We start from the raw sequence: 461,373 nt of genomic DNA on the forward strand, positions 1-461,373 counted from the left end.
CGACGCGAACGAGATCGAGCGGCTGATCAACGACAAGGTCGTCGCGCAACTGGATCAGGCCGCGCAATCGAAGTGATGCCGCATGCGGCACGGCGGTAGACGCTCGACGCACAGGCGTCCGGCGTCACTGTCGTGGTCGCTTCAAGTCGGGCCAATCGATGGCTCGGCAAGATGTAGATCTAACTGAATGGAGAAGTACGATGAGTTTTGTCGCACCGGTAAAAGATATTCTGTTCGTGGTCAACGAACTCGCCCAACTCGATCGAATCAGCGCACTCCCGGGGTGTGAGGACGCCACGGCCGAGACTGCACAGGCGGTTATCGAAGAGGCAGCGAAGTTCAGCAACGAGGTCGTCGCGCCGCTGAACGTGCTCGGCGACAAGCATGGCAATACGTGGAAGGACGGTGTGGTGAACGCGTGTCCCGGTTTCTCGGACGCCTTCAAGCTGTTCGCCGCCGGCGGCTGGCAGGGCGTCAAGCATCCGGTCGATTACGAAGGACAGGGGCTGCCCAAACTGATCGCGACGCCCTGCGCCGAAATGCTGAACGCGGCCAGCGTAGCGTTCGCGTTGTGCCCGATGCTCACCGACGGTGCGATCGAAGCGCTGCTCACGGCGGGCAGCGACGAACAGAAGGCGCGTTACGTGCCGAAGATGATCTCCGGCGAATGGACCGGCACGATGAACCTGACCGAGCCGCAGGCCGGCTCGGATCTGTCGATGGTGCGTTCGCGCGCCGAGCCGCAGCAGGACGGGTCGTACAAGGTGTTCGGCACCAAGATCTTCATCACCTGGGGCGAGCACGACATGACGGAGAACATCATTCATTTGGTGTTGGCCCGTACGCCCGGCGCACCGGAAGGGGTGAAGGGCATTTCGCTGTTCGTCGTGCCGAAGTTCCTCGTCAACGAAGACGGCTCGCTCGGCGCGCGCAACGACGTCCAGTGCGTGTCGATCGAACACAAGCTCGGCATCAAGGGCAGCCCGACCGCCGTGCTTCAGTTCGGCGATCATGGCGGCGCGACCGGCTATCTCGTCGGCGAGGAGAACCGCGGCCTCGAATACATGTTCATCATGATGAACGCCGCGCGTTTCGCCGTCGGCCTGCAAGGCGTGGGCATTTCCGAGGCCGCGTACCAGAAGGCCGTCGAATATGCGAAGGAGCGTGTCCAGAGCCGGCCGGTCGATGGCTCGGCGAAGGAGGCGGTGACGATCATCCATCACCCCGACGTGCGCCGCATGCTCGGGACGATGCGCGCGTTGACCGACGCGTCGCGTGCCATCGCATACGTGGCGGCCGCTCACAACGACATCGCGCATCAGCACGAGGATGCTGCCACCCGTGCGCATCATCAGGCGATTTACGAGTTCCTGGTTCCGATCGTCAAGGGCTGGAGCACCGAACTGTCGCTCGAAGTGACGAGCCTCGGCGTGCAGGTTCACGGCGGGATGGGTTTCATCGAGGAGACGGGCGCGGCACAGTTCTACCGCGACTCGCGCATTCTGACCATTTACGAAGGCACGACGGCGATCCAGGCGAACGATTTCGTCGGCCGCAAGACGTTCCGCGACGGCGGTGTCGTGGCGAAGTTCCTGCTGGGTGAAATCGCGAAGACGGTCGAGGAACTGTCGGCACACGACGGTGCGGCGTTCGCGTCGATGCGCAAGCATCTCGAGCAAGGCGCACGCTCGTTCGAGCATGCGATGGAATTCGTCATCGCGAACATGAAACGCGATCCCAATGCGGTCTTCATCGGCAGCGTGTTGTATCTGCAGCTGGCGGGCGTGGTTCTCGGCGGATGGCAAATGGCGCGAGCGATGCTGATCGCGGCGAAGAAGCTGCAGGAGGATCAGGCGTTCTACGGCGCGAAGATCGCCATCGGGCAGTTCTATGCAGAGTTCATTCTGCCGCGTGCGTTGTCGTATGAGGCGTCGATCGTCGGCGCCAAGGGCGGGGAGGGCGTGCTCGCCCTGACGGAGGACCAGTTCTGACTGGGTCCCGCATATGAACGAAATAGATTGCCGCTCGGCGCGCCAGGCCGCACTCGTCGAACAGTATGGTCCGCGCGAATCGATGGAGTACGACGTCGTGATCGTCGGCGGCGGCCCGGCAGGGCTGTCGGCGGCGATCCGGCTCAAGCAGCTGGCCAAGGAGAAGGGCGCCGAGATCGGTGTGTGCGTGCTCGAGAAGGGTTCCGAGATCGGCGCGCACATTCTGTCGGGCGCCGTGATGGACCCGGGCGCGATCAGCGAGTTGATCCCCGACTGGGCGGCGCTGGGTGCGCCGCTCGACGTCGAGGTCACGGAAGATCGCTTCCTGTTCCTGAGCGAGACCGACGCCAAGGCCGTGCCGAGCTGGGCACTGCCGAGCAACTTCAGGAATCACGGCAACTACGTGATTTCACTGGGCAACGTCACGCGCTGGCTCGGCACGCAGGCCGAAGCGCTCGGCGTCGAGATCTTCCCCGGCTTTCCGGCCGCGGAGATCCTCTACAACGACGACGGCTCGGTGAAGGGCGTCGCCACCGGCAACATGGGCGTAGGCAAGGACGGCGAGCCGACCGAGAACTTCCAGCTCGGCATGGAACTGCACGCGAAGTACACGCTGTTCGCCGAGGGTTGCCGCGGTCATCTGGGCCGCCAGCTGATCTCGAAGTTCAAGCTCGACGCGAACGCGGATCCGCAGGCGTACGGCATCGGCATCAAGGAGCTGTGGGAGATCGATCCGGCGAAGCACAAGCCGGGCCTCGTGATCCACACGGCCGGCTGGCCGCTGAAGTCGGACACCTACGGCGGTTCGTTCCTGTATCACATGGACAAGAACCAGGTCATGGTCGGTTTCGTGGTCGGCCTCGGCTACACGAACCCGTACCTGTCGCCGTTCGAGGAGTTCCAGCGCTACAAGACGCATCCGTCGATCCGTACGTTCCTCGAAGGCGGCAAGCGCGTGTCGTACGGCGCGCGTGCGATCACCGCGGGCGGGCTGCTGTCGTTGCCGAAGACGGTGTTCCCCGGCGGTGCGCTGATTGGCGACGACGCAGGCTTCCTGAACGCGTCGCGTATCAAAGGCAGCCACGCGGCGATCAAGACCGGCATGCTGGCGGCGGAAGCCGCGTTCCATGCAGTGCAGACGGGCCGCCGCGGCGACGAGCTCAGCGCGTATCCGAACGCATTCAAGCGATCCTGGCTGCATGCGGAGCTGCACCGCGCGCGCAACTTCAAGCAGTGGATGGCGAAGGGGTTGTACCTCGGCACGCTGATGGTCGGCATCGAGCAAAAGCTGTTGGGCGGCAACGTGCCGTGGACGCTGCATCACAAGCATGCGGATCACGAGATGCTGAAGCCCGCGTCGCAATGCACGCCGATCGAGTATCCGAAGCCGGACGGCAAGCTGACGTTCGACCGGTTGTCGTCGGTGTTCATCTCGAACACGAATCACGAGGAGAACCAGCCGGCGCACTTGACGCTGAAGGACGCGAGCGTGCCGGTGAACGTGAACCTGCGCACGTATGCCGGGCCGGAGGGGCGGTTCTGCCCGGCGGCGGTATACGAGTTCGTGAAGAACGACGACGGCAGCGATCGCCTCGTGATCAACGCGCAGAACTGCGTGCACTGCAAGACCTGCGACATCAAGGACCCGACGCAGAACATCGTGTGGGTCACGCCGGAAGGCGGCGGCGGGCCGAACTACCCGAACATGTGACGGATGCGTAGCGGGCAGTGCGCTGCGGGTCGAGCGACGTCCATTTTTAGGCGGATAGCCTGCGTCGATATCCGGTCGCTTATGAGCGGTATCGGCGCGGATCCGCGACAGCCGGCGGCGCATCGGTGCGCCGGACGGCACGAGTTGCCGCTGGATGGCATGCGGCAATGTTGAAATTCAGGAGAATGGCTTGAAGATCCTTGTAGCAGTAAAGAGAGTCGTCGATGCAAACGTGAAGGTCGGCGTGAAGTCGGACAACACGGGCGTCGACATCGCGAACGTGAAGATGTCGATGAACCCGTTCGACGAAATCGCCGTCGAGGAAGCGGTGCGCCTGAAGGAAGCGGGCGTGGCGACGGAAATCGTCGCGGTGTCGGTCGGCGTTGCGCAGGCGCAGGAAACGCTGCGCACGGCGCTGGCGATCGGCGCGGACCGCGCGATCCTCGTCGAGTCGAACGACAGCGTCGAGCCGCTCGCCGTCGCGAAGATCCTCAAGGCGCTGGTCGACAAGGAGCAGCCGCAGCTGGTGATCCTCGGCAAGCAGGCGATCGACGACGATTCGAACCAGACCGGCCAGATGCTTGCCGCGCTCGCGGGCCTGCCGCAGGCGACGTTTGCGTCGAAGGTGACGATCGCCGACGGCCGTGCGACAGTCGCGCGCGAAGTCGACGGCGGCGCGGAAACGCTGTCGCTGACGCTGCCGGCGGTGGTCACGACCGACCTGCGCCTGAACGAGCCGCGCTATGTGACGCTGCCGAACATCATGAAGGCGAAGAAGAAGCCGCTGGAAACGGTGAAGCCGGAAGACCTCGGCGTGGACGTTGCGCCGCGCCTGAAGACGCTGAAGGTGGTCGAGCCGCCGAAGCGCGCGGCCGGCGTGAAGGTGCCGGACGTGAAGACGCTGGTCGAGAAGCTGAAGACCGAAGCCAAGGTGCTGTAAGAGGGAGCGCAAGGAAATGACGATTCTGGTGATTGCAGAACACGACAACGCGTCGATCAAGGCCGCGACGCTGAACACGGTGGCGGCGGCGCAGAAGATCGGCGGCGACATTCACGTGCTGGTCGCGGGCCACAACGCACAAGCCGCGGCGGATGCGGCAGCGAAGATCGCGGGTGTGTCGAAGGTGCTGCTGGCCGACGCGCCGCAGCTGGCCGAAGGCCTCGCGGAAAACGTCGAGGCGACGGCGCTGAACATCGCGAAGGATTACTCGCACATCCTCGCGCCGGCGACCGCCTACGGCAAGAACATCGCGCCGCGCATCGCCGCGAAGCTGGACGTCGCGCAGATCTCGGACATCACGGCGGTCGATTCGGCCGACACGTTCGAGCGCCCGATCTACGCGGGCAACGCGATCGCGACGGTGCAGTCGAGCGACCCGATCAAGGTGATCACGGTGCGTGCGACGGGCTTCGATCCGGTTGCGGCGGAAGGCGGCAGCGCGGCGGTCGAGAAGATCGACGCGGCAGCGGACGCCGGCAAGTCGCAATTCGTCAGCCGTGAAGTGACGAAGCTGGACCGTCCGGAGCTGACGTCGGCCAGCATCATCGTGTCGGGCGGCCGTGGCCTGGGCAGCGGCGAGAACTACACGAAGGTGCTGGAGCCGCTGGCCGACAAGCTGTCGGCAGCGCTCGGCGCCTCGCGCGCGGCGGTCGACGCCGGCTACGTGCCGAACGACTATCAGGTCGGCCAGACCGGCAAGATCGTCGCGCCGCAGCTGTACATCGCGATCGGTATCTCGGGTGCGATCCAGCACTTGGCCGGCATGAAGGATTCGAAGGTGATCGTCGCGATCAACAAGGATCCGGAAGCGCCGATCTTCAGCGTGGCCGACTACGGTCTCGTCGGCGATCTGTTCACGCTCGTGCCGGAGCTCGTAAGCGCGCTGGGCTGACGACGGCATTGCGTAGCCAGTGAGCGCAAGCTCCCCGGCTCCTCTGTCGCGGTAGCGCGATGGAGGAGCCGGCCGTCGACACGCCATCCGTCGGCTGTCGACCATGCCGCAGCACCTTGCACGCCATCGCCTTCGAACGTAGTGGCAAGAAAACATTCGATACCGTGCTAGACAGCTTTTCGACCTATCCGCTGGCCACAGTCCCGATCTCGGTGGTCAACGGCTTTCTGGCCGGGGCCGAACGCGAAGTCGTCGTGCGCCTTGCCGAACGCTCCGGCATCCCGGCCCACCTATTGGAGAAGCCGGCCGCGCGCGTGACGCAGCAGCAGTTCGCGACGCTGTATCGCCTGCTGGCGACGGAGCTGGACGATGAAATGCCGGGCATTTTCAGTCGTCCCTTAAGAAGCGGGCTGTTGAAATATCTTTGCCTCAGTCTGATCGATGCACCCCGGCTCGATGTCGCGTTGAACCGTATCGGTCAGTTCTTTCGCCTGATACTCGACGATTTTCGCCTCGCGTCGTGGCGAGAGGGCGCGCTCGCCTGCGTCGAATTCATTCCTGATCCGGACGGCCGGCCGGTCAGCGCGCTGGGCAGCGAGCTGATGCTGAAGCTCGTCCATGGCGTCGCGTCATGGCTGATCGGGCAGAAGATCGCGCTGCGCGAAGTTTCATTCAGATTCCTTCGGCCGACGCAGTCGGGGGACTTGCTGTACCTGTTTCCCGGACCGGTGCGGTTCGGCAGGGACAAGACCTGCCTCTTCTTCGATGCCGGTTACCTCGATCGTCCGATTTCCCGACGAAAGCCGGATCTGGAGGAGTTCCTGCGCCGCGCGCCGGAAGACTGGATCTTCACTTCATTTGCCGAGCAGATGGCTTGTCATCGCGTTCGCCGGTTGATCGAGAATGCGTTGCCGAGCATGCCGACGATCGAGACGGTCGCGCGGGAATTGCACGTGTCGGTGCGTACGCTGGCACGACGCCTGGCGGACGACGGCACGAGTTTTCAAGCGATCAAGGACGACGTGCGGCGGGACGTTGCGATCTATCGGCTGACGCGCTCGGACGATTCGATCGAGGCCGTCTCCAATAGTGTCGGCTTCGACGATCCGACGGCGTTCTATCGCGCCTTCCGGCACTGGACGGGCAGCACGCCGGCGACATACCGCCAGCAGCCGTGGAAGGCCCGTCGGCAGGCCGGCTGATTGCCGGCGCCTCTCGTTAGCGATTCGCCGCGACGAGCGTGTCGGGGGGTTCGAACGCGGGCAAGGCGATGCCGTGCAGATGCTGAACGAAGGTGCTGACCTTCGCATCCAGATAGCGCTTCGACGTATAGAGCGCATACACCGTCAGCGCATTGACGCGATATTCCGGCAGGACCCGAACCAGCGTGCCGCGGCGAAGATCGTCGATCGCCGAATGCAGCGTCAGCGGGCCGATGCCGGCGCCCGCGAGCAGCGCGAAGCGCATGGCATCCGGCATGTTGACCTGAAACGGCGAGGCCTGAACCAGATGGGCATGCTCGCCGTCCGGGCCGTGCAGACGCCATTTTTCGGGAGCCGAGTTCGGCGCGTTCAAGGTGAGGCAGCTATGTGCCGCGAGGTCCGTGACCGTCGACGGCATGCCGCTTCTCTGCACGTAGTCCGGCGACGCGACGAGTACGCTGTAGTTGCCGCCGAGCGCCTTCGAGACATAGCTCGAAGTCGGCAAGTCGGCCGTTGCCATCAGCGAGACGTCGATGCCGTCCTCGATCAGGTTCGGGAATCGTTCCGACAGCGTCAGTTCGATTTTGACGTCGGGATTCGACACCTGGTACTGAACCATCGCGGACGTCAGGTAACGTAACCCGAGACTCGGCATCGCGTGTACCCGCAGCTTTCCGTACGGCTTTGCGAGCCGGTTCCGCGCTTCGGCTGACGCATGCTCGATGTCCGCAAGAATCGATTTCGCGCGCTTGAAGTAGCGTTCGCCGCTTTCCGTCATGCCGATGTGACGCGTCGTGCGGTTGAGCAAGCGGACCCCGAGCTGTCTTTCAAGAAATGCGACGGCGCGCGATATCTGGGCGGTCGAGCCATTCACTTGCCGGGCGGCGGCGGTAAAGCTGCCCGACTCCACGACGCGTACGAATATGCCAATTGCAGCGAAAAAATCCATCTTCATGTGACTCTGGAAGGAAAGCGCGCGAGATATCGGTGACCATGATCGGCGCAGCGATTCGTGGACGCTGACGAAGCGGGCCGCAATGCCGGATGCGGGCGAGGGCGTGGCCCGGCAGGTGGGTCGTCGGCCGACGTGGCGCGTCGCGATTGTCGGCCTCGGTCGCTAGTCGAGGGGAACTCCGGCATCGTCCGGCTTGATGAGGTCGAGCCACGCACGTGCGGCCCAGGATAGCGTCGTGCCCTTGCGCCACACGATCGCGACACGCCATTCCAGTCCGGGCGCATCCAGATCGATCAGGCGCACGCCGGCATTGCCGTGTCGGCGCGCGACCAGCCGCGGCAGACACGTCACGCCCAAACCCGCCGCGACGAGCGCAAGTGCGAAATTCGGCTGGGCGCTATGCGCGACTTCGTTGATCGTGAAACCTTGGGCAATGCACGCTTCGCGCAGCCTGCGCGTCAATGCGAATCCTTCATTCAGCGCAATGAACGGCACGCCATTCAGCTCATGCAGGTGGACACGGACGTGCGTTTCGAGCGCATGGCCGCGAGGTACCGCGAGCACCATCGGCTCGCGCCGGATGAACATCGCTTGCAGATCGGTTCGCACCGGCAGCATCGTTGCCGCGAGCTCGAGTTCGCCGTCTCGCACGGCTTGCTCCAGTTCGGCGCTGCCATGTTCGTGCAGATGAATCGACACGCCTGGATATCGCTCGCGGAATTCCGCCAAAGGAGCGGCAAACAACTCTGCGCTACCGACCGGTGGCAGTCCCAGACGGAGTTCGCCGCGATCGAGGTCGCGCAGCGCGTCGAGATCGAATTGCATCCGCTCGCGCTCTGCCAGGATGGCTCTCGCATGTTGCAGAACGACTTCGCCGGCAGACGTGAGCTTGACGGCGACGCCGCGTCTGCCGCGTTCGAGCAGCGTGACACCCAGTTCGTCTTCCAGCAGTCGAATCGCTTTGCTCAGTGCCGGTTGAGACAGCGGAAGGCGCTTGGCTGCCTTGCCGAAATTCCCTTGCCTGACGATCTCGTCGAAATAGCGAAATGCCTTCAAGTCCATTGCACTTCTTGGCGATGATTGGACCGACGGATTATCGCCCGAAGTGCAAATGCGCGTCGGATTGCAGCGGTGCGCGATGGTTACGATGTCGCCGGCAGTGAGGCGCACGCCCGGGAGTGTGCGCCTCGCTCGCTCATTCACGCCAGGGCGTCGGCGGCCTCCTTGTGCGCGTGGTGCGCGGACGGATGGGCGAGGTAATCGTGAACGACGTGGCCGAGGCCGAGGGTAAGGTCGGCCAGGATGTGCGTGCCGGAGAGAATCTCGAGCACGGGCAGGTCTTTCAGCGGTGCGAGCGCGTGCGAAAACAGCTCGAGGCCGACCGGGCCGGTCCAGGCGCCCTTGATCGTGACGTCCTGGCAGCGGTATTCGACCAGCTCGAGGATGCGCGGCGAACCGTCGACGTGCGGGATGATCTTCAGCAGATAGCCGGGCGCCTCGATGGTCGCCTTGGCGGCTTGAGCGTCGAGCTCCTGAAATTTGTAGCCCATCGTCGCGCTCGCCACCAGCACCTTGCCGTAGCGCAGTTCGCCGACGATCGTGTCGGTGTCGACTTCGAGCGACGGCTTCGCCATTTTCTTCGGGAAACCCCACAGCTCGCGGCCGGCGGCAGTCGGTGCGTGGTCGTCGAGGAACATCGCGTGCGTGTAGGTGCCGCGGCGGCCCTTGTACGTCACGGGAATGACCTGCCCCGATTCCGTGTAGTCGCCGAATCCGCCGCTGGAATCCGGCATGCGAATGAACTCGAACTTGACGAGCGGATTGTCCATGTCGATTTCGAGCGGTTCGGGAACCAGCTCCCGAAGTTTCTTCGCATCGGTACGGTACGTCACGATCAGGAATTCGCGATTGACGAATTTGTACGGGCCTTGCGGATAGGTCGGGCTGGTGAGGGGAATCGAAACTGCGCGTTGCTTGACGTCGCTGATGTTCACAATGGGTCCTTGGTCGGCAAAACTTTCGAGAGGCGAGGGTGGTGCGCCGGATCTGCGGGCGCTGAGCCCGCGTCGCTCGCACCGGAAACAGGCATCAGGTAACCCCGGCTGTGAACAGTCTAGATTTCGATTTTTCTTAAATAAATTGAATTCTTTTTATGAATTGCATGCCTGGAGGAAATTGAATTCCGCGTTGCTCAACCCGACATGCAAATTCGGTCATCGCATGGCGCTTCGGCTGCGTGCGATGCAACGAGTGATCGGGGATGGGGCGCCGCGCGATCTTTCGCCGGCATGATGCGGAACGTTGCGTCCGGTCGGGACAGGCTCGATTCAGTTGACCGTTGCGCCCATCTGCGCGGCGAGGCGCGACACGATCGGCGAGGCGCGATTGCCCGCATAGGCCAGCACGAGATTGAGCCGGCTGCTATCAAATGCGGTCAGGCGTCGCGTAGCCATCCCCTTGGGCAGCATGCGCGCGAAATGGCTCGGCACGAGGCTGCAGAGTCCGGTCGCGGCGACCAGCGAGAAAATGCTCAACATTCCGTCGGCCTCGAGAGGCGGCTTTGCGGGCGCGGTGCCGTCCTGATGGAGGAATGCGTCGATGGTTGCGCGTAGCGCGGGCGCGGCGGCCGCGGCCACCGCGATGATGCGTTCTTTGGACAGATCGGCCGGCGACAGGCGGCGTTTGTTCAGCAACGCGTGCCCGCGAGGCAGGATGGCGATCAGGTCTTCGGCCTGGACCGTCCGGCTCGTCCATTCCGGACCGATATCGCCCTGGCGGACGAATGCCGCGTCGATGCGGCCGTTTTCCAGCGCGCGAATCAGATCGAGATGCAGCTTGCTGTGAACGTCGATCGCGATGTCCTGCAACTCGGGACCGAGGGCGGCCGAGATGCGCCCCATCAGTTCGTCTTCCGTGCCGGGAATCATGCCGAGAGCGAGTTTCCGCGGATGTTGTTTGCCTTCCCGCGTGCGCTTGAGCGCCAGGTCGAACTGGGCGACGGCGAGCCGGGCTTCCCTGAGCAGGATTTCGCCGCTATCCGTCAGTTGCACGCCTTGCCAGGACCGCACGAACAACGGGCAACCAAGCTGGTCCTCCAACGCCCGAATTTGCCGCGTCAGCGACGGCTGGGCAATGCACAGTCGCTTGGCCCCTTCCGCAAAACTCCCCGCCTCGGCGATCGCCAGAAAATATCGAAAGTGTCGGATTTCCATCGCGAAAGTATAGCGCCGAGGCATAGGGTCGGTGCCACAAAGTATTGGAGCGTCGCGGTTCTGCTCGACTAGACTTTGAGGCGCGACGCAATCGACTCGTTTCGATGCAGGCTGCCGTCCGGCTCGCTGACCCACCCCGAATGCAGCATGCTGCGCGGTCCACGGTCCACGAGAGTAGGTGAGACCACGCCGGCGGTCTGCGGCGTCGCGCCAATTTCTCTATCAGTCATTGCGAGTCGCCATATGAGCAAGAATATTCGGAAGATCGGGGTAGTCGGTACCGGGGTCATCGGAGCCAGCTGGAGTGCGTTGTTTCTGGCTCAGGGGTTCGACGTCGTCGCGACCGATCCCGCGCCGGGCGCGGAAAAATCCTTGCGCGAGTACATCGCAAAGGCGTGGCCTGCGATGGAAACGCTGGGCGCCGTCGTGCCGGGCGGCTCGCAGGCGCGCCTGACGTTTACGACCGATATGAACGACCTTGCCGATGTCGACTTCGTCCAGGAAAACGGTCCGGAGCGTCTGCCGTTCAAGCACGAACTGTATCGTCAGCTCGATGCGATGCTGCGTCCGGACGTCATTATCGCGACCAGCTCGTCGGGTTTGACCATGACGGACATCCAGGAGGGTTGCGAACGGCATCCCGAGCGCTGCATCGTCGGCCACCCGTTCAACCCGCCGCACCTGATCCCGCTCGTCGAGCTCGTCGCGGGCAAGCGGACCGCTGCCGAGGCGATCGATCGCGCGGACGCGTTCTACACCGCGCTCGGCAAGAAGACGATCCGGCTCAACAAGGAAGTGCCTGGCCACGTCGCCAACCGACTGCAGGGTGTGCTGGTTCGCGAAATCATGTCGCTCGTCAGCGAAGGCGTGGTCAGCGTGGCCGATGCGGATGCGGCTTGCTCGTGGGGGCCGGGCTTGCGCTGGGGTGTCATGGGGCCGGTGATGCTGAATCATCTCGGCGGCGGCGCAGGCGGCATCGAACATTTCTACAATCAGTTTGCCGGCCCGCTCGTCACCTGGTGGACGCCGCTCGGCGACTTCGAATTCACCCAGGAAGTGCGCGAAAAGATGATCGCGGGCTTGCGTGAGGAAGTGGGTGGCCGTGACTTCCAGACGCTCGCTTCCGAGCGGGATCAGCTGCTGTTGACGCTGCTGAAGGCGCGTCTTGCTGGACAGTCGAAGCAGTAAGCCGTACGCCGCCCGGCGCCATCATTTGGCACCTGCCTGACCGAGCCGGTCGGGCAGGCGCCGGGCGGTTTCGTTGTACCGATCCCGGCGGGATCTTGGCAGTTCAGGCAGCCAGTGAACGTTTCGGCGGCTGTTTTGGATTTCAGCGGCCGATGATTGCGGTTCGCTGCCTTTCGCCACACACGCTTTCCCCACCTTTCGCGATCTCTCACCGACGTCCCGTCGCGTGCCAGCAGCGCCTGCGCCGTTGAAGCGGCCACGGCGTCGTCCAGCGGTGTCGATCGACCCCGCCCCCCGCGTCAAGCCCGACCGCACAGAACGATTCAGGAACTTTAGGGACGCCAGTGCCGCGCGGTCGCTATGCTCGTCCTATCTGAGCATGCACCGAGGACGGTAATGACGACTGATCGTGGGAACCGATCGAGAAGGATACGCAAGCACGTCGCGTCAGTATTGGCCGTCGTCGCGACAGCCTGGAGCGTCGCGGCGTTCGCCGCCGCCCCGTTTGCCGGCAAGCAGGCGCCGGGCTTCTACCGAACGATGGTGGGCCAGTTCGAAGTCACGGCGCTTTCCGACGGAACGCATGCGTTCCCGATCGACAAGGTGGTCAAGGGCGTGTCGAACGCGACCATCGACGGCGATCTGCATCGCGCATTCCTCGAGCAGCCGGTGCAGGGCTCCATCAATGCCTTCCTCGTGAACACCGGCAAGAAGCTGATCCTCATCGATGCCGGAGCCGGGAGCCTGTACGGCGATTGCTGCGGCAAGCTCGTCGACAATCTGCGCGCGGCCGGCTATGCACCGGAGCAGATCGACGAAGTGCTGTTGACGCATATGCACGAAGACCATATCGGCGGAATCGCGTCGAAGGGCGCGGCCGTGTTTCCCAATGCGATCGTCAAGGCGAATCGCACCGAAGCCGACTATTGGCTCGATCCGGCCAACAAGCCGGGCGCATCGCCGCTTCTCGCGCCGTTCTTCGACGCAGCGGCCGCGGTGGTCGAGCCGTACCGCGCCACGGGGCGCTTCCAGACGTTCGATGGAGCGGGCGTGATCGAACCGGGCATTCGCGCCATCTCGCTGCCCGGCCATACGCCCGGTCAAATCGCCTATCTCGTCGAAAGCGGCACGGCGCATCTGCTCGCGTGGGGCGACGTCGTGCACGTCGCGGCGATTCAGCTTCGGCATCCGCAAGCCACCGTCGCGTACGACAGCGATCCGCCGCAGGCGCGCGAATCGCGTCGCGAGATCCTGCGCGAGGTGGCCGAGCGACGCTACCTCGTCGGCGCCGCGCATGTCTCCTTTCCGGGCCTCGGGCACGTCAGAGCGGATGGCGACGGCTTCGACTGGGTGCCCGTCAACTACGACGCATCGCCGGTGCCGGATGCCGGCGCTGCACCGGGCCGCTGACGCGGCAGCGCAGCGGCGCTCCTCCATGCGCCTTTTTCGAAGGAACGACCGATGGAAACGTCGAACGATGTCGAAGTCACGCATCACACGCTCACCGCGAACGGTATCCGCCAACACTATCTCGACGCCGGCAACGGGCCGGTAGTCGTGTTGCTGCACGGCTTTCCCGAGACCAGTTTCGCGTGGCGTCATCAGATGCCGGTGCTGGCCCGCACGTATCGCGTGATCGCACCGGACCTGCGCGGCTACGGTGAAACCGACAAACCCGCCGCTGGATACGACAAGCGGAACATGGCGCGCGATATCGTCGGTCTGCTGGATCGGCTCGGCATCGACAAGGTTGCGCTGGTCGGCCACGATCGAGGCGCGCGTGTGGCGACGCGCCTGGTGAAGGATCACCCGGAGCGGGTGGACCGGCTGGTCGTGATGGACAACGTGCCGACGCGCATCGTGGCGGAGAACATGCGCCCCGAAACGGCGCGTGCCTACTGGTTCTTCCTGTTCCATCAGGTACCGGACCTGCCGGAGGCGCTGATCGCAGGCAACGAGGAGCCGTGGCTTCGCCACTTCTTTTCGGACTGGTGCTACAACCCGCATGCGATCTCAGGCGAGGCCTTCGACACCTACGTGAAGGCGTACAAGCGGCCGGGCGCCGTGCGCGGCGCGATGTCCGACTATCGGGCGAACGCCGAGGATGTCGCGCAGGACAAGGCGGACGCCGACGTCCGCATCGCATGTCCGACCATGGCGATCTGGGGCGAGGATTTCTACGCGGTCGGCGGCATGTTCGATATGAAGGCCGTGTGGGAGTCGATGGCGACCAATCTGCGCGCCGAGCCGATCGCGCGCTGCGGGCATCTTCCGCAGGAGGAGCAACCCGAGCGCGTCAATGCGCTGTTGCTCGAGTTCCTGAGCGGTTGGACCGGCGGTTGAGTGCGCTGCACCGCCATCGTCACGCCGCGAGCCTCACCGGGCAGCTGCCCGAATCCGTGGCGGCCAGTGGCAGCCACCAACTTTCGACCACCGAGGAATCGGCATGAGCACGTTCACGACACGCGACGGCGTTTCGCTTCACTACAAGGACTGGGGCGCCGGACGTCCCGTGGTCTTCATCCACGGCTGGCCGCTGAACGCGGACATGTGGGACGCCCAGATGCATCATCTTGCCTCGCGCGGCTTGCGTTGCATCGCGTACGACCGGCGCGGCTTCGGCCGCTCCGGGCAGCCGTGGCACGGCTACGACTACGACACGCTTGCCGACGACCTCGCGACGTTGATCGAGACGCTCGATCTGCGCGACGTGATGCTCGTCGGCTTTTCGATGGGCGGCGGCGAAGTGGCTCGCTACATTGGCCGCCACGGCACGGGCCGCGTCGCGAAGGCCGTGCTGGTCGGTTCGGTGACGCCGCTGGTGGCGCGACGCGACGATCACCCCGACGGCGCGGATATCGCCATATTCGACGGCATTCGTGCCGGCATCCTGGCCGACCGCGCCGCATTCTTCGAGAGCTTCTGGCCGTTGTTCACCGGCTCGAATCGCGCCGGCTCGACGATCTCGCGCGCCGCGCTCGACTGGACGACGTTCATGGCCTTGCAGGCCGGGCTGAAGGGGACGCTCGATTGCGTCGCGGCCTTTTCCGAGACCGACTTCAGGCCCGACCTCGACAAGTTCGACGTTCCGACGCTCGTGATCCACGGCGACGACGACCAGACTGCACCGCTGAGCCTGACCGGCGCGGTCACGGCGCAGCGCGTGCGTCACGCGACGCTGAGCGTGTACGAACGCGGGCCGCACGCGCTGTATCTGACGCATGCGCAGCGCTTGAACGACGAACTGCTTGCCTACGCGCGCGCTTGATGCCGCGGCCGGCCACATTGCGTTGACTTGAATCGCGCACGGTGTACCGCTCCGGGCGCCGTGCCCAATCGTTCCCATTCACCGGTTTCCCGTCCCGCTGTGGGCGTGCGGAAACCGGCTTGTCTCATGGCGCAGTTCGATGGGCGCCCCGACGGGCGCCGTGCGCCGTCACATTCATTCCGAGTACATCGCGTGCGCCGGCGTGCGGCTTGCCTTCCACAGATGCGACCGGCAAACCGCTCGATAACGCACACTTCCCGCATTAACTTCGGACCATGAAACGATATTTATTTCCGAGGCAAACGCATCGCGATGCATTTTCATTAATGAATTGACGTAAATCAATACTTCACATTCCGTTTTTGATGCCTCGGCGAATCAGATTGGCCAATCTTCATTCGAATGAGAAGGCATTAGCCGTACGAACTGTCAAATTACTTCATGTAGTGGGGCGGCGCGTCCCCATTGGCCGGGCTGCGTGATACCTTTTTGCTCAACGTCGCCGCGACATAAAGCGTTGAATAAACCGTTAAGCCCGGCACGCTGAAACACCGAAAGGTGCGGTTGCCGTGGGGCAGGAATCCAACGTACGAGGCGTGCCGTGACACATCGGGAAAACAATGTCGTCGAGTTGCCGGATGCACTCGTCGCCAATCATTTCTTGGCCTCGCTCGACGGAAATAGCCGTTCGAAACTGGCGCCGCATCTGCGGCTGACGACGCTGCGGACCGGCGAGCTTTTATGTGATGCCGGCGAGAACCTGAACGCCGTCTATTTTCCGGTGACGGCCGGTGTGTCGCTGCAATTCACGGGGTCGGGCAGGGGCACGCTCGGCGTGACGGAAATCGGCCGAGAAGGCGTCGTCTGCGACGACATCGTCGGCAGTGCGATGCAGCGCCGGGTCGTCGTCTATGGCGGCGGCTTCGCGTATCGGCTGGGTACGCACCGTTTCGCCGACGCGTGCGCCGCCTCGGCCGCGATCCGCCGGCAGGTGTTCGTGCGGATGAGTCTGGTGCTGTCCCAGGCGTCGCAGGTGATGTTCTGCAGCCGCCATCACACGATCCGGCATCAACTGATGCGCTGGCTGCTGATCGGCTACGAGCGCTCGCGCAGCATCGAAATCCCGGTCACGCACGGCATGCTTGGTCAGATGCTCGGCGTGCGCCGCGAGACCGTCACCGAAACCACGCGACAGATCCACGCGCTCGACCTGATTCATCAGCGTCGCGGCGTCATCGTGCTGACGGATCTCGCGCGCCTCGAACGAGCGAGTTGCGGCTGTCATCGGGCGATCCGCGACGAAACGCGGCGCCTCCTCGCACTCGACGCCGGTGCGTTACCGGCGCTCGGCGCGCGAATGGTCTAGCCGTCGGCTGCAGGTGATGCTGCGCAGCCGATACCTGTGCGTCGCGCAGCAGCGGCATGAACGGCGGTGCGCAGTACACGGGGAAGCATGGATGCGTGAACGCGGGATTTCCGGCGACGCGCCGGGCAGGTTGGATCGAGAAGAACCAGAAAGCGGTCGTGAAGGTATGGAAAACAGTACGAAGTTTCAGAGTCAGCGCAGCTCGTTTCACGTGTGGCCGTGGAGCCCGGTGCTCGGCATCCTGCCGGTCGTCGTCGTGGTCGTGACGCTGGCCGGGTTCGTGGCCGTCAGCCTGGTCGTGATCATGTCGCTGCGCGTGTACGTCGGCGGCGAAAGCAGCTGGTCGAAGGCGCAGAAGGACGAGGTCATCCTGTTGAGCCGCTACGCCGACACCGGCGACGAAAAGCTGTTCGACGATTACCGGCTCGCGGACGCGACGCTTGTGTCGTTCAGCGTTGCGCACCGCGCGATGATCGGCGTGCCGGCCGACTACGACGTGGCCCGCTACGCGATGATCGCGGCCGGCATCAACCCGGTCGATGCGACCGCGGTCGTGTGGTTCTATCCGGTCCTGAACTCCTTCGCGCACGTGAACACCGCGCTGCAGTACTGGGCCGAGGCGGACCGGCATCTGCTCGACCTGCGCCGGCTCGCCGGTGCGCTGCGCGAGTCGGTCCACGCGGGCGACGTCGCGCGCACGAGCCGCCTGAACCGCGACCTCTGGGACATCAACTCGCGCATCGAGCCGTTGCCGAAACGCTTCTCCGACGAACTCAGCGCCGAATTCCGTTCAGCGGTGATCCAGTTGCTCCTGTCGTACGTGGTGGCGTCGCTGTTGATCATCCTGCTGTCGGTGCGCTGGGCGAGCCGCGCGCAACGCCAGCAGTCGTCGATGCAGACCGAGCTCGACCGCAGCCTCGCATTTGCCGACGCCGCGCTTCGTTCGGTCGTCGATGCGATCGTCACGATCGGTCTCACGCGCAGCATCGAGACCGTGAACCCGGCCGCCGAGCAACTGCTCGGCAGGACGGCGCAGCGGTGCGTCGGCGAGCCGATCAACGATGTGCTCGACCTGATCGACACGTCGACCGGCATGTCGATCAAGCTGCTCGCAACGCTTTGCAACGGCGGCGACCACACGTTCACGCGCGATCTCAACCTGATCCGCGTATGCGGTGCGGCGGTGCCCGTGCGCGCGTCGCTGTCGCGGATGACCAACGCCGTCGGCCGTTGCGTCGGCCACGTGCTGACCCTGCGCGACATGACGCGCGAGCACCAGCTGATCGAGCGGCTCACGTGGCAGGCGTCGCACGACGCGCTGACCGGCCTGATCAACCGCACCGGGTTCGAGCGGCGCCTCGGCGAGATGCTGGCCGACGGCGCGGGCGGCGCGCTGATGGTGCTCGACCTCGACGGCTTCAAGGAAGTGAACGACGTATGCGGCCACGCGGCCGGCGATGTGCTGCTGCGCGACGCGACGGCGGTATTCAGCGGCTGTCTCGACGAAGGCGACGTGTTTGGCCGCCTCGGCGGCGACGAGTTCGGCATCCTGCTGCCGGCCTGCCGCAACGTCGCGCCCGACGACGGCAAGGCCGAGCGCATGCGCGCGCAGCTCGAGGCCTTCACGTTCACGTGGGACGGCGAGCCGTTCAAGATCAGCGTCAGCATCGGGCTGCTGGATCTCGCGTGCCGTCCCGCGAGCATCGAGAAGGCGATGCAGATGGCCGACCTCGCGTGCTATGTCGCGAAGGACGGCGGCCGAAATCGCGTGCACGTCGCGCATCCGCGCGACCTGCATGCCGGCCGCCCGGCGTATCACACGCAATGGAGCCGCCGCGTGAAGACGGCGCTCGAAACGAATGCGTTCCAGTTGCACGCGCAACCGATCGTGCCGATCCAGTCTGGCGACGGCGCGCCGCAGCGCGTGGAGATCCTGCTGCGCGTGCCGGACGCCGACGGCAAGCTGATCGCACCGGTGTTCCTGCCGGCCGCCGAGCGCTACGGCCACATGACGATGATCGACCGCTGGGTGGTCAGCAACGTGATCCGGCGTCTCGCGCGGCTCGAACGGCGTGAGTACGTCGAATACAACGTGAACCTGTCGGCGCGCTCGATCACCGACGAGCGCTTCGTCGAGTTCGTGATGGCCGAGCTGTCGGCGTCGGGGCTCGAGCCGTCGCTGCTGTGCTTCGAGATCACCGAGACGAGCGCGGTCCGCAACCTGGAAGTCGCATCGCGCTTCATGTGTGAGCTGCGCGATCTCGGCTGCCGGTTCGCGCTCGACGATTTCGGCGCCGGCATGTCGTCGTTCTCGTATCTGCACCAGTTGCCGATCGACTACCTGAAGATCGACGGCGGGCTGGTCGCGACCATGACGTCCGACCACGTCAAGCGTGGCATCGCGTGCGCGATCAACGACATCGCGCACGTGATGCAGTACCGGACCGTCGCCGAGCACGTCGAGGACCCGGAGACGGCCGAGATGCTGCGCACGCTGGGCGTCGACTACTGCCAGGGCTATTACTTCGGCCGCCCCGTGCCCTGGCAGGAAGGGGGATTCCATTGAACCACGGAGGACAACAGATGAATGCTCCATTCGAGCTGAGCGGCGACATCATGGACCTGGCCAGCTATCCAGCGTGGCTGCGCGACGTGGTAGGCGCGACCGACGAGCTGAAGGCCCGCATCCGCGCGCATCCCGTGTTCGCGGCGATGATCGACGGGACGCTGACGGCGGCGCAACTGCGCACGTTCTTCGTGACCGGCTGGGCGGTGGTCAGCCAGTTTCCCGAGTACATGGCGATGAATCTCGTGAAGACCGCCGCGTACCGGTCGCGCGGCGACGAGAAGGCGCGGCGCTATCTGATCCGCAATATCCGCGTCGAGCAGAATCACGTCGATCACTGGGCCAACTGGGCCGCCGAGTCCGGCGTGACGCGCGACATGCTGCTCGGCGCCGACGCGCCGCTCGCCGGCTTCGCGCTGAGCCACTGGTGCTGGAAGAGCGGCAGCGCGGACGCGCTGGCGCCGAGCATCGCCGCGACGAACTACGCGATCGAAGGCGTCACGGGCGAGTGGAGCGCGCTGCTGTGCGCGTCGCCGTACGAGGAGAAGTTCGATGCGTCGGTGCGGCATCGCGCGATGCGCTGGCTGAAGCTGCATGCCGAGTACGACGACCGCCATCCGTGGGAGGCGCTCGATATCGTCGCGACGCTGCTCGGCCGCGCGCCGGACGCGCGCGACGTGCGCGAGGTCGAGACGTCGATCCGCAAGAGCTTCGAATACTTCCTGATGAGCCTCGATTGCTGTCTGCATGTTTAGGCGGTCGCGCCGTGCCGAAGCCGGTACGCGCGTCGTCGTCGGCACGTCGGCGTGATGGCGACGACGCGCACGCCGCTGTCCTGCTGGACGATTTCCGATGCTGACAAAAGTACTCGTCGCAGAGCCGGACCCGCGCATGCGCGGCATGATTCGTGCGTTGCTGCGCGGCTGTGACATCGCCATGTCGGTGCTCGACGACGTATCGATGCTGCGCGCGCGCGTCGCCGCGGTGGCGCCCGCGTTGATCGTGCTGCGCTTCGAGCCGCCGGGCACGGCAGTCTGCGCGGCGCTCGACGCGCTGCGGTGCGCGGGTTGCGACCTGCCGGTGATCGTGCTCGGCAGCAGCGCGCAGTTGGCGGACAAGCTCGTCGCGTTCGAGGCCGGCGCCGACGACTATCTCGTCTTGCCGTTCGAGCCGATGGAGTTCGCGGTGCGCGTGCGCTGCGCCATCCGCAGGCATGCGGCGCGCGCGCCGCGCCACGTCGATCGCTATGCGTTCGGCGACATCGACGTGGATTTCGTGACGCGCCGCGCGACGCGCGCGGGCGAAGATCTCGGGCTGCGCGCGAGCGAATTCGCATTGCTCGAAGTGTTCATCGCGCAGCCGATGCGTGTGCTGTCGCGCGCGGAGATCCTCGCGCGGCTCGGGCCGGCCGTCGCCGGGCGCGCGGAGCGCGGGCTCGGCGTGTTGGTTTTCAGGCTGCGCAACGTGGTCGAGGGCGCGCTCGGCGACTATCGCTATATCCGCACCGTACGCGGCCGCGGCTACATCTTCGTGCCGCTCGGCGTGCTGCCGGACGACGACCTGCAGACGCCGCCGCCAGCGCGCATTTAGGTCGTCGCCGTTGGCGACGGAGCCGACGAAGCCGACGCGGTCGGCATCGGTCGTGCCGTCATTGCGCGGGGGCGTCGGCAGGCGTGCGGTGGCACGTCGGCACGCCCTTCGCGCCGGACAGTTGATAGACGAGCTTGTGCGCATTCGTCGCCGCGCGCCCCGCGGGCGAACTCAGCACCACGTAGCGGCTGAACTGCCCCTGGCCCGTCGCTTCCTTCGTGATGATGAGCGGCGCGAGCACGGGATCGGCGCTGGCCGATTCCGGGTCGATCACGCGGCGCACGTGCGACAGGCTCGTCACGTACCAGTCGGCGTTCAGCTTCGGCGTCTTGAGAATGAACGGACGGTACGCCGGCCCCGCATAGTGGCTGTCGATGATCATCCACGGGTCCATGTCGGTCGTACCGATCTCGGACGGCTGCACCTTGGTCGTTCCGCCGTCCGCACGCGAGAAGAAGCCGCCGAAATCGCCGCCCAGACGCGAGCCGCTCGCGCCGGCCACCGCCGGATCGTAGCGTTGGCCTTCGGGGCCGTTGCGCAGGTCGCTGAAGCGCTTGCCCGTCCACGTGACCACGTGCGACACGACGAAGCCCGACATCATGCTCTGCGGCGCCGCTTGCGGATGCGCGGTTTCGGTGATGTACAGCAGATCGCCGGGGCGCAGATGATCGACGAATTGCGCGACGTTGTCCTGATTGATGTCGAGCAGCACGCCGGCCTGGTCGGTCACGGCCGCGAGCGGGTCCGAACCGATCGAGCATGCCTGCGTGCCGATGCCCGTCTGCAGGTTGCCGCTTGCGTGCGTGATGCCGGCAAAATCGTAGGCCCACGACGTGAAGTCCGAACAGTCGACGCCTTGCCACTTGATGTCGGCGTTGGCGAGCGTCGCGGTGGTCTGCGCGCCGTTGCTGCGTCGATGCGGCGCGCAGGTCATGGACTTCGACGACGTATCCGAGTTGAAGAACGACGGGCGCGAAGCCGGCGGCAGCCAGCCCGGAATATGGTGATGGCAGTAGTTCAATTCCTGGTCGACCCAGTAGTTCTCGGTTGCCAGCAACAGCTCGCGCTGGAACGTCGCGACGTCGCCGGCGCACGACGCCGTCGTGATCGCGCCGTAGACGGCCGCGCGCGGGCCCCACGAGCCGCCGTCGGCGAAGCTCGACCAGTTGTCGACGGTCACGTCGTGTCCGAGCCGCGCCTGCACGTCGTTCTTGCGGCTCGTGAAGAGCGGCAACTGCTCGTTGTAGAGCGCGACGCGATCGCGGCATGCGCCGTCGCTGACCGTGATCGTCGCCGGCTTGCCGGGGACGACGGGCTTGAGCATCGCCACTGACGCGATGCCCGAACGATTGCGCGGGTTCACTGCGTAGCTGGCCGCGCCGGTCGTCACCGCGCAATTTCCGCCGGGCGGCGCAGCGAGCGTCCCGTCGGCCGCGGGATTGCCGGCGCCGGTATTGCACTCGGTCAGCGTGTCGCCGTTGGCCGATTGCGCGGCGATGTTCTGCGTGCTGTCCTGAACCGATGCGCCGGTGTCGGTGCGGCTCTGCGATTCGGCGCCGAGCGCCAGCGCCATTTTTGCGCCGTCGGACAGATCGGCGGCAGCGAGCGCCGTACCGGGCGCGACGAACGCCGGTGAGGTCTGCTGCACGTCGAACCCGCCGGCGAACGCGTTGACCTGCACCATCGCCGCCGCGAGGTTCGCGCTGGTCAAGCCGCCTGCGGCGCGTGCCGCCTGAACGATCGCGTTCGAATAGACCGACACGATCATGCGCGCCGGCGCAGCCGTGAAGACGGCTTCGATGTCGCCTTGCAGCGCCGTGCGCGTACCGGTCGCTTCCTCGTCATACACGCCGCCCGTGGCGCGCACGAGCACCGGATAGTGCACGGCGCCGCCGAGCACGAACGTGCCGTCGTCGCGGGTCACCGCATGGGCGATCGGCTGGTCCGACGCGGAGCCGTCGGCCGCGACCGCATAGACGCTGACCGACGCGTTGCGCAGCGGCCCCATATAAACGGCGCCGGTGGTCGATGACGATGCACCGCCTCCGCATGCAGAAAGGGAAAGTAGGAGTGCGGCGCCGAGCGCGGCATTGCGAAGATTGGGGTTCACGATCACCTGCCGTCAGGATGTGCGGGTATTTCCGGGTGCGACGTCGCGTCGAATGCACGAAGGTCGCGGAAGCGATGCACGGAATCGGCAGAGTAGGGACGATCGGCGCCGGTTGATATGAGGATAAGCATGGCATGTCGCGGCCATTTCATCGAATCGACGGCCTGCAAATCCGCATTTCGCGCTCGGAGGCCCGCTGGAAAAGGCGCATCGGATCGTTGAAATTAGGGAATGCTGCGCAGGCTGCGTACGATGTGCGACGTTCGTTCGCGGCGTTGGGGCAGGGTGTCTGCGCTTGATAAAGTCGGAACGTTGAATTGATCCGGACGCCATGTCGAAACGATGGCGCTGCGCGCTTGCCGAGCATCGGAACGCGCCCCGATTGCGCCACGTCCGCATGCCGCGCTGCCGTCGTGCCGGTCTGGCCGCCGACGAAAAAAAGCCCGCTTGGGAAGCGGGCTTCGTGCCATCAGCAATTGCCTTTCTTCGCCTGGCCGGGCGGACAGAATCCGTTGCCCGGTCCGCCCTGCGGCGCGACGACGACCGGCGCGCCCGGCACGTAGGCGACACATCCGCTGAGTGCGCCCACCACGCTCGCTGCCGCGAGCAGCGCAATAACCCCTTTCTTCACATCGTTCTCCCGTTATCGAGGAAAGGGCCGTGCGGCCCTTTCGTGGTTGCTGCCGAGCGTCAGAACGTGAAATTGACGTTCGTCTGGCTCGTCGTCGCGTTGACGTTCGTCGATTGCGTCGCGCCCGACGCGGCATCGGCCTCGATCGTGTATTGACCGGTGGCGCCCGGCGACGCGGCGAGCGCGACCGGCAACGTGCCCGAGTAGGTGCCGACGATCGGTGCGGCCGCGGGCAGGTTCAGCGCATACGCGCCGGTGTCCAGGTTCGCGTTGGCCGACGTGATCTCGTAGGCGTTCGCATCGACCGTCTGCAGCGCGCGCACCTGCGCGTTCGCACTCGGCGTCACGGTGCCGCTGACCGTGCTCATCGCCGAGGCCGGCAGCGCGATCGGCACGTTCGACGTCGACACGGCCGTGGTCGTGTTCACGACCACCGGCACCGAGCGGACGACGCCCGACGCGACGTTGTTCTGCACGATCACGACGTCGTAGTTGCCCTGCGTCGTGCTCTGGACCAGCGGCGACAGCACGAACTTGCCGCTGCCGTCGGCCACCGTGCCGCGCACGACCTTGCCGCCCTGTTCCGCGTACACGGTCGCGCCGGCTTCCGTCGGCGAAACGTAGCCCGAGATCGCGCCGCTCACGATGGTCGGCGTCGCGGTCACGACCGGCTTCAGCGCATACGAGCCGTTGCCGCGCTGCACGATCGACTTGCATGCATTGAAGTCGAGCACGAGATCGACGAGCGTGTTCGGCTGCACGGTGAACGGGCTGATGATCTTGATGCCGCTTTGCGTCGCGCTCGGCGTCGCGAGCGGCTGCTCGGCGCCGCCCGTCGGCACGACCGAGTTCGCGAGCGTATTGCCCTGGTTCTGCGCGAGCACGAGGCGGATCTGCTGGTACTGGCCGGCCGGCAGCGCGGTCTGGCCGAGGTCGGCGAGCGTGCCGTTGGTCAGCGACAGCAGGTCGATCTTCTGCTGCGCCGGCAGCGCGACGGTGGACCACCCTGCATCGTTATCGGCAGCATTCGCATTCGCATTGACGCGGACCTGCGACACCGTCACATAGACATGATCGAAGCCGCACGACGGCGCGTCGGTCATCGCAACGTGCAGCGTGCCGGTTTGCGTGCTGCCGCCGTCGCCGCCGCCGCACGCAGCCAGCGCGAACGGCACCATCGCCGCGCACAACGCGGCCTTCCAGAATCGATTATTCATTGTTTTGTCCCCTTCCATCATGATTGTGGATGGACCGAAGCATAGCCGCGCGCGGCGCCCACAGTGTGGACAGGTTTGCAACGAACGGTAAATTCTGCGTCCACGCGTAAAGGGGCTGGCTTGGCGGCGCATGTTCCGCCTCAGCGTCGCCGCAGTGCGGCGCGCCGCGAACGAACGAGCGCGCCCGGCCGAACGTGATAGCAGCGGACGGCGCTGCTTAGATCGGCCGCGCGAGGCAAAAACTTGATGGGTAAAAGCACCGAACCCGCGGTATTTTTTTCCTCGTTATAGTGCGGACGTGAGCGGTGAACGCGGCGCAATGCGCACACACCGCCTGGCAACGACTGTAGACGGGTGCTGTATGAAAAACACGAAAGAAACGACCATCGGACCGGCATGGGGTGTCGCGGCAGGCGTGCTGCTGGCCGCGGCGGGATTGAGCCTCGACCTCTTTCCGAAATCGCTGAACGGCACGGGCGCCGCCCACGACTTCCTGGCATTCGGCATCGCGATGCTCGGCATCTTTCTCGCCGTCTACTCGACGCACGAATTCCGCAGGAAGCGGATGCACTGAGCACCGGCGCGTTACGAGCGGGCGCGCCCGTTCGCGCAACCGGCGTCGGCCAGCAAATCGTCGACGATGATCTCGGCAGCGGCCTGGCCCGCGCACAGCGCGGTGCGCGTCGTGTCGAACAGGCGGCCGCCGTCGTCGGCGAGCCGGATCGGCGCGAGCAGCCGCGTGGCGCGCTCGCCCGCGCGCACCTGCACGATGGCGACGAACCCGAACCGGGGCGGATCGGCCAGCGACGCGCGCGCGTGCGGCAGGTCGAGCCGGAATTCGCAGCGGACATCGATCGTGTATCCGCGGTAGGTGTACGCACTGTTCATCTGCAGCTCGCTCGAGAGGGAACGCGACGACGGACCGTGGGCGCATGATATCGGCTCGTGCGAGCCGGCGGGGCTGGGGCGTCTACCTAGGCGAGGATCTCGTGCCGGTAGACCAGTTCGACGATGCGCTTGGTCGGGATGCTGGCGCGCAGCGCCGCGACGCGATCGATCGCGAACCACTTGCACTTGTCGATCTCGTTGCTGGCGGTCGGCTTGTGTTCGGGGCCGACTTCCGCGAAGAACACGTGGTGCACCTTCGCGAGCCCGCTGAACTGCATCGAATAGACGAGGCTTTGCCCGACGATGCCGGTTTCCTCGAGCAATTCGCGATGCGCGGCTTCGAGCGGCGTTTCGCCGCGTTTGATCGTGCCGCCCGGCAGCGCCCAGCGCGACGACATGCGGGCGACCAGCAGCACCTGCTCGGCGCGATAGCACACGATGGTCGCCCGTTCCTTGATCGGGACGGTGGCGATTTCGGGCGGGGCGATGGAGGTGGCTGGCGACATGGTGCGATTCTAGCGGCTGCCGGGCGGCGGGCCAAGCAGCGGCGGCCGGCGTCGCCGAGCGCGACGATCAGATCGCGCCGTGCCGGCGTCGGTGGCGTTACTGCCGTTCCGGCAGAAACCAGTTCATCACCAGCGCACAGATACCGCCCGTGGCGACGCCCGATTCCAGCACGTTCTTGAGCGCATGCGGCAGGCTGGCGAGGATCTCCGGCACCTGCGACACGCCGAGGCCCAGCGCCAGCGACACCGCGATGATCAGCAGCGCGCGGCGATCCAGCCGGACACCCGCGAGGATGTTGATGCCGGACGCGGCCACCGCGCCGAACATCACCATCGCGGCGCCGCCGAGCACGGGCTCGGGCACGGCCTGCAGCACGCCGGCCACCGGCGGGAACAGGCCCAGCACCACGAGCATGCCCGCGATCCAGAGGCCGACGTGGCGGCTCGCGATGCCGGTGAGCTGGATCACGCCATTGTTTTGCGCGAACACGGAACTGGGGAAGGTATTGAACACGCCGGCCAGCAGCGAGTTGGCGCCGTTCACCAGCACGCCGCCCTTGATGCGCTGCATCCACAGCGGGCCTTCGACGGGCTGCTTCGAGATCTTGCTGGTGGCGGTGACGTCGCCGATCGCCTCGAGCGACGTGACGAGGTAGATGATCAGCATCGGCACGAACAGCGGCCACGAGAATCCGATGCCGAAGTGCAGCGGAGTCGGGATCTGGAACAGCGCGGCTTCGTGCGCGCCGGTGAAGTCGAGCCGGCCCATGAACGCGGCCGCGAGATAGCCGACCGCGAGCGCGATGACGAGCGCGGTGCTGCGCACCCAGACGACGGGCACCCGGTTCAGCAGGATGATGGTGCCGAGGACGAGCCCGGAGAGCGTCAGGTTGTCGACGCTGGCGAAGGTGCCCTTGGCCATCGCGCCGTAGCCGCCGCCCATGCTGACGAGGCCCACCTTGATCAGCGTGAGGCCGATCAGCAGCACCACGATGCCGGTGACCAGCGGCGTGATGAGGCGCTTGATGAACGGCAGGATGCGCGACACCCCCATCTCGACGAACGAGCCGGCGATCACGACGCCGAAGATGGCGGCCATCACGGTCTCGACCGGGGTGCCTTGCTTGACCATCAGGCTGCCGCCGGCGATCAGCGGGCCGACGAAGTTGAAGCTGGTGCCCTGCACGATCAGCAGGCCCGCGCCGAGCGGGCCGAAGCGCCGGCACTGGACGAAGGTCGCGATCCCGGAGATCACCAGCGACATCGACACGATCAGCGTCGTGTCGCGGCTGGGCACGCCGAGGGCCTGGCAGATCAGCAGGCCCGGCGTGACGATCGGCACCAGGATCGCCAGCAGGTGCTGCAGGGCGGCGACGAAGGCGACGGTCGGGGCCGGCCGGTCGTCGGGGCCGTAGACGAGGTCGCGCGCGGAAGATGCGTCGTCGGCGCCGTGAGCGGCGGATCGGGCAGAGGAGGCGGGTTGCATGGACGAGCGGGCCGGACAGGAGGGAAAGTGCGGCATTTTAGCCGAACGGCCGGGGGCGCCGCCCCTTGGTGTGGCGCGACGGCCGGCGCCTGGCGGCCACGGAACGGCGGCCGCGAACGGAGTCGAGAACGACGGTGCGGCAGTCCCGTGTACGGTCAGCGCGGGCGGCGCGGCGCGCGGCTTTGCGGATACGCACGCGTGCAGACGTCGATGACGACGTCGCGCAGCCGCCGATGCACCGGGTCGCCGTGCATGCGCGGGTGCCACAGCGCCGAGATCAGGATCTCGGGCAACTTGACCGGGATCGCGAAGCTGCGCAGCCCGAGCGCATCCGCGAGCCCCGGCGTGAGCGCGTTGCCGAGGCTCGAGCGCGGCACCAGCGCGATCAGGTCGGTGCCGGCCGCGACGCGCATCGCATCCGGATAGCCGGGCACGACCACGTGGACGTTGTGCGCGGCCACCGCCGTGCGCTCGCCGTCGTCGGCCGGGCCGCCGAAGTCGCCGAGCTGCGCCGCGATCACGTGGCGGCAGGCCGCGTAGCGCGCCGGCGTGATTCTGGCCGCGGCGAACAGCGGGTGGCCGCTGCGCGCCACCGCGACGTGCGCGTCGTGAAACAGCTCGCGCGTGTGCAGCTCCGGCGCGTCGTCGCCGCGCTTGCCGATGTCGAGATCGACCGAGCCGTCGCGCAGCGGCCCGGGGTCGCGCGCGAGCCGCGGCACGAAGCGCACGCGCACGCCGGGCGCGACGTCGCCGATCGCGGCGACGACCGGGCCGCCCAGCATCTCCATGAACGACGCCGCCGCGCGCAGCGTGAAGGTGGCCGACAGCGTCGCGAGGTCGAGGTCGGCCGCTGCCGGCCGCAGCACGGCCTGCGCTTCGCGTGCGACCGCGTGCACGCGCTCGCGCAACGCCGTCGCGTGCGGCGTCGGCACGAGCCGGCGTCCGGCGCGCACGAGCAGCTGGTCGCCGGTGGCCGCGCGCAAGCGCGCGAGCGTGCGGCTCATCGCGGACGCGCTTAAGCCCAGCCGGCGCGCGGCGCCGGTCACGCTGGCTTCGCCGAGCAGCGCGTCGAGCGCGGTGACGAGGTTCAGATCGAGGTCTTCCATCCCGACAGCATAAGGCATGGCGCGGCGTGACATGGCGTCCGGTGCAATCGTGGATTGCGTTCGGTGCGTCTGGTGCATCCGATGGCGAGCGCCTACAGTAGCCGGAGACGAACGATCTCCAAGGTGAATACGATGCAACCGACTCTCTCGCACGCCGGCACACCCTCGATCCTGCTGGTCGCCGCATCGCGCGGCCTCGGGCTCGCGATGGCCGAGCAGTTCCTGAATCACGGTTGGCATGTGACCGGCACGGTCCGCGCGGGCTCGGGCCGCTCGAAGCTGCACGACCTCGCCGAGCGCGTCGGCGCGCGGCTCGACATCGAGACGCTGGACATCTGCGAGCCCGCGCAGCTTGCCGCGCTGCGCGCGCGCCTGTCGGGGCGGCGCTTCGACATGCTGTTCGTCAACGCGGGCACGAGCAACGATCCGGCCGAGACGATCGGCGAAGTCACGACCGACGAGTTCGTGCGCGTGATGATCACGAACGCGCTCGCGCCGATGCGCACGATCGAGACGCTGCAGGATCTCGTGACGGCGGACGGCCTGATCGGCGCAATGTCGTCGGGGCAGGGCAGCGTGTCGAACAACGTCAACGGGATGCGCGAGGTGTACCGCGGCAGCAAGGCCGCGCTGAACCAGTTCATGCGCAGCTTCGCCGCGCGTCAGGCCGGTACGGCGCGCGCGATGGTGCTGATGGCGCCCGGCTGGGTCCGCACCGAACTCGGCGGCCCCGACGCGCGGCTGACGATCGACGAAAGCGTGCCGGGCCTCGTGAACGTGCTGCTCGACAAGCGCCGCCGCCCGGGGCTCGAATACCTCGATTACCAGGGCCGCACGGTGCCCTGGTAGCGCGCGACGGTCGCGCTCTGCGCGCGTCGCGCCGATTCAATACAATGCGACGTCGAGGTGCGCGCGCCGTGTCGGCGTGCCGACCAGCCGACAACTCCGGAGCGCAGCATGAACGAACCCTACCTGCAGGTCATCGCGCATTACTTCGCGAAACCCGGCAACGGCGAGCGCGTGATCGAGCTGCTCGCGCAGCTCGCGCCGCCCACGCGTGCGGAACCGGGCAACCTCGACTACGCGTACTTCCGGTCGCCGGTCGATCCCGACCACATCGTGATCCTCGAGCGCTACCGTGACGCCGGCGGCCTCGACGCCCATCGGGAAACGCCGCATTTCCAGCGCATCGGCATCGGCGAGATCATTCCGCTGCTCGATCGCCGCGACGTGACGCGCTACATGGTGCAGCCGGACACCGGCACGGCGACGCAACCGGGAGCCGCTCGATGAACCCGTTTCAATTCCGCACCGTGCCGTCGCTGATCGTGGAGTTCGGTGCGGCGCGCCGGCTCGGCGCGCTGCTGCGCGAACGCTTTCCGGCGCTTGCGCGGCTGTGCGTCGTCACCGATGCGGTCCTGCATCGCAGCGGCGTGCTCGCGCCGGCGCTCGAAAGCCTCGCCGCGCACGGCTGGCAGGTGACCGTGATCGACGACGTGGTTGCCGATCCGCCCGAGCACGTGGTGCTGGACGCGACCGGGCGGGCGGTCGCGGCCGACGCCGAGATCGTGCTGGGCCTCGGCGGCGGCTCGTCGATGGACGTCGCGAAGCTGCTCGCGGCGCTCGTGCCCGGACAGCAGCCGCTCGCGGAAATGTACGGCGTCGACAAGGTCACGAGCGCGCGGCTGCCGCTCGTGCAGATGCCGACGACGGCCGGCACCGGCTCCGAAGTGACGGCGGTGTCGATCGTGACGGTCGGCGAAGCGCGCAAGATGGGCGTCGTGTCGCCGCACCTGCTGGCCGACGTCGCGATCCTCGACGCCGAGCTGACGCTCGGCCTGCCGCGCGCGGCCACCGCGGCGACCGGCATCGACGCGATGGTCCACGCGATCGAGGCCTATACGTCCGCGCGCCTGAAGAACCCGGTGTCCGACATGCTGGCGCAGCAGGCGCTGACGCTGCTGTCGCGCAACCTGCTCACGGCCTGCGACGACGGCCGTGATCGCCATGCGCGCGAAGCGATGCTGGTGGGTGCGATGTTCGCCGGCCAGGCGTTCGCGAACGCGCCCGTCGCGGCCGTGCACGCGCTCGCGTATCCGGTCGGCGGGATCTTCCATGTGCCGCACGGGTTGTCGAACGCGCTCGTGCTGCCGCACGTGCTGCGCTTCAACGCGCCGGCCGCCGCGCCGCTGTATGCGGAACTCGCGGCGATCGTCGCGCCGGCCGCCGCCGGCAGCGACGAAGCGAAAGCCCGCGCGCTGATCGACGAGATCGACCGGCTGATCGCCGCGACCGGCATTCCGCGCACGCTGCGCGAGGTCGGCGTGACGGAGCGCGACCTGCCGCGGATGGCGGCCGAAGCCATGCTGCAGACCCGCCTGCTCGTGAACAATCCGCGCGAGGTGACCGAAGCCGATGCGCTCGCGATTTATCGGCAGGCATGGTGAAGGCGGCGCGGATGGTGACCGGTGAAGACGGCGGTATGAGGCAAGGGGCTGAAGCCGCCACGACCGCCCGATGCGTCGCATGGCAGGTGCTGCACACCTGGCAAGCCGCCGAATGGTGCCGGCTCGCGCCCGCGCCCGCGGGCATCGACCTGTCGGGTACGATCGCCGGCGCGCTCGACGGCACGCCGTTCCGCATCGACTATGCGATCGAATGCGGCGCCGACTGGCTCACGCGTTCGGTGCGCGTCGTGCATCGCCACGGCGCGGCGCCGCCGCAGCGGCTCGAGATCCGCTGCGAAGCGGGGCGGTGGACGATCGAGGGCGCACACGCGGCGGCGCTCGACGGTGCGACCGACATCGATCTCGGCTTCAGCCCGTCGACCAATACGTTGCCGATCCGGCGGCTCGGACTGACGGTCGGCGCGTCGGCCGTCATCCATACCGCGTGGCTGCGTTTTCCGGAGTTCGAGCTCGGGCGCGGCGAGCAACGCTATACGCGTACGGCCGAGCGCGTGTACCGCTATGAGAGCGGCGCCTATGCGGCCGACATCGCGGTCGACGACGCAGGCCTCGTCATCGATTACGACGAGTGGCGGCGCATTGGTGCGAGCGCTCGCGCGTAGCGCGGCGGCAACCGCGGCTCAGCGAGCGTCGGCGACGCTCACGCGGCCGGGAATCAGTTTCAGCGTGCTGAACGCATCGGCGATGCTCTGCTGGTACGCGAGCGTCGCGTCCGTGATCGGCTGGACGCCGTAACCGGCGCGCTTGAGCGCGACTTCGAGCGTCGGCGCGTCGAGGCCGACGAGCGGCGACAACTGCGCGGCGACGTCCGGCACATGGTTGCGCGCCCAGCGATCGACCGCGTCCACTTCGTCGAGCAGCGCGCGCAGCACCTGCGGCTGCGCGGCCGCATACTTGCGCGCGGCGAGAAAGTACTGCGTGTTGCGCACGAGCCCTTCGCCGTTCGCGATCGCGCGCGCGTTCAACTGCCGTTCGGCGGCGGCCAGGTACGGATCCCAGATCACCCACGCATCGACGTTGCGCTGCACGAACGCCGCGCGCGCATCCGCGGGCGTCAGGTAGACCGGCTGGATGTCGGCATACGCGAGGCCCGCGTGCTCGAGCGCCTTCACGAGCAGGTAGTGGACGTTCGAGCCTTTGTTGAGCGCGACCTTCTTGCCGCGCAGCTGCGCGACCGAGCGGATCGGCGAATCGGGCGGCACGACGATCGCTTCGCCGCGCGGCGCGGGCGGTTCGCTGCCGATGTAGACGAAGTCGACGCCCGCGGCCTGCGCGAAGATCGGCGGCGTTTCGCCGACCGTGCCGACGTCGATCGCGCCGGCGTTCAGCCCTTCGAGCAGTTGCGGCCCGGCGGGAAACTCGAGCCATTCGACCGCGACGCCCTGGCTCGCGAGCCGCTTTTCCAGCGTGCCGCGCGCCTTCAGCACGACGAAGTTGCCGTATTTCTGGAAGCCGATCCGCAGCCGTGTGCCGCCCGCTTGTGCGCGGGCGGGCAGGCCGGCGAGCGGGCCGAGCGCGACGCCGGCGAGCGTGGCGGCGGTGCCTTGCAGCCACCGGCGGCGGCGCGTGCTTTGCGGCGGCGTGTCGAGGGTGTCGGGCGAAATGTCGTTCATCGAGGCGTCCTGCGGGCTGCGGCGAGTTCATGGGCTGCGCAGCGACGTGGCCCGACTCAAACCGGGCGCGAACTGCCCCGCGCGAGACTCAGCACGATACGGCGGCCTGTCCGGCCGGCCAACCAACGAATCCGCATATGCAAATCAGTAGTGCGACGATGCATGAACGACGGCGCGGTGGGCCGTCGTCGCGGTCAATCGCTGCCGGCCGCGCTTTCCTCGATCGCATCGACGCGATCCGGATAGAACGCGAGATGGCCGCGAATCGCTTCGACGGCCGGATTCGGATGCTCGTAGGTCCACACCGCATTCACGGCGCGCGCGCCGCCCGCCGGAATCGAGTAGTACGCGCAATCGCCCTTGTACGGGCAGTAGGTCGCATGGTCGGTGCGCTGCAGCAGCGACATGTCGGCATCGTCGCGCGGAATGTAGAGCACGGCCGGATAGCTCGCTTCGCGCAGCGCCAGCGCGCGGCGCGTATCGGCGACGACCTTGCCGCCCGCCTTGACGACGACGCGCGACGGATGCGGTTCGATCGTGATCGGATGGTCGGGGCCGGGCGACTTCACGGGGCGAGACGGGGTATCGGGGCTGATCGACATCGTGGTTCCTCCGGGAGACGGTGGGAGCGCCGCGTGGAAGCGAGCTGCGAGGATGTGCGCGGCGATGGCCGCGTCGGCCAACTGAGAGCATGCGCGCATTGCGCAAAAGCTGCAGCGGGATGCGGTTGGGGCAATGGACGTTCCCGAACTTTTTGGCGTAAATCCGTGCGCTGCACAATTACCGGCGCGAATTGCAATGCCGTTGAAAACAGGTGCGGAATTACCGCAGACGATCAGGTATCGGAAACAATATGCATCACCGTTAATATTCTTACGTCCGGCCCGGAACCGTCGGCATCGCGGCGGCTAAATGACGGTAAATAATTCGCGCCGATCCGCTTCGATAACCGTTTTTCCATAAATCCATTCCGACACCGAATGATTTGAAATCGCCGAAAAAATTGTCCATGCCCTAGACGAAATAGCGTGATTCGCATCGTGCTGAATGCGCTCATGCAATCGACGCGCGCACGTCGCGCGTCGCAGCGATCGAAGGGATTCCGGGGGACGCCGACGGCCCGATACAGCGGCCGCAGCATGAGTCTTGAACGGGCGAATGTCGTGCGCCACCCGAAGCAGTGCAGCGCCAATATATCAACGGTCGATCAGCGGCCCGGTCATACGGAGGTTGCCATGCTGCAATACGCCAAGTCCCTGCTGCGTGACGAACGCGGCGTCAGCTCGATGGAATACGCGGTGCTTGCCGGCATCGTCGTGGTCGCGCTCGCGGCGGTCGGCACGGTGCTCAGCGGCAGCTCGGGGCTGTCGTCGATCTTCACGACGCTGATCAACAAGGTCTCGTCGCTGATCTGATCTCCTGAACCCGCGCGTCGCCGACGAATACACGGCTCCGCGGCAGTAAGGCGGACCCGGACGCGGCGCGCCGACGGACGGTTCTCCGATGCTCTATCTTGTGCAAGCGGCGGCCGCTAGTGCTGGCTTCGCTCGCGGTGCAGGATCTGCGCGCGCGGCGCCTGTCCAATCGCGCGGTGCTGGCGTTCGCGACGCTGTACTTCGTCGCGGCGGCGCTCGTGCCGCACGCCTTCGCGCGACTGCCAGCACCGCCGCACGCACGCGCACGTCGCGCGTGCCGGCCCAGGCGACGCACGCGGCCGCGATCGCGATCGCGGCGACACCGGCGTGGGCCGCATAGGCCGGGTTCAACGGCACGCCGGCGAGCCGCAGCGCCGCGAACGGCGTCGGCGACGCGAACCAGAACACGATGCCGTGCTCGAGGATCAGCGCGCGGGCGAGCCCCGCGCTGGCCACGAACAGGCGCAGCGATTCGACGCCGCACACCAGCACGCTCAGCGCGGCGAAGCCGGTCGTCGCGAGCGCGGCCCACGCGAACGTGCGCCACGCGCGCGCGGCCACCAGCACGAACGGAAACAGCAGCGCCATCTGCGGCTTCACCGACAGCAGGCCGATGCAGAGGCCGGCCCACGCGGGCCGGCGGTCGGCCCAGCAGACGGCCAGCGCCGCGCACGCCGCGGTCAGGAACGCGTTCTGCCCGAACATCGCGGTGACGAACACGCACGGCGCGGCGACCAGCGCGAGTGCGCCCGCGCGCGACGCGCCGGCCACGGCGCCGAGGCCGGCCACCCGCCAGGCGGCGCAGCCGAGCACGCCGACGCCGAGGGCGACGAACAGCGGATAGCCGACCGCGAACGGCAGCAGCGCGAGCGGCGTGACGAGCAGCAGATAGGTCGGCGGATACAGCCACGGCGCGAACGCGCCGTGGCGAAGCGTGTCGAACCGCGCGGCCGACAGGCGCGAGAACGCGGAGAAGTCGTACGCCTGTGCCGGCGAGCCGTGCAGCATCAGGTACGAGGCGGTCCAGAACACCGAGAAGTCGGCGCCGACGCGCGGCGGCACGCGCTCGGGGAACGCATGCGCGACCCACGCCCAGATCGTGACGAACAGCGCGGAGAACACCAGCATCACGATGCTGTACACGATCACGCGGCGCGGCGTGAGCCACGCGACGACCGGCCGCCGTGCGCGACGCATCGATTGCGGCGTGGCGTCCAAGCGGCGCGGCCCCGTTCTACTTGAACGACGCCTTGCGCGCCGCGACGTTGCCGCCCGCGGGCATCGGCGTGCGGCGGCGCGCCGCGTGCGTGCGCTTGAGCGGGAATTGCAGCAGCGTCGACGCGGGCGCTGCGGCCGCCTCGCGCTCGGCGCGATAGCGTCGCCGCACGAGATAGACGGGGCGCTGCTTCGACTCGTGGTAGATGCGGCCGAGGTATTCGCCGATCACGCCGATGCCGATCAGCTGGATGCCGCCCATGAACAGCACGACGGAGATCAGCGACGCATAGCCGTGCACGGGGTTGCCGAACAGCAGCGTGCGCACGACGATGAACGCGCCGTACGCGAGCGCCAGCAGCGCGAACGCGAGGCCGACGTAGGTCCACACGCGCAGCGGCACGGTGCTGAAGCTCGTGATGCCTTCGAGCGCGAAGTTCCAGCGCCGCCATCCGGAGAATTTCGAGCGGCCGCCGCTGCGCGGCGCGCGCGTGTATTCGAGGATCGCGGTGCGGTAGCCGACCCACGCGAACAGGCCCTTCATGAAGCGCCGCCGTTCCGGCAGCGCGCGCAGCGCTTCGATCACCTGCCGGTCCATCAGGCGGAAGTCGCCGACGTTTTCCGGCATCTCGACTTCGGACAGCGCATTGTGCACGCGGTAGTAGAGCGCGGCGGCCGCGCGCTGCATGAACGGATCGCACATCCGGTTGGTGCGCTTCGCGGCGACGACCTCGGCGCCGGCGCGCCAGTGCTCGATCATCGCGGGGATCAGCGCGGGCGGGTCCTGCAGGTCGGCGTCGAGCAGGATCGCCGCGGCGCCGGCCGCTTCGTCGAGGCCGGCGGTGAGCGCGGCTTCCTTGCCGAAGCGGCGGGTGAGGTCGACGATGCGCACGCGCGGGTCGCCGGCTGCGACGGCGATCAGCCGGTCGAGCGTGCGGTCGCGGCTGCCGTCGTTGACGCAGACGATCTCGAAGCGGACCGATTCGATCGAATCGAGAATCGGCAGCGTGGCGGCGAAGAATGCGCCGATCGCTTCGTCTTCGTCATGAAACGGCACGACGAGCGATACCAGCGGTTTTCTGGCGTGCGTCGGCATGCTGCGGCTCCCCAGAGATCCGGCCGGTGCTGCACCGTGAGGTTCGAATCGATATCTGCCGAACGCGTCCGAGCGCGCGCATTCGGCTGCGGCGCGGCGGCCCCCCGCGGACCGGACGACAGGTGTTGAGTTCATTGTAGGAAGGATTCGCCGATTCGTAACATGTATCGGCGCGGGCGCGGCGCAATGCGGCGCTTCGCGCTGCCCGGCGGCGGAGCGATCGGCGCTACGATGGGCACTTTCGATGCCGAAGGAGGTGGCAATGCAGGTTCAGGAGCTGAGCGGCGCCGCGCTCGATTTCTGGGTGGCGATGGCCCAGGCGCTCGACGCGCCGCGGGTCGATGCTGCGGGCTGTACGGTGATTCGCGAGCCGGGCGGCGCGCCGGCGCCGTATGCGCCGTCGTCTGCGTGGGCGGACGGCGGACCGCTGGTCGAGCGCCTGCCGTTCGGCGCGTTCGAGCGCGACGGCGGCCGCGGCGCGTGGCGCGCGGTGCTGCATCGGGCCGTGCCTGCGGCCGGCGAGCGTTGCACGTTCAACCAGTCGGGGCCGACGCTGCTGGTGGCCGCGATGCGCACGCTGGTCGCGTCGACGTTCGGCGACGACGTGCCGGATCTCGACATGTCGAGGCCGCGCTGAACGTACGAGAAGCCGGTTACGCCGCCGACAGGTTGCGCACCGCGATCGACGCGACGTCGATGCGCTTCGGCAGGATCGCATCGGCGGCCGCGCGATCGGCGACGCGCTGCAGCACGTCGATGTCCGTGCCGCTCACGTCGCGTTGCGCGAGCGGCGCCCGGCGCACGATGTCGATGGCCGCGTCGCGCGGCAGCCGCGTGACCGACGCATAGACGCTCGCGTAATCGGCCGGATGCGCGAGCGCCCACTGGCCGGCGCGGGCGAACCGCGCGAGCACGTCGGCCAGCGCCGCGCGCTTGAGCCGGTCGTCGAGCGTGTCGACCGGCGACGTGAGGAACGCCAGCCCCGAATTGATGCCGCTGCCGTCGCGCACGACGCGCGCGCCGCGCCGCACCACGTGCCCGTAATACGGATCGAAGGTCGCCCAGATGCCGATCTGCTTCGCTTCGAACGCGGCGAACGCGTCGACCGGCAGCACGAAGCGCACGTCGACGTCGCGCGCCGCGAGGCCGTGTTCGCGCAGCGCGCCGTACAGCTGGTATTGCGAAATGCTGCCGCGCGCCGACGATACGACCACGGTGCGCCCCTTCAGGTCGGCGACGCTTCGCACCGGCGAATCGGGCTGCACGACGATGCCGAGCGACGTCGGCGAGCCGGCGCGCGTCGCGACGATGCGCAGCGCCGGATCGCCGAGCGCGGCCGTCAGCACGGGCAGGTCGCCGGCCGGCGCGAGATCGAGCGCACCCGCGCGCTGTGCTTCGAACAGCGGCGCGGCGCCCTGGAAATTCGCCCAGCGAAACCGGTACGGCACGCCGTCGAGCACGCGCGCGGCTTCGGCCAGTGCGCGCAGCCCGCCGGCCTGATCGCCGAGCACCAGCGTCACGTTCGACAGGTCGGCGCCGGCCGCGCACGCGGGGAATGCGGCGGCGCCGGCGAACGGTGCGGCGGCCAGCGCGCTCGCGCGCAGCAGCGCGCGGCGACGGGCCGGGGAGGCGGGCGAAGTCATCGGTATGCAATCCTCGGTAATCCGCGCGGCATGCACGGCTGACCGGCAGATTACGGAATCGGTTTCGCCGCGGCAAACATCGAATCGCGCAATGCTTATTCGCGCGAGAGCGGTGGCGCGCGGTGACGAGCCCGGCCGCCGCGGCGCGTGCTCAGCCTGCCGCGGTGACGGTGCGCAGGAACGCGCGCACGGCGGGCGCCTTCTCGAAGCGCCGGCACGCGAGCGCGAGCTCGGACGTGATCGGCTTGCCCGCGAGCGGCCGGTAGACGACGCCCGGCAGCGACACGCAGCGGGCGAGCGCGTCCGGAATCACGGCGACCCAGCCGTTCACCGACACGCACGCCAGCACCGCGAGCAGCCCGCCCGGGCGCGCGGCGATCACGGGCGCGAAGCGCCCGCGTCGCGCGACTTCCAGCGTGCCGAGCTCCTGCTCGGGCACCGCGAAGCGCGCGCCGGCCAGCGCGGCGGCCTTGATCGTCGCCATCGCGGCGAACGGCGAATCGGCCGGCACCGCCGCGACGAACACGTCGCGCTGCAGCGTGACGGTGCGCAGTTCGCCGGGCAGCGGCATCGGCGGCCGCACGTAGGCGACGTCGAGCCGGCCCGCGTCGATCTGCTTCGCGACGTCGTCCATCGGCACCTCGCGCAGGTTGAGCTCGATGCGCGGATGCGCGGCGCGAAACGCGCCGATCGTGCGCTGCAGCGTGCCCGAATAGACCGCCGACGACACGTAGCCGACCTCGATCCGCCCCAGCTCGCCGCGCTCGGCCAGCGCCGCGAGCTCGCGGCCGCGCTGCAGGTGCTCGAGCGCGGCGCTCGCTTCGCCGAGGTAGGCCTCGCCCGCGGCGCTCAGCGCGACCGCGCGCCGCGACCGGTGAAACAGGCGCACGCCCAGCAGCCGCTCCGCTTCCTGGATCTGCCGCGTGAGCGCCGGCGGCGCCATGTCGAGCTCGTCGGCCGCGCGGGCGAAGTGGAGATGGCGCGCGACGGCGAGGAACGCGCGGACGTGACGGAATTCGAGGCGGTCCATGATTGCGGAAATCGTCAACAAAACTGCGTGGGAATATCAATGACGGGCAATACGGGCCAAGCCTAGCATACGGCTCGTCCTTCCTGTTCCGGAGCCCCCGATGTCCGAGTCCTCCCCGGCGCCGGCCGAGCGGCGCGCCGCCGTCCGCGTGCCCGCCGCCGCGACGCTCGCCGTCGCGTCCGCGACCTGTTCGCTGATCGTGCTCGACACCAACGTGGTCGCCGTGTCGCTGCCGAGCATCGCGCGCGGCTTCCACGCGAGCTTCGCCGACATCGAGTGGGTCGTGAGCGCGTACATGACCGCGTTCGCCGCGTGCCTGCTGCCCGCCGGCGGGCTCGCGGACCGCTTCGGCCGCAGGCGGATGCTGGCCGCGGGCCTCGCGATCTTCTTCGTCGCGTCGCTCGGCTGCGGGCTCGCGCCGTCGGCCGGCTGGCTGATCGCCGCGCGCGCGGTCAAGGGCGGCGGCGCGGCGCTGTTGCTGACGGCGGCGCTGGCGGTGATCGCGAACCGCTTTCCGGAAGGGCGCGAGCGCACGCGCGCGTGGGCGGTCTGGGGAATGTGCATGGGCGTCGCGACCGCGGTCGCGCCGCTCGTCGGCGGCGCGATCACGCAGTGGATCGGCTGGCGCTGGGTGTTCCTGCTCAACCTGCCGGCGTGCGCGCTGCTGGCCGCGGGCGCGCGCGTCGCGATCGACGAGTCGCGCGATCCGCACGCGAAGCGCGTCGACAGCGTCGGCAGCCTGCTGTTCGGCGCGGCGCTCGCATGCGGGATCGCCGCGCTGATCGACGCGCCGTCGCACGGCTGGCTGTCGCCGGGCACGCTCGGCCGCTTCGCGCTCGGCGCCGCGCTGTTCGCGGGCTTCGTCGCCGCGGAGCGCTGGCAGGCGCGGCCGATGATCGACCTCGCGCTGTTCCGCGCGCCGCGCTTCGTCGGCGCGGTGCTGGCGATGTTCAGCTACGCGGCGTGCGCGCAGGTGATGATGACGTTCCTGCCGCTCTACCTGCAGAACGCGTTCGGCATGTCGGCGATCGACGCGGGGCTCGGCATGCTGCCGTTCGCGTTCGCGATGATCGTCGGGCCATCGTTCGGCGCGGCGCTGGCGGCGCGCGTGCCGGCCGGCGGCGTGCTGGCCGGCGGGCTCGCGCTGATCGGCGCGGGCAACCTGCTGACCGCGGCGCTCACCGCGAGCGGCGACTATCGCCTCGTCGCGCTCGGGATGTTCGTGACGGGATGCGGCGCCGGCATCATGAACGGCGACACGCAGAAGGCGATCATGGCGTGCGTGCCGCCGCACCGCACCGGGATGGCGTCCGGCATCAGCACGACGACGCGCTTCTCCGCGATCGTGACGGCGGTCGGCGTGCTCGGCGCGGTGCTCGCCGCGCGCGCGCACGCGCAGCTCGTGCGACGGCTGTCCGCGATGCCGGACGTACGCGCGTTCGTCGATGCGCCGTTCATGTCGAGCCTGCTGGCCGGCGATCTCACGCAGGCGCTCGCACGCCTGCCGCCGACGGCCGCGCGCGTGCTGCACGACGTCGCGCCGGCGGCGTTCGCGGCCGGGTTTTCGACGGCACTGACGGTGAGCGGTGTGCTCGCGCTGGTTGGCGCTGCGGTCGCCTATTGGTTGCTCGTGCAACCGATGCGCGATGTGGGTGTGTGATGGGGCGGTTCTGGCTGGGTGATGTGGCGGGGTGACGTGGCGGTACGGTGCGTGCGGCAGCCGCGGTTGCGTTTCATGTTCGAGCGGGCTGCTCGTGAACTCGTTCGATGCGCCGATGCACGACGCCTCCGTCATCGTACGGCGCAGCATTTGCATCGGTGATGGCGCCGCGCCGCGCGGACATCGCAGTCGCGTTCGTGGCGATGTCAGTCTTTACCGAGCGTTCGACCGCTGCCGCACGCGACGCCACGCACGCGCGTCGGCACACCGGCCTCAGCGCGCCTTCATCGCGATCCGATGGGCGCGCGTCGCGCGTGCGGCGCTCGGCTGCGGTGTCGCGTCGCACTGCGTCGGTTGCCTGCGTCGACCGCGCCGCGCGGATTCGGCCGCCGCGCCGGCGAGCGGTGCGGCGATGGACGTCGGCGCACGCGCGGCGACGGCCGTGACGGCCGGCAGCGCGGATTCTGCGTCGAGCCATGCGCGCGTCGCTTCGACGATCAGCCCGCGCAGCCAGCGTACCGCGTCCGCGCAGGCGCCGGTTTCGTCCCAGGCGAGCCGGTACGTGATGTCGGGTGGTTGAGCCGGCAGCGCAACGATGCCCAGCGGCAACAGCTTCGCGTAGTGGCTCGCGAGCCGGTAGGTCGTGGTCAGGACCAGATCGGAGCGCACCAGCGCATGGGCGGCGAGCTCGAAATGCGGCAGCGTGACCGCGATCCGGCGCTGCAGGCCGACGCGTTCGAGCTGCCGGTCGATCGCGCCGGACGCTTCGAGCCACGACGGCGTCGGGCACAACTGCGGCGCGTGCGCGAATTCCTCCGCGGTCATCGCGCCGCGGCGCGCGAGCGGATGCGTGGCGCGCATCAGGCAGACGACGCGGTCGTCGAACAGGTCGTCCTGCCGGAATCGCGACGCGCGGGCGGGGCGGTTGTCGATCACGACGTCGAGCTCGCCGTCGGCGAGCGCGCGTTCGGCGTCGAAGCCGTCGCCGAGCGGATGGAACACCAGCGTCGCGTGCGGCGCGTGCTCGCGGAACAGCGCGACGAGCTTCGGCACGAACAGCACGTTCAGGTAGTCGGGGCAGCCGATCCGGTAGGTGCGCACCGACGTGCGCGCATCGAACCTCGGCTGCTGATGGCGAATGAAGTCGATCACGCGCAGCGCGTTGCGCAGCGGCTCGACGAGCCGCGCGCCGAACTCGGTCGGCACCATCCCGTAGCGGCTGCGCACCAGCAGCGGATCGCCGAGCAGCGTGCGCAGGCGCTTGAGCGCCGCGCTCGTCGCCGGCTGCGACAGGTTCAGGCGCACCGCCGCGCGCGACACCGTGCGCTCGGTCAGCAGCACGAGCAGGAGCCGCATCAGCCGCGCGTCGAGCAGGTCGAGCGCGCCGCCTGCGTCGCGGGTGTCGGCGATAGCGCCGTGCTTTGCCGGTGGGTTGCGCATGTCGCTATCCATGTCGCTATCCGTTCACGCGGTGCGTCGGCGTTCGAAGGTGCGCCAGCCGTCGAAGATGCACCGGCAGCCGACAGGCCGTCCGCGCGACATCGATGCGTGGCTGCGGCACGCCGCGATTCACGGCCGCTCGCGCAGTGGTAGTAGCGATCCGCCCCGCATCTGCGTTCGGCCATTCGGCGGCCGGTTCGCTGTCGGCGTCGGTTTTTCTGCGCATGCACGAGGCGGGTCCGCCGCGGCAAACCGCATGCGCATGTTCGCGCGTCGCCGCAAGCCTGGCGCGGCGTTCGATCGCTTCGACGCGGGTTTGCGGTCGCACGCGTTGTCTCCTTCCATGGCCGCGGCGTGCGCCGTGCATGCAGCGCGGGCGGACCGCCGTGGACGTCATATGTCCCATTCGTCCGCGAGTATGGGCGGCGGGCGCGGCAATGGGAAATTAAATATTCGGCAGGCCGCCATTCAAAAAACGAATGGCGCGCAGCGGTGACGGCACGCGAATTGCGAACGGGTGAGTTCCATCCATTCATCGACATCAAGCGGAGGTGTCATGCAGCGATATTCCATTCGTCACGTATCGCGGGCCGTCTTCGCCGGCATCCTGATCGCCGGCCTGGCGGCGGGGGCAGGCTGTCAGAAGAAGAGCGAAACCGACACGGGCGCCGGCGCCACTTCGGACGCGAGCGCCGTGGGCGGCATGTCGCCCGCGCCATCGACCGCACCGTCGGGCACGCCGAGCAGCGGCGCGGCGGGCGCCGACAGCGGCACGGCCGGCACCACCGGCGGCGCGGCCAGCATGCCGGGCGCGGCGTCGGGGACGACGGGCGCGAGCGGCGGCTGATCGCGCCTCGCGGGGCGGCGCCGGGCGGCACGTGCAGCACCGCCCGCGCTGCGCCGCCGCAATGGCGGAGCCAGGCGGCACGCGCGCTCTCGGGCGCGCGGCCGCGCTACGCGTGTGTGAAAGATTTGCAAGGACCGTTGTAGCGATTCCCGGCGCCGATGGCGCTCGTCACGCGGCCGATCGCAGCCGCCGGCTGACGACGGCGGCGGCCCGTCCGGACCGCGCTGCAAGGTCCCGAACAAGGAGGTGCGATGCAGAACGCGGAATCGAACCCAACCCCGCAACAGCAGCGGGAACAGATCAAGCAGAGCCCGGTGAAGACGCCCGCGGCCGGTGGCGACATGCCGGATGCGGCGACCCAGGCTGCCGAAGTGGCCAAACGGCCGCAAACGCCCGAATCGGTCGCGGGCAAAACGCCGACCGGCCTGCCGCCGATCGACGTCGACGCCCGCACGAGCGACAGCGGCGATCCGGTGCGCCGAGCCGCGAGCCGGATCGTCACGCTGGACAACGCGAACATGGCGGCGACCGACAACACCGTCGACGTCGACGGCAAGGGCATGGAGGCGCGCCAGGGAGCGTCGAAGTGGCAGGACAACGTGATCTATTCGAACGCGTCGCTCGACAACGCGGTGAACACGCCGGCCGACGGCCTCGGCGGCTTCGAAAGCCGTCCGGGCGGCAACATGCCGCTGATCGCCGCGCGGCCCGGCTGGCAGGTCACGTACGTCGGCGACGTCGACGTCGTGACCGAGCATGGCGCCGGCGCACGCGTCGAGCATGTGATTCGTTTCGAGCGCACCAGCAACTGACGGCGCGCCCGTCACGCGGCGGATCGCCGAACGGCGATCCGCCGCCATCATTTACTGCGGGCCGAGTTCCTGCGCCGACGTATCCGCGTCATTGCCTTGCGCGACCAGCACGTGAATGTCGTTCGGCGTCACGTCGGCGATGCCGCCCGACGGAATCGTCAGCAGCAGCCAGTCGGCGTTGTTGTTGATCGTCACCGGCGGAGTCGTCAGGATCGGCGCCTTGCTGCCGGCCGTCGTGACGATCACCTGATAGGTGCCGCCGTTCAGGTAGATCGAATCCTCGCCGGACGACGGCGACGCGTTCTGGTACGCGGCGCCGCTCAGCGTCGGGCTCTGCATCGTGATGTCGGTGCCCGGCGCCACGACGTAGACGTCGACGTTCTGCGCATTCGGCGACGCGTTGAAGCTGCGCACCCGCGCCTTGTCCGACAGCAGGGGCTTGGCGAACGGATCGTCGATCACCGAGATCAGCGTCGACTTGCTCGGCAGCGCGATCGTCGTGTAGTGGTGCCCGTTCGCGGCGCTGAAGGTCTGCGCCGCGATGGTCGTCGTCGTGCCCGACACGTCGTAGCTGGCGTTCTCCGTGCCGGAATCGATGTCGTGATAGCGCGTCACGCCCTTGTACGCGACGCCCGACGCGTCGATCTTCGCGTTCAGGTAGTAGTCGAGGTTCGGGCCGCTCGGCACCGCGTTGATGAAGCGGCCCTGCGGATGGGAGATGCCGAGCTCGGTGCCGACGTCGTTGCCGTCTCCACCGCATGCCGTGAGCATGGTGATGACCGAGCACAGCGCCACTATCGTTCGAATGGATTTCATGTCGTCCTCTCGTTCAGGAGTTACCTGCTGGCGATGCGGTGTCGCCGCGCGGAGCATCGCGCGGGACGCAGCGCCTGGATTGAAGAATGATTGCTGTCCGCCAGAGCGGCGGCGCATGGATGCCGCAACGCGCGTGCCCGCACGGCGAGATGCGCGCGATCGCGCCGACGGTGGGAGCGTTGCGCACGACGCGCGATGCGCGTGATGCGCGAGCGCGCGATTCGCGGCACACGTTTGTAAAAAGGAGCGATTGGGCGCGCCACGAGATGAGGCTCGCATCGCTGCCGGATCCGCACATGCAGGAAAAGCGTTTAAAACGCAACGCGATTCATGAGAGCAATGCGCGTGGACGTAGTCGATGGCTACTTCTTGTTGGTTGCGTGCGCATCGATCTGATTGGAGCAAACCATTGATGATGAGCAGTCCGCTGGACACGGGAGTTCGATGCGCATCCGCCGACGCACGCGTGACATGCGGGCGACCTCAGCGGCGCTCGACATGCTGAACACGCTCGGGGCGCTGCACCTCCGACCGAATACCCGCGCATCGGAGCATCGTGCTCCATGCATGAACCTATGCATGTCCTGCCGAGCGATCGGCAGTGCATCGAGCAGCGCGCACAGTTTCAGGTCGCCATGCGCCGCGCGCCGACGACTCCGCAAGCAACCGTCGACTCGCACAAACACCACGCGCCACGGCAACGACACAGCGCGTCCCGGGCGGCGCCACCCGCCGAGCGCCCAGCGATCGTTTAACCAGCCGAAACAATCTGTTCACTGAAAAGGGCATGATCTTCGGCGATCATGCAGGCATACTGTCGCCCATGTTGTCCGATGCCGTCGAATCGACGCGCGCTTGTCCTCATGTCCATCCCAGTACTGTTTCCATCCCTGCGATGGTTGACCATCGCGGCGGCTGCATGCTTGCTCGCCGCGTGCTCGACCGCCTCCGACGTGACCACGACGTCGAATCCGAACGTGTTCACCGTGTCCACGCGCACGGTCGGCGTGTCGACGACGTGGGCCGACGCCCATGAAAAAGCCGTCAGCGAAGCGACCAGCTACTGCACGCAGCGCGGGATGCGCGCCAGCATGAAACAGGAGTCGCTGAGCGCCGGCCGCCGCGTCGACGCGCGCTCGGAGCTGGCGTTCGAGTGCCATCCGACCTTCGAGACGGCGTCGAACCCGCGCAGCTGAGCATCGCGTCACCCGCACGACTGCGGCGATCCGCCGTGCAATCCGCGCTACCGGCCCGCGCCGCCGTCTACCGGCGGCGCGGGCCGTGTCGCGCGCATCTGGCGCGTCACGCCGGCTGCGCGTCGTACAGCTTCACGCACGCGGAGAAGTCGAGTCCGCCCAGCCCCTGCTGGCTCATCGACTGATAGAGCTGCTGCGCGAGCGCGCCCATCCACACCGGCTGGCGCGCGTGCCGCGCGGCTTCGGTCGCGAGCCCGAGGTCCTTCAGCATCAGGTTCGCGGCGAAGCCGCCGCTGTAGCCGCGCGCGGCGGGCGCCGCGGGCAGCACGCCCGGGTACGGGTTGCAGCTGTCCGAGCTCCAGCAGCGGCCGGTCGACGTGTTGATGATGCCGGCCAGCACCGCGGGCTCGATGCCGAGCGCCGCGCCGAGCGCCATCGCCTCCGACACGCCCATCATCGAGATGCCGAGCAGCAGGTTGTTGCAGATCTTCGCGATCTGGCCGGTGCCGGTGCCGCCGCAGTGCACGACGTTCTTTCCCATGTCGAGCAGCACCGGGCGGATCTGCTCGAACAGCGCGGCGTGAGCGCCGACCATGAAGGTCAGCGTGCCGGCTTGCGCACCGGCGGTGCCGCCGGACACCGGCGCGTCCGCGAACGCGGAGTCCCGCCGCGCGGCCGCGTCGGCGATCGCGCGCACCGTGCCGGGGTCGATCGTGCTGCAGTCGACCAGCGTCGCGCCGGCGCGCGCGCCCGCGAGCACGCCGTCGTCGCCGAGATAGACGGCGCGCACGTGCGGCGCTGCCGGCAGCATCGTGATCACGAGCGCGGCGCGCGCCGCCGCGTCGCGCGGCGAGCCGGCGGCGGTCGCGCCCGCGCGCATCGCGGCGTCGACCGCGTGCGCGTCGAGATCGAACACCGTCAGCGCGTGGCCGGCCTCGAGCAGGTTGGCGGCCATGGGGCCGCCCATGTTGCCGAGCCCGATGAATGCGATTTCCATGTTCCGGCTCCTCGCGTCAGCGCAGCGCGATCGTGGTGTTGACGCCGCCCGACGTCGCATCGTCGTCGAACCAGCGCGCGGTGACGGTCTTGGTCTGCGTATAGAACTGCACCACCTGCTTGCCGTACGGGCCGAGATCGCCGAGCTTCGAGCCGCGCGAGCCCGTGAAGCTGAAGTAGGGCACCGGCACCGGGATCGGGATGTTGATGCCGACCTGGCCGACGTCGATCTCGCTCTGGAACTTGCGCGCGGCCGCGCCGCTCTGCGTGAACAGGCCGACGCCGTTGCCCATCGGGTTGCGGTTGACGAGCGCGATCGCGTCGTCGAGCGTGTCGGCTTCGAGCACGACCACCACCGGCCCGAAAATCTCTTCCTTGTAGATCGACATCTCCGTCGTCACGTTCGAGAAGATCGTCGGGCCGACGAAATTACCCTGCTCGTAGCCCGGCACCTTCACGCCGCGGCCGTCGAGCAGCAGCGTCGCGCCGGCCTTCACGCCTTCGTCGATCAGCCCCGTGATGCGCGCGAGCGCGGCCTTCGACACGACCGGGCCGACGTCGGTGCCGGCCTCGTGCCCCGCGTTGACCTTCAGCTGCTTCGCCTTCTCGACGAGCTCCGGCAGCCAGTCGCGCGCGGCGCCCACCAGCACGACCACCGACGTCGCCATGCAGCGCTGGCCCGCCGCGCCGAAGCCCGCGCCGGCGAGCGCGTTCAGCGTCTGCTCGCGATGCGCGTCGGGCAGCACGACCGCGTGGTTCTTCGCGCCCATCATCGACTGCACGCGCTTGCCGTGCTCGCTGCCGAGGTTGTACACGTGCGTGCCGACGCGCGTCGAGCCGACGAACGAGATCGCCTTCACGTCCGGATGCGTGCACAGCCGGTCGACCGCGACCTTGCCGCCGTGCACCACGTTCAGCACGCCCGGCGGCACGCCGGCCTCGATCGCGAGCTCGACGAGCTGCATCGTCGACAGCGGGTCCTGCTCCGACGGCTTCAGCACGAACGTGTTGCCGCACACGATCGCCATCGGGAACATCCACAGCGGGATCATCCCGGGGAAGTTGAACGGCGTGATGCCCGCGCACACGCCGATCGGCTGGCGCAGCGTGTAGGTATCGACGCCGCCCGCGACGTTCTCCGCGAATTCGCCGAGCTGCAGCGTGCCGATCGAGCACGCATGCTCGACCACTTCGAGGCCGCGGAAGATGTCGCCCTGCGCGTCCGGCAGCGTCTTGCCCTGTTCGGCGGTCAGCGTTTTCGCGATGCGTTCGAGGTTGCGGCGCACGAGGTCCTGGAACTTCAGCATGATGCGCATGCGCGCGCCGATCGGCGTGGTCTTCCAGGTCTGGAACGCGCGCTGTGCGGACGCGATCGCGGCGTCGACCTCGTCGACGGTCGCATACGGCACGCGGCCGATCGTTTCCTGCGTCGCGGGGTTGACGATGTCGCCCCATTCGCGGGTGTGCGATTCGACGAACTGGCCGTCGATCAGCAGCTTGGCGGTGGGCAGCGCGACGGTGGCTTGAGGTACGGCGGCGTTCATGAACAATCTCCGAATAAAGAAGCGGCAATGCGATGAAAGGAGGCGGCCGCCGCGCATGCGCGGCGGCCGGCAGGTCAACGAATGGGGAGCGGGGCGGATCGTGCGGTCAATCGCGCGCGCGGCGCATCAGCCCCGTGCAGATCAGCGCGAACGCGCCGAGCCCGACGAGGTAGGCGATCACGTAATGCGGCTGGCCGCCGCCCGTCTTCAGCAGCGACGTGGCGATCATCGGCGCGAAGCCGCCGCCCAGCACGCCCGCGAGCTGCACCGACAGCGAGATCCCGCTGTAGCGGATCTCCGCCGGGAACTGCTTGGCGAACAGCAGCGACTCCGGCGCATACAGGATCGGGAACACGACGCCGAGGCCGAGCACGATCGCCCACCACGCGATCGACGTCTGCCGCGTGCCGAGCATCATGAAGAATGGCGCGACGAACGCGCACATCAGCACCAGGCCGATCGCGAACATCCGGCGCTGGCCGATGCGGTCGCTCAGGTGGCCGCACAGCGGCATCGTCACGAGCGACAGCGCGGCGCCCGCCGTGATCGCCTCCAGCATCGCGGCCTTCGGCAGATGCAGCTGCTGCGTTGCATACGCGAGCGCGAACGTGACGACCATGTAGAACCACGTGTTCTCGGCGGCGCGCGCGCCGACGATCGTCAGCACTTCGCGCGGATGCCGGCGGATCGCTTCGAGCACCGGCGACTTCACCGCCTTGCCCTGGCGCTTCATCTTCTCGAAGTCCGGCGATTCCGGCACCTTCGCGCGGATGAACGCGCCGAGGCCGACCAGCGCGATGCTCGCGAGGAACGGAATGCGCCAGCCCCACGACAGCATGTCCGCGTCGGGCAGCGCCGCCACCGCGGTCATCGCGAGCGACGACAGGATCAGGCCGAGGCCGACCCCCGTCTGCGGCAGGCTGCCGAACAGCCCCTTGCGGCCCGCGGGCGCATGCTCGACCGCCATCAGCACCGCGCCGCCCCATTCGCCGCCGACCGCCATCCCCTGCAGGAAGCGCATCGCGATCAGCAGCGCGGCCGCCCAGTAGCCGATGCTGTCGTACGACGGGATCAGCCCGATGACCATGCTCGGCACGCCCATCAGCAGCAGCGTGACCATCAGCATCGACTTGCGGCCGATGCGGTCGCCGAAGTGGCCGAACACGATGCCGCCCATCGGCCGGCCGATGAAGCCGACCGCGAACGTGCCGAATGCGGCGAGCGTGCCGACGACGGGATCGAGCGACGGGAAGAAGATGCGGTTGAAGACCAGCGCGGCGGCGGTGCCGTACAGGAAGAAGTCGTACCACTCGATCGTCGTGCCGGTCATGCTGGCCCAGCCGGCCAGCAGGTGGTCCTTCGCGGTTCGGGTGGGCGCGGGCGCGGCAAGCTCCGCGTGCTCGTCAAGGGTGGATCGGGTCTGCATGGCGTCTCCATCGTTATTTGCCCGCGGCTCGTGGTCCGCAGGTCACGGTCGAGTATAGTTATGCGCAGAATCCTGTAGTACCGACAAAGAAACCGGTTGGATGTGCAAATCTGCATATCGACGGCCGGCCCGGAGACCCTCCCACCTGAACCCCGCCCGCCGATGCGACACCACCCCGAGCCGGTATCCGGCAACCTGAACTGGGACGACCTGCGGTTTTTCCTGGAAGTGGCGCGCACGCAGCGCGCGAGCGGCGCCGCGAAGCGGCTCGGCGTCGACTACACGACCGTCGCCCGGCGCATCCGCGCGCTGGAGGAGGCGATGGGCACGCTGCTGTTCGACAAGTCGCGCTCCGGCGGTTTCGTGCTGACCGCCGAAGGGCAGCGGCTCGTCGCGTATGCGGATGCGATGGAGACGACCGTGCAGTCGGCCTGCGACCAGGTCGCCAATACCGGGCATGCGCTGTCGGGGCATGTGCGGATCGGGTCGACGGAAGGCTTCGGGTGCTTTTTTCTTGCGCCGCAGCTTGCGCAGTTTCGCGCCGCGCATCCGCATGTGACGGTCGACCTGCTGCCGGTGCCGCACTTCGTCAGCCTGACGAAGCGCGAGGCCGATCTTGCGATCACGCTCGAGCGGCCTGAGCGCGGGCCTTACGTGTGCACGAAGCTGTGCGATTACCAGTTGCGGCTTTATGCGACGCGGGCGTATCTGACGAGTCATCCGCCGATTGCGGGCGTGGGCGATCTGGCCGCGCACACGTTCATCAGCTACGTCGACGATCTCGCGTTCAGCAGCGAGCTGCTGTATCTGGAACGCGCGGTGCCCGGGGCGACGGCGGGGCTGCGCACGACGAGCGTGATCGCGCAGTATTTCGCGGCGCTGCAGGGCGGGGGGCTGGCGATCCTGCCTTGCTTCATCGCCGCGCAGCAGCCGGCGCTCGTGCCGGTGCTGGCGGACGAGGTGGTCGTGACGCGGTGCTTCTGGCTGACTTGCCGGGAGGATTTGCGGAAGTTGCGGCGGGTGACGGCGCTGTGGGATTACCTGCGCGCGGCGGCCGAGCTCAATCGCGCGTTGCTGATGGGGGAGTCGGCGCAGTTGCGCTTCGTCGGCGATCCGCCGTGACGCGGTGCCGGGCGGCCGGCGCGGCGCATGCCCGCGCGCGACGGCGCAGCGTCGGGAAACGGTTCCACAGGCAGGCGCCATGGGCGTGCGCGCGCGTGAATCGTCGGATAAATCGGGGCGCCGTTGGGGCCGCGTGGATTGACTGAGCGTAAGCCCCGATGCGAGCGAGAGTACTGTTTTGTATGGATTGGTGTTAAATGTAAGGGCGTGCGCGCTCGGGGCGGGCACGAAAGGGGACGCACCGCGGGGCCTGTCGACGCGGGGCGATAAAGAGTGCACATAAAACCAACGAATCGGGCGCAATAGCCCGGTCGAACTGACGGCAGCATTCATATTGAATACCGAACCGCAAAGTTCTCGCTACAGCGCCGGGCTCGCAGCGGAAGTGCTCGCGTCCGAGCAGAGCGTGCTGCGGCTGATCACGCGCAACACGCCGCTGCCCGAGTTGCTCCTCGAGGTATGCCGGCGTGCCGAGGCGTTGCTCGGCGACGGGGCGGCCTGCTCGATCCTGCTGCTCGATGCGGATCGCATCCACATGCACGTCGGCGCGGCGCCGTCGCTGCCTGAACAGTACAGCGCCGCGATCGAAGGCCTGCCGATCGGGCCGGCCGTCGGTTCGTGCGGCACGGCGATGTACGAACGCCGGATGGTCGCGGTCGAGGACATCGCAACGGACCCCCTGTGGGACGCCTACAAGGGCCTCGCGCTGCCGCTCGGCCTGCGCGCGTGCTGGTCGGTGCCGTTCCAGGACGAAACGGGCGCGGTGCTCGGCGCGTTCGCGGTCTACCATCGCGCGCCGCGCCGGCCGACCGACGAGGAAACGGCGCTGCTGCGCGACATCAGCAGCAGCGTCGGGCTCGCGGTGCACCAGGACCGGATCGCCCGGCAGCTTGCGCGCAGCGAAGAACATCACCGGCTCGTCGTCAACAGCCTGAACGAGGGCATCCTCGTCGTGTCGCGCGACGGCACCGTGACCGCGAGCAACCCGAGCGCGCACCGGATGCTGCGCGTGCAGGGCGATCTGGTCGGGCGCCGGCTGTCGACGGTGATTCTCTACAAGGTGCACGAGGACGGCACGCCGATCCCGCCGGACGACTGGCCGAGCCGGCGCGCGCTCGTCACGGGCGCCTCGCAGCTCGACTATGCGGCGGGCTTCGGGCTCGCGGACGGCGACATGATCTGGGTCAGCGGCAACGCGGTGCCGATCGTGAAGCCGGGCGACGCACAGGCCGGCTCGGTGCTGCTCTCGTTCAACGACGTGGGCCCGGTGCGCGAAGCGCAGCAGAAGCTGCGCTACCTCGCGACGCGCGACGCGCTGACTGGCCTCTACAACCGCCGCTGGCTCGCGGATCGAATGCGCGACCTGTTCGGCGTGCACGACGGCGCCGCCGAAGCCGCGCGCATCGCGATCCTGTTCATCGATCTCGACGGCTTCAAGAAGGTCAACGACACGTCCGGCCATGATGCGGGCGACGCATTGCTGCGCAGCGTCGCGTCGCGGCTCGCGGGCTGCGTCGGCGAACGGCACGCATTGACGCGCGTCGGCGGCGACGAGTTCGTGATCCTGGTCGACGACTACGACGCGCCGGACGATCTCGCCGCGCTCGCGCGACAGGTGATCGACGCGATCGCGCGGCCATTCGACGTGGCGAACAACGAGTACTACCTCGGCGTGTCGATCGGCATCAGCCTCGCGCCGCGCGACGGCGACGACGCGGCAACGCTGATGCGCAACGCGGATTCCGCGATGTACGACGCGAAGCAGCGCGGGCGCAACACCTTCACGTTCTTCACCGCGCAACTGAACCAGCGGCTGCAGCGCCGTTTCGCGATCGAGCAGTCGCTGCGCCGCGCGCTCGCGTCGAACGCATTGCGGCTCGCGTACCAGCCCGTCGTCGACGGCCGCAGCGGGCGCACGGTCGGCGCGGAGGCGCTGCTGCGCTGGACCAGCGCGGAGCTCGGGCCGCTGTCGCCGGCGGAGTTCATCCCGGTTGCCGAGGACACGGGCCTGATCGTCGCGATCGGGCAATGGGTGCTCGAAACCGCGTGCCGCCAGGCGGCCGAATGGCGCCGCACGATCGCGCCGGACCTGATGATGGCCGTCAACCTGTCGCCGCGGCAGTTCCACGATGGGCTCGTCGAATCGGTCGACCGCTGCCTCGCGCAGGCGGGGCTCGACCCGTCCGCGCTGGAGCTGGAGATCACCGAAGGGCTGCTGATGTACGACACCGACACGGTGCTGCCGATGCTCCGGGCGCTCGCGGACATGAACGTGCGGATCTCGGTCGACGACTTCGGCACCGGCTATTCGTCGCTGTCCTACCTGAAGCGCTTTCCGCTGCACAACCTGAAGGTCGACCGCTCGTTCGTGTCGGGCGTGCCGGAACACCGGGATGCGGTCGCGATCACGCAGGCCGTGGTCGCGATGGCGCATTCGCTCGGGATGAAGGTCACGGCCGAAGGCGTCGAGACCGAAGCGCAGTCGTCGTTCCTGCGGCAGATCGGCTGCGACAAGCAGCAGGGCTACCTGTTCAGCCGGCCGCTCGAGCCGGCCGAATACGCGCGCCGGCTCGTCGCGCCGTAAGCCGCGCGAAGCCGCGCGCGGCGCGCTCCGGCGTCAGGCGGGCGGCGTGCCCCCGTGCGCGCCGCCTTGCTCCGCCGGCGCGGCCACGTCGATCGCGACGCGGTTCTTGCCATCGCGCTTCGCACGGTACAGCGCGCGGTCCGCGGCCTCGAGCAGCGAGGTCGTCGGCGCATCGATCGTCGGCACGATGCTCGCGCCGCCGATGCTGATCGTCACGTAGCGGCCGGTCGACGACTGCTCGTGCAGCAGCTTCAGCGCCTCGATCGCGAGGCGAATTTTCTCGGCGAGCAGGCGCAGGCCGCCCGGCGACGTGCCGGGCAGCACGACCGCGAATTCCTCGCCGCCGAAGCGCGCCGCGAGATCGCCCGCCCGGCCGAGGCAGCGCTCGACGGTGGCGGCGATCTGCTTGAGCACGTCGTCGCCGGACACGTGGCCGTAGGTGTCGTTGTACAGCTTGAAGTTGTCGACGTCGATCATCAGCAGCGACAGCACCGCGTGCTCGCGCGCGCCGCGCCGCCATTCGGCGCTCAGGTACTCGTCGAGATAGCGCCGGTTCGACAGGCCGGTCAGGCCGTCCGAGTGCGTGAGGCGGCGCAGTTCGAGGTTCGCCTGCAGGAGCTGCTGCTGCGACTGCCGCAGCGCGCGGTACGCTTCGTCGCGCTGCAGCTGGTTCACGTACGAGCGCGAGTGGTAGCGGATGCGCGCGACCAGCTCGATGCGGTCCGGCAGCTTCACGAGATAGTCGTTCGCGCCGGCGGTGAACGCCGCGCTCTTGATCTCCGGCTCGTCCTTCGTCGACAGCACGATGATCGGCACGTCGCGGGTCGCCGGATTCGCGCGGTACGCCTTCACGAGGCTCAACCCGTCGGTGCCAGGCATCACGAGGTCCTGCAGGATCACGGTCGGCCGCGTGTCGATCGCGACGGCCAGTGCGTCGTCCGAGCGCGGGCAGTAGTGGAAGTCGATCCCTTCCTCGTCGACGAGTGCGCGCCGGATCGCCTCGGCAACGATCGTCTGGTCGTCGACGAGCAGCACCATCGCCGGGGTGTCGGCGGTCGGCGTGCGCGGCCCGCGCGCGCTGTCGAGCGCCGCATGCGAGCCGCCGGGCGGGCGGGTGAAGTCACTGGTCATGATCGATGCCGGATTGCGCGATGGCTGAGGGAGTGTGGCGGCGTTTCATCGGGATCGGATCCGCGCGAACGCGGCCGGTCGGCCGGCGCTCGCGCCTGCATGCCGGCGCGGCGCGCCAACGGTTGCGCGCGAGACCGCCGAACGCAGCGGCAGGCGGGCCGCGCAGCGCGCCATTATCGCGCCGGATGCGGGAACGTGCCGGATGCCCGCGCAGGCACGACGCGATGTCGCACGCGGGTCGGGGTTGCCGGCCGACGCGCCGCCTCGGCGGCGCGGCTCGGGTCAATGGCTGCGCGCGTAGCCCTGTATCAGCGCCCGCATCATTCCTTCGACGGTCGCGTCGCGCAGGTCGTCTTCCTGCTCGACGTCCTCGACGAGCGCGGCATAGGCGGTGGCGAGCGTCACGCGGTCGACTTCGTGGCGCTGTTCCATCAGCGTCACCATGCCGTCCTTCGCCAGATGGGCGGAGAACGCGCGGCTGCCGATGGTCTCGTATACGTCAATCATGGCGGCTCTCCCATACGTTGCGTATGCTTTCCAGTCTAGGGCATGTTCGCGCTAATAACGGGCCAGCCCCACGAACGAACTTTTCCAAACAGGGAACGAGCCTTTGCGCGCGCAGGGCGTCGTCGTTCGTCGTTGCAATAGCTACTACGGCTATCGCGCCCTCTCTTTTTGCCCGGCGGGCGCAAAGGCTCGTTCGCAAGCCCGTTATCAGCGTGAACATGCCCTGGTCGCCGCACCGGTGCCGCGCCACGCGGCCCGGCGTGCGCCCGTGCCGGCGCGACGCGCCGCGCACCGGCGCCATGCGGCCGCCGCAGCCTGCCGACGGCGCGCCGCCGCCGCGTGCCGGCACGCTTCAACGTTTACCCGAAGCCGCAAATCATCGACTTTTTATCGATAAATTCTCGTGTTAGATTTTGCCGCCTGAACCCGGTCGAAACCGGGCCTGCGGCGTGCCGGGACGGCGCCGCGCATCCAACGGAAGGAGCGGCAATGCTGGTGCTGATTGGGGTGCCGATCGTCGTGATCGGTTTCGCGCTGCGCTTCAACGCGCTGCTGGTCGTGACGATCGCCGGGCTCGCGACGGGGCTGGCGGGCGGGATGGACATCGTCGGCATCGTGAGCGCGTTCGGCAAGGCGTTCGCCGAGAACCGCTACATGGGCCTCATCTGGCTGACGCTGCCGGTGATCGCGCTGCTCGAGCGCAACGGACTGAAGGAGCAGGCGAAGCGGATGATCTCGCGCGTGCACGCGGCGACGACCGGGCGCGTGCTGATGCTGTACTTCGTGCTGCGCCAGGTGAGCGCCGCGCTCGGCCTCACGTCGCTCGGCGGCCACGCGCAGATGGTGCGGCCGCTGATCGCGCCGATGGCCGAGGCCGCGGCGGTCGGCCGCCACGGCGAGCTGCCGGAGTCGGTGCGCCAGCAGATCCGCGCGCACGCCTCGGCGGCCGACAACGTCGCCGTGTTCTTCGGCGAAGACATCTTCATCGCGATCCAGTCGATCCTGCTGATCAAGGGCTTTCTCGAACAGAACGGCATCTCGATCGAGCCGCTGCAGCTGTCGGTGTGGGCGATTCCGACCGCGCTCGCCGCGCTGCTGATCCATTGCGCGCGGCTCGCGCTGCTCGACCGGCGGCTGTCGCGCGGCTTCGGCGCGTTCGCGCGGGAGGGCGCGGGATGATCGGTCTCGAACCGCTGTACTCGGTGGCCGGCGCGATGTTCGCCGCGTTCGCGTGCTTCAACCTGATGGATCGCACGAACCCGCGCCGCGTCGTCAATTTCGCGTTCTGGGCCATCTATGCGCTGACGTTCCTGTTCGGCGCGCTGCTGCCGCACTTCGTGACGGGCTGTCTCGCGATCGCGCTGGCGCTGATCGCCGGCTCGGGCAAGCTCGGCCGCGGCAAGTCCGACGAAGCCGGCGAGGCGGCGGCCGCGCGGCGCGCGGCGAACGCGCTGCGCTTCGGCAACCGGCTGTTCCTGCCCGCGCTGCTGATTCCCGTCGTCACGCTGATCGGCACGTTCGTGCTCAGGCTCGTGCCGTTCGTCGAACCGAAGAGCGTGACGCTGATTTCGCTCGTGCTCGGCACGCTCGTCGCGTTCGCCGTCGCGCTCGCGATGCTGCGCGATTCGCCCGTTCATGCGCTGAAAGAGGCGCGTCACACGATGGACGCCGTCGGCTGGGCCGCGATCCTGCCGCAGATGCTCGCGGCGCTCGGCGCGCTGTTCGCGCTCGCGGGCGTCGGCGGCGTGGTGTCGGGGCTCGTGCGCGACTGGGTGCCGGTCGATTCGCCGTTCGCGGTCGTTGCCGCATACACGGTCGGGATGGCGCTGTTCACGATGATCATGGGCAACGGGTTCGCGGCGTTCCCGGTGATGACGGCCGGCATCGGCCTGCCGCTGATCGTCCATCAATTTCACGGCAACCCGGCGATCCTCGGGGCGATCGGGATGCTGAGCGGCTTCTGCGGTACGCTGGCGACGCCGATGCCCGCGAGCTTCGACATCGTGCCGGCCGCGCTGCTGGAACTGAAGGACAAGAACGGCGTGATCAAGGCGCAGTGGCCGACCGCCGTGCTGCTGCTGGCCGTCAATACGCTGCTGATGTACGCGTTCGTATTCCGCTACTGACGAGACCCCATGACCGACCGACTGACTGCCGAGCTGGCCGCGAAATTCGCGTCGCTCGCGCTCGCGCACCTGACGCGCGAATATCCGAACCGGCTCACGCACTCGCTCGCCGGCCCGCAGGACGTGCAGGGGCCGCGCGCGCTGCATCCGATCTTCTACGGCAGCTACGACTGGCATTCGTGCGTGCACGGCTACTGGCTCGTGCTGCATCTGCTCGAACGCTACCCGACGCTGCCGGAGGCGGAGCGCATCGTCGCCGTCGTCGACGCGCATTTCACCGACGCGCACGTCGCGGGCGAGCGCGCGTATCTCGCGCTGCCGCATAACGGCGGCTTCGAGCGGCCGTACGGCTGGGCGTGGCTGCTCGCGCTCGCCGCGCAGCTCGAGCGGCTCGCGCTGAAGGGCGCGCTGCCGCAGGCCGCGCGCTGGGCGAAGGCGTTCGCGCCGCTGACCGATGCGTTCGTCGCGCGCTTCGAGGTGTTCCTGCCGAAGGCGACCTATCCGGTGCGCGTCGGCACGCATTTCAACACCGCGTTCGCGCTGGCGCTGACGCTCGAGTTCGCGCGCGACACGCAGCGCGACGGGCTTGCGGCGCTGATTGCCGACACCGCGAAGCGCTGGCATCTGAACGACGCCGCGTGCCAGGCGTGGGAGCCGTCCGGTGACGATTTCCTGTCGCCCGCGCTGATGGAGGCGGAGCTGATGCGGCGGGTGCTCGCGCCGGCGGAATTCGATGCCTGGTTCGCGCGCTTCCTGCCCGATCTCGCGCGCGGCGAGCCGGCGACGCTGTTCTTGCCGGCGACGGTGAGCGACCGCAGCGACGGCAAGATCGCGCATCTCGACGGCTTGAACCTGAGCCGCGCGTGGTGCCAGCGCGCGCTCGCGAACGCGCTGCCGGACGGCGATGCGCGCCGCGCGCGCTTGCTCGACGCGGCCGACCGGCACCTGGGCAGCGCGCTCGCGCATGTCACCGGCGACTACATGGGCGAGCACTGGCTCGCGACGTTCGCGACGCTCGCGCTGGAGGCGTGACGCGCGAGACCTCGCTGACGGCAAGGTCATGAGCGGCGGCCATACTCGCTGCTCGGGCCGTTTCTCGTTTCGCGCAAAGCGGCCATCCGCCAGTTCGCTGCATCGTCATGGACAAGCCGGCTGCGCGTGCAGGCGGCGGACGCGGTTCGGGGCAATCCTGAGCGTCAATTCGAATGCGTATGATTCGCATTTGCGTCCGCAATTCCAGGAATTGTCGCCAAATATGTAAATAGTCGATTGGTTTTTGTACTAGATCGATTGACTCGCTCGTGCACGATAGCGAGCGTCTTTGCACCGGGCGCAACACCACTTTCCATCCGCGCTTTCGCCCGGCGCGGAGGGGACTCGATACACTTTCGCCTCGATTTGACGAGGCCCGGTCACGCGGCCGTGAGAAATGGAGACAGGATGGATACGAACGGCGCGGCGGTAGTCACGTACCGCGGAAATGCGATCGAGAACACGCACGCGGCGCACGTCGCGGTGGTGGATGCGCAAGGCAGGCTGCTGTACCGGCTGGGCGACCCGTTCCGGATGACGCTCGCGCGCTCGGCGGCCAAGCCGGCGCAGGCGTTGTCCGTGCTCGAGACGGGCGGCCCCGACAGGTTCGGCTTCGACGAAGCGGACCTGGCGCTGATGTGCGCGTCGCACAGCAGCGAGGACCGCCACGTCGAGCGAACCCGCGCGATGCTGGCCAAGGTGCACGCGCAGGAATCGGACCTGCGGTGCGGCGGGCATGCGCCGCTGTCGGATGCGGTGCTGCGCTCATGGATCAGGCGCGATTACACCCCGACCGGGGTGTGCAGCAACTGCTCGGGCAAGCATGTCGGCATGCTGGCCGGCGCGCAGGCGATCGGCGCGGCGATCGCGGATTACCATCTGCCCGACCATCCGATGCAGGTGCGGGTGAAGCGCGCCGTCGCCGAAGCATGCGGGTTGCGCGACGATGAGGTCGAGTGGGCGATCGACGGCTGCAACCTGCCCACGCCGGCGTTTCCGCTCGACCGGCTCGCGCGTCTCTACGCGTCGCTCGCCGACAGCGCGGATGCGGTCGAAGCCGGCAGCGTCGCGACCACCGATCGCGTGCGCGCGCTCGCGCGCATCCATCGGGCGATGACGGCGCATCCGGAGCTGGTCGCCGGAGATGGCCGCTACTGCACGGTGCTGATGAACGCGTTCGAAGGGCAGGTGGTCGGCAAGCTCGGCGCGGATGCGTGCTACGGGCTCGGCGTGCGCGCCTGCGCACGCACGCGCGAACTCGGCGCGCAGGGCGCGCTCGGCATCTCGGTCAAGATCGAGGACGGCAACATCGACGTGCTGTACATGGTCGTCAGCGAGCTCCTGGAGCGGCTGCGGATCGGCACGGCGGCGCAGCGCGAGCAACTGGCGGCGTTCCATCGTCCGCCGATGCCGAACACGCAGGGCGTCGAGACCGGTCACGCGCGCTTCCCGTTCGAGCTGCAACCGGCCTGACGCGAACCGCCGCGCCGGGCGCGGAAAGCGCTCGGCCGCTGCACACGCCGTGGAGCCCGGTATCCGAACGGACCATGGCGATGTCGCTGCCGCTGACCCTGACGCGCGCATGCCCGGCGCGACGCCGGCCATGCGATTGCACGGCCGCCGCCGCGCCGGTTACGCGAGCGCGTCGCGAATCTTCATCAGCTCGACCTCCGACAGCTCGCCGATGTGCGCGAGATGTTCGGCCAGAAAGTCCTTCAGCACGCGCAGCTTCGCCGAGCTGCGCCGGTTTGCCAGATACGCCATGTAGATGAAGTCGCCGGTCAGCTTGTTCTGCAGCCGATAGCGGGGCAGGACGACCTCGAGCTGGCCGCTCGCCAGCAGATCACGCACCAGCCAGATCTCGAACTCCGCGATGCCGAGTCCCGCACGGGTGGCGTCGAGCAGCAGCTCCGAGTGGTCCGAGACCAGGTTCCCCGCCGGCAGGATGCTGTGCCGCGCGTCTGCGTCGACCAGCTCCCAGCGCGGGTCGCCTTCGGGGTGGACGTAGCGCAGGCAATTGTGCTGCTGCAGATCCTGCGGCGTCGCCGGACGCCCGCAGCGATCGAGATAGGCGGGCGACGCGCACAGGATGCTGTCGTTGCGCGACAGCCGCTGCACGACCAGGTTGTCGAGGTAGTTCTCGCCTTCGTGGATGTCGAGGTCGAAACCGCCGGCGACCAGGTCGTTGTGGTTGTCGGTCAGCCGGACGTCGAGCTGGATCGTCGGGTACTGCGCGAGAAACGGCGCGATCAGCGGCGCGAGATGGCGCCGGCCGAACGCGACCGGCGCGGTGAGCTTGAGCGGGCCGCTGGGCCGCGCATTCAGCTCGGCGACGACGCGCAGCGTGTCGTCGAGATCCGCGATCAGCGTGACGGCCCGTTCGTGGTAGATGCTGCCGGCTTCCGTCAGCGTCACGCTGTGCGTGGAGCGGTGCAGCAGCGGCACGCCGAGTGCCTCTTCGATCGCCGACACCTTGCGCGCGACGGTGGACGTCGACACGCGCATCTCCTTCGCGACCGCGGAAAAACTCCCCGTTTCGACCACCCGCACGAATGCGCGCATCGCGCCGAGGTGATCGATGCCGGTGTCTCTCGCCATGGTGTTCATCCGTCTCCTGCTGTTGCGTTCCACGCAAAACCGCTTTCGATAATACAGAAACGAGCATCACTCTGCAAAGGCATAGAATGCGATCCCGCGCGTCGGACAGCGGTGCACGCCGCCGTTTTCGGCAGCGCAACGAGACAACAGGAGGGACACCATGACGGAACGCGGCTTTCGCGTCGAAGCGGATCTATTAGGGCAGCGAAACGTGCCCGACTCGGCGTACTACGGCGTCCATACGCTTCGCGCGAAAGAGAACTTCGACATTTCCGGCCGCAGCATCGCGTCGTTTCCCTACCTGATCATCGCGCTGGCGGCCGTGAAGGAAGCGGCCGCCGACGCCAACTGCGAACTCGGGCTGCTGCCGCAGGCGTACCGCGACGCGATCGCCGCGGCGTGCGTCGAGATCCGCGAAGGCCACCTGCACGACCAGTTCGTCGTCGACATCATCCAGGGCGGCGCGGGCACGTCGACCAACATGAATGCGAACGAGGTGATCTGCAACCGGGCGCTGGAAATCATGGGGCACGCGCGCGGCGAGTATGACTATCTGCACCCGAACGAGCACGTCAATCTCGCGCAGAGCACGAACGACGTCTATCCGACCGCGCTGCGGATCGCGACGTGCTTCGCGATCGAGCATCTGCTCGAGGCGATGGCGCACCTGCGCGACGCGTTCGACGAGAAGGCCGACGCATTCGCCGGGCTCCTGAAGCTCGGGCGCACGCAGTTGCAGGACGCCGTGCCGATGACGCTCGGCCAGGAGTTCTCCACCTATGCGGTGATGCTGACGGAGGACATCGCGCGCCTGCAGGAGGCGGGCGCGCTGATTCGCGAGATCAATCTCGGCGCGACGGCGATCGGCACCGGGATCACCGCGCATCCGGACTATGCGGCCAAGGCGCTCGCGGCGCTGCGGCGCATCACCGGCGTCGACCTGAGCACCGCGCCGAACCTCATCGAGGCGACGCAGGACTGCGGCGCGTTCGTGCAGATCTCCGGCGTGCTCAAGCGGATCGCGGTCAAGCTGTCGAAGACCTGCAACGACCTGCGGCTGCTGTCGAGCGGGCCGCGCGCCGGGCTCGGCGAGATCAACCTGCCGCCGATGCAGGCCGGCTCGTCGATCATGCCCGGCAAGGTGAATCCGGTCATCCCGGAAGTCGTCAACCAGGTGGCGTTCGAAGTGTTCGGCAACGACCTGACCGTGACCTTCGCCGCCGAAGCCGGCCAGCTTCAGCTCAACGCGTTCGAGCCGGTGATCGCGAGCGCGCTGTTCCGCAGCTTCGGCCACCTGACGGCGGCCTGCATGACGCTCGCCGACAAGTGCGTGAAGGGCATCACCGCGAACCCCGAGCGGCTGCGCGAAACCCTGGAGCGCTCGGTGGCGCTCGCGACCGCACTCAATCCGTACCTCGGCTACAAGCGCGCCACTGCCGTCGCCAAGGAGGCGCACGAGAGCGGCAAGTCGATTCGCGAGGTCGTGCTGGAACACCGGCTGATGACCGATGCGCAACTCGACGACGCGCTGCAACCCGAAGCGCTGATCCGCCCGCGCGCTTACTGATTTCGGCCACGCGGCGCCGGCGCCTGCCGCCGGCCGCCCGCGCGCCGTTCCCGCGGCGCCGCGTCGGCGGCGCGACACATCAAGAAACGGAGACACACCATGAAGCACGTCAGCGAGCGCGCGCCGGCCAAGACCGGCGGCGCGCAACCCCGCGATGCCGAGCGCGACGCGATGTTCGCGTCGCACGAGGCCGGCTATGAACAGAAGCTCAAGCCGCGCCACGTGCAGATGATCGCGATGGGCGGCGCGATCGGGACCGGGCTGTTCCTCGGCGCCGGCGGCCGCCTGCAGCACGCGGGGCCCGCGCTGGCGCTCGTCTATCTCGTCTGCGGGATCTTTGCATTCCTGATCATGCGCGCGCTCGGCGAGCTCGTGATGCATCGCCCGACCAGCGGCAGCTTCGTGTCCTACGCGCGGGAATTCATGGGCGAGCGGGCGTCGTTCGTCGCGGGCTGGATGTACTACCTGAACTGGGCGACCACCGGCATCGTCGACATCACGGCGGTCGCGATCTACATGAAGTACTGGGCGGTGTTCTCGGACGTGCCGCAATGGGTGTTCGCGCTCGGCGCGCTCGCGATCGTGTCGACGGTGAACATGATCGGCGTGAAGATGTTCGGCGAAATGGAGTTCTGGTTCTCGCTCGTCAAGGTCGGGACGCTCGCGCTGTTCCTCGCGGTCGGCGCGGTGTTTCTCGCGAGCGGCCATCCGGTCGCCGGGCAGATGCCGGGCCTGCATCTGGTCGCCGATCACGGCGGGATCTTTCCGCACGGGCTCCTGCCGGCGGTGCTGATCGTGCAGGGCGTCGTGTTCGCGTACGCGAGCATCGAGCTCGTCGGGGTCGCGGCGGGCGAGACCGCCGATGCGCGCAAGGTGCTGCCGAAGGCGATCAACAGCGTGATGTGGCGCATCGCGCTGTTCTACGTGGGCTCGGTCGTGCTGCTGGTCACGCTGCTGCCGTGGTCCGCCTACAGCGCGCACGAAAGCCCGTTCGTGACCTTCTTCGGCAAGCTCGGCGTGCCTTACGTCAGCACCGTGATGAACGTCGTGGTGCTCACGGCCGCGATGTCGAGCCTGAACTCCGGGCTCTATTCGATGGGGCGCGTGCTGCGCGCGATGGCGATGGGCGGGTCCGCGCCCCGGTTCGTTTCCAGGATGAGCGCGCGCGGCGTGCCTTACGGCGGCATCCTGTTTACGGTCGCGATCAACGCGATCGGCGTGCCGCTGAACTACATCGTGCCGGCGCAGGCGTTCGAGATCGTGCTGAACATGGCGTCGCTCGGCATCATCGCGACGTGGGGCTTCATCGTGGTGTGCCAGATCCTGTTCCGCCGCAAGGTCCGGCGCGGCGAGCTGAGCGACGTTCCGTTCCGGATGCCCGGCGCGCCGTTCACGTCCTGGCTCACGCTCGCGTTCCTGCTCGCGGTGCTGGTCCTGATGGCGTTCGACTATCCGGGCGGCACCTGGACCATCGCGATGATTCCGGTCGTCGCGCTCGCGCTGACGGTCGGCTGGCGTCTGGCGAAGCGCGGCTCGGCGCGCGATGCCGCTGCTGCGGCCGCGGCCCAGGCTGCCTCGCCGATCGCCGCCGATCCCGCGGGCAGCGTCTGACGATGCCGGCCGCGCGCGCCGGCGCCCGGCCGGCCCACCGCGCTCAGTTCAAGCCGAACCGCGCACCGATCCATTGGCTGAAATCGGCCGCCATCTGCGCGGTGAGTTCGTGGCCGGCGTCGTAGCGCCACGTGTCGTGCGCGACGCCGAGCGCCGTCAGCTTCGCGTCGGCCGTGTCGGCCCATGCGAGCGGCAGCTTGTCGTCGAAGCGGCCGTGCATCACCAGCGCGTGCAGCGGCTTCAACGCGTCGCGCGGTGCGATCAGCGGATCGATTTCCGGCAGGATGCGCCCGCACAGCACCGCGAACGCGGCGACGTCGGCCGGCGACGTGAGCGCGACGCTCGCGCTCATGATGCCGCCCTGGCTGAAGCCGGCGATCGCGACGGGCAACGCGGCGGCTTGCTGCGCGGCGTCGCGCGCGCGTAGCGCGCGCAGCAGCGCGATCAGCTTCAGGCGGCTCGCATCGGCGCGGGCCGCGTCGATTTCCGGGCCGTTCGGGCCGAAGCGCACCGGAAACCATGCATGCTGGCCTGGCCCGAACGCCAGCGGCGCGCGCAGGAACGCGATTTCGATGCGCGGGTCGATCGTATCGGCCAGGTTCAGCAGATTGGTTTCGTTGCCGCCGACGCCGTGCAGCAGCAACAGGCGGCCCGCCGGGCGGCCGACGGCCGCGCGCAGCCGGTAGTGGAGGCCCGATTCGGGGTCGGTGGTCAGCTGGGCAACGTCGGTCATCGCGTGGGTCCGGTAGCGAAACGATCCGACAGTCTATGCCGCGCAGCCGGCAGAGTGAACCGCCGGATGGTGATTGATCCTTTCCCGACAGGAATGAATGCCGTCCGGCATCGCGGCCGGCGCTGCGTCGCGCGTATTGCGAATCAGCCACCGGAAAACTGCCGCCAAATGTCCGGCCGGCAGCCAGCCGACCTCGACGATTTGCAGGCGTTCTGCCGGAATCGACACCATTTCAATCGCCGGATTACGAATGGAAAGCGCATATCCGAATTCGTCCGTCGCCGCGCTGAAAGGAGATGGCGAACCCTTGCCGGACAACGATTAACGGCCGATTCCGTCGGAACTTTAGGAATTCGGCTGCGCAATTAATCATTGCAATTTCATCAACGATCCATTGATTTCCGGTCATCGGACCGTCATACACCATCCCCGATAATTCGCCGCTCATATTCTTTCAATAGACCAGAGGGCGATTGAAGCCGGATCGCTACGGGGAACTGTACACATGACCATTCGTCATCGCATCACGTTGCTTGTCGTCCTGACCTTTCTCGCGTTGTCGGCGATCGGCGCCTATGCCGTCTACCAGACGCGCAAGAGCGCGTCCGAGGTCCGGCAGGTGACGCAGGGCATCGTGCCGAGCGCGCTCGCGTCGGCGGACGTCGTGTCCGACGTGAAGAACATTCAGATCGCGACGATGACGCTGATCTACGCGCCGGACGCCAACACCGCCGCGCAGGCGCGCGACGAGCTGAAGGTGAAGGAGGCGGCGCTGCGCGCGGCGCTCGACGTGCAGGCGAAGTCGGCCGCGAGCCATGCGCAGGAAGGTCTCGTCGCGCAGGCGAAGGACAGCGCCGCCAACTATTTCGCGGCGATCGACGACACCGTGAAGATGAAGGCCGACGGCAAGGCCGAGATGGCGCAGGCCTACCTGTTCGCGAACGTCGCGCAATATCGCGACGAGCTCGAAGGCATCGTCGAGACGCTGCGCGTCGAGAAGAACCGCCAGAAGGACGACGCGATCAGCGCGCTGAACGGGATGCTGGCGACGACGGCCACCGCGATCGCCGGCGTGGCCGGCACGGTGATCGTGCTGCTGACCGCGCTCGGCTTCGTGCTGTACCGCCAGATCACGCGCCCGCTCAGCCGGATGCAGACGATGATGAGCGAGATCGCGACGAGCCAGGATTTCACGCGCCGCGTGCCGGTTGGCCGGATGGACGAGATCGGCCACTCGATCGTCGCGTTCAACGGGATGATCGAGAAGATCCAGGAGAATTCCGCGCAGCTCAAGCAGAAGACCGCCGACATCCAGGCGATGCTGCAGAACATGCAGCAGGGCATCCTGACCGTCGTCGACGGCGGCGTCGTGCATGCCGAATACTCGGCGTACCTCGAGACGATCTTCGAAACGCAGGAGATCGCGGGCCGCGACCTGATGGCGCTCGTGTTCGACGATTCGAACCTCGGCCCGGACGCGCGCTCGCAGGTCGAGGCGGCCGTGCATGCGTGCCTCGGCGAGGACAGCATGAACTTCGAATTCAACGAGCACCTGCTCGTCAACGAGGTCGCGAAGCGCATGCCGGACGGCCGCGACAAGTGGCTCGACCTGAGCTGGTCGGCGATCACCGACGAGACCGATACGATCGCGCGCCTGATGCTGTGCGTGCGCGACGTGACCGAGCTGCGCGAGCTGACCGCGCAGGCCGGCGAGCAGCAGCGCCGCCTGGAGATGATCGGCGAGATCCTGTCGATCAGCCAGGACAAGTTCCACCAGTTCGTGAACAGCGCGAAGGGCTTCCTCAGCGAGAACGAACGGATGATCCGCCAGCACGAGCGCGCGGATCACTCGATCGTCGCGGCGCTGTTCCGCAACATGCACACGATCAAGGGCAACGCGCGCACGTACAGCCTGCAGCACCTGACGAACATCGTCCACGAGGCGGAGCAGGCCTACGACACGCTGCGCCGCGCGGACGCGGGCCCCGAGTGGAACCGCGATGCGCTGATGGACGATCTCGCGCGCGTGCGCGATGCGGTCGAGCACTATGCGACGATCAACGAAGTCACGCTTGGCCGCAGCGGCGAGCCGGCGCAGCGTGCGAGCGAGGACTACCTGATGGTCGAGCGCGCGCACATCAGCGAGAGCCTGCGCGTGCTCGACGGCGTCGATCCCGCGAACGCCGCCGACTGGCGTGCCGCGCGCGATGCGGTGCGCCGCATGTTGAGCCTGCTCGGCACCGAGAGCGTCGGCGATGCGCTCGGCGGCGTGCTGGAATCCCTGCCGTCGCTGGCGGCGGAGCTCGGCAAGGCGTCGCCCGTCGTGCGGATCGACAGTCACGGCTATCGCGTGCGCAGCGAGATCGGCGGCACGCTGAAGAACGTGTTCATGCACCTGCTGCGCAACGCGATCGACCACGGCATCGAGTCGCCTGACGAGCGTCGCGCTGCGGGCAAGCCGGCCGCCGGCACGATCGACATCGCGGTTGCCGCCGACGGCGACGCGCTGCGCTTCGTGCTGCGCGACGACGGCCGCGGCCTCGCGCTCGACCGGATTCGCGGCATCGCGCGCGAGCGCGGCTGGATCGACGCCGGCAACGAAGCGGCGATGACCGATGAAGCGGTGGCCGAGCTGATTTTCCGGCCGGGCTTCTCGACGGCGCGCGAGGTGACCGAGGTGTCGGGGCGTGGCGTCGGCATGGACGCGGTGCGCAGCTTCCTGAAGCGCGAGGGCGGCGATATCGCGCTGCGCTTCGCCGACGATCGCGCCGGCGCGTCGTATCGCGCGTTCCGCACGATCGTGTCGCTGCCGGCGCGTTTCGCGGCCGAGGGCGACGGCCGGGACGTCGAGGCGCACGCGCGCGCCGGCATCGCGAACGTCGACGCAGCGGAGTGAACGTGCAGGCGTGGATGATTCCGGTCGGCGCCGCTCTGAGCGGCGGCGTGGCGGCCGCGTTGATCGCCTTCATCGTCGCGCGGGTGTTGCGCGCGCGTTCCGCAGCCGCGATCGCGAGCGAAACGCACGCATTGCGCGACGCGCTGAACGCCGCCGACGCGCGTGCCGACGCGGCCGTCGCCGCGCATGCGCAGGCGGCGCAGGCCTGGACGCAGCGGGAAGCGGAGCTCGAACAGGCGCTGGCGCGCGAGACGGCCGGCGCCGACGAGCGGCGCGACGCGCTGCAGGCGCTCGCGGCCGAGCGCGCGGCGCTGTCGCAGCACGCGGCGAAGATCGCGCACGAGGCCGCGCGCCTGCGCGGGCTCGCCGGCACGTTCGAGCGCTGGCACGAGCAGATGATCTCGCTGACCGCGCAGAACCAGGACATGCGCGCGAAGAACCTGGAGCTGTCCGCGATCGTCGCGCACGTGTCGATCGTGTCGCTGAACGCGTCGATCGAGGCGGCGCGCGCCGGCACGGCCGGCCGCGGGTTCTCGATCGTCGCGAGCGAGGTGCGCGGGCTCGCCGCGCGTTCGCAGGAGCTGTCGAACAGCTATCGCGACAGCCTGAACCGCAACGACCTCGTGACCGCGGCGACGTTCCAGGACATCCAGGCGGGCGGCAAGATGATCACCGCCGCGCTCGCGAGCGTCGAGACGCTGGCCGGGCAACTGAATGCGCGGCTGGAAGGAGCGGCGGCGTGATCGGCGCGCAGGCGAAGGCGAGCTTCGAACGGATTTTCTTCGACGCGGCGCGCACGCGGCTCGCGACCGGCGGCGGCGCGTGCGACATCGCGCCGGCGGCGGACGAGCCGCCGCGCGAGCGCCGGTCGTGCTCGAAGCCGGCCGCGCAGGTCGCGGTGCTGACGATCTCGGCGCTGCATTTCCGCCTGCTGCTCGCGCTGCGCTTCAGCGACGATGACGCGACGCGGCGCTATTACACGGGCGCCGTGCAAGCGGACGCGCAACCGTCGCTGCAGGAGGCGTTCATGGAAGTCGCGAACCTCTGCTGCGGCGCGATGAACCAGGCGTTGACCGTCCATTTCCCGGATCTCGGCATGTCGACGCCTTACCTGCTGAGCGACGCGAGCATCGAGTATTTCACCGCGCTGGCGCCCGGCCATGTCGCCGCGTTCGACGTGACGCTCGGCGACGGCGTGCGGGTTCGCGCGACGCTGTGCATCTGCGCGAACGCGCCGGTCGATTTCCATGCGCCGGCGACGGCGGCGGTGGATGCCGGCGGCGAGCTCGAACTGTTTTGACCGGATCGTTCCGGAACCCGAACCCAAGGAACCCGCGCCATGACCGAAGGCAAACCCGTCAGCAAGGTGCTCGTGCTCGACGACAGCCGCACGCACGCCGACGCGATCAAGCGCTTCTGCGACGACCACAACCTGATCGGCCTCACGGTGCGCCGCAACCGGCTGCTGAAGGTGCTGCGCTCGAACATCGATCTCGGCGCGATCCTGCTCGCCGAGGATTACGGCGGCTCGTCGGCCGAGAGCGCGATCGTCGCGACGCAGATCGACGCGCTGCGCCCCGAGCTGCCGATCATCCTGCGCCGCGACGCGCAGGCGTCGCGCGACGGCCTGCCGGACGCGCTCGCGCGCGTCGCGTGCGCGACCTACGTCGCCGACGACATGACGCCGCTGCGGCGGGTGAGGTGATCGACGAATACATCTTCAGCATCGACTATCCGAACGCGCTCGTGCGCGGCATCTCGGAGATCACCGAGGCGCGGCTCGACAGCATGTTCACCGGCATGACGATCAGCCGCGACACGCCGTGCATCGTGCGCGACCGGATCATCTTCGGCGAGGTGTTCAGCCTGATCGCCCTCGAAAGCGCGTGGTGCCGCGGCTACATGCTGCTGCAGACGAGCGAGCAGCCGCTGCTCGACATGCTCGGCGGCGCGCGCGCCGACGGACGCACGCCGGACTTTCGCGACGTGAACGGCGCGCTCGGCGAGCTCACCAATCTCGTGTGGGGCGCGTTCAAGGACCGCTACCTCGGCGACGCGGAAGCGCTCGCGCGCCATCCGGTGCAGGTGCCGCTGATCGTCAATCACAAGCAGAAGTTCATCTCGTTCGGCGGCGATTGTCCGCAGCTCTGCTTCAAGTACCGGATGACCGATCCGGCGTCGGGGCAGGCGGTCTGCATCGACCAGCGCTTCGTGTTCAGCCTGAGCTGGTCGCCGGAGGATTTCCGCGAAGTGGTGCAGGACGTCGGGCCGATGGTCGAATCGGGCGAACTCGAGTTGTTTTGAAGTTTTCAGGCAAGTTCAGCAAGAAAAAAAAGGGGAATGACGCATGGCAAAGATTCTGGTGGTTGACGATTCGGGCACGGTGCGCGACGAAGTCGCGGGCTTCCTGCGCAATCACGGGCTGGACGTCGCGACGGCGGTCGACGGCAAGGACGGGCTCGCGAAGCTGAAGGCGACGCCCGGCATCCGGCTCGTGATCAGCGACGTCAACATGCCGAACATGGACGGCCTGACGATGGTCGAGAAGATTCGCGGCGAGCTCGGCAACGCGGCGGTCAACGTCGTGATGCTGACGACCGAAAGCAGCCCGGCGATGAAGGAGCGCGGCAAGGCGGCCGGCGTGAAGGGCTGGATCGTGAAGCCGTTCAAGGGCGATGCGGTGGTCGAGGCGTTGAAGAAACTCGCGGGCTGACCGCGCGGCGTGGGCTTCCCCGTTGGACTATATTGATGCGTGATCGCATCGACATCATTTCAACCGGGGACGTCATGGATACGAATTGCGCTTCGGCAGCACCCATCCTGTTGCACGACGTGCGTGACGGCGTAGTCACGCTGCGCCTGAACCGTCCGCAGCAATTCAACGCATTGTCCGAAGCGATGCTCGCGAGCCTGCACGACGCATTCGAATCGCTCGCGGCCGATCCGCACGTGCGCTGCGTGATCCTCGCCGCCGAAGGCAAGGCGTTCTGCGCGGGCCACGACCTGCGCGAGATGCGCGGCAAGCCCGACCTCGACTACTACCGTGCGCTGTTCGCGCAGTGCAGCCGCGTGATGCTCGCGATGCGCGCGTTGCCGGTGCCGGTGATCGCGCGCGTGCACGGCATCGCGACGGCCGCGGGCTGCCAGCTCGTCGCCGCGTGCGATCTCGCGATCGCGGCCGATACCGCGCGCTTCGCGGTGTCCGGCATCAACGTCGGCCTGTTCTGCTCGACCCCGGCCGTCGCGCTGAGCCGCAGCGTCGCGGCGAAGCGCGCGTTCGACATGCTCGTCACCGGGCGTTTCGTCGACGCGGCGACGGCCGCCGCATGGGGCCTCGTCAACGAAGCGGTGCCGGAAGACGCGCTCGACGCCGCCGTCGCGCGCAAGGTCGCGGAGATCGTCGCGAAAAGCCCGGCCGCCGTGCGCTACGGCAAGGCGATGTTCTACCGGCAGCGCGAGATGCCGCTCGACGACGCCTACGCGTATGCGGGCGACGTGATGGCGCGCAACATGATGGAAGAAGACGCGGGCGAGGGCATCGACGCGTTCCTGGAGAAGCGGCCGCCGCGCTGGCGGACCTGACGCGCGGCGACGCCGCGCGCCGGAGTTACCGCCCGTAGCTGCCGGTGCGCAGCGGCTCGTCCTGCGTTGCCGACGTGCCTGACGTGCCCAGCGGCTCGACCACGACCGGCACGCGCGGCGCGACCGCGCACATCAGCTCGTAGCCGATCGTGCCGCTCGCCTCGGCGACGTCGTCGACCTTCACCTGATCGCCCCACAGCTCGACGCGCGAACCGATGCCCGCGTTCGGGCACGGCGTGAGGTCGACGGTGAGCATGTCCATCGACACGCGGCCGACGACGCGCGTCAGCACGCCGTCCACCGCGATCGGCGTGCCGGTCGGCGCGTGGCGCGGATAGCCGTCCGCATAGCCGCACGCGACGACGCCGATCCGCATCGGCTGGTCGGCCGTGAAGCGGCGGCCGTAGCCGACGGTTTCCTGCGGCGCGAGCGTCTGCACGCCGATGATCCGGCTCGTCAGCGTCATCGACGCCATCAGCGGCGTATCGGCGATGTGGCGCGCGGCGCCGGTCGGCGACGCGCCGTACAGGATCGTGCCGGGGCGCACCCAGTCGCGATGCGCGCGCGGATGCCACAGCACGGCGGCCGAGTTCGACACCGAGCGCTCGCCCGGCATGCCGGCCGTCGCCGCGTCGAACTGGTCGAGCTGCCAGTCGATCTCGCCTTCGTCGGCGTTCGCGAAGTGCGTCATCAGCGTGATCGCGCCGATCGACGGCGCGCCGGCTGCGCGCTCCCACGCGGCGCGGAACGCGGCGGGCCGGTAGCCGAGCCGGTTCATCCCGGAATTCATCTTCAGGTGGATGTCGATCGGCCGCTGCGGCTTCGCGGCGATCAGCAGGTCGAGCTGCGCGTCGCAGTGGACCGCGACCGTCAGCCGGTGGCGGCCGGCCAACTCGACGTCGGCCGGCTCGAAAATCCCTTCGAGCAGCAGCACGGGCTTGTCCCAGCCGAGCGCGCGCACGCGCACCGCCTCGTCGAGGTCGAGCAGCGCGATGCCGTCCGCTGCCGCGAGCCCCGGATAGATCCGCTCGATGCCGTGGCCGTAGGCGTTGGCCTTGACGACCGCCCACACGCGCGATGGCGCGACGGTCCGGCGAATGAACTCGAGGTTGTGGCGAACGGCGGCGGGACGGATGTGGGCGACGATGGGGCGGGGCATGGTCGGTTCGGATCGAAGGTCGTTCGGCGCGCGCACGACGGTGCAGCGCGGGGTCGGCAGGGTGGCGTGGCGACGTGCCAAGCCAGTTTCGATCGCTATCTTATGTATGTTGGACCAGTTTTAATTAACGTATTTAGCGTTGATTTGGTGGAATGTTCGATCTCGCGGGCGGGTCGTCGCGACTTCGCGCAGCCGGCCTTGCCGAGTCCGCCGTCTAGAAAACCGGTGCGCGAACGGGGTGTCGCGATGCTAAGCTCTGCGAGACCGTGTCATTGATCGATGTAATCATAAACACGGAGGAGGCTTTGATGACGACGTCCCAGCTGTGCCTGTTCATCGTGGCGGTGCTGCCGTTCCCGCTGACGATTCTCGCGAAGGCGAAGAAGGGCTACGACAACCACGCGCCGCGCGAATACCTCGCGAAGCTCGAAGGCTGGCGCGCCCGCGCGGCGGCCGCGCACCACAACGGATGGGAGGCGCTCGCGCTGTTCACGGCCGGTCTCGTCATCGCGTGGCAATCCGGTGCCAACGCGCATCGCGTCGACCAGCTCGCGATCGCGTTCGTCGTGATCCGCGTCGTCTACTCGCTGCTGTACCTGCTGAACTGGGCCGCGCTGCGCTCGCTCACATGGTTTGCCGGCATGGCCTGCGTCGTCGGGCTGTTCTTCACCGGGCCGTGACGACGATGAGGTAACGAGCCGGCGATGCCCGCGCCGCTGTGTGCGTGGGCTCGCCTGGCACCACCCGCGCCGCGCGCGTGAGCGTCATGGGATGCGTTGTGGATGCGGGCGCTACGGCCTTCGCGCGCTTGAGCGGCGGCGCGCCGGCTTCGCTGGGCACGAACGCGGTCGACGGCGACCGGCGCGCGCCGGCCCAGCGTGAGAGGGGATGCTTCGCACCAAGCGTCCGGCCCCGCTGCCCGCGGCAGCGTCCCTCGCTCGCTCCTTCCGCGGGATGCGCAGTCGTCCACTCCATTCCCGGATCGCCACGGCAACACACGAGTTCGCCGCAACGGCGCTCGCCCACATCGCCTCGTCGGCACTTTCGCACTTCCACGCTCCGCAACGGCGCGCCATTGCCACCGACCGACCGGTCGCTCCCGCCCCGCACCCCTGACGCCCCTTTCCTCAGATCAAACCCGCTTGCCCCGGCTCGGGTTTGTCTCGATACATTTTTCCGTTGCGCGTTTTTTTGTTGTCGTAGTATCGGCGTTGACAACACATGTTGCACTAATGTGTAATTCGACATCGCATGTTGCGGTGCGGCTTGCTGTCGTCATTCCCCGGCCAGCCGGCCGGTTACCTCGCTCAACCATGCGAAGAAAAGTCATGAGTCGCCGTTCCTTCCTGAAAGCCGTGCGGTCGCTGCCGCGCTCGGCGCCAGCATCGCCCGCGCGGACACGAAGACGCTCGTCGTCGGCACCGACACGTCGTTCATGCCTTTCGAGTTCAAGCAGGGCGACAAGTACGTCGGCTTCGATCTCGACCTGTGGGCGGAGATCGCGAAGGACCAGGGCTGGAAATACACGATCCAGCCGATGGATTTCGCGGGCCTGATCCCGGCGCTGCAGACGCAGAACATCGACGTCGCGCTGTCGGGCATGACCATCAAGGAAGAGCGCAAGAAGGCGATCGACTTCTCCGCGCCGTACTACGACAGCGGCCTCGCCGCGATGGTGCAGACCGGCAACACGACGATCAAGTCGATCGACGACCTGAACGGCAAGGTGATCGCCGCGAAGACGGGCACCGCGACGATCGACTGGATCAAGGCGCACCTGAAGCCGAAGGAGATCCGCCAGTTCCCGAACATCGACCAGGCGTATCTCGCGCTCGAGGCCGGCCGCGTCGACGCGGCGATGCACGACACGCCGAACGTGCTGTTCTTCGTGAACAACGAAGGCAAGGGCAAGGTGAAGGTCGCGGGCCAGCCGGTCAGCGGCGACAAGTACGGGATCGGCTTCCCGAAGGGCAGCCCGCTCGTCGCGAAGGTCAACGAGGGGCTCGTGAAGATCAGGGCCGACGGCCGCTACGCGCAGATCTACAGGAAGTGGTTCGGCGCCGAGCCGCCGAAGATGTGAGCGTGACGGCGCATCGTGGCGCGGCCTGCGGTCGCGCCGGTCTTGAATCGAACGGGGAGCGGCAAGTGAATTTCGATTGGTCAGCGATCTGGGCGGCGTTGCCGGACCTGATGGACGGGGTCCGGCTGACGGTGTTCATCGCGTTGTTCGGGTTATTGGGCGGCTTCGTCGTGGGCATGATCGCAGGCATGTTCCGCGCGTACGGGCCGAAGGCAATGAACGTGCTCGCGCAGGTGTACATCGAGCTGATCCGCGGCACGCCGATCGTCGTGCAGGTGATGTTCCTGTATTTCGCGCTGCCGCTGCTCGCGCACATCCGCATCGACGGGCTGACGGCCGCGATCATCGCGATCACCGTGAACTCCGGCGCGTATCTCGCGGAAGTGGTGCGTGGCGCGCTGCTGTCGATTCCGAAGGGATTGACGGAAGCCGGGCTCGCGATGGGGCTGTCGATGCCGCGCGTGCTGCTGAAGGTGGTCGGGCCGCTCGCATTCCGGCGGCTGATTCCGCCGCTCGGCAACCAGTGCATCGTGAGCCTGAAGGACACGTCGCTGTTCATCGTGATCGGCGTCGGCGAACTGACGCGCAAGGGGCAGGAGATCATCGCCGGCAACTTCCAGGCGGTCGAGATCTGGACCGCGGTGGCGGTCATCTACCTGATGCTGACCGGCGCGATGACGCTGACGCTGCGCGTGGTCGAGAAGAGGATGAAAATTTTATGAGCATGGTCGAATTCCAGAACGTGTCGAAGAGCTTCGGCCACGTGCCGGTGCTGAAGAACATCGACCTGACGATCGACGCGGGCGAGGTCGTGGTCGTGATCGGCCCGTCGGGCTCGGGCAAGTCGACGATGCTGCGCTGTATCAACGCGCTCGAGAAGATCACGTCCGGCGATCTGCTCGTCGACGGCCAGAGCGTGCGCGGCCACGCGGCGACGATCCGCAACATCCGGCTCGAGGCCGGGATGGTGTTCCAGCAGTTCAACCTGTTTCCGCAGATGACCGCGCTCGAGAACGTGATGTTCGGGCCGATCCAGGTGCGCGGCGCATCGCGCGCGAATCATTACCCGTCCGAGCTGTCGGGCGGCCAGCAGCAGCGCGTCGCGATCGCGCGCGCGCTCGCGATCCGGCCCCGGCTGATGCTGTTCGACGAGCCCACCTCCGCGCTCGATCCGGAACTGCGCCACGAAGTGCTGAAAGTGATGCAGGATCTTGCCAACGAAGGCATGACGATGATCGTCGTCACGCACGAGATCGTCCGGCGACCGTCGGCGGCGCGTCGATGCGCTGCTGCCGGGCATCGACGTGCCTGACGAAGCCGCGCTGCTGCGCGTGCTCGGCGATCGCGCGCCCGACGGACTGCCGATCTATCGCGACGACCCGGCCGATCCCGACGACGAGAACACGCTGGCGACCGCGGCGTTCGCGATCCGCGCAGCGGGCATCGACGTCACGATTCATCAACACGGCACGCAGCGTTTCGCGACGCGGATCGTGCCGGACGGGCGCGCGACAGACGCGTCCTGAACCACGAGGCAACGCATGACAACCGTTTTCCATCGCGCGCCGCGCGCGACACTGCCGGTCGCCGTCGCCGGCGACGGCATCGAGATCATCGACTCGACCGGCAAGCGCTACATCGATGCATGCGGCGGCGCCGCCGTGTCGTGCCTCGGGCACAGCAACCAGCGCGTGATCGACGCGATCAAGCGCCAGGCGCAGCAATTGCCGTACGCGCACACGTCGTTCTTCACCACCGACGTCGCCGAGGAACTGGCCGACCGGCTCGTCGATGCCGCGCCGGCGGGGCTCGATCACGTGTACTTCGTGTCGGGCGGCTCGGAGGCGATCGAGGCGGCGCTCAAGCTCGCGCGCCAGTACTTCGTCGAGAAGGGCGAGCCGCAGCGGCGTCACTTCATCGCGCGCCGGCAGAGCTATCACGGCAACACGCTCGGCGCGCTCGCGATCGGCGGCAACGCATGGCGGCGCGAGCCGTTTCTGCCGATCCTGATCGAAGCGCATCACGTGAGCCCATGCTACGCATATCGCGAGCAGCGCGCGGACGAAACCGAAGAGGCGTTCGCGCAGCGTCTTGCCGACGAGCTCGAACAGAAGATTCTCGAACTCGGCGCGGACAACGTTGCCGCGTTCGTCGCGGAGACGGTGGTCGGCGCGACGGCCGGCGCGGTGCCGCCGGTGCGCACGTATCTGCAGAAGATTCGCGCGGTGTGCGACAAGTACGGCGTGCTGCTGATCCTCGACGAGATCATGTCTGGGATGGGGCGCACCGGCTACCTGTTCGCATGCGACGAAGACGGCGTCGCGCCGGACCTGCTGACGATCGCGAAGGGGCTCGGCGCGGGCTACCAGCCGATCGGCGCGACGCTCGTCAGCGACGAGATCTACCGGACGATCGTCGGCGGGTCGGGCTTCTTCCAGCACGGGCACACGTATATCGGCCATGCGACCGCCTGCGCGGCGGCGCTCGAAGTGCAGCGCGTGATCGCGGAAGAGCGCCTGCTCGACAACGTGAAGGCGCGCGGCGAGCAATTGCGTGCGTCGTTGCGCGAGCGTTATGCGCAGCATCCCTATATCGGCGACGTGCGTGGGCGCGGGCTGTTCGTCGGCGTCGAATTCGTGCGCGATCGCGCGAGCAAGGCGGCGTTCGATCCGGCGCTGAAGCTGAACGCGGTGATCAAGCGCGAGGCGATGCAGCGCGGTTTGATGGTGTATCCGATGGGCGGTACGATCGACGGACGCCAGGGCGACCACGTGTTGCTCGCGCCGCCGTTCATCTGCACCGAGCAGCAGATCGACACGATCGTCGAGCGCCTGGCGGGCGCGATCGACGCCGCGGTGGCGGCGGTCGGCGCATGACGAATTCAGCGAACGGACACCCGATGACTTCGAGACTTCCCCCATTCGACCCCGCATCCGCGACCGATGCGCAGAAGGCGGTGCTGGCCGAGATTCTCAGCGGCCCGCGCGGCAACCTGAACGGCCCGTTTCTCGGCTGGATCGCGAGCCCCGAGCTTGCGCAGCACGCGCAGCGGCTCGGCGCGTTCTGCCGGTATCGCACCGGCTTGCCGCTGCGCCTGTCGGAGCTTGCGATCCTCGTCACCGCCGCGCGGTGGCGCTCGCAGGCGGAATGGCACATTCATCATCCGATCGCGCTCGATGCCGGCCTGCCGGCTGCGACCGCCGAAGCGATCCGCGACGGCGTCGAACCTGCGTTCGAGTCGGACGACGATGCGTTGATCTACGCGTTCGCGAACGAGCTGTACGATGCGCGGCGCGTCAGCGACGCGACGTTCGCGCGCGCGGAGGAGCGCTTCGGCCACGAGGTGGTCGTCAATCTCGTCGCGCTGCTCGGCTATTACGCGCTCGTCGCGATGACGCTCAATACGTTCGGCATGCGCGCGGACGGACAAACTGATTTGCCGTTTTCGGAATAATCGCCGCGTGCGCCGGTGCGGCCGGCATCGCGCGCATGCGTTGCGATGGCGCCGAAAAGCCCGTCGGCACGGGCTTTTCGGCGATGTGCGGGCGGGCGGCCGGCATCGTGCTCGCGCGTCGATTGCGCGCGTCGTTTCGCGTGCGCTTCAGTGCATGAATTTTTCCCCTTCCCTAAAATTTCTGCAAAGAATTTACGGGGGAAATATCGATGCGCTGGGTCCTGTTGATCGTGTTCATTGCGTGTGTGGTCCATACGCATCGGCGCGGCAAGGTTCGGCATCGGTTGTTCAGGCAACTATCCGATCACTCGACCTTCACCGCGCCGCTGAACTGCTTTTCGTATGCGTTCTCGTCGGTGCCGACCACGCCGTTCATCGACATCGGCCACTTTCCTGAACTCGCGGTGCTGCAGCGCGAATGGCGCACCTTCCGCGACGAAGCGCTCGCGCTGCGCGATTCGAGCCGGATCAAGGCGTCGGCCGAGTACAACGACATCGGCTTCAATTCGTTCTTTCGCAACGGCTGGAAACGCTTCTACCTGAAGTGGTACGACGCGCCGCATCCGTCCGCGCAGGCGTTGTGTCCGCGCACGGTCGAGATCCTGTCGCGGATTCCGTCGATCAAGGCCGCGATGTTCGCGCAGTTGCCGCCGGGCGGGAAGCTCGGCCTGCATCGCGATCCGTATGCGGGGTCGCTGCGCTATCACCTCGGGCTCGACACGCCGAACGACGCGGCGTGCCGGATCGTCGTCGACGGCGAGTCGTATGCATGGCGCGACGGCGAGGCCGTGATGTTCGACGAAACCTATCTGCATTGGGCCGAGAACCGCACCGAGCACGATCGCGTGATCCTGTTCTGCGACATCGACCGGCCGATGAAATACCGCTGGGCGCAGCGCGTCAACGACGCGTTCGGGCAGCTGCTGATGCGCGCGGCGGCGTCGCCGAACGAAACCGGCGACCGCACCGGCGGCCTCAATCACGCGTTCAAGTATCTGTATGCGATTCGGCGCCTGGGCAAGCGGCTGAAGGCGTGGAACCGGACCGTGTACTACATCGTGAAGTGGGCGCTGTTCGGCGGGATCGCGGTCGCGATATTCTGGGTCTGATCGCATGACGGGCGGCAGCGGGGCGGTTCGGGCGGGCTGACGATCGCGAGGCTGCGCTGCATGGTGGGCCGGCTGCGCGTCAATGCAACCAAATGTATTCGCACGGGATCGCGCGTCGACGCGCGGGTATCATGGCTTGTTCACGTCGACACGATCGGTGAGCAAGCATGACGAGTACCCGAAAGACATTGTGGATCGCCGGTGGGCTGCTGGTCGCGGCCGCGGGCGCCGGCTACGTAATGCTGCTGCGTGCGGACCACCGCGCGATCGCAGAGGCCGGCATCGGCGACGCAGCCGCACCGGCTGCTACGGCCCCAGCCGACGGCCGCACCGTGCAGGGCGCGATCGCGCCGCCCGCGCCCGATGCCGCTCCTTCCCCGCATGTAGATGAGGCGCTGCCGCAACAAGCGGCCGCACGTGACCGTTCGGTGCCGGCGTCCGCGGCGGTCGCGCAAGTTGCGCCGGCCGCGCCCGTCGCTGCCGTGCCCGCGCCGAAGCCGGCCGCACCGCCGCCCGCCGTCCACGTGGTCGCGGTCGAGCCGGCCGATTCGACCCCCACGAATGCGAAACCCGCGCAGTTGCCGCCGGCAGCGCCGCAGACGATTCAACCGGCTCAGCCGACCCGCGCGGCGCAACCCGCTGCACCGGTTGACACGGCGCAAGCGCCTCGGTCCGGCAAGCAGCCGACCCGCCATGCCGCACGCACCCGCGACGGCCTCGAGCGCCACGCGGCAACGGCGCAGCCGGCGCAGCGCGCCGAAACACCTGAAACCGCCGCGCTGGTGCGCGAGTCCGCCAAGCTCGATCCGTCGTTGCCGCCGCCGCAATACGTGGCGACGCCGGGCCTCGCGCAACCGCATGCGGCCGCCGGCTCGAACCCGGTTGCCGCCGCGATGACCGAGCAGTTGGTGCGGCAATCGAGCACCATCAGGACGACGCCCGCGTCGACGAACGGCGCGCCTGTCGCCCCGTGACGAGCGGCAGCGCGCTCGCGCGGCGCGACGCCGGATAAAAAAGGGCCCGCACGCTGACCAGAGCATGCGGGGCCAAGAGAGACGAATCGGTGCGCGCGTCGCGCGTTACGCGTTACGCGGCGAGTGCTTCGGCGGGCTGCGGCGCGGCGGTCGTGACCGGCGTCGCGTCCTGCCGGATCAGGTGGTCGAACGCGGCGAGCGATGCCTTCGCGCCTTCGCCGACCGCGATCACGATCTGCTTGAACGGCGCCGTCGTCACGTCGCCGGCCGCGAACACGCCCGGCACCGACGTCGCGCCGCGCGCGTCGACGACGATCTCGCCGTGCTTCGACAGCTCGACCGTGCCCTTCAGCCATTCGGTGTTCGGCACGAGGCCGATCTGCACGAACACGCCTTCGAGATCGATGCGCTTCACGTCGCCGCTGCGCAGGTCCTTGTAGACGAGGCCGTCGAGCTTGCTGCCGTCGCCGGTCAGCTCGGTCGTCTGCGCCTGCGTGACGATCGTCACGTTCGGCAGGCTGCGCAGCTTGCGCTGCAGCACTTCGTCCGCGCGCAGTTGCGCGCCGTATTCGATCAGCGTGACCGCCTTCACGATGCCCGCGAGATCGATCGCGGCCTCGACGCCCGAGTTGCCGCCGCCGACCACCGCGACGCGCTTGCCCTTGAACAGCGGGCCGTCGCAGTGCGGGCAGTACGCGACGCCGCGGTTGCGGTATTCGCGCTCGCCGGGCACGTTGATTTCGCGCCAGCGCGCGCCGGTCGCGAGGACGATCGTCTTCGCCTTCAGCACCGCGCCGTTCGCGAGGCGGATCTGGTGCACGGCGCCGGGAATCAGCGCGTCCGCGCGCTGCACGTCCATCACGTCGACGTCGTACTGCTTCACGTGCTGTTCGAGCGCGGCCGCGAATTTCGGCCCTTCGGTTTCCTGCACCGACACGAAGTTCTCGATCGCCATCGTGTCGAGCACCTGGCCGCCGAAGCGCTCGGCGACGACGCCGGTCACGATGCCCTTGCGCGCCGAATAGATCGCGGCCGCCGCGCCCGCCGGGCCGCCGCCGACGATCAGCGTGTCGAACACCGGCTTGTTCTCGAGCGCCTTCGCGGCGCGCGCGCTCGCGCCGGTATCGAGCTTCGCGAGGATTTCCTTCACGCTGCTGCGGCCCTGGCCGAACGATGCGCCGTTCAGGAACATCGTCGGCAGCGCCATGATCTGGCGCGCCTCGACTTCGTTCTGGAACAGCGCGCCGTCGATCGCGACGTGGCGGATGCGCGGGTTGATCAGCGACATCACGTTCAGCGCCTGCACGACTTCCGGGCAGTTCTGGCACGACAGCGAGAAATACGTCTCGAACGCGTAGTCGCCGTCGAGCGCGCGGATCTGCTCGATCACGTCGTCGTCGAGCTTGACCGGATGGCCGCCCGTCTGCAGCAGCGCGAGCACGAGCGACGTGAATTCATGGCCCATCGGAATCCCGGCGAAGCGGATGCCCGCGGGCTTGCCCGGTTCGCCGATCGAGAACGACGGCTTGCGCTCGGCGTCGTCGCGGCGTTCGGCCACCGTCACATGCGTCGTCAGCGACGCAATCTCGTTGAGCAGCGCGAGCAGTTCCTGCGACTTCGCGCCGTCGTCGAGCGACGCGACGAGCTCGATCGGGCGCGTGATCTTTTCCAGGTACGCTTTGAGTTGGTTCTTGAGATTGGCGTCGAGCATGGCGTTTCGGATTCCGTATTGATGATTCTGGTCGGGCACGTCGTGCCGGAGGGGAGGGCGGGCCGCGCGATGCGGCGGCCGGCCGTTGCGCGCCTCGCACGAGGCGCGCGGGGCGTGGCGTCAGATCTTGCCGATCAGGTCGAGCGACGGTGTCAGCGTCTCGGCGCCCGGGGTCCACTTGGCCGGACACACTTCACCCGGGTGCGCAGCGATGTATTGCGCGGCCTGCACCTTGCGCAGCAGTTCGCCCGCATCGCGGCCGATGCCGTTGTCGTGGATCTCGCACAGCTTGATCTCGCCTTCCGGGTTGATCACGAAGGTGCCGCGCAGCGCCATCCCTTCTTCCTCGATCAGCACGTCGAAGTTGCGCGACAGCGTGAGCGTCGGGTCGCCGATCATCGGGTACTTGATCTTGCCGATCGTGTCCGACGTGTCGTGCCACGCCTTGTGCGTGAAGTGCGTGTCGGTCGACACCGCGTAGATTTCGACACCCAGCTTCTGGAATTCCGCATAGCGGTCGGCGAGGTCGCCCAGCTCGGTCGGGCAGACGAACGTGAAGTCGGCCGGGTAGAACACGACGACGGACCACTTGCCCTTGAAGTTCTCGTCGGAGACGGGCACGAAATCGCCGTTGTGGTAAGCGGTTGCCTTGAACGGCTTGATTTGGGTGTTGATGATCGGCATCTTGAGCGTTCCTTTGCGGTGGTGTTGATGAAGTGTGCTCAGTATCGGGGTTCACCCTTGCCTTGTGAAATTGCTTGTCTTAATCCCCGGGATCGTGAATTTCTATCTGGTTGCGGCGCGGTTTCGAACGGGCGTGGGCGGGGCTTTGGATCCGTGAGGCGGAGTGAGGCTCGGAGGGGCGGCATTGCGTGCGGCGCGTGCGCCGTGGCCGAACGCGAGGAAGCTCGATGCATCGCCTGGGGCGCTGCGGTCGGTCGATGGTCGCTGGGCACGAGGCCGGTGCGATATCGGCACCGCGGCCACGTGATGTATGGAAATGCCGGGTGCTTTGCATGTGCCGTTGGGCGGTGGCGCGGTTGCGCGATGCGGCGGTCAGTTCGAGCGTGTTGTGCGTGTCGGGGCGTCGTCGAGCGCATGAAGCGTATCGAGTACGTCGAACGTCGGCACGCACGGACCGGCGTGCGACGCTTGGCCTATACGGTCGCGCGGCTGCCGTCAGGGGGCAGCGACTGGCAGGGCAGGACGGGGCAGACATTCGCCCCGCCGCCGCCTGCGCTACAACTGATAGGGCGCCCGGATGCCCGGTTCGGTGGCGGGAAAATCCTTCGTGTTGCGCGATACGAGCAGCAGGCCGTTCACTTGCGCGGAAGCCCACACGATCGCATCGGGCAACCGAATGCGGCGCGCCTGGCGAATCGCGACCGCGCGATTCGCCACCGCGCCGTCGAGCGGAATGATGTCGAACGACGACAGCCACGTGCGGATCGCTGCGTCGTCGCTTGCCGTTGCGCCGACCAGGACTTCCATCCAGGTCACCACGCTGATCGCGCGCGACTCGTAGCGGGCGAGTTCCTCGCGCGCGGCTTCCACGCCGCCGAGATAGTCGATCAGGATGTTGGTGTCGAAGAGGGCATTCACCATTCCGCGCGCAACGCCTGTTGATACGCGAGCCCGTCGAGCGCGCGCGTTTTCCAGAGACCGAACACGGTGCCGGCATGCGGCGGCCGAAGCCGTGCGGGACGAGCGTTGGCCGCAAGCCGGCGGCTCCGGCATGCGGTGACGTAACGGGTGTCGATGATCGCTTTTACCATTCTGAACGCAGTGCCTCCTGATAGGTGAGCCCGTCGACGGCGCGGTCCTTCCACAGGCCGAACACGATATCGGCATGCGATCGCTTGTGTTGTGCGATATACGCATCGATTGCATCGCGAATGATCGCGGCGCGAGGGCGTTGCTCAGTGTCGACGATGGCGGCCAGCTCGTCGAGCTGGCCATTCGACAGATCGATCAGGATGCGGCTCATGGCATTCTCCGATATATGATATGCGTATCATATATACATCGAGTGACGTCCGCAAGCTGGGGCATCGCCGACGCGCGGCCGCTACGACAACATCTGCGTGTGCTGAAGGCCCCGATGTCGTATGCGCGCCACATCGGCGCGGTGCGCGACGCGGCGCAGGCGTTCGGCTTGTCGCACCTGGACATCGTGTCGGGCGCGGGCCACGACGCGTGCCATGCCGCGCGTGCCGTGCGTCGACGGTCTCGGCCACAACGAGGCCGACGCGATCACGCCGGAATGGTCGACGGCCGGCGCCAACGTGCTGCTGCAAGCGGTGCCGCGAAGCGCCCGTGAGCGCCGCGGCTTATTTGCCGGGCTTGCGCCGCGCGACGTACGTCAGGTACGCGACGATCTGGTCGAGTTCCCGGTCGCTCAGCTGCTCGGGCGGGAACGCCGGCATCACGCGGCCCGGCCAGTCGCGCACCGATGCCGGATTGCGAATGTAGCGATGCAGCGCGGCGGGCTGGAAGTAATCGACCGGATTCATCGGCGCGTTGAGGTCGGGGCCGGCCTGGCTGCTGCCGGCGCCGTCGATGCGGTGGCAGGCGAGGCACAGCGTGACGAACAGCCGCTGCCCGGCGCGGGCCGGCGCGTTCGCCGGCAATGCGGGATCGACCGCGAGCGACGGCCAGCGCGCGAGCGGCGACGACTGGATCGTGATGCGCACGATCTGATACGGCCACTGCTCGCCGCGCACCGACGCCGCGTCCGGCCCCGACCACACCAGATAGAACGGCCCCGCGCTGACCGGCTTGCGCGGCAGCTTCGGCCACGGGTGCGCGGGGTCCTCCACCGCGAGCCATGCAACGGCGCCGGCCGGCGCACGACGGCGCACCAGATCGAGCGGCAGCTGAGCGGCGAAGCCGTCGGCCGCGCGCGTTTCGAGCACGCTGTCCGCAGGCAGCGGCGCATCGCCCAGCAGCGCTGCGAACGGCACCGCACGGAACGTCATCGGCCGCCCGTACGCGATGTCGTGCGGCACGTGCAGCTCGGTCGCATCGGCGCGTGTGAGCAAGGCGTCGCGCGTCAGCACGCGCGGCGCGCCGCCGGTGTCGAGTTCGAGCGCGGACTGTGCGGATGCGTGCGTGGCGAGCGCGCACGCGAGCAGCAACAACAGCGAAAACCACCGGCGCTTCAGCATTCGTTCTCCGTACGAGGGTGTTCCGGCCGCGAGAAAACTGCAGGGGCGCTGGCCGGTGAATGGGATCGGGCGACAGTCTAGCCGGTGCGCGCGGCGTTGGCGACTTCGGAACGCGCGGCGTGCAGCGTGCGCGCGATATAGCATCGGGTACCGAAACATGCGCGGTGCGGTGCGCTGCCTCCTTCACGGCATCGCGGACATCGCGATACAGTCGGTCGCGCCGACGCTACCGGACCATCGGCATGGACACTGTCGCAGACCGTACGCTTTGCCCATATCCGACGATCGTGGCCAGCCAACTGGCGTCGGCCCGGAATTTCCCGTCATGCCGAATTTCCATCCGGACACGCTGCTGGACGGCGTCTCAACGCTCGAGCGCATCGTTCGCGAAGGCGTCTATCGCTCGCAGTTCGAAACCGTGACGAGCAACGAGCGCTGAACGCGCAGCCACGATGTGCGCGCGGGCGCTCGCCGCACCTTGATGGTCAGCGGCGCGCACACTGCGCGTCCGCGTCCGGCAATGGCGTCTCGCGCGCCGTGTCGAAGTCGGCTTCGCGTACGCCGGTCGGTGTCAGCGACACGAAATGCATCGCGGCGGCGCGCGCCGGGAATCCGACGATGCCGGTCGCGCCCCACGGAATCGGCGAGCGCTGCACGCCGCTTACGGTCATGCCGGTCGGCGACAGCGCCAATGTCAGCAGCCGGCCGTCGCGGGTCGGCACGTACGCGTGTGCGCCGGCGACGCCGATGCCGGACTCGCGCACCGCGGCCGGCAGGCAATCGAGCCTCGCGGTGCGGCGGCCGTCCGGATCGATCAGCATCGCGGCGCCGCGCCGGTCCGCCGTCGTCGTGACGACGATGAAGCGATCGATCGCGGGAACATACGCGGCGGCATACACGTAGTACCGGATCGCTTCGCTCAGTTCTCCGAGCTTTTCGAGCTTCGCCGTCGCCGGGTCGAACAGCGCATATTCGAGCATGGCGTTCGTGCTGTCCTTGATGAACTTCTGCCAGACCAGCAGCGCCCGGTGCGGCGAGCCCGCGATCACGGGCCACCACTCGCGGCTGTGCGGCGCGACCGGGACGTGGTTCAGCAGCCGCCCGGCGGCATCGTAGGTCTTCAGATAGACGCCGCCGCCGGTGCCCAGGTTGTCGACGCCGCCGCCGTCGACCCAGTCGGCGGAATAGAACACGACGAAGCGCTCGCCGACCGCGGCGACGTGCCCCGAGTGGCCGCCCGACTCGACGTCGTTCGGATACGGCTTGACCGGCTTCAGGTCGCGGCGATAGACGCCGTACCGCTGGCTGACTTCCTGCGGCGCGTTCCAGCCGTCCTCGAACGTGACGAAGAGGTCGCCCCGATCGTTCTGCGCGACCGACACCGGCTCCTGCGCTTCGGGCCGGCTGATGAAGGTGCGGACATGCGTGGTGTGCGCACTGCCGGGCGACCACTCGCCGACGTATACGTCATGCGGCCAGTTGCCGTTGGACAGCGCGCCGCGCGGCGGGATGCCCGAGCTGCTGAAGAAGATCCAGCGCTTGCCGTTGCCGGCGTCGGCCACACCGATGCCGTGCATGAAGCGTCGCGGGTCGCCGGTGTCCTTGCGTGGCGCGGACGGACGGGGCGCGGCCTTGTGTCTGGCGGTCGCGCCCGCGAGCGCGGCCGGCGGGGCCACGCTCGCGGCAACGACGAGACAGCAGGCGGCGCACAGCGCGCTGGCGATGACCCGCGCCGCTTTTCGCCGGTCCGCCTTCGATCCGGCCATGATCCGCGCGCGCAGCGGCATCATTCCACGGTCACGGACTTGGCGAGGTTGCGCGGCTTGTCGACGTCGGCGCCGCGCGCGCAGCCGACGTGATAGGCGAGCAGCTGCAGCGGCACGACGTGCATGACCGGCGACAGCACGTCGCCCGGCTCGCGCAGGCGAATCAGGCGCGTGTCGTCGGCGTCGTCGATCTCGAGATGGCTGCCCGCGAGCACGTAGAGCCGCCCGCCGCGCGCGCGCACTTCGGCCATGTTCGACTTCAGCTTCTGGAACAGGCCGTCGTCCGGCGCAATCGTGACGACCGGCATCGCGCTCGTCACGAGCGCGAGCGGGCCGTGCTTCAGCTCGCCCGCCGGGTAGCCCTCGGCATGGATGTACGACACCTCCTTGAGCTTCAGCGCGCCTTCCATCGCAATCGGGAAGTGAATGCCGCGCCCGAGGAACAGCGCATTCTCCCGCTGCATGAAATCGGCGGCCCAGCCCATGATCTGCGTTTCCAGGGCCAGCGCATTGCCGACGCGCGCCGGCAGCCCGCGCAACTGCTGCAGGCATGCTGCCGCACGCGTGGCGTCGAGCCGGCCGCGCAACTGCGCGAGCGTCACCGTCAGCAGGAACAGCGCGACCAGCTGCGTCGTGAAGGCCTTGGTCGACGCGACGCCCAGTTCGACGCCGGCCTGCGTCAGGAAGCGCAGCGACGCGTTGCGCGCGATCGTGCTCGTCGCGACGTTGCAGATCGCCAGCGACAGGTCCTGGCCCCGGCCGCGCGCGTGCTCGATCGCGCCGATCGTGTCGGCGGTCTCGCCCGATTGCGAAATGCCGACGACGAGCGTGCCCGGGTCGGCCACCGATTCCCGGTAGCGGTATTCGCTGGCGATCTCGACCTGGGCCGGCAGGCCCGCAATGCTCTCGATCCAGTATTTCGCGGTGAGCCCCGCGTAATAGCTGGTGCCGCAGCCGAGCAGCAGCACGCTGCGCGTTTTCGACAGCAGCGCGCGCGCGGTTTCGTCGTCGCCGAACAGCGCGGGCGACACGGTGTCGACGCCGTCGAGCGTGGCGGCGATCGCCTGCGGCTGCTCGAAGATCTCCTTCTGCATGAAGTGACGATACGGTCCGAGCGCTGCGTCGTGGTCGCGCGCCCGGACCACGCACAGCGGACGCTGCGCGTCGCTGCCGATCGAATCGACCACGGCGATGCGCTCGGGCGTGAGCAGCGCGACGTCGCCGTCCTCGAGATAGATGAAACGGTCGGTCAGGTCGCCGAGCGCCGCGCAGTCGGACGCGAGGTAGTTCTGCTGCGCGCCGATGCCGATCACGAGCGGCGAGCCCGCGCGCGCAGCCACGAGACGCTGCGGCTCGCGCGCGCTCAGCACCGCGACCGCGTACGCGCCGCGCAGGCGCTTGACCGCGCGAACGACGGCGTCGAACAGGTCGTCGCGATACTCGCCGTGAATCAGGTGGGCGATCACTTCCGTATCGGTCTCGCCGCGAAAGACGTAGCCGCGCTGCCGCAGTTCGGCCCTGAGCGCATCGTGGTTCTCGATGATGCCGTTGTGCACGACCGCAATCGAGTCGCCCGGCATGATCGGGTGCGCGTTGGTCTCGGACGGCGCGCCGTGGGTGGCCCAGCGCGTATGGGCGATGCAGGTTCCCGCTTCGAGACCGAGCGTCATCACGCGTTCCTGAAGATCCGTCACGCGCCGCAACGTGCGCTCGCTGCGCAGGTTGCCGCCGTTCTGCAGCGCAATGCCGCACGAGTCGTAGCCGCGGTACTCGAGCCGGCTCAGCGCCTTGACCAGTTGCGGCACCTGATTGCTCCGGCCGCTTGCTCCGACGATTCCACACATGGATCACCTCGTCCAGAAGAGGTTATCGGCACGCCCGCGCGGTGCGGCGGACGTCGACGTCAGGTGCCGTGACGCGTCGTCGGGCCGACGCCGGTCCAGACGGCCTCGTTCGATTCCTCGTCGACCCATTCGCGCGCTTGCGGCGCGGCACGGCGCTCGTGGCGCTTCCATTCGAGCGCGGAAATCGATCCGTTGGCGTCATGCGATGCGACGAGAATGCGCGACGCCTGTTTCCCGTCGAGGTGCTCGGACTTCGCCAGTGCCGTCGTCGGTGCCGGCTTCGACTTCAGGCTGGCCGAGCGCCGCAGCATCTTCGTGACGTGCCACCGGAAGGTGAACGGATGAATGACGCGGGCGGCGATCAGCCACGTGACCAGCGCACCGGCGATGAGCGAGATGCCGGTCACATAGAAGACCAGTTGCTCGATCGGCATTTCGGCGTCGTTGATCGGCAGCAGGTAGCGGTACGTATAGATGCAGATCGACGCCCATACCGCGCCGACCAGCGCCGGCCGAATGAAGCGAAACCACACGATCTGCGTGCAACCGGCGATGATGCCGCGATCGGCGATCATCCGGGCGGGTGACCGGAGCGAGAGGTCAATAATCGGCGCGTTCTTCATGTTGAATTCCTCGGTCGGGACTGGTCCATATTGCACGTTTGCCCCGGCCTCGCAACACGATGGCGGGCAGGGCGACGACGGTGGTGATCATGCTGATCAGCCAGAAGGCGACGGGATACCAGACGGTGTCCAGGAAATACATCAGGAGCTTTTCGTCGTAGCGGCGATCGATCATGCAGCCGACGATCAGCTGCAGCACGCAGGTCGCCACCAGCAGCATGCCGTGCCAGCGCGGCACCAGCGACACGTGCCAGTCCGGCGGCAGCGGATGGAACAGGCCGACGACCGACAGCAGCAGGATGAACGACATCGAATACGCCCAGGCGATGCCGATCAGATACTCGGCGTAGAGCGGCCACATCATCATCTGCGCGGGCCGCGCGACCGTGCCGGCATATTTGAGCAGCACCTGGATGCCGCCCTTGGCCCAGCGCAGCCGCTGGCGATAGAGCCCCCGGATCGTCTCCGGCATCAGGATCCAGCTGAGCGCATGCGGCTCGTACATGACGCGCCAGTCGCGGCACTGCAGCTTCCAGCTGATGTCGATGTCCTCGGTCAGCATGTCCGAGCTCCAGAAGCCTACGTCGGCGAGGGCGGTCTTGCGGAACATCGTGATGACGCCGGACACCGTGAAGATGCGGCCGTACACCTGCTGCGTGCGCTTGATCAGCCCGACGATCGACGAGAACTCGCCGACCTGCATGCGGCCGAGCAGCGACGTGCGCGTGCGGATGCGCGGGTTGCCGGTGACCGCGCCGACGCCGGGGTCGGCGATGAAATGCTCGAGCATCCATTCGATCGCATCGTGCGCGAGCAGCGAATCGCCGTCGATGCAGAGCAGGTACTCCGCGTTCGACACGGCGGCCGCGGTCGTGAGGCCCACCGCCTTGCCCTCGTTGCGCGCGTGATGGATGACGATGAGCCGCGGGATGTCGGCGGCCAGCTCGTTGAGCATTTCGCCGGTGCGGTCCCGGCTGCCGTCGTTGACCGCGATGATGTCGTAGGTCGGATAGTCCATGCCGTTCAGGTGCGTGATCACGCTGCGCACGTTCGCTTCTTCATTGAAGCAGGGCACGACGATCGACACCTTCGGCATGCCGCTCGCCGCGAGCATGCGCTTGGACAGCACGCGGCCCTCCTCGAGCAGCAGGAAATGCACGACGCCCCCGATCATCCACAGATACGACATGAAGAACGGGTAATAGAAGACGAAGTCCTGCAGGCGCCGGATGAGGTCGTGTGTGATCATTTTGCCGGCTTCCCCTGGTGCTGTTGCGCCTGCATCAGCGCATTGATCGAAGTCGGGTCGAGACGCGACTTGAGCGACATGGCGCCGCGTATGGTCGCGAGTTTCGGCTGATCGTGCAGGAAGTTGTCCGGGTAGTAGCCGAAGCTCAATGCCCCGCGGCTTCTCAGCCGCCCCATCTGCGCAAGCAGCGTGGTGCTTGAAATCTCCTTGCGGGCGCGCCAGTCGTAGGCCTGCAATTCGAACACGGTCTTCGCGAAGCCGTGCTGCTTGGCGGCGACGACGTCGGCGAGCTTGTCCAGCCAGCGATCCGGGTCCGATGCCTGCTCCATGTACGGCATTGCCATCAGCGCGACGAAGTCGTACGCCTTGAGGAAATCGTCGTAGTTTTGCGCGTACCACGCTTCGGATTCGGGGTTCAGCACCGGCTGCGCGAAGATGTTGCGCGCGGTGAGCACGTCGCCGGCGTTCTGGTTCGCCAGGACGATCTGCTCCAGTTGCCGCGTCAGGTCCAGCAGATAGCGGGTCTTCTGCCGCGTCCAGCGGTTCATCAGGTCGGGCTTCGCGCGAATCTGCCCGATGTCGCGCGGCAGCCCCCACTGCGCATAGAGCTGCAGCGCGTGCCGGCCCGCATCCTCGTAGTCGTCGAGCACGGCGTCGTCGCTGAAAAGGATGCCGTTGAACGACGCATATTTGCTGAGATCCTCGTAAATCTGCTCGATCAGCAGCCGGGCGTTCGGATCGAACGGACTCAGGCGAAACACGCGCGTGCCGTTCTCGCGTGCCGGTGCGCCGCTATGGGCGGTGACCGTTTCGAGGCTGTGCAGCTTGTCCGGCGGCGGACGGAAGGCCAGCACCGGCATCCACGCATAGACCTGGACATTGGACCGGGTATTGAGCTGCCATGCGGCGCGAGAGAACAGGTCGGCCCGCATCGGCAGGTGCCGGTTCGGAAAATAGACGGACTCCGCGACGCCGGTGCCCTTCGGATCGGCGAACGCCTGCAGGTAGACCGACTTCGGCTGCATCCGGTAGATGCGCTCGACGAGCTCGCCGAGATTCTTTTCCTGTTGTGCCGGGTTGGGGTCGTACACCTGGTCGAGATCGACCTGCACGATCCGCTCGGCGGCTTCGACTTCGCCGCGGTTGGTCGCCGGCTCGCGCATCGAGCGCTCGAACACGCCGATATCGACGTCATACATCATCAGGATGCGCCGCAAGCGATCGAGCGGCACGTCCGGCGTATTCGGTCCGGCATCGAGACTGAACTGGATGTCCATGCCGAGCGACGTCGAGATCTTTTGCACCGGGTGGTTTTCCGCGCCGTACGGCCAGACCATCGAGCGCGCGACAAGCCCGGTGCGTTCGCGAATCTGCCGGATGCAGGTCTGCAGGTCGCCGTGCACCCGCGCTTCGAATTCCGCATCGGTTTCGTAGCGCTTCTCGTTTGCCAGATAAAGGTGCGACGTGGTGGCGGGCAACTCGTTGCCCTGCGGATTGGCCACCGCGCCATGATGCAGGTTGTGCGTGTGGCAGGCGAGCTCGACCAGCTCCGACGAACCGATCTGCTTGACCTCGTCCCACGACATGAAGTAATCGCGCGGCAGCTGCAGCCTGTCGCTGATGCGGATCGGCGTGTCGGCGGGGGCGTCGATCCAGGCGGTGACGATGCCCATCACCGCCGGATAGCGGAACCGCTTCAGCAGCGGCAGCACTTTCGTGAAGTGGCTGCGAAAGCCGTCGTCGAACGTGAGGAGCACGGAGCGGGGCGGCAACGGCTTGCCGCCGTGCCGGGATGCCTCGATCTGCTTGACTGTGATCGTGTGATAGTTGTTGGTCTGCAGCCAGGAAAAAATCGCGGTCAGCGTGCCGGTGTCGATCGCGTACGGATCGATTATCGTGGCGGTCGCGAACGTCGACAGCAGGTTGTCGCGCACGTCGTGCATGCAGATCACGCGGAAGGTCTTGCCGTCGGCGGGATCCGACGGCGGAAGGAGGTCGATCATCCTTGCCCGGGTCACGCCCGGAAACAGCGAACAAGCTGCGGCCGTGCCAAGGCAGCCACACATGAAGGTCCGTCTGGATTGCATTCGCTGGGCTCCTGGTTCTAGAACGGCAGGTTGAGCGCGAGGAAGCCCGTTTCCGAGCGCTCCCGCCGGCCGTCGTACGCATGGCTGCTGACCTCGACGCCGTAGGTCAGCGTGATGTCGTGCTTGAACGTCCACGCGTGTTCGAGGCGCGCGCTCCACAGCGCGCTGGTGCCGAATCCTCTCTGGTTGTATGCGCCGCCGGACGCGGAGATGCGCTGCCGCATCGACATGTCGCTTTTCTTCCAGACCAGCCATTGATGCATGACGGTCGCCGCGACCGCGTAGTCGCGGCTCGGGCTGAAGTAGGGAGTGTCCTGCCGCGTGTTGCTGCCGGTGCCGGCATTCAGCGAAACGTTGACCAGCTGGTTCGCGGACGTGTACACGCGCTGCGTGCCGGTCGCCGCGATTTCCTGGTGGAGGTTCGAGTCGGAGTAGCGGCTCACGCCGTAGCTCAGCTTGACCTCGCGGCGATCGTTCTGGCGGTACGCCACCTCGACGTTCGCGGATTTGCCCCAGATGTGCGCGACATAGGCCTTCCACGGCAGCGAGTTGTCGTTGCTGTCGAGCCCGGCTGCCACCGACCAGTAATCGTCGAAGTTGTAGCTGACGGAACCGCGGCCGCCGGTGCGCCCGTCGGTGCCGAACGAGCGCGTGGCTTCGGCCTGCAAGCTGAGCGGCCCGTGCCGGTAGTCGCCGCCGACCCCGGTGCGCGTGCGGCTGACCCTGCCGAGGTCGGTTTGCGCATGCCCGAAGAACGTATGGGCGAACACGCGCCAGTTGTCGCCGAACGGTTGCGAATACAGATAGGTATTCGACGTGAAGCTGTTGTTCGCCAGTGCGCTGTTGCCGTGCTCGTAGCTCAGGTCCGTCGTCAGCACCGGGCTGCGGTACGCGTTGTAGTCGCGCTTGAACTGGCGGACCGCGCCGTTGTCCGGAAACGTGTTGCCGAAGGTCTGGTCGATCTTGCGCGCGGTTTGTTTCATAGTCGTCCGCCGCGAGCGACGCGCGGCCGAGCCCGGCGAGGTTTTCGACGCTGTCGGGATGGTCGGTCAGCGTCGCGTGATACATCGCGATGGCCTGGCGCGGGTGCGACTGGCCCGACACCGCGTCGGCGTGCGCCGCGCGGATTTCCGCATTGAACGGCACCTCCTTCTCGAGCTGTTCGAGCGCGGCGATCCCTTCGTCGACGTGCCCCGTGACGATCAGGTATTGCGCGCGCAGCCGGTAGTAGCGCAAATAATCGCTTTCTTCCGGGCCGTAGTTGCGTACCTCCTTCGCGGGCGGCAGCGACGTGCGCATGTCGTCGAGCACTTTTCCGGCGTCGGCCGCGCGGCCCTGGTCGACGTACGACCAGAACAGGCCTTCGCGCAGCGCGATCGGGCGCGTGCGCGCGCCGTACTGGTAGCCGCGCGTCGCGCGGTCCGTCGGCGATGCGGTGGCCTGTTTCAGCGCACGCTCGTATACGGCGTGCGCCTTGGCCGGTTCGCTCAGGTACAGGTAGGCATCGCCGACGGCCGCGAGCGCATCGATCGAGATCTCCGCGTCGGGCGGGATCGTTTCGAACGACGCCACCGCCTTTTTCATGTCGCCGCGTGCCGCATGCGCGATCGTGCGGTCGCCGGCGAGCGCGGTGCGGACCGGCGAATACTCGGGGGTCGGCGGCATCCGCTGGTCGAGATCGTCGGCGGCGCGCAGCGCGGTGTCGAGCCCGTCGAAGCGATCGGTGCTCGTCATCGAGCGCGCCTTGTCGCGTCCGCCGCGCACTTGCTGGCGGATCGACAGCTCCTCCAGTTGCGCGAGATCGAATGCGGAGAAGATGTCGGGCCGGGACTTCGCCTCGTCGAGCGCCTTGACGGCGCCGCCGCTCGTGGCGAGACCGAACACTTCGTTGCGCACGGTGGCGACGTCGGCGGTTCGCAGGTTCGGCGCCTGCGCGTTCGGCGCCTCGACGTCGGGGCCTTGCGAGCGCTGCGGCGTATCGCCGGGGAGCTGGGCGCCGGGCGATTGCGAGTTCGGCGCGTCGAGCGTGGACGGTTGCGCGCCGGGCGGCCGCAGGGTGGGCGCGTCCGGCAGCGGCGGGGCGGATGCCGGGGCGGTTCGGGTCGGTGCAGCGGGGGGCGCGGCCTGGGCTAGCAGTTGCGGCGTGGCCGGTGTGGGCTGCGCTGGTGTGGTCGGCTCGGGCAGGGCGAACGCGGATGTAGGCGGTGCGGGGGTAGGCGTGCGCGTCGGCGGTGTAGCGGGTGGTGAAGGTGGCGACGACATCGAGGATACCGAGGACACCGAGGACACCGAGGACACCGAGGACACCGAGGACGGCGAGGACGGCGAGGACACCGAGGACGGCGACGAGGCCGACACCGACACCGACGACATCGACTCAGCCGCACCCGGCGAACTGTGCAGCGATCCATCCGGCGTATGCTCAGCGGCCGGCGTCGTGTCCGGCATCGTGTCCGCGGAGGCGGCGTCCGACGTGCCGACCGCGTCCATCGACCGAACCGGAGCGGCCAGCGCCGGCTCGACCGCACGCGGTTCGCTTGTCGGCGACGTATCCGGCTCGACGACGACCGTGGTCGGCATCGCCGACGCCTGCCGCGCCTGCGCGACCTGCATCGATGCATCGGAGGCCCGGGCGATCGGGGTCGGCGCCGTGGGCGGCTCGGCGTCGGCCACCTGCACGACTTGCACCGTCGTACCGGCCGGCTGCATATCGGGCGGCAGCGCATCGCGCCCGCCGCCGGCGTCGGCCTCGGCGATTTCGCGCGCGCCGAGAGCTGACGCATCGCCTTCGCCGGCCAGACACGAGCCCGACGCGACGAGCAGCAACAGCAGGGGCGCATGCAGCAGGATCCGCCGGTTGGGCGGCGCGACGGACGTGCATTGTTGCTGGCGATTGCTGGCCACGATGTCTCCTCTGTCCGAATCGGTCACGACCGTTGCGCGCCCGGCGACGCACGTCGCCGCGATCGCGCGGGCGGGCGGCCATGCCCGCCGGCCGTGGACCGTCTACAGACGATTGCGTATCGCTTGCCCAAGCAGCGCACGCGATTCGCTATTCGTCGGATCGATGGCGAGCGCACGGCTCGCGTTTTGCTCGACGCATTGCCACTGGTCGAGCTGCGCGCACCGGCGCGCTCTTGCCAGCGCACGAGCGCTTGCGAGCTCGTCGTGCGTGACGCTGGTGGTCTCCATCCGGGCCGCGTCGGTCAGATACGACTGCGCCGGCGCGGGCGGCTGCGCAGGAAGCTGCTGTTGCGGTGGGGGCCGCAGTTGCGACGCAGCCGCGCGGTGCCTGCGCGTGTGTCCCGGCGCTGGCGAACGCGACGTCCGGTGCGTGTCGCCCGTGTCCGTTGCGCGCGCGCCGCCCGATGTGTCGTGCGGGCTCGTCGCGAGCGCCGCGTGCCGCGGGTCCGCACCGCGCGGCGGTTTCGCGGCGGAACCGGCGTCCGCTTGCGGTGCGGCGGCCGCTTCCGCGTCCGCGGCCGATGCAGGCGGGATGAGCGACGCCGACAGCGCGGCCGTCGATGCGGCGCCGACCGGTGCCGACGCGGCGACGAATGCGTTGCGATACCTGCCGACGGCCGTGCCGATCTCGCCCGCCACGTCGCGGGCGATGCTTGCGTGGCCGCGGCCCGGGTTGCGCTCGACGAGCGCAAACGCGCCGAAAATCACGGCAAAAGCCACGAAGCTGAGCGCCGCGTTCTTGCCCGGGCCCCACGAGGGTTTCGGTGGCCCGGCGGGGGAGTCGCCCGGTCGTTCTCCACGAGTCATTCGATGCTCCTCGGTGCGCGCGGATCCGATGGATGGCGCAACCGCGCGCGATCGGCCGGCGCCTACCACTTCAGTTGCGTGGTGAGCGCCCCCGTTTCGACGACCGCGAACTGTGTCGCGCCCGCATAGGTTCCTTCGATCCGGTAGCTGGCATCGGGAACGCTGAACAGGCAGCGCGGCCCGCTCGATTTGAACTCGACGAGTACGCGGCCATGTCGTCTGAGCCGCACCTGAACGTTCGACAGCGGCTGCCCGGTGCCGCCCGACACGAACGACACGCCCAGGTTGTAGGGCCGCCCGTCGGGCGGAAGCGGCGCCGTGCCGTCGATCCGTGCGTCACCGCAGATGTACGAAATCATGTAGCGACCGGGCGCGATGCCCGACGCAGGTGCACCGCCGCCTGGCTGCGTCTGGGCGCCGGCATGCGCGAGACATGCGAATGCGACGACGCCGACGAGCACGCGCGCATGCTCCTTGAGCGACGAGGAAGACATTGTCACCTCCATCCGGAATTCATCGCACTGATTTATTCCGGGTCGAAATTAACGGCGTTCTTTTGCGACACGCTATTGATACACGATGGATTTTGAACAAACAACCACGGGTGGCGGATATCGGACGCGCTTTAAAGGTATTATTTAAACGGAATATGGATTAATTGGACGAAATGAATCGGCTCTGAACAAAGTCGCTATTTCCGGTCGTCGAAATTGGGCCGCGGTAGGAATGGCAGGAAGCAGGTCTCTGCGTGGTGGTTGTACCGAACTTCGTGCCGAAAAATAACGACTGATAAAAGAAACATTTGCGTCTGTATTCGACGCGCTGCAGTGACGGCGAATGCACAGATTCAATCGGCAGTAAATGAGGGTGCGACGTTTTTGGTGATTATCACCATTGCGCGCAAGTCGGGATTTTTATTTTGTTTTGTAACGAGGTATTTCCGGCATACGAATCGCGCAGCGGCGGCGATCGATTTTGCATTCGGCAATAACGGCGGTCCGGATTCGCAAACGTTTGGTGTGACGGCCGATTTGATCGCGCGTGCGGCGGCCTGCATATTTACCGGCACAGGCTCGAAAAATGTGCAGCCGCGCCCGCCTGGGCGATCGGCCGGCGCGTGCAGGATCGCCGCCGACGTACCCCGCGAACCGCGACGCCGCTACCGCCCGCGCGCGCTGCCGCGCGCGACGCGCACCGCTGCCGTGGCAGGCGACTGACCGCCCACGGCGGCGTCGTTCGCTGCGCGCGGCCGGTTCATGATGTACGTCCACAGCTGCTCCGCCGCCAGCCCGCGCTTGCGCGCCGACCGGTACAGCCGGATCTCCAGCTCGGTGATCCAGTCGGCCGATCCGGCGCACACGAGGCTGCCTTCCGCGAGTTCCTTCGCGACGCAGCTTTCCGGCAGCCAGCCGATCCCGTGGCCCGCCACCACCATCCCTTTCAGCGCCTCGGACATGTGCGTCTCGAAGCAGCGGTGCAGCGCGTACGGCTCGGCCGCGTTCAGCAGCAGCATCTCGACGACGTTGCCGAGGAAGGCCCCCGACGAATACGCGAGCAGCGGCAACGGCTCGCGCGGCCGGCCGGGCAGCTGGAACAGCGGATTGCCGTGCGCGTCGGGCGTGGAGACGGGGAGAATCCGCTCGACCCCGAGGTTCACGAACGGGAAATGGTTCGGGTCGAGCACGATCGGCAGCTGCGGATGGTGATAGCCGAGCAGCATGTCGCATTCGCCCTCGACGAGCTGCTGCACGCCCTCCGGCACGTTCACCGCGTTGACGCGCGCGGTCACGTGGCCGACTTCGCCGTTGAGCTGCTTCAGCCATTCGGGGAACAGCGTGAACACGAGCGTATGCGCGACCGCGAACCGCACGACCTGGTCGCTCGCCGCGAACTGGTCGTAGCCGTTCACCAGGTTGCGCGCCGCATACATGCTGCGCAGGATGTCCGCGGCCAGCCCGCGGAACATCTGTCCGGCCGGGGTGAGGGCGACCGGCGTGATGCTCCGGTCGACCAGCTTCGCATCCATCCAGGTCTCGAGCGACGCGATTCGCCTGCTGAATGCCGATTGCGTGAGATGCCGGTTACGCGCCGCCCGGGAAAAACTCTTGGTATCTGCAAGGCTCAGGAAATCTTCCAGCCACTTTGCTTCCATTTCTTTCTTCGCTTTTTATAGTCGGGGGCCCACGGCGCGGCGCCACGGTTTCGCTGCACGAACTTTCTAGCCTACCGCGCCTCGTGTCGAGCATACCGATGTTTTTTTTCGATGGGTGTTAGTCGAAATATGCATGGGCATTGTCGGCGGCATTACGGCTGCATAAGTTTGAGACGCCGGAACCGGCTAACCGGTTAGTTCATCGCGTCGAACCGGGCGCCGCAGACGGTACTTCCCCAAGGGCCGGCCGCGGCAACCGTGGCCGGCCCGCTTCAGCCGCGATTCGGGGCCGCGGCGTGCCGGCGAATCGTCGCGGTGCAGATTGCATACGCGTGACACGCACGCGCACTAAGTTCGACGTCTGGCGCGGTGATCGCGCAATTGCACGCTGTCGATGCGACGCGCCGGGCCGCCGTTGCACCGACATGGTGCGGCATGGCGCGCAAGCGTGCGCGGCGCGGCGCAAAACGGGGGAAACGCACGGGTACGGCAAGGCACGCTCCTTGCTCAGCAGTCGTTACGCCGGTCCGGCATGCGCAATGCCGGGAAAAACGATGGAGAACAAATCGATGAAGCCATTCGATGAAATGCTGCAATCCGGCGACATGGTCAGGGCGCCCTACGCGCGCCTGAAGCAGTGGCTCGACACGCAGAACCCCGCGAGCCTCGCCCAGAAAGCCCGCGACGCGGAGGGCGTGTTCCGCAAGACGGGCATCACGTTTGCCGTCTACGGCGACGCGGACGCCGCCGAGCGGCTGATCCCGTTCGACATCGTGCCGCGCATTATTTCCGGGAACGAGTGGAATCGGCTGTCGCTCGGCATCGAGCAGCGCGTGATGGCGCTCAATGCCTTCCTCGACGACATCTACCACCGCCAGGAAATCGTGCGCGCCGGGATCGTGCCGAAGCACCTGATCGCGCACAACGATGCGTTCCTGCCCGAGATGATCGACTTCCGGCCGCCCGGCAACGTTTACACGCACATCATCGGCGTGGACATCGTGCGCACCGGCGAGAACCAGTTCTACGTGCTCGAGGACAACGCGCGCACGCCGTCCGGCGTGTCGTACATGCTGGAAAACCGCGAGACGATGATGCAGCTCTTTCCCGAGCTGTTCCAGCAGGTCAAGGTGCGGCCGGTCGAGACCTATCCGCAGATGCTGCGCCAGTCGCTCGCGGCCGTCTGCCCGCCGGGCGGCAACGCCGACAACCCGACCATCGCCGTGCTGACGCCCGGCATCCACAATTCCGCGTACTACGAACATTCGTTCCTCGCCGACCAGATGGGCGTGCACCTCGTCGAGGGCAGCGACCTGCAGGTGATCGACGACCGCGTCGCGATGCGCACCACCGAGGGCTTCCGGCCGATCGACGTGCTGTACCGCCGCGTCGACGACGCGTTCCTCGACCCGCTGACGTTCCGCCCCGATTCGGTGCTCGGCGTCGCGGGGATCATGGACGTGTACCGCGCGGGCAACATCACGATCGCGAACGCGCCGGGCACCGGCATCGCCGACGACAAGGCGATCTACTCGTACATGCCGGAAATCGTCGAGTTCTACACGGGCCGCAAGGCGCTGCTCGAGAACGTGCCGACCTGGCGCTGCGGCGAGGCGGACAGCCTGAAGTACGTGCTCGAGCATCTCGACGAACTGGTCGTGAAGGAAGTGCACGGCTCGGGCGGCTACGGGATGCTCGTCGGACCGTGCGCGTCGAAGGCCGAGATCGAGGCGTTCGCCGCGAAGCTGCGTGCGCGGCCCGCGAACTACATCGCGCAACCCACGCTGGCGTTGTCCACGACGCCGATCCTGACCGACGCGGGCCTCGCGCCGCGGCACGTCGACCTGCGGCCGTTCGTGCTGGTGTCGGATCGCATCCGCATCACGCCGGGCGGGCTCACGCGCGTCGCGCTGAAGGAGGGCTCGCTCGTCGTCAATTCGAGCCAGGGCGGCGGCACCAAGGACACCTGGGTGCTGGCCGACTGAACGGAGCGCGGCGACGGCGCGCGCCGGCAACGGCCGCGCGCGAACGGAAAACAGACGGAGTGGACACAAGATGCTTCTTGGACGCACAGCGAGCGGTCTCTACTGGATGTACCGCTATATCGAGCGCGCGGAGAACACCGCGCGGATCGTCGACGCCGGCCTGCGGATGGCGCTCACGCGCACGTCCGACGCGCCTGCGGAATGGTCGTCGGTGCTCGTCAGCTCGGGCGCGGACGACGGCTACCGCGAGAAATACGACGCGTACGCGGCCGACACCGTGACCGACTACCTGCTGCGCGACCGCGACAACCCGTCGAGCGTGCTGTCGTGCATCGAGGCCGCGCGCTCGAACGCGCGGATGGTGCGCACGGCGCTCACGCGGGAAGCGTGGGAGAGCGTGAACGGCGCATGGCTGTCGCTCGGGCGCGGGCTCGCGCAGCCGGTGCCGGAGGGCGAGCTGCCGGCGGTGCTCGACCAGGTGAAGCGCGAGACCGCGCTGATCCTCGGCAGCTTCTACAGCACGATGCTGCGCAACGAGATCTTCGATTTCGCGCAGATCGGCGCGTTCGTCGAGCGGGCCGACAACACCGCGCGGATCCTCGACGTGAAGTACCACCTGCTGCTGCCGTCGGTCTCGCACGTCGGCACGATCCTCGACAACTACCAGTGGGAAACGATCCTGCGCTGCGTGGCCGCGCACCGCTCGTACCGCTGGGTCTACGACGTGCAGTACAAGCCGCTGAACATCGCCGACTACCTGATCCTCAACGGCCGGATGCCGCGCTCGCTGCGCTATTGCTACGGCCGCGTCGTGTCGAGCCTCAACCTGCTCGCGAAGGACTACGGCGTCACGCACCCGTGTCACGACACCGCCACGAAGATCCTGCAAATGTTGTCCGACACCAGCGTCGAGCGGATCTTCAAGAGCGGCCTGCACGAATTCCTGACCGACTTCATCGGCCGCAACAACAGCCTGGGGCTCGAAATCGCCCAGGCGTACAACTTCGACTGAGACTTGCCATGCGACTCGCCATCCGACACATCTCGCGTTATCAGTTCGACGATCAGGTCACCCACGTGCTGCAACGGCTGCGGCTGCGTCCGCAATCGGGGCCGGGCCAGACGGTGCGCGCGTGGCAGGTCACGATCGACGGCGTCGAGCCGACGCTCACCTATGCCGACGGGCTCGGCAACCGCACCGACCTCGTGCGGCACGACCGCGGCACGAAGCCGGAGATCGTGATCGTCGCGGCGGGCGTCGTCGAGACCCAGGACCGCGCGGGCATCCTCGGGGCACACCGAGGGCTACGCGCCGCCGTGGATCTTCGAGCGCGAGACCGCGCTCACGAAAGCGGGCGACACGGTGCGCGCGCTTGCCGACGCGCTGCCGATCGAGCAGCGCAGCCTCGAAGCGCTGCACTGGCTGATGACCGAGGTGCACGGCCGCATCGCGTATGCGCCGCATGCGCCGGACACGCCGGTCGACGCGGAAACCGCGCTGCAAAGCGGCGAGGGCACGAGCCGCGATCATGCGCATGCGTTCATCGCGGCCGCGCGGGTGCTGAAGATCCCGGCCCGCTACATCTCCGGCTACGTGCTGGCCGACAGCGCGATGCAGCGCATCGCGGACGCGAAGCAGCAAGGCGGCGGCGCGCACGAGGAAGAGGCCGTCGCGCTGCAAAGCGGTGACGGGATGCAGCAGGCGCTCGGCCAGCGCGTCGATGAAGCGCATGCGTCGCAGTCGCAGGGCATGCCGCGGCCGGCGCTCGGCGCGCGGCAGCAGGCGGCCGCGCCGATGCAGCAGCCCGCCGGCCACGCGTGGGCCGAGGCGTATGTCGACGGGCTCGGCTGGGTCGGCTTCGATCCGTTCATGAACCGCTGCCCGGACGAGCGCTACGTGCGCATCGCGACCGGCCTTGACTCCCGCGACGCGCAGCCGGTGACCGGGGCCGGCGCGACGCCGCTCGGCATCGAGATCAGCGTCGTGCAGTCGCCGGAACTGGTCTGACGCGCACGTCAGCCGACGAACCCGTCGCGCCGCTGAGCCGCGCCCGATCCGGCGCGGCGCGACGGCCCGATCCAACCTGAGCCGAGCCGCTTTGCCATGCCCATTCACGTCGCGCTGCATCACACCACCCGTTACCGCTACGACCGGCTCGTCAATCTCGGCCCGCAGGTCGTGCGGCTGCGTCCCGCGCCGCATTGCCGCACGCCGATCGTCGCGTATTCGATGACCGTGCGGCCCGCGCAGCACTTCATCAACTGGCAGCAGGACCCGTTCGCGAACTACCTGGCCCGGCTGGTGTTTCCGGAGCGCACGCGCGAGTTCGAGATCACGGTCGATCTCGTCGCCGAGATGTCGGTCTACAACCCGTTCGACTTCTTCCTCGAAGGCAGCGCCGAGCAGTACCCGTTCCAGTACGACGATGCGCTGCGCACCGAGCTCGCGCCGTATCTCGCGTGCGATCCGCATACGAGCGCGTCGCCCGCGTTCCGCGCGTATCTCGACGGAATCGACCGCACGCCGGCCGGCACCGTGAACTTCCTCGTCGCGCTGAACCAGAAGCTGCAGCACGACATCCGCTATCTGGTGCGGATGGAGCCGGGCGTGCAGACGCCCGAACAGACGCTCGAGCTCGCGTCGGGCTCGTGCCGCGACAGCGGCTGGCTGCTCGTGCAGCTGTGCCGGCACCTGGGCATCGCCGCGCGCTTCGTGTCGGGCTACCTGATCCAGCTCACGCCGGACGTCAAGTCGCTCGACGGCCCGAGCGGCACGGCGGTCGACTTCACCGACCTGCACGCGTGGTGCGAGGTCTATCTGCCGGGCGCGGGCTGGATCGGCTTCGACCCGACGTCGGGCCTGCTCGCCGGCGAAGGGCACATTCCGCTCGCGTGCACGCCGCAGCCGACCAGCGCTGCACCGGTCGAGGGGCTGATCGACGAATGCGACGTCGCGTTCGAGCACGAGATGGCGGTCACGCGCGTGTACGAATCGCCGCGCGTGACGAAGCCGTACACCGACGCGCAATGGGGCGCGGTGCGCGCGCTCGGCGCCCGGGTCGACGCGGCGCTGACGGCCGGCGACGTGCGGCTCACGCAGGGCGGCGAGCCGACCTTCGTGTCGATCGACGACCGCGACGGCGCGGAATGGAACACCGACGCGCTCGGGCCGACCAAGCGCGGCTATGCGACCGAGCTCGTGCAGCGGCTGCGCGCCGAGTACGGCCATGGCGGCTTCCTGCATTTCGGGCAGGGCAAGTGGTATCCGGGCGAGCAGCTGCCGCGCTGGGCGCTGTCGATCTTCTGGCGCGCGGACGGGCAGCCGGCCTGGCGCGATCCGTCGCTGTTCGCGGACGAGCGCGCGCCGTCGGCCCTGACGACCGGCGACGCGAAGCGCTTCATCGACGCGCTGGCCGCGCGCCTGAACCTGACAGGCGAATTCATCCGTCCGGGTTACGAAGACGTCTGGTACTACCTGTGGCGCGAGCGCCGGCTGCCGGTCAACGTCGATCCGTTCGACGCGCGGCTCGACGACGAGCTGGAGCGCGCGCGGCTGCGCAAGGTGTTCGAGCAGAAGCTCGACAGCGTGGTCGGCTACGTGCTGCCGCTCAGGCGCGCGGATGAATCCCCGGGGCTCGAAGGCCCGTGCTGGCAGACCGGCCCGTGGTTCTTCCGCGACGAGCGGATGTACCTCGTGCCCGGCGATTCGCCGATGGGCTACCGGCTGCCGCTCGACTCGCTGCCGTGGGTCGGCCGCGCCGATTATCCGGTCCTGGTCGAGCGCGACCCGTTCGCGCCGAGCGAGCCGCTGCCGGACGCCGACGCGTTCCGCGCGCGCCATGCCGGCACGGGCGATGCGCCGCGCTATCTGGCCGGCGTGCATCGCGAGGCGCCCGCGCAGACCGTGATGCAGTGGCGCGAAGTTGGTACGACGGATGGCGCGGCGGGCGACGCGCGCCGTGCCGCTCCGGACGCGACGCGCCGTCCCGAGCGCTTCGAATCGGCCGCGTGGATCACGCGCACCGCGCTGTGCGTCGAGGTGCGCAACGGCATCCTGTACGTGTTCATGCCGCCGCTCGCCGCGCTCGACGATTATCTCGACCTGCTGGACGCGATCGAGCTGACCGCCGGCGCGCTCGGCGTGAAGCTCGTGCTCGAAGGCTATCCGCCGCCGCGCGACGCGCGCCTGAAGCTGCTGCAGGTGACGCCGGACCCGGGCGTGATCGAGGTCAACATCCATCCGGCGCACAGTTTCGACGAGCTGGTCGGCCATACCGAATTCCTGTACGACGCGGCGTGGCAGTCGCGGCTCAGCAGCGAGAAGTTCATGGTCGACGGCCGCCACGTCGGCACGGGCGGCGGCAACCACTTCGTGCTCGGCGGCGCGACGCCGGCCGACAGCCCGTTCCTGCGGCGTCCGGACCTGCTCGCGAGCCTGATCGCGTACTGGCACAACCACCCGTCGCTGTCCTATCTGTTCTCGGGCCTGTTCATCGGCCCGACGAGCCAGGCGCCGCGCGTCGACGAAGCGCGCAACGACCAGCTCTACGAGCTCGACATCGCGTTCGCGGAGATCCAGCGCAACCGGCTGCTGCACGGGCACGACATGCCGCCGTGGCTCGTCGACCGCGTGCTGCGCAACCTGCTGATCGACGTGACCGGCAACACGCACCGCAGCGAGTTCTGCATCGACAAGCTGTATTCGCCCGATTCGCCGACCGGCCGGCTCGGCCTGCTCGAACTGCGCGCGTTCGAGATGCCGCCGCATGCGCGGATGAGCATCGTGCAGCAACTGCTGCTGCGCGCGCTCGTCGCGCGCTTCTGGGCCGTGCCGTACACGACGCCGCTCACGCGCTGGGGCACCGCGCTGCACGACCGCTTCATGCTGCCCGCGTTCCTGAAGATGGATTTCGACGACGTGCTGGCCGAGCTGCGCGACGCCGGGTTTGCGTTCGATCCCGCATGGTTCGCGCCGCATTTCGAATTCCGCTTCCCGCTGTTCGGCCAGATCGCGGTGAACGGGATGCAGCTGTCGCTGCGCGGCGCGCTGGAGCCGTGGCACGTGATGGGCGAGGAGGGCGCGATCGGCGGTACGGTGCGCTACGTCGACTCGTCGCTCGAGCGGCTAGAAGTGCGCGTGACCGGGTTGAACGACAACCGGCACGTCGTGACCGTCAACGGCCGCGCGCTGCCGCTGCAGCCGACCGGCACCGCCGGCGAATACGTCGCGGGCGTGCGCTACAAGGCGTGGGCGCCGCCGTCCGCGCTGCATCCGACGATCGGCGTGCATGCGCCGCTGACGTTCGACATCGTCGATACGTGGATGCAGCGCTCGCTCGGCGGCTGCCGCTATCACGTCGCGCATCCGGGCGGGCGCAACTACGCGACGTTCCCGGTCAACGCGTACGAGGCCGAGAGCCGGCGGCTCGCGCGTTTCGTCGCGATGGGGCATACGCCGGGACGGATGGTGGTGGCGGCGGCCGCGCCGAGCCGCGAGTTCCCGTTCACGCTGGACCTGCGGCGGCCCTGAGCGCTGCATGCATGGAGGAGACCTGATGACGATGCGCGGACGGCCGGGGCGACCGGGGCGACAGCGCGCGCCGGCCGATGGCGGCCCCGCCGGAATGCTAGGATGCCGGCAGAGCGCGGTCGCGCACGCGCGCCGCGCACCGTGGCGGCGCGTGTGCGGGATCGACTGCTGTTTGCTTCTGCTGACTTGCGCTTCCTGACTCAAGACGGACCGATACCGTGCCGCCCATTCACCCCGACGATCTCGCCGCCGCCGACGCGATGCACACGCTCTTCGATACCGGGTCGCAGCCCGACGCCGCCGAGCTGGCCGCCGCGCTTGCCGCGCCGGCCGCCGCCGGCCGCTACGACGAGCTGCGCGGCAGCGCGGCCGGCCTGCAGGCGCCCGCGCTCGCGCCCGCGTGGCGCGCGTTCTTCACGCACCTCGGCAGCGACGGCGTCGCCGATCTCGACCGCCGCGCGGACGCGCTGCAGCGGCGCATGCGCGAGAACGGCCTGTTCTACCAGCTGCACGAGCAGCGCGCCGGCGACGGCGCGACCGGCCCGTGGTCGCTGGACCTGCTGCCGCTGATCGTCACGTCGCAGGACTGGGCCGCGATCGAGCGCGGCGTGCTGCAGCGCGTGCGGCTGCTCAACGCGATGATGGCCGACCTCTACGGGCCGCAGACCATCCTGCAGCGCGGGCTGCTGCCGCCCGCGCTCGTCACCGGGCATCCCGGCTACCTGCGCGCGATGCGCGGCGCGCGGGTGCCCGGCGACACGTGGCTGCACGTCGTCGCGTTCGATCTCGCGCGCGGGCCGGACGGCCAGTGGCGGGTGCTCGCGCATCACACGCAGGGCGCGGCCGGGCTCGGCTATCTGCTGGAAAACCGCCTGATCGTGTCGCGCCTGCTGCCGCGCACCTTCCGCGGGCTGCGCGTGCAGCGGCTCGCGGCGAGCTACCGCGCGCTGCTGCAGAGCATGCAGGCGCTGAGCCCGGCGGGGAAGAACTCGCGGATCGTGCTGCTGACGCCCGGGCCGCACAGCGCGACGTATTTCGAGCATGCGTATCTCGCGCGCTACCTCGGCCTCACGCTGGTCGAGGGCGGCGACCTGACCGCGCGCGACAACCGCGTGTTCCTGAAGACGCTGCGCGGGCTCGAACCCGTGCACGGGATACTGCGGCGCGTCGACGACGCGTGGCTCGATCCGCTGGAGCTGCGGCCCGATTCGATGCTCGGCGTGCCGGGGCTGCTGCAGGCGGTGCGCGCGGGCAACGTGCTGCTCGCGAACGCGCCGGGCTCGAGCTTCCTCGAATCGCCGGGCATGCTCGGCTTCCTGCCGCGTCTCGCGGAAAGCCTGCTCGGCACGACGCTGACGCTGCCGGCCGTGCATTCGTGGTGGTGTGGCGAGCCGGCCGCGTGCGACGACGCGCTGCCGCAGCTCGCGCGCTGCATCATCAAGCCGTCGTTCCCGCCGGACGTGCAGGCGGGCGGCGGCTTCGAGCCGGTGATCGGCGCGCGGCTCACGCACGCGCAGCTCGCCGAATGGCGCGCGCGCATCCTCGCGAATCCCGCGCACTACACGGTGCAGGCCGACCTGCCGCTGTCGCAGGCGCCGACGTGGCCGGGCCACCGCGAGCCGGGCGACGGCTACGGCAACGGCGGCGCGCGGATCGTGCCGAAGCCGCTGCTGCTGCGGGTGTTCGCGCTCGCGGACGGCGCCGCGCGCTGGCGCGTGCTGCCCGGCGGCCTGTCGCGGGTCGGCGCGCGCGACGCGCTGTTCAACGCGCCGATGCCGCGCGGCGGCAGCACGGTCGATACGTGGGTGATGACGGAAGGCGTCGTCGATGCGACGACGCTGCTGCAGACCCACCTCAGCGCGGAGGACCTGACCACCGCGCAGCCGCGCGCGATCGCGAGCCGCGCCGCGGAGAACCTGTTCTGGCTCGGGCGCTACACCGAGCGCGCGACCAACCTGATGCGGCTCGCGCGCGCGGCGCTCGAACGGCTGCGCGGCGAGGACGACGCGGACAGCCCCGCGCATCTGGAGCTGATCGACACGCTGTGCCGCGACACGGGCCTGATTGCGGCCGACGCGCCGAGCGCGGTCGACGCGCCGCGCGCGTTCCAGCATGCGCTCGCCGTATATCGCTGACGCGCGGCGCGGACCGCGCGGCGGGCATTGCGTCGTGCCTGTTCGGGATGCGCGGCGCGGCGGCCGCGATCCGCGAGCGGCTGTCGAGCGAGCAATGGCGGCTGATCGACGACGCGACCCAGCTGTTCGCCGACAGCACCGGCAACGCGGAAGCGGAAGAGCAGCTCGGCAACGAAGCGCTGCAGCTGCTCGAACGGCTCGGCCTGCTGCTCGGCGCGATCACCGGCGCGCAGACCGACAACATGACGCGCGACGACGGCTGGCGGCTGCTGTCGATCGGCCGGCAGATCGACCGGCTGGACTTCCTGTGCAGCGTGCTGCGATTTGCGTTCGAGGAGGGCGCGGTGCACAAGCAGGACGGCTTCGAGCTGGTGCTGGAGCTGTTCGACAGCGCGATCACGTTCCGCTCGCGCTTCCAGCGCGGCTTCGACGTCGCGCCGCTGCTGTCGCTCGTCGTGCTCGACACCGACAATCCGCGCTCGCTCGCGTGGGTCGTGCAGGCGATGCGCGGGCGTCTGACGAAGGTCGAGCGCAGCGAGGGCTACGCGCTGTCCGAGCTGGCCGACGCGATACCGGACGTGCCCGGCTGGTCGCTGCACGAGTTGTGCGAAACCAGCAGCGACGATGGCCGCCACGACCGGCTGCTCGAGCGCCTCGACACGACCGTGAAGGCCGTGTGGGAGCTGTCGAACCGGATCGGCGAACGCTATTTCAGCCACGTGCGCGAGGCGGGCAGGACGCTATGGTGACGACGACCAAATCCGCGGCGAAGGCGCCGCCCGCACCGGACGCGGCGGCACCTGCCGCGCCCGTCGCCGGCCGGCTGCTGCGCGTCACGCATGACACCGAGTACCGCTACGCGGCGCGGGTCGAATCCGCGCAGCACCAGGCGCGCCTGACGCCGCTCGCGACGCCGCGCCAGCAGGTGCTGTCGTTCGCGCTCGACATCGAACCCGCGCCGGAAAGCGTCGGCGCCGAGACCGATGCGTTCGGCAACGCGCGCACGTCGTTCGCGCTGAACCAGCCGCACGACGCGCTGTTCGTGCGCAGCCGCAGCGTCGTGCGGGTGACGCCGCCCGTCTGGTCGGCCGGCGCGCGCGGCGAGCCGCCGCCCGCGATCGCGCAGCCGGACCCGGCGCGGGCGAGCGCGTGGGAAGCGGTGCGCGAGCGGTTCTGCTTTCGCGCGGGGCAGCCGTACGATGCCGCGAGCGAATTCGTATTCGCGTCGCCGCACGTCGCGTGCGATCCGGCGCTGGCCGCGTATGCGGCGGTCAGCTTCACGCCCGGCCGGCCGCTCGTGCAGGCGGCGTGGGACCTGATGCGACGCATCCACGCGGAATTCACGTATGCGCCGAACAGCACCGACGTGACGACGACCGCGCTCGATGCGCTCGCGCTGCGCCAGGGCGTCTGCCAGGATTTCGCGCACGTGATGATCGGCGCGCTGCGCTCGCTCGGGCTGGCCGCACGGTACGTGAGCGGCTATCTGCTGACGCAGCCGCCGCCGGGGCAGCCGCGGCTGATCGGCGCGGACGCGTCGCATGCGTGGGTCGAGGTGTACGACCCGGCGTGGCCGGAGGACGGCGGCTGGCTGCAGCTCGATCCGACCAACGATCGCGCGCCGGGCGACGACTACGTGATGCTGTCGATCGGCCGCGACTACGCGGACGTGACGCCGCTGCGCGGCGTGATCCGCGGCGGCGGCGCCGATCAGGAGCTGAGGGTGGGGGTGACGGTCGAGCCGCTCGACGAGGGAGCGTGACGCGGCATGATCGGCCGCCCGCGCCGCGCGTCCTGCGTTTAAGTCTTCGTTAATACGGCCGGCTTAGCATGGTGATGCTGGCGAACGGATCGCACGCTGGTCCGGCGCCGGTGGCACGTGCGGGTGCGCCGCCGCGATGACGGCGCGCCGACGCGCGTCGCCGGCCGAATGCAGGGGCGGCATCCATGATCAAGCACTTCGACTACACGTTCGGCAACGAGACGATTTCGCTCTGCGCGAGCTTCGGCGCGGGTCCGGCGTTGCGCCGGGTGCTCGTCAGCCGCGCGGACTCGATGGCGACGCTGGTGGTGCTCGACGCGCGCGGCTTGTCGGGGCTGCTGAAGGTCGCGACCGAGGCGCCGGAAGGGCTGCTCGACGATGCGATCCGCAAGGTCGGCGACGAACGGCTCGTCGAGCGGGCGATCCGCGGCCGGGCGATCGTCGAAGCCGCGTTGTGAGCGCAGTCGCGCGTGCACGCGCGATGTCGCCTCGTGCCGCTTACGCGGCGAACCGGTCCGTCGCCGCGAGCAGCGCCTTCAGGATTCCCGGCTCGTTATACGCATGGCCGGCATCGGGCACGATCTCGAACGACGCGTCGGGCCATGCCTTCGACAGATCCCACGCGGTGCGCGCGGGCGTCGCGATGTCGTAGCGCCCCTGGACGATCACGCCCGGAATGCCGGCCAAACGATGCGCGTCGCGCAGCAACTGCCCCTCGTCGACGAAACCGCGGTTCATGAAGTAGTGGTTTTCGATGCGCGCGAACGCAAGCGCGTAGTGTCCGTCGCCGAAATGCTCGGCGAGCGCGGGATCGGGCAGCAGCGTGATCGTGCGGCCTTCCCACAGGCTCCACGCGCGCGCGGCTTCCAGCTTCGCGGCTTCGTCGTCGCCGGTCAGGCGGCGGTGGTACGCGGCCATCAGGTCGCCGCGCTCGTGCTCCGGGATCGGCGCAAGGAACTGGTCCCACAGGTCCGGGAACAGCCACGACGCGCCTTCCTGGTAGTACCACAGCAGTTCCGCGCGGCGCATCGTGAAGATGCCGCGCACGATCAGCGCGCTCACGCGTTCCGGGTGGGTTTCCGCATAGGCCAGCGCGAGCGCGCTGCCCCATGAACCGCCGAATACCAGCCATTGCTCGACGCCGACCATCTCGCGCAGGCGCTCGATGTCCGCGACCAGATCCCAGGTCGTGTTGTGGTCGAGGCTCGCGTACGGCGTCGAGCGGCCGCAGCCGCGCTGGTCGAACAGCAGCACGTTGTAGCGGGCGGGATCGAAGAGCCGGCGGTGATCGGGGCTGCAGCCGCCGCCGGGGCCGCCGTGCAGGAACACGGCCGGCTTGCCTTGCGGGTTGCCGCACAGCTCCCAGTAGACCTGGTGGCCGTCGCCGGTGTCGAGGTAGCCGTGGGCGTAGGCTTCGATGGGTGGGTACACAGGCAGGCTCCGGGTGAGGGTCGGCGAAAGTGCGGGATATTGCGGTGCCGCAACGGATCGTTGTGCGTGCATCGAAGCGGCCGCCGGCGAGTACGGGTTGTCATTATGCCCGTGCAATTTGGGGTGGTGTGGGGCGGTGTTTTGTGGGCGTGGGGCGGCCGCGGCGGTGTGAATCGATCGCGAATTCGGCATTGCCGGGTGCGGCGTGCGTCCTTGCCCGGTTTCGTTTGTCCGCTGTCGACCGGGACGGGCAGCTTCTGCTGGTCGAGAAACCGTTTCGGGGAGGGTTTGCTATATCGCGCGCGACACGCAGGTCGTCGGCGCGTTACTTGACGCGCTCCATCGCGGCGGGCGAATACCAGAAGGTCCGGTACGTGTCGATTCCGTACGACTTGCCGTCGTATTTGACGACGGTGCGCACGGTGCGCTCTCCCGTGTAGGAGGATTTGGCGCTGTCGCTCTCTGCCTTCGTGACGTGTGCGGTGATCGATAGGGCCGCAAAGCCGGTTTGCTCGATGCGGCTATGCCGGCAGAAGACCAGCGATGCGATAACTTTCAATCAATCCGTCATAGAGAGAAATGTCCGAGCGACTCCTGGCAACGAGCTGAGCGCCGACGACGGCCGCGTAGATGGCGCGAGCACGCCGCTCGATATCCTCGGGGCTGACCACGGCCGCGGCGGACAGCACCTTGCTCAGCCACGCAACATTGACATCCGCAAAAGTCTGAATCTCTTTCACCACCGTTTCCGGCAGGTCGTCAGATTCGGCAGCCAGGAAGCTACACAGGCATATGCGATTGCCACGCTCAAGCGCCTTGCGAAACGTATCGGGATAGTGGCGCAGGCAATCGAGCGGATCTGCGGATTCGGCCAAAAGCGCATCCAGAGTCGCTGCTGATTCCTCCCAATACCGCCTTGCCACTGCTGCGCCGAGATCGGCCTTGCTTGCGAAGTGGTGGTAGATGCTCGCAGCCTTGATGCCGACAGCTTCGGCGAGATCACGGAAATTCAAGCCGCTGTAGCCATGGGCCTGCGCAATCTTTGTGGCTGCCACCAGGATTCGCTCCCTGGAGCTCAGGCCTGAATCATTCTTCACTGCTACCGCCTCCGCGACCGTTGACACGAGCAATTATACGCTCTAACGTAAACCTAACTAACGTTAGGTTGGATGTAGGTGACAGGCCGGATATCGTCCGCCCCCCGTGTGACAGACCGCTTAGAGAGAGGCACGCATGGCTTCCAGCAGCATGAACTTCGACGTAACCAAACTTCCGATCATGACGATCTACGATTTCCCCAAAGGACCCTATCCGACACGCGTCCGTATCGCCCTGGCCGAGAAAGGTCTGCGATCGCGCGTCGAGTTCGTGATGGTCGACCTTTACAAAGGGGAGCACAAAAGGCCCGAGTTCATCTCCGAGAAAAACTACTCGGGAACGCTGCCGGTCCTCGAGCTCGAAGACGGAACGTGCATTGCCGAATGCACCGCCATTACCGAATACCTCGATACGCTCGATGGTGCGCCCACGCTGACCGGCCGGACACCACTCGAAAAGGGTGTGATCCACATGATGAGCAAGCGCGCCGAGCTGGAGTTGCTCGACGCAATCAGCGTCTATTTCCACCATGCCACGCCAGGGTTAGGACCTAACGTCGAGCTCTATCAGAACGCCGAATGGGGGCTTCGTCAGCGCGACAAAGCCCTGAGAGGCATGCACTACTTCAATGACGTTCTGAAAAGGCAGCCATTTGTCGCTGGGGATGCGTTCTCTATGGCCGACATCACCGTTATCGGCGGACTGGTCTTTGCGTCAATCGTGAAGTTGCCCGTGCCTACGGAGTGCGAGGCCCTTGTAGATTGGTACATGAGAATGCAGGAGCGCCCAAGCGTGAGGAACCAGCCGGCGTTCGCGTGAAATAGCAGCCGCGCCCGACCGTCATCGATGATCGGCCAATCTTTGGTTGCAATCGGGGACGGCCTGCCTACGCGACATCGGCGACTCGTCTATTCAATCGATACCGGATCAGACGACGCCAGTGTTGCGCAGTAAATCTGTCGATCGTAACGGTTCCGAGGCCTGCGCGCGGTGGTCGCGTTGCAAAAGCGGGGTGGCAGGACGCGGTGGCGGCACGTGCGTCTACAGATTGCTTGCTCACCCAACCGGAAAACCCGCTTTAGCCACCCGTTCACCAACCGGCCCTCAGCGTCCACATCGCATTCGCCGGTTGGCAAATCAACCAGACGCGTCGCGCTACGCACCAGCCCCCGCCCTGATCACATGCTCGAGCCCCACTGGCCCGACCGGCGCCTCCGCGAGCCACGGAATCAGCGCGGTGCGCTGCGCCAGATCGTCCGCCACGCGGCGCACGAACGGGACCTCGTACGTGCCGCGCTGACACAGCATCGGATCGGTCGTGCCGCTCGCCAACAGCGACTGGTTGATGACCCAGGCATATGGCGTGATCCCGGCACGGGCGAGGTCGGCGCTCAGGCGTTCGGCTTCGTGAACCGGCGTCGCTTCAGGCAGCGTGACGATGAGGATGCGGCTGTAATCCGGATCGCGCAAACGCGGCAGCAACTGGCGGACCGACTCCGGCATGTCGCCCTGCGTGCGCATCACTTCGCGGTGATAAGCCTCGGCAGCGTCGAGCAGCAGAATGGTATGCCCGGTCGGCGCCGTATCGAGCACCACGAAGCCGGACTTGCCTTGATCCACCGTCCGTGCGAACGCGCGAAAGACCGCAATTTCTTCGGTGCACGGCGAGCGCAAGTCTTCCTCGAGCATGGCCCGGCCGCCCGCATCGAGGTGCGATCCCGCTTTCGCCAGCACCTCTTCGGTGTACTGCTGTACTTCGCGCGCCGGGTCGATGCGGGTGACGCTCAGCCGCGGCACCACGCCGTCGACCGTGGCAGCCACGTGCGAAGCGGGGTCGGTGGTCGACAGGATCACGTCGTGTCCGCGCCCCGCGAGCGCGACGGCGATGGCGGCCGCAACCGTGGTCTTGCCCACGCCGCCTTTGCCCATCGTCATGATTACGCCGTGGCCCGTAGCCGACAGCGCGTCGACGAGCCCGCCGAGGCCGGGCGGCAATGCGGTGTCGGGCATGCGGCGCTCGGTCGGCATGCGCACGCGTTCGGGGTGCGCCATGTCGCGCAGCGCGTCCAGTCCGACCGTGCCGCGCGGCAGAAACGGAATGCGCGTCTGCGGCAGCACTGACAGCTCGCGCGGCATGTCGGCCAGTGCCTGTCGCGCGCGCTCGGCCATCGCGGTTGCAATCGCGTCGTCATGCCGCTCGGTGGCAAAGAGGCCATTGATCGCCAGCACCTGGTTGCGAATGCCGAGCTCGGCCAGTTCGTGCCACGTGCGATTCGCTTCGCGCAACGCGGCGACTTCCGGCCGGCTCACCAGGACGACGGTGGTGTCCACCGCGCTCGACAGTCGTTCGACGGTCGCCGCGTACAGCGCCTTCTGCTTCTCCAGCCCGGCTAACGGCCCGAGGCAGGAGGCGCCCCCGGTCGACGACGAAATGAACTCGTTCCACGCGGAAGGCAACGTCAACAGGCGCAGCGTATGGCCGGTCGGTGCCGTATCGAAGATGACGTGATCGAAATCGGCCGTCGCGGCGGGATCGCCGAGCAGTTTGGAGAATTCGTCGAAAGCCGCGATCTCGACCGTGCAGGCACCGGAGAACTGCTCCTCCATGTTGCGGATCGCCGCGGCAGGCAGGACGCCGCGATACGGTCCGACCATGCGCTCGCGGTACGCCTGCGCGGCCGCTTCGGGATCGATGTTCAAGGCGAACAGACCGGACGCGCCGGGCACGGCCGTCGGCGATTGGCTCAGGCCGACGCCGAGTACCTCGTCGAGATTGGACGCCGGGTCGGTGCTGACGATGAGCACCTTCTTGCCGGCATCCGCCATCGCCAGCCCGGTCGCACAGGAAAGCGAGGTCTTGCCGACGCCGCCTTTGCCGGTGAAGAACAGATAGCGGGTCTGCGTGTCAGGGAGGGACATGTGCGCTCCCTAGCAGCAGCCGGAGCCGGGCGAGCAGCAACTGCCGGCCTTGACATGAGGCTTGTCCGCCGTCGTCAGCGCGATGCCCAGCTTCTGCGCAAGCTGCTGGCGGGACGGATACATGCCGGTCGATACGATGTGGCCGTCGATCGCGAGGATCGGCAGCCGCTCCATACCCGCTTCCATTTCCTTGACCACCGCCGCGTTGGCGGCGAATGCCTGCGGCTGCTGACCCAGGTTGTAGCGGGCCACGGTCACGCCGTGCGCCTCGACCCACTTCAGATCGGCGGCGAATTGCGCCAGCACCGGGTCGACGTCCACACCGCAAACGCCCGTCGAGCAACACATCGCCGGATCGAACACTTCGAGCTTCTTCATGGCACTTTCCTCAAGGCAATCGGAATTCAGCGCTTTCCACAGGCACGGATGCGTCTGTGGGCACAGGTGCGTGAATTCGGGCAGACCGCGAATCGCCTCCGGAAGGCGGCGTCTCTCGATCTGCGTGAAGCCGCGCCGCACAAAGAACGCGAGCGCAGGTTCATCGTTCGGAATAAGGTAGAGCGCGCGCAGCGATCGCGTTTGCGCTAGCGCAATGGAAGCGTCGATGAGGCGGCTGCCCAGGCCGGATTGGCGCATTTCCGGCCGAACTGCGACCGAGCGCAACAGGGCCGCATCGCCGGATTGTTCCAGTCCTGCCACTCCGACGATCTCACCGGCGAGTATGGCGACATGGAAGCCGTCGAGGCTCTGTGGTGTGAGATCGCTGGCCGGCAGCCCGCACAGGTTCAGCAACGCGACGATGCGGTCGAAGTCCGTGGCGACTGCCCGGCGAATTTCGTCAACGGGCGTACTCATGACCGCGCTCCTTCAAGTGTGCCGTGATGATTCGTATGCGGAATGGCGATGCATCGCTCGCGATCGTGCCGCTCATCGGGCGCGTGTCCTGGGCGGCGAGATTGGCATCGTTCTGCCCCTCATGTTCGACCGCTTCAGCATCTATCACCCCCGCTCGTACCAGCCCTTGGACTGGTTGACGATGCGCACCACCAGCAGCATGACCGGCACTTCGATCAGCACGCCGACGACGGTGGCCAGCGCTGCGCCGGAATGGAAGCCGAACAGGCTGATCGCGGCCGCGACCGCCAGCTCGAAGAAATTGGATGCGCCGATCAGCGCCGACGGGCACGCGATAGTGTGCTTTTCGCCGACGGCGCGATTGAGCCAGTACGCGAGCGCCGAGTTGAAGAACACCTGGATCAGGATCGGCACCGCGAGCAGCGCGATCACCAGCGGTTGCTTCAGGATCGCTTCGCCCTGGAACGCGAACAGCAGCACCAGCGTGGCCAGCAGCGCGGTGATGGACCACGGGCCGATCTTCGCCATCGCGGCGTCGAATGCTGCCTGTCCTCTTGCGAGCAGCGCCTTGCGAAGCAACTGCGCCACGGCTACCGGGATCACGATATAGAGCACGACCGAAGTGAAGAGCGTGGCCCACGGCACCGTGATCGCGGAAATGCCCAGCAGCAGGCCGACCAGCGGCGCGAAGGCGATCACCATGATGCTGTCGTTCAGCGCCACCTGCGACAGCGTGAACAACGGATCGCCGCCGGTCAGCCGGCTCCAGACGAACACCATCGCCGTGCAGGGCGCGGCGGCCAGCAGGATCAGGCCGGCGATGTAGCTGTCGAGCTGATCGGCGGGCAGCATCGGCGCGAAGAGATGCCGGATGAGCAGCCAGCCGAGAAACGCCATCGAGAAAGGCTTGACGAGCCAGTTGACCACGAGCGTGACGCCGATGCCCTTGATGTGCTGGCGGACTTCATGCAGCGCGCCGAAGTCGACCTTGACGAGCATCGGGATGATCATCACCCAGATCAGCAGCCCCACCGGCAAGTTGACCTGCGCGTACTGCATGCGGCCAATCGTCTGGAACATCGCAGGGAAAAACTGGCCGGCCAGGACGCCGGCGACGATGCAGAGCGCGACCCACACGGTCAGATAGCGTTCGAAGAAGCCGATGGGCGGCTTCGCGGGCGGCTTGTTCGAAGCGGTAAGGTCGGTAGCGGTCATGGGGCGATTCGCAAAAGGAGCGCTCAGCTTTTCAGGATGCCGTCGAGCGCGTGCAGGAGTTCGGCATCGCTCAGACGGTCGAGCGGAAGGGCGAGCAATTGCAGCATGCGATAGCCGATCGCCTGGCGGGTGAGCTCGAACGCGAGCCGCTTGCCGTCTTCGCCGCCCGGCGCGTTCGACGGATCGGCGTAGCCCCAATGCACCTTGACGGGACTGCCGGGCCAGTACGGGCAGGTCTCCGCGGCCGCGCTGTCGCACACGGTGATGACGATGCGCATTTCAGGCGCGCCGTCGCCGACGAATTCGTCCCAGCTCTTGCTGCGGCAGCCGCCGGCGTCGACGCCCGCGCGCGAGCGCGTCGAGCGCGAACGGATTGAGCCGCCCGCTCGGCGCACTGCCGGCGCTGTACGCGCGTACGTCCTTGCCGAGCTTCGCGGCCCAATGATTGAGCATCCCTTCCGCGAGCACGCTGCGCGCCGAGTTGTGGGTGCAGAGGATCAGTACGTTGGTCGTCGTCACGGGCGTGCCTTATCGCTTGCTGATGTCGCGCACAAGTTGGCGCAGAGCTGCCGCGACGCTGGCCGCCGGATCGCGGATGTCGGCGCGAATGTAAAACCGTCTCATGAACGTGATCCTTCAGCACTTGCAGGAATCGGCGGCCGCGGCGACGCACGGCTCGCCGCTGCAACAGTTCTCGGTGAGAAAGCCGAGCAGCGCGTTCATCTGCTCGAAGGCAGCTCGGTAGATCAGGCTGCGGCCATCGCGCTCCTGCGTGACGAGCGCCGCGTTCGTCAATTCCTTCAGATGGAACGAGAGGGTGGCGTTGGGAATGTCGAGTTGCGCCGCGATGGCGCCGGGCGTCAATCCGGCCGGACCTGCGACGACGAGCATCCTGAATACGTTCAGGCGCAGTTCGTGAGCAAGCGCGGCGAAAGCGCGGACAGCATCTTTGTTTTCCATATTTCGAATATAGTCGAAATGATGGGCGGGAGCAACAAGGTGTTTGTCCGGTCTGCTCGATTCGTTCAAGATCGACTACCCAACAAAAAAGGCCCTCACGGGCCTTTTCCTTGACGCAACCTGCAACCACCACTCACCGCGTCAACGCCGTAAACCCATCCAGCAACCGCTCGACGTCAGCCGCCTCGATCGCGCCCATCGTCGAGATGCGGAACAGTTCCTTCGACAGCCCGCCTTGCCCCGCGTAGATCACGAAGCCGCGCGCCTTCAGCCCGTCGTGGAGCTGCTCGTACGTCACGCCCTGCGGCAGGCGGTACGCGCGCAGCACGACCGACGACGCGCCCTCGGGCAGCACGAGCGGCATCCCGCGCGCGGCGAGGCCTGCTTGCGCCTGGTCGGCGAGCGCCTTGTAGCGCGCGTGGCGCGCGCGCCAGCCGCCGGCTTCGTCGAATTCGCGCAGCGCCTCGACGAGCGCGTAGTACGCGTGCACCGACGGCGTGAACGGCGTGTTGCGCTGGTCCTGCAGCTTCGCGAGGCGGCCGAGGTCGAGGTAGTACGTGCGGCTCGCGGCCTGCGCGAGCGCGCTGCGGCGCACGATCACGAACGCCGCGCCCGGCACGCCGTGCAGGCACTTGTTCGCGGTCGCCGCCACTGCGTCGATGTCGCCGCCCGCGAAATCGATCGCCTCCGCGCCGAAGCTGCTGACGCCGTCGACGAGCAGCCTCACGCCGCGCGCACGGCACACGTCGGCGATCGCGCCGAGATCGTTCAGTCGGCCGGTCGTCGTTTCGTGATGGATCACCGCGACGTGCGAGAAGCCGCCCGCGTCGAGCCGCGCGGCGATCTGCGCGAGGTCGGGCGCCTGCATCCACTCATGCTTGAGCACTTCATGCGCAATCGCGTACTGCGTCGCGATCTGCGCGATCCGCTCGCCGTACACGCCGTTCTCGATCACGAGCAGCTTGCCGCCCTGCGGGACGAGCGCCGCGACCATGCTTTCGACGGCGGCGGTGCCCGAGCCCGTCATCAGCACGGCGGCCCATTCGGCCGGATCGAGGCCGTACGCGGCGACGAGCCGCGCGCGCGCCTCGTCCTGCAGGTCGAAGAACTCGCTTTCGCGATGGCACAGGTCGGGTTGCAGCAGGCTGCGGCGCACGCGTTCGGACAGCGTCACCGGGCCGGGGTTCAGCAGCAGCATCAATGGGCTCCTTCAGCGTGGGCTTCGGCCTGCGCGGCGCCGATGTGGCGCATCAGGCGGGTCTTGACTTCGACCGGCGTGACGGTCGGGCGGGGCAGCCCGTCGGGCACGCCGGTGCGGATCGCGATGCGCACGAAGCGCGCGCCGTCCGCTTGCGCGGCCAGCGCCGCGTCGAGCACATCGAGCGACTCGCCTTCGACCGCCGACGCATAGCCGCACGCGGCGGCGACGCCGGCGAACGACACGTGCTGCGACACGGTGGCCTGGCCGCCCGTCGATTCGTGCGCGCCGTTGTCGAGCAGCACGTGCGTGAGGTTCGCGGGGCCGTAGGCGCCGAGCGTCGCGAACGCGCCCATGCGCATCAGCGCGGCGCCGTCGCCGTCGACCGCGACGACCTTCAGGTCGGGCCGCGCGAGCGCGAGGCCCAGCGCAAGCGGCGTCACGCAGCCCATCGAGCCGACCATGTACAACTGGTTCGGGCGATCGTCGAGCGCATACAGCTCGCGGCCGCAGAAGCCGGTCGATGCGAGCACGACGGTCGAGTCGACCGGCGTGTGCGCGATCACGCGCCGCAGCGCGTCGTGGCGGGTCGGCCGCGCGTCGGCCGATTCAACTCGCGCCGCCGACTGCGCGGCGACGTGCGCGCGCGGCGTCGCCGCCGGATTGGCCTTCAGCTCATACGGCGCGACGCTGCCTTTCTGCATCACGAGCGCGTACGGGCGGCCGGTCGCGTCCATGTGCGCGATCGCGCGGTCGAGCGCCGGGCCGACCGCGTCGGGATCGGTCGGGAAGGTTTCCCACGGGATCTCCATCGTGTCGAGCATCGCGGGCGTGATCGGCCCCATCAGCGCGTGCTGCGGCTCGTCGGGCACGCCGGGCTGGCCGCGCCACGTGACGATCAGGAGCTGCGGCAGGCGGAACGTCCACGTGAGCGACGTGAGCGGGCTCACCGCGTTGCCGAGCCCCGAGTTCTGCATCATCGCGATCCCGCGCTTGCCGCCCAGCGTCGCGCCCGCGATCAGCGCGACCGCGTCGCCTTCGTTCGCGGCCGACACGTAGTGCAGCGTCGGGTCCTGCAGCACGTAGTTGATGAACGGCGTCAGGTACGAGCAGGGCACGCCCGCGTACCAGTCGAAGCCGCGCGCGCGGGCGGCCTCGACGAACTGGGCCGCTTCGATCATTGCGCGCCTCCGTTGCCGGCGCCCGGTTCGGACAGCGGCGTCTGGCCGTGCGCGAAGTCGCCCGCGCGGCGGAAATCTTCGAGATCGTTGACGCCGCGCCAATGGCCGTGCACGTACTGCACCTCGATCTTCTCGCCGGCGGCGATCAGTTCGTTGAGGAGCGTGGGGATGTCGAGCGTGTCGAAATCGGCGCGCGCCTGCAGCGTCGCGAGCATCGCCTTCAAACGTTCGACGCCTGCGCCTCGCACGTTCAGCAGGCCGATCCAGCGGCCGTGCGGCGTGCCTTCGGCCACATCGCTCGACACGCGCTGCAGATAGGTCTTCTGGCCGAACAGGCCGCGGTCGTCGGCAGCGGAGCAGAGCGCGAAGTCGCGCACGCTCTGGTTCGTCGGCTGCGTCAGCGACGAATCGACGACGACGCTGAACTCGGCCTCGCTTTCCGCGAGGTCGCGCAGGATGTAGCTGCGGAACAGCAGGTCGCCGTACGAGATCACGGTGTCGCCGGTCAGGCGCTCGGCCGCGCACGCGAGCGACGCGAGCTCGCCCGTCTGCGCATGGCGCTCGTTGACGACGAGCTTGATGCCCGACGTGTCGATCGCGTCGGCGCGGTAGCCGCCGACCACGGTGATGTCGTTCACGCCGTGCTTCTTGAAGCCGTCGACGAGCCAGCGCAGCAGCGGCTTGCCGGCGACCGGCAGCATCACCTTCGGCTTGTCTTCGGTGACGGCTTCCAGCCCCTTGCCGCGGCTCGCGGCGAGCACGATCGCGGCGTTCGACGCGCGCGACGACGACGACAGGTAGATGCGCTCGGCCGCCGAATACTCGTCGGCGTCCTGCAGGCGGAAGATCTCGTTGACCGACGCGACGCGGTCTTCGACGTTGATCAGCGTTTCGTTCTCGTGGATCTCGCGCGCAACGGCCTGCATCGCGGACGCCGATGCGCGGATCAGGTGGTTCGCCCAGATCACGGTGCTGATGCCGGCCTGGCGGAACACGTCGGTCGGCGTGCTGTAGTACTTGGTCGGCACGATCACGAGCGGCGCCTTGCCGCTCCATTCACGCGCGAACTGCAGGATCTCGTCCGGGCGCGACAGCTTGCTGTGGATCAGGATCGCGTCCGCGCCGGCTTCCGCATACGCGTTCGCGCGGCGCAGCGCCTCGTCCATCCCCCAGCCGGCGATCAGCGCCTCGACGCGCGCGACGATCGAGAAGTCCGGGTCGCTCTGCGAATCCTTGCCGGCCTTGATCTTGCCGCAGAACTCGTCGATCTCGGCGAGCGGCTGGCGCTCGCCGTCGATGAAGCTGTTGGTCTTCGGGAACTGCTTGTCCTCGATGCACACGCCCGCGATGCCGCGCTGCTCGAGCTTCTTCACGAGGCGGCGCACGTTGTTGAAGTTGCCGTAGCCGGTGTCGCCGTCGAGCAGGATCGGCAGGTCGCTCGCGTCGGCCATGAACTCGAGCACGTCGACGACCTGGGTCCAGCTCGCCTCGTTGTTGTCGCGCACGCCGAACTGCGCGGAGATCGCGAGGCCGGACGCCCAGATCCCCTTGAAGCCCGCCTCGCGGACGATCCGCGCGGACAGGCCGTTGTGCGCTTCCATCAGGAATTCGAGGTCGCTGCTGACGAGCATGCGGCGCAGGCGCGCGCTGCGCGATTCGGTGAAGTTGGGTTCGCGTGCGTTCATCGTGCAGCTCCGGCGGTGGTGCGTTGAATCAGGGGGAGGATGTCCTGCGTGGCGCGCGCGACATCGTTCGGGAAGTCGATCTCGATCCACGGCGCGCCCGTCACGTCGGCGACGTCGAACGAATGGCCGCCTTCGAGCAGCAGGTCGCGCACGGCTTCCTCGTGCGGCATGTTCGCGCGGCCGCTGTCGACGTAGCCGGCGACGATCGCCGCGAGGCGGCGCGCGGTGCCTTCGGTGAAGCGGAAGAAGCCGACCGATTCGCCGATCGTGTCGTAGTCGAGGTCGACCGCGAGCTGCTTGCGCAGCTCGACGGGCACGCCGTTCTTCAGGCACAGCTTGACGGGCTCGTCGCCCGCCTCGAAATCGCGGTCGATCAGCAGGCGGTCGACCGGCTGGTCGGGGTTGGCCACGAGCGCGTGCAGGATGCTTTCGTCGTACAGCACGTCGGCGTCCATCAGCAGCACGTCGCCGCCGCGCGTCATCGCGTCGGCGACGGTATGCACGGTCAGCACGCTGCCGAGATCGTAGCGGTCGTTCAGCACGATTTCCGCGCGGCGGCCGAGGCGCTTCAGTTCTTCCTCGACCTTGCCGGACTGGAAGCCCAGCGCCAGCACGATCTCGTCGACGCCGGCCGCGTCGAGCACGCGCAGGTGGCGCTCGAGCAGCGAGGCGTCGTCGAAGCGCAGCAGACACTTCGGGAATTGCGCTTCGGGAGGTTGCTGCAGGCGCAAGCCGAGGCCTGCCGCAAGAATGATGGCTCGCATGTGTTCTCCAACCAAAAAATCGACCGATCGATGCTTGACCGATCAGTCGGCGAGAGGCTGCGGCGCACGGCGCCGCTGCCAGTTTCTTTCACTGAAATGCAGATAGAGCAGGCCGGGCAGGCCGAGCGCGAGTTCGCGCGCGCGCTTCGCGAGCGACAGCGCGAGCGCCGCGTCGGGCGGCAGGCCGACGAGCGGCGCGAGCAGCAGGTAGCCGCCTTCCTGCGCGCCGAGCGAGCCGGGAATCGCGAAGGCGGCGCCGCGGATCGCCTGGCCGACGCTTTCGAGCAGCAGCGCGTCGAGCCAGCTCACCGGATGCCCGAGGAAATGCAGCGCGAGCCACACTTCCGCGGTGCCGACGATCCAGCCGACGAGACTCAGCGCGAAGGTCGACGCCACCTTGCGGCGGTCGCGGTACAGCGTGCCGACCGCCGCGTCGATCGCGTCCGCGCGGGTCGCGAGCGACGACCAGTCGCGCGGGCCGAGCAGCTTCGACGCGACGCGCAGGCCGCGGCCGAACAGCCCGCGCCGCTGCGCGGCATAGAACAGCACCGCGCAGCCGCCGAGCACGCCGGTCGCGATCAGCGCCGGCGTGCGCAGGTGCGCGGCCGATTCGTGCGTCGCGACCATGCTGAACGCGGCGATGCCGAGCAGCGCGAACGCCATTTGTGCAAGCGCCTGCATCGTCGTGCTGACCGTGATCGCCGCGGCGGCATTCGCCATCCGGGTGCCGCGCTGCGCGAGGTGGCGCACCATCAGCACGGGGCCGCCGATCTGCCCGGCGGGCAGCAGGCTGTTGACCGATTCGCCGACCCAGCGCGCGCGCAGCGCATTGCCGAGCTCGGCGCCGGGCTCGCCCTTGCGGAACATCACCGAGATCGCCGCCGCGTCGATCACGAGCGGCACGACGTGGAACGCCGCGACGAGCGCGAGCCCCCAGCCGGCCGCGAGGAACGTCGACGCGACCGCGCCGACACCCTGCCACGCGAGCAGGGCCACGAACAGGGCCGTCCCGAGGGACAGCAGGATCATGCCGGCGCGTGTCATGAGCCCGTCGCGCGTCGCGTCGCCAACTGCTTGAACACCTGGCGGAAACCGAAATACGCGATCGCGTCCTTCATGTTCGAGATGAAACGCTTCCACGGCCGCATGCCGGGGTCGGTCACGTATTCGAACGTGAGCGACACGCGCATTTCGTTCTGGCCGAGCGGCGTGACGCGATGGCGCAGCTTGTCGCCGTCGAACAGCACGATGCCGCCGTCGGCGATCTGCACCGAGCCCGGTTCGTCGGGCACCGCCGGATTGCGCGTATGCAGCTCGTAGTCGAGCCGGCACGACGAGTCGTCGATCACGCCGATCAGCAGCGTGTAGCGGCGGCCGTCGTAGTACGACGTGTCGTAGTGCCAGCCGATGTGGTCGCCCGGCTTCGTGTAGTAATACAGCGCGTACGCGTGCGGATCGTCGTCCGGCGACAGCAGCAGCGTGTCGCCGGTGAGCTTCTCGAGGAGGCCGATCAGCGCCTTCGAGCGGTACAGCTCGGCGATGTACGGCGCCTTCGCGTCGATCGTGTGGCGGCTCACGCTGCCGCCCTGCTTGTGGCCGGGCAGGTAATTGCGGTTGATGTCGGCCGTGAGCGCGCGCGCGGCGTCGGCGAGCTTCGCGTGCGCGTCGGGCGGCAGGAACGTGTCGAGATACAGGAACGACCCCTGGCGCGTGTAGTCGTCGCGCAGGCGGCCGACGTCGAGCCGGCCGACGCAGTCGGCCACGGTGCGGTCCGCGGTGGCCGCCGCTGCGCGCGCAGGCGCGGGGCGTGCCGGGTTCAGCACGGAGTCGTCGCGTGTGCTGGGAGTCATTTGCTTGCCTGGATTTCGGTTGGGTTCTGCGGCAGGGCGCCGCGACGAACGATGCGCCACCAGTCGATCACGACCCAGGCGGCGAACAGCGGCGCGCCGATCGACGCCGCCAGCAGGAACGGTTCGACGCCGTTCGTGAGCGTCACGAGCGGCAGCAGGTAGAGCACGTCCTCGGTCTCGAAGCCGCCGACGAACGCCTGCTTGGTGCCGGCCTTGCCGGCGAACGATTCGATCCGCATCCGCAGGTAGAAGATCAGCGCGACCGCCGCGCCGGCCGCCGCGCCGAGCAGCACCGGCGACGCGGCCATCTGGCCGCCCTGGGCGATGATGCCGACGCCCATGCTGACGAACAGCGCGATCGTGACGAGCGCGTCCGCCGCGAGGTCGTAGAAATGGCCGATCTTGCTCGACTTGCCGCTGATGCGGGCGAGTTCGCCGTCCGTGTGGTCGACGAAGTTCGACAGCACGATCAGGAATGCGCCGGCGTTGCTCCAGCCGTAGCCGCCCTGGGCAAGGCACCACGCGCCGGCAAGGCCGATCAGCAGGCGGACGGTGGTGAGGTGATTCGGGGTGACGGGCGTGTCGACGAGCGGCCGGACGAGGGCGCGCGCGAGCCGCGCATCCCACGTGCGGGGTAGCGGTGGCTCGGAACGTTTGGCGGTTTTTCTTTGGTCCATCGGCGAAATATATACGGATTTGTAAGTTGTTGCTTTTCCTTGGACCAATGTCCTGACATGTGCCTGTGTTACGGAGTATTCCGGGTGTTGGCAAGTTGTAATCCGGGCCCGTGAATTGGCGTTCCCGCCTTCGGATCGTACCGGTTCCAGCGGGGTTCGCCGCGCGCCGCCGTCAAGGGCCGGCGGGCCGCGCAGCGGCGCTCGGCGCGGATCCGCGCGGGCGTGCGGCTTTGATCTCGGTCACGGGTCGAGACGGGGCGCCGCGCGACAATTCGCAGCAGCGATTCGCGAAGCGCTCGGCGTGCGCGGATTGCCCGGTTGCCGACGCCGGATCCGGACGGTTTTCGCTCGGTCGACGTTCAGCATTTCGTAAGCTGTCCGGGCGAGAATGGCCGTTTTCTTTCGAATTGCTTTCTGTCGCATTCGGTCAAATTACGACCGACTGACACAGAAGTGCCGTTCGATATCAGGCGCATCCGGCAAGAATCTTTTTCATTCGGGCTGACATTTCGCGACGACGGCGTCTGCGATACTCGGACCGTGCCCGTGGTGCCGGGCCGCCCTCGCGGCCCCAAGGGCTTCGCGTCGCTCAGGAGACACCCCCCGCGGCGTCAACGACAGACCAGAAGCTTCAGATATATAGCCATGTCTTCATCCCGCATCCTCGCTCCCGCCCTGCGCTCGCTCGTCCGCACCGCCGCCGAAGCCGCCGCCCTGATCCGTCCCGGCATGACCGTCGCCATGAGCGGCTTCACCGGCTCGGGCTACCCGAAGGCCGTGCCGGCCGCGCTCGCCGCGCACATCGAGGCGGCGCACGCGCGGGGCGAGGCATTCCGCATCAACGTGCTGACCGGCGCATCGACCGCGCCGGAGCTCGACGGCGCGCTCGCCCGGACGAACGGCATCTCGATGCGCCTGCCGTACCAGTCCGACCCGACGCTGCGCGACAAGATCAATGCCGGCGAAGTCGACTACCAGGACGTCCACCTGAGCCACGTCGCGCAGTACGCATGGTTCGGGCTGTACGGCGATCTCGACGTCGCGATCGTCGAGGTCGCGGGCATCCGCGAGGACGGGCTGCTGATTCCGTCCGCGTCGGTCGGCAACAACAAGACCTGGCTCGACCGCGCGAAGCACGTGATCCTCGAGGTCAACGCGCGCCAGCCGCTCGGCCTCGACGGGATGCACGACATCTATTACGGCACCGCGCTGCCGCCGCACCGCAAGCCGATCCCGCTGACGAAGAGCGACGACCGCATCGGCGAGCCGTACCTGCGCTGCCCGGCCGAGAAGATCGTCGCGATCGTCGAGACCGACGCGGCGGACCGCAGCAACGCGTTCTCCGCGCCGGACGAGACGTCGAAGCAGATCGCGGCGCAGCTGATCGATTTCCTGCGCCACGAAGTGAAGCGCGGCCGTCTGCCGGAGAACCTGCTGCCGCTGCAGTCGGGCGTCGGCAACATCACGAACGCGGTGCTCGCGGAACTGAGCACGGCCGGATTCTCGAATCTCACCGCGTACACCGAGGTGATCCAGGACGGCATGCTCGACCTGCTCGCGGACGGCACGCTCGGCTTCGCGTCGGCCACCGCGCTGTCGCTGAGCCCGGACGCGGTCAAGCGCTTCGCCGACGAGATCGCGACGTTCCGCGAGAAGATCCTGCTGCGCCCGCAGGAGATCAGCAACCATCCGGAGCTCGTGCGCCGCCTCGGCTGCATCGCGATGAACGGGATGATCGAGGCCGACATCTACGGCAACGTGAACTCGACGCACGTGATGGGCACGAAGATCCAGAACGGCATCGGCGGCTCGGGCGACTTCGCGCGCAACGGCTACCTGTCGTGCTTCATGTCGGCGAGCACCGCGAAGGGCGGCGCGATCTCGCGGATCGTGCCGATGGCGAGCCACGTCGACCATACCGAGCACGACGTCGCCGTGGTCGTCACCGAGCAGGGCCTCGCGGACCTGCGCGGGCTGTCGCCGAAGCAGCGCGCGCGCAAGATCATCTCGACCTGCGCGCACCCGGACTTCCGGCCGATGCTCGACGACTACTTCGAGCGCGCGTGCCGCGAGAGCTTCGGCAAGCAGACGCCGCATCTGCTCGGCGAGGCGCTGTCGTGGCACGAGCGGTTCGTGCGGACCGGGTCGATGAAGGTCTGAGCCTGACCGGCGCGGAGTGGGGCGTGCGCCGCGCGTGCGCCCCCGCCGCGCCGTTAATTTGTCGCTGCCGCGCTGCATGCGCGGCGGGCGGCTCCAATCACGCCGCAACCCCCGCGGCGGCACGCACGCGTCGCGCTTGTATCGGAACGGTCGAGCGGCTATCTTGCAGCTTCAAGTTCACTTGAGGTCAAGCATGGGCCGTCTGGATATTGCCGACGTCGCGCGTCATGCGGGCTTGCCCGCGTCGACGCTGCGCTACTACGAGGAAAAGGGCTTGATCGTGCCGAGCGGACGGCATGGGCTGCGGCGTCAGTACGACGCGTCGGTGCTGGAGCGTCTCGCATTGATCGCGCTCGGCCGCGAGGCCGGGTTCTCGCTCGATGACATGCTGGCGATGTTCGGCGCGGACGGCCGACCGGCGATCGACCGCGCGACGCTCGAGCGCAAGGCCGACGAGCTCGATCGCGCGATCCGCCGGCTCAGCGCGGTGCGCGACGGCCTGCGGCACGCGGCGGCGTGTCCGGCGCCGAGCCATCTCGAATGTCCGTCGTTTCGCAAGCTGCTGCGCATCGCCGCGCATCGCGCCCCGGCGCGCCGGACGAAACCGGATAGCCCTTGACGAGCCAGAACGGGCTAGAACGCCGTACGGCCCGTCATCCCGCGTGATACACGCGGCATTCCATCTCGCGTCCTCGCACGACCCGCTTGCCGGCGAGCGCGCCGAGCGTCCCGGTGACGACGGTGCGCAACTGTTCGCGCTGCGTTGCATCGTAGAAATAGAGCGCGACCCAATCGGCGGTCGCGGACGGCTCCTGCGCGCGGGCAGGGCACGCGGCCAGGGCGGTGAAATGCCAGCCGCCCTTCGTCATGTGCATCACGGGCGGCGACACGCTGACGTCCGCGTTCAGGCGGCGCGGCACGAGGGTCGGCAGCATGCCGGCGGCCGCCTTGTTGCGGTACAGGCGATCGACGTACAGCAGCAGCTCGACCGGCGGCTCGGTGCCGAGGCCGGCGTCGCGCGCATGGCCTTGCCAGCGTCGGCGGCGGCTCAGCACCTCGTCGAGCGCCGCGCGAATGCCCGCCGCGCGGCGCGGGCCGACGCCCGCGATCGCTTCGAGCTGGCCGCTGCGCGCGGCGCGCTCCAGCTCCTCGAGCGTATCGATCTGCAACTGGTCGTGAATGCGCATCGCGAGTTCGCGGCCGATGCCGGGCACGGCCTCGAACGCGGACACGCGCTCGGCGTCGCCGCGCAACCGGTCGAGCAGACGCCAGCGGCCGCTCACCAGCAGCTCGGCGATCGCCTGCGCGACGCCTGCGCCGACTGCCGGCAGCGCGCCCAGCGCATCCACGCCGCCCGCGTCGAACCGCGCGCGCAGCGCTTCGTCGAGCGATTCGATCGTATCGGCGGACGCGCGGTAGGCGGCCACCCGATACGGATTCGCTCCCTGGTCGGCAAGCAACTGCGCGGCCTCGCGCAGATGGTCGGCGATCTGCCGGTTTTCCTCGTCGGTGTGGCTGATGGTCGTTTCCATGGCGCGGGACCGGGGCAAGCGCAAACGGGATGGACGCGGCGCGCAATGCGCCGCAGCACGCTTCATTTCAGCACATTGTCGCGGCCCGTGACGGATGGAAATTGACGCGCATCAACGGCGAACGTTGCGGGCGTGCGGCAGCCCACACGCGCGCGTTCGCACCGGTGTGCGGCGCGTCGCGCGTGGCCGCTTATGCGTCGAGGAACGACTGCGCGCCTTCCGCCTGCGCGGCCGTGCGCAACGTCGCGAGCGCGCGCTTCTCGATCTGCCGCACGCGCTCGCGCGACATTCCGGCGTCCTGCGCAATGGCGTCGTAGGTGTCGGGCTCGGCGCCCCCGAGGCCGAACCGGCGACGCAGCACGTCGGCCTCGGTCGGCGTGACCGAGCGCAGCAGCGAGCTCACGCATTCCCGCATGCGCGTGTTCGCCAGCCGTTCGAACGGGCTCGCCGAGGTCTGGTCCTCGATCAGGTCGACGAGGCCGGTTTCCGCGTCCGGCAGCGGCGTATCGAGCGACAGCGGCTCGGCAGGCAGCGCGAGCAACGCGCGCAGCTTGTCCTCGGCGAGGCCGGTGTCGGCGGCGAGCTCCGCCGGCGTCGCGCGGCGGCCGTGGCGCTGGCGAAAGCGCAGCGCATGCCGCTGCACGCGCTGCGACTGGTCGCCGACGTGCACCGGCACGCGGATCGTGCGCGAGCGGTCGGCCACCGCGCGCGCGACCGCCTGCCGAATCCACCAGGTCGCGTAGGTCGAGAACTTGAAGCCGCGCCGGTATTCGAACTTCTCGATCGCGCGCATCAGGCCGAGGCAGCCGTCCTGCACGAGGTCGGGCAGATCGACGCCGCGATTCACGTACTTGCGCGCGATCGACAGCACGAGCCGCAGGTTCGCTTCCAGCATCGCGCGCGTGCCGTCGCCCAGTTTCTGCTGGCCGTCGCGCAGCGCGGCGCCGAGCGCGCGCCGCGCGGGCGCATCGAAGCACGCCGCGTCGGTGCCGGCATCGCCGGCCGCGTTGGCGGGCGCGCGCGCCAGTGCATCGACGACGCGGCTCGCGTCGTCGACGGCCGGGACGGCCCAGCCAAGCTCGCCGAGCAGCGCGGCCACGCGGTTGCGCGCGTCGCGGTATTCGGCCGAACGGCAGCCCTGCGCGTGCAGCGCGCCGCGCAGCGTCGCGAGCGCGTCGCGCAACGCGTCCCGGCGTGCGAATGCCCGCGCGCGCGATTCGTCGTTCGGCGTGTCGTCGTCTTCGTCGCCGGCCGCGTCCGTCGCGCTCGCCGCGCCGTGGCGCGCCAGCAGCGCATCGACCGCCGGCGGGTAGCCGGCGAGCGCGTGCAGGATCTGATGGCGGCCCGTTTCGATTTCGCGCGCGAGCACGATTTCATCCTCGCGCTTGAGCAGCGGCACCGCATGGATACGACGCATGTAGAGCGCCATCGGATCGGTGGACGCACTCGCGCCGCGGGCGAGGTCGCCGAGCAGCGCGCGGCTCTCGTCGAGCGTGTCTCGATCGACGTCGACCGGCGTCGTGCCGACGAACGGCGCGGGCGCGGCCGGCTCGTCGAGCACGTCGATGCCGATGTCCGCGAGCGCGGCGCGCACGACTTCCAGGGCATCGGCGCTGTCGCTGTCGGGCGGCAGCGCGTCGACGAGGTCGGCGTGCGTCAGATATCCCTGCTCGCCGGCGCGCGCGAGCAGCTGGATGATCGGATCGAGGGGCGTGTCCGCCCGAAGCGTGGGGCGTGGCAGGGTCATGTCGATAGCGGCGTGAGCCGCGCTCCTGTATGGGCGGGCCGAAGGTCCGCGGGTTTCAGGTCGCCGGGGGCCGCGAACGCCCGTCCGCGCCGGCCAGCCTGACTCGATATCCAACGTGAGGGCGATCGCGCCAACTTCAATGTCGGCGCGGCAGACGCGCAAGCAGGCGGCGTGCCTGTGGGGCCGCATCGGCCCGATTCATGCGGCGAAACAAAAAGTCACCGATCAAACCCGCAGAAATATGCAGGGGACGTAAGCTAGATACAGGCGCGCGCCGCGCGGCGGCGCGCCGATTTCGTCCGGAGCATTCGATGATTTCCCTTTCCGCTGCGAAGCGACCCGCGCTGGCGTTGGTCATGCTCGCGCTGAGTGGTTGCTATTACACGGGGCCGTACGGTTATGCACCGTATTACGCACCGGCGCCCGCACTGCTGTCGCAGCGCGAGCTTCTCGTCGCGCCGGCGAGCGGGGCGTCCGCGGCTGCACCGGCGCCGACTCCAGCCCCCGCTCGGGCGCCGGCTCGGGCCCAAGCCCAGGTTCCGGCTCCAGCTCCAGCTCCAGCCGAGCCGCCGCCTGATTACACCTACGCGCCGCCCCCCGTTTATGTCGCACCGGCCTACGTGCCGTATCCGGTCTATTACCCCGCGTACTATCCGGCGTACTACCCCGGCTGGTACGGGCCGCCGATCTCGATCGGCTTCGGTTTCCGCGGATACTGGGGCGGCGGCGGGCACTGGGGCGGCGGACACCACGGCGGCCATCGACACTGAAGGACGCGCGGCTGCACCGCGCGGGAGAGCACCATGAGCAAAACGATGATTCGAAGTCTGTGCGTCGTCCTGTTCGGCATCGCCGCGGCGCCGGGCATCGCCGCCGCGCAAAGCAGCGCCTACACGAACTCGGTCGCGGCGCTCTATGCCGGGCCGGCACCCGACTATCCGGTGGTCGCTCAGCTTCCGCCGGGCACCGCGGTGGACGTGTTCGGCTGCCTGAGCGACTACTCGTGGTGCGACGTCGCGCTGCCTGGCGTGCGTGGCTGGATCGACGCGGAGCAGCTCGACTATCCATACCAGGGCTACTACGTGCCGCTGATCGAATACGGCGCGATCGTCGGCGTACCGGTCACCGGGTTCGCGATCGGCGCGTACTGGGACCGCTATTACCGCAAGCGCCCGTGGTTCCACGATCGCGATCGCTGGGAGCATCGCGCCGAGCCGCGCATCGGTCCGGGAGGGCTCCCGCCGGGACAGGGACACCCGCAGCCGGGCGGCCCGATCCAGCGCGCGCCCGGCGGCGCTCCGCCGGCGCAGCGCGATACGCGGCCGTCGGCCACGCGCGGCGGCTGGGGTGGACCGAACCGCATGCCGGCCCCACAGGCGATGCCCCAGGCGGCGCCGGTACCGCACGCGGCGCCGCAACCGGGCCCGGCAGCCGCACCGCACGCGGCGCCGCAACCCGGGCCGGCGCCCGGTTCAGCCGTCGTGCGCCCGGCGCCCGGGCCGGGCGGCGGGCCGCGCATGCTGCCGCCGCAGGGAAACCCAGGCGGCGGCGGTTACGGCGGCCGGTCGCAAGGTGGCGGAAATGCCGGCGGCGGCCACGGCGGCGGCGTCGGCAACGACGAGTTTCGCCGCTGACACGCGGCGCCCGCGTTGCCGCGGGACGAAAAAAAGCCGCTCCGTAGAGCGGCTTGGGCAGCTTGCCGATCCGGCCGGCGGGCTGCGGGTGGGGCTCGGGTAGAGGCCGGGAACGAGCCCGTCTCCGGCCCGTTCCCGGCCTCTAAGGCGACGGTCAGTCGTCCAGCAACGACAGATCGCGTACCGCGCCCTTGTCGGCCGACATCACCAGCTTCGCGTAGGCCTTGAGCGCCGCGGACACCTTGCGCGGACGCGGCTTGGCCGGCTTCCACCCGTTCGCGTTCTGCTCCTCGCGGCGGCGCGCCAGTTCCTCGTCGGACAGCAGCACGTTGATCGTGCGGTTCGGGATGTCGATGCGGATCCGGTCGCCGTCGCGCACGAGGCCGATCGCGCCGCCGGCCGCCGCTTCGGGCGAGCAGTGGCCGATCGACAGGCCCGACGTGCCGCCCGAGAAACGGCCGTCCGTCAGCAGCGCGCAGGCTTTGCCCAGGCCCTTGGACTTGATGTAGCTGGTCGGGTAGAGCATTTCCTGCATGCCGGGGCCGCCCTTCGGGCCTTCGTAGCGCACGATCACCACGTCGCCGGCCTTGACCTTGTCGTTGAGGATGTTCTCGACCGCCTCGTCCTGCGACTCGGTGACGTGGGCCGTGCCCTCGAACACGAGAATGCTCTCGTCGACGCCGGCGGTCTTCACCACGCAGCCGTCGAGCGCGATGTTGCCCGTCAGCACCGCGAGGCCGCCTTCCTTCGAGAACGCGTGCTCGTACGAGCGGATGCAGCCTTCGGCGCGGTCGAGGTCCAGGCTCGGCCAGCGCGTGTCCTGGCTGAACGCGACCTGCGTCGGAATGCCGGCCGGGCCGGCCAGGTAGAAGGTCTTGACGGCTTCGTCCTGCGTGCGGGTGATGTCCCACTGGTCCAGCGCGTCCCTGAGCGACGCGGCGTGCACCGTGGGCACGTCGGTGTGCAGCTTGCCGGCGCGCTCGAGCTCGCCGAGGATCGCCATGATGCCGCCCGCGCGGTGCACGTCCTCGATATGGTACTTGTTGGTGTTGGGCGCGACCTTGCACAGCTGCGGCACGACGCGCGACAGGCGGTCGATGTCGGTCATCGTGAATTCGATGCCCGCTTCGCGCGCGATCGCCAGCAAGTGCAGGATCGTGTTGGTCGAGCCGCCCATCGCGATGTCGAGCGTCATCGCGTTCTCGAACGCCTTGAAGCCCACCGAGCGCGGCAGGATGCGTTCGTTTTCCTGTTCGTAGTATTCGCGGGTCAGCTCGACGATGCGGCGGCCGGCGCGCTTGAAGAGCTGCTCGCGGTCCGCGTGCGTTGCCACGACCGTGCCGTTGCCCGGCAGCGACAGGCCGAGCGCCTCGGTCAGGCAGTTCATCGAGTTGGCCGTGAACATGCCCGAGCACGAGCCGCAGGTGGGGCAGGCGGAGCGTTCGACCTCGGCGACGTCGGCGTCGGAATAGGCCTGGTCGGCCGCGATCACCATCGCGTCGACCAGGTCGAGCTTCTTGAGCTCGACGGTCTTGGTGACGGGATTGGCGAGGCGCGTCTTGCCGGCTTCCATCGGGCCGCCGGACACGAAGATCACCGGGATGTTGAGGCGCATCGCGGCCATCAGCATGCCGGGGGTGATCTTGTCGCAGTTGGAGATGCACACCATCGCGTCGGCGCAGTGCGCGTTGACCATGTATTCGACCGAATCCGCGATGATGTCGCGGCTGGGCAGCGAATACAGCATGCCGTCGTGGCCCATCGCGATGCCGTCGTCGACTGCGATGGTGTTGAATTCCTTGGCGACGCCGCCCGCGGCCTCGATCTCGCGCGCAACGAGCTGGCCGAGGTCCTTCAGGTGCACGTGGCCGGGCACGAACTGGGTGAACGAGTTGACCACCGCGATGATCGGCTTCGAGAAGTCGTCGTCTTTCATGCCGGTGGCGCGCCACAGGGAGCGCGCGCCCGCCATGTTGCGGCCGGCGGTGGAGGTTTTGGAACGGTATGCGGGCATTGTGATGGCTGAAGAAATATCGCGGAAAAGGGTGGAGGCACGGGAATAAAGGCCTCTCTCGCGCCCGTGCGAACAACCTCTTGAGCTGCGCTGTGGGCAAACCGGGGGATTATCCCATAGCCGCCGGGCGTGCGCCGGCGGTCGGAGCGGGCGGTGGGACGCGGGGTTTGGCCATTCAATAGGCGATGAGCGGCCGCGGGCCGCGGCGCGCAGGGCAGGCCGTGTAGGCCGGCCCGCACCGCCACGCCTCACTCGACCAGCGCGAGGATTTCCTCGTAAAGCGGCCGTGGAATCCGCACGCCGTTCGCCGCGCTGCGCGCGCGGGCGTCGAAGCGCCGTTGCGACGGCAGCCGCGCGCCCTGCGCGACGATCGATTCGAGCATCCGTTCGCCGCGCGCGAGCCCCGCGTCGAGGTCGTCGCCGAGGAACACCTTCGGGTCGAACGCGATCACGAGCTCGCCATGGCACGGCGTCGCGCCGACGCCCTCGTCGAAGGCCATCGACTCCTGGCTCGTCAGGTCGCCGATCAGCGCGCCGCCGAGCAGCTCGACCATCGCCGCGAGGGCCGAGCCCTTGTGGCCGCCGAACGTGCGCATCGCGCCCTGCAGCGCGGCCTTCGGGTCGGTGGTCGGCTGGCCGTCGGCGTCGATCGCCCAGTGCGGCGGGATCGGCTTGCCTTGCTTCGCATGCAGCTCGATGTCGCCGCGCGCGATCGCGCTCGTCGCGAAATCGAACACGAACGGCAGGCCGCCCGGCCGCGGCCACGCGAATGCGATCGGATTGGTGCCGAACACGGGCGGGCCGGTTGCCGCCTTCCGGCGCGACCCAGCTATGACTCGGATTCATCGCGATGCCGGCGAGGCCCTCGGCCGCGATCGCCTCGACCTCGGGCCACAGCGCGGAGAAGTGATAGCAATGGTTGATCACCATCGCCGCGATGCCGTGCTGCTTCGCCATTTCAACCAGCACGGGCAGGCCCGTCTCGAAGCTCAGCAGCGAGAAGCCGCGATGCGCGTCGACCGCGACGATCGACGACGACAGCCGGCGCAGCGTCGGCGCGGCCTGCGGATCGACCTTGCCCTTTTTCAGCGAGCGTACGCAGACGAGCAGCCGGTACACGCCGTGCGAATGGCATTCGTCGCGCTGGCCTTGCGTGATCACGTTCGCGATCGCGCGCGCATGCGCGTCGGACATCCCGTGTCGGGTCAGCACGCGCAGCGCGAGCGCGTGCACGTCGCCGAGCGGCAGGACGACTTCATTCACGTCAGACATCGCGCGCCTCCTTCGGCAGCACCACGACGCCGTCGATGCGCTGCGCGACGTGCAGCGGATTGCCGTCGCGCAGCGCCGCCGGCAGCAGCGCGGCGGGCACGTCCTGATACGACACCGGGCGCAGGAAGCGCTCGATCGCGCGCGCGCCGACCGACGTCGTGCGCGTGTCGGACGTCGCCGGGAACGGCCCGCCGTGCACCATCGCATGCCCGACCTCGACGCCGGTGCCGAAGCCGTTGACGAGAATGCGGCCGGCCTTGCGTTCGAGCGTCGGCAGCAGCTTTGCGAACAGCGGCGCGTCGCCGTCGGCGAGATGCGCGGCGATCGTCAACTGGCCTTCGAGCGACTTCAGCACGCGGTGCAGCGTGTCGGCGTCCGGGCAGCGGACGATCAGCGACGCGGGGCCGAACACTTCGTCGCGCAGTTCGCGGCGCGCGATGAACGCTTCCGCCGACGTCGCGAACAGCGCGGCGCGCGCCTGGTAGCGGTCGCCTTCGACGCCTTCGGCGAGCGTGTCGACGGCAGCGTGCGCGCGCAGGCGCGCGACGCCGTCGCAGTAGCTCGCGTGGATGTGCGGCGTCAGCATCGTCGCCGCCGCAGCCACGCGCGCCGCGGCCGCCGCGGCGGCCTCGAACGCGCGCAGCGCGGGCCCGTCGACGCCGAGCACGAGGCCCGGGTTCGTGCAGAACTGGCCGGCGCCGAGCGTCAGCGACGCGACGAACTGCTGCGCGATCGCATCGTGCCGCGCGGCGAGCGCGTCGGGCAGCAGCAGCACCGGGTTGATCGAGCTCATTTCCGCATAGACGGGGATCGGCTCGTCGCGCTTGGCCGCGATGTGCATCAGCGCGACGCCGCCGCGGCGCGAGCCGGTGAAGCCGACCGCCTTGATGCGCGGATCGGCGACGAGCGCCTGGCCGATCTCGCGCGACGCGTCGAACAGCAGCGAGAACACGCCGGCCGGCAAGCCGCATTCGTGCACCGCCTGCTGGATCGCGCGGCCGACGAGCTCCGACGTGCCCGGATGCGCGGAATGCGCCTTGACGATCACCGGGCAGCCGGCCGCGAGCGCCGACGCCGTGTCGCCGCCCGCGACCGAAAACGCGAGCGGGAAGTTCGACGCGCCGAACACGGCCACCGGCCCGATCGCGACGTTGCGCAGCCGCAGGTCGACGCGCGGCAGCGGCTTGCGCTCGGGGCGGGCGGGATCGATGCGCGCGTCGAGGAAGCCGCCGTCGCGCACGACCGACGCGAACAGCCCGAGCTGGCCGACCGTGCGGCCGCGCTCGCCCTCGATGCGCGCGCGCGGCAGCCCCGATTCGGCGACGCAGCGCTCGATCAGTGCGTCGCCGAGCGCCATGATGTTGCGGCCGATCGCGTCGAGAAACGCGGCGCGCGCTTCGAGGCTCGTCTCGCGATACGTGTCGAACGCGTCGTCGGCGAGCGCGCAGGCCGTCTCCAGGTCGTGCAGGCTCGCGCCGCCGAACGCGGGTTCGAGCCGTTCGCCGGTCGCGGCGGCGATCGCATGGAGGGTGCCGTTCCGTCCGGCGACGGCCGTCTGGCCGATCAGGAGCTGGCCTGTGAGTTGCATGGGGTTCCTTGGAAAATGCGGCGCCGCGCGCACTGCGTGCGGCCGGAGTGGGAAGGGGCGGATAGAAGCGGAAAGCGGGGCGTCAGCCTTCGTCGTCCTCGAGCTGCAGCTTCGCGGACGGCACGCCGGTATGCGCGCCCCAGTAATAGATGACGAGCGCGATCGCCGCGACGGCGAGCGTGTCGTACGGATGCGCGAGCTGGCCCGTGCCGCCGAAGCCGCCGCGGATCGGGACAACGGGACGGGCGGATGGGCGTTGCGTTGCGCTGGCATGGGTGCGTCTCCTGGGATGTATCGGGGCCGGGGCCGGGGCCGGTGCGGGTGGCGGCCGGTCCGGACGAGCGGCGGGGGCGCCGGCCATTCATGCGCCGCGCGCGGCGCGCTGCGGCGAACGGGCTCGGCGCCGGCGATGCCGGGCACGCAAATGGCGAAGCGGCGGTGTGCCGCCGCCGCGCTGCCGGCACGCACCTGCCCCGCACATTCGGCGGTTCGCCCGATGACCGCTGACCAATGACGCACGGCCGGCGCGCTGCGCCGTGACGAAAGCGGCGTAGCGCCGCCCGCGCACCGGCCGGCTGCCGGGCGCGGCGCGAAGTCCGTCGCTTGTGGCCGACGTCCCGGCGCACTGCGCACGCCTGCGGCATCTCGATCGACGACCGGCGCGGCGACCTGCAACCAGTATCGCCGTGCAAACGCCCGTCGCGCTTGAGCCGTATCGCGGAGCGGAATGACGAAATCGGCACAATGCGCGGCGCGCGTCCGGGCGGCGCCCGACGCTGTGCCGATTTCGTCGTCGTCCTCAACGAAAATCCACAAGCGGGCGGACGCGCGACGGAGGAAGCTGTGCTCCTTTCCCCAATTTCGGACGACGCATGATGAAGCGCATCCAGATCATCGATTCGCACACCGGCGGCGAACCCACGCGGCTCGTCGTGTCCGGTTTTCCTGCGCTCGGCAACGGCTCGATGGCCGAGCGGCGCGATCGGCTCGCGCGCGAGCACGACCGCTATCGCACCGCGTGCATCCTCGAGCCGCGCGGCAGCGACGTGCTGGTCGGCGCGCTGCTGTGCGAGCCGGTGTCGCCCGACGCGGCCGCCGGCGTGATCTTCTTCAACAACAGCGGCTATCTCGGCATGTGCGGGCACGGCACGATCGGCGTCGTGCGCACGCTGCACCACATGGGGCGCATCCAGCCGGGCGTGCACCGGATCGAGACGCCGGTCGGCACCGTCGAGGCGACGCTGCACGACGACCTGTCGGTCAGCGTGCGCAACGTACCCGCGTATCGCCATGCGAAGGACGTCGTCGTCGACGTGCCGGGCCATGGCCCCGTGAAGGGCGACATCGCGTGGGGCGGCAACTGGTTCTTCCTGATCAGCGGCCACGGGCAGCGCGTCGCCGGCGACAACGTCGCGGCGCTGACCGCGTATGCGTCGGCCGTGCGCGCAGGGCTCGAACGCGCGGGCATCACCGGCGCGAACGGCGGCGAGATCGACCACATCGAGCTGTTCGCCGACGATCCCGAACACGACAGCCGCAGCTTCGTGCTGTGCCCGGGCCTCGCATACGACCGTTCGCCGTGCGGCACCGGCACGAGCGCGAAGCTCGCGTGCCTCGCGGCGGACGGCAAGCTCGCGCCGGGCGTCGTGTGGCGGCAGGCGAGCGTGATCGGCAGCGTGTTCCACGCGAGCTATGCCGAAAGCGACGGCGGCATCGTGCCGACGATCCGCGGCACCGCGCACCTGAGCGCGGAAGCGACGCTGCTGATCGAGGACGACGATCCGTTCGGCTGGGGCATCGTGTCGTGAGCGACATGAAGACCGACGTCGTCGTGATCGGCGCGGGCATCGTCGGCGCGGCGTGCGCGCACGAGCTGGCGCAGCGCGGCCTGCGCGTGCTGGTGCTCGACGACGCCAGCGGCGGCGCGACCGGCGCGGGCATGGGGCATCTCGTCGCGATGGACGACAACGCGGCGGAGCTGGCGCTCAGCCATTTCTCGATCGAATTGTGGCGAGGGCTGAGCGGCGGGATGCCGGGAGGCTGCGCGTATCGCAACTGCGGGACGCTGTGGCTCGCGGCCGATTCGAACGAGATGGACCTCGCGCGCGCGAAGCAGGCGACGCTCGCCGCGCATGGCGTGGCCGGCGAGCTGGTCGACGGCGGCGCGCTCGCCGCGCTCGAACCGATGTTGCGGCCCGGGCTCGGCGGCGCGCTGAGGATTCCCGGCGACGGCATCCTGTACGCGCCCGTGACGGCGAACTGGCTGCTGCAGCGCGTGCCGGGCATCGTGTTGCGCCGCGACAAGGCGGTCGCGGTCGACGGGCCGAGCGTGACGCTCGCGAACGGCGACGTGCTGCGCGCGGAACGCGTGGTCGTCGCAAACGGCGTCGCCGCGCGCACGCTGCTGCCCGAATTGCCGCTGCGGCCGAAGAAGGGGCATCTGCTGATCACCGACCGTTACCCGGGATGCGTGTCGCACCAGCTCGTCGAGCTCGGCTATGCGGCGAGCGCGCATGCGAGCGACGGCACGTCGGTCGCGTTCAACGTGCAGCCGCGCCCGACCGGTCAACTGCTGATCGGCTCGTCGCGCCAGTTCGACACGGAAGATTCGCGCGTCGAGCCGCCGGTGCTCGCGCGCATGCTGCGCCGCGCGGTCGGCTATCTGCCGGCGCTCGCCGACCTGAACGGCATTCGCTCATGGACGGGTTTCCGCGCGGCGAGCCCGGACGGCCTGCCGCTGCTCGGCGAGCATCCGGCGCGGCCGGGGCTGTGGCTCGCGGTCGGGCACGAAGGGCTCGGCGTGACGACCGCGCCGGGCAGCGCGCGGCTCGTCGCCGCGCAGATGTTCGGCGAGCGGCCGCCGATCGACGTCGAACCGTATTTGCCGGGACGCTTCCTGTCGACGTCCCGCGTTGCCGGAGCACTTTCATGATCATTCATCTGGACGGCCGCGCGCTGACGGTGGCGGACTGCCTGACGGTCGCCGCCGCCGTCGCGTCGAGCGGCGACGACACGACGCGCACGTCGTGCACCGGCGCGCCGCGCGCGCCGTTTTGCGGGATGGGCATCTGCCAGGAGTGCAGGATGACGATCGACGGACGCCGCCGGCTTGCGTGCCAGACGCTGTGCCGCGACGGGATGCAGGTGGAGCGCACGCGATGAAACACGAGATTCTGAGCGTCGACGTCGCGATCGTCGGCGCGGGGCCGGCCGGGCTGTCCGCCGCGCAGGCGGCGGCGCGAAGCGGCGCGTCGATCGCGCTCGTCGACGACAGCCCGCGCGCGGGCGGGCAGATCTGGCGGCAGGGGCCGGGCGTCGCTGCGCCGCCGGCCGCGGCCGCGCGTTTCGACGTGCTGCGGCAACCGAACGTGCGGCATCTCGCGGCGACGCGCATCGTCGCCGAAGCGAGCCCGTGCATGCTGCTGCTCGAAGACGACGAACGCGGGCTGCTGCTCGAATACCGGACGCTGATCCTGTGCTGCGGCGCGCGCGAGCTGCTGCTGCCGTTTCCCGGCTGGACACTGCCGGGCGTCACCGGCGCGGGCGGCTTGCAGGCGCTGATCAAGCACGGCCTCGACGTGCGCGGGCAGCGCACCGTGATCGCGGGCAGCGGGCCGCTGCTGCTGGCGAGCGCCGCGACCGCGCGCGAGCGCGGCGCGCAGGTGCTGCACGTGCTCGAACAGGCCGCGCGGGCGGATGTGATCGGCTTCGGAGTCGGGCTGTGGCGCTGGCCGTCCAAGCTCGCGCAGGCGGCGCGGCTGATGACGCCGGTGTTCCGGCCGGATGCTTGCGTCGTCGAAGCGTTCGGCGACCAGCGGCTCGAAGGCGTGCGGATCAGGCAGGCCGGCCGCGAATTCGACGTCGAATGCGACCGGCTCGCGTGCGGATTCGGACTCGTGCCGAACACGGCGCTGCCGAGCCATCTCGGCTGCCGGATCGAGCACGGCGCGGTGGCGGTCGATGCGCACCAGCGTACGAGCCGGGAAGGGCATTTCGCGGCGGGCGAATGCACGGGCGTCGGCGGCAGCGAGCTGGCGATGGTCGAAGGCGAGATCGCCGGTTGTGCGGCAACCGGACAGACGTCGCGGCTTGCCGGGCTGATTGCACGCCGCGCCCGCTGGCAGGCGTTCGCGGATGCGGTGCGCGACCGGTTCGCGATCCGCGAGCCGGTCCGCAAGCTCGCGCGGCCCGATACGCTCGTCTGCCGCTGCGAGGACGTGCGCTACGACGCGCTCGTGACCGAAGCCGGCTGGACGGCCGCGAAGCTGCAGTCGCGCTGCGGAATGGGCGCGTGCCAGGGCCGCGTGTGCGGCGCGGCCGCGCAGGCGCTGTTCGGCTGGACGCCGCCGGCGCCGCGTCCGCCGCTCGTGCCGGCGCGGGTCGGCACGCTGATGCTCGACGATACCGATACGGCGTCCTGCGACGGCGTCTGAGCCGTCGCAGCGAAGCAGCACGCGGCGCGGCGCAGTTGTCGCGTCGCGCATCCCTCCGTTTGCCTTTTCCGTCTCGCTGCGACCGAGTGCCGCGCGAGCGCACTGCCGACAAACAATATATAAAACGATATAATATTCAAACTGAAATCGTAGCGAGGGTACCGATGAACGCAGATTCCGTCTCTGGACTGCCCGAGCCCGACGAAATGTGCGCCGCCGCCGAATCGGCCTGCGCGCTGCTGAAGGTCCTGTCGAATCCCGACCGGCTGTTGCTGTTGTGCGAGCTGTCGCAAGGCGAACGTTGCGTCGGCGATCTCGAAGCGCGGCTCGACATCCGCCAGCCGACGCTGTCGCAGCAACTCGGCGTGCTGCGCGACAACGCGCTGGTTCGCACGCGCCGCGAAGGCAAGAACATCCGTTACTCGCTCGACAGCCCGGCCGCGATCGCGGTGATGGCGGTGCTGTACGAGCAATTCTGCGGCCCGGCCGCGACGAGGAGGCGTCATGCAGATTGATACGTTTCATTTCACGCCGGCGCTATCGCTTGCCGGTGGTGTGCTGATCGGACTGGCCGCCGCGTGGCTCGTCGCGTTCAACGGCCGCGTGGCCGGGATCAGCGGCATCGTCGGGGGGCTGCTCACGGCCCGCGGCGGCGAGCGCGCGTGGCGCGCCGCATTCGTCGCCGGGTTGATCGCCGCGCCGCTGATGATGCGCGTCGCCGGCAGCGGCGCGATGCCGCAGGTCAATGCCGGCTGGGGCGAACTGCTGGCGGCCGGGTTGCTGGTCGGAATCGGCACGCGTTACGCGGGCGGATGCACGAGCGGCCACGGCGTGTGCGGGCTGTCGCGCGGCGCGGTCAGATCGATCGTCGCGACGGCGGTGTTCATGGTGGCGGGTTTCGCGACCGTATTCGTGCGCAGGCACGTGCTCGGAGGCTGACATGCAGGCAGGATTTGCGTTTCTGGCGGGACTGCTGTTCGGCGCGGGGCTCGTCGTGTCGGGCATGGCCAATCCGCAGAAAGTCCTCGGCTTTCTCGATCTCGCGGGCAGCTGGGATCCGTCGCTTGCCTTCGTGATGGCCGGCGCGACGGGCGTCGGCGTGCTCGCATTCGCATGGGCGAAGCGCCGCACGCGGTCGTGGCTCGGCCTGCCGATGCAGCTGCCGGCCGCACGGGCGATTACCGTGCGTCTGGTGGCGGGCAGCGCGGCGTTCGGAGTTGGCTGGGGGCTGGCGGGCTTCTGTCCGGGGCCCGCGATCGTGTCGATCGGCTTCGGATCGCTCAGGGGCAGCGCGTTCGTTGCCGCGATGCTGGTCGGGATGGTGTTGTTCGAATGGATCGAGCGGCGGCGGAACGCTTAGTGGCAGGGAGGCGGGGAGCGGGCGGGGTCGGGCGGTGTTCATCGCTGGGCGGTGACAGCGGTGGGGTCGCTCGTTTGAATTGCTTCTGCAGGTGCGCGGACGCACGGTGACACGGCAGACGGCAGACGGCGCGAAACGCCGAGGGCACGCGGCAACAGGGCGTACGGGGTCGTGACGAGGCGGCCGCCTTTAAGGCCGTTCCCGCGCATGACGCGCGCCGAGCGCCTGCGCCACGCACCACCGCAGCCATGCTTGCAACATCGCGAACACACCGGGCCGCGGCGCAGGTGGCGCGATGCTCGCGCCGCTCGGCCGCGAGCCGTCAGCGGACAACATCAGGTGGCCGGCCGTGTCGATCGCCATGCATTCGCCTTCGTCGAGCACGCGGCGCATGTACGGCGGCGTCTCGGGCAGCCAGTCGAGACCGCCGTGCCGGAGCGTGACGGCGAGCGCGCCGTCCAGCACGATGACCTGGCTGCCCTTGTCGAACCACGCGATGTGGCTTTGGCCGGCGTCCAGCCGGATATGTTCCGTGCGCATGGCGAGTCGTTTTCCAGGTTCCGCGGCCCCGCGACGGCGGGACGATAGCGTGAGACAAGATTAAGAAAACGCGTGCGAGCGGGACAGATTCAGCGAGCCGCGATCTGTTGCGGTGCAGACGGCGATTTGGTCGCGCTGTATCGGTGGGTTTTCCTGACATCTGTATCTGGCGCCCGGGAAGGCGCGCGGGCACGATCGCTCGCATGACGCCCATCGACGCCCCGTCCCGCACGCCCTTGCCGATGACCGGCGCACCGCTCTATGAGCGGCTTGCCGAGCACTACCGACGCATCATCGCCGCCGGCACGCTGGCGCCCGGCGACCGGATGCCGTCGGTGCGCGCGGTGATGGAGCAGCACGGCGTCAGCCTGTCGACGGCGATCCAGACGTTCCGGCGGCTCGAAGACGCCGGCTGGTGCGAGGCGAAGCCGCGCTCCGGCTATTTCGTGCGACGCCGCGCCGCGGCGGCGCTCGGCACGTTGCCGGAAACCGAAGCGCCGCCGCTGAGTGTCGCGCCGCCGTTCGCCGGCCTGCACGAGCGCGTATCGCGCGTAATCGATCGCGGCAATGCGGCGTCCGATGCGCTGAACCTCGGTGGTGCCTCCGCGTCGGCGACGCTCTATCCGGCCGAGCCGCTGCAGGCGCTCGCGATCCGGCTGCTGCGGCGCAAGCCGACGCTGCTCACCGATGCCGGCCCGGTCGGCGGTTCGCCCGAGTTCCGGCAGACGATGGCGAAGCGCGCGCTGGCGTATGGCGTGACGGTGTCGCCGGACGAAGTCATGTCGACGAGCGGCGGCGTCGACGCGGTGAACCTCGCACTGCGCGCGGTCGCGCGGCCGGGCGACACGATCGCGATCGAATCGCCGGCGTTCTTCGGGCTGATCCAGCTGCTCGAGAGCCTCGGCCTGCGCACGCTCGAAATCCCCGCCAGCCCGACGACCGGACTGTCGATCGAGGCGCTCGACGTGGCGCTGTCCGCCTACCCGGACATCAAGGCGGTGGTCGTCGTGCCGAACCTGCAGAACCCGCTCGGCAGCGTGATGCCCGACGACCGCAAGGCCGCGCTCGTCGCACTGTGCGCGCGGCGCGGCGTGGCCGTGATCGAGGACGAGCCGTACCGCGAGCTGGTCGAAGCGCCGCAGGCCGTGAAACCCGTCAAGGCGTGGGACCGCGACGGCACCGTGATCTATTGCCCGTCGCTGAACAAGGTGCTCGCGCCCGGCATGCGGCTCGGCTGGATGAGCGCGGGGCGCTGGCATGCGCGCGTGAAGATGCTGAAGTTTGCGCACAGTCGCCACAACGCCGCGCTGCTGCAGGCGGTCGCGGCCGAATTCGTCGGTTCGGGCGCGTTCGACCGCCATCTGCACCGGTTCCGCGAGCAGTTGCGCGCGCAGCGCGACGCGACGATCGACGCGATCGCGCGCCACTTTCCGGCAGGCACGCGGCTGAACCAGCCGCCGGGCGGCCTGATGCTGTGGGTCGCATTGCCGGACGGCGTGCATTCCGAAGCCTTGTTCGACGTGGCGCTGGCCCAAGGGATACGGATTGCGCCGGGTTCGATCTTCTCGAATTCCGACCGCTTCGACGCGTACATTCGGCTTGCCTGCACGCGGGTATTCGATGCGGCGCACGAAGAGGCGATCCAAACGCTTGGCCGATTGATACGCGATGCGGCGGCCGCTGCGTAAGCGCGGGCGCCGGCTCGGCACGGGCGTAGCCTTCCGCGCCCGTTTGCCGCGACGGCGGGACGGGGCGGCCGATATGGCGGGTCGTGCTTGCGCCGGTCGCGCGCCGTGCGACGCTGCGCCACCGGTATGACTTCGGCGCGTTCATCGACCGACCGTATGCGTGGCGAGGTGCTGGCGGATCAGCGACAGATAGCGATCGCCGACCGAGAAATCGCGCACCGCCCGCGGCGGAGCCGTGTGGCGCAGCGTCGCCGGCGCGCTGACGCCCAGGTACCGGCACAGGGCCGACGGAAAGGGCTTGCGGGTGTGCCCGAGTTGCCGCGCCGCGCGCTCCACGCGCGCATCGCCGACTTGCGTACGCAGCCAGGCCAGCACTTGGCGATCGGTGTCGTTGACGATCCGGACCAGATGTTCCACTTTAAACAGGGACCCTTGATGCATAAGGCTCTCCGGGTGTTCTCGTCGATCGACCGGGCCGGCCGCGATGCAACGCTACGCCGGACCCGGAGCCGACAACCAGTCCTGCCGACGGTGGCGCGTGCTTCGTGCCGGTGCCGCCAATACTGGTTGGTTATACAACTGGTTATTCGTACAGTATTTGGGGCGAGGCGGGTTGTCAAGCGGAATGTCGGGCTATCGGTGAAAGGGATGAGGCGGGACAGAGGGCGCTTGCGTCCAAGCACCGCGGAAGGGCTTCCGCGCCGGTCGTTATCGCCCGCGTTTCAGGCCGTGATACCGAGACGTGCCACGGTCTTGCGTCGCCCTACAACGCGAAGCAACCGCCCAACGTGCAGACACCCCGTTCGCCCCGCGCCTTCCCGCCAGGTTCGCTTCGACAACCTCGCGCGACAAGGCAACGGTACGCGGGCTCCGGCGAGCCCGCGCGCCCATACGCGCCCATCCCCCCCACTCAGCGCGTCCGCGCCGCGCCCCGGGCCACTCCATCGGAACCGCCCCGCGGCACGAGTTCCGCATAGCGCGCGTCGGTCAGCGTGCCGAGGAACGCGACGAGATCGTCGATTTCCGCTTCGGTCAGCGCGGGCGGCGTGCCGGGGCGGCGGTTCATCGGCGTCGAGTTGACGTTGATGTTGCCGCGGTACGCGGGCGGCACGTCGTCGAACGTCGCGGCGCCGTGATACCAGTGCTTCGGATCGGTCGAGCGGGTGTTGTAGAACGCCACCGCGTCGCGCAGCGACGTGAACACGCCGTTGTGCATGAAGGTCTGCTTCACCGCGACGTTGCGCAGGCCCGGCGTGCGCAGGTAGCCGCACCATTGGTCCGGCTCCGGCCAGCGCAGCCGGGCGCGCGGTGTCGCACAGGCCGTTGTCGAAGTGGCGCGGGTCGCGGTTGGCCGGCAGCGCGCGGTTGCGCGGCACCGCAATCGCGTCGTAGCCGAAATCGGTGAACAGCGAGCGCTCCGGCCGGCTCGACGTGTCGGACAGCGTATGGCAGCTCATGCAGTTGCCCTTGTCCGGATTCCTGAACAGCGCGAGGCCGCGCATCTCCTGCGGCGCGAGCGGCGTGCGGTTGCGCAGGTACGCGTCGAAGCGGGACGTGAACGGCGCCATCTCGTCGCTTTGCAGATACGCCTGGACCGCCGCACCGAGCGCGCGCACCATGCGCTCCGGATCGCGCCGCACGCCGTCGCCGAAGCGCGCGGCGAGCGCGGGCGCGAGCTCGGTTGCGTCGACCTTGCGCAGCAGCGCGGTTGGCGACCGGTTGTTCATCTCGTTCGGATCGAACAGCGGCCCGCGGATCTGCTCGGCGAGCGTGTCCGCGCGCCCGTCGCTGAACAGGCCGCCGAACGGCGACGGCGCGGGCGCGTCGTCATCCTGGTAGAAGTGGCGGCGCGGCACGTAGCGCACATAGAGCAGCGACGGCGCGTTGCGCCGGCTGAAGCGCCCGGGGCGGCTGCCCTGCGGCACGCCCGGGCCCGCGAGCGCGGCCGCGGACAGCGTCGGCGCGAACGCGCGGCCGGGATCGTGACAGCCGGCGCACGACATGCCGCGCGGCTCCGACAGGCGCGAGTCGAAGAAGATGCGGCGGCCGAGCGCGACGAGCGTCGGGTCGGGCGCGAAGCGCGCGGCGGCCGCATCGATCTTGTCAGCGACCTGCGGCGTGCCGTTGCCGATCGTGCCGACGACGCGCGCGGGCGGGGCGCCGGGCAGGAGCACGGTGTCGGACGGCGCGGCGCGGCCGGCAAGGGGCGCGGCGGCGGCAAGCGTCGCGGCCGCGAGCAGGGCCGTGAGGGCCGATTGGCCGCTGCGTGCAGAACCTTTCGTCACGGCGCGACGAACCCCGTCTTGTCGCAGGCGAGCGTCGTGCCGGCCTGCGTGCACGACGCGAGCAGCTTGCCGGCGGCCGAGTACGCGTGGAATACCCAGCCCGTCGCCGGTGCGGGGCGGCGCTCCATGATCAGGAAGCCGAAGCTGTTGTTGTGCGACAGCTTGTCGATGACGGCGCCGGGCGCGGGCGTCATGCCGGCCGGGAACGGGTCGGGCAGCGCGACGTCGAGGTTGTCGCCGCCGTTGCCCGACACGATCGTCGCCGGGTGGCCGGACGCGAAGTTGATCGCCTGGAAGTCGTGCACGTGCCCGTGCAGCGCGACGTGCACGCCGGGCGGGTAGTACGCCTGCGCGTTCAGGCTCGACATCACCGACTGCAGCGCGAGATTGCCCGGCGCGGGCGTGCTGCCCGCGATCGGCGCGAATGCGAGGATCGGATGATGGTTCGTGAAGATCGTCGTCGACATGCCGGCCTTCGACGCGAGCGCGGCCACCGTCTGGAACTGCTTCTGGTAGATCTGGAATTGCGTGTCGGTCGTCTTCAGCGCGTTGCGCCCGACCTTCGCGGTATCGAACACGATCACCTGCGTGTCACTGCCGAGCGACACCGCATACGGCTCCGAATAGTTCGCGTTGCCGTCGTTGGCCGGGTCGTTGCACGAACGCGCATCGCTGTACGGGCGCGGGTCGAGGAAGCGGAACCAGCCCTGGCCGGCGCGCGCGCATTCCTCGTGGTTGCCGCGCACGACGACCCACGGCGCCTGCGCGAAGAGCGGCGCGGCCGGGCGGAACAGGTCGGCCTGCCACGTATCCCAGCCGTAGCCCCACGGGCTGTCCTTGCAGCCGGCAATGTCGGATGGGCACGCGTTTTCGCGGTAGTGATAGTCGCCGACGTGCAGCACGAGATCCGGCGACAGCTTCGCGACGCTCGCGGCGATCGTGTCGAACGGCCAGACCGTCGAATCGTTGCACGCCTGCCATGCGTTGTCGGCCTTCTTCATCCGGCAGCCGGTGTCGGCGATGATCGCGATGCGCTGCGGCTGCGCCTTCGGCAGCGGCAATGCGCGGCCGGCGACGCGCGCGCTTTGCGCGCCTGCCGGCAGCGTCATTTCGCAGACCGAGACCGGGAAGCTCGACGGCTTCGAGTCCGCCGGGGCGCTCGCGGTCGGCCGCTGCGGCGCGGTGGCCGCGCCCGCGCGCAGCGTCATCCGCGACACCTTGCCGTCGACGACGAGCTGCGGGCACAGCGGATCGCTGGCAGTCGCCGGCATGAAGTTGGTGACGACGCGCGCGATCGGCTGGTTCGCGTCGCCGATCTCGACCCACGCGGCCTGCACGTTGATCGCGGCGCTCGCCGGGTCGGCGGGCGTATCGATGTGATTCGAGCACGCGGACAGGGCGACCGCGGCGAGCGCGGCGCAGCGCGCGAACAGCGCGGATGAGAGCAGTCGTGGCATGGAAGGCACCGTAGGAAAGCCGTCAACATACGCAACGCGAATGTAAGAAATATGAACGGTCGGCGAGCGCAGCCTTGACTTCAAGCCGGCTTGAAGCAGCATAGTCGCGATTCCGATCAACGCTGCAGCGCAAAGGATGACGATGATGACAGACAGCCGCCCCAACGAAGCACAGAGCGCGCTATGGAACGGCCCGTCCGGGCTCGCATGGGTCGAGGCGCAGCGCACGCTCGACCGGATGTTCGAGCCGTTCGAGACGCTGCTCGCGGACGCGGCGGCAGCCACGTCCGCGCATGGCGTGCTCGACGTCGGATGCGGGACCGGCGCGGTCACGCTCGCGATCGCGCGACGGCTCGCGAAGGACGCGCAGTGCACGGGCGTCGACATTTCGGCGCGGATGATCGCCGCGGCACGCGAGCGGGCCGAGCGCGACGGCGTCGATGTCGAATTCGTGCATGCCGACGCGCAGACGCACGCGTTTGCACCCGCGAGCTTCGACCTGATCGTGTCGCGCCTGGGCGTGATGTTCTTCGACGATCCGGTCCGTGCGTTCGCGAACCTGCGGCGTGCGGCGCGCGCGAACGCGCAACTGCGGTTCGTCGCCTGGCGCGCCGCGGCCGACAATCCGTTCATGACGACGGCCGAACGCGCCGCCGCGCCGTTGCTGGCCGATCTGCCTGCGCGACAGCCGGGCGCGCCCGGACAGTTCGCGTTCGGCGACCGGCAGCGCGTCGTGTCGGTGCTGTCGGACAGCGGCTGGGCCGACCTCGCGGTCGAGCCGGTCGATGTCGCGTGCGCGTTGCCGACGGCCGCGCTGGACGACTACGTCGCGCGGCTGGGCCCGGTCGGGTTGGCGCTGCGGCAGGTGGATGTTGCGACGCGGCAGCGTGTGCTCGACGAAGTGCGCGGCGCGTTCGATCGCTACGTGCAGGGCACGGATCTGCGCTTCGATGCAGCGTGCTGGCTGGTCACGGCACGGGCGCCGTCTGCGTGAGGCGGCCACGGGGCAGCGCTGCCCGGCATATGCGTCGTCGCTCACGCGTGACGGATATGCGGATGACACCGCCGGTATCAGCCGCGACGCTCGATCGCTACGTGCAGGGCACGGACCTGAGTTTCGATGCCGCGTGCTGGCTCGTCACCGCACGGGCGCCGTCTGCATGACGCATCCGCAGCTCAGCGCTGCCCGGCATATGCATCGTCGTTCACGCGTGACGGACGCGCGGCTGACACCGCAGATATCAACCGCGACGCCCCCGCAACATCACCCAAGCGCAACCGGCGGCAACGAGTGCGAGCCCGAGCAGTACCGCTTCGACGCCGAGCGCGAAACCGGGCGGCATTTCCCCGTGGTCGTGCTCCGGCGACAGGTTTTGCGTGATCGCCACGGCGCCGCCGGCCAGCAGCGCGATACAGACGATCCAGTAGAGCTTGCCGCGCGGCGCGGCCGCGCGAATTCGCCACAGCGCGAGCCCGACGCCGCCGAGGTAAAGCACCGCGAGCGTCGCGAGCGCGACGATGTCGCCGGTGCTGCCGTTCAGGAGCTTGCTCATCGCGTTGCTCCGTCGGCCGGCGCGCGCCGGCGCGACGCGATCGCAACCGCATGCACGTTCGTGCGGCGTCCATCGCGTGTTCGGGCGCACGGCGCGGCAAAGACGCGCGCCGGCCGGCCGCCGGCGGCACGCGACGCCTGCGGTGACGCGACAGCCTCGAATGTCGTGCGAGGCAAAGAACGGAAATCCGGCATGGCTGGTATTCAGTTGTAGGCGCAACGAGACACGGCGCGTGTGTCGCGGTGTGAGGGCTGCAAGAACGGAACCTGCAGCGACGATCGAACCGGACGAATTGTAAGTGATCGCCGCGGGCGGGAAGGGGCGTGTGACCGGCGCGCCGCAGGCGCTGCGCAGCGCCCGCCGTGCATCGTTGCCGCGACCATCGATTTGCACGCCCGACAACGCGCGAAAGCGGCTCGCTCGCCGCCGCACGGGAGCAAACGACGTGCCTCCGCGAAGCGGCGCGTTTTTCGTAACCACCAGGCAATAATCGGCGCGCAGATGTTATATTGCGCGCGCGTGCGCCCGACCGATGGGCCAGAAAAATCAGTATCCGCGGACCGGCGCGCAACAGAAGAAATTCAACTAGAACGGGTCCGTCGCGCCATCGGTCCAGCGTCTCCTGGACCAACGCCCGGCCCATGCGTCTACGCACCGAGGGGACCGACATGAACCGCGTTTATCGGCTGGTCTGGAGCCGCAGCTTGCGCGCTCCGCAAGTGGTATCCGAGCACACCAAAGCATCCCACGGCGGGGTCGACGCCAGCCATGGCGCCACACCCGCGCGCCGCTGCGCTTCCATCGTTTCCATTGGCGTGTCGCTGGGTCTGGCCGGCGCGGCCGTCCCGGCCTGGGCCGTCACATGTGCGCCCAGCACCATCGCTAATTGCAGCGCCGCGGGCGGCAGCGGCACCCCTGACCGCAGCGGCAACGGGGGCAGCGGTAACGGCGGCGGCGGCGGTGCATCTACGCTGAGCGGCCCCAACACGGTCCAGATTCCGGGCGGCGCCACGTCGGGCGGGACAGGCGGCACCGGCGCGATGAACGACAGCGGCCAGGGCGGCCCGGGCGGAGCCCCTGCCGCGGCGCTCGCCGGCGATGTGGTAATCAACGCGAACGTGCAGGGCGGCGCAGGTCAGGCGTTCGACGGCTTCAACTTCGCCGGCGGTGGCGGTGGTGGCGGCGCGGGTGTGTATTCGACCGGCACCAGCGTGACGGTCAACAGCGGCATGACGGTGCAGGGCGGCACCGGCGGCAATGGCGGGGCCGGCACGTCGGGACCGGTGTCGAACGGCGGCGGCGGCGGCGGCGGCGGCGCGGCGCTGGTCATGGTGACGCCCGCGGCCGACGTGTCGAACCAGGGCACGCTGATCGGCGGGAACGGCGGCAACGGCGGCGGCGGTGGCTTCGCCGGCGGCGGCGGCGGTGGTGGCGACGGGTTGCTCACGCTCGGCAGCGGCTCGCAGGTGACCAACATCGGCACCATCGTCGGCGGCGTGGGCGGGGCCGGCGGCGGGGGCGCGAGCACGGCCGGCGCCAGCGGCGCGGGCGTCAACCTGGCGAGCGGGTTCACCGTGCTGACCAACGTCGGCACGATCACCGGCGGCGCCGGCAATGGCGGGGCCGCGGGAGCCGGCATCATCGTGAACGGCACCAGTGTCATCGTCAACGGCGGCACGATCGCGGGCGGCTTGTACGCCGACGGCGTGACGCGGGCCGCAGCGATCCAGTTCAACGGCACGAACAACACGCTGCAGTTGGTCACCGGGTCCAACATCGTCGGTGACATCGAGGTGTCGGCGGGGGCGGCGACCAAGATCACCGCGGGCTCCGCGGGGCTCACGCTGTCCAACCAGATCACGCTCGGCGATGTGGCATCCCGCGTGACCTTCGATTCGACCACGACCAACCTCGTGGTGTCGGGCGTGGTATCCGGGGCCGGCGGCGTGGCCGTGAGCGGGAGCCGAACGATCACGCTCACGGGCGAGAACACCTATACCGGCGGCACCACGATCAACGCCGGCACGTTGCAGATTGGCAATGGAGGGACCACCGGCTCCGTCGCCGGCGACATCGTCAACAACGGCACGTTGGTGTTCAACCGCAGCGACACGGTCGCGTATGGCGGCACCATCAGCGGCACGGGCAGCATCGTACAGGCGGGCAGCGGCACGCTCGCGATCTCCGGCGCCGCAGGCTATGCGGGCAGCACCAACATCAACGCCGGCACGCTCGCGCTGATCGGCGCGGGCAGCATTGCGGGGTCCAGCGGCGTCGTCAACAACGGCACGTTCGATATTTCGGCGACGACCTCCGGGGCCGCGATCAATGCGCTCACCGGCTCGGGCACGGTCGCGCTCGGCGGCCAGACGCTGACGCTGGCCAACGCGGCCGGGACGTTCGGCGGAACCATCGGCGGCACGGGCGGGCTGACGGTGGCGGGCGGCACGCAGACGCTGTCAGGCGCCAATGGCTACGCCGGTGCAACGTCGATCAACGCCGGCACGCTGGCGTTGAGCGGGGCGGGCAGCGTTGCGGCATCGAGCGGGATCGTCAACGACGGCACCTTCGACATCTCGGCGACGACTTCCGGCGCCACGATCAATGCGCTCACCGGCTCAGGCACGGTCGCGCTCGGTGGCCAGACACTGACGCTGGCCAATGCGGCCGGCACGTTCGGCGGCACCATCGGCGGCAGCGGCGGGCTGACGATTGCGGGCGGGACGCAGACGCTGTCGGGTACCAACGTCTACACCGGTGCAACTTCGATCAATGCCGGCACGCTGGCGTTGAGCGGATCGGGCAGCGTCGCTGTGTCCGGCGGCGTCGTCAACAACGGCACGTTCGATATTTCGGCGACGACCTCCGGGGCCGCGATCAATGCACTCACCGGCACGGGCGCCGTTGCGCTCGGCGCTCGCACGCTGACGCTCACGAATGCGGTCGGCACGTTCGGCGGCGCCATCAACGGCAGCGGCGGACTGACGGTCGCGGGCGGTACGCAGACGCTGTCGGGCGCCAACGGCTACACCGGTGCAACGTCGATCAATGCCGGCACGCTGGCGTTGACCGGCTCGGGCAGCCTTGCCGCGTCCAGCGGCATCGTCAACAACGGTACGTTCGATATTTCGACGACGACCTCCGGGGCCGCGATCAATGCGCTCACCGGCACGGGTACGGTCGCGCTCGGCGGCCGGACGCTGACGCTCGCCAATGCGGCCGGCACGTTCGGCGGCGCCATCAACGGCACGGGCGGGTTGACGGTCACGGGCGGCACGCAGACCTTGTCGGGTGCCAATGGCTACACCGGTGCAACCTCGATCAATGCCGGCACGCTGGCGTTGACCGGTTCGGGCAGCCTCGCGGCATCGAGCGGGATCGTCAACGACGGTACGTTCGACATCTCCGGCACCACCTCCGGGGCCGCGATCAATGCGCTTACCGGTACGGGCGCCGTTGCGCTCGGCAGCCGCACGCTGACGCTCGCGAACGCGGCTGGCACGTTCGGTGGAACCATCAACGGCAGCGGCGGACTGACGATCGCGGGCGGCACGCAGACGCTATCGGGTGCCAACGGCTACACCGGTGCGACGTCGATCAATGTCGGCACGCTGGCGTTGACCGGGTCGGGTAGCCTTGTGGCGTCCAGCGGCGTCGTCAACAACGGTACGTTCGATATTTCGGCGACGACCTTCGGCGCCACGATCAATGCGCTCACCGGCACGGGTACCGTTTCGCTCGGCGCTCGCACGCTGACGCTCGCCAATGCGGCCGGCACGTTCGGCGGGACCGTCAACGGCACGGGCGGGCTGACGGTCGCGGGCGGTACGCAAACGCTGTCCGGCGTGAACACCTACACCGGGGCGACGATGGTCGACGCGGGCACGCTCGCGTTGTCCGGCGCCGGCCAGCTCGCGTCGTCCACGTCGGTCACGCTCGCCGGCTCGACGGCCGCGCTCGACCTGTCCGCGGCCGGCAGCCAGACGGTCGCGCATCTGTCCGGCGTGACGGGCAGTCGCGTGGTGCTCGGCGGCAGCGCGCTCACGCTGTCCGACGACTCGTCGCAGACCTTCGGCGGCAGCCTCGTCGGCACCGGCGGCCTCGTCAAACAAGGCGCGGGCACGCTGACGCTGAACGGCGTCAGCACCGCGTTCTCCGGGACGACGACGGTGGCGGGCGGCACGGTGGCCGTCGGCGACGCGGCGAATGCCGGTGCGGTGCTGGGCGGCAATGTCGTGGTGAATGCACTCGGCACGTTGCGCGGCCACGGCACGGTAGCGGGCGACGTCAGCAGCAGTGGCGTCGTGGCGCCGGGCGGCTCGATCGGAACGCTGTCCGTCGGCGGCAACTATGCGCAGGCGGCGAGCGGCACGCTGTCGATCGAGGTCAGCCCCACCGAAGCGTCGCAGCTGCGCGTAGGCGGCGCGGCGACGCTCGGCGGTTCGTTGGCCGTCCTGTTCGATCCCGGCACCTATACCGCGCGCCGCTACACGGTGCTCAGCGCGGCCAACGGCGTGACCGGCCGTTTCGCGAACATCGGCGCGACCACGGCCGGCGCGAATCTCGGCGCGTTGCAGCCGTCGGTGGACTACGGCGCGAACGCGGTCGACCTGCTGCTCGCGGAGCCGGGCGGCCCTGGCACGCCGACCGGCCCGACGATCATCGCGCCGACCAAGACGTCGATCTACACGGCGCTCGGCACGACCGCATTGCTGCAGGCGCAGGACGCCAGCTCGACGTTGCTCGGCCGTCTCGCCGGCCCACAGGACGACCCGGCGGGCTCCCGCAACGTATGGGCCGTCGCCAGCGGTTCGAGCACCAAGGTCGGCGGCACGGGCGGCGCGCCGGGCTTCCTGACGCACGCGTACGGATTCCTGGCTGGCGCGCAGGGACGGCTCGGCGGCGCCACGGTCGGTGGGGCCGGCGGCTACATGCACACCACGCTCGGCGAAGACACGACCGGTGCATCGGGCACCATCGACACGCTGCGCGTCGCGCTGTACGGCGCGCAGCCGGTCGGTGCCGTCAACCTGTCGGCCACGCTTGGCTACGGGCTCGATTTCCTGTCGCAGAAGCGGCCGTTCGGCAGCGCGGGTACGGCCGAAGGCGACCATCTCGGCCACGAGTTCACCGCGGCGACGCAGGCGAGCCTGCCGATGGAGGCGGGCGGTTTGCGCTTCACGCCGCACGTCGGGCTGCGGTATGCGTACGTGCGCGGCAGCGGCTTCGGCGAGAACGGCGCGAACGGGCAGAACCTGAACGTCGGCCCCGACAACGCGCGCAGCCTTCAGCCTTATGTGGGCGTGTCGCTCGACAAGGCGTTCGGCGATGCCATGCGGTCGCTCGACGTGCAGCTTCGCGTCGGCTATGCGCACGAGGTGCTGCGCGGCAGCCGCGTCGTCCAGGTGCAGAGCCAGGACGGCACCGTGTTCGCCGCGCCGGGCACCGACCTGCCGCGTTCGTTCCTGACCACGGGCGCCAGCGTCACGCTGCAGGCCGCGAAGACGACCACCGTATCGCTCGGGTTCGATGCGACGATCGACACGAGTCATGTGTCGGCGCAGTCCGCGTATGTGCGGGTGAATCACCGGTTCTGATGTCGTTGTCCAAGGGAACGGGGGCGGCCGCTCGCGTGACGGCAATCGACGAACTGCTGTCACGCGACGGGCGGACGTTGTCGAGCGGCGGTGGTTTCAAGTTGACGTTGACGATGCCCCCGCCGATGCTGGCGCCGAAGCCGAAGCCGAAGCCGAAGCCGAAGCCGAAGCCGAAGCCGAAGCCGAAGCCGAAGCCGAAGCCGAAGCCGAAGCCGAAGCCGAAGCCGAAGCCGAAGCCGAAGCCGAAGCCGAAGCCGAAGCCGAAGCCGAAGCCGAAGCCGAAGCCGAAGCCGAAGCCGAAGCCGAAGCCGAAGCCGAAGCCGAAGCCGAAGCCGAAGCCGAAGCCGAAGCCGAAGCCGAAGCCGAAGCCGAAGCCGAAGCCGCCACCGAAGCCGCCACCGAAGCCGAAGCCGAAGCCGCCACCGAAGCCGCCAACCGCACCGACATCGAAGGCCAACACCACAGCCAACTCCGCTCCTCCCACATCCGCACGCGAACCGACTTACTCGGGGTTTTCCCGAGGGCGCGCGGTTCGATCCCACTCCCTCTCTGCACCGGCCGAACGCTCTACGCCCGCGCGCACGCGGGCGCGCCGCCGCCCACCCTCCGCCGCAAAACCGGTCCGTCGTACTAAACGCGACGAGCACGTGACACCGCCGCTGAAAATTTATTTTTTTCCTCCCGATGGATTGTGTAAATTGATTTTCATCCACCTTCCAGTCAGCATTCATGACGCCACTCGTTCCGCCCGAAGCAAATCACGACGAGTCCGCGATCGCGGAGCGCATCGCGTCGGCCATGCCGAGGATGACGCCGATTCACCGCCGGATGGGCGAATACGTGCTGGCCAATCCGTTCCGCGCGGCGACGATGCGGATCGACGAGCTTGCCCAGGCCGTCGACGCGTCGATCGCGACCGCGAACCGCTTCGCGAAGGCGCTCGGCTTCGACGGCTATCCGGCGATGCGCGCGGCGCTGGTGCGCGGCTTCGAGGCGACGCTCGCGCCGGTCGAGCGGCTGCGCTCCGCGCAGGAGCAGGAAGCCGGCGTGCGCGACGCCGCGTGGATCGACGCGGTGTTCAACCAGGCGGTCGAGAACATCGAGGACACGCGTGCGCAACTGAACGCGGCCAATATCGAGGCGGCGGTCGAGGCGATCGTCGCCGCGCGCCGCGTGCTGATCCTCGGCGCGGGATCGAGCGCGTTTCTCGCGGGGTTGATGGAGCACGGGCTGTCGGTGTGCCACGACAACGTGCAGTCGCTCGCGCTGCTCGGCGGCCCGTCGCATGCGGCGCGGCGCCTGTACACCGCGGATGCGCGCGACCTCGTGATCGCGATCGCGTTTCCGCGCTACGTCGAGGACACGATCGAGCTGGCGCGCCGCGCGGCCGCGCGCGGCGCGCGGGTGCTCGGCATTTCCGACGGCCCTGGCTCGCCGTTGGCCCCGGTCGCCTCGCTGAATCTCTACGTGAAGGCCGAGCGGCGCTTCGCGGCGACGTCGGAAGCGGCCGTGCTCGCGATGATCGAGGCGCTGATCGACGCGGTCGCGCTGCGCACGCATCGCTCCGCGAAGGCCGCCGCGGAAATGACCGAATTCCTGTTGCCGTGGCTCACGCAGCCGCAGGCCGCGCTGCCGGCGACGGACCCTTCATCCACCGGATCGAGGAAATCATGACTTCACCCGCGATCGTCGCGATTCACGGCGGCGCAGGCACGATCCTGCGCGAAGCGATGAACACCGACACCGAATTGCAATACCGCGCGGAACTGGCGGCGATCCTGCGCGCCGCGCAGGCCGTGCTCGCTGACGGCGGCAGCGCACTCGACGCGGTGAGCGTCGCGGTGCGGATGCTCGAGGACTGCCCGCTGTTCAACGCGGGGCGGGGCGCGGTGTACACGGCCGACGGCACGCACGAGCTCGACGCGGCGATCATGGACGGCGCGACGCTCGCCGCCGGCGCGGTCTGCTGCGTGACGCGCGTGCGCAATCCGGTGCTCGCCGCGCGGCGCGTGATGGAGGCGAGCGAGCACGTGCTGTTCGCCGGCGCGGGCGCCGACGCGTTCGCCGCCGCGCAAGGGCTGGAGCTCGTCGAACCCGCCTACTTCGGCACCGAAGCGCGGCACGCGCAGTGGCTCAAGGCGCGCAACGCCGCCGGCGTGCTGCTCGATCACGACGCCGCGACGTTCGCGTTCGGCGACGGCGCGCCGCTCGACCCGGACCGCAAGCACGGCACGGTCGGCGCGGTCGCGCGCGACCTGCACGGCCACGTCGCGGCGGCGACGTCGACGGGCGGGATCACCAACAAGCAGCCGGGGCGGGTCGGCGACTCGCCGATCATCGGCGCGGGCTGCTACGCGGACGACGCGACCTGCGCGGTGTCGTCGACCGGCACCGGCGAGATGTTCATCCGGATGGCGACCGCGCACGACGTCGCCGCGCAGATCGCGTACCGCGGCGTGTCGGTCGCCGAGGCCGCGTACGACGTCGTGATGAACAAGCTGCCGCGCATCGCGGGCCGCGGCGGGATCATCGCGGTGGACGCGCACGGCAACGTCACGATGCCGTTCAACACCGAAGGGATGTACCGCGGCTACGCGCGCGTCGGCGCCGCGCCCGTCGTCGGGATCTACCGCGACGACGCGGCCTGATTCCGTTTCGCCCCCGATGCAGGAGACGCATGCATGACTCCGAACCGAACTCCGCCCGCGCTCGCCTTGCCCGAGCAGCGCGTCGTCGCGGTCGACGACCTGTCGGTGACGTTCCAGCGCGAGGGCGCGACGTTCGACGCGGTGCGCGGCGTGTCGTTCCACGTCGATCGCGGCGAGACGCTCGCGATCGTCGGCGAATCCGGCTCGGGCAAGTCGGTCACGTCGCTCGCGCTGATGCGGCTCGTCGAGCATGGCGGCGGCACGATCGCGAGCGGCCGGATCGCGTTCCGGCGGCGCAACGGCGCGCTGCTCGACCTCGCGCGGGCGAGCGCCGCGACGATGCGCGGCGTGCGCGGCGCGGACATCGCGATGATCTTCCAGGAGCCGATGACGTCGCTCAATCCGGTGTTCACGGTCGGCGACCAGATCAGCGAGGCGATCGCGCTGCATCAGTCCAAGAGTGCGTCGGACGCGCGCGCCGAAACGCTGCGGCTGCTCGATCTCGTGCGGATTCCGGAGGCGCGCCGCGTGTTCGCGCGCTATCCGCATCAGCTGTCGGGCGGGATGCGGCAACGCGTGATGATCGCGATGGCGCTGTCGTGCCGGCCGGCGCTGCTGATCGCCGACGAGCCGACCACCGCGCTCGACGTGACGATCCAGGCGCAGATCCTGCAACTGATCCGCGGGCTGCAGGACGAGATGAACATGGGCGTGGTGTTCATCACGCACGACATGGGCGTGGTGGCCGAGGTGGCCGATCGCGTGCTCGTGATGTATCGCGGCGAAAAGGTCGAGGAGGGCGAGTCGGAGCGCATCTTCACGGCGCCCGCCCATCGCTACACGCGCGCGCTGCTCGCGGCGGTGCCGCGTCTCGGGTCGATGCACGGCACCGACGCGCCGGAGAAATTCCCGCTGCTGAAGGTCGACGTGGCCGCGCCCGCTAATGCGAACGGCATGGCGGTTGCGCCGGCGGCCCCGGCCATCGCCGAAGTGGCGGAGGATGCGAATGAGGTGGCCGCGCTCGCGCAGCCGGGCGTCGATCCGCACGCGCCGCCGATCCTGCGCGTGCGCGACCTCGTCACGCGCTTTCCGGTCAGGAGCGGCCTGTTCGGCCGCGTGTCGCAATACGTGCATGCGGTCGAGCGCGTGAGCTTCGAGCTGCGCGCGGGCGAGACGCTCGCGCTCGTCGGCGAATCCGGCTGCGGCAAGTCGACGACCGGGCGCTCGCTGCTGCGCCTCGTCGAGTCGCAAAGCGGCTCGATCGAATTCGACGGCCGCGACATCAGCGCACTGAAGGGCCCGGACCTGCAGGCGCTGCGCCGCAATATCCAGTTCATCTTCCAGGACCCGTTCGCGTCGCTGAACCCGCGCCTCACGGTCGGCTTCTCGATCATGGAGCCGCTGCTCGTGCACGGCGTCGCGAGCGGCGCGGCCGCGCAGCAGCGGGTCGACTGGCTGCTCGACAAGGTCGGCCTGCCGGCGGAGGCCGCGCGCCGCTATCCGCACGAATTCTCCGGCGGCCAGCGCCAGCGGATCGCGATCGCGCGCGCGCTCGCGCTGAACCCGAAGGTCGTGATCGCCGACGAGTCGGTGTCCGCGCTCGACGTGTCGGTGCAGGCGCAGATCGTCAACCTGATGCTCGACCTGCAGCGCGAGCTGGGCGTCGCGTACCTGTTCATCTCGCACGACATGGCGGTGGTCGAGCGCGTCAGCCATCGCGTCGCGGTGATGTATCTCGGCCAGATCGTCGAGATCGGCCCGCGCCGCGCGGTGTTCGAGGCGCCGCAGCATCCGTACACGAAGAAGCTGATGAGCGCGGTGCCGGTCGCCGATCCGGCGCGCCGGCACGCACCGCGCCAGCTGCCGGCGGACGAGGTGCCGAGCCCGATCCGCGCGGCCGGCGACGAGCCGGCGGTCGCGCCGCTCGTCGCGGTCGGCCCCGATCACTTCGTCGCGACGCATCGCGTCGGCGGCGCGTACTGACGCGCGGAGGCGGCGATGGACCGCAGTTGCGCACGCGCCAGGCAGAGACGGTTGTTTCCCGAGCGGAGGCAGTCATTCCGCGATTCCCACCACGCGTCACCGAATCACGCACAGGAGCCAGCCCACATGAACAAATCGCTTTCGTTCCCGATGTTCCGTCCGCGCGCGCTGCTCGCCACGGGCGCGAGCGCGTTCGCGCTGGCGGTCGCGCTGCCCGCGTTCGCGCAGCAGACCGCGGTGATCGCGGTCGGCGAGACGTTCACGACGATGGACCCGTACGATTCGAACGACACGGTGTCGCAGGCGGCCGCGAAGTCGTTCTACGAGGGGCTGTTCGGCTTCGACAAGGACATGAAGCTCGTCAACGTGCTCGCGACGGGCTACACGGCGTCGCCCGACGCGAAGGTCTATACGGTCAAGCTGCGCCAGGGCGTGAAGTTCCAGGACGGCACCGATTTCAACGCGGATGCGGTGAAGGTCGTGTTCGACCGCGTGACCGATCCGGCGAACAAGCTGAAGCGCTACAACCTGTTCCGCGTGATCGAGAAGACCGAGGTCGTCGATCCGTATACGGTGAGGTTCACGCTGCGCGAGCCGTTCTCGGCGTTCATCAACACGCTCGCGCATCCGTCCGCGGTGATGATCTCGCCCACGGCGCTGAAGAAGTGGGGCCGCGAGATCGGGCTGCATCCGGTCGGCACCGGGCCGTTCGAGTTCGTCGAGTGGAAGCAGACCGACGACATGAAGGTGAAGAAATACGCCGGCTACTGGAAGAAGGGCTATCCGAAGATCGACATGATCGACTGGAAGCCCGTGATCGACAACAACACGCGCGCGGCGCTGATGAAGGCGGGCCAGGCGGACCTCGCGTTCCGGATTCCGTACGAGCAGGTCGCCGACCTGAAGACCAATCCGAAGCTCGACGTGGTCGAGCGGCCGTCGATCGTGGTGCGCTACATCTCGCTGAACACGCTGCAGAAGCCGTTCGACAATCCGAAGGTGCGCCAGGCGCTCAACTACGCGATCAACAAGGAGGCACTCGCGAAGGTCGCGTTCTCGGGCTTCGCGGTGCCGGCGCCGGGCGTCGTGCCGCCGGGCGTCGAGTACGCGACGAAGACGGGCCCGTGGCCGTACGACCCCGCGAAGGCGCGCGCGCTCTTGAAGGAGGCCGGCTATCCGAACGGCTTCGAGTCGATCCTCTGGTCGGGCTACAACAACACGACGTCGCAGAAGGTGATCCAGTTCGTCCAGCAGCAGCTCGCGCAGGTCGGCGTGAAGGTGCAGGTGCAGGCGCTCGAATCGGGCGAGCGGGTCTCGAAGGTCGAGAGCGCGCAGGACCCGGCGACCGCACCGGTGCGGATGTTCTACATCGGCTGGTCGTCGTCGACCGGCGAGGCGAACTGGGCGCTGACGCCGCTGCTCGCATCCGCGTCGAAGCCGCCGAAGCTGTTCAATACCGCGTACTACCAGAACGGGCTCGTCGACGAGGGGCTGGAGAAGGCGCTGTCGACGACTGACCGCGCGAAGAAAGGCGAGTACTACGCGGGCGTGCAGAAGCAGATCTGGGCCGACGCGCCGTGGATCTTCCTCGTGCAGGAAAAGATCGTCTACGCGCGCAGCAAGCGGCTGCAGGGCATGTACGTGATGCCGGACGGCTCGTTCAATTTCGACGAGATCTCGCTGAAGTAAGCGCATTCGGGCGCGTCACGGCGCGCCGCCCTGGTTCGGTGCCCTTCATGCTGAATTTCATCGTCAAGCGCCTGTTCGGCCTCATGCCCACGCTCGCGATCGTCGCGGTGCTGGTGTTCCTGTTCGTGCACCTGCTGCCGGGCGACCCGGCGCGGCTCGCGGCCGGCCCCGAGGCCGACGAGGCGACCGTCGCGCTGGTGCGCGCCGATCTCGGCCTCGACAGGCCGATGCCCGCGCAGTTCGCGAACTTCTTCGTGAAGATCGCGCACGGCGATTTCGGCAAGTCGACGCGCAGCAAGCGCGCCGTGTCGACCGAGATCGGCGAGCGCTTCATGCCCACGCTGCTGCTGACGGTCGTCAGCATGGGCTGGGCGACGCTGTTCGGGATGGCGATCGGCATCGCGTCGGCCGTGTGGCGCAACCGCTGGCCGGACCGCGTCGGCATGACGCTCGCGGTGTCGGGCATCTCGTTTCCCGCGTTCGCGCTTGGCATGCTGCTGATGGAGATCTTCTCGGTGAAGCTCGGCTGGCTGCCGGTCGTGCCGGACGGCACGTGGAAGAGCTACGCGCTGCCGTCGCTGACGCTTGGAGCTGCCGTCGCGGCGGTGATGGCGCGCTTCACGCGCGCGTCGTTCGTCGAGGTGCTGAACGAGGATTTCGTGCGCACCGCGCGCGCGAAGGGCGTGCACGAGCCGATGGTGGTGCTCAAGCACTGCCTGCGCAACGCGATGATTCCCGTCGTCACGATGATGGGGCTGCAGTTCGGCTTCCTGCTCGGCGGCTCGATCGTCGTCGAGGCGGTGTTCAACTGGCCGGGGCTCGGGCGGCTGCTCGTCGATGCGGTGACGATGCGCGACTACCCGGTGATCCAGGCGATCGTGCTGCTGTTCTCGCTCGAATTCATCCTGATCAACCTGACCGTCGACGTGCTGTACGCGGTCATCAACCCGACCATCCGGTTCAAGTGAGGCCAGCATGAACGCGACCGTCCAGACCGCGGCGAGCGCCGCGTCCTCCACGATCCGCACGCCGTGGCGCGAATTCTGGCGCAAGTTCCGCAAGCAGACCGTCGCGCTCGTCGCGGGCGGCTTCGTGCTGGTGCTCGTCGTGCTGGCGTTCGTCGGCCCGCACGTCGTGCCGTTCGACCCGGAAAACTATTTCGACTACGACGCGCTGAACGCCGGGCCGTCCGCCGCGCACTGGTTCGGCGTCGATTCGCTCGGCCGCGACATCTTCAGCCGGATCGTCGCCGGCACGCGCATTTCGCTCGAAGCCGGCTTCTTCTCGGTCGCGCTCGGCGCGGTGGTCGGCACGTTCTTCGGGCTGCTCGCGGGCTTCTACGAAGGCTGGTGGGACCGCATCACGATGCGCATCGCCGACGTGCTGTTCGCGTTCCCGGGCATCCTGCTCGCGATCGGCGTCGTCGCGATCCTCGGCAACGGGATGATCAACGTGATCTGCGCGGTCGCGATCTTCAGCATCCCGGCGTTCGCGCGGCTCGTGCGCGGCAACACGCTGGTGCTCAAGCACATGACCTACGTCGAGGCCGCGCGCAGCATCGGCGCGTCGGACCGGACGATCCTGATGCGGCACATCCTGCCGGGCACCGTGTCGTCGGTCGTCGTGTACTTCACGATGCGGATCGGCACGTCGATCATCACCGCGGCGAGCCTGTCGTTCCTCGGGCTCGGCGCGCAGCCGCCGACGCCGGAGTGGGGCGCGATGCTGAACGAGGCGCGCGCGGACATGGTGACGGCGCCGCACGTCGCGATCTTTCCGAGCCTCGCGATCTTCCTGACCGTGCTCGCGTTCAACCTGCTCGGCGACGGGCTGCGCGACGCGCTCGATCCGAAGCTCGAGCGCCGCTGATGGCCGCGCCGACGATGTGGAGCGCGACGCTGCCCGCGGGCCCGCGCGGCACGATCGCCGACGTGCCCGGCGTGACGGTCGGCCATTGCACGCTCGACGCCGGCGCGGTGCAGACCGGCGTCACCGTCGTGAAGCCGCACGCGGGCGACGTGTATCGCAGCAAGGCGCCGGCCGGCGCGGCGGTGATCAACGGCTTTGGCAAGAGCGTCGGCCTCGTGCAGGCCGTCGAGCTCGGCGTGATCGACACGCCCATCGCGCTGACGAATACCTTCGGCGTCGGGGCGGTCGCGCACGCGCAGATCCGCGCGGCGATCGCCGCGAATCCGCGGACCGGCCGCGACTGGCCGACCGTCAACCCGCTCGTGTTCGAATGCAACGACGGCTACCTGAACGACCTGCACGCGTTCGCGGTGGGCGCGTCGCACTACGATGACGCGTGCCGCGCCGCGACGCGCGACGTCGTGCGCGGCGCGGTCGGCGCGGGGCGCGGAATGTCGTGCTTCGATCTCAAGGGCGGGATCGGTTCGGCGTCGCGGATCGCGGCGGCCGCCGGGCGCACATATACGGTCGGCGCGCTCGTGCTCGCGAATTTCGGCCGGCTGCCGATGCTGACGCTCGCCGGCGTGCCGGTCGGGCGGATCGTCGCGCAGCGGCGCGCCGTATCGTGCGTATCGCGCGCGCAGGCAACCGACGCGACGGCGCCCGAACAAGGCTCGATCATCATGCTGCTCGCGACCGATGCGCCGCTCGACGCGCGGCAGCTGGCGCGGCTCGCGCGCCGCGCGGCGGCGGGGCTCGCGCGCACGGGCTCGGTCTACGGCCACGGCAGCGGCGATATCGCGCTCGCGTTCTCGACCGCGTACACGATCGCCCATGACGCGCAGTTCGTGACGCTGCCGGCGCTGCTCGCCGACAGCGTGCTCGATCCGCTGTTCCAGGCCGCGGCCGAAAGCGTCGAACATGCGATCGTCGATGCGCTGCTGCAGGCGGTGACCGTTACCGGGCGCGACGGTCATGTGCGGCAGGCGCTGCGCGATGCGGTGAACGACCTCGACCGCCTGTTCGGCGGCCAAGACGACGGACTTCCTACCCGCTCATGAAAATTCTGATTTCAACCGATATCGAAGGCGTTGCCGGCGTGTTTGCCGTCGAGCAGACGCGGCCCGGCAATCCGGAATACGAGCGCGCGCGCTGCTGGATGACCGCCGAGGCGAACGCGGCGATCGAGGGCGCGTTCGCGGGCGGCGCGCAGGCCGTGTGGGTCAACGATTCGCACGGCGGCTTCCGCAACCTGCTGCCCGACGCGCTCGATGCGCGCTCGCGCGTGGTCCTCGGCAAGCCGCGCATGCTCGGCATGATGGCCGGGCTCGAGCAGCGGCCCGACCTCGTGTTCATGATCGGCTATCACGCGAAGTCGCAGACGCGCGGGGTGCTCGCGCATACGATCAACAGCTTTGCGTTCACGCAGGTCTGGCTGAACGGCGTCGAGCTCGGCGAAGCGGGGCTGTACGGCGCGCTGGCGCAGGAATACGGCGCACACGTCGCGCTGGCGTCCGGCGACGACGTGTTCGCCGAGGAGACGCGGCCGCTGTTTCCGGCCGCGCGTTTCGAGACGGTCAAGACGGCCGGCGGCGCGTCGTGCGGCGACACGCTGACGCCCGCGGCCGCGTGCGGGCGCATTGCGGTCGCGGCACGCGAAACCGTCGAGCATGCGCTTGCGTCCGGCTGGCACGCGGATGCGCATCGGACTGCCCCGGCCGCGTGCACGCTGCGCGTGCAGAGCGCCGCGCTCGCGGACCTGTTCGGCATGCTGCCGGCATTGGAACGGATCGATGCGGTGACGCTGCGCTTCGATGCGCCGTCGGTCGAGCATGCGGTGCGCACGCTGAACAGCCTGTCGGCGATGTCGTTCATGCTGCGGTGATGCGTGCCGAGCCGATGCCGCGCAGCGGCGGCGCATCAGGCGGGCGCGGTCGCTGCATCGTCGAGAAAGCGTTCCATCGCCGCGACGAGCGCGAGCGGCGTTTCGTTCATCGGGTAATGGCCGGCATTGCGTAGCACGTCGACGCTTGCGCGCGGGTAGCGGCGCAGATAGGTGCGCGCCATCAGCGCGGCGTCGAACGCCGGGTCGTGTTCGCCGATCAGCACCTTGACCGGATGACGGCCTGCAATTTCGTCGCTGAAATCCGTGTCGGCCCAGGCGCGGAAGTACGCGCCGAACGCCGTCGGCGACGAGCGGGATGCAGAATACGCGGCTTTCCACTCGACCCAGGCGGCGGGCAGGCGGCTGCCGGTGCTGCGCTCGATGATGGTCCGGCGCGCGGCGATGCTGTCGGCCGCGCGTTCGAATAGCGCGCGACGCGCCGCGTCGAACGGCAGGCCGCCGCACGGGACCGGCGCGATCGGCACCAGCGCGCGTACGCGTTCGGGCGCGATGGCGGCAACCTTCTCGATCGCCATGCCGCCCATCGAGTGGCCGACGAGGCTGAAGGTGCGCCAGCCGAGTGTGTCGGCGAGCGCGAGCGTGTCGGCGGCGATTTCGGCGATCGAATACGCGCCGTGTGCGTCGCGCATGCGGCCGTAGCCGCGGTAGTCCATGAAGACATAGGTGAAGCGCTCGCGCGACAGCCACGGTTCGACGGGCTCGAACGCATGTGCGTCGCCGAACCAGCCGTGCAGCACGAGAACAGGGTGGGGGCCGTCCCCCACGCGATGAAACGTATTGGGCATGTTCGCTCCGATGAAGTCGCTATCCGGCCGGTTCGGCCGTCGGGTTGCGCGGCCGTCCGGTCGCGCAGGCGTGGAGCGGATCGTAGATCGATCGAAGGTGACCCGCCTTCGATATCGGGTCATTGACGATGGAATTCGGGCCGTGAGAAATACGCTGCTGGACCCTTACGAACATATCCCGCGGAGCGTGGTGGTCACTGCCAACGACTACGCGGCGGGCACGACTTTCCGCGAGCACGCGCATGCGCGCGGGCAGTTCGCGTTCGCGTCGCGCGGCACGATCAGCGTGTCCACGCCTCACGGGCGCTGGCTGGTGCCGCCGCAGCGCGGGTGCTGGGTACCGGCCGGCGTGCGGCACGAGATGACGATGACCGGGCCGGTCACGATGCTGAACGCGTTCGTGTCGCCCGATGCGGCGCAGTCCGTCGGCTTGCCGGACCGGTGCGGCGTGTACGGCGTGTCGTCGCTGTTGCGGCAACTGCTCGACGACGCGATCGATCTGCCGCCGATGTACGACGTCGAGGGCCGGCCGGGCAAGCTGATGGCGCTGCTCGTCGCGGAAATCGCGACGATGCCGCAGCTGTCGCTGCACGCGCCGCTGCCGGCCGACGCGCGGCTCGCGAAGATCTGCCGGCATTTGTTGGAGTCGCCGTCGATCTCTGCCGATCTCGACCAGGTGGCGACCGATGCGGGCGTGAGCCGGCGCACCTTCACGCGACTGTTCCGCGCGCAGACCGGCGTGAGCTTCGCGGCGTGGCGTCAGCAGGTGTGCATGCTCGCGGCGATCGCGCGGCTGAGCGACGGACAGCCGGTCACGCGTGTCGCGTTCGACCTCGGATATGCGAGCGCGAGCGCGTTTACGTCCGCGTTTCGGCGGATTCTGGGCGAGACGCCGAGTCGGTATGTGGAGGTGCGGCGGTAGGGAGTGGCAGCAATTGCAGAAATGTGGGGGCCGGTAATTGCCGTAGCGCACTTGCGCTTGTCCGTCTGTTGCTCAAGCTTTGTGTCGCGAATCCGTTAACGCGTGGGTCCAGTAGATGTTTGGCCGATGAATACGCGTGGAGATTAGACGGACATGTTGCTGAAAAAAACCGGTTTCGCCGCTTTGATGCTGTTGATTTCGATCGCGGGCCATGCGCGCGATACGACCTCCGAAGTCAATGCTGAAAGAGTGAGTGCGGTCAAGACTGTGACGGTCGTCTATCCAGGCAAGGCCGTGTACATCACGGTGGGGCCGTCCGGCCCGATTCATATTCCGGTTCCGATTCCAGGTGTCGGCGTAGTGGGCGCGCTCGCCATGGGGGCTGTCGCAGGGGCCGTCGGCGTCGGGCTCGGCAAGCACGACAACGATTCGCCGACATCCCTCAATGATCTCGTCACCGCCAGATTCGGCGATACGGGGCTTAACCGGCGCTTCACCGACAGTATCGAAACGGTCCTGCGAAATCATGGCTTCACGGTGCAGGAGGTCGATGCATCGGCGCCGGGCTTGCCGACGCTCAAACCGGACGCACACCGCATGTGGCAGGCAAGCGGCTCGCCCTATCAGGGTAGCGATGCGGTCTTGTTCCTGCGCGTCGGCACCGGTTATGTCACGCCCGGCGGTTTTCACGGTTTCACACGCCGGGTGATCGGCGACATCGTCATGTTCCAGAGCGACACATACGATGCGATTCTCCGACAACACGTCAACTGGAAACAGTCTGGCGACCCGTACAGCTATTCGTCGATCGATGCGCTGGACAGCGATCTCCGACGTGCGATCGATGGGCTCGACGAAGGTCTGATGGCGCAGGTCGATCCGTTCAACAAGTTGCTCGATTCGATTCCGCGTTAGCGGATAGCGTCAGGAGGGGGCCGCGGGCGACGAGGGTGCAAATAGGCGCGGCTCATGGAACGCGCGGTGTGGTGGCCAATGCCCGCAGAGGATGGTGGCGCCTTCGATACGCCGGCGCAGCGGTCTTATCCATTCGCTGCATCGACGGGATGAATTCGCATTCCCGGAACCGAAGGTCATGCGGGCCATGCCGGAGCCTCGGCCAACAGTTGGCGCAAGATTACGTTTCGAGACCGCGACCGCAATCGGCCAGTTCTCGTTGCCCGCAGAGTGCGGGCTTTATTGCATCAATATTTCGCGCGCCATCTGCCCAGCACAATACTGCGTTCCATATATCCGCCTATTCCCTTCGCGCTCGACGACCGTTAACCGAGGTGAGCAGCATACGTATGCTCGCAACCTCTAGGAGATGTACATGAGCGTTTCTTCTGTTGGCGGTAACCAACAACTCCAACTCCCGATGCAGACTGCGCAAACGGCACAACGCGGCATGACGTCGTCGGAAGCCCGCGAAGTCGGTCCCGATGTCGACGGTGACGGCGACGATGCGGGCGCAAAGGCGGTCCAGGCAGCAGCTGCGCAGCCGGCGCCGAGCGTGAACAGCAGCGGCCAGCAAGTCGGGACGATCATCAACGTCAAGGCCTGAGCGCGCGATTCGTTTCAGCAACCGCGTTCCTTGGCATGAGGTTTCTCGCGGCCTGAACGCGTCCTTCGCACGTCTTCGCTGACGTGCGCTAAGCCCGCACACTGCACCCCAGAAGTTGGCTCCGATCCGACCTTTGGGGTGTTTTCCATGGCGAAGTACATGGCTGCGCTACCCGGCGCTACGGGCAGCGGGTAAGCAGGTAGCGAGCGTCCGGACGAGGACTAAAGCCCGCCGTTCGAGCAATCCGTGCCGGATCTGATGGAGCGCGAAGGCGCGTCTGATCGGCAAGCTGCTGCGCGCTTCAACATTCGGAATCGCCCGATCATGCTGAACGCGCAGCGTTTTCGGTCCGGATCGGAAAGACGTGCGGCAGCATGCCTCAATGATTTCCGAGGTCCTTATTCCGTAGTCGGCCTTACCGAACCCCGCCGCCAGGCAAAAGCAAAGAAGGCCGCGGCACCGAGGATCAGCGGGAAATAAAGCGTCGCGAAGCGCCAAAGAACCAGAGCCGACGCCATGGCATCTTGCGGAATCCAGTTTGCAAATGCTGCCGCAAGCGCCAAGTCGCCGGCGGCACCGCCGGCCGGTATCCCGGTCCAAAGCGCCGCATGCAGGACCACGGCCTGCACCGCCACAACGAATCCGAACGGCAACCGGTAGCCGAGTTCGAGCAGCACGAACCACAGGACGCCATAGCGCGGCAGCCATTGCAGCGTAGTGAAGACGAGCAAGCCGGCAAACCGGTGGCGAGGCCCCATCATGAGCAGCCCCGCTTGCCGGCGCACACTCTGGCGGAACCCGTCCCACCGGGCTCGCTGGCTCCCGAGCCACTGAATGCGGCCACATGCAGCATCCAGCGCGCTCGCGACTTTCCGGCGGCACGCCCATAGCGTCGCTACAAGAATCGCGACACCTGCCAGCATTCCGACGACCATCGACACGTTTGGCCTCGGCACGACCTGAGCCAGCGGACCGACAGCGAACGCAATCGCGATTGGAACCGCCACCGCCAAGAAAGCCAGGTCGAGCGCCTGGTCGGCGCCGACGACCGTCGTGGCCGTTGCCCACGAGGCTCCAGCGCGCTGCAGCAACCCGATATTGACGCCATATCCTGCCGCCCCCAGGGGCGAGACGAGAAAGGCAGAATCGGTCACGAGGGCGATGCCATATGTGCGTCCGAAAGGAAGACGCAAGCCCAGTGCCGTTTGTATCAGGTGCTGTTTGCCAGCCTTGCCGAGCGCGCTCGCAGCGGCGCTTGCCGCCAACACCAGGAACATCTGCATCGAGACGGTCCGCAGCCAGGCAAGCGACTGGTGGGAGCCCACTATGAAAGGTGCCCCCACGGCCAGTCCAACGCCAAGCACAGCCAGCATCGTCGCCGTATTACGTTTGAAAGGCCTGCTCAAAGGAGCCGCCCCGGAACTCGCCGCGGGGCAACGTGGCCTGGCGTTCGCGAGGTGCTCTGCGCCGACGTAAGCGGAAGAATATGAATAAGCATGCGGATATAAGGATCGTTCCGGCAGCAGCGGCGTTACCCCGAGTGCGAAGCGCGACGCTGCATAGCACGGCCGGCGGCCGCGCTCGTACCAGCTTTCAGCGTTTTGAATGTAGCATGCCGTTCCGGTCCACGTGAAAAGTGAAGCCGCGCCAGGTGACCAGGGTCGAACTGTAGCTCGCGAGGAAGATCAGGAACAACGCAATATCCCATATCGGCAGCAGCCACAGCTCGCGATGGGGATGGCACAAGGCCCGGTCCGCCCGGAGCTTCAGCCAAAGGCGGGCCAGCAGGGCGATCGCGGCGAGCGACCACGACCAGCTTGCGGCGCCCGACAGTACGATGGTCAGCGTGGCGAACGCAAACGGATGCATCAGCGCAGAGCCCAGGTGGCCCGCCGGATCGATGGAGCGAATCGTGCGGCTCCAGCGTAATTCGTGCGAGATCAGGCTTGCGGCGCTCGTTTCAGCACAGGCGTGGGAAATGAAGAACGGTGGAATCACGACCCGCTCGCCGGCTTTGCGCACGGCCTGGCCGATCGCGTGGTCCTCGGCGAGATGATGGGCGAACTGTTCGAAACCGCCGATCTTGTCCACCGTCGCGCGGCGCATTGCGATGGTCGGTCCCATGCAGGGTTTGGCCAGCCCCAGTGTCAGGCCGGTCACCACGCCCGGAACGAACTGATAGTTGATCGCATTGACAGCCAGGCGTGGCCAGAACCCCGGCGCGGACTTTCCACGATAGATACAGCTCACGAGGCCCACCCCCGGCTTTTGCAATTCGCCTACGACGCTGCGCAAATACTCTGGGCTCACACTGACGTCGCTGTCCGCAAAGATCATCACATCATGGGCCGCCTGCGTCAGCATGTTCACGATGTTGGCGATCTTCCTGTTCGGCCCGTACAGGCGGGCATCCGCTACCACCGTGATGTACGCCTCGGGGTAGAGCGTGCGCAGCATCTCGACCGCCTCCAACGCAGGGTCAGCCGCATCGTGCACGCCGAACAGATATTGCACGTCGCCCGGATAATCCTGCTGAAAGAAGCTCGACAGGTTATCGAGCAGGTTCCACTCGTTACCGTGTAGCGGCTTGACGACCGTGACAGGCGGATAGCTGGAGGGAACTGAAGTCGGGCGCGCAAAAAAGCGCGACATCAATACGCTTGCCAGCAACGTATAAATGATGCCGCCTACGGCCGCCGAAGCTGAGATACCCAGCAGCGCAACGAGCAGCAGATGGGCTGCCCGCATCGTACCTTCGAATGCGGCCAGTCCGGTCATGAGCAGCAGACCGGGTGGGAGAATGATCGACTCAGGCAGTGGTCGATCAGTGCAGCCGAAAAATTTTGACGTGTGGAGGTGTCGAACACGCTCCTGATGGGACTAGCGTCGGTCAAAAGATCGTTCCGGTTGTCGTGAAAACGGTCATGTGCTCTGTCCGGCATGGAACTAGCTATCCTGAAAACGATCCAGGTTGGCAAGACTACGCCTAAATTCTTACATCTTGATGCTCGCCGCTGGATTGTTCCTACCGTCAGGTCGTGCAGCTCCTTTACAGGCTGCTGTATTGCTGCGGCATACGTTTACGTGTACGGACGCCGAGCATCAGAACGCTCGGTTTGCGTGGTGCGGGAATCCGGGATGCCATCTTCGAAGAATTTCGTCCGCCAAGCGCCACGGGGTCTGCACCGGCCCGTGCCTCGGCGGATTTCGGACGGCGGTGCAAGTATCGTCCACCGCAGAGTTGCTATGCGGGGTCTGGATCAGCAAACTGCTGCCGTCTCCCTTTGCACTTCACCCAGCCCCGTGGTCATCATCCGCAACAGGGATGGAGCGAGCCCGATTCAGTCGATCAGCTTGTTGAGCGTTCGAACCGCGGCCTCCAACACCGCGCGTTCTTCGCGGCTCGTCTTCGTCAGCAGTTGCTCGGTAAGCCATTGCGAACGTGCATCTCGCGCCTGCGCAGTCTGTGCACGCCCCGTATCGGTCAGATCCACGACCCAGGCGCGGCGATCTTCATTGTCTACCGTCAAGGTCACCAGCCCTTGTTCGACCAGTTTCTGCACGATCAGCCGCATGGTCTGATGGGTCACGGCTCTGCGCACGGCGAGTGTCGCGATACTCACCGGGCCGCAGCGTTCGAGTAGCGCAAGCGTCTCGTTCTGCGCGTTCGATTGCGTACCGCTTTGCTCGCGAACGACCTTGACCAGACGGCTGACGACATCGCGAATCGCTTCGCCCAACACCGCAGCTTCGGCGGCGCGGTCGCTAGGGGCGTTTCTGGAGATCCGACTCATTTTGGCCGCACCGCGCGTTCGCGAAGTCGCGCAACGACGGCGGCAAGCGTATTGACGCCCCAATGCTCGACATATTGCCCGTCCCGAATGCGGACGATATCGATGACGTCGATCGAAATGTCGTCGCCAGTCGCGTCGACGCCCAGCAGTGGCCCGACATGTTTGCCGGTGATCGACTTCCGCGTCGTGACTTTGTCACCGTCGCATAGTTGCTCGTGAATGTGGATCTCCATGTCGGCAATGGCCGGCCGAAGCACGGACGCAAACGTTGCCCACATCGCTTCGGCGCCTCGGCTCGCCTCATTCGGCGCGGACCAGTTGACGAAGTCGGGCGCCATGAGCGCTTCGAAGCAGGCTCGATTGCCATCGCGGATCACTTCGTAGTTGAACCGCTCGACGACAGCTTTGGGATCGTTGCTGTTCATGCTTGTCCTCAATTGTTCGGAAATTCGTTCGCCCCGGCCGAAGGGGGGGAACGAATAATATACAGCAAGGCTGTATATTTCAACCGAATGAGTGCCCGGCTCGGTAGGTGCCCGACCCGGGCGTTCGACTATTCGATATGAACGAGGACTTGCTACGCCGCCTGGTGCCGAAAGCGCGCATATCGGGATGCCCGCCGTAATCAAGCGGTCGCGCACATCAACGCATTCAATCTGTTGCCATTGACGAGGCGCCCGGTCCGTTCACCGGCGCTTCCCGGACGGAAAGCCGTGGGTCTTCGCTCGCCATGCCGTGAACAGCCCAATCGCAAGCAGCGACGAGACCACCCACGGAAATGCAACGACACCGGTCGTTTCAAGTAATACGCCACCGATGATCCCACTGCCAGCAAACGAGAGATTGAACACCGTCACCAGCGCGGATTGCGCAACGTCGGCGCCATCGCCGGCTGCATCGGCCAGGGCAGTTTGAAGAAGTGTCGGCGCACCGCCGAAACTGAAGCCCCATATCACCACGCCGACCCAGATAACCGCGGGTGACGTGACGCCCAGCCCGAATATCAGCGAAACCATCGCGAAGGCCGCCAGTCCAGCCAGCACCAGCAGACGCAGCGATCCGTCAACGAGAGCACCGATTACCCAAATCCCGAGCATGGCGGAGATACCAAACAGCAACAGCACCGAATCCATGTCGCGGGTGAGTCCGACGGATGCGAGGAACGGCGCAATGTAGGTGTAGAGAATGTAGTGCGGAAGAATCCACGCGCTGACCACGAACAGCACGGACCGCACGCCCGGGATAGCGAGAACTCGCCGCATCGGCAGACGCTGGCCCGCCATCTCGCCGGGATAGTCGGGAACCTTCCAGCACACCAGGGCCATCAGCGCGAGCGACATTCCGGACATGATGCCGAAGATGCTGCGCCAGCCGACCATACTGCCGAGCCACACGCTTAACGGCACACCGACCGACAACGCCAAAGGGATGCCGATCATCGCCACCGCGAGCGCGCGTCCCTGCATCGCCGGGGGAACCATGCGCCGCGCGTAAGACGCCAAAAGGCTCCACGCGAGCCCGGTGGCGAGTCCCACGGCAAAGCGCGTCGCCAGCGTCAGCATGTAGTTCGACGACACTGCGGTGATCGCATTGCAAGCCGCAAAGACGCCGAGCACCAGTAGCAGGACATGCCGGCGCTGCCACCTGCGCACGGCTGCGGTCAGCGGGATGGCCGCTACACCGGAGCCGAGCGCGCAGCACGTCACCAATTGCCCGGCCCACGCTTCGCTCACATGAAACCCTCGTGCAATCTCCGGAAGCAAGCCGGCCGGTACGGCTTCGTTTGCCGTGGCGATGAAGCTGGCCATCGTCAACGCGAGCAACGCTGCCATCGGGAGACGATTTACCGTCGCCGCGCATCCAATACCAATGGCCGCTACACCGCAATCTTCATCCATCTTTCTCTCCATGTTTCCTCGCTTGCCTGCATCCGGGCTTGCGAAGTGGCAGTCTGCTTGGTAAATACGGATTTGATAATTGGCCGCCCGTTTGAATACATCTCAAATCTGGATGAAGAATGGCAACTGATCGACTGGGTGATATGCGTTTGTTCGTGGAAGCGGCGGCACTGGGCAATTTGTCGGCCGCCGGCCGGAAGCTGGGATTTTCCCCAGCAGCAGCGAGCGCACGGCTCGCCAAATTGGAAGCGGCACTATCGACGCGGCTATTCGACCGCAATACGAGGCAACTACGCCTGACCGAAGAGGGGCGGCTATATCACCATCACTGCAGCATTGCATTGAGGGCCATCGAGGATGGCGAGGCTGCTCTCACTGCGAGCCGGGGCATAGCGCGGGGCAAAGTCCGGATCTCGGCATCGGCCGATTTCGGTCGCCATCTGCTGAACTCCTGGCTGGAAGCCTTCGTCCGCACGCAGCCCGAGCTCAAAATCGCACTCGACCTTACCGACTCGGTATCGGATTTGCTGCAAGACGAGGTCGATCTCGCGATCCGATTTGGCCGGCCGAACACCCCCTCACTGATTGCACGCCGGCTTGCACCGAACTGGCGAGTGCTATGTGCGTCCCCCGACTATCTGGCCAAATGCGGCACGCCGCTCGTTCCGGCCGATCTGGTTGCGCATGAGTTCGTCGTTCTGGTTACGGCTGCAGGGCCACTGAACGAGTTTCGCCTGGTGTCGGAAGGCAAGCGTTGCAATCACACCGTGGCAATGGAAAATGCGTGGGAAACCAATGACGGCGCGTTGGCTCGCGCGTGGACACTGGCCGGATATGGCATCGCTCGAAAAACGATCTGGGACGCCGCAGCGGATATTCGCGCCGGCAAACTCCAGGTCGTTCTGCCGGACTGGATCGAAAGCGAACCCGGCATTTATGCCGTGTTGAACCGGAATCGCTATATGACGCCGCGGGTGAGAGTGCTACTGGACTTCCTGGTCGAGCGCTTCCAACGTGCGATATCTGACGGCATCCTGGCCGGGCTCCCGTCGCCATCCGTGTCGGAAAACGCGGACTGACTGATTGCCGTCGCGCGAGTGCTGTGCGCCGGTTGTACGCCCGGCGCGGGCCCACCCGCGCTCCGCCTCATTCAAAACCGCCCCACGCTCGCGCATTCGACGAAGCGCAGCATCGCCCCGTGCGAAACCGCTCCCTCGACCACCACACCGCGTTCGCTTCGCCGCATCTCGACGCCGGCACCGCCCAGCACATCGGCAAGCCGATCGAGCGACTGCACCGTGAACGCGAGCTCCGTGAAGTGCGGTCCGGTGCGCAGCGCCTCTGCGCGCGCTGCGCCGTCGATACGAACCTCGACCTTCCCGCAGCGGATCAGATAGCTTGCATCGTCCAGGCGCGTCGCGCTCGCTGCGAGCACGCGTTCGTAGCGATCGACGGTCATCTCGAGCGCGGCAGCGTCGACGGCAATCGTTATCCCCGCAAGGCTCGTTACGCCGTTCGGATGCAGCGCGCCACCGGGCGGGTAGACGAGTTCCGGCGTCAGATGTTCGCAAGCGAACACGCGGCCGCCCGGCGTATAGGCGACGTCGACCTGCGTGATGCGGAAGCTCGCATCGCCGGTGCCGTTGCGCGTCGCGACGGGCCGCGAAAACGCCACCGGCGGCTCGGCCGGTACGCCCGCCGCGTGCCAGTCGCGATACAGCGCGTCCGCGCTGTCGGTCGCGACCACCATCGCAGCCGCTCCGTCACCGTGTTCGAGAAAGTCGGAGAAGAATGCCGTGACGGGATGCGGCCGGCGAACCGTCAGCAGTTCGAGGTAGCAGCCGTCGAACATCGCGCAATGATTCTCGGAGCCCATGGTGTGATAACCGCGCGGCGTGAGTGCGAATCCCATCCGCGCAAAGTCGTCGCGCGCGGCATCGAGGTCGCGCACCGCGATGACGAAATGGTCGATTCCCGAAAGATGCTGTGTCATGGCAGGTTCCTAATCTCGGTGATCTTTCCAGCGGTAATAGAGCATCGCGCCGATCGCCACACGCCTGACGAGCGCATGGGCGGCGATCGTCCGCAACGTGGAAAACGGCAGCCGCGACGCGCGCTCGTCGCCCGTCAGCGCCACTTCCGCAAGCTCGGGGCCGACCGCGGTCGACAATGCGACGCCGCGACCATTGCAGCCGAACCACGTGTACAGACCGTCATCCAGTTTCACGAAGCGAGGCATCCGGTCCGGCGTGACGGCGAAGTCGCCATGCCACAGATATTCGAAACGAAGCGGCACGTCGTTCAGCTGCGGAAACATCCGCCGCACGCGCGCACCGATGCGCTGCGGCAGCCGGCGCTCATAACCCATCGGCACGACGAGCGCGCCGCCGGTCACAAGCCGCCCGTCGCGATCGAAGCGGGCGAAGTGGAGATCCGATTGCGTATCGGACATCGCGTGATCGAGCGGCAGGATCGAGGCGCGCAGATCGGCCGGTAGCGGCTGGGTGGCCATCTGATACGAGCGCATCGGCAGCAGCGCCTTCGCAATGCCGGGCCACGGCGCGCGCGTGGAGTGGCCGCTGTAACTGTGCGTGGCAATCACGACCCGGCTGGCGTGCACCGCCGCGTCGCCGTGCGCGGCCACCCAGTGCGTGCCCTGTCGCGTCAGCGACGACACGGGCGTGTGCGTATGGATGCATGCGCCCGCGTCCTGCGCGGCGCGCGCCAGTCCGCGGACGAACGCAAGCGGATTCACGTGCCCGCCGGTCGGGTTCTGCCAGCCGCCGTGCCAGAACGACGAGCCGGTCAATTCGGCGGTGCGATCGCGATCCAGCAACTCCACTTCGACGCCGCGCCGCCGCCATTGCTCGACGCGCGAGCGCGCAAGCGCCAGGCGGCTCGCGCGATGTGCGGGCTGCATCCATCCAGCCTGCACGGCCGCGCAGTCGATCCGGTGCCGGCGTGCGAGCTCGAACACGGTGTTCGCAGATTCGCCGATCAGCGAGACGAGCGTTTCGCCCTTGTCCGCGCCGTACTCGGCAACGATCGCGTCAGGATCCGCGCGCGTCATGGCCGGGATCACCTGTCCGTTGTTGCGGCCCGACGCGCCCCAGCCGATCTCCGCTGCCTCCAGCACGACCACCCGGGCGCCGCGCTCGGCCGCATGCAGCGCGGCGCTCAGGCCCGTGAAGCCGGCGCCTATGACGAGCAGGTCCGCGAAGTACGTGCCGCTCGGCAGCGGCGCAGTTGCAGCGGCGGGCGCGGCGGTGGCCGCCCACAGCGATGGAGGCAGGCGGCTCGGGTCGAGGCTCGCGTCAGGCATGGCAGATTCCCCGTCCGGAATGGTCCGGTGCGTTTGCATGAATAGGCGTCGTTGAAGAAAACGGGCGGGTGAAGTTCGCCGAGGGTAGGCCGAGCGTGCCTGGCAAACGGCCGGGATGCCGTCCGCCATGACTGAGACGGGCTTGCATCGAAGGTTGTCTTGCGTCGAGGGCCATGCGTGTCCTTTCCGTTCAGAGCGGGCACCGCGCGAGCCGGTCGACGACGGCTCGCTTGCTGCGCGCGACTGCTTCCCACATATCGGGTAGTGCGTGCGATTGGGGAATCATATCGTCCGGCAAGGAGAAGCCAATTTCCCTATCTTTTTTGATTCCGATGATTTGGAGATATTTTTTCTATCTAACGCAGGCGCGGTACACGATGCCGAGCGGCGCGCGGAAGCCCGGCGAACTTGCGGACGCCGCGGCGGCTCATTCGAGCCGCTCGCGCGAATCCAGATCGGGGAGGTTCGACGTCGCGCCGATTCGGCGCAAAGCGTTCGCTTGCCGATTGGCACGTCTCGGCGTCAGCCACTTCCGGACGATGCGGTTCGACGGCTCGGCGTAGCTGCGCGCGATGGCGGCGCCCAGGCCGACGGAAAGGAGCAGATAGCCGACGAGAAGCGCCAATTTCTCGTCGCCCGTGACGTGCGACGGCGGATAAATGGTTCTCAGCAAGCCGAGCACGATAAGGTGGAACAGATAGAGCTCGTAGCTGAGCTTGCCGAGCGCTTCGATGAGCGCGGACACGCGCGCGGGCCGCAGCGACGTGCCGGCTGCGCAATTCGCGGACAGCAACAGAACCGCCGTGCCGAAGGCAATGGCGGTCACGCCGAGCACGTTGCTTTGCCCGATCGGCCAGGACAGGTAGACGAGCGCCATGCCCGCGGCCGTCAACCCCGTGAACATGGTCTGCGCGCGGCCGTGCCATTTGACTTTGCGTGCGAGCAATGCCGCGCAGCAACCGATGGCGATGGCATCGAAGCAGGCGAGATACGCATAGAGATAGTCGCCCTCGTCGCCTTGGTGGAAGAAACGATAGACGGGGCCGGCGACGATGCACGACAGCCAGAACACCACGAGCCGCGCCTCCCGGCGAAGCGCGACGCACAGCAGCGGGAACGACAGATAAAACACTTCCTCGACCGAAAGCGACCACAACACGCCGAGCGCATAGTTGGTCCAGCCGTGGGAGCCGACCAGCACGTTCATCCAGAACGTCAACGACGCGAGATTCACCAGCCAGAACGAAACCGGCGTGCCGGCCGGCGAGTGATTCTGAAAGATCGCGATGCCGGCCAGCGCCAGCGCGTTGACGATGGCCAACAACAGCAACAGGCAGGGGACGATGCGGGCGATGCGCAGCGCGTAAAACGTTCCGATATCGACGTGGCCGAGTTCGGACCAGCGCCGCATCGCGTTCGTCGTGATCAGATAGCCGGAGATCACGAAGAACATCGTGACGCCGTAGTTGCCGTTTCGCGCAACGGCACGCACCGCATTCCAGCCGAATACGTGCGACAGCGCAGTGTCGTCGAGCCGGTAAGCGATATTGAAATGGTGAAACAGCACGAGCAGGATCGAAAAGCCCCGCAGGAAATCGATCTTCCGGTTTCGCATGTCGGCGCCGTTCATCCCGCGTGCGTCGCCCACTGCACGAATGCCGAGCCGGCCTCGCGCAACACGGCCTCGCGTGCGTCCATGCTGACACCCGGCGCGTCGTAGTAGACGGCGACGAGCAACGGCGCGCGCCCGGGCGGACGGACTAGCGCGTAGTCGTTCGTCTCGCGGTCGACGCTGGTGCCGGGCCGGTCGGCGGCTTGCCAACCGGCGGGCAACACGGCGCGAATCCGGTTGAGCCCCGGCTTGCAGTCGGTCATGCCGCGCTCCAGTCGCGCGCGCGAGCCGGCGCTGAGCACGTCGCCGAGCAGCAGGCGCTGCGCCGTGGCGGCGATGGCCTTCGGCGTGGTGGTGTCGAGCACGCCGTGATAGCGGTTCGAGTCGGGCTCGTAGCGGTCGGAGCGCGTCACGGTATCGCCGAGGCCGCGAACGAAGCGCGTCAGCGCCGCAGGGCCGCCGGCGCTGCGCATCAGCAGGATCGCGGCCGTGTTGTCGCTCTCCACCAAAACCGCGCGGCAGAGCGCCTCGATCGACATCGCACCCTGAGCGACGTTGGCCTTCGTCACCGGCGACGTGAAAATCAGGTCCTTTTCCGTGTAGTGGACGAGGCGATCTAGCCGCTCCGAGCCGCTGTCGACGCGTGCCAGGATCTGCGCGGCGAGCAGTCCCTTGAACGTGCTGCACATCAGGAAACGTTCGTCGGCGCGATGGCCGAGCGTGCGTCCCGAGCCGGTATCGATCGCGAACACGCCGAGGCGGCCGCCGCTTCTGCGCTCGATTTCGGCAAGCGGCGATTCTTCGGCTGCGCGCAGCGCGGGAGCCATGCACGTGCCGGCGAGCAGCGGTAATCCGATCAGTAGTTTTCTGCGCAGGAGCGAGTGGGGCACGGTCGGGTCCGGTGGGTTAGGGCAAGGAACAGGAGGAGACACGCTCGACACGTCGAAGCGTGTCACGCGAATCGAGTATCACGTCGCGACGGCCGATGACCACGCGCGCTTCGAGTACATCGTCGCCGAACGTCGGGGGATTTTCGCAGGGCAGAGGCGCTGTTTGCGCAGTACGTTCGAGCCGCTTGGGTTTCTCGCTGGGTTGCGACACCCAGGCATCGACTACGGCCTCGAAGAACAAAAAAAGCGCCTGCCGGATATGGGACAGGCGCGCTTAAAGGCACTCGGTCAGAAAAGCCGCGCGAATGAGCCGCCGCTTGAATCACGCATCGCTCGGGCAATTGCTGCTCGGCCCGATTCAATCGCGGCACTTCGCTTGCGATAAGAAAGCATACGCCGCACAACACGCAAACGATATCGCGTGTCTGAGGAAATCGATGTGCTCGTGCAGCATGCGTTTCAAGCGCATGTTTGATACATGTTCAGAATTCGCCGAACGGGCGCGCATCCGCCCACGCCGGTCGTGGATGTTGCAACACGGCATCGAACCTCGCGAGAAAAACGAAACCGCCGGACGACGCGACTGCTGGCGGCGCGTCGACCCGGCGGTCCGTGTGATCGGCCGGCCGATACCGGCCGGCGCAATTACACGTCGAAGAACACCGTTTCGTCCGGACCCTGCATGCGGATGTCGAAGCGGTAGATCGTCGGGCCGCCCGGCTGCGTTTCGCGCTTCGCGACGAGCGTCGCGCGGCGCTCGGCGGGCACCGCGTTCAGCACCGGGTCGGCTGCGTTGGCCGCCGCTTCGTCGTCGAAGTACACGCGGGTGAACGCATGGGTGAGGATTCCGCGCATCATCACCGTCACGTTGACGTGCGGCGCGCCGTCGTCGGCGGTCCGGCCCGGCTTGACCGTTTCGACGACGAAGCGATGCTGCGCGTCGGTGCCGGTGCCGACCCGCGCAAAGCCCGTGAAACCGGTCTGCGCGATATCGGCGCGCGACGCCGGAAAGCGGCCCGCGCTGTCGACCTGCGTGAATTCGAGCACCGCGTCGCTGACGACGTTGCCGTCGCCGTCGAATACCCGGCCGACCAGCAGCATGTGCTCGCCCGCCGCGTGCGGTGCGGCGATCGTCGGCGTGAACAGGCTCTTCAGATCGTAGTTGTACTGCTGCGGGCAAAGGCCGTAAGCGAAGTACGGGCCGACCGTCTGCGAAGGGGTTTGTTTCAGCGTCGTCATGGTTCAGCGCTCCATCGGGGTGGCGTCGCGGCCGCGCAGCACGATGTCGAATTCGTAGCCGAGCGCATAGCCTTCTTCGGTGATGTCCAGCGAGAACCGCGAGATCAGCCGGTCGCGCGCCGCTTCGGGCGTGCCCTGGAAGATCGGGTCGTACGCGAGAAGCGGATCGCCGGGGAAATACATCTGCGTGACGAGGCGCGAGCCGAAGTAGTCGCCGAACAGCGAGAAGTGGATGTGATTCGGACGCCACGCGTTCGGGTGGTTGCCCCACGGATACGCGCCCGGCTTGATCGTCAGGAAGCGGTAGCGGCCTTCGTCGTCGGTCAGGCAGCGGCCGGCGCCGAGGAAGTTCGGGTCGAGCGGCGCGTCGTGCTGGTCGACCTTGTGCACGTAGCGGCCGGCGGCGTTCGCCTGCCAGACCTCGACCAGCGTGTTGCGCACCGGCTTGCCGCCTTCGTCGAGCACGCGGCCCGTGACGACGATGCGCTCGCCGAGCGGCTCGCCGTTCTTCACCGCATTCTTCGTCAGGTCGTGGTCGAGCGCGCCGAGATCTTCGGCGCCGTACACGGGCGCGTACTGGTCGCGCAGCTTCTCCTTCAGCGGAATCAGCGGCCGGGTGGGACCGCGCTTCACCGACGAGCGGTATTCGGGGTGGATGTACGCGGGATGCGACGGCCAGTCGCGCGGCGTGAGGATGGTGGGGGAATCCATCGGGCGTCTCCTGATAGGTTTTCGAGAGAGGTGATGGGAGGACTTTAGCCAATCCGGAAAGTTATGCAAAATGACGTTTTTTCGCGAATTGCATAACCGGGAGTTATGGTCGGCCGCCCAATGAAAGATCCGCCGGACAGAAGATCCGTCCGGCGGATAAAGCGATCGGGCTCGCGTATCGTCGGTGACGAACGTTGCACGGCCCTCCAGCCAGCCCGTCGCTGCTTTTTGTCGGTTCTTCTTGTTTTTGTTCGAAGGTCTCCCCGCGCGCCGCGCGGTTCGCCGTTACGGGCGGGCGGGATCGAACACGATTCCGTCGAATTCGAGCGTCAGCCGGCCGCAGCGCAGCAGCGCGGCGGCCGTCGCCGCGCGGTCGGCGCCGATCACGTCGGCGACGTAGTTGGCGCAGAACCCGCGCCCCGCCAGCATGCCGAAGCGGCCGCCGAGCAGCACATCGATCCGCTGTTCGGCCAGCGCGTGCACGCTGCGCTGCGCGTCGGCAGTCGCGGCCGCGACGCGGCGCGCCAGTGCGATGCGGCCGCCGTCGGCCCGGGCGACGAAACGCGACAGCGGCGTGAGCTTCGTACGCGCCCAGGCGGGTTCGGCGATCAGCGGCTCGTCGCCGGACGTATCGACGACGATGCCGAACCGGTCGGCCCACGAGCCGCCGTGGTCGGCCGCGGCGCCCGGCTTGCGGGACGGCGCGCGGATGAACACGAGATCCCCGACGTGCGCGCCGGCGGCGAGCGTGCGCAGCGTGGCGAGCGGCAGCATGCGCTCGGTGTCGCGCGCGGCGCGCGGCGCGGGGTGATGCGGCTCGAAGGCAGGGGCGTCGGTTCGGGTGTTCATCGCGGCTCCGTCGGTGGGTGACAGCACGGAGCGGATTATGCAGACGAGTAACCCAAAGTGCTCACGCGGATGCGTCGGTAGCCTAATATCCGACCTGGAGCATCATTTTTCGATACTGGAATGACCGAAATCGCCCAGCTCATCGATACGCTGAAGCGCCTGCTGAAGGCGCAGGGCATGACTTACCGCGACGTCGCCCGTTCGCTCGCGGTGTCCGAGACAAGCGTGAAGCGCCTGTTCGCGAGCGAGCGCTTCACGCTCGAGCGCGTCGTCCAGATCGGCGAACTGCTCGGCTACACGCTCGCCGAGCTCGTGCAGGAAGCGTCGGCGTCCGCGCCGCGGCTGCACGTGCTGACCGAGCAGCAGGAAGCGCTGCTCGTCTCGGACGAGAAGCTGCTGCTCGTTGCCGTCTGCGCGATCAATTACTGGACCGTGGACGACATCGTCGCGGCCTATCGCGTGACGAAGGCCGAATGCCTGAAGTACCTGCTGATGCTCGACCGGATGAACGTGGTCGCGCTGCTGCCGGGCGACCGGATCCGCGTGCGCGTCGCGCGCGACTTCGACTGGCTGCCGGGCGGCCCGATCCGCCGCTACTTCCACGCGCATGCGCTCGGCGATTTCCTCGACAGCCGCTTCGACGGCCCCGGCGAGACGATGACGTTCTCGCAGGGGATGCTGACCGAGGCGGCCGCCGCGGAGCTCGAACAGGAGCTGCGCCGGCTGCGCAGCAAGGCGGCCGCGCTGCATGCGGAATCGTCGTCCGCGCCGCTGGGGCAGAAGCACGGCACCGGGCTGCTGATCGCGAAGCGGATCTGGGAGCCGGCCGGTTTCGAGGCGCTGCGGCGGGCGGCGTGACGGGGCGGCGGCACGCGGAGAGCGAGCGACCCGCAGCGGCGGACGAAAATCGGAAGGCAGTGCTTGGGCGTACGCGAAAAGTTATGCAAAATGGCCATTCACGATCATTTGCATAACCATCTGTTATGACTAACCGTATCGCCGACGGCCGCGTCAAGTTCCGGCACCTGCAGTGCTTCCTCGCGGTCGCGCAGTTGGGCGGCGTGCAGAAGGCGGCCGAGAGCCTGTCGATCACGCAGCCGGCCGTCTCGAAGACGATCGCCGAGCTGGAGTCCATCCTCGGCGTCAGGCTGTTCGAGCGCAGCCGGCAGGGCGCGCGCCCGACGCGCGAAGCGCAGCTTTTCATGCCGCATGCGAACGCGTGCGTGCTCGCGCTGCGGCAAGGCGTCGGGCTGCTCGCGCACGGCGGCGGCGGCGCGGCGGCGACGCTCGAGATCGGGATGCTGCCGACCGTCGCGGCGTCGCTCGCGCCGGCGTTGATGAAGGCGCTTGCCGTGCGCTGGCCGCGCGTCGTCGTGCGGCTCGCGACCGCCGCGAATGCCGACCTGCTGGAACGCCTGAAGGCGGGCGCGATCGAGTGTGCGATCGGGCGGCTGTCGGAGCCGGAGCGGATGGTCGGGCTCGCGTTCGAGCAGTTGTACAACGAGCCGCTCGTCGCGGTCGTGCGTGCCGGGCACCCGCTGATGGCGAGCGCCGCGCCGGCCGCCGAGCTTGCGCGCTACCCGGTCGTGCTGCCGCCGTACGGCACGCTGATCCGGCAATCGGCCGAGCAGCTGCTCGGCGCATGCGGCGCGCCGCCGCTGGACGCGTTCATCGAAGTGCTGTCCGTGTCGGTCGCGCGCGCGCTCGCGCTCGAGAACGACGCGGTCTGGTTCGTGCCGCAGTACGCGGCCGAATACGACCTGTCCACCGGCGCGCTCGCGCGTCTGCCGCTGCCGTCGGCCGGCACCGACGAGCCGGTCGGGCTGATTCTTCGCACCGATGCCGAGCCGTCGCCCGTCGCGCGCACGCTGATCGACGCGGTGCGGGAGATCGCTCGCACACGGCTGCGCGACGTGCAGGCGAGCCGCGCGCCGCGCGCTGCACGCAAGCCGGGGCGCCGCGAGCGCTGAGTTGGGCTGGCCGGTGCGCGGTGCCGGGTGTCGTCGTTCGCGGCGAAGCGTCCGGTCGGCGATGCGGCTGGCGCCGGCAGCGGCTTCAGCGCCGGCCTCACGTCATCGGGGTGATTCGTTGCGCCGACAGATTCGATCGGCGACGCGCCGTGCGGCGACGCAACGCGGCACGCTGCCGCGCCTCGCGCACGAATGCGCGTTAGTGCACGTTAGTGCGCCGGTCACGCGCGCCGTCCCGCGAGCCGCAGATAAAGCAGCGCCGCGCCCGCCAGCAGCAACGGGAAGAACAAATACCAACCGGTCGTCAGAAACAGCCCGGCCACGGCGATCAGCGAAACCCACGCGCAGCGATACGCGGCGCTCGCACGCGGCAGCAGCTTCAGCGCGGCGGCGGCGCCGAGCCCGTACACCATCACGAAGCAGCCCGACGTGACGAGCACGAGCGGTTTCGGCCCGACGTCGGAGAACGCGGTCGCGGCCAGCGCGGCGGTGGCCAGCGCCGCGATCACGCCGAGGCTGCGGCGCGGTACGCCGCCCACCTGACTGCCTTGCGCGAGCCACGCGGGCAGTGCGCCGTCGCGCCCGAGCGCGGCCCCGAGCTTCGCCGCGCCGGCGAAATACGCGTTCATCGTCCCGAGCGTGAGCAGCAGCGCCGCGGCCGCGGCCAGCACCTGCGCATGGCCGCCGATGCCGCCCGCGATCAGTTCTGCGAGCGGCGCGCCCGACGCGCCGGCCGACGGGCCGAGCACCGTCACGCTGGCCGCGGCGACCGACAGATACAGGAACCCGACCACCACGACGGCGATGCCGGCCGAGCGCGGCATGTCGTGCGCCGGCCGGCGGAATTCGGCGGCGAGGTGCGTGATCGCCTCCCAGCCCGCGAAGCTCCACACCAGCAGCGCCGCGGCCTGACCGACCGCGAGCCAGCCGTGCGGCGCGAACGGCTGCAGGTTCTCCGGGCGCGCATGCGGCGCGGACGCGAGCACGGCGGCGAGCAACAGCGTGACGAGCAACGCCGACAACACGAGCTGCATGCGGCCCGACACTGTGACGCCGAACGCATTCGCGGCCGATACGGCGGCGATCAGCGCGGCGGCCGTGACCACGACGGTCGTATGCCCGCCGCCGATCACGGCCGCCACGTATGCGCCGCCGAACATCGCGGCGGCCGGTGCGCCGGCCGGCACCGCGAAATAGAAACACCAGCCGACGATCGCCGCGGCCTTCGGCCCGAACGCGCGGCGCGCATAGGTGGACACGCCGCCCGCGTCGGGATAGCGCGCGCCGAGTGCGGCGAAGGTCGCCGCCAGCGGTCCGGACAGCACGACGAGCCCCGCCCACGCGAGCAGCGAGGCCGGCCCGGCGACCTCGGCGGCGAGCGCCGGCAACGCAATGACGCCGGTGCCGAGCACCGCGCCGATATACAGCGCGGCGCCCTGGAAAATCGTCAACGAGCCTGCGTGATGGACGGCAGGCGAATCGGCATGCGAGGGCATGAAAGGCAGTCTCCGGAACGCGTGGGATGCGCGCGGTCGGGCGCGCGTCGAGTCGTTCGATGCTACCCGAACCGGCATGGCGAAACGGCGCGGCGTTCAGTAGTCTGCGACCTGCAGCGTGTCAGCCTGTGTCAGTGGCGGCGCGCGAGCCGCACGCGCGCGTCCTCGCGCGCGGCGGGCGACAGCTCGGGCGCGTAATGGAACGCGCCTGCGACGAGCGACGCGACCGGCACGCCGTCGCGGAACAGCACGCGATTGCCGGCCAGCGCGGGCACCTTGTCGCCGGGCAGCAGCGTGCCGGCGAGATTCAGCGGATCGGCGCCCGTCACGCAGACGAACTGGCCGCTGCCCGGCTGCCGCCGCAGCTCGCGCAGGATCGGGATCGCTTCGGGCAGCGCGAACTGCTCGCCCGCCAGCCCGGCGACGAAGCGCCCGCCGCGAATCTCGCCGCGCGCTTCCAGCCGCTGCAGCACGCGCGCGAGTTCGCGCCAGCCCGGCAGCCAGTCGGCTTCGCGTTCGAGCAGCCGCCAGAACACGACGCCGTAGCGGCGCAGCAGCGTCCACGCGATGTGTTCGAGCGCTTCGGGATCGGTCGCGGCGAGCGTGCGCGCCGGCTGGCGCTGCGGCGCGTCGACGGGCGGCGCGGGACGCTGCACGAGCGCCCAGCGCCCGGCGTCGTCCATGCCGCCGATCAGCGCGCCGCCGCGCCGGGTGCGCGGCGCATGGGCGGCGCTGCGCTTGACCGCCGGCTTCAGCAGCGCGCGCAATCCCGCGAAGCTGTCCGCGTTCACGAGGCCCGCCGACACGAGTTCGCCGAGCGCCTGTTCGAGTTCGACGGGCAGCATGTGCAGGTCGCCGAGCAGTTCGTCGAAGAACATCGCGCCATGCGCGGCGAGCGCGTCGCGCACCTGTGCCGCGCGCGCCGACAGCGCGGGTTGCGCGGCCGGATCGCGCAGCGCCTGCCACGCGGCGAGATCGCGGCGCGGCAGCAGCACGATCGGCGTCGTCTTCACGGGCGTGCCCGCCGCGCGCGCCGGCGCGCCGATGCGGGTCCACGCCAGCTTGCCGGAACGGCACAGCTCGTCGAGCCCGCCGGTCATGTAGTCGGCCAGCCGCGCGGGCAGCAGTGCGTCTTCCCATGCGCTCGCGGCCGCTTCGTAGCCTTCGAGCTGCTCGACGACAGCGGCGAGCGCGTCGCGGCCGGCGCCGCGCGTGTCCGGCGTCAGGTGCTGCCAGTGAAACAGGAACCGCATGAAATCGGCGCGCTCGACCGGCTCGATTTCGCGACGCAGGCGCTTCACCGTGTAGCGGTGAATGCGCGCAAGCAGGTGGCGTTCGCACCATTCGTCGCCGGCCGCAGTCCAGTCGGCGTAAACCGGCCGCGCATCACGTAGCCTTCCTGCTCGAGCACGGCGAGGGCGGTCGTGACCGCCGCGACGGGCAGGCCGAGCGGCCGCGCGATCGCGTCGAGCGCGAGCGGCCCGAAGCCGGTCAGCCGCGCGCGGATCACGTCGACGAGCGCGGCGTCCGCTTCCCATGGCTCGGCGCATGCGGCCGGCACTTTCAACGCGGGCGTGCAGCGCGCGTCGGGATGCAGCGCGCGCAGGCAGACGAGCCGCTCGACCGGCACCCACAGCACATGGCCGTCGGGCGTGACGCAGCGCGTCGCGCGACGGTGTTCGGCGAGCGCCGCGAGCCACGCGGGCCAGCCGTCATGCGTGCGCGCTTCGTCGTCGGCGATGCAGGCCAGCGTGAGCAGCGCCTCGTGCATTTCGTCCGCGTCGCGCACGAGCGGCCACGCTTCGTCGCGCACCGCGGCGATCGCGTCGGCGTCGAGCGCGCCGAGATCGTCCGCGGATTCGGGGTCGCTCCAGCGGCGCGCCTGCACCGCCTGCGTGCGGCGCTCCTCGAGCGGCGCGTCGTCGAGGAACGCATATGGTTTCGCGTTGAGGATCTCGGCCGCGAGCGGCGACGGCGCGGGCAGGTCGCGCGCGACCAGCTCGATCGCGCCGCCTTCGATCCGGCGCAGCAGCGCGAGCCAGCCGTCGGTGTCCATCGCGTCGTGCAGGCAGTCGTCGAGCGTCTGGTCGACGAGCGGATGCGACGGAATCTCGCGCTCGCCGACGATGTTCTCGAGGCACGCGACCTGATCGGGGAACACGGTCGCGAGCAGGTCGTCGCTCTTCATCCGCTGCAGTTGCGGCGCGGTCCGCTTGCCGCCGGTGAAGCGCGGCAGCGCGAGCGCCGTCGTCGCGTTCCAGCGCCAGCGCACGCCGAACAGCGGTGCGTCGAGCAGCGCCTGCACCAGCACGTGCTCGGCGCTCGCCGCGCGCAGGTAGCGCCACACTTCGTCGAGCGCGAAGCTGTGCGCGAGCGACAGCGACAGGATGATCGCGTCGTCGGTCGCGGCGGCCTGCAGCTCGAAATTGAACGTGCGGCAGAAGCGCTTGCGCAGCGCGAGCCCCCATGCGCGGTTGATGCGGCTGCCGAACGGCGAATGGATCACGAGCTGCGTGCCGCCCGATTCGTCGAAGAAGCGCTCCATCACGAGCGTGTCCTGCGTCGGCAGCGTACCGAGCGCCGCGCGGCTGCGCGCCAGGTAGTCGACGATCTGCCGTGCGGCGTCGGGCGACAACTGCAGCGCGTCGGCGAGCCAGCGCAGCGCGGGCGCGAGGCGGCCCTCGGCGGCGCCGGCGCCCGCCTGCCGGTCGCCCTCGGCGAACAGCGCGTCGAGCCGCGCGCGCAGCCGGCCCACCGCGGCCGACAGCTCGTCGCTGCGTCCCGGCGCCTCGCCGAGCCAGAACGGAATGTTCGGCGACTGGCCCTGCGCATCCTCGACGCGCACGCGGCCCGTCTCGATCCGGATGATCCGGTACGACTGGTTGCCGAGCTGGAACACGTCGCCGGCCAGGCTCTCGATCGCGAAATCCTCGTTGACGGTGCCGACCTGGATGCCCTGCGGCTCGAGGAGCACCGCGTAGTCGGCCATGTCGGGGATCGTGCCGCCGGACGTCGTCGCGGTCATCATCGCGTTGCGCCGCCCGCGCACCGTGCCGCCGACCACGTCGCGGTGCAGGTACGCCGCGCGCACGCCGCGCCGGCTGGTGAAGCCTTCGGCCAGCATCCTGACCACGTCGTCGAAGCGCTCGCGCGACAGGCGCGCGTAGGGCGCGGCCTGCGTGAACTGCGGTACAGCGCGTCTTCCCGCCATTCGGCGCACGCGACCTCGGCGACGATCTGCTGCGCGAGCACGTCGAGCGGCGCCTCGGGAATCCGCAGCGTGTCGAGCTCGCCGCGCCGCACGCAGTCGAGCAGCGCCGCGCATTCGACGAGCTCGTCGCGCGACAGCGGGAAGAGGCGCCCCTTCGGCACGCCGCCGACGTGGTGCCCCGAGCGGCCGACACGCTGCAGGAACGGCGCGATGCCGCGCGGCGAGCCGACCTGGCAGACGAGATCGACGTCGCCGATGTCGATCCCCAGCTCCAGCGACGCGGTCGCGACGAGCAGCTTCAGCTCGCCGCGCTTGAGCCGCTGTTCGGCGTCGAAGCGATGCGCTTTCGCGAGGCTGCCGTGATGCGCGGCGATCGCGTCCTTGCCGAGCCGGTCCGCGAGATGGCGCGCCATGCGCTCGGCGGTGCGCCGCGTGTTGACGAACACGAGCGTCGTGCGGTGCGCGGCGGCGAGCCCGGCGATCCGGTCGTACACCTGTTCCCACACGTCGGTCGCCATCACCGGTTCGAGCGGCACGTTCGGCAGCTCCAGCGCGAGATCGCGCTCGCGCGTGTGGCCCGTGTCGACGACCGTGCAGTCGCGCGGCGCGTCGGCGGGCCCGCCGACCAGGAAGCGCGCGACCGCGTCGATCGGCTTTTGCGTCGCCGACAGGCCGATGCGCGGCAGCGCGCGTCCGGTCAGCGCGTCGAGCCGTTCGAGCGACAGCGCGAGATGGCTGCCGCGTTTGCTGTTGGCGAGCGCATGGATCTCGTCGACGATCACCGAGCGCACGCTCGACAGCATCTGGCGGCCCGACGTCGACGACAGCAGCACGTACAGCGATTCCGGCGTCGTCACGAGGATGTGCGGCGCGCGCTTGCGCAGCGCGGCGCGTTCGGCCTGCGTGGTGTCGCCGGTGCGCACCGCGGTGCGGATCGCGGGCACCGGCAGGCCGAGCCGCGCGAGCGATTCGGCGATGCCGGCGAGCGGCGCGTCGAGGTTCACGTGGATGTCGTTCGACAGCGCCTTGAGCGGCGACACGTAGACGACGAGCGTCGCGTCCGGCAGCGTGCCGTCGTGCGCGAGCGCGTCGCGCACGAGCGCGTCGATCGCGCAGAGGAACGCGGTGAGCGTCTTGCCGGAACCGGTCGGCGCCGCGACGAGCGTCGAGCGGCCGGCCTTGATGTGCGGCCACGCGAGCGCCTGCGCGCCGGTCGGCGCGGCGAACGTGCGCTGGAACCAGGCGGCGACGGCGGGGTGGAACACGTCGAGCACGCTGGCGGCGGGGCGGGTGGCGGTGACGTCCATCGGTGCCTTGAAATGGGGTGCGAGCGAGCGGGCGCGCGAACGGCGACGCGCATCGTCAGTGTGCCAGACGTCGCGTGCGCGTGTCGGGCGTGGGCGGCGCGGCAGACGCGCGCTTCAGGAATGCAGATGAGGTGCGCGGGCGGGGTTTCAATAGGCGCGCGTGGGGATGGCGCCGGTTGGTTACGGGGGGCGGGTGGTTGGGGGAGGCTGTGTTGTTGTGTGAATGGCGCTGGGAGCGGCCGGCCGGGCGAGCTGCTTGCGGGTGCACGTGCGGCTCGTGCGGCCAATGAGACCGACGAGACCGATTCGACCGATTCGACCGATTCGACCGATTTGACCGATTCGACCGATTCGACCGATTCGACCGATTCGACCGATTCGACCGATTCGACCGATGCGACCGATGCGACCGATGCGACCGATGCGACCGACGCGACCGATGCGACCGATGCGACCGATGCGACCGATGCGACCGATGCGACCGACGCGACCGACGCGACCGACGCGACCGAGGAGACCGAGGAGACCGAGGAGACCGAGGAGACCGAGGAGACCGAGGAGACCGAGGAGACCGAGGAGACCGACGAGACCGAGGAGACCGAGGAGACCGAGGAGACCGAGGAGACCGACGAGACCGACGAGACCGACGCGCCGAACGCGCCTACACGCGCTGCAACCAGCCGAGCCAGTGCTCGAGCAAGGGCGTGCGCGTCCACAGCGACTGCGTGAGCCAAAGCGTGCCGCCCCATGCGGCTGCGACGACGAGCAGATCGCAGTGGCCGCTCTTCCAGAGATTCAGCGAGTGACGCCGCCAGATCCAGGGCACACCGAGCGGGTTGGGCCAGTCGGCGAGCAGGTGCATCAGGCCGCCGCACGCGAAGCCGAACAGCGGCGCGGCCCACAGCGGGTGCGGATGATGGGTGAGCGCATGCCACGCCAGCGCGAGCAGCACGGCCCAGCCGACGCCCCAGTGCGTGACGGTTCGGTGCGTGATCCACAGGCGGCGCTTGCGGCTCCACCAGGCGATCTCGAGCCAGTCGGGCGCCGTGCCGCCGGCGACGCCGGCCGCGAATGCTGCGAACAGGCCCGCATGCCAAGGGCCGCTGGCGCCGGTTTGCACGACGAGAACGGCGGCGGCAACGCCAGCTGCGAATCCCGACGCATGATGCGCATTGTGTGATGCCATACGAGACGAAACGAAAAAACGTGAAGCGTGCGATCCGGGCGGGCGGGAATCGCACGCGAAAGCGGGGCGCTATCTTCGCAGATCGGCGCGCGTAGCGGGCGATTCGCGCGCGGATTTTTTGCACTCGGCAGATGGCACTCGGCGCTCGCCAACGCCAAACGCGAGCCGACCTGCCCCCCCACACTTCGCGCGCGCCGCCTCGCCAACATGTACCCAACCCCACACAGCCCATCGCAATCCGTAGCCACCGACGACTTCTTCCTGCATATTCCCATCTCGACTACGAAATCGACATATCGGCGCCGTCGCGGCTGCGGCTATAAGCGGATCAGGGCCTGATCCCGGCCCCCCGCAACTCAACATGGGGAACATCCAATGACTACGCTGAATCGCTTCAAATCGTCCGCCGCGGTGCTGGTAACGGCAGCGGGCCTCGGCTTCGTGCCGGCCGCGCCGGCCTGGGCGAAGGCGCCCCAGCCGGCGCTGCTGACGAGCTCGGCGGTCGCGGTCGCGGACAAGTACAGCGCGGATGCCGCGGAGCGGATCTTCAAGGAAGGCGGCAACGCGATCGACGCCGCGGTCGCGATCGCGTTCACGCTCGCCGTCACGTATCCGGAGGCCGGCAACATCGGCGGCGGCGGCTTCATGACCATCTACAAGGACGGCAAGCCGTACTTCCTCGACTATCGCGAGCGCGCACCGCTCGCGGCGACGAAGGACATGTATCTCGACAAGGACGGCAACGTCGTCAAGGGCATGAGCCTGTACGGCCCGCGCGCGGTCGGCGTGCCGGGCACGGTAGCGGGCATGTGGGAAGCGCAGAAGCGTTTCGGCAGGCTGAAGTGGCAGCAGGTGCTCGAGCCGGCGATCCACTATGCGCGCGACGGCTTCGTCGTCGACGAGCAGCTCGCGCAGCGCGGCGTGGACGCGTCGAAGGAATTCGGCGGCAAGACCAACTTCGACAAGTACTTCGCCGGAATGAAGGCGGGCGTGAACTTCAAGCAGCCGGATCTCGCCGACGTGCTGACGCGGATCTCGAAGGCCGGCGCGAAGGGCTTCTATGAAGGCAAGACGGCCGAGCTGATCGCCGCGTCGATGAAGACCGGCGACGGCAACGGGCTGATCACGACCGAGGATCTCGCGCAATACCGCGCGACGTGGCGCCAGCCGGTCCAGGCGAGCTGGAACGGCTACCGCGTGATCACCGCGCCGCCGCCGAGCTCGGGCGGGATCGGGCTCGTGCAGCTGCTGAAGATGAAGGCGGACCGCAAGCAGGACTTCGAGGGCGTCGCGCTCAACTCGCCGCAGTACATCCACCTGATCGCGGAGATCGAGAAGCGCGTGTTCGCCGATCGCGCGCAATACCTCGGCGACCCCGACTTCTACAAGGTGCCCGTCTCGCGGCTGACCAGCGACGCCTACCTCTCGAAGCGCGCGGCCGAAGTGAATCCGAAGGAGCCGTCTCCGACACGAAGAGCGTGCAGCCGGGCCTCGGCACGGAGATGCCGGAGAAGGCGGAAACGACGCACTTCTCGGTCGTCGACAAGTGGGGCAATGCGGTGTCGAACACGTACACGATCAACGGCTATTTCGGGTCGGGCGTGATCGCCGACGGCACGGGCATCGTGCTGAACGACGAGATGGACGATTTCTCCGCGAAGCCGGGCGTCGCGAACATGTTCGGCGTGGTCGGCAGCGACGCGAACGCGATCGAGCCGAAGAAGCGTCCGCTGTCGTCGATGTCGCCGACGATCCTGACCAAGGACGGCAAGGTCTCGCTCGTGATCGGCACGCCGGGCGGCTCGCGGATCTTCACGTCGATCTTCCAGGTGATCAACAACATCTACGACTTCAAGATGCCGTTGAAGGAAGCGGTCGGCGCGATGCGCTTCCATCACCAGCTGCTGCCGCCGAACACGATCTTCTGGGAGCCGTACCACCCGATCGAGGGCGACCTCGCGAAGCAGATCGAGGCGCGCGGCTATACGCTGAAGGGGCAGGATTTCAGCGGCGACATCCAGGTGATCAAGATCGACGGCAAGACACCCGAGGCGGTCGCCGATCCGCGCGGGCGCGGCGTCACGCGCATCATCCGCTGACGGCGCGGGCCGGTCCGCCGGCGGACCGGCCCCTTTTTCATCAATTTGACGCGCGACGCTGGGATAATGGAAGCGTTTGCTTGCGTCAATTGATGGAAGGAGGCCCCATGAGCGACAACGACAACCGCACCGAGACCGACGACTTCACCGCTCCGGAAGCGCGCGAGGACCGCCGCCGCCGTCTGGAGGAAGATCTCGTCGACGCGTACGACGAGGAGCTCGAGATGGAACTCGACGATCGTCGCTTCGACGACGACGACACGCTGTTTTCACCGGAGCGGCGCGAGGCGCGCAAGCAGTATTTCCGCGAGCTGTTCCGGCTGCAGGGCGAGCTGGTCAAGCTGCAGGACTGGGTCGTGAGCACCGGGCACCGGCTCGTCGTGATCTTCGAGGGGCGCGACGCGGCGGGCAAGGGCGGCGCGATCAAGCGCATCACGCAGCGCCTGAATCCGCGCGTATGCCGCGTGGCGGCGCTGCCCGCGCCCAACAACCGCGAGCGCACGCAATGGTATTTCCAGCGCTACGTCGCGCACCTGCCGGCCGGCGGCGAGATCGTGCTGTTCGACCGCAGCTGGTACAACCGGGCGGGCGTCGAACGTGTGATGAATTTCTGCACCGACGACGAGTACGAGGAGTTTTTCCGTTCGGTGCCGGAATTCGAGAAGATGCTGGTGCGCAGCGGCATCCAGATCGTGAAGTACTGGTTTTCGATCACCGATCCCGAACAGGAGCGGCGCTTCCAGAACCGCATCGAAGATCCGCTGAAGCAGTGGAAGCTGAGCCCGATGGACCTGGAAAGCCGCCGCCGCTGGGAGGCGTACACGGCCGCGAAGGAGGAGATGCTCCAGCGCACGCACATTCCCGAGGCGCCCTGGTGGGTCGTGCAGGCGGTCGACAAGAAACGGGCACGGCTGAACTGCATCCACCATCTGCTGAACCAGGTGCCGTACCACGAAATCCCGCGCTCGCCGATCGACCTGCCGCAGCGCGAGCATCACGAGGATTACATCCGTCGTCAGGTGCCGGACAGCATGATCGTCCCCGAGGTGTATTGAGCATTCGCAGGCCGCCGCGCGCGGCCGCCTGCGTCACAGCGCCGGGAAGCCCGAGCGGCCCTGCGTCAGGTCGAACAACGCCGTTTTGGCCGCGGCGGCGGCGGTTTCGGGGAGCTTGACGACGAGCCGCACCGTCATGCCGTACGCGCTGTCGACGAGCGTGTAACCGGCCTGCTCGATCCAGCGGCGCACGCGCGCTTCATCCGGATAGCCGATTTCGATCGCGAGCTGCGTGCGGCGGATGCGTTCGACGCGCTCGGCGTCGAGCAGCGCCGACGCGATCGCATCGGTGTACGCGCGCACGAGCCCGCCCGCGCCGAGCTTGACGCCGCCGTAGTAACGCACGACCGCGCCCAGCACGCCGTCGAGATCATGGTGGCGCAGCACTTCGAGGATCGGCCGGCCCGCGGTGCCGGACGGCTCGCCGTCGTCCGACATGCCCGACTGGCCGCCGGCGAGCAGCGCCCAGCAGACGTGCGTCGCGGTCGGGTGTTCGTCGCGCAGGCGTTGCAGCGCCTGCATGGCGGCGTCGCGGTCTTCGACGGGGATCGCGTGCGCGATGAAGCGGCTCTTGCGGATTTCGAGTTCGCGGCTGTAGGTGGTGGCGAGTGAGTAGGTCATGGTCCGGGACACGATGAAGGGGTGAAACGCGGCGAGACGGCGGCGCCGATGCACGGGGTCGTCGATCGTCGGAAAGCGGCGCCGGACGTCATGCCCGGTGCGGCGCCGCAATGCGGCGAGCACGAATTTTACCGTGCCGCGCGTCAGTGCCTTTCGTTGCGGCCGGATGCGTGTCGATGAGGGTAGGGATGCGCGCGTGTCGAGGGCGAAGCGGCGGGGGCCCACGAGGCGCACGAGCGCAAGAAGCGGCAGCAAGTTGTCGCGATGGGTGAGAGGCTTCGGATCGCGGCAAGGCTCGACGCTGCCAGCGGCAACTCGCGAAACTTCATTCGATGCTCCCAACGATGCGGCAGGCCTTAAGCCACACGTAATGATCGGGCTGAAGGACGTGGCCAAGTGTTGTCGCTCAAAGCAACGCGTCACGGTGTCGCAAGCGTTGGAAATCTCTTCGCAGTCGCCTATCACAACCGGTCAAGCCAACACATTGCAATCGTAGGAAGGCACTGTTCCTGGAGCGAGCGCTAATCCGGGCCGGCGTTCAAGCCGTAAATCAGTTGTGTCAGTGGGCGCCGCGTCGGCAGGCGCTGGCCCATGCCCGCTGCGTGGATTTTGCCGCTTGATCGATCACTCTCTCCATTCATTGCCCATGAAACTCCTTGCGCGATTCAGCCTGACTCATCGCCTGTACGCAGTGTCGGCCACATTGATCGTTGCCTTGACGGCAGTCGCCGCGATCTCGTGGATCCAGTTGACCGATGCGCAGCGTATTGCAGCCGCTGCGGGCAATGTGCGCATGCAACAGCTGGAGCGCATTGCCAGCACTGAACTCAGCGTGACGCAGGTATTGCTGAATTTGCGGCACGCGATGCTGGTGTCGTCGCCTGGCGACGTACTGGTTGCCGCGCAGAGCATCGATGCGGCGCGCCAGCAGATTCGTCGCAACGATGATGCGTTCTTGAGCAACATTGCCACCGAGGAAGGAAGGGAAGCCTTTCGGAATGTCTGGCTCAAAATGCAGGCCGACGCGTGGCCGGTGGCGGATGCCAATCTTCGGCTGGTTCAGGATGGCCATCGTGACGAAGCGTTCCAGATGTTGACAACGCAGACGGCCCCGACCTTCGCACGCATTCAGAAATGGCTGGGCGAGGAGCGGGCGAGACAAGGCGAGCAACTTGGCGGTCAGGTCGCGGCAATCGAGGGAGCCTTGCAGTCGATCCGGGTGCTGCTGGTGAGCCTCGTGGCGATAATCGCGAGCGGCCTCATTGCGTTCTCCTGGTATATCGGAAGCAGCCTTCGCAGCCGTATTGGCGAAGCGCAGAAAGTGGCTGAACGCGTTCGCGATGGCAACTTTACCGTTGCAGTCGTCGATTCCCATGCCGACGAAATCTCGCCATTGCTGGCTGCGCTTGGCGCCATGCAACGTTCGCTCGCCGACGTCGTGCGCAGTGTCCGCAGCAATGCGGAAAGCGTGGCGACGGCCAGCGCGCAAATTGCGAGCGGCAACACCGACTTGTCCTCCCGCACCGAAGAGCAGGCAGCGTCACTGGAGCAAACGGCGTCGAGCATGGAAGAACTGGCCGGCACGGTTCGTCACAACGCCGATAACGCAAGGCAGGCGACCTCGCTGGCAAATACCGCGTCAGACATCGCGCAGCGCGGCGGCGAAGTGGTCGGGCGGATGGTCGAGACCATGCACGGCATCTCCGACAGCTCGGCCAAAATGGCGGAGATCATCACGGTCATCGAAGGAATCGCATTCCAGACCAACATCCTCGCGCTCAATGCGGCGGTCGAGGCAGCTCGCGCCGGTGAGCAAGGGCGGGGGTTTGCCGTCGTGGCAGGCGAAGTCCGCACGCTTGCCCAGCGCAGTGCCAGCGCAGCCAAGGAAATCAAGGATCTGATCGGCGACTCGGCGAGCCGGGTGGACGCGGGTTCGAAGCTCGTCGAGGAAACGGGCAGCACGATCAGCGAGGTCGTTCAGTCGGTGAAGCGCGTGACGGACATCATGAGCGAAATGGCTGCCGCCGCGGCGGAGCAGAGCACGGGTATCGAGCAGGTCAGTCAAGCGGTCAGCCAGATGGACCAGGTGACCCAGCAGAATGCCGCGCTGGTCGAGGAGGCATCGGCTGCTACGCAGTCGATGGCCCAGCAGGCCCAGGCGCTGCGTGACGCGGTGTCCGTCTTCAAGATCGACGACGTGAGCGCATCCGCGCCGCGCGTCGCTGCCCCCCAAACGGCAGCGCCTCGTTCGGCAACCGCCGCTCGCCCGCCCGCGGTCGCAGCGTAGAGGGCGGCGACGTCCACGCCGACCGCAGTCATGAACACCCCGGTTGCGAGCGGCACGCGATGGCGAGGCCGGTTCACCACGAGTCGATTGCGTCATTGAATTCGCCCCGACCTGGGTTCGGACCCAGGTCATGGGGGAAATGCATCCGACGGATATCGAACGGGAGCGACTGTTGTCGATCGCGCCCGTTCAATCGAGCGGAACGGTCAGCCGGTCGATCACCGCGCGCGTCTCAGGCCGTACGCCGCGCCACCACGCGAACGCTTCAGCCGCCTGCTCGACCAGCATGCCGACGCCATCCGCGATACCCAGCACGCCGGCGTGGCGCGCGTGTCTCAGGAACGGGGTGAGACGCTTGCCGTAGACGAGCTCGTAAGCTGCTCCGCGCGGGTCGAATACGCTCGGCGGCACTGGCGGGAGTTCGCCGCTGAGGCTCGCCGACGTCGCGTTGACGACGAGGTCGAAGCGTCCCATGGCTGCGAGGTCGCCGTACCCGCAAGCGACGAGAGAATCGCCGGTCGCGACTCGTGCGATCAGCGCCTCGACCTTCGCGACATCCCGGTTCGCGACGACGAGTTCCGCAGGACGCGCCGCGATGAACGGCAGCAGTGCGCCGCGCACCGCGCCTCCCGCGCCGAGCACCAGCACGCGCTTGCCGGCCATCGGCAGGTTCAGGTTGACTTCGATGTCGCGTACCAGGCCGACGCCATCGAAGTTCTCCGCGATGATGCGGCCGTCCCTGAAGCTCAGCGTATTCGCCGCGCCGGCGAGTGCGGCGCGCTCGCTGCGTTCGTCCGACATCGCGAACGCGTCGAGCTTGAACGGCGCGGTGACGTTGATGCCCTTGCCGCCGGCGGCGAAAAACGACCGCACCGTCGCCGCGAAAGCGTCGTCCGGCTCCAGCGGTCCTTCGATCGCCGTGTACGAGATGTCCTGATGCGATTCTTCAGAAAACAACCCATGAATCAGCGGGGATTTCGTGTGCCCGATCGGATTGCCGATCACCGCGTACTGGTCGCTCATCACGGCCTCACTTTCGAATACAACACGCCATCGGTCTGCATGGCGTCAATCTCTGCCGCAGTGAAGCCCAGCGACGTTGCCACTTCCGCGTTGTGCTGCCCGAGATCGGGCGCGACGTCGCGAATCGTCGTATCGCAATCGGAAAACCGGAACGGCAGATTAGGCAGGCGCAAGGTGCCGAAGCGGGGGTGTTGCTGCTCGAGCACCATGCCGCGCGCGATGATCTGCGGATCGGCCAGCACCTCGTCGATGCGCTGCACCTTCGCGCAGGGAACGTCGATGCCGTCCAGCAGTTCCAGCACCGACGCGACCGAACGCGCGGCCACCCACGGCTCGACCACCGACAGAATCTCGAGCCGGTTGGCATTGCGCCCGTTCAGCGTGTGGAACCGCGGGTCCGTACCGAAGCCGGCAGGCCCGCCATGCGCCTCCACCAGGGCCGCGAAGCGCTTCCACGCGTCGTCGACTTGCGCGGCGATCACGAGATCGCCGTCCGCGGCACGGAACACGCCATAGAGCGTCGAAGTCGGCATGTCGTGCCCGGTCTGCTCGGGCAGCACGCCCTGCAGCGTGTAGCACTGCACCGCATATTCGTGCATCGATACCAGTGTGTCGTACAGCGCCATGTCGACGTGCTGTCCGCGGCCGCTCTTCACGCGCCCCAGCAGCGCGGCGTTGATGGCCGCGACCGCATGAATGCCGGTGTACATGTCGCCGAGCGAGATGCGCAGCAGCGGCGGCCGCTCGCCCGGCGTGCCCACCATCTGCATGATTCCGCTCTTGGCTTCCGCGATCAGCCCGAAGCCTGCGCGATGCGCATCGGGACCGGTGTGCCCGTACGCGGAAATCGAACAGTAGACGAGGCCCGGATTGCGCGCCGACAATTCGGCATAGCCGAGCCCGAGCTTGTCCAGCGCGCCCGGCCGATAGTTCTCGATGAAGACGTCGGCGGAGTCGCACAGCCGCTGCATGAACGCCTTGCCGCGCGCGTCCTTCATGTTGACGCTCACGCCGCGCTTGCCCATATTGAGCTGCAGGAAGTAGCCGCTTTGCTGGTCGTCGAGCACGGTCGCGTGCTGGCGTCCGGCGTCGCCTGCGCCGGGACGCTCGACCTTGATGACTTCGGCGCCGAGGGCGGCGAGACAGCGCCCGACATACGGACCGGCAAGGAAGTGGCTGTAGTCGACGACGCGAATGCCTTCGAGTGGGCGAGCCTGCATTACAGTGCCTCCGGACGGCGCGGCACCATCAGGCGATGCTCGCCGTGTTGAACGACCTGACCGTCCTGATTGATCAGCTCCGACGGCAGCACGACGATGCCCCAGTCCGGGCGACTCTTGCTGGCCCGCATCGAACCGACGCGGAACTTCACGTGCAGCACGTCGCCGACCTTGATCGGCAGCAGAAAATCCCAGGTCCAGCCGAGCGACATGCCCGGCAGAAAGCGATAGTCGCTCTGCGTCTTCAGGCCGTCGGCGATGGACAGGCCGAACAGCCCGTGCGCGACGAGGCAGCCGAAATGACTGGCGTTCGCGTAGTCCTCGTCCACGTGGACGGGCGTATGGTCGCCGGTGAGGTCGGCGTACGCGAGAATGCGCTCCTTGGTCACGATGTAGCTCGGACTCGTGCACACGTCACCCTCGCGGGCGTCGTCCCAGTATTTTTCGACGATCGTCATGGTCACGCCTCCGCGCGTGGGTTGATTGCCAGCGCCTGTGCGACGCAAGAAGCCGGTCTGGCCTGGATCAGTTCGACGGCGAGCCCGTCGGGCAGGCGAAGCCAGTTGCGCCCTTGCGGCATCTCCGTCACGCCGAATCGTTGGGCCGCGGCCAGCGCGGCCTCCAGGTCTTCGCACATCACGCCGAGATGGGCGAGCCGACCTTCCGGGCCATCGTGTTCCGGCGCGTGGATGAACTGCAGGCCGCCGAGCGTCCAGTACTGCCGCGGCGCGTCGAGCGTGCCGTCCACTTCGCGCAGGGTCATGCCGAGCACTTCCTCGAAGAATCGGATGTGCCAGCGGATGTCCTTCACCCAGATCGCAACGTGTTCGAGATAGGCTTTCGGGGCATTCATGCGGCGGCCTCCTTCCGTTGGCGATCGGCCATCGCGCGTTCCAGCCCCTTGATGCAGGCGACGAGCGTTGCATTGACCGGGGTCGGCACGCCGTAGCGCTGCCCCCACCGGACGACCGAACCGTTGATGAAATCGATCTCGGTGATCGAGCCCTTCTCCAGGCTTTGCAGCATCGACGTCTTGAAGCCCGGCGAAAGCCCTTCGCCGGCGAGCGTCCAGGCGCGTTCGGGATCGTCCGTGGAAAGAGTCACGCCGGCGGCGCGGGCGACCGCCATCGCTTCTGCGACTGCTGCGAGTGCAGTCGCCTTCAAGAGCGGTTCGTCGTAAAGCTGCCCGTAGGTGAGGCCGGTGAGCCCGGTCAGCGCGCCCGTCGCGACATTCACCAGCAGCTTGTCCCACATCGTGCCGACGATGTTGTCGCTGATCGTCGTGTCCAGTCCGGATGCGTTGAACGTGTCGGCGATCGCGTTCGCGCGAGGGGTGATGCGACCGTCCAGCTCGCCAATGTGAGTGGCTTTGCCGGCGACGCCCGATTCGATGTGCCCCGGATTGCGCATGACGCCGCCGACATAGGTCTTGCCGGCCAGCACGCGTTCGCGCCCTACGATGTCGGCCAGCACATCTTCATGTCCGAGGCCGTTCTGCAGCGACAGCACCAGCGTTTCCGGCCCGATCAGTTCGACTGCGCCGCGCATCGCGGCGTCGGTGTGGAACGACTTGACCAGCACAATGACCAGATCGACGACACCGGCCTCAGCGGCCCGCGTCGTGGCGTGAACTTTCACGTGACGCGAGCCGTTCCTGTCGTCTACCCGTAGACCGTCGCGCCTCATTGCCTCGACGTGCGCCGCCGAGCGGTTCAGCAACCAGACTTCATTGCCGCCTTCGGTCAGCGCGGCCCCAATCGCACAGCCCAATGCGCCGGCGCCCAGAATTGCAATCTTCACTGCCGTCTCCTTAACGTGCAGATCAAGATACGAGCGGACGCCCATTCTCGCAATGCTATGATCGCAATGACGTCATTACGTAGAGCAATAGTGCTATGAGCGCGGCCCCCCTCCCGGATTTGAAGCTGCTGCAGCTGTTCGATCTCCTCTACGATGTCCGCAGCGTGACGCGCGTGGCCGAACAGCTGGGACAAAGTCAGCCGACGATCAGCATCTGGCTGGGGCGTCTGCGGGATCATCTGCAGGATCCGCTCTTCATACGAACGCCGACCGGCATGGCGCCGACGCCGCAGGCCGATGCGCTGATCGGCCCTTGCCGGGAAATTCTGGAATCGCTGCGGCGCTTTGCGGCCTGGGAAATTGCGTTCGATCCGGTCACCGCGAAACGGCGCTTCCGGATCTGCATGACCGACGCCAGTCACATCACGCTACTGCCGCGAATGCTGGCGCACGTGCGCGAGCAGGCGCCCGGTATCCGGCTGGAAGCGGCGCGTATCGACGGCAACACGGAACGGGCGCTGGAGTCCGGCGAGGCGGACCTGGCCATCGGTCACGTGCCCTGGCTTGGCGGCGGGATTTATCAGCAGCAGCTGTACCTGCAGGACTGGGTCTGTCTGACGAATCGCCATCATCCGCGGCTAAAGACCCGACTGGGGCTGAAGCAGTACCGCACCGAGGGGCATGTCGCGATCACGGCCGGGACGGGCGCGCAGCTACTCGAACAGGCGCTGTTGCGCGAGCAGATCGAGCGCGAAGTCGTGCTGGAGTTGCCGGGGTTCCTTGGGCTTGGTGCGATCATCGAAAGCACCGATCTGATCGCGACACTGCCGCGCCACATCGGCGAGACGCTGGCGAAAATCAACGATCTGACCGTGCACGCCTGTCCGGTTCCCGTCGATGGATTTGCGGTCCGACAGCATTGGCATGCCCGATACCACCACGAAGCGGGAAACCGGTGGCTGCGGAGTCTGGTTGCGCAGTTGTTTTGCAGCGGGGGGTGATCCGACGGGGCGTGCGGCCGAACGGAATGCCCCCTCGTCGACGCACGCGACCCATAGCCGATTCGCCCGACTACCGCTGCGCCACCGCGCTCGTCTCCGACCAGCCGCCGCCCAGTACCTTGTACAGCGTGATCAGGTTCGACTGCTTGGCGAGCATGTCGGTGACGAGCTGCTGTTGCGCCGTGTAAAGCGTGCGCTGCGCGTCGAGCAGGGTCAGGAAGCTGTCGGTGCCGCTGCGGTAGCGTGCCTGCGCGAGGTCGTAGTACTGCTGCGCCGAGCTCACGTAGTCGCGGTCCGCGGCCACCTGCGTGACGTACGTCGTGCGTCCCGCCAGCGCATTCGACACTTCCTTGAACGCCGTCTGAATGGCCTTTTCGTAGTTGGCGACGTCGATGTCCTTTTCGACTTTCGCCACGTCCAGCGACGCGCGGTTGTAGCCGAAGTCGAAGATGGGCACCGAGATGGACGGCGCAAACGCCCACGCGCCCGTGCCCGCCTTGAAGAGGTTCGAGAGGCCGCTGCTCGTGGTGCCCGCGGAAGCCGTCAGCTCGATCTTCGGAAAGAACGCGGCGCGCGCCGCGCCGATGTTGGCGTTGGCCGCCTTGAGCGTGTGCTCCGCTTCGACGATGTCGGGCCGGCGCGCGAGCAGATCCGACGGCACGCCTGCGCCGATGTCCGCGAGGGTGTGCTCGCTTTCCATCAGCGAAGGGCCCTGGGGCAGATCGTCGGGCAGCGGCGCGCCGATTTCGGCCACCAGGTCGTTGCGGTCCTGCGCCACCGCACGCGTGTACGAGGCGAGGCTCGAGCGCGCGCTCGCCAGCGAGTTTTCGGCCTGGCGCACGTCCTGCAGCGACGCGCTGCCCAGCTTCATCATGTTCACCGTGAGGTCGTAGGTGTGCTGGTCGGCGGCCACGGTGTTCTGCGCGATCTGCAACGAAGCCTCGTCGGAGAGCAGTTGCAGATAGTCGGTGGCGACGGTCGCGATGAGGCTGATCTGCGTGCTGGTGCGCGCGGCATCCGTGGCGAGGTACTGTTCCAGCGCCTGGCGCTTCAGGCTGCGCAGGCGGCCGAAGAAGTCGATTTCCCACGACGTGAGACCCACGCTCGCGCTGCTCGAACTGTATGCGCTCGTGGAGCCGGCCATGTGTTCGCGCGTGACGGACCCCGACGCGTCGATGGCCGGCCCGAGGTTGGCGCGCGCGATGCGGTACTGCGCTTCGTACTGCGCCACGTTGAGCGCGGCCACGCGCATATCGCGGTTGTTCGCGAGCGCGAGTTCGATCAGCTTTTGCAGGCGCGGGTCCTTGAAGAAGTCGCGCCAGCCGAGGTCGGCACCCAGCGGTGCCGCAGCGGTGCTCTGCGCCGTCTGCGGCTGCGCCGGCGCGGCCGCGGTGGACCACGTGTTGTCGATCGGCGCTGCGGGCCGCTGGTACGTCGGGTCCAGTGAGCAGGCGCCGAGTGCGCCCGCGCAAAGAAGGGCGATCAGTGTGCGTTTCATGCGTTGCCCTCGTTGATTTCAGCGGAGTCGGTGGCGTGACCGTGTTCCTTGAACAGCCTGCGCACTACGACGAAGAAGACCGGGACGAAGAAGATGGCGAGCACCGTGGCCGCGATCATGCCGCCCGTGACGCCCGTGCCGATCGCATGCCGCGCCCCGGCGCCGGCGCCCGTGCTGATGACGAGCGGCAGCACGCCGAACACGAACGCGAGCGAGGTCATGAGGATGGGGCGCAGCCGCAAGTGGGCGGCTTCGAGCACGGCGTCCACGAGGCCGTGCCCCTCGGCCTGCAGGTCCTTTGCGAACTCGACGATCAGAATGGCGTTCTTCGTGGAGAGGCCGATGGTGGCCAGCAGCCCGACCTTGAAGTAGATGTCGTTCGACAGACCGCGGCCGTGCGCGGCGAGCAGCGCGCCGAGCACGCCGAGCGGCACCACGAGCACCACCGCGAGCGGAATCGACCAGCTTTCATAGAGACCCGCCAGGCACAGGAACACGACGACGAGCGAGATCGCATAGAGCGTCGTGGCCTGGGAGCCGGCCTGCTTTTCCTGGTAGGACTGTCCCGTCCATTCCAGGGCAAAGCCGGGCGGCAGTTTGCGCGCGAGCCGCTCCACGGCATTCATCGCTTCGCCGGTGCTGACGCCGGGCCGCGTGGCGGCCGAAATGCCCATGGCGAGCTGCCGGTTGTAGCGCTCGATCTGCGGCGGGCCGAACGTCCAGCGGCTCGTTGCGAACGACGAGAAGGGCACCATCGTGGCGTCGTAGCCGGTGGTGTTCGTCACGGTGCTCGTGCCCGTGGTGGTGCCCGAAGACGAAGACGACGAACCCGATGAGCTGCTGCCCGCCTTCACGTACCAGTCGCCGAGGTCGGAAGGCATCATGCGATACGGCGCATCCGCCTGCACATACACCTTCTGCACGCGCCCCGTGTCGATGTAGTTGTTCACGTAGGACGAACCGAACGCGGTCTGCAACGTGTCGTTGAGGTCGGCGACGGAAAGCCCCAGCGCGTTGGCCTTTTCGCGGTCGATGTCCACCTGGAGCTGCGGCGTGTCCTCGAGGCCGGACGGGCGCACCATCGCGAGCGTCGGTTCCTTCGACGCCATGCCGAGAAACTGGTTGCGCACGGCGAGCAGCTTGTCGTGGCCCGCGCCGCCGCGGTCCTCTATCTCGAAGTCGAGGCCGCTTTGGGTCCCGAGCTCCTGAATGGCGGGCGGGTTCAGCACGAAGATGCGCGCATCGCGATTCGCGGCGAAATGCTGGCTGGCGCGCGCGATGATGGCCTGCGCGCTGTCGCGCGAACCGCGCAGGCTCCAGTCCTTGAGCGTCACGAACGCGATGGCGTTGTTCTGTCCTTGGCCGTTGAAGCTGAAGCCGTTGATGGCGATCACCTGCTTGACGCCCGGTTCGTCCTTCAGCACGTACTGCTCCACGGCCTCCACCGTCTTCAGCGTGCGCGATGCCGGCGTGCCCGCCGGCGCGCTGATCGACACGATGAAGTAGCCCTGATCCTCCTCGGGCAGGAACGAGGAGGGCAGCGTGACGTAGAGCAACGCCACGATGCCGGCGATCGCGCCGTAGACCAGCATGTAGCGCGCGGGCTTCGCGACCACGCGGGCGAGCGAACTGCTGTAGCCCGCGTTGCCTTTCGCGAAGCAGCGGTTGAACCAGCCGAAGAAGCCGCGCTTCTCGTGGTGCTCGACGTCCGCGCGCTTGAGCAGCGTGGCGCACAGGGCCGGCGTGAGCGTGAGCGCGAGCATGACCGACAGCAGCATCGCCGAGACGATCGTGATGGAGAACTGCCGGTAGATCGCGCCCGTCGAGCCGGAGAAGAACGCCATCGGAATGAACACGGCGGTGAGCACCGTCGTCACGCCGATCAGCGCGCCCGTGATCTGGCCCATCGCCTTGCGGGTGGCTTCCTTCGGTTCGAGCCGTTCCTCGCTCATGATGCGCTCGACGTTCTCCACCACGACGATCGCATCGTCCACCAGCAGGCCGATGGCGAGCACCATCGCGAACATGGTCAGCACGTTGATCGAGAAGCCGATCATCGACATCACGCCGAACGTGCCCAGCATCGCGACCGGCGCGACGATGGCCGGAATCAGCGTGTAGCGCACGTTCTGCAGGAACAGGTACATCACCAGGAACACCAGCACGACCGCTTCGAGCAGCGTCTTCACGACCTCTTCGATCGAGATGCGCACGAACGGCGTGGTGTCGTACGGATAGCTGATCGCCACGTCCTTCGGCAATTGCGGCTGCAGTTCCGCGAGCTTCGCGCGCACGGCGTTGGCTGCTTCGAGCGCGTTGGCGCCGGTCGCGAGCTTGATGGCGAGCGCGGATGCCGGCTTGCCGTTCAGACGCGACGACGTTTCGTAGCTGTCGCCGCCCACTTCGACGCGCGCCACGTCCTTGAGAAGCACGCGCGAGCCGTCGCTGTTCACGCGCAGCAGGATGTTGGCGAACTGGTCGGCGGTCGTGAGCAGGCTCGACGAGCGGATCGTCGCGTTGATGGCCTGCGAATCCGTGGCCGGCGCGCCGCCCACCTGGCCGGTGGAAAGCTCGACGTTCTGGTTCGTGATGGCCGTGGTGACGTCCGAGGTCGCGAGTCCGAAGCTGTGCAGCTTCACCGGATTGAGCCAGATGCGCATGGCGTGCTGCGCGCCGAACAGCGTCACGTCGCCCACGCCGTTCAACTGCGAGAGCGGGTCTTCGATCCGGGTGGCGACGATGTTGCCGAGATCCACCGAATTCCAGGTGCCGCCCGGCGACGACAGCGCGACGATCATGAGGAAGCTCGTCGACGCCTTCGCCACCTGCACGCCTTGCTCCTGCACCGTTTGAGGCAGGGTGGGCGTGGCCTGCGACACCTTGTTCTGCACCTGCACCTGCGCGATGTCGGGGTTGGTGCCGGGGTTGAACGTCAACGTGATGGTGGCCTGTCCCGCGGAACTGCTCGTGGACGACATGTACAGCACGTTGTCGATGCCGCTCAGTTTCTGCTCGATCACCTGGGTCACGGTTGCGGCCACCGTGTCGGCGGAGGCGCCGGGGTAGGTGGCCGTCACCTGCACCGAGGGCGGCGCGATGGTGGGGTACTGCGCAACGGGAAGGGTCGTCACCGCCGCCGCGCCCACCAGCATGATGACGATGGCCATGACCCACGCGAGGATGGGACGCTTGATGAAGAACTCTGCCATGCCGCGCTCCGCCTAGTGTTGCGCCGACACGGGCGAGGCCGTGCCGGCTGCGGATGTGTCGGTGGCAGCGGACGCCGCAGATGCCGCAGATACCGCGTTCCCCTGCGTCTGCGGCGTATCGGCGGCCACCTTGACCGGCGCGCCCGCATGCACGCTCTGCAGGCCGCTCACGATCACGCGGTCGCCGGCGTGCAGGCCCGAGGTCACGATCCACTGGTCGCGGAATGCGTTGTCGGCCGTCACCTGCACCTGCTGCGCATTGCCGGCCGCACCCACCACGTAGACGCTCGCCCTGCCGTCCGACGCGCGCGTCACGGCCATCTGCGGCACGAGTATCGCGTCGTCGTTCTCGCCTTCTTCCAGGCGCGCACGCACGAACATGCCGGGCAGCAATTCGCGTTCGGGGTTCGGGAACGTACTGCGCAGCGTGACCGAGCCCGTCGTGGCATCGACCGTCACGCCTGAGAACTGCAGCGTGCCGGCGTGGGCGTATTCGGTGCCGTCCTCCATCACGAGCGTGACGGCGGCGCTGTCGCTGCCCGTCTTCTTGAGGCGCCCCGAAGCGAAGGCCTTGCGCAGCTTCAGCCACTCCGTGCTGGGGCGCGTGACGTCGAGATACATCTGGTCGAACGCCTGAATGGTGGCGAGCGCAGTGGTCTGGTCGGACGTGACGAGCGCGCCTTCCGTCACGGTGGAGGCGCCGATGCGTCCTGAAATGGGCGCCCGCACGCGCGTGTATTCGAGGTTCACGCGCGCCGATTCGAGCGCGGCCGCGTCGGCCGTCACGGTGGCGGCGTCCTGGTGGACGGCGGCGACGGCGTCGTCGTAGTCCTGCTTGCTCACGGCGTTGATCTTCACGAGTTCCGTGTAGCGGTCCGCTTTCGTCTTCGCATCGGCCAACGTGGCGCGGGCGTTTTCGAGCGTGCCGCGCGCCTGGTCGTAGGCCGCCCGGTAGGTGGCCGGATCGATCTGGTAGAGCACCTGGCCGGCCTTCACGTCGCCGCCTTCCACGAACAGGCGCTTGAGGATGATGCCGCTCACCTGCGGTCGGACGTCGGAGACCTTCTGCGAGGAAAGGCGGCCGGAGAGTTCGGTGGTTTCGACGATGCGCTGCGGCGCGAGCGTGAGCACGCCCACCTGCGCGGTCTGCGCGGTGGCGCCGCCGGGCGGCCCGCCTGCTTGCCTGTTGCAGCCGGCGGTGCCGACTATCGCCAGTATCGAGAGGGCGGCAAACAGCTGGCGCGGCCTGCACGTCATGCGGCGGTGCGCGTGGTTGGGGAGGATTGGCGTCTTCATCTTGGACCTGTTTGGACATCGCGACGTCGCGCGATGCGAGAACGGGACGGCACCGGACGCTTCCGGCGCACCTTGGTGGCGCCCCGACGGAACCGGTACTGGGCAAGGCGTAACGCTACCGACGGCGCATTTTTTCGTGCTTACGGAAACTTACTGTCCCGTGACGCGCGAATACGGCCGAAAGAGAACCGGGCTTTCGGCGTACGAACTACCGTCGCGGCCGGGTCTTCGTGCGGGTTTCGTCAGCGGGCGCAATTCTCGGTAATATTCCGAAAGCCAGCCGGGCCCTCTCCGGGCTACCATCATTTCGTCCTCACGCCGCCCTGAATGCCCGAAGTGCACGCACCTTCCATCCCCGACTCCGCGCTGCAAGTCCTGCTCGTCGACGACGACGCCGAACTGCGCGACCTGCTGCGCAAGTTCTTCCAGCAGCGCGGCATTGCGTTCTCCGTTCTGCACGACGCCACGAATCTCGCGCGGCGGCTGGAGCGCGAACGGCCGTCCATCATCGTGCTGGATCTCATGATGCCGGGCGTCGATGGCCTCACCGCGCTCAAGCAGTTGCGCGCGCGCGGCGACACGATTCCGGTCATCATGCTGACCGCGCGCGCCGAAGGCGTGGACCGCGTGCTGGGGCTCGAACTGGGCGCGGACGACTATCTGGGCAAGCCGTTCATGCCGCAGGAACTGCTCGCGCGCATCCATGCAGTGCTGCGCCGGCAGGGGCCGCCGCCGCCCGCGGTGGTCCAGGAGAAGCGCGCCCCGTGCCGGTTCGGCCGTTTCGAGCTGGATTTCTCGACGCGCACGCTGCTGTGCGAAGGCGCGCCCGTCAAGCTCACGGGCGGCGAGTACGCGCTGCTCGAAGTGCTGGCCTCGCATCCGATGGAAACGCTGTCGCGTACGCGGCTCATCGAGCTGCTCCACGGTCCGGACGCCGACGTGACCGAGCGCGGCATCGACGTGCCGGTATGGCGCCTGCGCCGCCTGATCGAGGACGACCCGTCCAATCCCCGACGGCTGCAGACCATGCGCGGCATCGGCTACATGTTCATTCCCGACAACCCGGCCGATGAAGAATCCGTTTGATTCGATGTTCGGGCGGCTCGTCGTCACCACGGTGGGCCTGCTCGTGCTGGTTCACCTCACGTCGCTGCTGCTGATCGAGCAAAGCCGCGCGAGCCTTGCCGCCTTCCATATTTCGCGCGTCGTGGAGGCTGCCGCGAGCATGGGCGGGCGGGGGAGCGGCGGCGATCGGTCGGTGGCCGACATCCTCGGTATTTCGTTCGCGGACCTGAAGCAATTGCCGGCCGCCGACGCGCAGCGCTTTCGCGGCGACACCAATGGGCCGATCGAACGGCAATTGCGGCACGTGCTGCCGTCGGGCACCCACGTGGCAATGGACGGCGACGGCACGCTGCGCGTGCTCCCCGCGGGCAGCGCGCGCGGCATCGTGCTGCCGCAGGCCGATGTGCCGCTCTACCGCTTCACCGGCGCGCTGGCGTTGACGCTGGCGTTTGCCGTCGTGGTCGCGGTGATGCTCGCGTGGCGGTTCAACGGGACGGTGCGCGACCTCGCTGCCGCGGCGCGCGAGCATCGTACGGGCGTTCATGCGAGCCTCGTGCGCAAGCGCGGACCGCGTGAAGTGCGCGAACTGATCGACGACTTCAACGACATGACGCGCGAACTGGCCGAGGCCGAACGCGAGCGCGCCGTGATGCTCGCGAGCATCGCGCACGACCTGCGTACGCCGCTCACGCGCATGCAGGTGCGTGCGGATCTGCTGACCGATCCCGGCGATCGCGACGGCTTTCTGCGCGACACCGAATCGATGTCGCGCGTCATCACGCAGTTTCTGGACTTCGCCCGCGAAAGCCCTGAAAGTTCGCCGCAGACGAGCGTGGACGCCCACTGCCGGCGCGATTACACCGACGCGCTGGCTCCCGGCGGCGCAGCGGACACCGACGCGCTGGTGATGCTCGATCTGCGCGCCGGGCCGGACTTCACGCTGCCCATCGTGGATATCGACCGCATTCTCTCGAACCTCGTCGAAAATGCGCTGACCTACGGCGAGCCGCCCGTGGAAATCGCCACGCGAGCGCATGACGGGCACTACGAGCTCGTGGTGCGTGATCACGGGCCAGGCGTGTCCGAGCCGGACCTCGACCGCGTGCTGCGTCCGTTTGTCCGGCTCGATCCTGCGCGCGGCGGCACCGCGCACAGCGGCCTCGGCCTCGCCATCGTGCGCCGCCTCGTTCGCCATCACGGCGGTACGCTGCAGATTGCCAACGCGGCCGACGGCGGGCTCGTCATCACGATGAGGTTTCCGAACAACAGTGGCGCGCGGTGAGGCGTGATGAAGCGCCGCATGCGGTGCCTTCTCCCGTTTGCATGCCCGCCCGCGGCGGCTAGTCGAGCTTCCATGCGCGCATCGCGTCGGCAAGCGTGCGGGCGCGTCCGTTGAGGTCCTCGGTGGTGCGGCAACCGATAAAAAGACTATACGTCGTGGATCGTTTGCGAGGACGGATAGTCACCGGATTCGACCCCGTGTCAGGGCGAATTGACCAATATATTCAGCCATCGTGAGGAATACTTCCTCAGGCACGGAAAGCGCGAATTACAGTAAGTCTTCCTGCTTGCCGACATAACGAAACAACACAAGGGGAGGAAGAACGTATGGGCTCCATGACAGTCGGCAGGAAGCTGGGCGCAGCATTCGGTATCGTCGTACTAATTGCGTTGATCGGCAGCGCCATCTCGATCGTCAATTTTCTGAAGCTGAACCAGGCGAACGGCTGGAACGTTCATAGTTATCAGGTTCTGCGAGCGAACGACGACATGTTGACCAGCATGGTCAACATGGAGACGGGCGTGCGCGGCTACGTGGCTGCGGGAGACGACCGGTTTCTGGAGCCCTATAAGGCCGGCCTCAGGCAGTTCGCCAAGTCGTTCGACGTCGTGCGCAGCCTCACATCGGACAATGCCGCGCAACAGCGCCGTCTCGAGACGCTGCGCGACATGCATCGGAAGGTGGCGGAGGTCGACGACAAGCTGATCGCGATGCGGCGTGACGTCAATGCCGGTACGCAGCCTGCCAACGTGCTGATCGACTACTTCAAGCAGGGCGACGACAAGCAGTTCATGGATCGCTATCGAGCGGTAGCCGCCGAGTTGAACGAGGCCGAGCAGTCGCTGCTCGATCAACGTTCAGGAGAGGTGGCCAGCTTGACCGCGTTGACCAAGGTGACGCTCGCGGCAGCGGGCGTCATCACCGTCATCCTGTCGATCGTGCTGGGAACCGTCATCACCCGCGGCATCATGCGGTCGCTGGGCGGCGAGCCTGCCGACGCCGCGGCCGTGGCCGGACGTATTGCCGAAGGCAATCTCGAAGCACCGGTGCCGGTCGCGCCGAATGATCGCGGCAGCCTGATGGCGTCGCTCGAATCGATGCGGCGGCAACTGAGCGGCATCGTGTCGGAAATTCAGTCGACCGCGGAATCGATCACGACTTCGGCCGGCGAAATCGCGCAGGGGAACCTCGATCTCTCGCAGCGAACGGAAGAGCAGGCGGCGTCGCTCGAGGAAACGGCGGCCAGCATGGAGCAGTTGACCGCGACGGTTCGTCAGAATACGGAAAACGCGAAGCAGGCGAATGCGCTTGCGGGCAGCGCCTGCGAGGTCGCGATGCGCGGCGGCGAAGTGGTGAACGAGGTGGTCGACTCCATGCGCGCCATTTCGAGCAGTTCCGGCAAAGTTGCCGAAATCATTGCCGTGATCGAAGGAATTGCGTTCCAGACGAACATTCTCGCGCTGAACGCGGCAGTCGAGGCCGCGCGTGCGGGCGAGCAGGGGCGCGGGTTTGCGGTGGTGGCCGGCGAAGTTCGCACGTTGGCGCAACGCAGCGCGAATGCGGCGAAAGAAATCAAGGACCTCATCAACGGTTCGGTCGAGAGCGTGGCGCTGGGGTCCCAGCAGGTCGAACGCGCGGGCGCGACCATGTCGGACATCGTGCAGTCCGTGCGGCGAGTGACCGACATCATGAATGAAATCGCATCGGCCTCGGACGAGCAGGGAACGGGTATCGAGCAGGTCAATGTCGCCGTGGGCCAGATGGATTCGGTCACGCAGCAGAACGCGGCACTCGTCGAGCAGGCGTCGGCAGCCGCGCAGGCGATGGCGCAGCAAGCGACCACGCTGCGCGACGTGGTCGGGGTATTCAGGATCGGACGCGTCGCCGCGCGCTGAGGACTTGGCCCTCGGTGCTTCGCCGGAAGTCGATGCGAGTGGGAGCCGAGCCGCTCGCGCGGCGAAGTTTTCGTAGATCCGACGCGGCCGGTCCGCGCGGACCGGCCCTGCGCACGACGCACGGCAATCGCGCACGTCGGGGCGGGCAGTCGGACGCCGATCACCCCCCGGCGTCCGCCCCTGCCAGCCGCTTGCTCAACTGCCCTGCAAACGGATATCGCGCGACGACGCACCGACATACACCGTGCCGCGCGCGACGTAGCGCCAGCCGCTGCGCGATGCGTCCCACACGCTCTGCATCCGCGGCGGGACGGTGATGCGCACGCGCCGCGCCTCACCCGGGTTCAGGTCGATCTTCTCCCAGCCGACCAGGCGGCGCGGCGGCTCGTCCTTGTACGGCACGCCGAGGTACACCTGCGGCACGTCCGCGCCGGCCACGGGCCCGTCATTGCGCACGGTGAACGACACGCCGAGCGAGCCGTCGCGCTGCCGCGACACGGACAACCCCGAGTACGAGAAGTGCGTGTACGACAGGCCGTAGCCGAACTCGAACATCGGCTTGATGTTGTTCGCGTCGTACCAGCGATAGCCCATGTTCAGCCGTTCCGCGTAAACGGGATCGTTGTCGAATGCGCCGCCCGCTTTCCAGGACGGCGTGTCCTGGTCGCGCGCGGGGAACGTGACGGGCAGCCTGCCGGACGGGTTGACCTTGCCGAACAGCACGTTCGCGATCGCGTTGCCGCCGCCTTCGCCCGGGTACCACGCCTCGACGATCGCGGCGACGCGGTCCTTCCACGGCATCAGTACCGGATTGCCGCTCTGGACCACGACGACCGTATGCGGATTCGCGCGCGCGACGGCGTCGACGAGCGCGTCCTGGTTCGACGGATTCGCGAGGCCGAGGCTCTGCAGGTCGCCGAAGTCTTCGCCGGCCGGCTGCGCGACCACGACGATCGCGACGTCGGAGCGAGCGGCGAGCGCCGCGGCCTGGTCGATCTCCTGCTGCGTGTACGCACGGAACGGCGCCTGCTGGTCGCTGTTGCCCGCGAACGTGACCTGCGCGGCGGGCGCGAGCGCGCGAATCGCCGCGACGATCGGCACGTCGACCTTCAGCCACGGGTTGCGCCACCAGCTGCAGCCGGCCGATGCGCCGAACGCGAGGCCGCCGCAGCCCGCGAACGAACCGGTGACCGGGTCGCGCGTGTTGCCGGAGCCGCCGCCCGACAGCACGGCCGCATCGGCATGGCCGCCGATCACCGCGATCCGCGCGAGCGCGGCGGCGGCGAGCGGCAACTGGTTGCCGTCGTTCTTCAACAGGACGATCGACCGCTCGGCGGCCGCCTGCGCGAACCGGCCGGCGGCCGCGAAGTCGATCGCGCCGCCGCCCTTGGGCGGGTCGTCCATCACGCCGGTGCGGATCATCACGAACAGCTTGCGCCGCACCATGTCGTCGAGCCGCGCCGTCGACACCGAGCCGTTCGCGATCGCCTGCTTGACCGCCGCGGGCGTGAGGAACACGCTCGGCCCGACGTCTTCCTCTTCGTCGAGCCCCGCGTTGACCGCCTTCGCGGTGCTGTGCGTCGCGCCCCAGTCGGACTGCACCTGGCCCTGGAAGCCCCATTCGTTCTTCAGCACGTCGTTCAGCAGATGCGCGTTCTCGCACGCGTAGTCGCCGTTCAGCCGGTTGTAGCTGCACATCACGCTGCCGGGCTGCGCGCGTCTCGCGGCGATCTCGAACGGCAGCAGGTAGAGCTCGCGCAGCGTGCGCTCGTCGATCTGGCTGTTGCCGCCCATCCGGCCGTGTTCCTGCTCGTTGCCGGCGTAATGCTTGATGGTCGCGACGACCTTGTGCCGCTGCGTCGCGAGCGTGCGTTCGGCGAGCAGCTCGCCGGCAAGCAGCGGGTCCTCGCCGAGATACTCGAACAGCCGGCCGCCGCGCGGCTCGCGCGCGAGGTTGGCGCCGCCGCCGAGGCCCATCCCGAATCCTTGCGCGCGCAACTGGATCGCGACCTGCGTGCCGTAGTCGTACGCGAGGCGGCGATCCCAGCTCGCGGCGACGGCGAGCGTCGCCGGGAACGTCGTGCTGGCCTGCGACGTGCTGCCCGAGCCCGTCGCCGAATCGACCATGTTCAGGTCGGGGATGCCGAGGCGCGGCACGCCCTGGATGTAGCCGGCGCCGCCGCCGGGCACCTTCGACATTTCGTACTGCGAGTGAATGAAGCGGAGTTTCTCGTCGAGCGTCATCTTGCGCACGAGCAGGTCGGCGCGCTGCTGCGCGGCCGACGACGCGAACGCGTCGGCTGCACTGCCCGGTGAATCGAAATCGGCGTTGGCCGCATAGACGCTGGTGCAGAGGGTCGCTGCCAGCACGGCGGCCGGCCAGAGTTTGTCCCGCATGTTGCTCTCCATGATCGTGATGCCGGTTGTTCGGGTGAGGTCAGGAGCTGCACACGTTCGATCGATTCGCATCGAACGCCTTCGGCCGGCGATGCACGGTGATTGCGCGTCGGCACGCCACGCCGGGCGGGGAATCGTTACGGCCGGTTGGGCGCGAACGGCACCGACGACGGCGACGCGGACCGTCGAACGCTGCCGAATCGTATGTAGCGATCCTCTGCAGCGACCAATGGTATGAATGTAGTTTGACTACAGCATCGGTGTTTCTACCGATACGTACGATCTTTTTTTGACGCGGTCGTGCGGGGTCGCGAAAACGCGGTCATCGTTCCCGAGTGCCGCGATGCAGCGTCGTAACAACTACCTGCATTCCGGCGGTTGCGTCGAAAACGCTGCACATTGCCGCGCACTGAACCGGCCGCCGAAACGCCGTTGGTGCACTGCGACGAACGTAAGTGAGGTGGCTCACATACGCATCGCGCGGGACGGTATTCAATCGCGTGATGCCGCATCGCCGGGTGCGCGCCGGAGGGCGTGTTTTGAAAATGTAATGTGCCGTACCGAATGCGGCGGCATCGAATGGCCTAATCGCCGCGTGGGAGCAGGCCGAGTGCCAGGCCTGCGACGCCGATTCCGCGAGCGCGTAACGGCCAGGTGGCGCAGCACGAATCAAACAATTGCAAAGACCAAGCTCAACCCAGAGGCGCCTGCACGTCAGGTGATGCTCGACAGACACGCGCGGCCCGCTCGGGCATGCGGGTGTTTTCATATACGGGTGTATTCGTGGGAACCCAAATCGATACGCAAGGACGGAGCCGGCTACGGGGATACGGCTCAACGCGTCGCAACGTCAGTCGTTCCCGATCCGTCGAATGCGGCCGCCCGGGCATGCGTGTGCGCTGCGCGCGCACGCTGCGGCTGCGCCCGCCGATGTACGTGCAATGCTTTTCGCAGTCCGGCTGCTCGCCCCGAGGCGGAGCGCCGGCGCATCGGGCGTTCAGCGCGAGGACCGCATCATGATGCCGATTCAGTTCGACGGTTGTGTCGGCTGGCTTCACGCGGGCGATCGGTCGCATGGGATCGTGATCTGCGAGCCGCTCGGCCACGAGGCGTTGTGGCTTCACAAGCTCGTGCGCTCGCTCGCCGAGCGCCTCGCGGAGCGCGGCTTTCCGGTGCTGCGATTCCATTACCCGGCGAGCGGCGACTCGCTCGGCGACGAACACGATGCCGAACGCTTCGACCGCATGCTCGCGAGCGTCCGGCATGCGGTCGACGCACTGCGCGAGCGCGTCGCCGTCGATACGCTGTCCGTCGTCGGCATGCGCGCCGGTGCCACGTTGGCGTTGCTGGCCGCGGACGGCATTCCCGAATTGACCCGCTTCGTCGCGCTGGCGCCGGTGGTGCGCGGACGCGGCTATCTGCGCGAGCTGTCGCTCGTCGCACAAAGCTGGCTCGACAACGTATCGCCCGCGGTGCGCGACGCGGTTCGCGACGAACGGCCGCTGCGCGTGCTCGGCCATGTGTATCCCGAAGATCTCGTCGAGCGCCTGCGCAGCATCAATCTGAGCGAGTGCGTCGCAAGCGCGCGCGTGTTGCCCGCGCGCGCGTTACTCGTCGATGCGCCCTACGGCGACGGCTCCGCGCTCGCGGATGCGTTTGAGGCGCGCGGCGTGTCGGTGGAGATGCGCACCTGCGCCGACTGGGGCGGCATGATGCGCGAGCCGGTGTGGTCGCGGCTGCCCGCCGGCTTGCTCGACACGGTCGTGAACTGGATCGACGACGGCACCGACGGTGGCGTACGCGGGCCGCTACCCGGCGCCGGGCTGGGCGTGACGTTGACGGCGCAGAGCAGCGTCGAACGTATCGTCGCCGTCGAGCCGGCTCGAATGATCGGCGTGCTGTGCGAGCCGGCCGGCATGGTCCGGCGCGCTGCCGCACCGACGCTGCTGATCGCCAATACGGCGACCAATCCGCGTGTCGCCGACGGTCGCTTCGCGGTCCGGCTTGCGCGCTCGCTCGCGGCGGCGGGGATCAGCAGCCTGCGCATCGATTCGACCGGCGTCGGCGACAGCGGCCCGCGCGCGACGGACGATCAGTCGAACATTCCGTATTCGGATCAGGCGATCGCGGATGTCGTCACGGCGGCGCGCTGGCTGAACGCGCACGGGCATCGCGAGATCGTCGCGTTCGGCATCTGCTCCGGCGCGTATGCGTCGCTTCATGCGGCCGCGCGCGAGCAACTGGCCGGCGTGATCGCGGTGAATCTGCCGGCGTTCGTCTGGCCGCGCGGGCAAACGCTCGCCGATGCATTGAACAACCAGACGAATTCGATGCGCGGCTACTGGGCGTCGCTACGTTGCGGTCGCAAGCTGCGCCGGCTGCTGACCGAAGGACGCGACCTGCGGCCGGTGCTGCGTGCGATGTTCCGGTTCGCCGCGGGGGTCGCGACGGGGCCGCTCAAGCGTGTCGGCGAACATCTCGGCTGGCGGCCCGGCAAGGACACGCCGCGCGGCATGCTGCGCGACATGTCGGCGCGCGGCATCCGCACGCATCTGGTCTACGGCACTTTCGACCCGGGCGTCGACGTGCTCGTCCGCCACTTCGGTCCTGCGGCGCATGCGTTCGCGCATCTGCCGAACGTGTCCGTCGACATGAAGGACGCGCTCGATCATTCGTTGCACGGCGATGTCGCCGCGCAGTACGTCGTGACGCGCTGCGCGACGCTGCTGTCCGGCTGGGATGCGCCGGCCGAACTCGCCATGCCCGCGCAGCCCGAGCACGCACCGCTGTAGCGCGCTTACGGCACGTTCGCGCGGCATGCGGCGATCGCATCGTCGCAGCCGCCCGTACGCTTCGCGAGCCGCATCGCCGCAGCACGGCGCCTGCCGCCAACGTAACCGGACGAACAGATCGCGCGCGTCGGCGGCCGTATCCTGACGCTGTCGAATTTTCATGCGAGCCTGTTCGCAGGCGCAGCCGCGACCCCGCCCAGGAATGACAATGAAGCAAGCGTGCCGGAAACATCGGAAGTGGAAAGGCCGTCACGGCGAGCGCGCGATGCGCGCGCGCTTCGACGCGTCGGCGCACGACGCGGCCTCGCGCGCCCGGCATTGCGGCGGCCGGGGGCGAGCGTGATGCGCGTGCTGGTGATCAACGACTTCGCGCGCAAGGGCGGCGCGGAGGAGGTGTACCGGCTGTCCGCCGACGTGCTGCGCGCACGCGACGGCGTCGCAGTCGAGACGTTCGATCAGCAGGCGGTGCCCGAGCTGGCCGGCAGCGCGCGCGCGCATGCGTGGTCGCCTGCCGCCGCCCGCGCGCTCGACGCGCTGCTCGACCGGTTTCGCCCGCAACGCATCCTCGTGCACAACTACCACAACCTGTTGTCGAGCGCGATCCTGCCCGTGCTCGCGCGCTACAAGCGCCACGCAGATTGCGGCCTGTTCATGACCGCGCACGACTACCACCTGCTGTTCTACAACCCGAGCCTGCTCGTCTACTCGCGCGGCCGCGCGCAGCCGTTGTCGATCGAACGATTGCGCAGCCGCCGGCGCATCGCGATGACGGCCAGCCCGCGCGGCTTCGTCCACGACGTCGTGAAGAAGCTGCACTGGCATGCGGTCGATACGCTGTTCGATCCGCTTGGGCTGTTCGACGAGATTCTGTGTCCGAGTCCGTTCATGCGCGATCTGATCGCGCAGCGCGGTCGCGCCCGCGCGACGCTCGTGCGCAACCCGATCGATTCGACGCTGGTGCCGCGTCCGCCGAAACCGCCGCGCGGCGAGCGGCTCGATCTCGCCTTCGTCGGCCGCGTGGACTGGGACAAGGGCCTCGCGCCGTTCCTCGCGCTGATGAGCGGGCCGGCCGGCGATGCGATCGCGTCGCTGACCGTCTACGGCGACGGAACGGAGCGCGGCGAGCTGGAGCGGCAATACGCGGCGCTCGTCGAATCGGGGCGGTTGCGTTTCGCCGGCCGCGTCGACCATGCCACGCTGTTTGCCGCGCTCCCGCTCCATGACGCGCTGATCTTGCCGTCGATCTGGGCCGAGAATGCGCCGCTCGTGATCGTCGAGGCTGCGATGCTCGGCTTGCCGGCGCTCGTCCACGACATCGGCAGCCTGTCGACGTTCGGCGACGAGATCGGCCACAAGATTCTCTACCGCAACACGCCCGACGGCTTCGCGCGTGCGCTCGCCGAATTGCGCACGCATCTCGCTATCGCCGATCGTCGCTACGACTGGTCGCCTTACTCGGTCGAGTGCTACGCCGCGTCGCTGTGTGCGGTGCTCGGCATCGACGCGCACGCACCGCGCGCGTGTGCGCCTTGACGGTCGGCACACCGTTCTCTCACCGCCTGAAAGCCCGATGACCGCTGTTCGAAAAAACTTTGCGTTGTTGTTCGCGCTGCAAATCTCGACGTATGTCGTGCCGCTCGTGACGCTGCCGCTGCTGACGCGCGTGCTCGGGCCGCAGCAGTATGGGCGGCTGTCGTTCGTCCTCGCGGTCACCACGTATTTCATCAATCTGGCCAATTACAGCTTCGACCTGACGGCGACGCCGCGCGTCGCGCTCGCGAACGGCAAGCTGGAGCGCTCGCGCATCTTCTGGGCGACCGTCAGCGCGCAATGGGCGATCACGGTCGCCGGGTTCGCGGTGCTGCTCGCGTTGACGCTGCTCGTCCCGCATTTCGCGGCGGAACGCACGGCGCTGCTGATCGGGTTCGGGATGGCGGTCGGCGCGGCGCTGACGCCCGGCTGGTACTTTCAGGGCATCCAGAAGTTGAGCGTCTACAGCGTCACGGTGGTCGTGTACCGCGCATGCAGCGTCGTCGCGTTCTTCGCCTGGGTGCGCACGCCGGACGATCTGCTGCACGCGGTCGCGATCAATGCGGCGGTGCCGGTGCTGTGCGGCGTGACGTTGCTCGCGTACCTGTTCCTGCGGCGCGAGGTCGACAGCGTGCGCGTCGGCGTGGCCGATATCGCCGCCGCGCTGAAAGGCGGCTCGCAGGTGTTTCTCGCATCGACGTCGATCTCGTTCTACGCGTCGACCAACACCGTGTTGCTGAGCATCGTCTCGGGCAGTGTCGCGGCCGGCTATTTTGCCGCCGGCGACAAGCTGATCCGCGCCGCGGTCGGGCTGCTGCAACCGCTGAGGGCCGCCACCTATCCGCACGTCACGTACTTGATGCACCACGCGCGCGACGACGCGTTCGCGTTCCTGCGCAAGCTGATCGTGCTGCAGGGCGCGCTGGTGCTGGCGATGTCGGCGACGATCTACGTATGCGCGCCGTTCGTCGTCAGGATGCTGTACGGCGATGCGTTCGCGCCGACGGTCGGCGTGCTGCGCTGCCTCGCGCTGGTGCCGTTCATGGCCTGCATGACCGACCTGTTCGGCGTTCAGACGATGCTGCCGATGGGCATGAAGCGCACTTTCAGCATCATCCTGATTTCGTCCGGCGCGCTGAACGTGACGCTGCTGCCGCCGCTCGCGATGCTGTTCGCGGAACGCGGTGCGGCCATCGCGGTGCTGATCGCCGAATCGGCCGTGGCGGTCGCGCTCGCATACGTGCTGTGCCGCGAACGCGTGGGCCTGCTGAACCTGTCGGCGCGTTCGGGATGACGCGATCATGCGCGGGGTGGGGTGGTAGGGAGAGCGGTGAGGGTGTGACGCGCCGGATCTCCACGCGGCCTCGGTGCTGCGCCGGAAAGGCGGCGCGCACTGCCGCCGCCTTCCCGCGAACCGCCGCCTACTTCGTGATGAGCGCGCCGGTCAACCCGGCGCTGATGGCCGGCAGCAGCAGGTTCAGCACGCGGCTCGCGCGGACCAGTCCGGTATTGTCGACGTAGACGATGTCCTTCGACGCGAGCGGAAACTGGTTCGCGAGCAGCATCGAAACGGGTGATTCGAGGTCGAGGTGATAGATGACCGGCGGGCTGTCGGCATCCTTGCGCAGCACGAATACCTGTCCGGCGTTCGACGTCTGCTGATTCAACTGGCCGGCCTCGGACAGCGCCGCGCTCAACGTGAGCGTGCCGTCGCGCTGCGGCGGCACGGCCAGCGGCTTGTTCACTTCGCCCATCACGTACACGGGATTGTCGTCGCGCGCGGCCACGTGCAGCAGGTCGCCCGGCTGCAGCATGATCGCGGCGGGGCTGCGGCCGGTCTTCGTCATCTGCGCGACGTTGACCGGATAAATCGTGTCGTTGCGCGTGATCGTCACGCGGCTCTGGTCGGCGCTCGGCGCAAAGCCGCCCGCGCGATTGACGGCTTCGACGAGCGTCATCGGGATGTCGTTGATCGCCTGCGAGCCCGGCGCGCGCACTTCGCCGTCCACATAGATCTGCTCCGCGCGGAACGACGCGACGCGCACGGTCACCTGCGGCTTGATGAACACCTTGCGGAGTTCGGCGTCGAGCTCGCGCTGCACCTGCGCGGCCGTCTTGCCGGCCGCGTGAATCGGCTGCGGCACGAAGGGAAACTGCACGTTGCCGTCGCTGTCGACGACGAAGCCGGGCGCTGCGTCAGACGGCCTGGTATTCGGCGTCGGCTGGCCGACCGCGGCCGCGAATTCGGGGTGATCCCAGACGGTGATCTGCAGCACGTCGCCGGGGCCGAGCTTGTAGCCGCTCGGCTTGCCGAGCAGATTGCCGGGGATCGGCGCGGCGGTATGACCTTTCTGGGCCGCATGGATCTGGCCGATCAGCGTCAGATCGATCTGCTTGACCGCGACCTTCATGTCGCTCGTCACGTCGCCGTTGTCGGCCGTCGTGACCGGCAACGCGGCCGGCGCGATCATGTGCTGGCCCGGCGCCATTGCGCAGGCGGACAGCAGCGCGGCAAGCGCCACGGCGAGCGCGACGCGCGTCTGTCGCAGCGGCGCATCGTTGCGCGTCGGCGCGAGCGTATCGGATAGCGAGTGGTTGTTCATGTCGTCATTCGCGATGGTAGACAGAAGAGCATTGCGCGACGTCTCTCAAGTGCTGCGTCGCTTCGGTTCGAAGCGACGCAGCACGGACGCCGACGCGACACGATGTTGCCCGGCGCGCGATCGGCCATTCGGCTTGCCGGCCGGCCATGACCCGGATTCGAATCAAGCGGGCGATTGCACGTCGTTTGATAAAGACCGTTAAATCGAGGTGAAGCGACGGACGAACGAGATGGAATCGCGCGCTCGTGAAACGGCACCGGTTCTTGATGTCATCGCTTGCGCGCACGTTTAACAACAGGCCACCCAACATAGCATGAGACCGGTCGGCGACCCAGTGGTCGGCGCACTGAGTGGCCATTAATGTAAGCCATCGCACTTAGTGGGCGGCGGGTTTAACGCATAGTGGCTCGGGTAAACAGAATCAATGGCGTTTCGTGGGCGGTGGCCGGCGCGTGCATGCTTCGCCGGCCCGCCATCCGGTGCGGCGCAGGCGCGCCGGCGGGCCGTGCCCGGACGAGCCGCGCGGCACGGACGGCCATGCGCGTACCGTCGCCACCCGCCTGTGTGGGCAGCAATTTGGGAGCATATGCATGACATTGGATAGAGCCGCATCTAATGAATACCGGGACGGAGCGGGCAGTATTTCCCGCGACGCGCCGCGGTTTGCGCTGACCGAATTGCTGGAGAACGTGCTCGATTATCGTTATGCATTTATTTCGGTCTTTCTGGGCTGTTTTTTATTGGCATTGATTTATGCCGTTTCGGCTGCGCCGGTTTACTCCGTCGATACGCTGATTCAGGTTCAGGAAAACAAACATAGCGCGTTGGGCGCGCTTTCCGAAATATCGAACGCACTCGACATTCAGAACTCTGCGGTAATCGGCGAAATCGACGTCGCGCGTTCGCGCACGGTCGTCACGCAAGCCATCGAAGAAACTGTCGCGCAGGCCGAGGCGACCGTCGGCAACCGGATTCCGCTCGTCGGCGGGTTCGTCGAATCGGTGTTGCCGAAGGACGCGGACGGGCTCGTCATCGCGCCGTTCAGTACGCCGTTCTTCGCCTGGGGCGGTGAGCGCATCGAATTCCACAGGTTCGACGTACCGGAATCGCAGATCGACAAGAAGCTGGAGCTCGATTATCTGGCCGGCAACCGGTTCTCGCTGAAGGACAGCGACGGACAGGAAGTGCTGAAGGGCGTAATCGGCAAGCCGAGCGAAGCGAACGGCTATCGCGTCGACATCGCGCGCATCGTCGCGCGCGCCGGTACGGAATTCCGCGTACGGCGGGTGACGACAGCCGAGCGCCTCGATTCGGTCCTGACGAAGCTGGCGGGCGCGGAAACGAAGCGGCAGTCGGGGGTCATGCAGCTCAGCCTCGAAAGCCGTGACCCGGTGTCCGCCGCGCGGCTGCTCAATGCGATCGCCGCCGCTTATCTCGACGTGAACGCAAGGCGGCGTTCCGAGGACGCCGAGCACAGCCTCGCGTTCCTCGAGACGCAACTGCCGGTGGTGAAGGCCCGCCTGGAGCAGGCGGAGCAGGCGCTGAATTCGTTTCGCAACGCGCAGGGCTCGATCGATTCGCAGGGCGACGTGAGGTTGCTGATCGATCAACTGGCGCTCGTCGACAAGGCGCGGCTCGAGGCCAAGCTCGAGTATCAGGACTTGTCGTCGAAGTACGTGGCCGGGCAGCCTCAGCTGACCGCCGTCGTCAACAAGCTGAAGACGCTCGATCAGCAGTCGGCCGAGTTGAAAGACAAGGTCGCGCATCTGCCTTCTCAGCAGCAGACCTATCTGCGGCTCGCCCGCGATGTCGAGGTCAACAACCAGCTGTACGTGGGCTTGCTGAACAACACCCAGCAGCTGCAGATCGCGAAAGCAGGCACGGTCGGCAATGCGTCGATCGTCGACAAGGCGGTTCCGACCGACAAGCCGATTCGCCCGAAGCGGATGCTCGTGCTCGCACTGGGCGCCGCGGTGGGCCTGATCCTGGGCGCCGCGGCCGCGCAAGGCTACGCGTGGTTCTTCCGGCGCGTGCGCGATCCGAAGCATCTCGAGGCGGCGGTCGGCGTCCCGATGCTCGGCATACTGCCGTCGTTGCCGCAGCCGGTCGATGGCGATGCACTCGGTCGCCCGGCGTCGGTCGCCGTCAGGGACGACCCCGACACGCCGCTCGCCGAAGCGCTCGCCAATCTCGCGTTGCTGCTGCGTTGCAAGACGGGCGTCGAGCACGGCCGCTCGAAGACGGTGCTGATCACGTCCCCGGAGCCGGGGCAGGGCAAGTCGATGATCGCCGCGAACCTGGCGTGCCTGTTCGCGGAAGACGGCCTCAAGACGTTGCTGCTGCGCGCCGACGCGCGGCAATCCGGCATCGAGCACGCGCTGCGGGTGAAGGCGGACCGAGGCTTGTCGGACGTACTGAAGCAATCGCTGGATCCCGAGCGGGCGATTCGCCGCGTCGACGAGAACCTCGACGTGCTGCCGGCCGGAACCCACGCGCAGCCCGCGCGCAATTTGTACGGCGCCGACAAGCTCGACGCGCTGCTCGCACGACTGCGCAGTCAATACGACATGATCGTCGTCGACGCGCCGCTGACCCGTCCGGCCGCCAACGTCGCCATGTTGGCGCGGTTCGCCGACATCACGCTGATGGTCGCGCGGCAGGGCTCGATCGGCAGCGCCGACGTTGCGGAAGCGGTCGAGAACCTGCAACGGATCGGCGCGAAGGTCGACGGCCTCGTATTCAACGGTTTCGATCCTTCGCCGCTTCGCTACGGTTATTACGCGAACGCGTATCGCGATGCGAAGGGGCCGCGCGCGCAGCCGGACCGTCGCGACGTTGCGGCCGAGACGTTCCTGTTCAGGGCATGGACGCGCGTAAGAAAGGAACTGCTCGGCAAGGCTGCGTGACGGCGATCGCCACGGAGCGTGACACATGACCGATCGCAACGGGATGGACCGCGCGCGGCAGCCGGGCGCGCCTTACCGGCCGCAACGCGCGGCGCCGACGGTCGAACGCAACTTCGGGTTGCAGCAGCATGAATCAGCATGAGCCATGCATGAGCCAGCATGAATAGAACCACGGGAACGATGGGCGGCGGCCGCGGCGTCGCTTCTGCGAGCGGCGTGATGTTGCTGACGCTGTTCGCGCTCGCGCTGCTGTTCAATGCGGCGATGCCGGCGCTCGGCCTGAAAGAATCGAGCGCGCTGTGCACGCTGCTGTTGGCGACGGCGGCGCTGGTCGGCCTGGTCAGGTCGCGGCCGGTGTTCGCGGTGTCGATGCTGTACGTGCTCGCGATCGGCATGACCGCGTTCCTCGCCGGCGTGGGGCTCGAGAACGGCGGCTATCTGACGGAAACGGACGTGATCGGCGACACGACCGGCGCGTTCAGCCGGCTGCTGTCGTTCTATGTGATTTTCGTGGTCTGTGCGCTCGTTGCGTTCGACCGGTTCCTGGACGAGCGTCCGGTGCGCGTACCGATCAAGGCGCGGATCACGTTGCAGCCGCACAGCATCGCGATCGGATTCGTGCTCGCGTCGACGATCATCGCGATCGGCGTGCTCGCCGGGCTGACGTCCGGGTTCTCGCTGTTTTCCGGCATCAACCGCTATGCGCTGCGCAACGACTCGTCGAACGGGACGATGTTCAACCTGTTCCTGAACAACCAGTCGTTCATGGGCTTCCTGCTGGGCACGATCGCGACTAGCCCCGACAAGCGCATCCGGGCGGCCGCGATCCTGACGATGGCGGTCGATCTCGCGCTCAACGTGATGCACGGCGAGCAGTTCATGGCCGTGCTGCACATCGGGCTGTGCTCGCTCGCGCCGTTCATCGCGATCCATGCGATGAACGGCAAGCCGGTCGTGCGTTATCTGGGCATCGGCGCGGGCCTCGCGCTGTTGCTCGGCGCCGTGTCGATCATCTACTCGTATCGCGGTCAAGGGCTGGAAGTGGCTGACATGCTGTCGTCGCGCTTCCTGCTGCAAGGGCAGCCGTGGTACGTGGTCGACAACGACGCCCATATGTTCACCGCGCCACGGCTCGGCGGCACCGATGCGTTCTGGCGTTTCGTGAGTTCGCTGCGCTCGTGGACCATGCCGACCTTCTTCGACGAATCCGAGCCGAGCGGCTTGCGCGATCTGATGATGTCGTACACCGAGCCGAGCGTGCTGCGCGCGTACATGTTCGACGACGTCACGTTCACGATGGGGAACATGGCCGTGCCCGTGTACTGGTTCGGCTATGCGGGCGGCGCGCTGTTCGTCGCGATGACGGGGCTGGTGTATGGCGCGCTCGGCGCGCTGCAGATCCTCGTCGCGATGCGCGGCGGCGTCGTGATGCTGTGGCTCATCGCCAAGGTGTTCTCCTATGCGACGTTCGCGGTTCAGCAGGGCGAGTACTGGATGATGTTCGGCTCGCGCACGGCGTTTTACGCGTTGCTCGCGCTGATCTGGTGGTATTGCGTCGACGCGAGACATGCGCACGCCAGGTGAAGCACGGCGGGCGATGCCGGACGTCGCCGCCGCGCTCGTGTCGTCGTCGTCGCCACGCGGCGTGGCGCGACGAAGTTTTCAAAGCACGCTCGGCCGTGGCACGCAGGTGATCCGCCTGCGAACGGGGCGGGCGATTCCGTCTGCGTTGTCGGTGATCGGCGCCGGATGTTCCGATTCCCGTACGGGCAGCCCCGTGTGTTGAGCCGTCACCATTCCAGTCATGTCAACAGCGAAAGATCCGGAGCGATTTCAGCATATCGACGCGATGCGCGCGATTGCGGTGATCCTCGTCATATGGACGCATTACGCGGAGCGGTTCGTCGAGCTGGCCGGCTCGCAGCGGGCGCTCGACGCGCTGCAGCGGTCGGTGAACTTCGGCCGGATCGGCGTCGTGATCTTCTTCGCGATCAGCGGCATGCTGATTCCGACCAGCCTGCACGGCGACCTCGGCCCGGGCACGAAGCGGTTCGTCATTCGGCGCTTCTTCCGGCTGTATCCCGCGTATTGGCTCGCATTGCCGGCCGGCTACTTCGTTCACTGGGTACTGTTCGACAAGACCATGGACGCGCACGGGATGCTGGCGAACGTGACGATGATCCCGGCTGCGTTCGGCGCGAGCCTGATCCTGCCGCATGGCTGGACGCTCGAGACCGAGCTGTATTTCTATGTCGTGTGCCTGCTTCTGTTCTGGTGCGGCTGGCTGCATCGGATGCTGCATTTGTGTGTCGTCACGGTCGCGCTGTGTGCGCTGTTCGCGTCGACGGTCGCGCTGCACGTGTTCCCGGCGGAGATGCTCAGTCAGTACAAGACGATGCCGTATCACCTCGGCATCATGTTCTGGGGCGCCTGTTTCCGCCAGGCCTATGACGCTCCGTCGAAACTGCTGCGTCTGCGGCTGGCCGCAAGCGGGCCGTTGTCCCGGCTGTCGATGACGTACCGGGCGGCGCTCGCGTACGTGACGATAGCGGTGGTCGGCGTCGCGCTCGCGGGCGCGATCGACGACTGGCGGCATCACAACGCGTTTCATCTGCCGATCTCGCTCGCATACATGATCGGCATCGCGGCGTTCGCGATGCTGGCGACTGTGCTCAAACTGCGCAACCGTCCGCTCGCGTGGATCGGCAAGATCAGTTACTCGGTCTATCTGTTGCACAGCCTTCCGCTGTTTGCGGCGTTCTGGTTGTGCCAGCGCTTTCATCTGGTCGGATGGCCGCTCGGCGTTTACATGATCGTGCCGCTGCTGCCGTTGATTCCGTTGTCGTGGGCCGGTTACCTGCTGTGCGAAGCGCCGTTCGTGAAGCTCGCGCATGCACTCACGTCGCGGCGCGCGAGCGGTGTGCTCGCGACCGGCGAAGCGAATGGCTGAGCGGATCGAATGGCGGATTCGTTGAGGCGTCGGTTGAGCGGCGCTCGATCGTCTCGCCGACCGCCACGCGCGGCCGCTATGGAGAAACGTTTCGATATGCGCAGACCGGGATGCTTGTCTCGCGTGCTGGCCGGCATGACGCTGGCCGGCGCGCTCGGTGCACCGGCGCACGCGGACGATGTGTCGCGCGCGCCGGCACGCAGCGCGCGTCCCGCCGACAGCGCCAACGTTTACGTTCGTCCCGCGCCGAATGCGACCGACCAGGCGGACGAGCTGCAACGCGCGCTGGACGCGCTGCGGCCCGGTCAGCGATTGACGTTCGTGCCGGGGCGTTATGTCGTCGGCCGTTCGCTCGTCGTGCGGCAGCCGCACGTCCTGGTATCGGGTTACGGCGCGACGCTGAGCGCAACCGATGCCGCCGATCAGACGATCGAGCTGCGCGGCGACGGCACGACGCTCGCCGGCTTCCGCCTGAGCGGAACGGGCGCGACGCGCCTCGATACACCGGCGTCGACCAAGGTCGAAGTCACCGGGCGCGACGTGCAGGTGCTCGACAACGTGATCGACGGCGGCGCCAGCGCGGGCATCTTCGTGTTCGGCGGCGCGGACGTCGCGATCGTCGACAATCGCGTACTGTCCACGCTCGCGGACGGCATCCACATCACGCACGGCGCGCGCAACGTGCTGGTGCGGCACAACGTCGTGCGCGACACCGGCGACGACATGATCGCCGTGGTCAGCTACGCCGCCGACGGCGCGTTGAGCCGCAACGTGCTCATCACCGGCAACGTCCTTGAAGGCAACGCCTGGGGCCGCGGGATCACGGTGGTCGGCGGCGCCGACGTGACGATCTCGGACAACGTCGTGCACGACGTGCAGGTGAGCGCCGGCATCCTCGTCGCGCAGGAGGACAGTTACCACACCTATGGCGCGTCCAACGTCCGCATCGAGCGCAACGTGATCGCATCGATCCAGACCGCGAGCGGGCGCAGCGATCCGCGGCCGCTCACGCAGCAGGCGGCGATCGACGTCAGCACGTGGTCGGGCACGGTGACGCGCGTGGCCGTGATCGGCAACCGCGTGTCGCACGCGCGGTTCGACGGCATTCGGCTGTGGGGCAACGTGTCGGGTGTTCAGCTTGCCGACAACCGCTTGTCGGAGATCGGCGGGATGCCGGTGCGGGTCGGTCCGGGACGCGATTGCACGGCCGCCGACGCGACGGCCGCACCGTGTGCGGGCGCACTGCGATCACGAGCGATCGCGCCTGACGTGGTTGGCGCGAACGTCGCGCTGCTGCCGCATGTGCGCACAGTCGCCAAGCGCAACTGACGGCGGCAAGCACGGGTCGAGCGCCAGCGCGTAAGCACCGCTCGACCGCGCGCCGCTCACGGCGCGCGGTATCGCCGCCGCGCTATGCCTGCTCCGCAGGCAGCGCGTCGACCGGCCGGCCGTACTGATCGTCGAACCGCACGATATCGTCCTCGCCGAGATAGTCGCCCGATTGCACCTCGATGATCTCGAGCGGAATCCTGCCGGGATTCTCCAGGCGATGCACTTCGCCGACTGCGATGTACGTCGATTCGTTCTCGCTGAGCAGAAACGTCTCGCTGCCGCGCGTGACGCGTGCGGTGCCGCGCACGACGATCCAGTGTTCGGCGCGGTGATAGTGCATCTGCAGCGACAGGCGCTTGCCCGGCTCGACGACGATCCGCTTCACCTGGAACCGTTCGCCGAGGTCGATCGAATCGTAGTGTCCCCACGGCCGCTGCACCTTGCGGTGCTCGATCGCCTGCGGCCGCCGGTCGTTCTTCAGCCGCGCGACGATGTTCTTCACGCGCTGCACGTCGTGCTTGTTCGCGACCAGCACGGCGTCGGGCGTTTCGATCACGACCACGTCCCTCATGCCGACGCACGCGACGAGCCGCCCTTCGGAGCGCACGAAACTGTCCTGCGTGTCCTCGAACACGATCGGGCCGCGCGCGACGTTGCCGTGATCGTCCTTCGGCATGATTTCCCAGATCGCGTCCCAGGTGCCGACGTCCGACCAGCCGGCCGCGAGCGGCACGACGATCCCTTCGATGCCGAGCTCGCCGTGTTCGGGCAAGCGCTCCATGACCGCATAGTCGATCGAATCGGACGGGCATGCGTCGAACGCGGCCGCATCGATCCGGAAGAACGGATCTTCGGCGATACCCGCGCGCCATGCCGCCTCGCAAGACGCATGAATCGCGGGCGCGAGCGCGCGGATCGCCTTCAACCAGACCGACGCGCGCAACACGAAGATGCCGCTGTTCCACCAGTAATCGCCCGATTGCAGATAGCGCTCGGCGAGCGCCTCGTCGGGCTTCTCGACGAAACGCCCGATCGAATAGCCGCCCTGGCTACCGTGGCAGCCGTTGCGCGGCGCGCCGACCTGGATGTAGCCGTAGCCCGTTTCCGCGCGGCGCGGCAACACGCCGAGCGTGACGATCGCGCCTTCCTCTGCGTAACGCGCCGCGCGTGCGATCGCGTCCTGGAACGCGCCGACGTCGACGATCACGTGATCGGCCGGCATCACCGCGAGCACCGGATCGTCCGCGAACGCGCTCGCGTCGAGCGCGGCGAGCGTGAGCGCGGGCGCCGTGTTGCGCGGCGCCGGCTCGAGCAGGATGCGCGCCGGCGCGGCACGGTCGGTCACCTGCGCAGCGCTGAGCGTCCGATGCTGTTCGCTACAGACGAGCAGCAGCGTGTCGTCGAGCGACGCGTTCGCGATGCCGTTCAGGCGACGCGCGGTCGCCGACAGCGGCGATTCGTTCGACGTCAGCTCGATCAGCTGCTTCGGAAACTGCTCGCGCGACAGCGGCCAGAGGCGCGTGCCGGAGCCGCCGGCGAGGATCACGGGAAGGATGCGCGGCAGCGCGGGATCGGGGACTTGGCGAAGGGTGCGGATCATCGGTTGGCTCCGGAATCGGCGGCCAGTCGGCCATGAGCGCGGCCGTCGGCGCGCGCCTCTTCGTTGCGGTCGCGCTGCACCGACACCGCGCGAGACAGCAGCTGACGCAGCGCGCCGGCAGCGCGTTGCGCCGGGCGGATCATGCCGACGAACGGCGCGCCCTGATGGAGAAACGGACCGTAAGCCTTGCGGAATCCGAACTGCTTGTAGAACGCCTGCCGCGCGGCGGGCACGTGCGTGCGCAGCGCGGCATCGGGCCACGCGGCGTGCGCGGCGGTCAGCGCGCGTTCGAGCAGATGCTCGAGCGTATCGTCGTCGCGACACGCCTCGCTCGTCAGCACCTTGTCGATCACGACGTCGGGATCGATGTCGTCGCCGGGCAGGATGCGCGCGTAGGCCGCGACTTCGGCCGCGTCGCCGTGGCGCTGCGTCGCGTAGACGTGCAGTGCGCCGGCGTCCTTGCCGTCGATGTCCAGATGCGTATGCGCATCCTCGACCACCAGCACGGCGTTGCGCGCGCGCAGGATTGCGTAGAGATCGACGGCGCTCAGATGTTCGAATTCACAACAATGCCATTCCATGATGCGGTCCTCGCGTGAAGCATTCAACACGCAGTGCCGCACGGGCCGTGCGGCGCGTGCGGTGCGGCAACGTCGATGATCCGGATGCGCCGTATGCCGGTCTGTTCGAAAGCGTACTGACGCTACGTATACGTGCAGGAGCGCGCAGCGCGAACGGCGCAGTGTGCGGCAGCACACATCGGCCGCGCTGCTCCCTTCGGATAATTGCTGCAGACGGCCGGCGCACGAACCGTGTGGCCGGCTCATGGCGAACGTGAAGGAAGAACCAGGGGCCGCACTTGAAGATAGCGATCGTTCACGACTGGCTGGTGTCGCCCGGCGGCGCCGAGCGCGTGCTGGCACATATGATCGACTGCTTTCCGCAGGCCGACCTCTATAGCCTCGTCGACTTCCTCGACGATCGCGAGTGCCTGCGCGGCCGCGCGGTACGCACGTCGTTCATCCAGAAGCTGCCGTTCGCGCGCACGCGCTATCGCAGCTATCTGCCGTTGTTTCCGCTGGCGATCGAACAGTTCGACCTGTCTGACTACGACGTCGTGCTGTCGAGCTCGTATGCGGTCGCGAAGGGCGTGCTGAGCGGCCCCGACCAGTTCCATGCGAGCTACGTGCATTCGCCGGTGCGCTACGCGTGGGATCTGCAGCATCAGTATCTGAACGAAGCCGGCCTCGCGCACGGCGCGAAGTCGGCGCTCGCGCGCGCGTTGCTGCACTACATCCGCAACTGGGATGCGCGCTCGGCGAACGGCGTCGATCGCGTGGCCGCGAATTCGCGCTTCATCGCGCGGCGCATCCGCAAGACCTATCGGCGTGACGCGACGGTGATCTATCCACCGGTCGACGTCGAGCATCTCGCGTTGCGCACCGACAAGGAGGCGTTCTACCTGACCGCGTCGCGGCTGGTGCCGTACAAGCGGATCGACCTGATCGTCGAGGCGTTTTCGCGGACGCCGGAGCGGCGTCTCGTGGTGATCGGCGACGGGCCGGAGATGGCGAAGATCCGCGCACTGGCCGGCCCGAACGTCACGCTGCTCGGCTATCAGCCGTTCGACGTGCTGCACGACCACCTGCAGCGCGCGCGCGCCTTCGTGTTCGCGGCCGAAGAGGATTTCGGCATCTCGCCGGTCGAGGCGCAGGCCTGCGGCACGCCCGTGATCGCATACGGCAAGGGCGGCGTGCGCGAGTCGGTGCGCGCGTGGCCGGGCGCGGGCGCTACCGGCCTGTTCTTTCGCACGCAGTCGGTCGACGCGCTGCTCGACGCGCTCGCGCGCTTCGAGGCGCTGCCGCGCGGCTCGATCAGCCCGCACGCATGTCGCGCGAATGCGGAGCTGTTCGGCGCGGCGCGCTTCCGGCGCGAGCTGACGCGCTTCGTGCTGGACGGCCATGCCGCGTTGCTGGACGAGATGGCCGGCGCTCCCGGCCTTGCCGATCTGGCCCAGCACGACGACGTGGCGGTCGACGGCCTCGCGCGCGACGGGCAGGCTGGGCGGCCCGCGGCGCTGGGGAGGGTCTGAGCGGCCGGGCGGCGGAGGCGATACGACGTGTAACAGTCGTGCGCGCTGCGCGCCGCCTGGCCTCGAAGCGGCGGCCCGGCCACGCCGGCAATTATGTGACGTGAGGGCGATGGTGGCGGTCGTTCTTGGGTATTTCGACAAAAATCGCGGATAATCCGCGGCGCGTAGGTTGCGAAAATGTGGTATTCGCCACTAAACCTCTCGATTGTTCATGGATAATCAAAACTGGTGATCGAAAGTCGGCTGGAGGCGGCGTGCCGGCGCGGTTACCGCCGGATTCAGCATTATCTTTTGGTAACACGACCGTCCGGCGACCGGGTGTAAATTCGGGGCGGATGCAACGAGGCGGCCAGTCCGGGAGCGATATGGCGGCCGGCGGTTCGGTATCGAGCACGGCTGTCGTGTACGACTCGACGCGACTGCAAGCGGAAATTCCGTTTACCGGCGTGCCCATTGGTAATGGCGCGTCGCATGTAAGCCGGGACGTCGTGGCTTCGCGGCCGCACGTTCCTCTTCAAGTTCGATGAAAACGAGGCCGGATGACATTCGGCTCGACCTCCGGGGGTTCTCGCCGTGTGCAGTTTCGATCTTCGCCAAGGCTGCGGCAACGCAGCGCGGACCGGTGGCTATGCGCCGCCGCCCGGAGCGCACGCGAACGATTCGCGGAGAGGAGAAAGTGATGGTGCGCTATGAATATCCCAATAACGCGCGATAAAAGTGCCGGCGAAGGGAGGGCCAACGGGCAGCGTCCGCTGATCTACTGGACCCAGTCGCCGTCCGTCATGCTTCGCAAGGAACTGACGCGGCGCAACTGGAAGGTCACGGTAGTCGCGAACGCGAGCCAGTTGCGCGACACCTCCGGCGAAATCACCTGCGGCATCCTCGACCTGAGCGGCGGCCATGCCGACGCGATCGGCAGCATCGCGTCCACCTGTGCGTCGATGCGCGGCGTCGTGTGGGTCGCGCTCGTCGAGACCGGCCAGACGGCGTCGGCGAACGTGCGCGCGCTGTTGCGCGACTATTGCTTCGACTACATCACGTTGCCCGCGTCGCACCAAAGGATCGCGGATACCGTCGGCCATGCGTACGGCATGGAATGTCTGTTCGCGCGCGATCGTGAGCGGCTCGAATCGCAGGAAAACGGGATCGTCGGCACCTGCAGCGCGATGCTGAGGCTGTTCGACACGGTGCGGCGTTTCGCGCGCACCGACGCACCGGTGTTCGTGTTCGGCGAGACCGGCACCGGCAAGGAGCTGACGGCGGTCGCGATCCATCGTCATTCGGAACGCCGCAACGGCCCGTTCGTCGCGGTCAATTGCGGCGCGATTCCGCCGCACCTGTTGCAGTCGGAGCTGTTCGGCTATGAGCGCGGCGCGTTTACCGGCGCGAACGCGCGCAAGGTCGGCTACGTCGAAGCTGCGAACGGCGGCACGCTACTGCTCGACGAAATCGGCGACCTGCCGCACGAGAGCCAGGCCAGCCTGCTGCGATTCCTGCAGGAGCGCTCGATTCATCGGCTCGGCGGCAGCGATCCGGTGCCGGTCGACGTCCGCATCGTGTCCGCGACGCACGTCGACCTGCGCGAAGCGATGGAGGAAGGGCGGTTCCGCGCGGATCTGTTTCATCGCCTCTGCGTGATGCGGATCGACCAGCCGCCGCTGCGCGCGCGCGGCAAGGACATCGAGCTGCTCGCGCATCACATGCTCGAGCGCTTTCGCAGCGACGCGCGCCATCGCGTGCGCGGCTTCTCGAGCGATGCGATCACCGCGCTCTACAAGCATGACTGGCCCGGCAACGTCCGCGAGCTGATCAACCGCGTGAGACGCGCGGTCGTGATGACGGAAGGCCGTTTGATCACCGCGCACGATCTCGAGCTCGAATATTGCCTCGATGCGGCGTCGCCGTCCGTGGCCGACATCCGCAAGTCGATCGAGCGCGAAGCGATCGAAACCGCGCTGCTGCGCACGCGGGGGCGCGTCGCCGCGTCCGCGCGGGAGCTCGGCGTGTCGCGCGCGACGCTGTATCGCTGGATGGAAGCGTACGGCATCGAGCGGCCGCGCGGCACGGGCTCGTCCGACTGACGCGCGACGGCCGCCGCTGCAGCGGGCGGTTCATTTCTCTCGGCGTCAGACGGCCAACGCTGCGCGTACCGTTCGCGCGGCGTTGACCGCGCGAATGTCGACGCTCGGCGGCGCGTCGTCGATGCGCGGTGTGCCGATAGGTTGCGGGATCAGCGCGACGCGCGCGGTCGCGCCGGGCGCGAGATGGAACCAGTCGTCGAGCGGCATGAAGCCCGGTGCATCGATCTGCACGTGACGCGCGACGTGGCGCGTGTCGATGTCGACGTGCCACGCGTCGCCGGCGCGCGACACGCGCGCTTCGATGCCCGGATCGCGTCGCGCGAACACGGCCGGATGCGTGCGCGACGGAAAGTGGAACGCCTGCGACAGCAGCGCGCCGTCGTCGCCGCGCAGCGACGCGACGACGGTGTCGTGCTCGCACGGTCCGAAGCGATACGCGTAGGTCCAGTCGAAGAAGCGCCCGAGCAATTCGGCCGAGCCGAGCCGCACCGCATCGTGCGCGGCGAGTCGAACCTGCCCGCCGCAGCGCGCGACCGGCGTGCGGCCGTCGCGCAACGCCACCAGCTCGACGCTCGCCGTCAGCGGCGCCGGGCGTTCGTTGATCACATGCACGTCGAGGCCGTTCAGTCCTTCGTCGACCACGACGATCTGCACCGGCTGCAGCACCTGGCGCAGTGCATACCATCCCGATTTCGGCAGATGCGCGGCATCGAGCAAGCCCCATCCGGCGCCCGGCATCACGTCCTGGAACTGCCACACGAGCGCGCCCGCGCAGCGCGAGCCGCTGCGTCGCCACTCGGAGAACGTCTCGCGCATCACGTCGGCGATCACCGCGCGCGACAGTTCGAAGTAGCGCGCCGGGTCTTCGCGCCGCAGGCGCTCGGGCGCCACGTCGTACAGCGTGCGCAGATAGTGGTCGCGGACGTCGTCGAAGTCCCACGACGCGCCGGGATCGCGCGGGACGGCCGCCTTCCATCGCGGTTCGTGCGGATGCGGCCGGCCGATGCGCTCCAGCGTCGCATCGCACGGCACGTTCGCGAAGGCGAGGCATTCGCTCGCGAACCGCACGTCGGCGCGCCGCGCATCGTCGAGCGGGCGCAGGTACGCGCCGACGCCGTAGTAGTGCGACACGCGCTCGCGCGGCACGAACGGCAGGACGCCGCCGTCGGGCGAATCGGAGACGTACGGTACGTCGGGCCGCCATGCCGCGGCGCGGGCGGCGAGACGCTCGGCCGTCAATTCGACGGCGCGTTGTTTCGGGCCGAGCCCCGACATCGCCGCCTGTTGCGCGATCTCGCTGCCGCCGCACAGCACCGCAAGCGACGGCGATGCGCGGCGCCGCGCGAGGAACTGGTCGGCTTCCGCGTCGACGGCGTCGGCGAACGCGCGATCGTCGAGCGCGTAGTCGAAGTTCGCGAACATGAAGTCCTGCCAGACCATCAGCCCGAGCCGGTCGCACCAGGCGTGAAAGGCGTCGGCTTCGTAGGTCATCGTGCCGCCGACCCGAATCATGTTGAAGCCCGCGTCGCGCGCGAGGCCGAGCAGGCGCGCGTAGGTCGCATCGTCCGCATGCAGCGCGAGCGGCGCCGCGCTGCTCCAGCATGCGCCGCGCGCGAACACGGGCGTGCCGTTCACGCGCAGCCCGAAGCCGTTGCCGTCGTCGCCCGCGTGCTGCTCGATCGTGCGAAACCCGGTTGCACCGAGCACGATGCGCTCGGCGCCGACATGCAGCGCGATGTCGTACAGCACCGGTTCGCCGTGCGTGTGCGGCCACCAGAGCCGCACGTTCGGCACGGCGACGGTCGCAAGCAGCCGGTCGGCGCCGGCGCGTTCGAGCGTCGCGTGGTGCTCGCCGCAGGACAGCCTGGCCGCGAACGCGTCGGGCAGCGGTGCGGCGAACGTGAGCTCGGCGTCGAGCCAGCCGGTGTCGCCGTCGACGCGCGCATGCAGGTCGCAATGCGCGGGCACGGTGCCCTCGGCCGGGTCGAGCACGTCGACGGGCCGCCACGGACCGGTCGGCACGTGATGCGGAAACCAGCCGGGCATGTGTCCGAGCAGCGACGTGCGTACCGTGCGCAGCGTCGCCGGCTCCGCGAGCCGCGTGCGCCAGCGTGCGCGCCGCGCCGCGCGTGCGGTGCGCAGGTGCGGCGCGAGCGCGCGAAAACAGACGAACAACGTGTGCTGGCCGGCGAGCGTCACGCGCACGTCGTGCGTGACGAACATGCTGTCCGAGTGCAGGATCGGCGTGTCGTCGAGCCACGCTTGCGCGAGCGTCGCGAGACCGTGAAAGCGCAGCAGGCGCGCGCCGTGCCCGCGCAGCTCGACGCGATACCAGTGGTCGCGCTCGTCGAGCGACGCGGCCTCGTCGAGACGGCCCGCGACGGCGAGCGCCTGCGCGACGGTGCCCGGCACCGGCGCCGCGATCCACCCGGCGCCGGCCGGAAGATCGGACGGCGCGGGCGCCGCGCCCGCGGGCGTCGCGAGCATCGACCACGCCGGCATTGCCGACGCGCGCGTCACCGCGTCGCCGGCACGGCGGCCGCTTCGCAGCGAACGGGCGCCACCAGGTGCCGCAGCGGCGGGCTGATCTGCTGCGCGCATGCGATCAGGTCGGTATAGGCCGCTTCGATCGCGTCGAGCGGCGCATCGCCGCGCTCCTCCTTGCCGCGCGAGCAGGCACGCGCAAGCCGGAATTCGAGCACCATCGACTCCGCCGCGATGCGCTCGCACGCCGCGCGTATGTCGGCGAACGGGCCGATGCAGCCGCTCGCCTGCAGCCAGCGCGCGTAATGACCGAACAGCTCGAAGTTCGCGCCGAGCTGCCGCACCGAATTGAACGAGTACCCGTGGAAGCGCTCGAGCGGCGACGCGGCGAGCGACTTCGCATCGGCCTGCAACTGGCGGCGGAACGCCGCCACCGGATTGACCAGCGGCAGGCGCCGCAGATGCCGCTGCAAGGCGGCGAGCGACACGTCGCACAGCACACGCTCGTCGAGCGGCGCGAAACGCCGCTTCGCGCACTCGACGTACGGCGGCAACGGCATCGGCGAGCTGCCGCCGACGAGCCCGTCGTAGTCGATCTCCTCGGCCACGTAATAGCCGCTGTTGTGGAAGTAGCCGAGCTGGCGGCGCGCGCGGTCGATCGCGTCGATGCCGATCGTCGTCTTCGTATGCTGCGTGCGATAGGCGCTGCCGCGCGTATCGGGCAGGAACCACGCGTCGACCTCGACGATCATCAGATGGCCGCGCGCGACCTGCGTCTCGATGTGCTGGGCGAGCGGCTCGTAGATCGAGTGTTCCTGCACGACGATGCCGTACAGTCGTTCCAGCTCGTCGTGCGGAAACTTGAAGAACGTGAACTGGTCGCCCTCGAAGTCCATCGCGATCGTAAACGGCAGCGCCGCGTACGGATTGAGCCCCCACCAGCGCAGCACCTCGAGCCACATGTCGACGTAGCAGTTGGTCTGCTTCCAGACCATCTCCTGACTGTGCAGCGGGTGCGGCCGGTAGTGGCGCGCGCGATGACGCACGTCGTCGAACGACGCATCCTCGCCGTCGCGTGACACGAAGCTCATCGCGTGCCCCACAGCGCGTCGCGCACGTCGGCCGGCCACGCGTCGAGGTCGAAGCCGTGATGGCGGAACAGCGCGAGCGTGAGGCGCTCGAGGCCGAAGCCGACGCAGCCCGTGTGCGCGACGTCGCCGCTCGCGGTGCGGATGTCCCACAGCAGCCCGAAGTGGTCCATGTGGTAATTGAAGCTCAGGCAGGCGGTCTGACGGCCGTCGTGCTCGATCGGGATCAGCAGCTCGAACTTGAGGTTCTGCTCGCGCTGGCTGTCGGCGACGATCTTGCCGCCGCGTCCGAAGAACGGGTCGTTCGCGAGATCGATTTCGTTCGGCAGGCGCAGCGCGTCGATCATCCGCGTACCGCGCTCCATCCAGGTGCGGCGGAACGCGACGATCTGCTCGGGCGTGCCGATTCGCACGTACTCGCGCATCCGGAACAACTGCATGCGGGTCGGGTCGAGCGACGGTTCGTGGCGGAAGCAGTATGAGAACACGTCGACGATGCGTCCGTCGTCGGGCAGCGCCCCGGCGCGCGCGACGACCGGATAGACCGGATAGCAGGCGGCCGGCGTCATCACGACGTAGGTCGGCTTCTGGCTTTCGGTCCAGTCTTCGCCGCGATCGAGGCATTGCAGCACGCGCTGGTGCCGCTGTTCGTCGCCGCAGAACGCGTGAACGCTGCCCGCGAGTTGCGGGAAGCTCTTCATGTATTCGCTGCGCTCGAACTCGGTGCGGCTCATCGCCGGCGGGAAGCGCAGGACCTCCGCATGCTGATCGGCGCCGAGGCGCGTGACGAATGCGTCGAGCGCTTCGACGACGCGCTCGAACCGCTCGCTGCGGCCGAACAGGCCCTGGATGCCGGTCGACACCAGCAGTCCGGCGTCCACCAGCTCGTCGCGCAGCGGGTTCACGCCGGCGCGGTCGAGCGGCGCGTCGGCGGGCGCGGCGGGCGCGGCGGCGGAGCCGGCCGAAGTCACGGAGAGGCGATCGTTCACGAGAGTTTCTCCAGCGTCGACGGACGCAAGGCGAGCAGCAGGTTCGAAGTGTTGGCGGCGATGCGGTCGTTGCTGATCATCAGCGGCGCGGCCTGCAGGTCGCGCAGATGGCGGCCGACGCTGTACGGTGTGCCGTTCTTGTAGCCGGCCATCCCGCAGATCATCATGGCCTGCTGCACGACTTCGAGCGCGGCCGTCGATACGTAAGTCTTCAGCGTGTTGACCTCGGCGGCCCACGCCATGCCGGCCGACCACGAACGCGCCGACGCGCAGCCGTAGAGGCGCAGCACGCTGTCGACGCGCGCCTGCATCGCCTGCATCAGGTCCAGCGATTCGGCGATCCGTCGTGCCGCGGGCGACGGCGCGCCGTCGGACTGACGCGCCTGCGCGCGGAAGAACTGATGCGCGCGCTGGAACGCGTCGCCGGCCACGCCGATCCACACGGCGGCCCACAGGATGTGCGACACCGGCACCATCGTCTGTTCGGCGATCTGCGCGAACGGCACCGGCGCGCACTGGACCGTCGCGCCTTGCGCCTCCAGCACGAAGCCGTTGCTGCAGGTGCCGCGCAAGCCGAGCGTGTCCCATTCGTTGCGGCGCGTGAGCGTATAGCCGTCGCGCAGCAGCGTCACGAGCACCTGTTCGGACGCCGGTGCGTCGGCGTCGCGGCGTGCGGTCGCGAGGATGCCGTCCGCGTAGTCGCCGTACGAGATCGCCGGCGCCGCTTTGCGCAGCCTGAACTCGCCGCCGTTCGTCTCGAGCGCGCACTGGCTCGTGCGCAGGTTGCCGCCGACGCCGTCTTCGGACGTCGCCGATGCAAGCAGCCATTGATGGCGCACGAGCTGCTGCAGGAACAGCCGATGCCATCCCTGGTCGGCCGCGTGATCGACGATGCAGGCAACCTGGATCTGGTGCATCGCGAACACCATCGCCGACGACGCACAGGCGCGGCCGAGAATCGAGCAGGCCGATGCGACGTCGGCGAGCGATGCGCCGGCGCCGCCCAGATGGGTCGGCACCATCGCGCCGAGCAGGCGGCGGGCGCGCATCGCCTCGATGGCCTCGACGGGGCAACGGGCGTCGCGATCGACCGCATCCGCGTGTTGCGCGGCGACCTGCGCGACGGCGAGGGCGGCCTCGTCGAGCCGATACGCTTCGTCGGGGGGCGCGAGTTCGGGAAGGAGCGCGCTCATGCGGAATGCTCGGAGCGTTGGAGGCTGGCGACCGCGTCCGCGAGCGCGTCGACGCTGCGGAACAGGTTGCGGTTCAGCATCTCGTCGGGGATCTCGACGTTGAAGTGCTTCTCGATCGCGAGCATCAGCTGGATCGTGTCGAGCGACGAGAGGCCCGCGTCGTAAAGATCGTCCCCGTCGCCGATCGAATCGATCGCGGCTTCGAGATTGGCGACGTGCTTCAGGATGGTTCTGATTTCGTTTTTCACGTGCTGCTCCGGCGTGCGTGGTGTCGTCCGCTCGGGCGAACGCGCGCAGCGCGCTGACATCCCCCCGGCAGTCCGGCATCAGTAGACCATCCGCATGCACGACGTTCTGTTCGCCACCCTACAGTCGGCTGAACGCGATCGACCGGGCGCGCCGAAATGCCGAATCGGTCAAGCGCGCGCGGCGGTCGTCACGCCCGAGTCGGCCGACAGGATCCGGTTGATCTCGTCGCGCACGATCGCGCGGCAGCCGCACGACATCTTCTCGAGGCCGCCGAGATTCGCGAGCACGATCGAGCTTCGATACTGGCGGATCAGGCCGAGCTTCTGGACTTCGCCCGCCGCGTCGGTGACCGTCTCGCGCCGCACGCCGAGCATCTGCGCGAGCATGCTGTGGGTCACTTGGATCTCGATGCTGCGCGAGCGGTCGTACGCGAGCAGGAACCATCTGCACAACTGGTGCTTGAGCACATGGTGGCGGCTGCAGAACGTGATCTGCGACACCTGCGCCATCAGCAGCCGCACGCACACGAACACCAGATGGCGAATCACCGGGGACGCGTCGAACGCGCGCGCGAACACGCGCCGGTCGAGCCGATAGACGAAGCCGTCGCGGCATGCGACCGCGCGGCACGGCATGCTGCCGCTGCCGCCGATCACGTCGTCGCACACGATGCTCTCGCTGCCGATCTCGGCCACTTCCAGCGTCATGCCGCCCGACGATACGTACTGCAACGAAACGGCCGTCGTGACGGGTAGATAGACGGCGCTCAGCATTTCGCCGGGTTCGCACAGCACCTGACCGGATCTCAGGTGAACCAGCTGCAGGTGAGCGACCAGCGCCGCGCGTTCGTCGCGGTCGAGCGCCGCGATGAACCGGTTCGCGTCGAAGCTGTGGGAGAGCTCGATCATGCCGCTCGGGGCGGCGACGGCGTCATTGGCCTGAAGAGTCACGGCGCATCCTCATAGGGTGGGCAATCGACTTCGTGCCGTGTATCCGCGCGGATTCGGCACGAACGTTCGATTTCTGTTCGTCGGAATTGGAATGTCTATGGCTAAAAAAGCTAGCACGCAATTGAATTCCCTCAATTGCGTATTACGTCACTTCACAAAGTTTGACGCTTCGGACGTCGGTAAGGAACTGTCATATGGAGCCCAAGATTTGGTTATCCATAATTTGCCCGTCGCGCACGAATTGGGATGCTCGCTCCGGAATGAAGTACCGATCGTGAATCAATTGAGCGTCGCTTCGCATGCTACAGGAAAAAATATAAAAGGCGTTGAACATTGTTTGACAATTGAGATATTGACTTGAAGTTCAACAATAGAATCAATGTGTTGCGATATGTATGTGCGCTAGGTTACAAGCCCGTAAATCAAGCGATCGAATCAATTTTGAGACAGTTTCAAACGACCTTTCGAGTCGCGTGATGGCCGCCTGCGGGTCGCCCGGACATCATGGAATCAAATGAAAACGCGTCGTAAGTATTTGACCGGCAAGCCGTCGCGGAAGCGCGTCGGCCACCCGGCCGCGCGCGGCGCTTATTGATCAGTCGAATCACCTGCCGCGTCCGCGACGCGTGGGGGTGTCCGGAAATGAGACATTTTTTGAAGTTTCAGTGCGATTAATCCGTCGTTCTAATGCGGTCGTCATTCATATATTAAGGATGGACGGGTATTGGCACGTAAATCGCTTATTCGAGCGGGCGTGTCGAAACGGGATTGCCGATTTCCGGAGGCGGTGGAAAGCCGAGGGTCGATCGGAGCGAGGGTTGTGGGCCTCAACCTGCGTCGCCGTCGATGCGCATCGCGATAACGAGCTTCGCTGCCGCGGCTGCGCGCGGCGCGGACAATAAAAGGAATACAGCCATGCTTCATCTTCACTCGAGTTACTCCGCCAATGCCATTCTGGATGCGCTGCCGGAGGACACCCTTCATGCGATCGCACCGCACCTCGAACTGGTCAGGATCAAGGCCGGGATGCTCGATCGCGTCGGCGAACCGATGCGTCATCTGCACTTTCCGACGACGGCGATGATGTCGGTTCAGCACCTGATGGAGGACGGTGCGATGGTGGAGGTGGCGGTGGTCGGCCGCGAAGGCGCGGTCGGTCTCGCGACGCTCGTCGGCGGCGTGGCCGTGTCGAGCCGCGTCGAAGTGCGCGCCGCCGGCATGGCGTATCGCGTGCCGACCTGCGTGATGCGCGCGGAATTCGAACGGTCCGCGGCGACCTATCGCCTGATGCTGAACTACAGCCAGGCCACGATGGCGCAGATCTCGCGCAGCGCGCTGTGCAACCGGCATCACTCGGTCAGCGAGCAATTGAGCCGCTGGCTGCTGCTCGCGCACGACCGCATCGACGGCGACGAGCTGGCCGTCACGCAGCAGACGATCGCGAACATGCTCGGCGTGCGGCGCGAAGGCGTGACCGAAGCGGCCGGCGACCTGCAGGAAGCCGGGCTGATCCGGCAGCGCCGCGGCCGTATCACGGTGCTCGACCGCCATGGTCTCGAACATCACGCGTGCGAATGCTACGACCTGATTCGCGCCGACTATCGGCGCCTGCTCGGCACGCGCACGAATGCAACGCCCGCGCCGCTGCGCGCGCGCATGCCGGAACTGCAGAGCCGTTATCCGGCGCACGGTGCGTGACGATGCAGTCGATGTCCGGAGGAGCGAATGCGTTGCGGCGTGCCGCGATCGCGGCGGCCGACGTTGCGCTCGTGCTGGCCGGGGCGCTTGCCGCGCAGCAGGCGGCCGGCCTCGGATGGCGCGACCTGTCCGATGCGCAGCACGGCTCGATCGCGCTGTTGTGCGTGCTGACGGTCGCGTTGCTGCCGCGCTACGTGCGGACCGTGCGCAATGGGGTGGCCGTGCCGGACGGCCCGCACGTGCTCACGCGCACGGCGCTGGCGCTGGTGTGCGCGAGCGCGCTCACGGTGGCCGGCACGATGTGGCTGATGAATCGCAGCGCAACGGTGAACACCCGCTGGATCGTGCGCACGGTGCTCGCCGGCGACGCCGCCGTGCTGATCGGCCGCGCGATGCTGCTCGCGTTCGTGCTGACGCGCGACGACTCGCACGTGCACCGGCGCCGCGTCGCCGTCGTCGGTGCGACCGCATACGGGCGCGTGGCGGTCGAGCGGATGCAGCTGACGCCGGGTGGGCCGTTCGTCGCCGCATGCGTTTTCGACGACGAAGCGCCGGCCAATGCGGCAGGCATCGGCGGCGTGCCGGTGATCGGCGATTGGGATACCTTGCGCGACATGATCCGCGGCGCACGGATCGACGAGGTGTGGCTCACGCTGCCGATGTCGCATGAGTGGCGGATCCAGCGCATCGTGCGCGAGCTGCGCGACGAATTCGTGCAGTTGCGGCTGTTGCCCGACGTGCGGCAGATGGCCGTGGTCGAGCGCTCCGCGACCGACGTGCTCGGCATGCCGGCGATCAATCTGGCGACCACGCCGCGCGCCGCGCCCGAGCTGTGGGCCAAGTTCGCGTTCGACCGGCTGTTCGCGCTCGGCGTGCTGATTCCGTTGCTGCCGCTGCTGTCGGTGCTGGCGCTCGCCGTCAAGCTGTCGTCGCCCGGGCCGGTGTTGTTCAGGCAGCGCCGCAAGGGCGTCGACGGCCGCGAATTCGACATCCTCAAGTTCCGGACCATGCGCGTGCACCGCGTACAGCCGGGCGTCATCCGGCAGGCGTCGCGCCACGACGCGCGTATCACGCGCGTCGGCGCATTCCTGCGCCGCACGTCGCTCGACGAGCTCCCGCAATTCTTCAACGTGCTGTGCGGGCAGATGTCGGTCGTCGGGCCGCGTCCGCACGCGGTCGAGCACGACGACTTCTACCGGCAGCTGATCGACTGCTACATGTACCGCTATCGCGTGCGGCCCGGCATCACCGGATGGGCGCAGGTGAACGGCTATCGCGGCGAGACGCGCAAGGTCGAGGCGATGGAGGCGCGCGTGAAGTTCGATCTCTTCTACATGCAGAACTGGAGCTTCGCGTTCGACATGAAGATCATCGTGCTGACGATCGTGCGCGGCTTCATCGGCCGCAACGCATTCTGACGCCTCGAAAATCCGCCCGGAACCGCGGCGTTGTGAGAGCGAACGTACCGACCGGCGCGCGCGCGGCGCACACACTGGCCGTATAGCGGCATCCCGCCCGGCGGGATGTCCGGCGGCGCGCTGGTGCGCCGCCGCCATCGGAACAGTCACGATCATGTCAACGTCGATTCGGGAGCGCAACGGGGCCGTGCTGCAGGACGCCCGCACGGAGCGGGGCATCGGTGCGGCAGCGCATGCCGCGCGCGCGCGCGGCCTCGTCATCAACGGAAAATTCACGGCCCAGCGCATGACGGGCGTGCAGCGCACCGCGTACGAGCTGACCTGCGAGCTCGCGCGGATCACCGACGATGCGCCGTCGCTGATCGTGCCGCCCGATCACGACCCGGCCGCGTTGCCGGCCGGCGCGCGCGCGCAGCCGTCGACGCACCTGCGCGGCACGCTGTGGGAACAGTGGGCGCTGCCGCGCACGACGCGCGGCCGGACCTTGCTGAGCCTGTGCAACATCGGCCCGTTGTTCAAGCGCGATCAGCTGGTCATGATTCACGACGCGGCGATTTTCGACCTGCCCGACGGCTATTCGCTCGCGTTCCGGCTGTGGTACCGCTTCGCGTTCTGGATGATCAAGCGACGCGCGCGCCACCTCGTGACGGTGTCGCATTTCTCGCGCGCGCGGCTGGCCGCAAGGTTGCGCATATCGCCGGCGCGCGTGTCGGTCGTGCCGAATGCGGTCGATCATATCGACCGGATCGACGCCGACCCCGGCGTGCTGTCGCGATTGAACCTCGAACCCGACCGCTATGTGCTGTTCGTCGGCTCGCTCGCGCCTGGCAAGAATCTCGTGCGCGCGCTTGCCGCGATCGTGCTGATGCGCGAGTCGCACCCGACGTTGCGCTTCGTGATCGCGGGCGGCGCCAACGCGAAGATATTCGGCGTGCGAGAGGCCGGCCTGCGCGAAGACGACCCTTGTGTCACATGGGCCGGCTACGTGACAGACGGGGAACTGAAGGCGCTGTATGCGAACGCCGGCGCGTTCGTGTTTCCGTCGCTGTACGAAGGCTTCGGTTTGCCGCCGCTCGAGGCGATGCGATGCGGTTGCCCGGTCATCGCGTCACACGAGGGATCGCTGCCGGAGGTGTGCGGCGGCGCGGCGCTGTTCTGCGACGCGTATTCGCCGCCCGATATCGCGGCGGCGATCGCGTGCGTGATGGACGATGCCGAACTGCGGGATCGACTACGCGTACTGGGTCGCGAACACGCGCAGCGATACAGCTGGCAGCGCTCGGCGCGGGCTTTGCTCGAGATCCTGCGGGCGGATGCGGTGACGTGATGCAGCTGCGGTGCGGCGCGCTCGTGGGTGGATCACACGGTGCGCTGGGAATTCGCCGAGACCGATAGCCATCCGAATGATCGACGTGACGTGACGTGACGTGACGTGTTGCGTTGCGAACCGCCGAGCGTCGGCATAGAAGGCCGACGCGTTCGCCTCAGCCGTCCTCGCTCGACCGCCCGCTCGCCGGCAGCACGGCGGGCGCGCCTGCGGGGCGCGCGTCGGGCGCGGCTTGCGGGCCCGATGGCTGCACCGCGTGCTGCACCGTCGGCACGACCACGGTCGGGACGAAGACCGCGAGTGCCACCCAGACCACGACGCCGAACAGCATGACGTTCTCCCGCAGAGCCGCGGATATACCGCACATGCTGTCAATCTATGTCGCAAGTTTCTGCAGGGAATTGATTGACCTCAACGGCGGGAGCGTCATACGAATGGCGCGCATCGGCCCGTCGCCTCCGGCCCCGGTTTCCGTGCAACGCGCGCGGTTGCAGATGCAGGTCAACACGTCCGCGTTCAATGGGTTTATGCTGCGTCGAACGTCCGGCGCTTCGAGCGCCCGGGCGCACCTCCGGGCGCGGCATACGGGGCAATCCGGCCCGCCGTGACCGGCGACCGCCGCGCGACGTGCAGCGTCGCGCGGAACCCGGAACAGGAGACACGGCGATGGCGCTCGACCCCCAACAACGGCAGACGTTGCAGCAGCGGCTGACGGAAAGCGAACAGGCGTTGCGCGCGGAGATTCGGACGAGCGAGGATCAGCGCGCGTCGACCTCCTATGCGGACCTGGCCGGCGCGGCGCCCGACGAGGGCGACGAAGCGAACGCCGATCTGTTCGTCGACGTCGACCATGCGCTGATCGGCATGAAGCTGGCGGAGTTGCGCGCGGTCGCGCGCGCATTGCAGCGGATGCGTGACGGCAGCTACGGCGATTGCGTGGACTGCGACGCGCCCGTCGACTACGAGCGCCTGCTCGCGCGGCCGACGGCCGAGCGTTGCACGCATTGCCAGTCCGTATACGAGCGCCGTTACGCCACGACACCGCGCGCATCGCTGTGACGTCGGTGGCCGATGGCGGCGAAGAGGGCGACCGCCGGCACCCGGTTGCGTCGCCCGATTCCGCAATCAACCCAGCATGTCTTCAGCAGGGACGTAAGGCAGCCCGAGCGCGCGGGCGACCGCTTCGTAGGTGATCTGTCCGTCGCACACGTTCAGGCCGGCGCGCAGGTGCGCGTCGTCGGCCATCGCGCGCTTCCAGCCCTTGTCGGCGAGCGCGAGCGCATGGCCGATCGTCGCGTTGTTCAGCGCGAACGTCGACGTGCGCGCAACCGCGCCGGGCATGTTCGCGACGCAATAGTGCACCACGCCGTCGACCACGTAGGTCGGCTTTGCATGCGTCGTCGCGTGCGACGTCTCGAAGCAGCCGCCCTGGTCGATCGCGACGTCGACGACCACCGCGCCGGCGCGCATCCGCGCGATCATGTCGCGCGTCACGAGCCGCGGCGCCGATGCGCCCGGCACGAGCACGGCGCCGATCACGACGTCCGCATCGCACACCGCTTCCTCGATCGTCTGCGCGTTCGAGCAGACCGTCGCGATCCGGTTGCCGAACACCAGGTCGAGCTGCCGCAGGCGGCCGACGTTGTTGTCGAGCACCGTGACCCGCGCGCCCATGCCGACAGCCATCTGCAGCGCGCCCGTGCCGACCACGCCGGCGCCGAGCACGACGACGTGCGCGGCCGGCACGCCGGGCACGCCCGCCATGAGCAGGCCCATCCCGCCGCGCGGGCTCTCGAGATGGGTTGCCGCGACCTGGATCGACATGCGTCCGGCGACCTCGCTCATCGGCGCGAGCAGCGGCAGGCCGCCGCCGGGGCCGGTCACGGTCTCGTACGCGATGCACACCGCGCCGGACTTGACGAGCGCCGCCGCCTGTTCCGGATCGGGCGCGAGATGCAGGTACGTATAGAGGATCTGGCCGCGCCGCAGCATCGCGCATTCGGCCGGCTGAGGCTCCTTGACCTTGACGATCATGTCGGCCTGCGCGAACACGTCGGCCGCGCCGTCGCACAGCGTCGCGCCGGCCGCCGCGTAGTGTTCGTCGTGCAGCCCGATCGCCGTGCCGGCGCCGCGCTGCACCAGGACCCGATGCCCATGACGGGTCAGTTCGCGGGTGCCGGCCGGCGTGAGCCCGACGCGGTATTCGTGGTTCTTGATCTCCTTGGGCACTCCGATCAGCATGAGTCGTCTCCATGATCTTTCGTCATCGCGGTCGTGCCGGGCGCGCGGCGGTTGCGCATGCACCGGCGCGATTGCGCGATTGCAATCAAAGGGTAGTGGTGGCCGGTGGGAAGTCAAGTGCCGGCCCCGCGCGCGCGGATGCGCACCGCATCGCAGCATGCGCGTGTCCGCGTGTCCGATTGCGACCGGACGCCACACTGCAGGCCGCGCGCGATTTCGGTATCGTCTCGGGGGCACGCGCAGGCGCGCGCGTGCGGGCAGGTCCATGCCCGACCGATACACGACCACACGACGACCAGATGAGACAGGGGACCCTACCGACATGACCGGCGCGTACTTCAGCGTGCCGACGCTTTGTGCGATCGCACTCGTTCACGTCTACTGGGCGCTCGGTGGACAGCGCGGCAAGCGCGCGGCCATTCCGGAGCAGGACGGTGTCCCGCTGTTGCGTCCGACCCGGCGCGGCACGCTCGCAGTCGCGGCGGCGCTGCTGTGCGGCGCCGGCGCGGTCGCGTCGCGCGCGGGCTGGTTGGGGCCGAAGGTTCTGCCCGGCGCGACCGCGTTCGCGATCGTTGCGTTCGCACTCATTTTCGCGGTTCGGGCGGTCGGCGATTTCCGATACGTCGGCTTCTTCAAGCGTGTCCGCGGGTCGCGCTTCGCGCGCATGGACACGCTGTGTTATTCGCCGCTTTGCGTGGCGCTGGCGCTGGCTTTCGCGTCGATGTACTGGGCGAGGTGAGCGGCGCGCGCGCCGGGTCGACCGGAGCCATCCGGCTGGCGCGCTCCTGCCTGCCGCCCGCCGTCTCGCGCTGCGGCGGCCGGCGATCGCGCCGCGCCATTTTTCAACTGTTGCGCTTCGCGATGCAATGGCATGCCTCGAACTCATTTTGCAATGGAACCGGTTCCATTTATAATGCGCAGCACGTCGCTTGCCCCTGACGAGGGCCGTGCGCGTCGCGCTTGCCGGTGGCGGGCGTGGCGTTCGAGGTAATTCGGGGGAAGGGCGATGAGGGCGGATGACGGCAATAGTCGTGCGTTTGCCCGACGATAGCCCGCGAAGAGGCCGACCATGCGCGGCGGCCCGCAGCCGGCACGCCGCGCGCGGGCATTGACGCACCGCGTGCGGCGTCCGGCCGATGCCGGACGCGCCGAGGTTCGCAGTGTTGCCAATCCAGGACGGCCGGCCGCACGCGGCATGGCTGCCGTGCCGGGCATGCCGCATGCGGAACGCGCCTTCCCGGATCTCGCCCCCAACGATCAACATCCCGACCATGTCCACGCCACCCGACAAACCCAATTCGCGCCGTCACTTTCTGCGCTCGTCGGTCGCGCTCGTGCCGATCGCGTCGCTCGCCGGCTGCGACCTGCGCTCGCCGCCATCTTCCGGCCGCCCGTCCGGCGCGGCCTCCGCGGCATCGGCGAGCGCCGAACGCGCGCCGTACAAACCGACTTTCTTCGATGCCCGGGAGTGGGCGTTCGTCCAGGCGGCCGTCGACCGGCTGATTCCGGCCGATGCCGAAGGCCCCGGCGCGCTCGAGGCCGGCGTGCCCGAATTCATCGACCGCCAGATGGAAACGCCATACGCGCACGGCGCGCTGTGGTACATGCAGGGGCCGTTCCAGCAGGGCGTGCCGGAGCTCGGCTACCAGCTGAAGCTCGTGCCGCGCGACATCTATCGGCTCGGCATCGCGGCCGTCGACCGCTTCTGCGCGAAGACGCACGGCAAGGCGTTCGCGGATCTCGACGCGGCGACGCGCGACGCCGTGCTCGGCGCGCTCGAAAAGAGCCGCGCGCAGATCGACGACGTGCCGCCCGCGGTGTTGTTCGGACAATTGCTGCAGAACACGCGCGAAGGCTACTTCTGCGATCCGGTCCACGGCGGCAATCGCGGGATGGCCGCGTGGAAGATGATCGGCTTCCCCGGCGCGCGCGCGGACTTCATGGATTTCGTCAACCAGAACGGCAAGCCGTATCCGTACGGGCCGGTTTCGATCAACGGGGAGCGTACCTGATGGCAGCGGAGAAGAAGCCGCATGTCGACGCGGTCATCGTCGGCTTCGGCTGGACCGGCGCGATTCTCGCGAAGGAACTGACCGAAGCGGGCCTGAAAGTGGTCGCGCTCGAGCGCGGCGAGTATCGCGACACGTATCCGGACGGCGCGTATCCGAACACGATCGACGAGCTGACCTACAACGTCCGCAAGAAGCTGTTTCTGGACCTGTCGAAGACCACGGTGTCGATTCGCCACGGCGTGCAGGACACGGCGCTGCCGTATCGCCAGCTCGCGGCGTTCCTGCCGGGCGAGGGCGTCGGCGGCGCGGGGCTGCACTGGTCCGGCGTGCATTTCCGCATCGCGCCGGAAGAGCTGCGGCTGCGCAGCCACTACGAGGAGCGCTACGGCAAGAAGTTCATCCCCGCGGGGATGACGATCCAGGACACGGGCGTCAGCTACGACGAGCTGGAGCCGTACTTCGATTTCGCCGAGAAGGTGTTCGGCACGTCGGGGCAGGCATACAAGGTCAACGGCCGGGTGGTCGGCGACGGCAACGTGTTCGACGCGCACCGCAGCGACCACTTCCCGCTGCCCGCGCAGCTCAACACGTATTCGGCGCAGCGCTTCTTCGACGCGGCGAAATCGCTCGGGCTGCATCCGTACCGGCTGCCGTCGGCGAACACGTCGGGGCCGTACACGAACCCGTACGGCGTGCAGATGGGCCCGTGCAACTTCTGCGGCTACTGCAGCGGCTACGCGTGCTACATGTACTCGAAGGCGTCGCCGAACCTGAACATCCTGCCTGCGCTGAAGCAGGTGCCGCACTTCGAGCTGCGCTCGAAGTGCCACGTGCTGCGCGTCGATCTCGACGACACGAAGAAGCGCGCGACGGGCGTCACCTACATCGACCCGGCCGGCCGTGAAGTGCACCAGCCGGCCGATCTCGTGATCCTCGCCGCGTTCCAGTATCACAACGTGCACCTGCTGCTGCTGTCGGGCATCGGCAAGCCGTACGACCCGATCTCGGGCGAGGGTGTCGTGGGCCGCAATTTCGCGTACCAGAACCTGTCGACGATCAAGGCGTTCTTCGACAAGGACACCTACACGAACCCGTTCATCGGCGCGGGCGGCAACGGCGTCGCGGTCGACGACTTCAACGCGGACAACTTCGACCACGGTCCGCTCGGCTTCGTCGGCGGCTCGCCGCTGTGGGTGAACCAGGCCGGCGTGAAGCCGATCAGCGGGATCGCGACGCCGCCCGGCACGCCCGCGTGGGGCGCTGCGTGGAAGAAGGCGGTCAAGGACAACTACGCGCACACGATCTCGATGGACGCGCACGGCACGAACATGTCGTATCGCGACGTGTATCTCGATCTCGACCCGACCTACCGCGACTCGTACGGCCAGCCGCTGTTGCGGATGACGTTCGACTGGAAGGACAACGACATCAGGATGGCGCAGTACGTGACCGGCCAGATGAAGAAGATCGCCGAGGCGATGGGGCCGAAGGCGATCGGCGTGTCGACGCGCGAGTTCGGCAAGCACTTCGATTCGCGCCAGTACCAGACGACCCACCTCGTCGGCGGCGCGGTGATGGGCAACGATCCGAAGACGAGCGTGCTGAATCGCTATCTGCAGAGCTGGGACGTGCACAACGTGTTCGTGATGGGCGCGTCGGCGCTGCCGCAGGGCATCGGCTACAACCCGACCGGGATCATCGCGGCGCTGGCCTACTGGTCGGCGCGTGCGATCCGCGAGCAATACCTGAAAAACCCCGCTCCGCTGGTGACCGCATGAAGAGAACAACGACGGACAACGCCGCGCGCCGCACGGCGCGCGCGCTGGCGACCGGCGCGGCGTGGCTGGCGTTCGGCCTGGCGAACGGGGCGGCCGTCGCGCAACCGGCGGCCGTGCCTGCGGCGGCCGCGTCCGCGCCGCATGCCGCGGATGCGCTCGTCGCGCGCGGCGCGTACCTGGCCCGAGCCGGGGACTGCGTCGCGTGCCATACGGCGAGCGGAGGCAAGCCGTTCGCGGGCGGGCTGAAGTTCGACACGCCGATCGGCGCGATCTATTCGACCAACATCACGCCCGACCCGAAGACGGGCCTCGGCGGCTGGACACTGGACGAGTTCGACCGCGCGCTGCGCTCGGGCGTGCGCAGGAACGGCGACACGCTGTATCCGGCGATGCCGTTCCCGTCGTATGCGCGCCTCACCGACGACGACGTGAAGGCGCTCTACGCGTACTTCATGCACGGCGTCACGCCGGTGCAGCAGGAAAACCGCGCGGTCGACATCGTGTGGCCGCTGTCGATGCGCTGGCCGCTCGCGTTCTGGCGCAAGCTGTTCGCGCCGGCGCCGAAGCCGTTCGACGCGGCGCCGTACCCCGATCCGGTCCTCGCGCGCGGCGCATACCTCGTGCAGGGGCTCGGCCACTGCGGCGCGTGCCACACGCCGCGCGCGCCGACGATGCAGGAGCGCGGGCTGACCGACGCGGACGGCCCGGACTTCCTGGCCGGCGGCGCGGCGATCGACGGCTGGGTGCCGACGAGCCTGCGCGGCGAGCCGCGCACGGGGCTCGGCACGTGGACGGAAGCCGAGATCGTGCAGTTCCTGAAGACCGGCCGCACGCCGCGCACCGCGGCATTCGGCGGGATGACGGACGTGGTCGGCCACAGCTTGCAGCACATGACCGATGACGATCTGACCGCGATCGCGCGCTACCTGAAGAAGCTGCCGCCGAAGGTGCAGGGCGAGACGCGTTACGCATACGACGCCGCAGCCGCCAACGCACTGCAGGCCGGCGACGCGAGCAAGCCGGGCGCGGCGGTCTACCGCGACAACTGCATGGCCTGCCACCGCAGCGATGGCCGCGGCTACACGCGCGTGTTCCCGGCGCTCGGCGGCAACCCGGTCGTGCAGGGCGACGATCCGACCTCGCTGATCCACGTCGTGCTGGAAGGCGGCGCGCTGCAGGGCACGCACGCCGCGCCGTCGGCCTTCACGATGCCGCCGTTCGGCTGGCGGCTGTCGGACCAGGAAGTCGCGGACGTCGCGAACTTCGTGCGCACGAGCTGGGGTAATACCGGCGCGCCGGTCTCGGCCGCGCAGGTCGCGAAGGTGCGCAAGACGACGGCGGGCACGCGGCCGGAGCCGCCGCCGGGCGCGCGTTATCCGCAAGCCGCGCGCTGAGCGGGCATCCGTGACGGGCCGTGGCGCCAGCCGCGTCCGTCGCGCCCAGCGCGTCCGCGGCCGGCATCGCGCCGAATCACCGCGGATTTCCTCCCCGATGCCCCGACATTCCCCCGCATCGCGCCGCCCGCCCGTGAATTTTTCGCGGCGGCGCGCCATTTTCCCACCTCATCCCTTATCCTTGGACCTTACTAAACGGTTACACCTACAGGGGAGAGGGGATGCCACATGACGTCAGCCTGATTGCTTTGCTCGCGGCCGGTTTCGGTCTCGCGATGGTCTTCGGTTATCTCGCATCGCTGCTGAAGATGCCGCCGCTGGTCGGCTACCTGCTCGCCGGGATCGTGATCGGCCCCGGCACGCCGGGCTTCGTCGGCGATCTGTCGCTCGCGCAGCAACTCGCCGAGGTCGGCGTGATGCTGCTGATGTTCGGGGTCGGGCTGCATTTCTCGCTCGGCGACCTGCTCGCGGTGCGCAAGATCGCGCTGCCCGGCGCGATCGTGCAGATCTCGGTGGCCACCGCGCTCGGCGGCGGGCTCGCGCTGCTGTGGGGCTGGAGCTTCGGCGCGGCGCTCGTGTTCGGTCTCGCGTTGTCGGTCGCGAGCACGGTCGTGCTGCTGCGCGCGCTGGAGGGCCGGGGGCTCGTCGAGTCCGTGAACGGGCGCATCGCGGTCGGCTGGCTGGTCGTCGAGGATCTCGTGATGGTGCTCGTGCTCGTGCTGCTGCCGCCCGTCGCCGGGCTGCTCGGCGGCACGCCGCCCGGCGACGCGCATGCGGGCGGCGGCAGCGTGTGGGGCACGCTCGGCGTCACGATGCTGAAGGTCGCCGCGTTCATCGCGCTGATGCTCGTGGTCGGCAAGCGGGTGTTTCCGCGCATCCTGTGGCTCGTCGCCCGCACCGGCTCGCGCGAGCTGTTCACGCTGTGCATGATTGCCGCGGCGGTCGGCATCGCGTTCGGCGCGGCGAAGCTGTTCGACGTGTCGTTCGCGCTCGGCGCGTTCTTCGCCGGGATGATGATGCGCGAATCCGAGTTCAGCCGGCGCGCGGCCGACGAGACGCTGCCGCTGCGCGATGCGTTCTCCGTGCTGTTCTTCATCTCGGTCGGCATGCTGTTCGACCCGCAGGTGCTGCTCGACGAGCCGCTGCACGTGATCGAGGTCGCGGCGATCGTGCTGGTGGGCAAGACGCTCGCGGCGGTCGCGCTGGTGCTCGCGTTCCGCTATCCGCTCAATACCGCGCTGACGGTCGGCGCGGGGCTTGCGCAGATCGGCGAGTTCTCGTTCATCCTGGCCGGTCTCGGCCGCGCGCTCGGGCTGCTGTCGGCGGAAGGTCAGAGCCTGATCCTCGCGGTCGCGCTGATCTCGATCGCGCTGAATACGCTCCTGTTCGCGATGATCGATCCGGCGCTTGCATGGATACGCCGGCACTCGGCGTTCGCGCGGCGGCTCGAGGCGCGCGACGATCCGCTCGCCGCGCTGCCGATGTCCACGCCGCAGGCGCACCTGACCGGGCAAGTCGTGATCGTCGGCTACGGCAAGGTCGGCGCGCGGATCGCACAGGCGCTCGACGAGCGCGGGATCGCCTGCGTGGTCGTCGAGCAGAATCGCGAGATCGTCGAGAAACTGCGCGCCGACGGCGTCGCGGCGGTGTCGGGCGATGCGATCGAGCCGATCGTGCTCGTGCAGGCGCACATCGCGCGCGCGGGGATGCTGGTCGTCACGCTGCCGGACGTGTTCGACGTGCGGCAGATCGTCGAGATCTCGCGCACGCTCAATCCGTCGCTCGAGGTCGTGCTGTGCACGAACAGCGGCGACGAAGCGGCGCTGCTCGCGAGCGAGGGCGTCGGCACGGTGTTCATGGGCGAGACGGAGCTCGCCCGCGGGATGACCGAGCACGTGCTCGGCAGAATGGCCAGGCCTGCGGCGGTTGCGCATTGAGGGGCGTGGCGTTGGGCGGCGTGTGTCTTGCTGCTCGTGGCTCGCCGTTCGTAGCTCGCTGCTCGTAGCTCGTAGCTCGTGGATCGCGGATCGCGGATCGCGGATCGCGGATCGTGGCGAACGGCGAACGGCGAGCGGCGAGCGGCGAAGGGCGAAGGGCGAAGGGCGAAGGGCGAAGGGCGAAGGGCGAAGGGCGAAGGGCGAAGGGCGAAGGGCGAAGGGCGTGCGGCCGGGCGGCAGCACATGGCACAGGATCGTGCGGCGCGGGACGCGGGCCGTCTGCGGGCGCGGCGTCGGCAATGCGGCCAGCATCCGAAGCCCGAGCGCAACGCGTTCGACGCGGAGCGTCGCGCTGGCACGCTCTCGCCGCCGCGCCAGCCGGCTTCAGCCCGCCGCGGCGTCGGTCCGGGAGCTCACGCGCGGTCCGGCGTCCGCCGTCACCGGCGCCGTCGCTTTCCGCGCGGTTGACGTCTTCGGCGGCGCGGCCGAGTCGGCTGCCGCGGCCGTCTTTTGCCGCGCCGCTGCGCGGTTCGGCGCATTGGGTGCATCGGGCGCCGTCTCGAACGGCGCATCCGGCGGCACGCCCAGCAGCTGCAGCGAGCCGCTCGTGACCGACGAGAACACCGGCCCGGCGACGGTGCCGCCGTAATACCCCTTGCCGCGCGGCTCGTCGATCATCACCGCGACGATCAGGCGCGGATTGCTCATCGGCGCCATCCCGGCGAACAGCGCACGGTACTTGCCCTGCGCATACGACTTGCCGACCTGCTTGCGCGCCGTGCCGGTCTTGCCGCCGATCCGGTAGCCGTCGACGCGCGCGCGGCGCCCGGTGCCGCCTTCGCCGACCGCCATTTCGAGCATCGAGCGGATCGCCGCGGCCGTCTGCGGCGTCGTCACGCGATGGCCGCGATGCGCGTCGATCGTCTGCCTGTCGGTGCCGTTCTTCAGCAGCGACACCGGATGCAGCGTGCCGTCGCCGGCGTATGCGGTGTACATCTGCGCGATCTGCAGCAGCGACATCGACAGCCCGTAGCCGTACGCCATCGTCGCCTGCTCGATCGGCCGCCAGCGCTTGTACTGCCGCAGCCGGCCCGACGCGACGCCGGGGAAGGTCAGCTCCGGCGCGCGGCCGATTCCGTATTCCTGGTACTTGTTCCAGATCGTCTCGGCGGGCAGGTTCAGCGCGAGCTTCGCGAGCGCGACGTTGCTCGACTTCTGCAGCGCCTGCGCGACGGTCAGCGAGCCGTGGTTCGACGTGTCGTGGATCACGGCCGGGCCGATCTTGTAGGTGCCAGGCGACGTGTTGATGATCGTGTTCGGGCGCACCTTGCCTTCGTCGATCGACAGCGCGACGACGAGCGGCTTGATCGTCGAGCCCGGCTCGAACGTGTCGATTACCGCGCGGTTGCGCAGTTGCTGGCCGGTCAGGCGCGCGCGGTCGTTCGGATCGAAGGTCGGATAGTTCGCGAGCGCGAGGATCTCGCCGTTCTGCGCGTCGAGCACGACGACGCTGCCGGCCTGCGCGTTGTTCTCGAGCACCGCGGCCTTGAGCTGGCTGAACGCGAGCTGCTGGATGCGCCGGTCGATCGTCAGCTCGATCGTCGCGCCGTGCTGCGCGGGCACGAGCGGCCGCGTGTCGGACACGATGCGGCCGAGCCGGTCGCGGATCACCTCGCGCTGCCCGGCGGTGCCCGACAGCGGGCTGTTCGCCGCCAGTTCGACGCCTTCCTGCCCCTGGTCCTCGACGTTCGTGAAGCCGACCACGTGCGCGGCCGATTCGCCTTCGGGGTAGTAGCGCTTCGAATCGGCGATCTGCGTGACGCCCTCGATCGCGAGCTTGTCGAGACGGCTCGCGGTGTCGGCGTCGATCTGGCGCTTGAGCAGCACGAACGTGCGGTCGTTGCGCAGCCGGCGCTTGACCTCGGCGAGCGGCATGTCGAGCAGCTTCGCGATCTGCGGGTAGTCGGTCTCGGCGACCTGTTTCGGGTTCGCCCAGATTTCGTAGGTCGACAGGCTGACGGCGAGCATCGCGCCGTTGCGGTCGACGATGCGGCCGCGCATCGCGTCGAGTTCGATCGTGCGCTGGTAGCGCTTCTGGCCCTGGCCGACATAGAAATCCTGGTTCGCGATCTGGACCCAGAATGCACGGGCGAGCAGCGCCGCGAACGCGAGGAACACGATGATCACGACCAGCTTCGAGCGCCACATCGGCAGGCGCGACGCGAGCATCGGGTGCTTGGTCGCCGTTGCGTACGGATCGGCGGGGTGGGTCTTCTTTTTCACGCTCATGCGAGGGCCGGGGCGAGCCGCCAGGCGGCGGGCTGTCAGTCTGAATAATGCGATTGTAATAAATGAGTAAGCATCGCGTGGGGAAAGTGTGAGCCGCCGGCCGGCCGCTGCTGGCCGCGCAGCACAAGCAACGAGGACGACGGAAAAGAATGGACGCGCTCCGTGGCCGCGCGCGAGCCGCGACCCGCGAACCCGCGACACGTGCGCCGGCCGTTATTGCCGAGCTGGGCGGATTTACCCGTCCCCGATTAGTTTTCTCGCGCCAAAAGAAAAAGCGCCTCGTCGAGAGGCGCCTTATTGATGAATATCGAAATTAATATCGCGTATCGCGAAATGGGAATATCCCTAAAACCGCAGACGATTGCCGTCAAAAAAACTAACGCGCGACGGAAATAAATTCCCTGTATTCCGGCTCCGCGGTGGAACGATCGACCGCCTGCAGCCGCCAGGCCCCTTCATGCTCGCCGGCGAGCACGGCGGTGCCCTGTTCGCGCTGCGTCGCGTCGAACGACAGCCCCTGCAGCTTGCAGACGGCCTTGCCGCTGTCGGCCGCGCAGAGCGCCATTGCGCCCTCGACGTCCTTGACCTTGCCCCACGTCGGAAGATCGATGCCTTGATGTGCCTCGCGAGACCACAGCCCTTCGTCGGTGTCCACCCACAGCACTGCAAAAGACTGTCGAGTTGCCGCTTCGCTGCCATTAATCCGAATGGTGAGGCGCATTGGATCGTCTCCTGAAGAAAATCACACGTTCGACCGTTTTGGTTTGACCAGTCTAGATAGACTGCGGTGAAACGCAAGTGATAATCCTCAATAAATCGAATTGCGTGCATTCGTATACGCCATGAAACGACGTCTGACGATCGGCCGAGATCCGAATCTCGCCGGCAAAGACCCGCCGTAGCGCGATCCGTGCGTCGCGGCGGCAAATCGAGTGGCTCCGGACATGCGACGACTCGGATCGACCGGCGTCGAAGTGTCGCGCCGGCGCCGTCACGACATACCCCGACATACGCATACAAATCCGCACACTTTCGCAAAACTTTCAGGACAGACATCCGGACGATCGGGCCCCACACTGCCGGTTTCCGATCCTCTGTCGCGGACGCCCCTCCGTGGCGTCCCACGGCCTTCCACGCCGAGACGCGTTCGACGCATATCCCTGCGGCAGCGCAACGGGATCGGGAGCCCCGGGACCCATGCCAGTCCCGGCCGGCCGGGCGCGAGGCGCATCCCGTGAACCGGGGCCGCGCGGCGCCGCGCCGATTTTTCGAAGGAGATTCCCGTGCTGATCTGGAAAACCGCCCTGTCGCTCAACTGGCGCACGAGCCTCGTATCGCCGGCGTGCGCGCCGGTCGCCGCGGCGAACGTCGGGCGACTGGTGCTCACGGGCGCAACCGGCTTCATCGGCAGCACCGTGCTGACGACGCTCGTCAATGCGGGGCTGCTTGACCGCATCGTCTGCGTCGTGCGCGCGCAGGATCGCGGCCATGCGGTTTCGCGGCTGCGCGAGGCGGCGCTGCGCGCGGGGCTCGCGCCGTACTGGGCGTCGCGCCTGAGCGACGCGAACGTGGCGGTCGGCGCGCTCGGCGACGTGTGGCAGCGCGCCGACGCGCCGCGTCTGGCCGGCGCGACGCACGTGATCCATTGTGCGGGCCATGCGTCGCCGGCCGGCGGCGCGCATCTGCAGGCCGACCTCGCCGATTCGGTCGGCTTCGCCGCGCGCTTCGCGGATGCGCCGCAGCTGCAGCGTTTCGTCCACATCGGCACCGCCTACGCGCATGCGGGCCGCGGCGGCCTCGTGCATGAGGAGTCGCGCAGCGCGGGCGAAGCCGCGCAGGCCGCCCACGCGCTGCCCGGCGCGGTGCTCGCCGCCGACTACCTGCGCGCGAAGGCGGAAACCGAGCAGCGCCTGCGCACGCTCGGGCTGCCGCTCGTCGTCGTCCGTCCGTCGCACGTCGTCGGGCATACGGTGCTCGGCACGCGGCCCGCGCCGAACTCGTTCTGGGTGTTCCGTCTCGCACACGCGGCGCGTCGCTATACGGCGCGGCCGATGACGCGCATCGACATCGTGTCGGTCGACGACGTCGCGCGCGCGACGATGCTGCTGGCGGTCAAGCCGGCGCTCTCGCACGACGTCTATCACGTGTCGGCGGGCGACGAGGCGCCGATGGTCGCGCAGATCGTGCGGGCGATGGACGAGGCGGCGGGGATGGCGGGCGCGCCGCGCTACGCGGCGTGCGCGGCGGCGGAGCTGCCGCTCGTCGTGCGCGACGTGCTGGGGCGCGCCGATCCGGCGCTCGAGCGGGTGCTCGGCAAGGCGCTGCGGCGCTTTGCGGAATTCGCGGCCGTCGATCGCGTGTTCGACAACCGGCGCGTGCGCGACGAAATCGATTTCGAACCGCTGCCGTTCGTCGACTACGTCGAGGAATGCATGCGCACGTCGCGCGGTGTCGCGGTAACCGAACTGGTGCGCGGCACGCCGCACTGATCGTTCGCGCCGTTCGCGCGCTTCGCTCGGGCCGCGCCAGCGGCCCGTCGCGGATCGGCCGCGGCGCGCCGCCCGGCGTGCGTCACGGCGCGTTGCCGAGCTCGATCAGCCGGTCGAGCGCGCGGTAGATGTCGTCGAGCGCATCCTGGCCGAAGCGCGCCTCGAGCAGCCGGTACTGTTCGTCGATGCGCGGGCCGATTTCCGTGACCAGCTTCCGGCTTTGCGGCGTCAGGCTGACGAGCAGCCTGCGCTGATCTTCCTGCGCGCGCGTGCGCTTGATCAGGCCGTCGCGCTCCATCCGTTCGAGCACGCCCGTCAGGCTCGGGCTCAGGATGCAGCAGCGCCGCGCGATCTGTCCGGCTTCGAGCGCATGCGACGGCTCGCCGTCGAGCACGCGGATGATCCGCCATTGCTGTTCGGTCAACGCGAATTCCTTGAGAATGGGGCGGAACCGCCCCATCAGCGTTTCCCGGGCCTCGAGCAGCAGCATGGCCAGATTGCGGTGGTCGAGCGTACGGTTCATCGAAATGAAGGGGATGGACGGGGACGCGCCAATCTTAACAGGCGGTCGCGGCGAATTTCGTGTATCAGGGTAATCGAGGTTGTCATCGCCCGATTGTGTACTTAAGATGTTAAATATTGACGATGCGCCGCGACGCGCGGCAGGGGAATGACGCATGGAGCTGTCTTGCACGACCGCCGCGGCGCTGCCGGTCGCCATCGGCACCGTCTACGGCGCGCTGCTCAACGAGCGCGCCGCGCTCGACGGGCTCGGCGACGCGGTGCACCAGCCGCCTTACGGGCGGCCGCCGCAGGCGCCGATCCTGTACATCAAGCCCGCCAACACCCACGCGGCCGACGGCGCGGCCGTCGTCGTGCCGGCCGGCGTCGACGCGCTGGAGATCGGCGCGTCGGTCGCCGTTGTGTTCGCCCGCCGCACGACCCGCGTGGCGGCCGACCGCGCGCTCGACTACGTGCACGGCTTCACGCTCGCGAGCGACGTGTCGGTGCCGCATCCCGACTACTACCGTCCCGCCGTGCGCTTCAAGTGCCGCGACGGGTTCTGCCCGCTCGGCCCGGCGATCGTGTCGGCGCACGCGCTCGCGCTCGCCGATGCGGACGCGATCGCGCTGAGCGTGAAGATCGACGGTGCCACGGCCGCCGCCGCCTCGACCGCCACGCTGATCCGCCCGGTGCGGCAACTGATCGCCGACGTGTCGGCATTCATGTCGTTCGACGCCGGCGACGTGCTGCTGCTCGGCGTGGCGGGCGGCGCGCCGCGCGCGAAGCCGGGCAGCCGGATCGAGATCGCCGCGCACGGCATCGGCACGTTGCGGCATGCGCTGATCGCGGAGGGGGCCCGATGAGAACCGCACGCGTGATCTACAACGGCGCGCAGCATGCGGCCGAACCGGCCGGCGACGGCCTGATTCGCCTCGATACGGGGCGGGTCGTCGAGGAGAGCGCGGTGGCCTGGCTGCCGCCCGTCGCGCCGCGCACGACGTTCGCGCTCGGCCTGAACTACGCGGACCACGCGAAGGAGCTCGCGTTCAACGCGCCGAGCGAGCCGCTGATCTTCCTGAAGGGCCCGAACACGTTCATCGGCCACCGGTCGCGCACCGTGCGGCCCGCCGATGCGGCCCACATGCATTACGAGTGCGAGCTGGCGGTCGTGATCGGCCGCCCCGCGCGGGGCGTGCGCCGCGCGCAGGCGCTCGACTACGTTGCCGGCTACACGGTCGCGAACGACTACGCGATCCGCGATTACCTCGAGAACTACTACCGACCGAACCTGCGCGTGAAGAACCGCGACACCTGCACGCCGCTCGGGCCGTGGCTCGTCAGCCCGGACGAGGTCGGCGACCCGGGCGGCCTGACGCTGCGCACGACGGTGAACGGCCGCGAGACCCAGCGCGGCAGCACGCGCGACATGATCTTCGACGTGCCGGCGCTGATCGAGCACATCAGCGGCTTCATGACGCTGTCGCCGGGCGACCTGATCCTCACCGGCACGCCAGAAGGGCTCGCGGACACGCAGCCGGGCGACGAGGTCGTCACCGAGATCGAAGGCATCGGCCGGCTCGTGAACACGATCGTCGGCGAACACGACTACTATCGCGCCGGCTGACCCCGCCGCACAAGGAGAGCAGATGACCATCAAGCACTGGATCGACGGCCGCGAAGTCGAAAGCCGCGACACGTTCACGACGCTGAATCCGGCGACCGGCGAAGTCATCACCGACGTCGCGTCGGGCGGCGAAGCGGAAGTCGATGCGGCGGTGCGCGCGGCGAAGGCCGCATTCCCGAAGTGGGCGAACACGCCCGCGAAGGAGCGCGCGAAGCTGATGCGCAGGCTCGGCGAGCTGATCGAGCGGAACGTGCCGTCGCTCGCGGCGCTGGAGACGCAGGATACGGGCCTGCCGATCGCGCAGACCAGAAAGCAGCTGATTCCGCGCGCGTCGGAGAACTTCAATTTCTTCGCGGAAGTGTGCGTGCAGATGAACGGCCGCACGTATCCGGTCGACGACCAGATGCTGAACTACACGCTGTACCAGCCGGTCGGCGTGTGCGCGCTGATCTCGCCGTGGAACGTGCCGTTCATGACCGCGACGTGGAAGACGGCGCCGTGTCTCGCGCTCGGCAATACCGCGGTGCTGAAGATGTCCGAGCTGTCGCCGCTGACGGCCGACCAGCTCGGCCGGCTCGCGCTCGAGGCGGGCATTCCGCCGGGTGTGCTGAACGTCGTGCAGGGCTACGGCGCGACCGCCGGCGACGCGCTGGTGCGGCATCCGGACGTGCGCGCGGTGTCGTTTACCGGCGGCACGGTCACCGGCAAGAAGATCATCGAGCGCGCGGGCTTGAAGAAGTATTCGATGGAGCTGGGCGGCAAGTCGCCGGTGCTGATCTTCGACGACGCGGACTTCGACCGTGCGCTCGACGCGTCGCTGTTCACGATCTTCTCGATCAACGGCGAACGCTGCACCGCGGGCTCGCGGATCTTCGTGCAGCGCTCGATCTACGACCGCTTCGTGCGGGAATTCGCGCGCCGCGCGAACAATCTCGTGGTAGGCGATCCGGCAGATCCGGCGACGCAGCTCGGCGCGATGATCACGCGCGCGCACTGGGAGAAGGTGACGGGCTACATCCGCATCGGCGAGCAGGAAGGCGCGCGGCTCGTTGCGGGCGGCGCGGACCAGCCGGCGAACCTGCCCGCGCACCTGCGCAACGGCAACTTCGTGCGGCCGACCGTGTTCGCCGACGTCGACAACCGGATGCGCATCGCGCAGGAAGAAGTCTTCGGCCCGGTGGCCTGCCTGATTCCGTTCGACGACGAGGACGAAGGGCTGCGCCTCGCGAACGCCACGCGCTACGGCCTTGCGTCGTACATCTGGACGCAGGACGTCGGCAAGGTGCATCGCCTCGCGCGCGGCATCGAGGCCGGCATGGTGTTCGTCAACAGCCAGAACGTGCGCGACCTGCGGCAGCCGTTCGGCGGCGTGAAGGAGTCGGGCACCGGGCGCGAGGGCGGCGAATATAGCTTCGAAGTGTTCGCCGAGATCAAGAACGTCTGCATCTCGATGGGTTCGCATCACATTCCGCGCTGGGGCGTGTAAGCGGCGCGAGAAAGAACGAGACGCAGACTGACGGAGACTCACGATGGGCAAACTGTCCCTCGCCGCAAAGATCACGCACGTGCCGTCGATGTACCTGTCGGAGCTGCCGGGCAGGCATCACGGCTGCCGCGCGGAAGCGATCCGCGGCCATCAGCTGATCGGCGAGCGCTGCCGCGCGCTCGGCGTCGACACGATCGTCGTGTCCGACGTCCACTGGCTCGTCAACGCCGGGTATCACGTGAACTGCAACGCACGGTTTTCCGGCGTCTATACGAGCAACGAGCTGCCGCATTTCATCCGCGACATGGCCTACGCGTATCCGGGCAATCCGGCGCTCGGCCGGCTGATCGCGGAAACCGCGACCGCGCGCGGCATCGCGACGCGCGCGCACGAGATCGACAGCCTCGAACTCGAATATGGGACGCTCGTGCCGATGCGCTACATGAACGCCGACCAGCACTTCAAGGTCGTGTCGATCGCCGGCTGGTGCATGTGGCACACGCTCGACGAGAGCCGCCGCTTCGGCGAAGCGCTGCTCGAAGCGATCGGCAAGAGCGATGCGAACGTCGCGTTCCTCGCGAGCGGGTCGCTGTCGCATCGCTTCAACGACAACGGCAGCCCCGAGGAATCGATCCACCAGATCAGCCGCGAGTTCTTCCGGCAGGTCGACCTGCGGGTCGTTGACTTGTGGAAGCAGGGCGATTTCGCGACCTTCTGCAAGATGCTGCCGGAGTACAGCCAGCACTGCTTCGGCGAAGGCGGGATGCACGACACCGCGATGCTGCTCGGCCTGCTCGGCTGGGATCGCTACGACAAGCCCGTCGAAATCGTCACCGACTACTTCGCGAGCTCGGGCACCGGGCAGATCAACGCGATCTTTCCGCTGCCCTGAGCGCCGCCACGCCGTGCCACGCCGTGCATCCAACAGGAGAATCGTCATGCCACACATCGTCGTCGAGTACACCGCGAACCTTCGCGACGACGCGCGCATCCCCGCGCTGCTGCGCACGATCAACGCGACGCTGATCGCGCAGGGCGGCGTGTTCCCGACGGGCGGCATCCGCTCGCGCGCGATCGAGCTGCACGACTTTTGCGTCGCGGACGGCACCGGGGACGATGCGTTCGTCCACGTGACGCTGAAGATCGGCGCGGGCCGCAGCGAGGAAGTGAAGAAGGCCACGTGCGACGCGCTGTTCGACGCGATCAACGCGCATTTCGCCGAGCTGTACGCGAAGCGCTATCTTGCGTTGTCGATGGAGCTGGTCGAGTTCAGCGAGAGCGGCTCGTACAAGCACAACAACATCCACGCTCGCTACAAGCGGGCCGGCTGAACCCCCATCCTGATTCCACCATGCTCGAATCCGCCACCATCGACCAGCTCGCGCGGCGCCTGCACGACGCCGAACGCGAGCGCAAGCAGATCCGCCAGATCTCGCTCGACTATCCGGACATCACGATCGACGACGCGTATGCGATCCAGCGCGCGTGGGTGAACGTGAAGCTCGCGGAGGGCCGCACGCTGAAGGGCCACAAGATCGGCCTCACGTCGAAGGCGATGCAGAACACGTCGCAGATCGACGAGCCCGACTACGGCGCGCTGCTCGACGACATGTTCTTCGAGGACGGCGGCACGATCCCGACCCAGCGCTTCATCGTGCCGCGCGTCGAGGTCGAGCTCGCGTTCGTGCTCGGCAAGCGCCTGAGCGGGCCGAACTGCACGATCTTCGACGTGTACGACGCGGTGGATTACGTGGTGCCCGCGCTCGAGATCATCGACGCGCGCAGCCAGTCGATCGACGCCGATACGCAGCGCCCGCGCAAGGTGTTCGACACGATCGCCGACAACGCGGCGAACGCCGGCGTCGTGATCGGCGGGCGGCCCGTGCGGCCGGCCGACGTCGACCTGCGCTGGGTCGCGGCGATCATGTCGCGCAACGGCGTGGTCGAGGAAACCGGCGTTGCGGCCGGCGTGCTGAACCATCCGGCCAACGGCGTCGTGTGGCTCGCGAACCGGCTCGCGCGCTTCGACGTCGCGCTGGAGCCCGGGCAGATCGTGCTCGGCGGGTCGTTTACGCGGCCGTGCGCGGCGCGCGCCGGCGACACGTTCAGCGTCGACTACGGTCCGCTCGGCACCATTCAATGCCATTTCGGGTGACGCGTGATGCAGATGCCATCGAATCCCTTCAAGACCGCGCTCGCGCGCGGCGACGCGCAGATCGGGCTGTGGCTCGGTCTCGCCAGTCCGTACAGCGCCGAAGTCGTCGCGGGCGCCGGCTTCGACTGGCTGCTGATCGACGGCGAGCATGCGCCGAACACGGTGCCGACGATCCTCGCGCAATTGCAGGCGATCGCGCCGTATCCGTCGCATCCGGTCGTGCGCGTGCCGTGGAACGACCCGGTGATCGTCAAGCAGGTGCTCGATCTCGGCGCGCAGTCACTGCTCGTGCCGATGGTGCAGAGCGCGGCCGAGGCGCGCGCGGCAGTGGCGGCGACCCGCTATCCGCCGGAGGGCATCCGCGGCGTCGGCAGCGCGCTCGCGCGGGCGTCGCGCTGGAATCGCGTCGGCGACTACCTGCAGCGCGCGAACGGTGAAATGGCGGTGCTCGTGCAGGTCGAGACGCGTGCGGGGCTCGACGCGATCGACGCGATCGCGCGGGTGGAGGGCGTCGACGGCGTGTTCATCGGCCCCGCCGACCTCGCGGCGGATCTCGGGCATCTCGGCAATCCGGGGCATCCGGACGTGCAGGCGGCGATCGATCATGCGATCCGCGCGATCAAGGCGGCCGGCAAGGCGCCGGGGATTCTCAGCGCCGATGAGGCGGCGGCGCGGCGGTATCTGGCAACGGGTGCGTTGTTCGTCGCGGTGGGGGTCGATACGACGTTGCTCGCGAGAAGCGCGGAGCGGTTGGCGTCGCAGTTCAAGGGGAAATCGGCCGACGCCGCGAAGCAGGGCGACGGCACGTATTGAAGGCGCGGCATATCGAATGCAGCCGCCATCGATGCGTGCATGTAAGCGCGCAATGACGCGCTACGCGGCGTCGCCCCGGTGTCCGTCGTGTCCAGTTTCCATATACCGCCCCGGCGTCGTCCCCAACGCGCGCCGGAACATGTCGATGAACGCGCTCACGTTGTCGTAGCCAAGGTCAAGCGCGATCGTCGTCACCGGCACGCCGTCGGCCACCTTCTCCAACGCGCGCAGCAGCCGCGCCTGCTGACGCCACTGCGCGAACGTCAGCCCCGTTTCGGCGACGAAGCGGCGGCTCAGCGTGCGCGGCGCGATGCCCGCCCACGCTGCCCATTCCTCGAGGCGGCGGTTGTCCGCGAGATCGGCGCTCAACGCATCGGTGATCCGTCCGACCCGCGGATCGCGCGGGCGCGGCAGGCCGAGCGTGACCGGCGGCGATGCCGCGATCTCGTCGAGGATCACTTCCGCCACGCGCGTTTGCGCCGCGTCGAGTGCGCCGCCGCGCCAGCTTGCCGCGCGCCGTACCGCCTCGCGCAGCAGCGCGGAGGTGCGGATCGCGTGCGGCGCCTGCGGCAGCGATCCGCAGCGCGGTTCCGCGACGAACACGCTCCAGCCGGAGAACGGCCCGAACGAGCGCAGCGAATGCACGCAATGCGGCGGAATCCAGATTGCATGAACGGCCGGCACGACCCAGTCCTGGTCGTCGAGGCCGAGCGACAGCAGGCCCGTCAGCGCGCCGACCAGCTGGCCGCGCGCATGGCGATGCGGCGCGGTCACGCGCGCGTCGCGCTGCGTCAGCTCGGCAGCGGCGACGAACGGGCCGTCGGAAGAGCTCACGAGGCCGGCGGGAAGAAGCGGATCTGCAGGCATGGCTGGAATTCGGTATCGAATGGCATTTATACCGGAGTCCGGCCGTGTTCGCATCCCTACACTGAGTGCTCGTTCAACGCTTCAGGAGGGCCGCGCGATGCGAGCCGACGAAATGCTTCCCGACCACCTCAACCAGCTCGACCTCAACGGCACGACGATCCGCAAGGGCAGCGTGGGCGCCTTTCTCGCGAATGCGCGGGTGCTCACCGACCCGCATGCGGACGAGGCCGAGCGCTCCCGCGCGGCGGCCGATGCCGCCGACGTGCTGCCGGCGCTGCGTGCGCTCGGGCTGTTCGACGTGTTCGAGATCCGCGACGCCGCGTTGCGGGCGTGGGTCGACGCGCGGTGATGGCGCGGGTCATCTGAAGGAGCACCCATGAAAGCAGCAATCGTCAACGGGGCGGGCGAGCGCCCCGTTCATGCCGAGTTCGAATCGCCGCACGCGTTGCCCGGCCACCGGCTGGTCGACGTGACCGCGTCCGCACTGAGCCGGCTCGCGCAGGCCCGCGCGTCCGGTTCGCACTATTCGTCGACGGGCGGCTTTCCGTTCGTCGCGGGCGTCGATGGCACGGGGCGCCTCGACGACGGGCAGCGCGTCTATTTCTTCGGCCCGCTCGCGCCGTTCGGCGCGATGGCCGAGCGCACGGTCGTGCCCGACGCGCAATGCGTGCCGCTGCCCGACACGCTCGACGACGTCACGGCCGCCGCGATCGCGATTCCGGGGATGTCGTCATGGGCCGCGCTGACCGAGCGGGCGCGCGTCGCGGCCGGGGAGACCGTGCTGGTCAACGGCGCGACCGGCGCGTCCGGGCGGCTGGCCGTGCGGATCGCAAAGCACCTGGGCGCGGCGAAGGTGATCGCCACCGGACGCAACGCGGCGGTGCTGGCGGCGTTGCAATCGGCGGGCGCGGACGCCGTGGTGTCGCTGCAGCAGGACGACGCGCATCTGGCGCGTGCGCTGGAGCCGCACTTCCGCGCGGGCGTCGACGTCGTGCTCGATTATCTGTGGGGCGCGAGCGCACGTGCGCTGCTGGTGACGGCGGCGAAGGCGACGCCGCAAGGCCGGCCGCTGCGCTTCGTGCAGATCGGCTCGATCGGCGGCGCGGAGGTGCCGCTGCCCGGCGCGGTGCTGCGCGCGACCGCGATCACGCTGATGGGCAGCGGGATCGGGAGCATTGCGCTGCCGCGCCTGCTGGACGCGGCGCGTGCGGTGTTCGACGCGGTCGAGCCGGCGCGCCTGCATATCGGCGTGCAAGCCGTCCCGCTGGCGGGTGTCGACCGGTATTGGGATGACGTGAACGCGCTCGTCCGTCCGGTGTTCGTGATGCATAGGGACGCGTGACGAAGCGGCGCAGCCGGTTCGCGATGCTGCCGACCGGCTGCGCCGTCATGCTCAGAACCGCTGCTGAATCCCCACCGTTGCTCCGACCTGCGTGGTGCCATACCCCGCGACATCACGCGACACGCCGACCTTCTGTCCGTGCTGCGCGATCGCGAAGCCGCCGGACGCGTACAGCACCGTGCGCTTGGACAGCGCGTAGTTGGCCCGCACCGAGACCAGCGTCGGATCGGCATCGGTGCCGCCCTTGATGTTCTGGTGATACACGGCCGCGATCAGCGAGAACGCCGGCGTGAACTGGTACGACCCGCCGACCCAGACCATGTCGCTCAACTGGCTCGCCGCCGCGGTGCGGAACGTGCGCTTGTAATTGCGGTAGCCGGCCATCGTCTTCAGGTTGCCGAAGTCATAGCTCAGGCCCGCGTGGATGCCCTGGATGTAGTTCACGGGATCGGCCGGCGTGACGCTGTCCGCTGCGCCGTTCTGTCGGTCGAACGTGACGACCGCTGCAAACGGCCCCTTCTCGTAGCCGAGCGCGAAGTCGTACTTCGAGCTGGTCTTCACGCTGCCGGCCACGTTGCCGAACCCGTACATCGCGCCGAACTTGAAGCCGCCGAATTCGCCGTCGTAGCGGACCGCGTTCGACGAGCGCGAGAAGATGCCGTCCTTGCGTCCGCCGGTCGCCATCGACGATGACGCCCACGAATAGTTTTGCGAGTAACCCATCGGGTCGAACGGCATCATATAGTCGTACGTGACGGTGAAGTTGCGGCCGAGAGTCAGCTCGCCCCATTTGCCTTTCAGGCCCACCGTCGCACGGCGCGCGAAAATCGAGTCGGGGCCGTCGTCGGACGCGCCGTTCGCGAGATCGATCCCGCTTTCGAGGCGGAACACGGCCTTCAGCCCGCCGCCGAGATCCTCGACGCCGCGCAGGCCCCAGCGCGACGTGTTCTTGTTGCCCGACTTCAACCTGAACGAATTGCCGCCGTCCGGTGCCGCGTGGTTCGTGTATTCGATGCCAGCGTCCATGATCCCGTAGATCGTGACCGACGACTGCGCGTGAGCGGCGGGGGCCGCGACGCACGCGGCGGCGGCCGATCCGGTTAGCACTACTGTGCGAAAGGAACGTGCTGCGCAAGACTTCATTGACGGTGTCTCCGTGGTTTTTGTAGGTGAGGGAAATCGTGGCGCGCGCGCGGCGCCTCGGCGGATGCCGGGCGACATCCGCCGAGGTTGGTCGCCGCGCGGGTCAGCCGGCCTTCGCGAACGCCCAGCAGTCGTTGGTCGGGAATTCGAGCCAGTGCTTGCCGGCCGCGCGCGGCACGTGGCCGAACGCACGTAGCCGCAGGTCGCCGCAGTGGAACAGGTATTCCCAGCGGTCGCCGAGATACATCGACGTGACGAGGTCCGCCTGCAGCCGGTTCGCGCCGGGGCCGTCGGCGACCTGCACGCGTTCGAGGCGGATCACCGCCTGCGCATCCTGGCCGGGCGCGAGCGTGTCGCGGGCGAGCGCGCGCAGCTGCCAGCCGTCGCCGGCGAGCGTCACGCATTCGCCGTCGACCGCCGCGACGCGCGCGTCGATCCGATTGTTGCTGCCCATGAATTCGGCCGTGTACAGCGAGCGCGGCGCACCATAGAGCTCCGCCGGCGTGCCTTCCTGTTCGATGCGGCCGTTGCGCAGCAGCAGGATGCGGTCGGACATCGCCATCGCCTCGGTCTGGTCGTGCGTCACGCAGAGCGCCGACAGCCCGAGCGACACGATCAGCTCGCGCAGCCACGCGCGCGCTTCCTCGCGCAGCTTCGCGTCGAGGTTCGACAGCGGCTCGTCGAGCAGGATCACGGGCGGGTTGTAGACGAGCGCGCGCGCGATCGCGACGCGCTGCTGCTGGCCGCCGGAAAGCTGGTGCGGATAGCGCTCGGCGAGATGCCCGAGGCCGAGCTGGTCGAGCGCGCTCTGCACGCGGCGCTTCTGCTCGGCAGGCGCCACGCGGCGCAGCTTCAGCCCGTAGCCGACGTTGTCGGCGACGGTGCGGTGCGGCCACAGCGCGTACGACTGGAATACGAGCCCGAGCGAGCGCTGCTCGACCGGCAGGTCGACGCGTTGCGCGCCGTCGAAGAACACCCGGTCGTCGAGCTGGATGCGGCCGCCGGACGGCTGCTCGAGGCCCGCGACCGCGCGCAGCAGCGTGGTCTTGCCGCTGCCGGACGCGCCGAGCAGGCACACGACCTCGCCGGCCTTGAGTTCGAACGACACGCCCTTGAGGATCGGGTTCGCGCCGTAGCTCAGATGCAGATCGTCGACGATGAGCTTATCCATGAAGTTTCACTCCGAAGCGCAGGGCCACGCCGAGACCGGCGCCGACCATCGCGATGTTGATGACAGAGAGCGCGGCGACCTGGTCGACGGCGCCGGTCGCCCACAGCGACACGAGCAGCGCGCCGATCACTTCGGTGCCGGGCGACAGCAGGTAGACGGCGGTCGAGTATTCGCGCTCGAAGATCATGAAGATCAGCAGCCACGCGGCGAGCAGGCCGAAGCGCACGAGCGGCAGCGTCACGTCGAGCGACACGCGAGCGCGCGTCGCGCCGACGCTGCGGCCGGCTTCCTCGAGCTCCGGCCCGACCTGCAGCAGCGCGCTCTGGATCAGGCGCATCCCGTACGCGAGCCACACGACCGTGTACGCGATCCAGATGCTCCACATCGAGTTTTTCAGCTCGCGCAGCCCCGGCACGAACAGGAAGATCCACAGGAACGCGAGACCGGCGAGCAGGCCCGGCACCGCACGCGGCAGCAGCACGAGGTAGTCGAGCAGCTTCGTCGCCCAGTCGTGGCGGCGGTGGCCGGCGAACGCGACGAGCGAGTAGAAGCCGATCGCGATTGCGCCGCCGATCACGCCGATGCCGAGCGTGTTGACGATCGCGCGCACGAGGTTGTCCTGCTCGAACAGCTCGACGAAGTTCGCGAGCGTCAGCACCTCGGCGAGCGCGACGCCTTCGCCCCAGTTGGTCACGAACGCGCGCAGCACGATGCCGGAGATCGGCACGATCACGGTCAGCGCGAGCCACGCGGCGACGATCGCGAGCGCGATCCAGCGCCACACGCCGAGCGGCAGCACGGTCGTGCGGCCGGCCTTGCCCTTCACGGTGACGAAGCGGTTCGCGGTCTTCAGCAGCCGGCGCTGCAGCAGCACGAGCGGGAACGTGATCGCGACGATGCACACCGCGACCGCGGCCATCAGGTGATACGACGGCACGCCGAGCTTGTTGGTCAGCTTGTACAGGTAGGTCGCGAGCACGAGGTGGCCTTCCGGGTCGCCGAGCACGAGCGGCAGCCCGAACACCTCGAAGCCGAGGAAGAACACCAGCACGCCGGCGAACAGCAGCGCGGGCATCGTCATCGGCAGGCTCACGTCGAGCGCGACGCGAAACGGCCGCGCGCCCGTCACGCGCGCCGCTTCCTCGACGTCGGAGCCGAGGTTGCGCAGCGCGGCCGACGAATACAGGTACACGTGCGGCACGTGCGTGAGGCCGACGATCAGCGTGATCGCGAAGATCGAATAGACGTTCCAGGGCACGGATGCGGCGCCGAACCATTCCTTGAACCACACCGAGTAGAAGCCGACCGGGCCGACCGCGACCACGTAGCCGAACGCGAGCACCATCGGCGACACGAACACCGGCGTGAGCAGGAGCGGCTCGAGCCAGCGGCGGCCGGGCAGGTCGGTGCGCACCATCAGGAACGCGAGGATGCCGCCGAGCGGGATCGAGATGAACAGCATTCCGCCGGCGATGATGAACGAGTTCTTCACGGCCGACCAGAAGTCGGGATCGCTGAAGATGAAGCGGAAGCCGTCGACGCCGAGCGTGCGGTTCGCGTCAAAGAACGGCGCGGACAGCAGGCTCTGGAACAGGATGAAGCCGAGCGGCAGCGCCACCGCGATGGTCAGCACCGCGATGACGATCCAGCGCAGCATGCCGGCGAGCGGCTGCAGGCCGTTGGCCGGGAGCGCGGGGATCGCGTCGCCGGGGCCGGTGGTGCGCGCAACGGCCGGCGTCGTTGCCCGTGTGCTGGTTGAAAGCATGAGTTCGCCCCTGCGGCCATCCGGATGGCCGCCTACGGAAAGTCGGTAACGGGAAGCGGCCGGCCCGCGGCATTTTCGGCGGGCGGCCGGGGCTCGGCGGGTCAGCGCATCAGCGGATCAGCGCTTGATCGACTGCTGCCACTGCTTGAGGAACGCGAGGCGCTTCGACTGGTCGAGGTAGACGAGCAGGCCGGTGCCGATCTGGATCGGCTTCAGCGAATCACCGAGCTCCTTCGTGAGGCTCGCGGCGGACGTCTCGCCCGTCACGTCCGCGCGGATCGCATACAGGTTCGCCTGGTTCGCGATCAGCGTCTGGCCGCGCTGCGACAGCAGGTAGTCGACCCACAGCTTCGCGGCGTTCGGGCTCTTCGCCTTCTTCGAGATCGTCGCGAGGCGGCTCACGACCTGCGTGTAGTCCTTCGGAAACACGTAGCCGATCGACTTGTCCTTCTTCGCCTTCGCGTATGCATACGAGCCGATGATGTTGTAGCCGACCAGGTTCTCGCCGGACGAGATCCGCTCCATCATCGCGCCGGTGCTCGACTGCAGCTTCGGGCCGGTCGCGCCCATCGCCTTCACGAGCTCCCACGTGACCTTCTCGTTCAGGTGCGCGTCCTGCGTGAGCGCATTGAAGCCGACGCCCGACTTCTCGATGTCGTAGGTCGTGACCTTGCCCTTGAACTTGTCCGGCTGCGCGGCGAGCAGCTTGATCAGGTCCGTGCGGGTCTTCGGCACTTCGCCGTCGGGAATCAGCCGCTTGTTGTAGACGATCGCGAGCGGCTCGAACGTCGTGCCGTACGCCTGCTTCTGGTATTGCGCCCATTGCGGCACGTGGGTGCTTTCGGGCGAATCGTACGACGCCATCAGGCCGTCGTTGACGAGCTTGACCTGCAGGTCCATCGCCGAGCTCCACAGCACGTCGGCGCTGGTGCCGTTCGCTGCGTTCTCGCTGATGTAGCGGTTGTACAGCTCGGTGCTGTTCATGTCGTTGTATTCGACCTTGATCCCGTACAGGCTTTCGAAGTCCTTGATCAGCGGGCGCACGAGGCCCGTGTCGGTCGTCGAATAGACGATCAGCCTGCCTTCCTTCTTCGCGGCGTCGACGACGCCCTGGTAGTTGCCCGGATATCCGGCCGGAACCTGCGCCCAGGCGGCGCCGGCGACGATCGACAGGATGGCGGCGAGGTGCTTCGGTGCGAACGGCATGTCTTCCTCCAATTGCGCGTCTGTGTTGTTCGAGTGACGCGGATGGTAATTGCGGCGCACTTTCAGCCCGCTTTCATTTTCTTGAGCGATCGCGTCCGGCGGGTCATGGATTTCCCGGAGACGATGGGGCTGCGGGCGCGGCTGCGCGGGCGCGCAACCGGTATTTGCGCGAAGCGTCGGCGTGGAAAGGATCATGTAATGTAGCGGCCTGACGTTTGCCTGACAGGAATACCGATGCGTGTGCTGCTCGTCGAAGACAACCCGATCCTGGCGCAGTCGCTGTCCGACGCGCTGGCCGCCGCGCGCTTCGCGGTCGATCACATGGCGGACGGCGAGGCGGCGGACCACGTGCTGCGCACGCAGGATTACGCGCTGGTGATCCTCGACCTGGGGCTGCCGAAGCTCGACGGGCTCGAAGTGCTGCGGCGGCTGCGTGCGCGGCGCAATCCGGTGCCGGTGCTGATCCTCACCGCGCACGGGTCGGTCGAGGACCGCGTGAGGGGGCTCGATCTCGGCGCCGACGACTATCTCGCGAAACCGTTCGAGCTGACCGAGCTGGAGGCGCGCGCCCGCGCGCTGATCCGGCGCAGCCTCGGGCACGAGCATTCGAAGGTCGAATGCGGGCCGCTCGCGTTCGACAGCGTCGACCGCAGCTTCCGCCTGGCCGGCGAAGCGCTGCCGCTCACGCCGCGCGAGCGCTCGGTGCTCGAGGTGCTGGTCCTGCGCAACGGCCGCGCGATCAACAAGGAGACGCTGTCGGAGAAGATCTTCGGGCTCGACGAGTCGGTCAACGCGGACGCGATCGAGATCTACGTGTACCGGCTGAGGAAGAAGCTCGAGAACAGCGGCGTCGCGATCGTCACGCTGCGCGGGCTCGGCTATCTGCTCGAGGCGAAGGCTGAATGACGCGGCCGAACCTGCGGATGCAGGTCGCGCTGTGGCTGCTGCTGCCGCTGCTCGGCCTGCTCGCGCTCGATTCGTGGCTCACCTACCAGCGCGCGATGAACGCCGCGCATGTCGCGTTCGACCGCACGCTGTCGTCGTCGCTGAAGTCGATCCGCGAAGGCGTGCGGCTCAACCAGGGCGAGGTCGAGGTCGACCTGCCGTATCTCGCGCTCGAGATGCTCGAATCGAGCGACGGCGGCAAGATCTTCTACCTGATCCGCGAGGACGGCGGCCGCGCGGTGACGGGCTACCCCGATCTGCCGCTGCCGCAGGGGCGCGACGAGGGGCGCGACGCGGGCGACGGCGCGCTGTTCGTCACGCGCTACTACGATGCGGTCTATCGCGGCGAGCGGCTGCGGATGGCGGCGTTGCGGCTGCCGGTGCATGACGTGCCTAGCGCGCAGTCGCGCATCGTGTGGGTGATGGTCGGCGAGACGATCGAGGCGCGCCAGGCGCTCGCGCGCGAGATCCTGATGGGCTCGCTGCTGCAGGAAGGGCTGCTCGTCGTGCTTGCGCTCGGCATCGTGTGGCTCGGCGTCGGGCGCGGGCTGCGGCCGCTGAACCGGCTGTCGGCGACGGTCGCCGCGCGCGCCGAGGACGATCCGACGCCGCTCGACACCGGCGGGATGCCGAGCGAGCTCGCGCCGCTCGTCGATTCGATCAACCAGTACATCGGCCGCACGCAGCGGATGCAGGTCGCGCGGCGGCGCTTCTTCGCGGACGCCGCGCATCAGTTGAAGACGCCGCTCGCGGCCGTGCAGGCGGGCGTCGAGCTGGCGCTGCGGCCCGCCGAGCAGCCGCGCGTGAACGTCCATCTGCGGCGCGTGAACGGCGCGGTGCGGCAGGCGGCGAAGATCGTCCAGCAACTGCTGTCACTGTCGCGGCTCGATGCGGACAGCGGGCACGCGGTCGCGCACCAGCCGGTCGCGCTGCACCGGCTCGCGCGCAGCGTGACGCTCGACTGGTCGCCGGTGGCCCGCGCGCGCGACATCGATCTCGGCTTCGAGCACGAGGCGGACGTCGGCGTGCTGGGGCAGTCCGATCTGCTCGGCGAGATGGTCGGCAACCTGATCGACAATGCGATCCGTTATGCGGGCGATCGTGCGGTGATCACCGTGCGCGTGTCGCGCGACGGCGAGCATGCGCGGCTCGACGTGATCGACAACGGGCCGGGGATTCCGGCGGAAGAACGCGATGCGGTGTTCGAGCGGTTCCATCGCGGCAGCAAGACGCAGACCGTCGAAGGCACGGGGCTCGGGCTGTCGATCGTGAGAGAGATCGCGCGGGTGCATCGAGGCAGCGTGACGCTCGCCGATGCGGACGGCGGGGGATTGATCGTGACGGTGTGGCTGCCGGTGTTGCCGGAGGCGGGGTAGGGACTGGTGGTGGAGGCCGAGCGGCTGAGGCGGCCGTTACGAACGAGCCTCGGAACCGGCGCGTCAGAAGGCGGCGCTACGAACGAACGTTGGCGCCGAGCAGCAGCAAAACCGACGCGCCGCGAGCGACGCGTCCACTTCCCCTCAGTCCCCGAACCCCAGTTGCGCGTCGAGCGCCTGCCCGACTTCGAGAAAGCGCCCCGCGCCGCGCACGACGATCGCGTTGTTGCCGAACGTCAGCGCGCCGTCGAAATTCGGGTTCGCACGATAGGTCTGCAGCGTGTCGGTCGGCTCGTGCGGCCATGCGGGATCGGGCGCGCCGGTGCGCTGGTCGATCGTCGGGACCGGGCAGCGCGTGCACAGCTTCACGAGGCGCAGCCGCACCGGCGTGTCGCCGTCGGCGTCGAGGTGCTCGATGTAATCCTCTTCGAACGCGTCGATGCCCGACACGACGAGGTTCGGACGGAAGCGGTCCATCGGGATCGCAGGCGCGCCCTTCGCGACGAGGCGCGCGTTCAGGTCGTCGAGCGACGCCTGGCCGATCACGAGCAGCGGGTAGCCGTCGGCGAAGCGGGTCGATGCGTCGAGCTCGCCGGTCCATTTGCGGTTGCACGCGCGCCGCGCATCGGGCGCGAAGCGCGCGAGCTTCGCCGGCATGCCGAGGAATTCGCTGAACCACGCGGCGGTGGCGGCGCCGGTGTCGATCGCGTCGACGGTGTCGCGCCAGACGGTCGCCGCCATCTTCGGCGCTTGCGCCGACGCTTCGCCGTCGAGCGGCGTGCGCAGCTCGGGCATGCCGGGCGCGTTCAGCACCAGCGCGTCGTGCTCGAGCGCCGTGCGGATCAGCGCGAGCCGCGGATGCGTGCGCTGCGTGATCATCATCCCGTCGGGTGTGGTGATCAGCCAGTGGCGATCGTACGCGAGGCCCGTCTCCAGCAATTGCGCGCGCGGCAGCGCGATGCCGCCGCAGGATTTGATCGGGTAGACGAACAGTTCTGAAATGGCTGGCATGACGCTGGCTGGCAAACACGGGATGGGCGAATCGCGATTGTGCCAGATCGCGCGCCGGCTGTTTGGACGGTTGCTCGCGTGCGTGCCTGCGCCTGCCTACGCCTGCCTGCGCGCGCGGCGCCGGCCGGTCACGCGAGCGGAAAGCCGCGATCGAACGTCGGGCGCACGTCGAGCGGCTGGCGCAGCAAACCGGCCTTCAGGTAGAAGTCGGCCGTGCGCTGCTGCTCGGCGATCACGGCCGCGTCGATCGGCTGCCAGCGCGTGCGGCGTCGTTCGAACTGCAGCTTCGCGGCCGGCTGCGGGATGCCGATGATGCGCGCGAGCGTCGCCGAGAACGCGTCCGCATGCCGGTACGACCAGGCCTGCGCGCGCACGACGCGCTGCAGGAAATCGCGCAGCACGTCGCGTTTCGCGGCGAGCGCGGCGTCGGTCGCCGCGACGTAGCTGAGCCCCGACCACAGGCCGCGGCCGTCGACGAGCACGCGCGCACGGCCGCTCGTTTGCGCGAGCGCCGTGTACGGCTCCCACGTCGCCCACGCGTCGATCGAGCCGCTCGCGAGCGCGAGCATCGTGTCGGCGGGCGGCAGAAAGCGGAACGACACGTCGTCCGGCGCGAGCCCCGCCGCGTCGAGCGCCTTCAGCGTGACGAAATGGCCGATCGAGCCGCGTGTCGTGCCGACGCGCTTGCCTTTCAGGTCGGCGGCGGTCTGCAGCGGCGCGTCCGGCCGCACGACGACGGCGGTGCCGTATGGGTCGGAGCGGCTCGCGCCGATCACCTTGATCCGCGCGCCCGATGCAAGCGCGAAGATCACCGGCGCGTCGCCGATCGGTCCGCAATCCACCGCGCCCGCGTTCAACGCTTCGGCAAGCGGCGCGGCGGCCGGGAATTCGGTCCACGAGACGTCGTATGCAAGGCCGTTCAGTTCGTCGGCCGCTTCGAGCAGCGCGCGCAGTCCGCCTTTCTGGTCGCCGGCGCGCAGCAGCGGCCGCGTGCCCGATTGCGCATGCAGTACGGCCGGCGCGGTGCTCAAGGTGGCGGCGAGTGCGCTGGCCTGCGCGAGGAAGTGGCGTCGGTTCGGATTCATCGTCGGTTCGGTTCGGGCGGAGAAACGGTTCAGGGTGTCAATGCGGCAGGCCGGCCTGCACGTCCTGCACGGGCTCGCTGTCCACGCGCACCAGCAGCGCGGTCAGCGGATCGGCGTTTGCGGCGGCGTCGGACGGGCGCGCGTTCGTCTGCGCGCGGCATAGCAGGTCGTCGGCGGACCAGCCGGCGCTGCCGGGCTTTGCCCGCGCGCGCAGCCAGCCGCGGCGGTCGGCGAGGAATTGCGCGCCGCCGAGCGCATCGGGCGGCGTCCCCGCGATCGTCGCGAAAGCCAGCCACGCGCCGGGCGTCGTCGCGACGCAGTTCGCGCGCGCGCCGGCCGGCGCGTTCGGTGCGGCCGACGTACGAGCGTCGTCGCCGGTCACGAGCAGCGTCTGCCAGCGCGGATCCTCGCGAGGCGGCGTGGCGCCCGCGGCGAGCGCGACGACCCGCACGCGCTGGCCTTCGCGCCAGCGTTCGAGCGGCAGCGTCGCGGGCTGCCCGCCGCAACGCACGTCGAGCGCGGGCAGCGCGACGGGCACCGGCCATGCGCCGTCCGCCTGCGCGCCGCTGCCCGCGGCGAGCGCCTTCAGGTAATCGAGCACGGCCCACGTGTCGCGCGGGCTGAGCGTCGCGCCGAAGCCGGGCATCGATTCGGCGCCGTGCGCATCGCGCATTCCGTGCCGCACGCGCCAGGCCAGCTCGCCGTCGAGGCGGCGCGCCAGCAGCGTGCCGGCGAACGTCGGCGGCCAGTGCGCGAGCGACGCGGCGAGCGGCCCTTCGCCGCGTCCGTCGGCGCCGTGGCACGCCGCGCAATGACGGTCGTACAGCCGCGCGCCGTGCACCACGCTCGCCACCGAGAACGGCGCGGGATTGCGCTGGAAACTGGTCGGCGCGGCCGGCGCGAGCCACAGCGAAGCCGGCGGCCACGGCGCGAAGCAAGCGCCGGCGAGCCCGGCGATCGACGCGGCCGCACGGTACTTGCGGCTCGCGATCGCGACGCAGCCGAGCGCCGCGGCGAACACGGTCGCCGCGACGGCGAACGCAAGCTGCCGCGTCAGGCCCGCATCGATGCGCAGCGTCTCGATCGCGATCCGCCGAGTCCATGGCCACGCGGCCTGGCCGTCGGCGTCGCCGGTCAGGCCCAGCGCATGGAGCGTTTGCGCACACGCGAGCTGCGCGCGATACAGCAGTTGCAGGAACCGCAGCGCCCAATCGGCAAACGGCAGCGCGTTCATCCGCGCCGCGCGTGTCGAGGCAAAGCGCCGGTTCGGCGAGCGACGCCGCGCATCTACCAGCTCGCATCGAGGCCGAGATGGCGCAGCGCGTCGTGCCGCAGCGCGGCGAGGCGCGGGTCGCCGCGATGGCGCGGATACGGCAGGTCGACGCGCAGTTCCGCGACGATCCGCGCGGGCCGCGGGCCGAACACGATCACGCGCTGCGCGAGGAACAGCGCTTCCTCGACGTCGTGCGTGACGAGCAGCGCGGAGAAGCGCTCGCGCCGCCACAGCGCGGTCAGCTCGGCCTGCATCGTCAGCCGCGTCAGCGAATCGAGCTTGCCGAGCGGCTCGTCGAGGATCAGCAGGCGCGGATCGTTGACGAGTGCGCGGGCGAGCGCGACGCGCTGCGCCATGCCGCCCGACAACTGATGCGGGAACACGTTCGCGAAGTCCTGCAGCCCGACGCGCGCGAGCGCATCGTCGACGCGATGCCGCGCGGTGCGCTGCACGCCGCGCGCCTCGAGGCCGAGCGCAACGTTCGCGCGCACGCGGCGCCACGGATAGAGCGTCGGGTCCTGGAACACGACGATGCGCGACGGATCGGGCCGCTCGATCGGCACGCCGTCCTGCGCGATCGTGCCGTGCCGCGCGGCGTCGAGGCCCGCGACGAGCCGCAGCAGCGTCGATTTCCCGCAGCCGCTCGGGCCGAGCAGCGCGACGAATTCGCCGGCGGCGACCGACAGCGTGACGTCGTCGAGCACCGGCAGCGCGCCGCCCGCGCCGCCTTCAGTGCCGAACGCATGGCTCACGCGGCGCACGTCTATGCGCGCGCCGCGCGGCGCTTCGGCGGCCGGCGCCGACGAAGCGGAGACGGGGGATTCGAGCGCGACGCTTACCATTTGACGGTTCCTTTCTGCCATGCGAGCGTGCGGTCGCGCACCGCGAACAGCAGCGCGATCAGGCCGGAGAACAGCAGCGCCATCACGAGCAGCGCCGCGTACATGTTCACGTACGACGCCCAGCCCTGCGCCCAGCTCAGGTACCAGCCGAGCCCGGACTTGACGCCCATCATCTCGGCGACGACGAGCACCGTGAACGACGCGCTCAGGCCCATGAAGATGCCGACGAACACGTGCGGCAACGCGGCGGGAATCGCGACGCGCAGCACGAGGAAGCGCGCGTTCGCGCCGAGCGTGCGGGCGACGTCGTAGTACTGCTTGTCGACGCTCGCGACGCCGGACCAGGTGAGCACCGCGACCGGGAAGCCGGTCGACAGCGCGATCAGGAACGTCGCGGCCGAATGGCTCGACGGAAAGAAGTAGAAGGTGAGCGGCAGCAGCGCGGTGGCCGGCACCGGCCCGAGCACGCGCAGCAGCGGATGCACCCAGTAGCCGACCCGGCGCGACCAGCCGATCGACACGCCGAGCGCGAACCCGGCCGCGACGCCGTACGCGAACCCGACGCCGAGCAGCTTCAGCGTGTTGCCGGCGCTGCCCAGCAGGCGCGGCCAGTCGTCGACGTAGACCTCGATCAGCGCCTGCGGCGGCGCGAAGAACGGCGTCGGGAGCCAGCCGGTTTTCGCGGTGGCGATTTCCCATGCGGCGAGCACGAGCGGCGCGGCGACGAGCCACGGGCCGGCCGGCTGCACGCGCGCGAGCGGCGCGCGCAGCGCGGCCATGCGCGGGCCGAGCGCCGCCAGCGCGAGCAGCACCGCGGCAATCGCCCACGCGGCCGTGCCGAAGGTGTCGGTGTACGCCCAGTCGCTGAAGCCGACGATGCGGTTCGGCCACAGCCGCGTCACCGCGCCGAGCGCGACCCAGGCGAGCGCCGCGGCGATGCCGGCCGGCCAGATGCGCGCGCGGCGGGCGTCGGCCGCCTGGGCAGCTTCGCACGCGCCGCAGGATGCCGGCGTAGCGACGAGCGTACCGGCCGGAGCGGACGTGGCGCGCGCCACGGAAACCTGTTCGAGCGTCGACATCGCGTCACCCCAGCACGTTCGCGTAGACCTGCTGCGCGAAGCGCTGCGGGTCGGTGCTTTTCCTGATCACGCCGATCCGGCGGAAGTCGTCCGCGTAGAACGCGATTTCCTGCTGCAGGTCGACGCTGGTCGGGTGGTGCGTGTACGTGAGCGTCGCATACAGCTTGCGCAGGTCTTCCGGATCGATCTTCGGCGAATACTTCGCGAACACCTTCGCGGCTTCGTTCGGATTGTCGTGCGTGAATTCGGTCGCCTGCACGATCGAGCGCGCGAGCGCGGCGGCGGCCGGCCGGTCGTTGCGCACGAGCTCGCCGCGCGCGCCGATCACGCAGCACACCTTGCGCGCGTATTCGCCGGACAGGTTCGTCGCGAGCTCCGCGTACTTGCCGGCGCTGCGCTTTTCGAGCAGATACAGGTTCGGGTCGCCGTCGGCGATCGCGTGAATCTCGCCCTTGTCCGCCGCGACGCCGAGCAGGTCGGCCGGGTATTGCCGCCACGTGATGTCGCGCTCCGGATCGATGCCGTTCTTCGCGAGCAGGATCGAGAAGAAATGCTTGCCGGGCGCCGCGAGATCGCTGACGCCGACCGTCTTGCCCTTCAGCGCCTGCAGCGTCGTGACGCCGGCCGCCTTCGCGCCGATCAGCCGCACGCAGCCGCCGTGCGAGCTGCCGACGATCTTCACGTCGAAGCCCGCTTCGAGCGGCTTGAGCCAGCGATGGATCATCCCGACCGCCGCGTCGGCCTTGCCGGTCGCGATGGATTCGAGCAGCTGGTCGGTCGAGCCGCTGTAGTTGATCAGGTCGACCTTCAGGCCGTTCTTCTCGAAGAAGCCGCGCTCCTGCGCGACGACGATCGGCGTCAGGCAGAACGCGTTCTGGTTCCACGCGAAGGTCAGCTTCTTCAGCGGCGTCGCGGACCACACGCGGCGGCCGAGCGTGAGCGCGGGCGCGGCGAGCGCGACTGCGCCGGCGGCGCGCAGCAGGCGGCGGCGCTGGTGGTCGTGCGCGTCATGCGCATCGTGCGTTTCTGGCGCGGTGGCGGCGGGGTGTGTCATCGGCAGGTCTCCGGTCGTGCGGGGTGATGCGTGACGCTCAGTCGAGCAGGTCGGGTTCGTCGGCGACGATGCGCGCGTACAGGCTGTCGAACGCGTGCAGCGCGCCGTCGGGGCCGCCGATCTGGCCGTGCGTATGGCGGGCGGTGTCGGCGTCGATCGGCTGCGGCGCGCCCGCCGCTTCGGCGAGCAGCTGCGTGTGCGCGGCGTTGTCGAGCGCGATGTACCACCAAGCGGCCGCCTCGACGCTCGGACCGGCGGTGAGGATGCCGTGGTTCTTCAGGATCGCGCCCTTGTGCGTGCCGCCGCCGGGCTTCGCGAGCGCCTGCGCGATCCGCGCGCCTTCGCGCGTGTCGACCACCATCCCGGTGAAATCGTCGAACAGCGCGTGATCCTCGTAGAACACGCATGCATCCTGCGTCAGCGGATCGAGCGGGCGTCCGAGCGTCGACCACGCCTTGCCGTAGGTCGAATGCGTGTGCGCGGCGGCGACGACGTGCGGATGCGCTTCGTGGATCGCCGCATGGATCGCGAACGCGGCCTGGTTCAGCGGCCGTGCGCCGATCGCGGTTTCGCCGCGCGCGTTGACGAGCAGCAGGTCGGACACCCTGATTTGCGAGAAATGCACGCCGAGCGGATTCACCCAGAAGTGATCGGGCAGCTCCGGGTCGCGCGCGGTGATGTGGCCGGCGAGGCCCGACGCGAAGCCGTGGCGCGCGAACACGCGGAACGCGGCCGCGAGGCGCTCCTGCCGATGGCGGCGCTCGGCGGCGGCGTCGGCGCGCGGCGCGGGCGGGTCGAACCAGAAATGCCGACGCGGCGCGGCGGCGAGCGCGAGGCCCGACGCGGTGCGGATGGGCGAGGGCAGGACGGCGGACATGGCGGTCGTCTCCCGTCGTCAGGCGGCGCGGCGCGCGGCATCGCGCGCGGCGACGGCCGCGCGTACGCGCGGAATCAGTTCGCGGCCGTAGTCGATCGCGTCGTCGAGCGGATCGAAGCCGCGGATCAGGAAGGTCGTCACGCCGAGGTCGTAGTAGTCGAGCAGCGCGTCGGCGACCTGCTCGGGCGTGCCGACGAGCGCCGTCGAATTCGAGCGCGCGCCGGTCAGCTTGGCGATTTCGGTCCACAGCCGCTTGTCGACGCGCGCGCCGCGCTCGGCGGCGGCCAGCAGGCGGCGCGCGCCTTCGCTCTGCAGCGGGCCGCCCGCGCCGAGGCCGGCCGCTTCGCGCAGCCGGCGCGTTTCGTCGAGGATCCGGTGCGCGCGCGCCCACGCGTCGTCCTCGGTCGCGGCGAGGATCGGGCGGAACGACACCGAGAAGCGCACCTGCCGGCCGTGCTTCGCCGCTTCGGCGCGCACGCGCGTCGTCAGGTCGCGCACCTGGTCGAGCGATTCGCCCCACAGCGCGTAGACGTCCGCGTGCTTGCCCGCGACCGCGAGCGCCGCGTCCGACGCGCCGCCGAAATAGATCGGCACGTGCGGCTTCTGATGGGGCCGCACGTCGGAATAGCCCTGGCGGAAGCGGTAATGCGCGCCTTCGTGGTCGAACGGCTGCGCGTCGGTCCAGATCCGGCGCAGGATGCCGAGGTATTCGTCGGTGCGCGCGTAGCGGGCGTCGTGGTCGAGGAAATCGCCGTCGCGCGCCTGTTCGGCATCGGAGCCGCCCGAGATGATGTGCACCGCGAGCCGGCCGCGGCTGAACTGGTCGAGCGTCGCGATCTGGCGCGCGGCGAGCGTCGGCGCGGTGAAGCCCGGACGATGCGCGAGCATGAAGTGAATCCGCTCGGTCGCGGCGGCCGCGTATGCGATCGTCAGCGTCGCCGACGGGCCGGTCGAGTGGTGCGGCACGAGGATGCGGTCGAAGCCGGCCGTCTCGTGTGCGCGGGCGAAGTCGCGCACGTAGTCGGGATCGACCGCGTTGCCGGTCGGCGGGTGAATCTCCGATTGCTTCTGGCTCTGGATCATGCCGATGAATTCGACGCTCATCTGGGGCTCCGCTGGGTCTTCCGGTACAGGGCTCCGGCAACGGGCCGGACTGGAGCGCAGATTACCGCCGCGATCATGCGAAACGGAAATAATCAATCCCGAATTGAATATCAGATTTGCATGGTTTGATCGATCGGGCGACGCGCCTACGCTTGGCGTTCGCGCTTCGCTTGCGCCTTTTCCTTTTCGATGGAATCCGTTTCGATGCCTGCCCGTCTTGCCGTTTCCCCGCCGCCGTTACAGCCGCACCAGCAGCCGTTGCCGTTGCGGCACCTGCCTGCCGCCGACGACTACGCCAACGCGCGCGTCGCCGCGCTGCTCGACCGGCTCGCCCCCGAACTCGCGGCCGATGCCGCGCGCAACGACGTGCTCGGCCGCTTCCCGCACGAGAACTTCGCGCGACTGCAGCGCGCGGGGCTGATCGCGCAGGTCGTGCCGCGCGGCTACGGCGGCGCGGGCGCGACGCTCGCGCAGGCGAGCCGGATCGTCGCGGCGGTTGCGCGGGCCGATCCGGCGACCGCGCTGGTGCTGACGATGACGTACCTGCAGCATCGCGCGCTCGGCCGCGCCGACAGCCGCTGGCCCGAGCCGCTGCGGCGCGCGGTGTTCGGCAGCGCGGTGGCCGACGGGGCGCTGATCAACGCGTTGCGCGTCGAGCCCGCGCTCGGCTCGCCGGCGCGCGGCGGCCTGCCCGAGACGGTCGCGCGCCGCGACGGCGACGGCTGGCGGCTGTCCGGCCACAAGCTGTACAGCACCGGCATCCCCGCGTTGCGCTGGCTCGCCGTGTGGGCGCGCACCGACGAGCCCGAGCCGCGCGTCGGCGTGTTTCTCGTGCCGCGCGATCCGTTGCGCGGCGACCCGGGCATCCGCGTGATCGAGAGCTGGGATCATCTGGGCCTGCGCGCGTCGGGCAGCCACGAGGTCGTGTTCGACGACGTCCGGCTGCCGGGCGATCACGCGGCGGACGTGCGCGCGCCCGACGCGTGGGCCGCGTCGGCGTCGAGTCACGTGGACCTCGACGCGCAGGCCGACCAGCAGGCGTGGATGGTCGCGCTGCTCGGCAGCCTGTACGACGCGGTCGCGCGCGCGGCGCGCGACTGGCTGGCCGGATTCGTCGCGACGCGCTCGCCGAGCGGGCTCGGCGCGCCGCTCGCGACGCTGCCGCGCGTGCAGGAGGCGATCGGCGAGATCGAGGGCTGGCTGCATGCGAACCGCGTGCTGCTCGACGACGCGATCGCGCGCGCCGACGCCGGCGCGCCGCTCACGCTGACGACGAGCGGGCTCGTGAAGCGCGCCGTCACCGAGCATGCGATTCGCGTGGTCGAGCAGGCGTTGAAGCTGTCGGGCAATCACGGGCTGAGCCGCAGCAATCCGCTCGAACGTCACTATCGCGACGTGCTGTGCAGCCGCGTGCATACGCCGCAGGACGATGCGATCGCGGTCGCGGCCGGGCGCGCGGCGCTCGACGCGGCGGCGGCGGCGCGCAGCGCGCCGAGCGACGGCGCGAGTTCGCGCAGCGCGCCGCACGCTGCGCGGCCGTTCGATCGAGGCGATGCGTAAGGACGGCGATGGGGCATACCGCGCAGGCCGGACCACGCCGTGCGTGCGTCGCCGAACGGGCTCGAGCCGCCACATCGGCGCGCCGGGCGAAGGCGCCGCAGACTTGCGCGGGACTTCGCACGCGATGCGCGATCACTGGCTGCGTGATCCCGAGCCCCGCCGAGGTGCGGCTCGGTCCGGCCCGGCGTTCGGCAACGCACGACCACCACAAAGCATCGATATCGCTAATTTTCATGTTTGTTCTGCATGCACGACCAGGTGCATCATGACGATCGATCAAGCCGGGCATTTTTATTCGAGGAGACCCCGATGAATACGCCTGCGTTGCAGCACACGCCGTTGCGCCCGTTCGTCGACGGACTGGACGCGCTGCTCGCGTCCGGCGCGAACGAGGCGCGCATCCTGGACGAGGGCGGCGCGCTGCTGGCTGCGCTCGTCGCGCACGACGACTGGCTGCCCGACGCGTTCGCGCAGCCCGACCCCGAGCGCTACCGCCAGTACCTGCTGTATCTCGATCCGGACGAGCGCTTCTCGATCGTCAGCTTCGTGTGGGGGCCGGGTCAGGCCACGCCGATCCACGACCACACGGTGTGGGGGCTGATCGGGATGCTGCGCGGCGGCGAGTTCTCGCAGCCGTACCGGCTCGACGCGCAGGGGCGGCCGGCGCCGTCCGGCGACGCGGTCCGGCTCGCGCCGGGGCAGGTCGAGGCCGTGTCGCCGCGCATCGGCGACATCCATCGCGTGAGCAATGCGTTTGCCGATCGTGTGTCGATCAGCATCCACGTGTACGGCGCGAACATCGGCAAGGTCGAGCGCGCCGTCTATCTCGAGGACGGCACCGTGAAGCCGTTCGTTTCCGGCTATTCGAACGCATGACCCGCAGCGCGGCGGGCCGCGCCCGGCGCGCCCGGCATCCATCCGACGCCCGCTTCGCTTTTCAACGACTTCAACCGAATCCGACCGAGACACCGTGACGCAATCCGCCGATTCCCTTTCCCGTTTTCCCGTCGCGACGTGCGAAGACGTCCGCGCACGCCTGCTGGCACGCGACGAACTCGCGCTGATCGACGTGCGCGAGGAAGACCCATATGCGCAGGGCCACCCGCTGTGGGCGGCCAATTTCCCGCTGTCGAAGCTCGAACTGGACGCGTGGACGCGGATTCCGCGCCGCGACACGCCGATCGTCGTGTACGGCGACGCGGCCGGCGAGGATCTCGCGCCGCGTGCGGCCGCGCGGCTCGCACAGCTCGGCTACAGCGACGTGCGGCTGCTCGACGGCGGCCTCGCGGGCTGGCGCGCCGCGGGCGGTGAACTGTTCATCGACGTCAACGTGCCGAGCAAGTCGTTCGGCGAATGGGTCGAGGCCGAACGGCATACGCCGTCGCTGTCCGCGCAGGAGGTGCAGGCGCTGATCGACGCGCGCGCGGACGTCGTGATCGTCGACGCGCGCCGCTTCGACGAATACCGGACGATGAACATCCCGACCTCGACCAGCGTGCCGGGCGCGGAGCTCGTGCTGCGCGTGCGCGCGCTCGCGCCGGACCCGGCGACGCGGGTGATCGTCAATTGCGCGGGCCGCACGCGCAGCATCATCGGCACGCAGTCGCTGATCAACGCGGGGCTGCCGAACCCGGTCGCGGCGCTGCGCAACGGCACGATCGGCTGGACGCTCGCGGGGCAGGCGCTGGAGCACGGCGCGGCGCGCCGCTTTCCGGATGACATCGACCCAACGCTGCGCGCCGATGCGCGCAGCGCCGCGCGCAAGGTCGCCGAACGGGCGGGCGTGCCGCGCATCGCGCTCGCCGACGTGGCCGCGCTCGCGGAGCCGGGCCGCACGCTGTACCGCTTCGACGTGCGTACGCCGGAAGAGTACGAGGCCGGTCATCTGCCGGGCTTTGCGAGCGCGCCGGGCGGCCAGCTCGTGCAGGAGACCGACCATCACGCGCCGGTGCGCGGCGCGCGGATCGTGCTCGCGGACGACGACGGCGTGCGTGCGGACATGACCGCGTCGTGGCTCGCGCAGATGGGCTGGGACGTGCGGGTGGTCGAGGCCGGCGCGCACGCGTTCGGCGAGACCGGCCAGCCGCCGCGCGACGTGCCGGCTGCGCCCAGGGTCGCGGAAGTCTCGCCCGCGACCCTGGCGGGCTGGCTGCGCGAAGCGGCGCCCGACGAGATCGCGATCGTCGATGTCACGGCCAGCGCGAATTACGTGAAGCGCCATATTCCGGGCGCGTGGTTCGCGGTGCGCGCGCAGTTGCGCGACGCGCTCGCGGTGATTCCGGCCGCGCGGCGCTACGTGTTCACCTGCGGATCGAGTCTGCTCGCGCGCTTCGCGGCGGCCGACGCGCGCGCGCTGCTGCCCGCGTCGGCGCAGATCGTGGTGCTGGCCGGCGGCACCGCGGCGTGGATCGACGCGGGCCTGCCGGTCGAAGCCGGCGATACGCGGCTCGCGTCGCCGCGCATCGATCGCTACCGGCGTCCGTATGAAGGCACCGACAACGCGGCCGCCGCGATGCAGGCGTATCTCGACTGGGAATTCGGGCTCGTGGAGCAACTCAAGCGCGACGGCACGCACCATTTCCGCGTGATCTGAGCGCGGCGCGGCAAGCGCGGGGCAGGCGAGGCGGGGGGGCCGCGCACGGCGGTCGGTCGGTGCGCCGGCGGCAGCAGTCGCGCCGGATGCACTAAACTTGCGGGAATTTTGCATCGCCGCGTCGGGCCGCGTCTCGCGTGCACGCGGCGGTGCGGCGAATCGCGGGCCGGCGCGGGCGCCCGGCGCCGGTTGGCGGCCGGCGCCCGCGCCGGCCGACCCTGACCGACCCATGACGACTCATACCGAACCCGCCTATCTGCTCGGCGACCTGCTGAAGAACGTTTCCCGCTCCTTCTACCTGACGCTGCGCGTGCTGCCCGACGGCATGCGCGACCCGGTCGGTCTCGCGTACCTGCTCGCCCGTGCGGCCGACACGATCGCGGACACCGCGCTCGTCGCGCCCGACCGCCGCGCGGCGCTGCTGACGCAGCTGCGGGAGAACATCGAGCGGCTCGACGACGGCGTCGTGCTATCGCAAGCGCTCGAAGACGTGACGCGGATGCAGACGGATTCCCACGAGCACGTGCTGCTCGGCTCGATGCAGCCGATGCTCGCGCTGCTGCGCATGCAGTCGGCCGCCGACAGCGCGGCGATCCGCAAGGTCGTCGCGACGCTGACGTCGGGGATGGAGTTCGACCTGCGCACGTTTCCCGACGAGCAGGCGGGGCAGGTCGCCGCGCTGCCGTCGCGCGAACTGCTCGATCGCTACACGTATCTGGTCGCCGGCTGCGTGGGCGAGTTCTGGACCGACATGACCGGCATGCACACGCGGGCCGCGCGGCGCTGGGACCTGCCGGACATGCGGGAGAAGGGCATCCGTTTCGGCAAGGCGCTGCAGATGACCAACATCCTGCGCGACTGCGCGAAGGACCTGCGGATCGGCCGCTGCTACCTGCCGCAAGAGGTGCTGGATGCGCATGGGCTCGGCGTGCCGGACCTGCTGGCGCCGGATGCGTCGCCGCGCGCGCGGGGGGTACTGTTCGACCTGCTGCGCGTCGCGCTCGCGCAGTACCGCGACGCGTGCCTGTACACGGTCGCGATTCCGCGCCGCTTCATGCGGCTGCGGCTGGCGTGCCTGTGGCCGATCCTGATCGGCCTCGAGACGCTCGAACTGCTCGCCGGCCACGACGCGTGGCTCGATCCGGCGCGGCCGGCCAAGGTGACGAGAAAGCGCGTCTACCGGATCATGGCGTCGTCGCTCGTGATCGTCGGCTCGAACGCGGCGGTTCGTGCGCGCCTGAACGCGCTCGTCGGCGCGGTCGACGCGCGGCTCGCGCAGACGGGACGCGCGTCCTGACGCGCGCCGAGCCGCGCTGCCGGCAGCAGCGTCGCTCGGCGGCATTCTTCCGCAGCATTCTTCGGCCCGCGCTCGCGGGCCGTTTCCATTCAGCGCGCGTCTCCGTACAAAAACGTTTTCACGATTTCGTTTTCAGAAATGTGGCTGTCATGAATGTCAGCGATCCTGCGCGGCGGTGTGATCAGTCTTCGGGCAGGGTCCGCGCCTCGGCCGGGCACTATGTGCCGAAGGCGTCTGACGACATCGGGCGGTCGCGTTACAGCCGTAAAAATGTAAAGCTAGGGTTTTCACTGGGAAATGCCGGAAAGGCCCGCTGCGTAAGCGTTTTCAGGTGTTAGGTAACCGCTTGGTGAACCTTCGCGTTGCGTCGATCATACGATGACCGACTATGTGTGTTGGGAAATAATCGGTAATCCGTCAGAATTGCGTCCGCATGTACTCGCACATGTGTCACAACCACACCAGATAAGAATTCATTCTTTGAGGACGGAGATTCAATGAAAAAGCGCGTCGCTGTCGCCATGACGGCAGCTGGCCTTGCGGCCGTCACCACCGCACACGCACAGAGCAGCGTGACCCTGTACGGTATCGTCGACAACGGTATCGCTTACCAGAACAACTCGTCGTCGACGGGCGCGACCACCGGCGGTCACTCGAAGGTGCAGATGTCGACGGGCGTGTGGGCAGGCAGCCGTTTCGGCCTGAAGGGCTCTGAAGATCTGGGTGGCGGCACGAAGGCGGTGTTCCAGCTCGAAGCGGGCGTGAAGACGAACGACGGCACGTCGCAATGGGCGGGCGGCATCTTCACCCGCCAGGCATGGGTCGGCCTGACCAACCCGACGTACGGTACGCTGACGGCCGGCCGCCAGTACACCGCGTACTACACGCTGCTGTCGCCGTACAGCCCGACGACCTGGCTGACCGGCTACTACGGCGCGCACCCGGGCGATATCGACTCGCTGGATACCAGCTACCGCGCGAACAACTCGATCGTCTACATTTCGCCGAAGTACTACGGCTTCACGGTCGGCGGCTCGTACTCGCTCGGCGGCGTGCCGGGCAGCTTCAACCGCGGCTCGACGTGGAGCGCAGCGATCCAGTACATGAACGGTCCGGCAGGCATCGCGGTCGGCTTCCAGAAGGTCAACAACTCGACGCTCGGCGGCGGCGTGTGGGGCGACAACTCGACGGTCACGAGCGGCGGCCAGCCGGCCGTGTCGTCGATCAACAACGGCTACAAGTCGGCTCAGTCGCAGCAGCGCGTCGCAGTGACGGCGGGCTACCAGTTCACGCCGGCATGGGACATCTCGGTGTCGTACTCGAACGTCCAGTACATCCCGGGCACGTTGTCGACGTTCCGCAACACGGCGACCTTCAACACGGCCGGCGCCGTGCTGCACTGGAAGGCGAGCGCGCAGTGGGATTTCGCGGCTGGCTACGCGTTCACGGCAGCGACGAAGTCGAACGGCGTCACGAGCGCGGCCAAGTACCACCAGGTCACGCTGTCGCAGTACTACAGCCTGTCGAAGCGCACGGGCCTGTACGCGGTTGAGGCTTACCAGCACGCGAGCGGCAACACGCTGAAAGACGGCAACGTCATCAAGGCAACGACCTCGATCGGTGACGGCGTCGGCGCAGGTTCGAACCAGAACCAGATCGGCGTCGGCGTCGGCCTGATCCACCGCTTCTGATTCCGTGCGGCGCGTGAGCGCCGCAACTGGAACGCGGTACAGAAACCGGCCTTCGGGCCGGTTTTCTCGTTTACGGCGCGTGCCTTTGCGTGGCGCCCCGATCACTGGTCGATCGGCGACTTCAGCGGCTGATGCTCGCCGGTCAACCCGAACACGACGATCTGCGCCGGCTCGGTATCGCTTCCGTTGCGCGACACGAGATGCCGCGAGCCGGGCGGTTCATACCAGCCTTCGCCCGCGCGGTAGCGGCGCAGCGGGCCGTCGTTGACCTGCGACAGCACTTCGCCTTTCGACACGACGGCGAACACCGAGCCGAGATGCCGATGCGGCTCGGACGCCTGGCCGGGCGCGTAGTCGACGGTGGCGACCACCGCGAGTCGGCCCGGCGCTTCGGGCACCGGCTGCTGCAGGATGGCGTGCACGTTGTCGCCGCCGTCGTGCGCCTGCGCGGCGGCCGGCAGCGCGACGCCCAGCGCGAGCGCGGCGCCGACGAGCGCGCGGCGCAACGTCATGCTCGTTTGCGTCATGGCCGCCTCCTTACTCGGGCATCTTGCGGAACGCGATCGCGAAGCGATTCCACGCATTGATCGTCGTCACCAGCAGCGACAGGTCGAACAGCTCCTCGTCGCTGAAATGCGGCTTCACGGCTTCCCAGACGGCATCCGGTACGTGATTGTCCGCGACCCGCGTCAATGCCTCGGTCCATTCGAGCGCCGCGCGCTCGCGGTCGGTGAAGAACGGCGTCTCGCGCCAGACGACGACCGTCGCGAGGCGGCGGTCGGTTTCGCCGCCCTTGCGAGCGTCGGTGGTGTGCATGTCGACGCAGAACGCGCAGCCGTTGATCTGCGACGCGCGCAGCCGCACGAGCTCGGCGAGCGGCTTCTCGATCGAGCTTTTGGCCAGAAATTCCTCGGCGTTGCGCATCACCTTGATGGCGTTCGGGCTGGCGGCGTAGAAGTTCAGGCGGGGTTGCATGGCAGGTCCTCGTTCGGTTGATGCGCACGGCGGCGCGACAGGACCCACTTTAAGCGTGCCACTGGCCCGCTTGAATGACCAATTCCGGGAAAAGTCAGGTGACCACCGGCATCGCACCGGCACCCCCGGATTTCAGCAGCACGGCGAGCCGGGCGAGCGCGGTGTCGATGCGCAGCACGTCGATGCCGCCGTAGCCGAACAGCAGGCCGGCGCGTGCGCCCGCGCCGACGTGGAAGCCCGAGATTCCGTACAGCCCGATGCCTTCTGCGCGGGCCGCCCGGATCAGCGCCGCTTCGTCGAGCCCCGGTTTCAGCGGCGCGGCCACGTGGATGCCGGCGGTCGGCACGATCGCGTCGAACCAGCGCGCCAGCTCGCCATGCAGGTGCGCGATCAGCACCTTGCGCCGCGCGTCGTAGTGCTTCTGCACGCGGCGCAGATGCCGCGCGAAATCGCCGTCGAGCATGAAGCGGGCGAGCGCGGTCTGGGTCAGCGTGCAGGTATGCCAGTCGGCGATCTGCTTCGCCTTGCACAGCGCCGGGTGCAGCGCGGCCGGCGGAATCGCGTAGCCGATCCGCAGCTCGGGAAAGATCGTCTTCGAGAACGTGCCGACATACGCGACGAGGCCCGCGCGGTCGAGGCTCTTCAGTGATTCCATTGGGCGTCCTTCGAAGCGGAACTCGCCGTCGTAGTCGTCCTCGATGATGACGGCCCGCCGCCGCTGCGCCCATTCGAGCAGCGCGACGCGCCGCTCCAGGCTCATCGGCATGCCGAGCGGGAACTGGTGCGACGGCGTTACATAGACGAGGCGCGCGTCGTCGGGCAGCCGGTCGGCGACGAGCCCGTGCGCGTCGACCGGCACGCCCACCACCGTCGCGCCGAGCGACGCGAACGCGGCGCGGGCCGGCGGGTAGCCGGGGTCCTCGACCGCGACGACGTCGCCGGGCCGCACGACGACGCGCGCGAGCACGTCGAGCGCCTGCTGCGCGCCTTGCGTGACGATCACGTCCTGCCAGCTGCAGGCGACCGCGCGGCTGAACGCGACGTAGCGCGCGATCGCGAGCCGCAGCTGCTGGTCGCCGGCCGGGTCGTGATACTGGCCCGGGCCGCGCGCCTGCTGGCGCAGCGCGTGGTGCAGGCAGCGCCGCCACGCGTCGAACGGGAACAGCGTCTTGTCGGTCACGCCGCCGCGGAAATCGAAGCCGAGCGCGGGCAGCGGCTCGGGCATCGCGAGCGCGTCGGGCACGTCGCTCCATATCGCGCGCGCGGTCGGCGCGCCGGCCGGCCGGCGGTTCGCGGCGATCGCCGGAATGGCCGCGGCCGGCTCGTGCGGCACGCGCGCGAGGCCGTCGGCGACGAACGTGCCGTCGCCGCGCCGCGTGTGCAGGTAGCCTTCGGCGGCGAGCCGCTCGAACGCGTCGAGCGTCGTCTTGCGCGACACGCCGAGCTGCGCGGCGAGATCGCGGGTGGACGGCAGCCGCGCGCCGCCGGCGAGACGTCCGTCGACGATCGCGGCGCGCAGTTGCCGGAAGATCTGGCCGGTCAGGTCGTGACGGCCGTCGATGCGAATCGCGATGTCCATCGCAGTGGCTACCTCGTTCGGGGTGGTTTTGCCGGAATCGGCATACCGCCAGTATGCCGGCTGAAGGGCCGCGCGTCGCGGATTGGACCGGCATGCGCGGCTGCCTTACGATCACGATTCCGATCACGACGTCCCCAGGCCGGAGCGTGTCCATGTTGTCTGAAGAAGAATTCGCGCTGCTCGATGCGATCCGCGCGACCGGCAGTCTGTCGCGCGCGGCGGCGCGCCTCGGCAAGGCGCCGTCGACGGTGTCGCATGCGGCGCGCCAGCTCGAGGCGCGCTTCGACGCGCTGCTGTTCGACCGGCGCCGCTACCGGCTGCAGCTCACGCCCGCCGGCCAGTTGCTGGCCGACGAGGCGGCGCGCCTGATGCTCGACGTCGCGCGGCTCACGCAACGGGTGCGGCAGATCGCGAGCGGCTGGGAGGACCGGCTGTGGATCGTCAGCGACGAGCTGCTCGAATTCGAATCGATGATGCCGGTGGTCCGCGCGTTCGATGCGCTGGAATCGGGCGTGTCGCTGCGCTTCACGCACGAGGTGCTCGGCGGTACCTGGGAAGCGCTGCGCGACGGCCGGGCCGACCTGATCGTCGGCGCGACCAACGAGCCGCCGGCGATTCCGGGGCTGAAATGGTTCGAGCTCGGCGCGCTCGACTGGGTGTTCGCGGTGTCGCCGCGCCATCCGCTCGCGGCCGCGCGCGACCCGCTGACGCGCGATGCGATCGGCGCGCATCGCGCGGTCGTGGTCGCGGATTCGTCGCGGCTCGCCGCCGGCCGCGCGTACGGCTTGCTGGGTGGCCAGACGGTGCTGGCGGTGCCGTCGATGCGCACGAAGATCCTCGCGCAGCGCGACGGGCTCGGCGTCGGCTGGGTGCCGCGGCGGCGCGCGGCGACGCTGCTCGCGCGCGGCGAGCTGGTCGAGATGCCGACCGCCGAGCCGCGCGAGCCGAACGTGCTGTACGTCGCGTGGCGCGGCGATCGCGAAGGCCGGGCGCTGCAGTGGTGGCTCGAGCAGCTGCGCGCGCCGCGCCTGGCGCAGCGCCTGCTCGACGGGATCGACGTCGTGCCGTGACGGCGTGCGGCGGGGCGGGCGCGCCGCCCCGGCCGGAACATGTTCGATGCGTTCGAACGTTTTCGTCGCGCGCATCGTACGGCAGCGGGCGGCTTCGCGCGCACCATGCGTTCACGGTCTTTCACCGGAATCACTGGAGAACATCATGGAACGCTTCAAAGGCAAGACGGTGCTCGTCACGGGCGGCACCAGCGGGATCGGCCTCGCGGCCGCGCGGGCATTCGCGGCGGAAGGTGCGCGGGTGATCGTCACCGGGCGCGATGTGGAGGCGCTCGCCGCCGCGCAACGCACGCTCGGCGACGGCGCGCTCGCAATCCGCAACGACACCGGCAGCGTGGCGGCGGCCCGCGAGCTCGCGGACGCGATCGGCGCGGCGGGGGCGCGGCTCGACGCGGTGTTCGTGAACGCGGGCGTCGCGAAGCTCGCGCCGTTCGCGGACGTCGACGAGGCCCTGTGGGATCTCGTGTTCAACACCAACGTGAAGGGCGCGTACTTCCAGATCCAGGCGCTCGTGCCGCTGCTGAACCGCGGCGCATCGATCGTCATCAACGGGTCGATCAACGCGCACATCGGGATGCCGGGGTCGTCGGTCTACGCGGCGAGCAAGGCCGCGGTGAATTCGCTCGCGAAGACGCTGTCGACGGAGCTGCTGCCGAACGGCGTGCGCGTGAACGTCGTGAGCCCGGGGCCCGTCGAGACGCCGCTGTACGGCAAGCTCGGGCTCGACGCCGCGACGCTCGAAGCGACCGCCGGGAAGATCAAGGGCCTCGTGCCGATCGGCCGGTTCGGCACGCCGGACGAGATCGCGTCGACCGTGCTGCACCTGAGCGCGCCGGAGTCCGCGTTCATCGTCGGCGCGGAAATCATCGCGTCGGGCGGGATGGGCTTGCTCTGAGCGCGTGGCCGGCGCAGCGGCATGCGTGCCGCTGTGCCGGCCGGGCGTTCGTGTCGCTAGCGCGCAGAAGCCACGCAGTCGCCTTCGCCGGCCCGGTCGCGCGCGCCGAGCGGCGTCACCGTCAGTCCCGAGAACGTCGCAGTGCCCCGTTCGGCGAATACCGAAACACGGTCCGCGTCGGCGGGCGGGAAGACCACGTCCGTCAGCACCGTGCGGCCGCCGTTGGCAAACACTTCGACGGACCCGCGGTCGACGATGATGTCGAGTCGCAGCAAGCCGTTCTCGAGCGGCAAGGCGACGATGTGCTGGCGGCTGAAAGTGGCGGCGAAGTCCGGTGTGCCGGAGCGTGAGCGGTCGAGCGTCAGCGTGCGCGCGGCGGTGTCGTAGACGATCCGCGTGCCGATCGCGCCATCCGCCGACGCCCGCACGACGACGCCTGCGCGGGCCGCCTGCCCAGGTGCGATCGTCACATCGATGCGTTGTGCGACGCCGCGGGTGGCCGGCGGCAATGCACGCGCGGCCGAATCGACTTCCAGCGTGCCCACGTGCACCGCGGGGCGCCGGTCGGCCCATGCGGTGAATGCAGCGGCCGGCGTGACGACGAGCCGCGGCTCGCCGTCGATCGTCTTCAGCGCGAACGCGCGCGGCAGCGTCATCGCGCCGCGCCACGGCGTGGTCGGCGCCTTGGCCGCATAGTCCCAGTTGCTCATCCACGCGATGCCGAGCGGTTGCGCGCCCGGCGCGCCCGAGAACGTGCCGGCCGCGTAGAAGTCCGCGCCGTGATCGACCCAGCGGAACTGCGCGGGATCGGAACCGGCCGGTGCGACGCGATCGGGCGTGAACGTGCGGCCGTCGAAGTCGCCGACGAAATACATCGACCCCGAGCCGCCCGCGATCGACCACGGATTGACGTTGACGATCATCACCCATCTGATTCGTGCCGGATCGCCGTCGAGCGGCAGCGCAATCAGGTCGGGCATTTCCCACAGCGCGCCGTCGTGCGGCACGCCGGGCAGCGTGAAGTCGCTCAGGAATGCCCAGTGGATCAGGTCGTCGGAGCGGTACAGCTTCACGACCTGCGCATCGGCGACGACCGTCGTCATCAGCCAGTACCCGCCGGGCGCGTACCACGACACCTTCGGGTCGCGGAACTGCTTCGATTCCGGATCGAGCGTGAGCACCGGGTTGTGCGCGTACGGCCGCCAGGTTGCGCCGTGATCGAGGCTGTACGCGAGCGACTGCGCCTGCGTGCCGGGCGCGTGGCCGGAGCCCGCCTTGTAGACGCTCGTATACAGCGCGACGAGCGGCGTCTGCCCCGGCGCGCCGAGGCCGGACGTGTTGCGGGTGTCGGCGACGATCGAGCCGGAGAAGAATTCCTCGGTCGCGTTCGCGCGCATCGCGACCGGCTGCTCGCGCCAGTGGACGAGGTCGGTGCTGGTCGCATGGCCCCAGGACATGTTGCCCCAGTCGTTGCCGGCCGGATTGAACTGGTAGAACAGGTGGTAGCGGCCGTTCTCGTAGACGAGGCCGTTCGGGTCGTTCATCCAGTTGCGCCGCGGCGTGTAGTGAATCGCGGGCCGCCATTGCGGCGTGCCGTCGGCGACGGGCGCGGTGCAGGGGGCGACGTAGGGGGCGACGTAGGGCGCGGCGGCGTGCGCGCCGGCCGCGCACGCGAGCAGGAGTGCCGCGTGGAAGGGAAAACGGGGTAGCGTGAATCTCATGCGTGGTTCCAGGCTGCGTCCGGCGAAGCGGACCGCCGCGCGCTGCGCGCCGGATGCGGATTGGCGGCGCAGCGCGCGGCAGGCAGAGGGTGACGGCACGCGCGCGCACGGGACACGCCCGATACGCGCGCGCTGCGCGTGACTGCGCGCGGCCGTCGTCAGTGGCCGGGGCCCTGCGCGGGCAGGTTCGCGGAGATGTCGCCGTAGCCGCCGAGACCGCCGCGGCCGTACTGGCGGTCGACCGAGGTCGACGTGCCGTTGATGTTGACCTTCACCGTCGGCGCGAGCGTGCCGCCGCGGCGCGGGCCGATCGCGTCGATGAACGACTCGACGAGCCCACCCGGCATCACGAAGTGCGAATACGACTGGAATTCGCGCGGGTTCTGGTTCGGGTCCTGCGCATACGGCGCGCCGGCCGGCGCCGAGAAGTCGGTCGGGTTGCCCAGCACGAGGCCGCTGCCGCCGTTCAGCGGCAGGAAGTCGCTGCGGATGCCGTTGCCGACGAAGCCGTAGACACCGTCCGGCCCGTCCACGCCCGCGGCCATCGTCGTGCGGTGGCTGATCGTAAACAGGTAGTACTTGCCGTCCTTCAGGTAGATCTGCGGACGCTCGGTCTGGTCGTCCACGCAGTTCGCCGACAGGATCGGCGGCAGGAACTTCCATGCGGTCAGCTGCGGGTTCGTCGCGACCGCGAGGCCGACGTTGGCCTTTTGATACACTGCGCCGGCATTCATCACCGCGTTGAGGTCTTCCTTGTACGGATCGTTCGGCGCGTAGCCGAGGTCGGCTTCAGTGCAGGTGCGCGCGCCGCGCGGGCCGCCCGTGTTGCCCTCGAACACCATGTAGGTCTTGCCCGGGTGCGCGGGATCGGTGAACACGAACGGGTCGCGGAACGAGAAGTAGGTATTCTGCTGGCCGGTCTGGTAGTAGTTGCCGTCCGGCTGCAGCAGCGCCTTGTGATCGTCGAAGCCGCTGAACCACACGTGCTTGTCGTCGGCATGGATGTGGCCGTCGGCGCGCGTGATGATCGCCTGGGGCGGCGTGATGTCGGCGCCGCCCGGCGCCGAGCGGTTGAACGACGTCGCGGTGTAGTAGAGGCTGACGTTGTCGCCTTGCGTGAGGCGCGCGGAGCCCGACCATTCGGCGTTGTTGGTCATCGGCGAGGTGCCGAACACCTTGGCGCTCGCGCCGTCCGGGAACAGGTGGCCGCCCCAGGTCCAGCCGCCGTTCGCCGGCCGCTGGGACGCGGGAATGCCCGCGCGGCGGTAGAAGAAGCCGATCCGCGCGTGCACGTGGCGGTCGTCGAACGTATAGCCGGCATGCGGGTCGGCGGTGAGCGAGAAGATCACCTCCCAGCCCTTGTAGCTGAGCTGGTTCGCGCGCAGGTCGGCGAGCGGCCACGTGTCCCAGACCCACACGTTCGAGTTGATCAGCGGGAAATCCTGCGGGATGTCCGGCATCGTCAGGGCTTGCGGCAGCGAGTTCCGGTCGGCGCCGGCGGTGTGCGACTGGGCGACGATCTGACGGATGTCGGCGCGGGTCCAGCGCATCGTGAAGTTGCCCTCGGGGTCGTACGCCTGCTGCGTGTGCGGCGTGGGCTGCGGGGCGCCGGCGGTCTGCGCATGCGCAACGACGGCGAAGGCCGCGAAGGCGGCCAGTGCGCCGCCAGCGAGCGGCAAACGTTTGCCCTGGGGCGAGCGGAAAAAGGGAAAGTATGTCATCTCGGCGTTGTTTCGATTGACGGTGAAAGGGAACGTCTGAGTGTGGCATCGATGTCCAAACCGGTTTGGATACTATTTCAAACCGGTTTGGGCGTCAAAAGATATTTATTTGACGGTAATGCTTACCAAATGGAAATAATTACCCGGTCGGAGTCGACCGGGTGGAGTGGCGAATGCGAGGAACGACGGTGAAGGTGAATCTGAAGGCGCTCTCGGATGCGCTCGGGCTGTCGCGCACGACGGTCAGCCGGGCGCTGAACGGCTATGACGACGTGAGTGCGGCGACCCGCGAACGGGTGATGAAGGCCGCGCGCGAGATGGGCTACGTCGCGGACCCGACCGCGCGCCGCCTCGCGACCGGGCGCGCGGACGCGATCGGGATCGTCTATCCGTTCGGCGCGGGCGATCTCGGCGATCCGCGCTTCGCCGAAGTCGTCGCGGGGATCACCGAGCGGCTCGCCGAGCGCAACCTGGATTTCTTCATCGTGTCCGCGCGGCCGAATGCGGAGCTGGACACCTACCGGCGGCTCGTCGACGGCAAGCTCGTCGACGGGTTGATCGTCGCGCGCACGCTCGTCGACGATCCGCGCATCGCGTTCCTGGCGTCGCGCGGGTTTCCGTATGTCGCATACGGCCGCACCGAGCGCGCGGAGCCGTACGCGTGGTTCGACTTCGACAACGAAGCGGGCGCGAGGCTGGCCGTGCAGCGGCTGATCGGGTTCGGGCACCGGCGCATCGCGATGATCGGCGCGCCGCTGACGCTCAATTTCGCGATGCAGCGCCGTGCCGGTTATCTCGCGGCGCTGCGCGAGGCGGGCATCGAGCCGGATCCGGTATGGCAAATCGAATGCGCGTTTACGCGCGACGGCGGACGCGAAGGCGTCGAGGCGCTTCTCGCCGCATCCGAACCGCCGACGGCGCTGCTCGTCGACAACAACATCGCGGGCAGCGGCGCGTTTCGCGCGCTGGTCGAACGCGGCCTGCGCCTCGGCCACGACATGTCGCTGATCGTCTACGACGGCGTGCCCGACGACGTCGCGCATCCGCATCGCGTGACGGCGATCGTGCAGCCGACCGGCCATACGACCGGGCGTGCGCTTGCCGAGTTGATGCTCGGGCTGCTTGCCGATGGCGTGCACGGGCAGCGGCTGGAGCACCCGGTGCTCGAGATCGGCGACACCGACGGGCCGCCGCCAGGCTGAGCGGTGCGGCGACGCGGCGGTGCGAGGCGAGGGCGAGCCGCCGGTCGTCGGCCCGGTGGAGTTCGCCAGCTCCACAAAAGCCATGACGTCGACAGGGTGTAGTCGACGCGACTAGACGACCGGTCTAATTCGCGACTATCATCCCGTCTCGACAGTGCAACGAGACAGCCGCCATACAGGCCTGTGCGCCGAAGTCCTGTCGATCTGGGCGGAACTTCCGTCTTTTTTATGCCTTTCAACTAGACGACTGGTCTAATAGCCAGGCAAACATATTCTGCGTGGACGGGCACGTTGCCGCGCGGCGACGGCCTAACCGGCAGGCGCCAAGTCGTCGCCGGCAGCGACAAGCGGCACGCGCCATGCGCGACATCGACCGCCGCCGCGACGCGGCCCGATCCACCCGATTCGAAGGAGTGTCCGATCATGAAGATTCTCGTTGTGCTGACGTCGCACGACACCCTGGGCGACACCGGCAAGAAGACCGGCTTCTGGCTCGAGGAGCTGGCGGCGCCGTACTACGCGTTCAAGGATGCGGGCGCGGAACTGACGCTCGTGTCGCCGCTGGGCGGGCAGCCGCCGATCGATCCGAAGAGCAGCGATCCGTCCGCGCAGACCGACGCGACCCGCCGCTTCGAAGCGGACGCGGCCGCGAAAGCCGAGCTGGCCGCCACGCGCAAGCTCGCCGACGTGTTGCCCGACGACTACGACGCGGTGTTCTATCCGGGCGGCCACGGCCCGCTGTGGGATCTCGCCGAGGACCTGCATTCGATCTCGCTGATCGAGCGCACGCTCGGCGCCGGCAAGCCGGTCGCGCTCGTGTGCCATGCGCCGGGCGTGCTGCGCCATGTGAAGGACCCGAAGACGGCCGAATCGGTCGTGCGCGGCAAGCGCGTGACCGGCTTCACGAACAGCGAGGAAGCCGCCGTCGAGCTGACCGAAGTCGTGCCGTTCCTCGTGCAGGACATGCTCGAGACCAACGGCGCGCGCTACGAGCGCGGCCCCGACTGGGCGCCGCACGTCGTCGTCGACGGGCTGCTGATCACCGGCCAGAACCCGGCGTCGTCGGCGCCGGCGGCCGACGCGCTGCTCGCGCAGCTCAAGCGCGCGTAGCCTCCCGCGCGGCGCCGAACGTTGCGGCGCCGCCCGTTTTCGTCGCCCGCCGGCCCGCGCCGGCGGGCATCCCGGATCGTTTCGCCGCGCGTCGCGCGGCGGGCCGTACCCGTGCCGTCGTTTTGCAGGACCAATCAAAGGAGTCGTGGATGTCTGCCCTGTTCGAACCGTTCAAACTCAAGGATGTCACGCTGCGCAACCGGATCGCGGTGCCGCCGATGTGCCAGTACGTCGCCGAAGACGGCGTCGTCAACGACTGGCATCACGTGCACCTCGCCGGCATCGCGCGCGGCGGCGCGGGCCTCGTGATCGCCGAGGCGACCGCGGTGGCGCCGGAAGGGCGCATCACGCCGGGCTGCGCGGGGCTGTGGACCGACGCGCAGGCACAAGCGTTCGCGCCGTCGGTCGCCGCGATCAAGGCGGCGGGCGCGGTGCCGGGCATCCAGCTCGCGCACGCGGGCCGCAAGGCGAGCGCGAACCGTCCGTGGGAAGGCGACGATCACATCGCCGACGGCGATCCGCACGGCTGGCCGACCATCGCGCCGTCGGCGGTGCCGTTCGGCGCGCACCTGCCGAAGGTGCCCCGCGAGATGACGCGCGACGACATCGCGCGCGTGCAGGCGGATTTCGTCGCGTCGGCCAAACGGGCGCGCGACATCGGCTTCGAATGGCTCGAGCTGCATTTCGCGCACGGCTATCTGGGCCAGAGCTTCTTCTCGGTGCATTCGAACCATCGCGACGACGCGTACGGCGGCTCGGCCGACAATCGCGGCCGCTTCCTCGTCGAGACGCTCGCGGCCGTGCGCAAGGTGTGGCCGGAGCACCTGCCGCTGACCGCGCGGCTCGGCGTGATCGAATACGACGGCCGCGACGACGAGACGCTCGCCGAATCGATCGCGCTCACGCAGCGGCTGAAGGCGGAAGGGCTCGACCTGCTGAGCGTGTCGGTCGGCTTCTCGACGCCCGACGCGCAGATTCCGTGGGGCCCGGCGTTTCTCGCGCCGGTCGCCGAGCGGGTGCGCAGCGAGGCCGGGCTGCCGGTCGCGTCCGCGTGGGGGATCGATACGCCGCAGCTCGCCGAACGCGTGGTCGCGGACCAGCAGCTCGATCTCGTGATGGTCGGCCGCGCGCACCTGGCCGATCCGCACTGGCCGTACTACGCGGCCAAGCAGCTCGGCGTCGAGCGGCCGTCGTGGACGCTGCCCGCGCCGTACGCGCACTGGCTCGAGCGCTACCGCGTCGCCGACAAGGTGGCCTGAGCCAGAGCGCGAGCACGCGCCGTGCATTTGACAATGCTTGGCAAGGCGCGTGCCTCGCGTCGCGACATCGATGGATAGAATGGCGGTTCGTGCAGGCATGCGGCCTGCGCGAACCGCCATTCCTACTTTCCGAGGTGCCATGACCGCACAGGTCCCGCCGTCAAACGACATCGCCGCGCGGCCGCGCGCACAGCAGATCGCCCGCGTCGTGCTGTACGCGGGGCTGCTGGCGCTCGCGCTGTGGGTGATCCGCGCGTTCATCCCGGCGATCGCGTGGGCGTGCGTGATCGCGATCGCGCTGTGGCCGCTGCTGAAGCGCTTCGAGTCGCACCGGCTGTTCCGCGAGCGGCCGACCGTCGTCGCGACCGTCATCACGGCCGCGGTGTCGCTGCTCGTCGTGCTGCCGGTGGCGGTCGCGCTGATCCAGGCGATCGGGCAGGCGCACGACCTGCGCATCTGGCTGCACTCGATCCAGGACAACGGCATCGCGCTGCCCGACGTGGTGAGCCGCTTGCCCTACGGCTCCACGCAGATCGCCGACTGGTGGCAGGCCAATCTCGGTCACCCGCTGCACGCGGGCACGGCGATGCATGGCGCGAACGGCGAGAAGGTCATCGCGTTCGGCCGGCACTTCGGCTCGAAGCTCGCGCATGCGGTGCTCGAATTCGGCTTCATGCTGGTCACGCTGTTCGTGATCCTGCGCGCGGGCCACAAGCTATCGGGCGCGTTGCTGCAGGGCGTGCAGCGCGCGTTCGGCGGCAACGGTGCGCAGTTGATCGAGCGGATGGCGGCGGCCGTGCACGGCACCGTGACGGGCCTCGTCGTGGTCGGGCTCGGCGAAGGCGCGCTGCTCGGCATCGCCTACGTGCTCGCGGGCGTGCCGCATGCGGCGCTGCTCGGGCTCGTCACGGCGATCGCCGCAATGCTGCCGTTCTGCGCGCCGATCGTGTTCTGCGGCGCGGCGCTGTGGCTGTTCGTGCAGGGCGCGACCGCGTGGGCGGTGGCGGTGGCCGCGACCGGCTTCGTCGTCGTGTTCGTCGCCGAGCACTTCGTGCGGCCGGTGCTGATCGGCAGCTCGGCGCGGCTGCCGTTCCTGCTCGTGCTGTTCGGCATTCTCGGCGGCGCCGAGACGTTCGGCCTGCTCGGCCTGTTCATCGGCCCCGCGCTGATGACCGTGCTCACGATGCTGTGGGCCGAGTGGGTCGCCTGACGATGGACGCGCCGGCCGGCGCGTCGGCGCGCTGCGCTCGCGCGGGCGCATGTGCAGGCCGCGTGGCGGCGCAACGATGCATGACGATTCGCTCGCGTGCCGTGCGGCGTCGGCCGGCGCGCCGGCCACCTGTCTGTAGATTTCTTTTCGATCCGGCCCCGAAGGTCGAGTAGCATGGGGGCTTTCGACCGCGCCGGCCTGGCGCAGCAGATCTTCCGAGCATGCGATCGATCCCGATGTCCCGGCCCGCAGCGGCGCTCTCCCTGGCCGCCAGTTGCCTGATGCTGCATGGCTGCGCGTGGTTCGACTCGTGGCTGCCGTTCTCGTATTCACGCACGCCGTTGCCGCGCGCCGCATCGCGGCACGGCGCGACGCGCGCCGACGTCATTCGCGCGGGCGGCAACCCGCGCAGCGTGTGGATGGTCCGCAACGGCAGCGGCGTCTGCTACAACTACTTCATCGAACACGGCAACGAACACCGGCCTTATTTCGTCGTGTTCGACAAGGCCGGCGCGGTCACGCGATCCGGCTTCGACACCTGCATGGATGCCGACCGCAAGGGCATGCTCCAGTCGCACAAGGCCGCCGCGCGCTAGTACGACGGCAAGGCAGACGGCAAGGCGCAAGGCCCGCCGTCGTGCGCTGTCACACTGCCGTCACGCGATCGTATCGACCACGCCCCCATCGACCCGCAGCGCGGCGCCTGTCGTCGCCGACGCCTGCGGCGAGCATACGTACACCACCAGGTTTGCCACTTCCGCCGGCGTCGCCGGCCGCTGGATGATCGAGCTCGAACGATGTGTGCGCACGAATTCGATCGCGACCTCGTCGACGCTGCGGCCGGTCTCGTCGGCGGTTTCCTTCAGCAGCGTGCGCACGCCTTCCGACAGCGTCGGCCCCGGCAGCACCGAATTGACCGTGACCCGGCTGCCGGCCGCGAGCTTCGCGAGCCCGCGCGCGATCGACAGCTGCGCGGTTTTCGTGAAGCCGTAGTGGATCATGTCGACCGGGATGTTCAGCGCCGATTCCGACGAGATGAACACGACGCGCCCCCAGTCGCGCTCGAGCATCCCCTTCATGTAATGCCGCGCGAGCCGCACGCCGGACATCACGTTCGTCTGGAAGTAGTGCGTCCATTCGGCGTCGTCGATGTCGAAGAACGGCTTCAGGCCGTAGACGCCCGCATTGTTGACGAGGATGTCGGCCTGCGGCATGGCGCGCGTCACGCGTGCGGCGCCGTCCGCGTCGGACAGGTCGGCGGCGACGCCTTCGACGGTCGCGCCCGGCGCTGCGCGGCGCAGGTGCGCGAGCGCGGACTGCACCGACGTTTCGCTGCGGCCGTTGACGACGACGCGCGCGCCGGCGCGCGCGAGCCCTTCGGCGATCGCCAGCCCGATGCCGGCGGTGGAAGCGGTGACGATCGCGGTCTTGCCACTCAGATCGATGTGCATACGTGTGAAGTGCGATGGGTGGAAGGAAGCCGCCGGGCCTGCCGCGGCGGCCGGAATTCCAAGCTTAGGCGAAACCGCGCGATTCGGTAGGGCCTGGTCACGCGATTGCTTCGGCCGGGGCGGTCCTGTACCGTGTGCGTTCGCCGTCCGATCCGGGAGCCCGTCCGCGTGAGCCGTTCCGTCAAACCCGCCGTGCCGTCGCCGTTCTGGCGCGATGCCGCGCTGCCGTTCATCGAGGCGCGCACCGTCGACGACGGGCGCACGATCTGCTACGCGAAGCACACGCACGACACGTTTTCGCTCGGAGCGGTCGTCGGCGGCACGAGCACCTACGTGAACGGCGCGACGCAGGAACGCATCGGGTCCGGCGCGCTCGTGATCATCGATCCCGAACAGGTGCATGCGTGCAACCCGTACGGGCGCGACGCGTGGGCCTACCGGATGGTGTACGTCGACGTGCCGTGGCTCGCGCGGCTGCAGCATGCGCTCGGCCGCGATCCGAACACGGATTTTCACGGCTTTTCGCAGACGTCGAGCGTGCGGCGCGACCTGTTCGCGCAATTCGGCCGCTTCTACCGGACGCTCGTCGCACCCGGCGTCGAGCCGCTCGGCAAGGAAAGCGCCGCCGTCGAGTTCTTCACGCGGCTGCACGACGCGCTCGACCCGGCCGCGCCGCGCGCGCCGTGCGCTGCCAACCATGCGAAGCTCGCGCGCGCCGCCGACTACATCGCCGCGCACTGCCGCGACGCGGTGACGCTCGACGCGATCTGCGCGGCGGCCGAGCTGTCGCCGTCGTACCTGATCCGCGCATTCAACGCGCGCTACGGGATGACGCCGCACGCGTTCCTGATCGATCGCCGCGTGCAGTACGGCCGCGCCGAGCTGCGCCGCGGACGGCCGATCGCGGACGTCGCGCTCGACGCGGGGTTTGCCGATCAGGCGCATTTCCAGCGCGCATTCCGGCGGATCGCGGCGGCGACGCCGGGGCAGTATCGCGGCGCGGTCGGCGCTTCGCGCTAGGCGCGGCCGGCCAGGCGCGGCTGGCTAGGCGCGGCCGGCTAGGCGTCGAGCAGAAAGAGCGCGCTGCCCGCGAGCAGCAGCGCCATCAGCCGGTTGAACACGCGCATCCGGGCCGCATTCGCGAGCCGGTGCCGCAGCGACGCGCCCGCATACGACCAGCACGCGATCGACGCGAAACAGATCACCAGATACAGCGCGGCAAACTGCCAGACCAGCGCCCGGTCGCCGTCGGCCGCGTACGCGCCCATCGCGGCGACGCACGCGAGCCACGCCTTCGGATTCAGCCATTGCATCGCCGCGCCCGAGGCCGCGGACGGACCGGCGACCTGCGCGTCCGGCGCGAGCCGCCCGTCGTCGAGCGCGAGGCGCAGCGCCATGTACAGCAGGAACGCGATGCCGGACCATTGCGTCGCCGTCGTCAGTACCGGCCAGCGCACCAGCGCCGCGTGCAGGCCGAGCCCGATCAGCAGGAACAGCGCGACGAAGCCGAGCGTCGCGCCGGCCGCGTAGCGCAGGCTCGCGCCGAGGCCGTAGCGCGCGCCGGCACTCAGCGCGACGATGTTGACGGGGCCGGGGGTGACCGACGACGCGAGTGCGAACGCCGCCATTGAAACCAGAATGCTCATCAGGTGTCTCCATGCGACAGGTTGAAAGTCGCATCGAGACTACGGGCGCCGCGTCGGCCCGTATTGAAGAAAACTGCCCTCGGCGCGCGGACCGTCAGCGCAGCGCGCGCGATGCCTGCGCCAGCACGGGCGGCCCGTCGGCCTCGACACCGCGCGCGGGAGCGCGGCCGTCCGCATGTATCGCCACGGAGAAGCCGAACGTATTGACGCCGCCCGCGCACGCGACGAACACGCTGCCGCCGTGCATCTCCGCGACGGCCTTGACGATCGACAGCCCGAGCCCGTGGTTCTCCTTGCTGTTCGCGCGCGCTTCCTCGAGCCGGTAGAAGCGCTCGAACATGTGCGCGCGCTGGCCGACGTCGATCGGCTCGCCGGGGTTCGCGACCGCCACCTCGACGAGCGCGTCGCGCCGCGCGATCGTCACGCTCAGCAGCGCGCCAGGCGCCGAATGCTGGATCGCGTTGATCAGCAGGTTCGTCATCGCGCGGCGGAACAGCGACGGGTCGACGCTCGCGCGCGCGTCGCCGTGCAGCTCGGCGCGCAGTTGCGCCTCGTCGAGCGGGATTTCGAGGAAGTCGAGCATGCGCCGCACTTCGTCGGCGAGCGACACGTCCTTCAGGTCGGTCGCGCGTTCGCCGCGATCGCTGCGCGACAGGAACAGCATGTCGTTGACGATCACGCGCAGCCGCTCGAATTCCTCGAGGTTCGACTGCAGCGTCTGGCGCATCCGCTCGACCGAGCGGTCGCGGCTCGTCAGCGCGACCTGGGTCTGGCCGATCAGGATGCTGACCGGCGTGCGCAGCTCGTGCGCGACGTCCGCGTTGAACGCCTCGAGCCGCCCGTACGCCTGCTGGATGCGTTCGAGCGCGCCGTTGAACGACGCGGCGAGCTCGCGCAGCTCGGCCGGCAGCGCGTCGGTCTGCAGCCGCTGGTGCCGGTTCGCGGAGCCGATGGCCGCCGCTTCCTGCGACATGCGCTCGAGCGGCGCGAGCCCGAAGCGGGCGACCGCGCGGCCGAGCAGCAGCGTGACGCCGGTCGCGAACGCGATCAGCGCGGCCAGCGTCCAGCCGTAGCGGCGCAGCATCCGCTGCGTGCGCTCGCACGACGTCGCGACGCTCAGCGTCAGGTCGGGGCGCTCGCCGCTGCCGGCCACCGTGACCGTCTTCGTCATCACGTCGTAGCTGCTGCCGTTGAGCCGGTAGCGCTGGAACGCGCCGAACGGCGCGCCGTGCGGCGTGCCGTCCACCGCGCGCCCGAAGCGGAACGCGGGATTCGCGCTGTCGACCCGGTAATGCGTCGAGCCGTCCGGCGGCTCCAGATCGGCGAGCTTTTCCTGCGTGATGTGCCAGCGCGCCGGCGTGGTCGCATGCGACACGATCATCTCGACCACCTTGGTGCGCGTGTCGAGCGTCGCGCGCAGCTCGGCGAACAGCTGCCGCTCCATCATCACGAACAGGCCGCACCCGACCAGCGTGAACACGACGAACGACACGATGCCGAACATCGCGGACAGGCGCAGCGCGATCGAGCGTTTCATGCGCGCCTCTCGCCGTCGCCGTCCTCGCGCGCCTCGCGCTCCTCGCGCTCCTCGAGGACGTAGCCCATCCCGCGGATCGTATGCAGCAGCTTGTCGGCGAACGGGCCGTCGAGCTTCGCGCGCAGGCGCTTGATCGCGGTCTCGACGACGTTCGCGTTGCTGTCGAAGTTCACGTCCCACACGAGCTCGGCGATGGTCGTCTTCGACAGCACCTCGCCGCTGCGGCGCGCGAGCACGCCGAGCAACTGGAACTCCTGCGCGGTCAGGTCGAGGCGCGTGCCGTCGCGCGTCGCGCGGCGGCCGATCAGGTCGACCCGCAGGTCGCCGATCGAGATCAGCGTCGATTCCTGCACGCGCGCGCGGCGCGTCAGCGCGCGCAGCCGCTCGATCAGCTCGAGGAACGAGAACGGCTTGGTCAGGTAGTCGTCGGCGCCGCCGCGCAGGCCGCGCACGCGGTCGTCGACGCGGTCGCGCGCGGTCAGCATGATCACCGGCGTCTGCTTCTGCGCGCGCAGCGCGCGCAACACGCCGAAGCCGTCGAGCTTCGGCAGCATCACGTCGAGCACCACCACGTCGTAGTCGAATTCGACGGCTTTCCACGCGCCGTCCTCGCCGTCGAGCGCGGTGTCGACCACCCAGCCTTCCTCGGTCAGGCCGCTCTTCAGGTATTCGACGACCTTGAGTTCGTCTTCGACGATCAGGACTTTCATGGACAGGTTCGCGTAACGGATTGAGGGCCGGCGTGCGGGCCGGGCTGCGGGAACGGCTGCACGGCCGCGGTGCCGGGCCGCGACGGCGGCGCGATGCGTGCGATTTCGGTCGCGCTCGGTGCCGCGATGCTGCATGGCTAGCCGCTGCAACGACCGTGCGGCGGCGCCTTGCGCGCGCGTGCCGCGAGCCGCAAATCGACGCGCGGACTTCGAATGATAGGTGACGGCGCGCAACGCGTTACTGGCGCGAAACTGGCGGAATTGTCAGGATCGCGCGCGGCGGCGTGCGCCGATTCGTCGGGTTCGTCGCACCGAATGCGCGCCGCTCAGATCTGCTCCATCCCGACCCGCGCAAGCCCCGCCAGATCGACGACCTCGACCTGGTTGTACGCGAGCCGCAGCACGCCGCGCTTCTCGAGCTGCTGCAGCGCCTGGTTGATCCGCTGCCGCGACACGCCGACCAGCATCCCCAGCTCCTCCTGCGAAATCGCCAGCGACGGCCCGGTGTCCGGGTACAGGTCCGGGTTGAACAGTTGCGCGAGTGCCTGCGCGACGCGCGCGTCGACGTCGAGCAGCCGGCTGTTCTGGATCGACGCGATGAACTCGCCCATCCGGTTGTTCAGCTGATGAATCACGAAGCGCGTGAACGGCAGGCTGCTGTCGAGCAGCGCGTGGAACGTGTCGACCGGTACGAACAGCACGGTCGAGCGCTGGATCGCGACCACCTCGTACTTGCGCGGCTCGCGCTTGATCACGCTGCCTTCGCCGAACCAGCCGCCCGACGGCACGCCCGAAAACGTGCAGCCGCGCCCGGACGCGTTGAAGATCGCGAGCTTCAGCAGCCCGCGGTGCACGCCGATCCAGTATTCGGACGGCGCGAGCCGCTGCGCGATCACGTCGCCCGCTTCGCGGCATTCGACGCGCGACTGCGCGAGCACGAGCGCCCGGTGTTCGGGCGCGAGCGTGCGGAACCACGCGCACTGGCCGAACAGCGCGGACAGCGGGCCGGGTTCGGGCGGCGCGGGCGCGTCGAGGGGGGCGAGAACGTCGTCGTGCATGGCTGCGGGTTTGCGAGGATAGGGATAACACGCGGGGCGCGCGGGGGACTCTGTCGTTTCGATGACAGACGCTCCACAATATCGCCCGTTAGGCTAGCTCGGATTGAACCACATCAAGACGAACCGGGGCGCGTGCGCCTCGGCTCGACAAAGGAGACACGACCATGACGCAGATGTTCGAAGCCGGCCTCGAGCGCCGCGATGCCAACTACGCACCGCTCACGCCGATCGATTTCCTGGTGCGCTCCGCCGAGGTGTACGGCGACCGCGTGGCGATCGTGCACGGCGACATGCGGCGCACCTGGGGCGAAACCTATGCGCGCGCGAAGCAGCTCGCGAGCGCGCTCGCGCGGGCCGGCGTCGGCCGCGGCGACACCGTCGCGGCGCTGCTGCCGAACATCCCGGCAATGGTCGAGGCGCACTTCGGCGTGCCGATGGCGGGCGCCGTGCTCAACACCATCAATACGCGGCTCGACATTCCGTCGGTGCTGTTCATGCTGCGCCACGGCGAAGCGAAGGTGCTGATCGTCGACACCGAGTACGCGGAGCTTGCGCACCGCGCGGCGCTGGACATTCCGGGATTGAAGATCGTCAGCGTCGCCGACGCGATGCCGGCCGACCCCGCACGCTTCGCCGGCGCGACCGACTACGAGGCGTTCGTCGCCGGCGGCGACGCCGACCATGCGTGGACGCTGCCCGCCGACGAGTGGGACGCGATCGCGCTGAACTACACGTCCGGCACGACCGGCGACCCGAAGGGCGTCGTCTATCACCATCGCGGCGCGTACCTGGCGGCGCTCAGCAACATCCTCGAATGGGACATGCCGAAGCACGCGGTCTACCTGTGGACGCTGCCGCTGTTCCACTGCAACGGCTGGTGCTTTCCGTGGGCGATCGCCGCGCGCGCGGGCGTGAACGTGTGCCTGCGCCGGTTCGACGCGAAGACCGTGTTCGACCTGATCCGCCGGGAGCGCGTCACGCATTACTGCGGCGCGCCGATCGTGCAGAGCGTGATCGCGAACGCGCCGGCCGAATGGCGCGAAGGGATCGACCATACGGTGCACGCGATGGTCGCGGGCGCGGCGCCTGCGCCGGCCGTGATCGCGAAGATGAAGGAGATCGGCTTCGACCTGCTGCACGTGTACGGGCTGACCGAGGTCTACGGCCCGGCGACGGTCTGCGCGAAGCAGGCGCACTGGGACGGTGTGTCCGACGAAGAGCGCGCGCGCCTCAACGCACGGCAGGGCGTGCGCTATCACCTGGAGGCGGGCGCGACGGTGCTCGATCCGGACACGATGGCGCCGGTGCCGGCCGACGGCGAGACGCTCGGCGAGATCATGTTCCGCGGCAACATCTGCATGAAGGGCTACCTGAAGAACCCGCACGCGACCGACGAGGCGTTCCACGGCGGCTGGTTCCATACCGGCGATCTCGCGGTGCTGTCGCCGGACGGCTACATCCGCATCAAGGACCGCAAGAAGGACATCATCATCTCGGGCGGCGAGAACATCTCGAGCATCGAGGTCGAGGACGCGCTGTACCGGCATCCGGCGGTCGCGGTCGCGGCGGTGGTCGCGATGCCCGACCCGAAGTGGGGCGAGGTGCCGTGCGCGTTCGTCGAGCTGCGCGAAGGGATGAGCGCGACCGAGGAGGAGATCGTCGCGCACTGCCGGCAACTGCTCGCGGGCTTCAAGGTGCCGAAGGCCGTGCGCTTCGGCGAGCTGCCGAAGACGTCCACCGGCAAGATCCAGAAGTTCCAGCTGCGCAGCGCGGTCGGCTCGGACAAGGCGATCGACCTGGCGGGCGACGGGAAGAAGTGAGCGGCGGCGCGCGTGGCGTGACGTCGATACGGCGTCAATGCGGCACGAGCCACGCGATCGCCAGATAGCGGCCGACCTTCGCGAGCGTGACGATCGCGAGAAAGCGCGGCAGCGGCTCGCGCAGCACGCCGGCGATCATGGTCAGCGGGTCGCCGATCACCGGGGCCCAGCTCAGCAGCAGCGACCAGTGGCCGTAGCGCGCGTACCAGCCCTCGGCGCGCGCGAGCGCCGCCGGCTTCACCGGGAACCAGCGCCGGTCGCGGAACCGCTCGATGCCGCGGCCGAGCGCCCAGTTGAGCGTCGAGCCGGCGACGTTGCCGGCGCTCGCGACGAGCACCAGCGCCCAGGCCGGCTCGCGGCCGGCCAGCAGCAGGCCGGCGAGCACGGCTTCGGACTGAAGCGGGAACAGGGTTGCGGCGACCAGCGACACGGCGAACAGGCCGCCGTAGGTCACCAGTTCGGTGAGCAATTCGGACATCGCGCGATTTTACCGGCCGCGCGAGCGCGGCCCGCGGTCGCTATTCGGCGTGGCCGAGCTTGAACACGCTGACCGCTTCCGACAGTTCCGCGGCCTGGTCGCGCAGCGCCACGGCCGCGCGCTCGGCCTGCGCGATCAGCGTCGCGTTCTGCTGCGTCGCCTCGCCGATCTGCGTGACGGCGAGGTTCACCTGCTCGATGCCGGCCGACTGCTCGCGCGACGCCGAGCTGATCTCGGCGATGATGGTGCGCACCTGGTCGACCCGCGCGACGATGTCGCGCATCGTGCCGTGCGCGGCCTCGGCGATCCGGTAGCCTTGCTCGACGGTCGCGGCCGATTCGGCGCTCAGTTCCTCGATCTCCTTGACCGCCGCCGCGCTGCGCTGCGCGAGCGCGCGCACTTCGGCCGCGACCACCGCGAAGCCCTTGCCGTGCTCGCCCGCGCGCGCGGCCTCGACAGCCGCGTTCAGCGCGAGGATGTTGGTCTGGAACGCGATGCCCTCGATCACGCTCGTGATCTCGGCGATCCGGCGCGTCGCGCGCTCGATCTCGCCCATCGTCGCGACCACGCGCTGCACGGCGTCGCCGCCGCCCGTCGCCGCGTCGGATGCGCCCGCGACCAGCGTGTTCGCCTGCGCCGCATGCTCGGCGTTCTGCTGCACGGCGGCCGTGATTTCCTCCATGCTCGCCGCCGTCTGCTCGACGCTGCTCGCCTGCGTCGCGATGCGGGCGGCGATGTCGCCGCTGCCGGCCGCGATGTCGACGGTGCCGCGCGCCATGTCGGCGGAGCCGCGGCGCACCTGCGCGACGATGCGCGCGAGGCCGTCGCCGATGCCGTCGACCGCCTGCACGAGGCGGCCGATCTCGTCCGCGCCGCGCGGCGCGACGCCGTCGTCGCGGATGCGCACGCTCAGGTCGCCGGCGGCGAAGCGTTCCGACGCGCGCGCGGCCGCTTCGAGCGGCCGGCTCACGACGCGCCGGACCACGACGACGAACATCGCCGCGAACGCGAGCACGAGCGCCGCGGCGATCAGCAGGAAGCGGTTGCGGGTCGCGCGCATGTCGGCGAGCAGCTCGTCGTCGATCGCGACGCCGCCGACCAGCCACTGCCATTGCGGAATCGTCGAGAACGACGCGAATTTCGCGGTCGGGCCGCGGTCCTGCGCGGCCGGGTCGGCCGACGTGTACGCGAGCTGCCCGTGGCCGGCCGCGAGCATCTGCGCGTAGGGTGCGCGCGTGTCGTCGGCGCGCTGCCCAGCCGCGTCGGGATGGACGACCAGCGTGCCGCGCGTCGCGCCCGGCGACGCATCGACGACGAAGTAATAGCCGTTGTCGCCGATCTTCAACGCGCGGATGCCGTTCTCGACGACCTGCAGCTCCGCGCCGACGTCGATCCCGACGAACAGCGCGCCGATCACGCGCCCGCCGGCGTCGACGACCGGCTTGTACTCGGTGATGAACGGCTTGCCGAACAGCTTCGCGAGCCCCGTGTAGCTGCGGCCCGCGACGAGCGGCGCGTAGGCGGGGCTGTTGCGGTCGAGGCGCGTGCCGACCGCGCGCGTGCCGTCCTGCTTCTTCAGCGACGTGGTGATGCGCACGAAGTCGTCGCCGTCGCGCGCGAAGATCGTCGCGATCGCGCCGCTCTTCTGCAGGAACTGGTCGGGGATCGTGTAGTCGAGATCGAGCGGCCTGCCGCCCGCGGACAGCGTCGGCGCCATGACGCCGCCGCCGAGGTCCTGGGTGCGCGCCGGGTCCAGCGCGAAATCGGCCGGCAGGAAGCTCGCGAGCAGCGTCATCGAGCGATGCGCTTCTTCCGACAGCGCCTTGTCGAACAGGTCGATCATCGCGGCGATCGAGCGTTCCTTCTCGGCGATGCGTGCATGCGCTTCATCGGCCAGCTGCTCGCTGGCGAAGTGGGCGAGCGCCCATGCGAACGCAGTGAACAGCAGTGCGACGAGTACACACGCCAGCGCGGCCAGACGCGCGCCGACGCTCGCCCGGCCCAAGTGGGTCAATCTCATGGGAATCCTGAGTGGGTGAGAGGAGCGGAACGCACGCGTCACCGCAGACTGTAAGGAGTACGGCAGCTTCGGCGGATTCTTTAGCGATGCGAAACCGGCCGGGTGCGCAGTGCGCGCGCGCGCCGGCATGCCGGGGCGGACGCCGTCAGCGCGTCACGAGCCATGCGATGACCAGATACCGCGCGACTTTCGCGATCGTGACGATCGCCGTGAAGGACCACAGCGGCTCGCGCAGCACGCCGGCGATCATGGTCAGCGGGTCGCCGATCACCGGGGCCCAGCTCAGCAGCAGCGACCAGTGGCCGTAGCGCGCGTACCAGCCCTCGGCGCGCGCGAGCGCCGCCGGCTTCACCGGGAACCAGCGCCGGTCGCGGAACCGCTCGATGCCGCGGCCGAGCGCCCAGTTGAGCGTCGAGCCGGCGACGTTGCCGGCGCTCGCGACGAGCACCAGCGCCCAGGCCGGCTCGCGGCCGGCCAGCAGCAGGCCGGCGAGCACGGCTTCGGACTGAAGCGGGAACAGGGTTGCGGCGACCAGCGACACGGCGAACAGGCCGCCGTAGGTGAGGAGTTCGGACATCGCGCGATTGTACTGGGCGCGTGGAGCGGGGGAGTGTTCTTGGCGGGCGATGGCGGTGGGCAGCGCGGTGCGACCCACGCGATACGGCCTATGCGACGCGATCTACGCGCGAAGGCTGATGTGGTGTGGCCGCGCGGATGCGACCTACGCGCTGCGATCGCGATGTATGCGACAGAGTTGCGTAAGTCGAGACCTGATCTCTCAGTCAGCGTCAGACAAGGCCTGAGATTGCTCTTTCCGTCACTTCATCGAGGGCCGTGATCGATCCGATTCGGACAGTCGAAGCTTCCGACCGCCGACACTTCATGATGCAGTTTCTCTTAAGCGTGATTCAAAACTTTGACCGGTCCAAATGGGTCTTGTGTGTTACATAGCTTAAGATAGGAACCTATAATTCCAACGCGCGATGAACTGCTGCCATTAAAACATCCCTATCGATTGCTGAATTCACAGGGAATCGTTCAAATTCTTGGCCGACTCGAAGGTCGGCGTAAAGCCCCGTCGCATCTTCGTGGAAGTGCAGAAAAGATCGAGATTTTCTGTAAAAAACACCGGTTGAACGTTCACGTAAGTCCGGAAACTCACGCAAGTCGCGAAGGGTACTTTCAAGCTGCCCGAGCGCTGCTAGACCTGCGTGTTTCACGGGGTTCCATCCTTGTGGTTAGTCGGTCGACGTCCGTTGCAGGAAGCAAGCCGACCGGTTCCTGCGGAGGACAGCAAACTATTCGTGGCAACTGCACAGCTCGAATTCGTGGCCCTCGGAGTCGCTGAGAACAACGCTCTGCATGGTCTCAATGTTTAGCGCATCGAGAACGACTTTTGCTCCAAGAGCCTTCGCGCGTTCCACAAATGTGTGCAAGTCAGATATATCGAACTCGAACACCGGTACGCATCCGCTACCGGCGAACTCATCACCGAAATCGTTCAGTAATAACCCGAATCGGATTTCACCTAGCGAAAACTCGCCCATCTCTCCGTCTTGCGGTTCGGCGGCTGCTCTAATAGATTTTCCCAGAATGTTGCGGCCCGCTCGAGGTTATTCACTTTCAAATAAGTGCTTCGGATTCGCATCGAAATGCTCCGGGAATGGGTCTAGCAAGGCGCAGAAAATTATAGCGGTTCAAAAATATGATGCTAATGATCGTCGACGGCCTACGTCCCGGTGCCGAATGTCCCAAAGTGCCGAACCGAGTCATCCGATGCGGCGAGTCGACGCGATACTGCCCACGCGGTCTGCTCTATGCGCCGGACTTACGCGGCCCGGCCACTCCCGCGCCGCAAATTCCGGGCTACCGCGCGTCACACGGGCGCAATCACCGACGCGCCCGCCCGCGGCCCTCAGCTCCAGCCGGCCATGACCGCGCCCATCCCGACGAGCAGGCCGCCCGTCACGCGGTTCATCGCGCGCATCCGCGCCGGCCGCTGCAACGCGTGGCCGAGCCGGTGCGAGAACAGCGCCATCGACGCGACGCCGCCCGCGAACAGCAGTGCGAACGTCGCCGCGAGCAGCAGGAACTGAAGGTTCAGGCTCCATTCGGCGTTCGCGCTGATGAATTGCGGAAAGAACGACGGAAAGAACAGCAACGTCTTCGGATTCAGGCCCGACGTCGCGACGCCGCGCCAGAACAGCGCGCGTCCCGATTCGGCGTCGCGCGCGGCGCTGCCGGTCGCGGGTGCCGCGGCCGCCGCGGCGTCGGCCGGCGCGCGGCTGATCCATTGCTTGCACCCGAGCCAGATCAGGTAAGCGGCGCCCGTCCAGCGCAGCACGATCAGCGCGCGCTCGTCGATGTGCACCAGTGAATTCAGGCAGAGCGCGGTCAGCGCGAGTTGCAGCAGCACGGCAAGCGTGCCGCCCCATACGCAAGGCAGCGCGCGCCGCCAGCCGGCGCGCAGCGCCTGGTTCATCGTGAGCAGGTTGACGGGGCCGGGAGCGTAGATGAGGACGGCCGATGCAGCGACGAACGACAGATAAAGCCGGAACGACATGACAGGGACCACGGAACAGGGGGTCGGGCGCCGGCCCGGACAACCGGATAGGCGTACGGGAGGCGGGTTTCGCATGCCTGCGTGACCGGCTCCGCAACTCGTGATTGCGGTCGGACATCCGTCGCGAGGGGGTTGTCGCAGCGGGCGCGCCGGTCGACAGGCATGGAGAAAATGTATCAAGCGCGGCGGTTAAAAGGCTTCCTGTTTTCCAGCCAATGGCCGCTCAAATCGGAACGTCGTTCGGCTAGAATGAAGATCCCCAGTAGAAGATTCCCTTTGCCATGGCCACCCGCGAACGCACACCCAAAACGCTCGACAATCAGGACCGCAAGATCCTCGGCGCACTGCAGAAGAACGCGCGCCTGTCGAATGCCGAACTGGCCGAACAGATCGGGATGTCGACGACCGCGTGCTGGAACCGCACGCGGCAACTCGAACTCGACGGCTACATCGACGGCTATGTCGCACTCGTCAATCAGCGCATGCTCGGCTACGCGGACATCGTGATTCTCGAAGTGACGCTCGATCGCCACGAGGACGACGCGCTGGCCCGCTTCGGCGCGGAGCTCGCGGCGCTGCCCGAGGTGCTCGAGGCCTACCTCGTGTCGGGCGAATACGATTACTGGATCAAGGTCGCCGTGGACGGCACGGCCGGCTATGAGCGGTTCTTGCGCGAGAAGCTGTACAAGATCTCGAGCATTCGCCACAGCCGCTCGATGTTCGCGCTGCGCTGCATGAAGGACGTGCCGTCGATACAGGTGTGAGCGCGTGGAGGGATGGTCGCCGGCCTTCGTCGAAGTGCCGACCCGCGCGGCCGCGCGATTGCGCAGCGGAGGCGGGCAAGTGGAAACGGAACAAGGCCGGGGGCCAACTCAGGGCCGCCGGCCTGCGTCTGGTCGTTCCGTTCAGCGCGGCAGGCGCGCGTGGGCTTCAGCGATGATTTCGCAGGTCTCGAGGTGCAGTGCCCATGCTTCTGCAAGCAGCGAGCCAACACGCGCGAGCCAGCCAGCGGATTGGTTGGAACGGTCGGAGACGTTAGACGTTTGCATGACGATGCCCCATTCAGGTGGCGAGTTAGGGATAACCCTAATCATAGATGAGGCGCACCGCTCTGTGAAATGCGATTTTGTAATATGGTAATTATTTGCGGGTTCTGTTGCCGCGACGCAACATGAACCATCGTGATCGTCACAGCCCGCCGATCCACCCGAACCGCCACGACAGCCGCCGCGTCGCGGCGAGCAGCGCTTGCGCGAGGCCGCTGTCGGGCCCGTGCGGGAAGCCGCGCGACGCGCCGATGATCGCGATCACGAGCCGGATGCTGCCGGTGTGATCGAACACGGGCGCGGCGACCGTCGCGATGCCGGGCACCGGTGCGTCGAACGCGAAGTCGACGCCTTCCGCGCGGATCTGCGCGAGGCGCACGCGGAACGCATCGTCGGCCGGCGCCGCGCGCCCCGCGAGGCGCACGGGTTCGCCGGCGAGCAGGCCGGCCAGCACGTCGTCGGTCATGCCGGCCGCGAAGCTGCGGCCGATCGCCGTATTGACGAGCGACATCACGGTGCCGACCTGCAGGCTCACGTGCTGCGGCCGCGCCGATTCCTCGAAGCGGATCACGGTCGGCCCGAGCGGCCCGAGCGTCGCGGCTGCGACGCTCATGTCGGTCGCTTCGGCGAGCGCGACGATCTCGGCTTCCGCGTCGCGCGCCGGCGACACGCGCTGCATCGCGATCAGGCCGAGCGCCTGGCTGAGCGGCCCGGCGTCGAAGCAGCCGGCCGCGTCGCGGCTCAGCAGGCCGATCTTCAGCAGGCTCACCAGATGCGGAAACGCCTTCGCGGCCGGCATGCCAGCCGCCGCCGCGAGATCGCGCAGCGGCAGCGCGCGGCCTGCCGACACGAGCGCGAGCAGCAGGCCGCCGGTGCTGTCGAGGGCGTTGATCCCGCGCTGCGCCTTCGCGTCGTCGGCGAGCGCGGGCGGCACGCGCGGCGCGGCCGGCGTGCCCGGCCGCACGTCGGGCGCGGCGTCGAGCGACGCAGTGGCTTGCCGTGCCGCGTCGCGCAGGGCGGTCGCGATCGGGCCGTCCCACGCGACGTCGATCGACCCCGTCGAACCGATCACCGTCAGCGCGAGCTGCAGGCGGCCGTCCGCGTCGAGCACCGGCACGCACAGCGCGCTGACGCCGGGGCTCGGCAGGTCGACGCTGCGCTCGATGCCGCGCTGGCGGATCGCGTCGAGTTCGGCGCGCGACGGGTGCGCGTCGGCCCGGGCATGTGCGTCGGCGTGTGTGTATTCATGCGCATCTGCACCGGCGGCGTGGCTGGCCGCCATCGCGTCGAGCTGCGCGGGCTCGCCGAACGCGCGGAATACGCGGCCGGTCGCCGTCGTGTCGAGCGACATCACCGATCCCACGTGCAGGTTCACGTGCAGCGGATAGCCGCCGTGCTCGATGCGCACGATCGTCGGCCCGAGCGCGCCCGGCACCGACAGCGCAACGCTCAGCCCGACGCTTTCCGCGAGCCGCGCCGCGTGCGGCAAGGCCGCGCGATACGCCGGCTGCCGCTCGATCGACATCAGGCCGAGCCGCAGCGACAGCGGCCCTGGCTCGTAATTGCCGGTGATCGCGTCGCGCTTCACGAGGGCAAGGCGCGTCAGGCTCACCAGATAGGTATGCGCCTGCGCGGTCGACAGCTCTGCGGCCGCCGCCAGCTCGGACAGCCCGAGCGGCTTGCGCCGCCGCGCGAGCGCGTCGAGCAGCCGGCCGCCCACCTCGACGCTCTGGATGCCGCGCTGCGCCTTCTGCGGCGCGTCGTCCGCGCGATCTTCATCGTTCTGCACTGCGTTCACCTGAAATCGAAACATCCCGCATGGTATCCGACGCCATTTCTCGCGCCCGTTCCCACGTTTACCCGTATTAAACAATAGCAAGCAGATTTGCCATTGACAAATGAACGGCGCGGGACGATGATCCGCTCAACCCCTCAACACATGGCTCGCAGCCACGGAACCCCATATGGCCAAAGCATTCGCCTCTCAAGCCGACCTGGAAGAGAAGAAGATCACCTGGACCCGGCTCTCCGAAAACGCGTACGCATATACCGCCGAAGGCGACCCGAACTCGGGCGTGATCATCGGCGACGACAGCGTGCTGATCGTCGACACCACGGCGACGCCCGCGATGGCGCAGGACCTGATCGCGAAGATCCGCGGCGTTACCGACAAGCCGATCAAGCACGTCGTGCTGTCGCACTATCACGCGGTGCGCGTGCTCGGCGCGTCCGCATACTTCGCCGAAGGCGCGCAGCACGTGATCGCGAGCCGCGGCACCTACGAGATGATCGTCGAGCGCGGCGAGGCCGACATGAAGTCGGAGATCGAGCGCTTCCCGCGCCTGTTCGCGGGCGTCGAGACGGTGCCGGGCCTGACCTGGCCGACGCTCGTGTTCGAGCGCGAGATCACGCTGTTCCTCGGCAAGCTCGAAGTGAAGATCATGCATGTCGGCTCGGGCCACACGAAGGGCGACACGATCGTGTGGCTGCCGTCGCAGAAGGTGCTGTTCTCGGGCGACCTCGTCGAATACGACGCCGCGTGCTACTGCGGCGACGCGCAGCTCGAACAGTGGCCGGCGACGCTCGAGGCGCTGCGCGCGCTCGGCGCCGAGAAGCTCGTGCCCGGCCGCGGCCCGGCGCTGCTGAACCCGGCCGAAGTGAACCAGGGCCTCGACTACACGAAGGACTTCGTCACGACGCTGCTCGCGCAGGGCCGCAAGGCCGTCGAGCGCAAGCTCGACCTCAAGGCCGCGATGGCGCTCACGCGCGAAGCGATGGACCCGAAGTTCGGCCAGGTGTTCATCTACGAGCACTGCTTGCCGTTCGACGTGTCGCGCGCGTTCGACGAGGCAAGCGGCATCACGCATCCGCGCATCTGGACCGCCGAGCGCGACAAGGAAATGTGGGCCGCGCTGCAGGACTGAGCGGCCCATGACGGCGGGGCGTCCGGGCGGACGTCCCGCCTTTGCGCGGCGCCCGCAGGGCTCGCTGCGTTTCTTCGATCTCACAAGAAAGCAGGGCGCACGCACGCCCTCGGAGACTGCTGCGCGCTCGATTCGCGCAGCACGTTTGGAGACAGACATGCCCCAATCCCTTCCCGCCGAAGCGGCGGTCGCGTCCGCGTCGGCTTCCGACGACCAACTGCTGTTCCGCAAGATCGCGTGGCGGATCATCCCGTTCCTGTTCCTCTGCTACGTCGTGTCGTTCCTCGACCGCATCAACATCGGCTTCGCGCAGTTGCAGATGAAGCACGACCTCGGTTTCAGCGATGCGATGTACGGCCTCGGCGCGGCCGTGTTCTACGTCGGCTACGTATTTTGCGAAGTGCCGAGCAACCTGCTGCTCGCGCGCTTCGGCGCGCGCCGCACGTTCACGCGGATCATGCTGCTGTGGGGCATCGCGTCGGTGGGGATGATGTTCGTGTCGAAGCCGTCGCATTTCTACGTGCTGCGCTTCCTGCTCGGCGTGTTCGAGGCCGGCTTCTTTCCCGGCATCGTGCTGTACCTGACCTGGTGGTTCCCGGCGAACCGGCGCGCGGCGGCGATCTCGGTGTTCTTCGCCGGCGTGGCGGTCGCGGGCGTGCTCGGCGGGCTGATGTCGGGCTGGATCATGCGCGACATGGCCGGCGTGCTCGGCCTCTACGGCTGGCAATGGATGTTCGCGATCGAGGGCGCGCCCGCGGTCGTGCTCGCGTTCGTCGCGCTCGCGTATCTCGTCGACCGGCCGCAGGACGCGGCGTGGCTCACGCCGGACGAGAAGGCGCGCGTCGCGGCGCTCTGCGCGCACGGGCAGGGTCGCGAGGGGGCACACGGCGCACACGGTCCGGGCAGCTTCGCCGCCGCGCTGCTGAATCCGCGCGTCTACCTGTTCGCGTTCATCTATTTCTCGCTGACCTGCGCGTCGCTGACGCTCAACTTCTGGATGCCGCTGATGATTCGCGATTTCGGCGTGACCGACGTCGTGGCCGTCAGCCTCTATACGGTCGTGCCGAACGCGATCGGCGCGATCGGCCTGATCGTGATCGCGCGCCGCTCGGATCGCACCGGCGAGCGCCGCGGGCATTTTGCGTGCTGCACGATCGGCGGCGGGATCGCGCTCGCCGCGCTGACGCTGCATCTGCACAGTTTCGCGGCGATGCTCGCATGCCTGTCGATCGCCGCGACGCTGATCTTCGCTGCGCTGCCGATCTTCTGGGCGGTGCCGACCGGCTACCTGTCCGGCAAGGCCGCCGCGGGCGGGATCGCGCTGATCAGCAGCATCGGCATCACCAGCGGCATCGTCAGCCCGTGGGTGATCGGCCTGATCCGCACGCGCACCGGCAGCATGGATCTCGCCGTGTATCTGCTGGCCGCGCTGCTGGTTGCGAGCGGCGTCGCGCTGCTGCTTGGCGTGAAGGGCGACGCGGGGCGACGGGGGTGATTTAGGGGCGAGCGCCGCCGCGCTACCGCGCAACCACATAACGCGCCGCCGGCGCGTTCGCCGACAGATGCGGGGCCATCGTGCGCCGCGCGGCTTCATAGGCGTCCCACTCTTCGCCGGCATGCAGCGGCGGGATCGTCACGAGCTCGCCGCGATCGAAGCCGACCAGCGCCGCGTCGACGAGCTCGGACGCCGACATGACGATGGCCTTGGGCAGGTGCTCGAGCGGGAGGCCGCCGGTCTCCCAGAAATCGGTGGCGGTCGCGCCGGGCAGCACCGCTTGCACCTGCACGCCCTTGTCGGCGAGCTCGTGATGCAGCGACTGGCTGAACGCGAGCACGAACGCCTTGCTGCCGCCGTAGACGCCGTTGAGCGTTTCCGGCGAGATCGCGACGATCGACGAGATGTTGATCACGGCGCCCTTGCCGCGCGCGACGAAGCCCGGGACGGCCGCATACGTGAGGCGGGTGAGGGCGGTGACGTTCAGGTCGATCAGCCGCGTCATCGCGTCGACATCGCTGTCGATGAGCGGCGTATGCGTGCCCACGCCCGCGTTGTTGACCAGCAGCGTGATGCTGGCATCCTGCTTCAGCTTCGCTTCGACGCCGGCGAGTTCGGCGCGGTCGTTGAGGTCCGCGGCGATGATCTCGACGCTGCGGCGCGTGTCGTTCGTGATGCGCTCGGCGAGGGCCGCCAGCCGGTCGCGGTTGCGCGCGACCAGGATCAGGTCGTAGCCGCGGCGCGCCAGCCGGTCGGCGTAGATTGCGCCGATGCCCGTCGACGCGCCGGTCACGACGGCCGTACCTTGATGTGCTTGAGCCATGATGTCACTCCGTGTTGGGACAAAGGTTGAGTGCATGGCTGCATTCTGGCGTCGAATCGCCGCGACACAAATGACGTAGATGGGTATGATTTCGGACATCGGGCCGGTCAATCGCGATCGCGACGCCCGCCCGCCCGCCTCCGGAGATATGCATGCACCGGATCGGCTTTCTGATCAGCGACGGCTTTCAGATCATGGCGCTCGCGTCGCAATCGGTGTTCGAGTACGCGAACATGGTGGCGGGCGAGGCGTTCTATGCGCTCGAGAACTTCTCGGCAGACGGCGGCGAGGTGCGCTCGTCGCTCGGGCTGCGGGTCGCCACGCGGCCGTTGCGCGGCCGGCGCACCGACGTCGACACGTGGATCGTCGCGGGCGTCAACGATCCGTTGGCGTCGCCCGCGCCGGCCGCGGTCGTCGCGTTCCTGCGCCGTGCCAACCCGCGCGCGAGGCGCATCGCCGGAATCTGCACCGGCGCGTTCGTGCTCGCGGAGGCGGGCCTGCTGGCGCAGCGGCGCGCGACGACGCATTGGGCGTTCGGGCGCGACATGCAGAAGCGCTTTCCCGACATCCGCGTCGAGGACGACCGGATCTATATCGTCGACGGGCCGATCTGGACGTCCGCCGGCATGACGGCCGGCCTCGACCTCGCGCTCGCGATGGTGGAAAAGGATCTGGGGCCGGAGGCGGCCCGTTCGGTCGCGCACAAGCTGGTCATGCATCAGCGGCGGGCAGGCGGCCAGTCTCAGCATTCCGAAATGCTGGAGCTCGCGCCGAAATCGGACCGCATCCAGAATGCGCTGAACTATGCGCGCCGGAATCTGGGCCGCTCGCTGACGGTGGAGGAACTCGCCGGGACGGTTCACCTGAGTCCGCGCCAGTTCAGCCGTGTGTTCACGCGCGAAACCGGACAGTCTCCGGCCAAGGCCATCGAAAGGCTGCGGCTGGAGGCCGCGCGGCTGATGATCGAACAGAGCCGGCACCCGCTCGACGTCATCGCGAGGGAGACCGGCTTTCGCGATCGCCGGCACATGCGCGAAGCCTTCGTGCGCGGGTTCGGCCTGCCGCCGCAGACCATCCGGCGCGACGCGCGCGCAGACGTGGGCGAAGCCGGCTGACGCGTCGCGGCGCCGTCTGCGCGCGTTATAAAAATCGCGCAGAATCGCGTCGATATCCTTCGCGAGGAGACACGATGCACGCCGTCCCGTTCAACATCGAGATTCCGGATCATGCGCTCGCCGACCTGCGCCGGCGCCTGCGCGACACGCGCGTGCCGCTGCTGACGCCTGCCGAGCCTTGGCAGCAGGGCGTCGACGGCGCGTGGCTGCGCGACCTGACCGCGTACTGGGCCGAACGATTCGACTGGCGCGCGGCCGAGCAGGCGCTGAACCGCTTGCCGCAGTTCGTCGCGGACGTCGGCGGGCAGCGCGTGCATTTCATCCATCGGCGCGGCGCGGGGCCGAACCCGTATCCGCTCGTGATCACGCACGGCTGGCCAGGGTCGGTGTTCGAATTCGACGCGCTGATCGAGCGCCTGTGCGACCCCGCCGCGTTCGGCGGCGACCCGCACGACGCGTTCGACGTCGTCGCGCCGTCGCTGCCGGGCTTCCTGTTCTCGCCGCCGCCGGCGTCGCCCGGCGTCGCGGCATTTCAGGTCGCCGACTGCTGGGCCGCATTGATGGCCGGCCTCGGCTATCGCCGCTTCGGCGCGCAGGGCGGCGATCTCGGCGCGGGCGTGTCGATCGCGCTCGGCGCGCGACATGCGGACGTGGTCGACGGCATCCACCTCAACTACCTGCCGGGCAGTTACGAGCCTGCGATCGACGCGGCCGCACCGCTGACCGACGAAGAACGGGCGTTCGTCAAGGAGCGCGCCGAATGGGCCGCGCTGGAAGGCGGCTATGCGCATGTGCACATGACGCGGCCGCAGACGCTCGCCGCCGCGCTCAACGACTCGCCGGCCGGGCTCGCCGCGTGGATCGCCGAGAAGTTTCGCGCGTGGAGCGATTGCGACGGCGACGTCGCGCGGCGGTTTTCGCACGACACGCTGCTGACCGGCATTTCGCTCTACTGGTTCAGCGCGTGCATCGGCTCGTCGATGCAGATGTATTGGGAGAACCGGCTGCAGCCGATGCGCTTCGCGGCCGGGCAGCGCGTGACGGTGCCGATCGCGTTCGCCCGCTTTCCGAAGGAGATCAGCCGGCCGCCGCGCAGCTGGGTCGAACGGGTGTTCGAGGTCGTGCAGTGGACCGACATGCCGAGCGGCGGCCATTTCGCGGCGATGGAAGAACCGGACCTGCTGGCCGACGATATTCGGCGGTTCTTTCGGCGTTTTCGATGATGGGCGGCGGGCGGGTGGCAGACTCGGACGAGCGGGGCCGTCCGCCGCCCGCCCGGTCGGCCTCGCGGCGCGCCGCTGTTGCCGGTCTTAGCGGGTGACGAAGGCCGTCGCGTCGTGCGGTGCGGTACGCGCATGCTTGCGCTGCCGCAGCAGCGCGACGCGGCAATTCTCCCGCGCGGTCTCGCGGCCGCCGTCGTCGAGCAGCACGAGATCGCCGCGCATCACGTTGAACGTGATCACGTCTTCGCCGTCGCTGCCAAGCGTTTGCGGCGTATGGACGGAGCCGGCCGGTTCGAGCACCGTCGAGCCGGCGTGCGCGACCCAGTCGTATTCGACGTAGCGCCACGCGCCGTGCAATGTATAGACGAATACCTGCCCGTCGTGGCGATGGCGCGGCAGCGTCCGGCCGGCGGGCATCTTCAGCAGCGCGGTCAGCGTGTCCTCGGCCGCGTTGATGTGCAGGTACTTGATCGCGAGGCCCGGCAGGTCCGGGCTCATCGGCAGCCACGGCAGCGCGTCGCCGGGCAGGCACGAGATCGGCGGCAGGTCGGTGGAGAGCGGGGCGGACGGCTGCATCATGGCGTGAGGCGGAGCGGAAACGGGAAGTGCGCATTATCGCAGAGGCGGATCGGGCGGCCGATGGGGGGCGCGGCGGTCGGCGCCGGGCACGGGGGCAACCGCCGACCGCCAACGGCGGTTCCACACATGCGCCGACATCCCGGCTACTTTGCCCGACGCGGCCGCCTCAATGCCCCGCCTACGCCCGCTCCCCCGATCCTTCGCCCGCATGCCCCGCCGCATGCGCGGCCTCGAGGCACGACTGGAACAGCAAAGCCGCCCGCGAAGGCCGCGGCGAGCGCCTGAGCAGGCTCACGAACCGGCACGTGTAATAAAACCGATGCGGCGCGATCGCCTGCATCAGCCCCTTGCTCTCGAAGCTCTCCGCGTAATGATCCGGCAAGAACCCGAGATACCGCCCGGACAGGATCAACGTCGCGATCGACTCCTGGTCCGACGCGGTCGCGCTGCGCGTGAGCTTCGCTCGATGACTCAGCTCCATGTTCGGCGAATGGAACCCCAGCCCCGCGAATGCATGATGGCGGATCGTCGTCCACGTCAGCTTCCCGTGCGGCGCGTCGAACAGCGGATGCTGGCGGCCGCAGTAGAGCAGCATCCGCTCGTCGAACAGCTCCGCATAGACGAGGCTGCCGGAACTGCGATGCGCCGGAATGATCCCGACCTGGTAACTGCCGTCGATGATCCCGCGCTCGACCTCGTTGATCGACGCGACGTGCAGGTTCAGCGCGACATCCGGCGCCTCGTCGGCGAACTGCCGGATCGCGTCGCCGAGGCGCGCGTTCGGGTTGGTCGCCGTCTTGTCGAACACCGCGATATGCAGCTCGCCGCCCATCCGGTCGTGTATCCCGTCGACCCGGCTGCGGAACGCCTCCATCGACGCCAGCAGGCGCAGCGTCTCCTCGTACACCGTCTGCCCCTCCGGCGTCAGCGTGAAGCCGGCGCGGCCGCGCCGGCACAGCACGAGGCCGAGGCGGGTCTCGAGGTCCTTCACGTGGCGGCTGATCGTCGAGATGCCGATGTTCAGCTCCAGCTCGGCGGCCGCCATCCCGCCGCACTGCACGACGCCCTTGAAGACCCGCAAGAGCCGCAGGTCCATGTCGCTGAGCTGCCCGAGCAGCGCGCGGCTCTTCGGTTTCTTTGCTTGCATAGTTGCGCAAGTGAACATTGATATTGCGATATTCAAAAGACTAATTGGCGTCCCGACAATGCGCAACATCTACCACGAAGGAGGGGCGCGCCGCGCCGACCGACATGACCGACGCCATTACCGCCACGCAACCGGAAGACACGTCGCTGCGCACCGACGCCGCGTGGCTCGACGCGCACTGGATGCCGTTCACGGCCAACCGCCAGTTCAAGTCCGACCCGCGCATGATCGTGTCGGGCAAGGGCGCGTATTACACGGACGCCGAAGGCCGCAAGATCTTCGACGGCCTGTCGGGCCTCTGGTGCACGGGCCTCGGCCACGGCCGCACCGAGATCACCGACGCGGTGAGCCGCCAGGTCGCGCAGCTCGACTACGCGCCGGCGTTCCAGTTCGGCCATCCGAAATCGTTCGAGCTGGCGAACAGGATCAAGGAGCTGACACCGGCGGGCCTCGACTACGTGTTCTTCACGGGCTCGGGCTCGGAAGCGGCCGACACGTCGCTGAAGCTGGCCCGTGCGTACTGGCGCGCGAAGGGCAAGGGCACGAAGACGCGCCTGATCGGCCGCGAGAAGGGCTATCACGGCGTGAACTTCGGCGGTATCTCGGTCGGCGGCATCGGGCCGAACCGCAAGCTGTTCGGCCAGGGCATCGACGCCGACTTCCTGCCGCACACGCAGCTGCCGGAAAACAGGTTCTCGCGCGGGATGCCGGAGCACGGCGCGGAGCTCGCCGACCGCCTGCTCGACCTGATCGCGCTGCACGACGCGTCGAACATCGCGGCGGTGATCGTCGAGCCGTTCTCGGGCTCGGCGGGCGTGGTCGTGCCGCCGAAGGGCTACCTGCAGCGCCTGCGCGACATCTGCACCGCGCACGACATCCTGCTGATCTTCGACGAAGTCATCACGGGCTTCGGCCGCGCCGGCGCGATGACGGGCGCGGAAGCGTTCGGCGTGACGCCGGACATCATGAACATCGCGAAGCAGGTGACGAACGGCGCGCAGCCGCTCGGCGCCGTGATCGCGAAGAAGGACATCTACGACACGTTCATGGCCGCGGGCGGGCCCGAGTACATGCTCGAGTTCCCGCACGGCTACACGTACTCGGCGCACCCGGTCGCGTGCGCGGCGGGCGTCGCGGCGCTCGACCTGCTCGTGAAGGAAGACGCGGTCGCCCGCGTGCGCGCGCTCGCGCCGCATTTCGAGGCGGCGGTGCACGGGCTGAAGGGCCAGCGCCATATCGCGGACATCCGCAACTACGGCCTCGCCGCGGGCCTGACGATCGCGGCGCTGCCCGGCGAGCCGGCGCGCCGTCCGTACGAGATCGCGATGCGCTGCTGGGCAAAGGGCTTCTACGTGCGCTACGGCGGCGACACGATCCAGCTCGCGCCGCCGTTCATCGCCGAGAAGCGCGAGATCGACAACCTGATCAACGCGCTGTCCGACGCACTGAACGAAGTGGCTTGAGCCGCGCCGCGGCACGCTCCACGATTGACCGAATTCACGAACGAGTCTGAACGATGAAACACGACAGCAACGTCACCTCCACCCTCGGCCACCTGATCGACGGCAAGCGCGTCGACAGCGGCAGCCGCGTCCAGCCGGTGTTCGATCCGGCGACGGGCGCATCGGACAAGAGCGTCGCGCTCGCCGACAAGCTGACGGTCGAGGCCGCGATCGCGTCCGCGCAAGCCGCGTTCCCGGCCTGGCGCAACACGCCGCCGCTGAAGCGCGCGCGCGTGATGAGCCGCTTCAAGACGCTGCTCGAGGAGCACGCTGACGAGCTGTGCGCGCTGATCACGGCCGAGCACGGCAAGGTGCTCGCCGACGCGATGGGCGAGCTGCAGCGCGGGATCGAGAACGTCGAGTACGCGAGCTACGCGCCCGAGCTGCTGAAGGGCGAGCACAGCAAGAACGTCGGCCCGGCGATCGACTCGTGGAGCGAATTCCAGGCGCTCGGCGTCGTGGCGGGCATCACGCCGTTCAACTTCCCGGTGATGGTGCCGCTGTGGATGTGGCCGATGGCGGTCGCGTGCGGCAACACGTTCGTGCTGAAGCCGTCGGAGCGCACGCCGTCGTCCACGCTGCGGATGGCCGAGCTGGCGCTCGAGGCCGGCCTGCCGCCGGGCGTGCTGAACGTCGTGAACGGCGACAAGGAAGCGGTCGACACGATCCTGACCGACACGCGCGTGAAGGCCGTGAGCTTCGTCGGCTCGACACCGATCGCCGAATACATCTACTCGACCGGCTGCGCGCACGGCAAGCGCGTGCAGGCGCTCGGCGGCGCGAAGAACTTCGCGGTCGTGATGCCGGACGCTGACATCGGCAACGCGGTCAACGCGCTGATGGGCGCCGCGTACGGCTCGTGCGGCGAGCGCTGCATGGCGATTCCGCTGGTCGTCGCGATCGGCGACGAAACGGGCGACAAGGTGGTCGAGGGCCTGAAGGCCGAGATCGCGAAGATGAAGGTCGGCCCGGGCACCGGCGCAGGCATCGACATGGGCCCGCTCGTCACGCAGCAGCATTTCGAGAAGGTGACGGGCTTCGTCGAGGCCGGCGTCGCAGCCGGCGCGAAGCTGGTGGTCGACGGCCGCGGCGTGAAGGTCGACGGCCACGACGGCGGCTACTACCTCGGCCCGTGCCTGTTCGACGACGTGAAGCCCGGCATGCCGATCTATCAGCACGAGATCTTCGGGCCGGTGCTGGGCGTCGTGCGCGTGAAGTCGCTCGACGACGCGATGGCGCTGATCGACGCGCACGAATACGGCAACGGCACGTGCCTGTTCACGCGCGACGGCGAAGCGGCGCGCTTCTTCAGCGACAACATCCAGATCGGCATGGTCGGCATCAACGTGCCGCTGCCGGTGCCGGTCGCGTATCACTCGTTCGGCGGCTGGAAGCGCTCGCTGTTCGGCGACCTGCACGCGTACGGTCCGGACGCGGTGCGGTTCTACACGAAGCGCAAGACGATCACGCAGCGCTGGCCATCGGCCGGCGTGCGCGAAGGGACGGTGTTCAGCTTCCCGTCGAGCCGCTGACGCGTTCGCGGCTGCCGCGCCCGGTGCGCGGCGCCGCGTGTGCGAAGCAACGCAGGCCCGCGCCGAGCGACGATCGGCGCGGGCTTTTTCATGCGTGCGGCCCGTGTGGGCGCGGCGAACGCGCGCGAACGGCGCCTACGGCGCGACGACGTGCCACATCTTGTTGAAGTTGTCGCCATTGCGCTCGCCCTGTTTCATGTCCTTCGAGAAGAAATACAGCGGTTTGCCCTTGTACGCCCACTGCGGGCTGCCGTCGTCGCGCTTGACGATCGTATACGGGCCGACGGGCACGTCGTTCGTGCTCGCCTTGTACGGCGGCCAGATCGTTTCGCACTGGCCCGTGCACGCGCTGGCGTTGGGCTTGTCCTTGTCGAAGCTGTAGAGGGTCATCCCGTTCGCGGCGACGAGCGCGCCGTTTTCGATTTTGGTGATCGAGCCTTGAGCCGACGCCGAAACGGACGCCATGGCGAGCAGGGCGGAACTGGCGAGAAGCGCGGCTTTCATGGATACCTCCTGATGGTCCGGTGGGCGGCACAATCGCGCACACGGCCGGGCGTGCGCGCAATTGCGGGGCGTGGCGCCGGAACGCGGCGCCGGCGCCGCCGGTGCGGGCGTCGGACGGTCGGACGGTCGGACGGTCGTGCGCGACGCATGCACCGACACGCTCCATTCACCATAGGCGGTTTTCGGCGCGGCTGCGAGAAGAAGCGGGCGCGCATCGGCGCCGCTGGGGGTATGCAGGCGCGCGTGCGGCTGCATCGGTGGGGCGGGCGGCGATTGGCGATTGGCGGAAGCGGTGCGAGCGTTCGCGGTCGGAAGCGTTGGCGCGCGCCGACGTCGGGCGCACGCGCGAACGCGCGGCGGCTGACGCGGCGATGTGCGACAGACGACGCAGCCCGTAGCACCGCAGGCGCCCGCGGCTCCGTAGCGCCTCGATACCGCAGCACCGCATACGGCAGCATCGCGGCACGGCAATACGGTGACACGGCAATACGGCAATACGGCGAAACGGCGACAACCCGTCGCCCTCCACCCGCCGACCTTTCAGCGCTACATCGGCAGCGCGCCGAACGCGGCCAGCACGACCGGCATCGCGAATGCGGCCGCAATCGTCTGGAACGCGGTGATGCCTGCCATCAGCGGTGCATCGCCGCCGAGCTGGCGCGCCATGATGTACGACGAGGACGACGTCGGCAGCGCCTGGAACAGCAGCGCGATCGTCAGCGCGGCATCGCCGAGCCCGAACAGGCGGCCGGCCGCGAGCGTCGCAAGCGGCATCGCCATGAACTTGAACGCAGACGCGATACACATCGGCTGCATCCAGCCGCGCGCTGCGTCGAACCGCAGCGCAGCGCCCACGCACAGCAGGCCGAGCGGCATCGACGCGGCGCCGAGCGCGCGCACGGCCGGCTCGATCGCTGGCGGAAACGCGATCCCGCCCGCCTGCATCGCGATCCCGAGCGCGCAGCCGACGACCAGCGGATTCGACACGATCCGGTGCACGAGCGCCCATGCGCCGAGTCGCGTCGCGCCGAAGCGCGCGAACACCAGCACGCACATCAGGTTGACGGTCGGCACGATGGCGGCGACGCATACGGCCGCGAGCGCGATCCCGCGCGCGCCGAACAGCCCGGCGGCGAGCGCCGTGCCGACATAGTTGTTGAAGCGCACCGCGCCCTGGAACACCGACGTGAAGCCCGCGCCGTCGACCTGCACGAACCGGCGAACCAGCAGCACCAGCGCCGCGACGACCGCGGTCGACCCGACCAGCGCCGCGGCGAGCGGCACGACCGGCAGCGCTTGCAGCCGCGCATTCGCGAGGCCGTGCGCGAACAGCGCGGGCAGCAGCACGTAATAGCAGAGCCGCTCGGCTTGCGGCCAGAACGCGTCGCCGATGAAGCCCGTGCGCCGCAGCCCGTGGCCGAATGCGACGAGCAGCGCGACCGGCGCGAGCGCGAGCAGGACGGGGCCGATCATCGGCGCGCCCTCAGGCAGGCGGCGAAGCACGGCGACGCGGGAATCCAGCGGGCAGGCGACATGACGGCGGGCGATCGAAAGAGTGACGATGCCGCCAAGTTAGCACGCCGATCCAGCGGCAATAATGGTTAATTATCGGGCGTTCAATGAGAAATTCTCATCGCTGACGCGGTGACTTCGGTCGCCAGCGCACGCGCGAAGCGCTCGGCCGGGCGCGATTGATGTTCGAGCAGCACGACCTCGCGGCCCATCTGCGGCTCGCCGAACGGCAGGCGCGTGACGGGCGGCAGCCGCGCGAGCGTCGCGTCGGGCAGCGCGACGATCGCCGCGCCGAGGCCGCGCGCGACCATCCGTGCGATCGTCTCCGCGCTGTCGAGCACCATTTGCTCGCGCACGCGCACGCCGAGCCGGCGCAGCTCCGCGGCAATCATGCGGCCCGCCCACGCCTGCGCATCGAAGCGGATGAACGGCAGCGCTTCGAGCAGCGCGCCCGCGTCCCGCTCCGTGCAGTGCGGCGGGGCGAACAGCCAGAAGCGGTCTTCGTACAAGGTGGTCCACGTGAGCGCGGGCGGGTGCGGGCGCACCGGGCGCGTCGTGATCGCCGCATCGAGCTCGCCGGCGGCGACGCGCTGCGCGAGTTCCGCCGACACCCCGGCGGATACCTGCACGCGCAGCGACGGATGCGCGTGACGCAGCGCGAGCAGCGCGTCGGGCAGCGGGCCGGCCAGCGCGGTCTGGATCGCGCCGATCCGCAGGCGGCCGACCAGCTTCTTTTCGTCGCTGAGCGCGTCGGGAATCCGGTCGACCATCGCGAGGATCTGCTCGGCTTGCGCGACCAGGATGCGGCCCGCCTCGGTCAGCGCGGGCTGCCTGCGCGAACGGTCGAACAACTGGACGTTGAATTCGCTTTCGAGCGCCTTGATCTGCAGGCTCACCGCCGATTGCGTGAGCCCGATGGCTGCGCCGGCCCGGGCAAAGGCCCGATGGCGGGCGATCGCCACCAGCGTTCTGAATGCGCGTAGTGACATGGATTCGGTGACGTAGACGGCCCGCGCCGGCACGCGGATTGCTCAGGATGCCGGTCGCGTGCGGCGACAACCGCTGCGCGTTCAGCCGGCACGCTGGCCCACATCATGCCCGCGCGCCCGCGACCCGGCAATCGCGGCGGCGCGGGCCTGCGGTCTCGCTGCCGCATGATGTCTGCCCGACGCTTTCGGGGCGACGCACGGCCGTTGCGTTCGCCCCGGCTATCTTCGGAGGTAACGACGATGCCCGACGACCCCGGTGAGGTTGCACGCGCGAGCTACCGCGCGTACGTCGACAAGGACCGCGACGCGATCGAAGCGCTGATTGCGCCGGATTTCCATTTCACCAGCCCGCTCGACAACCGGCTCGACCGCGACGCGTATCTGGCCCGTTGCTGGCCGAACAGCGCGCTGCTCGCCGGTTTCCGGTTCGTCGACGTCGCCGTGCACGACGAGTACGTGTTCGTCGTCTATGAAGCCGACACGACGAGCGGCAAGCGCTTCCGGAACGCGGAGCGATTACGCGTGCGCGATGGTCGGATCGTGGAGGCTGAAGTGTATTTCGGCTGGTACGTGCCGCATCCTGCGCCCGACGGCGGGTTCATCGCGTCGGCAGGGTGACGGTGTGGCGGGACGGCTGCTGGATGCGGTGCGCGAGGTGAGGCGAGGCGAGGCGACGTGGCGCCCAGGGCGGCGGGCCTGAAACGACCACGCCGCTTCAATCGAAGCGGCGTGACGGGCAATGCGGTTGCAGCGATCGGCCGGCTCGTCGGGCGCGCGCGCAGGCAATGCGAACGATGCGCGCGCGGCGGGCCGGGCCATGACGACGCGGCGTCATGCTCAGCTGCCGAAGTAGACGTTGCAGAAGCTGACCGGGCCGACGCAGGCGTTCGGGTCTTCCTTCTTCGATTTCGCCTGGTCGACGCGGCCGGCAGCCTGCACGGCTTCGGCGCGGTTCGCCTGTTGCCGGGCCTGTTCGGCCGGCGCCGGCTGGGCGTGCGCGACGGCGGCGGTGAGCGACAGGGCAACGAGGGCGAGGTGCAGCGACTTCATTTGGGGCTCTCCTGGGTCAGTACCGGCGTCGCCGGCAGTGACCAAACTATAAGCTCGCGGTGCCTAAAGATTAATCACCGCGGGTGTAGAGCTTATTTCCAATCGCAACAAGGGTGAGGTTGCGTGCGCATCGATCGCCGTCGCAGCCGACACGGTTTCCGCCGCCTTCAGCCGTAGTGACGATTGAACGGCGCATCCTTGTCGAGCAGCGCGCTGCGCACGAAGTGCAGGCAGCCGACGATGCGCTGCATCCGGCGCCGCTCGTCGGGCACCGCGTGCCACGCGACCAGCGCGTGCTGCGCCGCGCGGATCGCGAGGTTCACCGATTTCAGCGTGCGCGCGTGACGGGGCGGCGTCGGGTCGTCGAAGAACGGCGGCAGCATGTCGAGCACCGCGTCGATCGACGCGGTCCAGCGCAGCGCCTGCGGCGGCTTGGTCGCGGAGAACGCCTGCACTTCGTCGCGCAGGTCGATCACCGCGTGGCCGACTTCGAGCGTCGCGAGCATCCAGCGCAGCGCGTCGCGATGCTGGCGCGTGCGCCTGACGAGCAGCGTGCGCAACTGCGCCATCAGGTCGTGCGTGCTCGACTGGAAGCGCTGCGCGAGGCCGGCGCTCGCGCCTTCGCACGCGAGCGTCACCTGGCGGCGCAGGTCGTGCGCGATGCGGCCCGTCAGCCACGGCATGTGCGTGGGGAACACGACCGCGAACACGATCGAGCACGCGAGCATCGCGACGACGAGCGCAATGCCGTTGTTGATCAGCACCTCGGGCGTGTACGCGATCGCGTTGTCGGGGCCCGCGAGCAGGCAGAAGAACACCGCGAAGCCGATCCCGTAGCCGGACAGGCCCGGCCGCATCGCGAGGAACGCGCCGAAGCCGAGCACCGGCGCAAGCGCCGCGCACAGCAGCGGAAAGCCGTCGATGTTCGGATACACGTAGCACAGGAACAGGTAGCCGACGAGCGTCGCGAGCGCCGCGCCCGCGCCCATCTGCGCGACGAACTTCGGCGCGCGCGGCGACGTCGAGCTGAGCGCGCACGCGATCGCGGCGCCGATGACCGCCAGCGCGCCGCTCGGCCACTCCGACGCGATCCAGAAACAGCTCATCGCGCCGACCGCGACCACCGTGCGCAGGAACGTGAAGCCGACGAAGAACGTGTTGGTCTTCACCGCATAGTGGGTGACCGAGCGCTCGAACGCGTGATCGTCGTCGTCGAGCGATGCATAGGTGTCCGCGTAGCCGAGGAATTCGCCGACGAAGCGATACATCAGCTCGACGGCGGTATCGAAGTCGAGCAGGCCGCCCGCCGCGTGATCCTCGAGGTCGCGGCGCGACGCGCGCGCGGCCTTGGGCAGCGCGGTGTGGAAGCGGCGCAGCTCGAGCAACGCGCCGGTCGCGCGCGCCGGCCCGCGTTTCAGCTCGCCGTCGAGCGCGGCGAGCCGCCGCGCGAGCGCGTCGAGGTGCGGCGCGAGCGCCGCGAGCACCGCGTCCGCGCGGCTCTCGCGCAGGCGCTTGAGCAGCTGGTGCAGCGCATGGAGCCGCGTGCATGCATTCATGAACTCGCTGTTGAGCCGCGCGAGCCGGCGGCTGCGTGCGCGGATGTGCGGGTCCTCGAACGACGCGAACGCGCGGTTCGCCTCGAAGCCGACAATCTCGTCGACGAAATCGGCGAACCGGCGCTCGAACCCGCCGCGCTCGATGTCGCCCGCGAGCGCGGCGGATGCGAACGCGACGAACTTCGCGTGACGCGCGCTCAGCGAGCGCATCAGCGCCTTCGCCGAGCTGAGCGGCAGGATCAGCGCGCTGACGACGCCGGAGCAGACGATGCCGAGCGCGACTTCCGCGGCGCGCGTCAGCGCGGACTGGAACAGCGTCTGCGGCGTCATCACCGAGGGCAGCCCGATCAGCGCGGCCGTGTAGCCGGCGAGCACGAAGCCGTACCAGCGGAAGTGGCGGTTGCGCACCGCGAGCGCGATGCAGCCGCCGACCCACAGCGTGATGCCGGCCATGTACAGCTCGGGCTGCTGCGCGAACAGCCCGCCGAGCGCCAGCGCGGCGACGAGGCCGGCCGCCGTGCCGAGCACCCGGTAGAAGCTCTTCGCGAACACCATTCCGGACAGCGGCTGCATCAGCACGAACACGGTCGTCATCGCGGTGCGCGGCTGCGACATCTCGAGCCGCATCGCGATGCCCATCGCGAGCAGCGCCGCGCATACGGTCTTGGCGAGATGCAGCCAGATCAGCCCGTCGCTCGCGGCCCAGTCGCGCGCCGCCTTGCCGAGCGGATCGAGCCAGCGTCCCGCTCGTTGGCATCCGGCGGCAGGGGGCTCGATCGCAGGTTGTGGCTTCATGACAATAGAGGGTGCGTTCGACTGGTGAGGCGCCGATTGTAGGAGCGCGGCGCGCGCGCATTAACGCAGCGCCGGGGAAACGATAGTTGCAGCGGACGTAACAATGCATCGCATTCCGTGGAGGAAAATGGCGGCTCCGACACAGGTGGCTCACAGGAATGGATACGCTTCAAAACATGCGGGTATTTACGCGCGTCGTCGAGACGGGCAGCTTCACCGCCGCCGCGCAATCGCTGAATTCGACGACGGGCGCGATGTCGCGCGCGGTGTCGGAGCTCGAGGCGCGGCTGCGCACCCGCCTGATGAACCGCTCGACGCGCCGCCTCGCGCTGACGTCCGCCGGCGAAAGCTATCTGCGGCGCTGCCGGCAGATCCTCGCCGACGTCGATCGCGCGGAAGAGGAGGCGAGCTGCGCGCACGAGCGGCCGGCCGGCGTGCTGCGCATGCACAGCTTCGCAAGCGTCGGCCATCACTACGTGATGCCTGCACTGACGCGCTATCACGCGCAGTATCCGGACGTATCGATCGAGCTGTCGCTGTCGCAGCGGATGCCCGACCTGTTCGACGGCACCAGCGACATGGCGGTCGTGACCGCATCGTCGCTGCCCGATTCGGAGCTCGTGTCGCATCTGCTCGGCTCGACGTTCAGCATCCTGTGCGCGTCGCCGGACTACGTGCGCCAGCATGGCGCGCCGACGCGTCCGCAGGATCTTGGCGGACACCAATGCCTGACGCTGTCCACGCCCGCGTTTCCGACGCACGAATGGCTGCTCGAAGGGCCGGGCGGCGTCGAGCAGATCCACGTGACGGGGCCGGTGCAGACCAACACGGCCGAATCGCTCGCGCTCGCGATCCGCGACGGCATCGGCATCGGCATGCTGCCGGTGTATTCGTCGATCGACGCGCTGCGCGACGGCACGCTCGTGCGCGTGCTGCCTGACCATATCCTGCAGAAGATGAACGTCTACGCGCTGTATCCGTCGCGCCGGTTCGTCGACGCGAAAGTGCGGACCTGGGTCGAGCTGCTGCGCGCCCAGGTGCCGGACATGATCGCGCACGACGTCGAGATGCTGCAGGCGATCGCGCGCGAGAGCGAGCCGCAGGAAGCCTGAGCGTGCTGCACGAGCGGCGAACGCCTGCCCTGTGTGGGTTGCGCGGCTCGCATCGCTTGCGGGGCGTCGTGTAGAAGCCGTGCGCCGTGCCGCGCCCGCATGATGCGTATCGTGCGGGCGCGGCGTCGTTTGATGCGCGTTACAGCGAAGGCTTCGCCGCCACGCCCGATTCGGTCGCGCCGCCTTCGGCCGGGCCGTACGCGCGTTGCGCCGCATCGCGCGCGGCGAGTCGCCTGGCCGCAAGACGCTCCTGCGCGGCCATGATGTCGTCCGGATAGTTGCCGGCGTCGCCGAGCGACGGGTTGTAGCCGACGGATTCGAGGTCGTACAGTTCCTGCAGCACTTGCGCGCGCGTAACGGGCGACTTCGCCGACTGGGCGAACGACAGGGCGGGCGCGGCGAGCAGGACGGCTGCGGCGGCTGCGGTGACGACGAGCGATTTCACGAGATTCTCCTGTACACGGGGTGAGGCCGGTTCGACGATCGCGATGCATGATCGCAATGCGATTCGATCCATGGATGCCAGTCTATTCAGCGCACGCAGGCGCAAAAACCCCGATTCCAGGCAGGCAGCTTCTCAGATGGAACAACATTCTCGGATGCAGCATGAATGAACGCCGCCCGCGTCGGATGAACCGGCCGGTCAGGGCAGGTTCATCGTTGCGGGCGGCGTTCAGATCAGACGAATCGACGCTCAGAAGCGCGTACGCATGCCGATCGTGCCGACGATCTGGTTCGGCGTGCTCGACGCGCCGCCCGACCCGTTGATGAACGCCTGGTAGCCGCGGCCGGACGCGTGCTGGTACATCGCTTCCGCATAGACGTCGGTGCGGCGCGACAGCTTGTAGACGGCCTGCAGGTCGACCTGGTGCCACTTCGGGTCGGTGCCGTGCCTGCTGTCCGGGTTCGACACGCTGGCATCCGTGTACACGTACGCCGCGCCGAGGCTGAACGCCGGCGTCACCGCGTAACGCACGTTCACGTCGTAGTTGTTGAACGCGATCTGGCCGGTCGAGCCGAACGAGCCTGTGTTGTCGTATTGCGAACGCGTGTACACGAAGCCGACGGTGGTCGGGCCGAACGCGTAGTTGATGCCGCCGCCATACGAACGCATGCGGTCGGAGCCGATCGACCAGCCGCCCTGGTTCAGGCCCTTCGCTTCGGCGACGTCGGTCGCGCCGGGGCTCGCGCTCGTCGAACCCTTCGTGCCGTTCATCTGCAGGTAAGCGCCCGCGAGCTTCAGCGGGCCGTTGGTGTAGCTCGCCGCGACGCTGTACGCGCGGTTCGCGCCGAAGTTCGTCGCGTTCGAGAACGCGTACATCGCGCCGACCTTGAAGCCCGCGTACGTGTCGCTCGTGTACTTGACCGCGTTGTTGATGCGCAGCGAGTGGTTCAGGTTGTCGTTGTCGAACGGGTGCGCGAAGCTCGCGTCGCCGAAGTCGCCGGCGGTGGCCGACAGCGGCGCGACGAAGTCGACCATCGTGTCGTACTGGCGGCCGAGCGTCAGTGTGCCGTAGCCGTTCTCGCTGAGGCCGATGTAGGCGTGGCGGCCGAACAGCTTGCCGTCCTGGCCAAGCGAGCCGTTGTTGACGTTGAAGCCGTTCTCGAGCACGAACAGCGCCTTCAGGCCGCCGCCGAGATCCTCGGTGCCGCGCAGGCCGAAGCGGCTGCCGTTGACGGTGCCGCTGCTCATGCGCCACATCGACGCGCCGCCGGCGTTGTTGGTGTAGACGATGCCGGCATCGATCAGGCCGTACAGCGTGACCGAGCTCTGTGCGTGCGCGAGCGGGGCGAACAGCGCGGTCGTGCATGCGGCGGCAACGAGGGTTTTCTTCATCTGACAGCTCCTGCGTGTGGATGGATGACCAAAGTTCGGCGCAAGTTTAGGGGCGCGCGCGCCCGATTCGCGCGACGGCCGTCCGGAGACACTGTTGCGAGTTACGCAAAAGTGTGTCACACGGAGTTCACAAATCGCTGCAGCCGCGGAACCATACGCGTTTTCGTCACCGATGCGCTCCGCAAGACGCCGGCTGGGTGTGCGGCGTGTCGCAAATCGACAACATGCAGGCTCGCCGGTGCGAGCAGTTGATCGGCGCGCGGCGCGCATGGACAATGCACAGGCCCATACCGAGATCCGGAGATTCCGATGGTCACGCCCCGCCGACCTTCCCTCAGCAGCGCGCTGTGCTATCGCGACCCGAAAGGCGCGCTGGACTGGCTGGAGCACGCGTTCGGCTTCGAGCGCGCGATCGTCGTCATGACGCCGGCCGGCGACATCGCGCACGCGGAAATGACGTTCGGCGACGGTCTCGTCATGGTCGGCGGCGCCTGGGCCGACTGCATCGCGTCGCCGGAGGACACCGGCGGCCGCAATACCCAGCACGTCCACGTGCATCTTCCGGACGACGCCGACATCGACGCGCATTGCGAGCGCGCGAGGCAGGCCGGCGCGGTGATCCTGCAGGAGCCGGCCGACCAGTTCTGGGGCGACCGCACCTATCGTGCGCGCGATCCCGGCCGGCACGTATGGACCTTCGGCAAGCACGTGCGCGACGTGACGAACGACGAAATGCGCGCGGCGACCGGCCTGACGATCCACACGTTCCATTGAGCGCGACGCGGCATCTCGCTCACCCGTTCCCACCCGCGGCCCGCTGCGGCCGCTTCACGCCTGGACCCACATGAACGTCATCAATGCGCGCCTGCGCGGCCGCGACGGCCTGTTCACGATCGGCATCGACGCGGGCCGGATCGCGCGCATCGACGCCCAGCCGGCGGCGCTCACGCCCGCGAGCGGCGCCGACATCGACGCGGGCGGGCGGCTCGCGATCCCGCCGCTCGTCGAGCCGCACATCCATCTCGACGCGGTGCTCACTGCGGGCGAACCCGCATGGAACATGAGCGGCACGCTGTTCGAAGGCATCGAGCGCTGGGCGGAGCGCAAGGCGACGATCACGCACGAGGACACGAAGGCGCGCGCGCACGCGGCGATCGGCATGCTGCGCGATCACGGCATCCAGCACGTGCGCACCCACGTCGACGTGACCGATCCGTCGCTCGCCGCGCTGAAGGCGATGCTCGAAGTGAAGGACGAGGCGCGCGGGCTGATCGACCTGCAGATCGTTGCGTTCCCGCAGGAAGGGATCGAGTCGTTCGACGGCGGCCGCGTGCTGATGGAGCAGGCGATCGAGATGGGCGCGGACGTCGTCGGCGGCATCCCGCATTTCGAGAACACGCGCGAGCAGGGCGTCAGCTCGATCCGCTTCCTGATGGATCTGGCCGAGCGCACCGGCTGCCTCGTCGACGTGCATTGCGACGAGACCGACGATCCGCACTCGCGCTTTCTCGAAGTGCTCGCCGAGGAGGCGCGCGTGCGCGGGATGGGTGCGCGGGTCACCGCGAGCCATACCACCGCGATGGGTTCGTACGACAACGCGTACTGCTCGAAGCTGTTTCGCTTGCTCAAGCGCGCGGGGCTCAATTTCATCTCGTGCCCGACCGAGAGCATCCATCTTCAGGGGCGCTTCGACACGTTCCCGAAGCGGCGCGGCGTCACGCGCGTCGCGGAGCTCGACCGCGCGGGCATCAACGTGTGCTTCGGGCAGGACTCGATCAAGGACCCGTGGTATCCGCTCGGCAACGGCAACATCCTGCGCGTGCTCGATGCGGGGCTGCACATCTGCCACATGATGGGCTACCAGGACCTGCAGCGCTGCCTGGACTTCGTGACCGGCCACAGCGCGACGGCGCTGCAGCTCGGCGAACGGTACGGGCTCGAAGTCGGCCGGCCGGCGAACCTCGTCGTGCTCGACGCGGACAGCGACTACGACGCGCTGCGCCGGCAGGCGAAGGCGGCGCTGTCGATCCGGGGCGGGCGGGTGATCATGCGGCGCGCGCCGGAGCGGATCGACTATCCGGCGTGAGGAGCGGATACCCCGCGCCGCGCATGGATACGCAGAGTATTCGAAAAATGCATGAGTCGATTAGAAAAATACGTTTGTCTCATGAGCGCGGCCAACCTAGGATGCGGGCTGACGACGGCATGCGCGACGCATGCCGTTCCCCCGATTCCAGCCAGCCGATCCGATGCGTGCCGACCTCCCGCCCGTTCCCTCGTCCTCTTTGCCGCCGAGCGGCGCTTCGTTTATCCGATTCACCCGGCTCGCCGCGGTCGCGCTGCTGACCGGCGTCGGCGCGGGCCTCGGCGGCATGCTGCTCGCGCTGCTGCTGCATGTGATCCAGCATCTCGCCTACGGCTACAGCACCGCGCAGGTGATCAGCGACGAGAGCTTCCTGGCGGGCGTGACCGCCGCCGCGCCGCTGCGGCGGCTCGTCGTGCTGGGCGGCTGCGGGCTCGTCGCGGGCGCCGGCTGGTGGGCGCTGTACCGCTACGGCCGGCCGCTCGTCAGCATCCGGCGGGCGGTGCGCGCCGACGATCCGCGGATGCCGGCCGTCAGCACGACGATCCACGCGCTGCTGCAGATCGTCACAGTCGCGCTCGGCTCGCCGCTGGGCCGCGAGGTCGCGCCGCGCGAGATCGGCGCGCTGCTCGCCGGCCGGCTCGCGCACCGCGCGGGGCTGACGCCGGCCGACTGCCGGCTGATGGTCGCGTGCGGCGCGGGCGCGGGGCTCGCCGCCGTGTACAACGTGCCGCTCGGCGGCGCGGTGTTCGTGCTCGAAGTGCTGCTCGGCACGTTCGAGCTGCGCGCGCTCGTGCCGGCGGTCGTGACGTCCGCGATCGCCGCCGCGCTCGCGTGGCTCGGCCTCGGCAATGAGCACCAGTACAGCGTGCCGCCGTTCGTGCTGAGCGCGTCGCTCGTCGCGTGGTCGATCGTGTGCGGGCCGGTGTTCGGGCTCGCCGCGTACGGTTTCGTGCGGCTCACGAGCCAGGCGCGCGCGGCCGCGCCGAAGGACTGGCGGCTGCCGTTCCTTGCGCTCGTCAACTTCGCGGTGATCGGCTGGCTCGCGATGCGGTTTCCGCAACTGCTCGGCAACGGCAAGGGGGCCGCGTCGCTCAGCTTCGACGGCGCGCTGACGATCGGCGTCGCGGCGACGCTGCTTGCGCTGAAGGTGTTGATCACCGCAAGCAGCCTGCGCGCGGGTGCGGAAGGCGGCTTGCTGACGCCGGGCCTCGCAAACGGTGCATTGCTCGGCATCGTGCTGGGCGGGTGTTGGAGCGCCGTTTGGCCGGGCGTGTCGGTCGGCGGTTGCGCGCTGGTCGGCGCGACTGCGTTTCTCGCGGCGTCGATGCAGATGCCGATCACGGCGGTCGTGCTGCTGCTCGAGTTCACGCGCGCGAGCCACGACAGCCTGGTGCCGATGCTGCTCGCGGTGGCCGGGTCGCTCACCGCATACCGGTTCGCGCAGCAGCTCGCGCAACGCCGGGCGAATGCGGTCGCGGCGGTGGGCGTCGGCGCGACGGCGGCTCGCTAGGGGGCGTACGCAGCGCATCGCCGCGCATGCGCCGGCCGCGCGCCGTTCAGGCAGAATCGGCATTCCGTTTCCTGCCGATGGACTCCGCATGACCGATCCGAATCAGCCGTGCGCGCGCGACGCATACGCGAGCTTCGCGCAACGCTACGCGGACATCGCGCCGACCAAGGCGCACAACGCGCTGTACGAACGCCCGGCGTCGCTGGCGCTGCTCGGCGACGTCGCCGGCCTCGCGGTGCTGGACGCCGGCTGCGGCCCCGGCATCTGCAGCGAGCACCTCGCGCGCCACGGCGCGACCGTCCACGCGTTCGACATCACGCCCGAGATGGTCGCGCTCGCGCGAGCGCGCTGCGCCGGGCTCGCGGTCGAGGTGGCGCAGGGCGATCTCGCGGCGCCGCTCGACTGGCTGCCCGAGCGCGCCTTCGACAAGATCCTGTGCTCGCTCGCCTTCGACTACGTGCGCGATCTCGCCGTGCCGCTGCGGGAATTTGCGCGCGTCGCGCGGCCGGGCGCGACGCTGGTGTTCTCGATGGCGCATCCGATGCGCGACTGGATGGACGAGCGTACGCGCGGCGACGGCACGTACTTCGAAACGAGCCGGTTCGGCTTCCACTGGTCGGGTTTCGGCGAACCGAAACCCTATGTCGAAGCGTGGCGCCGGCCGCTGGCCGAGATACTGAACCCGCTCGCCGACGCCGGCTGGCGGCTCGACCGCTTCGTCGAACCGACGCCGCTGCCGCAGATGAAGGCCGTGTCGGAACGGCTCCATGCGGAGCTGTCGCGCTCGCCTGCATTCCTCTGCATCCGCGCGCGCCGCTGACGCCGCCGACGCCACATGTGCGGTCGGCGTCGTGCGCGGCTTACTTCTGCGGCGCGTCGGTCAGCGTGCCGAGGAACGCCTCGATGTCCTTGATGTCCTGCTCGGTCATCGCGGGCCGGTCGCCGGGCTTGCGGTCGAACGGCGCATCGGTCACGTCGACGTTCGCGCGGTATTGCGGCGGAATGTCGTCGTATTCGTCGACCTTGCCGTCCGCGCCGCGCGGATAGAACTTCTGCGGCGCGATGCTGCGCTCGTTGTAGAACGCCATCACCTGATCGAGCGTGTGGAACACGCCGTTGTGGAAGAACACCTGGCGCGTCGCCGCGTTGCGCAGCGTCGGCGTGAGGAACATCCCGCAGTACTGCGTCTGGTCCTTCAGGTCGTCGCGGAACGGCCCGCACACGCCGAGATCGTGGAACGCCGGGTTGCGGTTCGCCGCGAGCGCGCGGTTGCGCGGCACGCCGAGCGCCTCGTACTGGTAGTCGGTGAACATCGGCGGCAGGCCGTCCTTGCCCGGCTGCGACAGATGGCAGCCGGCACAGTTGGCCTTGGCCGGATCGTTGAAGAGCCGCAGCCCGCGCAGCTCGGTCTGCGTGAGGCGCGCGCGGCCTTCCAGCCAGCGATCGTACTTGCTGTCGTACGGATGGAACGACCGGTCCTCGACCTGGTATCGCGCAATCGCGAACATCGCCTCCGATACGACGAGCTGCGAGCTCGCGAACACGCGCGGGCCGAACAACTGCTCGAAGCGCGCGCGATGCGGCGACTGCGCGAGCTTGCGCGCGACGTCGTCGATGCTCGCGTTGGCCATCTCGACCGGGTTCAGCAGCGGCCCGAACGCCTGCTGCTGCAGCGTGTCGGCGCGGCCGTCCCAGAACATGCCGCCTTGCGGCACGAGTTGCGGCGCGGCCGCCGTGCCGGCCACCTTCTGCGCCTTGACCACGCCGGCAGCCGACGCCGCCTGCTGCGCGACGCTCGGCGCCGCGTCGTTTTCGCCCGCATCGGGGCCGATGCTGAAGTTCGGCTGCCGGTACAGATACATCAGCGACGGCGGCGGGCGGTAGCCCTGCTGCGTCATCGTGAGGCCGCCGGGCTGCACGTCGAGCGCGTTCGGCGGCCCGTAAGCGCGGTCGGGGCTGTGGCACGACGCGCACGACTGCTTGCCCGATGCCGACAGCGACGGATCGAAGAACAGCGCGCGCCCGAGCTGCGCGACCGCGGACAGCGGCTGCACGGGCGGCCGCTGCAGCACCACGGGATGCGGATTGGCGCCGGTCCAGTTCGCGACGACCTCGCCGATCGCGGCCGGCGTGCGCGCCGGAAACGCGACCGCGAAGGCGCCGTAGCCGAGCACGGCCGCGGCGAGCACGAAGGCCGCGCGGCGCAGCACGCGGGTGGGGGAGCGCGGCGCGGCGGCGCCGGGCGTGTCGGGGGACGGGTACGCGGGACGAGCTGTCATGCTGTGGGTCGAGGCGGTCGGGCGCCGCACGCGGCGGCGCTTGAAATGGAAACGGCCGGCGCGCGATGCGCCGGCCGACAGAGGCCGGTCAGGCGGTACCGGTCAGTTCGCCGGCGCCGCGCTCAGCACGGTGCCCTGGGTCGGATCGAGATACAGCGGCGCCGTGTTCGGCTTCGACGAGAAGTCGAACAGCCCGCGCAGGTCGCCTGCGACCGCATCGAACGAGCCGCCGCCGATGCGCTGGCCGCCGAGCCAGTTGTCCTCGATGAAGCGCAGGACCGATGCCTGGTCGATCAGCGTGTGGTCGACGTAGTTCTGCTTCGCGTACGGCGAGATCACGACCAGCGGGATGCGCACACCGGGGCCGCAGCGGCCGTTCACGGTGCTGCCGTTCACGCCGGTGGTGCCGCCGGAGCCGCACTTGCCGTTGCCGTTGAGCTGGTCGACCGCGTCGGACGACGCATGGGTCGGCGGCGTGTACACGTGGTCGTACCAGCCGTCCGAGTCGTCATACGTGACGATCACGGCCGTGTTCTGCCAGTCCGGCTGCTGCTGCAGGAAGTTGACCACCTTCGTCACGAACGCCTGCTCGTCGAGCGGGTCCGAGTAGCCGGCGTGCGCGTCCTGTGCAGCCGGCGCCTTCAGGAAGCTGACCGACGGGAAGTTGCCTGCCTTCACGGCCGCGAAGAAGTCGTCGCTGTCGTACTGGTGGTTCGCCGGCTCCGCCGTCTTGCCGTCCGTCTGGACGCTCGAGCCGATCGCCGCGATCGAGCTCGGCCGCGTGTGCTGCGGGTTCGACGTCGACGCGTAGTACTGGAACCAGTTGTGATGCGGGATGTAGTCGGCCGTCGCCGCGTTCACCGCCGTCGCGACCGTGCTGCGCGCGCAGCCCGTCGTGCCGTTGCCGTTGGTCGTCGACAGGTTGAAGCCGCCCATGAAGCCGCCCCACGTGATCTTCGCGGCGTTCAGCAGGTCGCCGATGTTCTTGCCGCTCATCATCGCCTGGTCGGTCGTGCTCGAGCACACGTCGTAGCCGGGGTCGACGTCGTTGATCATCGTGAGGCCGCCCTGGCCGTCGTTGATGTAGTACGACGTGGCCGCGAGCGTCGACGGCTGCTTCGACGTCTTGACGATCTGCATCCCGTTGGTCTGGCCCGCGATCAGGTTCAGCGCGCCCGGCGTCGACGGGCCGTAGACCGTCGTGTACGCGTTGTCGCTCATCGAGAAGCGCTGCGCGTAGTTCCACAGTGCCGTGACGGTGTTGCCGTCGAAGTAGCCCATCACCTGGCCCTTCGTGCCGAACGCGCCGGCGCCGCCCGCCGACGCCTTGCCGGTGTATTTCGGGAACAGGTCGGCGAGGCCGTTGTCCGCGGCCAGCTGTTCGGCCGTGTACGCGTGGTTCTGGTCGGCCGTGGCGGCCTGTGTGCGATCGAGGCGGAACGGATTGGCCGCGTCGGTGCCGTTGGCGGTGTTCGTGAAGTTCGGGTTCGCGGTGAGCAGCGTGCCCGTCAGCCCGTTGATCGACGGCGTGCCGGCCTTCGCGGTGAACGCCGGCTCGCCGGCCGGGTTCGTCGCGTTCGGGTAAGTGCCGAAATAGTGGTCGAACGACACGTTTTCGCCGTAGATCACGACGACGTGCTTGATCGGCGTGGCGGTCTGCAGCGCATCCTGCGACGACACCGCGGGCGTCGACGAGGGACCGTCGCTGCCGCCGCAGGCGAACAGCGCCAGTGTGGCGCCGGCGCAGGCGGTGACGAGCAAGGCTTGACGAAACATCGGGAAACTCCAGGTAGGTTGTTCGACGAAGGAGCGCCGCTGCGTCACCGGGTCGGTTCGGCGCGGCGCTCGTGGTAGAGCCCCGGCATTGAAACAGCTTGGTATGAAGATATGGGGGCGGAGCGGTTTCGCGATCATTGCGTGCCGGTATCGATTCCATTACGCCGCGCGCCGATGCGAAAGACAGTGGAAAGGAACGGCGCGCGTTCAGGCGCGTGCGATGACGGCGGCGGCATGTGTCGGCATCGCCGAGGCCCGCCTCGTGCGCCTCCTGCGTCGCGCGGCCGGTCGCTCATTCGGCGAAGCCGGTCCGCAAGCCTTTTTTGACAAGCCCGGGACGGATTCTTACGATGATCGGCCTGCGGCGACCCATTCCGCGTCGCTGCCGTCAGCGAGTGTCCAACGTGCCGATTCCCGTCCTGTTCGCCGTCCTGTGTGCCGCCTTCCTGCATGCGTCGTGGAATGCGCTGGTGCGCAGCAGCGGCGACCGGCTGCGCTCGGCCACCGTCCTGCAGATCGCGATCGGGTTGTTCGCGCTGCTGTTCCTGCCGGCCGCCGCGCCGATCGCGGCCGCGAGCTGGGCGTGCGTCGTCGCGTCCGCGGCGATTCACGTGGTCTACACGCTGCTGCTGGTGCGCGCGTACGAGCACGGCGACCTGAGCGTTGCGTATCCGGTCGCGCGCGGCACCGCGCCGCTGCTCGTCACGCTCGGGGCCGCGGCGTTCGCGGGCGAGCGCCTGAGCGCCGGCGCTCAATGCGGACTCGTCCTGATCTGCGCGGGCATCATGGCGATCGGCCTCGAGCGGCGCGCGGGCGCGGCGCACCGGATGAAGCAGGTGCTGCCGATCGCGTTCGCGACCGGCGTTTCGATCGCCGCGTACAGCGTCGTCGACGGAATCGGCGTGCGGGAAAGCGGCAGCACGATCGGCTATGCGGCGTGGACGTTCGTGCTGACCGGGGCGCTGATGGCCGCGTACTACCGGCTGCGGGCGGGGCCGCTGCGGCTCGCGCAGAATCTCGCCGACACCGCGAAGGCCGCGTGCGGCGGCGTGTTCGCGGCGCTCGCCTACGCGATCGTGATCTGGGCCATGGCGCGTGCGCCGATGGGGCCGGTGTCCGCCTTGCGCGAAACGAGCGTGGTGTTCGCGGCGCTGATCGCGCGCGTGTATCTCGGCGAGCGGCTGACGCCGCGTCGCGCGGCCGGATGTGCGGTGATCGCCGGCGGCGCGCTGCTGATCAGCGCGTTCGAAGCCGTGCGCTGAGCAAGGCGGCCCGCGCTGCGCGGCAGAGCATCAGGTTTCGACCGGCATCGCGCTCGTGCACTTGATCTCGTCGAGGCAGACGCTCGAATGCACGCCGCTCACGCCGGGGATGCGCATCAGCGTTTCGAGCAGGAACGTGGACAGGCCCTTCAGGTCGTGCGCGACGACCTTCAGCACGTAGTCGATGTCGCCCGTCACGGAGAAGCACTCCTGAATCTGCGCGAGCTCGGACACGAGCTTCTGGAACTTGGACAGATCGCGAATGTGCCCGCGCTCCATCGTCACGTGCACGAACGCGGTGACGCCGAAGCCGAGCGTGTCGGGGCAGAGCCGCGTCTCGTAGCGGCGGATCGCGCCGATCTCCTCGAGCCGCCGGTGGCGGCGCAGCGTCTGCGCGGGCGACAGGCCCACCGCCTTCGCCAGCTCGAGATTCGATGCGCGGCCATGCTCCTGCAGGATCGCCAGCAAGTTCCGATCGATGCGGTCGAGTACCGGTTCAGGCATTTTTGTTTCCTCATCTGTCTCCCGGATGCAATCTTATCTCATAATGTAGGGTTTGCATGAACGGGTTACGAAACCCGATTTCGTCGTCGCGACGCTAAACTGACGCCGGATTTTCGTGCGCGATCGCGGCAACGCGGTTGCGGGCGGCAGTCGGCGGCCGGTTGGGCGGGCTTGCCGACGACGGTCGGGCGTCGCCGCGCGAAAATTGCAGTCCCCAACCTGGCGGCCCCACGAAGGGCCGCCGGCACAGCAAAACAGCGCGCGGCACACCGACGCGCACCGCTTCCGCCGGAAGCGGACAAAGTGGAGAAGACATGGTTTCAGAACACGAGAAGGACGGCCTGAAGCGCGGGCTGAAGAATCGCCACATCCAGCTCATTGCGCTGGGCGGCGCGCTCGGCACGGGGCTCTTCCTCGGCATCGCGCAGACGATCAAGATGGCGGGCCCGTCCGTGCTGCTCGGCTACGCGCTGTCGGGCGTCGTCGCGTTTTTCATCATGCGGCAGCTCGGAGAGATGGTCGTCGACGAGCCGGTCGCCGGCTCGTTCAGCTATTTCGCCGACAAGTACTTCGGCCACTTCGCCGGCTTCCTGTCCGGCTGGAACTACTGGGTGCTGTACATCCTCGTCGGCATGGCCGAGCTGTCGGCCGTCGGGATCTACGTGCAGTACTGGTGGCCGGGCGTGCCGACCTGGGTGTCCGCGCTCGTGTTCTTCGTCTTCATCAACCTGATCAACCTGACGAGCGTCAAGTCGTACGGCGAGACGGAATTCTGGTTCTCGATCATCAAGGTTGCCGCGATCGTCGGCATGATCGGCTTCGGCGGCTGGCTGCTCGCGAGCGGCCATGCGGGCCCCGAGGCGAGCGTCGCGAACCTGTGGCAGCACGGCGGCTTCTTCCCGAACGGCGTGTCGGGCCTCGTGATGTCGATGGCGGCGATCATGTTCTCGTTCGGCGGGCTGGAGCTCGTCGGCATCACCGCGGCCGAGGCGGACGATCCGCAGCACAGCATCCCGCGCGCGACCAACCAGGTGATCTACCGCATCCTGATCTTCTACATCGGCGCGCTCGGCGTGCTGCTGTCGCTGTATCCGTGGGAGAAGGTCGTCACCGGCGGCAGCCCGTTCGTGCTGATCTTCCACGCGCTCAGCAGCGACCTGGTCGCGAACGTGCTGAACGTCGTCGTGCTGACGGCGGCGCTGTCGGTCTACAACAGCGGCGTGTACTGCAACAGCCGGATGCTGTTCGGCCTCGCGCAGCAGGGCAACGCGCCGAAGGTGCTGTGCTCGGTGAACAAGCGCGGCATTCCGCTCGCGGCGCTCGGCGCATCGGCGCTCGCGACCGGCATCTGCGTGGTGGTCAACTACTTCATGCCGGGCAAGGCGTTCGAGCTGCTGATGGGGCTCGTCGTGTCGGCGCTGATCATCAACTGGGCGATGATCAGCCTGATCCACCTGAAGTTCCGCCAGGCCAAGCGCGAAGCGGGGCTGCAGACGCGCTTCCGCAGTCTGGGCTATCCTTTCACGAATTATGTGTGCCTCGTGTTCATGGCCGCCATTCTCGTCGTGATGTACCTGACGCCGGGCCTGCGCCTGTCCGTGTACCTGATCCCGGTGTGGCTCGCGGTGCTCGCGGTCGGGTATCGCTTCCGTCAGAAGAATGCCCGCTATGCGCTCGGCGACGGCGCATCGGCGCGCTGACGCAGGCCCGCACCCGATCACTCCTACGAACCAGACCGATAAAGCCATGTTCGAACACATCGACGCGTACCCCGGCGATCCGATCCTGACGCTCAACGAGAATTTCCAGAAGGATCCGCGCGACCAGAAGGTCAACCTGAGCATCGGCATCTATTTCGACGCCGAAGGCCGGATTCCGGTGATGGAGGCCGTGCGCGAGGCCGAGACCGCGCAGCAGCGCGAGATCGGCGCGAAGCCGTATCTGCCGATGGTCGGCATGGCGCCGTACCGCGACGCGGTGCAGGCGCTCGTGTTCGGCGCGGATCATCCGGCGCGCGCGGCGGGCCGCATCGCGACCGTGCAGACGCTCGGCGGCTCCGGCGCGCTGAAGGTCGGCGCCGATTTCCTGAAGCGCTACTTCCCGGGTGCGCAGGTGTGGCTCAGCGATCCGAGCTGGGAAAACCACCGCTTCATCTTCGAGCGGGCCGGCTTCACGGTGAATACGTACCCGTACTACGACGAAGTGACGGGCGGCCTGAAGTTCGACGCGATGCTCGCGGCGATCGACGCGCTGCCGGCGCGCAGCGTCGTGCTGCTGCACGCGTGCTGCCACAACCCGACCGGCGTCGACCTCGACGAAGGCCAGTGGCAGAAGCTGATCGACGTGATCGAGACGCGCGAGCTGCTGCCGTTCGTCGACATGGCCTACCAGGGCTTCGGCGCGGGCCTCGACGCGGACGCGTTCGCGGTGCGCGAGCTGGCCCGCCGCGGCCTGCCGGCGCTGGTCGCGAACTCGTTCTCGAAGAACTTCTCGCTGTACGGCGAGCGCGTCGGTGGCCTGAGCGTGGTGTGCGAGGACGCTGCCGCGGCCGAGCGCGTGCTCGGCCAGCTCGCGGGCGCGGTGCGGTCGAACTACAGCAACCCGCCGATCCACGGCGCGAAGATCGTGTCGACGGTGCTTACCACGCCCGCGCTGCGCAAGCAGTGGGAGGAAGAGCTTTCCGCGATGTGCCGCCGCATCGCGCGGATGCGCCAGTCGATCCACGACGGCCTGCGCGAACATGTGAGCGGCGAAGCGCTCACGCGCTACGTGAAGCAGCGGGGGATGTTTACGTATACGGGGCTGACCGAAGCGCAGGTCGACGCGCTGCGCGAAGTGCACGGCGTGTACGTCCTGCGTTCGGGGCGGATGTGCGTTGCGGGCTTGAATGACTCGAACGTCGGCATCGTCGCCGATGCGATCGGGAAGGTGCTGAAGAGCGGCGTTTGAGGGGCGTCTGAGGGGCGTCCGAGCGGCGTCCGGGCACGCCCGATCGTCCTGACGAAACCGGCTGTCTCCCGCGCGGAGGCAGCCGGTTTTTTGTTGTGCGGCGCGGGCGCGGCAGTACGATACGGAATCGAATCCGTAGCAAAGGAGCGGCATGGCAATTCGAATCGTACGGCTCGGCACGCCGCGCGCGGCCGGCGAGGGCCTGCGGATCGGCACGGTGCGGCGTCCGCCGCGCGGCGTGCCGAAGGCCGAGTTCGCGTCGCGCGATTACTACGACGTGTGGCTGCCGACGCTGTCGCCGAGCGCGGAGCTCGTGGCCGACGCGCAGGCCGCCGAGACCGACGCGCAGTGGCACGCATTCGCGCGCCGGTTCCGCGCCGAGATGGCGCACGGCGACGCTTCCAAGGTGCTGGACCTGCTCGCGGCGCTGTCGGCGACCACGCAGTTCTCGATCGGCTGCTACTGCGAGGACGAGCGCCGCTGCCATCGCAGCGTGCTGCGCGAACTGCTCGAGGCGCGCGGCGCGACGATCGCTTCGGACGCCGACTGAGCCCATGCGGCGGCGTGATCGGGCACGGCGGCGGCGCGCGCTGCGGCCCGGTTGACGTGGGTCAATCGGACGGTGGCGCGGGCCGTTATGCTCATGGCTTGAATCGTCCCGACGATGACAGGCGCACAAATGCAGATAGCCTTTCCACCGGAACCGCCCGAGTATCGCGGGCGTGACCTGGTCGTCGCGTTTTCGGCGCGGGTCGACGGCCACGGCGTGCCGTGCGCGATCACGGCGGAAGCACTGGAAGACCATTTCGGTGCGCGCTCGCTGCTCGAGCGCGACTTGCTGGTTGCATTCGAAGCACACCGGCCGGCGATCGAGGCGATGGCGGCCCGGATGCTCGCCGAAATCGGCGGCCGGCCGGTGTTGCTGCACAGCGGCCACTTCCGGATGGCCGACTGACACTGCAGGAGGGCGCATGACACTGCAAGGCACGATTCATGAACGCGACTGGTCCGTCGAGATCGAGACGCGGCAATGCGAATCCGGCGGGTTCCGCTGCCGCGTGCAGGTCGAGCACGGTGCCGGGCCGAAGCACTTTCATCATACGTTCGAGCACAGTCATGCATATCCGACCGAGCGCGAGGCGGTGCTCGCCGGCCTGCGGGCCGGCATGACGTGGATCGAACTGAAGCGGTCGCAGACATTCAGCGTGTGAACCTCGCGCGCCGATCGTGTGTGGATCGATTGCCGGATTCGGCAACAGGCGGACTTGTAGGACAGGCAACGTGGTCGACCAGCGTGTGACCCGTCAGGAGGGAGCAACATGGGCGTGGGCATGCAGATCGCCTACTTCGGATTCGCCGGTTCGGCCGCGCTCGAAGCTGAAGCGGGCGCGCAACTGGTGCGGCTCGAGCGCTTTCACGCGCGGGTCGACGAATGTCGCCTGGCGATCGAATCGCGCGCGACGGGTGACGACGCGCTGTACGACGTACGGCTCGAATTGCTGATGAACGGCCGTGCGGTGGCGCCGGTGCCCGCCTGCAGCGGCGTCGACGTGAACGAAGCGATGGGGCGTGCGTTCGCCGCGGCCGAGCGGGTGTTGTCCGCGGGGCACGCGGACGATCCGCTGTCGCCCGCATTGTCGGCGGCCGAGACGGGCACCGCCGCGCACTGACGTGCGACCCGCACCGGCACGCGCTGGAGCGCGCCGGCGCCGCACGCGCGACCGGTTACACCTGCGCGAGCGCCGGCGCGTCGATGATGCGCACGCGCTTGCCGTGCGTCTCGACGAGCGATTCTCGATGGAACCGGGAGAACATCCGGCTGACGGTCTCGAGCTTCATCCCGAGGTAGCAGCCGATTTCCTCGCGCGTCATCCGCAGGTTGAACTCGGAGGCCGAATAGCCGCGCGCGTGGAAGCGCGACGACAGGTTCAGCAGGAATTGCGCGACGCGCTGCTCGGCGGACATCGTGCCGAGCAGCAGCATCTGGCTCGATTCGCGGACGATTTCGCTGCTCAGCATCTGGTACAGGAAATGCTGCATCGGCTTCATTTCGCGGCAGGCCGCCTCGAGCTGGCCGAACGGGATGATGCACACGACGCTGTCCTCGAGCGCGATCGCGTCGCAGCAATGCTGGCCGCTGCTGATGCCGTCCATGCCGAACGTCTCGCCGGCGATCTGGAAGCCCGTCACCTGTTCGCGGCCGTCGCGATGCACCATGACCGTCTTGAACGACCCCGCGCGCACCGCGTAGATGCTCTGGAACGGATCGTCGGTGCGGAACAGCGCGTCGCCCTGGCGGACATGGCGGGTCGTGCAGATGATCGAGTCGAGCCGGCCGTATTCGGCCGCGGTGAGCTGCGGCGGCAGGCACATCGAGCGCATCACGCAGGCCGAACAGCGGACTGCGCAATGCTTCGCGCCGTCGTGACGCGTGGACGCGGGAAGCGGAACGTTCGGCCGGGGCGCGATGGCGGGATCGGCGGCGCAGGCGGTGGCTTGATGCATGAGTCACTCCGGCTCGGTCAGGGCTGGTGCGCGCGAGCGTGCACCAGGGATTCGATGACATGGCATGCGGCGTCGAATTCGGCGGTCTTGTCGAAGAAGTAATCCGCTCCGGCCGTCGCGCATGCCTCCCTGAACGCCGGCGCCGAATGGTTCGTCAGCACGATCGTGACGACGCGCGGCGCGGCCTTCGACAGCATGCCGATCAGGTCGAGGCCGTTGCCGTCCGCGAGCCGCAGGTCGACGATCACGACATCCGCCTGGCACCGGCGGATGTGCATCCACGCACCTTGGCCGTCCTCCGCTTCACCCACGACGTCGACGCCACGGATCGCGCCGACGAGCAGCGCGATCCGTTGCCGGACGGCATTCGCGTGGTCGACAAGAAACACCCTGAGCGCGGCGGCGGGTGGCAGGCTGGCATTCATCCGGCCAGTATCCGGTTGCGACGCCAAAAAGGAAATCGGCCGAATTGGAAGTTTTTGTAGGGGAGTTCGGCGCGTTGTAGGGCGTTTCCTACAACGCCGTCGGGGAATCGGCAGTGCGGCGGGGCGTGCAGCTGGTCGTCCAGCTGGTCGTGCGGTCGGCGGCGCGGCGCTGCCGGGAGCGTCGCGCCGCCGTCGAATCAGCCGCGCTGGCGCGCGTCGAGCGCGTCGCGCGCCGCGCGGCAGGCGGCGAGATCCCATGCCGCGCAGCCGACGCTCTTGAACAGCAGCGGCCCGCCGCGCACGAACGCGCCGCCGAGCACGTCGGCGAGCGAAGCCACGTTGCGCCAGTCCACCTGCGCGAGGATCAGGTCGCCCGCCTCGTGGCGCGCGCCGGCCGGGTCGTCGACGACGAGCCGGCTGTTGCGCACGGTGCCCGCGTCGATTTCCGCCGCGTCGGCGGTGAACGCGCCGACGCCGACCACCAGCCGGCCTTCGCGCGCGGCTTCGCGATAGACCGGCGTGCGGCTCGTCGTCAGCGTGACAACGACGTCGACGGTGTCCGGAATGTCGTCGCCGTCGAGCGGCGCGAGCCGCGGCGCGTGGGCGCGCTGGGCGTCGCAGAACGCGGCTGCGCTCGCAGCGCTTGTGCCACGCACGAAGAGGCGCGCACCGGGAAAGATCGTCGCGAGCGCTTCCGCGTGATTGGCCGCTTGCCGGCCGGTGCCGATCAGCAGGATCTCGCGCGGCGCGTCGCCGTGCAGCGCCTGGATGCCGAGCGCGGTCACCGCGGCGGTGCGCCGCCCGGTGACCGTCGGGCCGTCGAGCACGAAACGCATTTCGCCCGTCGTCGCGTCGCACGCGATCACCTGGCCGAGGATCGTCGGCAGCCCGCGCGCGGCGTTGCCGGGGCAGACGTTGACGAGCTTGTGGATCGCGATGTCGCGCGCGCTCGACGGCATCGACAGCATCACGCCGCCCGCCTGCAGCGGCACGACGAGACGCTCGGGGCTGATGATCCCGCCCGCCGCGTACTCGACGACGGTTTGCCGGAGGGCGGCGAGCAGCGCCGGATAGTCGAGCAATGCGGCCGTCGCGGCCGCGCCAAAAACGGGAGTCTGGGAGAGAGCGGTCATCGTATGCGTCGGTCGAGCGTGGACGGCGGGCGGACAGCGCGCCCGGTGCTGGGTTGCCGGATACCGCGAGACGGGCAGTCTGGATCGAATCTATACCAATTTCCGGCGGCATGACAAGCGGGAAAATAAAACGTCCGGGTGCTTTTGGTTCTAATATCTGTCCAGAAGCGGGCGCTGCGGCGCGCCGCTCCGGTATAGTGCGAACCCGTCCACGACCCCCAACATCCGGCAGGAGCCCCACGATGTCGTCCGCGCGCACCGAATTCCCCGAAATCGGCTTCCGGCCGCTGCAAATCTACGAGCAGGTTGCCGAAAAGATCCGCGACGAGATCCGCGCGGGGCGCTATGCGCCCGACACCCGGCTGCCGTCGGAGCGCGAGCTCGCGGCGCTGTTCCAGGTCGGCCGCCCGGCCGTGCGCGAGGCGCTCGGCGCGCTGCAGAACGAAGGGCTCGTGTTCACGAAGCGCAACTCGGGCACCTACGTCGTATCGGCCCCGCTCGACGTGCTGGCGCGGCGCGGCGACCCGCGCGCCGCGGCCGAGGCCGACTTCAGCCCGACCTCGACCCTCGACGTGCGGCTGATCCTCGAGCCGGCGATCGCGCGCCTCGCGGCCGCGCATCGCAAGCCGGGACCCGGTCGCCGAGCGCTATCTCGCGCAGATGGAAACGATCACCGATATCGACGATCCGCAGCAGCGCGCGCTGTGGAACGAGAGCGACCGGCTGTTCCATCGGCAGCTCGCGCTGATGACGGGCGACGCGCTGATCGTGAAGATCGCCGACGAAGTCGCGAAGACGATGGATCAGCCGCTGTGGAAGCGCCTGAAGGACGACGGGATCTACGACGCGGGCCGGATCAGGCTCTACGTGTCCGAACACCGGCTGATCTACGAGGCGATCGTCGCCGGCGACGCCGACGCGGCCGCGTTCTACGTCGAGCAGCACATCCTGCGCGTGCGGCGCGACATCGCGCCGAAGTAGGGTGGCGGTGGCGGTTTGGTTCTGAGCGCGACCAAAGGCGACGCACATCGGGCGAGGCTGGTCGGAGGTTGACCGGGTTTATGGTGGATTGGCTCGATACATAACCAATCGCCGGGCCACCTTATCGGCGGCCCGGCGTTTGGCCCATCCGAGCCACGGCCGTCGCGCGCGGCATCCACGCAGCAATTCGCCGTGACGGCGCCGCCGATCGGCGCGGCACGCGCGCTGAATGCGGCGAACCGGCTAAACCAGCTAAACCCGCCGAAAGCGCCGAAAGCGCCGAAAGCGCCGAAAGCGCCGAAAGCGCCGAATCCGCCGAATCCGCAGGCAGCACCGACCGCGCCCGCTTGCCGTCTCCCCGACGCATAGCGCAGCTTCCCACTGCGCACACCCGCCTTTTTCGACAAGAAATCACCCGCGGAACCCCGCCAAACGGGCGCCGCCCGGAATTGCGCCCGACTTTTGGTACGATGCTGCCTTTCCAGCAGATCCCACATCCGCGTGAATCGCCGAAACGTGTCGTCAGTGCGTGACCTTTGTGCCAAGTGGGTCGCGCGCGTCCAACCCGTCGCGGCCGCCGTCGCCGCGTTGCTCAAGCGTCTCCTGGCTGCCGCCTGGCTGCACCTGCGTCACCCGACGCGTCGCGGCGTGCTGCTCGCCGTCGCCGCCGTGCCGGTGCTGTTCGTGCTGTACGTGCTCGCGCTGATCCCGTTCACGCCGGGCATCGGCGACATTCGCAAGGCGCGCGTCGACCAGCCCGCGCAGGTGCTGTCCGCCGACGGCAAGCTGCTCGCCGAATTCAAGCCGTCGAACCGCGAATGGGTCGCGCTCAAGCAAATCTCGCCGCACATGATCGACGCGCTGATCGCGACCGAGGATCACCGCTTCTATGAGCACCACGGGCTCGACTGGCGGCGCACCGCGGGGGCCGCGCTGCACACGTTCTCGGGCAGCCGCCAGGGCGGCTCGACGATCACGCAGCAGCTCGCGCGCAACCTGTATCCGGACGAGATCGGCCGCGCGCCGACGCTCACGCGCAAGCTGAAGGAAGCGATCACCGCGCTGAAGATCGAGGCGGTCTACAGCAAGGACCAGATCCTCGAGACCTACCTGAACACGGTGCCGTTCCTGTACAACGCATACGGCGTCGAGATGGCCGCGCGCACCTATTTCGACAAGTCGGCCGACGAGCTCGACGTGCTCGACAGCGCGACGCTCGTCGGGATGCTGAAGGGCAACAGCTACTACAACCCGGTGCTGAACCCCGAACGCGCGCTGCAGCGGCGCAATACCGTGCTCGGCCAGATGGTGAAGTACGGCAAGCTGTCGCCGGCGGCGCTCCCGCAGCTCCAGCGCCGCCCGCTGCGGATCGACTTCGAGCGCCAGAAGGAGCCGCCCGGGCCTGCGCCGCACTTTGCGCAGCAGCTGCGCAAATGGCTGATCGCATGGGCCGACCGCAACGACTACAACATCTACTCGGACGGCTTGATCGTCCGCACGACGATCGACGCGCGCCTGCAGGCGATGGCGACGCAGGCGCTCAAGCAGCAGGCGAACGCGCTGCAGGGCATCGCGAACGGCGCATGGAGCGGGCGCGACGGCTGCGGGACCGACAACGAGGTGTTCCGCGCGTTCATGCGCGAAGCGCCCGAATACAAGGCGATGCAGGACGCCGGCAAGAACGACGCCGCCGCGATGAAGGCGCTCGCCGCCGACCGCGGCTTCATGCGCGCGCTCTGCAAGACCAAGACCGACGTGCAGGCCGGCTTTCTCGCGATCGATCCGCGCAGCGGGCAGATCCGCGCGTGGGTCGGCAGCCGCGACTTCACGGCCGAGCCGTTCGACCACGTCGCGCAGGCGCGCCGCCAGCCGGGCTCGACGTTCAAGCCGTTCGTCTACGGCGCGGCGTTCGCGAGCGGAATGAAGCCGGACGACACGTTCGTCGACCAGCCGGTCGAAATCCCGCTGAAGGGCGGCGAGATCTGGCGGCCGAACGACGACGCGCCGCCGACGGGCAAGCCGATGACGCTGCGCGACGCGATCGCGCTGTCGCGCAACCGGATCACCGCGCAGGTGATGGAGAAGATCGGGCCCGCGAAGGTCGCGCGGCTTGCCTACGCGATGGGCGTGCGCGACAGCGCGCTCGAACGCGTGCCGTCGCTCGCGCTCGGCACGAGCCCGGTGACGCTCAAGGAGATGGTGGCGTCGTATGCGACGATCGCGAACGGCGGGCTGTACGTCGAGCCGCAGATGGTGACGCGCATCGAGACCCGCCAGGGCGAAGTGCTCGCCGAGTACGCGCCGGCGCCGCCCGAGCGCGCGCTCGACGCCGAGACCGACAAGACGCTCGTCGACGTGATGCGCGACGTCGTCGATCGCGGCACCGGCGCGAGCATCCGCACGCGCTTCGGGATTCGCGGCGACGTCGCGGGCAAGACCGGCACGACGCAGGACAACGCGGACGGCTGGTTCATCCTGATGCAGCCGGATCTCGTCGCGGGCGCGTGGGTCGGCTTCGATGACGGGCGCGTGACGCTGCGCAGCGATTACTGGGGACAGGGCGCGCACAGCGCGCTGCCGATCGTCGGCGACTTCTTCCAGCGTGCACTGCGCGCGCGGATCGTCGATGCGAAGCTGAAATTCGATACCGAGCCGTCGCCGGGGTGGTTCGCGTCGGTGCGGGAGCGCGTGACCGACCTGTTCGACGGCTGGTTCGGACCCGAGCCGAAGAAGGCGCCGACGCGCGTCAGGACTCAGCGTATCGAGCGGCAACCCGACGCCGATGCGGCCGCGGCTTCGGCGGCCTCTGCAGCATCCGCGCCGGAAGCCGCGTCCGGCGGCATCGTCGAGGAATGGGTGCCGGCGTCCGAGGTGGCCGCGTCGGCGGCAGCGCTGTCGGGCGGCGCGTCGCAAGCACCGGTCTTGCCGCCGCCGGCAGCCGGCAGCGCGGGGAACGCGGGCGGCGCCGGGCCGGGTGCGGCATCGGGCGTCGCGCCTGGGCCGGCGCCGGCGCCTGCGTCGCCGGAGAGCGCCAGCAGTTCGCAATGAGCTTGCGATCGGCTGTCGCGCCTGGGGCGATGCCTGGGTCGGTATCACCGGCAATCCGCAGTAACCGGACGTTCGGTTTTGGCGCGATGCTGCCGTAATCACGTTGTCGCGACAGTTCACGCGGCCACGCCGCGCCTTTCTGATGCGGCCCCATCACTGATCACGTCGCGCTCGCGCGCGACGAGGTGCCGCTTCGTTTCGATATATGCGGATGCAGACGACGCTGCGTGATCCCGCGCAGCAGCAGTCCTGTTCGATCGCTTCCGGTCCGTGCGCCAGCGCGATGACGAAGCGCCCGTCGCAACCGAGCACGGCGCCATGTCGGCAGCAACGCGCACGAGGTCTGACGAACGCGCTTACCGACCGCGATTGCGCGCGAATGTGTGGGTAATCATCTGAAGATTCCGCTGAAACGCCCGAGATTGTACAGATGCCGTCAACAGTGAATTTGCGATTTAAGTATTTACCCTGATTGCGGGGGCTCCTAGACTTCCACTCATCCGCACCGAACCATGAGTCCGATGCGTTTGAAAACAATCTCGGAGGTTCCAAATCATGAATTCGCTGATCAAGGCAGTTGCACTGGCCGTCATCGTGGCCGCCCCGGCCGTTTCGTTCGCACAGTCGAACCAGCAGCCGCTGACGCGCGCGCAAGTGCGCGCCGAACTGGTCGAACTCGAGAAGGCCGGCTACAACCCGAACGACTGGATCAACTATCCGGAGAACATCCAGGCCGCGCAGGCGAAGATCGCCGCTGCTCGCGACACCGGCGCACAGGCTGACGTCAGCGGTTACGGCGCGAATTCGGTCGCGACGTCGCAGTCCGGCCGTCGCGCAGTCGTGCCGGTCGCGACCGATCGCTCGTCGGTCTACTTCGGCCACTGAGCCGTTCGTCGCCACGCGGCCGCCGGCCGCCGCGCCGGCTGCATCGACAAACCCGCACTCGCCCTGAGTGCGGTTTTTTTCATTTGCGCGGCCGCGGCGTGCGCTGACAACCGGTCGCGCGTGCGCTAGCATCGCGGTCGGTATCGACGCGGCGGTCGGCGGCGCAACGCGCTTGTCGCCGGCCGATTCGCGACGCCGCGCGCCGAGGCGCGGCGGGCACCAGCAACACGCCCGGCACCACGTTCCACGACTTCAACGAAAACAAACAGGAGCATCCATGCGTGTCCCGACCGGTCTGCTGTGCGCGCTCGCGCTGACGGCGAACCTTGCCCATGCCCAGACGAACTGCGCCGATGCGGCGGATCAGGCCGCGATGACGGCGTGTGCCGATCGCGCGTACAAGAAATCCGACGCGGAACTGAACCGCACGTACCAGGCCGTCACGGCGCGCCTGCGCGATGCCCGGCCGCTCGCCGACAAGCTCGTGAGCGCGCAACGCGCGTGGATCGCCTACCGCGACGCCGAGTGCAGCTTCTCGAGTGCGAACGCCGAAGGCGGCAGTGTGTACCCGATGGTGGTGTCGATGTGCCTCGACGATCTGACGAAAGCGCGCACCGAGAGTCTGCAGGGCTACCTGTCGTGCGAAGAGGGCGATCTCGCCTGCCCGGTGCCGGCGCGCTGAAAGCGCGCTCTAGACGTCGTCCGTCTCGTCGAGCAGCTTGTGCCGCATCGCATAGCGCACCAGCGCGGCTTCATGCGGCATCTGCATCTTTTCGAGAATCCGCGTCTTGTACGTGCTGACCGTCTTCGCGCTCACGCACAGCGCCTGTGCGATCTCGGTCAGCGTCTGCCCGGCGGCGATGCGCCGGAATACGTCGAACTCGCGGTCCGACAGCCGCTGGTGCGGCAGCGTTTCCGCCGGCTCGTTCAGGCTCTGCGCGAACTGCTCGGCCATCGCGAGGCTCACGTAGACGCCGCCCGACGCGACCTTCGTCACCGCGCCGACCAGCTCGGCGCTCGCGCTTTCCTTCGTCAGATAGCCTGATGCGCCCGCGCGGAACGCGCGCACTGCATATTGCTGCTCCGCATGCATCGTCAGCACCAGCACGCGTAGCGCCGGCTTCTCGTCCTTGATCTGCTTGATGAGTTCGACGCCGTTGCGGCCGGGCATCGACAGGTCGAGCACCAGCACCTGCGCGGGGGTCGAGCGTACGAGCGCGATCGTCGTCGGGCCGTCCCAGGCCTCGCCGGCGACCTCGAAGCCGCTGGCGTTCTGCAGAATGTGCCGCAACCCGTCGCGCACGAGCGTATGGTCGTCGGCGATGAGCACCGTGATCATGTGATTGAGGTTTCCTGTTGAATCGTGGTCAGCGGCAAGGCGACGCTGATCGAGAAGCCGCGCGAGACCGCGGTGTCGATCGTCACGGTGCCGCCGAGCATGTGTGCGCGCTCGCGGATGCCGATCAGGCCGAACGACTTGTCTTCTTCGTGCGTCGGTCCGCCGGGCGCCGCGCCGCGGCCGTTGTCGGCGATGCGCAGCACGCAGAAGCCGCTTTCGACGCCGAGCGTCAGCGTGACCCGGGTCGCGTCCGCGTGGCGGGCGACGTTGGTCAGCGCTTCCTGGACGATGCGGAACAGCGTGGTCGCGCCGGCATTGGTGAACGCGAGGCCGCCGGGCTCGATGTGCCGCTCGACGTCGATCCCGTAGCGGTTCGTGAAATCGTTCGCGAGCCATTCGATCGCCGGCACGAGGCCGAGATCGTCGAGCATCACCGGCCGCAGGTCGGCCGCGATGCGCCGCACCGACGCGACCGTCGCGTCGATCAGCCGCCGCATGCCCTGCAGGTGGGGGAGCACGTCTTCGCCGGCCCGTCCGCTGTCGGGCGCGCGCAGCGTGTGCTCGACGACCGACAGGTCCATCTTCAGCGCGGTGAGCTGCTGGCCGAGATCGTCGTGCAGCTCGCGCGCGATGCGCGTCTTCTCTTCCTCGCGGACGTTCTGCAGGTTCGCCGACAGCTCGCGCAGCTCCTCGCGCGATTGCTTCAGCGCGTTCTCGGCGCGCACGCGCTGGGTGATGTCGCGCAACATCACCGTGTAGAGCTTGCCGGACGCATCGCGGATCTGCGAGATCGACGCCTCGATCGGGAATTCCTCGCCGTCGCCGCGCAGCCCGAACAGCACGCGCTGGCGTCCCATCTGCCGCTCGGACACGCCCGTCACGCCGAACTGGTCGACATGCTTCGCGTGCGCCGCGCGGAACCGCTCCGGGATGAAGCGCGACAGCGGCGCGCCGATCGCCTCCATCGCGGACACGCCGAACACCTGTTCGGCCATCGGGTTGAAGATCACGATCGTCTGCTTCTCGTCGATCGTGATGATCGCCTCCATCGACGAGCGGATGATGCCCATCATCCGCGCTTCGTTCAGGATGCCGCTGCTGCGGGCGCCGAGCTCCGCCGCGGACGACCCCGGCCGGCCGCGCACCAGCGCGTGCACGAGCGCCGCGAACACGACCGACGCGAGCAGGCCGGCGGCGAGCACCGTGCCCGCCGCGCGCTGCGCGCCGGTGGCGCTCGGCCGCCCGTCCGCCGAATACGCAAGCGTGAGCAGCGTGCCGCCGAAATTCAGCTGGTCGGTGCGCTGCATCAGGTCGGGGGACGCCATGGCCTCGTCGGTCGTCGTTTCCGCGCTCGCGATCGGATGCGGATTGTCGCCCGCGCTGATGCGCAGATCGAGCCCGCGCTCCGCGTCGAGCGCGCGCTCGACCAGCCGATTCGGGTTCAGTTCGGCGAACAGCACGCCGTCGGCGTCGGCTGGCGTGGCGGCCGTCCGGGACGCGGCCGCGGCGCGCAGAAACAAGGTGAGGGTGCGCGCATCGCGGGACGTATCGCTGTCGGCGGGATGAATGCCGAGCGCGACGTCGCCGTTGCGCAGCGCGCGGGCGAGCGGCGCCTGATCGAACGAGCCGAAATGCACGTCGGGCGCGTTGGACGCCGGGGCGCTGAGCGCGGCGACCGCGAGCGGACCGTCCGGCATCGGCGCATGGCCGGCGAGGGCGCCGAGTGCTGCCGGCGACAGCGGCGCGTAGCCGATCAGCCGGACCGGCGAGCGGCCGCTGTCGAGATCGAGCGCGTCGACATACTGGCGCCACTGCACGGGCGTCATCTGCGGCGCGAGGCCGAGCGTGCCGCGCGCGCCTTCGAGCACGGCGACGCTACCCTGCAGCTCGTGGTGCAGCATCGCCGTCACGTGCGTGATGCGGCGCTGGAAACGGGCATGGACGGTGTCTTGCCACTGCTCGCGCACCATCAGCGCGACGCCCAGCGAGAGCGTTGCGCCGGCGCAGAGCGCGACGATGCCGGCCGCGAACGGCTGGCGTAAAAAGCTTGGCGAACGCGTCGGGCCTCGGGCGTCGCGCGTCGGGGTTCCGCTGGCGGTCATTCGATAGCCATTCAGATGTCGGGGTTGCCCGTGGCACGGGGCAATGCGGCAAATCCGGAAAAAACTCGCACCGGCCGCGGACGGCGTCTATTTTGAAGGTGAAATTGTGCGCGTTTTGCACGTATTTTGTAATAGGGGCCAGCCAAAAAACCGACGCGAGGCGTCGCGACGGGCGTCGCGGCGGCGTTTGACGCGGGTCAAGCGGAGGCTCGGGCCCACACGGCAGACTGTTCGGCAGGCGAGCCGGCATCGGGCCGGCCCGCGATGACGGGCGCGCTACGCGCGTGCCTGCTCGGAGGAAAAAACCATGTACAAGCGAATTTTCGTGGCGCTCGACGACAGCCCAAGTGCGCGTCTGGCGCTGGATGAGGCGATCAGGATCGCGGCGGCATCGGGCGGCAACGTGACGTGTGCGTACGTCGTCGAACATCGGCCGCAACTCGTCGACGTCGACGCGGGCTTCGCGGCCGAACACGACGGCGATGCGGCGGCGGCCGACGCGGCGACGCAGGTGCTCGACGACGCGAAAGCGGTACTCGCGCAGCATCGCGTGCCGGGCACGGTGCGCGCGCTGACCGCGTATGGCGAGGACGTCGCGGCCGTGCTGATGCGCACGGCGGCCGAGGCCGACGCGGACCTGATCGTGATGGGCACGAGCGGGCGGCACGGCTTGCGCCGGCTGCTGGTCGGCAGCGTCGCGGAGTCGCTGCTGCGCGCGGCGGACCGGCCGGTGCTGCTGGTGCGGCAGCAGAGCGCCGCTCCGGGCGCCTGACGCGGCGATGCGGGCCGCGCAGGGTCGCTCGTGGAGGGCGGGCGAGCGTGTGCTGCGTTGCACGAGCGGCCCCGTGAGGCGCTGCGGTGGGCGGCGGACCGACGGCATGCTCGTCCGCGGGCCGCCTGCGCTCGTTGCCGATCAGCGGCGTTGGCGCAGCGGTTGCGTGTCCGCGGGAATTTCTGGCAGGATCGGCACGGGTTCGCCCGGGCTTCGTCGGCAGGCGGCGTCCCGCGCGCTCGCGTCGCCGTTTGCATGGCGGCGGCAGGTGGCGCGGCGGTGGCCCATTGCCATCCTGCGTTGCCAGCCCGATTCCATCCTTCATCGACTTCATCCACCATGCCGATCAGCGCCGCCGACTTGATTCGCCAGTTCAATCTGCAACCGCATCCCGAGGGCGGCTATTTCCGCGAAACCTACCGCGCCGCCGATGCGGTCACGCGTGCCCCCGACGGCGCGCCGCGCGCGGCGTCGACGGCGATCTACTACCTGCTGTGCGATGGTGCGTATTCATCGTGGCACCGGATCCGTTCGGACGAGGTCTGGCATTTCTACGCAGGCGACCCGCTCGAGGTGTGGGTGCTTGACGAGCACGACGGGCTGACGATACACCGGCTCGGCAACCCGCTCACGCATCCGGGCACCGTGTTCCAGGCCGTCGTGCCGGCCGGGCGCTGGTTCGGTGCGCGGTGCGCCGCGCCGGAGCACGTCGCGCTGGTCGGCTGCACGGTCGCGCCGGGGTTCGAGTTCTCCGAGTTCGAGCTGGCGGACGCGACCGCGCTGGCCGCCGCGTTCCCGCAGTACGCGGAACACGTCGCGGCGCTCGCGCAGCGCCGCGACGCCTGACGGCGCCCGGTACGTTCCCGGCGGCGCTCGGCAAACCCGTTTAGAATGCTCGGTGGTGCAGGATCGGCCGCGGACGTGCCGCGGCGATCGCTGCCTGCCGTATCGACGGCCGCCCCGTCGCACGGTCCGCATGTCATCCAGGAGCGCCGCCGTGTGGCACTTTCCCGTCGCGATTCCCTCGTCGCTCGGCCCGTGGGCCGTGTTCGCGAGCGTGCTCATCACGCAGCTCGGCGTGCCCGTGCCGGCCGTGCCGATGCTGATCCTGGGCGGCACGATGGCGGCGATGGGGCAGGCGTCCTATGCGGCCATGTTCGCGGCGGCCGTCGGCGCGACGATGCTCGCCGACTCGCTGTGGTTCTTCATGGGCCGCACGCGCGGCCGGCGCCTGCTCAACGGCCTCGTGCGCTTCTCGCTGTCGCTCGACACGACGCTGCGCTTCGCGCGCAACCTGTTCGAACGCCACGGCGCGCCGCTCCTCGTGCTCGCGAAATTCCTGCCGGGGCTCGGCCTCGTGTCCGCGCCGCTGCTCGGCACGACGGCGATCGGCGTCGGCGTGTTCCTGCTGTGGGACTTCGCCGGCGCCGCGCTGTGGGCGGCGTTCTGGCTCGTCGGCGGCTCGGCGGTTCATGACCAGATCGTCCAGGCCGTGCTGTGGGTGCGCGCGAGCGGCGGGACGATCCTCGACGCGTTCCTCGCGATCTTCATCACGTTCGTGCTGTACCGCTGGGTGCGCCGCGTGCAGTTCCGGCGCTGGCTCGCGCAGGTGCGCATCTCGCCGCCGCAGCTCGCCGAGATGATGACGTCCGACGAGCCGCCGCTGATCTTCGATGCGCGGCCGCGCGCGGTGCGCGAACGCGAGCCGTTCCGGATCGCCGGCGCGGTGCCGCTCGATCTCGATTCGCCGGAGCTGATCGATCCCGACGCGCTGAAGCGGCCGATCGTCGTCTATTGCGTGTGCCCGAACGAAGCGACCGCGAAGCGCATCGTCGCGCAGCTGCAGCGCAAGAAGATGGCCCATCACGTCAAGGCGCTGAAGGGCGGCCTCGACGCGTGGGAAAAGCACGGCTATCCGGTCGAACCGCTACCGGCGGATGCGGATGCGTCGCGGTATTTCGTGCAGCCGGACCACCATGGCGCCGCGCTCGCCGGCGAATACACGGTGCGGGCGACGTTGTCGAAGTGAGGCGGCGGCGCTCGCTTCGTCTTTCGTCGCACGTATGTCGGTGACTTCGGGCGCGATTCTTCATATTCGGATTGCGTTTTACCCGGCAAGCAAGAACGTCGATTATTTCTTATCAGAAGTATTTCCCGGCAAGTCGCAGCGACAAACGTTGATCGCCGAAGCTGTTTGATCATCTCTGACACTGTGGTTTGCCTGCTTTCTGTTACGCTCACGCACCGTGAATAACACCATATCAATTGCGGATGCGCTGGGCCGATGAAACATTGCGACGCACGCGGAAAAACCATCAACGAAACACGATGGCGAACTCCCGAATCTGCGTAATCCCGAGACAATTCCAGAATGATCGATTCAAATCGGCACGCGCCCAGATACGGGAATCCCGCCTGGCGTCGCAACAGCGCATCGGCCGGGCGCGCATTGACAGATCGCCACTATTTCGGCGACTTGCGATTCGAGCACTCGCTCGTCCACCGCACCGTGTAGCCGCGCCTGGAGCACACGGTGACCGATCGGCCGCCCGCCGTAGCCCGATGTACCGCTACGCAGCCGGTGCGATCGATGCGAACCTCCCGGCACCGTTGATGATCGCTACACCGGCTCGTTCGCTACGCAGCGATCACGCGCGGTCGGTTTATCGGCGGCACGCGATACGAAATCGATAATGCGATCACCGAAGGCCGCCACCCGGACCGGTTTCGACCGCGTAACGATACGGCGGTGGTGCGACGTTTCAGCGGACTAAACGAAGCACAAATACCAGTCGATCAATGCGGCAGTCCGCAACCCATCTTTACCAAAAAAGTCCCGACAACTACGGGAATACATGAGGCCAATACCATGAAAACATCCATTCGTTTGCCGGCCCTGTTGGCAACTGCACTCGTCTCGGCGGCACTGTCTGCGTGTGGCGGCGACGGCGTGAATCCGATGAGCGCCGGCGTTGCCGGTGCGGCGTCGTCTCCGGCGCCCGTAGCGCCGCAACCTGTGCCACCAGCTGCCCAGGCGGCGTGTCGGCCGGCCGGCAAGTTTACGTACACGGGTTCCGCGTCGCAAATCGCGGCGAATAACGGGCAGTTCGCCGTCGTGACCGTGCCCACGCTGCCGCCCGCATATGCGAACAACCGCAACTTCACCGCGCCGAATGCGCCGGCGTCGAGTCTGGTTCAGCAGGCAAGCGGCGCGTTCACCACGCTCGCGTCGTCCGCTGCGGCGACCGACTGTCTCGGTCTCGATCACGGCGCCGTGACCGAGATCCAGAGCAGCGGCACCGACGTTGCGATCGGCCGGTGGAACCAGGCGATGGACACCGACGGCAACACCTATACCAGCACGCAAGGCGTTCATTACGCCGTCGGTACGCCGCTGGCGTTGACGGCGACGAGCGGTACGCTCGCCTGCACGCAACTGCTCGCGGATACGGTCGCGAGCGACAACGGCGGCGCGTCCGGCACGCTCGGCGCGACTACGGCTACGCTGGATCTCGGCGCACGCACGCTCGACAACCTGCGCCTGTCGCTCAACGTCGCAAACACCGCGTACACGCTGACGTACGCACAAGCACCGTTGAACGGGACGTCGAAAACGGGGCAGCTGTCGATTCAGTCGGTCGTCGTCGGCCACGATGCGACGCAGCCGCTGGTCGCCGTCGGCTACGCGGGCTCGGTGCCGAATGCCGGCGGTATCGGCGGCGTGGTCGTGCTGGCGTGCAAGTGAAGTGACGGGCGCTGCGCGCCGATAGTGCGGATTCCGGCCGCGCTCGCGATCGGCCCGGTGAGGGGCGTGCCGCTCGGCATCGCGTATGCGATGTTCTACGCGAACCGCGCGAGCGCATCCGCGCCGACGAAGCCGTAAGCGGACCGGTGCGCACCGGCGACGGCCCGCGGCCGCATTGATCACGATCATGCGTGCGCGGGCCGGGCGTTCTATGCTGTCGGCATCGCTTGTCCGCGCTTCGCGTGCGCAGCCGTCGATTCGTGCGACCGCGCCGGCCGTCCGGCCGACGTGCACCGCCGCCGCGCGAAGCATCCGTCGTCGCTCCCGACGACGTGCCCGCGAGGAGACCGCCGCCATGCCATCCACCCCATCCATTCCGACGCTCGCCAGAATCGCATTGGCCGTCGATCCGACGCCCGAGGCGCTGTCGGCCGCCCGCTACACGCGCACGCTGCTGCGTCCCGGCATGCAGTTGCGCGTCGTCAGCGTGATCGACAATCCCCGCCTGCTGCTGCCCGACATCCCGCGCGTCGACGCGTTGCTCACGTCCGCGCGCGAAGAGATGACGCGTGAAGCGCAGGCGACGCTCGCGCGCATTGCCGCGTTGTTCGAAGACAGCGGCGTGGCCGTCGAGCAGGCGATCGTCGATACGTCGGTCACCGGCGGTACGGTGGCCGATGCGCTCGCGAGCGACACGTCGGCATGGCAGGCCGATGCGCTCGTGGTCGGCGCGAGCGCGCATCACGGCCTGCTGCGGCTCGTCGAGGGCGCGGTGTCGGACACGCTGACGCGGCGCGCGCGTTGCGCGCTGTTGATCGTGCCGGCGAGCTACGAGCGGCCGATGGACGGCCCGCCGCAGCGGATGATGTTCGCGGTCGACGGCAGCGAGCCGTCGCTGCACGCATTGCGGGCCGGCATGGCGCTCGCGACGCCGACGACGCTGCTCTACGCGGTGTACGTCGTCGATCGCGCGATTCGTCTGACGGACATCGTGCCGGTGCGCGCGCTCGAGGACGCGTACCGCGCCGAAGGCGAGGGCGCGCTCGCGCGGGTGGCGGCGCTGTTCGACGGATGCGCGAATCCGACCAAGCGCGGCATCATCGAAACGCACGCAACGAGCGATGACGTCGCGCACGCGCTGATGCGCGAGGCCGTGCGCTGGGATGCGGAGCTGCTGGTGGTCGGCACGCATGGCCGGCGCGGGCTGGCGGCGCTGCTGATCGGCAGCGTCGCGCGCCGCGTCGCCCATCTCGCGCAGGTGCCGGTGCTGCTCGTGCGAGGCGCGGCGTAAAGGATTGGCCGCGCCGCGTGCAAGGGCGATGCTTTCGTCGACCTGCGGTAGAAACGACGCGTGCTTTCTGTAAGATATTCGGAATAGTTGCGCACGCGGCGTGCGTCGTGTCGTGCGCTCGTCACGCCGCGATTCGACGCGTCGGATGCGGCGCGCACGATCCGGCGAGCATCTGGGGCCGGTTCGATTCGTCCGCTTTCCGGGGTGCGGCCATGCAGCGCGTAGCGCGCGATCCCGTCAGGGACTCTCTGGCACGAGGGTAGGCAGCCTGCGGCTGCCTTGGATAACGGACGGGGTGGAGTTCACCCCGTCCGCTTTCCTGGCCGCGTGCCAACGGCTTTTCTCGCAGGTATGGTCTGGTTCGATGTCGCGGTGTGCAACGGCGGATGATGGTGCGACGTGGAGCGATGCATCTGCGGCCGCGGCTCGGTCATGCGACGCCGCCGACGTCGGCGCTCAGTCGCTCATGCGGCACGTAGCGTTCGCTGATCGCGCGCGCGGCGCGTACGCCGGCATGCACGCATGCACCGATGCATCGCATGCAGGTGCGCACGCGAGCCCGGCCGGCGATCGCGCAGATGCGGCCAGCCGGGGCGCGGCTTGCGGCGCGGCATCGTGACGATCGGCGCGGGCGCGGCGGTCCGCACGCACAGCGCCGCCGCAAAGCGCTGCAACGCGCGCACCGAACCGGCAATGCTCTGGTACTTTTCGCGGCCGATCTGCGCATCGAGCGTGACGAGCAAGCCCGCTTCACGGGCGAGCGCGAGCAGCGCATCGAGATCCTCGTACGGACGATTCCCGGCCGACCCCGCGGGGCCGGGCAGCGCGCGCGGGCGCCGCAGTGCGTCGCGGGCCCGGATCGTGCGATATGTCATGGGTGGTCTCCTCCGCCTGACCCGCGTGCCCGCTCGACGGCCGGCTGCGCGATGAACGGTATGAACGCTTGGTTCATGACGTCAGTATCTTCCGCCTGCACGACGTTGCCAATCGGTGCGTGCTGAAGTCGCTGTAGGCCGATGCGCGCCGGCTATCGGAATCCACTGACAAGTGCGGCCGATGCACGGCCGCGATACCGCTCGAACCTGCATCCCGCGGCCGTGACGGGCACGCGTCGTGCGGCCTCGTCGTGCGGCCTGTCTTGCCCCTTCGAACTGACGAATGGCGGTCTGCACGCGTTGCTTGACGCGGCATTTCGGCCCGTCTAACTTGCTCTATGTATCGCTGTCATCGCGACGGTTCGTCGTCGGCGCGATCGCACGATATCTCGTCCTCGGGGGGACGTGGTCATGCTTCCGGTTGCTCGCGGCCAGTTGAGCCGCGAATCTGCGCGCGTATCGATCCTTCGAACGGTCGACGCGGCGGCACGCAAGGTGCCGTTGATCGCGCGCAAACCCGCATCGGTGCATCGCACGCCGGGCGCGCGTCCAGTCGTTAATCTTCAGGTAGTGCCCTTGATCTTCGTTCCTCGACCCGCCAGGAGCCGTCGATGTCACCCGACAATTTGCTTGATTCGCTGAAGGCCGCCGCCGCGCAGCGCGCGATCGACGCCGACCAGCTGCGCACGATGCTCGACGACGAAGTGCGCGCGCTGTCCTCCGATGCGCGCGTGCACGATTACATCCACGTGTTCGCGATCCGCCATCTGCGCGAACGCATGCGCAGGCAGGACGAACTCGAGCGCGACGCGTCGTCCGGCACGCGACGCAACGAGTCGGACAGGAGCAGCAGCCGGCATCCGTGACGCCGATGCGCCGCCGGATGCCGGCGGCCCGCTCGCGCATGGGCGAGCGCTCGCGCGATTCGCCACACGTTTGCGAATCATCACGACAACCTCAAGTAAACCGCGCAATTGCCGTATACCAGGTGAACTGGTCCACTGCGCGTTCGCGCTTCCTCACAGAGTCGTTGCCATGTTTTCGTCCATTCGCGCCCGCATCATCGCCGCGTGCGTCGCCATCGTCGTATTTGCACTCGTCGCCAGCACGCTGATCAACTATTTCATTGCCCGGTCGTACAACGACGATGCGATCGACCGGAACCTCACGTCCGTCGCGAGCGGCCACGTGGTCGGGATCGGCGACTGGGTCGCGACGAAAAGCCGGATGATCGCGTCGCTGCAGGATGCGGCGCTGTCGCCCGATCCGCTGCCGGTTTACAAGCAGATGGCCGCGGCGGGTGGGTTCACCAACGTCTACGCGGGTTACGCCGACAAGACGTTCAAGTTCTCCGACCCGACCGGCATCCCGGCCGACTACGATCCGACCGGCCGCCCGTGGTACAAGCAGGCCGCGCAGGCCGGCAAGCCGGTCGTCACGCCGCCGTACGTCGACGCGGGCACCGGCAACCTGGTCGTCACGTTCGCGGTGCCGATCATGCGCGACGGCGCGGTCAAGGGCGTGGTCGCCGCTGACGTCGCGATGAACGCCGTGATCGCGAACGTCAAGTCGATCCATCCGACGCCGGCCAGCTTCGGGATGCTGATCGACAGCAACGGTCACGTGGTCGCCCATCCGGACTCGAAGCTGACGCTCAAGCCGGTCGCCGACGTGTCGTCCGAACTCGGCGGCATGAGCGCCGCGTCGATCGCGACCGCCACCGCGCCGGTCGAAGTGCATGTCGGCGACGACGCGAAGCTGGTCCGCGCGCTGCCGGTGCCGGGCACCGACTGGTACGCGCTCGTCGCGCTCGACAAGTCCGAGGCCACCGCGGGGATGCGTTCGCTGCTGACCGCGTCGCTGGTCACGCTGGTCGCGGACATCGTCATCGCGTCGCTGATCGTCGGCGCGATCACCGCGACGGCATTCCGCCGCCTGTCGCTGGTCCGCCAGGCGATGGCGGCGATCGGTTCGGGCTCGGGCGACCTGACGCAGCGCCTGCCGGCGGACGGCGGCGACGAGGTCACGGACATCGCGCGCTCGTTCAACAGCTTCGTCGACAAGCTGCAGGAGGTCATGCAGCAGATCCGCGACGCGAGCGAATCGGTGCGCACGGCCGCCAACGAGATCGCGGCCGGCAACCAGGACCTGTCGTCGCGCACCGAGGCGGCGGCCGCGAGCCTCGAGGAGACGGCCGCGTCGATGGAGGAAATCACCGCGACGGTCGGCCAGTCGGCCGCGGCGGCGGGCCAGGCCGACCAGCGCGCTGAGGCCGCGTCGAAGATCGCGTCGCACGGCGGCGTGGTGGTGTCGGACGTGGTCTCGACGATGGAGAAGATCGAGGAGGCGTCGGGCCGGATCGGCGACATCATCGGCGTGATCGACGGCATCGCGTTCCAGACCAACATCCTTGCGCTGAACGCGGCCGTCGAGGCCGCGCGGGCAGGCGAGCAGGGCCGCGGCTTCGCGGTCGTCGCGCAGGAGGTGCGCAGCCTCGCGCAGCGCAGCGCGCAGGCCGCGCGCGAGGTGAAGGTGCTGGTCGAATCGACCGTCGCGAGCGTCGAGGCCGGGTCGGGTCAGGTGCGCCAGGCCGGCGAGACGATGCAGGAGATCGTCACGAACGTCGCCAACGTGACGACGATCATCTCCGAGATCACGCACGCGGCGAACGAGCAGACCCGCGGCATCCAGGAAGTCAACCGCGCAGTGACGCAGCTCGACGAGATGGTGCAGCAGAATGCGGCGCTCGTCGAACAGTCGACGGCCGCGGCGGCGGCGCTGCAGACGCAGGCGCATGCGCTCGCGGCGACGGTCGGGCAGTTCAAGGTCGCCTGACCTTCCTCCGGTACGCGGTGCGGCCCGCCGCGCGCGGCCGCGCTCACGCGTGGCCGTCGTCGCGCATCAGCGCCAGCCGGTTGTAGAGCGTTTTCAGACTGATGCCGAGCGCCTTCGCGGCGCGCGGCTTGTTGCCGTCGAAGTGATGCAGCGTTGCGGCGATGAAGCGCTGCTGCGCATGGTGCAGCGTCGCACCGATCGGCAGCGCGATGCGGTCGTTCGACGTGTGCTCGGGCGGCATCGCCAGCTTCGGCAGCGCGAGATCGATCCCGTCGTCCGCGAGGATGTACGCGCGCTCGATCATGTTGTGCAGTTCGCGCACGTTGCCGGGCCACGAATACGCGCGCAGCGCCGCGATCGCCGCATCGGTCAGCTGCTTGTGCGCGCGGTTGCGCGCGTTCAGCGCCGCGACGAATTCATGCGCGATCGCCTCGGCGTCGCCGCTGCGCTGCCGCAGCGGCGGCACATACAGCGCGAAGGCGGCGAGGCGGTAGAACAGATCCTCGCGCAAGCGGCCGGTGCGCACGGCTTCCGCCGGATTGTGACGCGTCGACGACAGCACGCGCACGTTCAGTGCGATCGGCTCGCTGCCGCCGACCCGCATGATCGTGTTCGACTCGAGCGCGCGCAGCAGCTTCACCTGCAGCGCCGCAGGCATTTCCGCAATTTCGTCGAGCAGCAACGTGCCGCCGCACGCCGCTTCGAAGAAGCCCTCGCGCCGCGCGACCGCGCCGGTGAAACTCCCTTTCTCGTGGCCGAACAACTGCGCGTCGGCGATGTCGGCCGGAATGGCGCCGCAGTTGACCGGCACGAACGGTCCGTCCCGGTGCGCGCTGAGTGCGTGCAGACACCGCGCGACGATATCCTTGCCGACCCCGCTTTCGCCCGCGATCATCACGCTGGCGCCGGTCGGGGCGATCCGCTCGATGCGGTCCTGCAATACGCGTACGGCAGTCGAGCGGCCGGACAGCCGCGATGCATCGCCGCGTTGCTTTGGATGGACATTGAATTCAACCATGACTGTCAGAGCGCGCGCCGTTTTGAAAATCGGCGTCGCGCATTCCGTCGGTTGCAATATCTACATCGACAACGGAATGGCCGTCGCAGTGCCGCGATATAGAAAATTTCAATGCGCGGCGTGTGGCCTCTAGAAATATCCGATCGCATTACGTCGATCGGGATCGTTGCTTTTTTACAGCCGACGAATGCAAATTCGTCAGACATTTGTAGGGCCGGGAATGCCTGCGCGCACCGCGGCGGGCCATCCGACATGCGCCGCTGCGACATGCGGGGCGGTCCGCGGCCTACGCCCGAGATCCCGCGCAGGTACGCTGGTTGCTGCGCCGTCGAGGCTCGCCCGGCATGCTTTGCGGCTAGTCCTCCGCCGGGGCGGCAGCCGCGAAATGACGGTCGCCGGCGCGATGCAAGGTAAAGATGAGGACCTTAACCCGTGAGCTCTTTCGGCAGGGCGCGTGGGTGCTGCTTGCTGTCGGGGTGGCGTCCGCGCTGCAGGCGTGGGCGATTCGCGTCGTCGGCGTGCATGAGCCCTTCGCACCGCTGCCGTTCTATGCCGGCGTCGCGGCCGCCGCCTGGCTGACTTCGCTGGCCGGCGGGCTCGCTGCGACCGCCGTCAGTCTCGCCGTGATCGGCGCGCTGTGGTGGCGCCCGGCGGCGCCTTCCGAATTGCTGGCCCAGGCCGTCGCGTTCGTCGCGATCAGTTTCGTCGAGTGCGCACTGGTCGTGGCCGTCAAGCCGCTGTTTGCGAACGACCGCTTGCGCGGCGCCGACAGCGACGACGAAGCGCCCAGCCCGACGCGTCGCGAGCCCGCAGCCGCGCCGCTCGAGCATGCGCCTTCCGACGACTTGGCGTTGTTGCACAGCGTGGTCGACGCGTCGCCCGACGCCATCGTCGGCGTCGACGCGGGACGGCGGATCGTCAGCTGGAACCGGGCCGCGCGTCGGATCTTCGGCGTCGATGCGACGGCGGCAATCGGTCGCGACGTCACGACGTTGATCGCACCGCGCTGGCTCCGGCTGCAGCCGCTTCCGGCGTCGTTCGAGCACCCGCGCGCGGCCGTCGGCCCGTTCGACGTGCTGTGCGTGCGCGGCGACGGCGGCCGTTTCCGCGCGAGCTTCGCGGCCGCACCGATCGTCGATGCCGGCGGCCACTGCACGGGCCTGTCGATCACGCTGCGCGAGGCCGACCAACGGCGGCGCGACGAGCGCGGCCACCTGCGGGCGTTGCGCGGCGCACGCGTGCAGGCGGACCAGTCGAACCGGCTGAAGGACGAATTGCTGTCCACCGTATCGCACGAACTACGCACGCCGCTGAACGTGATCTACGGCTGGGTCGAGGTGTTGCGCAGCGTCGACGGTCAGGCATTCGCGCAGCAGGCGATCGATGCGATCGATCGCAGCGCGCGGTCGTTGTCGCGGATGGTCGGCGACCTGCTCGACGCATCGTCGCTCGCGACCGGGCGTACGCGGCTCGAGCGCGCGCCGGTCGATCTGGTGCGCATCGTGCGCGACGCGGTGCGCGAACTCGGCGGGAGCGCGGACGCGAACGGCATCGCGCTGTCGACCGACTGCGCATTGACGAACTGCGTCATTTCCGCGGACGGGGAGCGCTTGCGCCAGGTGCTGTCCAACTTGCTGTCGAACGCGATCAAGTTCACACCGTCGGGCGGTCGCATCACCGTGTCGCTGGCCCGCGCCGGCGCGCGCGTGCGCATGGCGGTCACCGATACGGGCCACGGCATTTCCGCCGAGCGTTTGCCGCATCTGTTCGATACGTTCAACCGGCCGGAAGGCGCTGCGGCCTCGCCGAAACGCGGGTTGGGGCTCGGCCTGTCGATCGTGCGCAATATCGTGCGGCTGCACGGCGGCGACGTGGCGGCGAGCAGCCCTGGCGCCGGCCTCGGCACGACCGTGACGGTGACGTTGCCGGTGGACTGGGACGCCGACGATCCGGCCGCTGATCCGGCGCGCCCGGCCACGGCGTTGAAGGCGGTCGCGCTCGACGGCTACCGCGTGCTGGTCGTCGACGACGACGCCACGTCGCGCGCGAGTCTCGCGGCCGCGCTCGAAACGTTCGGCGCGCAGGTCGCACTGGCGCATTCTGGGCGCGACGCGCTGAACGCGCTGTCGCGCCAGCGGCCTGGCGTCGTGCTGTCCGATCTCGCCATGCCCGACGGCGACGGCTTCTGGCTGCTCGATCACATCCGTCATCTGCCGGGCGACGACGCACGCATGCCCGTGGTGGCCGTGACCGCGCATACCGGCGCGGAAGACCGCAAGCGCGTGATGGCGGCCGGCTTCGACGCGTATCTGCCCAAGCCGGTCGATATGCCGACGCTCGCGAGCGTGATCGTCGACGTGTCGTCCGAAGGCGACGGAGCGGCGGCCGGCCGGGGACAGCACTGAATTGCGGTGGCATGCGCCTATCCCGAGGAGCGGACGATGAAGCGATCGAACTACACGCAACGCGACGGCACCGGCGGCCGACCGGCGCATCGCATGCGGATGCGGATGCGGATGCGGATGCGGCCGGCCGCGCAGATCATCGGCGCGTGGCTGCTGTCCTGCGCGTGCGTCGCGACGCCGCGCGCGGCAGCGGCCGACGAAAGCGTGGGGCACAAGCTCGCGAGCGAAGCATCGGCGGTGGGCGGCCAGCTGCGCGATGCGACGCTCGCATCGCGTATCCGCGCGGCGCTCGTGGCCGAGCGCGGCCTCGCGTCCGACGACATCGATGTCCAGGTCCACGGCCGCGTGGCCGAGTTGACGGGCAGCGTGCCGGACGAGCCGCAGCATGCGGCGGCGATCCGCGTCGTGCGTGACGTCAGCGGCGTGAGCGGTGTGCAGGATCGGCTGAAGGTGGGCCGGAAGTAGCGCGACGCAGCGGGGTGGTCGAGTTGATGCAGCAGCGTTGCCACGACCTACAGCATGCGGCGGCGCTTCACGTCGTGCATGACGCGGAGGGACGTGCGTGAGAGACGCCGACGGCGCTCTGGAAGCAGCGTTCCGGACGAGCGCCGTGTGACGGGGCTGCAACCGTTCCGAGTTCGCGCTGCGCCGCTGCGCCGCATACGCCCGCAGCCGTCGCGATTTTCGCGCGCCGATCGACCGACGAATACGGAGACGCCGATGAAGACGAGCACGAACCATCACGGCAACAGAGGCCACCGCAGGGCGTCCCCTCGCATCCCGCTGCTGCTGTCGATACCGACGGCGCTTGCACTGGCCGCCACCTCGGCGCTCCCGCAGCCGCCCCCGGCATCCTCGGTGCGCGTTGCCCCTGGCGTCGTGCGCCCGGGCGAGACGCCCGACGAGGCGGACATGACACGACGGCCCACCGGTTTCGATGCGGAGTTCGTCGACAAGGCCGGCATCGTCGGCAAGACCGAGGTGGAGGCGAGCCAGCTCGCGCTCGAGCGCTCGTCGAATCCGCAATTGAAGGCGTTCGCGCGCAGAATCGTCGACGACTACGGCCGCATGACGGCCGAACTGCGCCGGCTCGGCGCACGTAAAGGCGTGCCCGTGCAGACGCGCATGCTGGTCGACCCGGCGCTCACTGCGCTGCGCACCGAAACGGGCGTGGCGTTCGACAAAGGCTATCTGTCGGTCGCCGGGCCGACGGCGCAGGAGGCGGCGGTGAAGCTCTACGAAGCCGAACGTCGCGACGGCCGCGACGCGCAGCTTCGCGCGTTCGCGGCCGATGCGCTGCCCACCCTCAACGAACACCTTCGCGCGGCGCGCGAGCTTGCACGGTCCGTTGCGGCGCGTTAGGCCGCCACCTCCATCTCATTGCCGCTTGGTCGTCGCGTCATTCTCCGGGCCGCCGGGCGACGCCTCGTAAGGCGGCGAATCGAGCGCCGTTTCGCCTTCCTCGATCAGCCAGTAGGGCGACGCGCCGTAGTACGCATGCAGCGCCTCGGCCCACGCCGGATCGGCCATCGCTGGCCAGCGATCCTTGTCGAAGCCCGGCGCCTCGCGCACGCGCTCGGTCGGCACCGGCAACACGAAGCAGCGACGCGCCGCATCGAGCGTCAGCACGTTCCACGGCAGCGCGAGCAGCTTGTCGCCGATGCCGAGAAAGCCGCCCGACGACACGACCGCATACGCGATCCGGCCGGCGCGCACATCGAGCATGATGTGCGTGACCTTGCCGATGTCGTCGCCGTCGATGGTCAGCACGTGATCGTCTTCCAGCGTGCCGGCGGCCATCACGTCCGGCCCCGGCCCGCCCGTCGAGCGGCCGTCATCGCCGACGATCCCTGCATGCGCGCGTGGCGCCCGGTCGGTTGTCATCGCTGTTCTCCTGGTCGAAACGATAGGGGGTGCCTGGGTAGCCGCCATCACCGCCGGCGCGGCAGCGACACGTCCTCGAGCGTGTTGGCCAGCTCGTCGCGCGCCGGGCCGCCGGCGCGCGTCGCGATGTCGCCGAGCGACACGATGCCGACCACGCGGCGCTGGCCGTCGAGGACCGGCATCCGGTGCAACTGCACGTCGGCCATGCGCTGCTGGACGTCGCCGACGCCGTCGTCCTCGATGCACCATTGCACCGGCGCCGACGCGACGGCCTTCACCGGCGTGTCGGGCGAATGGCCATGCGACAGCGCGCGTATGGCGAGGTCGCGGTCGGTCACGATCGCGACCAGTTCGCCGCCTTCGCATACGGGCAGCACGCCGATGTCGAAGCGCTGCATCAGTTCGGCCGCATGGCGGATCGTGTCGTTCGGCGCGACGCAGACGACGTCGCGCGACATGATCTCGTTGACGCGATACATGGACGCCTCCTTTTTCAGAGCAAGATGAGCGCGGAGCAGGATGCGTGCCGCGCGCGGTTCACTCGCGGCCGGCGAACGGGTCGCGCGGTGCGACAAATTTGCCAGCGCGCTTGTACATCTTCCACGGCTGCTGCCGCGGCCGGCTCGACGAGCAGTGCGTCAGTGTCCGACGCCCGTCATCACGACGATGGCGAACACCAGCGCGCTCTCGACGGCCGCGAGCGCCGCGACGCCCGCGGCGCCGCTGACCTCGTGCCATGCACGTTCCATGCGTTTCATCTGTCTGCTCCGGTCGGTCCGGCCCGGCGCAGCGTGGCCGCGCAGCCTGGGCCGGGTGCCGCCGTCAGCCGTGATCGCGGCGGCGGTGTCAGGACATCCGGCGCGCGTGGTTCGCGCGGAGCCGGAAGGGTGTCGCGGCGTCGATCGCGCTCGCACCGCCGAGGGCGGGTTGGGCGCTGTCAGGGAGCCTTGCATCGATCGGTTCGTCGATATGGACTTCCCGGCACGGCCGTCGCAACACGCTGATGCGGAGACGGAAAGGAGCGGCGGCCGCTGACACGGCATCGCGGCCGCCAGCCCGAGTGATCGAACCTCCGGGATCGAAGGGCGCAACGACCGTACCTGTATACGGCGCGCGGGATGTCGCTTATCGCGACGTCACGCATGCGGACGCGGCAATACATCGCGATCCGCCAAGGGACAAAGAAAGGAAAACGCCGACGAATAAGCCGCTGCGAGGCGACGGTACGCGGTGATTTCTGCACGTGGCGCGAGCGTTTCGACGCAAGGAAGCTCGCCCCGCGCATCTATCGAGTTCAATGGAACGTACGAGCGCTGCGTGGGACGGCACCTTCTGCGCGAAGCCGCGCTGCGCGCGCTCATCGCTTGTCGCCGCGAACGCGCGCAGCGCACGGCCCACGTCGCAAGCCCTGCGCTCCGCAGCAACCCGCCGCAGCGGCTCACCAACCGATACCACCTCGCGCCGCCCGCATCGCCCGCCGCAAAAAACACGACCACCAAGGCCCAGCAGGCACGCTGTTTGCGCACGCTCGCCGCGCCAATCGACACGCGCGACCCGCCGCGCAGGAGCCACATGAACAGCCGATCCTTGCTGCACCGTCCGGAACCCACGCCCGACCTCGATCCCGATCCAGCGCTGCCGGAGCACGACGATCCGGTGGACCCGCCCGTGCCGGCCGGCCCGCCGCAAGGCGACCCGCCGTCGCGGCCGCCGCCGGTACGGATGCCGGGCGGGGGCGGCGCACCGCAGCCGGCCGCGCGCTCACTGAGAGGAGGACCATCATGGACATTCACGTGCAATCGCCGGACAAGCGCGCGATCGCCCAGGTGCTGGGCCGCTATTTCGAGTCGCGTTCGCTGCGCTATCACATCGAGGAACTGCCGGGCGGTGTGCTGCAGATCGGCTTTCGCGCAAGCGGCCGGCCGGCTGCCGTCACGGTGTCGTTCGACGAGTCGGCTTACGACACGTATACGCACTGGGACGCCAGCCAGAAGCAGCTCGCGCTCGGCCGGCTCGCCGACGGCTTCTCGCGCATGATGTCCACGCGCAGCACGGCCGCGCTCGCCGGCGACTATCACGTCGAGCGTTTCTGATTCAGCCATTCAGCCCCGGCTTGCGCCGGATCCCGGCAAAGCGCCCCGGCTCAACGGGCGCTTTGCGACTTTGCGCGCGTCGCGTAGGATATTTGCTGTTAAGCGCACGCTACGTTCGCACGGCCCGCTGCCGGCGGCCTTGGCCGGCAGCGCGCGACGCGCTTTGATCAGAGTTCATCTTGATTCGAGTTCGATACGCATACCCGACGGAGATTGCCCCGATGACCGTTGCCCGCCCGTTGCTGTCACCCGGCATGCGCCGGCTGGTGTTCGGCCTGTCCGCCTTCACTGCGCTGACCGCGGTCGGCGCGCGCGACGCGGCGGCCCAGACGCCGTCGCCGCTCGGCGAGTGGCAATATTCGGCGGGCGTTCCGCTGCGGAAGATCTTCAGCCCCACGATCCCGACGTGGCAGGTGAGCGTCGGCGCCGGGATGACGCTGGAGCCGCGCTACGCGGGCGCCGATCGCTATCATGTGCTCGGCGGGCCGAACGTCGACGTGCGCTATCGCGACCTGTTCTTCCTGTCGACCGGCGAGGGCATCGGCGCGAACGTGCTGCGCGGCCCCAACTGGCGCGTCAGCCTGTCGGTGGGCTACGACCTCGGGCGCCGCACCGCCGACGACCTCGACCACCTGCGCGGCTTCGACAACATCAACCCGGCGCCGGTGCTCAAGCTGTCGGCCGATTACGTGATCTCGAAGGACTTTCCGCTCGTGCTGCGCGCGGACGTGCGGCGCAGCGTCGGCGGCTCGAACGGCTGGGTCGGCGACCTGTCCGCGTACATGCCGATGCCCGGCAGCAACGAGCACTTCTTCTGGTTCGCCGGGCCGACCGTCTCGTTTGCCGACGCGCGCTACATGAACAGCTGGTTCGGCGTCAGCGATGCGGCCGCGGCGCGTTCCGGGCTGCCGCGCTATTCGTCGGGAGCGGGAATCCGGTCGGTCGGCGTGGGCGTGACGATGGTCTGGTTCGTGAACAAGCACTGGTTCCTGACGATGGACGGTGCGCTCGAGCAGCTCGTCGGGCGTGCGGCGCACAGCCCGGTCACGCAGCAGACGACGAACGGCGTGCTCGATCTGTCGGTCAACTACCAGTTCTGATTGCCTCGGCACGCCGCGGCGCGCATGTGACGCACCCGCGCGCGCCTGCGGCATCCGGCGTCACGGTGATATGATTCCGACCTGTACAAACGTACAGTGATCGATCGCCGTGACACCCGCTTCGCCGACGCCCCCGGCGTTTTACTACCTGACCAATTTCGAACGTGCGCTGGCCTGGCTCGGCGAGCGCTACGACGACGTGCTTGACGACAGTGAACGGGCATTCCTGCACGCCTTCCCGTCGCTGCCGCAGGCGTCGCGCGCGCTGCTCGTGCGGATGCTGATGCGCAACGGCCCGGATTTCCGCGCGAGCAAGCTCGCCTACGACGAGATCGGCTGTCCGCTCGCGGCGGCCGCACCGCTCGTCGCGGCCGGCTGGGTCGATCCGGCGCCGGCGCTGACGCTCGATGAAATCTTTGCGTTGTGCACCAAGGCGGAACTGCTGCGGATGTTTCCGGCGCTCGGCGCCCACGCGGGCGAGCGCAAGAGCGAATGGCTCGACCGGCTGCGGCCCGCGCACGACTTGGCCCAGCCGTTTGACGTGTGGTTTTCTGGGGCCGGCCATCCGGGGGCCGGCCAACCGCCGCGCGCCGACCACGTGCTGCGGGTGACCGTCGGCGCGCTGTGCGACCGGCTGCGGCTGATGTTCTTCGGCAATCTCCATCAGGACTGGAGCGAATTCGTGCTCGCCGATCTCGGCGTGTTCCAGTACGAAAGCGTGCCGTTCGCGCCGTCCTCGCGCGCGTTCCAGCGGCGCGGCGACGTCGACGCGTATCTCGCGCTGCACGCGTGCCGCGATGCGCTCGACGCGTGGCCCGACGACGCGCCGCTCGAAGCGCTCGTCGACGCAATCGGCACGGTCGCCTGCGGGCAGCCGTGGCTCGAGACGCGCCGCGCGAAGCTGCTGTTCGCGGTAGGCCAGGCCGGCGAACGCCGCGGCGCATGGCCGCTCGCGCTCGACGCGTATGCGCGCAGCGCGTGGCCCGGCAGCCGCCACCGGCGAATCCGCGTGCTGGAGCGCAGCGGATGCGACGACGACGCGCTCGCGCTGGCCCTCGATGCGCGCGCCGCATTCGAAAGCGACGAGGAGCGCCAGCGCGTCGAACGGATGCTGCCGCGCCTGCAGCGCCGTGCCGGCCGCGCGGCCGAACGCGCGCCGGCCGCGCCGGACGTGCCGCGCGACACGCTGGTGCTGGCGCGCCCCGACACGTTCGTCAGCGTCGAATACGCGGTGCGCGACCATTTCGCGCAACCCGGCGCGCCGGTCCATTACGTCGAAAACACGCTGATCAACTCGCTGTTCGGGCTGCTGTGCTGGGAGCCCGTGTTCGCTGCCGTGCCGGGCGCGTTCTTCCACCCGTTCCAGCGCGGGCCGGCCGACCTGCATGCGCCCGATTTCGCCGCGCGCCGCGCGGACGCGTTCGCCGCGTGCTTCGCGCAGCTCGATTCCGGCGCGTACCGGGAAACGATCCGCCGCCATTTCGCGACGAAGCTGGGCCTGCAGTCGCCGTTCGTGTTCTGGGGCGTGCTGAGCCCGGAATTGCTCGACGAAGCGCTCGCGTGCCTGCCGCCCGCGCACCTGCGGCTCTGGTTCGCGCGCCTGCTCGCCGACATCCGCAGCAACCGCTCGGGGCTGCCTGATCTCGTCCGTTTCTGGCCCGCCGAACGGCGCTACGAGCTGATCGAGGTGAAGGGGCCCGGCGACCGCCTGCAGGACAACCAGACGCGCTGGCTCGGCTTCTGCATCGGCCACGGGATGCCGGTGCGCGTCGTCGACGTCGAATGGGCGGGCGACGTCGTGGCGCCCACCGCCGCCGCGGGGCACTGCGCATGACCTACGTCGTCGCGGTGCGGGCGATGTGCGAGTTCACCGCGCGGCGCGGCGATCTCGATCTGCGCTTCACGCCCGCGCCGACCGCGCTCGAAGGCATCGCGGGGCACGGCGCGGTGACGTCGCGCCGCGGCGCCCGCTACGAGACCGAGATTCCGCTGACGGGCACGTGGGGGACGCTGACCGTGCGCGGCCGCGCTGACGGCTACGATCCGGCGGCGAACCGCCTCGAGGAAATCAAGACTTACCGCGGCAACCTCGATGCGATGCCCGCCAATCATCGCGCGCTGCACTGGGCGCAGGCGAAGGTGTACGCGCACCTGCTGTGCGACGCGCGCGAACTGCCGGAAATCACGGTCGCGCTCGTGTATTTCGACATCGTGTCCGAGCGCGAGACCATGCTGAGCGAGACGCTGGCGGCCGACGCGCTCGCGGCGTTCTTCGCCGAGCAGTGCGCGTGCTTCGTCGGCTGGGCCGAACGCGAAACCGCGCACCGTGCCGCGCGCGACGCGGCGCTGCGCGCGCTGCAGTTTCCGCACGGGCAGTTCCGCAGCGGGCAGCGCGAGCTGGCGGTCGCCGTCTATCGCGCGGCGCGCGACGAACGCTGCCTGATCGCGCAGGCGCCGACCGGCATCGGCAAGACGCTCGGCACGGTGTTTCCGCTGCTGAAGGCGTGCGGCGAGGATCAGCTCGACCGCGTGTTCTTCCTGACCGCGAAGACGCCGGGCCGCGCGCTCGCGCTCGACGCGGCCTCGACGCTCGGCGCCGGCACGCCGGCGCTGCCGTTGCGCGTGCTGGAGCTCGTCGCGCGCGACAAGGCGTGCGAGCACCCGGACAACGCGTGCCACGGCGAATCGTGCCCGCTCGCGCGCGGCTTCTACGACCGGCTCGCCGCCGCGCGCGACGCGGCGATCGGCAACGGGCTGCTCGACCGCGAAACGGTGCGCGCGGCCGCGCTCGCCAACGACGTCTGCCCGTACTACCTCGCGCAGGAACTGGCACGCTGGTCGGACATGGTGGTCGGCGACTACAACTACTACTACGACGGCAGCGCGATGCTGCACGCGCTTGCGCAGCAGAACCAGTGGCGGATCGGCGTGCTCGTCGACGAAGCGCACAACCTGCTCGACCGCGCGCGCAAGATGTACAGCGGATCGCTCGACCCGTTCGCGTTCGCAGCCGCGCGCGACGCGGCGCCGGCCGCGCTGCGCAAGGCGTTCGAGCGGCTCGGCCGAGCCTGGGGCGCGCTGAATCGCGCGCAGCAGACGCGCTATGCGGCGCATCCCGACATCCCCGGTCCGCTCGTGTCGGCCGTGCAGAACCTCGTCGCGGCGATCGGCGAGCATCTGGCCGACGCGCCGCGCGCGAACGACGACGCGTTGCTGCGGTTTCATTTCGATGCGATCCAGTTCGGCGCGCTGGCGGATGCGTTCGACGATGCGTCGATCTTCGACGTCACGCTGCACGGCGAGCCGACGCCGCGGCAGCCGGGGCTCGACGGCGTGGCGCCGGCCGGCCGGCGGCGCCGTGCGCAATCGACGTTGTGCGTGCGCAACGTGGTCCCGGCCGGCTTTCTCGCGCCGCGCTTCTCGGCGGCCCGCGCGACCGTGCTGTTTTCCGGGACGCTGCGCCCGTTCCATTTTTATCGAGACACGCTCGGGCTGCCCGCCGACACCGGCTGGCTCGACGTCGACGGCCCGTTCCGCGCCGAGCAGCTGACCGTGCGCGTCGCGAGCCACGTGTCGACGCGCTGGCGCGACCGCGACCGGTCGCTCGTGCCGATCGCCGACCTGATCGCCGCGCAATACGCGGCGCGCCCCGGCAACTACCTGAGCTTCCTGAGCAGTTTCGATTACCTGCAGCGCGTCGTCGCGCTGATGCAGGAGCGTCATCCGGACGTGCCCGTCTGGGCGCAGGCGCCCGGCATGGCCGAAGCCGAACGCGACGCGTTCCTCGCTCGCTTCGACGCGGGCGGGCGCGGCGTCGGCTTCGCAGTGCTGGGCGGGGCGTTCTCGGAAGGGGTGGATCTGGCGGGCGAACGGCTGATCGGCGCGTTCATCGCGACGCTCGGCCTGCCGCAAGTCAATGACGTCAACGAGCAGATGCGCCGCGCGATGGACGCGCGCTTCGGCAACGGCTACGACTACATCTACCTGTATCCGGGGCTGCAGAAGGTCGTGCAGGCGGCCGGGCGGGTGATCCGCACCGAGCAGGACGAGGGCGTCGTGCACCTGATCGACGACCGCTATCGGCGGCGCGAGGTGCGGGACCTGCTGCCGCGCTGGTGGCGGATCGGCTGAGCGGCGCTCGGCTCCAGAGGACGTTCAGCATCGCGAGCGCGGTTTCCTGCAGCGGCGGCAGCACGCGGCGCACGGCCGCTTCGGTCGTTTCGGCGCCGATCGGCATGTTGGTGCTCAGCGCGGCGACGACTTCGCCGTGACGGTTCTTCAGCGGCACCGCGATCCCGCGCACGCCGACCTGCAACTGCTGCTCGATCACCGCGAAGCCGTCGTCGCGCGCGCGGTCGATTTGTTCGAGCAGGCGCGCGTTGTTGGTGATCGTATGCGGCGTGAACGGCGGCAGCTCGGCGCCGTCGAGCCACGCGCGGACCGCGTCACGATCCGGATGATGCGCGAGCAGCACGACGCCCGGCGACGTCAGCGGCGCCGGCACGCGCGCGCCGAGCACGAAGCCGGTCGTCATCACGCGCGACACGCCGTTTCGCGCGATGAACACCAGCTCCCACTCGTCGAGCACGCTCACGTACGCGGATTCGTTCAGCGTCGCGCTCAACTGCTGCAGATACGGCTGGACGGTGCGCGGCAGCCGCGCCGAATCGAAGTACGACCAGCCGACCCGCAGCACGCGGGGTGTCAGGCCGTACAGCTTGCCGTCGGTATAGACGTAGCCGAGCGATTCGAGCGTCAGCAGGTAACGCCGCGCGGCGGTGCGCGTGAGACCGGTGCGGGCGGCGGCCTGGGTCGGCGTCATGCGCGCATGCCGGCTGTCGAACGCCTCGAGGATCATCAGGCCCTTCTCCAGGCCGGCGATCCAGTCGCGCTTGTCGAGGTCGGCCTTGTTCATGTCGCGCGGCGCCGCACGGCTTGCATCACTCGCTGCTCGTCCACTCGACGTTCGCGCCGACCGAACGCAGGTTCTCGACGAAATGCGGATGCGCGCGGCGGATCGGCAGCGCGTTCATGATTTCCGAGCGGCCCTCGATGCTCGCGGCGACCATCAGCAGCGCGATCGCGACGCGGATGATGTACGGGCTCTCGACGCGTGCCGGCGTGAGCTTCAGCCCGCCGAACGTGATCAGCCGGTGCGGATCGGACAGCAGCACGTGCGCGCCGAACTTCGACAGTTCGCCCGACCAGCCGAGCGCGCCGTCGTACACCTTGTTCCAGAACATCGCGCTGCCCTCGGCGCGCACGCCGAGCGCGATGAAGATCGGCAGCAGGTCGACCGGCAGGTACGGCCACGGCGCGGCTTCGATCTTGGTCAGGATGTTCTGCGTGAACGGCCGGCGCACGCGCAGCGGGCCGTCGCGCTCCGCGCGCGACCAGCCGTCCTGATGCGTGACTTGCACGCCGAACTTCGCGAACGTGCGGTCGATCAGCGGGAAATGCTCGGGCACCGAGTTGCGCACGGCGATGTCGCCGCCCGTGATCGCGCCGAGCGCGAGGAACGTCGCGATTTCGTGGAAATCCTCGGCGAAGCGGAATTCACCGCCGCCGAGCCTGGCGCCGCCGGTCACGCAGAGCCGCGACGTGCCGATGCCTTCGATTCCGACGCCGAGCATCGCGAGGAACTGCGAAAACTCCTGCACATGCGGTTCGGACGCGGCATTCATCAGCGTCGACGTGCCGGCCGCGGCGGTCGCGCACAGCGCGAAGTTCTCGGTGGTCGTCACCGACGCGTAGTCGAGCCAGTGGTCGTTGGCCTTCAGCGGGCCGTCCGAGCGCACGATCAGCGAGTCGGGCGTGCGTTCGATCTGCGCGCCGAAGCGTTCGAACACCTCGACGTGCGGATCGATCTCGCGCACGCCGAGCGTGCAGCCCTTCACGTCGTTCTCGAGGCGCGCGACGCCGAAGCGCGCGAGCAGCGGCGGGATCAGCATGATCGACGAGCGCATCGCCTCGGGCAGCCGGTGGACGGCCGGATCGAACGTCGTGTTGCGGTGATGGAGCTCGAGGATGCCGGTGTCGAAATCGACCGACACGTCGCTGCCGAGCGTGCGGAAGATGTCGAGGATCTTGCGCACGTCGGTGATGTCGGGCACGCCGACGAGCCGCAGCGGCTGGTCGGTGAGCAGGGTGGCGCACAGGATCGGCAGGACGGCGTTCTTGTTCGCGGACGGCTGGATGTCGCCGCGCAGCGGTGTGCCGCCGTGAACGATGAGATTCGACATGATATGGGGGTAGATCGGTGACTGGCGTAGCCCCATATGATGCCATCGCTCGGGATGCCGGTGGAAAGTGCAAGCGGGAAAAGGGGAAATCGGGGCAGCGCTTGACAGTGTTTGATGATGCGCGGCGCAGCTCGCACGTGCCCGACGCTTGCGCGCGGCCGGCCGTCGCAGCGGCCGGCCGTGGACAGTCAGCCCGCCGCCCGCATTCGCGCGGCGACGATCAGCGAGATCAGGCAGCCCGCCGCGAGGTAGCCGGCGACGAGGTGCCACGAGCCGCCCGCGAGGCTCACGAGCCCGACTGCGATGAACGGCGTGAAGCCGCCGCCGACCACGCTTGCGAACTGATAGCCGACGCCCGCGCCGCTATAGCGGTATTCGGCGCCGAACAACTCGGTGAAGAGCGGTTGCTGGACGCTCACGACCATGTCGTGCGCGGCGTTCGCGAGCAGGATCGAGAAAATCACGATCCACGCGATCGAACGCGCTTCGAGCGCGACGAAGAACGGCACCGCGGACGCGAGGCCGATCAGCGCGCCGACCAGGTAGATGCGGCGCAGGCCGAAGCGGTCGGCGAGCCACGCGAAGCACGGGATCGTCACGCAGCTCACCGCGCCGACCAGCAGGCCGATGTTCAGGAACAGGTCGCGCGACATGCCGAGATTGGTCGTCGAATAGCTGAGCGCGAACGCGGTGACGATATACATCGTGAACAGTTCGGCGAGACGCAGCGCGACGATCAGCAGGAACGCCTTCGGATGGCGCGTCAGCGCTTCGAGCACCGGCAGGCGGACCTTGCGGTTCGCGTGCTCGACCTTCTCGACGAACTCCTGCGACTCGTCCATGCTCTTGCGCACCCACAGGCCGATCAGCACCAGCACGATGCTGAACACGAACGGCAGGCGCCAGCCCCACGACTTGAACGCCGCCTCGCCGAGCGTGTGGCTCAGGATCGACACGACGCCCGTCGCCAGCACGAGGCCGACGCCGTAGCCGACCTGCACGCCGCTGCTGTAGAACGCCTTCTTTTTCTGCGGCGCGCTCTCGACGGCCATCAGCGCCGCGCCGCCCCATTCGCCGCCGACGGCGAAGCCCTGGACCGCGCGCATCAGCACCAGCAGCACGGGCGCCCACCAGCCGATCGTCGCGAAGGTCGGCAACAGGCCGATCGCGACGGTCGACAGGCCCATCATCATCACCGTCAGCACGAGCATCCGCTTGCGGCCGAGCCGGTCGCCGTAGTGGCCGAACACGACGCCGCCGAGCGGCCGGAACAGGAAGCCGACGCCGAACGTCGCGAACGCCGCGAGGGTGCCCATCGTGGGGCTGACCTTCGGGAAGAACTCGGAATTGAACACGAGCGCGGCGACGATCCCGTACAGCAGGAAGTCGTACCAGTCGACGACGGCGCCGACGAAGCTGCCGAGCGCCGCCTTGCGGGCCTGGCTGCGCGCCCTGACGGTGCTTGCGGTGTCGACGGTGTCAAAGGCTGGGGTCATGGCGGAGTCTCCTGGCACGGCGCATCATGGAATCGTGGCGGCGCCGCGTCCGATGCTGCATTGAAGGTGTTGGGTGAACGGAGCATAGGGCGCGCATCGCGGCGCGGCAATTGGCCAAACGGCCAAAATGCGCGATTATCGTTCAAGTCCGTACGTTAATCGCACGATTTTCGGGTTTGCACTAGGCGGATGCCGTGCAGTCCGTTCGGCCAAGGTGCGCCGTCGTGAACGGTTTGGTTAAAATCTGCGCCATTGAAGACATCGCGCGGAACAGTCGCAGGCCCGGACGCCGCGCACGCCGGGCCGCGCTACGGGCCCGGCGCAACACATCATCGACCCCGCTTGCTTTCGGAGACTGGAATGCCTGGCACTCATCCCCCCCTGACCAGCGATACGCCGCCTGTCGAGAACCCGGCCGCCAATCCGCTCGGGATGGCCGGGCTGGAATTCGTCGAATTCGCGGCGCCGGTGCCGGACGCGCTGGCACAACGCTTCGAGCAGCTCGGGTTCAAGGCGATCGCCCGGCACGTCAGCAAGGCCGTTACGCTGTACCGGCAAGGCCGGATGAATTTCCTGATCAATGCGGAGCCCGATTCGTTCGCCGCGCGCTACGCGGAGGAGTACGGAATGGGCGTGTGCGCGATCGGCCTGCGCGTCGCCAACGCGCGGCGCGCGTTCGAGCGGGCGATCACGCTCGGCGCTTGGGCGTTCGAAGGCGAGCGGGTTGGCGTCGGCGAGCTGAAGATTCCGGCGATCCAGGGCATCGGCGACTCGCATCTGTACTTCGTCGACCGCTGGCGCGGCCGGGACGGCCAGCGCGGCGGCGTCGGCGACATCTCGATCTTCGACATCGACTTTCGGCCGATCGACGTCGCCACCGCGCATACCGATCTCGATTTCGCCGGCACCGGGCTGCAGCAGGTCGACCACTTCACGCAGACGGTCGGTGCGGGGCGCATGCAGGAATGGCTGGATTTCTATCACGACCTGCTGCATTTCCGCGAAATCCATGAAATCGACCCGCACTGGCACGTGTCCGAGGAATCGCGCGTGATGGTGTCGCCGTGCGGCGCGCTGCGGATTCCGGTGTACGAGGAAGGCACGCGGCGCACCGAGCTGATGCACGCCTACCTGCCGGACCATCCGGGCGAGGGTGTGCAGCACGTCGCGCTCGCGACCGACGACATCCTGTCGTGCGTCGACGCGCTGCGCGCGAACGGCGTCGAGTTCATCGAGCCGCCCGCACGCTACTACGACACGGTCGACGCGCGGCTGCCGGGGCACCGTCTCGATCTCGACGCACTGCGGCGCCGCGCGGTGCTCGTCGACGGTGAAATCGGCGACGACGGCGTGCCGCAGCTGTTCTTTCAGACGTTCGTCAAGCGGCGGCCGGGCGAGATCTTCTTCGAGATCGTCCAGCGGCAGGGGCACCACGGGTTCGGGGAAGGAAACCTCGCCGCGCTGGCGCGCGCCCGCGACGCCGGCTGAGCGGTACGGCGGATTGCTTAGGCGCGGCCGCCGCAAGCAGGGCGGCAGCCGCGGCGGTGCTTTCAGGGAGCGGCGGACGCGAGTACGCGGCGGCATGCCGCTTCGCGCCGTTTGCGCATTGCATTGATCAGGCGCCAGTCGTGCGGTTGCGCAGTAGCGGCCGTGGTCCCGATCGCCGCTCGGCCGAGCGCAGGATCGAGTACGACGGGCTCCGTGCCGGGCACGCAGCTGCATGAGCACGGCGGCGACCATCGTGCGGACCACGGGTGCGGACGTATTCTGCGCACGCTGCGTGGTGTGCAGGCGGCCTAGTCGGCCGCCTGCAGCTTGCGCGCCTGAGCGCGCATCCCGTCGAAGATCGCGTCGGCCACATCCATCGGGAAATCCGCCGGAATGTGCGACGCGACGTCGGCGATCACCGCTTCCGTGCGTGCCGCCACGTCGGCCATGGCTGCGCGCACGTCGTCCTCGGTCAGCCCGACGCGGCTGCCTTGCGCGATCCAGTGACGCGGCCGGATGTCGCCGATCACGTAATGACGATTCTTCCCGCACACGGCCATCGCGAGCCGTGCGCGCCGCGGCGACAGCTGGTTGCGGCGCGTCCCGATGATCGGATGCGCGGACAACACGTCATACAGCGGCGTGCTGCGATACGTGTTCCCCGGCAAGTGCGCGATGCTGAAGTTCTTCGCGTGGCCGTCGATGGCCGCGAGTACCCAGAACACCAGCTGCGTGACGAAGAAGTTCATCCGGTCCTGCGCGGCGGCGGAATTCGCGAGGATGCCCATGATCGCCGCGATGCCCGGACCGCCGTCGGATTCGTATTTCATGCCCGACGGCGTGCCGGTAGCCTGGCACATGTCCTCTTGCGGCAGCCGCAGGATCCATGTGCGGTTGCGGGACGGTCTGCGATCGAAGCGCTCGACCACCAGCGCCTTCTGATCGTCGAACCGGCCGATGTCGCAGGCGGCCACCGGCAAGCCGTAAGCGGCGACGATCTTCGAGCACAGCCATTCATTTTCGACCGACGTCCGCATGTCGGCCTGCATGTTGCCGACGCGGCCCAGCGGCAGCTTGAAGATATGAGTGGTGGGCGTGCTGCCCGACGGCAGCATCCAGCGGTTGCCTTGACGCAGCAGCGCGGTCTTTTCCTGCGCGCCGGCGATCGACAGGCGCAATTCGCCGCCCGATTCGGCATGGCCCGGCAGCGGTGCGGCGGTCGCGTCGCGCAGTACGCCGGCCACGGCCGCTTCGTCGAGCACCGTGCCGTCGATCGATTCGAGGTCCAGCGGCGTCTCGCCGGGCGGCAGCAATTGCAGCGCGCCGACGCAGTCACGGCCGATCGACGCGAGCAGTTCGAACGGCGCCGTGGACGCCAGCCGATAACGCTGCGCGATGCGGCGGCGGATCGGCTGGCTGTCGGGCAGCAGGTTGTCGAAGTAGTCGGCGACGGTCGCGCCCTGATGCGGCTGGTTGCCCGGCGTGAATGGCAGCGACAGGGACAACGGCCGGCCCTGCGGATCGTCGATCCAGGTTGGCAGGTAGACGAGGCGTTCGACGCCGCGTCGAATTTCCCAGTAACCGACCGGAATGCCGTTCATCCATAGGTCGAGGCGGTCGTGGCGGGGGCGGCGAACCATCGTCACCAGTCCTCGCGGCCGGCGTCACGCGCTTTGCGCGGTGCGGCCGCGGCAGGCTGCTTGCGCGTGGCCGCACGCGTGGCTTTCGCGGCGGCCGGCGCCGGGGCGGGCTGAGCGGACCGGTTTGACGAGCCGGACGAGCGCCGCCCAGACGGCGGCGATGTCGGCTCGGGCGCGGACGCGGAAGGTGCGGGCGCCGCAGCGTCGCCGGGCTCGAGCGTCACGCGCACGCCGAGCACATTCAGCACCTTGAAAAGCCGTTCCATGCTGACTGCCGAGGGATTGGCCTCGAGCTGCGCGTACGACTGCTGCGTGACGCCGAGGCGGGCCGCGAGTTGCGCCTGCGTGAGCCCAGCTGCCTTTCGGAAGCCGACGAGGATCGGGCGCAATTGGGGCAAGGTCTGGACAGGGAATGCCATGGGCTCTCCGCGGAATGACAGGCGATCGCTTGTAATGGGTAAATACAGTCTATCGAATGTATTTGCAAGATACAAATCGTAGCCTGTATTCGGCGAAAACAAGCGATAGGCTGTTGGGGAGTCGCTGGGGCGGAGCGTGGAACGGGGCTGCTGCGCGCCTTATGGGCGGTGGTTGCAGTCGCGGTGCGACAGGTTGTTGGTGCCGCGCCGCGACTGAGCCGCTTCATGACATGACCTACTGGTCCAAGTGGCACGGTTTTGTGGGCTAGGGTTGCGATCGCGCTACGCGGCACGTCGTGCATCGGCAAGATTCGCGATCAGATTGTCGACCACGACGCGCTTCAGACTGACGAGCGCCGCCGACGCGTCGAGATCGCCCGAGTGGATGCACAGCTCGACCGACGGCAGCGGCGGCAGGCCGTCCCGTTCGCCCAGCCGGCGTAGCGTCGGCGGGACGCCGGCCATCGTCCTCAGCGTGATCCCCAGCCCGCCCGCGACGCCCGCCCACAGGCTTTGCAGGCTGCCTGTCGTATAGGCAAGTCGCCACGGGATACCTGCGTTGTCCAGCGCGCTCGTGCCGGCCTTGCGGAACATGCAGGGCGACTTGTACAGCGCAAGATCGAGCGGCTTGCCGGATGGCGGACGGATGTCGAGGCCGGCCGGCCCGATCCACGCCATCGGCAGGGTGATCAGGTGCTCGGCGTCGGCACGGCTTTCGGCACCCATCGCGAGCACGACGTCAAGTTCGCCTGCGTCGAGCCGCTCGAGCAATTGTCCGTTGCGTTCGACCACGATTTCCACGCGCACCGCAGGATGTGTGCGTTTGAACTGGCCGAGCGCGGTGGGCAGCCACGATTCGGCGAAGTCTCCGGGCAGACCAAAGCGAACCGCGCCTTCGATCGCCGAGCCGCGGATCGCTTGCACGGCCTCGTCATTCAATTCCAGGATGCGGCGTGCATACGACAACATCAGATCACCCGCCTCCGTCGGGACGAGGCCGCGCCCCTGGCGACGAAATAGCGGCTGGCCGATCTGCGTTTCGAGCTTGCGCATCTGCTGGCTGACCGCGGATTGCGAGCGGCCGATCCGGTCCGCGGCGCGATTGAGGCTGCCGAGCCGGTCGGCAGCGAGCAGTGTGCGCAGCGCGTCCATGTCGAGATTAGGAACGGTCATGATGTCGTTTCTCTTATGGGTCCGTTTCGAATTATCGTATTTATCGCACATTTTCGCAGCTACCATCAACTCGACCATCTCCCCCGACCGGGATGGATGCGGATTCCGTTGCCGATATAGGCGGTGTGTCTTTCAAATCTTTCATCTAAGGAGTGACCATGAACATCGGTTCGATACTCAGACAAGGTATCCCTGGCTTGCTACTGGCCGCATCGATCATTCCGGCCGGCGCGTCCGCTGCGCCGTCGCTCGCAGGTACCTGGACACTCGTCGCCGCCGACGTTCAACATCCCGATGGGACGCGTGGCCGCGACTATGGTGCCGATCCGAAGGGCTTGCTGTTGATCGACACGAGCGGAAATTATTCGCTGCAGATCTTCAAATCGGAACGGCCGCGCTTTTCGTCGAATGACAAAAGCAAGGGCACGCCCGACGAGTATCGAGATGCAGTGCTGGGATCAAGCACGCATTACGGTTCAATCACGATCGATCCGGCAGAGGGCACGCTGACGTTTCACATCAAAAACTCGTCGTTCCCGAATTGGGTAGGACAGGAACAGAAAAGGAATTACGAATTGAAAGGGAATGAATTGAGTTATCGCGTAACGCCGCGACCGAATGGCGATGTGCCGATTTCCGTCTGGCGGCGCGTGGATTGAGCATTGTTTCCAATTAAAGCGGAAATCGGTTGTCGTGCGATTGAAACATCTTCATTCTGGATATAACCTGCTTTGGCATTAGCCTTCGAGCGAGCTGTTAAAACTGCCAGTGAATACGATTTTTAAAAAGACGTAAGATGGGCTCCGTGACTTGAAATTATGCAGGTTACTCATCAAATAAATATTCTTAATCCCATTTGAGGTTGGCTTACCGCCTCCTTGTCGAATCGCCGGAGATCGTCCTCGGTAAACGGAGAGTCCGCTGGATTAATCCCCGGCATGACGGGTCGTCGTGCCGCATCGCGGCGAAACGGCAAGTGCGCGGTACTCAACCCCTCTTCGTGCGCGATACGAGAGGGCAATCCTTCGTCCCGCGCGCGCTGTTGAGCGGACGGATCACTTGCTTGAAGTTTGGTAGGGGATTTCAGTGCTAGATCGACAACAACTCGAAGCTTTTGCCGTCGTCGTCGAAACGAGGAGTTTCGAGCGTGCGGCGGAACGGCTGAATATTACGAGGGCCGCCATCTCGCAACGCATCAAGGCGCTGGAGGATGCATTGGCGGCGGCCCTGCTGGTCCGCAGCAAGCCGCTGGCACTGACGCCGGTGGGCGAAGTTCTGTTCAAGCACACCACGGCGGTGCGTCTGCTCGAAGCCGATACGTTCAGCCAGATCGACCGTCGTGGCAATCGGGGCGGCATGCAACTCGCGGTCGGCGTCGATGCGTATTCAATCGATGCATGGTTCGGCCGGGTCGCGCACCGGATTATCGAGCGCAACGTGCTCGAACTGGAAGTCGTTGTCGACGATGCGGACCCGGCCTTTCCGGCGCTGGCGCGTGGTGAAATCATCGGCAGCGTGTCGACGGTGTCGAGGCCAGTCCAGGGCTGCATTGCCGTACCGCTCGGCGCAATGATCTATCGATGTGTCGCGAGTTCGGCCTTCATCGAGCGCCATTTCGAGAAAGGCTTCAATCTCCACGCTGCATCGTTGGCTCCGGCGGTCGAGGTCGGCAGACGCACGGCGCTGCTCGAACGGTATTTCGAGGCGGCATTCGGCGTGAGCGTCGGCCGCTATCGAAGAAACTTGCTGCCGTCGATCGCGTCGCAGCTCAAGACGATCCAGTCCGGCCTGGGATACGGCATGCTGCCGGAGCAGACGGTGCTGCCGTTTCTCGAAGACGGCCGGCTCGTCGACGTGCGACACGACATGCCGCTTCCTGTGCCGTTGTACTGGCATCGATGGCGCGCGGCCCCCCCGGTCTGCGAGACGCTGTCCGAGGAACTGGTCAATCGCGCGCGCGAGGTTCTGGCCGCGGACGACCGCGAGCGAGTCGGGATGAGCGAGCACGTGCATGAAGCGGTAACACCGGCTCGCATGTGCGAATCCGTCGACTGCGCCGCTACGGGTTGACGGCTATCTCCGTTCGTTCGCTCGCCGCGAGAGTGCCGAGACGGGTAAGCGCCGCACGTTCGTCGAGCACGTGCATCAGCGATTCCACCGCGCCGTGCAAGCGCTGCGCGAGCGGCGCTGCGATCCGGTATTCGCCGTCGACGCGCGCGATGTCGGCTTCGGTGGCGAACACGTTGTCGAGCACGTGCCGCGCGCCGAGCGCGGTGAGCACCGGTTTGAGTGCATAGTCGAGTGCAAGCAGATGGGCGAGACTGCCGCCGGTCGCGAACGGCAGCACCGGCTTGTTTGCGAAAGCCGCCTGCGGCAGCAGGTCGAGGAAGGCCTTGAATAAACCGGAATAGGACGCTTTGTAGAGCGGCGTCGCGACGATGACGGCGGCCGCGTGCTGCACGGCCTCGAGCGCCGCCTGAATGGCGGGATCGTTCCAGTCGGCATGAAGCAGAGCACCAGCCGGCAGATGCCGGATGTCGATGCACTGCACCCGGTGGCCGCGCGCAGTCAGCCGCTCCGACGCAATGCGGAGGAGGTGCCGACTGCGCGACGGCTCGGTGGGACTGCCCGACAGCATCACGATATCGAACATGGCGATCAAGACCTCAACACTGTCGAATCGTTACGTCGCCGCGCAGCCGGCACTGGCATGCAAGACGCTTGTCGCCGTGGTCGTGACCGAGCCATTCGAGAAACGTGCTTTCCTTGTCTTCGGGATGCGAAAGATTGTCCATGCCCGCCAGTACCTCGATCACGCAAATGCCGCACATTCCCGCGCGGCATCCGAAGGTCAGTCCGCCCAGTTGAAGCTCCGCCGCGTCCGACAGATACGCGTCGTGCGGCAGCGCGAACGATTCGCCGGTCGTGCTGATGATGACTGTATGCATGTCCGCTCCGTCGAAAGTGGCTCAGGCTGCCGCGCGGTGGCCGACTGTGGCCTCGAAGAGCTCGCGGAAATACAGCGCGAGAATGGTCTGGATGTCGTCGAAATAGCGCAGCACTTTGTCGACGTCCGCCTCCTCGCGAATCAGGTAGCGCAGGATGCGCCACATCTCGCCCGCGTGATCGTCTCCGACGTCCGTATTGATGTGCGCGAGTTGCCCCTTGATCTTGTCCTCACCGAGCGTCTCCTTCATCGACTTGATCTGGCGGGGCGTGAGCTTCGCGGTCGTGTATTCGACCAGGTAGCTGGACGCGACCACGCCGATCGGATGCTCGTGTTCGGCGATGAAGTAGAAAAACCCCTGCAGCAGCCTCGTCGCGAGGAATGGCTCGGTCGCGTACAACTCCTCGTCGGTTACGCCGAGTGCCTTGCAGTCTTGCCTGAACAGCGTGTCGTGATTCATTTCCTCGGCCTGGTATTCCGCATACAGCTGCGCGGCCTCGGGAGAGATCTTCGTGATCGCGTGGAGAGCCTTGGCGTGCGCGGAGCGGCTGAGACGAATGCGCCAGACGTGCTCGATGGTATGACGGCGATACCACTGGCTATCGAGCTTGCTGCCTTCGAGATGGCTCGCGTAGGGGACGGTTGCCGCCCATTCGGCCATTTTCTTGTCGAGATAGCGATCGAGTCGATTACGGACAGCTTCGCCGTCTGCGAGCGAGTAGAAGGGAATCGGATGGTCGATGCCGCAATGCTGGACGCGATTCATGATTTCTCCTGGGGTGTGGGTTCTGCATCGGTAACTGCTGAGTCGGAATAGCGAACGACGAGCTGCGCGTCGAGCATCGCCGAGAGCGCGCGCACCTGGGTCGCGATGTCGGACACGGGCACCTTCCAAAGCGCGTTCAGGATGAAGATGCCGCGTTCGGAATCGGGTAGACGGGTGTGAGGCCGGACCGGCATGTCGACGATGTCCGGCGCGGGCGTCAGCCGGTCGATCGACAGCACTTCGAGCGTGCGATTGCGTTCGCCGTATCGGCTGAAGAACACGGTGCCGTCGCTGAGCGTGCCCGCCCGCCGCCGCGTGCTTTCGCGCAGCGCGTCCAGGCGCCGGTGCCACGCGCCGGCGGCGGTTCGTTCGGTACAGAGTGCTTGCACCCAAAGCTCCAGCATCGAGATGCCGCCGGTGAACACGCCGACGCTCTGATTGATCAGGGCGCCGCCCATGCGAGCGTTGATCTCGATGATGTCCCATCGGCCGGCGCGCCCGTCGAAGCGGGTCTCGATGTGGTAGCACCCGTCGGTGAGGCGCAGCGCGGCGAGGCATTGCTCGATGAACTGCTCGCCTTCGCGCTGCTGCGCGTCGGACAGGGCGGGTGCCGGCAGCGAGTTGCCCATCTCGAGCGTCGTACCGGTAGCGTCGTCGAGGTATTTCGCGTGTACGCCGATGACGTAGCTGCGGGCATCGGTCGCGACGACTTCGAAGCTATACTCGTCGCCGCCGATGTAGTCTTCGGCGATGAAATCGAACTGCCCGTCGAAGATCGCCCGAAACGCGAGGTCGGCACGCATCTGCTCGCGCAGCGCGTCGAGGCGAGCAAGCGTCAAGCCGGCATCGAGCCGGAAGCAGGCGAACGAACCGGCGCCGCGACGTGGTTTGACGAACAATGATCGATCGCTCGCAAGCAGCGCGGGGAGCGTCGCGTGGTCGAGCAGCGTAGCGCGTGCTCCGCTCAGGTTGAGCGCGTTGAGCTGCGTGCGGCACTGCAATTTGTCCATACAGACCCGCAGCGCGTCGGGATCGGCGTCCGTGGCGCCCAGCAGGCGATTGGCGCGCGCCATCAGTAATCGGTAGCCTTCGAATGTGGCGAGCGTCGCGACGATCGCGAAGCTCTCCGCCCGTGCCTCCGCCATCGTCTCCTCGACGTGCGCGTCGTTCAGATAGTCGTCGTCGACGTGCCAGAGCCGGGCGGCGCCCACGGCGGAAATCTGTTCGAGGTCGCGCGGATCGCGAGCGCGCGAACTGAGGATGACGAGCGCGATGCCCAGGCGCTCCGTATATGTGCGAACCAGCGCTGCGTAAGAGCGGGCCTGATGCGCGAAAAGAAGCAGGGCGGGCGTACTCATGATCCGGAGCTCACGGTTGGGTGGTTTCGATGCGGAAGGCTTCGAGCACGTGCGCGACATCGCGCGCGACCTGCGTGCCGGAGGGCGAGTCGAACAGAAAGCGGCCGGACTGGAGCGAGCAGTAGCCATCCTCGTGCTCGATCAGCTGTCCGTCGCTCGGCACCAGTTGCCGATACAGACTGTCGAGCCGCCCGTCGAACCGCGTGACGGATCGCACGCGCTGCGGCAGGCAGGTCGGCCGCGGGAACATCAGCCACGCCCCCACCGAGCCGGTCGGTGCATACAGCTGTGCCGGTTGGTCGAGACTCATGTTGACCCACTCACGAAACAGGTTGATGCCGGTCGCGCGGTGAATCATCGACGGCACGTCGGCACCGCCGACGCGGGCACCGACCTCCAGAAAAACCAGCTCGTCGTCGGTGGTATGGAAGAGTTCCAGGTGGAACGGGCACGCGCGCAGTCCGATCGCCGTCACGCATTGAGTCGCGAACTTCGATACGTAGGCGTGCAGCGCGGTGCCGGGCTCCAGCATGATCGCGCCGAGCGGTGCGCCGGCCGTGAAATCGAGGCAGGTGTTGACGTAGCGAGACGGTACGACGAGCGTTACGTTACCGTTTCGATCGACGAGTCCGTCGACGTGCATCAACGTACCGGCCACGAACTCCTCAAGATCCCACTCGCCGCCGGACGGCAGGTTGGCGATCGCGGTGCGCAGTTGCACCGCATCGCAGATTTTCTGCACACCGTGGCTCGACTGGCCGTCGATCGGCTTCAGGATCAGCGGGTAGCCCGTATGTTCGGCAAACGTGAGTGCGCTGCTCACCTCCGTCGACGTCACGGACCGGTAGCGCGGCGTGCGCAGCCCGGCTTCCTGAACCTTCTGCTTCATCAATAGCTTGTCGCGTCCCAGCCGGTTCTCATCCGGCTTCTTGCCTGGAATATCGAACTCGGCGCGCAATTGCGCGGCCAGATCCTGAAGCGACTCCGAAAAGACGATGAGTCGGTCGATCGGGCCGCTCGCGCCGACGATTTCGGCGATGACCGTGCGGTAGGCGGCGATGTCGTCCAGCCGGTCGAGCTCATAGAGCCGGTAGCTGTCGGCAGAGGCGGTCACGGCGGAGCGGCCGCGACGGTTGACGAGATAGCTGACCCGATGCTGCCTGTGATCGACGAATTCGTCGTAGCGCACCAGGTCGAAATCCCACCGCCCGGTGCCCGGGAATTGCGCGAGATTGTTGATGATGAGAATGTTCATGCGAGTACTCCATTGGCGTCCGATCCGGTCCGTGCCCCGACGAGTCGACGCACGAGATCGACCAGCCGGTCGATCTCGTCCGGCGTGCCGATCGCGATGCGCAGATGCGTCGGCAGTCGATAGGCAGACATCTGCCGCGTGATGAAGCCGTGCGACAGCAGCGCATCGTAGATATGCGCCGCGTGCGGACCGAAGTCGGCGAGCACGAAATTGGCGGAACTGTCGACGACCGTCGCGCCGAGCGTGCGCAGGTCAGCAGCGAGACGTGCCCGGCCTCGCGCGGTCGTCTCGACCACACGGGCCAGATGCGCTTCGTCGTCGAGCGCCGCCGTGGCGCCCGCCAACGCGACGCGGCTGACCGGAAAGGGCGGTCGGATCCGCGACAGTGCGTCGATCAGGCCCGCAGCGGCGATTGCGTATCCGATGCGCAACCCCGCGAGACCGTATGCTTTCGAGAATGTGCGCGTGACGACGACGTTCGGATGCGATAGCGGCAACTGCCCGGTATCGCGCGGCGCGTCGTCGTCCGCGAATTCCGCGTAGGCCTCGTCGAGCACGAGCAGCACGTTGGACGGGAGCTGTGCGATCAGATGCTCAAGTTGCGCGGCCGTGAGCGAGCGGCCGGATAGGTTGGTCGGACTGTCAACGATCAGCATGCGCGTGTTCGAGTCGACCTGTTCGAGTAGTCGATCGACGTCGTGACCGAAATCCGGCCCGCTTGCCGCGATGCGCAGCGCAGCGCTCTGGGTGGTGACGAACGGCGGATACGCACAGTAGCCGTACTCGGACAGCACGACGTTGCGGTCGGCCGGAACGAACGCCTGGACCAGCGATGCGATGACGTCGATCGAGCCGTTTCCGAGCGCCAGCATGTCGGCCGGAACCCGCTGGTGCCGGGCAAGCTTGTCGAGCAGCGCGCCGCTGTCCGGATAGCGGTTCGATTGCTCGAGCGCGCGTTGCATCGCGGCGAGCACTCCGGGCGGCGGCGGGAACGGCGACTCGTTGCTCGAGAACTTGTGGATATCGTGCAAGCCTCGCTCTGCTCGCAGTTTTTCCTCGGTGATGCCCGGCCGGTACGGAGCAAGCCCGCGCAGCGCCGGAACCAAAAAGGCGTTCCAGTCCATCGGATCTCCCGTGTTCAGCGTCCCGAGGCTGCCGTCACTGCGTAGCCGGACGTTTTCATGGTCGTCAGTGCCTTGCGCAGGTGAGAACCTTCCTGCACCTCGTACAGGGACCCGAATTCGCGTTCGGCGAGCGGCAGCAAATGCGTGCCCTGGTCGACCCGCGCGACTTTCGAACGTTGTCCACGCAACAGTTCGACACCCGGTTCGTTGTGTGCGGCGTGCGGTCCGAAGTAAATCGGGAATGCATCGGCCGCCCGATAGGCGGGCAGGAACGTGCGGCGCGGCAGCTGCGATACGTTGCGCGCCGATGCATGGAGCGTCAGGCAGTGCAGGAACAGGACGCTGCCGGCTGGCACCTCGATGCTGACCGCCCGAGCTTCATCGACGTCGTGGACCTTGCCGCGGAAGAATCCATCGACCTCGTGTGACAGCAGGCCGCGCCGGTGCGACCCGGGTACGACGCGCAGGCAGCCGTTCGCTTCGCTTGCATCGTCGAGAAAGATCAGCGCGGTGACGAGATCGGCGTTGGTGTGCGGATAGTAGGAGAAGTCCTGGTGCCATTCGACGACACTGCCGACTTTCGGTCCCTTCATGTTGAGCTTGCTGTAGTGGAACAGCACGTTCTTGCCAATCAGCCCTTCGATGCAGTCGAGCAGGCGCGGGGCAGTCGCCATGTCCTTGAATGCGGGATGCTTTTGCGTCGGCGACCAGATCCGGCGCACGGTTGCGCCGTCCTCGGGTTCGAATTCATACGGCTTCTCGGGATTGGCGGGCGACAGCAGCGTGTCGATCGCGGCGAGCGAGCGAACAACCTCGTCGGTATCGAAGAGTTTTTCGATCACGAGATAACCATGTTCCGCATAGAACGCCAGTTGCTGGTTGGTAAGCATGACAATTCTCCGTTGGGATCAGACCGCCTGCAGTAGCGAACGCTCGTCGTCGTGCGACGCGCCGGTCCCGACTTCGCGATAGGCGGCACCGAGATGCTCGAACTGCGTGAAGAAGTCGGGGAACGAGCAGTTCACGTCGCGGTAACCCTCGAGCCGGTTTGGCTGGCGCGCACGCAGCGATGCGATGAACAGCGACATGAAGATCCGGTGGTCGCCCCAGCTCGACAGGTCGACGCCGCCCGGATACGGCTCGCCGGTGCCGCGGATCTCGAAGCCGTCGTAGACGCCGTCCTTGAAGAGGCCCTTGATGTCGACGCCCATCTTGCCCAGCTCGCTAACCATCGCCTTGATGCGAGGCGACTTGTGCAGCCGCGTGATCGAGCCGCCGACCACGCGGAACGTTCCTTTCACGTAGGCGCCGATCGCGGCGAGCGTCGGTACGATGTTCGGGAAATCGCTGGCGTCGAATTCGTAGTCGCCGGTGAGCTGGGAGTGGGAATTGACGAGCGTCAGCTCATTGCGCGTGTCGTCGAAATGGACGGAGAGGCCGAGCGCCTGTACGACATCGATGATTGCGCGCTCGCCCTGCAGGCTCTCGCTGCCGAGGTTGCCCAGCACGAAGGTGCCGGGGAACAGCGCGGCGGCGCCGATCAGGTACGACGACGATGTGTAGTCCCCGCCGATCCGGTACTCCGCGGCTTGATAGTTGCCCGGCTGGACGCGGATCAGCGAGAAGTCGTCGGTAACGTCAACCTGGATTCCCGAATGGCGCAACGTCGCGATCGTCTGGCGGATGTAGGAAATCGACAGCAATTCGCCTTCGATCGCGATTTCGACCGGCTTGTCGGCGAGCGGCGCGGCGAACAGGATTGCGGTGATGAACTGCGAACTTACGTTGCCAGGGACCGTGCAGCGTCCGCCGCGCAACCCGCCTCCCCAGTTGACGACCGGCGCCTTGCCGGCCTCGCCGATGCATTCGATACGCGCGCCGAGTTCCTCGAGTGCGTCGAACAACGGCTTCATCACCCGCGTGCGCAGAATGGTGTCGCCGGTAATGATGGCAGGCGAGTCGGCGAAACTCGTCAACGCGGTGAACGTGCGAAACACGAGCCCCGAGCCGATCGCGTCGACGACGCGCTGGCCCAGATGCAGCGCGCGGCCGACACCGCGGATCTCGAGGTATCCGGCGTGTTCGTCGATGCGCGCGCCGAGTGCGCGGCATGCTTGCTTCATCGCGCTGGTCTCGACACAGCGCAGATCGTTGTGGACGATCGACGTGCCGTCGGCGAGAGTCGCGGCGAGTATCGCGCGCTGGGTCTCGGGCTTGGACGAAGGGGTGACGGCGTAACCCTTGAGCGAGTGGATGGGTTCGACATGGAGCAGGCTGGACTGTTCGGTCATTTGAATCGCTTCCTGTGTTTGACGATGGCGCGACGATGCAGGCGGGACGACGAAAGCCGGCGGCCGGTCAGGCCGCCAGGCGTTGAAGGGTCCGGTCGTGGACGCTCAGTGCGTCCACGAGTCGGTCAGCACCCGAGCGGATGACGTCGACGGCAGGCAGGCCCGTTTCCCATTCGATCTCCTCGATGGCGCGCGCGGCTTGCTCGGCTGGAAGCGCACCTGTATGGACGCTGACGCCGACCACCTTCGCCGGTCGCAGAAACGAGCCAAGCTGTTCATACAGCGTGACGAGTTCGGGTAGCGGACGCAGCGGCGCATGCGCCCAGCCCTTGTGATGTGCAAGGCCCGCCTCGTGGCACAGCACGAGGGCCTGCGGCATGGCACCGTGAAGCAGGCCCAGCGTGACGCCGCTGTAGGCGGGATGGGAAATCGATCCCTGTCCCTCGACGACGATCCAGTCGTGGTGACGCGCCGATTCGAGTACGAGCGATTCGGTGACACCCGCGACGAAGTCGGACGGGACGGCATCGATCGCGACACCGGCGCCGCTAATATAGATACCGCTCTGGCCGGTAGCGACGAAACCTGCGTTGATGCCTCGTCGTCGTGCAGCTTCCGCGATCTCGATGGCGGTGGTTTTCTTGCCAACCCGGCAATCGGTGCCGACGGTATGGACGATGAAGCGATCGAGCGCGTCGAGCTTGCCTTCACTGGTCGCGAGCGTATCGGGCGGCTCTTTCGTATCCCAGATCCGTGCGCCGGATTCCGACGCAAGTGCGGCGAAATCAGGATCGGTCGCAATCCGGAAATGCAGACCGCTGACGACGTCGAGCCCGCGGGCGAGTGCGAGCGCTATCTGCGCGCGCCATGCATCGGGCAATGCGTTGGAGAACAGGCCCACACCGATCAGGAAAATGTCCGGATCGAACTGCAATGCCGATTCCAGCGAGTCGAGCACCGGGATGCCGTGGCCGTATCCGAGTACCTCGCCCACGTCCTTTCCGGCACAACGGCTGTCGACGACGGCGACGCATTCGCTGTGGCGATAGCGCAGGTAAGAGGTCGCCACCTTGCTTGTCACAGGGCCGAAGCAGCCCTCGGCGAAGACGACGACGCGTTTGTTTCTCAGGTTCAACATCAGCGTGGCTCCATTTCTTCGATGAACATTCGTGACCGTCGCCGGCCGCGTCGTGTCGCGCCGGAGGGCGGTGATGCGAGAACGGATGCAACAGCAATGACACACGGGAATGTCGGCCGGCGCATATTCGTGCGGAATCGCGATACGTCTTCGATATCGGCCTCGACGTGTTGACGAGAGTAGGCGAGCGCGACGGATCGCAGCGCATTCGTGAGAACTTATTGCGGCCGGTAAATGTCAGCGATGGATCAAAAAATTGGTGTGCCGTCAAAGTTTCTTCGTCGGCGCGGTGCGGGCTTGCTCGATTCGTTGCTCGACTCCTAAGCTGAAGGTCACTACGGCAACAGGCCGGATTCGACTATCGGGAGAGGCGACGATGCGGGTATTTCAACCCCTGAAGATTCATTGGTGCGCGCCGCGCGGAGCGGGCAATACTAAGGCGTCCGAGCGGGACCTCGCGAATGAACTCGATCTCGACGGTCTGGTGGACTTTGCGCAGGAAGCGGAGGACATGCAGATCGATACGCTGCTGATGGGAATCGGTTTTCATCTGCCGGAGCCGTTGCCGCTGATCGGCGCACTCGCGCGCGAGACGCGCAGACTGTCGTTCATGCTGGCCTATCGCCCGGGACTGCTGCCGCCGACGCTATTCGCGCAGGCAGTCAATACGCTGTCGTGGATGTCGAACAAACGGATCTCGCTGAACATCGTCGCCGGCATTTCTCCGGAGGAACAGGCGTACTACGGCGACTATCTGGCGCACGACGCGCGCTACGAGCGCACGTCCGAATATCTCGGTGTGCTGCATCGGTTCTGGCGCGGCGAGACGCCGGTGTCGCATGAAGGCACCCACTACCGGTTCGACGGCGCGCGCCTCGGCCTGCCATTCAAGGACGGCGAGCGACCGCGAATCTATCTGAGCGGCGCGTCCGCGTTGGCCAAGCGCATCACCATCGAATCGGGGGACTGCTGGCTGCGTTACGGCGACACGCCGGAGGGCATCGCGGTCGCTGCTCGTGAGCCCCTGGAGGCCGGGCGCAGCGTCGGCATCCGCATGCACGTGCTGGCTCGCGAAACGCGGGAAGAGGCACATGCAGAAGTGGCCGCCATGATGGCGAACTCGGATGAAGCCCATCGTCAGCAGGTTCAGGCATTCGTGAAGACGTGCGATTCGGAGGCGGTGAAAAAGTCGTTCGATCTTGCCGAGCAGGCGTCCGGTGGCTGGTTGTCACCGATGCTGTGGACGGGCGCCGTCGCCTATCGCGGAGGCCCGGCCCTGTGTGTGGTGGGCAGCTACGACGAGGTCGCACGGTATCTGCTCGAATACAAGCAGGCCGGTGTCAGCGAATTCATCCTGTCCGGCTGGCCGACGCGTGGAGAGATGCGGCGATTCTGTCACCACGTGCTGCCCCTGATTCGCCAGTATGAAGCGCGGACGGCCGGGAGCGAAGACAAGGCAGCGCTCGTCATCTGATGATCACACGATGTTGCGCGACTGGCGCGGCTCGGCCGCACCAGATCGGAAAGCCGGTCAGGAATCTAAAATCAAGGATATAGATAAGTGATACGAAATGATGGATCAGAGGCGAGTGAAACGTGTGGTGTTCATCGGTCAGGACGGCGGCCAGGGTTCCGTCGCGACGTGAGCGCCTCGAGCATGGAGGTGGCGATTGATCGGTGAATCGCGCTCCGCTTCGCTGCGCTGGTTCGCGTCGGGACTGATGCTTGGATTGATCGCCGAGCAGACGGTGCTGTTTGCGGTGCCGCTTCTCATTTATCAGCGGACCGGAAGCCTCGCGTATTCGGGCATTGCATATGCAGTCGAATGGGTGCCGGCGTTGATCGCTTATCCGTTCGCCGGCTTGTTCGCGGACCGGCTCGGCGGCCGCCGGTTGTTCCGGTATGCAAATCGCGTCCGGATGACCTGCCTGACGATTGCCGTGGCAGCCTGCTTCGCGATGCCGTCGGCCACGATCATTGCGCTGATGGTCAACAGCGTCTTCCTGTCGCTGCTGATCGCGCCGGTGCGGATGTCGGTGGAAAAGACGGTGCCGATGCTAGCGGACGGCGGCAAGCTGTCGGATTTGCAGTCGTTGGTGCAGAACGTCGAATTGCTCGCGATGGCCCTCGGTCCAGCCCTTGCGGCGGGGCTGGCGCAATGGCTGGGTAAGCTCCCGCTCCTGCTCGTCGCGGCGGCCGGATTCGCGCTGGCCGCGTGGTGCTGGCGCGAACTTCCGGCGAGCCCGCGCGGCACCGCTCACGGTCGGGTCCGGCACGACCTGGTTCTGGGATGGCGATTGCTGATCGCGAACCGGCCGGTTGTGTTGCTTGCGTTGGTGAACTTCGCCATCAACCTCGCGTTTGCGATCGCGGCGAGCGCGAACGCATATCTCGTCACGGGCGTGTTCCGCGCATCCGACAGTGTATTCGGCTTGATGAACACTGGCGCGGGCGTGCTCGGGCTGCTGAACCTGTTGCTGATTCCGAAGCTGACCCGCAGTTGGAGCATCTATCGGCTCGGTGCAGGCGGCTTCGCGCTGATGTGCACCGGGCTCGTATGCATGGGATTGGCGCAGGGTGTCTGGGTTTATGTGATCGCGTTTCTCGGCGCGATGGCGGGGGCTGCTTGGTACAACGTGTTCAACCGGACATTGCGCGTACGTGCGATCGAGCGCGAGCACCTCGGCAAAGTGATCGGGCCGTTCTATCTGATCAACGGGCTCTCGTATCCGCTCGCGGGCGTGTTGACCGCGAGCGTGGGGCCGGTGCTAGGCATCCAGCACATCCTGTTGTTCATGGCCGTGATGCTCAGCGGTCCGGGCGCGTGGGTGCTGTGGGTGACGTCCCGATTGTTTCGCAAGCGGGTCGATGCGCCGCAGCCTGCGGACGAGGTGTGCGAGGGCGCGGAACCGCTGCCCGAGGCCGCCGATCGCGCGTGAGCGAGGTCGCGCGACGATACGATTGCCGATGTACGGAGGATGTCATGACTTCGAAAATCAGAATGGCCCGGCGGCGGCCGGATTTGCCGATCGAGACGGCGTCTCCGCACGCGGAATTCCATGAGTGCGGCGGGGTGCCTCTGCTCGACGAGACCGAACCTCGCCGGATGCGCGACGAATCCGGCGACGGTGGGGTAGTCTTCACGCCGGAGGATCCGGATACCGCCTCGAGCGTGTTGTTCTGAGCGTCGTGCCGGAAAGCTGCGAGGGAGCGATACCGTTCCGGTACGTGCGGGACGTTCGATTCGGGTGCGGGAAGCCGCGACATGCACCATCGGCGCTGCCGGCCCGTCGTCGCGAATGGTTTTATTTCCGGCCATGAGCAACGCGCTCCCGTCCGCCTGACTGCCATCAACCAGCTTCGTACATGGGCCGCGACGCGAATCGGCCCTACGTCAGCTATCTTCGCTCATCGTCAGGATGATCTTTCCTACGTTTACAGCAGACTCCATCCGTCGATGGGCGGCCGCGGCGTCTGCGAGCGGAAACACGCTGTCGACGACCGGCTCCAGACCCGCGCCTCCCGCAAAGCGGTCCAGCCAATGTTCGCGAAACCGCCGAACCATCGCGTGTTTCTCGCTCTGGTCGCGCGACTTCATCACCGTGCCGATGATTTGCAGATGACGGTACAGGATCTGTTCGAGGCTCACGCTGACGTCACCGCCGCCGCCGAGTATGCCGACCTGCACCAGCCGGCCGCCGTTTGCCAATGACGCGACGTTCCGGGAAAAATACGGTGCGCCCACGAAGTCGATGGCCACATCGACACCACGTTTGCCCGTCCTGCTTGCGACGACTTCCGAAAAGTCCTGCGTCTTGTAGTCGATCGCATGGTCCACACCCAGTTGAACGATCCGTTCCAGCTTTGAGGCTTCGGCCGTTGCGAAAATCGTCGCGCCGGTTGCATAGGCCAGCTGGACCGCTGCGGAACCCACCCCGCCCGCCGCTGCGTGGATCAGCACCGCATCGCCGCGCTGCAAGCGGCCCAGATGCAACAACGCTTCGTGCGCAGTGACGAACACTTCCGGTATGGCGGCCGCATGCACATAGTCGAGCGTTGCGGGAATGGGCATCGCCATTCTCCAGTCAATGCGCGCCCGTTCTGCGTAGGCGCCGCCGCCCACGACGCCCATGACACGATCACCGACCTTGTAACCCTGCACGGAAGGGCCTGTCTCGATCACCTCGCCGGCGATTTCGAGCCCCATGATCGTCGAGTCGCCGAAGTTCGGCCGGCCGTATCCGCCACGCCGATGGGTCAGATCGGCGCGATTCACACCCGCGGCATGGACGCGTACCAGTAGATCGTCGGGCCGAACCTCAGGAGCCGCGACCTCGGCCAGTTGGAGCACCTCGGCATCGCCGAATTCCTTGAATGTGATGGCTTTCATTTCAAACCTTCCTGCGTCGTAGATGCATTGCCGGCGAGATCGTCGGGCTGAGGATGGGCGCCGAGCGTTGCCTGCGCCGTGGCGGATGCGGAGATTGCGGCGGGAAACCCGGCATAGAACGCGAGGTGAGTGATTGCCGCTGACAACTCTTCACGGGTTACGCCGTTCGTCAACGCGCGGCGCAGGTGCGCCGGCAACTCGTCGAGATGGCCCCCCGCGATCAGCGCGGCAACAGTCACGAGGCTGCGGTCGCGCGGCGAGAGCGTCGGATCGCTCCAGATCCGCGGATAGAGCGTGTCGTCGACGAATGCCGAAAGCGTCGGCGTGAACGCACGCGCGGCTTCGCGCGGACTATCGAAATGCGTATCGGACATGGCGATCTCCTTTCAAGCCTGGCTGATGAACTTGTGTGTGAGGTAGTACTCGATGCCCTCGGTGCCGCCTTCCGAGCCGTGGCCGCTTTCCTTCATGCCGCCGAACGGCAGTTCGGTCGAGACGATGCGGTACTGGTTGATGCCGATCATGCCGGCTTCGAGACCGTCCGCTACATCGATGGCCGTCCGCGCACTGCTTGTGAACGCATAGGCAGAGAGCCCGTACGGCAACCGGTTCGCTTCGGCGAGGCCGTCGGCCAGGGCATCGAAGCGCATCAGCACCGCGATCGGGCCGAACGGCTCTTCGTGCATCACGCGCGCGTCCTTCGGTACGTCTGCGAGGACCGTCGGCTCGAAGAAATACCCTTCACCTTCGATGCGCTTTCCGCCGGCCAGAATCGTTGCGCCACGCTCGACCGCATCGGCGATGAGTTCCTCCATCTTGGCAAGCTGGCGCGGGTTCGCCAGCGGCCCGACCTGCGTGCCGGCATCCATGCCGTTCCCGACCTTGAGCGCGCTCGTCGCACGTACGAAGTGACCGACGAACTCGTCGTAGACTTCGCGTTGGATCAGGAAGCGCGTCGACGAGATGCAGACCTGGCCGGTGCCGCGAAAGCGATTCGCCGCGCCTTCGACCGCAGCCTTTTCGACGTCGGCATCGTTGAATACGAGGACGGGCCCGTGGCCGCCCAGCTCAAGCGTGATGGGTTTGACGCCTTCGGCTGCGCGCGCCGACAGCAGACGGCCGATCGGCACCGAGCCCGTGAACGTGACCTTCCGGATTACCGGGGAAGCGATCAGTTGCGTCGACACCTGGTCGGGCACGCCGAACACGACTTGAAGCACGCCCTTCGGCAAGCCGGCGTCGTCCAGTGCGCGTGCCAACGCGAGCGCCGTTGCGGGGCTTTCCTCGCCGGGTTTGATGATGACACTGCATCCGGCGGCGAGTGCGGCGGAGAGCTTGCGCGCCGGGGTGATCGCCGGAAAATTCCACGGCGTGAATGCGGCGACGGGCCCGATCGCCTGTTTCTTCACGAGCTGTTGCACGCCCGGACGGTTGGATGGCACCACGCGGCCGTCGATGCGACGCGCCTCTTCGGCGAACCATTCGAAATAGTCGGCGGCGCGCAGGACTTCGTCGCGGCTTTCTGCCAGCGGTTTCCCTTCCTCCAGCGTCATCACGGTAGCAATGTGCTCGGCGCGCTCGCGCATTAGTTCCGCCGCGCGCTTCAGAATGCGCGCACGTTCGGCCGGCACGGTGTTGCGCCAGACATCGAACGCCGGTACCGCAGCCTGGAGGGCGCGATCGAGGTCCGCTGCCGTCGCCAGTGGAACGCGCCCGATCTGGATTTGCGTGGCGGGATTGATCACGGGCGCCGTTTCGCGTTCGCTCGCGCCGATCCATTCCCCATTGATGAAGAGATGAAGCGCGTCGTATGTGATGTCCATGGTTTAGCCTTTATGGTTAGGATTGCGATTTGATGCGGGTTCGTCTAGAGCCGGATAGGGAGCCTGCGCTACGCCGTGTCTGGATCATCGACCATGGCGGACGGAGCTCAGGATTGAAACGTCTACGTTCCGACTGCCTGACTTCGGGACCAAGTCTAGGCGTGAAGCAGGCGGCAACTTAGATGGCCCGGCAAGAATGAATCTTGTCTCTGGAGGGAAAATCCGCCGCCAAAATGAAAGATGAATGAAAGGATGCAAAAAAAACGACACGACGCTGCTCGCTGACTGCACGAAACAGGTGCGGAACCTATGATCACAGACTCGCGCGGGCCGAAACGCAGCGATTCGACGAAAAATTCAAAGCGAGGGTGACTAATGGACAAGGTGCACACCATGTCGGTGTTTGTGAAAGTGGTCGAGATGGGCAGTTTCACGGCTGTCGCAAACCACCTCGATACGACGGTCGGCAACATTTCTCGAGCGGTATCTGTCCTCGAAGACAATCTCAACACGCGGTTGCTACAGCGCTCGACGCGACGGCTCGTCGTTACCGACGCGGGGCGACGTTTTTACGAACGCAGTGTTGCGATCCTCTCGGACATCGAACGGGCGGAAGCGGAAGCACGCGATGCGCTGCTGGAGCCGCGTGGTCTATTACGCGTGCATGCGGTGCCGGGATTGGGGCGCCAACTCGTTTCGCAAGCCGTGCTTGCCTATCGGAGCGCATATCCGGAAGTATCGGTCGATCTCATGCTGTCGCAGCGGATGCCGAATCTGCTCGAAGAGCAACTCGACGTGGCGATCGTGATCGCGCGCACGCTGCCCGACTCGGCGTACGTGAGCCAGAAGATCGGAACCAGTCATTGCATTCTCGCGGCGTCGCCCGACTATCTGGCACGGCATCCGGCTCCCGAGTGTGTGGAAGACCTCGTCGGTCACACATGTGTGCTTCTGAGCACGGTCGATTACGCGCCGGACGAATGGCATCTGCAAGGCAGAGCAGGCGAGGCGGTGTATCGTCCAACGGGATCGCACTTCAGTGTGAATGACATGGATGCGATGTCCACGGTACTGCGGGAGGGCGCGGGAATTGGATTGATCGCTGCCTTCTCGGCAATCGACGATCTGCGCAAAGGATCGCTCGTTCGCGTCCTGCCGGAATTTCACACCGCGCAGCGCAACGTATATGCGGTGTACTCGTCCCGTCAATTCGTCGACGCGAAAATCAAACGGTTCATCGATGTCCTGAAGGTGCAGGTAGGGGATCGGTTGAATGCGTATGCGGATGAGCTCGCGATCATGGTCGCATGATCCCCGTTGCGCTCGGCACGGTCGAGCGGGTATCCGATTGCTCACATCGCCTCGCTCAACCTCACGATCCTGATGACGCGCTTGGGGACGTGTATGCCCGTACGTGCATGCACATTTCTGTCGCGCCGCGGCAACGCCTGAGTGTGTGGAAGTGAATCGCACCCATCGGGTGTTTGCGTGCGCCGAACCCGTGTTCGACTGTGCATCGTCGTCATGGCACCGAACTGGCGGTCCGGTCTCTGCGGCATCGCCTCGAGCACCGCTTGGTGCTTCCCCCGCCGGATTTGTCCGTAATCGCTTGTTCCAGGATTGGGACGTGAGCAGCGACGCCGAATGCGCGTTGATGGAGCGTTCACATCGCTCCGTGAAGTAAGAGACGCCCGTACGCGCAGACAGTCGGCCAACGAGTTCTCGTAGACGCAGTCGTGCCCGGAATCATAAAATAGATTCGGCATGCAGATCATCGTGCCTATTTGATAGGCATCTTGAATGTCACTATTTTGATTTGTAGTCAATTACGAATAAGTTAATTGGATTCGTCCGAGTATTGTTTTGAAAATCCGTAGCCCCGCATAACAACGGTCGATAGGCTTCCATCCATGCAGGAGACAATGAGACGCATCCGATAACGCTTCATTAAATCCGCGTCGATTCGGTGCATCGCACTAAATTGGTGATTATTGTCATAAGCACCGAATGAGTGCGATAACCATACAAATAAATTACAAAATCAATAAAAAATGTTTCGTGAAGCCTCCTGACTCGTTATTCGAGCAAGTCCTCCAAACTTTGTATTCGGGCATCAAAAAAAGTTTGACGGCCAGATTTTTTCCTTGCTATCGTCTGCACCCAAGACGCACGGCCACGCTGCCATCGGGGTGTAGCGACGGTCCGATCGTCATGCGCGAACGTGCCTGTGTCGACGCAGCTGACAATTGCCTGAACGCTGGTGCGGGGTGGATGCCGGATAAGGCGGCTATCCCGTGGCGGTTGAAACGATTCCTTGAAATTGAATGAATTCGGATCCGAAATCGATGCTTTCGATTCGGATTGCAAATTGCATTAAAAATTAGATTTCGCGTTGAGGCGGCGACGGAACCGACCCGGTTCCTGGGCCGGCCATCATCGTGAAACTGGGCGATTCGCTTGGGGGATGGATAGTGGGCATGAAAGTCGAAAAGCATCTGATTGCTTCGAACAGCGGGCTTGCCACGCTCGGGCGGCCGCGGCAATTCGGCGTGAAGCCGCAAAACCCGGTGCGCCGGTTCGGCGGTATCGCAGTCGTTCTCCTGTTGCACGCAGTGCTGATCTACGCATTGCTCAACGGCCTCGCGACCAAGGTCGTCCAGGTCGTCCAGCATCCGATCGAAACCCGCATCATCGAACCGGTGAAGCCGCCGCCGCCCCCGCCGATGCCGGTGGTCAAGCTGCCGCCGCCGAAAGTGGCGCTGCCGCCGCCGCCGTTCGTCCCGCCCCCGGAAGTGCCGGTGCAGGCGCCGCCGCAGGCGACGATCACCCACCAGGCCGCACCCGTGCCGTCCGCGCCGGCCGTGCAGGCGCCCGTCGTCGCGCCGCCCGCGCCCGTTGCGAAGCCGGTGAGCCACGAGGTCGGCGTCGTCTGCCCGAATTCCGATCAGATGCGCGCATCGATGCAGTATCCGAAGGAAGCGCAGGAAAACAACATCACCGGCGACGTCACGATCGAATTCGTCGTCGATGCCGACGGCAACATCACCAACGAACGCGTGGCCCAGTCGGCCGACCCCGTGCTCGATCGTGCCGCCTACAACACGGTGAAGCGATTCAAGTGCGTGGCACAGGGGCAGTCGGTGCGCGTGCAGGTTCCGTTCTCATTCAACCTGAATTGATGCAGTGGGCGGTCCGGCGGGAGCCGGACCGGAGAAAACCGGCCTGAAATTTAATCATAAGTTATACGAAAGAATCGGAGTGGGTTATGACCAAGCGTTCACTGGCCGCGCTGGCGGCAAGCCTGTTGATGTCCGTCGCCGCGATCGACGGGCTCGTTGCACCGCAATTCGCTTACGCGCAAGCGAGCGGATCCGCGGCGGCATCCGATGCGTCGACACAGGCTGCGGCGCCTGCGCAGGCGCCTGCCGCCGCCGAGCCGGCACCGCCGCCGGCGCCTGCCGCCACCGAAGCGGTCGAGAATCCGTACGGTCTCGGCGCGCTGTGGAAGAACGGCGATTTCGTCGCGCGGTTCGTGCTGAGCCTGCTCGTGATCATGTCGATGGGGAGCTGGTACATCATGATCGCCAAGTTCCTCGAGCAGTTCCGCGCGAACCGGCGCGCGAAGCTCGCGGACGAACAGCTCTGGTCGGCTCCGTCGCTGTCGGACGGCGCGAAGCTGCTGGACGACGCGTCGCCGTTCCGCTTCATCGCCGAGACTGCGATCGAGGCCGGCGAGCATCACGACGAGGCGCTGCTCGAGGCGGTCGACCGCAATACGTGGATCGACGTGTCGGTCGAGCGCGCGATCACCAACGTGTCGAACCGTCTGCAGGACGGCCTCGCATTCCTCGCGACGGTCGGCTCGACCGCGCCGTTCGTCGGCCTGTTCGGCACCGTGTGGGGCATCTACCACGCGCTGACGGCGATCGGCATCGCGGGGCAGGCGTCGATCGACAAGGTCGCGGGCCCGGTCGGCGAGGCGCTGATCATGACCGCGATCGGGCTGGCGGTCGCCGTGCCCGCGGTGCTCGGCTACAACTTCCTGGTTCGCCGCAACAAGTCGGTGATGGAGCGCGTGCGCAACTTCGGCGCGCAGCTCCACACGGTGCTGCTCGCGGGCAGCAAGCGTCCGGTGCGGGCCGCCGCCGGCTCGCGCGCCGCGTCGCTCGTCCACTGACGCGGGCGGGGTGCGCGATGGCCATGAACGTCGGGCAGGACGACAGCGACGAGGTGATCGCCAACATCAACACGACGCCGCTCGTCGACGTGATGCTGGTGCTGCTGATCATCTTCCTGATCACGATCCCGGTCGTGACGCACACGATTCCGCTGGCGCTGCCGAAGGAAACGGTGCAGCCGCTGCAGACGACGCCGAAAAGCGTCGAGATCGCTGTGAATCGCGATGGGCAATTCTTCTGGGGCGAGCAACTGGTGGATGCGTCGACGTTGCTCGCGAAGCTGAAGGGGGCGTCTCAGCAGCAACCGCAGCCGAGCGTGCACGTGCGCGGCGACGAGAACACGCGCTACGAGTTCATCGGCCGGGTCGTCACGATGTGCGAGCGGGCCGGTATCGCGAAGGTGTCGTTCATTACGGAACCGCCGGCGCGGGGTGGTTAGCCTTGCAGGGGAACAGCATGCGCGCCGATTCCGATTGACCGCGACGCATGGAATCAGCGCGAGCATCGACAGGAGCAGACGATGGGAATGAACGTGCCTTCGGGCGGGGGCGGCGGCGAGCCGGACGTGATGGTCGACATCAACACCACGCCGCTGATCGACGTGATGCTGGTGTTGCTGATCATGCTGATCATCACCATTCCGATCCAGATGCACTCGGTCAGGATGGACCTGCCGGTCGGCAATCCGCCGCCGCCGGCGAAGCCGCCGGAGGCCGTGCAGATCGACATCGGCGCCGACGGCGCGACGAACTGGAACGGCGCGCGGGTGCCGGATCGCGCGGCGCTCGAGGCGAAGCTGACGACGGTCGCGCACGAGCCCGTGCAGGCGGAGATCCATCTGCGGGCGAACAAGCTGGCGCCGTACAAGGACGTGGCGGCCGTACTGGCGTCCGCGCAGCGTGTGGGCGCGACGAAGATCGGCTTGATCGGAAACGAGCAGTTCATGCAATGACGGAACAGGCCGACCGATGAACCAGCGACGATGGAAACGGATGATGGCGCTGACGGCGCTCGGGGCGGCCTGCGTGCTCGGCCGGCCGGCGTGGGCGGCCGACACGTTGCGGCCCGATGTGGCGAAGCCGCTGGCGGCGGCGCAGGACCTGTATCGCGCGCACAAGTATCGCGACGCGCTCGGCAAGATCGCGCAGGCGGCCGCCGTGCCGAATCGCACGCCGTATGAAACCTACATGGTGGAAGCGACGCGCGGCGCGGCGGCGATGGCGGCCGGCGATACCGGCGTGGCCGCGCAGGCCTACGAAACCGTCCTGAACTCGGGGCGCCTGTCGGGCGCGGATGAGCAGCGGACCACGGCGGCGCTCGCCGGGATCTATTTCCAGCAGAAGAACTATCCGCAGGCGATCCGCGTCGCGCAGCGCTACCTGAAGGCGGGCGGCACGGATCCGGACATGCGCACGCTGCTCACACAGTTGTATTACCTGTCGAACGATTGCAGCCAGGTCGTGAGCCAGTTGAAGGCGAGCACGGAGGCGCAGGCGCAGGCCGGCCATGCGCCCGACGAAGGGCAGTTGCAGATGCTGGCGACCTGTGCGCAAAAGAGCAAGGATGCCGGTGCCTATCGCAGCGCGCTCGGCATGCTGGTCGCTTATCATCCGAGCCCCGCGTACTGGGCGGACATGATCTCGGCCATTCGCGGCAGCCCCGGCTACCTGTCGTCGCTCGACCTCGACATCTACCGGTTGCGCAGGGCGACGGGCACGCTGACGACGGCCGACGGCTACATGGAGATGACGCAGCTCGCGCTGGTGGCAGGAACGCCCGCTGAAGGCAGGCAGGTGATCGACCAGGGATTCGCGTCCGGTGTGCTCGGCAAGGATGGGCAGGCGAACCGCGAGAAGCGGCTGCAGGCGCTGGCTGCCAAGCGTGCGCAAGCGGGTGCGGACGCAGCCAATCCGGTGGCGCCGCTCGATGTCGGCATGAATCTGGTGTTTGCGGGCCACGCGGCGCAGGGGCTGTCGACGATGGAGCAGGTGATCGCGAAGGGCGGGCTCGAGCATCCCGATGCGGCGCGGCTGCGGCTCGGCGAGGCGTACTACGTGGCGGGCCAGAAGGCGCATGCGGTCCAGGTGCTGCGCACGGTGAAGGGTAACGACGGCTCGGCGGATCTGGCGAAGCTGTGGATCGCGGTGGCCTCCCGGTAGCGCGACGTAAGGGCACGACGGCGTGCGACACGCACGCGATCGACGAGCAGCGTAGCGCGGCAGAAGGACCAGCCGTCGAAGGTCGGACATGAAGATGGAAAGGGGCGATCTTGTTGATTAGCAAGGCGAATCAAATTTGCGAAACATCCGATGACGGGCGACGACGGCGCCACGCCGCACCACGCGCCGGCTGCCCGCGGCAGCGCGCGGCCGGGTATCCCGCCGAGCCGGTCGCGTCATCGCATCGGTCAAGGATCGACGACATCAAACCAGTTTCGACTGCGAGGCCCCGCACTTCCATGACTGTGTCCGCTGATGAGTCGGTTCTGGTCGCCGTATCGCTAGGCAACAAGATCCGGGCGCTGCGCCAGCGTCTGAAGCTCACGCTCGACGAAACGGCCGGGATCGCAGGCATTTCCAAGCCGTTCCTGTCGCAGATCGAACGCGGGCGCGCGATGCCGTCGATCGCGTCGCTCGTCGGGATCGCGCAAGCGTTGGGCGTCACGATGCAGTACTTCATCGACACGCCGACAGAAGCGCGTTCGGTATGCCGTGCGCACGCGCTGCAGTATTTCCAGTTCACGAACTCGGCCAACCTGTTCGCCAAGCTGACGAACCCGGCGGATGGCCGCAAGCTCGACGCGATTCTCGTCAGGATGCCGGCGGGGCAGTCGCCGTCCGAGATAACGACCCATGCGGGCGAGGAATTCGTCTACGTGATGCGCGGGCAGGTCGCGCTGACGCTCGAGGATTGCACGTTCACGCTGAAGGCGGGCGAGACCGCGCATTACGAATCGACGGTGGCCCATGCGTGGAGCAACGCCGCCGACGAGGAAGCGGTGATCGTCTGGGTTGGCACGCCGAGGCTGTTCTAGCGGAGGCGGCAGGCGCCGCACGCCGCGACGCAGAAGAAGTATCCAATCGATGGAAGGCAGCACGCAGTACGCAGTACGGCCGGCAGACGTCTTCACTGCTCGTCGTCCATCGAATTGGAAGTTGCAGGAAGTGCGCTCATTACATGTAGTAAGTATTGCGAATAAAAACGTTAAGAGACGGTGATGCCGAGTGGCACGGGTGCCCGAGGCCGATCCGTTCGAGTCGTGGCAGTCGAAAGGGTGGCTATGGCGGGGTCCGTTACACGGGCGCCCAGGACGCGCAAGGAACTCACAAAGTTCCGGCGTGCAGCAGGTGGGGTCTTACTACGAGCGAGAGGGAACAAGATGAAGCAGAGAGCTTTGGCGTTGGCTATCAAGAGAATGATCTGGGCGGAAGTGGCGCTGACGGCCACGCTGGCGGCGCCGGCGTTCGCGCAGAGCCAGCCGGCGCCGGGAGCCGCATCGATCGCGGATGCGGTCGCGAACGGCGCACCCGTGACCGTTTCGCAGGCGAACGGCACGGCGGGCGCTGTCGCTGCCACGGGTGCCGCGGCATCGGGTGCGGCAGCCGTGGCGACGCCGGCCGCGCCCGGCGCGAACGGACAAGGCAAGGTCGCGCAGATCAAGCGCTTCGAGGTCACGGGCTCGCTGATCCGCAGCGCGGACAAGGTCGGCTTCAACCAGGTCCAGACCATCACGAGCAAGGACATCCAGAACAGCGGTCAGACCAACGTCGCTGATTACCTGCGCAGCACCTCGGCGAATTCGGCAAGCAGCTGGAGCGAAGGTTCGACGAACAGCTTCGCGCCCGGCGGCGCGGGCATCGCGTTGCGCGGGCTGAGCGAGAAATACACGCTGGTGCTGGTGGACGGGCAGCGCGTCGCGCCGTACGCGTTCGCGGTGAACGGCACCGACCAGTTCTTCGACCTGAACACGCTGCCGATCAACATCATCGACCGGATCGAGATCGTCAAGACGGGCGCGGTATCGCAGTATGGTTCCGACGCGATCGCGGGCGTCGTGAACATCATCACGAAAAAGAACTTCCAGGGCCTCGAGCTCGGCGGCAGCTACGGCGGCGCGACGCAGGACGGCGGCGGCGCGGGCACGACCCAGTTCAGCATCCTGGGCGGCATCGGCGACCTGAATGCCGACCGCTTCAACGTCACGGCGGCACTCAGCTACTACAAGTCGAACGGGATTCTGGCGTCCGACCGCGACATGACGCAGAACCAGGATTTCTCCAATTTCCCGGGCGGCCTGTCGAACCAGAACGTGTCGTACTGGCGTAATCCGACCACCGGCGCGAAGGTGCCGCTGAGCCCGTGTCCGAACGGAGGCCAGGCCGTGCCGGGCACCTCCGTCGCGCAGGTCAACGGTCCGGGCACGGTCTGCGCAAACAATACCGCCTACGCGTCGTCGATCTCGCCGTGGACCGAGCGCCTGAGCGCGAAGGTGCACGCGGACTTCAAGATCAGCGACGCGATGCAGGCATTCGCCGATCTGTGGGAAAGCAACAATACGACGGTCACGAACACCGGCGTCGGCCGCCTGGGCTCCAGCACGCAGACGTTCGACCCCGCGACGGGCGGCGTCAAGCTGGTGTCGAACGTCGTGCCGGGCAGCAATCCGTACAACCCGTTCGGCGTGCCGGCCAAGCTGGTCTACTCGTTCCCGGCCACGCAGTCCGTGCACACGAGCTCGAACTTCTGGCGTGCCGCGACGGGTGTGAAAGGCTCGTTCAGCACGCCGCGCGTGGGCGATTGGGATTGGACCGCGTCCTACACGCATTCGCAGAACACGGTGTCGAACAACTATTCGAACCTGATCAACGCGGCCGCGCTGGAGAACATCGTCCAGAACGGCGTGTTCAACTTCGCCAATCCGTCGTCGACACCGAACGGGTTGAACGGCCTTTACGGAAGCACGTCGACGCAGGCGATCACGAAGCTCGACACGGTCGACGCGACGATCGCGACGCCGAACCTGTTCACGCTGCCGACCGGCAACGTCGGCCTCGGCCTCGGTACGCAATTCACGCACCAGAGCCAGTACATCGGTACAGGCGCGGACTACGTGAACGGCACGTTCATCCAGCCGTCGCTGCAATCGGTGAACGGCCAGCGCAACGTCGCGGCGATCTACTACCAGATCGACGTGCCGATCCTGAAAAACCTCACCTTCAGCCAGTCGGGCCGCTACGATCACTACAGCGATTTCGGCGGCGCGTTCTCGCCGCGCTTCGCGCTGCGCTTCCAGCCGATCCGCGAGCTGACGGTGTACGGTTCCTACAACCGCGGCTTCCGCGCACCGACGCTGATCGAAAACACTTCGTCGAGGACCTACAGCGCGCAGGGCGCGGTCGATTCGAACGATCCCAACAACCCGAACGCATACAACCTCGTCGAGGAAGTGCAGGCCGGTAACAGCAAGCTGCAACCGGAGCGCACGAAGAACTACAACATCGGCTTCCAGCTGTCGCCGACGCGCACCACCGACATCGGCTTCGACTGGTACAAGATCCATGTCGACAACGTGATCGGCACCGACGACGTGCAGACGGTGGTCGACGCGAACGACCCGTCGCGCGTGGTCCGCAACCCGAACGGCTCGATCGCGTACGTGCTGCTGCCGTACAAGAACCTGTCGCACCTCGACACGGACGGCTTCGAGACGACGTTCCGCCAGTCGGTGAAGACGGCGGTCGGCACGTTCACGCTGTCGGGCGACTGGGCGTACGTGTGGCACTTCAAGATGCCGGTGGGCGGCGTCGAGACGGACTTCGCGGGCAACAACGGCTCGGTGAACCAGCCGTTCGGCGGCAGCTTCCCGCGCTGGAAGGGCAATACGAGTCTGAACTGGAACTACCACAACCAATGGAATGCGACGTTGACGTGGATGTTCACGGGACCGTACAGCCAGGCCATCCTGTCGCCGGGCCAGTATCCGAACATGCAGGACAGCGTCGCGTCGTACAGCCAGTTCAACCTGAACGTCAGCTACACGGGGTTCAAGCACTGGACGCTGTATGCGGGCATCAACAACATCTTCAACCGCAAGCCGCCGTTCGATCCGGTGTACATGAACGCGGCCTACCAGACCGGCTACGACACGTCGCTGTACACGTACGTCGGCCGCTTCGCGCAGGCCGGCGCGACCTACAAGTTCTGATGCTGCAATCGGTTTGAATGGCACGCGATGGGCCGCTCCGCTTCCCTTTACCCGCCGGGAGCGGCCCTTTCCGGCCTGACGCCGTTATGTGCGATCCGGCGGCGTCGAGCCGTTGCGACAACCATACTGAATCCGTGCCGGCAGCCAGCCGGCGCATCCCTGGACAAGCAGAAGATGAGACTTGTAACGTTGCGTTTGCCGCACGCGCCGCAATCGGTTCGCTTTGCGCTGCGGGCCGGCCGGCAACGCGGGCGAATCGCTCGCATCGCAGCTGCCGTGTGCGTGGCGTCGACGCTGAACGCTTTCGCGCCTTCGGCCGCCGAGGCCGCCAACGCGATCTCTCAATACGATCAGCCCAAGTACTCGGCCAACTTTACGCATTTCGACTATGCGGACCCGGACGCGCCGGACGACGGCACGCTCAGTTTCCAGAACTACGGCGAGGCGCAGAGCTACGACTCGCTGAATCCGTTCCTCGTGCGCGGCTCGCCCGCCCCGGATATCCAGCATCTGATGTTCGATACGCTGATGCAGCGGAGCTGGGACGAGCTGGCGTCCGAGTACGCGTTGATCGCCGACGACGTGCAGGTCGCGCCTGACGGGATGTCGGCGACGTTCCATGTCGACCCGGCCGCGCGTTTCTCGAACGGCGACCCGATCACGGCGGCGGACGTCAAGTACTCGTTCGACACGCTGTCGAGCCCGCAGGCGTCGCCGCTCTTCAACGCGCAGTTCGCGGTGATCCGGCGCGCGGTGGTCGTCGACCGGCAGACGGTCCGCTTCGACTTCAAGCGCGCCGAGCGCGCGGCGCCGCTGATCGCGGGCGACCTGCCGGTGTTCTCGCCGAAGTGGGGGATGCGGCCCGACGGCACGCGGCCGCCGTTCGACCAGATCGCGACCGTGCCGCCGATCGCGAGCGGCCCGTACCTGATCGAGCAGCGCAAGAACGACAAGCAGATCGTCTACACGCGCAACCCGCGCTACTGGGCGGCGCGCCTGCCGTCGCGGCGCGGCATGTACCGCTTCGCGCGCGTGTCGTTCAAGCTGTATCTCGACCAGTACACGATGCTCGAGGCGTTCAAGGCGGGCGACATCGACGCGCGCATGGAATACAGCGCGACGCAATGGGCGCGCCGGTACGTCGGCAAGAACTTCCGCAGCGGCTTGCTGACGACGCGCGAATTCCCCGACGGCCCCGCGCAGATGCAGGGCTTCCTGATCAACCTGCGCAAGCCGCAGTTCAGCGACGTGCGCGTGCGCCGTGCGCTGGCGCTCGCGTTCGACTACGACTGGATGAACCGGATGATGTTCTACGGGCAGTACCGCCGCACGAACGGCTTCTGGGAGGCGAGCCCGTTCGGTGCGCGAGGGATGCCGAGCGAGAAGGAGCTCGCGCTGCTCGCGCCGTATCGTGCGGAGCTGCCGCCCGAGGTGTTCGGCCCGATGGTCCGGCAGCCGTCGACGCTGCCGCCCGGCTCGCTGCGCGACAACCTGAAAGCGGCGCGCGACCTGCTCGCGCAGGCCGGCTGGCGCTACCGGGACGGCGCGCTGCGCGACGCGAACGGCACGCCGATGACGATCGAGATCATCGACGACCAGCCGGGGATGGACCGGCTGATCCTGCCGTACATCCAGGCGCTCGGCACGCTCGGCATCCGCGCGTCGCTGCACGAGCTCGACAGCGCGCTGTACCAGCGGCGCATGGACAACTTCCAGTACGACATGACGACCTTCATCTACCCGCCGGTCACGATCCCGGGCGCGGAGCTCGCGCGCCGCTTCGGCAGCGCGGCGGCGTCCGAGGTCGGTTCGGAGAACTATCCGGGCGTGCGCTCGAAGGCGGTCGACGCGCTGATCCGCGCGGCGCTCGCCGCCGACACGCTGGAAGACCTCGAGACGGCGACGCGTGCGCTCGACCGCGTGCTGATCAACCTTTACCTCCTCGTGCCGCAGTACTACCTGCCGAATGCGCGGATCGCCTACAAGACCACCTTCGGGCATCCGGCCGTGATTCCAGGCTCCTACCAATACGAGGACTGGATCATCGACTACTGGTACCGGAAGCGGCCCGCGGGCGCCGCGCCGGTTGCCGGCACCTGACGGAGGGCGCGACGATGCTTGCCTACATACTCAGACGGCTGCTGCTGATGGTCCCGACGCTGATCGGCGTCGTGACGATCACGTTCGCCGTCACGCAGTTCGTGCCGGGCGGCCCGGTCGAGCAGGTGCTGACCCAGTTGCGCCACGGCAACGCGCATGGCGGCGAAGCGGGCGGCGGCGGGGGCGGCTATCACGGCAGCCAGGGGATCGACCCGCAGCAGATCGAGCAGATCCGCAGGCAGTTCGGTTTCGACAAGCCGCCGCTCGAGCGCTACGGGATGATGCTGAAGGCCTACGCGCGCTTCGATCTCGGCCAGTCGTACTTCGTGCATGCGCGCGTGTGGGACGTGATCCGCTCGAAGCTGCCGGTGTCGATCACGCTCGGCCTGTGGACGGTGTTCCTCACCTACCTGATCTCCGTGCCGCTCGGCATCGCGAAGGCGGTGCGCAACGGCTCGCGCTTCGATACGGCGACGAGCGTGCTCGTGCTGGCCGGCTACGCGATTCCCGGCTTCGTGCTCGGCGTGCTGCTGCTGATGCTGTTCGGCGGCGGCACGTTCTGGCAGCTGTTCCCGATGCGCGGCCTCACGTCCGACGACTTCGACGAGCTGACGCTGGCCGGCCAGGCGCTCGACTACCTGTGGCACATCGTGCTGCCCGTCACGGCCGCGGTGATCGGCAATTTCGCGATCGTCACGATCCTGACGAAGAACACGTTCCTCGACGAAATCGGCCGGCAGTACGTGCTGACCGCGCGCGCGAAGGGCGCGCCCGAGCGCGACGTGCTATGGAAGCACGTGCTGCGCAACGCGGCGATTCCGCTCCTGACCGGGCTGCCCGCCGCGTTCGTCGGCGCGTTCCTGAACGGCAACCTGCTGATCGAGACGCTGTTCTCGCTCGACGGCATGGGCCAGCTCTCGTACGACTCGGTGATCCGCCGCGACTATCCGGTCGTGCTCGGCTCGCTGTTCCTGTTCACGCTCATCGGTCTGCTGACCAAACTCATTGCTGACGTCTGCTATGTCCTCGTCGACCCCCGCATCCAATTCAACCGCCTGGACCGCTGAGCAGGCGCGCGCCGGCCAATCCGCGTCGCCGTGGCGGCGCACGTGGCGGCGCTTCCGCGCGCAGCCGCTCGGCTACTGGAGCTTCGTGATCTTCGCCGCGCTGTTCGCGCTCAGCCTGGGCGCCGACGTGCTGTCGAACGACCGGCCGCTCGTGCTGCGCTACGACGGGCACTATTACTTTCCGATCCTGACGGACTATCCGGAAACGCAGTTCGGCGGCGATTTCCCGGCGAAGACGAACTATCTCGATCCTTATATTCGCGAGAAGCTCGACGCGCGCGGCAACCTGTCGATCTATCCGCCGAACCGCTTTCGCTACGACACGATCGACTACTTCGCATCCCGGCCGTACCCGGCGCCGCCGTCGGCGAGCAACTGGCTCGGCACCGACCAGTTCGGCCGCGACGTGCTCGCGCGGCTGCTGTACGGCTTCCGGCTGTCGGTGCTGATGGCGCTCGCGCTGACCGCGTCGGGCACGCTTGATCGGCGTGCTCGCGGGCGCGCTGCAGGGCTTCTACGGCGGCCGCACCGACCTGATCGGGCAGCGGCTGATCGAGATCTGGAGCGCGCTGCCGGACCTGTACCTGCTGATCATCTTCGCGTCGATCTTCGAGCCGTCGCTGTGGCTGCTGTTCGTGCTGCTGTCGATGTTCGGCTGGCTCATGCTGTCCGACTACGTGCGCGCCGAGTTCCTGCGCAACCGCGGGCTCGACTACGTGAGGGCCGCGCGCACGATGGGACTGACGAACCGCCAGATCATGTGGCGGCACGTGCTGCCGAACAGCCTGACGCCGGTGATCACGTTCCTGCCGTTCCGGATGAGCGCGGCGATCCTGTCGCTGACGAGCCTCGACTTCCTCGGGCTCGGCGTGCAGCCGCCGACGCCGAGCCTCGGCGAGCTGCTGAAGCAGGGCAAGAACAATCTCGATGCGTGGTGGATTTCGGTGTCGGCGTTCGCCGCGCTGGTCGTCACGCTGCTGTTGCTGACCTTCATGGGCGACGCGCTGCGCAACGCGCTCGACGCGCGCACGCGCGGGTCCGCATTCGGTGGAGGCCGATGATGACGAAGCCGTTGCTGGAAATCGACCGCTTCACCGCGCAGTTCGGCGACCGGACCGTCGTGCGCGAGCTGAGCCTGTCGGTCGCGCGCGGCGAGCGCGTGGCGCTCGTAGGCGAATCGGGCTCGGGCAAGAGCGTGACCGCGCTGTCGATCCTGCGCCTCGTGCGGCAGGCGCAATTGTCGGGACGCGTGCTGTTCGACGGCGAAGACCTGCTGACGAAGACCGAGCAGCAGATGCGCGGGATTCGCGGCGCGGACATCGCGATGGTGTTCCAGGAGCCGATGACGGCGCTCAATCCGCTGTATACGATCGGCCGGCAGATCGCGGAGAGCCTGCGGCTGCACGAAGGGCTGCGGCCCGGCGCGGCGCGCGCGCGCGGCATCGAGCTGCTGCGCCGCACCGGGATTCCGGAGCCCGAGCGGCGCATCGACAGCTATCCGCACCAGCTGTCGGGCGGCCAGCGGCAGCGCGCGATGATCGCGATGGCGCTTGCGTGCCGGCCGCGCCTGCTGCTCGCCGACGAGCCGACCACCGCGCTCGACGTGACCGTGCGCCAGCAGATCGTCGACCTGCTGCTCGAACTGCAGGCGCAGGAGGCGGCCGCGCGCGGGATGGCCGTGCTGCTGATCACGCACGACCTGAACCTCGTGCGCCGCTTCGCGCAGCGCGTCGCCGTGATGGAACGCGGCGTGCTCGTCGAGACGAACGAGACCGGCGCGCTGTTCGACGCGCCGCAGCATCCGTATACGCGCCGCCTGCTCGACAGCGCGCCGCGCCGCGCGATCGAGCCGGTCGCGGCCGACGCGCGGACGATCCTCGACGTGCAGCAGCTCGCCGTCGATTACCGCATCGCGACGAAGGGCTGGCGCGGGGTATTCGGCAAGACGGCGTTTCGGGCCGTACACGACGTGAAGCTGAGCCTGAAACGCGGCGAGACCGTCGGTATCGTCGGCGAATCGGGATCGGGCAAGTCGACGCTCGCGTCCGCCGTGCTCGGCCTGCAGCAGCCGGCGGCCGGCGCAATCGAGATCGACGGGCTGCCGCTCGCGGCGCTGCGCGCGAACGCGGGGCGGCGCGCGCTGTACGGCCGGATGCAGGTCGTGTTCCAGGACCCGTTCGGCTCGCTGTCGCCGCGCATGACGATCGAGCAGATCGTCGGCGAAGGGCTCGCGCTGCATCGGCCCGAGCTGGCGCGCGCCGCACGCCGCGCACGGATCGCGGCGCTGCTGGAGGAAGTCGGGCTGCCGGCCGACGCGCTGCCGCGCTACCCGCACGAGTTTTCCGGCGGGCAGCGGCAGCGGATCGCGATCGCGCGCGCGCTGGCCGTGGAGCCCGAGCTGCTCGTGCTCGACGAGCCGACCAGCGCGCTCGACGTGTCGATCCAGAAACAGGTGCTGACGCTGCTGACGAACCTGCAGGCGCGCTACCGGCTCAGCTACCTGTTCATCACGCACGATCTCGCCGTGATGCGCGCGATGGCGCATCGGGTGATCGTGATGCAGGCGGGGCGCGTGGTCGAGGAAGGCGAGACGCTGCAGGTGCTGCATGCGCCGTCCCATCCGTATACCCGCGCGCTGATGGCGTCGTCGATGCTCGCACCGGATCCGGAACCTGAATCAGAGCGGAGGGAAGGGGATGCACATGATTGACGTGAGTCGGGCGCGGGGCGCCCGTGCCGCCCGGGCGTCGCGCAGCGACGCAGGTTCGATGCGGCGCGACGACGCCCGCCACCGGTCGTTCGGCCCGGCGGCAAGCGCAGTCGCGCCGCTGGCCCTTCGCTGACGCACCGCGATGCCGTCGTTCTTCATCGACCGCCCGGTATTTGCGTGGATCGTCGCGCTCGCGATCGTCGTCGCGGGCGTGCTGGCCATTCCGCAATTGCCGATCGCGCAGTATCCGCGCCTCGCGCCGCCGCGCGTCGTCATCACCGCGGCCTATCCGGGCGCGTCGACCGAGACGGTCGACGGCGACGTCGGCAGCATCATCGAGGAAAGCCTCGACGGCGCCGACGGCCTGCAGTACTACGAGACGAGCAGCGACGGTCACGGCAATCTCGAGATCGACGTGACGTTCGCGCCGGGCACCGATCCGGACATCGCGCTCGTCGACGTCAACAACCGGCTGAAGCAGGTCGAGCCGCGGCTGCCGCAGCAGGTCGTGCAGCAGGGCATCGGCGTGTTCAAGGCGGCCAACACGTTCCTGATGCTCGTCACGCTGACGTCGACCGACGGCACGCGCGACTCCGCGCAGCTCGGCGATTATCTGAACCGTTACGTGCTGCGCGAACTGAAGCGCGCGCCGGGCGTCGGCTCGGCCCAGCTGTGGGACGCCGACGAGGCGCTGCGGGTCTGGCTCGATCCGGGCAAGTTGCGCGAATACGACCTCGGCGCCGACGACGTGATCGCGGCCATCGGCGCACAGAACGCGACGGTGACGGCCGGCGCGATCGGCGATGCGCCGTCCGTGCACGGCCAGCAGCTGACGGCGACGATCGTCGTCAAGGGACAACTGACGACGCCGGAGGAGTTCGGCCGGATCGTGCTGAAGTCGAAGCAGGACGGTTCGGTGGTGCGCGTCGCCGACGTCGCCCGCGTCGAAATCGGCCGCGACGACTATTCGTTCTATTCCCGGCTGAACGGCCGTCCGGCGGCCACCGTCGGCATCCAGCTCGGCCCGCGCGGCAACGCGCTCGAAACCTCCAACGCGATTCGTGCGCGGCTTGCCGCGCTGTCGAAGACGCTGCCGCCGGGCGTCGCGATCGAGATTCCGTTCGACGGCGCGCATTTCGTGACGATCGCCATCCGGGAAGTCGTGCTCACGCTCGCCGAGGCCGTCGTGCTGGTGTTCTGCGTGATGTGGCTGTTCCTGCGCGAGCTGCGCTACACGCTCGTGCCGACCGTCGTGATTCCGGTCACGCTGATGGGTGCGTTCGTCGCGATGTGGGCGTTCGGGCTGTCGATCAACGTGTTCACGATGTTCGGCCTCGTGCTGGCGATCGGCATTCTGGTCGACGACGCGATCGTCGTGGTCGAGAGCGTGCACCGCGTGATGGAGGAGGGCGTGTCGCCGCGCGAGGCGACGCGCCGTGCGATGAAGCGGATTGGCGGGGCGATCGTCGGCGTGACGGCGGTACTGACGGCCGTGTTCGTGCCGATGGCATTCTTTCCGGGCAGCGTCGGCGGCATTTACCGGCAGTTCGCGGTGTCGATGATCGCGTCGATGCTCGTGTCGTCGTTCATGGCGCTGTCGCTCACGCCGGCGCTGTGCGCGAATCTGCTGAAACCGGTCGGCCGTCGCGAAGACGGGGGCCGCCGCGTGCCGCGACGCGGCCTCGGCACGCGGCTGGCCGACCGCTTCGGCGTCGCATTCGCTCGCGCGGAGGCCGGCTATCGGCGCATGACCGTGTCGGCGGTGCGCCGCACGGGCACGGTCGCGGGCATCTACGTCGTATTCGTGGCCGTGTGCGGACTGCTGTACTGGATGATGCCGGGCGGTTTCCTGCCGACCGAGGACCAGGGGCAACTGCAGGTGATGATCCAGTTGCCGGCCGGCGCCACGCAGGCGCGCACGGTCGCGGTCGTGCAGCGCGTCGAGGCGCTCCTGCGGGCGGAGCCGGCCGTCGCGAACGTGACGAGCGTGATCGGCTGGAGTTTTGCCGGCAGCGGGCAGAACGTCGGGATGGCGTTCGTCGAACTGAAGGACTGGGCGCAGCGCGACGTCGATGCGACGACGCTGCGCGATCGTCTCAATCGGCGTTTCGGCGAGATTCTCGACGGCGACGTAGAAGCGACGCTGCCGCCATCGGTGCCCGGCATCGGTCACGCGGACGGCTTCACGTTCCGTCTCGAGGATCGTGGCGGGGTCGGGCTCGACGTGCTGAAGGCCGCTCGCGAGCAACTGGCAGCGCGCGCGAAGGCGGACCCGGCGCTCGCGTCCGTGCATTTCGAGGACTTGCCGGATGCGCCGCGAATCGAACTAGACGTCGACCGCGCGAAGGCGTATGCGCTCGGCGTGCCGTTCGAGCGCATCGCGGGCCTGCTCGGCGGCACGTTCGGCTCGAACTACATCAACGACTTTCCGGCATCGGGCCGGATGCGCCGCGTGATCATCGAGGCGGATCCGGCCGCGCGCGCGACCGACGGGGAGCTGATGGCGCTGACGGTGCCGAACCGGACGGGAGACATGGTGCCGCTGTCGGCCATCGCCGCGCCGCACTGGACGGTCGGGCCCGTGATGCTGAATCGCTACGACGGATACCCGTCGCTCGACATCAGCGGCCGGGCGGCGGCCCACACCAGTTCGGGCGCGGCGATGGCCGAGATGGAGCGGCTTGCCGCGATGCTGCCGGCCGGGATCGGCTACGACTGGGTCGACGCGGCGCGCCAGGAGCGGATCGCCGAACGACAGACGCCGCTGCTGGTCGGGTTGTCGGTGCTCGCGGTGTTCATGGCGCTTGCCGCGCTGTATGAAAGCTGGACGATTCCGCTGTCGGTGCTGACGATCGTGCCGCTCGGGATCGTCGGCGCGGTGGCGGCCGCGCTCGCGCGCGGAATGCCGAACGACGTCTACTTCAAGGTGGGGATGATTACGGTGATCGGCTTGTCGGCGAAGAATGCGATTCTGATCGTGCAGTTTGCGCGCGAACTGGGCGGGCGCGGCGTGCCGTTGCGGCAGGCGGTGGTCGAGGCCGCCGCCGCGCGGTTTCGGCCGATCGTGATGACGTCGATGGCGTTTCTGCTCGGCGTCGTGCCGTTGGTGCTGGCGACCGGCGCGGGTGCGGAAAGCCGGCGCTCGATCGGGACCGGCGCGTTTGGAGGCGTGCTCGCGGCGACGGTGTTCGGGCTGGTGTTCGCGCCGGTGGCGTTTCGGGTCGTGGCGTCGGGTGGTCGGCGTGGCCGGCGTGTGGGGGTGACGAAGCGGGACGACCGTCAGGCCGAGGCCGTTCGCGAGTGAATTCGAGGGCAGCGAACGTCAAGTAGCCATGGCGGCCGACCGCATTTTCTGCAGCTTTTCTCGTTCGACGGAATCGTTTCTCGAGAATTTTTGTTCGTAAGAGCGAAGTTGTAATGCGGCGCGCTTCAGGTAAAGTCCCGCTGAAATCCCCGGTCCGGCCTTGCTAGACGACCGGTCTAATCGTTGCTACCATACGCCATCATGAATGCATCTTCAGGCGCGGAAGTCCGCCAGCACATCCTGAACATCGCGAAGCCGATCATGCTCCACAAGGGGTTTTCGGCGGTCGGTCTGAACGAGATTCTCGCCGCGGCGGGCATCCCGAAGGGCTCGTTCTATCATTATTTCGGCTCGAAAGAGGCGTTCGGGGAAGCGCTGCTCGAAGCGTACTTCGACGGCTATCTCGATCATCTCGACAATCTGCTCAAGCATCACGAAGGCACCGGCGCGCAGCGCCTGATGACGTATTGGGGCAACTGGCTACACACGCAGTGCGCGGACGATCTTGAAGGCAAGTGCCTCGCGGTGAAGCTCGGCGCCGAGGTGGCGGATCTGTCCGAAGCGATGCGTTCGGTCCTGCGGCGCGGCACCGGGCAGATCATCGAGCGGCTCGCGGCCGGCATCGAAACGGGGCTCGCCGACGGTTCGCTGCACGGGATCGACGATCCGTCTCACACCGCCGCGACGCTGTATGAGCTGTGGCTTGGCGCGACGCTGCTGGAGAAGATCCACCGCAACCGCAAGCCGCTCGAACACGCGATGCGCGAAACCCGACGGATGCTGAACCTGCCACCCGTCACGGAGGAGGGGACGCAGGTGTGATGCAGGCGCGCACTGGCGCGCCTTGTTTTTGCTCCAACGCTAGACGACTGGTCTACTAAACCGAAATCTCATTGCTCGATCCCGATGGCCGCGGCTTCGCCGACGACGTCGCCGCATCGGCCACCGAACCGATCGTGCCAATCGCAACTGCCAACCCGCACTTGCCAACCTGTTGACGGAGGTTCCCATGCCGCAAAGCAACACAGCAAACCGCAGAATCGTCCTAAACGCGCGCCCGGTCGGCGCACCCACCGCGAATGACTTCCGTGTCGAAACCGCCGACGTGCCGGTGCCCGGCGCCGGCCAGGTCCTGCTGCGCACGATCTGGCTGTCGCTCGACCCGTACATGCGCGGCCGGATGAACGACGCGCCGTCCTATGCGCCGCCGGTGGCGCTCGGCGACGTGATGGTCGGCGGGACCGTCAGCCAGGTCGTGGCGTCGAACCTGCCGGCGTACCGCGCGGGCGATCTCGTCGTCGACACGGGTGGCTGGCAGGACTACGCGTTGTCGGACGGCGCCGGCCTGTTCCCGCTCGGCCGCGATTTCGCGCACCCGTCGTACGCGCTCGGCGTGCTCGGGATGCCGGGCTTCACCGCGTATCACGGGCTGCTGAAGATCGGCGAGCCGAAGGCCGGCGAAACCGTGGTGGTCGCGGCGGCGAGCGGCGCGGTCGGCGCCGTCGTCGGGCAGATCGCGAAGCTGAAGGGCTGCCGCGTGGTCGGCATCGCCGGCGGCGCGGACAAGTGCGCGTACGTGACCGGGACGCTCGGCTTCGACGCGTGCGTCGATCACCGCGACGCGGATTTTGCGCGCAAACTGGCGGACGCATGCCCGGGCGGCATCGACGTCTATTTCGAGAACGTCGGCGGCGCGGTGTTCGATGCGGTGCTGCCGCTGCTCAACATCGACGCGCGTGTGCCGGTGTGCGGGCTGATCGCGCATTACAACGACGCGGCATACGACGACACCGCCGTATCGGCCGGCCGCGATCGCGTGCCGGCGCTGATGGGGACGATCCTGCGCAAGCGCATCCGGATGCAGGGCTTCATCATCCTCGACCACTATGCGACCGGCTACGCCCCGTTCCTGAAGGAGATGAGCGAATGGGTCGCGCAGGGCAAGGTGAAGACGCTCGAGGACGTCGTCCCCGACCTCGCCGAAGCGCCGCAGGCGCTGATCGGCCTGCTCGCCGGCAAGAACTTCGGCAAGGTCGTCGTGCGCGTCGGCCCAGACCAGCTCGACTGACACCGCAGCCGCACCTCCACTGCACGCTGGCGTCGCGCAACGCCGGCTTGTGGCATGCTCGTTTCCGTTTCCAAAGGAGTGAAAGATGGCGCTACACGTGATTGCTTCATTGTTCGTGAAACCCGAACACTTCCAGGCTGCCGAGGCCGAATTGCGCAGCATGGTCGCGAAGACGCGGGTCGAGCCGGGCAACCTGCGCTACGACCTGTTCCGCCAGGCGGACGGTTCGCCGAACCTGCACCTGTACGAGGTCTACGACGACCAGGCCGCATTCGATGCGCACCTCGCCAGCCCGCACTTCACGCAGTTCCGGACGAAGTCGGCGGACTGGTTCTCGGCGCCGCCGGTCATCAAGGTGCTGGCCGGCCTCGACGTGGCCGACTGACGCCGCAGCAGCACCCGTGCGGCTCGCCTCCCGCCCCGAGCCGCACGGCAGCCGCTGCGCATCACGCAGCGGCAATGACGACAATAACGCGGCGCAGCAGATCATCCGCGCCGTCTCCCCAATAAACCGGCCCCGGAGGCTGAATGGTCACCCTCAATATCAACGGCGAAAGCCGCACGGTCGACGCGCCCGCCGACATGCCGCTGCTCTGGGTGCTGCGCGATCTCGTCGGCCTGACCGGCACGAAATTCGGCTGCGGCATCGCGCAGTGCGGCGCGTGCACCGTGCATCTCGACGGCGTCGCGGCGCGCGCGTGCGTGCTGCCGGTCGCGGCGGTCGGCGAGCGCAGGATCACGACGATCGAGGCGATCGGCGCGACGCCCGCCGGGCGCAAGGTGCAGCAGGCGTGGCGCGAGCTCGACGTCGTGCAGTGCGGCTATTGCCAGTCGGGCCAGGTGATGGCCGCCGCCGCGCTGATCGCGTCGAACCCGCACCCGAGCGACGCCGACATCGACGCCGCGATGGCCGGCAACATCTGCCGCTGCGGCACCTACAACCGGGTTCGCGCGGCGATCAAGCAGGCCGCGAAGGAGGCCTGACATGTCGCGTGGACTGATCGAAGCAGGCCAGGCAGGCGCGGGCGTGTCGCGCCGCACGTTCCTCAAGTTCGGCATGACGCTCGGCGCGGCGGCGGGCGGCGGATTGCTGCTCGGCTTCAGCGTGCCGGCGGCGGGCGGCGACGCGCGCCGCTCGGTGATCGGCGGTGATGCGAACGAAGCGCCGCGCGCCGGCGTGTTCGCGCCGAATGCGTTCGTGCAGATCGACCGCAACGGGCAGGTCACGCTCGTGATGCCGAAGGTCGAGATGGGGCAGGGCGTCTACACGTCGCTGCCGATGCTGATCGCCGAGGAGCTGGAAGTGCCGCTGTCGAACGTGACGCTCGACCATGCGCCGCCCAACGAGAAGCTGTTCTTCGATCCGCTGCTCGGCGGCCAGCTCACCGGCGGCTCGACGTCGATCCGCTATGCGTGGGAGCCGATGCGCCGGGCGGGCGCGACCGCGCGCACGCTGCTCGTCAGCGCGGCGGCGAAACAGTGGGGCGTCGATCCGGCAGCCTGCCGCGCGGAGAACGGCGAGGTGCAGCACCCGCCGAGCGGACGGCGCGCGTCGTACGGCCAGCTCGCGGACGCCGCGGCGAAGCTGCCGGTGCCGAAGGACGTCGCGCTGAAAAAGCCCGCGGATTTCAAGCTGGTCGGCAAGCCGGTCAAGCGGCTCGATTCGCCGGAGAAGGTCGACGGCACCGCGCAGTTCGGGCTCGACGTGCGGCTGCCGGGCATGTTGGTTGCGGTGATCGTCAACTGCCCGGTGTTCGGCGGCACGGTCGCGAGCGTCGACGACGCGGCGGCCAGGCAGATCCGCGGCGTGCGCCGGATCGTGCGCGCGGACAACGCGGTCGCGGTGGTCGGCGACCACACGTGGGCGGCCAAGCGCGGCGCGTCGGCGCTCGTCGTGAAGTGGAACGAAGGCGCGGGCGCGAAGGTGTCGACGAAGGACATCGCCGCGGATCACGCGCGGGCGGCGGACAGCAGCAAGGGCGCGGTCGCGCGCAAGGACGGCGACGTCGACCGCGCGTTCGCGAACGCGAAGACGCGCGTCGACGCCGTCTACGAGCAGCCGTTGCTCGCGCACGCGACCATGGAGCCCGTCAACTGCACGGTGCACGTGCGCCCCGACGGCTGCGAGATCTGGGTCGGCACCCAGGTGCCGACGCGCGCGCTCGACGCCGTGCAGCCGATCACCGGCTTCCCGCGCGAGAAGATCGTCGTGAACAACCATCTGCTCGGCGGCGGCTTCGGCCGCCGGCTCGAAGTCGACATGGTCGCGCAGGCGGTGAAGATCGCGAAGCAGGTGGGCGCGCCCGTGAAGGTCGTGTGGACCCGCGAGGAAGACATCCAGCACGACATGTACCGGCCGTACTACTACGACCGGATCTCGGCCGGCCTCGACGCGAACGGCCGGCCGATCGCGTGGCGGCACCGGATCGTCGGCTCGTCGATCCTCGCGCGCTTCGCGCCGCCCGCGGTGAAGAACGGCGTCGATCCGGACGCGGTCGAGGTCGCGGCCGAGCTGCCGTACGACCTGCCGAACCAGCTCGTCGACTACGTGCGGCAGGAGCCGCGCCACGTGCCGACGGCGTTCTGGCGCGGCGTCGGGCCGACGCGCGGCACGTTCGTCGTCGAGAGCTTCATCGACGAGCTCGCCGCGCAGGCCAAGACCGACCCGGTGCAGTATCGCCGCGCGCTGCTCGGCAAGTCGCCGCGCGCACGCAACGTGCTCGACGTCGCGTCGAAGGCCGCGGGCTGGGGCACGCCGCTGCCGACGGGCCAGGGGCGCGGCGTGTCGGTGATGCACGCGTTCGGCAGCTTCTTCTCGATCGTCGTGGATGTCGCGGTGGACGACGGCGACGTGCAGGTCAAGCGCGTCGTGTGCGCGGTCGACTGCGGGATGGCCGTGAATCCGGACACGATCGACGCGCAGGTGCAGGGCGGGATCATCTTCGGGATCACGGGCGCGCTGTACGGCGAGATCACGATCGAGAACGGCCGCGTCGCGCAGAGCAACTTCACCGACTACCGGATGCTGCGGATCAACGAGACGCCGCCGATCGACGTGCACATCGTGAAAAGCGGCGAAGCGCCGGGCGGGATCGGCGAGCCCGGCACCGCGGCGCTCGCGGCCGCGCTGACGAACGCGATCTTCGCCGCGACCGGCAAGCGCGTGCGCAAGCTGCCGGTCGGCAACCAGCTGAAGACGGCTTGACGGGAGAACGAACCATGCAAAATCTGTCTCTGAATCCCGTGAATCGTGCCGTGCGCATGCTCGGTGCGTCGCTGCTGGCGCTTGCCGCGCTGACGCCGTTCGCGGCGCGCGCCGCGCCGGCCGACAGCGCGCTCGTCGCGCGCGGCGCGTATCTGGCGAAGGCGGGCGACTGCGTGGCCTGCCACACCGCGCCGCACGGTGCGCCGTTCGCCGGCGGCCTGAAGATGGACACGCCGATGGGCGCGATCTACACGACCAACATCACGCCCGACCCGGACACGGGCATCGGCCGCTACTCGGAGGCGCACTTCGCACGCGCGCTGCGCGCGGGCGTCGCGAAGGACGGCCACCACCTGTATCCGGCGATGCCGTATCCGTCGTACGCGAAGCTGAAGGACGACGACGTGAAGGCGCTCTATGCGTATTTCATGAACGGCGTCGAGCCCGTGAAGCAGCCGAACCGCGCGTCCGACATCCCGTGGCCGCTGAACCTGCGCTGGCCGCTCAAGCTGTGGAACGCGGTGTTCCTCGACACGGCCGCCTATGCGGACAAGCCGGGCAAGGACGCGATGTGGAATCGCGGCGCGTATCTCGTGCAGGGGCTCGGACACTGCGGGTCGTGCCACACGCCGCGCGGCGTCGGGTTCCAGGAGAAGGCGCTCGACGAGGGCGGCGCGGCGTTCCTGTCGGGCGCGCCGATCGACAACTGGTTCGCGTCGAACCTGACGGGCGAGCACAACACGGGGCTCGGCCGCTGGAGCGAGGCGGACGTCGCGCAGTTCCTGAAGACCGGCGCGAACCGGCATGCGACCGCGTTCGGCTCGATGGTGAGCGTGATCAACCACAGCACGCAGGCGCTCACCGACGAGGACCTGACGGCGATGGCCCGCTACCTGAAGTCGCTGCCGGCGGCGGGCGGGAACGGCGCGCCGCCGTACCGCTACGACCCGAAGGCGACCCAGGTCGCGCTGGGCCGGCCGGCGAGCGATCCGGGCGCGAAGGTGTATAACGCTTACTGCCTGCATTGCCACGGCGTCGACGGACGCGGCTACGCGCCGCTGCTGTCGCCGCTCGCCGGCAATCCGAACCTGCTGGAGCAGGATGCGGCGTCGCTGATCAACGTGACGCTGAACGGCAGCGAGACGCTGGTGATCGACGGCGTGCCGTCCGCGTACCCGATGCCGGCGTTCTCGAACGTGCTGACCGACCGGCAGATCGCCGACGTGCTGACGTTCATGCGCGCCGGCTGGAACAACGGCGCGCCGGCCGTGCAGGCGGCGGATGTCGCGAAGCTCCGCAAGGCGACCCAGGCGGCGCGTTGAGCGCGCGGGTCGGACTTCGGCTAACCGGTGCGCGCTCGTTCGCGAGGCGGCGCACCTTTTTTGACGCAAAAGTAGGGGTGTCTGGATGGCTCACGTAACTTATACGGATACGCAACTCCTGATCAACGGCGAATGGACGGATGCCGCGAGCGGCAAGACGATCGACGTCGTCAACCCGGCCACCGGCAAGGCGATCGGCAAGGTGGCCCATGCGGGCATCGCCGACCTCGACCGCGCGTTGGCCGCCGCGCAGCGCGGCTTCGAGCAGTGGCGCCGGGTGCCCGCGCACGAGCGCGCGGCGACGATGCGCAAGGCGGCGGCGCTGGTGCGCGAACGCGCGGACGGCATCGCGCAGCTGATGACGCAGGAGCAGGGCAAGCCGCTCGTCGAGGCGCGCCTCGAAGTGCTGGCGGCCGCGGACATCATCGAATGGTTCGCCGACGAAGGGCGGCGCGTGTACGGCCGCATCGTGCCGCCGCGCAACCTCGGCGCGCAGCAGACGGTCGTGAAGGAGCCGGTCGGCCCGGTCGCCGCGTTCACGCCGTGGAATTTCCCGGTCAACCAGGTCGTGCGCAAGCTGAGCGCCGCGCTCGCGACCGGCTGCTCGTTCCTCGTGAAGGCGCCGGAGGAGACGCCGGCATCGCCGGCCGCGCTGCTGCGCGCGTTCGTCGACGCGGGCGTGCCGGCCGGCGTGATCGGCCTCGTGTACGGCGATCCGGCCGAGATCTCCGCGTACCTGATTCCGCATCCGGTGATCCGCAAGGTGACGTTCACCGGCTCGACGCCGGTCGGCAAGCACCTGGCCGCGCTGGCGGGCCAGCACATGAAGCGCGCGACGATGGAGCTCGGCGGGCATGCGCCGGTGATCGTCGCCGAGGATGCGGACGTCGCGCTCGCGGTGAAGGCCGCCGGCGGCGCGAAATTCCGCAACGCGGGGCAAGTGTGCATCTCGCCGACCCGCTTCCTGGTGCACAACAGCATCCGCGACGAATTTACGCGCGCGCTCGTCAAGCATGCGCAAGGGCTGAAGGTCGGCAACGGGCTCAACGAGGGCACGACGCTCGGCGCGCTCGCGAACGCGCGCCGGATCGCCGCGATGACGTCGGTCGTCGAGAACGCGCGCGCGGTCGGCGCACGCGTCGAGACGGGCGGCGAGCGGATCGGCACGGAAGGCAACTTCTTCGCGCCGACGGTGCTGGCCGACGTGCCGCTCGAGGCGGACGTGTTCAACAACGAGCCGTTCGGGCCGGTCGCGGCGATTCGCGGCTTCGACTCGCTCGAGGACGCGATCGCGGAAGCGAACCGTCTGCCGTACGGGCTCGCCGGGTATGCGTTCACGCGCTCGTTCGCGAACGTGCATCTGCTGACGCAGCGTCTCGAAGTGGGGATGCTGTGGATCAACCAGCCGGCGACGCCGTGGCCCGAGATGCCGTTCGGCGGCGTGAAGGATTCGGGCTATGGGTCCGAAGGCGGGCCGGAGGCGCTCGAGCCGTATCTCGTGACGAAGTCGGTGACGGTGATGGCGGTTTGATGGTCAGGTGATGCCGTGCGCGCGCCGCGTTTCGCGCGGCGCGCGGTTGAGGGGTGGTTGGTGGTGCTGGGTTTGAGTTGCCTATTTTAGACTTTACATAACGTGAATTATCAATCTGAGCGATGTAGTAGCTTTTTAGAAATGTCGTGTTCTAGCCATTTAGAAATGTCCGCTTTCGGGCGCGTAAGCTGTCCGGCTGCCGATTTCCCGGCGCCGGAGGCTGCGATGGCTGCAACGGAGCGGATCTCGATGACGATGCGCGAACTGGACCGATTCAAGATCATTCAGGACGTAACGGCGAGCTCAAGCCGTGGCGTGCAGCCGAACGGCTGGAATTGACGAGCCGGCAGATCCGGCGACGGGTCGGCCGATTGCGTGATCACGGGCCGCCACGTCACTGCCAGGCGATCGAACGAATGAAGCCCGCCGCGAGCACGCAGTAGAACAGTCCGCAGAAAAGGCCGAACGGCTTTCGCGTGCGCGCGAAGAACGGCCCCGCCGAATGCGACGAAAACGCGAGCGCATACGTCGTGAACACGATGAAGCCGAGCGTCGCGCAGCCGGCGACGAGCACGAAGCTCGTCCACGCCGACGCGTTCGCCGACAGCCCCAGCGTCGTCACGGTCAGCCACGACAGGATCGCCTTCGGGTTGGTCAGGTGGATGCCGAGCCCCTGCAGATAGAACCTCGCCAGGCTGCCGCGCCGCGCCTGCGCATCGGCCTTCAGCGGATCGCGCGGCGAGTACGCGGCGCGCACCGCCTTGTACGCGAGCCACAGCAGGTAGCCTGCGCCGAGGATCTTGAGCCACATGAGCAGCACACCGGACGACAGCAGCATCGCGGACACGCCGGCCGCTGCCGTCACGCCCCAGCAGAGCGAGCCGGACATCACGCCGGCGGCCATCGCCAGGCCGGGCGTGCGCCCGTGGTTCAGCGACACGTTCGCGATCGACAGGTTGGCCGGCCCCGGCGTTGCCGTGCCGATCAGGTAGACGGCGAACGCGACGCCGAAGCCGGAGAAGTGGGCGAGGTTCATCTAAGGGTCCTTGTGCTCATCGCCACGCGCGGCCGTTCCGCTGCGCGCCGCCGTGCTCGTGTGAAACAACCGTGATCGAGTTTTCTTCCCGTCGGAAATCCACCTCCGCGGCTCACGCCGCCCTTACAGGCGCTCGTCCCGGCGTTCTCGGTCGAGACAGCGCACGGCCCGATGACAGGCCGAACCGATGCGGAGCGGCGGCGTCGCGCCCTCCTTCACGACCACGCCGTGCAGTGCCGGCACCCGCGAGACGACCAGCGGCACGCTCATCGCGACGTTGAAAACATGGGTGTTACCGAGGCGCATGGGCGTACCGCCTTTTCCATTCGGAACAGCCCGATTTCGCGCATGTGATCGCCCTAGCCGCTACGGTTCGACAGCGGCCCCACCGAACGCCTGCGGTAGCGATTATTCGACTAGAATCCGCTCACCGGAATGAACACAACCAAACAATCACTATCAAAGTGTTCGGGCATTTCGCCGAACACTTTGCCCGCCCTTCCTGACGATGGTGTCAAATGAAACTCGCGCTCGACACGACGACCGGCGTTCCGCTGACCGAACAGCTGGCCGACCAGATCGAACGGATGATCCGTTCGCAGCAATTGCGCGGCGGCGTGAAACTGCCGTCGATCCGCAAGATGGCGGCCGATCAGCAGATCAGCCGCTTCCCGGTCATCGAGGCATACGATCTGCTCGCTGCCCGCGGCCTGATCCGGCCGCGCCACGGCTCCGGCTTCTACGTGGCCGACCGGCTCGACCGCAGCGCGCCGGTCGGCGGCACGGATCCGCAGATCGCCGAGGAAGAATCCGGCCACATCCTCGAGCAATTCGCGTCGACCGACGATCGCCTCAAGCTGTCGAGCGGCTTCATGCCGGCTGCGTGGCGCGACGTCGACGGCATCGCCCAGGCCATACGGCACGTCGTGCGCAGCGACGCGGCGAGCCTGGTCGACTATGCGCAGCCGCAAGGTGACCCGCTGCTGCGGCAGTACCTGAGCGGGTATCTCGCGCCACTCGGCATCCACGCGCAGCCGCAGCAGATTCTCGTCACGCACAGCGCGAGCCACGCGCTCGATCTCGTCGTGCGCCTGATGCTGAAGCCGGGCGACACGGTATTCGTCGAGGATCCCGGTTACTTCAACCTGTTCGGGCTGCTGAAGCTGCACGGCGTGAAGCTCGTCGGTGTGCCGCGCCGCGCGACGGGGCCCGACGTCGAGATCACCGAGGCGCTGCTGCGCGAACATCGTCCGAAGCTGTTCTTCGTCAATACCGCGTTCCACAACCCGACTGCGACGAACATTGCACCGCCGATCATGTTCCGGCTGCTGCGGCTCGCGCACCAGCATGGCTTCACGATCGTCGAGGACGATGTCTACGGCGATTTCGAGGCGACGCCGTCGCAGCGGCTCGCGACGCTCGACCAGTTCGAACGCGTGATCTATGTCGGCGGGTTCTCGAAGACGCTGTCGTCGTCGCTGCGGGTCGGCTACCTGGCCGCGCGACCCGACCTGATCAAGCATCTCATCGACCTGAAGGCCCTCACCAGCATGGGCGGCGCGCGGATCGTGGAAAGCATCGTCGCGCTGCTGCTCGAGCGCGGCACGCACCGCAAGCACCTGGAGCGGCTGCGCCGGCGCCTCGCGCAGGCGTCGGCGCACACGGTCGCGCGATTGCGGCAGGCGGGCTGGCAGGTGTACGCGCAACCGAACGGCGGGATGTTCGTGTGGGCATGCGTGCCGGGCGTCGACGATTCCGCGCGTCTCGTCGAACTCGCGCGCACGCTCGGGCTCGATCTCGCGCCGGGGCGCGACTACCGGCCGAACGGCGACGCCACGCCGTGGGTCCGCCTCAACGTGGCGGCGGCGAGCGATCCGCAGGCGGCGCCGTTCATCGACGCGGCCCCCGGCCTCGCTCGAGACACGTGACGGACCGTCTTGCGCGGATGTGATGCGATGCAAACGCGGCCGGCTTCCGACGGCCGCGCCGGTCGCGGACGGCCGGTCAGCTGCGCGACAACACGTCGTCATTTGCGGGTCCGTGCGATCGACGATACGTCGCTGCCGATTTCGCCGCCGGACTTCAGAATGCATGACCCGACGCCGTCGTCGCCGTTTCGCGCAAGCCGATGTGACCAGCTCGGCCGTGTTGCCGGTGACCGGCGAGGTTCCCAACCATGCGCTAACGCCGGCGCAGCGAACGCCCCCGCTCGGACCGCTGCGTATCAGTGCGCGATGCCCCAGCGGCGCACCGTCAGCCGCTCGAGCGTATCGAACACGAGATGCTCGACGAGCAACCCGATCACGATCACCGCCGCGAGCCCCGCGAACACGCGATCCGTATACAGCTCGTTGCGACTCTGGAAGATGTACCAGCCGAGCCCGCCCTGCCCCGCGCTCGCGCCGAACACGAGTTCCGCGGCGATCAGCGTGCGCCACGCGAACGCCCAGCCGACACGCAATCCCGCGAGAATCGACGGCAGCGCGGCCGGCACGAGGATCAGCGCGACCTGCCTCAGCCCCGTGAGCCCGTAGTTGCGGCCGGCCATCCGCAGCGTCGCGGGCACGCCGAGAAAACCCGTGTACATGTTCAGCGCGAGCGGCCACAGCACCGCGTGCACGAGCACGAACAGCAGGCTGCCGGTGCCGAGGCCGAACCACAGCAACGCGATCGGCAGCAGCGCGATCGACGGCAGCGGGTTGAACATCGACGTCAGCATCGACAGCAGGTCGCGGCCGATGCGCGTCGACACGGCAACCGACGTCAGCGCGAACGCGAGCACGACGCCGAGCGCATAGCCGCGCAGCAGCACCGACAGCGAGATGCCGGTCTTCACGAGCAGCTCGCCCGACGCGATGCCCTGCACGAACGCGACGAACGTCGCGCCGAAGGTCGGCACGAGCAGGTCGTTGGCGACGAGCCGCGCGGTGAGCTCCCATGCGCCGATCAGCACCAGCGCGATCAGCGCGCGGCGAAACCAGCCGGCGTCCAGCACGCGCCGCGCGAGCGGCACGGGAACCGCGCGTTCGACGTCGAGCGGCGCCTGCAGCGGCAGTTCGTATTCCGCGCGCACCGGCGGCAGCGGCGGCAGAGTCGGATGCGGCGTGCTCATCGTTCGGTTTCCTGCGCGAATGCGTCGTCCGTCTCGAACAGCAGCCGGTGAATGCGCGCGACGCTGTCGCGGAAGTCGGCACGGCCGACGCTGTCCTGCGAATACGCGTGACTGTTGATCTCCGCGCGCACGCGGCCCGGGTGCGGCGACAGCAGCAGGATGCGGTTGCCGACGACGAGCGCCTCCTCGATCGAATGCGTGACGAACAGCAGCGTGAAGCGCACGCCGTCCCACAGCCGCAGCAGCTCCTCCTGCATCTTGCGGCGGGTCAGCGCGTCGAGCGCGGCGAACGGCTCGTCCATCAGCAGCACGCGCGGCTGCATCGCGAGCGCGCGGGCGATCGCGACGCGCTGCTTCATGCCGCCGGACAGCGTGTGCGGATACGCATCGGCGAATGCCGCAAGGCCGACCTTGTCGAGATAGTGCAACGCGCGCTCGCGCGCTTGCGCGCGCGGCAGCTTCTTCGCGACGCGCAGCGGGAACGCGACGTTCTCGGCGACCGTCTTCCACGGCGGCAGCTGATCGAATTCCTGAAACACGACGACGCGATCGGCGCCGGGCCCGCGCACCGGCTCGCCGCCGAGCGCGATCGTGCCGGACGCCGGCTCGATGAAGCCCGCGATCGCCTTCAGCAGCGTCGACTTGCCGCAACCCGACGGCCCGAGCAGCACGAAGCGGTCGCCGCCGTATACGTCGAAGCTCACCTGATGCGTCGCGCGGACGATGCGCGCGCGGCTGCGGTATTCGAGACTGACGCGGTCGATCGCGAGCAGGCGCTCGCTGTGCGTGGATGGCGCGGCTGCGTCCGGCGCGGGCCGGACGTCGGCGGCTGTCGCACCGCCCGCCTCCCAAGCGACAGGCGACGGCCCCGGACGCGCCGCTGCGGGCAGCGTCCAGCTTCTCGACGTGGTGACGTTCACGATAAGGATTCCTGCAAGCAAAACGTCACCATACGGTCGGCCGGTGCACACACCAACCAATCATTGCGCATATTCAAACCATCGCGGCGCATAAGCGTCGATTGCGCCGCTCGAACGGCCGCCGCTCAGCTCCCGCCCGCCGTCGCGGGATCGTCGAAGAAGTAGTCGCGCCACGATTTCGGCTCGTTGCGGATCGCGCCGATCCGGTACATGAACTGCGCGAGCTTGAACGTGTTCTGCGGCGCGGTCTTGAATTGCACCTGTGGATTGCGCACGATCTTCAGCAGCAGCGCGCGGTCGATCTTCGAGCCGTTCGCGCGGATATACGCGTCCGCCGCGCGCTCGGGGTCGGCCGCGATCACGCGCGCGGCTTCCGCAAGCGCCGCGACGAATGCGCGATAGGTCTTCGGGTTGTCGTTGCGGAACTTCTCGGTCGCGTAGAGCACGGTCGCCGAGCTCGGGCCGCCCAGCACGTCGTATGAATTCAGCACGATGTGCGCGTTCGGATTGCCCGCCAGCTCCTGCTCCTGGAACGGCGGATTGCCGAAGTGGGCGGTGATCACGCTGCCGTTCGCCAGAATCGCGGCCGTCGCGTCGGGGTGCGGAATCGCCTGCGTGAGGCCGTCGAGCTTCGCGTATTGCTGGTCGCCCCACTGCTTCGCGACCGCATACTGCAGCACGCGCGACTGCACGGACACGCCGACGGCCGGCACCGCGATGCGGTCCTTCGCGGTGAAGTCGGCGAGCGTCTTCACGTTCGGATTATTGCTGACGAGGTAGTACGGCAGGTTGCCGAGCGACGCGACACCCTTCACGTTCTGCCGGCCATGCGTGCGGTCCCACACCGTCAGCAGCGGGCCGACGCCCGCGCCCGCGATGTCGACCGCGCCGGACAGCAGCGCGTCGTTCACGGCCGCGCCGCCCGACAGGCGCACCCAGTCGACCTTGATGTCGAGGCCCGCCTTGCGGCCTTCCTTCTCGATCAGCTGCTGGTCGCGCGCGACGTTCAGCATCAGGTAGACGACGCCGAACTGCTCGGCGATGCGGATGCGGCCTTCCGCGTGTGCGGGGCGCGGCGTGCCGGCGACCACGAACGCCAGCGCGGCGGTGAGCGTGACGGCCAAGGCGCGGCGCGCGGAACGGGTCGTGCGGCGCAGGGCCGGCGAAACAGGAAACGACATCGGAACTCCAGCAGAAACGAGGCGTCGGGACGAAACGTGGCGCTCAGAACGGCGCGTCGCCTTCGATCGTCGTGCGATACAGCTTGCGGCGCAGGTGGTCCGGCGTGCCGGCCGCGAGATGCATCAGCGAACGGTTGTCCCAGAACACGAGATCGTGGTCGCGCCACACGTGCCGGTACAGATGTTCCGCGCGCACGCTGTGCGCGAACAGTTCGTCGAGCAGCGCGCGGCTTTCGTCCTCGGGCAAACCGACGATACGCGTCGTGAAATGCTCGCTGACGAACAGCGCCTTGCGGCCCGTCTCCGGGTGCGTGCGCACGACCGGATGCACGACCGGCTTCACCTGCGCGACCTGCTCGGCGGACAGGTTCGGCCGCCACGGATTGCGCGCCTGCAGTTCCGCATAGCGCGCGAGATACGTATGCTCGGCGCGCAGCCCGTCGGCCGCGCGGCGCAGGTGCGCGGGCAGCGTGTCCCACGCGAGATGCATGTTCGCGAACAGCGTGTCGCCGCCTTCGGACGGCAGCTCCTGCGCATGCAGCAGCGAGCCGAGGCTCGGCTTCTCCTTGTACGACAGGTCCGAGTGCCAGTAGTGACCGGCGTCGCCGAGACCGATCGGCCGGCCGTTCTCGACGATGTTCGACACGACCAGCACTTCCGGATGCCCGGCCAGCCCGAACTGGTGCAGCACGTGGATCTGCAGCGGGCCGAAGCGGCGGCTGAACGCGACGTGCCGTTCCGGCGTGATGCGCTGGTCGCGGAACACCAGCACGTGATGATCGAGATGCGCGCGATGGATGCGTGTGAAAGCGGCCGCGTCCAGCGGTTGCGACAGGTCGATCCCGACGACTTCTGCGCCGACCGGCGCATCGAGCGGGATGATGTCGAACCGCTGCGCGGCGGCCTCGAACGACGGTGCAGGCTGATGGCCGACGCGCGCCGCTGTTGCGGCGTGGATGGCGGGAGTCGTCACGATAGCGCCCCTGATTCGATGAAAAGGCGAATCTTCGAGCCCATGCCGGACGGCGTCAACGAAGCGATTTCGATACGTTTATCTGCCGCAGCGATAAGGATCGGCGCTCGGGCGGCGGGCCTGTCGGACGAGGAAATCAGGTCATGCGGCCGACTGTCGGATGTCGGCGCGCGTCGATATGCAGCGATCGTGCGACGCACGCCTTCGGTGTGCTCTCGGTTGAAAGGACGGCCGAGGGTCGAAGCGTTTGTCGCTCCGCCGACGCGTGCGCGATGCGACATGCCACATCGCGTCGCAGCGAAAACGGACGGCCCGGCGACACAGTTACAAGATAAGCGTTGACTCAAGCATTCGCGGCGGTTAGTGTACGCACCGAAGTCCAAGAAGTCCGATTGCTGTTCATCAATGTCTCGCCCCTCAGCGGTATTCGTTGTCCTCTCTCTCCTTGACGCTTCAAACGCTCTACAACAGAGCAAATCTCCTATTTACTGCTCAAGGATTCATCATGGATACCGGTATCGTCAAATGGTTCAACGACAGCAAAGGCTTCGGCTTCATCTCCCCGGACAATGGCGGTGACGACCTGTTCGCTCACTTCTCCGAAATCCGCGCCGACGGCTTCAAAACGCTCGCCGAAAATCAAAAAGTGAGCTTCGAAACGAAGCAAGGCCCGAAGGGTCTGCAAGCGGCCAACATCAAGCCGCTGTAAGTCTCAAGCGCCCGACGTCCGGGAACGGACGCGGGGCGCAGCGCCCCTCCACGACACGTCGTCTTCCTGAAGCGCACGCGCTCGGTGCCAGGCTGCGGCCGTTGATTCGGCCGCCTGCCACGCGTCGCATGCGTCGTTGCGTCTCGCGCTTTCGTCGGCCGGCGACTCTCTTTTGCGCGCTCTTATTGCGCCGGATTCAGCTAGTAACGGCTGTAAATCCGCGCCCGTTCAGCACGGCATGCGCGAGCTCGAATATTATTAAAATCAAAATGCAACACAACCAAACACAACAGTACAACGGCTATGCCATCCAGCCTTCGGCGCATCGCTTGCCCGACGGCAGTTATTCATCCAACCTGCTGCTCGAGCCGATCGACAGCCGCTGCGCCGATCGCCGCTACCAGTTCTATTCGCTCGACTACTTCCCGAGCGAACGGCAGGCGCTGCAGCATTCGGCTCGCTGGGCCCGCAACTGGGTCGATACGCGCGGCTGAACGCAACACCGCGCGGGCGTCGTTCGTTCGCGGCGGAACGCGAGATAGCAATCCTCGCTCTACGACTTCGGCCGCGCATGGCGCAGCCAAACCGCACGCCGCGCCGGCTTGTCGCGACAACACAAGCACGTGGCCCACGCCTTGCTCACGCCGTGGATGCGCAACATTTCCAGGTTGCGACCAGGCCAGATGGCCGTGCGCAGCGCGGTACTGCCAGGCGCGAAACAGGTGGTCGTCATCGATCATGTGCCGGAGCGGCTGGAGATGGCGCGCCAGGGCGGCGCCGTCACGATCGACTTCGACGAGGAAAGCGTCGTCGAGCGCCTGAACGAACTGACCGGCGGCAAGGGGCCGGAGAAATGCATCGATGCGGTCGGGATGGAATCGCACGCGACACGTTCCATCGACGCGCTGTACGACCGCGTGAAGCAGGCCGTCATGCTGGAGACGGATCGTCCGCACGTGCTGCGCGAGATGATCTATGTATGCCGGCCAGCCGGCATCCTGTCGATTTCGGGTGTGTACGGCGGCCTGCTCGACAAGATTCAGTTCGGCGCAGCGATGAACAAGGGGCCGACGTTCCGCATGGGCCAGACGCACGTGAATCGCCGGAGCGCCGACCTCCTCTCGCGGATCGAGCGCGGCCAGATCGATCCGTCGTTTGTGATCACCCATTCGGTGCCGCTCGAGCAAGGGCCGGGAATGTACGAGACGTTCCGCGACAAGCGCGACGGGTGCATCAAGGTCGTCATGAAACCTTGAGGCGGTGCGTCGCGGTCGCTGACGACGGCAGCCTGCGCGATCACTGCCGTACCGACGCGCGCAGAGCGATTCCCCCAATCGACATCGTGAAGCCGCGCGCGGCGGTCGTTGCGCGGGGATACTGCATCGAGCTCCCATTGGAGCGACCAGCGCTGCCGCCTCTCAGCGCCCCTTCGATGCGAGCACCCAGCGCGGGTGTCTGCCAGCGCTCTCCCGATGCGAGTCCCCACCGCCCGCGCCCGTCAACACCCCTTCCCGCCCATCGATTCCACCCGATTTCGCAGAAGACCTTTACTGTGCAGCGACTTAATCGACCGTTGCGCGATCTCCAATAATTGCCGCTCGATTCGTCGGCCGGGGGGGCCGACGCGGCCCGCACGGCGGTTCTGCCGCGCTAATGATAAATATTCCTATGCATTCCACGACCAAACGAAAGGCCCGCGCTCGCATCGCCGCGCTGCAATCCACCCAACGCGCGCGCCGCGCGGGCACGGCCGCGGGGACGGCCGTCGTCGCCTGCATGGCCGGCTTCCTTCCGGCCGCCGCCAACGCGCAAAGCAGCGTGACGCTGTACGGCCTGATCGACACGTCGATCACCTACGCGAACAACCAGCGCACGCACGGCGCGGGTTCGCCGGGCAGCAGCAGCTGGTCGATGACGAGCGGCGCACAGAACGCGTCGCGCTGGGGGATCCGCGGCGCCGAGAACCTCGGCGGCGGGATGTCGGCGATCTTCGCGCTCGAGAACGGCTTTTCGGGCACCACCGGCGCGCTGTCGCAGAAGGGCGTCGACATGTTCGGCCGCCAGGCGTGGGTCGGGCTGAATTCGAAGACGGCCGGGTCGCTCACGTTCGGCCGCCAGTACGACCTCATCCTGGATTTCGTGACGCCGCTGGGCGCATCGGGTCCCGGCTGGGGCGGCAACCTCGCCGTCCATCCGTACGACAACGACGATTCCAATCGCAACATCCGCATCAACAACTCGGTCAAGTACACGAGCCCGACGTACCACGGGCTGACCTTCGGCCTGATGTACGGCTTCTCGAACACGGCCGGCCAGTTCGGCAACAACGCGGCGTGGAGCGCGGGGGTGTCGTATGCGAACGGGCCGCTCAAGCTCGGCGCGGGGTATCTGAAGATCAACCGGGACCGCAACCTGGCCAACCCGAACGGCGCACTGAGCACGGTGGACGGCTCGGCGACGATCACCGGCGGCAGCCAGCAGATCTGGTCCGTCGCGGGACGCTACGCGTTCGGCCTGCATTCGGTCGGCCTCGGGTGGTCGCATTCGGCGACCGACGGCGTGACCGGCGTGCTGCAGGGCGGCAGCATCGCCGCGCTCAAGGGCAATTCGCTGGTGTTCGACAACTTCTCGATCGACGGACGCTATATGGCGACGTCCGCGTTGAGCCTGTCGGCCGCGTACACGTACACGATGGCGCGTTTCGACACGCGCACGGGCCAGACGCGCCCGAAGTGGAATCAGGTGGTTGCGCAGGCCGATTACGCGTTCACGAAGCGCACGGACGTGTATCTCGAAGGCGTCTATCAAAGCGTCAGCGGCGGCCACGGCAATCACGCGTTCGACGCCACCGTCTGGACGCTGGCGCCGTCCGCGAACGACAACCAGGTGATCGTCGCGCTGGGGCTGCGCCACAAGTTCTGATGCCGTGCTGCCGCGCGTCATGCGCGGCACTGGAACCTTCCCGCGCTGCCCGTGCTGGGGCGGCCGGGAAGCTGGTCGCACCGCGACATTTTTCCTCGCTACGGGAAAGCCGCTGGCGCTCGCCCACGACGAAGCGTCGTGGGCGCAGAACCGCAGGGCCGATCTCGTCTATCGCCGATCGGCTGGACGCCGCGGCCGACGCGGCGTCTACGTCACCCGCGTTCGACGCCCGATGCGCCTACCACCATCCTCCCCGATCTCCCGCGCGACGCAATCGCCGTCGGCGCACCTGCACGCGCCACGTGCGGCTCGTCAGCCGCGAATACGAGGCGCGCGGCCGGTCATGTGGGTGAAGCCGGTCAAGCGTGACGACGCGTGCGCGCCCAGGGAAAGCAATCCGCTCCTCTCCACCCAGGGACGCGCCACCCAAGAACCAGCGCTTGCCCCGATCAATCTCCGATGACCGCAGCCGTGCGCGTGATCGCGCATGCACGATCAGCGCGCTGAACCCGATATGCAAAAAGCATGGAATAAGCGGCGCTCGCGATACGTGTTGCCGTTGCGTTGCGCGCGCTCGTACGAAATGGCTCGTCAAGCGATCTGCGCGGCGAAAGGAGGCTGAGATGAAACCGGCACGAGCGACCGCGGCGCTGATCGCGGTGTTGGCGCTGCTGCTGACGACCGGATGCACGTCGGCGGACGGCGGCGCTGCGCAAGGTTCCGGCATGAGCCGATACGGCGGCGCGGGCGGTACAGGCGGAGGCGGTAGCTACTGAAGCATCGTCGGCCGTTTGCGGGCGGAGCGTCGTGCGCGGGCGCCGCCGTAACGCTGCCGCATCGCGAGCGGCGCCCCGTTCAGCCCACGTCCGCATAAATGCCTTCACGTCGGTCGGTGTGGCGCCGCGGGCGCGCCGCTAGCTGCATACAGATTCCCAGACGACGAGCGAGATCACCGCCGCCGAGCACGCGCGCGACGCTCGGCATCCGCCGCGCGCTTTCCCCGCCCGCGAACCGAAGCGCGGCACGGCCCGCACCCGACATCGTTCGGATATAAGCCCTGGCGCGCCTTCCACATGAAATACTTATTGAAATCCTGATGACGGCCTCGCCGCAGGGCGCGACGACCAGTCGCGAGCCGTCGTCCGGAGCGTCCCACGCGCCATAACCGCGGCGCCGCACCGGGGAATCCGCGAGGCTCGCACGCGCGATGTTTCATGGTAATGTCGTCGCATCCGACTCACCGGTCATCCCACCCTCTGCCGCGCGCCGGCGACCGGTTGGAAACCGCCTCGTGTCCAGGTCAAAAACAACCATGGCAGTCAAGGCCCGCCTGCTGAACGCCGTTCTCTCCACGCCGCCCAGCGGCAATCACCACGTGACGGCTGCGCTGCGCCCGTCGATGCTCGTCACGCTGTTCGAAGACGTCCGCCCAATGGCGTTGTCCGGCCTCGCGAGCGGCTTCGTCGCGGCGATCGCCCTGATCCGGCTGCAGCAACTCTGGTGTCTGATCTGGCTGTGCGTCGACGTCGGCCTGCTCGCCGCGCGGCTCGCCATTGCCCGCGCCTATGTCGTACACGACGCCGCCGGTGAAGGCCGCCCCGAATACTGGGCGCGGCGCTACGCGCCGGTGTCGCTCGTCGCGTGCTTTCTGCTCGGCCTCGGCACGATGGGCTGCGTGGAAGCCGTCGACGTCGAGCTGGGCACGCTGTCGGTGCTGGTCGCGGGCGGCGTGTTCGGCGGGATCGCGTCGCGCAATTCGGCGCTGCCGCATCTCGCGATGACGCAGATCACGCTCGGCGTGCTGCCGATCGGCCTCGGCGCGCTGCTGGCGCCGCGCAGCGGCGCATGGCTGCTGCTGCCGCCGATCGCGATCTACCTCGTCGCGATGCGCACGGTCGTGCAGCGCCATTACACGGTGCTGGTCGCGCTGATCGCCGCGCGCCAGCGCAACGCCGAACTCGTCGCGCGCTTCGACGCCGCGCTCACGCACATGCCGCACGGGCTGTGCATGGTCGACGGCGAGAACCGGGTGATCGTCGCGAACCGGCGCACCGCGCAGCTGTTCGGCTCGCCGCGCGAGATCATGCTCGACACGCCGCTGCCCGACGTGATCGCGGCGCTCGGCGCGAACGCGTCGACCGATTCCGACGGCGCCGGCCTCGCGGCGCAATGCGACGTCTGGCTGAGCCACGACGAGCCGGTGCCGCTCGACATCGAGCTTGCCGACGGCCGCCAGCTCGAGCTCACGCGCCATCGTGTGCCGGACGGCAACGCGGTGATCATCGTCGAGGACGTCACGGCGCGCCGCCAGACCGAGCAGCATATCCGGCACCTCGCGCGACACGATGCGCTGACCGGTTTGCCGAACCGTCACGAACTGCATGCTGCCCTGAAGCGGATGCTCTCGCAGCGGCCGCGCCTGCCGAGTCCCGCGCTCGCGGTCATGTATCTCGACCTGGACGGCTTCAAGGCGATCAACGACCGCTTCGGCCATCACGCCGGCGACGACGTGCTGACGCAGGTCGCCGCGCGTCTCAGCGAGACGCTGCCGCAAGGCGAGCTGGTGGCGCGGATCGGCGGCGACGAGTTCGTCGTCGCGATCGACGACACGACGATGCACGAAAGCTCGCTCCTCGCCACGCGGATCATCGGCCAGATCTCGGCGCCGTACACGCTGTCGATCGGCGAGACGGTGAGCCTCGGCATCAGCATCGGGATCGCGCTCGACGACGGCCACGGCAACCCGGACGAGCTGATCCGGCACGCGGACAGCGCGCTGTACGAAGCGAAGTCGTCCGGCAAGGGAATCTACCGCTTCTATTCGGCAGGCAGCCACCGCCCCATCGCCCCGGCCACCGCGAACTGAACGGTAGCCTGTCCGCGCGTTCGCGCCTATCCCGCGATTCATTTCTGCAACGCATCGCGCGCCGCCGCGCGCGTGCGCGTGTTTCGCGGCAGCCGCCCGTGTCACGTGACGTGTTCCGTAACATCGCCGGCGCGCGCGCCGCACGTTCGCCGCAGAAGCCTGCACGATCGCGGCCGCACGCGGGTTTTCGAGCTTGGCACCCTTATTGCTCCTTGACTGGAAAACAGAACGTCAGGGAGCCCGCACATGAATACCGTCGAAGTCATCAGCCGCGCAGAAACCGTCGATCGAGCGGACGTGATCGACGGCGCCTCGCTGATTCGGCGGCTCGTTTCCGAGCGCCGCACGCCCGCCGCCCGCGAAGCCGCGTGCGTCGATAATCCGCCGCTGACGCTGTACGGCGCATATCGCCAGGGCGTCGAGGATTACGCCGCGCGCCGCGCGAATCCGTATCGCGCGGGCAGCCGCTTCTGGGCGCTGTGGGAAGAAGGACGTATCGAGGCTGAAACAGCCGGCCGTTGACGCGGCCGCCGGTCGAACGGCACGCGCGGCGCGGCTGCGGCCTCGTCCGACGCGCGTGGGCAGCCCGCTGCTCGTCGATCGGTGATTCACCACTGCAACACGCGGCGCGTGCAGCACGCGCACTGCCGGGCGGCGGCCGATCGAGCCGCCGCCTTGCCACGCGTTTCCCGATAAGATGGCGGATTCCGTTCATCGAACGATGCCGCCATGACCGCTTCCCCGTCCCACCGAAATCCGATCCATTGCGAAATCGACCTCGACGCTCCCGGCAAGCATGCCGGCTATCTGCGCCTGCCGCATTCGGTGCACCGCTCCGCCTACGGGTGGCTGCCGATCCCGATCGTGTCGATCCGCAACGGCGACGGCCCGGTCGCGCTGGTGATGGCCGGCAACCACGGCGACGAATACGAAGGCCAGATCATCGTGTCGCAGCTGATGCGCGAGATCGAGCCGGAGATGGTCAGCGGGCAGCTGATCCTGCTGCCGATGGCGAACTTCCCCGCGGCGGACGCGGGCCTGCGCGTGTCGCCGCTCGACGGCGGCAACCTGAACCGCAGCTTTCCCGGCGATCCGGCCGGCACGCCGACGCAGATGATCGCCCATTACATCGAGCACGCGCTGCTGTCCCGCGCGCAATACCTCGTCGACCTGCATTCGGGCGGCAGCTCGCTGCTCTATCACAGTGGCAACATGCTCGCGATCGATCCGCTCGACGCGGACGAGGCCGCGCGGCTCAACGCGCTGCTGGTCGCGTTCGGGCTGCCGAACGCATTGCTGCATGCGCCGAATCCCGTGCATTCGGCATCGGCCGCGCGCCGGCAAGGCGCGATCTCGATCGTCACCGAGCTCGGCGGCGCGGGCATGGCCGATCCGGCGCTGATCCGGCTCGGCCGCCACGGGCTGCTGCATTACCTTGGCTTCATCGGCCTGCTGCACGGCGCGCTGGTGCCCGACGCGCCGCCCGCCGTCACGCGCTTCATGCGGGTCGACGGCGAGCGTCACCACGTGTACGCGTACGAGCGCGGCCTCTACGAGCCGCTCGCCGAGCTCGGCGACAAGGTGCGCGCCGGACAGCCGGCCGCGTGGGTGCACTTCCCCGACACACCGCTGCGCGAGCCGGTGCTGCACCGCTTCGCGGGCGACGGCGAAGTGGTCTGCAAGCGCGTGCAGGCGCAGGTGCAGCGCGGCGACTGCCTGTTCCAGCTTGCCGAAGCATCGACGCCGCCGACGGTCATCGGCTAGTTCGCCGTTCGCCGCCCCTCATATCGCCGACCGCAACGCCATGCCCAACCTTCCGGGACACGCTCATGGGTGACAGGACCACCGCGCTGATCGACACGAAGATATCGCGCGCGTCGGCGCCGAACGCGGCACGTGCGCTCTACGCGCGTCTCGTCGAGGGCGGCGTCATCGTTCCCGAGCTCCGCAGCGGGTTGTCGCTGGGCGCGCCCGCCTTTCCGTTGCGCGCCGACTTCCGCGGGCTGGACGATCTCGAAGGCTGGGGTTCGCCCGAGCGGAAAGTCGATGCCTACAGTCCCGTCGTCACACGCATCACGGCGATTCAGATCGACGTGACCGGTCACGGCTGGCAGACCGGCGCAACGGGCCGGCCGGAACTGGTGGCTTCAGCGGACAATCACGGCCTGTTCATGAATTACGACGGCGGTTTCAGCGTCAATTGCCCGTACTGCCGAGCGGCGATCGAGCTCGGAGCAGACGGCAGCGACGAACTCGGTGAGGCGCTCGACGCGTGGTGCCGAGAACCGGAGTCGGCGCGGCTACGCTGCCCGTCGTGCGATTCGATCACGCCGGTGTCCGAATGGCGCTCGGTAAATTACGAATTCGCGGCCGGCCATCTCGGGATGACGCTCTGGGGCGAACACCTGCTGGGATTGGTCGAGCGTCCGTCGAGCGCAGCGGCCAAACACCTGAAGACGCTGTTTTCGGCGATCGAAGGCGCCGAGCCCGCGGTCGTGTTCTGCAATATCTGAGCGCTGCGCGCCTGATCGCCATCCTTGGTTCGATGCGCATGAGCTGCGAGACAACCGACGCGTGGGCCGCCTGCATCTGCATCACATGCAGGCCGAGCGATCACGGCCGCGCAACACGCACACCCCATGCCCGCTGCAAGCCTTTTAACGTTCCCCGCGAAATCCTTATCGAAATTGCTTCGTTCGCCTTTGCCTGCCGCGCCGCTAACGTGTTCGAAACGGCGGCGGCACGCCCGATGCATCGCAGCACGCACTGAGCACCGAGACCGCCGCCATCACGACAACCGCGTCGCGATAACGGCACTGACCGGACGGGCCGCATGCCCGGCCTTCGAACGGAACGTCCGCGTCGCGCGCCCTTCGCGACGCCCATGGCCACGACCGACCGCATTCTCGACACGACGCCGCTCGACGTCCGCGCGCAACCGCTGATCGACGCGCTGATCGAAGAGTATTCCACGCGTTACGACGCGTACCGCCCCGATAGCCGGGCGTCCGCGCGCGAGGAACTCGCACGCTACCCGGCCGAACGGTTCGCGCCGCCCGAAGGCGCGTTCATCCTGCTGCTGCGCGACGGCGAGACGATCGGCGGCGGCGCATTCATGCGCTATGACGCGCAGACGGCCGAGCTGAAGCGCATCTGGACGCGCACGGACCTCCGGCGCCAGGGGCTCGCGCGGCGCATCGTCGAAGCGCTCGAAGCGCGCGCCGCGCAGCAGGGCTATCGCCGCCTCTACCTGACCACGGGCTTTCGCCAGCCCGAAGCCTGGGCGCTGTACGACCGCTCCGGCTACGCGCGCCTGTTCGATTCGTCGATCGATCCCGAAGCGTATTTCCATCTGCCGTTCGGCAAGGACCTGATCGACCCGTCGCGCACGTCGACGCTCGCCGACCTGTGGGCGCCGCTGCCCGAACCGGCCTTACCGCGCTGAACCGGCCGCGCCGTCGCAAGCATTTGGGTCTCCAGCCCAGAAAAACCGTCAACGACAGGAAGCATCCATGCAACGAGCCGTCCCTTTCACGCCGCGCGCCGTGCGCACGCTGGCGGCCGCGCTGATCGGCGCGACCGCCATCGCCGCAGCCGCCGCGACGTTCGACCTGAGCCCCGAACAGCGCGGCCGCCCGCGCGGCACGGCCGATGCGGCCGTACAACGCGCGGTGCCGCCGACGTTCAAGTTCGCCGAGGCCGGCACGCTGACCATCGGCATCGCGCCGAGCCTGCCGCCGATCAGCACCTATGCGACCGACGCGCGCACGGTCGTCGGCTTTGACGCGGATCTCGGCCAGCTCGTCGCGGACAGCCTCGGCCGCAAGGTGAAGATCGTCGCGCTCGCGTGGCCCGACTGGCCGCTCGCGCTCGCGTCGGGCAAGGTCGACGCGGTGATCTCGAACGTCACGGTCACCGAGGAGCGCAAGCAGAAGTTCGATTTCTCGTCGTACCGCAAGGACCAGGTCGGCTTCTACGTGCGCAACGACAGCAAGATCACGTCGATCCGCGAGCCGAAGGACGTCGCGGGCCTGCGCGTCGTGACCGACGCGGGCACCAACCAGGAAAAGATCCTGCTCGCGTG

General features: G+C 68.2%; 387 protein-coding genes and 19 pseudogenes (2 of these 406 cut by a window edge). 220 read left to right on the plus strand and 186 right to left on the minus strand.

Annotated features, from left to right (window positions below; translation table 11 throughout):
- The 6 genes from WJ35_RS22935 to WJ35_RS22960 all read left to right on the plus strand — a co-directional run.
- A protein-coding gene (locus tag WJ35_RS22935; RefSeq protein WP_011881870.1) for a CaiB/BaiF CoA transferase family protein crosses the window boundary here: on the plus strand, positions 1–76 show its 3' portion. It extends 1,169 nt beyond the left edge of the window; 76 of the gene's 1,245 nt are visible here — the last part of the coding sequence; its start codon lies off the left edge, out of view; the stop codon is at positions 74–76.
- A 124-nt stretch (positions 77–200) separates the two neighbouring features.
- Positions 201–1,991 (plus strand): acyl-CoA dehydrogenase, encoded by a 1,791-nt coding sequence (locus tag WJ35_RS22940; protein WP_011881871.1) that lies wholly within the window; start codon positions 201–203, stop codon positions 1,989–1,991.
- Positions 1,992–2,004: 13 nt separating this feature from the next.
- Positions 2,005–3,702 carry an electron transfer flavoprotein-ubiquinone oxidoreductase gene (locus tag WJ35_RS22945; RefSeq protein ID WP_011881872.1) on the plus strand — a complete coding sequence of 566 codons (1,698 nt, stop codon included), beginning with the start codon at positions 2,005–2,007 and terminating at the stop codon, positions 3,700–3,702.
- 190 nt (positions 3,703–3,892) lie between these two features.
- Positions 3,893–4,642: an electron transfer flavoprotein subunit beta/FixA family protein gene (locus WJ35_RS22950; RefSeq protein WP_069240064.1), complete on the plus strand. Its 750-nt coding sequence runs from the start codon at positions 3,893–3,895 to the stop codon at positions 4,640–4,642.
- A gap of 16 nt (positions 4,643–4,658) precedes the next feature.
- Positions 4,659–5,594 carry an electron transfer flavoprotein subunit alpha/FixB family protein gene (locus WJ35_RS22955; RefSeq protein WP_069240065.1) on the plus strand — a complete coding sequence of 312 codons (936 nt, stop codon included), beginning with the start codon at positions 4,659–4,661 and terminating at the stop codon, positions 5,592–5,594.
- A gap of 59 nt (positions 5,595–5,653) precedes the next feature.
- Positions 5,654–6,796, plus strand: coding sequence for an AraC family transcriptional regulator (locus WJ35_RS22960; RefSeq protein WP_014725164.1), 1,143 nt, complete (start codon positions 5,654–5,656; stop codon positions 6,794–6,796).
- A gap of 16 nt (positions 6,797–6,812) precedes the next feature.
- Here WJ35_RS22960 and WJ35_RS22965 read toward each other — a convergent pair whose 3' ends face one another.
- From WJ35_RS22965 to WJ35_RS22980, 4 genes are all read right to left on the minus strand, one after another.
- A complete protein-coding gene (locus tag WJ35_RS22965) occupies positions 6,813–7,751 on the minus strand; it encodes a LysR family transcriptional regulator (protein WP_059475252.1) in 939 nt (312 codons plus the stop codon).
- A 162-nt stretch (positions 7,752–7,913) separates the two neighbouring features.
- Positions 7,914–8,813, minus strand: coding sequence for a LysR family transcriptional regulator (locus WJ35_RS22970; protein WP_014725162.1), 900 nt, complete (start codon positions 8,811–8,813; stop codon positions 7,914–7,916).
- 137 nt (positions 8,814–8,950) lie between these two features.
- Entirely contained in the window at positions 8,951–9,745 is a 795-nt protein-coding gene (locus WJ35_RS22975; protein WP_011881878.1) for an acetoacetate decarboxylase, read from the minus strand.
- A gap of 333 nt (positions 9,746–10,078) precedes the next feature.
- Positions 10,079–10,963, minus strand: coding sequence for a LysR substrate-binding domain-containing protein (locus tag WJ35_RS22980; protein ID WP_011881879.1), 885 nt, complete (start codon positions 10,961–10,963; stop codon positions 10,079–10,081).
- 243 nt (positions 10,964–11,206) lie between these two features.
- On the opposite strand from WJ35_RS22980, the gene WJ35_RS22985 reads away from it, so the two are divergent.
- The 8 genes from WJ35_RS22985 (at position 11,207) to WJ35_RS23020 (ending at position 20,941) form a co-directional block, all read left to right on the plus strand.
- On the plus strand, positions 11,207–12,151 hold the full coding sequence (locus tag WJ35_RS22985) for a 3-hydroxyacyl-CoA dehydrogenase NAD-binding domain-containing protein (RefSeq protein ID WP_011881880.1): 945 nt from the start codon (positions 11,207–11,209) through the stop codon (positions 12,149–12,151).
- 396 nt (positions 12,152–12,547) lie between these two features.
- On the plus strand, positions 12,548–13,561 hold the full coding sequence (locus tag WJ35_RS22990) for an MBL fold metallo-hydrolase (protein ID WP_069240066.1): 1,014 nt from the start codon (positions 12,548–12,550) through the stop codon (positions 13,559–13,561).
- Between the two features lie 51 nt (positions 13,562–13,612).
- On the plus strand, positions 13,613–14,494 hold the full coding sequence (locus WJ35_RS22995; RefSeq protein WP_069240067.1) for an alpha/beta fold hydrolase: 882 nt from the start codon (positions 13,613–13,615) through the stop codon (positions 14,492–14,494).
- 103 nt (positions 14,495–14,597) lie between these two features.
- Complete coding sequence (locus tag WJ35_RS23000) at positions 14,598–15,419, plus strand: alpha/beta fold hydrolase (RefSeq protein WP_069240068.1); 822 nt, start codon at positions 14,598–14,600, stop codon at positions 15,417–15,419.
- Between the two features lie 601 nt (positions 15,420–16,020).
- Positions 16,021–16,785 (plus strand): Crp/Fnr family transcriptional regulator, encoded by a 765-nt coding sequence (locus WJ35_RS23005; protein WP_069240069.1) that lies wholly within the window; start codon positions 16,021–16,023, stop codon positions 16,783–16,785.
- Positions 16,786–16,951: 166 nt separating this feature from the next.
- Positions 16,952–19,351 (plus strand): putative bifunctional diguanylate cyclase/phosphodiesterase, encoded by a 2,400-nt coding sequence (locus tag WJ35_RS23010; protein WP_041494176.1) that lies wholly within the window; start codon positions 16,952–16,954, stop codon positions 19,349–19,351.
- Between the two features lie 17 nt (positions 19,352–19,368).
- Entirely contained in the window at positions 19,369–20,106 is a 738-nt protein-coding gene (locus WJ35_RS23015; RefSeq protein ID WP_059475245.1) for a TenA family transcriptional regulator, read from the plus strand.
- Positions 20,107–20,203: 97 nt separating this feature from the next.
- On the plus strand, positions 20,204–20,941 hold the full coding sequence (locus tag WJ35_RS23020) for a winged helix-turn-helix domain-containing protein (RefSeq protein ID WP_059475244.1): 738 nt from the start codon (positions 20,204–20,206) through the stop codon (positions 20,939–20,941).
- A 58-nt stretch (positions 20,942–20,999) separates the two neighbouring features.
- Here the strand turns inward: WJ35_RS23020 and WJ35_RS23025 are convergent, their stop codons facing one another.
- The 3 genes from WJ35_RS23025 to WJ35_RS23030 form a co-directional block, all read right to left on the minus strand.
- The gene (locus tag WJ35_RS23025; RefSeq protein ID WP_069240070.1) at positions 21,000–22,949 is read right to left on the minus strand and encodes a hypothetical protein; all 1,950 of its coding nucleotides are present in this window, start codon (positions 22,947–22,949) and stop codon (positions 21,000–21,002) included.
- Positions 22,950–23,520: 571 nt separating this feature from the next.
- A complete protein-coding gene (locus WJ35_RS31540; RefSeq protein ID WP_011881889.1) occupies positions 23,521–23,682 on the minus strand; it encodes a hypothetical protein in 162 nt (53 codons plus the stop codon).
- A 59-nt stretch (positions 23,683–23,741) separates the two neighbouring features.
- Entirely contained in the window at positions 23,742–24,899 is a 1,158-nt protein-coding gene (locus tag WJ35_RS23030) for a DUF4382 domain-containing protein (RefSeq protein ID WP_069240071.1), read from the minus strand.
- Positions 24,900–25,260: 361 nt separating this feature from the next.
- Here WJ35_RS23030 and WJ35_RS23035 point away from each other — a divergent pair, with 361 nt between their 5' ends.
- Positions 25,261–25,473, plus strand: a complete 213-nt coding sequence (locus WJ35_RS23035) for a hypothetical protein (protein ID WP_059464024.1) — start codon at positions 25,261–25,263, stop codon at positions 25,471–25,473.
- A gap of 11 nt (positions 25,474–25,484) precedes the next feature.
- On the opposite strand, the gene WJ35_RS23040 is transcribed toward WJ35_RS23035, so the two are convergent.
- From WJ35_RS23040 to WJ35_RS23055, 4 genes are all read right to left on the minus strand, one after another.
- Entirely contained in the window at positions 25,485–25,787 is a 303-nt protein-coding gene (locus WJ35_RS23040; protein ID WP_011881892.1) for a hypothetical protein, read from the minus strand.
- A gap of 86 nt (positions 25,788–25,873) precedes the next feature.
- Positions 25,874–26,293, minus strand: a complete 420-nt coding sequence (locus WJ35_RS23045) for an NUDIX hydrolase (RefSeq protein WP_011881893.1) — start codon at positions 26,291–26,293, stop codon at positions 25,874–25,876.
- A gap of 97 nt (positions 26,294–26,390) precedes the next feature.
- The gene (locus WJ35_RS23050) at positions 26,391–27,779 is read right to left on the minus strand and encodes a uracil-xanthine permease family protein (protein WP_069240072.1); all 1,389 of its coding nucleotides are present in this window, start codon (positions 27,777–27,779) and stop codon (positions 26,391–26,393) included.
- 155 nt (positions 27,780–27,934) lie between these two features.
- Positions 27,935–28,885 carry a LysR family transcriptional regulator gene (locus WJ35_RS23055; protein ID WP_011881895.1) on the minus strand — a complete coding sequence of 317 codons (951 nt, stop codon included), beginning with the start codon at positions 28,883–28,885 and terminating at the stop codon, positions 27,935–27,937.
- A 132-nt stretch (positions 28,886–29,017) separates the two neighbouring features.
- Between WJ35_RS23055 and WJ35_RS23060 the strand changes: the two genes are divergently transcribed.
- The 4 genes from WJ35_RS23060 to WJ35_RS23075 all read left to right on the plus strand — a co-directional run bounded on the left by WJ35_RS23060 (position 29,018) and on the right by WJ35_RS23075 (position 31,955).
- On the plus strand, positions 29,018–29,734 hold the full coding sequence (locus WJ35_RS23060) for an SDR family oxidoreductase (RefSeq protein ID WP_059622840.1): 717 nt from the start codon (positions 29,018–29,020) through the stop codon (positions 29,732–29,734).
- 108 nt (positions 29,735–29,842) lie between these two features.
- Complete coding sequence (locus tag WJ35_RS23065) at positions 29,843–30,178, plus strand: putative quinol monooxygenase (RefSeq protein ID WP_011881897.1); 336 nt, start codon at positions 29,843–29,845, stop codon at positions 30,176–30,178.
- Positions 30,175–31,332 (plus strand): iron-containing alcohol dehydrogenase, encoded by a 1,158-nt coding sequence (locus WJ35_RS23070; RefSeq protein ID WP_069240073.1) that lies wholly within the window; start codon positions 30,175–30,177, stop codon positions 31,330–31,332. The genes WJ35_RS23065 and WJ35_RS23070 overlap by 4 nt, the downstream gene beginning before the upstream one ends.
- A gap of 35 nt (positions 31,333–31,367) precedes the next feature.
- Complete coding sequence (locus WJ35_RS23075) at positions 31,368–31,955, plus strand: putative glycolipid-binding domain-containing protein (RefSeq protein WP_069240606.1); 588 nt, start codon at positions 31,368–31,370, stop codon at positions 31,953–31,955.
- 18 nt (positions 31,956–31,973) lie between these two features.
- On the opposite strand, the gene WJ35_RS23080 is transcribed toward WJ35_RS23075, so the two are convergent.
- Positions 31,974–32,966: a sulfonate ABC transporter substrate-binding protein gene (locus tag WJ35_RS23080; protein WP_069240074.1), complete on the minus strand. Its 993-nt coding sequence runs from the start codon at positions 32,964–32,966 to the stop codon at positions 31,974–31,976.
- Positions 32,967–33,160: 194 nt separating this feature from the next.
- On the minus strand, positions 33,161–33,568 hold the full coding sequence (locus WJ35_RS23085; RefSeq protein ID WP_045578138.1) for a DUF427 domain-containing protein: 408 nt from the start codon (positions 33,566–33,568) through the stop codon (positions 33,161–33,163).
- 633 nt (positions 33,569–34,201) lie between these two features.
- On the opposite strand from WJ35_RS23085, the gene WJ35_RS23090 reads away from it, so the two are divergent.
- Positions 34,202–34,381, plus strand: coding sequence for a Flp family type IVb pilin (locus WJ35_RS23090; RefSeq protein WP_069240075.1), 180 nt, complete (start codon positions 34,202–34,204; stop codon positions 34,379–34,381).
- Between the two features lie 93 nt (positions 34,382–34,474).
- Here the strand turns inward: WJ35_RS23090 and WJ35_RS23095 are convergent, their stop codons facing one another.
- Both WJ35_RS23095 and WJ35_RS23100 read right to left on the minus strand, forming a co-directional pair.
- Positions 34,475–35,599, minus strand: a complete 1,125-nt coding sequence (locus WJ35_RS23095) for a glycosyltransferase family 87 protein (RefSeq protein WP_230459750.1) — start codon at positions 35,597–35,599, stop codon at positions 34,475–34,477.
- 16 nt (positions 35,600–35,615) lie between these two features.
- On the minus strand, positions 35,616–36,692 hold the full coding sequence (locus WJ35_RS23100; protein ID WP_069240076.1) for a glycosyltransferase family 2 protein: 1,077 nt from the start codon (positions 36,690–36,692) through the stop codon (positions 35,616–35,618).
- Positions 36,693–36,954: 262 nt separating this feature from the next.
- On the opposite strand from WJ35_RS23100, the gene WJ35_RS23105 reads away from it, so the two are divergent.
- The gene (locus WJ35_RS23105; protein WP_069240077.1) at positions 36,955–37,329 is read left to right on the plus strand and encodes a phage protein NinX family protein; all 375 of its coding nucleotides are present in this window, start codon (positions 36,955–36,957) and stop codon (positions 37,327–37,329) included.
- A 16-nt stretch (positions 37,330–37,345) separates the two neighbouring features.
- On the opposite strand, the gene WJ35_RS23110 is transcribed toward WJ35_RS23105, so the two are convergent.
- Together WJ35_RS23110 and WJ35_RS23115 are read right to left on the minus strand one after the other, a co-directional pair.
- The gene (locus WJ35_RS23110; RefSeq protein WP_059567693.1) at positions 37,346–38,335 is read right to left on the minus strand and encodes an ABC transporter substrate-binding protein; all 990 of its coding nucleotides are present in this window, start codon (positions 38,333–38,335) and stop codon (positions 37,346–37,348) included.
- A gap of 151 nt (positions 38,336–38,486) precedes the next feature.
- Positions 38,487–39,365: a LysR family transcriptional regulator gene (locus tag WJ35_RS23115; RefSeq protein WP_069240078.1), complete on the minus strand. Its 879-nt coding sequence runs from the start codon at positions 39,363–39,365 to the stop codon at positions 38,487–38,489.
- A gap of 100 nt (positions 39,366–39,465) precedes the next feature.
- On the opposite strand from WJ35_RS23115, the gene WJ35_RS23120 reads away from it, so the two are divergent.
- Positions 39,466–41,025, plus strand: coding sequence for an MFS transporter (locus WJ35_RS23120; RefSeq protein WP_069240079.1), 1,560 nt, complete (start codon positions 39,466–39,468; stop codon positions 41,023–41,025).
- Positions 41,026–41,298: 273 nt separating this feature from the next.
- Here the strand turns inward: WJ35_RS23120 and WJ35_RS23125 are convergent, their stop codons facing one another.
- Positions 41,299–42,465 (minus strand): LysR family transcriptional regulator, encoded by a 1,167-nt coding sequence (locus WJ35_RS23125; RefSeq protein ID WP_069240607.1) that lies wholly within the window; start codon positions 42,463–42,465, stop codon positions 41,299–41,301.
- On the opposite strand from WJ35_RS23125, the gene WJ35_RS32345 reads away from it, so the two are divergent.
- The 3 genes from WJ35_RS32345 (at position 42,464) to WJ35_RS23135 (ending at position 44,124) form a co-directional block, all read left to right on the plus strand.
- The gene (locus WJ35_RS32345) at positions 42,464–42,961 is read left to right on the plus strand and encodes a hypothetical protein (RefSeq protein ID WP_230459751.1); all 498 of its coding nucleotides are present in this window, start codon (positions 42,464–42,466) and stop codon (positions 42,959–42,961) included. The genes WJ35_RS23125 and WJ35_RS32345 overlap by 2 nt on opposite strands.
- A gap of 60 nt (positions 42,962–43,021) precedes the next feature.
- Positions 43,022–43,312, plus strand: coding sequence for a hypothetical protein (locus tag WJ35_RS31885; RefSeq protein ID WP_050781904.1), 291 nt, complete (start codon positions 43,022–43,024; stop codon positions 43,310–43,312).
- A gap of 251 nt (positions 43,313–43,563) precedes the next feature.
- Positions 43,564–44,124: a DUF3005 domain-containing protein gene (locus WJ35_RS23135; RefSeq protein WP_069240080.1), complete on the plus strand. Its 561-nt coding sequence runs from the start codon at positions 43,564–43,566 to the stop codon at positions 44,122–44,124.
- A 51-nt stretch (positions 44,125–44,175) separates the two neighbouring features.
- Here the strand turns inward: WJ35_RS23135 and WJ35_RS23140 are convergent, their stop codons facing one another.
- The gene (locus WJ35_RS23140) at positions 44,176–44,940 is read right to left on the minus strand and encodes a DUF4397 domain-containing protein (RefSeq protein ID WP_069240081.1); all 765 of its coding nucleotides are present in this window, start codon (positions 44,938–44,940) and stop codon (positions 44,176–44,178) included.
- Between the two features lie 86 nt (positions 44,941–45,026).
- On the opposite strand from WJ35_RS23140, the gene WJ35_RS31555 reads away from it, so the two are divergent.
- Together WJ35_RS31555 and WJ35_RS23145 are read left to right on the plus strand one after the other, a co-directional pair.
- Positions 45,027–45,353, plus strand: coding sequence for a hypothetical protein (locus WJ35_RS31555; protein WP_124259930.1), 327 nt, complete (start codon positions 45,027–45,029; stop codon positions 45,351–45,353).
- Between the two features lie 450 nt (positions 45,354–45,803).
- Positions 45,804–46,136, plus strand: coding sequence for a hypothetical protein (locus tag WJ35_RS23145; RefSeq protein WP_069240082.1), 333 nt, complete (start codon positions 45,804–45,806; stop codon positions 46,134–46,136).
- A 106-nt stretch (positions 46,137–46,242) separates the two neighbouring features.
- On the opposite strand, the gene mmsB is transcribed toward WJ35_RS23145, so the two are convergent.
- The 3 genes from mmsB to WJ35_RS23160 all read right to left on the minus strand — a co-directional run bounded on the left by mmsB (position 46,243) and on the right by WJ35_RS23160 (position 50,102).
- Positions 46,243–47,133, minus strand: a complete 891-nt coding sequence (gene mmsB / locus WJ35_RS23150) for a 3-hydroxyisobutyrate dehydrogenase (protein WP_069240083.1) — start codon at positions 47,131–47,133, stop codon at positions 46,243–46,245.
- 16 nt (positions 47,134–47,149) lie between these two features.
- Complete coding sequence (locus WJ35_RS23155) at positions 47,150–48,676, minus strand: CoA-acylating methylmalonate-semialdehyde dehydrogenase (protein ID WP_060234037.1); 1,527 nt, start codon at positions 48,674–48,676, stop codon at positions 47,150–47,152.
- Between the two features lie 106 nt (positions 48,677–48,782).
- On the minus strand, positions 48,783–50,102 hold the full coding sequence (locus tag WJ35_RS23160; RefSeq protein WP_060234038.1) for an MFS transporter: 1,320 nt from the start codon (positions 50,100–50,102) through the stop codon (positions 48,783–48,785).
- A gap of 162 nt (positions 50,103–50,264) precedes the next feature.
- Here WJ35_RS23160 and WJ35_RS23165 point away from each other — a divergent pair, with 162 nt between their 5' ends.
- Together WJ35_RS23165 and WJ35_RS23170 are read left to right on the plus strand one after the other, a co-directional pair.
- Entirely contained in the window at positions 50,265–51,224 is a 960-nt protein-coding gene (locus WJ35_RS23165; protein ID WP_069240084.1) for a LysR family transcriptional regulator, read from the plus strand.
- A 334-nt stretch (positions 51,225–51,558) separates the two neighbouring features.
- Positions 51,559–53,808: a putative bifunctional diguanylate cyclase/phosphodiesterase gene (locus tag WJ35_RS23170; protein ID WP_069240085.1), complete on the plus strand. Its 2,250-nt coding sequence runs from the start codon at positions 51,559–51,561 to the stop codon at positions 53,806–53,808.
- Between the two features lie 33 nt (positions 53,809–53,841).
- Here the strand turns inward: WJ35_RS23170 and WJ35_RS23175 are convergent, their stop codons facing one another.
- Positions 53,842–54,939: a diguanylate cyclase gene (locus tag WJ35_RS23175; protein ID WP_069240086.1), complete on the minus strand. Its 1,098-nt coding sequence runs from the start codon at positions 54,937–54,939 to the stop codon at positions 53,842–53,844.
- 282 nt (positions 54,940–55,221) lie between these two features.
- Entirely contained in the window at positions 55,222–55,446 is a 225-nt protein-coding gene (locus WJ35_RS23180; protein ID WP_010089051.1) for a hypothetical protein, read from the minus strand.
- A 489-nt stretch (positions 55,447–55,935) separates the two neighbouring features.
- On the opposite strand from WJ35_RS23180, the gene WJ35_RS23185 reads away from it, so the two are divergent.
- The 4 genes from WJ35_RS23185 to WJ35_RS23200 all read left to right on the plus strand — a co-directional run bounded on the left by WJ35_RS23185 (position 55,936) and on the right by WJ35_RS23200 (position 60,077).
- Positions 55,936–56,625 (plus strand): DUF969 domain-containing protein, encoded by a 690-nt coding sequence (locus WJ35_RS23185; protein WP_059461141.1) that lies wholly within the window; start codon positions 55,936–55,938, stop codon positions 56,623–56,625.
- Complete coding sequence (locus WJ35_RS23190) at positions 56,622–57,572, plus strand: DUF979 domain-containing protein (RefSeq protein ID WP_069240087.1); 951 nt, start codon at positions 56,622–56,624, stop codon at positions 57,570–57,572. The genes WJ35_RS23185 and WJ35_RS23190 overlap by 4 nt, the downstream gene beginning before the upstream one ends.
- 9 nt (positions 57,573–57,581) lie before the next feature.
- The gene (locus tag WJ35_RS23195; protein ID WP_069240088.1) at positions 57,582–58,604 is read left to right on the plus strand and encodes a DUF2891 domain-containing protein; all 1,023 of its coding nucleotides are present in this window, start codon (positions 57,582–57,584) and stop codon (positions 58,602–58,604) included.
- Positions 58,605–59,012: 408 nt separating this feature from the next.
- Positions 59,013–60,077 carry an asparaginase gene (locus tag WJ35_RS23200; RefSeq protein ID WP_069240089.1) on the plus strand — a complete coding sequence of 355 codons (1,065 nt, stop codon included), beginning with the start codon at positions 59,013–59,015 and terminating at the stop codon, positions 60,075–60,077.
- Positions 60,078–60,236: 159 nt separating this feature from the next.
- On the opposite strand, the gene WJ35_RS23205 is transcribed toward WJ35_RS23200, so the two are convergent.
- Positions 60,237–61,211 (minus strand): LysR family transcriptional regulator, encoded by a 975-nt coding sequence (locus WJ35_RS23205; protein WP_069240090.1) that lies wholly within the window; start codon positions 61,209–61,211, stop codon positions 60,237–60,239.
- Positions 61,212–61,362: 151 nt separating this feature from the next.
- Here WJ35_RS23205 and aspA point away from each other — a divergent pair, with 151 nt between their 5' ends.
- Both aspA and WJ35_RS23215 read left to right on the plus strand, forming a co-directional pair.
- Positions 61,363–62,769 carry an aspartate ammonia-lyase gene (gene aspA / locus WJ35_RS23210; protein ID WP_069240091.1) on the plus strand — a complete coding sequence of 469 codons (1,407 nt, stop codon included), beginning with the start codon at positions 61,363–61,365 and terminating at the stop codon, positions 62,767–62,769.
- A 99-nt stretch (positions 62,770–62,868) separates the two neighbouring features.
- Positions 62,869–64,380, plus strand: coding sequence for an amino acid permease (locus WJ35_RS23215; protein ID WP_069240092.1), 1,512 nt, complete (start codon positions 62,869–62,871; stop codon positions 64,378–64,380).
- A gap of 43 nt (positions 64,381–64,423) precedes the next feature.
- On the opposite strand, the gene WJ35_RS23220 is transcribed toward WJ35_RS23215, so the two are convergent.
- Both WJ35_RS23220 and WJ35_RS23225 read right to left on the minus strand, forming a co-directional pair.
- Positions 64,424–65,113 (minus strand): alpha/beta hydrolase, encoded by a 690-nt coding sequence (locus tag WJ35_RS23220; RefSeq protein WP_046427308.1) that lies wholly within the window; start codon positions 65,111–65,113, stop codon positions 64,424–64,426.
- A gap of 33 nt (positions 65,114–65,146) precedes the next feature.
- Positions 65,147–65,431, minus strand: coding sequence for a hypothetical protein (locus WJ35_RS23225; protein WP_124259929.1), 285 nt, complete (start codon positions 65,429–65,431; stop codon positions 65,147–65,149).
- Between the two features lie 187 nt (positions 65,432–65,618).
- On the opposite strand from WJ35_RS23225, the gene WJ35_RS23230 reads away from it, so the two are divergent.
- The 6 genes and pseudogenes from WJ35_RS23230 to WJ35_RS23255 all read left to right on the plus strand — a co-directional run bounded on the left by WJ35_RS23230 (position 65,619) and on the right by WJ35_RS23255 (position 71,591).
- Entirely contained in the window at positions 65,619–68,009 is a 2,391-nt protein-coding gene (locus tag WJ35_RS23230) for an ATP-binding protein (RefSeq protein ID WP_069240093.1), read from the plus strand.
- A gap of 2 nt (positions 68,010–68,011) precedes the next feature.
- A complete protein-coding gene (locus WJ35_RS23235; RefSeq protein ID WP_080484445.1) occupies positions 68,012–68,752 on the plus strand; it encodes a methyl-accepting chemotaxis protein in 741 nt (246 codons plus the stop codon).
- The gene (locus WJ35_RS23240; protein ID WP_060234060.1) at positions 68,749–69,309 is read left to right on the plus strand and encodes a hypothetical protein; all 561 of its coding nucleotides are present in this window, start codon (positions 68,749–68,751) and stop codon (positions 69,307–69,309) included. Before WJ35_RS23235 ends, WJ35_RS23240 begins: the two co-directional genes overlap by 4 nt.
- A gap of 39 nt (positions 69,310–69,348) precedes the next feature.
- A pseudogene (locus tag WJ35_RS23245) lies at positions 69,349–70,313 on the plus strand (chemotaxis protein CheX).
- A 43-nt stretch (positions 70,314–70,356) separates the two neighbouring features.
- A complete protein-coding gene (locus WJ35_RS23250) occupies positions 70,357–70,722 on the plus strand; it encodes a response regulator (RefSeq protein WP_059554262.1) in 366 nt (121 codons plus the stop codon).
- A 74-nt stretch (positions 70,723–70,796) separates the two neighbouring features.
- Positions 70,797–71,591, plus strand: coding sequence for an enoyl-CoA hydratase (locus WJ35_RS23255; protein WP_080484419.1), 795 nt, complete (start codon positions 70,797–70,799; stop codon positions 71,589–71,591).
- A gap of 25 nt (positions 71,592–71,616) precedes the next feature.
- Here WJ35_RS23255 and alr read toward each other — a convergent pair whose 3' ends face one another.
- The gene (gene alr / locus WJ35_RS23260) at positions 71,617–72,750 is read right to left on the minus strand and encodes an alanine racemase (protein ID WP_060234067.1); all 1,134 of its coding nucleotides are present in this window, start codon (positions 72,748–72,750) and stop codon (positions 71,617–71,619) included.
- 308 nt (positions 72,751–73,058) lie between these two features.
- On the opposite strand from alr, the gene WJ35_RS23265 reads away from it, so the two are divergent.
- The 9 genes and pseudogenes from WJ35_RS23265 to WJ35_RS23305 all read left to right on the plus strand — a co-directional run bounded on the left by WJ35_RS23265 (position 73,059) and on the right by WJ35_RS23305 (position 80,367).
- Positions 73,059–73,430 (plus strand): MAPEG family protein, encoded by a 372-nt coding sequence (locus WJ35_RS23265; RefSeq protein ID WP_060234068.1) that lies wholly within the window; start codon positions 73,059–73,061, stop codon positions 73,428–73,430.
- A gap of 648 nt (positions 73,431–74,078) precedes the next feature.
- Positions 74,079–74,830: pseudogene (gene glnH, locus WJ35_RS23270) on the plus strand (glutamine ABC transporter substrate-binding protein GlnH).
- Positions 74,831–74,895: 65 nt separating this feature from the next.
- The gene (gene glnP / locus WJ35_RS23275; RefSeq protein ID WP_042587617.1) at positions 74,896–75,552 is read left to right on the plus strand and encodes a glutamine ABC transporter permease GlnP; all 657 of its coding nucleotides are present in this window, start codon (positions 74,896–74,898) and stop codon (positions 75,550–75,552) included.
- Positions 75,549–76,085, plus strand: a pseudogene (locus tag WJ35_RS23280) (ATP-binding cassette domain-containing protein); the annotation flags it as partial. The gene glnP and the pseudogene WJ35_RS23280, both read left to right, overlap by 4 nt.
- Positions 76,078–76,356, plus strand: a pseudogene (locus WJ35_RS23285) (peptidase C45); the annotation flags it as partial. The pseudogenes WJ35_RS23280 and WJ35_RS23285, both read left to right, overlap by 8 nt.
- Before the next feature lie 15 nt (positions 76,357–76,371).
- Positions 76,372–77,706, plus strand: coding sequence for an aspartate aminotransferase family protein (locus tag WJ35_RS23290; RefSeq protein WP_060234070.1), 1,335 nt, complete (start codon positions 76,372–76,374; stop codon positions 77,704–77,706).
- Between the two features lie 23 nt (positions 77,707–77,729).
- Complete coding sequence (locus WJ35_RS23295; RefSeq protein ID WP_069240097.1) at positions 77,730–78,284, plus strand: carboxymuconolactone decarboxylase family protein; 555 nt, start codon at positions 77,730–77,732, stop codon at positions 78,282–78,284.
- 209 nt (positions 78,285–78,493) lie between these two features.
- Positions 78,494–79,393: a lipid A hydroxylase LpxO gene (gene lpxO / locus WJ35_RS23300; protein ID WP_059461133.1), complete on the plus strand. Its 900-nt coding sequence runs from the start codon at positions 78,494–78,496 to the stop codon at positions 79,391–79,393.
- A 167-nt stretch (positions 79,394–79,560) separates the two neighbouring features.
- Positions 79,561–80,367, plus strand: coding sequence for an extensin (locus WJ35_RS23305; protein ID WP_069240098.1), 807 nt, complete (start codon positions 79,561–79,563; stop codon positions 80,365–80,367).
- 112 nt (positions 80,368–80,479) lie between these two features.
- Here WJ35_RS23305 and ahpF read toward each other — a convergent pair whose 3' ends face one another.
- The 4 genes from ahpF to WJ35_RS23325 form a co-directional block, all read right to left on the minus strand.
- Positions 80,480–82,078: an alkyl hydroperoxide reductase subunit F gene (gene ahpF / locus WJ35_RS23310; protein ID WP_069240099.1), complete on the minus strand. Its 1,599-nt coding sequence runs from the start codon at positions 82,076–82,078 to the stop codon at positions 80,480–80,482.
- A gap of 120 nt (positions 82,079–82,198) precedes the next feature.
- The gene (gene ahpC, locus WJ35_RS23315) at positions 82,199–82,762 is read right to left on the minus strand and encodes an alkyl hydroperoxide reductase subunit C (RefSeq protein WP_010089952.1); all 564 of its coding nucleotides are present in this window, start codon (positions 82,760–82,762) and stop codon (positions 82,199–82,201) included.
- Between the two features lie 555 nt (positions 82,763–83,317).
- Positions 83,318–83,683, minus strand: a complete 366-nt coding sequence (locus WJ35_RS23320; protein WP_011881945.1) for a type II toxin-antitoxin system VapC family toxin — start codon at positions 83,681–83,683, stop codon at positions 83,318–83,320.
- Positions 83,684–83,846: 163 nt separating this feature from the next.
- Positions 83,847–84,065 carry a hypothetical protein gene (locus WJ35_RS23325; RefSeq protein WP_011881946.1) on the minus strand — a complete coding sequence of 73 codons (219 nt, stop codon included), beginning with the start codon at positions 84,063–84,065 and terminating at the stop codon, positions 83,847–83,849.
- 111 nt (positions 84,066–84,176) lie between these two features.
- On the opposite strand from WJ35_RS23325, the pseudogene WJ35_RS32350 reads away from it, so the two are divergent.
- Positions 84,177–84,399 (plus strand): annotated as a pseudogene (locus WJ35_RS32350) (Zn-dependent hydrolase); the annotation flags it as partial.
- 9 nt (positions 84,400–84,408) lie between these two features.
- Here the strand turns inward: WJ35_RS32350 and WJ35_RS23335 are convergent.
- Positions 84,409–85,245: a c-type cytochrome gene (locus tag WJ35_RS23335; protein ID WP_069240100.1), complete on the minus strand. Its 837-nt coding sequence runs from the start codon at positions 85,243–85,245 to the stop codon at positions 84,409–84,411.
- A gap of 325 nt (positions 85,246–85,570) precedes the next feature.
- On the opposite strand from WJ35_RS23335, the gene WJ35_RS32355 reads away from it, so the two are divergent.
- Complete coding sequence (locus tag WJ35_RS32355; RefSeq protein ID WP_224056435.1) at positions 85,571–85,684, plus strand: DUF3626 domain-containing protein; 114 nt, start codon at positions 85,571–85,573, stop codon at positions 85,682–85,684.
- Positions 85,685–85,730: 46 nt separating this feature from the next.
- On the opposite strand, the gene WJ35_RS23340 is transcribed toward WJ35_RS32355, so the two are convergent.
- From WJ35_RS23340 to WJ35_RS23375, 8 genes and pseudogenes are all read right to left on the minus strand, one after another.
- Positions 85,731–87,035, minus strand: a complete 1,305-nt coding sequence (locus tag WJ35_RS23340; protein ID WP_155121967.1) for a hypothetical protein — start codon at positions 87,033–87,035, stop codon at positions 85,731–85,733.
- A complete protein-coding gene (glmS, locus tag WJ35_RS23345; protein WP_069240101.1) occupies positions 87,032–88,855 on the minus strand; it encodes a glutamine--fructose-6-phosphate transaminase (isomerizing) in 1,824 nt (607 codons plus the stop codon). The genes WJ35_RS23340 and glmS overlap by 4 nt, the downstream gene beginning before the upstream one ends.
- Before the next feature lie 59 nt (positions 88,856–88,914).
- Positions 88,915–89,478, minus strand: a complete 564-nt coding sequence (locus WJ35_RS23350) for a Biofilm PGA synthesis auxiliary protein PgaD (RefSeq protein WP_230459752.1) — start codon at positions 89,476–89,478, stop codon at positions 88,915–88,917.
- Positions 89,456–90,727: a poly-beta-1,6-N-acetyl-D-glucosamine synthase gene (gene pgaC, locus WJ35_RS23355; RefSeq protein WP_010099403.1), complete on the minus strand. Its 1,272-nt coding sequence runs from the start codon at positions 90,725–90,727 to the stop codon at positions 89,456–89,458. The genes WJ35_RS23350 and pgaC overlap by 23 nt, the downstream gene beginning before the upstream one ends.
- A complete protein-coding gene (gene pgaB / locus WJ35_RS23360) occupies positions 90,724–92,814 on the minus strand; it encodes a poly-beta-1,6-N-acetyl-D-glucosamine N-deacetylase PgaB (protein WP_060234079.1) in 2,091 nt (696 codons plus the stop codon). Before pgaB ends, pgaC begins: the two co-directional genes overlap by 4 nt.
- A 17-nt stretch (positions 92,815–92,831) precedes the next feature.
- Positions 92,832–95,718, minus strand: a pseudogene (pgaA, locus tag WJ35_RS23365) (poly-beta-1,6 N-acetyl-D-glucosamine export porin PgaA).
- 102 nt (positions 95,719–95,820) lie between these two features.
- A complete protein-coding gene (locus WJ35_RS23370; protein WP_069240102.1) occupies positions 95,821–96,585 on the minus strand; it encodes a hypothetical protein in 765 nt (254 codons plus the stop codon).
- A 62-nt stretch (positions 96,586–96,647) separates the two neighbouring features.
- The gene (locus WJ35_RS23375; protein WP_034193832.1) at positions 96,648–97,079 is read right to left on the minus strand and encodes a hypothetical protein; all 432 of its coding nucleotides are present in this window, start codon (positions 97,077–97,079) and stop codon (positions 96,648–96,650) included.
- Positions 97,080–97,412: 333 nt separating this feature from the next.
- Between WJ35_RS23375 and WJ35_RS31565 the strand changes: the two genes are divergently transcribed.
- Complete coding sequence (locus WJ35_RS31565; protein ID WP_124259927.1) at positions 97,413–97,802, plus strand: hypothetical protein; 390 nt, start codon at positions 97,413–97,415, stop codon at positions 97,800–97,802.
- Here the strand turns inward: WJ35_RS31565 and WJ35_RS23380 are convergent.
- Positions 97,745–98,737: a LysR substrate-binding domain-containing protein gene (locus tag WJ35_RS23380; protein WP_069240103.1), complete on the minus strand. Its 993-nt coding sequence runs from the start codon at positions 98,735–98,737 to the stop codon at positions 97,745–97,747. The genes WJ35_RS31565 and WJ35_RS23380 overlap by 58 nt on opposite strands.
- Positions 98,738–99,306: 569 nt before the next feature.
- Here WJ35_RS23380 and WJ35_RS23385 point away from each other — a divergent pair.
- The 7 genes and pseudogenes from WJ35_RS23385 (at position 99,307) to WJ35_RS23415 (ending at position 110,607) form a co-directional block, all read left to right on the plus strand.
- Positions 99,307–100,722: a circularly permuted type 2 ATP-grasp protein gene (locus WJ35_RS23385; RefSeq protein ID WP_060234104.1), complete on the plus strand. Its 1,416-nt coding sequence runs from the start codon at positions 99,307–99,309 to the stop codon at positions 100,720–100,722.
- 70 nt (positions 100,723–100,792) lie between these two features.
- Entirely contained in the window at positions 100,793–101,734 is a 942-nt protein-coding gene (locus WJ35_RS23390) for an alpha-E domain-containing protein (protein WP_069240104.1), read from the plus strand.
- An 8-nt stretch (positions 101,735–101,742) separates the two neighbouring features.
- Positions 101,743–102,730 (plus strand): annotated as a pseudogene (locus tag WJ35_RS23395) (transglutaminase family protein).
- A gap of 96 nt (positions 102,731–102,826) precedes the next feature.
- The gene (locus WJ35_RS23400) at positions 102,827–106,252 is read left to right on the plus strand and encodes a DUF2126 domain-containing protein (protein ID WP_060233276.1); all 3,426 of its coding nucleotides are present in this window, start codon (positions 102,827–102,829) and stop codon (positions 106,250–106,252) included.
- Positions 106,253–106,512: 260 nt separating this feature from the next.
- Positions 106,513–109,136, plus strand: a pseudogene (locus WJ35_RS23405) (circularly permuted type 2 ATP-grasp protein).
- On the plus strand, positions 109,133–110,149 hold the full coding sequence (locus tag WJ35_RS23410) for a transglutaminase family protein (RefSeq protein ID WP_069240610.1): 1,017 nt from the start codon (positions 109,133–109,135) through the stop codon (positions 110,147–110,149). Before WJ35_RS23405 ends, WJ35_RS23410 begins: the two are co-directional and overlap by 4 nt.
- A gap of 185 nt (positions 110,150–110,334) precedes the next feature.
- Positions 110,335–110,607, plus strand: a complete 273-nt coding sequence (locus WJ35_RS23415) for a hypothetical protein (RefSeq protein WP_069240105.1) — start codon at positions 110,335–110,337, stop codon at positions 110,605–110,607.
- Between the two features lie 40 nt (positions 110,608–110,647).
- On the opposite strand, the gene pip is transcribed toward WJ35_RS23415, so the two are convergent.
- Positions 110,648–111,580, minus strand: a complete 933-nt coding sequence (gene pip / locus WJ35_RS23420) for a prolyl aminopeptidase (protein WP_069240106.1) — start codon at positions 111,578–111,580, stop codon at positions 110,648–110,650.
- A 521-nt stretch (positions 111,581–112,101) separates the two neighbouring features.
- Positions 112,102–112,677, minus strand: a complete 576-nt coding sequence (locus tag WJ35_RS23425) for a TetR/AcrR family transcriptional regulator (RefSeq protein ID WP_011881966.1) — start codon at positions 112,675–112,677, stop codon at positions 112,102–112,104.
- A gap of 136 nt (positions 112,678–112,813) precedes the next feature.
- On the opposite strand from WJ35_RS23425, the gene WJ35_RS23430 reads away from it, so the two are divergent.
- Positions 112,814–113,497, plus strand: coding sequence for a glutathione S-transferase (locus tag WJ35_RS23430; protein ID WP_014725086.1), 684 nt, complete (start codon positions 112,814–112,816; stop codon positions 113,495–113,497).
- Positions 113,498–113,833: 336 nt separating this feature from the next.
- On the opposite strand, the gene arsA is transcribed toward WJ35_RS23430, so the two are convergent.
- From arsA to WJ35_RS23490, 13 genes and pseudogenes are all read right to left on the minus strand, one after another.
- Positions 113,834–115,597, minus strand: a complete 1,764-nt coding sequence (arsA, locus tag WJ35_RS23435) for an arsenical pump-driving ATPase (RefSeq protein ID WP_059475219.1) — start codon at positions 115,595–115,597, stop codon at positions 113,834–113,836.
- 9 nt (positions 115,598–115,606) lie between these two features.
- Positions 115,607–116,452: an arsenite efflux transporter metallochaperone ArsD gene (gene arsD, locus WJ35_RS32670; RefSeq protein WP_046427275.1), complete on the minus strand. Its 846-nt coding sequence runs from the start codon at positions 116,450–116,452 to the stop codon at positions 115,607–115,609.
- The gene (locus WJ35_RS31890) at positions 116,436–116,600 is read right to left on the minus strand and encodes a hypothetical protein (RefSeq protein WP_014725083.1); all 165 of its coding nucleotides are present in this window, start codon (positions 116,598–116,600) and stop codon (positions 116,436–116,438) included. The genes arsD and WJ35_RS31890 overlap by 17 nt, the downstream gene beginning before the upstream one ends.
- Positions 116,597–117,667, minus strand: coding sequence for an ACR3 family arsenite efflux transporter (gene arsB / locus WJ35_RS23445; RefSeq protein WP_069240107.1), 1,071 nt, complete (start codon positions 117,665–117,667; stop codon positions 116,597–116,599). The genes WJ35_RS31890 and arsB overlap by 4 nt, the downstream gene beginning before the upstream one ends.
- Positions 117,668–117,690: 23 nt before the next feature.
- Positions 117,691–118,186: pseudogene (locus WJ35_RS23450) on the minus strand (arsenate reductase ArsC).
- Between the two features lie 117 nt (positions 118,187–118,303).
- Complete coding sequence (locus WJ35_RS23455; protein WP_011881972.1) at positions 118,304–118,627, minus strand: ArsR/SmtB family transcription factor; 324 nt, start codon at positions 118,625–118,627, stop codon at positions 118,304–118,306.
- 133 nt (positions 118,628–118,760) lie between these two features.
- On the minus strand, positions 118,761–119,825 hold the full coding sequence (locus WJ35_RS23460; protein WP_069240108.1) for a 2-aminoethylphosphonate aminotransferase: 1,065 nt from the start codon (positions 119,823–119,825) through the stop codon (positions 118,761–118,763).
- On the minus strand, positions 119,825–121,006 hold the full coding sequence (gene aepY, locus WJ35_RS23465; RefSeq protein WP_060233269.1) for a phosphonopyruvate decarboxylase: 1,182 nt from the start codon (positions 121,004–121,006) through the stop codon (positions 119,825–119,827). Before aepY ends, WJ35_RS23460 begins: the two co-directional genes overlap by 1 nt.
- Positions 121,003–122,691 (minus strand): phosphoenolpyruvate mutase, encoded by a 1,689-nt coding sequence (aepX, locus tag WJ35_RS23470; RefSeq protein WP_059632922.1) that lies wholly within the window; start codon positions 122,689–122,691, stop codon positions 121,003–121,005. The genes aepY and aepX overlap by 4 nt, the downstream gene beginning before the upstream one ends.
- Positions 122,688–123,455: an NTP transferase domain-containing protein gene (locus tag WJ35_RS23475; protein WP_042587641.1), complete on the minus strand. Its 768-nt coding sequence runs from the start codon at positions 123,453–123,455 to the stop codon at positions 122,688–122,690. Before WJ35_RS23475 ends, aepX begins: the two co-directional genes overlap by 4 nt.
- A 42-nt stretch (positions 123,456–123,497) precedes the next feature.
- Entirely contained in the window at positions 123,498–124,499 is a 1,002-nt protein-coding gene (locus WJ35_RS23480) for an HpnL family protein (protein ID WP_010089931.1), read from the minus strand.
- Entirely contained in the window at positions 124,496–125,305 is an 810-nt protein-coding gene (locus WJ35_RS23485; RefSeq protein ID WP_060233267.1) for a 2OG-Fe(II) oxygenase, read from the minus strand. The genes WJ35_RS23480 and WJ35_RS23485 overlap by 4 nt, the downstream gene beginning before the upstream one ends.
- On the minus strand, positions 125,302–125,982 hold the full coding sequence (locus tag WJ35_RS23490; protein WP_010089929.1) for a CDP-alcohol phosphatidyltransferase family protein: 681 nt from the start codon (positions 125,980–125,982) through the stop codon (positions 125,302–125,304). The genes WJ35_RS23485 and WJ35_RS23490 overlap by 4 nt, the downstream gene beginning before the upstream one ends.
- Before the next feature lie 645 nt (positions 125,983–126,627).
- Between WJ35_RS23490 and WJ35_RS23495 the strand changes: the two genes are divergently transcribed.
- Together WJ35_RS23495 and WJ35_RS23500 are read left to right on the plus strand one after the other, a co-directional pair.
- Positions 126,628–128,142, plus strand: coding sequence for an acetyl-CoA hydrolase/transferase family protein (locus tag WJ35_RS23495; RefSeq protein WP_069240109.1), 1,515 nt, complete (start codon positions 126,628–126,630; stop codon positions 128,140–128,142).
- A 193-nt stretch (positions 128,143–128,335) separates the two neighbouring features.
- Positions 128,336–128,761, plus strand: coding sequence for a helix-turn-helix domain-containing protein (locus WJ35_RS23500; RefSeq protein WP_069240110.1), 426 nt, complete (start codon positions 128,336–128,338; stop codon positions 128,759–128,761).
- 34 nt (positions 128,762–128,795) lie between these two features.
- On the opposite strand, the gene WJ35_RS23505 is transcribed toward WJ35_RS23500, so the two are convergent.
- Together WJ35_RS23505 and WJ35_RS23510 are read right to left on the minus strand one after the other, a co-directional pair.
- Positions 128,796–129,674, minus strand: a complete 879-nt coding sequence (locus WJ35_RS23505) for a helix-hairpin-helix domain-containing protein (RefSeq protein ID WP_069240111.1) — start codon at positions 129,672–129,674, stop codon at positions 128,796–128,798.
- Positions 129,675–129,864: 190 nt separating this feature from the next.
- Positions 129,865–131,421, minus strand: coding sequence for a sigma-70 family RNA polymerase sigma factor (locus WJ35_RS23510; protein WP_059464050.1), 1,557 nt, complete (start codon positions 131,419–131,421; stop codon positions 129,865–129,867).
- Positions 131,422–131,732: 311 nt separating this feature from the next.
- On the opposite strand from WJ35_RS23510, the gene WJ35_RS23515 reads away from it, so the two are divergent.
- Both WJ35_RS23515 and WJ35_RS23520 read left to right on the plus strand, forming a co-directional pair.
- Complete coding sequence (locus WJ35_RS23515) at positions 131,733–132,191, plus strand: hypothetical protein (RefSeq protein WP_069240112.1); 459 nt, start codon at positions 131,733–131,735, stop codon at positions 132,189–132,191.
- Between the two features lie 33 nt (positions 132,192–132,224).
- Positions 132,225–133,055: an SH3 domain-containing protein gene (locus tag WJ35_RS23520; RefSeq protein WP_069240113.1), complete on the plus strand. Its 831-nt coding sequence runs from the start codon at positions 132,225–132,227 to the stop codon at positions 133,053–133,055.
- Between the two features lie 154 nt (positions 133,056–133,209).
- On the opposite strand, the gene ilvD is transcribed toward WJ35_RS23520, so the two are convergent.
- The 4 genes and pseudogenes from ilvD to WJ35_RS23540 form a co-directional block, all read right to left on the minus strand.
- Positions 133,210–135,069: a dihydroxy-acid dehydratase gene (gene ilvD, locus WJ35_RS23525; protein WP_060236499.1), complete on the minus strand. Its 1,860-nt coding sequence runs from the start codon at positions 135,067–135,069 to the stop codon at positions 133,210–133,212.
- A gap of 248 nt (positions 135,070–135,317) precedes the next feature.
- Positions 135,318–136,341 (minus strand): annotated as a pseudogene (locus WJ35_RS23530) (Ldh family oxidoreductase).
- Complete coding sequence (locus tag WJ35_RS23535; RefSeq protein WP_069240114.1) at positions 136,334–137,929, minus strand: aldehyde dehydrogenase (NADP(+)); 1,596 nt, start codon at positions 137,927–137,929, stop codon at positions 136,334–136,336. The pseudogene WJ35_RS23530 and the gene WJ35_RS23535 overlap by 8 nt, the downstream one beginning before the upstream one ends.
- A gap of 82 nt (positions 137,930–138,011) precedes the next feature.
- A complete protein-coding gene (locus tag WJ35_RS23540; protein ID WP_069240115.1) occupies positions 138,012–138,290 on the minus strand; it encodes a hypothetical protein in 279 nt (92 codons plus the stop codon).
- 514 nt (positions 138,291–138,804) lie between these two features.
- Here WJ35_RS23540 and WJ35_RS23545 point away from each other — a divergent pair.
- The 7 genes from WJ35_RS23545 to WJ35_RS23575 all read left to right on the plus strand — a co-directional run bounded on the left by WJ35_RS23545 (position 138,805) and on the right by WJ35_RS23575 (position 143,722).
- The gene (locus WJ35_RS23545) at positions 138,805–139,737 is read left to right on the plus strand and encodes a 4-hydroxyproline epimerase (protein WP_010090054.1); all 933 of its coding nucleotides are present in this window, start codon (positions 138,805–138,807) and stop codon (positions 139,735–139,737) included.
- Positions 139,734–140,861, plus strand: coding sequence for an NAD(P)/FAD-dependent oxidoreductase (locus WJ35_RS23550; protein WP_060233244.1), 1,128 nt, complete (start codon positions 139,734–139,736; stop codon positions 140,859–140,861). Before WJ35_RS23545 ends, WJ35_RS23550 begins: the two co-directional genes overlap by 4 nt.
- A complete protein-coding gene (locus tag WJ35_RS23555; protein WP_060233242.1) occupies positions 140,858–141,091 on the plus strand; it encodes a (2Fe-2S)-binding protein in 234 nt (77 codons plus the stop codon). The genes WJ35_RS23550 and WJ35_RS23555 overlap by 4 nt, the downstream gene beginning before the upstream one ends.
- Positions 141,088–142,362, plus strand: coding sequence for an NAD(P)/FAD-dependent oxidoreductase (locus WJ35_RS23560; protein WP_069240116.1), 1,275 nt, complete (start codon positions 141,088–141,090; stop codon positions 142,360–142,362). The genes WJ35_RS23555 and WJ35_RS23560 overlap by 4 nt, the downstream gene beginning before the upstream one ends.
- A gap of 164 nt (positions 142,363–142,526) precedes the next feature.
- A complete protein-coding gene (locus tag WJ35_RS23565) occupies positions 142,527–142,877 on the plus strand; it encodes an ArsR/SmtB family transcription factor (RefSeq protein ID WP_069240117.1) in 351 nt (116 codons plus the stop codon).
- Positions 142,867–143,301: a YeeE/YedE family protein gene (locus WJ35_RS23570; protein WP_069240118.1), complete on the plus strand. Its 435-nt coding sequence runs from the start codon at positions 142,867–142,869 to the stop codon at positions 143,299–143,301. The genes WJ35_RS23565 and WJ35_RS23570 overlap by 11 nt, the downstream gene beginning before the upstream one ends.
- 1 nt (position 143,302) lies before the next feature.
- The gene (locus tag WJ35_RS23575; RefSeq protein WP_069240119.1) at positions 143,303–143,722 is read left to right on the plus strand and encodes a DUF6691 family protein; all 420 of its coding nucleotides are present in this window, start codon (positions 143,303–143,305) and stop codon (positions 143,720–143,722) included.
- A 189-nt stretch (positions 143,723–143,911) separates the two neighbouring features.
- Here WJ35_RS23575 and WJ35_RS23580 read toward each other — a convergent pair whose 3' ends face one another.
- Positions 143,912–144,262: a hypothetical protein gene (locus WJ35_RS23580; protein WP_069240120.1), complete on the minus strand. Its 351-nt coding sequence runs from the start codon at positions 144,260–144,262 to the stop codon at positions 143,912–143,914.
- A gap of 203 nt (positions 144,263–144,465) precedes the next feature.
- Here WJ35_RS23580 and WJ35_RS23585 point away from each other — a divergent pair, with 203 nt between their 5' ends.
- Complete coding sequence (locus WJ35_RS23585; RefSeq protein ID WP_155121969.1) at positions 144,466–145,950, plus strand: PLP-dependent aminotransferase family protein; 1,485 nt, start codon at positions 144,466–144,468, stop codon at positions 145,948–145,950.
- Positions 145,951–146,091: 141 nt separating this feature from the next.
- Here the strand turns inward: WJ35_RS23585 and WJ35_RS23590 are convergent, their stop codons facing one another.
- The 3 genes and pseudogenes from WJ35_RS23590 to WJ35_RS23600 all read right to left on the minus strand — a co-directional run bounded on the left by WJ35_RS23590 (position 146,092) and on the right by WJ35_RS23600 (position 149,692).
- Complete coding sequence (locus WJ35_RS23590) at positions 146,092–146,367, minus strand: hypothetical protein (RefSeq protein ID WP_069240121.1); 276 nt, start codon at positions 146,365–146,367, stop codon at positions 146,092–146,094.
- Positions 146,368–146,860: 493 nt separating this feature from the next.
- Positions 146,861–148,124 (minus strand): annotated as a pseudogene (locus WJ35_RS23595) (cytochrome-c peroxidase).
- Positions 148,125–148,231: 107 nt separating this feature from the next.
- Entirely contained in the window at positions 148,232–149,692 is a 1,461-nt protein-coding gene (locus tag WJ35_RS23600; protein ID WP_069240122.1) for a metallophosphoesterase family protein, read from the minus strand.
- A gap of 145 nt (positions 149,693–149,837) precedes the next feature.
- On the opposite strand from WJ35_RS23600, the gene WJ35_RS23605 reads away from it, so the two are divergent.
- Complete coding sequence (locus tag WJ35_RS23605) at positions 149,838–150,686, plus strand: class I SAM-dependent methyltransferase (RefSeq protein WP_069240612.1); 849 nt, start codon at positions 149,838–149,840, stop codon at positions 150,684–150,686.
- 247 nt (positions 150,687–150,933) lie between these two features.
- On the opposite strand, the gene WJ35_RS23610 is transcribed toward WJ35_RS23605, so the two are convergent.
- The gene (locus tag WJ35_RS23610; protein ID WP_011882001.1) at positions 150,934–151,245 is read right to left on the minus strand and encodes a hypothetical protein; all 312 of its coding nucleotides are present in this window, start codon (positions 151,243–151,245) and stop codon (positions 150,934–150,936) included.
- Between the two features lie 668 nt (positions 151,246–151,913).
- Between WJ35_RS23610 and WJ35_RS23615 the strand changes: the two genes are divergently transcribed.
- Positions 151,914–156,842 (plus strand): autotransporter-associated beta strand repeat-containing protein, encoded by a 4,929-nt coding sequence (locus WJ35_RS23615; RefSeq protein WP_069240123.1) that lies wholly within the window; start codon positions 151,914–151,916, stop codon positions 156,840–156,842.
- Here WJ35_RS23615 and WJ35_RS31575 read toward each other — a convergent pair.
- On the minus strand, positions 156,730–157,326 hold the full coding sequence (locus WJ35_RS31575) for a hypothetical protein (protein ID WP_155121970.1): 597 nt from the start codon (positions 157,324–157,326) through the stop codon (positions 156,730–156,732). The genes WJ35_RS23615 and WJ35_RS31575 overlap by 113 nt on opposite strands.
- A gap of 245 nt (positions 157,327–157,571) precedes the next feature.
- On the opposite strand from WJ35_RS31575, the gene WJ35_RS23625 reads away from it, so the two are divergent.
- The 8 genes from WJ35_RS23625 (at position 157,572) to WJ35_RS23660 (ending at position 166,955) form a co-directional block, all read left to right on the plus strand.
- Positions 157,572–158,516, plus strand: coding sequence for a MurR/RpiR family transcriptional regulator (locus WJ35_RS23625; protein ID WP_069240125.1), 945 nt, complete (start codon positions 157,572–157,574; stop codon positions 158,514–158,516).
- Positions 158,513–159,490 (plus strand): isoaspartyl peptidase/L-asparaginase family protein, encoded by a 978-nt coding sequence (locus WJ35_RS23630; protein WP_060233208.1) that lies wholly within the window; start codon positions 158,513–158,515, stop codon positions 159,488–159,490. Before WJ35_RS23625 ends, WJ35_RS23630 begins: the two co-directional genes overlap by 4 nt.
- Before the next feature lie 33 nt (positions 159,491–159,523).
- Entirely contained in the window at positions 159,524–161,473 is a 1,950-nt protein-coding gene (locus tag WJ35_RS23635) for a dipeptide ABC transporter ATP-binding protein (protein ID WP_059814355.1), read from the plus strand.
- A gap of 126 nt (positions 161,474–161,599) precedes the next feature.
- A complete protein-coding gene (gsiB, locus tag WJ35_RS23640; protein WP_060233207.1) occupies positions 161,600–163,162 on the plus strand; it encodes a glutathione ABC transporter substrate-binding protein GsiB in 1,563 nt (520 codons plus the stop codon).
- Positions 163,163–163,209: 47 nt separating this feature from the next.
- Complete coding sequence (gene gsiC, locus WJ35_RS23645) at positions 163,210–164,130, plus strand: glutathione ABC transporter permease GsiC (protein ID WP_060233205.1); 921 nt, start codon at positions 163,210–163,212, stop codon at positions 164,128–164,130.
- A 7-nt stretch (positions 164,131–164,137) separates the two neighbouring features.
- Complete coding sequence (gsiD, locus tag WJ35_RS23650; RefSeq protein WP_059491759.1) at positions 164,138–165,031, plus strand: glutathione ABC transporter permease GsiD; 894 nt, start codon at positions 164,138–164,140, stop codon at positions 165,029–165,031.
- Positions 165,031–166,131, plus strand: coding sequence for a P1 family peptidase (locus WJ35_RS23655; RefSeq protein ID WP_069240126.1), 1,101 nt, complete (start codon positions 165,031–165,033; stop codon positions 166,129–166,131). Before gsiD ends, WJ35_RS23655 begins: the two co-directional genes overlap by 1 nt.
- On the plus strand, positions 166,128–166,955 hold the full coding sequence (locus WJ35_RS23660; protein ID WP_069240127.1) for a M55 family metallopeptidase: 828 nt from the start codon (positions 166,128–166,130) through the stop codon (positions 166,953–166,955). Before WJ35_RS23655 ends, WJ35_RS23660 begins: the two co-directional genes overlap by 4 nt.
- 35 nt (positions 166,956–166,990) lie before the next feature.
- Here the strand turns inward: WJ35_RS23660 and WJ35_RS23665 are convergent, their stop codons facing one another.
- Entirely contained in the window at positions 166,991–167,761 is a 771-nt protein-coding gene (locus tag WJ35_RS23665; RefSeq protein WP_041494160.1) for an alpha/beta fold hydrolase, read from the minus strand.
- 142 nt (positions 167,762–167,903) lie between these two features.
- On the opposite strand from WJ35_RS23665, the gene WJ35_RS23670 reads away from it, so the two are divergent.
- The 3 genes from WJ35_RS23670 to WJ35_RS23680 all read left to right on the plus strand — a co-directional run bounded on the left by WJ35_RS23670 (position 167,904) and on the right by WJ35_RS23680 (position 170,244).
- Positions 167,904–168,683, plus strand: a complete 780-nt coding sequence (locus WJ35_RS23670) for an AraC family transcriptional regulator (RefSeq protein ID WP_041494159.1) — start codon at positions 167,904–167,906, stop codon at positions 168,681–168,683.
- A gap of 153 nt (positions 168,684–168,836) precedes the next feature.
- Positions 168,837–169,598 (plus strand): hypothetical protein, encoded by a 762-nt coding sequence (locus WJ35_RS23675; protein WP_011882013.1) that lies wholly within the window; start codon positions 168,837–168,839, stop codon positions 169,596–169,598.
- Positions 169,599–170,013: 415 nt separating this feature from the next.
- A complete protein-coding gene (locus WJ35_RS23680) occupies positions 170,014–170,244 on the plus strand; it encodes a hypothetical protein (protein WP_124260238.1) in 231 nt (76 codons plus the stop codon).
- Between the two features lie 398 nt (positions 170,245–170,642).
- On the opposite strand, the gene WJ35_RS23685 is transcribed toward WJ35_RS23680, so the two are convergent.
- The 5 genes from WJ35_RS23685 to WJ35_RS23705 form a co-directional block, all read right to left on the minus strand.
- Positions 170,643–171,617 (minus strand): lysylphosphatidylglycerol synthase transmembrane domain-containing protein, encoded by a 975-nt coding sequence (locus WJ35_RS23685; RefSeq protein WP_034193859.1) that lies wholly within the window; start codon positions 171,615–171,617, stop codon positions 170,643–170,645.
- Between the two features lie 220 nt (positions 171,618–171,837).
- Positions 171,838–172,992 (minus strand): bacteriohopanetetrol glucosamine biosynthesis glycosyltransferase HpnI, encoded by a 1,155-nt coding sequence (gene hpnI, locus WJ35_RS23690; protein WP_059462555.1) that lies wholly within the window; start codon positions 172,990–172,992, stop codon positions 171,838–171,840.
- Between the two features lie 593 nt (positions 172,993–173,585).
- Positions 173,586–174,038, minus strand: a complete 453-nt coding sequence (locus WJ35_RS23695) for a MarR family winged helix-turn-helix transcriptional regulator (RefSeq protein WP_059474280.1) — start codon at positions 174,036–174,038, stop codon at positions 173,586–173,588.
- Positions 174,035–174,463 (minus strand): ester cyclase, encoded by a 429-nt coding sequence (locus WJ35_RS23700; RefSeq protein ID WP_059735705.1) that lies wholly within the window; start codon positions 174,461–174,463, stop codon positions 174,035–174,037. The genes WJ35_RS23695 and WJ35_RS23700 overlap by 4 nt, the downstream gene beginning before the upstream one ends.
- Before the next feature lie 261 nt (positions 174,464–174,724).
- Positions 174,725–175,936 carry an MFS transporter gene (locus WJ35_RS23705; protein WP_059462559.1) on the minus strand — a complete coding sequence of 404 codons (1,212 nt, stop codon included), beginning with the start codon at positions 175,934–175,936 and terminating at the stop codon, positions 174,725–174,727.
- Between the two features lie 119 nt (positions 175,937–176,055).
- On the opposite strand from WJ35_RS23705, the gene WJ35_RS23710 reads away from it, so the two are divergent.
- A complete protein-coding gene (locus WJ35_RS23710) occupies positions 176,056–177,015 on the plus strand; it encodes a LysR family transcriptional regulator (RefSeq protein WP_014725042.1) in 960 nt (319 codons plus the stop codon).
- 71 nt (positions 177,016–177,086) lie between these two features.
- Here WJ35_RS23710 and WJ35_RS23715 read toward each other — a convergent pair whose 3' ends face one another.
- The 4 genes from WJ35_RS23715 to bla form a co-directional block, all read right to left on the minus strand.
- Positions 177,087–177,929, minus strand: coding sequence for a VOC family protein (locus tag WJ35_RS23715; RefSeq protein ID WP_014725041.1), 843 nt, complete (start codon positions 177,927–177,929; stop codon positions 177,087–177,089).
- Between the two features lie 9 nt (positions 177,930–177,938).
- Positions 177,939–179,258, minus strand: a complete 1,320-nt coding sequence (locus tag WJ35_RS23720) for an NAD(P)/FAD-dependent oxidoreductase (RefSeq protein WP_059461106.1) — start codon at positions 179,256–179,258, stop codon at positions 177,939–177,941.
- A 427-nt stretch (positions 179,259–179,685) separates the two neighbouring features.
- Positions 179,686–180,888 carry an acyltransferase family protein gene (locus tag WJ35_RS23725; protein WP_059474326.1) on the minus strand — a complete coding sequence of 401 codons (1,203 nt, stop codon included), beginning with the start codon at positions 180,886–180,888 and terminating at the stop codon, positions 179,686–179,688.
- The gene (bla, locus tag WJ35_RS23730; protein ID WP_059474283.1) at positions 180,885–181,697 is read right to left on the minus strand and encodes a class A beta-lactamase; all 813 of its coding nucleotides are present in this window, start codon (positions 181,695–181,697) and stop codon (positions 180,885–180,887) included. Before bla ends, WJ35_RS23725 begins: the two co-directional genes overlap by 4 nt.
- A 4-nt stretch (positions 181,698–181,701) precedes the next feature.
- Between bla and WJ35_RS31895 the strand changes: the two genes are divergently transcribed.
- Complete coding sequence (locus WJ35_RS31895; RefSeq protein ID WP_166677064.1) at positions 181,702–182,145, plus strand: hypothetical protein; 444 nt, start codon at positions 181,702–181,704, stop codon at positions 182,143–182,145.
- Positions 182,146–182,405: 260 nt separating this feature from the next.
- On the opposite strand, the gene pcaG is transcribed toward WJ35_RS31895, so the two are convergent.
- From pcaG to WJ35_RS23745, 3 genes are all read right to left on the minus strand, one after another.
- Complete coding sequence (gene pcaG, locus WJ35_RS23735) at positions 182,406–182,999, minus strand: protocatechuate 3,4-dioxygenase subunit alpha (RefSeq protein WP_060233174.1); 594 nt, start codon at positions 182,997–182,999, stop codon at positions 182,406–182,408.
- 3 nt (positions 183,000–183,002) lie between these two features.
- The gene (pcaH, locus tag WJ35_RS23740; protein ID WP_010096969.1) at positions 183,003–183,710 is read right to left on the minus strand and encodes a protocatechuate 3,4-dioxygenase subunit beta; all 708 of its coding nucleotides are present in this window, start codon (positions 183,708–183,710) and stop codon (positions 183,003–183,005) included.
- Positions 183,711–183,995: 285 nt separating this feature from the next.
- Positions 183,996–184,559 (minus strand): YiiX/YebB-like N1pC/P60 family cysteine hydrolase, encoded by a 564-nt coding sequence (locus WJ35_RS23745; protein ID WP_069240129.1) that lies wholly within the window; start codon positions 184,557–184,559, stop codon positions 183,996–183,998.
- Between the two features lie 120 nt (positions 184,560–184,679).
- Here WJ35_RS23745 and WJ35_RS23750 point away from each other — a divergent pair, with 120 nt between their 5' ends.
- Both WJ35_RS23750 and pcaQ read left to right on the plus strand, forming a co-directional pair.
- Positions 184,680–185,417, plus strand: a complete 738-nt coding sequence (locus WJ35_RS23750) for a helix-turn-helix domain-containing protein (RefSeq protein WP_059660308.1) — start codon at positions 184,680–184,682, stop codon at positions 185,415–185,417.
- A 125-nt stretch (positions 185,418–185,542) separates the two neighbouring features.
- Positions 185,543–186,529, plus strand: a complete 987-nt coding sequence (pcaQ, locus tag WJ35_RS23755; protein WP_069240130.1) for a pca operon transcription factor PcaQ — start codon at positions 185,543–185,545, stop codon at positions 186,527–186,529.
- Positions 186,530–186,750: 221 nt separating this feature from the next.
- Here the strand turns inward: pcaQ and WJ35_RS23760 are convergent, their stop codons facing one another.
- Positions 186,751–188,025 carry an APC family permease gene (locus tag WJ35_RS23760; protein WP_069240131.1) on the minus strand — a complete coding sequence of 425 codons (1,275 nt, stop codon included), beginning with the start codon at positions 188,023–188,025 and terminating at the stop codon, positions 186,751–186,753.
- A 131-nt stretch (positions 188,026–188,156) separates the two neighbouring features.
- Positions 188,157–192,543, minus strand: a pseudogene (locus tag WJ35_RS23765) (Lhr family helicase).
- A 333-nt stretch (positions 192,544–192,876) separates the two neighbouring features.
- Between WJ35_RS23765 and WJ35_RS32370 the strand changes: the two are divergent.
- Positions 192,877–193,272 carry a hypothetical protein gene (locus WJ35_RS32370; RefSeq protein WP_069240132.1) on the plus strand — a complete coding sequence of 132 codons (396 nt, stop codon included), beginning with the start codon at positions 192,877–192,879 and terminating at the stop codon, positions 193,270–193,272.
- On the opposite strand, the gene WJ35_RS23775 is transcribed toward WJ35_RS32370, so the two are convergent.
- Positions 193,205–193,729 carry a metal-dependent hydrolase gene (locus tag WJ35_RS23775; protein WP_069240133.1) on the minus strand — a complete coding sequence of 175 codons (525 nt, stop codon included), beginning with the start codon at positions 193,727–193,729 and terminating at the stop codon, positions 193,205–193,207. The two genes, WJ35_RS32370 and WJ35_RS23775, sit on opposite strands and share 68 nt — an antisense overlap.
- A 375-nt stretch (positions 193,730–194,104) precedes the next feature.
- On the opposite strand from WJ35_RS23775, the pseudogene ggt reads away from it, so the two are divergent.
- Positions 194,105–195,828: pseudogene (gene ggt / locus WJ35_RS23780) on the plus strand (gamma-glutamyltransferase).
- Positions 195,829–195,935: 107 nt separating this feature from the next.
- A complete protein-coding gene (gene ppk2 / locus WJ35_RS23785) occupies positions 195,936–196,883 on the plus strand; it encodes a polyphosphate kinase 2 (protein WP_069240134.1) in 948 nt (315 codons plus the stop codon).
- A gap of 33 nt (positions 196,884–196,916) precedes the next feature.
- Here ppk2 and WJ35_RS23790 read toward each other — a convergent pair whose 3' ends face one another.
- Entirely contained in the window at positions 196,917–197,504 is a 588-nt protein-coding gene (locus WJ35_RS23790) for an IMPACT family protein (protein WP_069240613.1), read from the minus strand.
- Positions 197,505–198,150: 646 nt separating this feature from the next.
- Between WJ35_RS23790 and WJ35_RS23795 the strand changes: the two genes are divergently transcribed.
- On the plus strand, positions 198,151–199,791 hold the full coding sequence (locus WJ35_RS23795) for a methyl-accepting chemotaxis protein (RefSeq protein ID WP_046425283.1): 1,641 nt from the start codon (positions 198,151–198,153) through the stop codon (positions 199,789–199,791).
- Between the two features lie 189 nt (positions 199,792–199,980).
- Here WJ35_RS23795 and aroE read toward each other — a convergent pair whose 3' ends face one another.
- The 5 genes from aroE to WJ35_RS23820 are packed head-to-tail and all read right to left on the minus strand — an operon-like array spanning position 199,981 to position 203,834.
- Positions 199,981–200,814: a shikimate dehydrogenase gene (gene aroE, locus WJ35_RS23800; RefSeq protein WP_069240135.1), complete on the minus strand. Its 834-nt coding sequence runs from the start codon at positions 200,812–200,814 to the stop codon at positions 199,981–199,983.
- Entirely contained in the window at positions 200,814–202,034 is a 1,221-nt protein-coding gene (locus WJ35_RS23805) for a CaiB/BaiF CoA transferase family protein (protein WP_069240136.1), read from the minus strand. Before WJ35_RS23805 ends, aroE begins: the two co-directional genes overlap by 1 nt.
- The gene (locus tag WJ35_RS23810; protein WP_059590096.1) at positions 202,034–202,492 is read right to left on the minus strand and encodes a MaoC family dehydratase; all 459 of its coding nucleotides are present in this window, start codon (positions 202,490–202,492) and stop codon (positions 202,034–202,036) included. The genes WJ35_RS23805 and WJ35_RS23810 overlap by 1 nt, the downstream gene beginning before the upstream one ends.
- A gap of 2 nt (positions 202,493–202,494) precedes the next feature.
- Positions 202,495–202,887: a VOC family protein gene (locus tag WJ35_RS23815; protein ID WP_010094005.1), complete on the minus strand. Its 393-nt coding sequence runs from the start codon at positions 202,885–202,887 to the stop codon at positions 202,495–202,497.
- Positions 202,884–203,834, minus strand: coding sequence for a ketopantoate reductase family protein (locus WJ35_RS23820; RefSeq protein ID WP_069240614.1), 951 nt, complete (start codon positions 203,832–203,834; stop codon positions 202,884–202,886). The genes WJ35_RS23815 and WJ35_RS23820 overlap by 4 nt, the downstream gene beginning before the upstream one ends.
- Positions 203,835–203,929: 95 nt before the next feature.
- Between WJ35_RS23820 and WJ35_RS23825 the strand changes: the two genes are divergently transcribed.
- Positions 203,930–204,835: a LysR family transcriptional regulator gene (locus tag WJ35_RS23825; RefSeq protein ID WP_069240137.1), complete on the plus strand. Its 906-nt coding sequence runs from the start codon at positions 203,930–203,932 to the stop codon at positions 204,833–204,835.
- 70 nt (positions 204,836–204,905) lie between these two features.
- On the opposite strand, the gene WJ35_RS23830 is transcribed toward WJ35_RS23825, so the two are convergent.
- From WJ35_RS23830 to WJ35_RS23840, 3 genes are read right to left on the minus strand one after another with little or no spacing between them, the layout of a single operon-like run.
- The gene (locus WJ35_RS23830; protein WP_069240138.1) at positions 204,906–206,333 is read right to left on the minus strand and encodes an efflux transporter outer membrane subunit; all 1,428 of its coding nucleotides are present in this window, start codon (positions 206,331–206,333) and stop codon (positions 204,906–204,908) included.
- The gene (locus WJ35_RS23835) at positions 206,330–209,542 is read right to left on the minus strand and encodes an efflux RND transporter permease subunit (RefSeq protein ID WP_069240139.1); all 3,213 of its coding nucleotides are present in this window, start codon (positions 209,540–209,542) and stop codon (positions 206,330–206,332) included. Before WJ35_RS23835 ends, WJ35_RS23830 begins: the two co-directional genes overlap by 4 nt.
- 12 nt (positions 209,543–209,554) lie before the next feature.
- Entirely contained in the window at positions 209,555–210,838 is a 1,284-nt protein-coding gene (locus WJ35_RS23840) for an efflux RND transporter periplasmic adaptor subunit (protein WP_069240140.1), read from the minus strand.
- A gap of 327 nt (positions 210,839–211,165) precedes the next feature.
- Here WJ35_RS23840 and WJ35_RS23845 point away from each other — a divergent pair, with 327 nt between their 5' ends.
- From WJ35_RS23845 to WJ35_RS23855, 3 genes are all read left to right on the plus strand, one after another.
- Positions 211,166–211,924 (plus strand): response regulator, encoded by a 759-nt coding sequence (locus tag WJ35_RS23845; protein WP_011882047.1) that lies wholly within the window; start codon positions 211,166–211,168, stop codon positions 211,922–211,924.
- A complete protein-coding gene (locus WJ35_RS23850; protein ID WP_069240141.1) occupies positions 211,908–213,185 on the plus strand; it encodes an ATP-binding protein in 1,278 nt (425 codons plus the stop codon). The genes WJ35_RS23845 and WJ35_RS23850 overlap by 17 nt, the downstream gene beginning before the upstream one ends.
- A gap of 326 nt (positions 213,186–213,511) precedes the next feature.
- A complete protein-coding gene (locus WJ35_RS23855) occupies positions 213,512–215,080 on the plus strand; it encodes a methyl-accepting chemotaxis protein (RefSeq protein ID WP_059738551.1) in 1,569 nt (522 codons plus the stop codon).
- A 195-nt stretch (positions 215,081–215,275) separates the two neighbouring features.
- On the opposite strand, the gene WJ35_RS23860 is transcribed toward WJ35_RS23855, so the two are convergent.
- Positions 215,276–217,477, minus strand: a complete 2,202-nt coding sequence (locus WJ35_RS23860) for a glycoside hydrolase family 3 C-terminal domain-containing protein (RefSeq protein ID WP_069240615.1) — start codon at positions 217,475–217,477, stop codon at positions 215,276–215,278.
- Positions 217,478–218,493: 1,016 nt separating this feature from the next.
- Between WJ35_RS23860 and WJ35_RS23865 the strand changes: the two genes are divergently transcribed.
- The 3 genes from WJ35_RS23865 to WJ35_RS23875 all read left to right on the plus strand — a co-directional run bounded on the left by WJ35_RS23865 (position 218,494) and on the right by WJ35_RS23875 (position 223,093).
- Positions 218,494–220,269 carry a serine aminopeptidase domain-containing protein gene (locus WJ35_RS23865; RefSeq protein WP_069240616.1) on the plus strand — a complete coding sequence of 592 codons (1,776 nt, stop codon included), beginning with the start codon at positions 218,494–218,496 and terminating at the stop codon, positions 220,267–220,269.
- 342 nt (positions 220,270–220,611) lie between these two features.
- A complete protein-coding gene (locus WJ35_RS23870) occupies positions 220,612–221,802 on the plus strand; it encodes a glycosyltransferase family 4 protein (protein ID WP_041494151.1) in 1,191 nt (396 codons plus the stop codon).
- Between the two features lie 37 nt (positions 221,803–221,839).
- A complete protein-coding gene (locus WJ35_RS23875) occupies positions 221,840–223,093 on the plus strand; it encodes a flippase (RefSeq protein ID WP_014725014.1) in 1,254 nt (417 codons plus the stop codon).
- Positions 223,094–223,220: 127 nt separating this feature from the next.
- On the opposite strand, the gene WJ35_RS23880 is transcribed toward WJ35_RS23875, so the two are convergent.
- Positions 223,221–224,402, minus strand: coding sequence for a polysaccharide biosynthesis/export family protein (locus tag WJ35_RS23880; RefSeq protein ID WP_069240142.1), 1,182 nt, complete (start codon positions 224,400–224,402; stop codon positions 223,221–223,223).
- A 590-nt stretch (positions 224,403–224,992) separates the two neighbouring features.
- Here WJ35_RS23880 and WJ35_RS23885 point away from each other — a divergent pair.
- From WJ35_RS23885 to WJ35_RS23900, 4 genes are all read left to right on the plus strand, one after another.
- Positions 224,993–227,308 carry a GNVR domain-containing protein gene (locus tag WJ35_RS23885; protein ID WP_060044452.1) on the plus strand — a complete coding sequence of 772 codons (2,316 nt, stop codon included), beginning with the start codon at positions 224,993–224,995 and terminating at the stop codon, positions 227,306–227,308.
- 159 nt (positions 227,309–227,467) lie between these two features.
- Positions 227,468–228,892 (plus strand): DUF6418 domain-containing protein, encoded by a 1,425-nt coding sequence (locus WJ35_RS23890; protein WP_069240143.1) that lies wholly within the window; start codon positions 227,468–227,470, stop codon positions 228,890–228,892.
- A 220-nt stretch (positions 228,893–229,112) separates the two neighbouring features.
- On the plus strand, positions 229,113–230,258 hold the full coding sequence (locus tag WJ35_RS23895) for an acyltransferase family protein (protein ID WP_059474300.1): 1,146 nt from the start codon (positions 229,113–229,115) through the stop codon (positions 230,256–230,258).
- A 96-nt stretch (positions 230,259–230,354) separates the two neighbouring features.
- A complete protein-coding gene (locus WJ35_RS23900; protein WP_059604727.1) occupies positions 230,355–231,587 on the plus strand; it encodes a right-handed parallel beta-helix repeat-containing protein in 1,233 nt (410 codons plus the stop codon).
- An 82-nt stretch (positions 231,588–231,669) separates the two neighbouring features.
- On the opposite strand, the gene WJ35_RS23905 is transcribed toward WJ35_RS23900, so the two are convergent.
- Both WJ35_RS23905 and WJ35_RS23910 read right to left on the minus strand, forming a co-directional pair.
- A complete protein-coding gene (locus WJ35_RS23905; protein ID WP_069240144.1) occupies positions 231,670–233,190 on the minus strand; it encodes a mannose-1-phosphate guanylyltransferase/mannose-6-phosphate isomerase in 1,521 nt (506 codons plus the stop codon).
- Positions 233,187–233,771, minus strand: coding sequence for a drug:proton antiporter (locus WJ35_RS23910; RefSeq protein ID WP_045578069.1), 585 nt, complete (start codon positions 233,769–233,771; stop codon positions 233,187–233,189). The genes WJ35_RS23905 and WJ35_RS23910 overlap by 4 nt, the downstream gene beginning before the upstream one ends.
- 278 nt (positions 233,772–234,049) lie before the next feature.
- Here WJ35_RS23910 and WJ35_RS23915 point away from each other — a divergent pair, with 278 nt between their 5' ends.
- Both WJ35_RS23915 and WJ35_RS23920 read left to right on the plus strand, forming a co-directional pair.
- Positions 234,050–235,282 carry a glycosyltransferase family 4 protein gene (locus WJ35_RS23915; RefSeq protein ID WP_034193476.1) on the plus strand — a complete coding sequence of 411 codons (1,233 nt, stop codon included), beginning with the start codon at positions 234,050–234,052 and terminating at the stop codon, positions 235,280–235,282.
- Between the two features lie 689 nt (positions 235,283–235,971).
- Positions 235,972–237,363, plus strand: a complete 1,392-nt coding sequence (locus WJ35_RS23920) for a sigma-54 dependent transcriptional regulator (protein WP_011882064.1) — start codon at positions 235,972–235,974, stop codon at positions 237,361–237,363.
- A gap of 45 nt (positions 237,364–237,408) precedes the next feature.
- Here the strand turns inward: WJ35_RS23920 and WJ35_RS23925 are convergent, their stop codons facing one another.
- From WJ35_RS23925 to WJ35_RS23950, 6 genes are all read right to left on the minus strand, one after another.
- Positions 237,409–239,850 (minus strand): glycosyl hydrolase 2 galactose-binding domain-containing protein, encoded by a 2,442-nt coding sequence (locus WJ35_RS23925; protein ID WP_224056172.1) that lies wholly within the window; start codon positions 239,848–239,850, stop codon positions 237,409–237,411.
- A 29-nt stretch (positions 239,851–239,879) separates the two neighbouring features.
- The gene (locus WJ35_RS23930) at positions 239,880–240,938 is read right to left on the minus strand and encodes a DUF1839 family protein (protein ID WP_069240617.1); all 1,059 of its coding nucleotides are present in this window, start codon (positions 240,936–240,938) and stop codon (positions 239,880–239,882) included.
- Positions 240,935–241,924, minus strand: a complete 990-nt coding sequence (locus WJ35_RS23935; protein WP_060122400.1) for an amino acid--[acyl-carrier-protein] ligase — start codon at positions 241,922–241,924, stop codon at positions 240,935–240,937. The genes WJ35_RS23930 and WJ35_RS23935 overlap by 4 nt, the downstream gene beginning before the upstream one ends.
- A complete protein-coding gene (locus WJ35_RS23940) occupies positions 241,921–243,117 on the minus strand; it encodes an acyl-CoA dehydrogenase family protein (RefSeq protein WP_014725002.1) in 1,197 nt (398 codons plus the stop codon). The genes WJ35_RS23935 and WJ35_RS23940 overlap by 4 nt, the downstream gene beginning before the upstream one ends.
- On the minus strand, positions 243,114–243,365 hold the full coding sequence (locus WJ35_RS23945) for an acyl carrier protein (RefSeq protein WP_011882069.1): 252 nt from the start codon (positions 243,363–243,365) through the stop codon (positions 243,114–243,116). The genes WJ35_RS23940 and WJ35_RS23945 overlap by 4 nt, the downstream gene beginning before the upstream one ends.
- Positions 243,366–243,533: 168 nt before the next feature.
- Positions 243,534–244,274: a Crp/Fnr family transcriptional regulator gene (locus WJ35_RS23950; RefSeq protein WP_011882070.1), complete on the minus strand. Its 741-nt coding sequence runs from the start codon at positions 244,272–244,274 to the stop codon at positions 243,534–243,536.
- Between the two features lie 957 nt (positions 244,275–245,231).
- On the opposite strand from WJ35_RS23950, the gene WJ35_RS23955 reads away from it, so the two are divergent.
- The 3 genes from WJ35_RS23955 to WJ35_RS23965 all read left to right on the plus strand — a co-directional run bounded on the left by WJ35_RS23955 (position 245,232) and on the right by WJ35_RS23965 (position 248,759).
- The gene (locus WJ35_RS23955; RefSeq protein WP_011882072.1) at positions 245,232–246,014 is read left to right on the plus strand and encodes a Crp/Fnr family transcriptional regulator; all 783 of its coding nucleotides are present in this window, start codon (positions 245,232–245,234) and stop codon (positions 246,012–246,014) included.
- A gap of 11 nt (positions 246,015–246,025) precedes the next feature.
- On the plus strand, positions 246,026–247,432 hold the full coding sequence (locus WJ35_RS23960) for an undecaprenyl-phosphate glucose phosphotransferase (RefSeq protein WP_034193551.1): 1,407 nt from the start codon (positions 246,026–246,028) through the stop codon (positions 247,430–247,432).
- Between the two features lie 154 nt (positions 247,433–247,586).
- Entirely contained in the window at positions 247,587–248,759 is a 1,173-nt protein-coding gene (locus WJ35_RS23965; RefSeq protein ID WP_069240145.1) for a glycosyltransferase family 4 protein, read from the plus strand.
- Between the two features lie 157 nt (positions 248,760–248,916).
- Here the strand turns inward: WJ35_RS23965 and WJ35_RS31905 are convergent, their stop codons facing one another.
- On the minus strand, positions 248,917–249,090 hold the full coding sequence (locus tag WJ35_RS31905) for a hypothetical protein (protein ID WP_164716064.1): 174 nt from the start codon (positions 249,088–249,090) through the stop codon (positions 248,917–248,919).
- A 335-nt stretch (positions 249,091–249,425) separates the two neighbouring features.
- Here WJ35_RS31905 and WJ35_RS23970 point away from each other — a divergent pair, with 335 nt between their 5' ends.
- Positions 249,426–249,818, plus strand: coding sequence for a TraR/DksA family transcriptional regulator (locus tag WJ35_RS23970; RefSeq protein ID WP_069240146.1), 393 nt, complete (start codon positions 249,426–249,428; stop codon positions 249,816–249,818).
- Between the two features lie 66 nt (positions 249,819–249,884).
- Here the strand turns inward: WJ35_RS23970 and ald are convergent, their stop codons facing one another.
- Positions 249,885–251,000, minus strand: coding sequence for an alanine dehydrogenase (gene ald / locus WJ35_RS23975; protein WP_069240147.1), 1,116 nt, complete (start codon positions 250,998–251,000; stop codon positions 249,885–249,887).
- A 322-nt stretch (positions 251,001–251,322) separates the two neighbouring features.
- On the opposite strand from ald, the gene WJ35_RS23980 reads away from it, so the two are divergent.
- The 5 genes from WJ35_RS23980 to WJ35_RS24000 all read left to right on the plus strand — a co-directional run bounded on the left by WJ35_RS23980 (position 251,323) and on the right by WJ35_RS24000 (position 258,121).
- Positions 251,323–251,739: a DUF3995 domain-containing protein gene (locus WJ35_RS23980; RefSeq protein ID WP_011882077.1), complete on the plus strand. Its 417-nt coding sequence runs from the start codon at positions 251,323–251,325 to the stop codon at positions 251,737–251,739.
- A 532-nt stretch (positions 251,740–252,271) separates the two neighbouring features.
- Positions 252,272–253,012: a gluconate 2-dehydrogenase subunit 3 family protein gene (locus WJ35_RS23985; protein WP_069240148.1), complete on the plus strand. Its 741-nt coding sequence runs from the start codon at positions 252,272–252,274 to the stop codon at positions 253,010–253,012.
- Positions 253,012–254,790, plus strand: a complete 1,779-nt coding sequence (locus WJ35_RS23990; RefSeq protein WP_060201653.1) for a GMC family oxidoreductase — start codon at positions 253,012–253,014, stop codon at positions 254,788–254,790. Before WJ35_RS23985 ends, WJ35_RS23990 begins: the two co-directional genes overlap by 1 nt.
- Entirely contained in the window at positions 254,787–256,184 is a 1,398-nt protein-coding gene (locus WJ35_RS23995; RefSeq protein ID WP_060233139.1) for a cytochrome c, read from the plus strand. Before WJ35_RS23990 ends, WJ35_RS23995 begins: the two co-directional genes overlap by 4 nt.
- A 221-nt stretch (positions 256,185–256,405) precedes the next feature.
- Positions 256,406–258,121: a cation:proton antiporter gene (locus WJ35_RS24000; protein ID WP_069240149.1), complete on the plus strand. Its 1,716-nt coding sequence runs from the start codon at positions 256,406–256,408 to the stop codon at positions 258,119–258,121.
- Positions 258,122–258,505: 384 nt separating this feature from the next.
- Here WJ35_RS24000 and WJ35_RS24005 read toward each other — a convergent pair whose 3' ends face one another.
- Entirely contained in the window at positions 258,506–260,410 is a 1,905-nt protein-coding gene (locus WJ35_RS24005; protein WP_069240150.1) for a peptidoglycan D,D-transpeptidase FtsI family protein, read from the minus strand.
- 376 nt (positions 260,411–260,786) lie between these two features.
- The gene (locus WJ35_RS24010) at positions 260,787–261,131 is read right to left on the minus strand and encodes a DUF3564 family protein (protein WP_069240151.1); all 345 of its coding nucleotides are present in this window, start codon (positions 261,129–261,131) and stop codon (positions 260,787–260,789) included.
- 562 nt (positions 261,132–261,693) lie between these two features.
- On the opposite strand from WJ35_RS24010, the gene WJ35_RS24015 reads away from it, so the two are divergent.
- Positions 261,694–262,899, plus strand: coding sequence for an SDR family oxidoreductase (locus WJ35_RS24015; RefSeq protein WP_069240152.1), 1,206 nt, complete (start codon positions 261,694–261,696; stop codon positions 262,897–262,899).
- Between the two features lie 82 nt (positions 262,900–262,981).
- On the opposite strand, the gene hpaR is transcribed toward WJ35_RS24015, so the two are convergent.
- A complete protein-coding gene (gene hpaR / locus WJ35_RS24020) occupies positions 262,982–263,422 on the minus strand; it encodes a homoprotocatechuate degradation operon regulator HpaR (protein WP_069240153.1) in 441 nt (146 codons plus the stop codon).
- A gap of 154 nt (positions 263,423–263,576) precedes the next feature.
- Here hpaR and WJ35_RS24025 point away from each other — a divergent pair, with 154 nt between their 5' ends.
- Genes WJ35_RS24025 through hpaI form a run of 7 tightly spaced genes read left to right on the plus strand, consistent with a single transcriptional unit; the run spans position 263,577 to position 269,481 of the window.
- Entirely contained in the window at positions 263,577–264,266 is a 690-nt protein-coding gene (locus tag WJ35_RS24025; RefSeq protein ID WP_069240154.1) for a fumarylacetoacetate hydrolase family protein, read from the plus strand.
- Positions 264,263–265,027, plus strand: a complete 765-nt coding sequence (locus WJ35_RS24030) for a fumarylacetoacetate hydrolase family protein (RefSeq protein WP_060233130.1) — start codon at positions 264,263–264,265, stop codon at positions 265,025–265,027. Before WJ35_RS24025 ends, WJ35_RS24030 begins: the two co-directional genes overlap by 4 nt.
- A gap of 22 nt (positions 265,028–265,049) precedes the next feature.
- Positions 265,050–266,513, plus strand: a complete 1,464-nt coding sequence (gene hpaE / locus WJ35_RS24035; protein ID WP_060233128.1) for a 5-carboxymethyl-2-hydroxymuconate semialdehyde dehydrogenase — start codon at positions 265,050–265,052, stop codon at positions 266,511–266,513.
- A 43-nt stretch (positions 266,514–266,556) separates the two neighbouring features.
- Entirely contained in the window at positions 266,557–267,405 is an 849-nt protein-coding gene (hpaD, locus tag WJ35_RS24040; RefSeq protein ID WP_060233127.1) for a 3,4-dihydroxyphenylacetate 2,3-dioxygenase, read from the plus strand.
- 46 nt (positions 267,406–267,451) lie between these two features.
- A complete protein-coding gene (locus WJ35_RS24045) occupies positions 267,452–267,844 on the plus strand; it encodes a 5-carboxymethyl-2-hydroxymuconate Delta-isomerase (RefSeq protein WP_060233125.1) in 393 nt (130 codons plus the stop codon).
- A gap of 20 nt (positions 267,845–267,864) precedes the next feature.
- Entirely contained in the window at positions 267,865–268,668 is an 804-nt protein-coding gene (hpaH, locus tag WJ35_RS24050) for a 2-oxo-hept-4-ene-1,7-dioate hydratase (RefSeq protein WP_060233123.1), read from the plus strand.
- A 6-nt stretch (positions 268,669–268,674) separates the two neighbouring features.
- Positions 268,675–269,481, plus strand: coding sequence for a 4-hydroxy-2-oxoheptanedioate aldolase (hpaI, locus tag WJ35_RS24055; protein WP_060233122.1), 807 nt, complete (start codon positions 268,675–268,677; stop codon positions 269,479–269,481).
- 60 nt (positions 269,482–269,541) lie between these two features.
- On the opposite strand, the gene WJ35_RS24060 is transcribed toward hpaI, so the two are convergent.
- Positions 269,542–270,348: an AraC family transcriptional regulator gene (locus WJ35_RS24060; protein ID WP_060233120.1), complete on the minus strand. Its 807-nt coding sequence runs from the start codon at positions 270,346–270,348 to the stop codon at positions 269,542–269,544.
- 97 nt (positions 270,349–270,445) lie between these two features.
- Here WJ35_RS24060 and WJ35_RS24065 point away from each other — a divergent pair, with 97 nt between their 5' ends.
- Together WJ35_RS24065 and WJ35_RS24070 are read left to right on the plus strand one after the other, a co-directional pair.
- On the plus strand, positions 270,446–270,697 hold the full coding sequence (locus WJ35_RS24065; RefSeq protein WP_042587756.1) for a hypothetical protein: 252 nt from the start codon (positions 270,446–270,448) through the stop codon (positions 270,695–270,697).
- Positions 270,698–270,724: 27 nt separating this feature from the next.
- Positions 270,725–271,690, plus strand: a complete 966-nt coding sequence (locus WJ35_RS24070) for a quinone oxidoreductase family protein (RefSeq protein WP_060233118.1) — start codon at positions 270,725–270,727, stop codon at positions 271,688–271,690.
- 51 nt (positions 271,691–271,741) lie between these two features.
- Here WJ35_RS24070 and WJ35_RS24075 read toward each other — a convergent pair whose 3' ends face one another.
- The 4 genes from WJ35_RS24075 to WJ35_RS24090 form a co-directional block, all read right to left on the minus strand.
- On the minus strand, positions 271,742–272,833 hold the full coding sequence (locus WJ35_RS24075) for a porin (RefSeq protein WP_060233115.1): 1,092 nt from the start codon (positions 272,831–272,833) through the stop codon (positions 271,742–271,744).
- A 103-nt stretch (positions 272,834–272,936) separates the two neighbouring features.
- Entirely contained in the window at positions 272,937–274,004 is a 1,068-nt protein-coding gene (locus tag WJ35_RS24080; RefSeq protein ID WP_060004341.1) for an ABC transporter ATP-binding protein, read from the minus strand.
- Complete coding sequence (locus WJ35_RS24085) at positions 273,997–275,769, minus strand: ABC transporter permease (RefSeq protein WP_069240155.1); 1,773 nt, start codon at positions 275,767–275,769, stop codon at positions 273,997–273,999. Before WJ35_RS24085 ends, WJ35_RS24080 begins: the two co-directional genes overlap by 8 nt.
- A 117-nt stretch (positions 275,770–275,886) precedes the next feature.
- Positions 275,887–276,975, minus strand: coding sequence for an ABC transporter substrate-binding protein (locus tag WJ35_RS24090; RefSeq protein ID WP_060233286.1), 1,089 nt, complete (start codon positions 276,973–276,975; stop codon positions 275,887–275,889).
- A gap of 234 nt (positions 276,976–277,209) precedes the next feature.
- On the opposite strand from WJ35_RS24090, the gene WJ35_RS24095 reads away from it, so the two are divergent.
- Together WJ35_RS24095 and WJ35_RS24100 are read left to right on the plus strand one after the other, a co-directional pair.
- The gene (locus WJ35_RS24095; protein ID WP_060233110.1) at positions 277,210–277,881 is read left to right on the plus strand and encodes a response regulator; all 672 of its coding nucleotides are present in this window, start codon (positions 277,210–277,212) and stop codon (positions 277,879–277,881) included.
- Positions 277,878–279,296 carry a sensor histidine kinase gene (locus WJ35_RS24100; RefSeq protein ID WP_069240156.1) on the plus strand — a complete coding sequence of 473 codons (1,419 nt, stop codon included), beginning with the start codon at positions 277,878–277,880 and terminating at the stop codon, positions 279,294–279,296. The genes WJ35_RS24095 and WJ35_RS24100 overlap by 4 nt, the downstream gene beginning before the upstream one ends.
- A 144-nt stretch (positions 279,297–279,440) precedes the next feature.
- On the opposite strand, the gene WJ35_RS24105 is transcribed toward WJ35_RS24100, so the two are convergent.
- The 8 genes from WJ35_RS24105 to WJ35_RS24140 all read right to left on the minus strand — a co-directional run bounded on the left by WJ35_RS24105 (position 279,441) and on the right by WJ35_RS24140 (position 287,621).
- Positions 279,441–280,307, minus strand: a complete 867-nt coding sequence (locus WJ35_RS24105) for an MOSC domain-containing protein (RefSeq protein WP_069240157.1) — start codon at positions 280,305–280,307, stop codon at positions 279,441–279,443.
- A gap of 128 nt (positions 280,308–280,435) precedes the next feature.
- Positions 280,436–281,392: an ABC transporter substrate-binding protein gene (locus WJ35_RS24110; RefSeq protein ID WP_069240158.1), complete on the minus strand. Its 957-nt coding sequence runs from the start codon at positions 281,390–281,392 to the stop codon at positions 280,436–280,438.
- Between the two features lie 37 nt (positions 281,393–281,429).
- Positions 281,430–282,626 carry a c-type cytochrome gene (locus WJ35_RS24115; RefSeq protein WP_069240159.1) on the minus strand — a complete coding sequence of 399 codons (1,197 nt, stop codon included), beginning with the start codon at positions 282,624–282,626 and terminating at the stop codon, positions 281,430–281,432.
- Positions 282,627–282,679: 53 nt separating this feature from the next.
- Complete coding sequence (locus WJ35_RS24120) at positions 282,680–283,507, minus strand: ABC transporter ATP-binding protein (RefSeq protein WP_060233101.1); 828 nt, start codon at positions 283,505–283,507, stop codon at positions 282,680–282,682.
- Complete coding sequence (locus tag WJ35_RS24125) at positions 283,501–284,586, minus strand: ABC transporter permease (protein ID WP_060233099.1); 1,086 nt, start codon at positions 284,584–284,586, stop codon at positions 283,501–283,503. Before WJ35_RS24125 ends, WJ35_RS24120 begins: the two co-directional genes overlap by 7 nt.
- A gap of 4 nt (positions 284,587–284,590) precedes the next feature.
- Positions 284,591–285,640 (minus strand): ABC transporter substrate-binding protein, encoded by a 1,050-nt coding sequence (locus tag WJ35_RS24130; RefSeq protein WP_060233098.1) that lies wholly within the window; start codon positions 285,638–285,640, stop codon positions 284,591–284,593.
- Positions 285,641–285,677: 37 nt separating this feature from the next.
- Positions 285,678–286,517, minus strand: a complete 840-nt coding sequence (locus WJ35_RS24135; protein WP_060233096.1) for a class II aldolase/adducin family protein — start codon at positions 286,515–286,517, stop codon at positions 285,678–285,680.
- Between the two features lie 18 nt (positions 286,518–286,535).
- The gene (locus tag WJ35_RS24140) at positions 286,536–287,621 is read right to left on the minus strand and encodes an LLM class flavin-dependent oxidoreductase (protein ID WP_060233094.1); all 1,086 of its coding nucleotides are present in this window, start codon (positions 287,619–287,621) and stop codon (positions 286,536–286,538) included.
- A gap of 204 nt (positions 287,622–287,825) precedes the next feature.
- Here WJ35_RS24140 and WJ35_RS24145 point away from each other — a divergent pair, with 204 nt between their 5' ends.
- From WJ35_RS24145 to WJ35_RS24165, 5 genes are all read left to right on the plus strand, one after another.
- Positions 287,826–289,181 carry an acyl-CoA dehydrogenase family protein gene (locus WJ35_RS24145; protein WP_069240618.1) on the plus strand — a complete coding sequence of 452 codons (1,356 nt, stop codon included), beginning with the start codon at positions 287,826–287,828 and terminating at the stop codon, positions 289,179–289,181.
- 309 nt (positions 289,182–289,490) lie between these two features.
- The gene (locus tag WJ35_RS24150; protein ID WP_060233283.1) at positions 289,491–290,057 is read left to right on the plus strand and encodes a cysteine dioxygenase; all 567 of its coding nucleotides are present in this window, start codon (positions 289,491–289,493) and stop codon (positions 290,055–290,057) included.
- A gap of 94 nt (positions 290,058–290,151) precedes the next feature.
- Positions 290,152–291,774: a rhodanese-related sulfurtransferase gene (locus WJ35_RS24155; RefSeq protein ID WP_069240160.1), complete on the plus strand. Its 1,623-nt coding sequence runs from the start codon at positions 290,152–290,154 to the stop codon at positions 291,772–291,774.
- Between the two features lie 229 nt (positions 291,775–292,003).
- Positions 292,004–293,071: a phytoene/squalene synthase family protein gene (locus WJ35_RS24160; RefSeq protein ID WP_069240161.1), complete on the plus strand. Its 1,068-nt coding sequence runs from the start codon at positions 292,004–292,006 to the stop codon at positions 293,069–293,071.
- A gap of 497 nt (positions 293,072–293,568) precedes the next feature.
- Positions 293,569–294,762 carry a porin gene (locus WJ35_RS24165; protein ID WP_069240162.1) on the plus strand — a complete coding sequence of 398 codons (1,194 nt, stop codon included), beginning with the start codon at positions 293,569–293,571 and terminating at the stop codon, positions 294,760–294,762.
- A 101-nt stretch (positions 294,763–294,863) separates the two neighbouring features.
- Here WJ35_RS24165 and WJ35_RS24170 read toward each other — a convergent pair whose 3' ends face one another.
- From WJ35_RS24170 to WJ35_RS24180, 3 genes are all read right to left on the minus strand, one after another.
- Positions 294,864–295,289: a cupin domain-containing protein gene (locus tag WJ35_RS24170; protein ID WP_069240163.1), complete on the minus strand. Its 426-nt coding sequence runs from the start codon at positions 295,287–295,289 to the stop codon at positions 294,864–294,866.
- A 10-nt stretch (positions 295,290–295,299) separates the two neighbouring features.
- On the minus strand, positions 295,300–295,737 hold the full coding sequence (locus WJ35_RS24175; protein ID WP_059751117.1) for a carboxymuconolactone decarboxylase family protein: 438 nt from the start codon (positions 295,735–295,737) through the stop codon (positions 295,300–295,302).
- 94 nt (positions 295,738–295,831) lie between these two features.
- On the minus strand, positions 295,832–297,316 hold the full coding sequence (locus WJ35_RS24180; protein ID WP_069240164.1) for a PLP-dependent aminotransferase family protein: 1,485 nt from the start codon (positions 297,314–297,316) through the stop codon (positions 295,832–295,834).
- A 152-nt stretch (positions 297,317–297,468) separates the two neighbouring features.
- Between WJ35_RS24180 and WJ35_RS24185 the strand changes: the two genes are divergently transcribed.
- Both WJ35_RS24185 and WJ35_RS24190 read left to right on the plus strand, forming a co-directional pair.
- Positions 297,469–298,386 carry a LysR family transcriptional regulator gene (locus tag WJ35_RS24185; protein WP_059636675.1) on the plus strand — a complete coding sequence of 306 codons (918 nt, stop codon included), beginning with the start codon at positions 297,469–297,471 and terminating at the stop codon, positions 298,384–298,386.
- A gap of 145 nt (positions 298,387–298,531) precedes the next feature.
- Complete coding sequence (locus WJ35_RS24190) at positions 298,532–299,281, plus strand: SDR family oxidoreductase (protein ID WP_060233071.1); 750 nt, start codon at positions 298,532–298,534, stop codon at positions 299,279–299,281.
- Between the two features lie 56 nt (positions 299,282–299,337).
- Here the strand turns inward: WJ35_RS24190 and WJ35_RS24195 are convergent, their stop codons facing one another.
- Together WJ35_RS24195 and WJ35_RS24200 are read right to left on the minus strand one after the other, a co-directional pair.
- A complete protein-coding gene (locus WJ35_RS24195; protein ID WP_155121971.1) occupies positions 299,338–301,002 on the minus strand; it encodes a glycoside hydrolase family 32 protein in 1,665 nt (554 codons plus the stop codon).
- A 158-nt stretch (positions 301,003–301,160) separates the two neighbouring features.
- Positions 301,161–302,723 carry a glycoside hydrolase family 68 protein gene (locus tag WJ35_RS24200; protein WP_060233070.1) on the minus strand — a complete coding sequence of 521 codons (1,563 nt, stop codon included), beginning with the start codon at positions 302,721–302,723 and terminating at the stop codon, positions 301,161–301,163.
- 173 nt (positions 302,724–302,896) lie between these two features.
- Here WJ35_RS24200 and WJ35_RS24205 point away from each other — a divergent pair, with 173 nt between their 5' ends.
- The 5 genes from WJ35_RS24205 to WJ35_RS24225 all read left to right on the plus strand — a co-directional run bounded on the left by WJ35_RS24205 (position 302,897) and on the right by WJ35_RS24225 (position 308,100).
- Complete coding sequence (locus WJ35_RS24205) at positions 302,897–303,925, plus strand: substrate-binding domain-containing protein (protein ID WP_069240165.1); 1,029 nt, start codon at positions 302,897–302,899, stop codon at positions 303,923–303,925.
- A gap of 423 nt (positions 303,926–304,348) precedes the next feature.
- Positions 304,349–305,035, plus strand: a complete 687-nt coding sequence (locus WJ35_RS24210) for a type 1 glutamine amidotransferase domain-containing protein (RefSeq protein ID WP_010089762.1) — start codon at positions 304,349–304,351, stop codon at positions 305,033–305,035.
- Positions 305,036–305,184: 149 nt separating this feature from the next.
- Positions 305,185–306,294, plus strand: coding sequence for an NADH:flavin oxidoreductase/NADH oxidase (locus WJ35_RS24215; RefSeq protein ID WP_069240166.1), 1,110 nt, complete (start codon positions 305,185–305,187; stop codon positions 306,292–306,294).
- Positions 306,295–306,433: 139 nt separating this feature from the next.
- On the plus strand, positions 306,434–307,504 hold the full coding sequence (locus tag WJ35_RS24220; RefSeq protein WP_069240167.1) for an AI-2E family transporter: 1,071 nt from the start codon (positions 306,434–306,436) through the stop codon (positions 307,502–307,504).
- A gap of 221 nt (positions 307,505–307,725) precedes the next feature.
- Positions 307,726–308,100 carry a hypothetical protein gene (locus WJ35_RS24225; protein ID WP_069240168.1) on the plus strand — a complete coding sequence of 125 codons (375 nt, stop codon included), beginning with the start codon at positions 307,726–307,728 and terminating at the stop codon, positions 308,098–308,100.
- Between the two features lie 60 nt (positions 308,101–308,160).
- On the opposite strand, the gene WJ35_RS24230 is transcribed toward WJ35_RS24225, so the two are convergent.
- Positions 308,161–308,955 carry an SDR family NAD(P)-dependent oxidoreductase gene (locus WJ35_RS24230; RefSeq protein ID WP_060233060.1) on the minus strand — a complete coding sequence of 265 codons (795 nt, stop codon included), beginning with the start codon at positions 308,953–308,955 and terminating at the stop codon, positions 308,161–308,163.
- Positions 308,956–309,123: 168 nt separating this feature from the next.
- On the opposite strand from WJ35_RS24230, the gene WJ35_RS24235 reads away from it, so the two are divergent.
- The gene (locus WJ35_RS24235; protein WP_060233058.1) at positions 309,124–309,975 is read left to right on the plus strand and encodes an AraC family transcriptional regulator; all 852 of its coding nucleotides are present in this window, start codon (positions 309,124–309,126) and stop codon (positions 309,973–309,975) included.
- A 38-nt stretch (positions 309,976–310,013) separates the two neighbouring features.
- Here WJ35_RS24235 and WJ35_RS24240 read toward each other — a convergent pair whose 3' ends face one another.
- From WJ35_RS24240 to WJ35_RS24255, 4 genes are all read right to left on the minus strand, one after another.
- Entirely contained in the window at positions 310,014–310,601 is a 588-nt protein-coding gene (locus tag WJ35_RS24240) for a LysE family translocator (RefSeq protein WP_060233056.1), read from the minus strand.
- A gap of 94 nt (positions 310,602–310,695) precedes the next feature.
- A complete protein-coding gene (locus tag WJ35_RS24245; protein WP_069240169.1) occupies positions 310,696–312,138 on the minus strand; it encodes a heavy metal sensor histidine kinase in 1,443 nt (480 codons plus the stop codon).
- Complete coding sequence (locus WJ35_RS24250) at positions 312,135–312,848, minus strand: heavy metal response regulator transcription factor (protein ID WP_069240170.1); 714 nt, start codon at positions 312,846–312,848, stop codon at positions 312,135–312,137. The genes WJ35_RS24245 and WJ35_RS24250 overlap by 4 nt, the downstream gene beginning before the upstream one ends.
- A 326-nt stretch (positions 312,849–313,174) precedes the next feature.
- Complete coding sequence (locus tag WJ35_RS24255; protein ID WP_060233046.1) at positions 313,175–313,906, minus strand: Crp/Fnr family transcriptional regulator; 732 nt, start codon at positions 313,904–313,906, stop codon at positions 313,175–313,177.
- A 164-nt stretch (positions 313,907–314,070) separates the two neighbouring features.
- Here WJ35_RS24255 and WJ35_RS24260 point away from each other — a divergent pair, with 164 nt between their 5' ends.
- Entirely contained in the window at positions 314,071–315,726 is a 1,656-nt protein-coding gene (locus WJ35_RS24260) for an acyl-CoA synthetase (protein WP_060233045.1), read from the plus strand.
- A 34-nt stretch (positions 315,727–315,760) separates the two neighbouring features.
- Here the strand turns inward: WJ35_RS24260 and WJ35_RS24265 are convergent, their stop codons facing one another.
- The 5 genes from WJ35_RS24265 to WJ35_RS24285 form a co-directional block, all read right to left on the minus strand.
- Positions 315,761–316,204 (minus strand): YqaA family protein, encoded by a 444-nt coding sequence (locus WJ35_RS24265; RefSeq protein WP_060233043.1) that lies wholly within the window; start codon positions 316,202–316,204, stop codon positions 315,761–315,763.
- A gap of 40 nt (positions 316,205–316,244) precedes the next feature.
- Positions 316,245–318,224 carry a methyl-accepting chemotaxis protein gene (locus WJ35_RS24270; RefSeq protein WP_069240171.1) on the minus strand — a complete coding sequence of 660 codons (1,980 nt, stop codon included), beginning with the start codon at positions 318,222–318,224 and terminating at the stop codon, positions 316,245–316,247.
- Positions 318,225–318,369: 145 nt separating this feature from the next.
- Complete coding sequence (locus WJ35_RS24275) at positions 318,370–318,801, minus strand: YqaA family protein (RefSeq protein WP_069240172.1); 432 nt, start codon at positions 318,799–318,801, stop codon at positions 318,370–318,372.
- A gap of 388 nt (positions 318,802–319,189) precedes the next feature.
- The gene (locus WJ35_RS30710; protein WP_072465343.1) at positions 319,190–319,444 is read right to left on the minus strand and encodes a hypothetical protein; all 255 of its coding nucleotides are present in this window, start codon (positions 319,442–319,444) and stop codon (positions 319,190–319,192) included.
- Between the two features lie 695 nt (positions 319,445–320,139).
- On the minus strand, positions 320,140–320,787 hold the full coding sequence (locus tag WJ35_RS24285; RefSeq protein ID WP_069240173.1) for a LysE family translocator: 648 nt from the start codon (positions 320,785–320,787) through the stop codon (positions 320,140–320,142).
- 281 nt (positions 320,788–321,068) lie between these two features.
- Between WJ35_RS24285 and WJ35_RS24290 the strand changes: the two genes are divergently transcribed.
- On the plus strand, positions 321,069–321,551 hold the full coding sequence (locus WJ35_RS24290; RefSeq protein ID WP_010098798.1) for an Lrp/AsnC family transcriptional regulator: 483 nt from the start codon (positions 321,069–321,071) through the stop codon (positions 321,549–321,551).
- Between the two features lie 141 nt (positions 321,552–321,692).
- On the opposite strand, the gene WJ35_RS32375 is transcribed toward WJ35_RS24290, so the two are convergent.
- Both WJ35_RS32375 and WJ35_RS24295 read right to left on the minus strand, forming a co-directional pair.
- Entirely contained in the window at positions 321,693–321,836 is a 144-nt protein-coding gene (locus tag WJ35_RS32375) for a hypothetical protein (RefSeq protein ID WP_230459753.1), read from the minus strand.
- A gap of 139 nt (positions 321,837–321,975) precedes the next feature.
- Entirely contained in the window at positions 321,976–323,622 is a 1,647-nt protein-coding gene (locus WJ35_RS24295; protein ID WP_069240620.1) for an IclR family transcriptional regulator, read from the minus strand.
- Between the two features lie 175 nt (positions 323,623–323,797).
- Between WJ35_RS24295 and WJ35_RS24300 the strand changes: the two genes are divergently transcribed.
- Both WJ35_RS24300 and WJ35_RS24305 read left to right on the plus strand, forming a co-directional pair.
- Positions 323,798–324,757 carry an MBL fold metallo-hydrolase gene (locus tag WJ35_RS24300; protein WP_010093736.1) on the plus strand — a complete coding sequence of 320 codons (960 nt, stop codon included), beginning with the start codon at positions 323,798–323,800 and terminating at the stop codon, positions 324,755–324,757.
- Between the two features lie 157 nt (positions 324,758–324,914).
- Complete coding sequence (locus WJ35_RS24305) at positions 324,915–326,252, plus strand: MFS transporter (RefSeq protein WP_069240174.1); 1,338 nt, start codon at positions 324,915–324,917, stop codon at positions 326,250–326,252.
- A gap of 22 nt (positions 326,253–326,274) precedes the next feature.
- On the opposite strand, the gene WJ35_RS24310 is transcribed toward WJ35_RS24305, so the two are convergent.
- Positions 326,275–327,075, minus strand: a complete 801-nt coding sequence (locus tag WJ35_RS24310; protein WP_069240175.1) for an SDR family NAD(P)-dependent oxidoreductase — start codon at positions 327,073–327,075, stop codon at positions 326,275–326,277.
- 152 nt (positions 327,076–327,227) lie between these two features.
- On the opposite strand from WJ35_RS24310, the gene WJ35_RS24315 reads away from it, so the two are divergent.
- A complete protein-coding gene (locus WJ35_RS24315; RefSeq protein ID WP_069240176.1) occupies positions 327,228–328,190 on the plus strand; it encodes a GlxA family transcriptional regulator in 963 nt (320 codons plus the stop codon).
- Between the two features lie 74 nt (positions 328,191–328,264).
- Entirely contained in the window at positions 328,265–329,413 is a 1,149-nt protein-coding gene (locus tag WJ35_RS24320) for an epoxide hydrolase family protein (RefSeq protein ID WP_069240177.1), read from the plus strand.
- 87 nt (positions 329,414–329,500) lie between these two features.
- Here WJ35_RS24320 and WJ35_RS24325 read toward each other — a convergent pair whose 3' ends face one another.
- Together WJ35_RS24325 and WJ35_RS24330 are read right to left on the minus strand one after the other, a co-directional pair.
- On the minus strand, positions 329,501–329,992 hold the full coding sequence (locus WJ35_RS24325) for a 2,4'-dihydroxyacetophenone dioxygenase family protein (RefSeq protein WP_069240178.1): 492 nt from the start codon (positions 329,990–329,992) through the stop codon (positions 329,501–329,503).
- Between the two features lie 178 nt (positions 329,993–330,170).
- On the minus strand, positions 330,171–331,139 hold the full coding sequence (locus tag WJ35_RS24330) for a LysR family transcriptional regulator (protein ID WP_069240179.1): 969 nt from the start codon (positions 331,137–331,139) through the stop codon (positions 330,171–330,173).
- 104 nt (positions 331,140–331,243) lie between these two features.
- Here WJ35_RS24330 and WJ35_RS24335 point away from each other — a divergent pair, with 104 nt between their 5' ends.
- Positions 331,244–332,602 carry an aspartate aminotransferase family protein gene (locus WJ35_RS24335; protein WP_060238371.1) on the plus strand — a complete coding sequence of 453 codons (1,359 nt, stop codon included), beginning with the start codon at positions 331,244–331,246 and terminating at the stop codon, positions 332,600–332,602.
- 53 nt (positions 332,603–332,655) lie between these two features.
- Positions 332,656–334,173 carry a CoA-acylating methylmalonate-semialdehyde dehydrogenase gene (locus WJ35_RS24340; RefSeq protein ID WP_060238375.1) on the plus strand — a complete coding sequence of 506 codons (1,518 nt, stop codon included), beginning with the start codon at positions 332,656–332,658 and terminating at the stop codon, positions 334,171–334,173.
- A gap of 135 nt (positions 334,174–334,308) precedes the next feature.
- On the opposite strand, the gene WJ35_RS24345 is transcribed toward WJ35_RS24340, so the two are convergent.
- From WJ35_RS24345 to WJ35_RS24355, 3 genes are all read right to left on the minus strand, one after another.
- The gene (locus WJ35_RS24345; RefSeq protein WP_069240180.1) at positions 334,309–334,677 is read right to left on the minus strand and encodes a hypothetical protein; all 369 of its coding nucleotides are present in this window, start codon (positions 334,675–334,677) and stop codon (positions 334,309–334,311) included.
- A gap of 546 nt (positions 334,678–335,223) precedes the next feature.
- Positions 335,224–336,150, minus strand: a complete 927-nt coding sequence (locus WJ35_RS24350; RefSeq protein ID WP_011882150.1) for an AEC family transporter — start codon at positions 336,148–336,150, stop codon at positions 335,224–335,226.
- A gap of 143 nt (positions 336,151–336,293) precedes the next feature.
- Entirely contained in the window at positions 336,294–337,178 is an 885-nt protein-coding gene (locus WJ35_RS24355) for a LysR substrate-binding domain-containing protein (RefSeq protein WP_069240621.1), read from the minus strand.
- Positions 337,179–337,418: 240 nt separating this feature from the next.
- Here WJ35_RS24355 and WJ35_RS24360 point away from each other — a divergent pair, with 240 nt between their 5' ends.
- The gene (locus WJ35_RS24360; protein WP_069240181.1) at positions 337,419–337,796 is read left to right on the plus strand and encodes a nuclear transport factor 2 family protein; all 378 of its coding nucleotides are present in this window, start codon (positions 337,419–337,421) and stop codon (positions 337,794–337,796) included.
- 219 nt (positions 337,797–338,015) lie between these two features.
- Here the strand turns inward: WJ35_RS24360 and WJ35_RS24365 are convergent, their stop codons facing one another.
- Both WJ35_RS24365 and WJ35_RS24370 read right to left on the minus strand, forming a co-directional pair.
- A complete protein-coding gene (locus WJ35_RS24365) occupies positions 338,016–338,228 on the minus strand; it encodes a hypothetical protein (protein ID WP_059490329.1) in 213 nt (70 codons plus the stop codon).
- Between the two features lie 167 nt (positions 338,229–338,395).
- Positions 338,396–340,579: an FUSC family protein gene (locus WJ35_RS24370; protein ID WP_069240182.1), complete on the minus strand. Its 2,184-nt coding sequence runs from the start codon at positions 340,577–340,579 to the stop codon at positions 338,396–338,398.
- 158 nt (positions 340,580–340,737) lie between these two features.
- Here WJ35_RS24370 and WJ35_RS24375 point away from each other — a divergent pair, with 158 nt between their 5' ends.
- Complete coding sequence (locus WJ35_RS24375; protein WP_069240183.1) at positions 340,738–341,691, plus strand: LysR family transcriptional regulator; 954 nt, start codon at positions 340,738–340,740, stop codon at positions 341,689–341,691.
- Positions 341,692–341,830: 139 nt separating this feature from the next.
- Here the strand turns inward: WJ35_RS24375 and WJ35_RS24380 are convergent, their stop codons facing one another.
- Both WJ35_RS24380 and WJ35_RS24385 read right to left on the minus strand, forming a co-directional pair.
- Positions 341,831–342,136: a DUF4148 domain-containing protein gene (locus WJ35_RS24380; protein WP_069240184.1), complete on the minus strand. Its 306-nt coding sequence runs from the start codon at positions 342,134–342,136 to the stop codon at positions 341,831–341,833.
- Positions 342,137–342,385: 249 nt separating this feature from the next.
- Positions 342,386–343,528, minus strand: coding sequence for a porin (locus tag WJ35_RS24385; RefSeq protein ID WP_069240185.1), 1,143 nt, complete (start codon positions 343,526–343,528; stop codon positions 342,386–342,388).
- Positions 343,529–343,837: 309 nt separating this feature from the next.
- On the opposite strand from WJ35_RS24385, the gene WJ35_RS24390 reads away from it, so the two are divergent.
- The 4 genes from WJ35_RS24390 to WJ35_RS24405 all read left to right on the plus strand — a co-directional run bounded on the left by WJ35_RS24390 (position 343,838) and on the right by WJ35_RS24405 (position 347,944).
- Complete coding sequence (locus tag WJ35_RS24390; RefSeq protein ID WP_069240186.1) at positions 343,838–344,302, plus strand: VOC family protein; 465 nt, start codon at positions 343,838–343,840, stop codon at positions 344,300–344,302.
- 70 nt (positions 344,303–344,372) lie between these two features.
- Positions 344,373–345,614 (plus strand): cytosine deaminase, encoded by a 1,242-nt coding sequence (codA, locus tag WJ35_RS24395; RefSeq protein ID WP_069240187.1) that lies wholly within the window; start codon positions 344,373–344,375, stop codon positions 345,612–345,614.
- Positions 345,615–345,777: 163 nt separating this feature from the next.
- Positions 345,778–347,124 (plus strand): chloride channel protein, encoded by a 1,347-nt coding sequence (locus tag WJ35_RS24400; RefSeq protein ID WP_069240188.1) that lies wholly within the window; start codon positions 345,778–345,780, stop codon positions 347,122–347,124.
- 88 nt (positions 347,125–347,212) lie between these two features.
- Positions 347,213–347,944, plus strand: a complete 732-nt coding sequence (locus WJ35_RS24405) for a class I SAM-dependent methyltransferase (protein WP_069240189.1) — start codon at positions 347,213–347,215, stop codon at positions 347,942–347,944.
- A 40-nt stretch (positions 347,945–347,984) separates the two neighbouring features.
- On the opposite strand, the gene WJ35_RS24410 is transcribed toward WJ35_RS24405, so the two are convergent.
- Complete coding sequence (locus WJ35_RS24410; RefSeq protein ID WP_011882162.1) at positions 347,985–349,403, minus strand: cytochrome-c peroxidase; 1,419 nt, start codon at positions 349,401–349,403, stop codon at positions 347,985–347,987.
- A gap of 102 nt (positions 349,404–349,505) precedes the next feature.
- The gene (locus WJ35_RS24415; RefSeq protein ID WP_011882163.1) at positions 349,506–351,179 is read right to left on the minus strand and encodes a phospholipase C; all 1,674 of its coding nucleotides are present in this window, start codon (positions 351,177–351,179) and stop codon (positions 349,506–349,508) included.
- Positions 351,180–351,583: 404 nt separating this feature from the next.
- Here WJ35_RS24415 and WJ35_RS24420 point away from each other — a divergent pair, with 404 nt between their 5' ends.
- A complete protein-coding gene (locus WJ35_RS24420) occupies positions 351,584–352,441 on the plus strand; it encodes an EamA family transporter (protein ID WP_034193558.1) in 858 nt (285 codons plus the stop codon).
- 30 nt (positions 352,442–352,471) lie between these two features.
- Here the strand turns inward: WJ35_RS24420 and WJ35_RS24425 are convergent, their stop codons facing one another.
- A complete protein-coding gene (locus WJ35_RS24425; RefSeq protein ID WP_069240190.1) occupies positions 352,472–352,945 on the minus strand; it encodes an Lrp/AsnC family transcriptional regulator in 474 nt (157 codons plus the stop codon).
- Positions 352,946–353,259: 314 nt separating this feature from the next.
- On the opposite strand from WJ35_RS24425, the gene WJ35_RS24430 reads away from it, so the two are divergent.
- The 6 genes from WJ35_RS24430 (at position 353,260) to WJ35_RS24455 (ending at position 357,564) form a co-directional block, all read left to right on the plus strand.
- On the plus strand, positions 353,260–354,645 hold the full coding sequence (locus tag WJ35_RS24430) for an amino acid permease (RefSeq protein ID WP_069240191.1): 1,386 nt from the start codon (positions 353,260–353,262) through the stop codon (positions 354,643–354,645).
- Positions 354,646–354,691: 46 nt separating this feature from the next.
- Entirely contained in the window at positions 354,692–355,894 is a 1,203-nt protein-coding gene (locus WJ35_RS24435) for an amino acid aminotransferase (protein WP_060238413.1), read from the plus strand.
- A gap of 151 nt (positions 355,895–356,045) precedes the next feature.
- Complete coding sequence (locus WJ35_RS24440; RefSeq protein ID WP_069240192.1) at positions 356,046–356,444, plus strand: DUF488 domain-containing protein; 399 nt, start codon at positions 356,046–356,048, stop codon at positions 356,442–356,444.
- Between the two features lie 114 nt (positions 356,445–356,558).
- Positions 356,559–356,849, plus strand: a complete 291-nt coding sequence (locus WJ35_RS24445; protein WP_011882169.1) for a DUF1488 domain-containing protein — start codon at positions 356,559–356,561, stop codon at positions 356,847–356,849.
- A 16-nt stretch (positions 356,850–356,865) separates the two neighbouring features.
- Positions 356,866–357,105 (plus strand): UDP-glucose 4-epimerase, encoded by a 240-nt coding sequence (locus WJ35_RS24450; protein ID WP_069240193.1) that lies wholly within the window; start codon positions 356,866–356,868, stop codon positions 357,103–357,105.
- Between the two features lie 108 nt (positions 357,106–357,213).
- Positions 357,214–357,564: a metal ABC transporter ATPase gene (locus WJ35_RS24455; RefSeq protein ID WP_069240194.1), complete on the plus strand. Its 351-nt coding sequence runs from the start codon at positions 357,214–357,216 to the stop codon at positions 357,562–357,564.
- Between the two features lie 55 nt (positions 357,565–357,619).
- Here the strand turns inward: WJ35_RS24455 and fnr are convergent, their stop codons facing one another.
- The 3 genes from fnr to lhpI all read right to left on the minus strand — a co-directional run bounded on the left by fnr (position 357,620) and on the right by lhpI (position 359,957).
- Complete coding sequence (gene fnr / locus WJ35_RS24460) at positions 357,620–358,399, minus strand: fumarate/nitrate reduction transcriptional regulator Fnr (protein ID WP_069240195.1); 780 nt, start codon at positions 358,397–358,399, stop codon at positions 357,620–357,622.
- A 17-nt stretch (positions 358,400–358,416) separates the two neighbouring features.
- Positions 358,417–358,824, minus strand: coding sequence for a response regulator (locus WJ35_RS24465; RefSeq protein WP_069240196.1), 408 nt, complete (start codon positions 358,822–358,824; stop codon positions 358,417–358,419).
- A gap of 197 nt (positions 358,825–359,021) precedes the next feature.
- Positions 359,022–359,957, minus strand: a complete 936-nt coding sequence (gene lhpI, locus WJ35_RS24470) for a bifunctional Delta(1)-pyrroline-2-carboxylate/Delta(1)-piperideine-2-carboxylate reductase (RefSeq protein ID WP_069240197.1) — start codon at positions 359,955–359,957, stop codon at positions 359,022–359,024.
- A 242-nt stretch (positions 359,958–360,199) separates the two neighbouring features.
- On the opposite strand from lhpI, the pseudogene WJ35_RS24475 reads away from it, so the two are divergent.
- From WJ35_RS24475 to WJ35_RS24490, 4 genes and pseudogenes are all read left to right on the plus strand, one after another.
- Positions 360,200–360,938: pseudogene (locus WJ35_RS24475) on the plus strand (FadR/GntR family transcriptional regulator).
- A 516-nt stretch (positions 360,939–361,454) separates the two neighbouring features.
- The gene (locus WJ35_RS24480; RefSeq protein WP_069240622.1) at positions 361,455–363,986 is read left to right on the plus strand and encodes a penicillin-binding protein 1A; all 2,532 of its coding nucleotides are present in this window, start codon (positions 361,455–361,457) and stop codon (positions 363,984–363,986) included.
- 555 nt (positions 363,987–364,541) lie between these two features.
- A complete protein-coding gene (locus tag WJ35_RS24485) occupies positions 364,542–364,871 on the plus strand; it encodes a DUF4148 domain-containing protein (RefSeq protein WP_069240198.1) in 330 nt (109 codons plus the stop codon).
- A 277-nt stretch (positions 364,872–365,148) separates the two neighbouring features.
- Positions 365,149–365,553, plus strand: coding sequence for a lysozyme inhibitor LprI family protein (locus tag WJ35_RS24490; RefSeq protein ID WP_069240199.1), 405 nt, complete (start codon positions 365,149–365,151; stop codon positions 365,551–365,553).
- A gap of 9 nt (positions 365,554–365,562) precedes the next feature.
- Here WJ35_RS24490 and WJ35_RS24495 read toward each other — a convergent pair whose 3' ends face one another.
- Positions 365,563–366,210: a response regulator transcription factor gene (locus WJ35_RS24495; protein WP_010089481.1), complete on the minus strand. Its 648-nt coding sequence runs from the start codon at positions 366,208–366,210 to the stop codon at positions 365,563–365,565.
- Positions 366,207–368,312, minus strand: a complete 2,106-nt coding sequence (locus WJ35_RS24500; RefSeq protein WP_069240200.1) for a PAS domain-containing sensor histidine kinase — start codon at positions 368,310–368,312, stop codon at positions 366,207–366,209. Before WJ35_RS24500 ends, WJ35_RS24495 begins: the two co-directional genes overlap by 4 nt.
- Before the next feature lie 307 nt (positions 368,313–368,619).
- Here WJ35_RS24500 and WJ35_RS24505 point away from each other — a divergent pair, with 307 nt between their 5' ends.
- The 5 genes from WJ35_RS24505 to WJ35_RS24525 all read left to right on the plus strand — a co-directional run bounded on the left by WJ35_RS24505 (position 368,620) and on the right by WJ35_RS24525 (position 374,120).
- Entirely contained in the window at positions 368,620–369,084 is a 465-nt protein-coding gene (locus WJ35_RS24505) for a universal stress protein (protein ID WP_069240201.1), read from the plus strand.
- Positions 369,085–369,423: 339 nt separating this feature from the next.
- Positions 369,424–369,930, plus strand: coding sequence for a cupin domain-containing protein (locus WJ35_RS24510; RefSeq protein WP_014724916.1), 507 nt, complete (start codon positions 369,424–369,426; stop codon positions 369,928–369,930).
- A gap of 151 nt (positions 369,931–370,081) precedes the next feature.
- A complete protein-coding gene (locus WJ35_RS24515; protein WP_069240202.1) occupies positions 370,082–371,113 on the plus strand; it encodes a VTT domain-containing protein in 1,032 nt (343 codons plus the stop codon).
- Positions 371,114–371,953: 840 nt separating this feature from the next.
- Entirely contained in the window at positions 371,954–372,829 is an 876-nt protein-coding gene (locus tag WJ35_RS24520) for a hypothetical protein (protein ID WP_011882185.1), read from the plus strand.
- Positions 372,830–373,184: 355 nt separating this feature from the next.
- Positions 373,185–374,120: a universal stress protein gene (locus tag WJ35_RS24525; protein WP_069240203.1), complete on the plus strand. Its 936-nt coding sequence runs from the start codon at positions 373,185–373,187 to the stop codon at positions 374,118–374,120.
- A gap of 464 nt (positions 374,121–374,584) precedes the next feature.
- Here the strand turns inward: WJ35_RS24525 and WJ35_RS24530 are convergent, their stop codons facing one another.
- Entirely contained in the window at positions 374,585–374,995 is a 411-nt protein-coding gene (locus WJ35_RS24530; protein WP_011882187.1) for a hypothetical protein, read from the minus strand.
- 611 nt (positions 374,996–375,606) lie between these two features.
- On the opposite strand from WJ35_RS24530, the gene WJ35_RS24535 reads away from it, so the two are divergent.
- Both WJ35_RS24535 and WJ35_RS24540 read left to right on the plus strand, forming a co-directional pair.
- Positions 375,607–375,861, plus strand: a complete 255-nt coding sequence (locus WJ35_RS24535) for a DUF3562 domain-containing protein (RefSeq protein WP_011882189.1) — start codon at positions 375,607–375,609, stop codon at positions 375,859–375,861.
- 169 nt (positions 375,862–376,030) lie between these two features.
- Complete coding sequence (locus tag WJ35_RS24540; RefSeq protein WP_069240204.1) at positions 376,031–377,830, plus strand: methyl-accepting chemotaxis protein; 1,800 nt, start codon at positions 376,031–376,033, stop codon at positions 377,828–377,830.
- Positions 377,831–377,873: 43 nt separating this feature from the next.
- Here the strand turns inward: WJ35_RS24540 and WJ35_RS24545 are convergent, their stop codons facing one another.
- Positions 377,874–378,848, minus strand: coding sequence for a sigma-54 interaction domain-containing protein (locus WJ35_RS24545; protein ID WP_059990799.1), 975 nt, complete (start codon positions 378,846–378,848; stop codon positions 377,874–377,876).
- A gap of 416 nt (positions 378,849–379,264) precedes the next feature.
- On the opposite strand from WJ35_RS24545, the gene WJ35_RS24550 reads away from it, so the two are divergent.
- The 3 genes from WJ35_RS24550 (at position 379,265) to WJ35_RS24560 (ending at position 382,615) form a co-directional block, all read left to right on the plus strand.
- Positions 379,265–381,253 carry a hybrid sensor histidine kinase/response regulator gene (locus tag WJ35_RS24550; RefSeq protein WP_069240205.1) on the plus strand — a complete coding sequence of 663 codons (1,989 nt, stop codon included), beginning with the start codon at positions 379,265–379,267 and terminating at the stop codon, positions 381,251–381,253.
- A 36-nt stretch (positions 381,254–381,289) separates the two neighbouring features.
- Positions 381,290–381,718, plus strand: a complete 429-nt coding sequence (locus WJ35_RS24555) for a BON domain-containing protein (protein ID WP_014724908.1) — start codon at positions 381,290–381,292, stop codon at positions 381,716–381,718.
- 255 nt (positions 381,719–381,973) lie between these two features.
- Positions 381,974–382,615, plus strand: a complete 642-nt coding sequence (locus tag WJ35_RS24560; RefSeq protein ID WP_059696220.1) for a DUF4142 domain-containing protein — start codon at positions 381,974–381,976, stop codon at positions 382,613–382,615.
- Between the two features lie 15 nt (positions 382,616–382,630).
- Here the strand turns inward: WJ35_RS24560 and WJ35_RS24565 are convergent, their stop codons facing one another.
- The gene (locus tag WJ35_RS24565; protein WP_069240206.1) at positions 382,631–383,137 is read right to left on the minus strand and encodes a PRC-barrel domain-containing protein; all 507 of its coding nucleotides are present in this window, start codon (positions 383,135–383,137) and stop codon (positions 382,631–382,633) included.
- Between the two features lie 47 nt (positions 383,138–383,184).
- Complete coding sequence (locus WJ35_RS24570) at positions 383,185–383,616, minus strand: CBS domain-containing protein (protein ID WP_011882196.1); 432 nt, start codon at positions 383,614–383,616, stop codon at positions 383,185–383,187.
- Between the two features lie 1,302 nt (positions 383,617–384,918).
- On the opposite strand from WJ35_RS24570, the gene WJ35_RS24575 reads away from it, so the two are divergent.
- The 4 genes from WJ35_RS24575 (at position 384,919) to WJ35_RS24590 (ending at position 390,461) form a co-directional block, all read left to right on the plus strand.
- Positions 384,919–385,230 carry a hypothetical protein gene (locus tag WJ35_RS24575; protein ID WP_011882199.1) on the plus strand — a complete coding sequence of 104 codons (312 nt, stop codon included), beginning with the start codon at positions 384,919–384,921 and terminating at the stop codon, positions 385,228–385,230.
- 221 nt (positions 385,231–385,451) lie between these two features.
- On the plus strand, positions 385,452–386,330 hold the full coding sequence (locus tag WJ35_RS24580; protein WP_069240207.1) for a MipA/OmpV family protein: 879 nt from the start codon (positions 385,452–385,454) through the stop codon (positions 386,328–386,330).
- Between the two features lie 109 nt (positions 386,331–386,439).
- Entirely contained in the window at positions 386,440–388,164 is a 1,725-nt protein-coding gene (locus tag WJ35_RS24585) for a VRR-NUC domain-containing protein (RefSeq protein ID WP_069240208.1), read from the plus strand.
- Positions 388,161–390,461, plus strand: a complete 2,301-nt coding sequence (locus tag WJ35_RS24590) for an ATP-dependent DNA helicase (protein ID WP_060238498.1) — start codon at positions 388,161–388,163, stop codon at positions 390,459–390,461. Before WJ35_RS24585 ends, WJ35_RS24590 begins: the two co-directional genes overlap by 4 nt.
- 16 nt (positions 390,462–390,477) lie before the next feature.
- Here the strand turns inward: WJ35_RS24590 and WJ35_RS30730 are convergent.
- The 3 genes and pseudogenes from WJ35_RS30730 to shiA all read right to left on the minus strand — a co-directional run.
- Positions 390,478–391,245: pseudogene (locus WJ35_RS30730) on the minus strand (IclR family transcriptional regulator domain-containing protein); the annotation flags it as partial.
- 25 nt (positions 391,246–391,270) lie between these two features.
- Complete coding sequence (locus tag WJ35_RS24595; protein WP_060238468.1) at positions 391,271–392,572, minus strand: UDP-N-acetylglucosamine 1-carboxyvinyltransferase; 1,302 nt, start codon at positions 392,570–392,572, stop codon at positions 391,271–391,273.
- Positions 392,573–392,760: 188 nt separating this feature from the next.
- Complete coding sequence (shiA, locus tag WJ35_RS24600; RefSeq protein ID WP_060238472.1) at positions 392,761–394,068, minus strand: shikimate transporter; 1,308 nt, start codon at positions 394,066–394,068, stop codon at positions 392,761–392,763.
- Positions 394,069–394,428: 360 nt separating this feature from the next.
- Here shiA and WJ35_RS24605 point away from each other — a divergent pair, with 360 nt between their 5' ends.
- Positions 394,429–395,556, plus strand: coding sequence for a 4-hydroxyphenylpyruvate dioxygenase family protein (locus tag WJ35_RS24605; RefSeq protein ID WP_069240209.1), 1,128 nt, complete (start codon positions 394,429–394,431; stop codon positions 395,554–395,556).
- Between the two features lie 308 nt (positions 395,557–395,864).
- Here the strand turns inward: WJ35_RS24605 and WJ35_RS24610 are convergent, their stop codons facing one another.
- The 3 genes from WJ35_RS24610 to WJ35_RS24620 all read right to left on the minus strand — a co-directional run bounded on the left by WJ35_RS24610 (position 395,865) and on the right by WJ35_RS24620 (position 398,788).
- Positions 395,865–397,196, minus strand: coding sequence for a type II toxin-antitoxin system HipA family toxin (locus tag WJ35_RS24610; protein ID WP_069240210.1), 1,332 nt, complete (start codon positions 397,194–397,196; stop codon positions 395,865–395,867).
- A gap of 2 nt (positions 397,197–397,198) precedes the next feature.
- Positions 397,199–397,615, minus strand: a complete 417-nt coding sequence (locus tag WJ35_RS24615; protein ID WP_046426541.1) for a helix-turn-helix domain-containing protein — start codon at positions 397,613–397,615, stop codon at positions 397,199–397,201.
- Positions 397,616–397,897: 282 nt separating this feature from the next.
- Positions 397,898–398,788, minus strand: a complete 891-nt coding sequence (locus WJ35_RS24620; RefSeq protein WP_014724893.1) for a LysR substrate-binding domain-containing protein — start codon at positions 398,786–398,788, stop codon at positions 397,898–397,900.
- A gap of 158 nt (positions 398,789–398,946) precedes the next feature.
- On the opposite strand from WJ35_RS24620, the gene WJ35_RS24625 reads away from it, so the two are divergent.
- Together WJ35_RS24625 and WJ35_RS24630 are read left to right on the plus strand one after the other, a co-directional pair.
- Positions 398,947–399,447, plus strand: coding sequence for a lipocalin-like domain-containing protein (locus WJ35_RS24625; RefSeq protein ID WP_034193539.1), 501 nt, complete (start codon positions 398,947–398,949; stop codon positions 399,445–399,447).
- Between the two features lie 427 nt (positions 399,448–399,874).
- Positions 399,875–400,858: an HTH-type transcriptional regulator ArgP gene (locus WJ35_RS24630; RefSeq protein WP_014724891.1), complete on the plus strand. Its 984-nt coding sequence runs from the start codon at positions 399,875–399,877 to the stop codon at positions 400,856–400,858.
- Here WJ35_RS24630 and ssuE read toward each other — a convergent pair.
- From ssuE to WJ35_RS24675, 9 genes are all read right to left on the minus strand, one after another.
- Positions 400,848–401,441 carry an NADPH-dependent FMN reductase gene (gene ssuE, locus WJ35_RS24635; RefSeq protein WP_011882212.1) on the minus strand — a complete coding sequence of 198 codons (594 nt, stop codon included), beginning with the start codon at positions 401,439–401,441 and terminating at the stop codon, positions 400,848–400,850. The genes WJ35_RS24630 and ssuE overlap by 11 nt on opposite strands.
- Before the next feature lie 13 nt (positions 401,442–401,454).
- Positions 401,455–401,736: a 2Fe-2S iron-sulfur cluster-binding protein gene (locus tag WJ35_RS24640; protein ID WP_011882213.1), complete on the minus strand. Its 282-nt coding sequence runs from the start codon at positions 401,734–401,736 to the stop codon at positions 401,455–401,457.
- A gap of 21 nt (positions 401,737–401,757) precedes the next feature.
- Positions 401,758–402,501: an iron-containing redox enzyme family protein gene (locus WJ35_RS24645; RefSeq protein ID WP_011882214.1), complete on the minus strand. Its 744-nt coding sequence runs from the start codon at positions 402,499–402,501 to the stop codon at positions 401,758–401,760.
- Positions 402,498–403,859: an ATP-grasp domain-containing protein gene (locus tag WJ35_RS24650; RefSeq protein WP_059894984.1), complete on the minus strand. Its 1,362-nt coding sequence runs from the start codon at positions 403,857–403,859 to the stop codon at positions 402,498–402,500. The genes WJ35_RS24645 and WJ35_RS24650 overlap by 4 nt, the downstream gene beginning before the upstream one ends.
- Positions 403,860–403,869: 10 nt before the next feature.
- Positions 403,870–405,114, minus strand: coding sequence for an ATP-grasp domain-containing protein (locus WJ35_RS24655; protein ID WP_059474891.1), 1,245 nt, complete (start codon positions 405,112–405,114; stop codon positions 403,870–403,872).
- A complete protein-coding gene (hisC, locus tag WJ35_RS24660; RefSeq protein WP_034193541.1) occupies positions 405,111–406,238 on the minus strand; it encodes a histidinol-phosphate transaminase in 1,128 nt (375 codons plus the stop codon). Before hisC ends, WJ35_RS24655 begins: the two co-directional genes overlap by 4 nt.
- Positions 406,239–406,252: 14 nt before the next feature.
- Positions 406,253–407,128, minus strand: coding sequence for a phytanoyl-CoA dioxygenase family protein (locus WJ35_RS24665; RefSeq protein WP_011882218.1), 876 nt, complete (start codon positions 407,126–407,128; stop codon positions 406,253–406,255).
- Positions 407,129–407,146: 18 nt separating this feature from the next.
- Positions 407,147–408,529, minus strand: coding sequence for a 3-phosphoshikimate 1-carboxyvinyltransferase (aroA, locus tag WJ35_RS24670; RefSeq protein ID WP_011882219.1), 1,383 nt, complete (start codon positions 408,527–408,529; stop codon positions 407,147–407,149).
- A 67-nt stretch (positions 408,530–408,596) separates the two neighbouring features.
- Positions 408,597–409,667 (minus strand): DUF1611 domain-containing protein, encoded by a 1,071-nt coding sequence (locus WJ35_RS24675; RefSeq protein WP_011882220.1) that lies wholly within the window; start codon positions 409,665–409,667, stop codon positions 408,597–408,599.
- Positions 409,668–410,043: 376 nt separating this feature from the next.
- On the opposite strand from WJ35_RS24675, the gene WJ35_RS24680 reads away from it, so the two are divergent.
- From WJ35_RS24680 to WJ35_RS24690, 3 genes are all read left to right on the plus strand, one after another.
- The gene (locus tag WJ35_RS24680; protein ID WP_011882222.1) at positions 410,044–411,141 is read left to right on the plus strand and encodes an LLM class flavin-dependent oxidoreductase; all 1,098 of its coding nucleotides are present in this window, start codon (positions 410,044–410,046) and stop codon (positions 411,139–411,141) included.
- Positions 411,142–411,388: 247 nt separating this feature from the next.
- Positions 411,389–412,606, plus strand: coding sequence for an MFS transporter (locus WJ35_RS24685; protein ID WP_224020179.1), 1,218 nt, complete (start codon positions 411,389–411,391; stop codon positions 412,604–412,606).
- A 44-nt stretch (positions 412,607–412,650) separates the two neighbouring features.
- A complete protein-coding gene (locus tag WJ35_RS24690) occupies positions 412,651–412,851 on the plus strand; it encodes a hypothetical protein (protein ID WP_043292230.1) in 201 nt (66 codons plus the stop codon).
- 210 nt (positions 412,852–413,061) lie between these two features.
- On the opposite strand, the gene WJ35_RS24695 is transcribed toward WJ35_RS24690, so the two are convergent.
- Genes WJ35_RS24695 through WJ35_RS24705 form a run of 3 tightly spaced genes read right to left on the minus strand, consistent with a single transcriptional unit; the run spans position 413,062 to position 415,880 of the window.
- Complete coding sequence (locus WJ35_RS24695) at positions 413,062–414,057, minus strand: NAD(P)H-quinone oxidoreductase (RefSeq protein WP_059474890.1); 996 nt, start codon at positions 414,055–414,057, stop codon at positions 413,062–413,064.
- On the minus strand, positions 414,054–414,431 hold the full coding sequence (locus WJ35_RS24700; protein ID WP_011882225.1) for a carboxymuconolactone decarboxylase family protein: 378 nt from the start codon (positions 414,429–414,431) through the stop codon (positions 414,054–414,056). Before WJ35_RS24700 ends, WJ35_RS24695 begins: the two co-directional genes overlap by 4 nt.
- Positions 414,432–414,443: 12 nt before the next feature.
- Entirely contained in the window at positions 414,444–415,880 is a 1,437-nt protein-coding gene (locus tag WJ35_RS24705) for an NAD-dependent succinate-semialdehyde dehydrogenase (protein WP_069240211.1), read from the minus strand.
- A gap of 375 nt (positions 415,881–416,255) precedes the next feature.
- Between WJ35_RS24705 and WJ35_RS24710 the strand changes: the two genes are divergently transcribed.
- The 21 genes and pseudogenes from WJ35_RS24710 to WJ35_RS32675 form a co-directional block, all read left to right on the plus strand.
- A complete protein-coding gene (locus tag WJ35_RS24710; protein WP_011882227.1) occupies positions 416,256–417,191 on the plus strand; it encodes a LysR family transcriptional regulator in 936 nt (311 codons plus the stop codon).
- A gap of 1,166 nt (positions 417,192–418,357) precedes the next feature.
- The gene (locus WJ35_RS24715) at positions 418,358–419,059 is read left to right on the plus strand and encodes an energy transducer TonB (RefSeq protein WP_069240212.1); all 702 of its coding nucleotides are present in this window, start codon (positions 418,358–418,360) and stop codon (positions 419,057–419,059) included.
- 86 nt (positions 419,060–419,145) lie between these two features.
- Positions 419,146–420,057: a MotA/TolQ/ExbB proton channel family protein gene (locus WJ35_RS24720; RefSeq protein ID WP_069240213.1), complete on the plus strand. Its 912-nt coding sequence runs from the start codon at positions 419,146–419,148 to the stop codon at positions 420,055–420,057.
- Positions 420,058–420,074: 17 nt separating this feature from the next.
- Positions 420,075–420,497, plus strand: coding sequence for an ExbD/TolR family protein (locus WJ35_RS24725; RefSeq protein WP_069240214.1), 423 nt, complete (start codon positions 420,075–420,077; stop codon positions 420,495–420,497).
- Between the two features lie 81 nt (positions 420,498–420,578).
- Positions 420,579–421,010 (plus strand): ExbD/TolR family protein, encoded by a 432-nt coding sequence (locus WJ35_RS24730; RefSeq protein ID WP_069240215.1) that lies wholly within the window; start codon positions 420,579–420,581, stop codon positions 421,008–421,010.
- Between the two features lie 16 nt (positions 421,011–421,026).
- Complete coding sequence (locus WJ35_RS24735; protein ID WP_069240216.1) at positions 421,027–422,217, plus strand: tetratricopeptide repeat protein; 1,191 nt, start codon at positions 421,027–421,029, stop codon at positions 422,215–422,217.
- A gap of 299 nt (positions 422,218–422,516) precedes the next feature.
- A complete protein-coding gene (locus tag WJ35_RS24740; protein WP_069240217.1) occupies positions 422,517–423,092 on the plus strand; it encodes a helix-turn-helix domain-containing protein in 576 nt (191 codons plus the stop codon).
- 345 nt (positions 423,093–423,437) lie between these two features.
- On the plus strand, positions 423,438–426,263 hold the full coding sequence (locus WJ35_RS24745; protein ID WP_069240218.1) for a TonB-dependent receptor: 2,826 nt from the start codon (positions 423,438–423,440) through the stop codon (positions 426,261–426,263).
- Positions 426,264–426,437: 174 nt separating this feature from the next.
- Positions 426,438–428,363, plus strand: coding sequence for an extracellular solute-binding protein (locus WJ35_RS24750; RefSeq protein ID WP_155121972.1), 1,926 nt, complete (start codon positions 426,438–426,440; stop codon positions 428,361–428,363).
- A 14-nt stretch (positions 428,364–428,377) separates the two neighbouring features.
- Complete coding sequence (locus WJ35_RS24755) at positions 428,378–429,430, plus strand: microcin C ABC transporter permease YejB (protein WP_060232786.1); 1,053 nt, start codon at positions 428,378–428,380, stop codon at positions 429,428–429,430.
- Positions 429,384–430,491: pseudogene (locus WJ35_RS24760) on the plus strand (ABC transporter permease). The gene WJ35_RS24755 and the pseudogene WJ35_RS24760 overlap by 47 nt, the downstream one beginning before the upstream one ends.
- The gene (locus WJ35_RS24765) at positions 430,491–432,140 is read left to right on the plus strand and encodes an ABC transporter ATP-binding protein (protein ID WP_069240624.1); all 1,650 of its coding nucleotides are present in this window, start codon (positions 430,491–430,493) and stop codon (positions 432,138–432,140) included. The pseudogene WJ35_RS24760 and the gene WJ35_RS24765 overlap by 1 nt, the downstream one beginning before the upstream one ends.
- Before the next feature lie 142 nt (positions 432,141–432,282).
- Complete coding sequence (locus tag WJ35_RS24770; RefSeq protein ID WP_069240219.1) at positions 432,283–435,444, plus strand: multidrug efflux RND transporter permease subunit; 3,162 nt, start codon at positions 432,283–432,285, stop codon at positions 435,442–435,444.
- A 201-nt stretch (positions 435,445–435,645) separates the two neighbouring features.
- Positions 435,646–436,266 (plus strand): TetR/AcrR family transcriptional regulator, encoded by a 621-nt coding sequence (locus WJ35_RS24775; RefSeq protein WP_069240220.1) that lies wholly within the window; start codon positions 435,646–435,648, stop codon positions 436,264–436,266.
- A 187-nt stretch (positions 436,267–436,453) separates the two neighbouring features.
- Complete coding sequence (locus tag WJ35_RS24780) at positions 436,454–437,512, plus strand: NADP-dependent oxidoreductase (protein WP_069240221.1); 1,059 nt, start codon at positions 436,454–436,456, stop codon at positions 437,510–437,512.
- A gap of 85 nt (positions 437,513–437,597) precedes the next feature.
- Entirely contained in the window at positions 437,598–437,897 is a 300-nt protein-coding gene (locus WJ35_RS24785) for a putative quinol monooxygenase (RefSeq protein WP_069240222.1), read from the plus strand.
- Between the two features lie 143 nt (positions 437,898–438,040).
- A complete protein-coding gene (locus tag WJ35_RS24790) occupies positions 438,041–438,496 on the plus strand; it encodes a (2Fe-2S)-binding protein (protein WP_069240223.1) in 456 nt (151 codons plus the stop codon).
- Between the two features lies 1 nt (position 438,497).
- Positions 438,498–440,717 carry a xanthine dehydrogenase family protein molybdopterin-binding subunit gene (locus tag WJ35_RS24795; RefSeq protein ID WP_069240224.1) on the plus strand — a complete coding sequence of 740 codons (2,220 nt, stop codon included), beginning with the start codon at positions 438,498–438,500 and terminating at the stop codon, positions 440,715–440,717.
- A 14-nt stretch (positions 440,718–440,731) separates the two neighbouring features.
- On the plus strand, positions 440,732–442,039 hold the full coding sequence (locus WJ35_RS24800) for a cytochrome c (RefSeq protein WP_069240225.1): 1,308 nt from the start codon (positions 440,732–440,734) through the stop codon (positions 442,037–442,039).
- Positions 442,040–442,124: 85 nt separating this feature from the next.
- Positions 442,125–443,570, plus strand: coding sequence for an NAD-dependent succinate-semialdehyde dehydrogenase (locus tag WJ35_RS24805; protein ID WP_060235732.1), 1,446 nt, complete (start codon positions 442,125–442,127; stop codon positions 443,568–443,570).
- 225 nt (positions 443,571–443,795) lie between these two features.
- Positions 443,796–443,959: pseudogene (locus WJ35_RS32675) on the plus strand (ISNCY family transposase); the annotation flags it as partial.
- A 5-nt stretch (positions 443,960–443,964) separates the two neighbouring features.
- On the opposite strand, the gene WJ35_RS24810 reads toward WJ35_RS32675, so the two are convergent.
- Both WJ35_RS24810 and WJ35_RS31585 read right to left on the minus strand, forming a co-directional pair.
- On the minus strand, positions 443,965–444,606 hold the full coding sequence (locus WJ35_RS24810) for a LysE family translocator (RefSeq protein WP_069240226.1): 642 nt from the start codon (positions 444,604–444,606) through the stop codon (positions 443,965–443,967).
- A 123-nt stretch (positions 444,607–444,729) separates the two neighbouring features.
- Positions 444,730–444,912: a hypothetical protein gene (locus tag WJ35_RS31585; RefSeq protein ID WP_014724869.1), complete on the minus strand. Its 183-nt coding sequence runs from the start codon at positions 444,910–444,912 to the stop codon at positions 444,730–444,732.
- A gap of 212 nt (positions 444,913–445,124) precedes the next feature.
- Between WJ35_RS31585 and WJ35_RS24815 the strand changes: the two genes are divergently transcribed.
- Positions 445,125–446,534, plus strand: coding sequence for a PLP-dependent aminotransferase family protein (locus tag WJ35_RS24815; protein WP_069240227.1), 1,410 nt, complete (start codon positions 445,125–445,127; stop codon positions 446,532–446,534).
- A 296-nt stretch (positions 446,535–446,830) separates the two neighbouring features.
- Here the strand turns inward: WJ35_RS24815 and WJ35_RS24820 are convergent, their stop codons facing one another.
- The 5 genes from WJ35_RS24820 to WJ35_RS31590 form a co-directional block, all read right to left on the minus strand.
- Entirely contained in the window at positions 446,831–447,718 is an 888-nt protein-coding gene (locus WJ35_RS24820; protein WP_069240228.1) for an ABC transporter permease, read from the minus strand.
- Positions 447,715–448,638, minus strand: coding sequence for an ABC transporter ATP-binding protein (locus WJ35_RS24825; RefSeq protein WP_060235611.1), 924 nt, complete (start codon positions 448,636–448,638; stop codon positions 447,715–447,717). Before WJ35_RS24825 ends, WJ35_RS24820 begins: the two co-directional genes overlap by 4 nt.
- A gap of 125 nt (positions 448,639–448,763) precedes the next feature.
- Positions 448,764–449,819: an ABC transporter substrate-binding protein gene (locus tag WJ35_RS24830; RefSeq protein ID WP_069240229.1), complete on the minus strand. Its 1,056-nt coding sequence runs from the start codon at positions 449,817–449,819 to the stop codon at positions 448,764–448,766.
- Positions 449,820–449,862: 43 nt separating this feature from the next.
- The gene (locus WJ35_RS24835; RefSeq protein ID WP_069240230.1) at positions 449,863–450,792 is read right to left on the minus strand and encodes a TauD/TfdA dioxygenase family protein; all 930 of its coding nucleotides are present in this window, start codon (positions 450,790–450,792) and stop codon (positions 449,863–449,865) included.
- Positions 450,789–451,073 carry a hypothetical protein gene (locus tag WJ35_RS31590; protein ID WP_124259677.1) on the minus strand — a complete coding sequence of 95 codons (285 nt, stop codon included), beginning with the start codon at positions 451,071–451,073 and terminating at the stop codon, positions 450,789–450,791. Before WJ35_RS31590 ends, WJ35_RS24835 begins: the two co-directional genes overlap by 4 nt.
- 224 nt (positions 451,074–451,297) lie before the next feature.
- Between WJ35_RS31590 and WJ35_RS24840 the strand changes: the two genes are divergently transcribed.
- The 12 genes and pseudogenes from WJ35_RS24840 to WJ35_RS24885 all read left to right on the plus strand — a co-directional run.
- On the plus strand, positions 451,298–451,501 hold the full coding sequence (locus WJ35_RS24840) for a cold-shock protein (protein ID WP_059621679.1): 204 nt from the start codon (positions 451,298–451,300) through the stop codon (positions 451,499–451,501).
- Positions 451,502–451,770: 269 nt separating this feature from the next.
- On the plus strand, positions 451,771–451,995 hold the full coding sequence (locus WJ35_RS24845) for a hypothetical protein (protein WP_011882255.1): 225 nt from the start codon (positions 451,771–451,773) through the stop codon (positions 451,993–451,995).
- Positions 451,996–452,178: 183 nt separating this feature from the next.
- Positions 452,179–452,757 (plus strand): annotated as a pseudogene (locus tag WJ35_RS24850) (zinc-binding dehydrogenase); the annotation flags it as partial.
- 520 nt (positions 452,758–453,277) lie between these two features.
- Entirely contained in the window at positions 453,278–454,423 is a 1,146-nt protein-coding gene (locus WJ35_RS24855; protein WP_420480907.1) for a porin, read from the plus strand.
- A gap of 94 nt (positions 454,424–454,517) precedes the next feature.
- Positions 454,518–454,601: pseudogene (locus WJ35_RS31595) on the plus strand (peptidoglycan-associated lipoprotein); the annotation flags it as partial.
- Between the two features lie 445 nt (positions 454,602–455,046).
- Positions 455,047–455,199: a hypothetical protein gene (locus WJ35_RS31915; RefSeq protein WP_014724861.1), complete on the plus strand. Its 153-nt coding sequence runs from the start codon at positions 455,047–455,049 to the stop codon at positions 455,197–455,199.
- Between the two features lie 536 nt (positions 455,200–455,735).
- The gene (locus WJ35_RS24860; protein WP_069240232.1) at positions 455,736–457,289 is read left to right on the plus strand and encodes a sensor domain-containing diguanylate cyclase; all 1,554 of its coding nucleotides are present in this window, start codon (positions 455,736–455,738) and stop codon (positions 457,287–457,289) included.
- Between the two features lie 246 nt (positions 457,290–457,535).
- Positions 457,536–457,811, plus strand: coding sequence for a hypothetical protein (locus WJ35_RS24865; protein ID WP_069240233.1), 276 nt, complete (start codon positions 457,536–457,538; stop codon positions 457,809–457,811).
- A 207-nt stretch (positions 457,812–458,018) separates the two neighbouring features.
- On the plus strand, positions 458,019–459,053 hold the full coding sequence (locus tag WJ35_RS24870; RefSeq protein ID WP_069240234.1) for a succinylglutamate desuccinylase/aspartoacylase family protein: 1,035 nt from the start codon (positions 458,019–458,021) through the stop codon (positions 459,051–459,053).
- Between the two features lie 65 nt (positions 459,054–459,118).
- Positions 459,119–459,802, plus strand: coding sequence for a hypothetical protein (locus WJ35_RS24875; RefSeq protein WP_011882263.1), 684 nt, complete (start codon positions 459,119–459,121; stop codon positions 459,800–459,802).
- Positions 459,803–460,173: 371 nt separating this feature from the next.
- A complete protein-coding gene (locus tag WJ35_RS24880) occupies positions 460,174–460,734 on the plus strand; it encodes a GNAT family N-acetyltransferase (protein WP_069240235.1) in 561 nt (186 codons plus the stop codon).
- Positions 460,735–460,801: 67 nt separating this feature from the next.
- Positions 460,802–461,373, plus strand: partial view of an ABC transporter substrate-binding protein gene (locus WJ35_RS24885; protein ID WP_069240236.1) — the 5' portion only. The gene runs 370 nt beyond the window's last position; the window shows 572 of its 942 coding nt (coding positions 1–572); the start codon lies at positions 460,802–460,804; the stop codon falls past the right edge of the window.

This window comes from Burkholderia ubonensis (assembly GCF_001718695.1).
Classification (GTDB): Bacteria; Pseudomonadota; Gammaproteobacteria; order Burkholderiales; family Burkholderiaceae; genus Burkholderia; species Burkholderia ubonensis_B.

Bases quoted from the DNA above. Each gene is read 5' to 3' on its own strand.
- WJ35_RS22985 (WP_011881880.1), top strand. From the start codon at position 11,207: ATGAGCAAGAATATTCGGAAGATCGGGGTAGTCGGTACCGGGGTCATC.
- WJ35_RS24290 (WP_010098798.1), top strand. From the start codon at position 321,069: ATGGCCACCCGCGAACGCACACCCAAAACGCTCGACAATCAGGACCGC.
- WJ35_RS22995 (WP_069240067.1), top strand. From the start codon at position 13,613: ATGGAAACGTCGAACGATGTCGAAGTCACGCATCACACGCTCACCGCG.
- WJ35_RS24260 (WP_060233045.1), top strand. From the start codon at position 314,071: ATGACGCAGATGTTCGAAGCCGGCCTCGAGCGCCGCGATGCCAACTAC.
- WJ35_RS24135 (WP_060233096.1), bottom strand. From the start codon at position 286,517: ATGTCCGCCGTCCTGCCCTCGCCCATCCGCACCGCGTCGGGCCTCGCG.
- hpaR (WP_069240153.1), bottom strand. From the start codon at position 263,422: ATGAACCGTACGCTCGACCACCGCAATCTGGCCATGCTGCTGCTCGAG.
- WJ35_RS24345 (WP_069240180.1), bottom strand. From the start codon at position 334,677: ATGAAAGCCGCGCTTCTCGCCAGTTCCGCCCTGCTCGCCATGGCGTCC.
- WJ35_RS24720 (WP_069240213.1), top strand. From the start codon at position 419,146: ATGACCAAGCGTTCACTGGCCGCGCTGGCGGCAAGCCTGTTGATGTCC.
- WJ35_RS23875 (WP_014725014.1), top strand. From the start codon at position 221,840: ATGACCGCTGTTCGAAAAAACTTTGCGTTGTTGTTCGCGCTGCAAATC.
- WJ35_RS24765 (WP_069240624.1), top strand. From the start codon at position 430,491: ATGACGAAGCCGTTGCTGGAAATCGACCGCTTCACCGCGCAGTTCGGC.
- WJ35_RS24655 (WP_059474891.1), bottom strand. From the start codon at position 405,114: ATGAACATTCTCATCATCAACAATCTCGCGCAATTCCCGGGCACCGGG.
- WJ35_RS31590 (WP_124259677.1), bottom strand. From the start codon at position 451,073: ATGTCGCATCGCGCACGCGTCGGCGGAGCGACAAACGCTTCGACCCTC.
- WJ35_RS24065 (WP_042587756.1), top strand. From the start codon at position 270,446: ATGCGAGCCGACGAAATGCTTCCCGACCACCTCAACCAGCTCGACCTC.
- WJ35_RS24160 (WP_069240161.1), top strand. From the start codon at position 292,004: ATGACGACTCATACCGAACCCGCCTATCTGCTCGGCGACCTGCTGAAG.
- WJ35_RS24750 (WP_155121972.1), top strand. From the start codon at position 426,438: ATGAGACTTGTAACGTTGCGTTTGCCGCACGCGCCGCAATCGGTTCGC.
- WJ35_RS23230 (WP_069240093.1), top strand. From the start codon at position 65,619: ATGACCATTCGTCATCGCATCACGTTGCTTGTCGTCCTGACCTTTCTC.
- WJ35_RS23565 (WP_069240117.1), top strand. From the start codon at position 142,527: ATGAACGCAGATTCCGTCTCTGGACTGCCCGAGCCCGACGAAATGTGC.
- WJ35_RS23965 (WP_069240145.1), top strand. From the start codon at position 247,587: ATGTCAACGTCGATTCGGGAGCGCAACGGGGCCGTGCTGCAGGACGCC.
- WJ35_RS23115 (WP_069240078.1), bottom strand. From the start codon at position 39,365: ATGGACCGCCTCGAATTCCGTCACGTCCGCGCGTTCCTCGCCGTCGCG.
- WJ35_RS31585 (WP_014724869.1), bottom strand. From the start codon at position 444,912: ATGCGCCTCGGTAACACCCATGTTTTCAACGTCGCGATGAGCGTGCCG.
- hpaD (WP_060233127.1), top strand. From the start codon at position 266,557: ATGGGCAAACTGTCCCTCGCCGCAAAGATCACGCACGTGCCGTCGATG.
- WJ35_RS23560 (WP_069240116.1), top strand. From the start codon at position 141,088: ATGAAACACGAGATTCTGAGCGTCGACGTCGCGATCGTCGGCGCGGGG.
- WJ35_RS24880 (WP_069240235.1), top strand. From the start codon at position 460,174: ATGGCCACGACCGACCGCATTCTCGACACGACGCCGCTCGACGTCCGC.
- WJ35_RS24245 (WP_069240169.1), bottom strand. From the start codon at position 312,138: ATGAAACGCTCGATCGCGCTGCGCCTGTCCGCGATGTTCGGCATCGTG.
- WJ35_RS22960 (WP_014725164.1), top strand. From the start codon at position 5,654: ATGGAGGAGCCGGCCGTCGACACGCCATCCGTCGGCTGTCGACCATGC.
- WJ35_RS22970 (WP_014725162.1), bottom strand. From the start codon at position 8,813: ATGGACTTGAAGGCATTTCGCTATTTCGACGAGATCGTCAGGCAAGGG.
- WJ35_RS24200 (WP_060233070.1), bottom strand. From the start codon at position 302,723: ATGACATACTTTCCCTTTTTCCGCTCGCCCCAGGGCAAACGTTTGCCG.
- WJ35_RS23065 (WP_011881897.1), top strand. From the start codon at position 29,843: ATGAACGAACCCTACCTGCAGGTCATCGCGCATTACTTCGCGAAACCC.
- WJ35_RS23430 (WP_014725086.1), top strand. From the start codon at position 112,814: ATGGCTTCCAGCAGCATGAACTTCGACGTAACCAAACTTCCGATCATG.
- WJ35_RS24645 (WP_011882214.1), bottom strand. From the start codon at position 402,501: ATGAATCGCGTCCAGCATTGCGGCATCGACCATCCGATTCCCTTCTAC.
- WJ35_RS23585 (WP_155121969.1), top strand. From the start codon at position 144,466: ATGACGCCCATCGACGCCCCGTCCCGCACGCCCTTGCCGATGACCGGC.
- WJ35_RS23075 (WP_069240606.1), top strand. From the start codon at position 31,368: ATGAGGCAAGGGGCTGAAGCCGCCACGACCGCCCGATGCGTCGCATGG.
- WJ35_RS23615 (WP_069240123.1), top strand. From the start codon at position 151,914: ATGAACCGCGTTTATCGGCTGGTCTGGAGCCGCAGCTTGCGCGCTCCG.
- WJ35_RS24145 (WP_069240618.1), top strand. From the start codon at position 287,826: ATGCCTGCCCGTCTTGCCGTTTCCCCGCCGCCGTTACAGCCGCACCAG.
- WJ35_RS32375 (WP_230459753.1), bottom strand. From the start codon at position 321,836: ATGCAAACGTCTAACGTCTCCGACCGTTCCAACCAATCCGCTGGCTGG.
- WJ35_RS24715 (WP_069240212.1), top strand. From the start codon at position 418,358: ATGAAAGTCGAAAAGCATCTGATTGCTTCGAACAGCGGGCTTGCCACG.
- WJ35_RS24250 (WP_069240170.1), bottom strand. From the start codon at position 312,848: ATGAAAGTCCTGATCGTCGAAGACGAACTCAAGGTCGTCGAATACCTG.
- WJ35_RS23695 (WP_059474280.1), bottom strand. From the start codon at position 174,038: ATGAGTCGGATCTCCAGAAACGCCCCTAGCGACCGCGCCGCCGAAGCT.
- WJ35_RS24590 (WP_060238498.1), top strand. From the start codon at position 388,161: ATGACCTACGTCGTCGCGGTGCGGGCGATGTGCGAGTTCACCGCGCGG.
- WJ35_RS23985 (WP_069240148.1), top strand. From the start codon at position 252,272: ATGTCCACGCCACCCGACAAACCCAATTCGCGCCGTCACTTTCTGCGC.
- WJ35_RS31905 (WP_164716064.1), bottom strand. From the start codon at position 249,090: ATGCTGTTCGGCGTCGTGGTCTGGGTGGCACTCGCGGTCTTCGTCCCG.
- WJ35_RS24780 (WP_069240221.1), top strand. From the start codon at position 436,454: ATGCCGCAAAGCAACACAGCAAACCGCAGAATCGTCCTAAACGCGCGC.
- WJ35_RS23325 (WP_011881946.1), bottom strand. From the start codon at position 84,065: ATGAGCCGCATCCTGATCGATCTGTCGAATGGCCAGCTCGACGAGCTG.
- WJ35_RS23805 (WP_069240136.1), bottom strand. From the start codon at position 202,034: ATGCAGGCTCGCCCACTCGAAGGCATTCGCGTCGTCGACTACAGCCAC.
- WJ35_RS23605 (WP_069240612.1), top strand. From the start codon at position 149,838: ATGACAGACAGCCGCCCCAACGAAGCACAGAGCGCGCTATGGAACGGC.
- WJ35_RS24215 (WP_069240166.1), top strand. From the start codon at position 305,185: ATGTCTGCCCTGTTCGAACCGTTCAAACTCAAGGATGTCACGCTGCGC.
- WJ35_RS32345 (WP_230459751.1), top strand. From the start codon at position 42,464: ATGTCGCTATCCATGTCGCTATCCGTTCACGCGGTGCGTCGGCGTTCG.
- WJ35_RS24300 (WP_010093736.1), top strand. From the start codon at position 323,798: ATGGCCAAAGCATTCGCCTCTCAAGCCGACCTGGAAGAGAAGAAGATC.
- WJ35_RS23340 (WP_155121967.1), bottom strand. From the start codon at position 87,035: ATGATGCCGCTGCGCGCGCGGATCATGGCCGGATCGAAGGCGGACCGG.
- WJ35_RS23750 (WP_059660308.1), top strand. From the start codon at position 184,680: ATGACCGAAATCGCCCAGCTCATCGATACGCTGAAGCGCCTGCTGAAG.
- WJ35_RS24305 (WP_069240174.1), top strand. From the start codon at position 324,915: ATGCCCCAATCCCTTCCCGCCGAAGCGGCGGTCGCGTCCGCGTCGGCT.
- WJ35_RS23105 (WP_069240077.1), top strand. From the start codon at position 36,955: ATGCAGGTTCAGGAGCTGAGCGGCGCCGCGCTCGATTTCTGGGTGGCG.
- WJ35_RS23715 (WP_014725041.1), bottom strand. From the start codon at position 177,929: ATGACACAGCATCTTTCGGGAATCGACCATTTCGTCATCGCGGTGCGC.
- bla (WP_059474283.1), bottom strand. From the start codon at position 181,697: ATGGCTCCCGCGCTGCGCGCAGCCGAAGAATCGCCGCTTGCCGAAATC.
- WJ35_RS24230 (WP_060233060.1), bottom strand. From the start codon at position 308,955: ATGCACATCGATCTGAGTGGCAAGACCGCGATCGTCACCGCTTCCACC.
- WJ35_RS24140 (WP_060233094.1), bottom strand. From the start codon at position 287,621: ATGAGCGTCGAATTCATCGGCATGATCCAGAGCCAGAAGCAATCGGAG.
- WJ35_RS24580 (WP_069240207.1), top strand. From the start codon at position 385,452: ATGACCGTTGCCCGCCCGTTGCTGTCACCCGGCATGCGCCGGCTGGTG.
- WJ35_RS24665 (WP_011882218.1), bottom strand. From the start codon at position 407,128: ATGCTTACCAACCAGCAACTGGCGTTCTATGCGGAACATGGTTATCTC.
- WJ35_RS23705 (WP_059462559.1), bottom strand. From the start codon at position 175,936: ATGGATGAAGATTGCGGTGTAGCGGCCATTGGTATTGGATGCGCGGCG.
- WJ35_RS24615 (WP_046426541.1), bottom strand. From the start codon at position 397,615: ATGGCATTCCCTGTCCAGACCTTGCCCCAATTGCGCCCGATCCTCGTC.
- WJ35_RS24525 (WP_069240203.1), top strand. From the start codon at position 373,185: ATGCCATCCACCCCATCCATTCCGACGCTCGCCAGAATCGCATTGGCC.
- ald (WP_069240147.1), bottom strand. From the start codon at position 251,000: ATGCTGATCGGAGTGCCCAAGGAGATCAAGAACCACGAATACCGCGTC.
- WJ35_RS24755 (WP_060232786.1), top strand. From the start codon at position 428,378: ATGCTTGCCTACATACTCAGACGGCTGCTGCTGATGGTCCCGACGCTG.
- WJ35_RS23190 (WP_069240087.1), top strand. From the start codon at position 56,622: ATGATCGGTCTCGAACCGCTGTACTCGGTGGCCGGCGCGATGTTCGCC.
- WJ35_RS24570 (WP_011882196.1), bottom strand. From the start codon at position 383,616: ATGTATCGCGTCAACGAGATCATGTCGCGCGACGTCGTCTGCGTCGCG.
- WJ35_RS31555 (WP_124259930.1), top strand. From the start codon at position 45,027: ATGATTGCTGTCCGCCAGAGCGGCGGCGCATGGATGCCGCAACGCGCG.
- WJ35_RS24370 (WP_069240182.1), bottom strand. From the start codon at position 340,579: ATGAAGCCACAACCTGCGATCGAGCCCCCTGCCGCCGGATGCCAACGA.
- WJ35_RS23930 (WP_069240617.1), bottom strand. From the start codon at position 240,938: ATGAGCTTCGTGTCACGCGACGGCGAGGATGCGTCGTTCGACGACGTG.
- WJ35_RS24555 (WP_014724908.1), top strand. From the start codon at position 381,290: ATGAAGCGATCGAACTACACGCAACGCGACGGCACCGGCGGCCGACCG.
- WJ35_RS24490 (WP_069240199.1), top strand. From the start codon at position 365,149: ATGCGTGTCCCGACCGGTCTGCTGTGCGCGCTCGCGCTGACGGCGAAC.
- WJ35_RS24545 (WP_059990799.1), bottom strand. From the start codon at position 378,848: ATGGTTGAATTCAATGTCCATCCAAAGCAACGCGGCGATGCATCGCGG.
- WJ35_RS23865 (WP_069240616.1), top strand. From the start codon at position 218,494: ATGATGCCGATTCAGTTCGACGGTTGTGTCGGCTGGCTTCACGCGGGC.
- WJ35_RS23050 (WP_069240072.1), bottom strand. From the start codon at position 27,779: ATGCAACCCGCCTCCTCTGCCCGATCCGCCGCTCACGGCGCCGACGAC.
- aepY (WP_060233269.1), bottom strand. From the start codon at position 121,006: ATGATCGAAGCGGCCCAGTTCGTCGAGGCCGCCCGCGCGCGCGGCTTC.
- WJ35_RS23810 (WP_059590096.1), bottom strand. From the start codon at position 202,492: ATGACGATCGTCGAAAAATACTGGGACGACGCCCGCGAGGGTGACGTG.
- WJ35_RS24505 (WP_069240201.1), top strand. From the start codon at position 368,620: ATGTACAAGCGAATTTTCGTGGCGCTCGACGACAGCCCAAGTGCGCGT.
- WJ35_RS24150 (WP_060233283.1), top strand. From the start codon at position 289,491: ATGAATACGCCTGCGTTGCAGCACACGCCGTTGCGCCCGTTCGTCGAC.
- WJ35_RS24415 (WP_011882163.1), bottom strand. From the start codon at position 351,179: ATGTTTCGTCAAGCCTTGCTCGTCACCGCCTGCGCCGGCGCCACACTG.
- WJ35_RS24500 (WP_069240200.1), bottom strand. From the start codon at position 368,312: ATGACCGCCAGCGGAACCCCGACGCGCGACGCCCGAGGCCCGACGCGT.
- WJ35_RS24110 (WP_069240158.1), bottom strand. From the start codon at position 281,392: ATGAATCCGAACCGACGCCACTTCCTCGCGCAGGCCAGCGCACTCGCC.
- WJ35_RS24025 (WP_069240154.1), top strand. From the start codon at position 263,577: ATGGAGCTGTCTTGCACGACCGCCGCGGCGCTGCCGGTCGCCATCGGC.
- WJ35_RS24165 (WP_069240162.1), top strand. From the start codon at position 293,569: ATGAAAAAGCGCGTCGCTGTCGCCATGACGGCAGCTGGCCTTGCGGCC.
- WJ35_RS24270 (WP_069240171.1), bottom strand. From the start codon at position 318,224: ATGAGATTGACCCACTTGGGCCGGGCGAGCGTCGGCGCGCGTCTGGCC.
- WJ35_RS24865 (WP_069240233.1), top strand. From the start codon at position 457,536: ATGAATACCGTCGAAGTCATCAGCCGCGCAGAAACCGTCGATCGAGCG.
- WJ35_RS23600 (WP_069240122.1), bottom strand. From the start codon at position 149,692: ATGCCACGACTGCTCTCATCCGCGCTGTTCGCGCGCTGCGCCGCGCTC.
- WJ35_RS24320 (WP_069240177.1), top strand. From the start codon at position 328,265: ATGCACGCCGTCCCGTTCAACATCGAGATTCCGGATCATGCGCTCGCC.
- hpaI (WP_060233122.1), top strand. From the start codon at position 268,675: ATGCAGATGCCATCGAATCCCTTCAAGACCGCGCTCGCGCGCGGCGAC.
- WJ35_RS24805 (WP_060235732.1), top strand. From the start codon at position 442,125: ATGGCTCACGTAACTTATACGGATACGCAACTCCTGATCAACGGCGAA.
- WJ35_RS23860 (WP_069240615.1), bottom strand. From the start codon at position 217,477: ATGCGGGACAAACTCTGGCCGGCCGCCGTGCTGGCAGCGACCCTCTGC.
- WJ35_RS24625 (WP_034193539.1), top strand. From the start codon at position 398,947: ATGAACATCGGTTCGATACTCAGACAAGGTATCCCTGGCTTGCTACTG.
- WJ35_RS23995 (WP_060233139.1), top strand. From the start codon at position 254,787: ATGAAGAGAACAACGACGGACAACGCCGCGCGCCGCACGGCGCGCGCG.
- lhpI (WP_069240197.1), bottom strand. From the start codon at position 359,957: ATGACCGCTCTCTCCCAGACTCCCGTTTTTGGCGCGGCCGCGACGGCC.
- WJ35_RS24330 (WP_069240179.1), bottom strand. From the start codon at position 331,139: ATGCAAGCAAAGAAACCGAAGAGCCGCGCGCTGCTCGGGCAGCTCAGC.
- gsiD (WP_059491759.1), top strand. From the start codon at position 164,138: ATGAACGCGACCGTCCAGACCGCGGCGAGCGCCGCGTCCTCCACGATC.
- gsiB (WP_060233207.1), top strand. From the start codon at position 161,600: ATGAACAAATCGCTTTCGTTCCCGATGTTCCGTCCGCGCGCGCTGCTC.
- aepX (WP_059632922.1), bottom strand. From the start codon at position 122,691: ATGAACGCACGCGAACCCAACTTCACCGAATCGCGCAGCGCGCGCCTG.
- WJ35_RS24355 (WP_069240621.1), bottom strand. From the start codon at position 337,178: ATGTCACTACGCGCATTCAGAACGCTGGTGGCGATCGCCCGCCATCGG.
- WJ35_RS23390 (WP_069240104.1), top strand. From the start codon at position 100,793: ATGCTTCTTGGACGCACAGCGAGCGGTCTCTACTGGATGTACCGCTAT.
- WJ35_RS23335 (WP_069240100.1), bottom strand. From the start codon at position 85,245: ATGCTGAAGCGCCGGTGGTTTTCGCTGTTGTTGCTGCTCGCGTGCGCG.
- WJ35_RS24285 (WP_069240173.1), bottom strand. From the start codon at position 320,787: ATGTCGTTCCGGCTTTATCTGTCGTTCGTCGCTGCATCGGCCGTCCTC.
- WJ35_RS23080 (WP_069240074.1), bottom strand. From the start codon at position 32,966: ATGAACGACATTTCGCCCGACACCCTCGACACGCCGCCGCAAAGCACG.
- WJ35_RS23290 (WP_060234070.1), top strand. From the start codon at position 76,372: ATGACAACCGTTTTCCATCGCGCGCCGCGCGCGACACTGCCGGTCGCC.
- WJ35_RS23960 (WP_034193551.1), top strand. From the start codon at position 246,026: ATGTCCGGAGGAGCGAATGCGTTGCGGCGTGCCGCGATCGCGGCGGCC.
- WJ35_RS23500 (WP_069240110.1), top strand. From the start codon at position 128,336: ATGGGCCGTCTGGATATTGCCGACGTCGCGCGTCATGCGGGCTTGCCC.
- WJ35_RS24790 (WP_069240223.1), top strand. From the start codon at position 438,041: ATGGTCACCCTCAATATCAACGGCGAAAGCCGCACGGTCGACGCGCCC.
- WJ35_RS24775 (WP_069240220.1), top strand. From the start codon at position 435,646: ATGAATGCATCTTCAGGCGCGGAAGTCCGCCAGCACATCCTGAACATC.
- WJ35_RS23890 (WP_069240143.1), top strand. From the start codon at position 227,468: ATGAATAGAACCACGGGAACGATGGGCGGCGGCCGCGGCGTCGCTTCT.
- WJ35_RS24275 (WP_069240172.1), bottom strand. From the start codon at position 318,801: ATGTCCGAACTCCTCACCTACGGCGGCCTGTTCGCCGTGTCGCTGGTC.
- WJ35_RS24180 (WP_069240164.1), bottom strand. From the start codon at position 297,316: ATGGACATCGCGATTCGCATCGACGGCCGTCACGACCTGACCGGCCAG.
- hisC (WP_034193541.1), bottom strand. From the start codon at position 406,238: ATGGACTGGAACGCCTTTTTGGTTCCGGCGCTGCGCGGGCTTGCTCCG.
- WJ35_RS23510 (WP_059464050.1), bottom strand. From the start codon at position 131,421: ATGACCCTGCCACGCCCCACGCTTCGGGCGGACACGCCCCTCGATCCG.
- WJ35_RS24405 (WP_069240189.1), top strand. From the start codon at position 347,213: ATGACCGATCCGAATCAGCCGTGCGCGCGCGACGCATACGCGAGCTTC.
- WJ35_RS24210 (WP_010089762.1), top strand. From the start codon at position 304,349: ATGAAGATTCTCGTTGTGCTGACGTCGCACGACACCCTGGGCGACACC.
- WJ35_RS23900 (WP_059604727.1), top strand. From the start codon at position 230,355: ATGCGCAGACCGGGATGCTTGTCTCGCGTGCTGGCCGGCATGACGCTG.
- arsB (WP_069240107.1), bottom strand. From the start codon at position 117,667: ATGACCGCTACCGACCTTACCGCTTCGAACAAGCCGCCCGCGAAGCCG.
- WJ35_RS23745 (WP_069240129.1), bottom strand. From the start codon at position 184,559: ATGAACACCCGAACCGACGCCCCTGCCTTCGAGCCGCATCACCCCGCG.
- WJ35_RS24255 (WP_060233046.1), bottom strand. From the start codon at position 313,906: ATGCACGACGACGTTCTCGCCCCCCTCGACGCGCCCGCGCCGCCCGAA.
- WJ35_RS23725 (WP_059474326.1), bottom strand. From the start codon at position 180,888: ATGAACGGCGCCGACATGCGAAACCGGAAGATCGATTTCCTGCGGGGC.
- WJ35_RS24870 (WP_069240234.1), top strand. From the start codon at position 458,019: ATGACCGCTTCCCCGTCCCACCGAAATCCGATCCATTGCGAAATCGAC.
- WJ35_RS24220 (WP_069240167.1), top strand. From the start codon at position 306,434: ATGACCGCACAGGTCCCGCCGTCAAACGACATCGCCGCGCGGCCGCGC.
- WJ35_RS23850 (WP_069240141.1), top strand. From the start codon at position 211,908: ATGAAGAATCCGTTTGATTCGATGTTCGGGCGGCTCGTCGTCACCACG.
- WJ35_RS23475 (WP_042587641.1), bottom strand. From the start codon at position 123,455: ATGCGAGCCATCATTCTTGCGGCAGGCCTCGGCTTGCGCCTGCAGCAA.
- WJ35_RS23685 (WP_034193859.1), bottom strand. From the start codon at position 171,617: ATGCTGGCTGTGCTTGGCGTTGGACTGGCCGTGGGGGCACCTTTCATA.
- arsD (WP_046427275.1), bottom strand. From the start codon at position 116,452: ATGAGTACGCCCGTTGACGAAATTCGCCGGGCAGTCGCCACGGACTTC.
- WJ35_RS23610 (WP_011882001.1), bottom strand. From the start codon at position 151,245: ATGAGCAAGCTCCTGAACGGCAGCACCGGCGACATCGTCGCGCTCGCG.
- WJ35_RS24455 (WP_069240194.1), top strand. From the start codon at position 357,214: ATGGGCGTGGGCATGCAGATCGCCTACTTCGGATTCGCCGGTTCGGCC.
- ilvD (WP_060236499.1), bottom strand. From the start codon at position 135,069: ATGCCCGCATACCGTTCCAAAACCTCCACCGCCGGCCGCAACATGGCG.
- WJ35_RS23575 (WP_069240119.1), top strand. From the start codon at position 143,303: ATGCAGGCAGGATTTGCGTTTCTGGCGGGACTGCTGTTCGGCGCGGGG.
- pcaH (WP_010096969.1), bottom strand. From the start codon at position 183,710: ATGGATTCCCCCACCATCCTCACGCCGCGCGACTGGCCGTCGCATCCC.
- aroE (WP_069240135.1), bottom strand. From the start codon at position 200,814: ATGAGCGACCAGTACGCGGTGATCGGCAATCCGATCGGGCACACGAAA.
- WJ35_RS23855 (WP_059738551.1), top strand. From the start codon at position 213,512: ATGGGCTCCATGACAGTCGGCAGGAAGCTGGGCGCAGCATTCGGTATC.
- WJ35_RS24000 (WP_069240149.1), top strand. From the start codon at position 256,406: ATGCCACATGACGTCAGCCTGATTGCTTTGCTCGCGGCCGGTTTCGGT.
- WJ35_RS24045 (WP_060233125.1), top strand. From the start codon at position 267,452: ATGCCACACATCGTCGTCGAGTACACCGCGAACCTTCGCGACGACGCG.
- WJ35_RS23125 (WP_069240607.1), bottom strand. From the start codon at position 42,465: ATGCGCAACCCACCGGCAAAGCACGGCGCTATCGCCGACACCCGCGAC.
- WJ35_RS23990 (WP_060201653.1), top strand. From the start codon at position 253,012: ATGGCAGCGGAGAAGAAGCCGCATGTCGACGCGGTCATCGTCGGCTTC.
- WJ35_RS24610 (WP_069240210.1), bottom strand. From the start codon at position 397,196: ATGGTTCGCCGCCCCCGCCACGACCGCCTCGACCTATGGATGAACGGC.
- WJ35_RS23870 (WP_041494151.1), top strand. From the start codon at position 220,612: ATGCGCGTGCTGGTGATCAACGACTTCGCGCGCAAGGGCGGCGCGGAG.
- WJ35_RS24820 (WP_069240228.1), bottom strand. From the start codon at position 447,718: ATGAGCACGCCGCATCCGACTCTGCCGCCGCTGCCGCCGGTGCGCGCG.
- WJ35_RS24225 (WP_069240168.1), top strand. From the start codon at position 307,726: ATGCGATCGATCCCGATGTCCCGGCCCGCAGCGGCGCTCTCCCTGGCC.
- lpxO (WP_059461133.1), top strand. From the start codon at position 78,494: ATGCGCTGGGTCCTGTTGATCGTGTTCATTGCGTGTGTGGTCCATACG.
- pgaC (WP_010099403.1), bottom strand. From the start codon at position 90,727: ATGATCACACACGACCTCATCCGGCGCCTGCAGGACTTCGTCTTCTAT.
- WJ35_RS24075 (WP_060233115.1), bottom strand. From the start codon at position 272,833: ATGAAGTCTTGCGCAGCACGTTCCTTTCGCACAGTAGTGCTAACCGGA.
- WJ35_RS24385 (WP_069240185.1), bottom strand. From the start codon at position 343,528: ATGAAGAAAACCCTCGTTGCCGCCGCATGCACGACCGCGCTGTTCGCC.
- WJ35_RS23120 (WP_069240079.1), top strand. From the start codon at position 39,466: ATGTCCGAGTCCTCCCCGGCGCCGGCCGAGCGGCGCGCCGCCGTCCGC.
- WJ35_RS23460 (WP_069240108.1), bottom strand. From the start codon at position 119,825: ATGCTGCTGCTGAACCCCGGCCCGGTGACGCTGTCCGAACGCGTGCGC.
- WJ35_RS23980 (WP_011882077.1), top strand. From the start codon at position 251,323: ATGACCGGCGCGTACTTCAGCGTGCCGACGCTTTGTGCGATCGCACTC.
- WJ35_RS23955 (WP_011882072.1), top strand. From the start codon at position 245,232: ATGCTTCATCTTCACTCGAGTTACTCCGCCAATGCCATTCTGGATGCG.
- WJ35_RS23180 (WP_010089051.1), bottom strand. From the start codon at position 55,446: ATGATTGACGTATACGAGACCATCGGCAGCCGCGCGTTCTCCGCCCAT.
- WJ35_RS23795 (WP_046425283.1), top strand. From the start codon at position 198,151: ATGAAACTCCTTGCGCGATTCAGCCTGACTCATCGCCTGTACGCAGTG.
- WJ35_RS23375 (WP_034193832.1), bottom strand. From the start codon at position 97,079: ATGTCTTCCTCGTCGCTCAAGGAGCATGCGCGCGTGCTCGTCGGCGTC.
- WJ35_RS24730 (WP_069240215.1), top strand. From the start codon at position 420,579: ATGGGAATGAACGTGCCTTCGGGCGGGGGCGGCGGCGAGCCGGACGTG.
- WJ35_RS23845 (WP_011882047.1), top strand. From the start codon at position 211,166: ATGCCCGAAGTGCACGCACCTTCCATCCCCGACTCCGCGCTGCAAGTC.
- WJ35_RS24125 (WP_060233099.1), bottom strand. From the start codon at position 284,586: ATGTCGACGCTCGAACAGGTTTCCGTGGCGCGCGCCACGTCCGCTCCG.
- WJ35_RS23350 (WP_230459752.1), bottom strand. From the start codon at position 89,478: ATGAAGAACGCGCCGATTATTGACCTCTCGCTCCGGTCACCCGCCCGG.
- alr (WP_060234067.1), bottom strand. From the start codon at position 72,750: ATGCCCCGCCCCATCGTCGCCCACATCCGTCCCGCCGCCGTTCGCCAC.
- WJ35_RS23720 (WP_059461106.1), bottom strand. From the start codon at position 179,258: ATGCCTGACGCGAGCCTCGACCCGAGCCGCCTGCCTCCATCGCTGTGG.
- WJ35_RS24095 (WP_060233110.1), top strand. From the start codon at position 277,210: ATGCGTGTGCTGCTCGTCGAAGACAACCCGATCCTGGCGCAGTCGCTG.
- WJ35_RS24340 (WP_060238375.1), top strand. From the start codon at position 332,656: ATGAAACACGACAGCAACGTCACCTCCACCCTCGGCCACCTGATCGAC.
- WJ35_RS23840 (WP_069240140.1), bottom strand. From the start codon at position 210,838: ATGAAGACGCCAATCCTCCCCAACCACGCGCACCGCCGCATGACGTGC.
- ahpF (WP_069240099.1), bottom strand. From the start codon at position 82,078: ATGCTCGACGCCAATCTCAAGAACCAACTCAAAGCGTACCTGGAAAAG.
- WJ35_RS23490 (WP_010089929.1), bottom strand. From the start codon at position 125,982: ATGGACCAAAGAAAAACCGCCAAACGTTCCGAGCCACCGCTACCCCGC.
- WJ35_RS24445 (WP_011882169.1), top strand. From the start codon at position 356,559: ATGACAGGCGCACAAATGCAGATAGCCTTTCCACCGGAACCGCCCGAG.
- WJ35_RS23100 (WP_069240076.1), bottom strand. From the start codon at position 36,692: ATGCCGACGCACGCCAGAAAACCGCTGGTATCGCTCGTCGTGCCGTTT.
- WJ35_RS23505 (WP_069240111.1), bottom strand. From the start codon at position 129,674: ATGGAAACGACCATCAGCCACACCGACGAGGAAAACCGGCAGATCGCC.
- pcaG (WP_060233174.1), bottom strand. From the start codon at position 182,999: ATGACGACGCTGAAACAAACCCCTTCGCAGACGGTCGGCCCGTACTTC.
- WJ35_RS23790 (WP_069240613.1), bottom strand. From the start codon at position 197,504: ATGACCTACTCACTCGCCACCACCTACAGCCGCGAACTCGAAATCCGC.
- WJ35_RS23175 (WP_069240086.1), bottom strand. From the start codon at position 54,939: ATGACCAGTGACTTCACCCGCCCGCCCGGCGGCTCGCATGCGGCGCTC.
- WJ35_RS24770 (WP_069240219.1), top strand. From the start codon at position 432,283: ATGCCGTCGTTCTTCATCGACCGCCCGGTATTTGCGTGGATCGTCGCG.
- WJ35_RS23035 (WP_059464024.1), top strand. From the start codon at position 25,261: ATGAAAAACACGAAAGAAACGACCATCGGACCGGCATGGGGTGTCGCG.
- WJ35_RS22945 (WP_011881872.1), top strand. From the start codon at position 2,005: ATGAACGAAATAGATTGCCGCTCGGCGCGCCAGGCCGCACTCGTCGAA.
- shiA (WP_060238472.1), bottom strand. From the start codon at position 394,068: ATGACCCCAGCCTTTGACACCGTCGACACCGCAAGCACCGTCAGGGCG.
- WJ35_RS24840 (WP_059621679.1), top strand. From the start codon at position 451,298: ATGGATACCGGTATCGTCAAATGGTTCAACGACAGCAAAGGCTTCGGC.
- hpaE (WP_060233128.1), top strand. From the start codon at position 265,050: ATGACCATCAAGCACTGGATCGACGGCCGCGAAGTCGAAAGCCGCGAC.
- WJ35_RS23520 (WP_069240113.1), top strand. From the start codon at position 132,225: ATGAGCAAAACGATGATTCGAAGTCTGTGCGTCGTCCTGTTCGGCATC.
- WJ35_RS23015 (WP_059475245.1), top strand. From the start codon at position 19,369: ATGAATGCTCCATTCGAGCTGAGCGGCGACATCATGGACCTGGCCAGC.
- WJ35_RS23160 (WP_060234038.1), bottom strand. From the start codon at position 50,102: ATGCAGACCCGATCCACCCTTGACGAGCACGCGGAGCTTGCCGCGCCC.
- WJ35_RS23070 (WP_069240073.1), top strand. From the start codon at position 30,175: ATGAACCCGTTTCAATTCCGCACCGTGCCGTCGCTGATCGTGGAGTTC.
- WJ35_RS23250 (WP_059554262.1), top strand. From the start codon at position 70,357: ATGGCAAAGATTCTGGTGGTTGACGATTCGGGCACGGTGCGCGACGAA.
- WJ35_RS24565 (WP_069240206.1), bottom strand. From the start codon at position 383,137: ATGACAACCGACCGGGCGCCACGCGCGCATGCAGGGATCGTCGGCGAT.
- arsA (WP_059475219.1), bottom strand. From the start codon at position 115,597: ATGTCCCTCCCTGACACGCAGACCCGCTATCTGTTCTTCACCGGCAAA.
- WJ35_RS23220 (WP_046427308.1), bottom strand. From the start codon at position 65,113: ATGACCGACGTTGCCCAGCTGACCACCGACCCCGAATCGGGCCTCCAC.
- WJ35_RS23760 (WP_069240131.1), bottom strand. From the start codon at position 188,025: ATGCCCTCGCATGCCGATTCGCCTGCCGTCCATCACGCAGGCTCGTTG.
- WJ35_RS24425 (WP_069240190.1), bottom strand. From the start codon at position 352,945: ATGCCTGAACCGGTACTCGACCGCATCGATCGGAACTTGCTGGCGATC.
- WJ35_RS23040 (WP_011881892.1), bottom strand. From the start codon at position 25,787: ATGAACAGTGCGTACACCTACCGCGGATACACGATCGATGTCCGCTGC.
- WJ35_RS24830 (WP_069240229.1), bottom strand. From the start codon at position 449,819: ATGTCGTTTCCTGTTTCGCCGGCCCTGCGCCGCACGACCCGTTCCGCG.
- WJ35_RS23085 (WP_045578138.1), bottom strand. From the start codon at position 33,568: ATGTCGATCAGCCCCGATACCCCGTCTCGCCCCGTGAAGTCGCCCGGC.
- WJ35_RS23920 (WP_011882064.1), top strand. From the start codon at position 235,972: ATGAATATCCCAATAACGCGCGATAAAAGTGCCGGCGAAGGGAGGGCC.
- WJ35_RS24495 (WP_010089481.1), bottom strand. From the start codon at position 366,210: ATGATCACGGTGCTCATCGCCGACGACCATACGCTCGTGCGCGACGGG.
- WJ35_RS24535 (WP_011882189.1), top strand. From the start codon at position 375,607: ATGTCACCCGACAATTTGCTTGATTCGCTGAAGGCCGCCGCCGCGCAG.
- WJ35_RS24795 (WP_069240224.1), top strand. From the start codon at position 438,498: ATGTCGCGTGGACTGATCGAAGCAGGCCAGGCAGGCGCGGGCGTGTCG.
- WJ35_RS24845 (WP_011882255.1), top strand. From the start codon at position 451,771: ATGCAACACAACCAAACACAACAGTACAACGGCTATGCCATCCAGCCT.
- WJ35_RS23515 (WP_069240112.1), top strand. From the start codon at position 131,733: ATGATTTCCCTTTCCGCTGCGAAGCGACCCGCGCTGGCGTTGGTCATG.
- WJ35_RS24030 (WP_060233130.1), top strand. From the start codon at position 264,263: ATGAGAACCGCACGCGTGATCTACAACGGCGCGCAGCATGCGGCCGAA.
- WJ35_RS24735 (WP_069240216.1), top strand. From the start codon at position 421,027: ATGAACCAGCGACGATGGAAACGGATGATGGCGCTGACGGCGCTCGGG.
- WJ35_RS22980 (WP_011881879.1), bottom strand. From the start codon at position 10,963: ATGGAAATCCGACACTTTCGATATTTTCTGGCGATCGCCGAGGCGGGG.
- WJ35_RS24190 (WP_060233071.1), top strand. From the start codon at position 298,532: ATGGAACGCTTCAAAGGCAAGACGGTGCTCGTCACGGGCGGCACCAGC.
- WJ35_RS24010 (WP_069240151.1), bottom strand. From the start codon at position 261,131: ATGCGCCTCACCATTCGGATTAATGGCAGCGAAGCGGCAACTCGACAG.
- WJ35_RS23215 (WP_069240092.1), top strand. From the start codon at position 62,869: ATGAAGCACGTCAGCGAGCGCGCGCCGGCCAAGACCGGCGGCGCGCAA.
- WJ35_RS24680 (WP_011882222.1), top strand. From the start codon at position 410,044: ATGCGGGTATTTCAACCCCTGAAGATTCATTGGTGCGCGCCGCGCGGA.
- WJ35_RS24100 (WP_069240156.1), top strand. From the start codon at position 277,878: ATGACGCGGCCGAACCTGCGGATGCAGGTCGCGCTGTGGCTGCTGCTG.
- WJ35_RS24240 (WP_060233056.1), bottom strand. From the start codon at position 310,601: ATGAGCATTCTGGTTTCAATGGCGGCGTTCGCACTCGCGTCGTCGGTC.
- WJ35_RS24115 (WP_069240159.1), bottom strand. From the start codon at position 282,626: ATGAACGCGCTGCCGTTTGCCGATTGGGCGCTGCGGTTCCTGCAACTG.
- WJ35_RS23185 (WP_059461141.1), top strand. From the start codon at position 55,936: ATGCTGGTGCTGATTGGGGTGCCGATCGTCGTGATCGGTTTCGCGCTG.
- WJ35_RS23030 (WP_069240071.1), bottom strand. From the start codon at position 24,899: ATGAATAATCGATTCTGGAAGGCCGCGTTGTGCGCGGCGATGGTGCCG.
- WJ35_RS23415 (WP_069240105.1), top strand. From the start codon at position 110,335: ATGATCAAGCACTTCGACTACACGTTCGGCAACGAGACGATTTCGCTC.
- WJ35_RS23630 (WP_060233208.1), top strand. From the start codon at position 158,513: ATGACTTCACCCGCGATCGTCGCGATTCACGGCGGCGCAGGCACGATC.
- WJ35_RS32355 (WP_224056435.1), top strand. From the start codon at position 85,571: ATGCCGAATTTCCATCCGGACACGCTGCTGGACGGCGTCTCAACGCTC.
- WJ35_RS23495 (WP_069240109.1), top strand. From the start codon at position 126,628: ATGTCTTCATCCCGCATCCTCGCTCCCGCCCTGCGCTCGCTCGTCCGC.
- WJ35_RS23135 (WP_069240080.1), top strand. From the start codon at position 43,564: ATGCAGAACGCGGAATCGAACCCAACCCCGCAACAGCAGCGGGAACAG.
- WJ35_RS24175 (WP_059751117.1), bottom strand. From the start codon at position 295,737: ATGCAACCCCGCCTGAACTTCTACGCCGCCAGCCCGAACGCCATCAAG.
- WJ35_RS23665 (WP_041494160.1), bottom strand. From the start codon at position 167,761: ATGCCCAATACGTTTCATCGCGTGGGGGACGGCCCCCACCCTGTTCTC.
- gsiC (WP_060233205.1), top strand. From the start codon at position 163,210: ATGCTGAATTTCATCGTCAAGCGCCTGTTCGGCCTCATGCCCACGCTC.
- WJ35_RS24530 (WP_011882187.1), bottom strand. From the start codon at position 374,995: ATGACATATCGCACGATCCGGGCCCGCGACGCACTGCGGCGCCCGCGC.
- WJ35_RS24105 (WP_069240157.1), bottom strand. From the start codon at position 280,307: ATGCCAGCCATTTCAGAACTGTTCGTCTACCCGATCAAATCCTGCGGC.
- WJ35_RS24685 (WP_224020179.1), top strand. From the start codon at position 411,389: ATGCTTGGATTGATCGCCGAGCAGACGGTGCTGTTTGCGGTGCCGCTT.
- WJ35_RS24120 (WP_060233101.1), bottom strand. From the start codon at position 283,507: ATGGTAAGCGTCGCGCTCGAATCCCCCGTCTCCGCTTCGTCGGCGCCG.
- WJ35_RS23255 (WP_080484419.1), top strand. From the start codon at position 70,797: ATGGATACGAATTGCGCTTCGGCAGCACCCATCCTGTTGCACGACGTG.
- WJ35_RS24560 (WP_059696220.1), top strand. From the start codon at position 381,974: ATGAAGACGAGCACGAACCATCACGGCAACAGAGGCCACCGCAGGGCG.
- ahpC (WP_010089952.1), bottom strand. From the start codon at position 82,762: ATGCCGATCATCAACACCCAAATCAAGCCGTTCAAGGCAACCGCTTAC.
- WJ35_RS24740 (WP_069240217.1), top strand. From the start codon at position 422,517: ATGACTGTGTCCGCTGATGAGTCGGTTCTGGTCGCCGTATCGCTAGGC.
- WJ35_RS23110 (WP_059567693.1), bottom strand. From the start codon at position 38,335: ATGACTTCGCCCGCCTCCCCGGCCCGTCGCCGCGCGCTGCTGCGCGCG.
- WJ35_RS23940 (WP_014725002.1), bottom strand. From the start codon at position 243,117: ATGAGCGCGCTCCTTCCCGAACTCGCGCCCCCCGACGAAGCGTATCGG.
- WJ35_RS23010 (WP_041494176.1), top strand. From the start codon at position 16,952: ATGGAAAACAGTACGAAGTTTCAGAGTCAGCGCAGCTCGTTTCACGTG.
- WJ35_RS31885 (WP_050781904.1), top strand. From the start codon at position 43,022: ATGCAGCGATATTCCATTCGTCACGTATCGCGGGCCGTCTTCGCCGGC.
- WJ35_RS23485 (WP_060233267.1), bottom strand. From the start codon at position 125,305: ATGACTCCCAGCACACGCGACGACTCCGTGCTGAACCCGGCACGCCCC.
- WJ35_RS24435 (WP_060238413.1), top strand. From the start codon at position 354,692: ATGTTCGAACACATCGACGCGTACCCCGGCGATCCGATCCTGACGCTC.
- WJ35_RS24485 (WP_069240198.1), top strand. From the start codon at position 364,542: ATGAATTCGCTGATCAAGGCAGTTGCACTGGCCGTCATCGTGGCCGCC.
- WJ35_RS23680 (WP_124260238.1), top strand. From the start codon at position 170,014: ATGAGCGTTTCTTCTGTTGGCGGTAACCAACAACTCCAACTCCCGATG.
- WJ35_RS23570 (WP_069240118.1), top strand. From the start codon at position 142,867: ATGCAGATTGATACGTTTCATTTCACGCCGGCGCTATCGCTTGCCGGT.
- WJ35_RS23205 (WP_069240090.1), bottom strand. From the start codon at position 61,211: ATGAACACCATGGCGAGAGACACCGGCATCGATCACCTCGGCGCGATG.
- WJ35_RS23655 (WP_069240126.1), top strand. From the start codon at position 165,031: ATGGCCGCGCCGACGATGTGGAGCGCGACGCTGCCCGCGGGCCCGCGC.
- WJ35_RS24550 (WP_069240205.1), top strand. From the start codon at position 379,265: ATGAGGACCTTAACCCGTGAGCTCTTTCGGCAGGGCGCGTGGGTGCTG.
- aroA (WP_011882219.1), bottom strand. From the start codon at position 408,529: ATGACCGAACAGTCCAGCCTGCTCCATGTCGAACCCATCCACTCGCTC.
- WJ35_RS23580 (WP_069240120.1), bottom strand. From the start codon at position 144,262: ATGCGCACGGAACATATCCGGCTGGACGCCGGCCAAAGCCACATCGCG.
- WJ35_RS23155 (WP_060234037.1), bottom strand. From the start codon at position 48,676: ATGAACGCCGCCGTACCTCAAGCCACCGTCGCGCTGCCCACCGCCAAG.
- WJ35_RS23910 (WP_045578069.1), bottom strand. From the start codon at position 233,771: ATGGAATGGCATTGTTGTGAATTCGAACATCTGAGCGCCGTCGATCTC.
- WJ35_RS24855 (WP_420480907.1), top strand. From the start codon at position 453,278: ATGGCCGGCTTCCTTCCGGCCGCCGCCAACGCGCAAAGCAGCGTGACG.
- WJ35_RS23775 (WP_069240133.1), bottom strand. From the start codon at position 193,729: ATGGCATCACACAATGCGCATCATGCGTCGGGATTCGCAGCTGGCGTT.
- WJ35_RS23025 (WP_069240070.1), bottom strand. From the start codon at position 22,949: ATGGGGCCGCTGCGCAACGCGTCGGTCAGCGTCTATGCGGTCGCGGCC.
- WJ35_RS24675 (WP_011882220.1), bottom strand. From the start codon at position 409,667: ATGTTGAACCTGAGAAACAAACGCGTCGTCGTCTTCGCCGAGGGCTGC.
- WJ35_RS24695 (WP_059474890.1), bottom strand. From the start codon at position 414,057: ATGAAAGCCATCACATTCAAGGAATTCGGCGATGCCGAGGTGCTCCAA.
- codA (WP_069240187.1), top strand. From the start codon at position 344,373: ATGAACGTCATCAATGCGCGCCTGCGCGGCCGCGACGGCCTGTTCACG.
- WJ35_RS23060 (WP_059622840.1), top strand. From the start codon at position 29,018: ATGCAACCGACTCTCTCGCACGCCGGCACACCCTCGATCCTGCTGGTC.
- WJ35_RS24080 (WP_060004341.1), bottom strand. From the start codon at position 274,004: ATGGATAAGCTCATCGTCGACGATCTGCATCTGAGCTACGGCGCGAAC.
- WJ35_RS24390 (WP_069240186.1), top strand. From the start codon at position 343,838: ATGGTCACGCCCCGCCGACCTTCCCTCAGCAGCGCGCTGTGCTATCGC.
- WJ35_RS24365 (WP_059490329.1), bottom strand. From the start codon at position 338,228: ATGAAGTCGCTGCACCTCGCCCTCGTTGCCCTGTCGCTCACCGCCGCC.
- pgaB (WP_060234079.1), bottom strand. From the start codon at position 92,814: ATGCAATCCAGACGGACCTTCATGTGTGGCTGCCTTGGCACGGCCGCA.
- WJ35_RS24195 (WP_155121971.1), bottom strand. From the start codon at position 301,002: ATGAGATTCACGCTACCCCGTTTTCCCTTCCACGCGGCACTCCTGCTC.
- WJ35_RS24810 (WP_069240226.1), bottom strand. From the start codon at position 444,606: ATGAACCTCGCCCACTTCTCCGGCTTCGGCGTCGCGTTCGCCGTCTAC.
- WJ35_RS24875 (WP_011882263.1), top strand. From the start codon at position 459,119: ATGGGTGACAGGACCACCGCGCTGATCGACACGAAGATATCGCGCGCG.
- WJ35_RS23305 (WP_069240098.1), top strand. From the start codon at position 79,561: ATGACGAGTACCCGAAAGACATTGTGGATCGCCGGTGGGCTGCTGGTC.
- WJ35_RS23540 (WP_069240115.1), bottom strand. From the start codon at position 138,290: ATGGCCGGCGCCCCCGCCGCTCGTCCGGACCGGCCGCCACCCGCACCG.
- ssuE (WP_011882212.1), bottom strand. From the start codon at position 401,441: ATGTTCGATATCGTGATGCTGTCGGGCAGTCCCACCGAGCCGTCGCGC.
- WJ35_RS22955 (WP_069240065.1), top strand. From the start codon at position 4,659: ATGACGATTCTGGTGATTGCAGAACACGACAACGCGTCGATCAAGGCC.
- WJ35_RS22990 (WP_069240066.1), top strand. From the start codon at position 12,548: ATGACGACTGATCGTGGGAACCGATCGAGAAGGATACGCAAGCACGTC.
- WJ35_RS22965 (WP_059475252.1), bottom strand. From the start codon at position 7,751: ATGAAGATGGATTTTTTCGCTGCAATTGGCATATTCGTACGCGTCGTG.
- WJ35_RS24450 (WP_069240193.1), top strand. From the start codon at position 356,866: ATGACACTGCAAGGCACGATTCATGAACGCGACTGGTCCGTCGAGATC.
- WJ35_RS22940 (WP_011881871.1), top strand. From the start codon at position 201: ATGAGTTTTGTCGCACCGGTAAAAGATATTCTGTTCGTGGTCAACGAA.
- WJ35_RS24090 (WP_060233286.1), bottom strand. From the start codon at position 276,975: ATGCCGTTCGCACCGAAGCACCTCGCCGCCATCCTGTCGATCGTCGCC.
- WJ35_RS23055 (WP_011881895.1), bottom strand. From the start codon at position 28,885: ATGGAAGACCTCGATCTGAACCTCGTCACCGCGCTCGACGCGCTGCTC.
- WJ35_RS23950 (WP_011882070.1), bottom strand. From the start codon at position 244,274: ATGATCGAGCTCTCCCACAGCTTCGACGCGAACCGGTTCATCGCGGCG.
- WJ35_RS23895 (WP_059474300.1), top strand. From the start codon at position 229,113: ATGTCAACAGCGAAAGATCCGGAGCGATTTCAGCATATCGACGCGATG.
- WJ35_RS24265 (WP_060233043.1), bottom strand. From the start codon at position 316,204: ATGTCCGAATTGCTCACCGAACTGGTGACCTACGGCGGCCTGTTCGCC.
- WJ35_RS23020 (WP_059475244.1), top strand. From the start codon at position 20,204: ATGCTGACAAAAGTACTCGTCGCAGAGCCGGACCCGCGCATGCGCGGC.
- mmsB (WP_069240083.1), bottom strand. From the start codon at position 47,133: ATGGAAATCGCATTCATCGGGCTCGGCAACATGGGCGGCCCCATGGCC.
- WJ35_RS24360 (WP_069240181.1), top strand. From the start codon at position 337,419: ATGCCCGACGACCCCGGTGAGGTTGCACGCGCGAGCTACCGCGCGTAC.
- WJ35_RS23090 (WP_069240075.1), top strand. From the start codon at position 34,202: ATGCTGCAATACGCCAAGTCCCTGCTGCGTGACGAACGCGGCGTCAGC.
- WJ35_RS24800 (WP_069240225.1), top strand. From the start codon at position 440,732: ATGCAAAATCTGTCTCTGAATCCCGTGAATCGTGCCGTGCGCATGCTC.
- WJ35_RS23295 (WP_069240097.1), top strand. From the start codon at position 77,730: ATGACTTCGAGACTTCCCCCATTCGACCCCGCATCCGCGACCGATGCG.
- pcaQ (WP_069240130.1), top strand. From the start codon at position 185,543: ATGACTAACCGTATCGCCGACGGCCGCGTCAAGTTCCGGCACCTGCAG.
- WJ35_RS24375 (WP_069240183.1), top strand. From the start codon at position 340,738: ATGGATACGCTTCAAAACATGCGGGTATTTACGCGCGTCGTCGAGACG.
- WJ35_RS23970 (WP_069240146.1), top strand. From the start codon at position 249,426: ATGGCGCTCGACCCCCAACAACGGCAGACGTTGCAGCAGCGGCTGACG.
- WJ35_RS23535 (WP_069240114.1), bottom strand. From the start codon at position 137,929: ATGCAACTCACAGGCCAGCTCCTGATCGGCCAGACGGCCGTCGCCGGA.
- WJ35_RS24520 (WP_011882185.1), top strand. From the start codon at position 371,954: ATGAAAACATCCATTCGTTTGCCGGCCCTGTTGGCAACTGCACTCGTC.
- WJ35_RS24070 (WP_060233118.1), top strand. From the start codon at position 270,725: ATGAAAGCAGCAATCGTCAACGGGGCGGGCGAGCGCCCCGTTCATGCC.
- WJ35_RS23710 (WP_014725042.1), top strand. From the start codon at position 176,056: ATGGCAACTGATCGACTGGGTGATATGCGTTTGTTCGTGGAAGCGGCG.
- WJ35_RS23045 (WP_011881893.1), bottom strand. From the start codon at position 26,293: ATGTCGCCAGCCACCTCCATCGCCCCGCCCGAAATCGCCACCGTCCCG.
- WJ35_RS24575 (WP_011882199.1), top strand. From the start codon at position 384,919: ATGGACATTCACGTGCAATCGCCGGACAAGCGCGCGATCGCCCAGGTG.
- WJ35_RS24510 (WP_014724916.1), top strand. From the start codon at position 369,424: ATGCCGATCAGCGCCGCCGACTTGATTCGCCAGTTCAATCTGCAACCG.
- WJ35_RS24705 (WP_069240211.1), bottom strand. From the start codon at position 415,880: ATGGACATCACATACGACGCGCTTCATCTCTTCATCAATGGGGAATGG.
- WJ35_RS23660 (WP_069240127.1), top strand. From the start codon at position 166,128: ATGAAAATTCTGATTTCAACCGATATCGAAGGCGTTGCCGGCGTGTTT.
- WJ35_RS24700 (WP_011882225.1), bottom strand. From the start codon at position 414,431: ATGTCCGATACGCATTTCGATAGTCCGCGCGAAGCCGCGCGTGCGTTC.
- WJ35_RS23905 (WP_069240144.1), bottom strand. From the start codon at position 233,190: ATGATCCGCACCCTTCGCCAAGTCCCCGATCCCGCGCTGCCGCGCATC.
- WJ35_RS24085 (WP_069240155.1), bottom strand. From the start codon at position 275,769: ATGCTTTCAACCAGCACACGGGCAACGACGCCGGCCGTTGCGCGCACC.
- WJ35_RS24710 (WP_011882227.1), top strand. From the start codon at position 416,256: ATGGACAAGGTGCACACCATGTCGGTGTTTGTGAAAGTGGTCGAGATG.
- WJ35_RS24725 (WP_069240214.1), top strand. From the start codon at position 420,075: ATGGCCATGAACGTCGGGCAGGACGACAGCGACGAGGTGATCGCCAAC.
- WJ35_RS23380 (WP_069240103.1), bottom strand. From the start codon at position 98,737: ATGGAAGCAAAGTGGCTGGAAGATTTCCTGAGCCTTGCAGATACCAAG.
- WJ35_RS23635 (WP_059814355.1), top strand. From the start codon at position 159,524: ATGACTCCGAACCGAACTCCGCCCGCGCTCGCCTTGCCCGAGCAGCGC.
- WJ35_RS23000 (WP_069240068.1), top strand. From the start codon at position 14,598: ATGAGCACGTTCACGACACGCGACGGCGTTTCGCTTCACTACAAGGAC.
- WJ35_RS24440 (WP_069240192.1), top strand. From the start codon at position 356,046: ATGGCAATTCGAATCGTACGGCTCGGCACGCCGCGCGCGGCCGGCGAG.
- WJ35_RS24315 (WP_069240176.1), top strand. From the start codon at position 327,228: ATGCACCGGATCGGCTTTCTGATCAGCGACGGCTTTCAGATCATGGCG.
- WJ35_RS24325 (WP_069240178.1), bottom strand. From the start codon at position 329,992: ATGATGCAGCCGTCCGCCCCGCTCTCCACCGACCTGCCGCCGATCTCG.
- WJ35_RS23385 (WP_060234104.1), top strand. From the start codon at position 99,307: ATGAAGCCATTCGATGAAATGCTGCAATCCGGCGACATGGTCAGGGCG.
- WJ35_RS24690 (WP_043292230.1), top strand. From the start codon at position 412,651: ATGACTTCGAAAATCAGAATGGCCCGGCGGCGGCCGGATTTGCCGATC.
- WJ35_RS23320 (WP_011881945.1), bottom strand. From the start codon at position 83,683: ATGGTGAATGCCCTCTTCGACACCAACATCCTGATCGACTATCTCGGC.
- WJ35_RS24640 (WP_011882213.1), bottom strand. From the start codon at position 401,736: ATGCATACAGTCATCATCAGCACGACCGGCGAATCGTTCGCGCTGCCG.
- WJ35_RS23835 (WP_069240139.1), bottom strand. From the start codon at position 209,542: ATGGCAGAGTTCTTCATCAAGCGTCCCATCCTCGCGTGGGTCATGGCC.
- WJ35_RS24060 (WP_060233120.1), bottom strand. From the start codon at position 270,348: ATGCCTGCAGATCCGCTTCTTCCCGCCGGCCTCGTGAGCTCTTCCGAC.
- WJ35_RS23165 (WP_069240084.1), top strand. From the start codon at position 50,265: ATGCGACACCACCCCGAGCCGGTATCCGGCAACCTGAACTGGGACGAC.
- WJ35_RS24465 (WP_069240196.1), bottom strand. From the start codon at position 358,824: ATGAATGCCAGCCTGCCACCCGCCGCCGCGCTCAGGGTGTTTCTTGTC.
- WJ35_RS23925 (WP_224056172.1), bottom strand. From the start codon at position 239,850: ATGCTCGCGACGCCCGCGGGCGCGGCGCCCGCGCCGTCCGATCTTCCG.
- WJ35_RS23825 (WP_069240137.1), top strand. From the start codon at position 203,930: ATGAGCGCGGCCCCCCTCCCGGATTTGAAGCTGCTGCAGCTGTTCGAT.
- WJ35_RS23885 (WP_060044452.1), top strand. From the start codon at position 224,993: ATGACATTGGATAGAGCCGCATCTAATGAATACCGGGACGGAGCGGGC.
- WJ35_RS24785 (WP_069240222.1), top strand. From the start codon at position 437,598: ATGGCGCTACACGTGATTGCTTCATTGTTCGTGAAACCCGAACACTTC.
- WJ35_RS24185 (WP_059636675.1), top strand. From the start codon at position 297,469: ATGTTGTCTGAAGAAGAATTCGCGCTGCTCGATGCGATCCGCGCGACC.
- WJ35_RS23675 (WP_011882013.1), top strand. From the start codon at position 168,837: ATGTTGCTGAAAAAAACCGGTTTCGCCGCTTTGATGCTGTTGATTTCG.
- WJ35_RS24430 (WP_069240191.1), top strand. From the start codon at position 353,260: ATGGTTTCAGAACACGAGAAGGACGGCCTGAAGCGCGGGCTGAAGAAT.
- WJ35_RS23195 (WP_069240088.1), top strand. From the start codon at position 57,582: ATGACCGACCGACTGACTGCCGAGCTGGCCGCGAAATTCGCGTCGCTC.
- WJ35_RS24130 (WP_060233098.1), bottom strand. From the start codon at position 285,640: ATGACACACCCCGCCGCCACCGCGCCAGAAACGCACGATGCGCATGAC.
- WJ35_RS24005 (WP_069240150.1), bottom strand. From the start codon at position 260,410: ATGAGCGTGAAAAAGAAGACCCACCCCGCCGATCCGTACGCAACGGCG.
- WJ35_RS24860 (WP_069240232.1), top strand. From the start codon at position 455,736: ATGGCAGTCAAGGCCCGCCTGCTGAACGCCGTTCTCTCCACGCCGCCC.
- WJ35_RS24620 (WP_014724893.1), bottom strand. From the start codon at position 398,788: ATGACCGTTCCTAATCTCGACATGGACGCGCTGCGCACACTGCTCGCT.
- WJ35_RS23140 (WP_069240081.1), bottom strand. From the start codon at position 44,940: ATGAAATCCATTCGAACGATAGTGGCGCTGTGCTCGGTCATCACCATG.
- WJ35_RS24745 (WP_069240218.1), top strand. From the start codon at position 423,438: ATGAAGCAGAGAGCTTTGGCGTTGGCTATCAAGAGAATGATCTGGGCG.
- WJ35_RS23265 (WP_060234068.1), top strand. From the start codon at position 73,059: ATGACGACGTCCCAGCTGTGCCTGTTCATCGTGGCGGTGCTGCCGTTC.
- WJ35_RS23370 (WP_069240102.1), bottom strand. From the start codon at position 96,585: ATGACTCGTGGAGAACGACCGGGCGACTCCCCCGCCGGGCCACCGAAA.
- WJ35_RS24410 (WP_011882162.1), bottom strand. From the start codon at position 349,403: ATGACAGCTCGTCCCGCGTACCCGTCCCCCGACACGCCCGGCGCCGCC.
- WJ35_RS23555 (WP_060233242.1), top strand. From the start codon at position 140,858: ATGATCATTCATCTGGACGGCCGCGCGCTGACGGTGGCGGACTGCCTG.
- WJ35_RS24350 (WP_011882150.1), bottom strand. From the start codon at position 336,150: ATGATCGGCCCCGTCCTGCTCGCGCTCGCGCCGGTCGCGCTGCTCGTC.
- WJ35_RS24205 (WP_069240165.1), top strand. From the start codon at position 302,897: ATGCGAGGAACGACGGTGAAGGTGAATCTGAAGGCGCTCTCGGATGCG.
- ppk2 (WP_069240134.1), top strand. From the start codon at position 195,936: ATGAGCGACAACGACAACCGCACCGAGACCGACGACTTCACCGCTCCG.
- hpaH (WP_060233123.1), top strand. From the start codon at position 267,865: ATGCTCGAATCCGCCACCATCGACCAGCTCGCGCGGCGCCTGCACGAC.
- WJ35_RS23830 (WP_069240138.1), bottom strand. From the start codon at position 206,333: ATGAAACGCACACTGATCGCCCTTCTTTGCGCGGGCGCACTCGGCGCC.
- WJ35_RS23545 (WP_010090054.1), top strand. From the start codon at position 138,805: ATGAAGCGCATCCAGATCATCGATTCGCACACCGGCGGCGAACCCACG.
- WJ35_RS23400 (WP_060233276.1), top strand. From the start codon at position 102,827: ATGCCCATTCACGTCGCGCTGCATCACACCACCCGTTACCGCTACGAC.
- glmS (WP_069240101.1), bottom strand. From the start codon at position 88,855: ATGTGTGGAATCGTCGGAGCAAGCGGCCGGAGCAATCAGGTGCCGCAA.
- WJ35_RS24540 (WP_069240204.1), top strand. From the start codon at position 376,031: ATGTTTTCGTCCATTCGCGCCCGCATCATCGCCGCGTGCGTCGCCATC.
- WJ35_RS23145 (WP_069240082.1), top strand. From the start codon at position 45,804: ATGTCCATCCCAGTACTGTTTCCATCCCTGCGATGGTTGACCATCGCG.
- WJ35_RS24335 (WP_060238371.1), top strand. From the start codon at position 331,244: ATGACCGACGCCATTACCGCCACGCAACCGGAAGACACGTCGCTGCGC.
- WJ35_RS24650 (WP_059894984.1), bottom strand. From the start codon at position 403,859: ATGAGTACGCCCGCCCTGCTTCTTTTCGCGCATCAGGCCCGCTCTTAC.
- WJ35_RS24815 (WP_069240227.1), top strand. From the start codon at position 445,125: ATGAAACTCGCGCTCGACACGACGACCGGCGTTCCGCTGACCGAACAG.
- WJ35_RS24170 (WP_069240163.1), bottom strand. From the start codon at position 295,289: ATGACGCAAACGAGCATGACGTTGCGCCGCGCGCTCGTCGGCGCCGCG.
- WJ35_RS23880 (WP_069240142.1), bottom strand. From the start codon at position 224,402: ATGAACAACCACTCGCTATCCGATACGCTCGCGCCGACGCGCAACGAT.
- aspA (WP_069240091.1), top strand. From the start codon at position 61,363: ATGACGGAACGCGGCTTTCGCGTCGAAGCGGATCTATTAGGGCAGCGA.
- WJ35_RS23625 (WP_069240125.1), top strand. From the start codon at position 157,572: ATGACGCCACTCGTTCCGCCCGAAGCAAATCACGACGAGTCCGCGATC.
- fnr (WP_069240195.1), bottom strand. From the start codon at position 358,399: ATGCATCAAGCCACCGCCTGCGCCGCCGATCCCGCCATCGCGCCCCGG.
- WJ35_RS24400 (WP_069240188.1), top strand. From the start codon at position 345,778: ATGCGTGCCGACCTCCCGCCCGTTCCCTCGTCCTCTTTGCCGCCGAGC.
- WJ35_RS23480 (WP_010089931.1), bottom strand. From the start codon at position 124,499: ATGACACGCGCCGGCATGATCCTGCTGTCCCTCGGGACGGCCCTGTTC.
- WJ35_RS23200 (WP_069240089.1), top strand. From the start codon at position 59,013: ATGGATACGAACGGCGCGGCGGTAGTCACGTACCGCGGAAATGCGATC.
- WJ35_RS23455 (WP_011881972.1), bottom strand. From the start codon at position 118,627: ATGGAAAACAAAGATGCTGTCCGCGCTTTCGCCGCGCTTGCTCACGAA.
- WJ35_RS24595 (WP_060238468.1), bottom strand. From the start codon at position 392,572: ATGTCGAATCTCATCGTTCACGGCGGCACACCGCTGCGCGGCGACATC.
- WJ35_RS24310 (WP_069240175.1), bottom strand. From the start codon at position 327,075: ATGGCTCAAGCACATCAAGGTACGGCCGTCGTGACCGGCGCGTCGACG.
- WJ35_RS31915 (WP_014724861.1), top strand. From the start codon at position 455,047: ATGAAACCGGCACGAGCGACCGCGGCGCTGATCGCGGTGTTGGCGCTG.
- WJ35_RS23700 (WP_059735705.1), bottom strand. From the start codon at position 174,463: ATGAACAGCAACGATCCCAAAGCTGTCGTCGAGCGGTTCAACTACGAA.
- WJ35_RS24605 (WP_069240209.1), top strand. From the start codon at position 394,429: ATGCCTGGCACTCATCCCCCCCTGACCAGCGATACGCCGCCTGTCGAG.
- hpnI (WP_059462555.1), bottom strand. From the start codon at position 172,992: ATGCGGGCAGCCCATCTGCTGCTCGTTGCGCTGCTGGGTATCTCAGCT.
- WJ35_RS23815 (WP_010094005.1), bottom strand. From the start codon at position 202,887: ATGAATGCCCCGAAAGCCTATCTCGAACACGTTGCGATCTGGGTGAAG.